At 33.3% G+C, this 324,924-nt stretch carries 269 protein-coding genes and 1 tRNA gene; 157 read left to right on the forward strand and 113 right to left on the reverse strand.

Translation table 11 applies throughout. The features are described from left to right. Positions 1 to 61: 61 nt before the first annotated feature. From DG435_RS13200 to DG435_RS13245, 8 genes are all read right to left on the reverse strand, one after another. Positions 62 to 439, reverse strand: coding sequence for a hypothetical protein (locus DG435_RS13200; RefSeq protein WP_106791664.1), 378 nt, complete (start codon positions 437 to 439; stop codon positions 62 to 64). 1,094 nt (positions 440 to 1,533) lie between these two features. Beyond that, complete coding sequence (locus tag DG435_RS13210) at positions 1,534 to 2,838, reverse strand: hypothetical protein (RefSeq protein WP_106791661.1); 1,305 nt, start codon at positions 2,836 to 2,838, stop codon at positions 1,534 to 1,536. A 629-nt stretch (positions 2,839 to 3,467) separates the two neighbouring features. Further along, entirely contained in the window at positions 3,468 to 3,998 is a 531-nt protein-coding gene (locus DG435_RS13220; RefSeq protein WP_106791659.1) for a hypothetical protein, read from the reverse strand. Between the two features lie 25 nt (positions 3,999 to 4,023). Further along, positions 4,024 to 4,758, reverse strand: a complete 735-nt coding sequence (locus DG435_RS13225) for a YqjF family protein (RefSeq protein ID WP_106791658.1) — start codon at positions 4,756 to 4,758, stop codon at positions 4,024 to 4,026. Then, on the reverse strand, positions 4,759 to 5,865 hold the full coding sequence (locus DG435_RS13230) for a glycoside hydrolase family 3 N-terminal domain-containing protein (protein ID WP_106791657.1): 1,107 nt from the start codon (positions 5,863 to 5,865) through the stop codon (positions 4,759 to 4,761). 33 nt (positions 5,866 to 5,898) lie between these two features. Next, on the reverse strand, positions 5,899 to 6,750 hold the full coding sequence (locus tag DG435_RS13235) for a sulfurtransferase (RefSeq protein WP_234387054.1): 852 nt from the start codon (positions 6,748 to 6,750) through the stop codon (positions 5,899 to 5,901). 20 nt (positions 6,751 to 6,770) lie between these two features. Next, a complete protein-coding gene (locus DG435_RS13240; protein ID WP_024769749.1) occupies positions 6,771 to 7,226 on the reverse strand; it encodes a nuclear transport factor 2 family protein in 456 nt (151 codons plus the stop codon). Positions 7,227 to 7,268: 42 nt separating this feature from the next. Then, on the reverse strand, positions 7,269 to 8,264 hold the full coding sequence (locus DG435_RS13245) for an NAD(P)H-dependent glycerol-3-phosphate dehydrogenase (protein WP_106791656.1): 996 nt from the start codon (positions 8,262 to 8,264) through the stop codon (positions 7,269 to 7,271). A 123-nt stretch (positions 8,265 to 8,387) separates the two neighbouring features. Between DG435_RS13245 and DG435_RS13250 the strand changes: the two genes are divergently transcribed. The 5 genes from DG435_RS13250 (at position 8,388) to DG435_RS13270 (ending at position 16,146) form a co-directional block, all read left to right on the forward strand. Beyond that, complete coding sequence (locus DG435_RS13250; RefSeq protein ID WP_106791655.1) at positions 8,388 to 9,311, forward strand: nicotinic acid mononucleotide adenyltransferase; 924 nt, start codon at positions 8,388 to 8,390, stop codon at positions 9,309 to 9,311. A 425-nt stretch (positions 9,312 to 9,736) separates the two neighbouring features. Continuing rightward, entirely contained in the window at positions 9,737 to 11,290 is a 1,554-nt protein-coding gene (locus tag DG435_RS13255; protein ID WP_106791654.1) for an aldehyde dehydrogenase family protein, read from the forward strand. A gap of 192 nt (positions 11,291 to 11,482) precedes the next feature. Next, on the forward strand, positions 11,483 to 11,851 hold the full coding sequence (locus tag DG435_RS13260) for a hypothetical protein (RefSeq protein ID WP_106791653.1): 369 nt from the start codon (positions 11,483 to 11,485) through the stop codon (positions 11,849 to 11,851). An 86-nt stretch (positions 11,852 to 11,937) separates the two neighbouring features. Continuing rightward, on the forward strand, positions 11,938 to 15,627 hold the full coding sequence (locus DG435_RS13265; protein ID WP_106791652.1) for a T9SS type A sorting domain-containing protein: 3,690 nt from the start codon (positions 11,938 to 11,940) through the stop codon (positions 15,625 to 15,627). Positions 15,628 to 15,690: 63 nt separating this feature from the next. Beyond that, complete coding sequence (locus DG435_RS13270; RefSeq protein ID WP_106791651.1) at positions 15,691 to 16,146, forward strand: hypothetical protein; 456 nt, start codon at positions 15,691 to 15,693, stop codon at positions 16,144 to 16,146. A gap of 123 nt (positions 16,147 to 16,269) precedes the next feature. Here the strand turns inward: DG435_RS13270 and DG435_RS13275 are convergent, their stop codons facing one another. From DG435_RS13275 to DG435_RS13320, 11 genes are all read right to left on the reverse strand, one after another. Next, complete coding sequence (locus DG435_RS13275; RefSeq protein WP_106791650.1) at positions 16,270 to 17,373, reverse strand: DNA helicase PriA; 1,104 nt, start codon at positions 17,371 to 17,373, stop codon at positions 16,270 to 16,272. 104 nt (positions 17,374 to 17,477) lie between these two features. Next, the gene (locus DG435_RS13280; RefSeq protein WP_024769740.1) at positions 17,478 to 18,614 is read right to left on the reverse strand and encodes an SPFH domain-containing protein; all 1,137 of its coding nucleotides are present in this window, start codon (positions 18,612 to 18,614) and stop codon (positions 17,478 to 17,480) included. Positions 18,615 to 18,809: 195 nt separating this feature from the next. Then, a complete protein-coding gene (locus DG435_RS13285) occupies positions 18,810 to 20,237 on the reverse strand; it encodes a hypothetical protein (RefSeq protein WP_159025486.1) in 1,428 nt (475 codons plus the stop codon). Between the two features lie 280 nt (positions 20,238 to 20,517). Then, positions 20,518 to 22,113 (reverse strand): alpha/beta hydrolase, encoded by a 1,596-nt coding sequence (locus DG435_RS13290; protein ID WP_159025485.1) that lies wholly within the window; start codon positions 22,111 to 22,113, stop codon positions 20,518 to 20,520. A gap of 91 nt (positions 22,114 to 22,204) precedes the next feature. Then, positions 22,205 to 22,387, reverse strand: a complete 183-nt coding sequence (locus tag DG435_RS25555; protein WP_159025484.1) for a hypothetical protein — start codon at positions 22,385 to 22,387, stop codon at positions 22,205 to 22,207. 269 nt (positions 22,388 to 22,656) lie between these two features. Continuing rightward, the gene (locus DG435_RS13295) at positions 22,657 to 23,406 is read right to left on the reverse strand and encodes a LytTR family DNA-binding domain-containing protein (RefSeq protein WP_106791647.1); all 750 of its coding nucleotides are present in this window, start codon (positions 23,404 to 23,406) and stop codon (positions 22,657 to 22,659) included. Between the two features lie 12 nt (positions 23,407 to 23,418). After that, complete coding sequence (locus tag DG435_RS13300; RefSeq protein WP_106791646.1) at positions 23,419 to 25,266, reverse strand: sensor histidine kinase; 1,848 nt, start codon at positions 25,264 to 25,266, stop codon at positions 23,419 to 23,421. A 388-nt stretch (positions 25,267 to 25,654) separates the two neighbouring features. After that, entirely contained in the window at positions 25,655 to 26,140 is a 486-nt protein-coding gene (locus DG435_RS13305; protein WP_159025483.1) for a hypothetical protein, read from the reverse strand. Positions 26,141 to 26,639: 499 nt separating this feature from the next. Beyond that, positions 26,640 to 27,368, reverse strand: coding sequence for a metallophosphoesterase (locus DG435_RS13310; RefSeq protein WP_106791644.1), 729 nt, complete (start codon positions 27,366 to 27,368; stop codon positions 26,640 to 26,642). Between the two features lie 31 nt (positions 27,369 to 27,399). Next, entirely contained in the window at positions 27,400 to 28,536 is a 1,137-nt protein-coding gene (locus tag DG435_RS13315) for an ATP-binding protein (RefSeq protein WP_106791643.1), read from the reverse strand. Between the two features lie 85 nt (positions 28,537 to 28,621). Beyond that, complete coding sequence (locus DG435_RS13320; RefSeq protein ID WP_106791642.1) at positions 28,622 to 29,374, reverse strand: SDR family NAD(P)-dependent oxidoreductase; 753 nt, start codon at positions 29,372 to 29,374, stop codon at positions 28,622 to 28,624. Positions 29,375 to 29,630: 256 nt separating this feature from the next. On the opposite strand from DG435_RS13320, the gene DG435_RS13325 reads away from it, so the two are divergent. The 11 genes from DG435_RS13325 to DG435_RS13375 all read left to right on the forward strand — a co-directional run bounded on the left by DG435_RS13325 (position 29,631) and on the right by DG435_RS13375 (position 41,954). Next, positions 29,631 to 30,632 (forward strand): MoxR family ATPase, encoded by a 1,002-nt coding sequence (locus DG435_RS13325; RefSeq protein ID WP_024769727.1) that lies wholly within the window; start codon positions 29,631 to 29,633, stop codon positions 30,630 to 30,632. Positions 30,633 to 30,719: 87 nt separating this feature from the next. Further along, complete coding sequence (locus DG435_RS13330) at positions 30,720 to 31,586, forward strand: DUF58 domain-containing protein (RefSeq protein ID WP_106791641.1); 867 nt, start codon at positions 30,720 to 30,722, stop codon at positions 31,584 to 31,586. Between the two features lie 13 nt (positions 31,587 to 31,599). Continuing rightward, the gene (locus DG435_RS13335) at positions 31,600 to 33,252 is read left to right on the forward strand and encodes a BatD family protein (protein ID WP_108840622.1); all 1,653 of its coding nucleotides are present in this window, start codon (positions 31,600 to 31,602) and stop codon (positions 33,250 to 33,252) included. A gap of 2 nt (positions 33,253 to 33,254) precedes the next feature. After that, positions 33,255 to 34,259 (forward strand): VWA domain-containing protein, encoded by a 1,005-nt coding sequence (locus DG435_RS13340; RefSeq protein ID WP_106791639.1) that lies wholly within the window; start codon positions 33,255 to 33,257, stop codon positions 34,257 to 34,259. Between the two features lie 58 nt (positions 34,260 to 34,317). Beyond that, a complete protein-coding gene (locus DG435_RS13345) occupies positions 34,318 to 35,352 on the forward strand; it encodes a VWA domain-containing protein (protein ID WP_106791638.1) in 1,035 nt (344 codons plus the stop codon). Between the two features lie 6 nt (positions 35,353 to 35,358). After that, positions 35,359 to 36,240: a tetratricopeptide repeat protein gene (locus DG435_RS13350; protein ID WP_106791637.1), complete on the forward strand. Its 882-nt coding sequence runs from the start codon at positions 35,359 to 35,361 to the stop codon at positions 36,238 to 36,240. 55 nt (positions 36,241 to 36,295) lie between these two features. Next, on the forward strand, positions 36,296 to 38,062 hold the full coding sequence (locus tag DG435_RS13355) for a BatD family protein (RefSeq protein WP_106791636.1): 1,767 nt from the start codon (positions 36,296 to 36,298) through the stop codon (positions 38,060 to 38,062). A gap of 4 nt (positions 38,063 to 38,066) precedes the next feature. Next, positions 38,067 to 38,816 (forward strand): tetratricopeptide repeat protein, encoded by a 750-nt coding sequence (locus DG435_RS13360; RefSeq protein WP_106791635.1) that lies wholly within the window; start codon positions 38,067 to 38,069, stop codon positions 38,814 to 38,816. 81 nt (positions 38,817 to 38,897) lie between these two features. Then, positions 38,898 to 39,224, forward strand: a complete 327-nt coding sequence (locus tag DG435_RS13365; protein ID WP_106791634.1) for a hypothetical protein — start codon at positions 38,898 to 38,900, stop codon at positions 39,222 to 39,224. 196 nt (positions 39,225 to 39,420) lie between these two features. Then, complete coding sequence (locus DG435_RS13370; protein WP_106791633.1) at positions 39,421 to 40,050, forward strand: carbonic anhydrase family protein; 630 nt, start codon at positions 39,421 to 39,423, stop codon at positions 40,048 to 40,050. Positions 40,051 to 40,085: 35 nt separating this feature from the next. Beyond that, a complete protein-coding gene (locus tag DG435_RS13375) occupies positions 40,086 to 41,954 on the forward strand; it encodes a SulP family inorganic anion transporter (RefSeq protein WP_106791632.1) in 1,869 nt (622 codons plus the stop codon). A gap of 71 nt (positions 41,955 to 42,025) precedes the next feature. Here DG435_RS13375 and DG435_RS13380 read toward each other — a convergent pair whose 3' ends face one another. Then, positions 42,026 to 42,553, reverse strand: a complete 528-nt coding sequence (locus DG435_RS13380; RefSeq protein WP_106791631.1) for a CvpA family protein — start codon at positions 42,551 to 42,553, stop codon at positions 42,026 to 42,028. Between the two features lie 109 nt (positions 42,554 to 42,662). On the opposite strand from DG435_RS13380, the gene DG435_RS13385 reads away from it, so the two are divergent. Further along, complete coding sequence (locus tag DG435_RS13385; RefSeq protein WP_106791630.1) at positions 42,663 to 42,905, forward strand: hypothetical protein; 243 nt, start codon at positions 42,663 to 42,665, stop codon at positions 42,903 to 42,905. 4 nt (positions 42,906 to 42,909) lie between these two features. Continuing rightward, the gene (locus DG435_RS13390; protein WP_106791629.1) at positions 42,910 to 43,185 is read left to right on the forward strand and encodes a hypothetical protein; all 276 of its coding nucleotides are present in this window, start codon (positions 42,910 to 42,912) and stop codon (positions 43,183 to 43,185) included. Here DG435_RS13390 and DG435_RS13395 read toward each other — a convergent pair. From DG435_RS13395 to DG435_RS13405, 3 genes are all read right to left on the reverse strand, one after another. Beyond that, positions 43,182 to 45,752 carry a TonB-dependent receptor domain-containing protein gene (locus DG435_RS13395; protein ID WP_106791628.1) on the reverse strand — a complete coding sequence of 857 codons (2,571 nt, stop codon included), beginning with the start codon at positions 45,750 to 45,752 and terminating at the stop codon, positions 43,182 to 43,184. The two genes, DG435_RS13390 and DG435_RS13395, sit on opposite strands and share 4 nt — an antisense overlap. A 72-nt stretch (positions 45,753 to 45,824) precedes the next feature. Beyond that, positions 45,825 to 46,727: a FecR family protein gene (locus DG435_RS13400; protein WP_106791627.1), complete on the reverse strand. Its 903-nt coding sequence runs from the start codon at positions 46,725 to 46,727 to the stop codon at positions 45,825 to 45,827. A 57-nt stretch (positions 46,728 to 46,784) separates the two neighbouring features. Then, positions 46,785 to 47,297 (reverse strand): RNA polymerase sigma factor, encoded by a 513-nt coding sequence (locus DG435_RS13405; RefSeq protein ID WP_106791626.1) that lies wholly within the window; start codon positions 47,295 to 47,297, stop codon positions 46,785 to 46,787. Between the two features lie 74 nt (positions 47,298 to 47,371). Between DG435_RS13405 and DG435_RS13410 the strand changes: the two genes are divergently transcribed. The 9 genes from DG435_RS13410 to DG435_RS13450 all read left to right on the forward strand — a co-directional run bounded on the left by DG435_RS13410 (position 47,372) and on the right by DG435_RS13450 (position 56,398). Beyond that, on the forward strand, positions 47,372 to 48,949 hold the full coding sequence (locus DG435_RS13410) for a 7TM domain-containing protein (protein ID WP_106791625.1): 1,578 nt from the start codon (positions 47,372 to 47,374) through the stop codon (positions 48,947 to 48,949). An 82-nt stretch (positions 48,950 to 49,031) separates the two neighbouring features. Next, positions 49,032 to 49,910: a sugar-transfer associated ATP-grasp domain-containing protein gene (locus tag DG435_RS13415; RefSeq protein ID WP_106791624.1), complete on the forward strand. Its 879-nt coding sequence runs from the start codon at positions 49,032 to 49,034 to the stop codon at positions 49,908 to 49,910. Between the two features lie 32 nt (positions 49,911 to 49,942). Next, positions 49,943 to 51,076: a hypothetical protein gene (locus tag DG435_RS13420; RefSeq protein WP_106791623.1), complete on the forward strand. Its 1,134-nt coding sequence runs from the start codon at positions 49,943 to 49,945 to the stop codon at positions 51,074 to 51,076. 194 nt (positions 51,077 to 51,270) lie between these two features. Further along, complete coding sequence (locus tag DG435_RS13425) at positions 51,271 to 51,627, forward strand: hypothetical protein (protein ID WP_106791670.1); 357 nt, start codon at positions 51,271 to 51,273, stop codon at positions 51,625 to 51,627. Positions 51,628 to 51,796: 169 nt separating this feature from the next. Further along, entirely contained in the window at positions 51,797 to 52,513 is a 717-nt protein-coding gene (locus tag DG435_RS13430) for an AraC family transcriptional regulator (RefSeq protein ID WP_159025481.1), read from the forward strand. Positions 52,514 to 52,586: 73 nt separating this feature from the next. Next, complete coding sequence (locus tag DG435_RS13435; RefSeq protein WP_106791621.1) at positions 52,587 to 53,894, forward strand: DUF885 domain-containing protein; 1,308 nt, start codon at positions 52,587 to 52,589, stop codon at positions 53,892 to 53,894. Positions 53,895 to 54,090: 196 nt separating this feature from the next. After that, positions 54,091 to 54,828, forward strand: coding sequence for a GNAT family N-acetyltransferase (locus DG435_RS13440; protein ID WP_234387052.1), 738 nt, complete (start codon positions 54,091 to 54,093; stop codon positions 54,826 to 54,828). Between the two features lie 144 nt (positions 54,829 to 54,972). Further along, on the forward strand, positions 54,973 to 55,992 hold the full coding sequence (gene pheS / locus DG435_RS13445) for a phenylalanine--tRNA ligase subunit alpha (RefSeq protein WP_106791619.1): 1,020 nt from the start codon (positions 54,973 to 54,975) through the stop codon (positions 55,990 to 55,992). 10 nt (positions 55,993 to 56,002) lie between these two features. Beyond that, on the forward strand, positions 56,003 to 56,398 hold the full coding sequence (locus tag DG435_RS13450; protein ID WP_106791618.1) for a hypothetical protein: 396 nt from the start codon (positions 56,003 to 56,005) through the stop codon (positions 56,396 to 56,398). Between the two features lie 124 nt (positions 56,399 to 56,522). Here the strand turns inward: DG435_RS13450 and DG435_RS13455 are convergent, their stop codons facing one another. Next, positions 56,523 to 57,248: a hypothetical protein gene (locus DG435_RS13455; protein ID WP_106791617.1), complete on the reverse strand. Its 726-nt coding sequence runs from the start codon at positions 57,246 to 57,248 to the stop codon at positions 56,523 to 56,525. A gap of 345 nt (positions 57,249 to 57,593) precedes the next feature. Here DG435_RS13455 and DG435_RS13460 point away from each other — a divergent pair, with 345 nt between their 5' ends. Next, entirely contained in the window at positions 57,594 to 58,094 is a 501-nt protein-coding gene (locus DG435_RS13460; protein WP_106791616.1) for a hypothetical protein, read from the forward strand. A 35-nt stretch (positions 58,095 to 58,129) separates the two neighbouring features. Here DG435_RS13460 and DG435_RS25560 read toward each other — a convergent pair whose 3' ends face one another. Next, entirely contained in the window at positions 58,130 to 58,273 is a 144-nt protein-coding gene (locus DG435_RS25560) for a hypothetical protein (RefSeq protein WP_159025480.1), read from the reverse strand. 306 nt (positions 58,274 to 58,579) lie between these two features. Between DG435_RS25560 and DG435_RS13465 the strand changes: the two genes are divergently transcribed. The 5 genes from DG435_RS13465 (at position 58,580) to DG435_RS13485 (ending at position 60,806) form a co-directional block, all read left to right on the forward strand. After that, positions 58,580 to 58,804 (forward strand): helix-turn-helix domain-containing protein, encoded by a 225-nt coding sequence (locus DG435_RS13465; protein WP_024769698.1) that lies wholly within the window; start codon positions 58,580 to 58,582, stop codon positions 58,802 to 58,804. A 240-nt stretch (positions 58,805 to 59,044) separates the two neighbouring features. Further along, a complete protein-coding gene (locus tag DG435_RS13470) occupies positions 59,045 to 59,596 on the forward strand; it encodes a TetR/AcrR family transcriptional regulator (RefSeq protein ID WP_106791615.1) in 552 nt (183 codons plus the stop codon). Further along, entirely contained in the window at positions 59,593 to 60,024 is a 432-nt protein-coding gene (locus DG435_RS13475) for a DUF6463 family protein (protein WP_106791614.1), read from the forward strand. Before DG435_RS13470 ends, DG435_RS13475 begins: the two co-directional genes overlap by 4 nt. Continuing rightward, positions 60,011 to 60,400, forward strand: a complete 390-nt coding sequence (locus tag DG435_RS13480) for a hypothetical protein (protein ID WP_106791613.1) — start codon at positions 60,011 to 60,013, stop codon at positions 60,398 to 60,400. Before DG435_RS13475 ends, DG435_RS13480 begins: the two co-directional genes overlap by 14 nt. Beyond that, on the forward strand, positions 60,393 to 60,806 hold the full coding sequence (locus DG435_RS13485) for a hypothetical protein (RefSeq protein ID WP_106791612.1): 414 nt from the start codon (positions 60,393 to 60,395) through the stop codon (positions 60,804 to 60,806). Before DG435_RS13480 ends, DG435_RS13485 begins: the two co-directional genes overlap by 8 nt. A 57-nt stretch (positions 60,807 to 60,863) precedes the next feature. On the opposite strand, the gene DG435_RS13490 is transcribed toward DG435_RS13485, so the two are convergent. The 4 genes from DG435_RS13490 to DG435_RS25565 form a co-directional block, all read right to left on the reverse strand. Continuing rightward, complete coding sequence (locus DG435_RS13490) at positions 60,864 to 61,199, reverse strand: hypothetical protein (RefSeq protein ID WP_106791611.1); 336 nt, start codon at positions 61,197 to 61,199, stop codon at positions 60,864 to 60,866. Positions 61,200 to 61,260: 61 nt separating this feature from the next. After that, positions 61,261 to 62,367 (reverse strand): DNA alkylation repair protein, encoded by a 1,107-nt coding sequence (locus tag DG435_RS13495; RefSeq protein WP_106791610.1) that lies wholly within the window; start codon positions 62,365 to 62,367, stop codon positions 61,261 to 61,263. Between the two features lie 116 nt (positions 62,368 to 62,483). Further along, on the reverse strand, positions 62,484 to 63,278 hold the full coding sequence (locus DG435_RS13500; protein ID WP_106791609.1) for an AraC family transcriptional regulator: 795 nt from the start codon (positions 63,276 to 63,278) through the stop codon (positions 62,484 to 62,486). 236 nt (positions 63,279 to 63,514) lie between these two features. Next, positions 63,515 to 63,667: a hypothetical protein gene (locus DG435_RS25565; RefSeq protein ID WP_159025479.1), complete on the reverse strand. Its 153-nt coding sequence runs from the start codon at positions 63,665 to 63,667 to the stop codon at positions 63,515 to 63,517. Between the two features lie 711 nt (positions 63,668 to 64,378). On the opposite strand from DG435_RS25565, the gene DG435_RS13505 reads away from it, so the two are divergent. Beyond that, positions 64,379 to 65,062 (forward strand): hypothetical protein, encoded by a 684-nt coding sequence (locus DG435_RS13505; RefSeq protein ID WP_106791608.1) that lies wholly within the window; start codon positions 64,379 to 64,381, stop codon positions 65,060 to 65,062. 180 nt (positions 65,063 to 65,242) lie between these two features. Here DG435_RS13505 and trpS read toward each other — a convergent pair whose 3' ends face one another. Continuing rightward, the gene (gene trpS / locus DG435_RS13510) at positions 65,243 to 66,211 is read right to left on the reverse strand and encodes a tryptophan--tRNA ligase (RefSeq protein WP_106791607.1); all 969 of its coding nucleotides are present in this window, start codon (positions 66,209 to 66,211) and stop codon (positions 65,243 to 65,245) included. 231 nt (positions 66,212 to 66,442) lie between these two features. Here trpS and DG435_RS13515 point away from each other — a divergent pair, with 231 nt between their 5' ends. Beyond that, positions 66,443 to 67,186, forward strand: coding sequence for a 1-acyl-sn-glycerol-3-phosphate acyltransferase (locus DG435_RS13515; RefSeq protein ID WP_106791606.1), 744 nt, complete (start codon positions 66,443 to 66,445; stop codon positions 67,184 to 67,186). Between the two features lie 264 nt (positions 67,187 to 67,450). On the opposite strand, the gene DG435_RS13520 is transcribed toward DG435_RS13515, so the two are convergent. The 5 genes from DG435_RS13520 to DG435_RS25570 all read right to left on the reverse strand — a co-directional run bounded on the left by DG435_RS13520 (position 67,451) and on the right by DG435_RS25570 (position 71,833). Continuing rightward, positions 67,451 to 69,070, reverse strand: coding sequence for an outer membrane beta-barrel protein (locus tag DG435_RS13520; protein WP_106791605.1), 1,620 nt, complete (start codon positions 69,068 to 69,070; stop codon positions 67,451 to 67,453). After that, on the reverse strand, positions 69,067 to 69,618 hold the full coding sequence (locus DG435_RS13525; protein ID WP_106791604.1) for an RNA polymerase sigma factor: 552 nt from the start codon (positions 69,616 to 69,618) through the stop codon (positions 69,067 to 69,069). The genes DG435_RS13520 and DG435_RS13525 overlap by 4 nt, the downstream gene beginning before the upstream one ends. Positions 69,619 to 69,669: 51 nt before the next feature. Beyond that, positions 69,670 to 70,086: a lipoprotein gene (locus DG435_RS13530; protein WP_159025478.1), complete on the reverse strand. Its 417-nt coding sequence runs from the start codon at positions 70,084 to 70,086 to the stop codon at positions 69,670 to 69,672. Positions 70,087 to 70,213: 127 nt separating this feature from the next. Then, positions 70,214 to 71,221, reverse strand: a complete 1,008-nt coding sequence (gene recA, locus DG435_RS13535; RefSeq protein WP_024769681.1) for a recombinase RecA — start codon at positions 71,219 to 71,221, stop codon at positions 70,214 to 70,216. A 447-nt stretch (positions 71,222 to 71,668) separates the two neighbouring features. Beyond that, the gene (locus tag DG435_RS25570) at positions 71,669 to 71,833 is read right to left on the reverse strand and encodes a hypothetical protein (protein ID WP_159025477.1); all 165 of its coding nucleotides are present in this window, start codon (positions 71,831 to 71,833) and stop codon (positions 71,669 to 71,671) included. A 279-nt stretch (positions 71,834 to 72,112) separates the two neighbouring features. On the opposite strand from DG435_RS25570, the gene DG435_RS13540 reads away from it, so the two are divergent. The 12 genes from DG435_RS13540 (at position 72,113) to DG435_RS13595 (ending at position 85,165) form a co-directional block, all read left to right on the forward strand. Next, on the forward strand, positions 72,113 to 73,144 hold the full coding sequence (locus tag DG435_RS13540; protein ID WP_106791602.1) for a rhodanese-related sulfurtransferase: 1,032 nt from the start codon (positions 72,113 to 72,115) through the stop codon (positions 73,142 to 73,144). 161 nt (positions 73,145 to 73,305) lie between these two features. Then, positions 73,306 to 74,574: a regulatory iron-sulfur-containing complex subunit RicT gene (locus DG435_RS13545; protein ID WP_106791601.1), complete on the forward strand. Its 1,269-nt coding sequence runs from the start codon at positions 73,306 to 73,308 to the stop codon at positions 74,572 to 74,574. Further along, positions 74,561 to 75,052 (forward strand): gliding motility lipoprotein GldH, encoded by a 492-nt coding sequence (locus tag DG435_RS13550; RefSeq protein WP_106791600.1) that lies wholly within the window; start codon positions 74,561 to 74,563, stop codon positions 75,050 to 75,052. Before DG435_RS13545 ends, DG435_RS13550 begins: the two co-directional genes overlap by 14 nt. A 144-nt stretch (positions 75,053 to 75,196) precedes the next feature. After that, positions 75,197 to 77,527 (forward strand): penicillin-binding protein 1A, encoded by a 2,331-nt coding sequence (locus DG435_RS13555; RefSeq protein ID WP_106791599.1) that lies wholly within the window; start codon positions 75,197 to 75,199, stop codon positions 77,525 to 77,527. A gap of 102 nt (positions 77,528 to 77,629) precedes the next feature. After that, positions 77,630 to 78,337: a CoA transferase subunit A gene (locus DG435_RS13560; RefSeq protein ID WP_106791598.1), complete on the forward strand. Its 708-nt coding sequence runs from the start codon at positions 77,630 to 77,632 to the stop codon at positions 78,335 to 78,337. A gap of 106 nt (positions 78,338 to 78,443) precedes the next feature. Beyond that, a complete protein-coding gene (locus DG435_RS13565; RefSeq protein WP_106791597.1) occupies positions 78,444 to 79,085 on the forward strand; it encodes a peroxiredoxin in 642 nt (213 codons plus the stop codon). Between the two features lie 5 nt (positions 79,086 to 79,090). Beyond that, positions 79,091 to 79,429, forward strand: a complete 339-nt coding sequence (locus DG435_RS13570) for a hypothetical protein (RefSeq protein ID WP_106791596.1) — start codon at positions 79,091 to 79,093, stop codon at positions 79,427 to 79,429. Between the two features lie 2 nt (positions 79,430 to 79,431). Beyond that, complete coding sequence (locus DG435_RS13575) at positions 79,432 to 80,088, forward strand: CoA transferase subunit B (protein ID WP_106791595.1); 657 nt, start codon at positions 79,432 to 79,434, stop codon at positions 80,086 to 80,088. A 713-nt stretch (positions 80,089 to 80,801) separates the two neighbouring features. Next, entirely contained in the window at positions 80,802 to 81,893 is a 1,092-nt protein-coding gene (locus tag DG435_RS13580) for an AraC family transcriptional regulator (protein WP_106791594.1), read from the forward strand. Positions 81,894 to 81,995: 102 nt separating this feature from the next. Continuing rightward, complete coding sequence (locus DG435_RS13585; protein ID WP_234387051.1) at positions 81,996 to 82,520, forward strand: hypothetical protein; 525 nt, start codon at positions 81,996 to 81,998, stop codon at positions 82,518 to 82,520. 117 nt (positions 82,521 to 82,637) lie between these two features. After that, entirely contained in the window at positions 82,638 to 84,050 is a 1,413-nt protein-coding gene (locus tag DG435_RS13590) for a S41 family peptidase (RefSeq protein WP_159098261.1), read from the forward strand. A 92-nt stretch (positions 84,051 to 84,142) separates the two neighbouring features. Continuing rightward, positions 84,143 to 85,165: a PorV/PorQ family protein gene (locus DG435_RS13595; protein ID WP_159025475.1), complete on the forward strand. Its 1,023-nt coding sequence runs from the start codon at positions 84,143 to 84,145 to the stop codon at positions 85,163 to 85,165. A 110-nt stretch (positions 85,166 to 85,275) separates the two neighbouring features. On the opposite strand, the gene DG435_RS13600 is transcribed toward DG435_RS13595, so the two are convergent. After that, positions 85,276 to 86,967 carry an ABC transporter ATP-binding protein gene (locus DG435_RS13600; RefSeq protein WP_106791591.1) on the reverse strand — a complete coding sequence of 564 codons (1,692 nt, stop codon included), beginning with the start codon at positions 86,965 to 86,967 and terminating at the stop codon, positions 85,276 to 85,278. A gap of 103 nt (positions 86,968 to 87,070) precedes the next feature. On the opposite strand from DG435_RS13600, the gene DG435_RS13605 reads away from it, so the two are divergent. The 3 genes from DG435_RS13605 to DG435_RS13615 are packed head-to-tail and all read left to right on the forward strand — an operon-like array spanning position 87,071 to position 89,584. Then, positions 87,071 to 88,528: a PAS domain-containing sensor histidine kinase gene (locus DG435_RS13605; protein WP_106791590.1), complete on the forward strand. Its 1,458-nt coding sequence runs from the start codon at positions 87,071 to 87,073 to the stop codon at positions 88,526 to 88,528. A 39-nt stretch (positions 88,529 to 88,567) separates the two neighbouring features. Then, a complete protein-coding gene (locus tag DG435_RS13610) occupies positions 88,568 to 88,774 on the forward strand; it encodes a DUF4177 domain-containing protein (protein ID WP_106791589.1) in 207 nt (68 codons plus the stop codon). A 27-nt stretch (positions 88,775 to 88,801) separates the two neighbouring features. Next, complete coding sequence (locus tag DG435_RS13615; protein WP_106791588.1) at positions 88,802 to 89,584, forward strand: enoyl-CoA hydratase/isomerase family protein; 783 nt, start codon at positions 88,802 to 88,804, stop codon at positions 89,582 to 89,584. A 78-nt stretch (positions 89,585 to 89,662) separates the two neighbouring features. Here the strand turns inward: DG435_RS13615 and nadD are convergent, their stop codons facing one another. From nadD to DG435_RS13630, 3 genes are read right to left on the reverse strand one after another with little or no spacing between them, the layout of a single operon-like run. Next, entirely contained in the window at positions 89,663 to 90,244 is a 582-nt protein-coding gene (gene nadD / locus DG435_RS13620) for a nicotinate (nicotinamide) nucleotide adenylyltransferase (protein ID WP_106791587.1), read from the reverse strand. A gap of 53 nt (positions 90,245 to 90,297) precedes the next feature. Beyond that, complete coding sequence (gmk, locus tag DG435_RS13625) at positions 90,298 to 90,870, reverse strand: guanylate kinase (protein ID WP_106791586.1); 573 nt, start codon at positions 90,868 to 90,870, stop codon at positions 90,298 to 90,300. After that, positions 90,871 to 91,728: a YicC/YloC family endoribonuclease gene (locus DG435_RS13630; protein WP_106791585.1), complete on the reverse strand. Its 858-nt coding sequence runs from the start codon at positions 91,726 to 91,728 to the stop codon at positions 90,871 to 90,873. A gap of 230 nt (positions 91,729 to 91,958) precedes the next feature. Between DG435_RS13630 and DG435_RS13635 the strand changes: the two genes are divergently transcribed. Next, positions 91,959 to 92,747 carry a M57 family metalloprotease gene (locus DG435_RS13635; protein ID WP_106791584.1) on the forward strand — a complete coding sequence of 263 codons (789 nt, stop codon included), beginning with the start codon at positions 91,959 to 91,961 and terminating at the stop codon, positions 92,745 to 92,747. 95 nt (positions 92,748 to 92,842) lie between these two features. On the opposite strand, the gene DG435_RS13640 is transcribed toward DG435_RS13635, so the two are convergent. The 4 genes from DG435_RS13640 to DG435_RS13655 form a co-directional block, all read right to left on the reverse strand. Continuing rightward, a complete protein-coding gene (locus DG435_RS13640) occupies positions 92,843 to 93,388 on the reverse strand; it encodes a GNAT family N-acetyltransferase (protein ID WP_159025474.1) in 546 nt (181 codons plus the stop codon). Between the two features lie 5 nt (positions 93,389 to 93,393). Then, a complete protein-coding gene (locus tag DG435_RS13645; protein WP_106791582.1) occupies positions 93,394 to 93,945 on the reverse strand; it encodes a CopD family protein in 552 nt (183 codons plus the stop codon). A 75-nt stretch (positions 93,946 to 94,020) separates the two neighbouring features. Then, positions 94,021 to 94,362 carry a GIY-YIG nuclease family protein gene (locus DG435_RS13650; RefSeq protein WP_106791581.1) on the reverse strand — a complete coding sequence of 114 codons (342 nt, stop codon included), beginning with the start codon at positions 94,360 to 94,362 and terminating at the stop codon, positions 94,021 to 94,023. Positions 94,363 to 94,404: 42 nt separating this feature from the next. Next, positions 94,405 to 97,518 carry a glycosyl hydrolase gene (locus tag DG435_RS13655; RefSeq protein WP_106791580.1) on the reverse strand — a complete coding sequence of 1,038 codons (3,114 nt, stop codon included), beginning with the start codon at positions 97,516 to 97,518 and terminating at the stop codon, positions 94,405 to 94,407. Positions 97,519 to 97,674: 156 nt separating this feature from the next. Here DG435_RS13655 and DG435_RS13660 point away from each other — a divergent pair, with 156 nt between their 5' ends. From DG435_RS13660 to DG435_RS13670, 3 genes are all read left to right on the forward strand, one after another. Continuing rightward, positions 97,675 to 98,688 carry an AraC family transcriptional regulator gene (locus DG435_RS13660; protein ID WP_106791579.1) on the forward strand — a complete coding sequence of 338 codons (1,014 nt, stop codon included), beginning with the start codon at positions 97,675 to 97,677 and terminating at the stop codon, positions 98,686 to 98,688. Positions 98,689 to 98,777: 89 nt separating this feature from the next. Continuing rightward, on the forward strand, positions 98,778 to 99,938 hold the full coding sequence (locus DG435_RS13665; RefSeq protein ID WP_106791578.1) for a PQQ-dependent sugar dehydrogenase: 1,161 nt from the start codon (positions 98,778 to 98,780) through the stop codon (positions 99,936 to 99,938). Between the two features lie 24 nt (positions 99,939 to 99,962). Then, positions 99,963 to 100,385, forward strand: coding sequence for a nuclear transport factor 2 family protein (locus DG435_RS13670; RefSeq protein ID WP_106791577.1), 423 nt, complete (start codon positions 99,963 to 99,965; stop codon positions 100,383 to 100,385). 6 nt (positions 100,386 to 100,391) lie between these two features. On the opposite strand, the gene DG435_RS13675 is transcribed toward DG435_RS13670, so the two are convergent. Together DG435_RS13675 and hemH are read right to left on the reverse strand one after the other, a co-directional pair. After that, complete coding sequence (locus DG435_RS13675; protein WP_106791576.1) at positions 100,392 to 101,780, reverse strand: MATE family efflux transporter; 1,389 nt, start codon at positions 101,778 to 101,780, stop codon at positions 100,392 to 100,394. Continuing rightward, complete coding sequence (gene hemH, locus DG435_RS13680; protein ID WP_106791575.1) at positions 101,780 to 102,814, reverse strand: ferrochelatase; 1,035 nt, start codon at positions 102,812 to 102,814, stop codon at positions 101,780 to 101,782. Before hemH ends, DG435_RS13675 begins: the two co-directional genes overlap by 1 nt. 203 nt (positions 102,815 to 103,017) lie before the next feature. Between hemH and DG435_RS13685 the strand changes: the two genes are divergently transcribed. Then, the gene (locus DG435_RS13685) at positions 103,018 to 103,197 is read left to right on the forward strand and encodes a hypothetical protein (RefSeq protein ID WP_106791574.1); all 180 of its coding nucleotides are present in this window, start codon (positions 103,018 to 103,020) and stop codon (positions 103,195 to 103,197) included. Between the two features lie 6 nt (positions 103,198 to 103,203). On the opposite strand, the gene DG435_RS13690 is transcribed toward DG435_RS13685, so the two are convergent. Next, positions 103,204 to 104,094, reverse strand: coding sequence for a helix-turn-helix transcriptional regulator (locus DG435_RS13690; protein WP_106791573.1), 891 nt, complete (start codon positions 104,092 to 104,094; stop codon positions 103,204 to 103,206). A gap of 203 nt (positions 104,095 to 104,297) precedes the next feature. Here DG435_RS13690 and hemA point away from each other — a divergent pair, with 203 nt between their 5' ends. The 10 genes from hemA to DG435_RS13740 all read left to right on the forward strand — a co-directional run bounded on the left by hemA (position 104,298) and on the right by DG435_RS13740 (position 112,680). Beyond that, positions 104,298 to 105,548, forward strand: coding sequence for a glutamyl-tRNA reductase (gene hemA, locus DG435_RS13695; protein ID WP_106791572.1), 1,251 nt, complete (start codon positions 104,298 to 104,300; stop codon positions 105,546 to 105,548). A gap of 2 nt (positions 105,549 to 105,550) precedes the next feature. Next, positions 105,551 to 106,462: a hydroxymethylbilane synthase gene (gene hemC, locus DG435_RS13700; protein ID WP_106791571.1), complete on the forward strand. Its 912-nt coding sequence runs from the start codon at positions 105,551 to 105,553 to the stop codon at positions 106,460 to 106,462. A 1-nt stretch (position 106,463) separates the two neighbouring features. Next, positions 106,464 to 107,123 carry a uroporphyrinogen-III synthase gene (locus DG435_RS13705; RefSeq protein WP_106791570.1) on the forward strand — a complete coding sequence of 220 codons (660 nt, stop codon included), beginning with the start codon at positions 106,464 to 106,466 and terminating at the stop codon, positions 107,121 to 107,123. Positions 107,124 to 107,208: 85 nt separating this feature from the next. Next, entirely contained in the window at positions 107,209 to 108,240 is a 1,032-nt protein-coding gene (gene hemE / locus DG435_RS13710) for a uroporphyrinogen decarboxylase (RefSeq protein WP_106791569.1), read from the forward strand. A 2-nt stretch (positions 108,241 to 108,242) separates the two neighbouring features. Beyond that, positions 108,243 to 108,734: a hypothetical protein gene (locus tag DG435_RS13715; protein ID WP_159025473.1), complete on the forward strand. Its 492-nt coding sequence runs from the start codon at positions 108,243 to 108,245 to the stop codon at positions 108,732 to 108,734. A gap of 142 nt (positions 108,735 to 108,876) precedes the next feature. Then, on the forward strand, positions 108,877 to 109,665 hold the full coding sequence (locus DG435_RS13720) for an EI24 domain-containing protein (RefSeq protein WP_106791567.1): 789 nt from the start codon (positions 108,877 to 108,879) through the stop codon (positions 109,663 to 109,665). A 60-nt stretch (positions 109,666 to 109,725) separates the two neighbouring features. Beyond that, positions 109,726 to 110,628 (forward strand): oxygen-dependent coproporphyrinogen oxidase, encoded by a 903-nt coding sequence (gene hemF / locus DG435_RS13725; protein WP_106791566.1) that lies wholly within the window; start codon positions 109,726 to 109,728, stop codon positions 110,626 to 110,628. Between the two features lie 15 nt (positions 110,629 to 110,643). Then, positions 110,644 to 111,417, forward strand: a complete 774-nt coding sequence (locus DG435_RS13730) for a hypothetical protein (RefSeq protein WP_234387050.1) — start codon at positions 110,644 to 110,646, stop codon at positions 111,415 to 111,417. A gap of 201 nt (positions 111,418 to 111,618) precedes the next feature. Next, the gene (locus DG435_RS13735; protein WP_106791565.1) at positions 111,619 to 112,230 is read left to right on the forward strand and encodes a hypothetical protein; all 612 of its coding nucleotides are present in this window, start codon (positions 111,619 to 111,621) and stop codon (positions 112,228 to 112,230) included. 45 nt (positions 112,231 to 112,275) lie between these two features. After that, positions 112,276 to 112,680, forward strand: a complete 405-nt coding sequence (locus DG435_RS13740) for a hypothetical protein (RefSeq protein WP_106791564.1) — start codon at positions 112,276 to 112,278, stop codon at positions 112,678 to 112,680. 11 nt (positions 112,681 to 112,691) lie between these two features. On the opposite strand, the gene DG435_RS13745 is transcribed toward DG435_RS13740, so the two are convergent. Then, a complete protein-coding gene (locus tag DG435_RS13745) occupies positions 112,692 to 114,044 on the reverse strand; it encodes a PAS domain-containing sensor histidine kinase (RefSeq protein ID WP_106791563.1) in 1,353 nt (450 codons plus the stop codon). Next, the gene (locus DG435_RS13750; protein WP_106791562.1) at positions 114,044 to 115,408 is read right to left on the reverse strand and encodes a sigma-54 dependent transcriptional regulator; all 1,365 of its coding nucleotides are present in this window, start codon (positions 115,406 to 115,408) and stop codon (positions 114,044 to 114,046) included. Before DG435_RS13750 ends, DG435_RS13745 begins: the two co-directional genes overlap by 1 nt. A gap of 274 nt (positions 115,409 to 115,682) precedes the next feature. Here DG435_RS13750 and DG435_RS13755 point away from each other — a divergent pair, with 274 nt between their 5' ends. The 17 genes from DG435_RS13755 (at position 115,683) to DG435_RS13835 (ending at position 149,980) form a co-directional block, all read left to right on the forward strand. Further along, on the forward strand, positions 115,683 to 116,987 hold the full coding sequence (locus DG435_RS13755; protein ID WP_234387049.1) for a TolC family protein: 1,305 nt from the start codon (positions 115,683 to 115,685) through the stop codon (positions 116,985 to 116,987). 1 nt (position 116,988) lies between these two features. Continuing rightward, entirely contained in the window at positions 116,989 to 118,239 is a 1,251-nt protein-coding gene (locus tag DG435_RS13760; protein ID WP_106791560.1) for an efflux RND transporter periplasmic adaptor subunit, read from the forward strand. Positions 118,240 to 118,271: 32 nt separating this feature from the next. Next, positions 118,272 to 118,967 carry an ABC transporter ATP-binding protein gene (locus tag DG435_RS13765; protein WP_024769638.1) on the forward strand — a complete coding sequence of 232 codons (696 nt, stop codon included), beginning with the start codon at positions 118,272 to 118,274 and terminating at the stop codon, positions 118,965 to 118,967. 33 nt (positions 118,968 to 119,000) lie between these two features. Next, positions 119,001 to 119,750, forward strand: coding sequence for a head GIN domain-containing protein (locus DG435_RS13770; protein ID WP_106791559.1), 750 nt, complete (start codon positions 119,001 to 119,003; stop codon positions 119,748 to 119,750). Between the two features lie 41 nt (positions 119,751 to 119,791). Then, positions 119,792 to 122,194, forward strand: coding sequence for an ABC transporter permease (locus DG435_RS13775; protein WP_106791558.1), 2,403 nt, complete (start codon positions 119,792 to 119,794; stop codon positions 122,192 to 122,194). A 25-nt stretch (positions 122,195 to 122,219) separates the two neighbouring features. Next, on the forward strand, positions 122,220 to 124,580 hold the full coding sequence (locus tag DG435_RS13780) for an ABC transporter permease (RefSeq protein ID WP_106791557.1): 2,361 nt from the start codon (positions 122,220 to 122,222) through the stop codon (positions 124,578 to 124,580). A 23-nt stretch (positions 124,581 to 124,603) separates the two neighbouring features. Beyond that, the gene (locus DG435_RS13785; RefSeq protein WP_106791556.1) at positions 124,604 to 127,039 is read left to right on the forward strand and encodes an ABC transporter permease; all 2,436 of its coding nucleotides are present in this window, start codon (positions 124,604 to 124,606) and stop codon (positions 127,037 to 127,039) included. 23 nt (positions 127,040 to 127,062) lie between these two features. Continuing rightward, complete coding sequence (locus DG435_RS13790) at positions 127,063 to 129,492, forward strand: ABC transporter permease (RefSeq protein ID WP_106791555.1); 2,430 nt, start codon at positions 127,063 to 127,065, stop codon at positions 129,490 to 129,492. A 21-nt stretch (positions 129,493 to 129,513) separates the two neighbouring features. Continuing rightward, entirely contained in the window at positions 129,514 to 131,892 is a 2,379-nt protein-coding gene (locus tag DG435_RS13795; protein WP_106791554.1) for an ABC transporter permease, read from the forward strand. A 48-nt stretch (positions 131,893 to 131,940) separates the two neighbouring features. Further along, on the forward strand, positions 131,941 to 134,370 hold the full coding sequence (locus DG435_RS13800) for an ABC transporter permease (protein ID WP_106791553.1): 2,430 nt from the start codon (positions 131,941 to 131,943) through the stop codon (positions 134,368 to 134,370). 71 nt (positions 134,371 to 134,441) lie between these two features. Next, entirely contained in the window at positions 134,442 to 136,862 is a 2,421-nt protein-coding gene (locus DG435_RS13805; protein WP_106791552.1) for an ABC transporter permease, read from the forward strand. A 35-nt stretch (positions 136,863 to 136,897) separates the two neighbouring features. After that, positions 136,898 to 139,324 carry an ABC transporter permease gene (locus DG435_RS13810; RefSeq protein WP_106791551.1) on the forward strand — a complete coding sequence of 809 codons (2,427 nt, stop codon included), beginning with the start codon at positions 136,898 to 136,900 and terminating at the stop codon, positions 139,322 to 139,324. 13 nt (positions 139,325 to 139,337) lie between these two features. After that, on the forward strand, positions 139,338 to 141,689 hold the full coding sequence (locus DG435_RS13815) for an ABC transporter permease (RefSeq protein WP_106791550.1): 2,352 nt from the start codon (positions 139,338 to 139,340) through the stop codon (positions 141,687 to 141,689). A 94-nt stretch (positions 141,690 to 141,783) separates the two neighbouring features. Further along, entirely contained in the window at positions 141,784 to 144,108 is a 2,325-nt protein-coding gene (locus tag DG435_RS13820; RefSeq protein ID WP_199852644.1) for an ABC transporter permease, read from the forward strand. Positions 144,109 to 144,138: 30 nt separating this feature from the next. Beyond that, positions 144,139 to 146,544 (forward strand): ABC transporter permease, encoded by a 2,406-nt coding sequence (locus DG435_RS13825; protein WP_106791548.1) that lies wholly within the window; start codon positions 144,139 to 144,141, stop codon positions 146,542 to 146,544. 10 nt (positions 146,545 to 146,554) lie between these two features. Further along, complete coding sequence (locus DG435_RS13830) at positions 146,555 to 149,062, forward strand: ABC transporter permease (RefSeq protein WP_106791547.1); 2,508 nt, start codon at positions 146,555 to 146,557, stop codon at positions 149,060 to 149,062. 255 nt (positions 149,063 to 149,317) lie between these two features. Next, positions 149,318 to 149,980, forward strand: a complete 663-nt coding sequence (locus DG435_RS13835) for an ABC transporter ATP-binding protein (protein WP_024769627.1) — start codon at positions 149,318 to 149,320, stop codon at positions 149,978 to 149,980. A gap of 339 nt (positions 149,981 to 150,319) precedes the next feature. Here DG435_RS13835 and DG435_RS13840 read toward each other — a convergent pair whose 3' ends face one another. The 3 genes from DG435_RS13840 to DG435_RS13850 all read right to left on the reverse strand — a co-directional run bounded on the left by DG435_RS13840 (position 150,320) and on the right by DG435_RS13850 (position 156,817). Continuing rightward, positions 150,320 to 151,849: a carboxypeptidase-like regulatory domain-containing protein gene (locus DG435_RS13840; protein WP_106791546.1), complete on the reverse strand. Its 1,530-nt coding sequence runs from the start codon at positions 151,847 to 151,849 to the stop codon at positions 150,320 to 150,322. Between the two features lie 484 nt (positions 151,850 to 152,333). Then, on the reverse strand, positions 152,334 to 155,936 hold the full coding sequence (locus DG435_RS13845) for a M1 family aminopeptidase (protein WP_106791545.1): 3,603 nt from the start codon (positions 155,934 to 155,936) through the stop codon (positions 152,334 to 152,336). Beyond that, on the reverse strand, positions 155,933 to 156,817 hold the full coding sequence (locus tag DG435_RS13850; protein WP_106791544.1) for an ABC transporter ATP-binding protein: 885 nt from the start codon (positions 156,815 to 156,817) through the stop codon (positions 155,933 to 155,935). The genes DG435_RS13845 and DG435_RS13850 overlap by 4 nt, the downstream gene beginning before the upstream one ends. A 301-nt stretch (positions 156,818 to 157,118) precedes the next feature. Between DG435_RS13850 and hemB the strand changes: the two genes are divergently transcribed. From hemB to DG435_RS13890, 8 genes are all read left to right on the forward strand, one after another. Then, positions 157,119 to 158,093 (forward strand): porphobilinogen synthase, encoded by a 975-nt coding sequence (gene hemB / locus DG435_RS13855; RefSeq protein ID WP_106791543.1) that lies wholly within the window; start codon positions 157,119 to 157,121, stop codon positions 158,091 to 158,093. Between the two features lie 83 nt (positions 158,094 to 158,176). Then, positions 158,177 to 158,563 carry a TerB family tellurite resistance protein gene (locus tag DG435_RS13860; RefSeq protein WP_024769622.1) on the forward strand — a complete coding sequence of 129 codons (387 nt, stop codon included), beginning with the start codon at positions 158,177 to 158,179 and terminating at the stop codon, positions 158,561 to 158,563. A 41-nt stretch (positions 158,564 to 158,604) separates the two neighbouring features. After that, the gene (locus DG435_RS13865) at positions 158,605 to 159,006 is read left to right on the forward strand and encodes a c-type cytochrome (protein WP_106791542.1); all 402 of its coding nucleotides are present in this window, start codon (positions 158,605 to 158,607) and stop codon (positions 159,004 to 159,006) included. Next, positions 159,003 to 159,521 carry a DinB family protein gene (locus DG435_RS13870; RefSeq protein ID WP_234387048.1) on the forward strand — a complete coding sequence of 173 codons (519 nt, stop codon included), beginning with the start codon at positions 159,003 to 159,005 and terminating at the stop codon, positions 159,519 to 159,521. The genes DG435_RS13865 and DG435_RS13870 overlap by 4 nt, the downstream gene beginning before the upstream one ends. Positions 159,522 to 159,684: 163 nt before the next feature. Further along, a complete protein-coding gene (locus DG435_RS13875; protein ID WP_106791541.1) occupies positions 159,685 to 160,758 on the forward strand; it encodes a CNNM domain-containing protein in 1,074 nt (357 codons plus the stop codon). Continuing rightward, positions 160,758 to 161,234 carry a methylated-DNA--[protein]-cysteine S-methyltransferase gene (locus DG435_RS13880; RefSeq protein ID WP_106791540.1) on the forward strand — a complete coding sequence of 159 codons (477 nt, stop codon included), beginning with the start codon at positions 160,758 to 160,760 and terminating at the stop codon, positions 161,232 to 161,234. Before DG435_RS13875 ends, DG435_RS13880 begins: the two co-directional genes overlap by 1 nt. 215 nt (positions 161,235 to 161,449) lie before the next feature. After that, on the forward strand, positions 161,450 to 162,616 hold the full coding sequence (locus DG435_RS13885; protein ID WP_106791539.1) for a serine hydrolase: 1,167 nt from the start codon (positions 161,450 to 161,452) through the stop codon (positions 162,614 to 162,616). Continuing rightward, a complete protein-coding gene (locus tag DG435_RS13890; protein ID WP_106791538.1) occupies positions 162,606 to 163,319 on the forward strand; it encodes a 3'-5' exonuclease in 714 nt (237 codons plus the stop codon). Before DG435_RS13885 ends, DG435_RS13890 begins: the two co-directional genes overlap by 11 nt. Before the next feature lie 441 nt (positions 163,320 to 163,760). Here DG435_RS13890 and DG435_RS13895 read toward each other — a convergent pair whose 3' ends face one another. From DG435_RS13895 to DG435_RS13920, 6 genes are all read right to left on the reverse strand, one after another. Then, a complete protein-coding gene (locus tag DG435_RS13895) occupies positions 163,761 to 166,967 on the reverse strand; it encodes a M14 family zinc carboxypeptidase (RefSeq protein ID WP_108840623.1) in 3,207 nt (1,068 codons plus the stop codon). A gap of 129 nt (positions 166,968 to 167,096) precedes the next feature. Beyond that, positions 167,097 to 167,327, reverse strand: a complete 231-nt coding sequence (locus tag DG435_RS13900) for a hypothetical protein (RefSeq protein WP_106795171.1) — start codon at positions 167,325 to 167,327, stop codon at positions 167,097 to 167,099. 945 nt (positions 167,328 to 168,272) lie between these two features. Beyond that, positions 168,273 to 171,575 (reverse strand): GEVED domain-containing protein, encoded by a 3,303-nt coding sequence (locus DG435_RS13905; RefSeq protein ID WP_199916872.1) that lies wholly within the window; start codon positions 171,573 to 171,575, stop codon positions 168,273 to 168,275. A 459-nt stretch (positions 171,576 to 172,034) separates the two neighbouring features. Beyond that, entirely contained in the window at positions 172,035 to 175,163 is a 3,129-nt protein-coding gene (locus DG435_RS13910) for a T9SS type A sorting domain-containing protein (protein ID WP_106791535.1), read from the reverse strand. A gap of 433 nt (positions 175,164 to 175,596) precedes the next feature. Further along, entirely contained in the window at positions 175,597 to 176,562 is a 966-nt protein-coding gene (locus DG435_RS13915) for a YheT family hydrolase (RefSeq protein WP_106791534.1), read from the reverse strand. Then, entirely contained in the window at positions 176,562 to 177,563 is a 1,002-nt protein-coding gene (locus DG435_RS13920; RefSeq protein ID WP_106791533.1) for a bestrophin family protein, read from the reverse strand. The genes DG435_RS13915 and DG435_RS13920 overlap by 1 nt, the downstream gene beginning before the upstream one ends. A gap of 191 nt (positions 177,564 to 177,754) precedes the next feature. Here DG435_RS13920 and DG435_RS13925 point away from each other — a divergent pair, with 191 nt between their 5' ends. Next, positions 177,755 to 178,237 (forward strand): thioesterase family protein, encoded by a 483-nt coding sequence (locus DG435_RS13925; protein WP_106791532.1) that lies wholly within the window; start codon positions 177,755 to 177,757, stop codon positions 178,235 to 178,237. Positions 178,238 to 178,355: 118 nt separating this feature from the next. Here the strand turns inward: DG435_RS13925 and DG435_RS13930 are convergent, their stop codons facing one another. The 3 genes from DG435_RS13930 to DG435_RS13940 form a co-directional block, all read right to left on the reverse strand. Next, positions 178,356 to 181,412: a S8 family serine peptidase gene (locus tag DG435_RS13930; protein ID WP_106791531.1), complete on the reverse strand. Its 3,057-nt coding sequence runs from the start codon at positions 181,410 to 181,412 to the stop codon at positions 178,356 to 178,358. A 149-nt stretch (positions 181,413 to 181,561) separates the two neighbouring features. Beyond that, positions 181,562 to 182,458, reverse strand: a complete 897-nt coding sequence (locus DG435_RS13935) for a DMT family transporter (protein WP_106791530.1) — start codon at positions 182,456 to 182,458, stop codon at positions 181,562 to 181,564. After that, complete coding sequence (locus tag DG435_RS13940) at positions 182,451 to 182,804, reverse strand: arsenate reductase family protein (protein WP_106791529.1); 354 nt, start codon at positions 182,802 to 182,804, stop codon at positions 182,451 to 182,453. Before DG435_RS13940 ends, DG435_RS13935 begins: the two co-directional genes overlap by 8 nt. Positions 182,805 to 183,006: 202 nt before the next feature. Here DG435_RS13940 and DG435_RS13945 point away from each other — a divergent pair, with 202 nt between their 5' ends. Next, positions 183,007 to 183,462, forward strand: a complete 456-nt coding sequence (locus tag DG435_RS13945) for a DinB family protein (protein WP_106791528.1) — start codon at positions 183,007 to 183,009, stop codon at positions 183,460 to 183,462. Between the two features lie 46 nt (positions 183,463 to 183,508). Here DG435_RS13945 and DG435_RS13950 read toward each other — a convergent pair whose 3' ends face one another. Then, positions 183,509 to 184,288, reverse strand: a complete 780-nt coding sequence (locus DG435_RS13950; protein ID WP_106791527.1) for a DUF3298 and DUF4163 domain-containing protein — start codon at positions 184,286 to 184,288, stop codon at positions 183,509 to 183,511. Between the two features lie 113 nt (positions 184,289 to 184,401). Here DG435_RS13950 and DG435_RS13955 point away from each other — a divergent pair, with 113 nt between their 5' ends. The 7 genes from DG435_RS13955 to DG435_RS13985 all read left to right on the forward strand — a co-directional run bounded on the left by DG435_RS13955 (position 184,402) and on the right by DG435_RS13985 (position 192,866). Continuing rightward, complete coding sequence (locus tag DG435_RS13955; protein WP_106791526.1) at positions 184,402 to 185,541, forward strand: cystathionine gamma-synthase; 1,140 nt, start codon at positions 184,402 to 184,404, stop codon at positions 185,539 to 185,541. A 103-nt stretch (positions 185,542 to 185,644) separates the two neighbouring features. Next, entirely contained in the window at positions 185,645 to 186,988 is a 1,344-nt protein-coding gene (gene gdhA, locus DG435_RS13960; protein ID WP_106791525.1) for an NADP-specific glutamate dehydrogenase, read from the forward strand. A 145-nt stretch (positions 186,989 to 187,133) separates the two neighbouring features. Further along, a complete protein-coding gene (locus tag DG435_RS13965; protein WP_106791524.1) occupies positions 187,134 to 188,321 on the forward strand; it encodes a DUF5018 domain-containing protein in 1,188 nt (395 codons plus the stop codon). A 187-nt stretch (positions 188,322 to 188,508) separates the two neighbouring features. Beyond that, positions 188,509 to 189,033, forward strand: coding sequence for a DUF4136 domain-containing protein (locus DG435_RS13970; RefSeq protein ID WP_106791523.1), 525 nt, complete (start codon positions 188,509 to 188,511; stop codon positions 189,031 to 189,033). Between the two features lie 30 nt (positions 189,034 to 189,063). Further along, positions 189,064 to 189,783, forward strand: coding sequence for a DNA repair protein RecO (gene recO / locus DG435_RS13975; RefSeq protein WP_106791522.1), 720 nt, complete (start codon positions 189,064 to 189,066; stop codon positions 189,781 to 189,783). A gap of 4 nt (positions 189,784 to 189,787) precedes the next feature. Continuing rightward, positions 189,788 to 192,193, forward strand: a complete 2,406-nt coding sequence (locus DG435_RS13980; RefSeq protein ID WP_106791521.1) for a TonB-dependent receptor — start codon at positions 189,788 to 189,790, stop codon at positions 192,191 to 192,193. A gap of 37 nt (positions 192,194 to 192,230) precedes the next feature. Continuing rightward, positions 192,231 to 192,866 carry an HAD family hydrolase gene (locus DG435_RS13985; RefSeq protein ID WP_255409718.1) on the forward strand — a complete coding sequence of 212 codons (636 nt, stop codon included), beginning with the start codon at positions 192,231 to 192,233 and terminating at the stop codon, positions 192,864 to 192,866. On the opposite strand, the gene DG435_RS13990 is transcribed toward DG435_RS13985, so the two are convergent. Beyond that, the gene (locus DG435_RS13990) at positions 192,863 to 193,357 is read right to left on the reverse strand and encodes a nuclear transport factor 2 family protein (RefSeq protein ID WP_106791519.1); all 495 of its coding nucleotides are present in this window, start codon (positions 193,355 to 193,357) and stop codon (positions 192,863 to 192,865) included. The two genes, DG435_RS13985 and DG435_RS13990, sit on opposite strands and share 4 nt — an antisense overlap. Before the next feature lie 5 nt (positions 193,358 to 193,362). Next, complete coding sequence (locus DG435_RS13995; RefSeq protein ID WP_106791518.1) at positions 193,363 to 193,908, reverse strand: hypothetical protein; 546 nt, start codon at positions 193,906 to 193,908, stop codon at positions 193,363 to 193,365. Positions 193,909 to 194,298: 390 nt separating this feature from the next. On the opposite strand from DG435_RS13995, the gene DG435_RS14000 reads away from it, so the two are divergent. Next, positions 194,299 to 197,721 (forward strand): fibronectin type III domain-containing protein, encoded by a 3,423-nt coding sequence (locus DG435_RS14000; RefSeq protein ID WP_159098263.1) that lies wholly within the window; start codon positions 194,299 to 194,301, stop codon positions 197,719 to 197,721. Between the two features lie 152 nt (positions 197,722 to 197,873). On the opposite strand, the gene DG435_RS14005 is transcribed toward DG435_RS14000, so the two are convergent. The 19 genes from DG435_RS14005 to DG435_RS14095 form a co-directional block, all read right to left on the reverse strand. After that, positions 197,874 to 198,749, reverse strand: a complete 876-nt coding sequence (locus tag DG435_RS14005; protein WP_106791517.1) for an ATP-binding cassette domain-containing protein — start codon at positions 198,747 to 198,749, stop codon at positions 197,874 to 197,876. Further along, positions 198,746 to 199,417: a molybdate ABC transporter permease subunit gene (gene modB / locus DG435_RS14010; protein WP_024770022.1), complete on the reverse strand. Its 672-nt coding sequence runs from the start codon at positions 199,415 to 199,417 to the stop codon at positions 198,746 to 198,748. Before modB ends, DG435_RS14005 begins: the two co-directional genes overlap by 4 nt. Further along, positions 199,417 to 199,815, reverse strand: a complete 399-nt coding sequence (locus DG435_RS14015; protein ID WP_108840626.1) for a molybdopterin-binding protein — start codon at positions 199,813 to 199,815, stop codon at positions 199,417 to 199,419. The genes modB and DG435_RS14015 overlap by 1 nt, the downstream gene beginning before the upstream one ends. Positions 199,816 to 199,818: 3 nt before the next feature. Then, the gene (gene modA, locus DG435_RS14020) at positions 199,819 to 200,568 is read right to left on the reverse strand and encodes a molybdate ABC transporter substrate-binding protein (protein WP_106792929.1); all 750 of its coding nucleotides are present in this window, start codon (positions 200,566 to 200,568) and stop codon (positions 199,819 to 199,821) included. A gap of 132 nt (positions 200,569 to 200,700) precedes the next feature. Next, complete coding sequence (locus tag DG435_RS14025) at positions 200,701 to 201,138, reverse strand: GNAT family N-acetyltransferase (RefSeq protein ID WP_106792928.1); 438 nt, start codon at positions 201,136 to 201,138, stop codon at positions 200,701 to 200,703. Positions 201,139 to 201,269: 131 nt separating this feature from the next. Beyond that, a complete protein-coding gene (locus tag DG435_RS14030) occupies positions 201,270 to 202,133 on the reverse strand; it encodes an MBL fold metallo-hydrolase (RefSeq protein WP_106792922.1) in 864 nt (287 codons plus the stop codon). A gap of 87 nt (positions 202,134 to 202,220) precedes the next feature. Then, entirely contained in the window at positions 202,221 to 202,805 is a 585-nt protein-coding gene (locus DG435_RS14035; protein WP_106792921.1) for a Crp/Fnr family transcriptional regulator, read from the reverse strand. Between the two features lie 37 nt (positions 202,806 to 202,842). Beyond that, positions 202,843 to 203,613 (reverse strand): hypothetical protein, encoded by a 771-nt coding sequence (locus tag DG435_RS14040; RefSeq protein WP_106792920.1) that lies wholly within the window; start codon positions 203,611 to 203,613, stop codon positions 202,843 to 202,845. A 17-nt stretch (positions 203,614 to 203,630) separates the two neighbouring features. Further along, positions 203,631 to 204,077, reverse strand: a complete 447-nt coding sequence (locus tag DG435_RS14045) for a GNAT family N-acetyltransferase (RefSeq protein WP_106792919.1) — start codon at positions 204,075 to 204,077, stop codon at positions 203,631 to 203,633. Positions 204,078 to 204,157: 80 nt separating this feature from the next. Next, positions 204,158 to 204,715, reverse strand: a complete 558-nt coding sequence (locus tag DG435_RS14050; protein WP_106792918.1) for a TetR/AcrR family transcriptional regulator — start codon at positions 204,713 to 204,715, stop codon at positions 204,158 to 204,160. A gap of 126 nt (positions 204,716 to 204,841) precedes the next feature. After that, positions 204,842 to 206,494: a serine hydrolase gene (locus DG435_RS14055; RefSeq protein ID WP_106792917.1), complete on the reverse strand. Its 1,653-nt coding sequence runs from the start codon at positions 206,492 to 206,494 to the stop codon at positions 204,842 to 204,844. 107 nt (positions 206,495 to 206,601) lie between these two features. Further along, positions 206,602 to 207,189, reverse strand: coding sequence for a helix-turn-helix domain-containing protein (locus DG435_RS14060; protein WP_074405604.1), 588 nt, complete (start codon positions 207,187 to 207,189; stop codon positions 206,602 to 206,604). An 82-nt stretch (positions 207,190 to 207,271) separates the two neighbouring features. After that, a complete protein-coding gene (locus DG435_RS14065) occupies positions 207,272 to 207,712 on the reverse strand; it encodes a GNAT family N-acetyltransferase (RefSeq protein WP_106792916.1) in 441 nt (146 codons plus the stop codon). 5 nt (positions 207,713 to 207,717) lie between these two features. After that, entirely contained in the window at positions 207,718 to 207,948 is a 231-nt protein-coding gene (locus DG435_RS14070) for a DUF1059 domain-containing protein (protein WP_234387108.1), read from the reverse strand. Positions 207,949 to 208,030: 82 nt separating this feature from the next. Further along, positions 208,031 to 208,489, reverse strand: a complete 459-nt coding sequence (locus DG435_RS14075; protein WP_106792914.1) for an SRPBCC domain-containing protein — start codon at positions 208,487 to 208,489, stop codon at positions 208,031 to 208,033. Further along, positions 208,482 to 208,853, reverse strand: a complete 372-nt coding sequence (locus DG435_RS14080; RefSeq protein WP_234387107.1) for a helix-turn-helix transcriptional regulator — start codon at positions 208,851 to 208,853, stop codon at positions 208,482 to 208,484. Before DG435_RS14080 ends, DG435_RS14075 begins: the two co-directional genes overlap by 8 nt. A gap of 86 nt (positions 208,854 to 208,939) precedes the next feature. Beyond that, positions 208,940 to 209,509, reverse strand: coding sequence for a trans-aconitate 2-methyltransferase (locus DG435_RS14085; RefSeq protein WP_106792913.1), 570 nt, complete (start codon positions 209,507 to 209,509; stop codon positions 208,940 to 208,942). 51 nt (positions 209,510 to 209,560) lie between these two features. Next, complete coding sequence (locus DG435_RS14090) at positions 209,561 to 210,385, reverse strand: class I SAM-dependent methyltransferase (RefSeq protein WP_106792912.1); 825 nt, start codon at positions 210,383 to 210,385, stop codon at positions 209,561 to 209,563. 134 nt (positions 210,386 to 210,519) lie between these two features. After that, positions 210,520 to 211,911 carry a hypothetical protein gene (locus tag DG435_RS14095; RefSeq protein ID WP_106792911.1) on the reverse strand — a complete coding sequence of 464 codons (1,392 nt, stop codon included), beginning with the start codon at positions 211,909 to 211,911 and terminating at the stop codon, positions 210,520 to 210,522. A 92-nt stretch (positions 211,912 to 212,003) separates the two neighbouring features. Between DG435_RS14095 and DG435_RS14100 the strand changes: the two genes are divergently transcribed. The 6 genes from DG435_RS14100 to DG435_RS14125 all read left to right on the forward strand — a co-directional run bounded on the left by DG435_RS14100 (position 212,004) and on the right by DG435_RS14125 (position 216,864). Then, positions 212,004 to 212,366, forward strand: coding sequence for a VOC family protein (locus DG435_RS14100; RefSeq protein ID WP_074405598.1), 363 nt, complete (start codon positions 212,004 to 212,006; stop codon positions 212,364 to 212,366). Positions 212,367 to 212,411: 45 nt separating this feature from the next. Then, positions 212,412 to 213,128 (forward strand): DUF2461 domain-containing protein, encoded by a 717-nt coding sequence (locus tag DG435_RS14105; RefSeq protein ID WP_159025603.1) that lies wholly within the window; start codon positions 212,412 to 212,414, stop codon positions 213,126 to 213,128. 2 nt (positions 213,129 to 213,130) lie between these two features. After that, positions 213,131 to 213,490 carry a TfoX/Sxy family protein gene (locus tag DG435_RS14110; protein WP_106792909.1) on the forward strand — a complete coding sequence of 120 codons (360 nt, stop codon included), beginning with the start codon at positions 213,131 to 213,133 and terminating at the stop codon, positions 213,488 to 213,490. A 120-nt stretch (positions 213,491 to 213,610) separates the two neighbouring features. After that, the gene (locus DG435_RS14115; protein WP_106792908.1) at positions 213,611 to 215,323 is read left to right on the forward strand and encodes a helix-turn-helix domain-containing protein; all 1,713 of its coding nucleotides are present in this window, start codon (positions 213,611 to 213,613) and stop codon (positions 215,321 to 215,323) included. A 520-nt stretch (positions 215,324 to 215,843) separates the two neighbouring features. Continuing rightward, a complete protein-coding gene (locus tag DG435_RS14120) occupies positions 215,844 to 216,035 on the forward strand; it encodes a hypothetical protein (protein WP_106792907.1) in 192 nt (63 codons plus the stop codon). 259 nt (positions 216,036 to 216,294) lie between these two features. Further along, positions 216,295 to 216,864, forward strand: coding sequence for a Crp/Fnr family transcriptional regulator (locus DG435_RS14125; RefSeq protein WP_106792906.1), 570 nt, complete (start codon positions 216,295 to 216,297; stop codon positions 216,862 to 216,864). A 129-nt stretch (positions 216,865 to 216,993) separates the two neighbouring features. Here DG435_RS14125 and DG435_RS14130 read toward each other — a convergent pair whose 3' ends face one another. The 4 genes from DG435_RS14130 to rseP form a co-directional block, all read right to left on the reverse strand. Next, positions 216,994 to 219,477, reverse strand: coding sequence for a T9SS type A sorting domain-containing protein (locus DG435_RS14130; RefSeq protein ID WP_159025602.1), 2,484 nt, complete (start codon positions 219,475 to 219,477; stop codon positions 216,994 to 216,996). Positions 219,478 to 219,997: 520 nt separating this feature from the next. Continuing rightward, positions 219,998 to 220,071, reverse strand: a tRNA-Asn gene (locus DG435_RS14135). 246 nt (positions 220,072 to 220,317) lie between these two features. Next, complete coding sequence (locus DG435_RS25575; protein WP_159025601.1) at positions 220,318 to 220,485, reverse strand: hypothetical protein; 168 nt, start codon at positions 220,483 to 220,485, stop codon at positions 220,318 to 220,320. A 219-nt stretch (positions 220,486 to 220,704) separates the two neighbouring features. Continuing rightward, complete coding sequence (gene rseP, locus DG435_RS14140) at positions 220,705 to 222,021, reverse strand: RIP metalloprotease RseP (RefSeq protein ID WP_106792904.1); 1,317 nt, start codon at positions 222,019 to 222,021, stop codon at positions 220,705 to 220,707. Positions 222,022 to 222,178: 157 nt separating this feature from the next. On the opposite strand from rseP, the gene DG435_RS14145 reads away from it, so the two are divergent. The 4 genes from DG435_RS14145 to DG435_RS26100 all read left to right on the forward strand — a co-directional run bounded on the left by DG435_RS14145 (position 222,179) and on the right by DG435_RS26100 (position 225,494). Continuing rightward, a complete protein-coding gene (locus DG435_RS14145; RefSeq protein WP_106792903.1) occupies positions 222,179 to 222,850 on the forward strand; it encodes an SCO family protein in 672 nt (223 codons plus the stop codon). A gap of 111 nt (positions 222,851 to 222,961) precedes the next feature. Continuing rightward, on the forward strand, positions 222,962 to 223,189 hold the full coding sequence (locus tag DG435_RS14150; protein ID WP_034246606.1) for a FeoA family protein: 228 nt from the start codon (positions 222,962 to 222,964) through the stop codon (positions 223,187 to 223,189). A gap of 15 nt (positions 223,190 to 223,204) precedes the next feature. Next, positions 223,205 to 225,301 (forward strand): ferrous iron transport protein B, encoded by a 2,097-nt coding sequence (gene feoB, locus DG435_RS14155; RefSeq protein WP_106792902.1) that lies wholly within the window; start codon positions 223,205 to 223,207, stop codon positions 225,299 to 225,301. 40 nt (positions 225,302 to 225,341) lie between these two features. After that, positions 225,342 to 225,494 carry a hypothetical protein gene (locus DG435_RS26100; protein WP_369872056.1) on the forward strand — a complete coding sequence of 51 codons (153 nt, stop codon included), beginning with the start codon at positions 225,342 to 225,344 and terminating at the stop codon, positions 225,492 to 225,494. On the opposite strand, the gene DG435_RS14160 is transcribed toward DG435_RS26100, so the two are convergent. After that, complete coding sequence (locus tag DG435_RS14160) at positions 225,491 to 226,417, reverse strand: DMT family transporter (RefSeq protein WP_106792901.1); 927 nt, start codon at positions 226,415 to 226,417, stop codon at positions 225,491 to 225,493. The two genes, DG435_RS26100 and DG435_RS14160, sit on opposite strands and share 4 nt — an antisense overlap. Positions 226,418 to 226,467: 50 nt before the next feature. Then, positions 226,468 to 226,884 carry a hypothetical protein gene (locus DG435_RS14165; protein ID WP_106792900.1) on the reverse strand — a complete coding sequence of 139 codons (417 nt, stop codon included), beginning with the start codon at positions 226,882 to 226,884 and terminating at the stop codon, positions 226,468 to 226,470. Positions 226,885 to 226,985: 101 nt separating this feature from the next. On the opposite strand from DG435_RS14165, the gene DG435_RS14170 reads away from it, so the two are divergent. Beyond that, on the forward strand, positions 226,986 to 228,134 hold the full coding sequence (locus tag DG435_RS14170) for a lycopene cyclase family protein (protein WP_106792899.1): 1,149 nt from the start codon (positions 226,986 to 226,988) through the stop codon (positions 228,132 to 228,134). A gap of 27 nt (positions 228,135 to 228,161) precedes the next feature. On the opposite strand, the gene DG435_RS14175 is transcribed toward DG435_RS14170, so the two are convergent. Beyond that, entirely contained in the window at positions 228,162 to 228,896 is a 735-nt protein-coding gene (locus DG435_RS14175) for a TerB family tellurite resistance protein (RefSeq protein WP_106792898.1), read from the reverse strand. A gap of 310 nt (positions 228,897 to 229,206) precedes the next feature. Between DG435_RS14175 and DG435_RS14180 the strand changes: the two genes are divergently transcribed. From DG435_RS14180 to DG435_RS14195, 4 genes are all read left to right on the forward strand, one after another. Next, complete coding sequence (locus DG435_RS14180; RefSeq protein WP_024769985.1) at positions 229,207 to 229,617, forward strand: BrxA/BrxB family bacilliredoxin; 411 nt, start codon at positions 229,207 to 229,209, stop codon at positions 229,615 to 229,617. 148 nt (positions 229,618 to 229,765) lie between these two features. After that, positions 229,766 to 230,506: a lysophospholipid acyltransferase family protein gene (locus DG435_RS14185; protein ID WP_369872059.1), complete on the forward strand. Its 741-nt coding sequence runs from the start codon at positions 229,766 to 229,768 to the stop codon at positions 230,504 to 230,506. An 11-nt stretch (positions 230,507 to 230,517) separates the two neighbouring features. After that, a complete protein-coding gene (locus tag DG435_RS14190) occupies positions 230,518 to 231,519 on the forward strand; it encodes an acyl-ACP desaturase (RefSeq protein WP_106792897.1) in 1,002 nt (333 codons plus the stop codon). Positions 231,520 to 231,531: 12 nt separating this feature from the next. Then, positions 231,532 to 232,185, forward strand: a complete 654-nt coding sequence (locus DG435_RS14195) for an HD domain-containing protein (protein ID WP_106792896.1) — start codon at positions 231,532 to 231,534, stop codon at positions 232,183 to 232,185. On the opposite strand, the gene DG435_RS14200 is transcribed toward DG435_RS14195, so the two are convergent. Next, positions 232,186 to 233,259 (reverse strand): PA0069 family radical SAM protein, encoded by a 1,074-nt coding sequence (locus DG435_RS14200; protein ID WP_106792895.1) that lies wholly within the window; start codon positions 233,257 to 233,259, stop codon positions 232,186 to 232,188. Between the two features lie 429 nt (positions 233,260 to 233,688). On the opposite strand from DG435_RS14200, the gene DG435_RS14205 reads away from it, so the two are divergent. The 19 genes from DG435_RS14205 to DG435_RS14295 all read left to right on the forward strand — a co-directional run bounded on the left by DG435_RS14205 (position 233,689) and on the right by DG435_RS14295 (position 264,745). After that, a complete protein-coding gene (locus DG435_RS14205; protein WP_106792894.1) occupies positions 233,689 to 234,282 on the forward strand; it encodes a DUF4255 domain-containing protein in 594 nt (197 codons plus the stop codon). A 108-nt stretch (positions 234,283 to 234,390) separates the two neighbouring features. Continuing rightward, positions 234,391 to 235,629, forward strand: a complete 1,239-nt coding sequence (locus tag DG435_RS14210; protein WP_106792893.1) for a hypothetical protein — start codon at positions 234,391 to 234,393, stop codon at positions 235,627 to 235,629. A 20-nt stretch (positions 235,630 to 235,649) separates the two neighbouring features. Beyond that, positions 235,650 to 237,707, forward strand: coding sequence for a phage tail sheath C-terminal domain-containing protein (locus DG435_RS25960; RefSeq protein WP_106792892.1), 2,058 nt, complete (start codon positions 235,650 to 235,652; stop codon positions 237,705 to 237,707). A gap of 53 nt (positions 237,708 to 237,760) precedes the next feature. Beyond that, positions 237,761 to 238,189, forward strand: a complete 429-nt coding sequence (locus tag DG435_RS14220; RefSeq protein WP_106792891.1) for a phage tail protein — start codon at positions 237,761 to 237,763, stop codon at positions 238,187 to 238,189. 22 nt (positions 238,190 to 238,211) lie between these two features. Further along, positions 238,212 to 238,679: a phage tail protein gene (locus DG435_RS14225; RefSeq protein ID WP_106792890.1), complete on the forward strand. Its 468-nt coding sequence runs from the start codon at positions 238,212 to 238,214 to the stop codon at positions 238,677 to 238,679. Position 238,680: 1 nt separating this feature from the next. Further along, on the forward strand, positions 238,681 to 238,866 hold the full coding sequence (locus DG435_RS14230; protein WP_106792889.1) for a DUF5908 family protein: 186 nt from the start codon (positions 238,681 to 238,683) through the stop codon (positions 238,864 to 238,866). Then, complete coding sequence (locus DG435_RS14235; RefSeq protein ID WP_106792888.1) at positions 238,866 to 239,549, forward strand: hypothetical protein; 684 nt, start codon at positions 238,866 to 238,868, stop codon at positions 239,547 to 239,549. Before DG435_RS14230 ends, DG435_RS14235 begins: the two co-directional genes overlap by 1 nt. After that, entirely contained in the window at positions 239,546 to 241,291 is a 1,746-nt protein-coding gene (gene vgrG, locus DG435_RS14240) for a type VI secretion system tip protein VgrG (RefSeq protein ID WP_106792887.1), read from the forward strand. Before DG435_RS14235 ends, vgrG begins: the two co-directional genes overlap by 4 nt. Before the next feature lie 6 nt (positions 241,292 to 241,297). Further along, positions 241,298 to 241,585, forward strand: a complete 288-nt coding sequence (locus DG435_RS14245; RefSeq protein WP_106792886.1) for a PAAR domain-containing protein — start codon at positions 241,298 to 241,300, stop codon at positions 241,583 to 241,585. 10 nt (positions 241,586 to 241,595) lie between these two features. Beyond that, on the forward strand, positions 241,596 to 242,039 hold the full coding sequence (locus DG435_RS14250) for a GPW/gp25 family protein (RefSeq protein ID WP_106792885.1): 444 nt from the start codon (positions 241,596 to 241,598) through the stop codon (positions 242,037 to 242,039). 1 nt (position 242,040) lies between these two features. Then, entirely contained in the window at positions 242,041 to 245,799 is a 3,759-nt protein-coding gene (locus DG435_RS14255) for a baseplate J/gp47 family protein (RefSeq protein ID WP_106792884.1), read from the forward strand. Next, positions 245,792 to 248,776, forward strand: a complete 2,985-nt coding sequence (locus tag DG435_RS14260; protein ID WP_106792883.1) for a hypothetical protein — start codon at positions 245,792 to 245,794, stop codon at positions 248,774 to 248,776. Before DG435_RS14255 ends, DG435_RS14260 begins: the two co-directional genes overlap by 8 nt. A gap of 12 nt (positions 248,777 to 248,788) precedes the next feature. Further along, positions 248,789 to 252,718 (forward strand): carboxypeptidase-like regulatory domain-containing protein, encoded by a 3,930-nt coding sequence (locus tag DG435_RS25965; RefSeq protein ID WP_234387106.1) that lies wholly within the window; start codon positions 248,789 to 248,791, stop codon positions 252,716 to 252,718. Next, positions 252,718 to 254,151, forward strand: a complete 1,434-nt coding sequence (locus DG435_RS14270; protein WP_106792882.1) for a contractile injection system tape measure protein — start codon at positions 252,718 to 252,720, stop codon at positions 254,149 to 254,151. Before DG435_RS25965 ends, DG435_RS14270 begins: the two co-directional genes overlap by 1 nt. 3 nt (positions 254,152 to 254,154) lie before the next feature. Beyond that, positions 254,155 to 259,563: a DUF4157 domain-containing protein gene (locus DG435_RS14275; RefSeq protein WP_106792881.1), complete on the forward strand. Its 5,409-nt coding sequence runs from the start codon at positions 254,155 to 254,157 to the stop codon at positions 259,561 to 259,563. Between the two features lie 75 nt (positions 259,564 to 259,638). Continuing rightward, on the forward strand, positions 259,639 to 260,814 hold the full coding sequence (locus DG435_RS14280) for a DUF4157 domain-containing protein (protein WP_106792880.1): 1,176 nt from the start codon (positions 259,639 to 259,641) through the stop codon (positions 260,812 to 260,814). 116 nt (positions 260,815 to 260,930) lie between these two features. Next, positions 260,931 to 262,292, forward strand: a complete 1,362-nt coding sequence (locus DG435_RS14285) for an ATP-binding protein (RefSeq protein ID WP_106792879.1) — start codon at positions 260,931 to 260,933, stop codon at positions 262,290 to 262,292. A gap of 393 nt (positions 262,293 to 262,685) precedes the next feature. Beyond that, on the forward strand, positions 262,686 to 263,669 hold the full coding sequence (locus DG435_RS14290; RefSeq protein WP_106792878.1) for a toll/interleukin-1 receptor domain-containing protein: 984 nt from the start codon (positions 262,686 to 262,688) through the stop codon (positions 263,667 to 263,669). Positions 263,670 to 263,671: 2 nt separating this feature from the next. Further along, positions 263,672 to 264,745, forward strand: a complete 1,074-nt coding sequence (locus tag DG435_RS14295) for an isoaspartyl peptidase/L-asparaginase family protein (RefSeq protein WP_106792877.1) — start codon at positions 263,672 to 263,674, stop codon at positions 264,743 to 264,745. 102 nt (positions 264,746 to 264,847) lie between these two features. Here the strand turns inward: DG435_RS14295 and DG435_RS14300 are convergent, their stop codons facing one another. Then, complete coding sequence (locus DG435_RS14300) at positions 264,848 to 265,033, reverse strand: hypothetical protein (RefSeq protein WP_108840627.1); 186 nt, start codon at positions 265,031 to 265,033, stop codon at positions 264,848 to 264,850. A gap of 393 nt (positions 265,034 to 265,426) precedes the next feature. On the opposite strand from DG435_RS14300, the gene DG435_RS14305 reads away from it, so the two are divergent. From DG435_RS14305 to DG435_RS14340, 8 genes are all read left to right on the forward strand, one after another. Then, on the forward strand, positions 265,427 to 266,359 hold the full coding sequence (locus tag DG435_RS14305) for a hypothetical protein (protein WP_106792876.1): 933 nt from the start codon (positions 265,427 to 265,429) through the stop codon (positions 266,357 to 266,359). 150 nt (positions 266,360 to 266,509) lie between these two features. Next, entirely contained in the window at positions 266,510 to 272,035 is a 5,526-nt protein-coding gene (locus DG435_RS14310; RefSeq protein WP_106792875.1) for an alpha-2-macroglobulin, read from the forward strand. 60 nt (positions 272,036 to 272,095) lie between these two features. After that, positions 272,096 to 272,608, forward strand: coding sequence for a hypothetical protein (locus DG435_RS14315; protein WP_106792874.1), 513 nt, complete (start codon positions 272,096 to 272,098; stop codon positions 272,606 to 272,608). 29 nt (positions 272,609 to 272,637) lie between these two features. Next, complete coding sequence (locus DG435_RS14320) at positions 272,638 to 272,931, forward strand: antibiotic biosynthesis monooxygenase (protein WP_106792873.1); 294 nt, start codon at positions 272,638 to 272,640, stop codon at positions 272,929 to 272,931. Positions 272,932 to 273,012: 81 nt separating this feature from the next. Then, positions 273,013 to 273,783, forward strand: coding sequence for a 5'-nucleotidase C-terminal domain-containing protein (locus DG435_RS14325; protein WP_106792872.1), 771 nt, complete (start codon positions 273,013 to 273,015; stop codon positions 273,781 to 273,783). Beyond that, a complete protein-coding gene (locus DG435_RS14330; protein WP_106792871.1) occupies positions 273,773 to 274,690 on the forward strand; it encodes a bifunctional UDP-sugar hydrolase/5'-nucleotidase in 918 nt (305 codons plus the stop codon). Before DG435_RS14325 ends, DG435_RS14330 begins: the two co-directional genes overlap by 11 nt. A 42-nt stretch (positions 274,691 to 274,732) precedes the next feature. Further along, on the forward strand, positions 274,733 to 277,084 hold the full coding sequence (gene pbpC, locus DG435_RS14335) for a penicillin-binding protein 1C (RefSeq protein WP_106792870.1): 2,352 nt from the start codon (positions 274,733 to 274,735) through the stop codon (positions 277,082 to 277,084). A 207-nt stretch (positions 277,085 to 277,291) separates the two neighbouring features. After that, positions 277,292 to 279,574 carry a GEVED domain-containing protein gene (locus DG435_RS14340; RefSeq protein WP_106792869.1) on the forward strand — a complete coding sequence of 761 codons (2,283 nt, stop codon included), beginning with the start codon at positions 277,292 to 277,294 and terminating at the stop codon, positions 279,572 to 279,574. Between the two features lie 92 nt (positions 279,575 to 279,666). Here the strand turns inward: DG435_RS14340 and DG435_RS14345 are convergent, their stop codons facing one another. Together DG435_RS14345 and DG435_RS14350 are read right to left on the reverse strand one after the other, a co-directional pair. Continuing rightward, the gene (locus DG435_RS14345; RefSeq protein ID WP_106792868.1) at positions 279,667 to 280,173 is read right to left on the reverse strand and encodes a YciI family protein; all 507 of its coding nucleotides are present in this window, start codon (positions 280,171 to 280,173) and stop codon (positions 279,667 to 279,669) included. 89 nt (positions 280,174 to 280,262) lie between these two features. Next, a complete protein-coding gene (locus DG435_RS14350; protein WP_106792867.1) occupies positions 280,263 to 281,984 on the reverse strand; it encodes a CHASE domain-containing protein in 1,722 nt (573 codons plus the stop codon). Between the two features lie 411 nt (positions 281,985 to 282,395). Here DG435_RS14350 and DG435_RS14355 point away from each other — a divergent pair, with 411 nt between their 5' ends. Together DG435_RS14355 and DG435_RS14360 are read left to right on the forward strand one after the other, a co-directional pair. After that, entirely contained in the window at positions 282,396 to 283,841 is a 1,446-nt protein-coding gene (locus tag DG435_RS14355) for a PAS domain S-box protein (protein WP_106792866.1), read from the forward strand. Beyond that, positions 283,838 to 284,239 (forward strand): response regulator, encoded by a 402-nt coding sequence (locus DG435_RS14360; protein ID WP_234387105.1) that lies wholly within the window; start codon positions 283,838 to 283,840, stop codon positions 284,237 to 284,239. Before DG435_RS14355 ends, DG435_RS14360 begins: the two co-directional genes overlap by 4 nt. A gap of 100 nt (positions 284,240 to 284,339) precedes the next feature. On the opposite strand, the gene DG435_RS14365 is transcribed toward DG435_RS14360, so the two are convergent. The 3 genes from DG435_RS14365 to DG435_RS14375 all read right to left on the reverse strand — a co-directional run bounded on the left by DG435_RS14365 (position 284,340) and on the right by DG435_RS14375 (position 287,046). Beyond that, a complete protein-coding gene (locus DG435_RS14365) occupies positions 284,340 to 285,245 on the reverse strand; it encodes a hypothetical protein (RefSeq protein ID WP_106792924.1) in 906 nt (301 codons plus the stop codon). 221 nt (positions 285,246 to 285,466) lie between these two features. Further along, on the reverse strand, positions 285,467 to 286,540 hold the full coding sequence (locus tag DG435_RS14370) for an SH3 domain-containing protein (RefSeq protein ID WP_106792865.1): 1,074 nt from the start codon (positions 286,538 to 286,540) through the stop codon (positions 285,467 to 285,469). Between the two features lie 38 nt (positions 286,541 to 286,578). Then, positions 286,579 to 287,046, reverse strand: a complete 468-nt coding sequence (locus DG435_RS14375; protein WP_106792864.1) for a CYTH domain-containing protein — start codon at positions 287,044 to 287,046, stop codon at positions 286,579 to 286,581. Positions 287,047 to 287,144: 98 nt separating this feature from the next. On the opposite strand from DG435_RS14375, the gene dinB reads away from it, so the two are divergent. Continuing rightward, on the forward strand, positions 287,145 to 288,251 hold the full coding sequence (dinB, locus tag DG435_RS14380) for a DNA polymerase IV (RefSeq protein ID WP_106792863.1): 1,107 nt from the start codon (positions 287,145 to 287,147) through the stop codon (positions 288,249 to 288,251). Positions 288,252 to 288,253: 2 nt separating this feature from the next. Here dinB and DG435_RS14385 read toward each other — a convergent pair whose 3' ends face one another. The 4 genes from DG435_RS14385 to DG435_RS14400 are packed head-to-tail and all read right to left on the reverse strand — an operon-like array spanning position 288,254 to position 291,396. Further along, positions 288,254 to 289,399: a methionine aminotransferase gene (locus tag DG435_RS14385; protein ID WP_106792862.1), complete on the reverse strand. Its 1,146-nt coding sequence runs from the start codon at positions 289,397 to 289,399 to the stop codon at positions 288,254 to 288,256. A gap of 25 nt (positions 289,400 to 289,424) precedes the next feature. Next, entirely contained in the window at positions 289,425 to 290,021 is a 597-nt protein-coding gene (locus DG435_RS14390) for a hypothetical protein (RefSeq protein ID WP_106792861.1), read from the reverse strand. Beyond that, positions 290,014 to 290,517, reverse strand: a complete 504-nt coding sequence (locus DG435_RS14395; protein ID WP_106792860.1) for an RNA polymerase sigma factor — start codon at positions 290,515 to 290,517, stop codon at positions 290,014 to 290,016. Before DG435_RS14395 ends, DG435_RS14390 begins: the two co-directional genes overlap by 8 nt. Further along, on the reverse strand, positions 290,518 to 291,396 hold the full coding sequence (locus DG435_RS14400; RefSeq protein WP_106792859.1) for an alpha/beta fold hydrolase: 879 nt from the start codon (positions 291,394 to 291,396) through the stop codon (positions 290,518 to 290,520). Positions 291,397 to 291,699: 303 nt separating this feature from the next. Here DG435_RS14400 and DG435_RS14405 point away from each other — a divergent pair, with 303 nt between their 5' ends. From DG435_RS14405 to DG435_RS14415, 3 genes are read left to right on the forward strand one after another with little or no spacing between them, the layout of a single operon-like run. Then, positions 291,700 to 292,359: a succinate dehydrogenase cytochrome b subunit gene (locus tag DG435_RS14405; RefSeq protein ID WP_106792858.1), complete on the forward strand. Its 660-nt coding sequence runs from the start codon at positions 291,700 to 291,702 to the stop codon at positions 292,357 to 292,359. A 13-nt stretch (positions 292,360 to 292,372) separates the two neighbouring features. Next, entirely contained in the window at positions 292,373 to 294,388 is a 2,016-nt protein-coding gene (locus DG435_RS14410; RefSeq protein WP_106792857.1) for a fumarate reductase/succinate dehydrogenase flavoprotein subunit, read from the forward strand. 6 nt (positions 294,389 to 294,394) lie between these two features. Continuing rightward, positions 294,395 to 295,141, forward strand: coding sequence for a succinate dehydrogenase/fumarate reductase iron-sulfur subunit (locus DG435_RS14415; protein ID WP_106792856.1), 747 nt, complete (start codon positions 294,395 to 294,397; stop codon positions 295,139 to 295,141). Positions 295,142 to 295,397: 256 nt separating this feature from the next. Here the strand turns inward: DG435_RS14415 and DG435_RS14420 are convergent, their stop codons facing one another. Next, positions 295,398 to 297,791 (reverse strand): M28 family peptidase, encoded by a 2,394-nt coding sequence (locus tag DG435_RS14420; RefSeq protein ID WP_106792855.1) that lies wholly within the window; start codon positions 297,789 to 297,791, stop codon positions 295,398 to 295,400. Positions 297,792 to 298,004: 213 nt separating this feature from the next. On the opposite strand from DG435_RS14420, the gene DG435_RS14425 reads away from it, so the two are divergent. After that, positions 298,005 to 298,475 carry a CBS domain-containing protein gene (locus DG435_RS14425; RefSeq protein WP_074405531.1) on the forward strand — a complete coding sequence of 157 codons (471 nt, stop codon included), beginning with the start codon at positions 298,005 to 298,007 and terminating at the stop codon, positions 298,473 to 298,475. A gap of 41 nt (positions 298,476 to 298,516) precedes the next feature. Here DG435_RS14425 and DG435_RS14430 read toward each other — a convergent pair whose 3' ends face one another. The 6 genes from DG435_RS14430 to DG435_RS14455 all read right to left on the reverse strand — a co-directional run bounded on the left by DG435_RS14430 (position 298,517) and on the right by DG435_RS14455 (position 305,747). After that, a complete protein-coding gene (locus DG435_RS14430) occupies positions 298,517 to 299,071 on the reverse strand; it encodes a pyridoxamine 5'-phosphate oxidase family protein (protein WP_106792854.1) in 555 nt (184 codons plus the stop codon). 59 nt (positions 299,072 to 299,130) lie between these two features. Further along, positions 299,131 to 299,478: a DUF2116 family Zn-ribbon domain-containing protein gene (locus tag DG435_RS14435; RefSeq protein WP_106792853.1), complete on the reverse strand. Its 348-nt coding sequence runs from the start codon at positions 299,476 to 299,478 to the stop codon at positions 299,131 to 299,133. A 64-nt stretch (positions 299,479 to 299,542) separates the two neighbouring features. Then, complete coding sequence (locus tag DG435_RS14440) at positions 299,543 to 300,445, reverse strand: histone deacetylase (protein ID WP_106792852.1); 903 nt, start codon at positions 300,443 to 300,445, stop codon at positions 299,543 to 299,545. 5 nt (positions 300,446 to 300,450) lie between these two features. Next, positions 300,451 to 302,517 (reverse strand): methionine--tRNA ligase, encoded by a 2,067-nt coding sequence (metG, locus tag DG435_RS14445; protein ID WP_106792851.1) that lies wholly within the window; start codon positions 302,515 to 302,517, stop codon positions 300,451 to 300,453. A 103-nt stretch (positions 302,518 to 302,620) separates the two neighbouring features. After that, on the reverse strand, positions 302,621 to 304,231 hold the full coding sequence (locus tag DG435_RS14450) for a DUF1501 domain-containing protein (RefSeq protein WP_106792923.1): 1,611 nt from the start codon (positions 304,229 to 304,231) through the stop codon (positions 302,621 to 302,623). A gap of 7 nt (positions 304,232 to 304,238) precedes the next feature. After that, positions 304,239 to 305,747, reverse strand: a complete 1,509-nt coding sequence (locus DG435_RS14455; RefSeq protein WP_106792850.1) for a DUF1800 family protein — start codon at positions 305,745 to 305,747, stop codon at positions 304,239 to 304,241. Between the two features lie 204 nt (positions 305,748 to 305,951). Here DG435_RS14455 and DG435_RS14460 point away from each other — a divergent pair, with 204 nt between their 5' ends. Both DG435_RS14460 and DG435_RS14465 read left to right on the forward strand, forming a co-directional pair. After that, positions 305,952 to 306,848 carry an LD-carboxypeptidase gene (locus tag DG435_RS14460; RefSeq protein WP_106792849.1) on the forward strand — a complete coding sequence of 299 codons (897 nt, stop codon included), beginning with the start codon at positions 305,952 to 305,954 and terminating at the stop codon, positions 306,846 to 306,848. 2 nt (positions 306,849 to 306,850) lie between these two features. Continuing rightward, positions 306,851 to 307,210: a YraN family protein gene (locus DG435_RS14465; protein ID WP_106792848.1), complete on the forward strand. Its 360-nt coding sequence runs from the start codon at positions 306,851 to 306,853 to the stop codon at positions 307,208 to 307,210. 131 nt (positions 307,211 to 307,341) lie between these two features. Here the strand turns inward: DG435_RS14465 and DG435_RS14470 are convergent, their stop codons facing one another. Continuing rightward, positions 307,342 to 309,060 carry a DUF3472 domain-containing protein gene (locus DG435_RS14470; RefSeq protein WP_106792847.1) on the reverse strand — a complete coding sequence of 573 codons (1,719 nt, stop codon included), beginning with the start codon at positions 309,058 to 309,060 and terminating at the stop codon, positions 307,342 to 307,344. Between the two features lie 399 nt (positions 309,061 to 309,459). On the opposite strand from DG435_RS14470, the gene DG435_RS14475 reads away from it, so the two are divergent. The 4 genes from DG435_RS14475 to DG435_RS25580 all read left to right on the forward strand — a co-directional run bounded on the left by DG435_RS14475 (position 309,460) and on the right by DG435_RS25580 (position 313,205). After that, on the forward strand, positions 309,460 to 310,584 hold the full coding sequence (locus DG435_RS14475) for an AraC family transcriptional regulator (protein ID WP_106792846.1): 1,125 nt from the start codon (positions 309,460 to 309,462) through the stop codon (positions 310,582 to 310,584). A 145-nt stretch (positions 310,585 to 310,729) separates the two neighbouring features. Beyond that, entirely contained in the window at positions 310,730 to 311,848 is a 1,119-nt protein-coding gene (locus tag DG435_RS14480) for an AraC family transcriptional regulator (RefSeq protein ID WP_106792845.1), read from the forward strand. Between the two features lie 79 nt (positions 311,849 to 311,927). After that, positions 311,928 to 312,860, forward strand: a complete 933-nt coding sequence (locus tag DG435_RS14485; RefSeq protein WP_106792844.1) for an SMP-30/gluconolactonase/LRE family protein — start codon at positions 311,928 to 311,930, stop codon at positions 312,858 to 312,860. Positions 312,861 to 313,034: 174 nt separating this feature from the next. Further along, the gene (locus DG435_RS25580; protein WP_159025600.1) at positions 313,035 to 313,205 is read left to right on the forward strand and encodes a hypothetical protein; all 171 of its coding nucleotides are present in this window, start codon (positions 313,035 to 313,037) and stop codon (positions 313,203 to 313,205) included. A gap of 185 nt (positions 313,206 to 313,390) precedes the next feature. Here the strand turns inward: DG435_RS25580 and DG435_RS14490 are convergent, their stop codons facing one another. The 3 genes from DG435_RS14490 to DG435_RS14500 all read right to left on the reverse strand — a co-directional run bounded on the left by DG435_RS14490 (position 313,391) and on the right by DG435_RS14500 (position 316,226). Next, the gene (locus tag DG435_RS14490; RefSeq protein WP_106792843.1) at positions 313,391 to 314,581 is read right to left on the reverse strand and encodes a serine hydrolase; all 1,191 of its coding nucleotides are present in this window, start codon (positions 314,579 to 314,581) and stop codon (positions 313,391 to 313,393) included. A 92-nt stretch (positions 314,582 to 314,673) separates the two neighbouring features. After that, complete coding sequence (locus tag DG435_RS14495) at positions 314,674 to 315,516, reverse strand: helix-turn-helix domain-containing protein (protein WP_159025599.1); 843 nt, start codon at positions 315,514 to 315,516, stop codon at positions 314,674 to 314,676. Between the two features lie 389 nt (positions 315,517 to 315,905). Beyond that, positions 315,906 to 316,226: a hypothetical protein gene (locus DG435_RS14500; protein ID WP_106792841.1), complete on the reverse strand. Its 321-nt coding sequence runs from the start codon at positions 316,224 to 316,226 to the stop codon at positions 315,906 to 315,908. 571 nt (positions 316,227 to 316,797) lie between these two features. Between DG435_RS14500 and DG435_RS14505 the strand changes: the two genes are divergently transcribed. Both DG435_RS14505 and DG435_RS14510 read left to right on the forward strand, forming a co-directional pair. Then, complete coding sequence (locus DG435_RS14505; RefSeq protein ID WP_106795100.1) at positions 316,798 to 317,763, forward strand: hypothetical protein; 966 nt, start codon at positions 316,798 to 316,800, stop codon at positions 317,761 to 317,763. 158 nt (positions 317,764 to 317,921) lie between these two features. Further along, positions 317,922 to 319,280 (forward strand): hypothetical protein, encoded by a 1,359-nt coding sequence (locus DG435_RS14510; RefSeq protein WP_106795099.1) that lies wholly within the window; start codon positions 317,922 to 317,924, stop codon positions 319,278 to 319,280. 78 nt (positions 319,281 to 319,358) lie between these two features. Here DG435_RS14510 and mfd read toward each other — a convergent pair whose 3' ends face one another. Beyond that, positions 319,359 to 322,673 (reverse strand): transcription-repair coupling factor, encoded by a 3,315-nt coding sequence (gene mfd, locus DG435_RS14515; RefSeq protein WP_369872078.1) that lies wholly within the window; start codon positions 322,671 to 322,673, stop codon positions 319,359 to 319,361. A gap of 302 nt (positions 322,674 to 322,975) precedes the next feature. Then, positions 322,976 to 324,118: an aminotransferase class V-fold PLP-dependent enzyme gene (locus tag DG435_RS14520; protein WP_106795097.1), complete on the reverse strand. Its 1,143-nt coding sequence runs from the start codon at positions 324,116 to 324,118 to the stop codon at positions 322,976 to 322,978. Positions 324,119 to 324,924: the final 806 nt, after the last annotated feature.

Raw genomic sequence — 324,924 nt, forward strand, 5'->3', positions numbered from 1 at the left:
CCAAGTAATCGGCAGAATCTGCCTAAACTAACCTTTGGATAAAGGGTTTTCATCTCTTGGATTACTTGGTATTGGACTTTTTTACAATCTTGATTTTAAATTCATGTTCGGCTACTTCAATCATCTTACGATAGGCTTCTGCCAGTAATCGAGCTTCTTGAAGTTCTTTCTTTAACTGTGATAAAGATGCTTCTTTGTTGTTTGATGATGGTTCTGATTGATCTGCCATTATAGGTAAAGGTACAATACTTGGTTTTGAATAATCATATCCTAATTCTTTTAACCAATAGGTAATTCGAGAATGTCCTATATGATATTTATCTTCAACCTCTCTTCTTGTTACAGTGCCAGTCAAAAATTCATTACAGACAAATCGTTTAAATTCTTCACTGTATCTAGATTGCCATTTTGATGATGAAGTTTTGCAATATCTTTCCATTTTTTTACACTTTTGTGTAAACCTATTTCAGGACAAGACAATGGGTCAAACTGGTGCTTTTGAAAAAAATTATATTTTTAGAATTGATTATCAGTATTTTATACAATAAACAAGCCTCAATAAAGAGGCTTGTTTATGTTGTTTAGACTACTTAAGATTGTTTAGAACCTAATAAATATGGGTTTTATATTGCTACGTGGGTCAAATTGGTGCTTGGTTATATTTGCAATTATGAATTGTAAAAACTGTAACCAATCCCGATCGCTCGGATATGATAGCGCAGAAATGTTTTCTGTGCTGCATATGAGTAAGAAATAAATTATACTAAAGCCGATGGCGCGGATTTGTAATCCGTGAAACATACCAAAATATGAAAACAGCCACTTATAATGTGGCTGTTTTTTGATATCGTAAATTATTAATAATCTTGTTGTAAATAAAATTGTTTTAAATCCAAGATTATGTTTTTAGTTCTGTAGGGAATTGATAAAATTTAGATCATCAATTGGAGGGAATTGATAAAATTTAGATTATGAGAAAAATACTAATTTTTATAATTACTAATTTCATTGGCCTTTTTATTGCGTATGTTTTAGCTCCTAGCTGTGGTCAATGTAGAGGTGACGATTATTGCCCTCCTTGTATTGGTAAGGAAGAAGGGATATTTCTCATTGCTTTACTCCTATTTGATATTTTCTATATCTATAAATATTTCATTAAACCAAGATTGGAGAGTAAGAGTAAATAAAAGAAATCTTTAAACTTCTTTTTGATTAGGAATGCAATACAAAAATCTGCAAAAACTCAATTTAGAAAGCTATACAATTGAAGAAAACAATCAGTTTTGATGCTGCTATTTATGCTGTCAAGAATCTTTCTGTAAAACAACAACAGGTGATTAAATTAATTCCCTGGAAGCAATGTCATACCTCCGGGGAATTTTTATTTAAAAAAGCTATTCTCGATACAATTTTTCTTCGTTTCACTATGAAAAATCACTCGAATTGACGCTTTTTTATAGTATTAGTTTTAAAATGCACAACGAGTTTTACAATAGTTATGGTTTCTATAAATGAGTTAGGCATATTGAGAAATTAAAATTCCTCACCGCCACCGCCGCCATTTGAGCAATCTACAAATTCAACTTCGGTGCCAAACCATTCTGTGATACCACAAGAGTTGGTTCTTTTTACCTCAAAAAGATACCAACCAGGAGTTGGGGTATAGTGTAAGGTTCCAGAATCTCCCGAGTAATTAGTCGATGGGCTATATACAATAGATAGATTAGGATATCTACGTAGCCTTATTTGATGTGTTGTACCCGATAATCTTGGAGTTATGCTATAGGTATTCCCTGTGTGACTAGAACAAAAATAACCGATCTCATTTATACCATTTTCGAATTCGATCATATCTACGACAGCTTCTCCTATCCAAATATTTCTACGTACCGTATGTGATGGTAAAGTAGCTTGAATAAATCCTGATCCATTATATGCACTATTTGCAGGTCTTACCGTAATACTGGTATTTGTAGAGGATACGATTTGAAGATTCGAAGAGGTTGTCCAGTTTATGGGAATAGTCGAAATACTCGCATTATAAGTCACCGTGGAAGTATTACATATTAGCGATGATCCGGCCATGGTGAGCGGAGGAAATAAGTGCCTTATTGCTAAAAAATCCCCAGCACTAAAGTTGTCAATTGAGCATGCTTGACCACCGTTCATTACAGATTGAGCATCTGAACTTGGTGTACCGGGAATCAGGCTTGCAGAAGTTTGATTGGTGTGCATGATGCCTAGATTATGACCCAGTTCATGTTGTACATTAGAAATTCTCATATTCTGTGTGATAGCCCCGCTACATGCATTAAAATCTGGATTTACCCAGATTCTTACCCCAGGCAAACCGTTGGTTGTAGGAAATGTTCCTCTTCCAAAAACATTGGAAGCTAAATTCATACTGGGATCTTGTGAGTCATACATAATCTGGATGTGCGCATTGGCTGCCGTAGCAGTTATATTGAGAAACAACCCTGAGCTAGCAGCGTTCCAACGGCCAATTGCGTCTATAGAAGCATTTCTCCAATTTAAGTTCATATTGGGATTTATAAACACATTGATATTGTTAATCGTCACAGAATTGGGATGTTCTCTTTGTTTAGTGTTGGATTTTTTAGGAGCATGGTATTTTTTGTTTTTATAAAAAACCATATCTCCATCTACCAAATAATAGGTTCCTTTGTCTTCGATTAGATCATCAGAAAACCCCCAACTCTTCAAGGTTTTGAGTACAGAATCGCTTTGTGATAAACTTTCGTTTTCTACCAGATAATCCTCTTCAGAGCATCCGACGAGGATAGTGAACAACAGACTTAAAATAAATAGTTTTTTCATTTTGTGTGAGTTTTAGTTTTTGCCTTACTTTGTTATGGAGTGTTCGGGTCACATTTTTCTCCTTGTGATTAATAGCTTTTGGTGATAGTGAAGTATTTTTGTTGTTGCGAAGTCTATTTTGTTCCTTAAACTTGGTTAAAGAAATTCAAGTTCTCTTTAGTAATATATGTTGTGTACCACCACTTGTTATAGCATCAATATATTTCCTCTTGTTTAATAGGGTATTTGAGCTTTTGGAGTACAGAGCTAATAAGACTTAAGAATCGTAAAATAGCTTTGATGTCGATTAGAATTCGTTATCGCGAAATTGAGAATTGTATACTTACGGTGTGAGTAACAATAAGGTTCTTTGTGTGAGTGTTTTCATAATTTTCTGTTGGTTAATATTGATAATTGTTAAGTTTCACAAGGTTGTTACTTTTACCTTGCTTACTTCGATACTTTAAATTTAGGGTTTTTTGTGTAAACCCTTCTGGTTTTACCTTAAAAATAATTGGATCTAATTTGTTCCAATTTATAACCGTATCAGAAGAGATTAAATCTATTTTAGATGAATACAATACTAAAGGGGCTACAAATTATACAACAGATAATTTAGAGGAACACTATTGTGATAGAATGCTATGTTTTTATCTTTTTTTTCTTAATATATCAGTCATTAGATATACACGTTTTAAAATTTTTGATGGCTCAAAAACTCTGTCAGATATACGATCTCCTTTGTTAAGTTCTCTAATGAGTTTAGAGTTATTAAAATAGTAGCGACCTTCGAATATGGTTTCTGGTGGCAAAGAGGTATCAAAATACATCCATTCACCAGATGAATCATAAACACTTTTAAACTTATTTTCTTGTTCATAAGCAAAAAACAGTTTGCCTTTCTTTAGGTAATATTCTATTACAATAGACCCATAAGAAACCCCAATCCATTCAACATATTTTACCAGTTTGCCATTTTCAAAATACCCGGTAAGCTGACCACCACCATCTGTTGTATACTCCATGAACTCCTCATTATATAAGTCAATCTTTTTGAGTTGATGATTTGAATTAATACGTCGAAATTCTGTCCTGATTTTTTGGATTAACTCCTCTGTATTCTGAAAAATTCCTATGAAAGGAATGGCAAGTATTCCTATAAACAGTAAAATGGTTCTCATAGTAATAGTGTATAAAAACTAGTATTTATGATAATCTAATTCTTTCTTTTTTGTTCTTCCCCCAGGCAATTACGTCTACTCCTTTTGAATATTGAATTTTATCAGGCTCATCCTTGATTAACTTATCAAATCTTGCGTAGTTTACCTTTAGGTTAGTAACCTCAATTTTTTGTATTGGCCACTCCAGGTGATGAATCTCAAATTCATTAATTGACTTCTCTGTATCTTGAAACAAAGCATACCTTTCTGTAAGCCATTTATCGAGAACGCTTTTATCTGTAATTTCTTCTCCAATAGAAAATGGGATGTCTAATTCATCTTTAAACTCTGAATTTATGGATAGATATCGATTTTCGCTTCGTTTTATTTTTGAATACCGATATGGCAATTCAGAAATTTTCTTAGCTATTTTACAGGATAAATTTGTTCCTCCTTCTATACTTAGAAAATAGACTCCTGTTTTTGTATTAGACTTGACATAAGTTCTGATATTAATTTCATCAAAAGTAGAGATTGGAGGAAATGCCGGTAGGTTTTTAGGCCGAATTTTTTCCATGGTAAAAGCGACCAAAGAAATCCAGGGTTTTCCTTCAAAAAGATCAATTTCAAGTTCTTTTGGAACAAATTTTTGTAATTCTGATAATTCGACTTGCCAATGAATAAATATTGCATTATTCCATTCCTGGTAGAATTTCCAATTTTTATCAGGGATTTTCCAGGGCCGGTGCTCAGTCGTATTTAATAGTTCCTTGATTGACATTTATTTAATGACCCCGGCACATACTTTTAATCGTAAGATTTTCTTTACCGATTGCATTACCTGTTTTTTATAGCCTGCATCGATTTTCATTTCGGCCAGGATAGCATTTATTGTTTTTATTTCGTTTTGTGGCATTAGGATCAGGTCACAACCAGCTTTAGAAGCCAGTAGGGGGGCATTGTCTAATATCGTAACCGCTTTCATGATATTAAGTGCATCAGATATAATAATACCTCTAAACCTCATTTTTTCTTTTAATAACCCAGTAACAATTTTTGGAGAACAACTAGAGGGTAGCCCATCGGTGTTATACTCTTCATTGTTTTTAATAGTGATGTGGGCAACCATGATAGAGAGCACACCATCTTCGATAATTTTTTTATAATTATCTACTTCCTGTAAAGGACCATCTATGTATACACTTTGTTTGTGGGTATCTCCTTTTACAAGACCATGACCGGGAAAATGTTTTGCTGTTGCTATGATCCCGCTTTCTTGAGAACATTTTATAAACTGATTCGCGAGGCGAACTACATCTTCTTTATTGTTTCCGTAACTTCTGGATTTAATAGCTTCATTGCTAGAACTTACATCGAGTACAGGAGCATAGTTATGGTGTACACCAATATCTCTAAGTTCCTGGTTGATAATATTGACTACAGAGTCTGATTGCGCCTCATTTTTGATATCAATAGTTTTACCTACTTTACGGGCTCCTTTAATTCTACTAGAGAATAAACTAGGCTCGGCATCCATACTAAACAAAAGCGGGACGGTCTTATTTTTTGTAGTAATGGCATTAAGTGCGTTGATATCTTCGGTATGTTTTTGCTTATGTCCTTTTAGATAAACGACACCTCCAATAGCATTTTGCATGGCTAATTTTTGAACTGTAGCTGCAGGCTTACCTATTTCTCCACCAGAAGTGATGATCATTTGAGCGACCTTTTGTCGATCACTTAATGTATTAAAAATAGAATCTACTGTATATTCTAATTCAGAAGTATAGGTATAAAAATCTTGTAAGCTAAATTTTGGTGCTTTTTGAGCGTAGCCATTAGCCGATAACAAGACAATGCAAAAAATCAATCGAAAAAAACAATTCATATAATATAATTAAGCAGATATTTTAATTTGTATTTAACATTGAATAGGAACTCCATCCAACTGCCCCCATTCACTCCATGATCCATCATATATAGATACATTATGATATCCTGCCAGCTCTGCGGCAAGCATAATAATACATGCAGTAATACCGGATCCACATGTAAAGATCAGTTTTTTGTCTTCAATATTAAAATACTGTAGAATTTTTTGCAATTCTGTCGTAGATCGCATTTTACCATCATCCAGTACTTTTGTATAATGCAAATTCATTGAATTTGGAATATGGCCTCCTTTAAGGCTTTCTCTGGGTTCGGGCTCTGATGCAGTAAACCTACCTGGGGAACGGGCATCCAGTATTAGAGAATTTTCAGAATTCATTTCTGAGAGTATCATTTTGGCATTGGTAACCAATTTGGGAGTATGATTGGCTTCAAAATTTCCACGGCTGTATTCTTGTCGACTGGTATCCTCAGTTTCGCAAGGTTGCTCAGCTTTTTGCCAGGCAGGGAAACCACCATCTAATATGGCAACGTTTTGGTGCCCCATGGTTTTAAACATCCATCGTACTCTTGGGCTAGAGTAGATCCCTAATGTATCATAGATTACTATGGTATGATGAGAACTAATGCCAAGTGCTTCGCAAGCTTCTGAGAAAGCTTCTGGAGAAGGAAGCATATTAGGAATATCGGTGGTTGCATCAGAAAAAACATTTTTAATATCAAAAAAACGAGCTCCTTTGATCTTTAGATTCGAGTTTTTTGGCTTGTCTTGAGAAGTTACTTTTTTAATTGTAGCATCCAGAATCACCAAATCAGGATGATCTAAATACTTAGAAAGCCAGTCTACTGATACAATGGGTTGTGTGATTTGTAATGTATTCATATTAGGTTAAGGTATCAAAATCAAGAGGCCATAAATTTATCGAGCATTTTATTGGTTTGCAGGATTAGTTTTTTCTTAAAAAAACCAGTTCCACCAAGCAAAGCGCCTTTCCATCCGATAGCTTGAGAAGCCCATCGATGTAGGTTAAAATCATCTGTGTGTTTTATGATTTTACCATCTTTAAATTCGAATTGAGCATCGATCTTATTGTGGACAGATCTTCCTGTTTTACTAAAAGAATACCATGCTTCCCAATGAGCTGATCCCTTTTGATCATTAGCTTCGACTTGTGAAAATTCGACCTTAAAATTTCTTGCGTTTTTACATAGCATACGCCACATACCTTTTGCACGATTACCTTTTAGTTTTCCAAAACCGGGATCTTCAAAAACCACATCATCATGATAACATGATATCATGGTTTCAGCATCGAGATTGCTTAATCCGGTATAAAACGTTTCGATAAGCTTCTTCATAAGATGTATAGTAAAAAATCAGAGGCATGAAGATAAGAATAATTAATCTAGCTTATCTGTTAGTTTCTTAAATACTTTTTTTGGATTTTTATTTTCATACAATACAGCATGTACTGCATCAATGATAGGTGTTCGAGCAGCTTTTGTAGCATCGAGTTCATATGCAGTCTTTGCGGCATAATATCCTTCGGCAATCATACTCATTTCCATCTGGGCACTTTTTACTGTGTATCCCTTACCGATCATATTACCAAACATTCGATTACGAGAGAAAATAGAATATCCGGTCACCAATAAATCACCCAAATAGGCAGAATCGTTAATGTTACGTTTCATTTTATGTACTTTTTTAATAAAACGTTTCATTTCACGAATTGCATTACTCATAAGAACACTCTGAAAATTATCACCATACCCAAGGCCATGCGCAATACCTGCAGCTACAGAATAGATATTCTTGAGCACTGCAGCATATTCGGTACCGATAATGTCATCACTGGTTTTGCATTTAATATAATCGCTACTTAAATGATTAGCCATTATTTTGGCTTTTTCTTCATCATTAGAAGCTATAGTAAGATAGGATAGTCGTTCTAGTGCAACCTCTTCTGCATGACATGGCCCGGTAATCACCCCAATATTATTAAAAGGGATATTATACTCATCATGAAAATGTTCTCCTACAATTAGCCCAGTTTCTGGAACAATACCTTTTATGGCCGAAAAAATAATCTTGCCTTTTAAAGATGTAGTAAGTTTATTGAGTTCACTATGTAGAAAAGCAGAAGGAATAGCAAAAATAAGATAGTCTGCATACGCAACAGCTTCATTGATATCATTGGTAAGTTTAAGTTGTTCAACTTTAAATTCGACCGAACTTAAATAATTAGGATTATGTTGTTGTTTTTTAAGATGCTCTAAAGCATAAGTACTTCGCATATACCATCCGACTTCATTTAGATTTTCGGTAAGCATTTTTACAATGGCAGTTGCCCAACTACCACCTCCCAGTACTGCAAATTTTAGATTTTTTTCCATAAATAATATTGTGGGTTCAAAAATAGGAAAAATACAATTCAAAATAAAGACTTGATAATCAGTTTATTATGATTTTGGCACGTGTTTTGGTTCTCAATTAATGAAATTGAAAACACACAGCATATGAAAACGCTAAAATTACTTTCGGTTATTTTTTTAAGTTCAATACTATTAACTTCTTGTGTAGCAGAGGTTGTTATCGAAGAAGATGTTTATGTAGAAGAACCAAGAATTACTTTAAACGAATTATTAAATACCTATGAGATCTGGTATGTAGATATCGAACGCACAAAGGGTAATGGTGAGATTCCGTTTTTACAAAAAGCGTTTACAGTTTCTTTCCGAAACGGAACGTTTTATGCCAATAATAATCTAGTAGGTATGGGAAGCAATGGAAATGGATATGGATTAGATGTTGGTTTCTATGATACTTTTAGAATGGATTTGGATATCAGCCATGATATCGACGGTGCATATAAATTAGTAATTACTCAATTATCAGATAATCAGATAGAAGTATACGATGAGGTAACAAATACTAGCTATTTCTTGATTGGATACCAACGTAATAATTTTGATTATGATCAGGTATTCTATGATAATATTCATTATTTCTTGCAAGAGTATGAAACTTGGGAAAAAGTCTTTACTAGTGAGTTTGGAGTATTGAATGAATTTGATAATGAAAACTATTTGAAATTCTCATATTTCGGATCTGGAGAAAATTTTAAAAGTTCTCAGGATGAAAATGGAATTCATATTGATGATATCTTTTATGATTATACGGGTCATTATGAGGTTAATGATATCGTTAACATTTTTGATAGGAAAACTTTAACACTTGATTACGATTATCTGGGCAATGAATTCTTTGAGTTGTCCGTTATAAATGATAGTAAAATAGAATTGTTTCACCCAACCTCTGAAACGGTGTACCAATTCGTAGGTAGAGGACATATACAATTTAAGAGTTCTGGGAAAGGAAAACCAACTCAGAATGAAAAGAAAAGAATAAAAAAAGCTGATTTTATGAAGCTTTCAAAATAAAAGTAAGGTAGCACTTAAACAATATTAACTTTTTGGTTGGTTATTTAGTTGGGAATCGCTCTACAAGGGAAATCTTGTTTGAGCGATTTCTTTTTTTAGTAATAAAAATTCCTGAATAAGAAAATGGTTGTTAATTTATATATAAACATTATTTGAATTAATCTTTTTGAATGAAGAAACCTTTAGTTTATATACAGAATTTTAAAGATTTCAGTACTTTTATAACTCTTAAAACATAACAGAAAAATGGATTGTATACTGAAAGGAGTGAGTCAATTTAGTTTGTTAAACTTCAGTTTGTAGTAAAATTGATTTTTTTGAAATTGATTTTTTGAAAAATCATTCAAAATTAACGCTAGATTGTGCCAAAATTTAATTTATCTCCAAAACACAGTATCTTTACCTTTTCAAAAAGTAACTTATACATGGCAACAGCAATATTAGATTTCGGAATTCAGGAAGCACTACAGCAACTAGGTGTTTCTGAACACAATAAAGGAACTTCAACTGGAGCAAATTGGCTCTCTTCAAAAGAAACGATTTCATCATATTCACCTGTAGATGGAGAATTGATAGGTAAAGTAGAAGTCACAACGCCAGAAGATTATGAGAAAGTAATACAAACTGCAACTGAGGCATTCAAAACCTGGAAAATAATGCCAGCTCCGCTACGTGGAGAAATTGTAAGACAGTTCGGAGAAGCATTACGAGAATTAAAAGAACCTCTGGGGAAATTGGTTTCTTATGAAATGGGAAAATCCTATCAAGAAGGTTTAGGTGAAGTACAGGAGATGATCGATATCTGTGATTTTGCCGTAGGATTATCTCGACAATTGCACGGTTTAACAATGCATTCTGAGCGTCCTGGTCATAGAATGTATGAGCAGTATCATCCACTAGGGATTGTGGGAATTATCTCTGCATTTAATTTTCCGGTAGCAGTATGGGCCTGGAACACTGCATTAGCATGGATTTCTGGAGACGTATGTGTATGGAAACCTAGTGAAAAAACACCACTTTGCGGAATAGCATGTCAAAATATTATTGCCAAAGTTTTAAAAGATAATAGTCTACCAGAAGGAATTTCTTGCTTGATTAATGGAGATTATAAGGTGGGAGAGATGATGACAACAGATAAAAGAGTTCCTTTAATTTCTGCTACAGGATCTACCAGAATGGGTAAAATTGTAGGAGCAACCGTGGGAGAGCGTTTAGGAAAATCACTTTTAGAACTAGGAGGAAACAATGCAATTATTGTTACACCTGATGCAGATATTAAAATGACTGTGATTGGAGCTGTGTTTGGTGCAGTAGGAACTGCAGGTCAACGTTGTACCTCGACACGCCGATTGATTATACATGAATCTATTTATGATAAAGTAAAAAATGCAGTAGTAGCCGCTTATGGACAGTTGAGAATCGGTAATCCTCTGGATGAAAATAATCATGTGGGACCATTAATAGATACTGATGCAGTGAAAGGTTACCAAAATGCATTACAGAAAGTAGTAGAAGAAGGAGGAAATATTGTGGTAGATGGAGCTGTGCTTTCTGGAGAAGGTTATGAAAGTGGATGTTATGTAAAACCTGCTATCGCAGAAGCTGATAATTCGTTTGAAATTGTACAACACGAAACATTTGCACCAGTATTATACCTATTAAAGTATAGTGGTGATGTAGAAAATGCTATCGAAACTCAAAATGGAGTAGCACAAGGATTATCCTCTGCTATTATGACAAATAATTTACGCGAAGCAGAACGTTTTCTATCACATGCAGGATCAGATTGTGGGATTGCTAATGTAAATATAGGAACCTCTGGTGCCGAGATTGGTGGTGCTTTTGGTGGTGAAAAAGAAACTGGTGGTGGTCGTGAATCAGGATCAGATGCTTGGAAAGTTTACATGCGACGTCAAACCAATACAATAAATTATACTACAGAATTACCATTGGCTCAAGGAATTAAATTCGATTTATAGCCAGATAATTTTGTGATAAATAATAAAAAATGCATCCCACATGGGATGCATTTTTTATTAAATGTTGTACTAATGTGTAACTTTTAAGGTTTATATATGTAATAAATACTGTATAGAGAATGTTAAAAAAACGCAACCATAGCTTTTTAAAAGCATCTTATGTACAAGTAATAACTTATAAAGTTAAAATAAATGAAAAAAGTTTTTTTACTTTTATTAATACTCTGTGTAGCTTGTAATGATGATGATAGGACAGAAGATCCTGTTTTATGTACCCTAGAGGCTAGACCAGGTTTAGAAGTAACAATTAAAGATACTATGGATGCCACGTTTTTGGTAGATGGTATTACAGTAGTAGCTATAGATAGTGAATATAAAGAAACCCTAGAGAATATATCGGGAACTAATATTTTTGTTGGAGCTCATGAACGAACTGGTAATTACGTAGTTATGGTGAGTAAAACAGGTTATACAACAATTATCAGTGATCCAATTATTGTAACAGAAGATATATGCCATGTAATTACCGAAAGTTTAGAGGTTTTATTAGAGAAAAAGTAAAAAAATCATAAAATTCCTGAAGATTTAAGAAAAAAATTCAAAAATTTAAGCTAGTTTTGAAAAAATCACTCACAAATCAGCTTAAAATGAAAACACTTTTATTTTATCTCAAACGTTCCGTTTGGGCGGTTTCTCTTATGGGAACCATTACTTCAGTAAATGCACAACAGCTTAAAACACAGGCAGATCAACAAGGAAAGCCTGGAGGTCATTCGCTTTACAAACAATCTAAAATTTACGATAGTAAATATGGATCTAAATCGGATGTGAAAAAAGTTGGTGATAAAGCATTAGAAAGAATGAAGTGGGAATTTGAAAGACTCAAAGACCCGAACACTAATGAAATTCCTTTCGGAATTAGAGACAAAGAGGTAAACTTCTCTAGTAAGATTTCAGAAGGAAATGATTCGAAACAATCAATTAGCAATGCTGCAAAATCTTCAAAAGCCGGTCGTTTTTCGTATTGGAAGAACAGAGGCCCCTACAATGTAGGAGGAAGAACAAGAGCCTTGGCTATTGATCGTACAAACGAGAATGTAATCCTGGCCGGAGGGGTTTCGGGAGGATTATGGCGCTCTACTAATGGTGGAGAGTCCTGGAGAAAGGTGACGTCTCGTAGACAATCACCAAGTATTACTTGTATTGTACAAGACCCTAGACCTGGTAAACATAATACATGGTATTATGGATCAGGAGAACGTTTTGGTAATTCTGCTGGAGCAGGAGGAGCCTTTTTTCAAGGAACCGGAGTTTATAAATCTACCAACGGTGGAAGAACCTGGAGACTTCTTGAAGCTACCAACGATAATGACGTAAGAACATTTTCTCCTTTTGATTTGATTAACTCTATTGTGATTAATCCAACTAATGGAGATATTTTCGTAGGTACTTTTAATGGTGTACACAAATCTAAAGATGGAGGAAAATCATTTGAAGAAGTATTAGCAGGCGATTTTGATAATACTGCAGAAGTTGCAGTTACAACTACAGGTCAGATTTATGCAACTATTGATTCTGGAGGAAATCCTAATAATGGTTATTTCACATCTACAAACGGAGATGTTGATACATGGACAGAAATATCACCAGAGCTTTTACCAGCAGATTATGGTAGAACCGTTATGGGGATAGACCCTTCTAATGAAAACATTGTATATTTCTTTACTCAGAATTTAAGTGCAGGTGGGCCAGCATTTTTATTTAAGTACGATGCTACTGCAGCTACACCAGAAGAAACCTGGACAGATCTAAGTGCTAATCTACCTATCGGAATTGGAGGATCAGTAGGAAACTTAAATCTTCAAGGCGGATATAATATGATCGTTAAGGTTAGTCCGGCAGATCCTAACCTAATGTTTGTAGGAGGAACTAATATATACAGATCTACAACTGGATTTACAACTTCAGCAGGACAAGAAAGCTGGATTGCAGGATATTCTCCTCTAAACAATATAAGTGTATATCCAGATCAACATCCTGATCAGCATGCACTACTTTTTTATCCATCTAACCCTAATAAAGTGTTATCTGGTAATGATGGAGGTGTATTTGTAACCGAAGATGTTACTACTTCTACATCTGCAGCAGAACCTGTAGATTGGATTTCTTTAAATAACGGATATGTAACTACACAGCCATATCATGTATCTTTTGATCCAGAACCAAATAGTGATGATCTACTAGCTGGTTTTCAGGATAACGGTACCTGGTTTACATCTTCTACGAGTTCTATTGAACCATGGATAGAAGATTTTGGAGGTGACGGAGCTTATAGTGCAATTGCAGATAACGGAAGAACAAGATATGTGTCTTCACAAAGAGGAAATGTATATAGATTTAATTTTGATGAAGCTGGAGAATTTCAATCATTCACCAGAGTAAGACCTGCAGGAGCTAATAACCTTGCTTTTATTACACCATTTATTCTGGATTCTAATAATGATAACATTATGTATTTACCTGCGGGTAATAGAATTTGGAGAAATAATAATCTGGATGAAATCCCTCTTTTCTCAAATGCATTCGCAACAGTAAATTGGGTAGATCTTCCAAATACAGACACTCCGGCAGGAACTTCAATATCTTCTTTAGATGTTTCTAAGTATCCAGTTGCAAATAGACTATATTATGGTACTAATGCAGGAGGTATTTATAGAATGGATAATGCTAATCTTGATGATCAGGAAGTAGTAGATATTTCTACAGGAAAAGGATTGCCAGAAGGTTTTGTAAACGATATCAATGTAGATCCATCTAATTCTGATAGAGTTATTGCTACATTCTCTAATTATAGAGTAATAAGTGTATTCTTAACGACCGATGGAGGAGATACCTGGACAAATATTAGTGGTAATTTAGAAGAAAATGCTGATGGATCAGGAAATGGACCATCTGTAAGAAGTACTGCATTCTTAGGAAGCAGCCAAGGATTCTTTGGTTCTAGATTACAAAAAGTATATGCAGCAACAAGTACTGGATTATACTATACAAATAGATTAAATGGAGAAAGAACTCGTTGGATCAAAGAACCTTTTGCTATTGGTAACGCTGTAACAGATGAGGTAAAAACTCGTAAAGATGGATTTATCGCTGTAGCTGCACATGGTAGTGGGGTGTATAGTGCAAAGTTCCCGGTATTTAATGAATTACCAGAATCTTCATTAAGTGTAGCTTACCTATTAGATGATCTTCTTGTAGCAGAAAATAGCGAGGATGTAGAAGTAGACGTAACAGACCTATTTGTTCACTCTAACGGAAATGCAATAAATATAGAATTTACGAATTCTAATCCAGAATTAGTAACAGCAACATTAGAAGGAAATACAGTCACTCTTTCTTTTGCACCTGATAGCTTAGGTAAGGCAACAATTGGTCTTATAGCTACTTCTGGAGATGAGCAAGTTGCAGAAGGATTCACAGTATCTGTAACCGAGCTTGCAATTTATGAGCAAATAGAAGGAGCTACATCATCATTAGCATCTCAATTCTTTGTAGATTTTGGGGGTCTGGCGCAATCTGCAGATGACTTCATTATTCCTGCAGGAAATACATGGACGTTAGAGAGAATTGTAGCTTTTGGAGGAGCTAATAATTCACCAGCATTAACCAATGCAACTGTTGTAATATATAGTGATAATGCAGGGGTTCCTGGTGATGAGGTTTATAATAGTGGAGAGATTACTCCAATCTCTAATCCAACAGATACAAACTTAAATCTAGTGCTTCCAGCAACGGTAACATTAGAAAGTGGTAACTATTGGTTATCGGTTTATGCTAACTTAGCTTTTGGTGCTGGGCAAGAACAATGGTTCTGGTCTTCACAAAATGGAGGAATTGGTCAGGAACCACATTTTAAAGATAACTTAGACTTATTTGGCACTGGAGCGACAGATTGGACGCCAGTTTCAGTTGCATTTGGTAGAGATCCTCTTGATCAGGTATTCCAGATTTATGGAATGGTAGATGATGGTGATGCAGGTGAGCCTAAACCTTCTGTAGATCCTTTGGCTGTAATAGAAGTGTCAAAAAACACGACAGCTTCACCAAATCCATCTAATGGGATGTTCTCATTTAATTTTAAAGATACAGCATTAAAATCTAATGGAAATACTTCTAGATCTATCGAGATCTTTGATTCTATGGGTAATAAGTTGTATTCAAATAGTAATGTTAGTGATAATACAATCTGGGATGCTTCAAATGCAAGATCTGGATTATATTTTGCAAGAATTACAGAAGATGGAAATCAAAGTACTCTAAAACTTATTAAGAAATAAGTTACAATAATGATAAACTTAAAAGGAGTTGAAAATTTCAACTCCTTTTTTTATTTTTATAGAATGGATAAAATACTGTATATATTAATAGTAGTTGGTTTATTTTCTTGCAAATCAAATAGTATTGCTCAGGAAAAAGAAGCCGAAAAAACTAAACCTAAAGTAGAAAAACCGAAGTTTAGTGATCTTCAGGATAATACGATTGATCCTAATACAGTGCATTTGATTGCTGTAATACAAGGTGTAACTAAGAATGTATCTATCTGTGAAAAGAACTTTAAAACGGCTACTACAGTAAAAGTAAAACAAATTATAAATTCTGGTTCTGGTATTACAAATATGATTTCTCCCGGACAAGAAATTACTTTTGGTTTTATGAACTCACCAACAAATGATTTTGACACCCTAAAACAACGAATACCTAAGGATAAGGAAGTTTCTTTTAAAATAAGAGAAAATCTATGTCCCGATATGAGTAAGACAGTGTATGAGGTTATTGGGTTTAAAACTAAGGATTAGAAGCTTGAGCTTTGCAGTAGCATTATTTTAGAAAACAATACTAAAAAAAGATACTGGTTTTCGACCAGTATCTTTTTTTATGAATTAAATTTTGTGACTGCCAATTACTTTTCACGGGCAAAATTATTTCTCAGCAAACCAGACAATTATTGCAATAATAATAAGTATGAACAATACAAAGAAGAATATTTTCCAGAAAGAGTAAGGTCTGCTTCCAGAAATAGCTCCTGTTTGGCCATTGATAAAGAAATTATACTTTTTACCACTAAAGCGATATGCACTAATATATACCGGAAGCAGAATATGTTTAAAGGTCTCTTCGCTTAAACTCATATCTATATTGTGTACTCTTTGAGTATCTCCTCCTATATCACGTTTGGCCCATGATGTTGCAATACGTTCAGCTTCTTTGGTAGATGATAGGTGACCATCTTTTAATGGAATCGTATATTTTTCGGTAACAAACCCTGCCAAAAAATTGGTGTTAAATGGTGAAAGAGCATCCAGATTCCAATTTGATATTTTTCTTGGCACTGGATTTTTATTTTGGTGTGATGCTTTAATTAAAGTATCATCGACAAAACCACTTACATTTCCGCTTGCGGGAGACCATCTTGTTCTACGTTCTTGTCGGGTTCTGGTAACAGATTTACCATTTACCGTTGTTGTATACGGAACACTAACATAATAATAATCTCCACGTTGTCCTGTATAATTCGCATACAGTTGAGCATCAAAGGTCCAGTAAGGTAAGTAGAGGCCTTTGGTATTTTGGGGATCTAATGCTGCTTTTTTGAGATTATTAGGGGCGAACCATAGCCCTTTTACCCATTTTGAAAATATCTGATGTGATTTTTTCTGATCAAATTGAAAAGGAAGAACTGCTCCGGGTAGTATCCAGTCTTCTTTATATGCATCTTCTATAATCAAAGGCATGGTGCAATACACGCAATGCAAAGATTTATAGTTTTCTTCGATATGTTGATTTGCGCCACAATTTTTGCAATGCAGCATCATGATTTCTTCAGAATGGGATTGAGAACCCATTTCTTCGAGATAGGGTTTAAGCTCTAATTCCTGAAACCCATTTTGATCATTTATAATCGTTTCATGATGCCCACAATACTCGCAAGTAATCTCAGTCGTTCCAGGTTTATATTTTAATTCTGCACCACAATTAGTACAGGATTTTTTACGTTCTGAAACTGCTTTTTTTTCTTCTTCCATTTAGGAACTAATAATACTGGATGTTATATAGAATAGTTCCTTCTCCCATAGGGGAGAAGGTTACGTCCTATCCCAAAATTAATTTTGAGATGAGTTTTTATTTTTTAATTCCCGGGTAATGGAGGAGGAGTGCTTCCGCCTAGAAATGATTTTAGCTCTTCTACATCTTTTAGCGCAACCCAGCTATCCATTCCTTGTTTCCATACCAAAGAATCTTTATTTATGGTTCTATTGGCAAATAGTGCTTTTAATTGTTCAAAGGATGCGGGTCCTGCCTGTTGTCCGTTTTGAGCATAAAAATACTGTACTTGCACTGGCATTGGTGGTGGAGCTACCGGAGCAGTTTGTTGAGGTTGTATTTGTTGTTGTCCTCCCATTGGGTTCATCATGCCCCCCATTTGTTGAGCCAGAACAAATCCCATTCCCATTCCCATTCCAGCTCCTGCTGTACCTCCTTCATTGGCTGCGGCAGCTTCAATAGCTTTTGCGGTCTTAAATTTGGTTAATTTGTCGAGATCAAGCTTATCAATTCTGCTATATTCAAAGATCTCTTTTTTCAACTCTTCTGGCATAGAAACATTCTCGATAAAGAATTTTTCCAGAGAAATACCTACAGAGTTAAATTCGGGTTGCATTACATCAAGACAAGTCTCAGATAATTCTGTAGTATTAGCGGCATATAGCTCGATAGGTAAATTAGCTTCGCCAACCGTATCAGTAAATCGCGTAGAGATTAAACTTTTAAGATGTTCATTGATCTCGAAATTAGTGAAATTAGCATCTGTTCCTACAATATCAATTATAAATTTACCGGCATCATTAATCTTAAATGCATAGGTTCCAAAAGCACGAATTTCTACTAGCCCAAAACGATCATCGTTTAAGGTAATTGGATTTTTGGTTCCCCATTTTTCATCAGTAAATAAATGTGTATTTACAAAATATACTTCAGCTTTAAAAGGACTATTAAATCCATATTTCCAACCTTTTAACGTCGTTAAAATAGGTAGATTTTGTGTATTTAAGGTGTATGTTCCGGGAGTGAACACATCTGCTAGTTGTCCTTCATTAATAAAAACTGCAGTTTGTCCTTCTCTTACGATAAGCTTCGCTTCATTTTTAATTTCATTTTGATATCGTTCAAACCGATGCACAATAGTATCATCGGTATAGTCTAACCATTCTATGATATCTATAAATTCGTGGCTAAGTTTTTTCTTTATTTCGTCAAAAATTCCCATTGATGAGTTGATTTTAAATTTGTGTTCTAAAGCTACAAAATTGAATGGTTGATGAAAAATTTTTTTCAGCCAATCTGAAGTAGGCAGTATATAAATAGGAATCTGAATTTTTAATTCTGAAAAACAATGTTTTTGCAGCACAATTGTTACAAAGACATTGTTTTAAGAATTAACTAGATAAAACAATAGGAAATATCACTTAAGAAAACTATCCATCAATATTGTAAAGCTGCTTCTAGAAGGAATGTTGGTAATTACATCAATAGTTGGGTTAAGTGTTGCTGTTCCTTCTACATCATCCAATTGAAAAACTTTTGCATCGTTTCCAATACCTACTTGAAGTTCTTCAACATCAGTGATATAGAAGTACGCAGTATTAACATGACCACTAATGGATATGTACTGCAACGTGATCGTTTTCTGCCCATCTGGACCAGGAGGTGCAGTGATGTAATATCTTGCAGCTTCATCATGAGTAGTTGGGTCGTCAATTACTGTTTCATAATTGTGGCCTATCATTACAAGAAGTGTCCCTTGTTCTGCATCTCCTGGTGAGGTAACGATTCTGGTATTAGAAGGAATTCCTAGTACTAAACGATCAACACCGGTATCAGACCATAGCGCATTTCCCCATGCTCCTCCTCCAAAAAAATTAGGACCAAGCCATGTATTAGGTTGCTGATTTACTTCATCTACATGCCAGACAAAAAGATCTCCGCCATTTCCACCAAAGACTCTAAAATCACGTGCATTTCCTCCTATAACAACAATATCTGTCCCGTCATAAGTATCCAGTGCATCTGTTCTACCGTCGTTTCCATTTCCCGCATCTATTGCTGCTCTTTCCCAGTTATTTACAAAAATTAAATCGTTTCCCGGACCTGTATGAATACTGGTGGTCATAATATCATATACCCCTGGATTTAGTACTTCTGCGCTTCCAATAATTACTAGATCATTATCATGCTGGTGGCCTGTTGCGCTAGAACCCGTTCTGACTGTTGCTGAATGGCTATGACGAAACCTCAACATATCTGGGCCATCTCCAAAATTTACAGGATCTCCATACATAGGATTACCTGCCGAACTAAAAGAACCTTGCAATCCTAAATCAATAATATCAGTACCTGGTGAGCCATAAAATAGTTCTAGATGTGAAGTCACATCAATCCCAGTAATTACATTGCGATTGAGTCTCCAGCCAAATTCTTGATCAGAAAAATCAACAAGTAGGTCAAAGTTTCCTACAGAATTTGAAAACCCTCGCCAATTTGCCAACAATGAGGTTATGTTCCAATCCCATTTTCCAGGAGGCAAAATAGGAGAAGCTTCCCCTTCCACAGTATGTCCATCAAAATAAATCTCGTCGTAAAGGCCATCAAGAGGGAAATCATCAGTGGTAGGCTCCCAGGAACCATCCCAAGAATATGCATTGTGTTCTAATGGCCAATTGGTACCGAAATCATCAATAATATCCGAATCGGGAATCTCATCTATTAAAAAAGATTCATCTGTACAACTCCCTGTGAATATAAGTATAAGGAAACAGAAATATTTAATACTATTTTGCTTTATGTAAACTTTCTTTAAGGTAGGTTTTGTGTTGGTAAATTTAGTTTTCAAATGATCTAATTTTACCCAATTTTGAATGTAGTGAACAAAGTTCTTTGATAAAAGAAGTTGTAAATCTTTATGATAGTGATACTCAATTCGTGAAAAAATGCCTGTAAAGTATTTCATTGTTTTAATCTTATTTTTAGTTTAAACACTCTCTAACTCTTGATCGAATTAGAGAGTGCGGGGATATTCAGTAACCCAGACAGGGAATTAGAAGATTGGAAAACATTTAAAACGGCATAGTGATATTGAATTCAAAAAATATACTACACAAACTACTTCTGGGTTACTTATAAAATTCTAAATTATCAATCATAATAGCTCCTGTTTCATGACCCGGAACATCAAATACGAGGAATACTTCTTTTATATTTGAAAGGTTAATAATGTTACCAAATGCACTTAATGGGATTAGTGTACTGGTCATGGCACTTTTTGTAAGTTTAGAAATGGGTGTTTGTAAGGGGAGTATGGTATTACCGCTGTGTTTTATTGGATAGGGTATTATACCAAAATCACTGATCTTCACTTTTTTTGAGTATTTGCCTTGTTTATCCTTGAGTCTAATGTAGAAATCCTGCTCTTTATCTATGGTGTTATAAATGTTCTTATAAATTTGGGATGCTCTGATGCTTAGAAATGAATATGATGACAAATTACGAGATGACGGGTATTTAAATTTCACAAACGAACTTCCTACATTTCTTTTGGTCCACGTTATTCTCATTGCCTTAGTATGATGAGGTGAGTAAGAATGAAGTTTCCAACTGTTCCCTACTTTCATTGTATTAATCCCACTAGAAGATTTAACGATATCTCCTCCAGTATAATTTTTGGTAGCCGAATTGTTTTCGAAGTTGGCAAGAACACTTTTTTTGGCATCTGTATGTTGTTGATAAAACTCAGATACGTCATTTTGGGGCATATTAGAAGGCCTTCTCTGGTATTTAAAAAACTGGTTGTATTGTTGATGATTTTGAAGATATAATTTCAGATGTGCCAATATATAGGCATTGATTACTTTATTTTGATTAACACCACTGTATTGATAGTTAAATGGGGGAAGAAGTTGACTCCTATCAGTATACATAGTATGACGGCCATCTTTAAAAAAGATCATATCCTTTGCAGGAAATAAGTTGCTAAAAGTTGATCCTTCTGCAGAGCATTCATCATAAAATTTAAAACCGCTTTGCTCTCTTCCGTCAAAACTTTTTGCCCCATATCTATCCTCATCATTTCCAGAGTATATGACCAGTAGCCCTTTTATAGTATTAATTAGGTTATGTTTAACACTCATATCATGTTGAAGTGCGGGAGCAAGCGATATTACAGATTTTACATTTTTACCTGTTGTGGTTTCCAGATCATCGGCAAATCTCACTACGGCTCCACCTCCCATACTATGACCTATGAGTGCTATAGAGTTAGTCAGGTTCGGATATTTGCTATATATCCAATTGACATGGTTTGACATTTCTGTATTTACACTCATATCATGTTTACCTGAGCTCCACCGTATACTTGCGCTTGCAATACCATGTTTTGCGAGATGTCTTTGTAAAACTTCATATTCGTCATATTTATATCCATTTCCGTGCATGATTAATGCCAAAGGATAATTAGAAGACCCCCCAAGTGGGCTATAATAACTACCTCTATGCTCTTGTTGGTTCTGTATAAAGGAATATCCTATAGCTTTATAGTTATAAGGGCCATCAGATATAATAGGAGGAAGTGGAGCTTCAAAAACTAACTCTTTATTTTCGACTAAGGTTTCATTTTCTAATATCATATCCTCTTCGTAGCTACACGAATAGAATAAGAAAATAGCGAATACTACTATAGCTTTTGCTAAACTTGATTTGATTAGGTGTTTCATATTGATTTTAAGATGGATTAGTTTTTTTAACCCCTAACCATGAGTTTATGACTAGGGGTTAATTGCTTATGGGACATAAAAGACTTATTTTTTAGTGTCTATAATTAGAGCAATAACAATCTCCATTATGAAGAGCTCCTGTGTCATGTCCATTACTTCTACAGTACTGACAACACGATCCGCAATAGTTAGAAAAGACTCCTCCTGCAATTCTATTTTGCTGTTTTTTGTCAATTTTTTTGACGTTTTCTAAATTTAAAATGTTGTTTAACATGATGTGAAATATTAAGATTTTTTAAATAACGATACTGATTTATATCAAAGGTTTAGGTGTTATACTTTAATTCTGTATATCAGCGTTTTGGTAAATTTAGAGTAGTTAATTAAGAGTGGTAAGAAGCAATTGACAAGAGGTGTGTTTCAATTGATGGATGTATGTTTTCAATAGACGGGCATGCCTTTTCAATTGATAAGACAACACATTAATCGAGATATGGATTCATTTAGGATATGTAAATGACAAGAATACGGTTTGCTGTATTATTACTGCAGATGACTCATAGAAACAAGAAACTTCTCTTTTTTGTTTTTTGAGATATTTATACTATCGTTATTGTTCATTATAATATAACCTCCATCAGATTTCACAAATTTTTTTACTTCTTTTAAATTGATCAAAAAACTATTATGTATTCTCATAAATTGTTGTTCGATCAATAAGTTTTCATATTCTTTAAGATGCTTACTTACTAATAGAGATATATTATCTTTAAGAATAAATGAAGTATAGGCACCATTAGCCTTGCAGTATATGATATCCTCTACATTAATAAATTCTACACTATCTGCTGTAGAGAGGCATATTTTATTAAACTTTGGCTGTTGTAGATTATCTATTAAGGTTTCTAATTGTTTTTTATAAATCTCTTGATCTTTCTTTTTCTTTGCTTTTTCTATGGCATTTTTGAGTTCTTCAATACTTAAAGGTTTAAGTAAATAATCTAAAGATGAAAATTTTATGGCTTGTATAGCATATTGCTCATAAGCAGTGGTAAAAATCACTTCAAAATTTATAGTATCGATTTGGGTTAATATATCAAAACCTATTCCTGATTGTAGTTCGATATCCAAAAAGACAACATCAGGATTATAGTTTTTAATTTTATCGACAGCTTCTGTTACAGAATTTGCAGTAGTCAAAACAGTTGTTTCCAGGCAAAACTCTTCAAGTAATTTTGTTAAGGTTTCTCTACTGTGTTTTTCATCATCTACAATTATTGCTGTTAAGCTCATAATTAGAAAATTTTATTCTGTTTGAATTTTGATAATCACCCTTGTTCCTATAGACGTACCATGGCTATCTATTTTGTCTATAATTTCTATATTTTTTTCTTCAGATTTGTGAAATCTTTGTAATCTTTTTTCAGTTAATTCTAAACCTCTGGATTTTGTGGTTTTTTTAAGAGACGAATTTATGTTTTTAGCGGCATTTCTTCCTATACCATTATCATCTATTTTACAAATAATTTGATTTTTTTCTTTTCTGAAACAAATATTTAGTTTTTTACTACCTTCTTTTTTATTCAATAAACCGTACAGGATTGCATTTTCGACTAATGGCTGAATGATCAACATAGGTACTTCTTCGGCATCTGCGTTTAGTGTATCATCTACATGAATAATGTACTTAAAAGTGGTGTCAAAACGTAAAGCTTCTAATTCTAGATATTGCCGTAGTAAGTTGATTTCATCAGATAATACGATATTCGTTTCTATAGAGTTTTCAAGAAGGTTTCGTATTAAATGACTAAACTTAGCCAAATATTTTAAAGCAGCTTCTTTTTTTTCGAGTACAATTAGATGTTGAATTGATCCTAAAGAATTAAAAATAAAATGAGGATTTATCTGAGCTCTTAGAGCTTTACAATTGTTAATAAATGATTCTTTTTCGAAGAGGAGCTTTTCTTTATGTTCCTGATGCATTTTATATGCCAAGCCTAACGCAAAAATTATAATTTCGAGAGTAGCTCCTGCCATCATGTAAATACTTGTCTTGAAAAAAAAGAAACCTAGAGTGCCTATCATAAATAAGAATGATCCTGCAACTATAAAATAGGCTAAACTATTTTTGGCGGTTAGTAATAAATAGATCATCCCGCCAATACCAAAAAGAGTCATTATAAAACGCTGAACATTCATAATATAAATAGCTCCTTCAAAATATTTAAAATACAAAAAGAGACTATCTAAAATTATAATGATAATAAGCGAATAAATGATGTATTTTATGATACGATTAAGTGTAGGATAGTCTTTTTTTGTGGCTAGATAAAACGAAACAAAATAAACATAACATAAATTAATTAATATTTGTACAATCTGAAAAAACCAATGAGTGATAATGTTATAGTCATCAAAAATGATATTGTTTGCTATAAGTAAAGTGCCATTTAGATAGATAAATAAGCAGAAAATGTATAAAGAGTAAAATAAGAATTCAATATTTCTTGAAGTTATAAAGAAAGCAAGAGTAAGAATGAACATAACCAGACATACCCCTGAAAAAATATATTTACGTATTGGAGTTATAATGTTTTTTTGAGAGTAATAATTTTGTACAGACTGGTTTATGGTTTGTGAAGCATAATGAAATTTCCAATTAGTAACACGATCCGAAAATCTTAAACGCCTTATTTTTAAATATATAAATCTCTTTTTGATAAGAGACTTATATTTAAAAGGTATTCTAGGAATATAGGATATAGAATTAATTTTTTCTGAACCATCAAATAGACCAAATTTCTTTTCTATAAGTGTATTGTTTTCAGCATAGAATAAAGATGCATATCCATAATTACAGGATTTTAAATACCAGAGACTATCTGTTTTTAATGTTTTTAATTCTTTGTCGAGGTCGATTTTTATCCAATAAATATCTTTAGAACTAGTTTTTTTAGTAAAATATTTGGATGATCGAAAAAGGGTATTAGATTTTATGATATCGTGTATCGATATGGTATCACTGGTAGTTTTGTATACTTCAAAAGGAATTTGAGTTGTATTTCTATCTTGGTTATTTTGTGCATTGAGGCTACAATAATATACATTTGATAAAATAAGAACATAAATTACATATAGTAAACTTTTTGGCATGTGTCCTTTTGCTATTTTTCGGTGAGAATGAGTTTATAATATAACGTTTATAGAAGACAAGACCCCAGTCCTTCATATGGATCTTGTCTAAAATATTTTCCGTTTTTAGATTAGCACTTATTCTGTAATGGTAAAATAGAATGTTACGCCTATGCTGGTTTGTTATTCTTTAAGTCATACGCTGATCTGTTTTTTGATCATAGAATATGTTTTTTAAGAAAAGAAGAAATTAAAAAATAAATCAATTGATTTTGAAATACTCTAATAAAACAACCCCTACCCATGAAGAAATTGGGTAAGAGTTGTTTGTCGTTTATTGTATAGTTAAAATTTTCTTTAAATACGCATGTTTGACTACTAGATATTGAAGTTAATCTGGATATTGAAGTTAATCTGTTAGATTATAAAATGACTGTACTTCTAGATAATTCTCAAAATTAATGCCGCTGGCATCATTGCCTTCTACCAGCACAAACCGAAGTCTAAGATTGGATTGAGTAAAAGTAGCACGTAATGTGGCTTTTCCAACCTCAATCTTGTCGATCTCCAGGATGATTTGCTGGCCTAGACTAAGCGGTAAAGTTTCCCAATAGGTATTACCTGTGACGGTAACATAGGCATAAACAATACCGGTGTCAAATATTTTCTGAGTTAATTCGGGAATGTCAAAAACATTATCTCCGTTAGATATCGTTTGGTTTTCGAATAAAACAGAGACTACATTAGCGTTTCCATCTTGTCCATTTGTTCCATCAGCTCCTGCAGGCCCCTGTGGTCCTATTTGGCCATCGACCCCATCTTCTGCAGAGCAAGAGCCTAAAACTAAGATTAGTACCAAAAGACCGTACTTAAATTTTTTCATTATTGTTTCCATACTTTTCATGTTATTAATTATTAATTGTGTGAATATTCAATTGTTTATTTGCGAAGTGTTTTAATAATAGATCCCACAATTACAACTACATGCTACAAAGATGCAACGAGCTTAAAAAGCTATCAAGAGGTTAAAACCTTAATTATTATAGGGTAAAACCATATATTTATAAGGGTTATTTCCCGAATTTGTATTGCCTTAAACTTATGTTTAAAAAATACTACCAATTCTGTAGTCTATTTCATTTTGAAAAATAGAACAAAAGATGAGTTGTAATTGGATCTAATATCTATCTAGCTGGGTTCTGCTTTGAGGATTGATTTTTCTATTAGATTGATCTTTTCCTTTATAATTATAAAAATTAAAGAAAAAGCTATTAGTAAGTATGCTAAAAATTTAATTGTTGTTTTCATGATATGTGATTTTTTATCATTTACAACCTTAGATCAATAACTTTAAATTTTTGTTACCCTTGGGTAGTAATTTTTATTATGAATTTTTAGTTTCTACCATTCTCATGCGGATATAATTGGTATACGGGATCACTTTGCCAAAACTCCTTGGTATTAATATCCATTATAGTAAGTGGTCCTTTAAATGCAGCTCCTGTATCCATATTCCATACACAAATAGCCTGTGTTGGGGTGGTCTGATTGATTCGTGTAACGGGAGTATGACCAATATAAACCTCATCAAAAAGCAATAATCGTTTAGGGTATTTTAGATCTGTTTTTTTTAGATTGGGATCCGTTGCCAATGCAGTTTCCCATAAAGTCCTGTCCCAATAAAATGATTCACTAAAATATTCTCGATGAGGTCCGCGAAGATTAGTGAATCCGGCATGAAGAAACAAACGATTATGAGTATCTATGTGATAATTATTGAGAGTTTCATAAAAATGGAGATGAGTATTAATTTCTTTTGGGGATAATTTTGCATAGGAATCCATAGTCGCTTGACCACCATGTTGTATCCATTCAGAATTGTGAGTATGTTGTGTGAGCCAGGTATAACAAAGATCATCATGATTTCCTTTAATAAAAATGCATTTATGTGATGTTTTGAGGGTAATCAGGAACGAAACTAATTGGGCACTATGACTCCAGCCATCTACATAATCTCCCAAAAATATAAGAGTGTCATCTCTAGTTACTTTTGCTCTTTCAAGTATTTGCTCTAATGCAGTTAGCGCACCGTGAATATCTCCAATTACTAAAATTCTTCCCATAGTTGATTAATCGTTGATCTTTTTTGCCCCATTAACTATATCTGACTTTTCTCAAAATTCGAATGCTTTCTTTACAGAGAGAATATATAGTATCATTATAGAGTTTTAAATATGGTTTTGCTTCTTCTAATTTTTCTTTTGCTTCTCTAAGATCATTAAAATAACATATCAAATACGTAGCAGGAAGATTTATAATATCTTTTTCTTCGTTTTTTGATAAAGGAATTTTGTTTTTTAATTTCTCGATTAATGCATTGTTACTATTATATAAATGATATAATGTTTTAAGATCAAATTTTGGTGGATCAAAAAGAAGTTTACTTTCGATATCATAACTGGCATTATCCTTAAAGGTGATCACAACTTCTTCTAAAGGATAATAACTAAAAGTATCCTTTAAGCCTAACTGCACATATTCTATAATCTTAAACTGGTCATCGGTTAAGGATATACTCACTTCATCTAATTCTGAGTAAAATAGCTTTACATGCTCATTGATTAATTCAATATCTACTCGGGAGTAATATATTTCTCCATTTTGCCGTTTTTCTTTGGCTGCCCAGCAAACCACAAAATATTCTTTAAAAACCTTATATGCAGGATTGTAATCTGTTCTAGAATTCATAAAATCAAACACTCCATCCAAAGTAAGTTCAATATTATTCTGGGCATGACTCTCGATAGCGTCTACAATTTCTGAATTGACATCTTTGATTTCGATATCAAAAACTTTAGGCATACTCATGCTACCATCCCTAAAAAAGACACTACCACCATAATATTTCCAAATATTTTTACGAAGAGAACAGAGTTGTCCCCCTTGAGGTCGGATTGTTACTAAACCAACTACTTTATCCGATGATAGATGAGGAAAAGGGATATTTTCATAAGACACGATAGGAGGGTTGTCTAAATATGCATTCACCAGATTTTGGATTTTACTATCGTCAAAAAAATCAACCCCTATAATTTGATTGTCTTCATCCTCAACTCCTATTACAATATAGGAATTGTTTTTGGGGTTAGAATTGGCTAAGGCACAAATATGCTTTAAGAATTTGGCTTTTCCCTCTTTCTCTCCAATATTAAGTTTACGCTTCTTATCATAAAAACTATTTTCGTCATTATGTGCCAGTAGGTTCTTAATAAGGAGGCGTTTGTTAATCATTCCGTTTACAAATAGCAATTGAAACTTTTCCCAATATAAACTTAGCCATTTTTATTGGGTCAACAATGCGATAAGAATAAAGAAATTATAAACTTTTATTAACTATTGTACTGCCAGCTTGTGCAGTTGGGAATACAATAAGATCTGCAATATTAACGTGATATGGTCGTGTAACCACAAAAGCTATAATATCAGCAATATCTTCTGGAGTTAATGGATCAAAACCTTTATACACAGTATCTGCTTTTTGATCATTGCCTTTAAACCTAACATTGCTAAACTCGGTTTCTACTAGTCCCGGATGAATAGCACCTACTCTAATACCGTATGAGTTAAGATCCATACGCATCCCCTTATTGATTGCATCTACAGCGTGTTTGCTTGCACAATAGATGTTTCCGTTTGGATAGACTTCTTTTCCTGCAATTGAGCCAATATTGATAATATGACCAGATTGTTGTGTAATCATTTTTGGTATAATTGCCTTAGAAACATACAGTAACCCTTTAACATTAATATCTATCATAGCATCCCAATCATCAAGATTTCCGGTTTGAATAGGGTCAAGTCCATGGGCATTTCCTGCATTATTGATAAGAATATCAATTGTACTAAATCCCGAAGGAAGATTATCAATAGCAGAAAAAACCTTGTCTTTATCTCTAACATCAAAACAAAGTGTGTGTACTTGCACTTTTTTACTTAGTTCATCTTGTAGTGTATCTAATCGATCTTGCCTTCTCCCGCAAAGAATAAGGTTTATATTATGTTTTGCTAATTCTATAGCGGTAGATTTTCCTATTCCACTAGTGGCCCCTGTGATTAATGCTGTCTTCATAAGTAAGTTTAGTATTTAAAAAAATGCAACACCTTTACATCAGATCCGTCTTTTGATAAGATCATCGTAAAAACGATGAAAATCTTTATGTCCAATTTTTTGTAAAAGTGGTTTAAATATACTGTAAAATTTGTGCCTAAAACAGATTTTGCAGTGCACATTTAACCAAGAATTAACAAGAGCATGAAAATTAATTCGACAATTTGCAATGTTGGATTATGAGTGTTAAATTCACGCCTTAAAAAAAATAAAATAGATGGAAGAGAATAATGCTATTGATATTGCTTCAATCAATCAGAAAATAGAGAAAGAATCTGCATTTGTAGATTTACTAACTCTAGAAATAAACAAAGTAATTGTAGGTCAAAAACATATGGTCGAACGATTACTCATCGGGTTATTGGGTCAAGGTCATATTTTGCTGGAAGGAGTTCCCGGTTTGGCAAAAACATTAGCCATTAATACGTTGTCTAAAGCTGTTCATGGTAGTTTTAGCCGTATTCAATTTACACCAGATTTATTACCAGCCGATGTAGTGGGAACTCTTATTTTTAATATGAAAGAGAATGATTTTTCGATTAAAAAAGGACCAATTTTCGCCAATTTTGTCTTAGCAGATGAGATTAACCGTGCTCCGGCAAAAGTGCAAAGTGCTTTACTTGAAGCTATGCAGGAAAAACAGGTAACCATTGGAGATGAGACTTTTATATTGGATAAGCCATTTTTGGTAATGGCAACGCAGAACCCGGTTGAGCAAGAAGGAACATATCCTTTGCCAGAAGCTCAGGTTGACCGTTTTATGCTTAAAACAGTAATTGATTATCCAAAATTAGACGAAGAACAACTAATTGTTCGTGCAAATCTCAAAGGATCCTTTGAGCAGGTAAATCCTGTTGTTTCAGTAGAACAGATTATTAATGCTCAGAAAGCAGTTAGAGAAGTATACATGGATGAAAAAATCGAAAAGTATATCCTTGATATCATTTTTGCAACACGTTATCCAGAAAAATATGGTTTAGAAGAACTTAAACCTTTAATCAATTTTGGAGCATCACCTCGTGGAAGTATCAATTTGGCTACTGCAGCAAAATGTTATGCCTTTATTAAGCGAAGAGGATATGTGATTCCAGAAGATGTTCGAGCAGTAATTCTTGATGTACTTCGCCATCGTATAGGGATTACCTATGAGGCCGAAGCAGAGAATGTAACTTCAGAGGACATCATCAATAAGATTGTAAATGAAATTGAAGTACCATAGTAGTTTATTGTTTGAAGTTGTTTGGTTTCAAGTTTAAAACCTTGAAACCTGAAAGATTCACAAAGTGAATAAACCTGAAGCAAAATTATGGATACTAAAGAGTTACTAAAAAAAGTTCGAAAAATTGAAATCAAGACACGTCGCTTAAGCGACCACATCTTTGGAGGAGAGTATCACTCTACTTTTAAAGGACGTGGTATGACGTTTAGCGAAGTGAGACAATATCAATTTGGTGATGATGTACGTAATATAGATTGGAATGTAACAGCTCGGTATAATGAGCCTTATATAAAAGTGTTTGAAGAAGAGCGAGAACTTACTATGATGCTGATGGTAGATGTTTCGGGATCACAACTTTTTGGTACTCAAGAACAATTTAAAAAAGGGATCATTACTGAAATTGCAGCAACTTTAGCATTTTCGGCAACCCAAAATAATGACAAGATCGGATTAATTTTATTTACCGATGAAATAGAGTTATATATTCCGCCTAAAAAAGGAAGATCCCATGTGCTAAGAATTATACGAGAATTGTTAGAGTTCGAACCTAAAAGTAAGAAAACTAATATTACAGAAGCATTGAAGTTTTTATCCAATGTAATGAAAAAGAAAGCTATAGTCTTTATACTTTCTGATTTTATTGCAGATGATTATCAACATACATTAAAAATTGTAGGAGGAAAACACGATGTTACCGGGATAAGAGTTTATGATAGAAGAGAAGAAGAAATTCCTAATTTGGGAATGGTGCAAATGGAAGATGAGGAAACAGGAGAACTTTTACTGGTGAATACTGGTTCTAAAAAAACACGAACCAATTACAGTGCATATTATCATGAAAGAGTAGATTACTTTAAAGATAGTTTTACTCGAAGTGGAGCAGGCTCTTTAAGCAGTAGAATCGATGAGAGCTATGTGAAGAAATTATTAGGCTATTTTAAAAGAAGAGGATAAGGAAGATTTAAGAATGACGAATTACAAATTACGATTTGAAAAAAGAACTATACAACCAGGAGCCCTTAGGTTTTTTACCTGGATGATATTCTTTGCCTTTAGTGGATTTGGTGCTTTTGCGCAGGTTTCGGCAACAATCGACTCCACTACAATAGAAATAGGCAATGAGATTCGATATAAAATGCAAGTCGAAGCAGATTCGACCCAAATTGTTGTTTTCCCAGAAGGACAAACGTTTACTCCCTTAGAAGTAATCGAATCACAAAAAATTGATACCTCTAGAAACGGAAAACGTTTTAACCTTACCAAAGAATATGCATTAACACAGTTTGATTCTGGTCATTATACGATACCAAGACAAAAAATAATGATCGGCGACAAGGTCTTTTTTACAGATTCTCTTAAAGTTGAGGTTAGAGATATTTTGGTAGATACTACCAAACAAAAGATGTATGAGATCAAACCTCTGGTTGATGTAGATGCTAAATTTGCTTTTAACTGGAAGAAATGGTTCTTATGGATTGGTATTTCACTACTCATATTAGGGCTGATTTCTTTTTTTATATTCAGAAGAAAAAAACGGAAAGCAAATAAAGAAGATGAGCTGCCTCCTTATGAAAGAGCAATACTAGCACTTCAGAAAATTGACGAATCTCATTTATTAGAAAAAGATTCGCATAAAGAATACTATTCGCAGTTAAGTGATACCGCTCGTAAATATATCGATGAAGAAGTGTATGATCATGCTATGGAAAGTACCACCGATGAGTTAATTACACGACTTGATGAAGAGATTAGATCAGGAAATCTTAATTTGGATAAGACCACTATTGAAGAACTTAAAAATGTATTGAAAACTGCAGATATGGCCAAGTTTGCCAAATCTAAACCCGATATCATAACAGCAAAATCAGATCGTAATGTTATCGAACAGGTGATTCATAAGACAAAAAGCGCGATTCCAGAACCAACAGAAGAAGAACTGCTGGCAGATGAAGAATATAGAAAAACAGTAGCCGAGAAAAAACGCAGGAAGAAAATTATTTTAGGAAGTCTTGGAGCTGTGGCGGTAGTTGCTATTACATTACTCATTTTTATTTTTGTTAAGGGTTACGATGTTGTAAAAGACACACTACTTGGGCATCCTACAAAAGAACTCGCAGAAACCGAATGGATTACAAGCGCATATGGTTCTCCTCCTGTTACAGTTGCTACTCCCAGAGTATTGATTCGTAATGCATATCAAATGACAGAAGAACAAAAGCAAACTCTTAAAGGGAACGAAACTTTTGTATATGGAAGCCTGGCAGGAAATTTTTATGTAGTTGTAACCACAATACAATATAAACAGCCTGCCGAAATAAAGTTAAATGAAGTGGTCGAAGGTGTTGTAGGAAAATTTGAGTCTATAGGAGCAAAGAATATTTCTGTAAAAGATGAAGAATATGAGACTTTGGGCGGAGCAAAAGGAGTTAAAGTGTTTGGGGATTTAGAAATAGTGAATCCTGTAACCAAAAAGAAACAAAAAAATAGCTACCTAATGTTGAATTTTGCTGAAAATGGCGGGTTTCAACAAATCACTTTAGTATATGATATAGAAGATCGTTATGCGAAAGATGTTGCCGAGCGTATTATTAATTCTGTAGAACTTAAAAATACCAAATAACGATGTTTGAAAATTTTACATTTGAGAATCCACAGTTTTTTTGGTTGTTTTTACTACTTCCATTAGCAATAGGGTGGTATATATGGAAACGAAATAAGCAACAAGCGGCTTTAAAAATATCTAGTGTTAAAGGATTTAAAATTTCTGGAAGCTGGCTCACCAAATTAAAACCGTTGTTGTTTATCATACGTCTAATAGCATTATCTTTAATTATTACTGCATTAGCAAGACCTAGAACGGTAGATGTATCTACCAAAACTAAGACTACCAAAGGTATCGATATTGTAATGTCGATAGATGTATCTGCCAGTATGTTGGCAAAAGACCTTAGGCCTAATAGATTAGAAGCATTAAAAGAAGTAGCTGCAGAATTTATTAAAGATCGGCCCAATGATCGTATTGGTTTGGTCGTATATGCAGGAGAGAGCTTTACCAAAACTCCAATTACAAGTGATAAATCAATTGTGTTGGGTAGTTTAAAAGATGTGAAATATGATAATGTTTTAGAGAATGGTACTGCCATAGGAATGGGATTGGCAACGTCTGTAAATCGACTTAAAGACAGTAAAGCTAAGAGTAAAGTGATTATTTTACTTACAGATGGTTCTAATAATGCTGGTTTTATAGATCCTAAGATTGCTTCAGAATTAGCGGTAGAATATGGTATTAAAACCTATACAATTGGTATTGGTACAAACGGAATGGCTTTGGCTCCCGTTGCTATATTACCAAATGGATCTTTTCAATATGGTAGAGTACAGGTAGAAATCGATGAAGATTTATTAAAAGAAATTGCTAAAGTTACCGGAGGTAAATATTTTAGAGCAACAAACAATAAAAAATTACAACAGATTTATCAAGAAATTGATAAATTAGAAAGAACAGATATCGAAGAATTTAAATTCTATAATTACGAAGAAAAATTTAGATCACTAGTGCTGCTGGCAGGATTATTAATTTTTGTAGAATTTTTGTTTAGATATACAATATTTAGAAGTTTTATTTAAAAAAATAGAAATCTCGCAGGTATAGAAAACTAATGAGATGTAATGAATAAGGTAGAAAATGTACGTATTAGAAGAGAAAATATATTTCTGGTTATTATTGGGTGTTCCAGTACTAATTCTGCTGTTTTTAGGAGTATTAGTTTGGCAAAAAACGGCTCAGAAGAAGTTTGCAGATGCAGCACTTCTTAAGAAATTGAGCCCCAATCGATCTATCTTTAAATCGGTATTGAAAATCATAGTAATTAGTTTAGCTCTGGCTTGCTTGGTGATAGCTCTGGTTAACCCTAAGGTAGGTACAAAACTTGAAACTGTAAAACGAGAAGGAGTAGATGTCGTTTTTGCAATAGACGTTTCTAAAAGTATGCTAGCAGAAGATATTGCACCTAATAGATTAGAAAAGTCAAAGCAATTAGTCACCCAAATTATCAATAATCTGGCGAGTGATCGCATTGGGATCATAGCATATGCGGGTAGTGCTTTTCCTCAATTACCAATTACTACAGACTATGCTTCGGGAAAGATGTTCCTGCAATCTATGAATACAGAAATGCTATCCTCTCAAGGAACTGCAATTTATGAAGCTATAGAATTGGCAAAAACATACTATAATGATGAAGAGCAAACCAATAGAGTTTTATTTATTGTAAGTGATGGAGAAGATCATGAAGGTAATGTAAAGGCCATTGCAGAAGAAGCTGCCAAAGAAGGAATTAAGATCTTTACTATCGGTGTAGGATTAGAAAAAGGAGCACCTATACCCATAAAACGAAACGGAATTATACAAAGTTATAAGAAAAATAGTCAGGGAGGTACTGTTATTACCAAATTAAACTCGACAACTTTACAGGAAATTGCTAATCAAGCAAATGGCACATACATTGATGGTAGAAATACAAGTGAAGTTGTAGAAGAAGTAACCACGGTACTGCAAAATATGGATAAGAAAGAATTCGAAGCCAAGCAGTTTGCAGATTTTAAAGATCAGTTCCAGTGGTTTCTGTTTGCTGGATTATTATTATTATTTTTAGATATTTTCTTATTAGAAAGAAAAACATCTTGGGTAAAAAAATTAAACCTGTTTAACGAACAATAGTGAGGTATGAAAAAGATTTTATGTATTATATTATGTTTTCAGATGGGGATTATATATGCTCAGGAAGAGAATCGTGATGAAGTTATTAATGAAGCAAATCAGTTTATAGCTACAGGTAATAAGGTTCTGGTTAAAGATGGTAATTTCCCTAAAGCAGAAGGAGAATACAGAAAAGCGATTGCAAAAAATCCTGTAAACCCTACAGCAAAATATAATTTAGCTAATGCGTATTATAATTCTGAAAAATATGATGAAGCTACACATCGTTATACAGAAGCAGCTAAGATAGCTTCGGCTAAATCAGAAAAACATAAGGCATTTCATAATCAAGGGAATACCTATATGGAGCAAAAAAAATATAAAGAAGCTGTTGAAGCTTATAAAAATGCACTTAGAAATAATCCTAAAGATGATGAAACCCGTTATAATCTGGCATTAGCCAAAAAAATGCTAGAGCAACAGCAGCAGCAGAACGATCAGAATAAGGATAAAGACAAAGACAAAGATCAGAAGGAGGATAATAAGGATAAGAAAGAAGGAGACGATAAAGAAGATAAAAAGGGAGATGACGGAGATAAGGAAAAAGAAAAGGGAGAAGATCAAAAGGATAAAGAAGGAGATAAAGGAGAGGATAAAAAGGATGAAGGAGATAAAGAAAAAGATGAGAAGGGCGAGCCTAAAGATGAGAAAAAGGATAAAGGAAAAGATCAAAAAGATCAGGAAGGCGAACCTAAAGACCAGAAGCAACAGCAGGTTCAAGGTAAATTATCACCAGAACAAGTTAAAAGTTTACTCGAAGCTATGAACAATCAGGAAAAGAAAGTTCAGGATAAGATTAACGCCAAAAAAGCTCAAGGGTCAAAAGTTAAAACAGATAAAGACTGGTAATTTGATAAAAGACTTGTTAGGTTTTAAAAATCTAACGATCTAAATAGCATAAAAAATGAAACTAAAACTAATTTTTCTAACCTTATTTCTGACCACAATGCAGCTTGCATTAGGGCAAGTGAGGTTTGAGGCTAAAGTAAGCAAGAAAAAGTTAGGTGTAAATGAAAGATTACGAGTAGATTTTGAAATGAATAAGGATGGAGACAATTTTACACCTCCTTCCTTTTCGGGATTTACTGTTGTAGGTGGACCTAATCAATCTATTAGTAATTCATGGGTTAATGGAAAACGATCATACGCCAAAACATTTAGTTATTTTCTTGAACCTACACGTAGAGGACAATTCACTATAAAACAAGCAACTATAGAGATTGATGGGCAGACGTATAAAACATTACCGATTAGAGTTGAGGTTACAGGTGCAGTAGATAAACCAAAGGATGGCAATGATACAGATTTTGTTGCCAGTGAAAACCTTCATCTTATAGCAGAAGTTTCTAAATCAGATCCCTATTTAAATGAGGCAATTACAGTTGTTTATAAACTATATGTTAGTCCGCGAATTAGTGTAAGCAACTGGAGAGAGCTAGACAGTCCAAAATACAGCGATTTTTGGAGTCAGGCAATCGATATGAAACAACTCAAAATTGAAAACGGACAATATAAAGGAGAACCATACCGTTATGTAGTGCTTCGTAAAACAGTACTGTATCCGCAAAAGACAGGTAAATTAAATATAGAGCCTCTCACTTTAACCGTTTCTGTAGATGTTCCCACAAAAAGAAGAGACATTTTTGGTGGTAGATTATACACAACGGTTAATAAGACTGTAGCCGCAGGTAATAGAATAATAGAGGCAAAACCTTTACCAATCCAAGGAAAACCAGATGATTTTTCGGGCGCAGTGGGAGATTTTGATTTTAAAGTAACCACTAATAAAGTAGAGCTAGATGCTACAGAATCTTTAGATGCTAAGGTTTTGGTTAGTGGTAATGGTAATTTAAAACTATTTGATTTACCAAAGCTTAATGTACCTAATGGTTTAGAACAATATGAACCGCAGCATAATGAGAGAGTACGAACAAATCTTACAGGTATGGGAGGTAACATATCTGATACCTACACCTTAGTACCACAGTATAAAGGTAAATATCCAATACCATCAATTTCGTTTTCTTATTTTGATTTAAAAACAGAAACATATAAAAGAATTACATCAGATGAGATTGTAGTTAATGTAAAAAATGGCCCTGATGGGGGAGATACAGTCGTTACATCAGAATCTGGAGGGACAAATAAAAAATTAGTAACTCAAGTGGGAAACCAGTTTAGATTTTTAAAACTAAATGCAGGTCTTCAACCTATTAAAAAAGAGTACTTTTTTAAATCTACTGTGTACTGGTTGTCATTAACGGCACCTTTATTAGCGATTCCTCTATTCCTTTTCTTTGGTAAAAAAAGACAAGAACGACTAAGCGATGTAAGTGGTAACCGAGTTCGGAAAGCAGATAAATTGGCCCGTAAATATCTTTCTGAGGCTAAAAAGAATCTAGGGAACCAAAAAGAGTTCTATATAGCTATGGAACGAGCATTACATAATTATTTAAAAGCAAAACTACATATCCAGACAAGTGATATGAGTAAAGAACGTATCAAGCGATTACTAAAAGAACGTGATGTTGAAGATGCGATATCTATAGAATTTATTGCATTATTAGAGAGTTGTGAGTTTGCAAGATATACTCCATCGTCTACTTCGGCAATGCAACAGGATTATGATAAAGCCTCTAGAGTAATTGCGTCAATAGATAAACAACTATAAATGTATGAAAAGAATAGTTGAAGCACTTATTTTTTTAAGTATAACATTAGGTTTTTCTCAGGATAAAGAAGCATTTCAGAGAGGAAATTCGCTATATAATCAAGAAAAATACCAGGAAGCTATAGATGCATATAAATCGATTTTGGATGCTGGTCAGGAATCAGCTTCGCTATACTATAATCTTGGTAATGCAAATTATAAATTAAGCAACATTGGTCCTAGTATTTTTTATTATGAAAAAGCATTGGCATTATCGCCTAATGATGAAGATATTAAGAACAATCTGGCTTTTGCACAGAAGGCTACAATAGATGCAATAGATGTGATCCCAGATGGTTTTATTTCGAGAACGTTTAAGAAGTTTACTAATATGTTGGATTTTGATAACTGGGCATGGTTTTCGGTGATCTGTATCATTGTATTTGTCCTTCTGTTTATTCTGTATTATACAACACATAGTTCTTTAAAAAAGAGAATATTCTTTGTGGGATCGTGGGCGATATTAATTTTTGGATTATTTGGGGTATTCTTTGCTTTTTCACAATATAATTATATTAAAAATAACCAGTTTGCAATCATTTTTGCTCAGGAAACAACTATAAAAAGTGAACCAAACCTTAGAAGTGAAGAAGTTTTTGAACTTCATGAAGGAACTAAAGTACTGGTGACAGAAACAGTAAATGATTGGAAAAAAATTAAACTTGCAGATGGTAAAATTGGTTGGATTCCTAAAACTGATCTAAAAGAGCTATAATGGTTACCAAAATTTGCCATACATTTAACAACATTTGAAAGCAATACTGTTATTTTTGTTTTCTAAATTTGCTTTATAGTAATGATTAAAATTCAAATAGCCAGATTATTGATAGTATTCGGATTTTTTCTGAATCTAATTGATTATGGTGTTGAGTTAATGCATTTGTATGAAGGAAATAAAAGCAAAATTGTATTTAATATTGAAGATACTGAAGAAAACTCTGATCCGTTAGAAAAAGAAAGTTCTGAAATCGAAGACTTTAAAGAGAATGATAAGATTTCTCAATACTATATGGATGAGATAACTTCTATATTACATTTAGATATTAACTACTATCCAGAATTTTATATTCAAAATTCTTCTGTATTTTTAGAATATACTACTCCACCACCTGAAATCGTATAAACAGTAAACGATTAAGATATCTTTAAACCATTCTGAATAGGTATTATATATAGTAGGTGAAATAAATAATAAACAAATTGGAAACATAGTTTTTCAAAACCTAAAAATACGTAGGTTATTGATTTGCTTTTTAATGGATAGCTTTAAACTCTATCTCTAATAGGAACTGTGATAATACATATTAAAAAAAACATATATGAAAACACAAACTAAAGAAACACAATCAAAAATGACACCTCAAACGTCATTAACATATCTAGAAGAGGGTAACCAGCGCTTTTTAAAAAGAGTAAGAGCAGATAGAAATTTATTAGATCAGGTTAAAGATACTAAAGGAGGTCAATATCCTTTTGCAGCAGTTCTTAGTTGTATAGATTCAAGAGTTCCTGTAGAGATTGTTTTTGATCAAGGGATAGGTGATCTTTTTAGTGCACGAGTAGCAGGTAACTTTGTAAATGAAGATATTTTAGGAAGTATAGAGTATGCTTGTAAAGTAGCAGGATCTAAACTAGTGGTAGTTTTGGGTCATACAAGTTGCGGAGCAGTAAAAGGAGCTTGTGATGATGTTAAATTGGGCAATATTACAAGTTTATTAAGCAAAATCAAACCTGCTGTAGAAGCTGTAAAAGAACCAAAAGATGCATCGCTTAGAAACTCTGGTAATATCGAATTTGTAAATAATGTTTCTAAGCAAAATGTGATGCTAACCATAGAGAATATGAGAAACGAGAGTGAGGTTTTGAAAGAATTAGAAACCAGTGGAGATATTCAGATCATAGGAGCTATGTACCATGTTGATTCTGGACAGGTTGAATTTTACGGATAAGATAGAATTAGTTTTTATCGATTAATAAAAAAAATATGAAGTTTAAAGATTTATTTAGTAATGTAAAAGGAGATGCTTTTGGTGGATTAACTGCAGGTATTGTGGCACTTCCTCTGGCATTAGCATTTGGAGTATCTTCAGGATTAGGCCCAAGTGCGGGATTATATGGAGCAATTTTTATTAGTTTTTTTGCAGCACTATTTGGAGGGACAAATACTCAGATTTCTGGCCCTACGGCACCAATGACAGCTGTAAGTATGCTGGTAATTGCAGGAATAATAGGTGCTAATGATGGAGATGTAGAAAAGGCTTTACCGGCTATTTTAACAGTATTCTTGCTTTCTGGTTTAATGCAGATTGGTTTGGGAGTCATAGGAATAGGAAAATATATCAGATATATTCCTTATCCCGTTGTATCCGGATTTATGACAGCAATTGGTGTGATGATTCTGATCACCCAATTTTTACCAGCGTTGGGGTATTATCCAAAAGAAGATACCGAATTTGTAAATACATTTAAACCTGAAGCAGAAGAAGTTATTTTGGATAAGATCCTGAAAGAAGAAGCAGGAGAAGGGATTTTGGTACTAGAGGATTTTAGGGAAACTATAAAAAGAGCAGAAACTATTTCTAATGAAGAAATAAATCTTGAAGCTGTTACTCTGGCAGGAAATGATGCTTCGGGTGTAATAGGAGCGATTAAAAGTTTACCAAATGCATTATCTAATATCAACTATTTAGAACTTATACTGTGTTTAATAACCATAATCATTATTTATGGTTTTAAAAGAATTACAACTGCCATCCCTAGTACATTAGTTGCCTTGGCTCTGGTTTCTGGAGTAGCCTATGGTTTTGGTTTAAACTATAGACCAATTGAAGAAATACCAAGCGGTTTTCCGGTTCCGAATTTATCCATGTTTTCAAGTTTTAGTTTAGGCACAATAACCCCTTATATTTTTACAGCACTATCTTTAGCATTTTTGGGAGCTATTGATTCGTTGTTAACATCGGTTGTGGCAGATAATATGACCAAGACCAAACATAAACCTAATAAAGAATTAGTTGGGCAAGGGATAGGTAATAGTATTGCAGCAATATTTGGAGGTATTCCTGGAGCAGGAGCTACGATCAGAACTGTAGTTAATATTAATGCTGGTGGTAAAACCAGATTATCAGGAATGATTGCCGGAATTATGTTATTAATTATCTTGTTAGCTCTAGGACCTGTGGCTTCTCAGATCCCTGCGGCTGTTTTAGCAGGAATTTTAATTACCGTAGGTATAGGAGTAATGGATTATAAAGGATTAAAAGCGATACCTCATATACCTAAGATAGAAGTTGCAATCATGATTATTGTTTTGGTCTTATCTGTATTCTGGAACCTAGTATTTGCTGTTGGTATAGGTTTAGTAATTGCATCTCTGATTTTTATGAAGAAGATGGGTGACGTTACCGCAAGTGAATCTAAAGTAGAATCATTAAATGGATTAGAACGTAATAATAATGGAGAAAAACTCTGGAAAGATGAAATTAATTTTCCAAAAGAGCTTAAAGAAGAGATATTTATCAAACATCTTAATGGCCCAGTATTTTTCGGGTTTACAAGCGAATTACAGCAGCTAGCCAACCAAATACCCGAATCTGCCACTCATGTTATTTTGAGAATGGATAGGGTACCTTATATGGACCAGTCGGGACTATATACATTAGAAGAGATTATTTTGGGTCTTGAACAAAAAGGCATTCATACACATATAGTAGGTATCCAAAAACAACCTTTGTATCTGGCAAAGAATATTGATATTATTCCGGATTTAATACCAGAAAGCTGTGTGTTTGAAGACTTTGATTCCTGTATCGCCTATTTAGGAGATATTGTAGAAGATACTACTACGAGTTAAGTAGTTTATATCATATTCAAATAAACCTCTGGATTTCTCAATGATTTTCAGAGGTTTTTTATTTATGGATATTAAATTTGAGTACCCTTTTTAGAATCTTCAGAGTCGTTAGTTTCTCCTTCTTTTAGAATGCTAGGTAATATCATTGGCGCTAATTTCCTAACAGGGGAGTATAATACAGAAGAGTTAAGTGTTTCTTCCTTAAGAATAGTAATATTTCTATTTAAGGCATCGACAAAAATAATAATGACACTGGCAATAAACGCCATTTTCAATACTCCAAAAGCACCACCTAAGATTTTATTTAGAATACCAAGTGCAGCGTAGTCTGCTATTTTGGTAAGAATTTTACCTGCCAAAGAAACAAGGATAACCACGACAATAAAAGTTACTGCAAAAGCTACCAATTTCATAGCTCCTTCTTCCCAATTTACATATTGTTCTAGATATCCTCCTGCAATATGAGAAAAATGAACTGCAATGTATATACCAACGATAAGAGCAACAAGAGAGGCTAGTGAGGAAAATAATCCCTTACTAAATCCTTTTATTAGCCCCCATAACAAAAGAATTCCTAAAATAATATCGATGTAATTCATTAATGAATAGTTATTGAATCTCAAATATAATTCTTTCTGTGTATAAGTGCACTTTGTCATTTTAATTTTTATTATATATATTTAGCATATTATATATATAATATATACAATGAGAAAAATAATAGATATTGATGAGAAAATAATCCCTAAACTTAAGTTAATAGCAGCAATAGAAGGTTCTAGCGTAAAAAAAACTATGGAAAAAGCTATTGTATGGTATATCAAACAAAAGCAAAAAGAACAGATGGCTGTAATGTCTTTAGAGCAAAAAGAGGATTTGGGATTATTACTTTTAATGCAACAAGCTAGTGCCCAATCTACAGTAAGTGAAGAAGAATTGTTTAAACCCTAGTAACATGGTATTAAAAACCTCTTCTCAATTTTCTATAGACTTTAAAAAAGTTAAGGATCTTTCGTTACAGGATAAGGTGAAACATGTCCTTAATTCATTAAAAACAGCCAAAAATGTAAATGATGTGCCTCATTTCAGAAAAATAAGTGGCAATAATAAGGCTTATAAAATGGGTATAGGGTTTTATTATTTGGTAGGAATCATAACATCAGAGCAGGAAATAACATTGATGCGATTATTACATCGGGATGAAGTGCTACAAGCCATTAAAAACACTTAAAAATATAATCTTAAAACCACATTAGGAGTAATTCCTAATGATTCTTGCTGCAACTTATCTAATTCTATTTCTCCAGTAGTAGCATTATCATCAACCCTATAACTTATAGATATAGGCACTTGTCTATTATATATGTTTTGTATTGAAGCACCTATTTGCCCTCTCCAGTTACCAGTTTTATTGAAATCAAATCGATAAATAGCAGAGATGTCTAATCTATGATATTCTGGTAAACGTTTTGCATTGGCAACACTGTATTCGATCTCATCATTTACAAGATCGGCATCGGTAAAAGGAGCTCCTGATCGCCATAACCAACCCAAAGAAAATTCCCAATCATTGATTTCATATGTATTAGAAATTCTAAAATTATGAGTAATATCGTTATTCCCGGGGAAAGAAGCTTCTTGTATTTCAGGAAAAGTATATTTAATATCGTTAAAAGTATATCCCATCCAGGTTCTAAAGTTTTTGAACTTCTTTTTTAATAATACATCTACTCCATAAATTATACTTTTACCAGTAGATAAATCATTATTGATTGTATTAAATCCATTGGTGACCGATGTTAAACCATCGATGTTTTTATAATAGCCGTCAATCTCAAAATTCCAACCTTTTTTAGAAAACAATAATCCTGTAGAATATTGAGTGCTTTTTAGTACAGGAACTTCTTCATTGGCATGTATCCATAGATTATTTTCTAGACGAAGTTGGGTGTCTTCAAACTCTATTAATTGACTTATCGGTTGATATCTAAGTTCTCCTGTTGCTTTTATTCTTAATAGATTAGTAATGGGGTACTCAATATTTACTCTGGGTTCAATATACAATTGATTGACTATCGAATAATGAGATGTTCTTATTCCAAAATTGAAGAAACTCTTGTTTTTTGGTAAAAATTTATAGTTTACATATAGGCTATTTGCATTATTTTTTACTCTGTCTGACTCATTTATTGGTGTTTCAAATTCAGCTTCTCTTGTGATTGCATAAAACACTTCACTATTAGAAAATTGGTATCCCAGCATAAACGAATTTTTGGCGTCAAGATCATAAGTGATATTCAGATCTAATCCAAGATCTTCTACGGTATTCTTTCTAATCGATTGTTTTTCTATTTGTAATTCTTGTCTTTCGGTGAATAAATAATCAGAATCATACTTAGAATAATATGCTTTTAAGCTATGATGAAAGTGATCTAGTTTAGTGCCTTCCCAGGAAAGACTAGCTCCTTTATTTTGAATTTTGAGATCATCGGTAATCAGATCTTCATCATCATTGATTTCGAAAGCAAGATCATTGTTGGTATAAATCGTACTCGCTAGAATTTTGTCATTTTCTGATGCATCAATAATTAGTTTAGCACTGGCATCATAGAAGAAAAAATTATTTTCGGCAATTGCTTCTTCGCGCTCTTCTTCGTCATCGTCATCTTCTTCTTCACCTGTAACAGGTGTTTGATTTGGGTTCTCAACTATTTTGGTGTTTTGAAATACTTTTTCAGAAAGAGCTTTATAGGTAGGAGTTTCAAAAATATCGGTATAAGATCGTCTTCCGGAAAGAACCAAACCTACAGTTTTTGCCACAGGAATTTTCGTAAAAACATCTGCATGAGTCCCATTGACTCCGACACCACCATCAAATTTTTCAGGCACTTTCTTATCACTAGAAATATCAATAACACCCGATACCCGGTCCCCATACTTTGGATCCGCACCTCCTTTAAAAATTTTGGCACTTTTAACTACATTAGGATTAAAAGCAGAAAACATTCCAAAGAAATGACCAGTATTATACATTTTTATATCATCCCAAAGTACGAGATTTTGGTCTGGTGATCCTCCGCGAATCTGTATTCCCGTTGCAGTTTCATCGGGGCTGTTTATCCCGGGAATTAGCTGAATGCTTTGTAAAATATCAGGTTCGCTTTGACCAGGAAGAATACCGAGTTCTTCATTAGAAATTCCAAATGAGCCGTCAATGTTTTTGTCAATTCCGGTGGTGATATATTCTACAATAAGCACTTCTGCCAAAGAGGTGCTTTCGATAAAAAGTGGGATTCTGGGACAATTTGAGGTTTTAAAAGAAGATGCCTCCATCACTTTGTCTTTATAACCAACATATTGTATTGTGATTAATGTGTTCTTATCGACACTACCTAATTGAAAAAAACCATCATCATTGGCAATAGTTCCTGTTTTAGTACTTTCAATACTTATTGATGCGTAGGAGAGAGGTTCGTTGGTAGTTTCATCAAAAAGATATCCGCAGACTTCAACTTTAGTACTGGGAGAACTAACAATCACCTGTCTATCTGATATTTTTTTAAAATTAAGATTAGTTAATGTTTTTAAAGTAGTCAAAATCTCGTCCAAGGGAGTATTGTTAATAGCCAATGTAATGATCTTGTTTTTTACGGTTTCATTACTGAATGAAAAAATGAGATCATATGATTCTGATAGTTCGTTAAGTACCCGTTGTAAAGGTGTTTTTTTATAACTTTTGGTGATTTGTGCCTGCAAAGAGCATGTGCAAAAAAGTAACAGTAGCAGAATTTTTTTCATTGTATATTTTGGTTTTAGAGGATTCTAAAACGTTAAGATTCTTAGATAATTAATGTGTTGATTTATTTGTAGCTAGGGAGTAGAAAGCAAAACAGTAGTTCCATTAACCACATATTCTATCCCCATAGGTACTAAAACGGATTCTAGAGCAATATTTAAGTTATTATAATTAAATCCACCAGTGAATAACTGATTTTGATCAATTTTATCACGTTTAAAAGTGATATCATATTGTCTCTCTAATTCGTCTAATACATTTATTAATGGAATGCTATTAAAAATGCTCTCTCCTTTTTTCCATAAAGGTTCCTGGTCTGTAATGGTCTGATCTATAAGTTTTTTGTCTTTTAACAAAACACCATTGCCTTTTTGTAATATCTTTTGTTGGTTATCTTGTATAGAGACTCGTACTTTTCCTTCATAACAACCTACTCTAAATTCATTAGATCTACTCTTTACATTAAACTGAGTTCCTAAGACCTCGATTTTCCCTAATTTGGTTGCTACCGTAAAATTAGTACCAGAAGTCACTTTAAAATATGCTTCTCCGTCTAAAGTGATTTTTCGATTTTGTGACCAGAAAAAACGTTGATGTGTTAAGGTAGATGCTGCATTAAGATCGACAGAACTTCCATCTGGTAAAACAACAGTCAATTGTTGTCCGGGATTAGTGGTATAACTTACCGTGTTAAAGAAAAGCCCAATAATTAGTAATATCGAAGCTGCTGCAGTTAAAGTATATACAATTGGTTTTAAATTGATCACTTTTGCTTTTTTAGGCCGATAAATCTTACCTAAAGTCTTAGCTAATGAGGGTTGTAGGTCAAAAGAAGGAGCCTTAAAATAGGCTAGTCCATCTACGATTTTTTTATAATCATCGTATTCTGGAAGCTTTTTTAGCTCTTCTAATTCTTCGGGGCTAAGGTCGTTATTCAACCACTTTGCCAGATATGTATTTTCCTTTTCGTCAAGCATAATTTCTACCTTGTATCAGGAGAATAACAGGTAAGATGTAAAATACCCTACCGTCTTTCATATATTTTTTACCAATTTTCTTAATTGCTTTAATGCATTATGCATTCTTTTTTCTACAGCTTTTACTGAAATGTCAAGCATTTCGGCAATTTCATTATATGTTTTTTTATCAATTCTATTCAGTAGAAAAACTTCTCTTTGGCCATCAGAAAGCTCGGCAATTGCATTCTGAAGCTTATCCATAAACTCCTTTTCTTCCATCACATAATCCGGAGATTCAATATTTTTGGTGCTACGAGGTATTTTTGAATACTCTAGTCTAACCTTCTTGTGAGCAACTTGATTTAAAAATAAGTTGTTAGCAACAGTACACAAAAACCCTTTTGTTCTCTCAAAGATTACTTTTTTACAGTTATCCCAAAGTTTTATAAATGCTTCCTGCATCACATCTTCTGCTTGTTCCTTATTCCCACATTTGTAGTAAATAAAATTTCTTATATCCTCAGCATGTGTCTCGAATAGCTTAGTGAATACGGGTTGTTCACAAACAGATTTTGAGGATTGGGTCATAAAAAAAGAGTTTTTTTCGATTTGAGGTAGGGTGAAATGGTTCCCGCCTGTTATTAATCCAAAAATAGCTGATTATGAATTCGAAAACAAATCTTAAAATTGCATTAACTTTAATTTCAATAATTGCCATAATCTCAATAGGGCTCAAAATAAAACCAATTCTTAATAATTATGATAATTTTAATCCTGAAAAAGTTTATAAAATAAACTATAAGTTCTTTTTTAAATCAGGAGATAAAAACACTTCATTAAAAACATACATACCCAGTAGCAACCCCAGGCAAAGAATTTCTAAAGAAAGCATCAAAAATGACACTACTTTGTCTTTTACTAAGAAAGAAGAAATTGGCGAAAATTTAAGAGCAATTTGGAACACCGAGGAGAAAAACACATATCATTCTGTGGATTATGAATTTGTTTTCGAAGGAAAAGGTAGAAATTTTAGAATTCCGAAAGTCTTTAATGTTGCATCAGGCAAGTATAGAAAATATCTTAAACCTACTCAGAATATTCAATCTGATAACGAAATTATCAATGAATTAGCGACTCAACTGGGACAAAACACCAAAAATGATAAAGAAGTAATCAAAAATATTTTTGATTACGTATATGCTATTCCTTCGGCACCAATCATTACACTCACAGATGCCGTAACCGCAATTGAACAGAATAGAGCTTCTTGCAATGGTAAAAGTAGATTATTCGTGGCTTTAAGTAGAAATTTAGGGTATCCCGCAAGAATAAGGGGAGGGATTATAGTAGAAAATACAGATAAAAGAACATCACATGCCTGGACAGAAGTATTGATTAATGAAACATGGGTTCCTTTTGATGCATTAAATAATCATTTTGGGTATTTGCCTGCTAATTACTTAGAGCTTTATCGAGGAGATAAATCTTTGATTACTCATACTACAGGTATTCAGTTTGATTATACATATAAGATGGATGAGGTAAATCATATTTCTTTCTTAAAAATGAATTCTGAAGAACTTCATGATCTACCTGGTTTCTCTCTTTGGCATCTTATCGATAAAAATGTAATACCATCAGGAGCTTTACATCTTTTATTATTATTACCTATTGGGGGATTTTTGGTTGCTTTTTTAAGAAATATTGTTGGATTAAAAACTTTTGGAGTATTCCTACCTGTATTGATTGCCTTTTCTTTGTTGCATACAGGTTTCGTTTCTGGAATTGCAATTTTCGTTGGACTTATCACGTTCATTGGATTAATATCTTATCCTTTTGATAACCTAGGGCTGTTATATACACCAAAATTGGTAATCTCACTCACCACAATGGTATCTGTGATCCTTTTGGCAACACATTTTGGAATTAGGAATAACATAGAATGGCTTACAAAACTAACATTTTTCCCTATTATTATTCTTACGATTTCTGCAGAACGTTTCTCTCGCTCTACTCTGGAAGATGGTTATATAAAGGCCATAGATAAATTGTTTCAAACATTAATAGCGACATCAATTTCTTATCTCATACTATCCTTGTCATGGTTGCCGTCTGTTCTGGTTTTATTCCCAGAAATATCTCTTTTAATCATAGCATCATCCACGTTGTTAGGAAGATACATTGGGATACGATGGATAGAGTTGTTTAGGTTCAAGCCGCTTTTGAAAGCAGAAAAATAAAAAATCACCCTTTTTAGGTAGGGTATATAAAGACTCACCTGTTTCTATAGCAAACAAAAAGATAATAGTAAAAGACACGAATATGTTCTCAATAATTTTCAATAAGAAATCAACAGCAGCATCTGGCGTAATTGGTTTAAATGAGAGAAATATAAGACTCATTTATCCTAATAATCCAAAGAAACATTACCCTCTGGCTGATGATAAAGTACTTACCAAAGAAATTTTACATCAATATAATATCCCTTGTGCAGAAACCTATGCTGTGATCGAATATAATAGTGATATTAAGGAAGCATGGAAATCTTGTCAACAATATAATTCTGTTGCAATTAAGCCAGCTAATGGTAGTGGAGGTGGTGGGATCAAAATTCTTAAAAAAGATAAGAATGATAATTGGATTAGCAATGGAGAAATAATTACCGATCGCCAGGTTTTTCAACATATGGCATCTATCATTATGGGATTCTTTTCATTAGGTTCTCACGATAGAGTACTTGTAGAAGAATGTATAGAACCACATCCTTTTTTTTGTGAGATATATCCCCAGGGAGTCCCAGATTTTAGAATTATAACGCTTAATAAAACACCCTTGATGGGGATGTTAAGGATGCCGACAGATAGGTCTGATGGCAAAGCCAATCTTCACCAAAATGGAGTAGGGATAGGTGTAGACATGAAAGAAGGAAGATTATTAGAAGTGTATGACGGTAAAGAATATAGCAATCATCACCCAGATAGTACATTTTTGGTTAATGGTACCCCCATACCATACTGGAAAGAAATTTTGGAAATATCTGTTGCAACAGCTAAGGCATTTCCATTAAACTATCTGGGGATTGATATTGTGATAGATAAAAATAAAGGCCCACAAATTATGGAAATTAATGTTCGACCAGGCCTTGGAATTCAACTAGTAAATAAAACGGGATTAAAAGAAGTAATAAAACGAGCTATATAAATAACTCATTAAACAAAAGAAGAAAAATTGTAATGGAAAAAAGAAATATAATACTTACTGCGGTCATATCATTTATATACTCTTTAAGTTTTTCACAAAGTAAAAACACTTTGGATATCGAAACACAGGGAGGATATGAATACAATTATTTTAAAAGCCCTAAAGAAGTAAGAGTGAATGATAGTATACTTACAAAAGAAGATTTGATATCAAGCAGTGTGTATCAAGACATCTCGATCGATTATAAATATCGCTATAAATGGAAAAAAAATAGAGTGAGATTATATTTAAATCCTTTTTCGAGAATATTCTATGAGAATTTTGATGACAGTTATTGGAGTTTAGGTTCGAGAGTAAAATATGATCACAAATTTACAGAAAAAGCTACTTTTTTAGCAGAAATTAGATTTAAACGAATGAATAGAGAAGGTTTGGGAGGAGATCAGGATGTCTTGATTAATCCACTAGGATATACAAACTATGGAGCCACTGCAGGAATAAAGTTTATACCTTTTAATGCTAATGAGATGACACTAGAAGGGTTTTATAATTTCAAAGACTTTGATGCTTTTGGAATAAGAGACTTACAATTTGACGAGTTTGGAGTTCAATTTTCGAGCGTTCAATCCTTTGAAGTAAATCGATTAGAACACAAAATAGGGGTAGATACATATTTCAAAAAAAGAAAGTATGACACCTTTAATGCCAGTGAAATAGATACAGATGGTGAAAGAGATTGGGATTATGCAAAAGGAAGTTTGTTTTATGAATTACCGTTTAGCGAAAAATTTAAAATAAAGCCCAATTTTGTATACTATGCAAGAATTGATAACTCTACCGGACGTTCTGGATTTAGTCAGTTTGGCCCGGGACTCAATATGGTATATAAAAGCGAAATAACCAAAGTGCGTACATCGCTCTCCTATATTACAAGAAAATATAAAGAAATCGAAGCTAGAAATACCGAGATGTTAATAGGAGAAAATCTTAAATATCAATATGTAAATTTTCAGGTAAATGCCTCACACGAAATCGGAAATGGATTTTCATTAACAGCAACGCTATATTCTAGAGTGAGGAGTACAAATTATACAGATATAGACGCCCGTTCTTTCAGAAATTATAGAAACCAATATGGAGGAATAGGTGTTCTATGGGAATTATAACAGATTCCCTTTTATTTATTGTTAGTTTTTTTCGGTTAAGCGTTACTTTTGTAGCGCTTAACTTTTTGATAAGATCCGGCTGGTGAAATTATGATTGACAGTATTCGAGCTATTAATCTAATCTATCCTGTTTAAAAATGAACTCTTATTAAATACCTAAAGTTACATTTGACAACTATAATTGAGTAATGACAATGGCAAGAGACGAAAAATTAAAAGAACGATGGGAGAACCTGGTAAAAAAACTGTCAGATCAGTTTGCAGATGGAGAAGATTTAGATCTTGATGGAATTATATATCTAATTGGAGTACAGGAATTAGGTCAACTACATCGTAAATTTAAAAAAGAAGAAAAATTAGACTTAATGCATATTGCCATATGTCGCCTCTTAGAGCCTTATGGATATTATGAATTTGATTACTATGACGATGATGGTTGGCCACACTATATGGTCAAAGAACAATTACCGGGTCTTAAAGCAGGTGAGCAATCTGTTTTGATGAAAGAAGCAATTGTAAGTTATTTTTTGGTAAGTCAGTATATAGTATAGGCAACCTTTTATGATTTTAATAGTATATTTAGTTACCTGATTTCAATATGTAAAAAGAATCGATAACCAAACCAGATACCAACATCGAGATTTTGGGAAAATAAATTTCTCCCAAAGTAGTATACCAGCAATTTACAATGGTAAAACTACTGGTATTGCTTTAAAATATGTGGTAGAAGGAAAGGAACATTATAAAACAAATAGAAATCAATTAGATGTATATAAGAGTCAGTTTATTATCCTGAGAGAAAATGTAGACTATGAAGTATATTCTAAGAATATAAATACCAAAGGTTTTTGTTTAGATATAAATCCAGGATTATTAGATATAGAGATATCAGATTTTTTGAAAAATGATTTATTATTTAATCAACCATTTTCGGGAACTTTATCTATAGCACTAGGCAAATCTTTATACGATTTTTCTAATACTATTTCAGGATATGATTTTGTGCAAGAGCCTATTAGAATTATTACTAATTTTAAAGATGATTTACTCAGTTTTCAAAAAGATTTAGCCATAATTGAGGATTCTTTACAGAAGATAACAACAAAGATTCACACACAAAAGCTTCTCGTCTCAAAACTTTTTAAAGCAAGAGAATATATTCATTTATACTATTCCCATAAAATCCCACTAAGTGCTCTTGCCAGTATATCTGGAATCTCTAAGTATCATTTTGCCAGAGTTTTTAAAATTTGTTTTAAAATGACTCCATTACAAATGCAGGAAAAGTTACGAATGGAAAAAGCCAAAGAACTATTGCATGATGACAGGATTTCTTTAACTTCGATAGCATATCAACTTGGGTACACAGATTTATCCTCGTTTTCTAAAAGGTTTAAAAAATATTATAAAATGCCTCCTTCGCAATATATAAAATAGCAAGATTGTACAAACTATCGTAGGATATCCATAGTATCATTGTATTAAAAACAGGTTTGAAAATCAAAGGAACATGGTAAATCGATATATAAAAATTATAGTACAGGTATTTGTGTTTGTTCTATTTAGTTGCCATAACAAAACGGAAAGCCAATCTATAGAATGGGAAACTATAACCAAACAATTTATAAAGGATTATAAAAAACTAGATCTTCCGGGACTAGAACTTTCTTTTGTAGAAAATCTCAAAAACATTAGAGATAAGAAATCTGTTCAAAAACAGGAAGAAGTATTTATCTCCTTAGAAAATAATTTGCAGAAGGTTAAGAAAAATCAATTGTCTGATCAGGATAGATTGGATTATGAAGTATTGCTTTATCAATGTCAGCTTAACCTAGAGAGAATTCATATCGAAAAAAAGTGGATAAATACGATTAGAGACAGTATCCCAACCACCAAAATATTTGATGTGTCAAATGGAAAAGATTGGTACGAGTATTTTCTAAAAAAGTGGGTAGATAAAGAAACGACACCAGATCAGATATATGCATTGGGGGTAGAAGAAATAGAAAAGGTAAGCTCAAAAATCAAAGAAATACAAATCAAATCCGGGATGGATAGCCTGGGTTTTGGTAGACATATTAAGGATTCAGCATTTTTTTATTCTAATGTTAAAATGGTTCAAAAGAGCTTTTTTCAGATCAGAGAAACCGTAGCAAACAAATTACCAGAAATATTTCCGTTTTTGGATAGAATTCCAGAAGTGAAAATCAAACAAGGGACCAATAAAAATTTATCTCAGGTTCCTGGGTTTTATATGAATGGCACCTTTTATTATAACTATTTCAATACATCTTTTAATAAGAGGCAAGTAGGTTGGTTATACATTCATGAAGGAATGCCAGGGCATCATTATCAGGCAATGGTCGAAACTTTATTACCCCGTTCTGATATTCAAAAGATGTTTAGATATAGAGGAGTCGCAGAAGGATGGGCTGCATATGTAGAAGAAATAGGAAAAGAAATAGGAGCATACCAAAATATATATGACGAATTAGGAAAATGGGAATGGGATATTATTCGCTCTGTACGAGTTGTATTGGATGTGGGCCTTAATTATTATGGCTGGAGTGACCAAAAAGCATTAAAATTTTGGCAGCAATATATCAAAGGACAAGATGATATTGCTTTTCGCGAAATAGCTAGGATGAAAAGGTGGCCAGTACAAGTTATCACGTATAAATATGGATCTAATAAGATACTTCAGTGGAAATTAGAACTCGAAAAAAATCAAAATTTTAACCTTAAAGAATTTCATAAAAACATTTTAAAAAATGGATTATTACCTTATTCAATTTTAGAAAAACAACTGGGGTTATAATTATTCCAAATTTATGAAATCATTATCGTATGATAATCGTTAAGATTATTATATTTAGATTGCTTATTTTGATAAGATAATCATGTCGAACAAATACAGATAGATTTATAATATGGTGGTTAGAAGTTTAGAAAAAGTCGCGTTTAAATCGATAATAGATTGCTTTCTAATTTCATTTAAAAACTACTTCGTAGAAATGCCTACGAATCTAGAGTATTATAGAGAAAGATGGGGTAATGCCAAAGTTCGCTTTGATTTATCCTATGGTATGTTTGACGATGAGAAACTTGTTGGATTCATTATTAATGGAATTGATAAACGAAACGGAGATATAATTGCTTTTAATACGGGGACAGGCGTAATTCCTAAGTATCGAGGAAAAAAAATAGTAAAATCTATCTACGAATATGCACTTAAAGATTTAAAACAAAATGGTATTACTAAATGTTCTTTAGAAGTCATAAAAGAGAATGTGATTGCCATTAAATCCTATGAAAGCATCGGTTTTAAGAAATGCAAAAATTATAAATGTTTTAAAGGCAAAATACATATTGAGAATAAGCGAAGTATTGAGTTAAATGAAATTGATTATACTATATTCGATACGATAAATTTACCCAATCAGGAATGCTATTCCTGGGACAATCACAAAAACTCAATTAAAGATGGAAATTACAGATATTTTGAAGTTTTGGAAGATCAAATTCCAGAATCCTACTTTGTTATAAATCCAGTAAATGGATATTTGGCTCAATTTGATCTCTTAAATCAAAATGAATCAGGTTGGTGTCATTTGTTTTTAGGAATCCAAAGTATTTGTAAAACCATAAAAATTAATAATGTAGACGAAAGACTTCTCGATAAATTAAACTACCTAAATTCGATTGATCTTAATAACATAGTTGATCAGTATGAAATGGAATTAAAAATATAAGAGCTTTTTTTCTTTTTAAAAAAATTAATGATCAATATGATATATCTGATTTTTATCAGATATAATATTTGAATCAAAATACTTCAATGTACTATTCCATTAACCTAAAATGCGTAAATTTGCCGTTCTATTAAGAAAATAGTGATGATTGATAAGATTAAAGAGTATATAGAAGAAGTTGATAGTTTTAAAGCCAAAACTAAAGAAGATGTCGAGGCATTTCGAATTAAGTTTTCGGGTAAAAAAGGATTGATTAATGAGTTCTTTACAGAGTTCAGAAATGTAGCTAGTGACCAGAAAAAAGAATTTGGACAAGCTATTAATGCTCTTAAAGTGGCGGCAGAAGGAAAGGTAAAATCCTTAAAAGATGAATTAGAATCTAAAAACGAAGAAAAGGGACTCTATGGTGATCTTACAAGACCCGCAGAGCCTATTGCTGTAGGATCCAGGCATCCTATTTCTTTGGTAAAAAATCAAATCATCGATATTTTCTCTCGCATAGGATTCAATGTAAGTGAAGGCCCTGAGATAGAAGATGACTGGCATAACTTTACAGCACTTAATTTACCAGAATATCACCCGGCACGAGATATGCAGGATACATTTTTTATTCAAACAGATCCTGATATTTTGTTACGTACTCATACCTCATCGGTTCAAGTACGATATATGGAAAATAATAAGCCGCCAATTCGTACAATTTCTCCAGGAAGAGTATATCGTAATGAAGCGATTTCTGCACGATCACATTGCTTTTTTCATCAGGTAGAAGGATTATATATTGATAAAGATGTGTCATTTGCAGATCTAAAACAGACACTTCAATACTTCACTACAGAGATGTTTGGTAAATCAAGAATTCGATTGCGTCCATCATATTTTCCGTTTACCGAACCTAGTGCAGAAGTAGATGTGTACTGGGGATTAGAGACAGAGACCGATTATAAAATGACCAAAGGAACTGGTTGGTTAGAAATTATGGGCTGTGGAATGGTGGATCCAAATGTGCTTAAAAATTGTAATATAGATCCTCAGGAATATAGTGGTTTTGCATTTGGGATGGGAATCGATCGTATAGCGCTCTTATTATATGGAGTGTCCGATATTCGAATGCTTAGCGAAAATGATGTACGTTTCTTAGAACAATTTAAGTCTTCACTATAGGGTAATAAGCATGAAGAAAGATATAGAAATACCTGTTGTAGAAGGTGTTTATATTGCAGTGATCAAAGAATGGGATGAGGAATTTCTTGCTCAGCATTGGAACTCCTATATTATTAATGATCGCGATACTGCTATAGAAATGGTTTTGGTGGTGACCAAAGGATATGAAGGCGATCGAAAAACCTCGTTACTGCGTCATGGTATAGGAACGATGGAAGCAAAATCCTCTGCCAAAATCGAAATGCTTCAGGAAGAATTACTTGGGATGAATAATGAATTTGTTGTCACCTTCTTTGCAGACAGTAAATTGTATGATAAAAAATACCTGTTTAGAAAACATACTATAAACGAAAATGCTTTTCAGGACCTACCGGTAATGGACCAACGTGGGATTTTGGTGAAGTAGCTATACTATTGTACTGATTAAAAACATCTTGCTATGAACTTCATAGCAAAATGTTTTTGTAATATTATACTTAAAAAATCTCTTTAATATATATTATCATAATCTAGAGTTTCTCTGTAAGTGATTAGTTTCTATCTCGTGGAGGTCTAGGTCCCCCTGGATTACTATTACCAATGAAATAACTTTGTGTATTTGTTTGGGTGATGCAACCATTTAAGGATACGCTAAGAGTCACTGTTGAACGCCCCCAAGGCATTCTAATAACAGTCTGGTTAGAATGGTGAGTTGTTCGACCATAATTTACAACTTTCCAGGAGTAGGTATATTCGGGAACATAACTTCCGGCATTCATGTATCTTATATCTGATTTATACATAGAGGTATTGCTTTCATTAGGACATGGAGCTGAAGATCCGTTAGGGACAAAATCATCAAACTCCATCAGATATCCAGTTAGACTGCCGTTGATAAACTGAATTGTACCTTTATTTTGGTTGATTCTTTTAACACGTGCTTTTCTTTTAGTGCTTTCTATAATTTTAAAACCTCCTGTGGCTATCCATGCTCCATCACAAGATGTTTCAGTGGTATTTATAATAGTATTTACATAAGGATATATTTTTCTTCCTGCTCTAAAATCAAACCATACAGGGCCTTCGTAGCTTTCAATACTCCAATAAACACAATTATTGGTTGTTGCTTTTGTAGAAGGTTCTTCAGCAGGGGAGATTTGTTTAAGGTCTAACGATTCTTCTGTGATAGCATCCAAACAGGTATCATCATTTTCGCAGTTATTAATAAAAATAGTCAGCATTAGTACAGCAATTGTTTTTAAAATTTTTTTTGGCATGATTTGATTTTTAAGAATTTAAGTTTTGATGTAAAGATTTGTGAGATAGATAATAGCATACCACTATTAAGGAGTGGGATTAATGATAAACTAAGATAGATGTAATACAAGGTGTATACTACCCGGTTTTCAGTGATAGTCCTTGATTTAGGAAGTTTTTTTGATACTGTCTCTTATAAATAACCATTTAATTCTAACTTTAATTGTAAGCTATGATTAATAAATGAGACTAAAAAGCATCGATAAAAAGCTATTATAATCGATAAAATACACATTTTAACGTTAATTATTTGTTAATAAGAAGTATTTTTCTGATTTTTGTAGCTGTAATTGGAAATACAACATATGAAGAGACTTTTACCGGCTTATGCTACGTTTTTGGTCTTGATACTTTTTGGAATGTCTTCTTGCGGAAAGAGTGATTCTAATGCTTCTAATATTATGATAGTTGGCATATGGCAATTGAAGCAAGAGTTCAGTAATGAAGAAGAGAATGCGCCATTAGAAGAATTCCCGCTTTCCTCTTGTGAAAAAATGACAACTCTAGAAGTGTTAAAGAATGGTAGGTTTATTGAGAAAAATTATTATGATGATTTTGGAACAGGAGGAGAATGTATAAAGGATACAGAAGATACCCATGGGAGTTGGAAAAAAGAATCAGATGGTATTTTTTATTTTATGTATGATAAAAGTGAAATTTTATTATTTAATAAATCTTATGTGACGGTCAAAAATGGAGACCTGATAATTACCATTGAATATGATGATCCCGATTTGGGATATGAAACTACCCTTAAATTCATTTATTCAAAAAAGCATCAAGAAGTTAGCCACTTACCAAAGTAAAAGAACCCGTATTTAATATACGGGCTCTTTGTAGGCTAAAGTTTCTGATGAGATTCGCGGGGAGCATTGTTTTTTTGTAATGTTTCTAGTGCCCATAAATAATGTTGCTGTGTTTCCTGGGTAATACCATACTTACTTTTGTGAAGCATAAGACGCTCATAAAGTTTTTTCTCTGTCATAAACATTGATTTTTGTTAAAAACTATATTGATATTAGTATCTTTTATTCATCCATAGAAATGTTGCACATGCTTACGTACTTGAAAGCTCTGATGATGTCGAATCAGTGCTACCAGGCTTAAGTGCTTCTAGTAAAGCAATAAAATTGCTTTGGTCTTTTTTACAAAACTGATGCTCCTCTTGATAGGCTAACATATATTGATATAACTCTTCTTGGGTCATGCATTATCATCTGATGTAACAAATGTAATAAAAAATTACCGATCGGTAATTGAAATTGTGTTTTATTAAGCTGAATTTTCCATTGTGGAAGAATATGACAAAAAAGAGCTACTTAATATATTAGCTAAACGTGTAAAAGAATTGAGGTCAAAAAAAGATGTGACCCAAGAAGACGCGCTTAATGATACCGGAATTCACTTCGGAAGAATTGAACAAGGTAAGCGAGATATTTCTTTTTCAACACTTTTTAAAATCTGTCAATATTTTGAAATATCTCCAAAAGATTTCTTTACCAAAGACTTTGACTAAGTTTTCTTACCTTAAATTTCCTTATTTTTTTTGAACACGAATACATATTCATGTATTAATATCACATATGATTTGAATGCAGTCGTTTGTATTCTTGCATGAAATTTGTTCTTTAGAAAGCCGAAGATCATTCTGATCCCCCTTATTTTATCTTCAACTAAATATAAAACCTTTATTAAACGATATCGTTTAATAAAGGTTTTATTGTATATTTGTTTTTTTAAACGAAACCGTCTAATAATGCCAAAAGTAATAGTACAAAGAAATGATTGGATAAAATTGGGATACAAACTCTTTTCTGAGCAAGGAATTTCTGGTATTGTCATCGAAAAGATTGCCAAAAAGTTAGAATGTAACAAATCAAGCTTTTATTGGCATTTTAAATCCAAGAAAAACTTCATCAATGAGCTTATAAATTTTTGGATTACTTCAGAAACAGATCAGATTATAGAGCAGACTGAAAAAACAAAATCTTCGGAAGAAAAAATCGAACAATTTTTGAAAATTACCTTTAAGAACGATCCTTATTTAGAATTCATATTTTTCTTAAAACGCTATGCTATAAAGAATAAGGAAGTTCAATATATCATAGACGAAATTGACAATAGAAGATTGGAATTCACAACTGAGTTGTTCCAGGAAATTGGGTATTCTAAGAAAGATGCGGTTATAAAAGCAAGTATTTTTTACAAATACTTAATAGGGTATCATGAAATGCTAAAAAACAAAAAGCAATCCAAAAATTATCTCGTAGAGGTAAAAAAGGAATTAAAACACTTTATAACTATATGAAAATAATAAACGGAAAAATATTAATATTCTTAGGGGTTATTCACTCACTACTAGGAATTTCATCATGGGCGTTTTGGAAACAGTTTTCAGGATTTGCAGACAAGTTTTTTTTCAAAATAAGTGAAGGGCTTTTTGAATTTCCTTTACTCGATGGACAAATGAATTATGAAAATTTTGCAGCATTTTGGTTTTTCTATTTCGGACTTCTACTTATCCCCATGGGACTTCTAGTAAACCATACAGAGAAAACGAATGGACAAATTCCCAAAAACTTCATGTGGGTATATTTGATAATCGTGCTCATTGGGGTGTATATGATCCCTTTTTCAGGCATGACTTTCTTAATGCTACCCCATGCGATTTATATGCTCTACAATAGTAATAAAATACATAACACATCAAATAAACAACGTAATGAAGAAAAATAAATACTGGATAATTGCAGGAACAATTAACATTTTTACTGCAATCCTGCACCTAATTGGAGGTCAATTAGATTTGATTAATCCTTTTATGGAAAGCGACACTGACCTGCAAATAAAAACTGAATTATTGGGGGTTTGGCATATGGCTACTAGTATTTTATTTGCCTCTTCAATACTCTATTTTAAATATGGATTTAACACAACAAAGAAAGCAAACATAGAGTTAGTTTCTTTCATAAGTTATTTATACATCGCTTTTTCATTCGCGTTTATCTTTTCAAGTGTATATAAGTCAATACTAGCACCTCAATGGGGTTTACTGTTACCTATAGGAGTATTAGGAATTATTGGAATTAAAAAATCAAAGACTAATGCTTAAAATAGGTGGATACATAAATATAGTAATTGGTATAGGTCATTTAATCGGACTTATTTGGCCCGAACAAATGTTTGAAAAAACTGGAGTACTAGAAGAAATGAAAGCACTTACTCAAATTCATTTTTCTCTTCCATACTTGCTAACGGTTTTTGTTGCACTAATCTTTTTAATTTTTGGGTTTTATGGACTCTCGGCAAGCGAAAAAATTAAAAAACTTCCTTTCTTAAAATTTGGTATCTATACAATTGCTTCTATATATCTTTTTCGTGGGATTGCAGAACAATTGTATAATATAAGCCAACAGACAACTACAATACCTGAAACTATTCAATCTGTTGTAGCTGTAATTATTGGTTTACTATTTCTAATTGGTGGTTTAAAAAAATGGAAATTTAAAATAGAATAAAAATGAGGAACAACATATCAGTCAATGAATAAAACCATAACCAAGGAGTAATCATGTTTATTTCTTTGAATCTTTAGGTTTTAATGATTTTGCGTAGGTAAAACTATCATTAAGATAGGAGGAAAGTAGCCCAAAATCTTGCATCAATTTTTCGGGAACTAATACATACTCTTTCATTACGGCGCCATAGGATTTGAAAACGGTAGTTTGATGTTCTTGCATGAATTGAGTTCCTTGTTCTTTAGAAAGTCGAAGACCTATTTCACCCGCTTTATTTAATTGTGAAAACATATGGCCATTAACAGATGTATAAGGCATTGTTTTTCCTTTTCTTTCGAAATTTGTATTGGTATCTATAAGCTTGTCATAAAATGCTAACCGTTCTGTCCACATATCGCTTCATTTTAAGAGTTGCAAAATGTTATCTATGTAAAAATACTAAAGAAAAACCTATTTAGGTGATAAGTTCAAAATTGTATTTTTCAAACTCATTCCCATTAATAATGATGGACAATTGATGTAATCCTGTATGAAATTTTCTTGTCGTAATTATTTTAAAAGACTGCTTTCTATTAATAATAGTTATTGATTTCTCTGGATATATTTTTTCACTTATTTTAAAAACTTTTTTAGACAAGCTTCCATTAGCTTTCTGATAATAAAGCCCGTACTCTAATCGTAACTTAGATGCAGAATTGCCGGTGTTATTAAGTTGAAAAGTAAATTCTAACCTATCTCCAATCTTAACTTTTGGTGTAAGAATCTGTAATTTATCAATTTTGATATCTTGAATATTACCAAAGCCAAATAATTTCATGATTTCTACATTTCCTTGTTTCAAAAGGGTTCTACATCCATGTTTGACTAACCAATCGGTTTCTTTTGATTTTTTGTACCATTCTTTTGCGAGGCCAATAACAATATCGGGATTGTCCTTTGCAATATCATTTAGATTATTGGCGACACTTCTTCGTACAGATTCTGAGGTATCATTTTTTAGATTCTCGAGAATAGGAAGGATAGATGTTGGATCGATTTTTAAGAATGGAAGCGCCATGGCCCAGGGTAAACGAGGTCTGCAACCTTCAGATGATAACCTTCTTACCATAGGGTGTTTATGCTGTGACCATTTCTTCATTTGTAGTATTCCTTTTTTAGGATACTTTATCAGAAAAGGACGAATTGCAAATTCACAACTGGTAAATTGAGTAATTTTTTCGATTACTAGTATAGAAGCATCATAATGACTCATCCCGTAATATTCTACAAAATCCGGAAGAAACATATACTCAAAACTATTTTCTTTAATACCGTCCTTTTGAAGTTGTCTAATAACTTTTAATAGAATATCTACGTTTTTGATATAATCGAGAGATAAATGGTGTTGCAATACGATGGTAATATGTCGCATTCGTTGCTTCAATTCTTTGTTTGGCCATTCGGAATCAAAAATTTGCTTAAAAAAAGATGAAGCATCAAAATCCGGAACAATTTTTTGAAGAGCCGCTGTAAATTTTTCAAAAAACTCATGAGTATAAACATGTTTCAATAATTCTGCCATTATAAATAGTGGATTAATTTGAAACAAAAATAAAATAGAGTAGTGACAACCGTATGTCAGCTGTCGATATACCTTTTAATAGATTTTTATTTTTTGGCAGTGGTTTTTACTTTAAGCTAAACTTTGGAATATTCTTTTGGTAGATAACCAGAAATAGATTTAAAAACCCGAGTAAAATGACTTTGGTCAGAAAAACCACATATGTATGCTATTTCGGTAAGTGAATATTGTTTAGATTTTAACAGATCAAGTGATCGATCTATTTTTAATTTACGAGAATATTCACCTAATGTGCATTGAAAGTAAGTTCTAAAATTCTTAGAAATTGTTGTAGGGTGTACATTAACCTTGTCGGCAATTTCTTTTAAAGAAATATTCTCGTCCCACCTGTCATTTAAAAGATCTCTAACAGATAACATCCATTTTGGAAATAATATTTCATCCTTAAAATTAAGAGAGTTTTCTATAAAAGCGACAAATAACATCTCTATTGCGTTATAAGATTGCAAATCATTAATTTTTGCTTCATTCATTAATTTTATAAAAGTGAAACGAGCATTATAATTTTTTGCCACAGCTAGCGCAAGTGATTCTTCTGTAAAGTCATATTTTTTTAAAAAAGTATCATCTATTTCCAAATTGATATGTTTAGAAGGAAAGGTAGTGTAGACATTTCTATGTAATTCATATGAATTATAGTAATTTATAGATCCACCAACTCTTTCTACTTCCCTACCTTTACGGTATTCTGTATTTGTCCCATAAAGAACAAGGCTGATAACCGGTTTTTCATGAGAATGCCAAACACCAGTTTCAATTGGGTTTTGATAATTACTGGTGCCGATCAAAAAATCATTAAAATCATATGTTTGATAAATCGGCGCCAAAGAATGACCTCTTTTCAGAATCATAATAGTGTAATTTTCTTTATTTGGATTGACTAATATATCGAATTACTTTGTAGCTAAAAAAACCAAAACACCCGTTTTTGTTTGATACATGTTTCAGCATAGTATAATATACAGAAATGTTTCTAGAAAATAATTATTTACTTTCAGATCCCAAGCAAGTCTAATAAAAAACCTGTTTCATATTATATACTAGTACTTTTTATAGCAAGACTAATTCTGTTACTACTTATGATTGTTTAAACCCCTTCTTTCTGGTTATTACCATTCACTGTAAGTTGCCTTTGCTTAAGTAGTTCTACAGCCCATTTGTAATGCTGTAACATTTCCTGGGTTACACCATATTTGCTTTTGTAACGCATTAACCGTTCGTATAATTTTTTCTCTGTCATGACTATTGATTTTTAATTTATATTTTCATGTTTTCTCTTCTTTTGGGTTACTATCAGGTTTTAAGGTTTTTAATATTGCAATAGAATTGCTTTGTTTGGGTCAACATTTTAAGATCAAATGATTAACTAAATAAAGATACCTGCTGTTTTTTGCTAACAGGAGATTAGTCATTTTTGAAGATGGCTAAAGATGATAAATTCAAATACTAGCTTATAGGATATACGAATAGATATATCTCATGTTTGTAGCACTAAAAATTGTTAAAAAACTAACCTATATGTATACTTTATTCTAGGTATAGGTATTGATCCCGCAATTAAGAAATTGTTTAAAAAGTGTACTTCCTAGAAACTAGTGATTTTCGATTCACATGATTTTTAAACATGTTCTTAAGAATTTTCCCTGATCTTAAATTACGACGAAAATTCTTACAGTTCTTACGGGTTCCCGTATGAGATGTATTAGTTTTTTTTTATATGAGTTATATGTTTTGACCATTATTCATTCAAAATAATGATTAAAACTAGTTTTAACCCCTTTAAAAAGAGGGGGTAAATCCCCCCTTATTTCGATGTTACATATTTTTTAGGATTCGTTACATCTATGATACTATTAAGATATAGTGCTTTATAACTTTACTGTATTCGATCAATTGATCTTAAAATGTTGGGGCAAACAAAATAATAACTCTTATTAAAACCGTATTGATCATGAAAAAAGTAGCATTAAATATTGTGGCTGTATTGCTTATCACCCTATGTGCCTGTGAGCAAGAAAACAATATAGAAGAACAAACCGCAGAAGATGTAAAAGAAATTGATGGTAACACTTCTAAAAAAGCCAGAGCCTCCCAAAGAGGACTTTGTATATATAGTTTAACGCTTGATAAACAAATTTGCGATGATAGAGATAGGACATGTAGATGTGATTCAAGTGGGTCTGTAATTGGGGTATGTGCACAGATACAGTGTTTACCAAATGTCTTTAACCCGATTACACCAGGACCTGTTTATTTAAATCTTTGTAAAATAATTAAATGTGACTGGGTGTACAATGACCCTTGGAGTATATATGATAACGTAGATCCGAGAGTGTTTAATTCTATTAAAGATGTATTGAAATTGACGATCAAATCAGATACAAAAGCAATACCATTTGCTATGAACAAAAATATTTTAGGGCTACAGTTTTATAAGCCTAATAACATGATGTATAGAGATTCTAAAACTCTGGAAGCAGAACCCAGTATGTTTCATCTTAAAAACACAGTGATTTTAGACAAAGTATATTTAAAAAAACTAGGACTTAAGGGCAATGTCATCAAACCAGGCAAATACCCTGTTATTTTTAATAAAAGAAACAAGACATATAATGTAATCCTAAAGGTAAAATGATGAACTTATTTTGACTTATTACAAAATCCCCATTATGCGATTGTCAAGTCAGGTTTATCGAAGTTAGTACTCCCAACGCTTCTTTGATAGATCTGGATTGGCATTTTTTTAACTAAAAGGCTTTATAACATTACTTCTTTTAAGCTTTGTAACAAATTATAAACTATAATCAACTTACATCTAATACCCAACGTTTTCTCTAACTCTTGCTAATACAGTATCGGCAATAGAAGTAGCTTTTTTGGCTCCTATGGCCAGAGCCTCGTCTACTTCATTAAGGTTATCCATATAATAAGCATAGCGTTCGCGTTCGGTAGCAAATTTTTCAATCAATAATTCATAAAAAGCTTGCTTTGCATGTCCATATCCGTAGTTTCCACCTTGATAATTCTTACGCATTTCCTCTTGTTGTTCTGTAGTAGCGATAAGCTTATATAAGGCAAATAAATTACAAGTATCTGGATCTTTTGGTTCTTCTAGTGGAGTACTATCAGTTTCAATAGACATAATCTGTTTACGTAGTTTCTTATCTGGCAAAAACAGGTTAATGATATTTCCTTTTGATTTACTCATCTTGCTACCATCAGTTCCCGGCACATACATGGTTTCTTTTTGCACCTGGGCTTCAGGTATTACAAACATTTCACCTACTTGATTGTGCATTCGAGAAGCTACATCACGAGTCATTTCAAGATGTTGTAATTGATCTTTTCCTACAGGAATAATTTCTGCATCATAAAGCAGAATATCAGCCGCCATTAGCATAGGATATGTAAATAATCCAGCATTTACATCCTCGAGACGATCTGCTTTATCCTTAAACGAATGTGCAAGTGTTAATCTCTGATATGGAAAAAAACAACTTAGGTACCAAGATAATTCTGTTACCTGTGGGATATCACTTTGTCGATAAAAAACAGTCTTTTCTATATCCAGTCCACAAGCTAACCAGGCAGCAGCAGTAGAGTAGGTGTTCTCTCGTAATGTATTGGCATCTTTGATTTGTGTAAGTGAATGCATATTGGCAATAAATAAAAACGATTCGTTTTCTGGCTCATTGGCCATTTGGATTGCCGGAATGATAGCGCCTAATAGGTTTCCTAAATGCGGAGTGCCTGTACTCTGTATTCCTGTTAGAATTCTGGACATAGTGATATATTGATCTGTGTTATAGTTTAAGCCTTAAGTTTTGGTTAGGTACCGTTTAGTTTAGTTTATAAAAATTAACTCTGTATTTAATTCTCTGTACACAGTTTGCAGATTATAATATCATAAGTTGCCTTCTGTTTACTTTATACTTTAGGTATATAACCATACTATTTTCGGCAAAGGTAATTTTTTTGTTCACATAGCTCAAACCAATTGTGTATTTTTGGAGAGATGCATATACTAAGAAACATACTTATCCTACTGTGGCGTATTTGGTTTTATATCGTTATGGGTATTCCTATACTTATTATGTTTCCTTTATTATTGGTGTTTTCGTCAAGAGAAGAATGGTATCCGCAGTTTTTTGTAGTTGCTAGGTTTTGGGCAAAAATCGTGTTGTATGGATCAGGTTTTCTACCAAAGATTACCAAAGAAGCAGAACCAGATCGTAAAAAAAGTTACATGTTTGTTGCTAATCATACCTCGATGACCGACATCATGCTAATGCTATATGCTATAAAAAATCCCTTTGTATTTGTAGGGAAAAAGGAGCTGGCTAAAATCCCGGTTTTTGGATTTTTCTATAAACGTACTTGTATATTGGTAGATCGTAATAGCCAGCGAAGCAGAAAAGAAGTATTTGATCGTGCACAAGCAAGATTACATGGTGGTACAAGTATTTGTATTTTTCCTGAAGGAGGTGTACCAGATGATGAATCTGTTATTTTGGATGAATTTAAAGACGGGGCTTTCAGACTGGCGATAGATCACCAAATCCCTATAGTACCATTAGCATTTCTTGATAATAAAAAACGATTTTCATATACTTTTTTTAGCGGAAGCCCAGGAATTATGAGGGGGCGCGTTCTTAAAGAAATCCCTACAGAAGGATTAACACATGAACATAAAAAAGAACTAAAAGAAGAAATAAGAGGGTTGATTTTAAAGACATTAGAATCTGGTCTTACCTTATAAAAAGCTAAAGCCGTTTCTCCCCAGAAACGGCTTTGTTCATCATTGCTTTAACCCGGCTTATGTATTAAAACTTCGTTATGAAGGTTTCAATTACCATAAAATATAACATTTTATTAGTTTCAGCATAGCATAGCTATGGTTATACTTAAAAATGTAGCGAAGCGCTATATTTTGCAGTAGTTGGAAATTGTAATAGATTTTTTAATACATAAGCCGGGTTTTATAGCAATAACTACCTAACCAACTAAAAAATCTTTATATTTCTTAAAATTTAATACTTACTCCAGTATATACCCCAAAATAGTAGGGTTTGAAATTATTGGCATTATCATTAAATGCATTAAACTGATATTTAAAAATAGGCTCAAGATTAATCTCAAATTGATCTGATATTTTATAATCAACACCCAATCCTATATTACCACTAAAACTCACATCATTAAGATTACTTGCTTCACCTATTGGAGTTTCAAAGTCACCGGCTTCTATAGAGATTTCATTATCCTGTAAGAATAATGTGCTTATACCTCCAATCATATTTACGCCAATTTTTTTATTGACCAAGGCATATTTCATTTCTAACGGAACTTCTAAATAGGCAATACTTTGATTAAGTAATCCTGCATTTTGTTTTTGTTCTATCGCATTTCTGTTAATATCTAAAGACTCAGACCCAACATCAGTATTTCTTACATTTCCGATGTCAGAAATCAAAATTGCTCCAGCGGTAGAATTATAGCTTACATTTTCTAGATTTTGACCTACCGCAGAAGGAGAAAAACCAACACCTTCTGTGTTATAACTAAGATCTACCTTGTTTACTCCAGAACGTACACTAAACCTCTTATTTATAACATAAGAAACATGCACTCCATAACTCATATTTACTTGTCCGTTTTTATTATTATCTGCAAATTGAGAATCGATAGAAGACCCGCTTCCGATAGAGCTATAATATACGGGAGCGACATTAGGAGCAACATTCCATTTTTTGGTTGATGATGACTCTTCAGCTATTTCTTCTTCCTCTTCTTGATTTATAACATCAAAAATGGATTTCTTACCATTATCATTTAGGCTTTCAACTTCTTCAACTTCTTCAACTTCTTCTTCTGGAGTTTTGTTTTTTATATCGCTATCACTATTCTTTTCTGCTAAACCTTGAGTATTCGTATTGTCTTTCTCCTTAGGTGCTGTAAAAAGAGGATGTTCTTTTTCTGGAGTAGATCTTTTATTTTGTTGATTAGCAATAGTGGTTTTCTCAATTGTGTTTTCTTGAATAACAATAGGATTTTCTTTTTCCTTAAAAGGAGTTTGTGCGGTTCTGGTATTATTTGTTCTGGTATGATCTACGACTCGATTTTTAGTTGCAGAATGCGAAGTAGGATCTAATTGATCACTATTTTTGGATTGTGAAGGTACTTGTTTCAAAGTTTTAGCAACCGCATTTTCTTTTGTTACAGAGGGCTCAAAATAATTATGTTGACCAGCATCATTGTCTTGATCTTGATTAGTGGTTTTTATTTTTTTGTCAACAGGATTGGTTTCTTTTTCTTCTGAAGTTACTATAACATTTTCTGTAGGAGGCTTAACCTGCTTATCAGGTATTGTTTTGGTCTGTTCAATTGTATTTTGAGTATCAGAATCAGTGATCGTATTATTTTGTTGTAGCCCATTATTTAAAGGCAAAGAGCTTATACCAAATATAAGTGCAATTAACGCTGCAACACCTGCAACTCTATACCAAAATGGAATCAGAAAAATTCTTTTTTTGTTTTTGTTTTGACGTGCCTTTATTTTTTCCCACACTATTTCATCGGGAATGACTTCAAAATCCTTGAATTTTTCCTGAAATAAACGATCTATATTTTTTTTATCATTCATCTTCGTTCTTCAATTGGTCGAACATATAGTTCTTGGTTGGTTTGTAATTTTTCTTTTAAAATATTTCTTGCTCTCGCAAGATTCGATTTAGAGGTTCCTATAGAGATCTCTAGCATCTCTGCAACCTCTTTATGAGAATAACCGTCTAACACATAAAGATTAAATACTAATCGATATCGATCAGGGAGTTGTTGTATAATTTCTAAGAGGTAATCTAGAGAAATCTCTTCTTCATCGACTTCAACTTCAACTTCTTCAATCTGTTCTTCATTAATGATATCAAAAACTTTTTGTTTTCGATATTTCTGTAATGCTGTATTAATAGTTACTCGTTTTATCCACCCTTCAAAAGAACCTTGGTTTTTATATTGACCGATTTTATCAAAAATGGTTATAAAAGCATCTTGCAAGGTATCTTCTGCACTCGAAGCATCGTTAGAATATTTTAAGCAAATCGAAAATAGCTTACTACTGTATAGTCTATACAATTGTTCCTGTGCCTGAGCATTTTTTTTCTTACATCTTTTTATGAGTTGGTCTAAACCCACTAACAACTATTTTTAGTTTACCCATTTTCTAATGTATAAAACGGGTTTAATTTATAATACGGGTACTTCTACGGTTAAAAATTGATTGTCTCCATTTTCGTCTCTTCCTTGCCAGAATCTAAAGATGTAAGAATCTTCATTTCCTACAAGAAAATCAAAAGAGACCTCGACTAGATCTGTCGTTTCTAAATCTTTACAATTACCTTGATTAACTACCAAATTGACAACAGATACAGTTCGTTCATTTCCTAGTCTGTCATAATCAAATCCTGCAAAAGAGTGACAATCTGTTGGCCTAAAATAAGACACAGTAATTGTATAGGTTTCTTCTCGATTAAACTGATCAGGTAGCGAAGCCTCCTGTACAGTAGCTAATTCATAAAAGAAACTTGTCCCATTGTCGTCATCAGAACATCCAGTTAAGATAACTACTAGTAAAAATGTTAAAACTATTTTTATCCTTCTCATTTTCTTGGGGTTTTGAGAGATCATATAACTCATCCATTAGGTAGATGCTCTAATGTAGATAAGGTTGCTTTTAAGGTATAAAAAAATCCCGAAGCTTCGGGATTTTAGTATTTTTATTAAGAAAGTTTTATTCTTTTGCAATTTTTATGGCTTCTTTGATTTTTTGTTCAAGTTCTTCCATAAGTTCTGGATTATCATTAAGTAAAGATTTCACTGCATCTCGTCCTTGTCCTAATTTGGTGTCTTGATAGCTAAACCAGGAACCACTTTTCTTGATAATCTCGTAATCTACACCAATATCAATAATTTCTCCATTTTTAGAAATACCTTCTCCATACATGATATCAAATTCTGCAGTTCTAAAAGGCGGTGCTACCTTGTTTTTTACTACTTTAACTCGTGTTTTGTTACCTTGTACTTCGCTATTACTGTTTTTGATTTGTGTAGAACGACGAATATCTAAACGTACCGAAGCATAAAATTTTAAAGCATTACCACCAGTAGTCGTTTCAGGATTTCCAAACATTACCCCGATTTTTTCACGAAGCTGGTTAATAAAAATAACAGTACAATTGGTTTTGCTAATTGAACTAGTTAATTTTCGAAGCGCCTGAGACATTAATCGCGCATGAAGCCCCATTTTAGAATCTCCCATTTCGCCTTCGATTTCACTTTTAGGAGTAAGTGCTGCCACAGAATCAATAACAATAATATCAATAGCCCCAGATCTGATCAGGTTATCAGTGATTTCTAAGGCCTGCTCACCGTGATCTGGTTGAGAAATAATCAAATTGTCTATATCTACACCTAGTTTTTCTGCATAAAAACGATCAAAAGCATGTTCTGCGTCAATAAATGCTGCAATACCACCGGCTTTTTGTGCCTGGGCGATAGCATGCAAAGTAAGTGTTGTTTTACCAGAAGATTCTGGGCCATAAATTTCAACAACTCTTCCTCTGGGATACCCACCAACACCTAATGCAAGGTCTAAACCAAGAGAGCCTGTAGAGATTACATCTACTTCTTGTACAGAACTGTCACTCATTTTCATTACAGTTCCTTTTCCGTAGGCTTTATCTAATTTATCAAGGGTAAGTTTTAATGCTTTTAATTTTGCGTCTTTCTCTGTACTCATTTGTTGTTCAAATATATCGGGATTTGACATTGATAATAAACTTTTTGCTAAAGTACTATTTCTTTTTGTAGTTGAGATATGGATTCTAAAATCGTTATTAACAACGAATGCCTGTATTTTATCTTAAGATTTAGAGTTTTTAAGTTGGTGCTAGATATCGATTAAATATTTTTTTATAAGTATAGCGCAACCCTTTTGTTTTTATAGCATCTACATAAAAAGCAAACATGAACAAAGGCAGAAGGAAGGAGAGAAATGAAATTTCTTAAAAAGGTCGTAAGACATAATCTTGATGGCTGCACAATTACTAAAATTAGTAATTGTATAGTAGAAGGTGGCTAGCTTCGTTATTATATTTTTTAATCGTTAAATTATTTAATAACGAATTAGCCCAAAAAATGCCTTGAAATAAGTTTCAAGGCATTTTTTATATTCAGAAATTAGAATTTATTGATTTGCATTATCTGAATTATCTGTGTCTCTAGGTTTGCATAATGGAATTGCAGAATAATCATCACAATTACCGCTTCCGGTAATATATCCACCATTAATGATCTGTTGTTGTCTTTTGTTAAGCACTTTTGCGCCCATTAGATTTTTTAAGCTTTTCATTATAATTTCTTTTAAAGAATTTATGTTCCTTGAACATTTAATGACACTCAAGGTTTGTGTCTATCTTTCGCGAAAAGATGAATTACTTCGGATAAAAGTATAGGTTGCGAGTTTCATTTTTCAGGACTGAGATTTTTTTAACAAAAAAATAGGATTAGAGATGATAACGAAATTTTTGACCATACTAAAACTCAAATAACATTCTTTGGATATTACTTTATGATTTGTATTTTTGCAAAAAATAAATAGTTTCTTTTTAACTTAAAACGTAAGTATAGCATGCAACTGTACAACAAATTAAGTGCAAAAGAGAGAGCAGCTCTTATAGATGAAGCCGGTACAGACCGACTTACGCTATCTTTCTATACATATGCACATATTGGTAATCCACAAATTTTTAGAAATCACCTTTTTATTCATTGGAACGAACTCGAGGTTTTGGGGCGTATTTATGTAGCCCAAGAAGGTATAAATGGGCAATTATCTGTTCCGGCACCAAATTTTGAAGCTTTTAAAAAACACCTGGATAGTATTTCTTTTCTTGAAAATGTACGTCTCAATATTGCACGAGAGCAAGACGCAAAATCTTTTTTAAAGCTAAAAGTAAAAATTCGTAAAAAAATTGTGGCAGATGGATTAAATGATGCCACATTTGATGTAACCAACAAAGGAGTTCATGTTGATGCTTCTGTATTTAATGAACTTATCGAAGATCCAGATACTGTACTGGTAGATATGCGTAATCATTATGAAAGTGAAATAGGTCATTTTAAAGGAGCTGTTACACCAGATGTAGATACTTTTAGAGACTCTTTGGATATTATCGAAGAAGATCTTAAAGATCATAAAGAGGATAAAAAACTAGTAATGTATTGTACCGGGGGTATACGCTGTGAGAAGGCTAGTGCATATTATAAGCATAAAGGATTTAAAAATGTATTTCAATTAGAAGGAGGTATTATAGAATATGCAAGACAAGTAGAAGCTCAAGGTTTAGAAAATAAATTCCTAGGCAAAAATTTTGTTTTTGATCATAGAAGAGCAGAACGTATTTCTGGTGATATAATAGCTAATTGTCATCAATGTGGTACACCGTGTGATACACATGTAAATTGTGAAAATGAAGCGTGCCATCTATTGTTTATACAATGTGAGAATTGCGCAACAGAACTAGAAAACTGTTGTTCGACAGAATGTATGGAAGTTAATAAGCTATCATTTGAAGAACAAAAAGCATTACGAAAAGGTAAAGGAAATAGTAATAAGATCTTTAAAAAAGGTCGTTCGGAAGCATTAAAATACAAGAAGTAAAGCCTGAAAAGGTAAAGATACTGTAGCAGATAGTTTTTTTTATCCCCATTTCATAGTATCTTTAACGATTGATATGTTAGAAATGATATATTTCTAACTTTAGTAAGAACCATATTTGTTGCGATTATAATCGCAGACAAATTTCAATATAGATAAAAAATATGGGGTGTAACAGTTGTTCCTCCGCAAAAGACGGGCAGCCGAAAGGTTGTAAGAATAATGGTACCTGTGGTACAGATGGTTGCAATAAATTAACGGTTTTCGATTGGCTATCCAACATGTCACTTCCTAGTGGATCACTGCCTTTTTCTTATGTTGAAATACGATTTAAGAATGGCAGAAAAAACTTCTTTAAAAATACAGAAAATCTTTCTTTAAGCATTGGAGATATTGTCGCAACAGAGTCTTCTCCTGGTCATGATGTAGGAATTGTTACTCTTACCGGAGAGCTAGTTCGTATCCAGATGAAAAAAAAGAAAGTAGAACTTGATAGTGAAGAAATAAAAAAAGTCTACCGAAAAGCATCTCAAAAAGATATCGATATATGGCAGAAAGCTCGTGACAGAGAAGAAACGATGAAGGTTCGTGCTCGTGAAATCGCAATTAGATTAGAGCTGCAAATGAAAATTTCTGATATCGAGTTTCAAGGAGATGGATCAAAAGCTACTTTTTATTATACAGCAGAAGAACGGGTAGATTTTAGACAGTTGATAAAGGAGTTTGCACACGAATTTAGTACACGTATTGAAATGCGACAGGTAGGTTTTAGGCAAGAAGCTGCACGATTAGGAGGTATTGGCTCCTGTGGTCGGGAGCTATGTTGCTCTACCTGGCTTACCGATTTTAGGTCGGTAAATACTAGCGCAGCTAGGTATCAGCAATTATCTTTAAATCCGCAAAAGTTAGCTGGTCAATGCGGAAAACTAAAATGTTGTCTAAATTATGAATTAGATGCATATATCGATGCACTTAATAGTTTTCCTAAGACAGATATAAAGCTTCAAACAGACAAAGGGACAGCTGTATGTCAAAAAATAGATATTTTTAAAGGATTGTTGTGGTATGCCTATGAAGGCGAATGGATGAATTGGCACAGAATATCTACCGAAGATGTTAATGAAATTATTACAGCAAACAAGAACAATGAAAAAGTAACAAGCTTAGAAGATTTTGCTTCAGAATTAATAGAAGATACTAAAACAGATTTTGAGAACGTTGTAGGACAAGATAGCTTAACGCGATTTGATCAGCCTAAACGTAGTAAAAGAAGAAATCGTAACAAAAGAAAAAATAAAAATAGAGGATCTTCAGAAAAGCAAACGGCAGTTTCAAAAAAATCAAAAGAAGGGAATTCTGATAACACAAATAAGTCAAATAATCGGGGTAACAAAAAACGTAGGTCTCGTAATAGGAATAATGATAAAGCTTAGGTTTTTTTTAGTAATATGCATTGTAATTGGTGTTATCTCCTGCGATGATAAACAGGTTTTCGATACATATCATACAGTAGATAATGCATGGGAAATAGATGAGGAAGTGAGTTTTACGCTTCCAGAACTCGATACAACACAATCCTATAATTTGTTTATAAATGTTCGTAACAATAATGAATACAAATACAGTAATTTGTTTTTAATTAGTGAAATGAAATTTCCAAATGGTAAAGTACTCACTGATACATTAGAATATCGCCTTGCTGCCCCTGACGGAAAATGGTTAGGAACAGGTTTTTCTGATCTTAAAGAAAATAAATTGTGGTATAAAGAAAATGTAAGTTTTAAAGAAAAAGGAAATTACACGATAACTATAGAACATGCCATGCGAAAGAATGGCGAAGTAAATGGGATATCTTCATTAGATGGAATTACGGATATTGGATTTAGGATAGAAAATACTCAAAACCCTTAATAAATTATAAAATAGAATCTATCTACTCATAGATAGATACAAAAATATATTGTTAAAACGTTTTTAGAGAAAGGCCAGAAGGAGATGTCGATAAAAAGCAAAAAATTCCTCTGACCTTTAAAAAAAGATTTAAATAGCTGAGATATGGCAAAGGCAAAACCCAAATCAACAAAAAAAAGAGCAAAGACTCCAGCGAGTAATACTATAAAATACATAAAAGCATTTTGGATACTATTTGGATCGGGAGTGTTTTTAATAGCCTTACTATTTCTCCTCGCTAGTTGGGGTGTTTATGGAGAAATGCCGAAATTCGAAGAGTTAGAAAACCCGCAAAATGACCTGGCAACCCAGATTATCTCTTCAGATGGGGTACAGATAGGAACTTTTTTTAAAGAAAATCGTACTCCTGTAAGCTATGAAGATCTACCACAACATTTGGTGGATGCTTTGGTGGCAACAGAAGATGCGAGATATTATGATCACTCTGGGATAGATGCCAGAGGAACATTAAGAGCATTTGTTTTTTTAGGAACCAAAGGAGGGGCAAGTACGATATCACAACAATTGGCAAAGCAATTGTTTACAGGGGGATCAAAGAATAAGATCGAACGGTATTTGCAAAAAATACAAGAATGGGTAATTGCAACCCGTTTAGAAAGACAATATACTAAGAAAGAGATCGTAACGATGTATCTTAATAAATATGACTTTCTTAACCAGGCAATCGGGATAAGTTCTGCATCGAGAATTTACTTCGGAAAAAATCCAAAAGATCTTAATGTAGAAGAAGCAGCTGTATTAGTAGGGATGTTAAAAAATTCATCATTATATAATCCACTTCGTAGACCAGAAATGGTAAAAACCAGAAGAGATGTGGTTCTTAATCAGATGGAGAAATACGAGTACATCACAGAAAAACAAAGAGATAGTTTAAAACAATTGCCACTTAAACTAGATTACTCTCCAGAAGGTCATAATGATGGGACTGCAACTTATTTTAGAGAATATGTTAGAAGCTGGATGTCAAAATGGGTAAAAGAGAATCCTAAAGGAGAAAATGCAGAAGGCGAACCCGAATATTTTGATATCTATAGAGATGGCTTACGAATTAATGTAACCATAGATTCTCGTATGCAAAAATATGCTGAAGAAGCAGTGCAAGAGCATATGGCTAACCTTCAGAAAGAATTTGATAAGCAAGAAAAAGATAATAAAACCTCTCCATTTAGAGATTTAAAAGAAGCTGAAGTAGAAAGAATACTTAATCGAAGTATTAGATCGTCTGCCAGATGGAAAAAGATGCTTAGCCAGGGTAAAAGTGAAAAAGAAATAAGAAAATCTTTTGATGAAAAGACAGAGATGAGCATATTTAGTTGGAAAGGAGATATTGATACAATAATGACTCCTAAAGATTCTATCTTATATTATAAAAAGTTTTTACGTTCGGGATTAATGTCTATGGAGCCACAAACTGGTCATGTTAGAGCCTGGGTAGGAGGAGTAAACTATAAGCATTTTCAGTATGATCATGTATATCAGGGAGCACGCCAGGTAGGATCTACATTTAAACCATTTGTATATGCTACAGCAATCGATCAACTTAAACTCTCACCTTGTGATACCATACCAAAATCTCAAATAACAATTTCTGCAGGTTCTCATGGTGTGATTGACAATGACTGGACACCAAAAAATAGTGATGCAGACTATACCGGATATATGAGTCTTAAAGAAGCATTAGCCAAATCTGTGAATACAATTTCTGCACGTTTAATGGATAGAATTGGGCCAGAGCCTATTGTTCGTCTTGCAAAGAAAATGGGAGTAGAGTCAGATATTCTTGAAGTGGCTTCTATAGCATTAGGATCGGTAGATTTAAAATTGTCAGAAATGGTAGGAGCCTATAGTACATTTGCTAATCAGGGGATATATACCAAACCGGTAACCATTACTAGTATTGAAGATAAAAATGGAACCGTTCTATATCAATTTGTTCCCGAAACACGGGATGTAATTAGTAAAGAAGCAGCTTATGTTACTATTAATTTAATGGAGGGAGTTACACAATCAGGTTCTGGAGTACGTTTACGTACAGGTCCTTCATCGAGATATGATATAAAAAATGTAGTTACTGGTCACCCATATAAGTTTACAAACCCTATAGCTGGTAAAACAGGTACAACACAAAATCAAAGTGATGGTTGGTTTATGGGTATTGTTCCTAACCTTTGTACAGGAGTTTGGGTTGGAGGAGATGATAGAGCTACACATTTTAGAACGACTACCTTTGGACAGGGAGCTACAATGGCATTACCCGTTTGGGGATTATTTATGAAAAAATGCTATGCTGATAAAACATTAAAAATTTCTACAAAAGCTTTTCCTAAGCCTGAAAATTTAACTATCGAAGTAGATTGTAATGCCTTTAAGAGAAATAGTACCCAGGATGAAAACATAGATGAGTTCAGCCTTTAAAAGTGCATTGTCTAAGGATTAAAATATTCTTAAAACTATCTAATTTCAAAAGATGAGGTACTGTTTTTTTTAGTACTTTTAGTCTGCTAAAATTAGAACACTATGATTCGTAAAACGGTACCCAATGTTACCGAAGCTTTAGTTGGTATCAAAAATGATATGACCTTCATGCTTGGAGGGTTTGGCCTATGTGGTATTCCCGAAAACACTATAACAGAGCTAGTAAAATCTAATGTCAAAGGTCTTACTTGTATATCCAATAACGCAGGAGTTGATGATTTTGGATTAGGGCTTCTACTTCAAAAAAAGCAAATCAAAAAAATGGTCTCTTCTTATGTAGGAGAAAATGATGAATTCGAACGTCAAATGCTTAGCGGTGAGTTGGATGTAGAACTTATCCCACAAGGAACATTGGCAGAAAGATGTCGTGCAGCCCAGGGAGGTTTTCCTGCAATTTATACTCCGGCAGGTTACGGTACCGAAGTAGCTGAAGGAAAAGAAACTCGAGAATTTAATGGCAAAATGTATGTGCTAGAACATGCGTTTAAAGCAGATTTTGCATTTGTAAAAGCCTGGAAAGGTGATGAAGCTGGGAATTTAATATTTAAGGGAACAGCAAGAAACTTCAACCCTTGTATGTGTGGTGCTGCAAAAATAACAGTAGCCGAGGTAGAAGAATTAGTTCCTGCAGGAACCTTAAATCCAGACCATATACATATTCCTGGGATATTTGTTCAACGAATTTTTCAAGGACAAGATTATGAAAAAAGAATCGAGCAACGTACAGTTCGTAAAAAAGAATCGGTTTAGACTTTTTAATTGAAGCAAAATAATAGACGTTTTGTATTCAATTGAAAAAAGTTTATATCACTTCAAATAATAATATTCGTTTTAAAAATTTAAACACACATAAATCATGGCTGCATTACGATTAGGAGATGAAGCACCAAACTTCATTGCACAAACTACAGAAGGAGAAATAGATTTTCATAATTGGCTGGGAGAAGACTGGGGTATTCTGTTTTCACATCCAGCAGATTATACTCCTGTTTGTACTACAGAATTAGGTACAGTATCAAAATACACTAATGAGTTTAATAAACGCAATGTAAAAGTTGCTGCACTAAGTGTAGATGGTTTAGAATCTCATCATGGGTGGATTAAGGATATTAATGAAACACAAAACACAACGGTTAATTTTCCTATCATCGCCGATGAGGATAGAAAAGTATCAGAATTATATGATATGATTCATCCTAATGCAGATAGCCAATTAACAGTACGTTCCGTTTTTGTGATCGCTCCAGACAAAAAGATCAAACTTACAATAACGTATCCAGCTTCTACGGGAAGAAATTTTGATGAGTTATTGCGCGTTATTGATTCGCTTCAGTTAACAGCATATCATAAAGTAGCCACACCGGCAAATTGGAACCCAGGAGAAGATTGCGTTATTGTACCTTCTGTGGCCAATGAAGAAATAGCCGAATTATTTCCAAAAGGGCATAAAGAGATAAAACCGTATTTAAGGATGACGCCTCAACCAAATTTAAATTAATAAGTATGAAATTAGAGTTTACATGCTCTCAATGTAAGATTCAAAATAAATTTAAACCAGTAACAGCAACCAGAGGTGAATTACAAATGAAAGTTGGTGATGAAGTACAGGTTATATGTAATTATTGTAGTAAAGAAGATAAAAAACATATTAATAGAATAGATGCTGTTGTTGATAATAGAAAAATACTTCTTGCTCTTATAATAAGTTCGGTAGTTGCTGTTGTTCTTTTAAGTTTTTATGGTCTTATGGCTCTGGCTGTGATCTCAATACCATTTTTGATATGGATTCAGGAAGGTAAGTCAACCAATCATTTTAATTCATATAAGATTAGAAGAAAATAATTATGTTAGATAAAAACGGAATTGCAAAGCGTATTGCTAAAGAACTACAGGACGGATATTTTGTTAATCTGGGAATTGGTATACCTACATTGGTTGCCAATTATATCCCTCAAGGTATAGAAGTAGAGTTTCAAAGCGAAAACGGTGTCTTAGGAATGGGACCTTTTCCTTATGAAGGAGAAGAAGATGCTGATATTATAAATGCAGGGAAACAAACTATTACTACAATGCCAGGTGCATCATTTTTTGACTCTGCAATGAGTTTTGGTATGATTCGGGGGCAGCACGTTGATTTAACAATTTTGGGAGCAATGGAGGTTTCTGAAGAAGGAGATATAGCAAACTGGAAAATCCCAGGTAAAATGGTAAAAGGAATGGGAGGAGCAATGGATCTTGTAGCTAGTGCAGAGAATATTATTGTGGCGATGATGCATACGAATAAGGCAGGAGCGTCTAAATTACTTAAAAAATGCTCGCTTCCGCTTACGGGAGTTGGTTGTGTGAAAAAGATAGTTACAAATCTGGCTTTTCTAGAAGTTACAGATAAAGGCTTTAAACTTTTAGAAAGAGCTCCTGGAGTATCTGTAGAAGAAATTAAGAATGCTACAGAAGGAAATCTTATAATTGAAGGTGATATTCCTGAAATGATATTGGATTAATTTAAATCTAATTCTATGAATATGGTAACGAATAATAATTAAACCTCTACGAATAATAAATTAGCAAAAGAGTCGTTTAGTAATGACAGGATCTGATTATCTTGTTTTTGAAAGAAAAATACTACACTTTCAACAGTATCTCTATACCCTTAAACCTTTACTTTAACCTTTAAAAATCAACAATATGCATTTAAATGTTAAAATTTTGCGTATTTCGTCGATTTTTTTGTGTATTTAAACGTTATTGTTGAAAATATTTTGCATATTAGTGTCCCGATAAAAAATAGTGTCCCCTATATATATTATTTTTTATAAGGATTAAAAAAATTATTAACCCACACAAGTTTCCCCTATTATGAAAAAACGTATAAATCGTCTACAGAAATCGATCAAACCTACAATAGAATTGATTTCAAACTGTGTTTATGTGGCGAAAAAAGTATTTTTGTTGATGTGATTTTTTGTTGTTAATTAATCGCAACCTCCCCAAGTCGCGATGAATGAAACCTGTTAGACTGTTTAAGCTTAACAGGTTTTTTTTATATGGAATATGCTTGGTTGTTGATGGATTAAATCAATATAGCTAAATACACAATGAGTTAATTTATATCAAAAAACTGGCAAATCAGCTTATATTTACCCAAAAATAAAGACGAAGTTTTTAGGTAAACTGACATTAACAATAAATCAAACATAATTAATTTTTTCAAAGATTGAATACTATACTATTAGGTTTTGCAATTCTTGCCAGTGGAAGTATAGGATATTTTATAAGTATCTCATTAGTCACTACTTCTTTTTATAAGAATCGTGCAAATAACTATCTCTCACTATCAATATTTTTGCTAGCAAGTTTGACTTTATTAGGGTGGTTTGATATAGAAGATACGGTTTTAGAATTTTTAAACAATCCTGTATTGGAGTACCTATTTGGAGTTACTCTATTTACCTATTTTCTAATTCAAATTCAACATAAGTACCTTAAAAAAAGTTGGTATAAATGGCTTTACCTTCCTTTCATTGGTTCTTTGATTATAGAAACTATTCTTTATTTAGATACTATTTTTAACTTCTATAATTCGGATTTTGTTGATCTGCAATTTCATATTATGGATAATGCATCATTTGTCTATAATGTGTTTTTAATCTTTTGGGGAAGGAAATTAGTAAAAGGTTCTCATACTATTTCAGAAGATAAAAAGCGTTGGTTATTAAGATTAAACCTTTTTGTGATATGCATTATTATATGCTGGCTTTTATCTACTATAGAGTTCTATGTATTCAATTCAGAATATGCTACAAGTTTTCTATGGATACTGCTTTCCTTTTTATTGTGGTGGATATTGTATTACGGAGTGTTTAGACTACAGCTAGTAGTTCAAAAAGACGAAATACACGAATATTTAGTTTCAAAAAGGACAAATAGCACTCAAACAAAAAAGAAAATAAACGAAACTACAGTTTCCAAAATTATTAGTCAATTATATGAAGTGATGGATGAAGAAGAGCTATATAAAAACCCTCTTTTAAGCAGATCAGATCTGGCAAATCGACTGGAAACTAGCGAAAGATATTTATCGCAAATCATAAATCAGGAGCTTAACAAAAGTGTGACTCAATTTGTAAATGAATATCGAATTGAGGCAGCTAAAAATCTATTACATAATCCAGTATTTAATAAATATTCTGTTGAGGCCATTGGTATGGAAGCTGGTTTTAAATCTAAAAGTGTTTTTTATAGTACTTTCAAAACCAGTGAGGGATTATCGCCTGGTGCTCACAGGAAACTTCAAAAACAGTCCTAATTTATGTAGTTATCCCGTATTAGGACTTCTACAATTCTAAAATTGCATTTTTATTTTTTTGATGCTCATACTTTTAACTAAGTAAATCAAAAAAACATAAAAATGACTAAAGTATTTTTTACGTCTCTTTTAGTAATGAGTTCTTATTTCGGGTTTTCTCAAAATGAAAAAAACATATCAGTAGAAAAATCAGTTTTTGGGATTCAAACTGGATTATTAGGTGTATGGGCTCACAATGAATTAAAATTATCAAATCAAGTTGCTTTACGAAGTGAAGTTGGTTTAGGAGGTCTTAATACATCAAATATTAGACCTGTTTTAGCATTAGAACCTCGTTGGTACTACAATCTAAAGAAACGTGCTGATAAGAATAAAAGAATAGATGGTAATAGTGGTAATTACATGTCACTCAGAGCCCGTTATCATTTTCATAGTACTGAAGAAGCTGAAAAATTTGACCTATATCATCTATTGACTGTTGCTACTTGGGGAATTAGAAGAAACATTGGCAAGCATTTTAATTATGAAGCTGGAGTTGGTGTAGGGCTTGGTTTTGAAAAAAACAATAGCAAAAATATTGATTTGATGGTGCCTTATGCCGCTTTCAGTATTGGATATCGTTTTTAATGACTTTCAGAACCTTTAATAATATAGAATGCTGCTTTCTTTCACTCAAGTGGTTTTTTGATGAAAGAATTAAGCTTTACATTTTTTACCTGTAAGAATAATTTCAAAAATAAAACTATGATGAATTCATATATGAACATAAAAACAGAAATAATAAAGCATTTTAAAAAGTGTTTTCTAATCTTGATTTTATTAATTTTTACTGCTTGTCAATCTGATGATAATACCCCTCCAGCAGCAGCAGATCCAATAAATGGATTTTGGTCAATAGCAGACAAAGGTTGGATTTTTGAATTTACTGACGATAAAGATGTATTCTATAATGTAAATGCTGCTGGGTGTTCAATTCAAAACGATGATTTTGTTCTTCAAGATTTCTTTGGATTTAACTTTGATGTTATTGGTAAAAATGAACTCATAGCCTCTTCAGAATTATCAGATTCTGAAATAAAATTTGTCCGATTGCCAGATCAAAATCCGAATTGCCTACCTGATCAGATTTCTACTACAGAAGATCCAAAGGTAAATTTTGATCACTTCTGGAATATTTTTAATGATTACTATGCTTTTTTTGAAACAAGAAATATTGATTGGTCTCAGTACGAGAACTTAAAAGATCAAGTTACGGCTGATAACTTCTATGATATCATAGAAGAGTTAGCTTATTTATTAGACGATGGACATGTAAGTATATCCGATGAAGAGAATGGTATTGAAATTGAATCAGGAGATCCAACATTATTGGAAAAACTGAATGCTAACTTAAGTGGAGATTTTATCATAGAGAATGTAGACGATTATTTTGATCTTGTCGATCAAAAAGCGACAACAATAGCAACAGAATATTTAGGAGGAGATTTTGAAATAGATGAAAGAGAGAATATCATATGGGGATTGATCAATGATGATATTGGGTACATTCTTATCGCAACAATGGAAGGATATGGGACAAATTTTAGTGATGAGTTGTCAACATTAAACGCTGTATTAGATAGTATGATGAACGATCTTTCTGCATCAGGGATTTCTAAACTGATTATCGACATCCGTTTTAACGATGGAGGATATGATACGGTGGCTTTAAATATGGTATCCCGTTTTATGGATCAAGAACGAGTTTCATATTTTAAAAAAGCGAGATTAGGTAACAGTTTTACAGAAAATAAATCCTTTTCTGTAGCTCCAAAAGGAAATTTTCAATTTACAGGAGATATTATTTTACTTACAAGTCCATATACTGTAAGCGCAGCAGAACTTTTTACGTTATGTATGAAAGATTTACCGTATGTAACCATTGTAGGAGAGAATACAAATGGTGCTTTTTCTACCATTCTTACACATGTATTGCCTAATGGAGCAGAAATAGGATTATCTAATGAAATATATAGTGATGCACAAGGAGTCGTGTATGAAGTTGTTGGAATTGGCCCTGAAAATCAAGAAAATCGAGTGCCATTTTTATCTTCTTTAGATTTTCAAGAAGAAAAAGATAGTGGAATAGAACGCGCTTTGGAGTTACTAAATAATTAGTAGTACCACTCCAAGTAAACAATGCTGTCTCAGAAGATGGACTTGTTTACTTGGAGTGGTAAACTACTATACTACGTAACGCAACTAAAATTATGAGGAAAAATGCTCTTATATTCATTTTAATATGTTATAGCAGTCTGTCAGCCCAGAAAAATAGTGTGACTACTGTTAGAGATGGTTTTATTGGTATTGCAACAGATGCCCGGGCTGCCGGTCAGGGCGACATTGGAGTAGCGACATCTGCCGATGCTTTTTCTCAATTTTGGAACCCTTCTAAATATATCTTTTCTGATAAAAAAATTGAAATAGGAATTACTCAAATCCCTGGAAAAAAAGAAGAATTTAACGAGTTTAGCCAACTAAATTTAAGTTTTTATAATAAACTAAATAACCGTAGTGCGTATAGTATAAGTTTTAGAGGTTATTCCTATAATATCAATGAGTTTCAATTTGTTCAAGTCAACCTTGAAGGAGCAATAGATGGTGCTTATACACTAAGATTAGGAGATACATTTGCTATGTCTGTAGGTGGTCGTTTCATTTTATTACAGGGTAAAGTTCCTCTTTTAGATGGTTTTAGTGATACATCTAGTTTATATGGTGTTGATGTTTCAGGATTCTATTATGGAAACGAAATAGCTTACAAAAAAATTAATGGTAGATGGAGGGCAGGCTTTGGTTTTTCCAATTTAAGAGGGAAATCCTTAAATGATAATAAGAGTGTTGAAATTTATGCTCCTTCTACTTTAAGGGTAGGAGCAGGCTTTGACTTTATTTTTGACCAAGACAAAATGCTTGGGATTACTACAGAGTATAAAACATTACTTGACTCATATGTTGAGAATGCCAATGGAGAAAAACTTGATTTTGGTTTAGAAGGGTCGGTTATAGCTTTGGGTTTAGAGTTTGCATATAAAGAAAAATTAATAGCAAGAAGTGGTTATTCGCATGGTATAAATCGACTAACAGATTCTTTTATCTCAATAGGTACTGGTTTCCATGGAAAATATGTTGATTTAGATATCGCTGGTTTATTGGGATTATCAGAAGAAGAGAATCCAATACGAGAAAAATTGCGTCTATCGTTGAGTCTTAATTTAGAAGAAATGTTATAGAGCAGAAGGAGTCGTTATTTTTTTAATTTGGTTATTTTGTATTCCACTTTCCAAAGTTTACCAACTTAATGTAATCCATTAGATTATTATGCTGTTGCCAGCGAATTTATCTACCTACTTTTAGGAATTGCCTGTATTAACTTCTTAGTATAGTCTTTTTGTGGGTTTTCATATATTGTATCCGCATCTCCATGCTCCTCTATTTTACCCTTATTCATAACCAGTAACTGATCAGACATGTATTTTACTACAGCCAGATCATGTGATATGAAGATGTAGGTAAAGCCAAAATTACTTTTTAGCTCATTTAGTAAGTTAAGCACCTGTGCTTGTACAGAGATATCTAACGCACTTACAGATTCATCGCAGATAATAAGTTTTGGTTGTAATGCTATAGTACGAGCTATACCTATTCGTTGTCGTTGCCCACCACTAAACTCATGTGGGTAACGATTAAAATGTTCCTCGGTTAGGCTTACTCGCTCTAGTAATTCTATTACCTTTTGCTTTCGTTCTTTGTCATTGTTGTATAAATTATGTGCCTGCATAGGTTCCATAATTGCTTTCCCAACAGTTAATCTTGGATTTAGTGATGCAAAAGGATCCTGAAATATCAACTGAATTTCTTTTCGAAGACTTCGTATTTCAGAAGATGATAATTGTGTGATATCTTGCCCTTTGTATATAACCTGACCGCTATTGGCTTTATCTAATTGTAAAATGGTATTTCCTAAAGTGGATTTACCACAACCAGATTCTCCTACGAGCCCCAAAGTCTCACCTTCGTATAGTTTAAAACTTACATCATCTACAGCTTTAAATTCTGCTTTTCCAAATAAACCAACCTTAGAAAAATAACTTTTTTCTACATTTATAACTTCTAGTAATGGTGGTTGACTATATAAATCCTGATGATGTTGTTCTCGTTGTTCTTTAGTAATGATTTCCTTTTTTTGATCTGTATCCTCCAAAAAATCCGCAATAGTTGGTAGTTTTTGATATCTAAGATTCATAGGAGGTCTCGCATTGATCAATGCTTTGGTGTATTCTTTTTGAGGAGTGTGAAAAATAGTATTGGTTGTTCCATATTCTATCATTTTTCCTTGATACATAACCAAAACATGATCTGCAACTTCTGAAACTAGCGAGAGATCATGAGAAATAAACAAAACACTCATTTTGTATTCTTTCTGCAGACTTTTTAGCAAACCGATAATTTCTTTTTGTACCGTTACATCAAGTGCTGTTGTAGGTTCATCTGCAATAAGAAGCTTTGGTTTACATGCTATGGCCATAGCAATCATGATGCGTTGTTTTTGGCCTCCACTTAATTGATGAGGATATGATTTGTATGCTCGATCAGGTTCTGGGAGTTTTACTTTTTCGAATAAAGAAAGTACTTCAGTTTTTATTTCAGTTTTAGAGAGTGATGTATGCTGAAATAAGATTTCTGCGACTTGTCTTCCACATTTCATAGAAGGATTTAAAGAACTCATAGGTTCCTGAAAAATCATGGCTATCTCATTACCACGAATCGCTCTATACTCTTTTTCATTACAATTTAATAAAGAGACACCATCATAGATAATATTTCCATTTGTGATTCTAGAGATTTTGTTAGGCAGTAATCCCAGAATGGCTAACGAAGCTACAGATTTTCCACTCCCTGATTCTCCTACAACTCCTAATATTTCATTTTTATGAATATCAAAAGAGATGTCATAAAGTACCTGATTTTCTTTTTCTTCTGATAAAAAAGAGACACAAAGATTTTGTACAGAAAGCAGTGTAGTAGTATTCATAACTTAAACGTTAGGTAAATTTAGGAAATTCAACGCGTTCACAGATTTCTTTTTACAACTATTTTGGTGTGATATTTGTTATCTTTATCCGTCAAAGTATATTATGAGGCTACTAAAACTTTCTCTTCGTACACGAATTTTTATCTCTATGACTATATTGGTATTGTTGGCCTCTATTTTGATTGCTGCCGTTACGATCTATCAATATAAGGAGGAAGCAGAAGAATATCATCAAGGTAGATTAGAACGAAAAGAAGAAAGAATTCAAATCACAATTAATAATGTATTAAAAAGGACAACTTACCCAATAAATGAAGAAAATATAGCGTTAATTTTTAGAGAGAAACAACGAATCTATCAAATCTCTGAAGAACATTCCATGCCTATTAATATTTATGGGCTTTCAGGAGAATTACTGGTTAAATCAGAAGGTCTATTTGCCAAAGATACCACCGACATCCAAATTAATCCTGTTATTTTAGACACACTGGCTTCTCTTTTTAATAAGAAGTATTTGGTGAAATCTGAAAAGAATGGAGAGCGATTTTTAACATCCTATACCTATATTACAGATGTTAGATCAAAACCTTTAGGGATTCTACATTTACCATATCTCGAAGATGATGATTTGATTACAAGAGAATTGTTACAATTTTTGCAACGTCTGGGGCAGGTGTATTTGTTAATGCTTTTGGTAGCAGTAGTCCTGGCTTATTTTTTATCAAAATACATCACCAGATCTTTAAAGACAATTTCTGAAACCATAGATCAAACTAGATTAGATAAGAGAAATAAACGAATAGATATTGGTGATGCAAGTGAAGAAATTTATTCATTGGTTAATGCTTATAATAGTATGATCGATGAGCTAGAAGAAAGCGCCGCAATGCTAGCAAAGAGCGAGCGAGAGGCAGCATGGAGAGAAATGGCGAAACAAGTAGCACACGAAATTAAAAATCCATTAACACCAATGCGATTAACAGTGCAGAGTTTTCAGCGAAAATTTGACCCCAGAGATCCTAATATTCAACAAAAAGTTCAGGAATATAGTGATACTTTAATTCAGCAGATCGATACCATGAGTTCTATTGCATCTGCGTTTTCGAATTTTGCACAGATGCCGGCACAAAAAAGCGAAACCCTAGATGTGGTAAAGATTATAGGGCTAGCATTGGATATCTTTAACGAAGATTACATCATTTTTCCTTCAGAAAAAGAAAAAATCATCGCTAAATTTGATAGAACACAACTTATCCGAGTAGTCACCAATTTGGTAAAAAACGGCATACAAGCAATTCCCGAAGATCGTATCCCCAAAATTATTGTGGATGTATTTTCAGAAAATGGAGAAGTCCTTATTACAGTATCTGATAATGGAATTGGGATAACCGAAGAAAATACAAAGAAGGTTTTCGAACCTAAATTCACAACCAAAACCAGTGGTATGGGACTTGGATTAGGAATGGTGAAAAATATTGTGGAAACCTATAACGGAAGTATTACCTTTACATCAAAAGAAGGAAAAGGCACTGTTTTTAAAGTTAGATTCCCAAAAGAATAGTAACCTTACTTCAATTATTATCCAATACTATATAGTACTATGAAAGAATATAAGCTGGAGTCTTTGATCTATTATTCGAAATTGACTTTAGACAAAGAACATATTTTAAAATCTTCTTCTAAAGATATACAGGTAAAGTTAGATGAATATGGAAAAGAAGGGTGGAGATTAGTATCTACCGATGTAGAAGATTTTGGAATGGGAATGTATTTTTATCTGTATTTTGAAAGAGATTTAAAACAATAAAGAAGACATAAACAAACAATATAATTTATAATGTATACCAACATTTTAACATCCCAAAACAACGGAGTTACAACGATAACTATCAACCGTCCATCAAAATTAAATGCACTTAATAAAGAAACTATTCAGGAATTGCATGCTGCTTTTAGAGTCGCAAATCTTGATACGGATACTAAAGTAATTATCATTACCGGAAGCGGTGAAAAAGCGTTTGTTGCAGGCGCAGATATTAGTGAATTTGCTGATTTTTCTGTATCAGAAGGAGGCAATCTGGCCACAAAAGGACAGGAGTTACTTTTTGATTTTGTTGCTAACCTTTCTACACCAGTAATTGCTGCTGTAAATGGATTTGCTCTGGGTGGTGGATTAGAATTAGCTATGGCAGCACATTTTAGAATTGCTAGCGATAATGCAAAAATGGGACTTCCAGAAGTTTCTTTAGGTGTAATACCTGGATATGGTGGCACACAGCGTTTACCACAGTTAGTTGGTAAAGGTAGAGCTATGGAAATGATTATGACTGCGGGAATGATTGATGCAAATCAGGCATTGCAATACGGATTGGTAAATCATGTAACTGCTCAGGATGAACTAATACCATTGGCAGAAAAGCTAGCAGGAAAAATTATGAGAAATTCTTCTGTAGCAATTGGTGCGGCTATCAAAGCTATAAATTCTGGTTATGAAGATGGTGTAAATGGATATAAAGCAGAGATTCAACAATTTGGAAACTGTTTTGGTACTGAAGATTTTAAAGAAGGAACTGCAGCATTTTTAGAGAAACGTAGAGCTGATTTTCCGGGAAAGTAAATTGAATTATAATAAAAGAAAATAAAGGCCTAATAGAGTTTATCATATTAGGCCTTTATTTATATATAATGTATTCCTCTACCTATAGAAATTCATTTCATCAATATATTCCCATACAACTTTAGGAAGTAAAGGTCTTACATTTTTATTAGCCGCAATCGCCTTGCGAATGAATGTAGAAGAAATCTCCATAATAGGAGCTTCGATTCGGTGCATTTTGGGATGATCTGTAAATTGAGTTTCTACAATTCCTTCAGCAATTCTCGGATATACATAGATGTTATGATTCTCGAGAATAACCTCATAGTTTTTCCATTTATGAAAGCTCTTTAGATTATCTTCTCCCATAATAAGATGAAATTGATCTTCAGGATATTTTTCTTGCAAGTGCGCAAGTGTATGTACGGTGTAATTGGGTTGTGGTAGTTTAAATTCTACATCACTAGGTTTTAACTTAGGATAAGATTGTGTTGCGCGATATACCATTTCATAGCGATGATGGTTATCTAGTAACGAACTTTTCTTTTTATGAGGATTATGAGGAGTTACTACCATCCAGAGTTCATCGAGATCAGAGAACTCTGCCATATGATTGGCAATTGCCAAATGACCGATATGAATAGGATTAAACGTCCCAAAATACAATCCGATTTTTTTCATAGAAAATAATCATTTTTTATTTCTGTAAAACAAGAATCCCAATGTCTGGGAACCTATTTAAAAAGAAACTTTTTAACCAACTGATATACTTCGTTTTTAGCTTTTTCGAGATCATCATTTGTTATGATGGCATCAAACTGCGGGGCAGTAGCCATTTCGGTAGAAGCTTTGGCAACCCTCATATTGATTTTATCCTCGGATTCGGTTTTACGTTTCTTCAAACGAATCTTTAGTTCTTCGATACTAGGCGGTTTTACAAAAATTGCCAATGTACGATCTGGATATATTCTTTTAATATCTAAACCACCTACAACATCGATATCAAAAATCACATGTTTACCGTTACCCCAAAGTCGTTGTACTTCAGTTTTTAATGTTCCATAAAAATTATCTCGATATACTTCTTCCCATTCGAGGAATTCTTCGGCTTTAATCTTGTCTTTAAACTCTCTTAAAGATAAAAAGTAATAATCTTTTCCATGAACTTCTCCTCCGCGAGGCTCCCGAGAGGCTGCAGAAATAGAAAACCCAAGATTTAATTCTTCTTGATTAAGTAAGTATTTAACTAAAGTAGTTTTTCCACTTCCAGAAGGTGCCGAAAGTACAATAAGTTTACCTTGGCTCATTTACAACACGTTTAGTAATTGTTCTTTAATTTTTTCGAGTTCATCTTTCATCTGAACTACTAGTTGTTGCATAGGGGCATAATTAGATTTACTACCAATAGTATTAATTTCACGACCTATTTCCTGAGTGATAAAACCAAGTTTCTTCCCGTTAGAATCCGAAGAGTTTAAAGTGGTAGTAAAATACTCTAAATGATTTGCTAATCGAACTTTTTCTTCAGTAATATCGAACTTCTCAAGATAATAAATCAATTCCTGTTCAAAACGATTTTGGTCTACTTCTTCCTTTAGATCAGACACTGCTTTATGTAGTCGTTCTCTAACCGCTTCCATACGTTCGGGATCCATTTGTATAACTTTATCCAGAAGCTCGCTTATATTTTTAACACGAATATTGAAGTCTTTTTCTAATGCCTTTCCTTCGTCGATTCTATAGTCTTCTATTGCTGTTAAAGCTTTGGTAAGTTCATCTTTTATAGCATTAAATTCTTGTTCATCAATTTGTTCACGTTCTGTTTTTAGAGCATCAGGCATACGAACTGCCATTTTTAGTAACTCTATCGTATCTCCTTCGTGCACATTCGATAACTGTCTGATATATTCTTTTACAATAGCTTCATTAACTTTGTTTGATGTTTCTTCACCAGTTGCTTCAACATATAATCCGAAATCAACTTTACCTCTTGCTAGTTTTTTTGCAATAGTATTTCGCATTTCAAGCTCCTTTTCACGGTATTGTGAAGGGATCCTTGCATTGAGATCTAGATTTTTACTATTAAGTGATTTAACCTCAATCGTTATTTTTTTTGTAGGTAGCTGAAGGATAGACTTCCCAAAGCCTGTCATAGATTTGATCATAGAATTATGCTAAAAGTTGCACGAAGATAATGAAAAGTCTTAACAACGACATCTTAACTTATAAAACCAAATTTTATAATCCCTGACCGTTGTCATTATTTTTTGATCAACTGAAAAGAAAATGTTTAAATATGTACAAATAAGCTAAATAAGTTAAATATGTAACAATTTATTTGTTTTATGATTAGTGTTTTAATAGTTTTAAGGTTCAACTTAAATATATACTCATTATGAAAACTTTTAAATTAGCTATGCTGATAGTTATTGCTATTGGTATAACCAGATGTTCCACTGATGTTGAAAATGATATTCAACAAGACAGTACAATTACGCAACAGGATATATCTCCCGAAATTTTATCAAAATTACAGAGAATGGGATTTGACACGGATAAAACATCTGTTACATCCACTAAGGGAGGATATATTGTAGATGGTGATATTTTTATCACCGAAGAAACCTTGAAAGAAAATAACTTTCAAAAACAAGCTTTTATTACCATTGTTGACTGTAACAGGGCAGGTAATATTCGTATTCAGAATGCTTTAGGTAATAATGCCGCAGGAAGAGGGTTTCAAAGAGGTATTGACTTATGGAATAATGTTAATAGAACAACTTTACGTTTGGTACCTGTAAATAACAATCCCGACATTTTGGTTCGTTTGGCAAATCCTGGTGAAATAGGAGGCTGGGGTCTTGGTGAATTTCCTGCTAATGGAGTAGAAGGAGGTTTGATTATATTAAACCTTAATGAACCTAGTATTGATGGAGATCCGGTAACTGCTAGAGAGTGGGGAAACATATTAACTCACGAAATTGGGCATAATATTGGGTTTCTTCATTCGGAACAAGGGTTTTTTGGAACACAAGTACCAGGAACACCTAATGTAGATCCTAATTCGATTATGACTTCTGGATCAAACCCGAATGTAGTATTTAATGCTAATAATGTTTCTAATTTTGATAGAAGGGCTGTAAGAAGAATGTATAGCAATAGAAATAACAGATTGTGTAACTAATCGAATACACTAATAAATTAAGAGACTGTCTGAAAAAAAATATTTGGGCAGTCTTTTATTTTTGTGCTACTACCAAACCTTGAGAAAAAGTAACCTCAAAGATTAATAATCATTGTGATTTTATCTATATATTTTTCCTCTTCAAGAAAAAAATTCTCAATATTTCCAGATTCCTTGAATCCTATTTTTTTATATAAACTAATACCAGGAAGATTCGTAGCGTAAACTTCTAACCATAGTACTTTTAATACTTTATTTTCTTTTGACCACTCTAGCACATTTTGAATCAAAAGAGTACCGATACCCTGGTTTTGCCATTTGGTATGAATCCCCATTCCTATCATAGCGGTATGTTGCATCTTTTTACGCCAACTACCAGTAAGGTCAATGTTTCCAATAATATCTCCTTCACATTCGGCAACCAATAATAAACTATTGGATTGTCGATGAAGGTTTTGAATAAGCTCACCTTCTTCTTTTATAGTATTAGAGTATTCATAATCAAATAAAGGAATGGTGTTGGTGTCTTTAAGATATTCCAGTTTTAGTGCTAATAATTGCTTAGCATCTGCTGGAGTTGCCTCTCTAATTAAAAGAGACTTCCCTAATTTGGTTTGATATGTTTTTGTAAGAAAACCCAATGATATTATGCATTAGGGTTTTTGTTTCTGATTCTTTTGTAAAGTTTAATGCCCATCATAAGTATGATTGCTAGTGATATGATCCCAATAACTCCATAAATCCAGTTTACTGCATCACGAACTATGACCAAGAAGATTACCGAAAAAAGAATAATTGTCGAACCCTCATTCCACATTCGCATTTGGCCAGAAGACCACTTTATGATATCACGTTGAAGTTGGTTATAGATGTGATGACATTTTAGATGATACATGATAAGTAAGACTATAAATCCTAGTTTAACATGCATCCATGATTGTTGTAACCAACCCGGCATCAAAACAAGTAACCAAATAGCAAATAAAGTGGCTAATATAGCAGAAGGCCAGGTAATAATGAACCAAAGGCGTTTGGCCATTAATTTAAGTTGCTGGCCTAATATATCTCGATCGGGTAGAGGCTTTTGAGAAGCTTCTATTTGATAGATAAATAACCGGGGAATATAAAATAATCCGGCAAACCATGTGATCACAAATATCAGGTGCAGGGATTTTATGTAATTATAATATTCTAGCATTGGTTGACTTTAAAACTATCCCTTAATCAGTTCGGGATGATAGAATTTGTATACTTAATCAAAAATAGAAAATAATTATGTACTGTCACCTCGAGCGGAGTCGAGAGGCGAATAATTCTTTGAATTACTTTTGTTTTTACATTCTGAAAGTAATTTTAAAAGATCAAAATTATCGTTTGCTAAGGCTATTTTTTTCTTTTTACTCCACTTTTTAATTTTCTTTTCGAATCTTTCTGCTTGTTCAAACTGGATAAACTCTTGATTGAATATTAATTTGACAGGTCTACGAGTCGAAGTATATGAGTTGTCATTATACCCATAGTTATGTTCATTAATCCTTCTTTCTAGATTATTTGTTAATCCAGTATAGAGAGATTTGTCTGAACATTCAACAATATAAACATAATAGCACTTCATAATTGAGTTGTCCCTCGACTCCGCTCGGGATGACAGAAAGGTTTATTTTTCTACAAAAAGATAATTAAGCTGCAAGGTATTGAACTCTGTATTAAAACGTTTAATTTCTTCAGTAATTAATTTATCAAAATTTGCTAATTGATCATTGATTTTTTTAGTAAGTTCATTTTTGACAGCAATATCTTGTTCTGTAGGGCCAAAATCTCCCATGCCTACCAGAGAGTTTAAATGCCCTAATTTATTAGTAAGTTTAATAGGGAAGTTTAATGGGTCCTGGTTACTTTTGTTTTTGGTCTGGTATAATGCCTTTTCGATTTCACCAAATTGTTTTTGTAAGTCTGAAGCTTTTTTAACTAGATCTTTAGTTGCTGAGTTGTCTTTGTACTGTGTTGAAAATGCTTTAAGCTGAGCATTAATTTTTCTGATTTTCTTTATGGATTTATGTGCTCTGTCGACTGTTTTATTAATACTGGTAATAAAATCAAATTGTGATTGCATTTGTTGTGGTGATGCTTCTGTTCTTGGATCAGCTACAATGGTAAAAGGTTGTTTGGATACCTCTTTTCCATTTACGGCAAGACTTACTTTATAATTACCGGGCACAGCTTTTGGGCCATTAAGATTTGCCCACCAAAGGATCATACCATCCAATTTTTCTGCTCCTTTTCCTCTCATATTCCAAGCAAACATTTGAGCTCCTTTTTTCTCTATTTTCAATTGATCCTTTTTCTCTTTTGCTTTTGAGCTAAATGATTTTAGGGTATCATTTTTAGTATTAAAATAGGTTAAGGAAACTGTATCTTTTGCTACATCATAATTTTTGAGATAGAAATAAGTCATGACTCCGGCAGGATGATTAGTTCCTTTTGTTTTAGAGTCTTTAACACTTCCTCCCCCCATACGATAAGAATTCTTGGGTTTAAATAAAATATGATTTTGAGTTTTCATTGCATTGTTTAATTGATGTAAGACTGTTAAGTCATCAATTATCCAGAGGCTTCTTCCTTGTGTAGCAACAATCAAATTGTTGTCCTTAATTGTTAAATCAGTTATAGGAACAATTGGTAAATTTAACTGTAAAGATTCCCAGGCAGCTCCATCATTAAAAGAGATATACATACCTGTTTCGGTACCAGCATATAATAATCCTTTTTGTTTAGGATCCTCACGAAGAACGCGAGTAAAATGCTCGTTTTTGATTCCATTCGTAATTTTTGTCCATGATTTACCATAATCAGTGGTTTTGTAGAGATACGGAGCAAAATCTCCAGACTTATACTTGGTTCCGGCAATATAACAAGTGCCCTCTGCAAAAACACTGGGTTCGATACTATTGATCATCATCCATTCTGGCATTCCTTTAGGAGTTGCATTATTCCAGGACTTTCCTCCATCCTGACTTACATGTACAAGTCCATCATCACTTCCTACCCATAGTAGCCCTTCTTTAACCGGGCTTTCTGCGGCGGCAAAAATGGTACAATAATATTCTACAGATGTATTATCCTGTGTGATAGGACCTCCAGAAGATTTTTGTTTATCAGGATCATTTCTGGTTAAATCAGGACTGATCACTTTCCAACTTTGCCCTTCATTTTCGGTGACATGAACATGATTAGAGAACGTGTATAATCTGTTTGGATTATGTTTGGAGAATAGTATTGGGAAATTCCATTGAAAACGATATTTCATATCCTCTGCTCCATGTCCCATAGGATTGTCTGGCCATACGCTAATAGAGCGTACGGTTTCTGTTTTATGATTTACTCTGGTAAGAAAGCCATCATAACTTCCTCCGTAAACAATATCATTATCTTTAGGATCTACAGCAATATGAGCTGATTCCCCTCCGGCAGTACTTTCCCAATCATCTTCAGAAATACTCCATCCTGTACTTCTATGATTGATGCGTATAGTAGAATTATCCTGTTGGGCAGCATAAATTCGATACGGGAAACTATTATCGGTAGTCACTCTATAAAATTGTGAAGTGGGCTGATTATGATATGTACTCCAGGTTTCACCACCATCATATGTAACTTGTGCACCTCCGTCATCGCCAATTACCATACGTTTCGGGTTTTCTGGAGCAATCCACAGATCATGGTGATCTCCATGTGGAGCACGATAACTGCTAAAGTTTTTACCTCCGTCTTTACTTTTATGATAGGACACATTAACGACATAAACAACATCTATATCTTGTGGATCAGCATAAATTCGACTATAATACCATGCCCGTTGACGCAAACTTCTACTGCTATTTAGTTGGCTCCAGGTATCACCTCCATCATCACTGCGATATACTCCACCTTTTTCTTTATTCTCTACTATAGCCCAAACTCGCTCACTATTTACGGGAGAAACGGTTACTCCCATTATTCCTAAAGTATCTTTGGCAAATCCTTTATTTTTTGAAATCTCATTCCATGTTTTTCCACTATCTGTACTTTTCCAAAGGGCAGAACCATTTCCTCCAGAACTAAGGCTATAAGGTGTTCTTCTTGCATTCCATGTCGAGGCATACAAAATTCGAGGATTATTAGGGTCTAAAGTTAGATCCACTGCTCCAGAATCTTCATTTGCAAACAACACTTTGCTCCAGGTTTTGCCTCCGTCGATACTTTTGTATACACCCCGATCTTGAGTAGATTTATATATATTCCCTAATGCTGCAGCGTATACAATATCAGGATTAGTTGGATGAATGGTTATTCTTGGGATATGCCTACTTTTAGAAAGACCAGCTTGCACCCATGTTTTACCTGCATCCACGCTTTTCCATACACCATAACCCGAAGATACATTGCCACGTAACGTTTTTTCTCCACCACCAACATAGATTACATTAGGGTCACTTTTGGATATTGCAATAGCACCTATTGATCCTCCAAAAAAACCATCAGAGATATTTTTCCAGGTACGTCCACCGTCTGTAGTTTTCCAAACTCCACCACCTGTAGCTCCAAAATAAAATAGATTAGGTTTTCCTGGTACTCCGGTTACTGCGGCACTTCGACCGCCACGAAACGGTCCAATAAGTCTATATTCCAGAGCGTCATAAAGTTCCTGATTATACGTTTGAGAGTTGGATGTGAAAATAGTTGAGAAAGCAAAAAAGAGTATAAGAATTACTCTGCCGAATTGTGAATGCATAGTTAGTTGAGATTTAATTTAAAAGCCTTGCGTTTTTAGAGAAATTACAGATAAAATAGATTTGATGGGATACTAAAGTCAGGAATTAAAAATTATTGCAAAAGATTTTCACGTAATTTTAACCTTAGCTATTGAGATCATTTCTAATTTTGAAGCATGGTTATAGAAGGTTTTATACTTGTCTTAAGTTGTTTGGGGGTTATCCAGGCTCTTTTCTTATGTTTTTATCTTTTTACTCTTAAAAAAGGAAATAGAAAAGCGAATGCATTTTTGGCTTTGGTATTGTTAGGATTAACAATACGAATAGGGAAATCTGTTTTTCATAATTATATAGAAGTCGATCCCAGGTTAAGAAACTTGGCTATTTCTAGTATATTGACTGTAGGTCCTTTTCTTTGGTTTTATGGTAAAGTTCTTTTTGAGAAACAACAAACGTTTTCAAACCGAAACTATATTCATTTAATACCTTTTGTATTATTTGTTTTATGTAGCCCTATTATTCCTAATAGGGGAGATTTATTTTCATCTATTGCGTATTCTTTGGTTCTCCTTCACTTTGGTATATATCTATCCATTTGTTGGAGAGATATTTTAAAAATCACAAATGATGCAAATCCACAACTTTTAAAATGGTATAGAAATATTGTGATTGGAATTAGCTTGATTTGGGTACTGTATCTAGGTATTTTTGTTAGGTTTATTCCATTTTATATTCTAGGAGCTATTTCTTTTTCATTTTTAATATATATGTTTTCTTATCTTCTTTTAAAAAGACATGTTTTTGCTTTAGAAAAATATAGTAATTCTAGAATTGATCGAGAAGCTTCCATAAAAATACTTAATCGTGTAAAAGAACTATTTGAAAATGAAAAAATTTATTTAGATAGTAGTATTTCGTTACAGATTATATCAGAAAAATTATCGATTTCCTCTAGAGAATTATCTCAAGTGATTAATGAGAATGAACAAAAGAATTTTTCTGAATTTGTAAATCATTTTCGAATAACAAAAGCCAAAAAATTACTTGTGGATTCTGAGTATGCTTTAGAAAAAATTGCAACTGTAGCTTATGATTGTGGTTTTGGTAATGTTACATCTTTTAACCTCGCTTTTAAAGCAGAAACTCAGCTTACACCTTCACAATATAGAACTCAATTTAGTGCTGCTTAATTGATTTTTCGTTTTAAAGATCATGTTTTTTAAAGGATTTTGATGTATTCTTTTGGATTTTGCACTCATAAAATTTCAAAATAATATCAATGAATAAATCAATATTCTTACTGCTTTTGATTGTGGCGGCTTGTGCCAAAATTGAAAAACCTTCAGAGGTTTCAAAAAAGAAAATGCAGCCAATAAAAGAGATTTTGATAGATAGTCTTAAACATCCTTGGAGTATAGCTTTCTTGTCAGAGGATGAAGTTCTGGTATCAGAGAAGGATGGAAATTTGGTTAAAGTAAATCTCATTTCAAAAGAAAAAGGAATTATAAAAGGCTTTCCTGCTGATCTAACGGATAGCATTCGAATGATTACAGAAGGAGATAATTCGGGTATTTTTGAAGTATTGTTGGATCCGGATTTTAGGAACAATAAACACGTATATCTTTCGTATGCTGCAAAAAGGAAGGGAGAAGGAAATGCCACAAAAGTAGTACGTGCTGTACTAAAAAATGATTCTTTAACTAGTATAAAAACATTGCTCGAAGCGGGGCCGTATACAAGAGAATACTTTCATTATGGAGGAGGGATGACTTTTGGTGTTGATGGTAAATTATACATCACTATGGGAGAACGATTGTTTAAGGAAATTGATGAGCCTGAAATACCTATTGCTCAGGACTTGAAAGATAAACGAGGAAAAATATATCGAATAAATCCTGATGGAAGTATACCTAACGATAATCCTGATTTTGGAACAACTGCTGTTCCGGGGGTTTATGCCATTGGGATTAGGGCTGCACAAGGGATAACAGTAGATAGTAAGACGGGGGATATATGGTTTAGTGAGCATGGCACTCGACAAGGAGATGAGGTCAATATGTTGAAACCCGGAGCTAATTATGGTTGGCCAATTATTACCACCGGAAGCTATCGAAGTAAAGAATATTATCCTCATAAAATTGAAGGAGCTGTATATACCGATCCTATTTGGTATTGGCAGCACACCGTTGCACCTACCGGACTCATTTTTTATACTGGTGATGAATTTCCCGAATGGAAAAATGATCTACTCGTTCCTGGATTGAGTAGAGGAAGTCTGTGGAGATTCAGAATCGAAAATAAAATCATAAAAAGTGCAGAAGAATTATTTGTTGATGATAGAATACGATCTAGAAAAATAGTACAAAGCCCAGAAGGGAAACTCTATCTGCTTACCGATGAACCTAATGGAAAAATCTTAAGAATAAAAAATAATCAATAACCTTAATATAAATAAACAGAACACATGAAAACCTATTTTTGGATAACTCTATTTTTAGTTAGTTGTAACATCACCATTGCACAATCGGAAGATGATCAGATACGATCTTCGATTAATAAATACCTAGAGGGAACCTCATATAACAAGCCCGAAACAATTAAAGAAGCTTTTTATGATGAAGCTAATTTGTTTCTTACTCATAAAGAGAAAAAACTATGGATTGTACCGATTAATGAATATGCTTCATGGTTTGAAAAAAGAGAACAAGGGAAATTTAATGGTAGGACAGGTAAAATATTATCTGTAGACAGAGAAAATGATATCGCTATGGCAAAAGCCGAAATTTTGATAGAAGATAAAGATATACGATATATTGATATTTTTCTTCTGAAAAAGATTGATGGAGAATGGAAAATTATTAGCAAAGCTGCTACTACCAAAAAGTAAAAACGGTTAGTTAGTTTGTGCAATAAGTTTTGTTCTTACTTCCCGGTTCAGAAAATACCCAGTAACAATGGTTGCTAATATGTCTGCAATCGGGAAAGAAATCCAAACCCCTAATTCACCATAAAACTTAGGAAGAATCAAAATCAAAGGAATAAAAAAGAAACCTTGCCTTGATAGCGTAAGTAATAAAGCAGGAATGGCTTTTCCTACAGCCTGGAAATAGGCTGCTCCTATAAGTTGAAGCGCAATAATAGGAGTAGCTGCAAATACCCATCGCATGGGTTCTGCAGTGTGAGATAATACATATTGATTTAGTGCTAACTCTTTGGGAGCTAGATTAGGGTTATTACTTAGAAATAAAGTTGTTATTTCTGCAGGAAAAATCATTAACCCTATAAAAACTAAGGTAGCTAAAATTGCAGCATATTTGATTGCGGTATTAATAGATTCTCTAACACGAGGATAGTGTTGTGCACCATAATTATACCCGGCAATAGGTAAGAATCCCTGGGTTACTCCAAAAACAGGAAATAAGGCAAACATTAGCATTCGACCAATAATAGCATACACAGCTACCAGGCCTTCTTGGCCAAGATCGAATAAAATATTATTCATTAACAAATAGGTAATGCTTACTACAGCTTGTCTGGCCAGAGTTACCCCGCCAAGTGAAGCAATTTCTGAAACAATCTCTTTTTGTAGTCCAAGATGACGAAAGCTGATTTTTAATTCGGAGTTTTTAGAACTGAAAAACCAAAAAATATATAAAAAACAAGCAAGATATGATCCTGTTGTCGCCCATGCAGCACCGTGCATTCCCATATCCATTACATTAATAAAAAGATAGTCCATTAGTAGATTACCAACTGTGGGAATGATCATAGCTGTCATAGCAAATTTAGGTTTTCCTTCTGCTCTGATCACAGTATTACCCATCATGGCAAAACCAAGGATAGGCACACCATATAAAATAATAGTATAGTAGATTTTTGCGGGTTCAAAAATATCTCCTTTCCCGCCAAATTTTGGAATAATATCATCGACAAAAACCAAGCCTAAAACAACCAAAGAAACCATAAAAATTAGAGAAAGGGTAATCTGGTTTCCAAAGGTCTTGAGTGCTTTTTCCTTATTGTTAGCACCTAATGCTCTAGAAATTATACTAGAACCTCCTACGCCAATAGACATTCCTAATGCAGCAATAAAAAAGGATACAGGAAGTACTACATTAATAGCCGCAATGGCAATTGAACCAATCCAGTTGCCTACAAAGATAGAATCAATTAGAATATTAAGAGACATCACTAATATCCCTATAGATGCTGGGACTGCTTGTTTTATTAGCAATTTCCCTATGGGTTCTATTCCCAAAGTTTCGGCTGTTATTTTTGCCATTATACCGTTTGGGTTTTAACAGTAACCCATTCATTCACCCAATTAGCAAGTAGATCTGCCCAATCATCACGATCATTAAGACAAGGAATGGTTGTGAATTCTTTACCGCCGACTTCATGAAAAATTTCTTCTCCTTCCATGGCTATTTCTTCTAAAGTTTCTAAGCAATCTGATACAAAAGCAGGAGTTACAATAGCCATTTTTTTAATCCCTTCTTTTCCCATGCGTTCTATAGTACGATCAGTATACGGTTGTAACCATGGATCGAAGCCTAAGCGAGATTGAAAAGAAGTAGAATAAGTTCCTTCTTTTAGATTTAGTTTTTTAGCTACTTGTTGTGTGGTCGAATAACATTGATGTCGATAGCAAAACTCGTGAGCCTTAGAAGGAGTATTACAGCATGATCTGTCAATTTTGCAATGTGATTTGGTAATATCACTTTTACGAATATGCCTTTCTGGTACTCCGTGATAAGAAAATAAAAGATGCTCGTAATCTAATTTTTCTAACTTTTCGGCTATACTTTTGGATAAGATTTCGATATACTCAGGTTTGTTGTAAAAAGCAGGAACATCAACAAGTTTCATGTTAGGAAAATGCTCTTTCTGTAATTTTTCAGCAAGAACCAAAATGGTTTCTGTAGTTGCCATAGCAAATTGAGGATAAAGCGGAATAATCATAACTTCATTTACACCTTTATCCTGTAATTTCTGTAATCCTTTTTTGATATTCATTGAGCCATAACGCATCGCTAAGCCGATAGGGATCGAGGTGCGATCTGCTACTTTTTTCTGTAATTTTTCTGATAGTACAATTAAAGGAGAACCTTCATCCCACCATATTTTTTTATAAGCTGCAGCCGATTTTTTTGGCCTGGTATTTAAGATGATCCCTTTTACCAATAGAATTCGTGCCCATAACGGAACATCGATTACTCTGGGATCCATCAAAAATTCACCAAGATATTTTTTTACATCCTTTGGATCAGTACTGTCTGGTGATCCAAGATTAACAAGGAGAATTCCTTTACTCATAAATTTTCTTTTTGCACACACAAAAATACAAACTATAAAGAGGAATGATACTAAAAGTGATAAGACTTTTTGATAGTAGTATTATAGAATTAATGCATAATCTAAATTAGAAATCAAACAGAACTTAAAATACGTTAAATTCTGGCAAACTGAAAGTTGAGTAGTTTTATTTTAGTATTTTTAGATGATTAAAAAAAGCAAAGATGAAACGTATAATTGTAGATGTCGAAAAAGACAAACTGCCCTTTATTCTGGAGTTGTTAGAACAGTTTGATTTTGTATCAGTTGTAGCAGATGCTTCTGATGAGGATCAAGGGATGTATGATTCGATAGTATCCTTACAAAAAGGAGTAGGGATTCCCAGAGGGGAATCATTCGATTAATGAGTTTTAGTTTAAGCTCATCACATATTTTTTTGGAGTAGTGCCAAATTTCTTTTTAAATGCAGCTATAAAATGGCTTGCAGTACTATATCCTACTTTTAGACCTACCTCATTTACATTATGACTTCCCGAGGCTAGTAATTGCCGAGCTACCTCCATTTTATAATCAAACAAAAACGTATATACTGGTTCGCCATAAATTTGCTTAAATCCGTCTTTAAGTTTTTTAAGAGGTAGTCCAATCTCATTTGATAACTCCTGAAGGGTAGGAGGTTCTGCCATGCGAGCGATAATAATTTCTTTAGCTTTTCGGATTTTTAATACATTTTCTTCATCTACCAGAAATGGACATTGCTCTACATCTGCATCTCCGGGTCTATTAAAATAGAGACTTAATAATTCATACGCCTTTCCTTTAAAGTATAATAGCTTAATTGACTTATGCAGGTTGTAGTTCATAATTTGGTTTAATACCACAGCCATTGAAGGAGAGATCTTGGCATCGGTATAATACTTTTTATCACGGTTTCCTTCCCCAAGAAAAGGAATATGATCTGCCTCTTTAGAAAATAAAGAATGAAACTTTTTTATAGAAATAAGGATGGTGATCAACCAGGAATCTTTTTCCATTTCGAGATTCATGGGGAGATCACGCTGTGGATTATAGAGGAGTAGTGAATTTTCTTCAGAAAGGTTTATAGCATAGCTTCCGTTGTTAAAGTTAAATTTAATACCTCCTTTAATACAGAAGTGAAACTGGATAAAACTACTGTCGATGTCTCTTACAACTCGTTGGTTTTCATTAGTTTCGTTTTGAAATTTTAGAATATGAAAACCATCTTCGATTTGAGTTTCTTCTAGAATCCCTGGAGCGTTATTTTTTAGTTCAATTTCCATAACTGTAAAATTTTATTTATTTAGAATGAGTCTAAACTGTCGATGCAAGAATCTCTGTCACCTACACAAAAATAAGGGTTTTTACTCATTTTCACACAAATAATATCTTAAACAACGTTTTTCGACACTTAAAGTTCTTCTGGCGTTATTTTTTTTGACATATCTAAAATACTTTTGTTATGGAATATTATAGAATTGACTGCATGGAGTCTCACTTAAGAGCAAAAGGAACGAATTTTTACACTATTGGACTTAGTTATAAAAAAGCTGATGCAGAGATCAGAGGTCATTTTAGTGTAAACGATGAGGCCAAAGAAGGAATACTAGAACAAGCAAAAAAAGAAGGTATTGAAGCTTTGCTTGTTACCTCTACCTGTAACCGAACCGAATTACACGGTTTTGCTCAACACCCGTTTCAATTAATCAAATTACTTTGCGAACATACTCATGGAACCGTAGAAGAGTTCGAAAAAGTAGCATATGTGCATAAAAATAGTAAAGCAGTATCACATTTATTTAAAGTTGGTACAGGTTTAGATAGCCAGATACTAGGTGATTTTGAAATCATAAGTCAGTTAAAAAAAAGTTTTAAAGCTTCTAAAAAAGTAGAAGTTACTAATCCTTTTCTTGAAAGACTTGTCAATGCCGTAATTCAGGCAAGCAAACGCATCAAGAATGAGACTGAGATTTCATCGGGAGCAACCTCGGTTTCTTTTGCCTCAGTTCAATATATTCTTAAGAATGTAGAAAACATTTCAGACAAGAAAATAGTACTTTTCGGGACTGGTAAAATAGGAAGAAATACCTGTGAAAATTTGGTAAAACATACCAAGAATGACCATATCACATTGATTAACCGAACAAAGGATAAAGCAGAAAAAATAGCAGGGAAATTTAATCTTATCGTAAAGGATTATGCTAATATTCAGTCAGAAATAACAAATGCAGATGTTCTTATTGTGGCTACGGGAGCACAGAATCCAACAATTTCTAAACAATTAATTCATTCACAGAAACCATTATTGATTTTAGATTTGTCTATTCCAAAAAATGTATCAGATGATGTGATTGAGTTACCAAATGTAACTTTGGTACATCTGGATCATTTGTCAAAAATGACAGATGACACATTGCAAAGAAGGAAACAATACATCCCACAAGCCGAAGTTATTATAGAAGAAGTAAAAACAGAATTTGATAGTTGGTTAGAAACCAGAAAATTTGCTCCTACTATTAAGGCACTTAAAAATAAATTATCTACATTAAAAGATGCAGAAATCAATCTACAACGAAAAAAGTATGCAGATTTTGATGAAGAACAAGCAGATATTATTAGCAGTCGAATCATTCAGAAAATCACAAATCATTTTGCCAATCATCTTAAAGATGATAATACTTCGGCAGATGAAAGCATAGAACTGATTCAGAAAGTATTTCAATTACAAAACAAATAGCTTTGGCAAGAACGATTCGTATAGGTACCAGAGATAGTGAATTAGCACTTTGGCAAGCTAATACCGTGCAAAAAAACTTAGAAGAATTAGGATATAAAACCCACTTGATTCCCGTTAAATCAACAGGTGATATTATATTGGATAAACCATTGTATGAATTAGGGATTACAGGAATTTTTACCAAAACACTGGATATAGCCATGTTACATGGTGATATTGATATTGCTGTGCATTCGATGAAGGACGTTCCTACGATTCTACCAAAAGGGATAGTAGAAGCTGCCATTTTAAAACGAGCTAATGTAAATGATATTCTGGCCCATAAGGGGTTGGATTTTTTAGAAAATAAAGGAACAATTGCTACCGGAAGCCTTCGAAGAAAAGCACAATGGTTACATAAATACCCAACACATACAGTAGTTGATCTGCGAGGAAATGTAAATACACGAATGCAAAAACTGACTGATAGTGATTGGAATGGTGCCATATTTGCCGCTGCAGGATTAGAACGTATTAATCTAAAACCCGATAATTATGTTGATCTGGATTGGATGATTCCCGCTCCAGCACAAGGAGCTATGTTGGTTGTTGCTAAAGAAGAGGATAAGTATTGTCAAGAGGCTTTATCAAATTTGAACGATAAACCATCTGAAATATGTGTACATATCGAACGAGAATTTCTACGAGAATTAGAAGGAGGTTGTACTGCACCAATAGGAGCGTTAGCAAAAATTAAGAACGATAGTATTCACTTTACTGGAGCTTTATTTAGCCTCGACGGAAATGATAAGATTGAAGTGAATAAAGAAATAAAAATAGGTGATGTTGAAAATCTGGGTGAGATATGCGCTCGGGAAATATTGAATAACGGAGGACATGAATTGATGAAAGAGATAAAAGCAGAAATAGGATAGATTGGATACTTCACCAACAATACTCTCAACCAAAAAACTTTCTGCAGCTCAAAAAGAGTTGTTGCTAAATACAGGCATTGGATTTGTCGAGTACGAAGCCATAACTATTAAGCTTTTAGAAATTAATATTGAGGATACAGTCCAGAATGCAATTTTCACAAGCAAGAATGCTGTGAAGGCAATTAAAAATTCTGGAATGGTTGTTTCAAACTGTTTTTGTGTCGGCGATAATACTAAAAAACTGTTACAAGAAAATGATCTAAATGTGGTAGAAACTGCTCAAAATGCATCAGATTTAGCCGAAATCATTATTAAAAAGTATAAAAACGACTCTTTTTTGTTTTTTTGTGGAAACTTGAGAAGAGATGAATTACCTGATCTTTTAGAACAAAATAATGTTGAGGTAAAAGAGCAAATAGTATATAAAACACATTTAAAATCAAATAAATTTAACCGAACGTTTGATGGAATATTATTTTTTAGTCCATCCGGAATCCAAAGTTATGTTTCAGAAAACAAAATAGAAGAAAGTGTTTCATTTTGTATAGGAAATACAACTGCTTCTGAAGCTAAAAAATATACAGACAATATTATTGTGGCCAATAAACCTACAGTCGAGAATGTAATTGTTCAAGCTGTAAAATATTTTAATAAAAAATAAATTATGATTTTGGATACAGACCAGAATCATTTTGAATACTAAATAATAAAGCGATTTTCGCTTTTGCGAAAATTCACAACAGCATATGACAGCACTAAAAAACGATCTATTTCTTAAAGCACTAAAAGGAGAAACTGTAGAACGCCCACCAGTTTGGATGATGCGTCAGGCAGGACGATATTTACCAGAGTTTCGCGCACTAAAAGCAAAATATGATTTTTTTACGCGCTGCAGAACACCAGAACTGGCAGCAGAGATAACCGTACAACCTATAGATATCATTGGCCCCGATGCCGCAATCTTGTTCAGTGATATTTTGGTGATCCCGCAAGCAATGAATATCGAAGTCGAAATGAAAGACGGGGTTGGACCCTGGCTTCCTAATCCAATTCGATCTTTAGCAGATGTAGAACAAGTAATTGTTCCTGATGTTTATGAAGAATTAGGATATGTAATGGATGCGATTAAACTAACAAAAGAACGATTAGATAACCGTGTTCCTTTAATTGGTTTTGCAGGTTCTCCATGGACGATTTTATGTTATGCTGTACAGGGACAAGGGTCTAAGAATTTTGATAAAGCCAAAGAATTGTGTTTTGCACAACCAGAAGCAGCACACCAATTGTTACAAAAAATTACCGATACTACTATTGCATATCTTAAAGCAAAGGTAGCGGCAGGAGTTAATGCAGTCCAGGTATTTGATAGCTGGGGAGGGATGCTATCACCAGTGGATTATCAGGAATTCTCATGGAAATATATCCAGCAGATTATAGATGCACTAAAAGAAGAAACCGAAGTAATTGTTTTTGGAAAAGGATGCTGGTTTGCATTACAGGAAATGGCGCAATCAGGAGCTGCTGCTCTTGGTGTAGACTGGACCTGTTCTGCACGTAATGCGCGTTATCTTACCGGAGGAAATATAACATTACAAGGTAATTTTGATCCTTCGAGATTATTATCTCCACCTGCAGAAATCAAAAAAATGGTTAAACAAATGATAGATGCTTTTGGTAAAGATCGTTATATCGCTAATTTGGGGCATGGGATTTTACCTAATATTCCTGTAGAGAATGCTCAAGCATTTGTAGATGCAGTAAAAGAATATCAAGCATAAGAATGAGTATTAGGAGTCTGTTAAGACGATTGAGTTTTAGGCAAATCCTTAGATTAACAGGGATAATGCTTCAGAATCCGTTACTTATCTATCCAACGTTAAAAGCTACAAGGAGAACCATGATTATTTGTGATTTGCACTATGGAAAAGCACATCATAAAAATGGAAAAGCTAATGCTTTTCGACATGCGTTATGGAATATATTGATTTGTCGGACTACTTTTAGAATAACCAAAAACAAAGAAAAATCTATAGCCTGGACAAAAAAAATTACCGATCTACACGAAAAATTAGCTCCAAACAAACCAATAGAAACTGCGATGGATTTGCATAATAATGAGATCGGTAGAAAATATTTTTTGGACCTGACCATCGGTTTCGAAGAAGAAATGATCTCTTTTTTAAAGGAAAATACCCAAAAAGCTAAGAAAGTAACAGATATCAAAGAAATACTGGATCATAAGGATAAATTGATTTATCTTTTGGAGATGTAGAAATAAGTAAAAGATAACCCTTCATTGGTTTTTAAAAACCGGTGAGATCTATACTAGATTTTGAAATATTTCAAAAATTGAAACAAAAATGATAAAATGACTACTTATATAAAGGAGTAAATCAATCAAAAAACAGTGACCAATGCTTAAAAATATCATTAACGGGATCAAGGCTTATTTCGGGACGTTCAAACTTATTTCAAAATTAGGATTATGGAAATTTTTTGCTGTACCTATTTTGATAAGTGTAATCACAGGATTATCTTTTATGGCATTAGTGTATTTCTTTTCAGATAATTTGGGTGCTTTAATTGCTCGGATTTGGGTTTGGGAGTGGGGAGCAGAAACATTTGCTACCATTAGTACATATATTGGTGGTTTATTGATCCTGGTGATAGGATTAATATTATATAAGCATATTGTAATGGCATTATCCGCTCCATTTATGAGTCCGGTTTCAGAAAAAGTAGAAACGCACTTTTTGGGAGAAACAGATCATGTGCATCGCAATACATCATTTAGCCAACAATTATCAAGAGGTATCCGTATTAATGTGCGAAATCTATTTAGAGAATTACTATTTATGATTCCGTTGATTATTTTAAGTTTCATTCCGGTTATAGGTATTGCAGCAACAATACTAATCTTTCTCATACAAGCATATTATGTAGGTTTTGGTAATATGGATTATACTATGGAACGCCATTTTAATTATAAAGAAAGTATTCGGTTTGTAAGAAAAAATAGAGGAACCGCTATTGGTAACGGAATTGTGTTTGTACTCATGTTATTTATACCAATTATAGGATTTATTATCACCTTACCTATATCTGTGGTTGCAGCTTCTACCGAGACTGTGAAAATTTTGAAAGAAAAAGGATTAATTGAACTAAAAAACACATCCGAAGAGGTTTCCAAAATCGAAGCGTAAATAGGGTGGCTAATTTCTATTAGGTTTATAAAATCTGGTAAGAATATTTACATAATTATAATGAAAGATAAGTTTTATCAATACATACAAGACTTGCAAGATACCATAACCTCTAAATTAGAGAAAATAGATGGTCAAGCTAAATTTCGAGAAGATCTATGGGAGCGCCCCGAAGGTGGTGGTGGAAGAACCCGAGTGATCGAAAACGGAAATGTATTCGAAAAAGGAGGTGTAAATATCTCTGGAGTTCATGGAGCACTTCCTAAAGCCATGCAGAGCTATTTTAATGTAGGTGATGTTGACTTTTTTGCCTGTGGTTTGTCATTAGTATTACATCCTAAAAACCCAATGGTGCCAACAGTACATGCTAATTGGCGTTATTTTGAAATGTATGATACAAACGGAACTATCGTAGATAGTTGGTTTGGTGGGGGACAGGATTTAACGCCTTATTATCTCTTTGATGAGGATGCAAAACACTTTCACCAGATATGTAAAAACTCTTGTGATGCCCATCACTCGAATTTTTATACTACCTACAAGAAGAAATGTGACGAATATTTCTACAATACACATCGTGGAGAAGGTCGTGGAGTAGGAGGTTTGTTTTTTGATTATTGTAAAGCAAATGATACGACGTCGATGCAAAACTGGTATGATTTTGTAACCGAAGTCGGGAATAGTTTTTTAGAAGCATATACTCCAATTGTAGAGAGAAGAAAAGATCTGCCATATACCGAAATGCAAAGAGAATGGCAGGAAATTCGACGTGGACGCTATGTAGAATTTAATTTGGTGCACGATAAAGGAACTCTATTTGGACTAAAAACGAATGGAAGAATAGAAAGTATTCTAATGAGTCTTCCCCCTCATGTGCAGTGGCGATATGATCACCATCCAGAAGCGGGTAGCGAAGAAGCGCGACTAGTAGAAGTACTAACAAATCCAAAAGATTGGGTATAACCACTTACAATATTTATGTTGAAAATAATTAGAAGGATAGGTCTTATCATTAACTGTAAGACATTTATCATTACTTTTCTAGCCCTGATATCCAGCTATGGATGTAGATATTTTGATTTTACGGCTAATTTCCCATTAACTTTAATTGCTACAGCTATTGTTTTTCCAATCGTTTTTTCTATTGGAGGCGCATATAAGCGTAGAGAAACTGCATTAGATGAATATGGTAGTATCAAAGCGCATGGCAGAGCATTGTATTTTGCAACAATACACTGGTTAGAAAATCCACCGGTAGCTCTTAAAGAAGATTTAAAAATTCATTTAGAGGGATTATTGAACGCCTGTAAGCATATGTTTACAAAACCTGTAGCCGAATTAGAAAATCATGAAAAGGAGGTATACAGAAATTTTACAGAACTATCTTCTTTTATAAAAGAAATGAGAAAACACGGATTACCCTCGGGAGAAGCTTCACGTTCGAATCAGTTTTTAAGTAAAATGATGATTTCTTTCGAAAAAATTAAACATATCTATCAATATCGTACTCCCAGAACACTAAGAACGTATAGTGATATTTTCATAGTCATTCTTCCAATATTATACGGGCCATACTTTGCTTATAAAGCACAAGAATACGCAATAGGATTAGAATTTGCAATGCCAATTTTGTATAGCGTTATTTTAGTAGCCTTGGATAATATTCAATCCCATTTAGAAAATCCCTTTGATCAACAAGGAGAAGATGATGTTAATTTTAACGTAGAAAAGTTTATTTCTAATTTAGAATAGAAAACGGGATAATTGGCCTGTTATTACAATACATAATGCCATATAATACTTACTTAAAAACCAAGAATAGAAATAAAAAATCAGTTAAAGTGTTTAAAAATTCGGCTGAATGACAATTATGTGGTTTTTTTTTATTAACTTGCAAGACAATCATTTAGGGCTTATCTATAATAATGTTATATTAATTAACACAAATGCCTTATGAAAAAAATTCTACTATTGCTAATCGTTATCCTTGTTGTAGGGTGCGAATTTTTACCCAAAGAATCTAAGTTTTCTAAATTCTCTAAGTTTTCTAAAAACACAATCGAATTTAGAAATAACACTATTGTGCTTACAAGTGGTTATTCTAAAACATCTCCTGAAGAATTTAAAAATAGACTGGATTCATTAGAAAATAAACCAAAATTTAAAAAGGTTGCTTTACATGAATTGAAAAAAATAGAAGATAAAAAAGTAGATTTCGAACTATTTGTTGATGAAAACAATGTAGAGAATTACGTATTTATCTATACTTGTGATTTTTATCAGTTTGATGAGCATAGAGCTGCTAGAGTTGTAGCCGCGCTTAATGATCAATTGCAAGATGAATCTAATGTTCAGGAAGTAAAATATAAAAGAATTCATGGTCGATTTTTCTTTACTCCAACTTCGAAAGTAGTTAAGCTTAAATATCTAAAAGCCTATAAAAAAGATAGAAAATTTCAGACAGAGTATATAGTTGCGTCAAAATCCGGAGGAATTGGATTGTTGATTAGTAATCTGGAAGATATTGATTTTGAAAGCTCTATAAAACGATTTGCATCAAAATAAGATTATAGATAGTAATATTTTTTATCTTTATTCTTTTCATAAATCATGCAAAGAGTAAAGATAATTTTTGTTGTTATTTTCATTGTGAGTTGTGCTCGTAGTGTAGAACCAACTGTAGAAAATATTAATAAAATATTTACGTCTAAAGATTTTACTTTTGAATTTAATAGCCATACTGGAGATAAAAAATCTCTTAGTTTTAGGAATGATTATCTAGTTTATAAAAGTGATAAACCTACATATCGCAGAGAGATAAATTATGATGAGGTGCTTTTGATCAACGACTTTATTCAAAAGATCGTTAATCGTCATTCTAAAATATTGGATCCAGAAACATCATCACATTATATTATAAAAAATACAGCGTATAAAGTAGTAATCATACCAGATCAGGAAGATTACTACTTTGATGCTTTGCTTAAAACATTAAAACTTGATAAGGTAAAATAAGGAATAAACTTTTATTCAAAAAGTAATGAGAATGAGGTCTCCTTATTAGGTATGGAATAAACGGTTAGACTTCCTCCATGCATATGCATGATTTGTTTAGAAAGACTTAAACCAATGCCAGTACCCTCTTTTTTGGTAGTATAAAAAGGTATAAATATTTGACTCATGATATCTGGATGAATTCCAGGACCATTATCTTTAACTGTTATATATTTTTTCCCTTCGGGTGTAATTCCCAGAATAAGCATAAGAGTTGCTCTTTCGGTCTCTTTTAAAGCCTGAATTGCATTTTTACACAGGTTTACCAATATCTGGGTAATTTGCTTTTCGTCTGCATAAATTTCGAGATCTTCTGTAGTATTAAGAATATCAAAAGAAATGATATTAAAATCAATTTCCTGGCTCATCAAAACTTTTACCTTTTCTAATAATTCATCTACTTTGATAATTTTCTTATCGGGTACAGGTACATTTAGAAAACTACGATACGATTGTACAAAACTCATTAAATCATTTCCCTGATTTTTGATTACTTCTAACCCTTTTGCAGTATTGTGAATCTTGTTTTCATCTATCTCTGTAACCGGTATGATTCCACTTTTATCTTTATAATAGCCCAAAATAGATTCTGATATTGAAGTAATAGGAGTGACAGAATTCATAATTTCATGAGTCAAAACCCTAATGAGTTTTATCCACGAATCTGTTTCTTTTTCATCTAATTCGTTATGGATATCTTGTATGGTTATTAACCTTAGAACCTCATTGTTTAATACTATTTCTGAAGATTTAATAGCTAGTTGTATAGTCTCTCGCTCATTGGTGAGTTGAAAAAGTTTTCGTTCGAATGGTTTGATATTATTAAATAAGCTATATAATTTTTTATCAACCTGTGCTAGTTGTTTTATATGATTTAGTGGAGTGTAATTTAGTAATTTTTCGACCTTAGGGTTATTAAAAAGAATATGCCCTTTATGATTAAAGGTTAAAATACCAATTTCTGCTTGTTTTAGTATTTCCTGATAATACTGTTCCTGTCTCTGGTTTTTTAAGTGTACTTCTCGAATTACATCATTAAGACTATTAAGACTTTGATTTAATTCATTAAACGATTTTGGACCTCCTTTTTCTGGAAATCGAAGTGTGAAATCTTCATTCTTAATTGAATTAAAAAAATAAGCAATCTTTCTATTATTATGGTTTAAATATTTGATTAAAAATATAGTTTGTAATAAAAATAATAATAGAACAAGAAATGAAAAAACATATAATTCTTTAAAAAATGCAAAGGCTAACATTAGTGCGGTTAAGGAAAGCATTACGACTCTTAGGATTAGTTGTGTATAGAGATTTCGACTTACCATTAGTTTTCTGATTTTTTTATTTTGTTATATAAAGTCTGTCTTGAAATGCCAAGTTGATTTGCTGCAGCACTATAGTTTCCATTATGTTTGTCAAGTGCTTTAGCAATCATAAGTCGTTCCATTTCATCAAGAGTTTCTGGGCCTTTATCCAAAGAAATTCCCGGATTGGTACTTAATAAAAAATCCGTTGGCTTCAATACATTTCCTTCGCATAAAATTACTGCTCTTTCTATAGTATGTTGTAGTTCCCTTACATTTCCTGGCCAGTGATACCCCATTAGTTTTTCTTCGGCAGTAGTATTTATTCGAAGAGACGGTTTACCATATTTTGACGCAAATTTTTTCAGGTAAAAATCTGCCAGTATCAAGATGTCATTATCTCGTTCTCGAAGTGGGGGTACTTCTATATGAATTGTATTAATTCTATATAGTAAATCTTCACGAAATATACCATCATCTACCATTTGACTAAGGTTACAATTAGTAGCACAAACCAGGCGTATGTTTACAGAAATAGATTTATTAGAACCAACCCTTACTACAGTTCTGTTTTGTATTGCAGATAATAGTTTTGCCTGAGTTTGTAGCGATAAGTTCCCGATTTCATCAAGAAACAAGGAGCCGTTATTTGCCGCTTCAAACTTTCCCGCTCGATCTTCTTTGGCATCTGTAAAAGCTCCTTTGGTATGACCAAAAAGCTCACTTTCAAACAATGTTTCTGATATTGAACCCATATCTACACCAATAAAAACTTCATTTTTACGAGGAGACATCCTATGTAATTCACGAGCTATTAGTTCTTTCCCTGTTCCATTTTCACCTGTGATCAAAACATTGACATCTGTTTTAGCTACTTTTCTAACTAAGTTCAAGACAGCGGTAAGTGCTTTAGAATTACCAATAATATAATTACTGTCCTGGTTGATTACTCGTTTCAGATGGTTTTCTTTCTGTTTTAGTTCTTGTACTTCTTTTCTGGATTTACGAAGTAAAAAAGCTGACTTTATTGTAGCCAGTAGCTTTTCATTATTCCAAGGCTTTAATATAAAATCGGAAGCTCCTTCTTTTAAGGCTTTTACAGCAAGATCAACAGCACCATAAGCTGTCATCATAATTACCGAAGTATGAGGAGCTTTTTTCTTTATCTCTCTTAGCCAAAATAAACCTTCATTTCCTGTATTTACACCAGCAGAAAAATTCATGTCTAATGCAACAATATCAAAATCACTTAAATTTTGTAATGAAGAGATTTGATTTGGATTAGAAATCGTCTTAATATGTTTGTATTCAAACTGCAATAAGATTTCTAGTGCACTTAAGACACTCTTATTATCATCGATGATTAAAATTTTTCCATCCTGCATCATTTGATATTTATGTTAACATAGTAAAACTACAAATTTGAAATAGGACTTATATAGGAGTGTAAAATTATTTGACACTATTTGTATAATAATTTTACATTTCTAAAATTCAGTTTTAATTTTTTTATATTTAAATATCTGATATAAAGGCGTTTATGTTTTTGGCATGAGATTAGGTTAAGGTTTGGTATCTAAATATTATTTAAGTGTTTAATAAATGATAAATTCTAAAAACAAAATCTTATATTTTCTCTTGATCTTGATATCAAATACGATGTATTCTCAAGAATCATGGTCATTAGATGATTGTGTAGCCTATGCTGTAGGCCATAATCTACAGCTCAAGGATTTTAAATACAATCAAGATGCTAACAAAGAAACATATCGGCAGTCGGTAAGAAATTTATTACCAAATATCAATGCATTTTCAGATTATAATATTAGATATGGAAGATCGGTAGATCCAAATAATAACAATATTGTAAACACTGATTTTTTCTCAAATAATTATAGGTTGAATGCAGAAATTGATTTGTTTAGAGGTTTTCAAAAATTAAATACGATAAAAGCTTCGAAGTTTTTGCATAAAGCAGCAAATGAAGAAGTACTGCATCAAAAATATCTATTAGCATTTAGAGTGATGTCTGCTTTTTATGATATTCAGTTTATGGAAGGGCTTTTAACTATTTCTAAAGAACAAGAAGAGGTATCTGATACTAATTATAAACTTGTAAAAAGACAAGTAGAACTTGGTCAAAAAGCAAAAGCTGATTTGTACGAAGCAGAATCTGCTTTATTAGCTGATCAATTATTGGTTACTCAAAATGAGAATAATGTAGCAGCAGCAAAGCTTAAACTTATACAAGAAATGAACTTAGAAGATGTCACTACTATTTCTATTCAATCTTCTCTTATAGAAGCTGATGAGAATGTAGACATTCTTCGAGCAAATAAAGATTCTATTTACAGTAATGCCACAACTTTTGTTCCTATCATAAAAGCACAGGAGTTAAAAGCAAAAGCAGCCAAAAAGCGATTAGCCATAGCCAGAGGGGGGCTATACCCCTCTCTGTCTTTTTTTGCAGGGTATCAAACGGGATATTATGAAACTAATGTCAATGACACCACAGGAGAAGTTATCTCTTTTAAAAACCAAATTAAGGATAATGTCTCAAAATATGTTGGAGTTTCACTTAGCATTCCTATCAGCAACGGATGGTCAAATCGTTCACGTGTAAAACAACAAAAGGTAGAAATGATGAGGGCAGACAATAATTTTGATATTCAAAAACAAGAAATGTTTAAACTCATTCAGCAACTTGTTCAAGAAGGAGATGCACTACGCACAGAATACCGACAGAGTTCACAAAAAATGAAAGCACAGATTTTAACTTTTGAGATAGCACAAAAGAAATATGAAAAAGGATTGATAAGTGCTATAGAACTCAACCAATCTAAAAACTTATTAGCGAACTCACAAAATGAAAACCTACAGGTGCAATTACGTTTAAAAGTAAATGAAAGTACATTGGATTTTTATAACGGATTACCTGTTTTTAATATAAATAGAGCACAATAAAATGGATATAAAGATTGAAAAGAAAAAAGGATTAAGACCTAAACATTATGGATACATTGCTATAGGTATAGTATTGTTTTTTGTAGGTTGGAAAATGGTATCCGGAAATTCGGCAGCTACATTTAGAACAGAAAAAGAAAAATTGTCGATAGCAGAAGTTTCTTTTGGGAAATTTGATGATTATATTACTATTAATGGTGCAGTAGCTCCAATAAGTACAATTTATATGGATGCTTATGAAGGAGGTAGAGTAACAGAAAAACTTATTGAAGAAGGAGCAATGGTAAAAAAAGGAGATATTATATTAAAGCTAGAAAACAGTGCTCTTTATGAACAGATTTTGGCTAGTGAAAGTAATTTAGCTTTGAAACAGAATGACCTTCGTTCGACAAAGTTGACTTTTGATTCTAGACAAGTAGAAGGCCAAAAAGACTTGGTGAGTTCAGAATATGAATTACAAAAATTGAAGCGAAATTATGAACAGAGTAAAGCTCTCTTTGAAGATGAATTGATTTCTCGGGAAGAATATCTAATTTCAAAAGAAAACTATGAGCTATCCAAAAAACGACATGAAATAATTAAACTACAAACAGAACAAGATAAATCCCTTCGCGCTACTTCTTTGTCGGGATTAGATACCGATCTGGAGCGTATGCAAAAAACACTTTCTATGGTGTATGAACGTCTGGATCATTTAAATGTAAGAGCTCCAGCCGATGGTCAATTAGGATTTCTGGATGCAGAAATAGGACAAAATATAAGACAAGGACAACGAATAGGGCAGATAAATGTTTTAACAGATTATAAAATAGAAGCAACAATAGACGAACATTATATCGATAGGGTAAAAAGAGATTTGATTGCAGTGTTGGATCGTAATGGTACAGAGTATCAACTTCGTCTTCGTAAAGTATATCCCGAAGTACGTAACGGGAAGTTTAAAGTAGATCTGGTTTTTGCAGATCAAAAACCCGAAACCATACGAACTGGGCAGAGCTATAATATAAAACTGCAGCTAGGAGCATCAAATGATGCACTTTTATTACCTCGGGGAAGTTTTTTCCAGAGTACAGGAGGGCAATGGATTTTTGTTGTAGATGCTTCGGGTGAAGTAGCATGGAAAAGAGCCATACGTATAGGAAAACAAAATTCGAGATATTATGAGTTACTAGAAGGATTAGAAGCAGGAGAAAAAGTAATTACTTCAAACTATGATAGTTTTGGAGACGCCGAAAAAATAATTTTAAAATAAATAGCATTTAGAAAATAAAAATCAATCAAAAAATGATACAGATAGAGAACATAAAAAAGAGTTTTAGAACCGAGGAAGTAGAAACTCTGGCATTAAATAATGTAAATCTAAAAGTTGAAGCAGGAGAATTTGTGGCCATAATGGGGCCATCGGGTTGTGGGAAATCTACTTTACTCAACATCATTGGTATGTTGGATAATCCTAATGAGGGATATTATCACTTTAATGGTCATGAAGTAGGCGGATTAAAAGAAAATCAACGTACCAAAATTAGAAAAGGGAATCTTGGGTTTGTATTTCAGAGCTTTAATTTGATTGATGAACTTACCGTTTTTGAAAACGTAGAGCTTCCTCTGATTTATCTTAATATAAAAAAGAGCGAACGGGAGCAAAAAGTAAGACAGGTGCTAGAGCGAATGAAAATTGCACATCGCGAAAAGCATTTCCCACAGCAATTATCAGGAGGGCAACAACAGCGAGTAGCTATTGCCAGAGCTGTAGTAACCAATGCTAAGTTAATTCTGGCAGATGAGCCAACAGGAAACCTGGATTCTAAAAATGGTATCGAAGTGATGAACCTACTTACCGAACTTAACCAGGAAGGAACTACCATTGTTATGGTAACACACTCAGACAGAGATTCTCATTATGCCCACAGGGTTATTAATCTGTTTGATGGACAAATTGTGACCGAAAGCCAAAATAAGCCTTTCAAGGTCAATGTGTAATACGCATCAAATAAACTTATTAAAATTAAAGTCATGATAAAATATTTGTACCACTTAGCAATCGCAATATTATTTTTTTGTATCAATCTATGCCAAGGTCAATCAGAAACTATTGCCGTAAAACACTTTGATAAAGTAATTATAAGTCCGCATATCCAGGTAACCTTTGTTCAGGGAGAGAAAGAAAACGTTATGATCGAAAATGCACGTTTGTCACAAGAGAAGATCAATATCGAAGTTGCAGGAAACACACTTCGTATGTATTTGGATGGAGCCAAAACAACAACCAAAACAGTGAAGACAAACGAAAATGGATGGGAGAGAAAGAAACCTATCTATAAAGGAACTATGGTAACTGCTGTTATAACATATACCCAAATCAGAGAACTTTCAATACGAGGAGAAGAAATAATTGAATGTAAAAGTCCAATAGAAAGAGATGATTTCAGATTAAAAATCTATGGAGAATCTAAAATGACGATGAATTCATTAAAAGTAAACTCATTACGTGTTTCTATTTATGGGGAAAGTTACCTGGAAATTAAAGAGGGTAGTGTAAGCGATCAAAAATATACAGTGTATGGTGAAGGAAAAGTGAACACTTTAGGGATGATTAACGAAAATACTAAGATCACAGCATATGGCGAAAGTAATTTTAGAGTAAGAGTTTCAGATCATTTAAAAGTCACTGCATATGGGGAGGCAACTGTGGCTTATAATGGAAACCCTTCGGTAAATAAAGGAATAATTTTAGGTGAAGCAACTATTCATAAAATAAATTAAACATCAGATCAATCAAAACCTGACATCAAAAAACGACAGTTATGTTAAAGAATTATTTAAAAATTGCTTGGAGAAACCTATTAAAAAACAAGGGATATTCTGCTATAAATATTGGAGGTCTCGCTATAGGAATGACTTGCTTTTTGCTTATAACGTTGTTTATAAGGAATGAACTTTCCTATGATAGTTATCATGAAAATGCTGATAATATATATAGAGTAGTTCACCATAGTGATAAAGATAATTTAGAAGATAAATGGATATGGGGGAATGCACCAGTAGGAGCAGCTTTAAAAAATGATTTTTCAGAAGTTGTTGAAAAAGTTCAATTTTCAGGAAGGTCTGATGTTTTATTAGGCTATAACGAACGTTCTTTCCAAGAAGCTAACTGTTTTTATGTAGATCCAACTGTATTTGATGTATTTAGTTGGCCTTTAGTTTCAGGGAACCCTAAGTCAGCTTTGAAGGCTCCATATTCTATAGTGTTAACTGAAAGTACAGCAAAAAAATATTTTGGCAATGAGGATCCAATGGGTAAAAGTATTAATGGCATTGGCGGTAGAGCTAGTGATGGTGTTTACACAGTTACGGGTATAATGAAAGATGTGCCTTCCAATTCACATTTTTCTTTTGATATACTTATGTCTATGAGCTCTTTTCATCAAACGAGACCTGATATTTTTGATGCTTGGGGGTATGTAGATTTTTATACCTATTTTTTAGTAGCTGATAATTTTGACCAAGCAGCGTTTCAAGCTAAGATGCCTAGTTTTTTGAAAAAAAACAGATCTTCTGAAGAAGCTGAATATTATTATAATCTTTCATTTGAACCTTTAAAAGATGCATATTTAGGTTCTGAAGCTGCTCGACAACCAGGGATAACAGGTAATTTATCTAATATTTACATTTTTGTGATTATTGGATTTTTCATACTTATAATTGCCTGTATTAATTTTATGAACCTTGCTACTGCCCGTTCGCTAGAAAGAGCAAAAGAAGTTGGAGTAAGAAAAGTAATAGGAGCAGATAAAAAAAGCCTGATTTATCAATTTTTAGGAGAGTCATTGCTTATGGTTTTGTTATCCGCAATAATAGGTTTAACATTAGTTATTATATGTCTTCCATGGATGAACACCATAACAGGAAAGCAATTTTTGGTCAGAGAGATTTTTAATGGTTTTACAGTTTCATTGTATTTTGGAACGGCATTGGTCACAGGAATATTAGCAGGAAGTTACCCCGCTTTTATATTGTCTAATTTTAAACCATCAAGTGTACTTAAAGGGGTTTTTAGAACTTCAAAAAAGGGAGTTAACCTAAGAAAAGGGCTTGTAGTATTTCAATTTAGTCTTTCTATCGCTTTAATAGCAAGTACCGTAATAGTATATTCTCAATTGGATTATATGCTAAATAAGAATCTGGGTTTTGATAGAGAGAAACAGTTGGTTATTGATTTCAATTGGGATGGTCAAGTACGTGATAACATAGAAACCATTAAAAGTGAATTTTTAAATCATCCAGATATTAGTTCAGTTTCAGCTTCAAGAACAGTCCCTGGAGGCCATTTTCCAGCCGCAGGAACTGATATAGAAACAAAAGAAGGGCCAATGAAAACTTTTAGTCCCTTTTTATATGAAGTTGATGTTGATTTTATACCTCATTATGATATTGAAGTAGTTGCTGGTAGAGCTTATTCTAGAGACTTTGCAACGGATACTATTTCTTCTATGATTATTAATGAAGCAGCAGCTAAAAGTTTTGGATATGCAGATCCATTAGAGATTATAGGAAAACGTTTTGAACAATGGGGTAAAGAAGGTACAATCATAGGTGTAGTAAAAGATTTTAATTATTTATCCTTACACCAAAAAGTAGACCCCTTAACATTGCGATTAGAACCTGGTAGCAGTAGATATTTTTCATTACAAATAAAATCTAAAAACCTTCAGGCAACTATTAAAGATATAGAGGATAAATGGTCTGCCTTAGTTCCTCATCGTCCGTTTTTATATAGTTTTTTAGATGACTCTTTTAATTCACAGTATGAAGCTGATTTTAAGTTTAAGAAACTATTTACCATATTTTCATTTCTAGCTATTCTAATAGCTTGTTTAGGCTTATTAGGCTTAGCAATTTATAGCGCCATGCAAAGAACTAAAGAAATAGGTGTTCGAAAAGTATTAGGTGCCGAAGTTACAAGTATAGTAACACTTTTATCTAAAGACTTTATCAAGTTAGTAGGTATTGCAATTCTTATTGCTACACCGTTTTCTTGGTATGCGATGAATAAATGGCTTAATGTTTATGCGTATAGAGTGGAAGTAAATTGGTGGGTTTTTGCCTTAGCAGGATTCTTGGCCTTAACAATAGCATTAATGACAGTTAGTTTTCATGCCATTAAAGCGGCTAGAACAAACCCAATCAAAAGCTTACGGACAGAATAATGAATGTATAGTTAAAACGAGGATCATGTTAAAAAACTATTTAAAAATTGCTTGGCGAAATTTACTCAGAAATAAGAGTTTCTCAATATTGAACATTGTTGGACTATCCATAGGTTTGGCCGTTACCGCACTCATTGTAATCTGGATTAATTTTGAAATTGGCATTGATCAATTTCATGATAATAAAGATCGTACTTATCAGGTGTATAATCAATATCCCGTAGATGGTGAAATATGGACTTGGGATTCTACACCTAAAATTATGGCATCTGCCATAGAAAAAGATTACCCCGAAGTAGAACATATTACAAGAGTAAATTGGGATTCTGAATTTTTATTTGCAAAAGGTGATAAAAGAATAAATGGTACAGGTAAAATTGTTGATCCTGATTTCTTAAAAATATTTAGTTTTCCACTATTAGAGGGTAGTTTAGAAACCGTTTTGGATGGTGTTAATTCTGTAATTATTACCGAATCTTTTGCCAAAAAAGTGTTTGGTAATGAGCAAGCAGTAGGTAAAACGGTTAAGGTAGATGATGCAGATAGTTTTATGGTTACAGGTATTTTAAAGGATTTACCTTCAAATACAGCCTTTGAATTTGATTTTTTAATGCCTTGGGCTTATTTAAAACAACGTGGCTCAGATGATAAATACTGGGGTAATAACTCTGTAGCTACTTATGTGATGCTTAAAAAAGGAGTGGATTATACTTTATTCTCAAAAAAGATAAAAAATTTGAGAAAAAAATATGATAAAGATTCTCCAGAAATGGTCACTTATTTATACCCATTTACACGTTCCTGGTTGTATTCAAATTTCGAAAATGGTCAAGAGATAGGGGGTAGAATAGATATAATTCGAATGTTTGGTATCATAGCAATTATTATTTTGATAATAGCATGTATCAACTTTATGAATCTGAGTACAGCACGCAGCGAAAAACGAGCAAAAGAAGTTGGGGTACGTAAAGTTGTTGGAGCAAGAAGATTAACACTTATAAGTCAGTTTTTGGGAGAATCTGTACTGATATCATTCATTGCAGCAGTATTAGCTTTCATATTGGTTTTGGTTGCATTACCCACTTTTAGCACATTAGTAGAAAAGCCATTATCATTAGATTTGACTAATATTTGGTTCTGGGGATCGACTTTAGGAGTAATATGTTTTACTGGCCTTTTGGCAGGTAGTTATCCTGCATTGTTTCTTTCTGGATTTAAGCCTTCTTCAGTATTAAAAGGGACTTTTATAAAGTCAAATACAGCTGTTACTCCAAGAAAAATTTTAGTAATTCTTCAATTTTCTGCTGCCATTATCCTAATAACCTCTAGTATTATCGTTTCACAACAGCTGAAAAAAGTTCAAGATAGGCAAATGGGGTATGCAAAAAACAATCTGATTTACTCAGTAATACAGGGTGATACAGAAAAAAATTATTCTCTTATAAAAGAAGAACTTCTTGCATCTGATGCTGTTACCTCTATCACAAGAACTAGTTCACCTGTGACAGAGGGTTGGAGTAATAGCTGGAATTTTGAATGGAAGGGAAAAAATAAAGAAAATAAGAGTCTTGTTCAAAGGTTCTCAGCAGATGAGAATATTCAGGAAACTTTTGGAATTGAACTTGTTACTGGGCGTGATTTTGATTTACATAAATACCCAACAGATTCTACCGCAGCACTCATTAATGAATCTGCAGTAGTACTCATGAATTTTGATGAACCTATTGGTCAGATTGTTAAGGATAATGGAATAGAATGGCACATTGTAGGGGTTGTAAAAGATTTTGTATTGCAATCTCCTTTTCAAAAGATAGAACCAATGGTCATAGAAGGAACTAAGGCTGGATTTAGTGTAATGCATATAAAACTGAATAAAACTAGTAGTACCTCAGAAAGTCTTGCTATGGTAGAAACGATTTTTAAGAAGTACAATCCAGAATATCCTTTTGAATACGAATTTGTAGACCAGCAATATGCTAAAAAGTTCCATAGCGAGAAAAGAACAGGTCAGCTTGTAAGTATGTTTACATTGCTCACTATTTTCATTTCTTGCTTAGGCTTATTTGGTCTTGCCAGTTATATGGCAGAAAACAGAATTAAAGAGATCGGAATTCGTAAAGTTTTAGGAGCATCAGTTAGAAGTATCACTACACTTCTTTCATTAGATTTCATAAAACTAGTTTTAGTTTCTATCGTTTTGGCTGTACCCATTTCCTGGTATTTCATGAATGATTGGTTAGAGGATTTTGACTACAGAGTAAACATCTCGTGGCAGACATTTGTTTTAGCCGGAATTTTAGCTCTTGCAATAGCATTTGTAACGGTGAGCTATCAAGCTATTAAAGCTGCAACAGCCAATCCGATAAAAAGCTTGCGAACAGAATAAATCATCATCAAAAAACGACAGTTATGTTAAAAAATCACTTAAAAATAGCTTGGAGAAGTCTAAAAAAGCAACCTTTTTTTACTTTCCTAAATACATTTGGTCTTGCTATTGGTATGGTAGGAGGGCTACTGATTTCATTGTACATCTACGATGAATTGAGTTTTGATAAGATGTTTGCAGATGCTGATCGTATCTATAGGATAAATGTAGATGTAAAATTTGGAGGAAATGCCGAAGAATATGCCGAAGTATCTGCTCCTATGGCCGAAGCCATGAAAAGAGATTACCCACAGGTAGAACTGGCCACACGATTTAGGAACTTAGGGAGTATGTTTGTAAGAAAAAGTGATACCGAGTTAAATGTAAAAGAAGTCGGAGCAGCTTATGTAGATACGACTTTTTTCGAGATGTTTGGCCTTGATCTGTTGGTAGGAAATCCCAAGACAGCTCTAAAAGAACCTAATACTTTGATCCTAACCAAAACAGCAGCAGAAAAACACTTTGGGATAAACGAAGCTTTAGGGCAAAATGTGATATTAGACAATAGGGATACATATACAGTAGTAGGTGTTATAGATGATATGCCAAAGAATTCTTTCATTAGAAACCACAATATTTTTATTGCAATGGCAGGAAATGAAGATGCTGCCTCTACCGAATGGGGAAGCCATAATTATCCAACTTTTATTAAACTAAGATCGGGAGCAGATATCAAAGATTTTGATACTTTTTTAGAATCTGCATTAAGAGACTATGTAATTCCTGGAGTACAAAAGTATGCACCTGGGATAACAGAAGAGCAATTTTTGGCTTCTGGGAACTATCTTAATTTTAGTACTATAGCCTTAACAGATATTCATCTATATTCTAGTAGATATCCAGAATTAAGTGCAAATAGCGATATTCAAAACGTTTATATTCTTTCTTTTATCGCATTATTTCTGATTATTCTGGCAAGTGTTAATTTCATGAACCTATCCACTGCGCATTCCCTTAAGAGGGCAAAAGAAGTAGGGGTTCGTAAAACATTAGGTTCTAATAAATCAGAGCTCATCAGACAGTTTTTGATAGAATCTGGTTTAATTTCTTTTATGTCATTAGTACTAGCCATTTTAGTGGCTTCAATTGCGGTTCCTTTTTTTAATGACCTTGCAGGGAAAGAAATTTCCATACCATTTACCAATCCTTTTTTCTGGTTAATTTTGCTGACTTCAGTAACATTATTAAGTCTTTTTTCGGGGAGTTACCCTGCATTTTTTATGTCAAAATTCAAGCCTATCCAGGCATTGAAAGGTATAACCGAAAATGGTATCGGAGGAGGAAAAATCAGAAATTCCTTGGTTGTTTTTCAGTTTGCCATTTCTGTGTTTTTGATTATAAGTACTCTAGTTGTTTTTCAACAATTAAAATTTATTCAAAACAAGGATTTGGGATTTACAAAAGATCAGGTTTTAATTATAAATGATGTGTATGCTACCGAAAACAAAATAACATCTTTTAAAGAAGAAGTACAGCAATTAGCTCAGGTAAAAAATACATCGGTAAGTGGCTTTTTACCAACACCTTCATTTCGAGGTAATAGTACATTTTATAGAGAAGGGTTAAAAAATGATCATGAAAAAGCAATCAATATGAGTGATTGGAATGTTGATTTTGATTATGTGTCAACTCTAAATTTAGAAATCATTGCAGGACGTGATTTTAATCGAAAATTTAGCACAGATTCAACAGCTATGATCTTAAACGAATCTGCTGTGGCTATTTTAGGAGTAACACCAGAAGAAGCACTTGGGATACGATTATCATCGGATTATGATGGAGGTGAAGTTATATTTAGAACTGTAGTGGGAGTTGTTAAGGATTTTCATTACGAATCTTTAAGAAGGGATATTGATGCGTTGAGTCTTTCGCTGAACAATAGTCTTGGATCAATGGCAGTAAAACTTAGCACTGGAGATTTCTCTAATACTATAGCGCAAATTGAAACTATCTGGAATAGAATATCTCCAGGTCAGCCTTTCGATTACTATTTCATGGACGAATCTTTCAATACCACCTATCAGGCAGAACAACGATTGGGGCGAATTTTTATCATATTTACCATTCTATCAATCCTAATTGCTTGCCTTGGGTTATTTGGCCTGGCTGCATTTAATGCAGAAAAACGAACTAAGGAGATAGGTGTTAGAAAGGTGATGGGGGCGAGTGTAAGTCAGATTACATATAAGCTTACCATTGACTTTCTTAAACTCGTTGGGATAGCAATATTGGTATCTCTACCATTAGGATGGTTTGCTATGAGTAAATGGTTAGAAGATTTTTCATACCGAATAGAAGTCAGTTGGTGGGTATTGATCCTTGCAGCTTTTATTGCCGTTGGGATTTCGATATTGACTGTGAGCTATCAAAGTATTAAAGCAGCAATTGCCAATCCGGTAAAAAGCTTACGAACAGAATAAATCATCATCAAAAAACGACAGTTATGCTAAAAAATCATTTAAAAATAGCTTGGAGAAATCTCACAAAAAATAAACTTCAGACATGTATAAACCTACTGGGTTTAACTGTGGGTACTGTTTGCTGTTTAAGTATAATAGTATATGTATTTGCTCAATTGGGTTATGATACACATCATGAAGATGCTGAATCTCTTTATAGAATAAGAACTGTAATTACTGGTAATGGTAACGGTGGTGCTGATTTTAATGCAGCTACAAGTTCTCCTCCCATAGCTTTTGCTTTAAAAGAAGATTTTCCCGAAGTAATAGGAGCTTGTCGTATTGTATATTTTGGTGAGGGTAATGATGCGTTATTGAGAGTTCGGGATAGTAAAGAAAGCTATTATGAGTCTCGTGGTTATTTGGCAGATCCTACTTTTTTTAACCTATTTAGCTATTCTTTTAAAGAGGGTAATGCTACAGGTGCACTAAAAGATCCTAATACTGTTGTCCTTTCTTCTACATTAGCCAAAAAATTATTCGGAGCTGGAGAAGCCTTACACAAAAATCTGGTTTTAGGCAGTGGTGAGGATGAATTAATTTTGACTATAACAGGAGTTTTTGAGGATAATTCTGCAAAATCTCACCTTAATCCAAATTATATTTTAAGCATGAATTCTCCTGGATTGGGAGAGTTTGTAAGAAATGAACAAAATTTTGCAACCCAGAATTTTGTACATAGTTATGTAAAACTTCTTCCTGGATCTAATGAGAAGCAACTGCAAGAAAAATTACCTGCATTTTTGCAAAATCGTGGTGCACAAAATTTGGCAGCAGTAGGTTTTGATAAGGCCTTACTATTGCAAAAGGTTAAAGATATTCACCTTTACTCTAAGGGGATCTCTAATCAGATTGATACCGTTTCGAATATTCAATATCTATATTTACTACTTATTCTTGCTCTATTTATCCAAGTAGTAGCATGTATTAACTTCATTAATCTTAGTACGGCACGGGCAAATAAACGTGCCAAAGAAATTGGAGTAAGAAAAGCAGTAGGTGCAAATAGAGGATCCCTAATACGTCAATTTTTGGGAGAATCAATATTACTATCTCTATTTGCTTTGGTGGTAAGTATTCCTATTACAGCTTTAGTATTACCTTTTGTGAATATACTTACCAAGGGAAATATACACTATACTGCTTTATTTGATTTGAAAATTTTAATGCCTTTACTGGCATTAAGTATACTTAGCGGATTATTCGCTGGAGCATATCCAGCTTTGATCTTATCGGCTATCAAACCGGTTAAGGTACTTAAAGGCACTATTAATGTATCAAGCGGGAGTGGAAACTTCCGTAAAGCATTAGTTGTCTTTCAGTTTATTGTATCTATTGCCTTAATAGCAGCAGTAATAATAGTGAATAAGCAAGTAGAATATTCACAAACCAAAGATATGGGGTTTGATAAAGAAAACCTTATTGCAATTCGTTTAGGAACCGATGAAGCGATAGGGAAATTTGATGCATTACGATCTCAAGTATCAACAGTATCTGGAGTTACCGATGTTGCAGGTAGTAATCACTACCCATCAGAATATATAATGGGAGATTTAGGACTACATCTCCCAGGAGAAAATCCTGCAAATCAAACATTGGTTAAATATAATGGTGTTAGTGATAATTATTTTAAAACCGTAGGAACACCTCTGCTTGTTGGTCGTGATTTACGTGCTAATGATAGTACCCAGGTTATCGTTAATAAAGCTACTATTGATGCTTTTAATATTGATATAGATAATGCATTAAGTTCTAAATTGATACAGACGTATGAAGGAGAAACCTCGGTATATGAGATTGTAGGAGTTGTAGCCGATTACCATTTTGCCTCTCTAAAAGAATCAATAACTCCTATCATGCTTTTCAATGATAATGAACCAGGATGGCTTATCGTTAAAACAGAAACTACAGATTTTAAAACCTTGCTAGCTAATCTTGATCGTAGCTGGACATCAATAAACCCTAGTACACCCTTTGTATACACTTTTGTTGATAAAGAAGTCGGAAAATTATTTGTTGAAGAAAAACGGCTAAGTCAAATATCTATTGTATTTACTTGCTTGGCTATTTTGATTAGTTGTTTAGGTTTATTTGGATTGATTTCTTTTATGGCAGAGCAGAAGAAAAAAGAAATAGGAATTCGAAAAGTATTAGGCGCCAGCGTAGGAACTGTAATCAATATGCTTACCAAAGATTTTGTAAAACTGGTACTCATAGCTTTACTCATAGCTACTCCTCTAGCGTATTACTATATGGAGGACTGGTTACAGGGTTTTGCATATAGAATTTCGATTAGTTGGTGGGTTTTTGCCTTAGCGGGCGCTATTACTATGGGTATTACAATATTAACTGTATGCGTACAGGCATTTAAAGCAGCAACCGCTAACCCGGTAAAAAGTTTGCGAACAGAATAAATAATCAAAAAAACGATAGTTATGTTTAAAAACTATATCAAAATCGCTTGGCGAAACCTAAAAAGAAACAAAGGATATTCGGCCGTAAATATCGGTGGGCTTACCATAGGTTTATCGGCTGTGATTTTCATGCTTTTTTATATCAATTATGAAAATAGTTATGATGTATTTCATACTGATTATGATAGAGTTTTTAGGGTAGAAAGAACATATGTTAGTGATATCCAAAGTGATATTTGGGATGATACGCCTTACTCGTTATCAGATGAGTTGCAAAACTCTATTCCAGAAATTACTAATGCCACAAGTATAAGAACTACCGCAAATTATCTAAGTGTTAATAATGCAATGTATCATGAGAAAAATGGACTATTTGCAGATAATGAGTTTTTAGAACTTTTTAGCTTAAAGTTCGTTGAAGGTGATCGACACAGCTCTCTAGAAAACCCAATGAGTATAGTGCTTTCAGAATCATTAGCCAAAAAACTTTCTCCTGATAATAATAGTATTGGAAAAACGGTACGGATTGATAAAAAATATGATTGTGTAGTTACTGGCATATTTGCTGATTATCCTGATAATTCTCATTTAAGGGTTGATTATCTACTTTCTTTTAGCTCGTATGAGACCATTACAAAAAATAAACTCGATGCTGGGTGGGGTGTAAATAATGCATCTGTTTATGTTAAGTTAGACAATAATGCAGAAATTGACAAGGTATCAGAAAAAGTAAAAGGATTTTTAACAGATCACCTTACGTTAGAAGATGGAATTCAAGAATTACTTAGTTTAAGACCCATTGGAGATATTTATATGAAAACTTCTAAAGTAAGAGGTGGTGGGGGAAATAGAAGTGAGATCACTATACTATATCTTTTTCTTGCAGTTGTAATTTTTACCGCTTTAATCACCTTGTTAAATTATATAAATTCATCTACTGCCCAAGTTATGAAGAGAGAATTAGAAATAGGAATCAAAAAGGTTATGGGTAGTACAAAAAGTGATTTAAGATATCAGTTTATTACCGAATCATTGGTTATGGTATCTATTTCTTTTATTATTGCTTTAGGTCTGGTACTATTGTTTCTACCACTCTTTAATAAGATTGTCGGAAAGAATTTATCTATTGTTTTTAGTCAGGATTGGCCATTTTTTATATATGCTGCGCTTGGTTCACTTTTTGCAGGTATTTTGGCTGGTCTATACCCTGTTTTCTTTCTTACGTCCTTAAAAATCTCTTCTTTTCTTCAAGGTAATTCATCTATTAAACGACGTACAGGTTTAAGAAAAACTCTAGTTGTTTTTCAATTGGTTTTAGTGATACCATTGGTATTTACTTCAATACTTATTATAGAACAGTTTAAATATATAGAGCAACGAGATATTGGGTTTGTAAAAGAAGATTTATTGGTATCGCAGGTAGAAGTTACAAGCATTGAAGACAGGGAGGTAATTAAAACGATAGGAGAGCAATTACTACAAAACTCTAATATTCTTAATTATTCTATATCAGATTCAGCTCCATTTGGTGGAGGGAGTCACCAAAGTATGGATTGGGAAGGGAATACAACTAATGGTAAGGCTGTGATTAGGTCACACCGGGTAGATTATGATTTTTTGAAAACCTACCAAATGAGACTAATAGAAGGAAGAGATTTTTCTGAAGATTATGCTACAGACATCCAAAGTGCATGTATTATAAATCAAACTGCTTTAGAATTGTTCGGATGGGATAATGCCTTGGGAAAGAAAATTGATAATGGCCGTTTAAAAGTGATCGGTGTAGTAAAAGATTTTAACGACTATACCGCATTCAAGAAAATCCCGCCTATGATCCTTTTTATGGACGAAGGTTCTGGTAGTTCATATGTAACCATAAAAGTAGCGCCGGATAAAAGGGCAGAAGCTCAAGTATTGGTCAATACACTTTTTAACAATAATTTTCCAGAAAACCCTATTGAATTCAGTTTTTTGGACCATGAACTTGATAGTAGTTTTTTGAACTCACTAAAAGGTACGATCAATATTTTTATTTTTTTCTCGGTGTTGGCTATACTATTGGCAGTACTTGGGTTATATAGTTTGGTATCTTTTTCGTTAAGAACACAGCAGAAAATGATAGCAATACGAAAAGTGCTGGGGGCAAATGTGGAAAGTATTTTTCTAATACTGCTTAAAGAGTATATGATATTATTCTGCATAGCAGCAACACTAGGGCTTATTACAGTTTATTTCATTGCGAATAAAGTGATACATGTTTTTGCATATCATGAAGGCGTCAAATTCATCTATCTAATTATGGCAGGTTTACTAGCCTTATTTGTGGTACTTTTTTCGGTGAGCAGCAAAATAATTTCTGCAGTATTGCAGAATCCAATAAAAAGCTTGCGAACAGAATAAATTATCGACGCGGACTATACTTGTTTTCATCATCAAAAAATGACAATTATGTTTAAGAATCATTTAAAAATTGCCAGGAGAAGTATCTTAAAAGATAAGATGTTTACTTTCATCAAAATAGGAGGTTTTGCTGTTGGGATTATGGCGTGTGTATTAATTGCACTTTTTATCAAAGACGAATTAAACTATGACAAGCATTATGTTCATGAAAAACAAATTTATAGGGTATATACAGAAGTAATACATAAGGGCGAACTTATTAAATGGACCCATTACCCAGCACCTTTTGCCAAAGCCTTAAAAGAAGATTTTCCTGAAATACAAAAGTCAGGTAGATTTCTTACCAGTGAGCTTTTTGGTACTGGAAACAAAGAGCTTCGAATAGAAGGGGAGTCAGAAAATATTTTTGAAAATGGATTTATTTTTGCAGATCAGGAGTTATTGGAAATCTTAGAAATATCTCTTGCACAAGGAAGTACTAAAAGCGCTTTATCTCAACCAGGAACTATAGTAATCTCTCAAGCCAAAGCTGATAAATATTTCCCTAACGGAGATGCTATTGGCAAAACACTGATTTTAGATAATAATACAGAGAAACCCTATAAGATAACTGGTGTAATGAAAGATTCACCAGAAAACACACATTTTGAGTATAACTTTCTAATGACGATGATGGGCAGGGATTTTTATCCTTATGAAAAACATAACTGGGGTGCACAGAACTATCATACCTATATTTTAGTAAATGATAATACCAACATACAAGAATTAGAACAAAAAATGTTCTCCATTGTTGAAGACTATATGATCCCTACTGCTAGAGAATCTAACAGGCTTGATAAAATCGATTTTTTAAAAAGCTATAAATTCAAACTACAGCCTGTAAGTGATATTCATTTAAAATCAACAGATATTAGTGATGGATTAAAACATGGTGATATTCGTTTTGTATGGTTGTTTGGTGCCATTGCAGTATTTATTCTGCTCTTGGCATGTGTTAACTTTATCAACCTATCTACAGCCAAATCGGCGAATCGCGCTAAAGAAGTAGGGTTACGAAAAACCGTAGGAGCTTTTAGGATTAATTTAATTACTCAATTTATAACCGAGTCAGTCCTGTTTAGTATCATCTCATTTGTTTTGGGAGTGTTACTGGCATGGGTATTACTTCCATATTTTAATACAATTGCTTCAAAAGCATTGGTCGTACCATGGGGGCAATGGTGGTTTTTACCCATACTATTACTTTCGGCATTATGTATTGGGATTCTAGCCGGATTATACCCTGCCTTTTACCTCTCTGCTTTTAAACCAGCGAGCGTATTGAAAGGAAGTTTGAGTACAGGTAGCAAAAGTGGTAAACTAAGAAGTGGCCTGGTTATTTTTCAATTTACTACATCTATAATCCTTATCATCGGAACACTAATCATATACCAACAGGTGAATTATATTTTGAACAAAAAACTAGGTTATGATAAAGAACAAGTTCTGATTGTTCAAGGCACGAAAAGTTTAGGGAATAAGACACAAAACTTTAAAGATCGACTATTAAAATTATCCGAAGTAAAACAAGTTTCTGTTAGTGATTATTTACCTATCAAAGGAACCAAACGAAACGGAAATACCTTTAAAGAAAAAGGTAAAGAAAATGATGGAATAGCCGTTCCTGCACAAATTTGGGAAATAGACCATGATTACATCAACACCTTGGATATACGTATAAAAAAAGGACGAGATTTTTCTAGAGAATTAGCTTCAGATTCTACCGATGCTATAGTCATTAATGAGGTTATGGCTAGGGATTTTGGTTTTGAAACTCCTTTGGGAAAACAAATAACTAATGGAAGACAATCCTGGACTATAATTGGGGTAGTAGAAGATTTTCATTTTGAAACTTTAAAAGATGATATTCAACCTTTGGCAATGGCTATAAGTAATAGCCCAGGGATGATTTCTGTACGTTTAGGCACAGACAATATAAATCAAGTATTAAAGTCAATTTCCTCAATTTGGGATGAAAGCGTTCCTAATCAATCTTTCAGGTATAGCTTTCTAAATCAGGATTTTTCTAAAATGCACGAAGATGTACAACGTATGGGTAAAATCTTTATCAGTTTTGCGTTGTTTGCAATCCTTGTAGCATGCTTAGGTTTATTTGCTCTTTCAGCTTTTATGGTAGAACAACGTAAAAAAGAGATTAGTATCCGACTGGTTTTAGGAGCTCCTTTTAAAAGTATATATAAACTATTGACATTAGATTTTTTAAAACTAATTATAATTTCAATAGCTATTGCCATTCCTATTGGTTGGTACATGATGAGCCGATGGCTAGAGGATTTTGCATATCGTATTAACATTGGTTGGGGAATATTTTTGGTAGCAGGAACCCTAGCAATAGCAGTAGCGATTCTAACTATAAGCTATCAATCTATCGGAGCAGCATTTATTAAACCGTTAAAAAGCTTACGAGCAGAATAACCATAAAATCTTGCAGAGTTGCTAAATCAAATGTGGCACAAACCTACGAGATCTAAATAGAAATATATATCATGCACACTTTATATTTTAAAATAGCAATTAGATATCTTTTAAAGAATAAACTCTATTCCTTTATTAATATTTTGGGATTAGCCATTGGTGTTGCTTCTTTTATTTTGATCATGGTTTATGTGAATTATGAACGTAGTTATGACACTTTTGAGGGATCAGAAAATGTATACCGGGTATATATGGATGCTCTGGAAGGTGATGTTTTCGAAGCTTCAGATGCGCAAACGGCCAATCTTATCGGCCCTACCTTAAAACAAGAATTTCCTGAAGTGATAGAGCAGGTACGTCTTTATCGTTTTGATAAGGTGACTTTTAAATATGATGGAAAAATCATTGAAGAATCCAAAGGTGCCATGGCAGATGAAACCTATTTTGAAGTATTTAATTATCCCCTTTTAAAAGGAGATAAACAAAATGTACTAAAAGAACCTAATACTATTGTACTCACAGAATCTTTTGCTAAAAAGATATTTGGAGCGCAAAACCCTATAAAAAAGACATTATTAGGCTTTCATGTAGGAGAAGAAGTGCTATTAACGGTAACGGGAGTTTTAAAAGATATTCCCGAAAATACTCATATGAAAACCAATTTCCTGATTTCTTTGGATACTTATGCAACTTGGTTTGCATCAGATGCAGAAAAAAAATTAAACTGGGGACATTGTAATTTTTATACGTATCTAAAAATAGATAAAAATGCAGATAAGGCTCTTCTGAAAGATAAAGTGATTGCTAGTGACTTTGAGGACGATGAAGATGAAAGGTACAATATAGAACCTCTGGAAGATGTCCACCTGTATTCTAATAAACCTTATGAAGCCGAAACTAATGGTAGTATCAGTAGGATAAAATTTCTAACAGCCATAGCTTTTATAATACTGTTATTATCATGGCTTAATTATATCAATTTATCCACCACCAAATCCCTGGAACGTGCCAAGGAAGTTGGTGTTCGTAAAGTTGCCGGGGCACAACGGATACAACTTATTTTGCAATCGTTAACAGAATCGACTGTTTTAAACGGTATCGCAATTGCCATAGCAATTATACTTGCACTAAGTATGCTTTCAATCTATAACAATGTTACAGGTAAAGAATTGGTTATACAGAATTCTACTATTATACAGCTATTGCCTATTATTAGTTTTATTGTAATTGGTATGATCTTGACAGGACTATATCCTGCTATTTTACTAAGTGCATATTCACCATCAAAAGCATTAAAAGGAAAGATACGTGCTTCTGCCAGTGGATTGAATATTAGAAAAGGATTGATTGTTATGCAATTTCTAGCCACTATTGTTTTGCTTATTGGTACGATAGTCATTACCAAACAAATAGATTTTATGCAAAAACAACCGATCGGTGCAGAATTGAATCAAACTATTTCTTTTCATGGTGAATTTTTAAGCAATATATCAGATTCCCTGGCTAGAAATAAATGTAAAATCCTTGAAACAGAGCTGCAAAAATTCCCTTTTGTAGAGAGTACAGCAAGAACTCAGACATATCCTGGCGACGGTTATCATAATTTATCAGGATTCATAGGGCTGAAATACCCCAACGGAACAGAGGATAGCAAAAAAGTATTTTACAAATATGCAGCAGACAGTAATTATCTTGATGTATTAGACATTCAATTTCTTGCCGGAAACAATTTTATAAACAATCCCAAAGGAAGTAGCAATACTGTTATAATTAATGAAGCTTGTATGCGAGAAATAGAAGTTTTTAACCCAAATGAAGCTATCAATAAAACCATTAACTTTTTTGGAAGGGATTGGGTGATTTCTGGGATTATTGAAGATTATCATCATTTCGGATTAAAAAAAGAGATACATCCTATGATTATTCTACATGGCAATAGCAGTGATAATTTATTAGTAAAATTTGATGAGACTGTTGCTTCTGTTTCAGGATACAACAAAGCGATTACCCAGATAGAAGAAAAATGGAAGCAAATACTGCCACAACGAACTTTTGGTTATACATTTTTGGATAAAAAGTTTGAAGCCCAATATAATGATGATAAAGAATTTAGTGCTGCCTTCAGGATATTTACTCTTCTGGCAATATGTATTGCCGCGTTAGGCTTATTTGGGTTAACATCTTATACCTGTGTACAGCGTAAAAAAGAAATAGGAATTAGAAAAGTAAACGGAGCAAGTATTTTCAAGATTCTGAAACTACTAAACATTGATTTTATAAAATGGGTGGGGATTGCGTTTATAATTGCTATTCCTATAGCTTGGTATACGATGAATTCCTGGTTAGAAAACTTTGCGATAAAGACAAGTCTTAGCTGGTGGATATTTGTACTTGCAGGAATAATGGCACTTGGTATTACATTACTTACAGTAAGTTGGCAAAGTTTTATGGCGGCCAATGGAAATCCTGTTGATGTACTAAGAGACGAATAGTAAATGATTCTGAATCAATCAAGAAATAAATCAATATGTTAAAAAACCATATAAAAGTAGCGTGGAGAACACTTTTGAAACACAAAAGCTTGTTTACAATTAATATTTTGGGTCTAGCTATAGGAATTGCTACCGCCCTTATTATATTCCTTTTTGTAGTAGACGAATTAAGTTATGATCGCTACCATAAAAAAGCAGATCAGATTGTTAGAGTTGTGCTAAAAGGCAAGATGAATGGTGAATTAATAAAAGAAGCCGTTACACCCGGTCCTGTTGCATATACATTACAAGAGGAATTTCCAGAAGTTTTACAGGCAACTCGTATTAAATCAAACGGAACCCCACAGATTACTCATAAAAACAACACATTTAGAGATCAAAAGTTTGCGTATGTAGATCCTAATTTTTTTCAGGTATTTACATTACCACTCATTAAAGGTGATCCTGCCACAGCACTACTAGAACCTAATACTATTGTTATTACTCAAAAATTAGCATCAAAGTATTTTGGAAATGAAAACCCTCTGGGAAAAACATTAGAGTTTAAAGAATGGGATCAACACTATAAGGTCACAGGAGTAATTAACGAGATCCCTGCAAATTCTCACTTTCATTTTGATGCTTTTGGATCTATGAAGGGATTTGCAGATGCAAAAGAACTTAAATGGATAGAATCTGGTTACCACAGTTATCTTCTTCTTGATAAACGTGTGGATTATAGAAATGTAGAAGAGAAATTACCAAAAATTGTTCATAAATACATGGGTCCGCAGATAAAAAAATCTATGGGGATGACTTTCGAAGAGTTTAATGGAAAAGGTAATGATATTGGACTATTTCTACAACCTTTGACCGATATTCATCTTCATTCTGATTTTGCAGATGCTACCAATCTCAAACCTGGAGGTGACATCAAAACAGTATATATTTTTGGTGCAATAGCGATATTTATATTAATAATAGCTTGTATAAACTTTATGAACCTTTCTACTGCTGCAGCATCAAAAAGAGCTAAAGAAGTAGGAGTAAAAAAAGTACTTGGATCACCAAAAAGTCAATTAATTAAACAGTTTTTGGTAGAATCTTTTATCGCAACGATGATTGCTATGGTATTGGCATTAATTCTGGTTATGATTTCATTACCATTATTTAATGATCTATCCGGAAAAACATTAGAAGTGACTTATATTCTTCACCCTAAGGTTTTGATGTACTTGTTGCTATTAGGAATAGGGATTAGTTTTCTGGCGGGAAGCTATCCCGCTTTTTTCCTCTCTTCATTTACCCCAATAACTGCTCTAAAAAACAAACTTACCAATACAGGTAATAGTAAAGGATTAAGAAGCGGGTTAGTCATTTTTCAGTTTACAATATCGGTAGGTCTTATCTTGGCTACCATAGTGGTAGATCAACAGATGTCTTTCATTCAAAATAAAGATATAGGCTATGAAAAAGACCAAATATTAGTATTAAGAGATTCCTGGATGTTAGGCGATAACGAAAAAGTTTTTAAAGAACAGTTATTTAAAGACCCCAGAGTATCCAATATTACAATGTCTGGTCATATCCCTGCAGGGCCTTCTTATAATTATATGTCAAGCATTTATCCAGGTCAGGATTCTGACGCGATTAGAAGAACTGTTGTGTACAATATTGATGAACACTATATCCCAACTATGGGAATGCAGTTAATTGCAGGAAGAAATTTTGATAAAGAAGAAGGGTCCGAAACTACCAATTTGATTATTAACGAAACTTCTGCCAGGATTTTGGGCTTTACAGGCAATGCGATTGGTGAGGCGGTAACAATGTCTATAGATAATGAAGGAGGCACAAGACAGTATTCGGTAATTGGGGTAGTAAAAGATTTTCATTTTAAATCATTACATCAAACTATAGATCCTCTTATCATGATTAATGAACCGAGTTCGGGGCTAATTGTCAGAGCAAAAACATCAGATATCGAAGGATTAATTACTGTCGCAGAAGATATGTGGAATGATTTTAAAGTAAATGAACCTTTTAATTACGGTTTACTCGATGAATTATACAATCAAACCTATCTAAAAGAACAAAAAATGGGAACCATTCTTAGAGTATTTGCTTTGCTCACCATTTTTGTGGCATGTCTGGGATTATTTGGCCTGGTAACCTTTACAGCAGAACAACGATTTAAAGAAATAGGAATTCGTAAAGTATTAGGATCTACCATACCTCAAATTATTACAATGCTCTCAGTTGATTTTATGAAACTGGTATGTATTTCTTTTTTAGTAGCATTTCCTCTTGGGTTTTATGTCATGAATACATGGCTTCAGGATTTTGCTTACCGTATACAAATACAGTGGTGGATATTTGTTCTGGCAGGTTGTATAACACTATTAATTGCATTTATGACTATAGGTTGGAAAAGTTTCAGAGCAGCATCAATGAACCCTATAAAAAGTTTAAGAACAGAATAAATAAAAAGCTATTATGTTAAGACATAACCTTATACTCTTTCTTAGAAATATCAAAAAATACAAAAGTACTTTTTTGATTAATACCATAGGACTATCTAGCGGATTGGCATGCGTATTATTGATCTATCTATGGGTAAATGATGAGCTTAAAGTTGATAAGTTTCATGATAAGGATAGCAGACTTTATCAGGTAATGGTAAACAATGAACAATTAAATGAGATCAATACCTGGAATGGAACTCCTGCCAATCTTCCAAAAGCGCTTAATGAAGAGGTCCCAGAAATTGAAATAGCAGTGGGAGGAACAGATCCTGATTGGTCAATGGGTTTTGATCTTTCTGTTGAAGATAAAAAACTAAAGGCTATAGGGAAATTCGCAGGAAATGAATACTTCAAACTATTTTCATATGATCTTATAGATGGGCAGATTGATAATGCACTCTCTGAGAACAATTCGATTGTAATTTCTGAAAGTTTAGCGCAAAAACTATTCAATACCACAGAGGATGTTATAGGAAAAACAATAGACTGGAAATCCTTAAATATAGAAAGCCCGGCAACTATTACTGCAATTTTTAGTGACCCTCCTACAAATTCAACAGACCAGTTTGATTTTATATTGCCATTTGGATTATACAAATATGTATATGGAGAAGGTTGGGAAAATCCTAATTCAGTAACCTATGTGTTATTAAAAGAAGGGACTGATTTAGAATCGGTAAATGCTAAACTGGCAGGGTTTATGAAAACCAAGGTCACAGACACCAAAACGAGTTTGTTTTTAGCAAAATACTCTGATAACTACTTATTCGGAAGGTATGAAAATGGTCGTCAATCAGGAGGTAGAATTGATTATGTGCGTCTGTTTTCAATAATTGCCCTTTTTATTTTGGCAATTGCATGTATTAATTTTATGAACCTTTCTACGGCAAAAGCATCAAGAAGAATTAAGGAAATTGGAATTAAAAAAGCTATAGGTGCAGCAAAAAACACACTCATAGTTCAATATTTGGGAGAATCTGTTTTGTTATCTTTTTTATCATTATTTGTAGCAATCTTAATTGTTATATTGTTTCTTCCTCAATTCAATCAACTTACCGGAAAACAAATACTACTTCGATATGATACTTCTCATGTCATGATCGCTCTGGGGATAGCATTTTTTACAGGAATTGTTTCAGGAAGTTACCCTTCTCTTTACCTTTCTAAGTTTAAACCAGCTACAATTTTGAAAGGTAAACTCAACCGATCGATAAGCGAATTTTGGATTAGAAAAGGACTAGTTGTTTTTCAATTTACGCTATCAGTTATTTTAATAGCTTCAGTTCTGGTTGTATATAAACAAATGCAGTTTGTTCACAACAAAAACTTAGGGTACGAAAAAGATAATATACTATTATTTGATAGAGAAGGTAAAACTGTAGAAGGGTTAGATACTTTTTTACTAGAAGTAAAGAACATACCAGGAATTATCAATGCATCTGCCATAACCAATGATATTTTAAATGCTCCCGGAGTAGATTTCAAATGGGCGGGGCAGACTTCAGAAAATAATTTTAGTCGATTTATTGTGCATTATGATTTTATTGAAACTCTGGGAGTCGAACTCAAAGAAGGAAGAAGTTTTTCTAGAGATTTTAGTGATAAAGAATCACAAATTGTACTAAATGAAACCGCTGTTGATATCATGGGGTTTAAAGAACCGATTGGTAAAAAAGCCAAAGTATGGGGTAAAGATGTGCAGATTGTAGGAGTAGTAAATGATTTTCATTATAAATCTCTATATGAAAAAGTAGGTCCGATGTTTTTTCACTTGGATTCTAGTTATCTCACCAATATTGTAGTGAAGATAAAAGCTGGAAAAGAGAAAGAAACTATAGCCAAGTTAGAACATTTTTATAGTCAGTTTAATCCTGGATATGTATTAGAATATAAATTTTTAGATCAAAGCTATCAGAAGTTATATGAATCTGAAAATAAAGTAGCAGTATTGTCAAGATATTTTGCAGGAATCGCCATTTTGATTTCATGCTTAGGGCTATTGGGATTAGCAGCATTTACTGCAGAAAAGAAACGAAAAGAGATCAGTGTTCGAAAAGTTTTAGGTCAAAGTAGTACACAAGTGATGTTACTCTTGTCTAAAGAATTTGCTAAACTCGTTTTGGTAGCTATCCTAATTGCATTACCTGTGGCGTATGTATTAACCAGTAATTGGCTGAGTAGTTTTGCATATAAGATTCCTTTACATTTTTGGTATTTCGCTAGTGCTGGTTTGATAGTCATGCTCATTGCAATGCTAACCGTTGGTATCCAAGCCATACAAGCGGCAAATAAAAACCCAATACATGCTTTAAGAGAAGAATAAGAAACATCAACTATTCAATCAAAGACAAACAATTATGTTTAAACACAATATAAAACTATTTCTCAGGACTATAAAGCGGTACAAGACCACTTTTATGATTAATGTTATAGGGTTATCTTCGGGGTTGGCTTGTGTATTTTTAATCACTCTTTGGGTATTAGATGAGGTTCAGGTAGATAAATTTCATGAAAATGATGAATACCTGTATCAGGTTTGGAATAAGTTTGAAAGTCGAGAAGGTCCTAGAGTCCTTAATTGGACTCCAAATATTTTGGCAGAAACAATGGCTGATAAGTTACCCGAAGTAAAATATGCAGCATCTCAAACAGTACCGGCACAATTTGCTAAAATACCACTTCGTGTAAATAACAAAATTATAAAGACTGGCGGTGTATTTGCAGGCAAAGACTATTTTAATGTGTTTTCTTACTCTTTGATAGAAGGAGATAAAGATCAGGTACTTGAGGGGACTAATTCGATAGTGATTTCGGAGTCTCTGGCAAATCGACTTTTTGGATCTTTAGAGGGCGTCGTAGGAAAAGTAATCGAATGGGATGCAATGGGCATGTTAGAAAAACATCAAGTAAGTGGTGTTTTTAAAGATATTCCTTCTAATTCAACAACTCAATTCGATTTTATATTACCCTTAGCTACATATAAAAAAGGAATTATACATAATGGCGGAAAAAATGATTGGGTCAATAATAACCCGATAACCTATATTTTGCTAAATGAAGGAACAAATGTAGAAGAATTTGCAGCTAAAATAGAAAACTTTTCTAAGCTACAGGACAAAGATGTTACGGCAGATCTTGTAATGACCAAATATTCATCTAATTATCTGTATGGTAATTTTGAAAATGGAAAACAAGTTTCTGGACGCATGAATTATGTATACCTATTTTCTTGTATTGCACTATTTATATTGATCATAGCATGCATCAATTTTATGAATCTTTCTACGGCGAATGCATCAAGGCGTTTAAAAGAAATAGGAGTTAAGAAAGCATTAGGATCCAAAAGAACTACACTTATCACACAGTATTTTGGAGAATCAGTGATGACGGCGCTTATTTCTTTATTGTTGGCACTTTTGGTAGTATTTCTTTTTATACCACAGTTTAATATAATTACAGGCAAAGCACTATCCTTAAGTTTTGACCCTTTGATTTTTGGTCTACTCTTATTGATTGCTTTTTTTACCGGGATATTAGCAGGAAGTTATCCTGCATTACACCTTTCACGCTTTAAACCAGTAACCATTTTAAGAGGTCAATTAAAAAATTCATGGGGAGAAGTATGGGTTAGAAAAGGGTTAGTGATATTTCAATTTTCATTATCAATTATTTTGATTATAGCGGTCTTATTAGTTTCTCAACAAGTGGCTTATGTACAATCCAAAAACTTGGGAATGGATAAAGACAATGTTGTTTATTTTAGGCAAGAGGGCCACCTAAGACAAAATGCAGAGGCTTTTTTAGAAGAATTAAAAGGAGTCCCAAACGTAGTCAATGCTGCCATGACTAGTCAAAATATCATAGGAACAAACATTAATACCACTGGAGGATTGGTTTGGACAGGTAATGAAGAAGAACGTCAATCTCGTTTTAAAGAACTTCGTATCGGTCATGATTTTATAGAGACGATGGATATGAAACTTAAAGAGGGAAGATCATTTTCTAGACAGTTTCCCGTAGATAGTGCTGCAATAATATTTAATGAAACTGCGATAGAGATGATGGATATCAAGGATCCAATTGGAAAAACGATACGCTACGGATCTACACAATATACGATTATAGGAATCTTAAAAGATTTTCATTTTCAATCTTTTCGAGAAGTTGTACGCCCTATGTTTTTTAGATTAAATAATAATAGATCCAATTTAGAATTTGTAGTTCGAATAGCCAGTGGGACAGAAAAAGAAACATTAACTAAACTTGTGAATATCTATGATAAGTTTAATCCTGGATATGTATTTGAATATAATTTTTTGGATGCAGATTTTCAGGCACAATATGCATCAGAACAACGGGTGGTTTCACTATCAAAATATTTTGCTGGTTTAGCCATTTTAATCTCCTGTTTAGGTTTGTTTGGTTTAGCGATGTATACGGCAGAGCGAAGACGAAAAGAGATTAGTATTAGAAAAGTATTAGGACAAAGCGTTTCTCAAGTGGCGATGATGCTATCTGGAGAATTTACAAAATTAGTTTTGATAGCAATAGGTATTGCAGTCCCTATAGCATATCTACTGGCTAGTAATTGGCTTTCAGGCTTTGCATATAGAATTCCTTTAAAAGTATGGTACTTTATAGGTGCAGGTTGTATAGCCTTATTTGTTGCCTTGCTTACAGTTGGATCACAAGCAATAGGTGCGGCAAACAAAAACCCTGTAGATGGGTTAAAAGAAGAATAAGGAGAATCACAATATTAAAAAGCAAAGGTTATGTTTCAAAATTATATCAAAATTGCGTGGAGAAATCTAAAAAGAAATAGATGGTTTTCTTTCATAAATATTGGTGGACTAGCTTTGGGAATGACAGTCGTTATTATAATTGGTTTATGGGTACTAGATGATTTTACTTTTAATCAGTATCATAAAAATTATGATCGGATAGGACAGATTTACCATAACACAACGAATTTTGAAACCAATGAAGTAAATACTGATCCTTCTGTACTATATACCTTTGGGAGTGTCTTAAAAGAAAAATACCCAGAATATTTTAAATATGTTTTAAGATCAGATTGGGTCAAAGATCATACCCTTTCTATTGATGGAAAAATTTCTACAAAAACAGGAACATTTATTGAAAATGGCGCAATAGAAATGTTTTCATTACAAATGATAAAGGGAACGAATGCTAGCTTGGATGAATTGAATGCCATTGTTTTATCAGAATCTGCTGCATTAGCCATTTTTGGTCAAGAAAACCCTATAGGAAAAAGTATAAAGATTAATAATGAGATGGATGCCGTTGTTAAAGGTGTCTTTGAAGATTTCCCAAAAAACACAAGATTTCGCCATGTACAATTTTTTGCAAATTGGAATTTGTTTGAAGCAAATGATAAATTATTTGAATGGGTAAAAGATGTATGGGATGGTTGGTATTTTAATATGTATGTAGAATTGAAGCCAGATGTTGATATTGAGGAAGTAAATAAAAGCTTACAGAATTTTTATATCCAATATGGACCAAATGATCTAGTAGATAATTATAAAGAATCTAACCTTTATCCATTTGTATACCCTATGAACAAATGGCATTTGTACTCAGAGTTTGAGCAAGGCATACCCGCAAAAGGGCGTATTACTTTTGTCTGGCTTTTTATTTATATCGCAATATTTGTCTTATTACTTGCCTGTATTAACTTTATAAGTCTTAGTACAGCTCGTTCAGATAAGAGAGCTAAAGAAGTAGGCGTACGAAAAACAATGGGATCCAAGAAAAATCAGCTTGTCTATCAATTTTTGATTGAGTCCCTTATAGTATCTTTTATTGCACTATTATTTGCATTAATATTGATATCGGTTTCGTTACCATGGTTCAATGAGCTTTCTCAAAAAGACATGAGTATACCTTGGGGTAATGTGCTGTTTTGGAGTATAGTATTGTTTTTTACAGTGCTTACAGGTCTTTTTTCTGGAATTTACCCAGCTTTTATTCTTTCTTCTTTTAACCCCATAAAAGTAATGAAGGGAACTTTTAGAATGGGTAAGTATGCAGAAACTCCAAGAAAAATCTTAGTAATATTCCAGTTCAGTATATCGATTATGCTTGCTGTAGGTACTTTTATTGTATTTGAACAGATTCAGTATACCAAAGACAGGCCTATTGGGTATGATGGCAATGATCTTATATACTTAAATATGAACAATCCTGATTATTTCGGAAAATATAATATACTTCGTGATGAGTTAAAAAATGCTGGAGTGGTTGAGGAAATCGCTCAATCTTTTTCTCCTCAGGTTGCTATATATAATAGAGGTGGAGGATTTAATTGGCCGGGTAAAGATCCAGAAATGGAAGACGAGTTTGGTCTTATGGCTATAACCCATGATTATGGAAAAACTGTAGGATGGGAGTTAATAGAAGGAAGAGATTTTTCTAGAGAAATGCCTACAGATTCGTCAGCCCTTATTGTTAATGAAGCAGCCGTAAAATACATGAAATTGAAGAAACCTGTAGGAACCTATATTACCTATGGGAAAAGTGAACCTCTAAAAATCATAGCGGTTGCCGAAAATATGGTTATGGAGTCACCTTATAAACCCATTAGTCCTGCTATTTATTACATTAGTTATAGCAATGTCAATTTTATGCATATAAAATTAAAATCTGATATTGATATAAATACTGCTATTACTGAGATTAAAAGAGTGTTTACAAAAATAGTCCCTTCTGCAAATTTTGATTACCGTTTTGTGGATCAAGATTATAAACTCAAATTTAAATCTGAACAACGCTTAGGAAACCTGGCGAGTGTTTTTACACTATTGGCTATTTTAATAAGTTGTCTTGGTTTATTTGGTTTAACTTCTTTTGCTGTAGAAAGACGTACTAAGCAAATAGGTATTCGCAGAGTATTAGGTGCTTCTAAATTTAATCTTTGGAAAACCTTATCTAGCGGATCTATAGTACTTGTTTTACTTTCTTGTTTGATAGGAATCCCTATTATCCATCATTTCATGGAACAATGGTTGCAAAATTATAACTATCGAATGGAAATTTCATGGTGGATTTATGGTGTTGCTATTATTGGAGCACTATTATTAACCTTATTAACAGTAAGTTTTCAAATTATTAAAGCAGCATCAATGAACCCTATAAAAAGTTTAAGAACTGAATAAATAAAAAGTAATGATCAAAAACTATATCAAAATAGCCTGGAGAAATGCTATTCGACAAAAACAATTTACTATTCTTAATATATTAGGATTAAGTATAGGAATAGGTACATGTTTTATCATTGGATTATATATTCATAGTGAAATGACCTATGATACTTTTCATGACAAAGCAGATCGTATTTATAGAGTTAACCAGCCAAATATTTGGGATGATTGGAATGAGATATCTTCGGCTACAGGCCCCAATGTGGCTATCGCATTAAGAGAAGATGCTCCAGAGTTTGAAGAAGTAACCAGACTTTTAAGGACGGGTACACAGATCGTACGATCCAAACATAATGAAGAAGCAAGTTTATATAGCGAAGAACAATACTTTGCTGCCGAAGAAAACTTTTTTAACGTATTTTCTTTTAAATTTTTACAAGGTGATTCTAATACAGCTCTTAGTGAACCTATGAGTATGGTAATGACAAAAAAAACAGCAGAACGTTATTTTGGTACAGAAAACCCAATAGGAAAAACAGTAGAAGTAAAAGATTATGATAACTCCTGGAAAACCTATACCGTAAAAGGAGTACTTGATGATGTTCCTTATAAATCACATATTCAATTTGATATGTTGGTTTCTTTAAAAAGCCATTCCGAAATGATGCAAAGGAATGGTTGGAAATGGATTTGGACAGCATTTTCGACTTATGGATTGGTGAAAGAAGGAACAGATATAGCAGCGTTTTCCGAAAAAATTCAGGCTATCCCACCAAAATGGGCGCCGCCTACAACAGAACGTATTTTTAATCAAACGTTTAAAGAATTTACTGCGGGACATGACTGGACATTATACCTGCAACCTCTTAGAGAAATATACCTGTCTGAAGCACCTTCTGTTCATTCCTTTGGACCAACCGGAAACCCAATGTTTGTTAGAATATTCGGAGCCATAGGTGTCCTGGTACTTATCTTATCCAGCATCAATTTCATGAATCTCTCCACAGCAAGATCATCAAAGAGAGCAAAAGAAATAGGCGTGAGAAAAGTTTTAGGATCTAAACGAAAAGCACTAATCAAACAATTTGTTTTAGAATCTACACTCTTCGTTTTGATAGGTACTGTTTTTGCCTTGATATTTGTACAACTTTCTTTGGGGGTATTTAGCACTATAGCAGATGTACAGCTCGAACTGATCCCGTATTTAGGGAACCCAATATTTCTGGCAATTGTATTATTATTTATATTAGGATTGGGCTTAATCTCAGGAAGCTATCCTGCGTTTTACCTTTCGATGTTTCAACCTATAGAAACCCTTAAAGGAAAAGTAAGCACAAAATTTAAAGGAAAAGGAATTAGAAATGGATTAGTTGTCTTTCAGTTTACTATTTCTATTGCTCTGGTGATTTGTACTTTATTCGTACAAAAGCAATTGGCATATACTTCCTCTTTGGATTTAGGATTCGAGAAAGATAATATTCTACAAATTCATAATATCGAGCAGATCGGTTTTGATACCGAAGCACTTAAAACAAGACTGATATCAAATCCAGCCTTCTCAAAAGTTGGGAAATCATTTGGACTTCCGCCAAATATATGGTCTGGAGACCGATACAAAACGTTGGGAGCGAATGACCAGGTAGCTCAACTTAGAAATGTAAGAACAGAAGAAGATTATCTCGATGTATTGGGAGTAGAATTTGTTGCCGGGAGAAATTTTGATTCGTCCCGACCTACTGATAAATACAAAGTAATATTAAATGAAAAAGCGGTTAAAACCTTGGGGTGGGGTAATCAAGAATCTTATAATGCAGATTCCCCTATTGGAAAAATACTGGCTTTAGCCTCTGGAAGCGAAGACCAATTTGAAGTCATGGGCGTAGTTAAAGATTTTAATATTAATAGTGTACAACAAGAAATAGCACCATTGGTCATTATCCATCATCAAAACGATAAGGTTTGGGATTATGGGGCTGGATTATCCTATTATTCGATGAGGCTTAACCCTGTAGTGGTTAAAAATCCTGATGATCTTCAAAAGTTGATCGAGAGTATTAAAGAAGATATAGCACAGATAGATCCTTCGGTGCCATTTGAATATAGTTTTATGGATCAGGATTTTGAAAACACTTTTGTATCAGAACAAAGAATGGGTATCATACTTAGTGTATTTACCATTATGGCATTACTTATAGCTTGTCTTGGGTTATTTGGCCTGGCCGCTTTTACTGCAGAGCAACGTATCAAAGAATTAAGTATTAGAAAGGTATTAGGTGCCAAGGTATCAGAGTTAGCTTTTTTATTCTCTTCAGAATTTACAAAACTGGTTCTTATTTCTATTATCCTTGCTTCGCCCATAGCTTATTTTTTGGTAAATGAGTGGCTCAAAGATTTTGCATATAGAACTCCAATAGATAGTTGGGTATTTATAGTGGCAGCGATAAGCGCATTTGTAATTACGTTGGCAACAGTAAGTTTTCAAACTATTAAGGCAGCATCATCTAATCCAGTTAAAAACTTAAGAGCAGAATAAAATTATTTCGGATCGCATAGGTTTTCAAAACCGGTGAAATCTATTTTAAAAATTGATATAGAAAATAAATCTGATTAAAATTGGGTATCTAAAAAGAGTAATTAAAACGTCATTACAGACAAAACAAAGTATTCTATCGTCTGATTCTTAAAAATATATAGATTACTTTGTATTTTGTGAAAACGAAAAACAAGATTTTTTGGATACCCTTTTTAAACCCAGATTAACATATAATAAAAACTGAAAAAATAAAATATGCTATTACAACTAAAAAATGTATCAAAATGGGTACACTCAGGAGGACAGAAAGTCTTTTTGTTAAAAGACATTAATTTTTGGGTAAATGAAGGTGATTTTATCTCTATCATGGGACCTTCTGGGTCAGGGAAATCTACTTTACTCAATATCATCGGAATGCTGGATGATTTTAATGAAGGAGAATATACGTTTCTGGAAGAAAAGGTACATTCATTAAAAGAAAAACATCGTGCTAATCTGTATAAAGAATATATAGGATTTGTGTTTCAGGCGTATCATTTGATCGATGAATTAACGGTAAAAGAAAATCTGGAGATGCCATTATTGTATAAAAAACATAGTTCATCAGAGCGTAAATCTTTGGTGGCCGATATGTTAGATCGTTTTAATATTGTGGGTAAAAAAGATCTTTTTCCTTCTCAGTTAAGTGGAGGACAGCAACAACTGGTTGGTGTTGCCAGAGCACTTATTGCTAGTCCAAAATTAATTCTGGCAGATGAACCTACTGGGAATCTTAATTCTAAACAGGGAGAGGAAATCATGGAAATTTTCACACAATTAAATAAAGAAGGAGTGACCATTATACAAGTAACGCATTCTGAAAAAAATATGGCATATGGCTCTCGGGTTATCAACTTATTGGATGGTAAAATGGAGTAAAAAACTTATTAAAAGCGTCAAATTGAGTGGTTTTTTATAGTAAAACGAAGAAAAGTTGTATCGGTCCTTCGACGAAGCTCAGGATGACAAGGCTTTTGATTAAAAATTCACTTGTCTTCGATAGCTCTGCTAAGCTTGGTCGAAGTACATTTTTCTACCGAAAATCACTCTGACTGACGTAAATTTTCTTACATGGAACTCACGTCAAATTATAGTAGAGTATCGAGTCGTCTATGGATTGCAGCGTAGGCTGAATTTAAATTTGTACTTGAGCCCTTCGAGAGGTTTAGAACAGGATTTGTTGAAGTGCTGGAATGACACATAGTATTATATGATTTATCATTCTGAACTTGATCCAGAATCTACTTCGGGAGTTACTGTAAATTGTCGTATTGCAGAATTTGGTTCTATGATATTGTATCCTTTCCAGAATTCTGGATTGTATTTAGATAAATATTGAGGTTTAATACTTTTGTTTTCGGTACTGGACTTATAATCAGCTTCAGATAGTTGTTTTGAGTCAAAAACGACGATTTCAAACTTACTTATGTTAGTCATAATAACATCCAGAGCTAACGATAACTCGTTTTGTTTACGTCGTCCTTTAACAAATTTATTTTTCTCAATTACTTTTAGAGGGCGATCAAAACCAAATAGATTGCCTCTACGCATTTCGAGGTATTTAAGATCATATTTATTGTTTTGTCCTTTAGAAAAAATCACTTTGTTGCGATACAGATTATCTCGAAACATAATCCCTAGAAGTTTAAAGCTTCTAAGGTTTTTTACGTTCTCATAATCTGCTCTAACAATAGCAAAATCTTCGGTATTAACATATAATGTACCTTTAAAATCTGCTCTCCATTTTGGAGAAAAATTAATAATATATACACTATTATCATCCATATAGGTATAATCGATAAGTTCGAAATTATACCTGCCTGATTTGTTCAAAAAATTAGACATCGCATCTTCGTTAAAGAAAAGACTCGACATCAAACTTTCCAATCCCGATTTTCGATGTTTTAAAAATTCACTCTTGTCGTCTTTTTTCTTTTGATTATCAATTTCATCCTTAACAATTGATGCTTCTTCTGTATTTTCCAGCAGAGAATCTACCTGTACCTTGGTGCCGAATAGACCGGATTTTATTTTCAGATAGGAATTGGGTTTAACATTTTTCTTAAATATAGTCTCCATGCGTTCGGCTACAGCCTCCATAGACACTTTATTATTTTTGTCATAGAGTTCTGCGGCTTTGATGATATGAAGTTTCTGCTTATCAAAATTACCATATAGATCACATAAAACTTCTGTATAAAACTCAGCTTTTCTGGGTAAAATAGAAATAACGCTATCGATCAATTTCTTGTTAAGCTCTTTGATCGTCGATTTTTTAAATTTGACATCGAATTTTTTTACAGCATTAAACTCAGATTCTCTAAAAAATAATCGTCTTTTTGATAGATCAAAATTATAATTTTGATCTACTCGTTCTTTAACGTTATCAATAATCTCATCTACGGTTAGGTTTTTATTTGAAATAAAAACACCTTTTAGCTCTATAGCTTTGGGTTGAATATAAATAATACTATCGGTTGCATTCTTTACCGATACACCTACTTTTTCATACCCCATAGAGGAAATATAGATAGAGTCAATTTTAGCAAAATCACCATTTAGATTTAGGCTAAATCTCCCTTCTTCATTAGTGATAACCCCATGGTTTTCAGATAATTGTATAGTTGCGTATGGAATAGGTTCATTAGTTTTTTTATCTACAACTTTTGAAGTAATGGTTTGAGCAGTTACCATAGTACCTATGGATAAGAATAAAAGTAAAGCTAATACTACCTGATTATGGTTCATAATTTGATATTTAGATCAGTAAAGTTCCTGTATGTATAAGACGCAATATAAATGTATAAAGTTGCCTGATACAATCATAAAAGGAAGACTGAAACAAGAACTAATTGTTACAAAGGAATTTACAAATTAAAAAAATCACAATCAAGATATTATTATCTTGATTGTGATTTTTTAAGTATTGAAATATATTCCTAGTGAGAGCATTAGTTGTATGACCCTAAAAGCTTGTATAGTAAGGATTAGGTTATTCAACCTATGATTTTGAATATGATATCTCTTAAAAAAATGTTAAGTGTAATTTGGATATATTACGGTAAAACCGTAGATTTATGATGTCAAAATTGCAAAGTCAACGAAGGACTTAGAGTAAACACAAAAATGATGCAGTATATACTGCATCATTTTTTTGATGTAGAAAATAAAAAAATCACGATAAAGACAGCGCTTCTCGATCGTGATTTTAAATGAGCAGATATACCAAAGATTACTCTTCTTCTATCGGCCTTAAGTTATCTCCAGAATTTCTGTCGATTAATTTGTTATAGGGATCAATACCTGCTTTTAACGGCTTTTTATCGGTAACAATAGTAAACGTATTTTCTCCGGGTTTCAACCATTTTCGTTCTAAATAATATGGAGTTTTAAGAGGAACTTCCTTTTTGTCAACACTATCTTCTCCAAATAATCCAATCTCAATATAATTAGTAGTGTCATCGGTACGTTCTTCTTTGCCAGTATCATCATAGTAGATTTTTTTTGAATCTACTGTAAAGGTAGTTTCATATCTACCGTTATCTAAAGCTTTGGTCTTAGCATTAGTAACACGATTTTCATAGAGTACAATTTTTGTAAATCCATCTTCTACAGCATATTTTAAGGAATCCGGAGCTATTTTATAAATGGCATCATATAGATTTTCTGAAGTAGGATAAACTCCTTTTTCATACTCTCTATACTCATTAAGAAAACCTTTAAGAGCTTCATTTACGTTGTCTTCACCAAGAAGATCCTGAAGCTCATACATCACCATAGATCCTTTTTCATACCAGATATGTGATCCTGTTTCTACATTTATTAGAGATCGTTCTGGCTTAAAACTAAAAGCTCTACTTTGTAAATATCGATCTAAGGAATATTTAAGGAAATTTTTAATTCCGTTTTCGCCATATTCATGCTTCATGGTCATAAGCGATGAATATTCTGCCAAGGTTTCAGAAATAATATTAGCACCAGATGTTTTACTAGGAGTAACAATGTGACCCCACCACTGGTGTGCTACCTCGTGAGTGGTAACTCTAAATGCGTAGTTAAAATCTTCTGCCTTATCAAAATTAGCGGCAAACCCAAAATCTTCAGAATAGGGGATGGTAGTTACAAAAGATTGTGCAAAATTCGAATGTGCAGGAAATTCTACAATCCTGATCACCGAATTGGGATACTCATAAAAATTAGTTGAGCAGTAGTCTAGAGCTACTTTAACACCTTTGATAAAATACTCTAGATTACGTTTGTGTTTTGGAGAGTGATAAATCTCAATATCCACTTTTTTTCCGCTTGGTGCAGTCCAACTGGATTTTTCTACATCATATCGTGCAGATACGACATTAAAAAACAGATCGGTCTTTGATTCTAAGGCATAATGATAATAGGCTCTGTTATTTTCTTCCCATTGTTTTACCAATTTACCTGGAGCCAAAGCAGTTTGATCTGCAGACGTACTTAGTATAGCTTCAAAGTTAATATAATTAGCATCTTCATTAAACAGATTTTTCTTTAGTGCCAGGCTGTCCGTTCGAGGAGGATATAAATAGTCTAGCTTTTTCAGGCCATGTTTTACACGTACTCCATTTTCGATTAAGCTTCGTTCGTAATGAAACCTTGGAAATATAGAATTATTAAGAAAGGATCCATTATATAATATTTCAGTCTCCATATGATTAGAAAAACCTTTGGTTTCTGCAAATACTTCTATAGTAAGATTAGCTTTCTCATCGGGTTGCATTGCTTTGGGTAGCTTATAAAAGTACATTCTGTATACAGAATCTGTAACCACTGGTGTAAGTGTAGTACCATTATAAATCACTTTTTGTAGATTGGTATGTGCACCGGGATATTGTACTTCGAGCAATAAGGTATCTATAGGAGTATCGTAGTTATTTATGATTTTATAATCTCCTTTGGCTTTTATATTACGATCTTCTGGAAAAATATCGATATAAGCTTTTAGATCAGTTACCTGTGGGTGAGCCTGACCCATATATTTTGCATATTTTTTTTCGGCGTCTGCATTTATCTTTTCCGAATGGTTCCCGTCGATCATCGTATTAAGGACGTTAAGGTTATAATAATTATAACCTGCAACAGATATAAATACTAATATCGTAACTACAAATACCCCTATGGTTTTGGGAGTGAATCTTTGTTTTGCCAGTGATAACCGCTCTTTGGCCGTAGCAAAGAATCCACGGGTCCAGAATACCTTTCCTATGATCATCAAAATTGTAGTACATAGAATCCAGTATATATTTAACCAAGAGATTCCTGTAAGATAATGACCAAAACCATTAAGATCACTTAGAAAAATTGGTGTAGTACCAGTAAACATATACATAGGATTGGTACTTTTAAAAGCAAGTGCTACGAAAAGCGGTAATCCAAAATAGATTAAGATGACTATAAAATGACCTAAAAACTTATTGTTCACCAGTACATGGACGAAGAAAGAGAGTAAGATGGTCATTAAAAAACCAGGGAATACAAGAGCAAAATTATAGATAAAATACATGCCCAGATCATACTGAAAATAACCATTAAAGGTTTGGAACAAAATACCAATGATGATATTTGCTATCGTAAGAGTTAATGCAATACCAATAAGTGATATTATTTTTGAAAAATACAAACTGGAATCACTAATAGGTAATGCATCATAAAAAACAAAGGTTTTATTTTTTCTTGTTCTATGAACAGCTTCTCCAGAGTAGATGACTAATATTATTATAGAAAAGAATGAAATAACCCCATTAATATACATGACTACATATCGGGTTAATGGTAAATTCGGCGTTCCGTAGGTTTCATTAAGGTTATAAATACTGAATACAGAAAAGATAACTCCTATGATCAACAGAATGATAAAAACAGGGCTTTTAAAAATAGATAGAAATTCAATTTTACTAAGAGAAAAAAGATTGTTCCACTCTGTTTTTTTGGTAAATTTTTGCGTTATAGAACTGATTAGTGAAGGTGTATATTCCCCTTTTTCTATTTTATTCCCTTTTTTACCAGAAAGTAAAAACTTCTTATAATCGAACCTGAAAAGGGTAATAAGAAAGAATAGTGAGCCTATAGCTAACCAGAACATCCTATTCAGTAAAAAGTCACCATATATAGGAAGTTGATAGGTGTTTAATTCATTAATCGACCAATACTTTTTGACAAAAGTAAAGGCTCTGTTTCCAAAAGGGTCAAGATAAGGTGTTAACCATTGGTTATCTAGACTTGTCACAAAATCACCTGAAATACTATATAACAAAAACAAGCAAATTCCACCCAGATAGATAATAGGCATTTTCTTAAAAAAGGCCATTAGACAGAAGAATAACGATCCTATTAAAAATGCATTGATTTGTAATAAAAATATAAAAGGTAAAAGATAAGATGATAGATTAAAGCTGGTATAAGTGCCATAATCAGGGCGGTCTAAAAATATACCAATACCAAATCCGATTATTGCTCCTAATACGATAAAGAGGTTGAGTAGGGTAACAATAGCATAACTACCCAAAAACCGACCTAAAACATATGATTTTTGAGTAATCGGAAATGTAAAATAGGTTTGCGCTGTCTTATGATCTTTATCTCTGAAGATAGGAACCCCCATGATCGCAGCATAAAAGAAAATACAGATAATGGATATAGATCCCATGATTTCTGCGATGGTACTAGGGCTGTTTACAAATTGAGCTGTAGAGGATCGTATTAAAGCACCCCAACAACCTGCGATTATAATTCCTAGAGCTACATAAATCCAAGTAGCAGGTCGTTTTAAACGGTACCTTAGTTCGAATAAGAATATTTCTATCATATTGCTGCCTCCTGTTCTTTTCTATTAATACAGTAGAAATAGAAATCTTCTAAATCATTATTTACCGCTTCAAACCCTTCTCCGGGATTAGTATCACTGTACACATTTATATAAAATTCTCCTCCTCTTAAGTAATTAGACAGTACCGTAAATTCGTTTTCAAAAGCTTCTAATTCAGATTTATCAATATGTTTTCTGTATACTTTTCCGTTTAGAGTGTCAGACAATGTCTGTGGATTACCTTGCACCAGAATTTTACCTTCATTAAACACAGCCATATTTTGGCATAGATTGGTCACATCATCTACAATATGAGTACTCAAAATAACAACAGCATTCTCACCCAACTCACTTAATAGGTTATGAAAACGATTACGTTCCAGGGGATCCAGTCCCGCTGTAGGCTCATCAACAATAATTAGTTTTGGATTCCCTAAAAGCGCTTGAGCTATACCAAAACGCTGCCTCATTCCTCCCGAAAAATCACCGAGATTGCGATTCCTAAACTTATATAGATTTACTTTGTTTAGTAAATCTGCAACATAACCTTTACGTTCCTGGCTATTGGTAATACCTTTTACCTTTGCAATATGATTAAGCATCATCTCAGCAGAAACCTTTGGGTATACTCCAAAATCCTGTGGTAGATATCCTAATATTTTTCTTAATTCTCCCGGTTGTTTAAAAACATCAATCCCATCAAAATCAATCGTTCCCGAATCGGCTAGTTGCAATGTAGCGATGGTTCTCATCAATGTAGATTTTCCTGCGCCATTGGGTCCTAATAGACCAAACATTCCTTTTTCCAAAGCAAGATTAACATCATTTAATGCTTGTGTCCCATTGGGATATATTTTATTAAGATTCTTTATGGTAAGCATACTTATATATTTGCTAGTTAAATTTTTAAACTCTTTCTGCGCCGCTCTATTAGTTGCAAATTTATCATTTTACTACCTAAGTGTTTTATGCCCTCTTTATTAAGAAGTTATGATTATTCTGCTTACAAATAAAAAACAAAAGTCAGGATGAATTCATTTTAATATTAGTAAGATTTGTTAAGGTTTTGTTACATGATTTGATATATTTTTAAGTAAAATTACCTTTAGGTACTTAATAATTAATGATCAGATGGTAATAGATATATGAGTATCTTTACAGGATTAAATTTTACAGTTAAGAATGCAACAAATTCGTAGAAACAGAAGACTAAGGACAAATGATGCCATTCGTTCTTTGGTAAGAGAAAACATAATTACTCCTCATGATTTTTTGGTTCCCCTTTTTATCGTGGAAGGAAAAGGTATAAAAGAAGAAATATCTTCTATGCCTGATTACTATAGATATAGTTTAGATTTACTGGGTAACGAAGTTAAAGAACTATGGTCTTTAGGATTAAAATCGGTATTACTTTTTGTAAAAGTACCTGATCACCTTAAAGACAATAAGGGTACAGAGGCATTAAATTCTGATGGATTAATGCAACGCGCAATTAAAGCCGTTAAAGAAGCTGTTCCCGAAATGTTAGTGATGACCGATGTAGCATTGGATCCTTATTCATCATATGGTCATGATGGTATTGTAGAAGATGGGCAGATTCTTAATGATGAAACCTGTAAAGTTTTGGCAGAAATGTCATTATCACATGCACAGGCAGGAGCTGATTTTGTTGCACCAAGTGATATGATGGATGGGCGAATCTTAAGTATGCGGGAACTACTCGAAAAAGAAAACTATAAGAATACTGGTATTATGAGTTACAGTGCCAAGTATGCTTCTGCTTTTTATGGTCCATTTAGAGATGCTCTGGATTCTGCTCCTGGATTTGGAGATAAAAAGACATACCAGATGGATTTCGCTAATCGAGATGAGGCAATCAAAGAAACACTCATGGATATCGAAGAAGGTGCAGATATTGTGATGGTAAAACCAGGATTGTGTTACCTTGATCTGGTAAGAGATATCAGAGATGTTGTAGATATACCTGTTGCTGTATACCAGGTAAGTGGTGAATATGCTATGTTAAAAGCCGCTGCAGAAAAAGGATGGTTAGATCATGATGCTGTCATGCTAGAACAAATAATGGCTTTTAAAAGAGCAGGAGCACAAATTATTGCAAGCTATTTTGCCAAAGATGTGGTGAAGCTTTTGGGTTAATTGTGTAAATATCTTTTAGGTAAAGTATATTTTTAGTATAACACTAATTTAATTAAACAGTCAAATTCAAAAAATCATAAGTTATGGTCAGCAGAGATAGAATATATCAGACGTTTGGAGAGTTACTTTATGTAATTGCAATGAGTGATGGAGTTATACAAAAGAAAGAAGTCGAAACGCTTGAAGATATTTTAAAAGGACATCCAAAAGGAAAAGATATTAAGTGGTCTTTTGATTACGAAAATGAGAATCAAAATGATGTCGAAACGTTATATAAAAAGATAATCGAAGTATTTTCTGATAATGGTCCTGATGAAGAGTATGAATTTATGATGTATGCATTAGCCAAAATTGCAGATGCCAGTGAAGGGATGGATCCAAAAGAAGAAAAAGTGATTACCAATTTCTCAAGAGATTTATTAGAACGTTTTAAAAAAGATATTGAGAAAATCAAAGAAAAATATAAGTAGTCTTTTCTAACCAGAGACTAGTAACACTATTGATTATTTATATGCAAAAAATAGCCTTATTCCTCATGGCAGCAGTTTTGTTATGTGCAAGCTGTCAATCCGAAAAAAAGGAAAATTCTAATATTAAAATAGGAACAAAAAAAGAGAAACCCTCTCCTTATGATCTGGGAAAGAAAATATTTAATGGTAAAGGAAAATGTTATACTTGCCATAAGATTGATAAAAAATCTATTGGCCCTGGAGTTATTGAAATTATGAAGGTTTATAAAGCTCAAAATAAAGATTTGATCTCATTTTTAAAACAAGAATCAGATCCTATTGTAGATCCTGAAACCTTTGCTGTAATGAAAACCAATTTTGCGATTATCAAAACATTTACAGAAGAGGAGCTCAAAGCCGTAGAAATATATATGACAGAAGTAAATACCAATAAAGCAGAATGATGTACAGAATCTTAGTATTTGTTTTTTTGATTTCTGGTACCATTATGGCACAGCAAGACACTCCAAAAAATGCTTTTCTCGAAAAGTGGAAAAACTCTAAAGATTATCTTTTAAAAATTGCAGAGCAAATGCCAGAAGATAAATTTGGATTTAAACCTACCGAACGGGAAATGAGTTTTAAAGAACAATTATTTCACATTCGTGGAAATATGCTCTGGTTAGGAACTACATATTTTTCTTCAGAAGAATTTGACAGAGAGAAATTAAAAGAAAACCTGCCAGAAACCAAGACTGAAATCATTGCTTTACTCACTAAAGCATTTGATAAAGTATATACTCGTATCCAGGAAACTGATGAAGATGATCTGAAATTTGAGGTTGATTTTTTTGCAGGACGAAAATCAAAACTTCAAATTCTTAACCTATTACAAGATCATGTTACTCATCATCGAGGGCAGCTCATTGTTTATCTTAATCTAAATGATATTGAACCACCACGTTATGTGGGGTGGTAATTATATGTTGTTTAGTACTTTATCTATGCTTGGTATAAACTCAGTCCAGAATCCATATCGTATATGTATTATCCTTAAACTGGATAATAAGTAACATTTATATAGTAGTTTAGTCTAAAAATACATTTCAAAATCCTTACTTTAGCAACATAGATAAGATAAGATGACCCTATTAATTATTTACGCCGTACTTTCTATTTTCTTTTCGTTTTTATGTTCGATACTAGAAGCGGTTTTGCTTAGTATAACCCCAACCTTTATCAATGTCAAGAAAAAGGAAGGGAAAGCATATGCCAGTAGTCTTGAAACATTAAAAAAAGATGTTGATAAACCACTAATTGCAATTCTTACAATCAATACCATTGCACATACCGTTGGAGCAATTCTGGTGGGAGTACAAGCAAAAAAAGCTTTTGGAGATGAGGGTAATGGTGTTTTTATTGTTTCGAGTATAATGACGTTATTAATTCTGGTAGCTTCTGAGATTATTCCAAAAACAATAGGAGCAACCTACTGGAAACAACTGGCAAATTTTACATCCAAAGTTCTTAAAATTTTGATATGGCCATTGAAATGGACAGGCATACTTTGGCTATTACAATTAACAACCAAACTTATTGGTGGTAAAGGACATCATGGATCTGTATTAAGCAGAGAAGATTTTACGGCTATGGCAGATATTGCCCACGAGGAGGGTGTTTTCGAAGAGTCAGAGTCTAAGGTTATCAAAAACTTGTTATCTTTTAAAGAGGTCTTCACTAAAGATGTGATGACTCCCAGAACAGTAATGAAAATTGCTTCGGAAGATACAACACTTGAAGAGTTTTTTAATGAAAACCAAAATCTTCGTTTTTCTAGAATACCTGTCTATAAAGAGAATGCAGACAATATAACTGGTCAGGTATTAAAGGATGATATTTTTAAAGAAATGGCAAATCAGAATGGTCATAAAAAAATTAGTGAAATAAAAAGACCCATCCTTTTTACAACAAGAAATTTACCAATACCGGATTTGTTTAATGAACTGATTCAGTCCAAAAATCATTTAGCTTTGGTGGTTGATGAATATGGTTCTGTAAATGGATTGGTAACCATGGAAGATGTTATAGAGACATTATTAGGTTTGGAGATAGTAGACGAGAGCGATACTGAAACTGATATGCAAATTCTAGCTCGAAAAAATTGGGAAAACCGCGCAAAACGACTTGGAATCTTAGACGATAAAAAAGAAGAGTAATGGATGAGGTATATATAGAAACCCCTTTAGGTATTGCAACTATATCAGGAGATGAGGATGGTATTGCAATTGTTTCTGTTACCAAAGAATCTACTAATACTCCTTCAAAAGATATTCCTTTATATTTACAAAAAGCAGTCTCTCAACTCGAAGAATATTTTGAAGGTCAACGTACCGATTTTGACCTTATTTTGAACCCAACTGGTACTGATTTTCAGAAGAAAGTTTGGGGCGAATTACTTAAAATTCCTTTTGGAAAAACAGTATCCTATCTTGATATTGCTAAGAGACTTGGAGATCCAAAATCTATACGAGCCGCAGCAAGTGCTAATGGTAAAAATCCATTATGGATCATTGTGCCTTGTCATCGAGTTATTGGTAGCGATGGATCACTTACAGGTTATGCAGGTGGACTATGGAGGAAAAAATGGTTGCTCGATCATGAAAACCCTGTAAAACAACAATCGCTATTTTAATTGCATAAAATTACTTAGTTATCGTTTTAAAAATTTCCAGTTTCAAAAAATGAAACTGAGATATCTTATTATTGTTTTCTGAATCGTTGCGATGATAATAAGTATAGGGTCGCCAAATTTTGACACCCTTTATTTATCTGTAATTAATTTTCATACATTAGCTAAACAAGTCACTTGTTTTTAATATTATCATATTAACTCAAACTTATATTGAAATGATAAAACGGATACTCAAATTTTTCTTAAAAAGTTTACTTATTGTTATTGTACTCTGCGTAGCACTGTTGTATATCTTTGATTATGATTATATACTCAAAGGGGTTAGAGTGGTTTATATGACAGGTCACACCACTGCGTATCTGGATGATTATTCATATTTTGATAATCGTACTGTAGAAAAAGGAAATGGTACCATTGCCTGGGCTACTCATCCAGGATATAATAAAGTGCAAAGTACAGATAAACTTAATGCTATTAATGAGGAGCTAGGTACTGTCGCTTTCATGATTATTAAGAATGATAGTATTTGGTATGAAAACTATGCCGAAGGATTTGGGATTGATTCTAAAACCAATTCTTTTTCTATGGCAAAAAGTATGGTGACAGGTATGTTAGGAAAAGCAATTATGGATGGTCATATTAAAAGTTTGGATCAGCCTGTTGGAGATTTTTTTCCTGAGTTTTCTCAAGGTCTTGCAGCAAAAACCACTGTAGGTGACCTTTCTTCAATGTCTTCTGGTCTTAACTGGACCGAGCATTATACCAGTCCGTTTTCTATTACAGCCAGAGCGTATTATGATCCCAATATCAGAGATATAATGTTAGGATTAGATATTGTTGAAGAACCAGGGCAAAGATTCGAATACTTAAGCGGCAATACTCAATTATTAGGTATGGTTATTGAAAAAGCTACCGGGAAAAAGCTCTCGACATATTTAAGTGAGAGTTTTTGGAAACCTTTGGGGATGGAGCATGAAGCCATTTGGCAATTAGATGGAGAGGAGAGCGGTATGGAAAAAGCATATTGTTGTATAGCAAGTAATGCTAGAGATTTTGCTCGTTTTGGAATGCTGTTTAAAAACAAAGGAATGTTCGCAGGTGAACAAATATTACCAGCAGAGTTTACAGAATTGGCAACAAAACCAAGATTTGAAGATGGACAAATGTATGGATATGGTTTTTGGCTATCAGATCACTTGGATAAGAAAATTTTTGCCATGCGAGGTATTTTAGGACAATATGTAATTTGTATTCCCGAGGATAATATTATGATTGTACGATTAGGGCATAATCGTGGTCAGTTTGTTCCAGGAGAATCATTTACAGAAGATTTCTTTGTTTTTATTGAAGAAGCTTACAAAATGCTTAAGAATGCTTCATAAACTCAATCTAGAACATATCTTGTTTCTGGATATAGAAACTGTTCCTGAACATGAGAATTTTGAAAATCTTAGTGAAGAAACCAAATACCTGTGGGCCGATAAAACCAAATATCAACGTAAAGAAGAGTTCTCTCCCGAAGAGTTCTATGAAAGGGCAGGGATATGGGCAGAATTTGGCAAAATTGTATGTATATCTGTTGGGTATTTTACATTTAAAGGAGAAACGAGATTCTTTAGGACCAAATCCTTTTATGGAGAAGAAAAACAATTACTAATCGATTTTAAAAACTTAATCGAAACCCATTTTGGGAGACCACATCATTTGCTTTGTGCCCATAACGGAAAAGAGTTTGATTTTCCTTATATCGCCCGTAGAATGATTATTCATAATATAGGATTACCGTATAAGTTGAATCTATTTGGCAAAAAACCCTGGGAAGTGGCTCATTTAGATACTTTGGATTTATGGAAATTCGGAGACTATAAACACTATACTTCTTTAAAATTACTTACCAATATTCTAGGCATCCCATCACCAAAAGATGATATTGATGGGAGTCAGGTACGACAAGTCTTTTATGAAGAACAGGATATTGATCGTATCATTATTTATTGCGAAAAAGATACAGTTGCTGTTGCTCAAATCCTACTTCGATTGCGACAAGAAGAATTATTAGATGAAGATGAGGTAGTATCTGTATGATTTCAACAAAAAATTAACCTTTTATAGTAATTTGTTTTTGATATGGAAAAGAAAGGAAACAAGTCCTTTCTTATTCCATAATACTACTAATTTTGACGAAACGTTTACAAAGTCGAGTCGAAAACAGGAGTAACAACTCATTATTTTAATCCGGGTTTGAATTTTTTATTCTTTCTGTAGCCTACAGAATTAGTTTTAAAACATAAAAAAGTAAATATCCTTTATGCTATTATTTCTCTCTAATTATGACGTGGTGAAAAGAGTGTTTACGAAGTAAGTATCTAAGATACAGATTCTATCAATATGTACAAATCTTTTTTGAGATAAAATTTTCTTATGATATTTTTTGGATTTATAATTGATCATACAGGAGATAATTCTAAATAGTAAACAAAAAACCACCTTGTACAAGGTGGTTTTGTGCAATATTTTTGATTTTATTTATTTTAAAATAAGTTTTTTAGTTATTGTTTTAGTATCTGATTTAACCGACACAAAATACATTCCAGATGGTAAATTGTTCAGTTCTATTCTATTTTTAGACATTTTACCATTTCTTACTATTTGGCCCGCTTTATTAATAATTCTGTATGTAGACCCATTAAAATTATTCATTCTGATTATAATGAAATCTTTTGCAGGAACTGGGTGAATAACAATGTCAGAGCTTTCTATATCTGTTTTCACATCTGTATTTAAGTTATGCATTGCAGCATTTCCTACACAAAAGTTTTTAGTATCTTCAGAAGTAAACGATGCGCCAGAAGCTAGTACAGCACCAGAAGTGCTATTGGTTAGTTCATAGGAACCGTTACCATGACTACAGCAAATTCCATCACCATAAGAATCTTTGAATACTAACGTATAACATCCGGCATCAAGAGTTTTGGTTATATTAAGAGTTGACCCATCAGGTTGAGATGGATATGTTCCTCCAGAATGTACTACCTGGTTGTTGCTATCTTTAATCTCCCAGCTGGTTTCTTCAGGATAGTTATCAAAAGTAATACGTAGTTTTACATCATAAGTAGAAGATGCTCCTGCAGTAGTTACATTTAAAGTACTACTTGCTGCAGATTCGTTTCCTGCTGCATCTTTAGCTTTCACAGTAAACTGGTATGCCGTGTTGGCGGTTAATCCAGTAATATTTCTTGTTGTTGCAGTTACCGATCCAAGATTAGTAGATCCTTGATATACATCATATCCAGTCACTCCTACATTATCAGTAGCAGCATTCCAAGATAGTGTAAGTGTAGTTTGAGCAACATTAGAAGCTGTTAATCCAGCAGGAGCAGAAGGAGCTTGAGTATCTGTACCAGATCCTCCTATGGCTACGGTGTAATCTTCTACTTCACCATAAGAGAAAGATTCACAAGGAGTTGGTATTCCATTGTACTTCATAGATACTCTCATTCTTGTACTTCCATCTTTTGCACTTGCAGGTACAGTAAAGCTACCACTTACCGGAGTTGTTTGTGAAGCCGCATTGGTCCATACTTGTTCTCCTGTATCGGCAAAATCTCCATCTTGATTATAATCGATCCATACAGAGTATCCTTCATTATATTTAGTTCCGGTCCAAGTAGGAGTAATGGTAATGGTATTGGCACTACCTTTAGATAGGTTAGTAGATTCAGCAGTAAAATCACTGTATCCACCACTTCCTCCTGTGGATGTTTTATCGATGGTTCCTAATTTTACATTACTGATATATTCGTCATTTACACTTTGACCATTAGAGTCACAGTAGTTAAGTTGTACATCTGTAGTTGTAAAGTTTACAGAAGCACTATAATTAGAATTAGTTCCATCGGTACACTTACTTCTTACCTGTACTTCATATGTAGTAGATGGGTTTAATCCAGAAATCACTTTAGAAGTTCCGTTTTCGGCAGAAGTTGTCCATGTTGTTGTTCCTGTTTGTCTGTATCTTAGATCATAAGTTGCACCTGCTACTGCAGTCCAACCAATAGTAGCTGTATCGGATCCCACGGCAGAAGAAGATACTCCTGTAGGTACAGTTGCACTACAAGTAGTAGAACCACCATTATAGGTTATGGTAACATTTGTGGTGTACTCCCAGCTACCATTATTTACAGTAAGTGTTATAGGGATTTGAGTTCCTGTTGGAGTGGTTGATTTTAACTGAAAATCAATAGCTCCATTATCAGTTCCTAAAAGTGTGATACTACCATATTGTTTTGGTTGCCCAAGAGAACTTATATGCGAAGAATTTGAGGACAAACTAACGGTCCAGTTAGCTTGATTAAGGCTAAAACGTTTAATAGAATATGCCACTGTTCCTGATGTATTCGTAATTGTTTGATTTGCATTATCTGGTGTTACTTTTGCATATTTGGCTGCCATCCTCATTATCTTGATGTTAAAAGGGTATACCTCATTACATAAAGGAATAATTCTACTGGAAGCTGGCCAGAATCCATCGTTTGAAGATCCTACTTCTGGAGTCATAGCAAAAACCTTGGGTTTAGAACTTTGTTCTCCATACATCCAATCATCAGAGCTTCCTCCTGCTGTGTATCCTACTGTTTGATTAGGAGTACCGTATGTATATGAATTTTCTTCTGTCATGTATGTACATATTTTTACAAATGTACTTTGATCAGGAGTAAATGTATTTGCCTTATATCCCCATGGATGAATCAAAAGGTTACTAAAAGAATGATAATTAAGTGCAGCTACAAAATTATGTTGATTCGTAAAATCTCTCATCGCCTGAGTTTCAGGTTCAGAAAATTTTGAAGGACCATGATACTGATCACTACTTGGATTTGAAGAAGACCCTCCTGGGGCAGCCCATTGATAGCCATAGTTACGATTTAAATCTATACCATATGATCCTCCATTGTTTCGTCTGTTTTTTCTCCAATATCCTCCTCCATTAGGGTTGGTTTGTTGATTGTGTATGTATCCATCAGGGTTAATAATAGGAACAAAATACAATTCAGTATTGTCTACTAATATTTTGATTTCAGGGTCAGAGTTATAATTCTCTAACAGATACCACATATAAAAAAGATTTTGTGAGAGTCCTACCGGTTCTCTGGCGTGATGTATAGAGGTATAAAGCATTTCATCTTCGTTTTCGTCGGTATCTGCATTATCACTTATTTTAACCATATAAATTGATCTGCCTTGAATTGTTGTACCGATAGATGATTTAGCAGTGATGAGTTGAGGGTACAGTTGCCTCATTTTATCCAGTGCAGCTATAGCTTCATCATGGGTGTGAAAGCCTGCCATACTGCCTAAGGAAAAATTGCTTGGAGAAGGCACTTGCTGAATATTATTTTGACTTATCTTACGAGCATTTTTTCTATCCGTCCTTTTATTTATCCTGGGAATTCTTTTAGAAAGATTACGAATTTTAATTTTATACCTAACGTTGTTTTTCTTTAGCAATTTAAGATCACTATGAGAGATTTCAGCAGTAACTTTTCCGTTTTCATAATGAAAGTGATCAACTTCGAGTCCTTTTGTTTGAAGAGCTTCTAATTGCTCTTTGTCTGTGTCAAAAATAACTCGATAATATTTTTCTTGTGCTTGTAGTATAAACATGTTGCATAGAAAAAAAATAGTGCATATCCAGAGGATATAGGATTTTAAAGAATTAGTGTTTGTTTTCATTGTTTGTGTGTTTAAGAGTTAGTTTTTGTTATTTTCTATATATTATACATGAAGAAAATAGAATGAATGAATGATGAAACATTCTTCATATTTATTTGTCAGAAGTGTAGAAAAAAGCGTAATTAATTCTTAGGAGTAGGTAGAAATATTTCTGATACTCGAATATGTGTTACCAACATTTATATTAAGATAGTTTTGAGAAATATCCTGATAATTTTTAATGGCTATACGAATGTTAGAACTAAGAATTAGTTGTTTTCTTGATGGTTTAATGTTTTTCTTTTTCTCCTGTAGTATTAGATGAGAAAAAGTTAAACTAAATGCCAGTTGAGGGAAAGCATTTTTGTTAGAATCTTTCATTATGACGAAGTTTGAGTTTTGTGCATGGTTAATATACTATAAATATAATTTTAATAAATCATATATACCCAAGAATTGTTATATATTTTATACCGTAAGTGTTTGTTTTTGAGAGCTTAAATGTGGTAAAGATGTGATTTCGTTACTTTTTTATGAGTTTTTGAAAAAGATAAATTTTTGTTATAAAAAGGTTTATCGCCAATCATTACAAAATAAGAACAAACATTAAAACTAATACATTAAAATTTTTTGTTATAAGTTGATTTGTGTGTTAAGTTTATAATTTAGAAAACTACTTAAAAAGGCTTTACGAATCAACCTGTATAAGTCCATAAACATGTTTTAAGATGGCTCAAAACATGTTTATGGATTTTTTTATAACTGATAATGAGATAGTTAATTTTTATTGATAGGAAAATAAATCTTACTTAGTATTGTGTATTAAAGACAGAAATAACTCTTGATAGGTGTTTTTTAATAAAAAAACCCTCTCCATAAAAGGAGAGGGCGTTCAGTAATTATACTTCTATTGTGTCCCCCAACACATTCGAATTATATCGGTACAAGACGGATCAATCCGACGATTTCCCTTAATATAATTACTAGTGAACAGATAAAAAAATCTCCGCTAAATTATACTTTAGAGTATAGCCTAACTATTAAAAATGATGTGTAAAAATGAGTGTGAAGTTATTTTGAGGGGCGAATATATAGATTAATCTTAATAAAACATGTTTTATTACATTAAATTGCTGTGTATGCATAGTATTATGATTCTTTTCTTCTATAATAAAACATATAATTAAGGACTCATTGCTTTAAAAGTCATTAGATATGGTAGGCGAGTATATGTGTTTTATTCAAACATATAGATTTGCTACTATTGTAAATAGAAAAACCCCGAAACAATTTGTTTCGGGGTTTTTAAATAATATTGAATTTATGTTATTGCTGGATAATAAATTTTTTGGTTAGTGTTTTATCATTTGATATAACCGAAAAGAAATACATTCCATCTGGCAAACCACCTAATTCTACTCTGTTTTCAGATACTTTACCATTTCTTACCATCTGACCAATATGATTAATGATTCTATAATTTGAATCCTTAGCATTGTTCATTTGAATCGTGATAAAGTCTTTTGCAGGAACAGGAGAGATCACAAATTTAGAATTTTTCAAATCAGTTATTGCGGTGTCATCGCTGTTGATATTATTTAATTGTGCATTTCCTACACAAAAGTTTTTAGTATCTTCAGAAGTAAACGATGCGCCAGAAGCTAGTACAGCACCAGAAGTGCTATTGGTTAGTTCATAGGAACCGTTACCATAACTACAGCAAATTCCATCACCATAAGAATCTTTGAATACTAACGTATAACATCCGGCATCAAGAGTTTTGGTTATATTAAGAGTTGACCCATCAGGTTGAGATGGATATGTTCCTCCAGAATGTACTACCTGGTTGTTGCTATCTTTAATCTCCCAGCTGGTTTCTTCAGGATAGTTATCAAAAGTAATACGTAGTTTTACATCATAAGTAGAAGATGCTCCTGCAGTAGTTACATTTAAAGTACTACTTGCTGCAGATTCGTTTCCTGCTGCATCTTTAGCTTTCACAGTAAACTGGTATGCCGTGTTGGCGGTTAATCCAGTAATATTTCTTGTTGTTGCAGTTACCGATCCAAGATTAGTAGATCCTTGATATACATCATATCCAGTCACTCCTACATTATCAGTAGCAGCATTCCAAGATAGTGTAAGTGTAGTTTGAGCAACATTAGAAGCTGTTAATCCAGCAGGAGCAGAAGGAGCTTGAGTATCTGTACCAGATCCTCCTATGGCTACGGTGTAATCTTCTACTTCACCATAAGAGAAAGATTCACAAGGAGTTGGTATTCCATTGTACTTCATAGATACTCTCATTCTTGTACTTCCATCTTTTGCACTTGCAGGTACAGTAAAGCTACCACTTACCGGAGTTGTTTGTGAAGCCGCATTGGTCCATACTTGTTCTCCTGTATCGGCAAAATCTCCATCTTGATTATAATCGATCCATACAGAGTATCCTTCATTATATTTAGTTCCGGTCCAAGTAGGAGTAATGGTAATGGTATTGGCACTACCTTTAGATAGGTTAGTAGATTCAGCAGTAAAATCACTGTATCCACCACTTCCTCCTGTGGATGTTTTATCGATGGTTCCTAATTTTACATTACTGATATATTCGTCATTTACACTTTGACCATTAGAGTCACAGTAGTTAAGTTGTACATCTGTAGTTGTAAAGTTTACAGAAGCACTATAATTAGAATTAGTTCCATCGGTACACTTACTTCTTACCTGTACTTCATATGTAGTAGATGGGTTTAATCCAGAAATCACTTTAGAAGTTCCGTTTTCGGCAGAAGTTGTCCATGTTGTTGTTCCTGTTTGTCTGTATCTTAGATCATAAGTTGCACCTGCTACTGCAGTCCAACCAATAGTAGCTGTATCGGATCCCACGGCAGAAGAAGATACTCCTGTAGGTACAGTTGCACTACATACTGTAGTTGTTCCTGTTAACCCAGTAACAATAAGAGAGAAATTTTGACTCCCTCCTGTTAATGTTCCTTTATGAGTAACTGTAATAGTATATGTTCCAGAAGCATTAGCGATATCCACTCTTTCAAAAGGATCTACAGTATTGTCTCCTGTACCATTTGTAGTAATACTGGTAAGTTTGTAAGGACTAGATGTGGTAGAACCTTTTGTAACCCTAATATCTAAGTCATTTACTAATACAGCTGTATTAGAATTTGTTGCAGTTACTGCAGTTCCTGCTCTGTCTGTCCAGGAAATAGAAGCCATTAAAGGACTTGTACCATCTGAGTCAACAGTTACAGTATACGTTTGACCACTCGTAAGTGTTAGTTCTTCTATTTTTGAAGCAGTTCCTTTGTTAGTAATAGCTTCTGCAGCAACTTTGGCATTTAATAATCCCCATCCGTACACCGCGTCAGGTCCAGAAGGACCAACATCATCAGCAGTATGAAGTGCTAACCCTTTTAAGGTTGCAGCTTTCATAAAGTTTCCATTATTACTATTGTAATGTTGTTGTAGTAGTAAAAGTGTACCCGTTACATTAGGTGATGCCATTGAAGTACCAGAGATACTGTTGTATGCTGTATCACTATTATCATAAGTAGAATATACACCAGTACCATTACCAGTAATGTCTGGCTTAATTCTATAATCATCAGTTGGGCCTTCACTACTTTGAGAATTGATAGTCATGCTATTAAGAGTTCCATCATTATTTACATTGGCATCTTGACCATTAGCAACTACAAGATTGTTTTTTGAAGTAGAGTGCCCTGTTAATTTATCATAAGAAGAATTTCCATCAAGTGGTTGAGCATTTGAATTGTTATCAAGTCCGTCATTTCCTGCGGCAACTACCATAAGATAGAATGGAGCGTTAAACATAATTTCATCCCATGTTCTGGATTCATCTATATAAGCTCCAAAATATTGATCAGGAACCGCACTGGCTCTAAAGCCATAAGAATGATTAGATAATAACATTCCATTTGCAGCTGCTGTTGTTGCTTCTGCAGCGTCATTATTCCAATCATGTGTTTTAGCTTTTGCCTGAGAAGCCATTCCTTTTGCATTAGCCTGTACTCCAGAGGCAACTATCGTTCCGGTAACATGCTGAGCATGAAAACTATTGCCATTAAGTGTTGTAACACCATCATTAATAGCAACCCTGTTATTTCCCCCTGCACCATCAAATTCTTGGTGAGTAGGTCTTGTCGCTCCACCATCCCAGACATAAGCAGTCATGTTTTGCCCGTCTAGATTTAGGCCTAAAGAACCTCCTGAGTTTAAATGATTTGCTCGCGTAGACTTTGCAGCATCTGCATTAAATGTAGTATAATAGAGAGGAGTACCATCTTTTGCTAATCTTTGTAGTTCAGAAAAGCTTCCGTTAGCATTTGTCATTTTGATTTGCCATCCATTTCTTTTGGCAGCCGCTATAGCTTCTTTCTTTTGTAATGCAGCTTTACTTGCTGATTCGGTCTGTAATTGATTTAGTTTTAACAGATTACTTTGTTGAGCGATCTTTGCCTTTTGCGAAGGATTCTGAGCGAAAAGTCCACCAGATAAAAATATCATTGAAGAAATAATAACGATATTTAATTTTGGTGACACTTGCCCATTAAAGCCCCTCAACGAAATAAGGCTTTTGTAGCTTTTTTTCATTGTTATTGAGTTTGAGTTAGTGTTATTGTTGTTTTTTTGAAGAATTCAAAGAAAACATTCGAATTTCTTAAATTATTCTTAATAAAAAAAAGTTTTTCGATGAAAAGAAAGAAAATTACTGTATAAAACATTATGATTATAATAATGCAACTATGTTGCAAGAAAAAACTTTCTTTTATTATCTGGTTAACTTATTGTGGTTACTTCACTTTGTTTTTATTTAGTAGTTGGTACAGCTTTTATTATTTCAAAATGAAATGCACAATGGGTTTATAAAACATGTTTTTTATAATAAATTAATATATGTGCATAGTATTGTGATGTTTTTCTTACAAAAGAAAAGTATATGATTACGTCCTTTTTATTTTGAATTCGTTGCCTTAAAAACTACTATTGCAGTAAATAGAAAAACCCCAAAACAAACTGTTTCGGGGTTTTTTAAAAATTACTGAATGTATATTATTGCTTAATGATAAGCTTTTTGGTTATGGTTTTAGTATCTGATTTAACCGATACAAAATACATCCCAGATGTTAAATTGTTCAGTTCTATTCTATTTTCAGACATTTTACCATTTCTTACTGTTTGACCTGTTTTATTAACGATTCTGTATGTAGAACCATTAAAATTATTCATTCTGATTATAATGAAATCTTTTGCAGGAACTGGGTGAATAACAATGTCAGAGCTTTCTACATCTGTTTTCATATCTCTATTAAAGTTATGTATTCGAGCATTTCCTACACAGAAGTTTTTAGTATCTTCAGAAGTAAACGATCCACCTGAAGCCAATACTGCGCCAGAAGCACTGTTGGTTAGTTCATAGGAACCATTACCATAACTACAGCAAATACCATCACCATACGAATCTTTAAATACTAAAGTATAACACCCTGCACCCAGAGTTTTGGTTATATTAAGGGTAGAACCATCAGGTTGAGATGGATATGTTCCTCCAGAATGTACTACCTGATTGTTAGCGTTTTTGATTTCCCAACTAGTTTCTTCAGGGTAGTTATCAAAAGTAATACGCAGTTTTACATCATAAGTAGAAGATGCTCCTGCAGTAGTTACATTTAAAGTGTTACTGGCTGCCGATTCGTTTCCTGCTGCATCTTTAGCTTTTATTTTAAAAGAATATGCTGTATTTGCTGTTAACCCTATAGCCTGATATGTAGTAGTAGTTATTGTACCAATAACAGTATTGCCTTGATATATATCATACCCGGTAACTCCAACATTATCCGTAGAAGCAACCCAAGAAAGATCAATTGTATTTTGTGTTACATTAGACGCTGTTAAATTTGAAGGAGTGGAAGGAGCTTGTGTGTCTACAGTTGATGATCCTGCAAGAGGGACTTTCCAAACACCTCTTCCATAAGTACCTGCCAATAATACTTGATCTGAATAATTAACTTCTAAGTCTCGTACAGAAACATTAGGTAAATTTTCAGAATAATTTTCCCAATTGTTATTTCCTTGCTTATAATATACTCCTAAATAAGTACCTACATAAATAGTTTCGGTACCTTTTTGGTGTCGGACTACATTTTTGGCTTCACTTGGCAAATTACCTGATATGTTAGAAAAATTTGACCCCTGATCAGTAGATTTAAAAACACCGTTAGAAGCTCCTGATGAAGAATAACCATTGGTAGATATATAAATGATATTAGTATTATCATTATGCACTTCTATAGAAGTAATATTTGTAGTAGAAGTATGGATTTTTGTCCAGTTTACTCCTTTGTCAGTACTTTTATATAAATTATTTTCACGAGAAGCATAAATATTGTTTGTATTAGATGGGTCTACTTCGATTTGATCTAACTTGCCACCAAAATTGAAGTTAGAAAGTCTCTGGAAATTATTATTATTAAGTTTATAAAATCTAGAATACCCTGCATAAACATTTCCATCTTTATCAGAAACCAGAGGAGTAACCCAATTTCCTGATTCAGGTCCATCGGCTACTCGAGTTTGTGTTGTTCCTCTATTGGTAGTTTTATAAAGAGATCCTCCTCCTTGTATAAACCCATAATATGTATTAGGGTTTGTTCCACTTACTGCACAATCCATTCCGTCTGCACCAAAATAATTGTTCCATGTATCTCCATTACGTGCATATCCTCCATTATCCTGAAGTCCTCCCACAAGGTTGTTAGAACTACTATTTTCTGCTACTGATATTCTGTAAAACTGACCTATCTGTAATCCTTTGGTTAAATCGGTAAAACTCCCACCATCATTTTCTGATAAGTATACTCCTCCATCACTACCACACATTAACTTTCCATCATAATAACGTAAAAAGTGAATATCTGCATGGGTGTATGAAGCTTGTTGAGGGTTTGACCAACTATTGATTGCTGAGAAGTTATTTCCTCCATCAGTAGATTTCCATATATTAAGACATCCTACAAAAATGGTATTGGCATCTGTATCTGAAACTGTTAGTGCTAAATCATACCAAGCTTGACCTGATTGTAATATATTAGTAGTTTCTTGAGTTTTTGTAAAGCTATTTCCACTATCAGTTGAGCGATATAAACCTTGAAAAGCATAATTGGCATTTCTGGTTTTGGCACTTAAAACATAGACATAGCTAGGATTGGCAGGGGTAACTTCGATGACAAATCTTCCTGAACTTGATGGTAGTCCACTTTGTATTTTTGTAAAGCTGGTTCCTCCATTTGTTGATTTATAAAAAGAATCTTTTGTAGTTGCATAAATTACATTAGAATCGCCTGGTTTGAGTTTAATATCCTTTACGTCTTCATTCAATGTTTTAGTCCATGCAATTCCTGCATTAGTAGTTTTATAAACTCCCTGACTAGTTGCTACCCATAATGTATTCGAGTTATTGGGATCGATATAAATATCATTACTCGAGGTTTGTGAATTTGAAAATTCTAGGCCTGTTTTGGCCCAGGTATTTCCTCCATCAGTAGATTTAAGAACCCCAATGCTATACGAATCATTGGCATCATCATCACCAGTAGAAATATAAACAATATTCGAATTATTAGGATCGATAGCTATACCAGAGACACCAATTTGAGGAAGGTCATCTGACAAAGAGGTCCAATTTGCACCTTTGTCTGTAGATTTCCATATTCCTCCTGCTGGAGCTCCAATATAAAATGTATTAGGGTTATTAGGATCTACAATAACAACATTTACTCGCCCTTGTCCTGGAGACCATGAACCTGTTACTTCATGATCAAATGGCCCCATAGGAACCCAGCTTACAGCTGCCTTTGTAGAAGAAGAGGCCATATTGTTCTTCTCTTCCCAGGCTTTCCATAAGTGCTCGGGAGTTGGTATGGTACCATCTGGTAATAAAGAATTCTTCCAATATTCCTGCCATCTCTTAAAAGGCTTATATCCACTACCTTTTTTCTTATGGTTTTTGTCTGTCCAATAGGTGTTAAATGCATTAGTGATGTTTTGAAATTTTACAGAGGTGTTGACCCCTGAAGAATTCTTGCTTTGATTTAAATCCTGCATCCAGGGGGCGCTTGAGTTATATTGGGAATGCCCAATATAGCAAATAAGTGCGGCTAAAATGATAAATGGTTTTTTCATTTTTTGTGTTTGAGTTTATGTTAAAAAAATTGGTTTATTAAACTTGATGAACTAGAAGTTCACAGATCCATAAGGGTAATTAATCAGTACTACTCTATAAATATTATTATAGAATAATAGAAAGTTTTTTATAAGGTTAATTAGTTTTTCGGGATTCTTTGTAGTAGAGAAAAACTAGTAGTATGTTAAGATTATAAATTTTCAAATCTTATTTGCTAATACTAAGAGGAGGTAGGTTTTTGATTTGGTTTCATTTTTTGTTGAGTTTGGGTTAGTTAAATTTCCTTCAAAAATCGAAGAATCATGATCAAAGCTCATCAAATCTTTTTGATAAAAAAAAGTTTTTCGATGAAGAGAAATAAAATTACTGCACAAAACATTAAGATTATTATAATGCAACTATGTTGCAAGAAAAATCTTTCTTTATTTAATGTTAATTGGGTTGCTCAAAAAAATTTAATGTTCGCAATTCATTATAATACACTCTATTAGGAAGGTAAAAACCTACATGACCTCCATAATCTGGGGTTTCAAGAAATAAATTGGGATTTTTCTTGGCTTCATCAAAAGGATAACAAAGATCTCCCAGGAAAGAATCATTTTTGGCATTAAGAATAAGGGAGGGAACTTCGATATGTTTCAGAAATTGCCTGGAGCTACATTTAGAATAATACTCCATCGCATTTTCATACCCATGGGCTTTACTGGTATATAAATTATCAATATCCATAAGAGATTTGCAAGCTCTAATATCTGATGTAGTTAAAGTGTCAGAAAATTGAATTTGCCGATCATACAATTTGGCTTTTAAATGGTTTATAAACCGTTGTTGATAGATGTAATTTTTTGGTTTATTTATTTCTGATAGTGAATCATATAGATCACAAGGAACTGAAATAGCCGCGGCAGTTTTTATCTCTGAGGCTAAAGAGCGACCTTCTCCCAGGTATTTTAACATAATATTACCTCCTAAACTAAATCCACATATTGATATATTTGTATAGGTATATGTTGTAAGTATATGTTTGATAATACGATCCAAATCTTCACTGGCTCCTGCATTATAAGATCTATAAAGACGGTTTACTTCTCCACTACAATTTCTAAGGTTTATTGCTGCAGAATCCCAGCCATTATGATTTAGGTGTCTCGCCAGTCCAAGCATATATTGACGTTGTCCATTACCTTCTAGTCCATGGATAATGACCGTTAGTTTTTTTGAGTTTGATACTGCACTGTAACTCCAGTCAAGATCAATAAAATCTCCATCATCAAGTTCTACACGTTCTCTTTTTTGTGATACTCCTTTTACTTTACGTAGTAGATTAGGATATATGGTAGACATATGACCATTTCGAAATAAAAAGGGAGGGGTATATTTAGATTCAATTAGCGGCATTAGTATAATATATTATCCTTTGGTTGTTCTTTTTCTGGAAGATTTTTTTCATCAAGCATGTCACGCAGATCAATTTCAATAGTTTTACATAATGCAGTCATTGGCACATCATTAATTCTTCCTTCAAAAGGATCTTCACTGTTACTTCCAATTTTTTCCATAGTAAAGAAAACCCAGCTTATTAAAATAGATAATGGTATCATTAAAAAGACAAACCATTGCTCTATACCATTTGTCATTTCACTTAGTTTGTTTTCAAAAACATTAAGTAGACCAAAAGGCAATAAAAGAATAAATATCCAGGTAAACAACGTGCTGAAATATGCATATTGTCTTGGGAAAGGAGTATTCTTAATACGTTCACATTTACCTTGAAGATTGTATAACTCTTCTAGGATATTATGAAAAAGCTGTTTATCAAATTCTGTAATTTTACCTTGGTCAAGAAGTTGTTTAATGTGAAGTCCTTGATTTTTAACTAGATGGGTGGCAGGGTTTTTTCGTTTTAGTAAATCCTGATATTCTTGATCAGACACAAAAATTTTTGAGGCATCACATGCGGGCTTTTGTTCACCATGTTTTTTAAAGAGTTTTTCTATAGCTCTATTCTCTTTCAAAGAAAAAGAATTTGGTTGCCTGAGTTGAATCCTTAAGGCATTGATCCAGGCAATATGTCTATAGATCAGAACTTGCTTGGTCTTTTGATCATCTTGTACCAAACATAATATCTGATTGGTCCAGGTTCTGGAATAATTTACGATACCACCCCATATCTTACGAGCCTCCCAAAACCGATCATAACTTTGGCTGTTTTTAAAACCAATATAAAATGCAACGGCAATACCAATTACGGTAAGAGGTTGAAAAGGGATATCAATAAATTTCCAATCTAAAAAATGATATAATGAAAAAATAACCGTAGTGTATATGGTGAAGAAAATAATATTTTTCCAGGCGTATCGAAGGATAATTCCCCAACTAATATTTCGTTTAATATACATTATGAGTTTTTTTTAAAACAAGAAGACCACATAGGTTTTCAAAGCCCGTTTCACTAAAATCCCGAAAATAGTACCTGGTCTTGGATATTCTTTGTTTTATGTGCATCATCAAATATACATATTTAATAACACTCTGCTATGCGTGCATAATAAGTTATTTTGTACTTTTGTTGATCAAAAAAATAGATATTATGTATTTAAAAGATTTTGAAATTAGATGGAATGATATTGATGCAAATCGTCATTTGGCGAATAAAGCTTATATAGAATTTGCAGCACATACCCGAATGTCTTTTTTAACAGAAAAGGGTTTTGATCAACGTCTTTTGAGTAAGTTTAATATTGGCCCTGTCGTATTTTATGAGCATATTTATTACTTTAAAGAAGTGTTTTATGGTAGACCGGTAAAAGTCTCTTTAGAAATTTCGGGATTAAGTGAAGATGGAAAGTTTTTTGAGTTCAGGCATAAATATTATGATTATAAAGGGCGAAATTTTGCACAATGCGAAATGATGGGTGCCTGGATGGATTTGAATACCCGAAAATTGATTGCTCTTCCGGATGAAATACATCAATTGTTAGACAGAGTAGAGCGGCCAGAAGATTTTAAGGTGCTTACCAAAGAGGATACAAGAAAATTTGCTAAAACCCCGGTAGACTTAGAACAAGCTTAAGAAATTACTTTTTTATATAACAACCCAACCCTGAAAATCATATCTAAACAAAAATCAATTTATTAAAAAAACCGCCTAAATAATTTTTAGACGGCTTTTTCTTTTAAGCTTTTTCTTTCTATTCTTTAATAAACTGCTTTGTTATTTGTTGTTTGTTAGTAGTGGTTAGTCTAAGAACATACATGCCAGGACTCAAATGATTTACATCAATATCTCTATTGTTCAATATTCCTTTATCTATTTCTTGACCTAGAATTGTATATATGCGATAAGAAGAATATTCATTATATGTACTTATCGAAAGCTTATTTTTGGCAGGGTTAGGATAAATTTTGGTTTCTATATGTTCTTTGTTAATAGTTACTTCTTCAGAAGTCCACCAGTATTCTGGAGCTCCTACACAGAAACTTTTAGTATCTCTAATTCCAAAGGATCCACCAGATGCCAGAATAGCTCCTCCAACATCATTTTGAAGCGTATATGAACCATTACCTTCTGAGCAACACATACCATTTCTACCTTCATCATATAAAATGATTGTATAGCAGCCAGCCGATAGCCATAAATCAATATTTGCAGTTGACCCTGCGACCCAGGATTCGTAAGGTCCTCCAGAGGCAACAATTTCATTGGTAGTATTTTTTTGAATTGCCCAACTTGTTTCTTCTGGATGATCGTCAAATGTGAGTGTTAATGTAGCGAAAGATGCGCCCAGTTTGGTATCTGTAGTTAATTTTATAGCATCTATTGCAATATCACTTAACCAATTGTTTCCAGTAATACCATTAAATCGTAATTTAATACTTTTTCCTATATAGTCAGATAAATCCACTGTTGCCAATTTCCAGCGCCCTCCTTGATTACCTGATTTGTTCCAAAGACTAGTCCAGGTAGTTCCGTCATCTAAGCTTATTTCGAAGTGAAGGGTTCCCATAGCTTGTGCTCCCCACATATGGTATTTAAAGCTAAACTGAGCTTCGGTTTTTTGTGATAAATCTATGCAAGGTGAATTAAGAATGGCTCTTTTTTGTGCATAATTAGGATCAGAAGCTTCCATGTATAGGTAATATTTACCTTGGCCAGGCCCTCTTGGTCCTGTGTTATTAGAAGGAGTTCCTCCTGTATTTATAGACCAATCAAAGTCATCATTTGCCTCTTGTGTCCATACCCCTAAAGTATTTTCAAAATTCTCTATATATGGATAAGAAGTTATACCATCAAAACAGCCTGTATATACCAGTGCAGTTGTAAAGATTTTTTGAGTACTAAAATCCGAAGTTGTACCATCACTACAAATACTTTTTATCTGTACCTTATATTTTGTGTTTGGTGATAAATCTGATAATATTGTTGAAATATCTGACGTGCTGGTTTGTATCCAGTTAGGATTTCCTACTGCTTTATATTGTATTTCATAAATCGCACCGCCAACGGTATTCCATGAAACTTTTGCTTGAGAATCTTTAATTTCAGAAAAAGTTATACCTGTAGGTGTTTCTGCAGTACATTCCAGATTATCAGGTGTAATTCCGGTAACGATAAGTGAAAAGTTTTGAGCACCATTAGTTAAATTTCCTTTATGAGTTACTGTTATAGTATATGTATCTAACGGGTTGTTGATTTTGATTTTCTCGAAAGGATCAACAGTATTATCACCTCTTCCACTTTTCTTAACCGATATAAGTTTGAATGGCCTAAATGTTTTTTCATCTTTAGTAATTCTAATATCCAAATCATTTACTAATGAAGGAGTAGGGTCATTTATAATTTTACTTGGTTTACCAGCTGGATCTGTCCATGAGATCGAAGCCATTAATGGAGTCGATCCATCTGCTTCTACGGTAATTGTATATGATTCTCCATCATTTAACGACAACTCATTCATTAAAGTTTTGTTACCATTATAAGTTATGGTTTCGGCAGCAGATTTTGCATTTAATAATCCCCACCCATGTATTGCATCTGGTCCTAGAGGTCTGATGTCATCTGCCGTATGTAATGCTAACCCTTTTAAGGTAGCGGCTTTCATAAATGTACCATTAACATTGTTATAGTGTTCTTGTAATAATAATAATGATCCAGCAACATTTGGAGAAGCCATAGAAGTACCTGTTAGGTGACTATAGGCAGAATTCTTACTTGATGATGTAGAATAGACACTGGTTCCGTTACCTGTAATATCCGGTTTTATACGTAAGTCATCTGTTGGCCCTTCACTGCTAGAAACATGGATAAGAGTAGAAACAAAATTTCCATAAGGATCTATCCTCGCATCATCGGCATTGGCGACCACAATATTGTTTTTGGCCGTAGAATGTCCTGTAAGTTTATCATATTTTTTTTTCCCTTGTAAAGGTTTGCTATTGGCAGTGTCATCCCTCCCGTTATTACCAGCGGCAACTACCATAAGATAATATGGTGCATTATACATGATTTGATCCCAATCTTTGGATTCTTCAATATATCCACCAAAAAAATAAGTAGGAAGTAAAACTTGCCCAAGGGGCCCTCTAACTCGATATCCGTAAGAGTGATTAGATACCAACATACCCTTAGAAGCTGCTTTTATAGCTTCTGCTTTATCTTTATTCCAGTCATATCCAATAGCTTTGGCTTGAGGCGCCATTCCTTTTGCATTTGGTTTAAGTCCAGAAGCCATGATTGTTCCTGTTACATGAGCAGAATGGTAATGAAGTCCTTTTGTATTGTCACCAATAGAAAATCGATTTTCACCTCCTGGTCCATCATATTCCTGATGTGTTTTTCTGGCTACTTTTGCATCCCATACATGTGCTGTCATATTTTGACCATTAAGATTTAAACCTAAAGATCCGCCAGTATTTAGATGATCGGCACGGGTTGATCTTGCAGCGCTAATATTATAAGTGGTGTAGTAAATAGGGTTACCATTAGGTGCGATTTTCTGTAATTCTATATATTTACCTTTTGGTAAGTTGAGTTCTGTTTCCCAGCCTTTTTCTTTAGCTTTTTGTTTGGCCAACTCTTTTTCTGAAATTGCTTTCTTTTCAAATTGCTTTTCTAATTCGATTAATTTTTGCTGTCGATACTGTTTTGTGATTTGTTTTTGTTGTGTCTTGGTTTGTCCAAAAGTGATTGTACCAGTAAATAATAGAAACAGGATAGATATCCCGAACTGAGATTTTAATCTTTTCATTTTTTTGGTTTTAAGATGGTTATTAGTCTTGTGTAATGCTTAATAAAAGACAAAAAAGAAGAATGTATAGACAGTCTTTTTAAGGTTATTTTAAATCGAATAAAAAAACAGAGAAAATTTGCTAAAACTCCGGTAGATTTAGAGCAAGCTTAAGAAATTACTTTTTTAGGAGGCTTAGTAACCAGGTATACTCCCAAAAAAACCAATACTGCAGATATTATTTTGACTGGATTTAGTGAATCTGCACCCATTAACATGGCAAAACTAATAGCCAGAAGAGGTTGTAGATATATAAATGCTGCGATTGTAGAAGCTCTTAAATGCCTTAGCGCAAATATGTTTAACAAATAGGTTAAAAATGTAGTTGCTATAACCACAAAAATCATTTTCCAGATTACCTCATATGGTAGCGAGAGCCATTCTACTTCACTAAATTCTGAAATGGTAATCGGAAAATTAATAATAACACCAAGTAAGAAAAACCACTTCATTAAAGTAATAGAATGATACTTGGTGGTTAAGGGTTTTACCAATATTAGATAAATAGCATATGAAGCTGCATTGATAACAAATAAAGCATTTCCTAATGGGATATTTGGAGCATCCTGACGGATTTCTGAACCAAAAAGAATAAGGCCAAGTGCTCCCGAAAAACCTAGCAAAATACCAATAGTTCTTAAAAAAGTAATTTTTTCTTTTATAAAAAAAGCAGATAAAATAAACACCAGAATTGGAGAGATGGTGATCATTACAGAGCTATTGATAGGTGTGGATAATTGCAATCCTTTAAAAAACATAAGCATGTTGATTACCATCCCAAAAATAGTACAAGCAATTACCCTTGGCCAGTCATTACGCTCTATTTTTTGTTTTGGTGCCCATATAGATGCAAGCCAGAATAATAATGCAGCACCAACTACTCGCAATAAAATAAAACCAAATGGTTTGATATAGATAGGCATCACACCTTTGGCCACAGTATGATTTATACCATATATCAAACTGGCACCAAATGCAGCGAGTAATGCAGCAGTTCTTTTATCCATTAATAGTAATAGTTGCCTCTTCTACCACTTTTTTACTGTTTCCGATAAAGATTTTGTCATTAACAATAATTACTGGTCGTTTTAAGAAAGTATAATGCTCTAAGATTAATTTTTTATAATCTTCCTCAGATAAATCCTGATTTTTAAGATCTCGCTCTTTGTATAACCGTGCTCTTTTACTAAATAAAGCCTCATAGCTTCCAGCTAAGTCATACATTTTTTCAATTTGATCTGTGGTAATAGTTTCGTTTTTAATGTCTTGCAAAATGAAATCCGAGGATGGATTTAATTCATTTAAAATACGCCTGCAAGTATCGCAAGTAGACAAATGGTATATTTTTTTCACAGTTGATTATTTTAAGTGTCAAAATCATCACAAAGGAAATTCATTTCACAATTAAAACTCATATTTTTGGCTAAAAATTATGAAATGAGCTACAATGATTATGTTGTTACTATACAATACGATTATTGGTAAATTTTATACCTGTGCTAAGCATAGTCGAAATATGACTTTTGAAAAACAATAAAATAAACAGATAAGTACCATGCAAGATTCAATAACAATTACTCGCGTAAATCGAAAAATATTAGAAAAAATGTTAGATAACTATTCTTTGGATCAATTAAATGAAGTGCCTGAAGGATTTAAAAATAACCTAATATGGAACATTGCGCACGTAGTGGTAACTCAACAACTATTGGTGTATAAATTGAGTGGATTACCAATGATGATTAATGATGAAATGGTAGACTTGTATCGAAAAGGAACAAAGACCGAAAGACCAGTTACTGCAGAAGAAGTATCAGAAATAAAGAAACTTTTATTTACAACATTAGATAAAACAGAAAAGGATTTAAGCGATGATATCTTTAAAAATTACAATGACTACAAGACTAGTACTGGATTTGTATTAAAATCTGTTGAGGATGCGATGAATTTTAATAATTATCACGAAGGGATTCATTTAGGATATATCTTGGCACTTAGAAAAGCGATTTAAGTAAGTTTGGATATAGAATTTATCTTTCCTAAGATAAATTGTTTTATCAAAAAATCTTAATTGCAAAAAACGAAGCAACCTCCTCCTTATTCAATTTTAATTCTATAGGTCCTTCTGCATAGGAGTTGATTTCATATTGATTGTAATAGAGAACAACTTCTTTATCTGTAAACCCTATAGTTGAAGGTAAACTGAAAGTATCATCTTCAAAAAAGAAACCGGTGCTATTAATCGATTCTTTTTCTGGGATTTCATGTTGTGTTCTAAAGATCTTTTCTACATAATCTTCAAATTCATTATAATTCTTAAATAATGACTTATTCGAAAATTGCTTTCCTGTTTTTGTGTCAATATTGATATAAGAAACTGTACCATTTCCATGAGCACCACCGGTAAATATATAAGAATCCATTACGACAGAGATTAAACCTGGACATTGAAAACTAAGTTCACAATCAATAGTAGCTTCATAAGGAACGATTTCTTCTGGGAATTCTTCACTAATATTTTGATACGAATTATTAAATTGAGAGATCGCTTCTTTAAGGTTTGGTTCTGATCCGTTTTCACCAATATTTAGAATAGAACAAGCTACATTTTCTATTTCTTTATTAATAATGGGAGCTATTGGATTATCATCAACAATTTTTAATACGTTGATTTCTAAAGAAGCGCAATCCACATTTTTGCAATCAAGAAGGGTATCTACTGTAAAATTTTGTTTTTCAAAAGTGAAAGATTCTGTATTGTCACAGCTATATAATCCCCAAAAAATTAGTAGCAAAAGAATGAATTTTGACTTGGTGTTAGTTTTTGTGTTAATCATCTACTAAAGGTATTAGACGAAATATGATTAGAACGAATTAAATCATACATTTGTCCCGTTTTTCAACATAAAACGACCAAGTTAATTTATTCTTGTTAAAAACTAATAAATAGATGAAATTTAACACTAAAACAATTCACGGAGGACAGAAACACGATCCGGCTTATGGTGCCGTCATGCCTCCGATATATCAGACATCTACATACGCTCAGACTACTCCGGGAGGACATAAAGGTTTTGAATATAGCAGAACACATAATCCTACAAGAAAAGCATTAGAAGATTCTTTTGCTAGTATCGAGAACGGAAAATTTGGACTTGCTTTTGGATCAGGGCTTGCTGCCATAGACGCAGTAATCAAATTATTGAAACCTGGTGATGAGGTTGTTTCTACTAATGATTTATATGGAGGAACCTATCGTTTGTTTACTAAAATCTTTGAAGATTTTGGAATCAAGTTTCACTTTATAGGGATGGAAAATGCAGATAAAGTAGAAGATTATGTAAATGAAAACACCAAATTAATATGGGTTGAAACACCAACCAATCCTATGATGAATATTATTGATATTAAAGCGATAGCTGCAATATCAAAAACACACAATATTTTATTAGCCGTAGATAACACTTTTGCTACTCCATACTTGCAAAGACCTTTGGATCTTGGTGCAGATATTGTAATGCATAGCGCTACCAAATATTTAGGAGGACATAGTGATGTAGTTATGGGGGCATTAATTGTAAAGGATTCAACATTAGCAGAACGACTTTACTTTATTCAGAATGCAAGTGGTGCTGTTTGTGGACCGCAAGATAGTTTTTTGGTGTTAAGAGGGATTAAGACATTACATATACGTATGCAACGACACTGTGAAAATGGAGAAGCCATTGCAAAGTATTTGAAGAATCACCCTAAAATAGAAAAAGTATACTGGCCAGGTTTTGAAGATCATCCTAATCATGAAATTGCCAAAGCACAGATGGATGGTTTTGGAGGTATGATTTCTTTTGTAACAAAAGGAAGTGATTATGATAGTGCAATTAAGATCGTAGAGAATCTAAAATTCTTCACTTTAGCAGAATCTCTTGGCGGTGTAGAAAGCCTTGCAGGACACCCAGCAAGTATGACACATGCTTCAATACCAAAAGAAGAACGTGAGAAAACAGGAGTAGTCGATTCTTTGATTAGATTAAGTGTAGGAATAGAGGATATTAACGATTTAATTGCAGATCTTGAACAAGCTATTGGATAACCTAATTATTAAATTAAAAAAATAAACTTGTTTTTTTAGGAATATCATATATTTGGCGTGATATTTCAACCTATAGATAAGAATCTATTAATTCAATTAACATATGCAAGCAAAGATAGATGCATTCATGGAAGAGGTAAAGGCTCGTAACACGCATGAGCCTGAATTTTTACAAGCGGTACAAGAAGTTGCCGAAACTGTAATTCCTTATATAGCTACAAAAGAAATTTATAACGGGAAGAATATCCTGTTAAGAATGGTTGAACCAGAGAGAGCGATTATGTTTCGTGTACCATGGGTAGATGATAAAGGAGTGATTCATGTGAATAGAGGATATCGTATTCAAATGAATTCTGCAATAGGACCATATAAAGGAGGGTTACGTTTTCATCCTTCTGTAAACATAAGTATTTTGAAATTCTTGGCTTTTGAACAGGTTTTCAAAAATAGTCTAACTACTCTTCCTATGGGAGGTGGTAAAGGAGGATCTGATTTTGATCCTAAAGGAAAATCTGACGATGAAATTATGCGTTTTTGCCATAGTTTTATGAGTGAGCTTTTTAGACATATTGGCCCTGATACAGATGTTCCTGCAGGAGATATAGGAGTAGGAGGTCGTGAAATAGGATTCTTATTTGGGATGTATCGTAAAATGCGTAATGAATTTACTGGTGTTCTTACCGGAAAAGGACTTACCTGGGGAGGATCTCTAATTCGCCCTGAAGCTACTGGATATGGAACTGTTTATTTTGCAAAAAATATGCTTGAAACCCAAGGAGGTTCTTTTGAAGGAAAAATAGTAACAGTTTCTGGTTCAGGAAATGTAGCACAATACGCTGCAGAAAAAGCAACACAACTAGGAGCAAAAGTAGTAACACTATCGGATTCCTCTGGATATATTTATGACAAAGATGGAGTTGATGCAGAAAAACTTGCTTTTGTAATGGAACTTAAGAATATAAAAAGAGGACGTATCAGCGAGTATGCAGATAAGTATCCTTCTGCAGAGTTTCATAAAGGACAAACCCCATGGGGAGTGAAATGTGATATAGCGTTACCATGTGCTACTCAAAATGAATTAAATGGAGATGATGCACAAACGTTAATTGCTAATGGATGTGTTTGTGTTAGTGAAGGAGCTAATATGCCAAGTACACCAGAAGCAATTTCAGCTTTCCATAAAGCCAAAATTTTCTTTGCACCAGGAAAAGCTTCTAACGCAGGAGGTGTAGCCACATCTGGATTAGAAATGACACAAAACTCTTTACGTTATAATTGGACTCGTGAAGAAGTAGATAACAAACTAAAACAAATTATGGAAGATATTCATTCTGCTTGCCTCGAATATGGTAGTGATGGTAATGGATATGTAGATTATGTAAAAGGAGCTAATATTGCCGGTTTTGTAAAAGTAGCTGATGCTATGCTAGCGCAAGGGGTAATCTAAGTATTTAACGATTCCTTAAAATAAAATTAAAGCCGTTTGGATATTTCCAAACGGCTTTTTTAGTAAAAAAAAGTATCTTTGCCGCTTTTTTTATGAAAAGTCCTACCCTGTTATATAATAATCAATTTAAACTATTAATTTACAGATGACAAAAAAACTGATTACATTAGGAAGAGTATGTCTGCTTTCAATTTTAATGATTAATGCTTCTTGTGATAAAGACGAAGAAGTGGTTTTAAATGATGATAATTTTATTACATCGGTTAAGCTAACAAGCGGAGATTTTACGAAAGATTTTGAAATTAAGGATAACGAAGTAAATGGTGTAGTTCCTTACACGATTGATGATTTGGATATTGCATTTGCAATTACTATTTCTGATAAAGCAACTGTTACACCAGATCCAAGTACTATTAGCTCTATTAAAGATCCTATTAATTTTATTGTCACAGCAGAGAATGGAGAGAAAAAGAATTACGTAGTAAATATAAAAAGGGAATTGAGTCCTGAAAATGAGATAGTTTCTTTTCAAATAAAAACAGATCTTTTTGAAACAAATGCTGATATTGACAATGAAACAGGAAAAATTAATCAAAGAGTATTACCAAATACGGTGTTAACTTCTATTGAAACTACTGGTGTAATTTCAGATAGAGCTACAATAAACCCTGACCCAAAAACTATTTCTGATTATACAAATCCAATTACATTTACAGTCACAGCAGAAAATGGAGAAAGTAAAGAGTATCTAGTTACTCTAGAATTGATGAATAAAGAGTATACTGCGCAATGTGATATATCGAATGCAAGTAAATGGTTTGGAGGTGATGATAGAGTAATACCTGATTATCCTGAAATAGGCCCTAGAAATGTAGGTACTGGTCAAGTTATACTTTTAGCAAAAGATACATATCCAACAAAATTTGGTTTTTTATTAAGAAGACCTTTTGTGAGTCGTCGAACTAATACAAATTATTTGGGGGATTTAGAATTTAAATTAAATATTAGAGATATAAATGGAGTTATAATTACTTCTAAGAATGTTGTGATAAACGGTCCGTTTATTGGAGGATGGATAGATTTTGATTTGACATCGCTAAACCTACTTTTAAAAAAGAATATACAATATAATTTCACATATTATTTGATTAATGGAGAGGCTCTTGGTGTTTCAAGTGGCTCTGATGCTAATCTGAATGTAGATTCTGGAATTTGTGGAGCAACAGGCTTTAGTGGTGAATCCAAGAAAAAAAATAATACATCTTTAGAAGATTGGAATGTATGGTGGTCGCATGAATGGCATTTTAATTTTAGGTTGGAAGGAAAACAATAAGAAACTACTTTTTATACAAAGCCGCTTAGAGGTTTATCTAAACGGCTTTGTTGTTGATTTAGGAGAACTAAATAATTTAACACTCTTAAATATTAGATCTTTGTACCGAACTTAGGCATATATAATTTTGTTATGTATTTTTATAATTCCCAATAAAAACTCAAGGCGAGTCCTTAAATTGGTTCTCATGAAGCATATAACTCTTTTCTTTTTAGTACTATTAATCTCATGCGGGAGTACACATACGGCTTATGATTATGATGAGCAACAGGATTTCTCAATGTACAAGACTTATGCTTTTTATCCAGAAATGAGTTCTGGACTTAATGATTTGGATCAGAAACGATTATTGATGGTAACAGAAGCCGTTATGCAAAGCAAAGGGTTTGCCAAATCAGAAACTCCTGATATTTATATGAATTTTAAGACGATTATTAATAAAACACCTTCACGTAATAGTATTGGAGTAGGAGTTGGTGGCGGTAGTGGTGGTATTGGTATTGGTGTTGGAGGGTCTATTCCTATTGGTGGACCAGAAACCTTTCTGGAACTTACTATTGATTTTGTTGATGTGAAAAAAGATGAATTGGTATGGCAGGCGATTGCCGAGAAACGATTTCATCCTAATGCCTCGCCAGATACACGTACCAATTTCTTTCAAAAAATTATTGAAAAATCCCTAATCAAATATCCACCAAAGAAGAAAAAATAGGATTGCTTTTTTATTTATTTTCGGTTTACAATGATGATCAACTCACCAGCAATAGTAATACATTCCTTACGATATAGTGAGGCAGACTTGATTGTTTCATTGTTTACAAAAACAAGTGGACTACGCTCTTATTTACTAAAAGGAGTTTTAAAATCTAAACGAGGAAAAATCAGGGCATCATTATTTCAACCACTCACCTTATTAGAAATACAAGCTTTTCATAGAGATAAAGGCTCTTTAGAGAGAATTAAAGAAGCCAAAATAAAAACAATTTATAAGTCGTTACATACAGACTTCGTAAAAGGCACATTGGTATTTTTTATTTCTGAAGTACTTAAGAATTCTATCCATGAAGAAGAAACCAATACAGATCTATTCGAATATCTTGAAACCGCTTTAATGTGGCTGGATGTACATGATACTATTGGTAATTTTCATATTACATTTTTAACCAAACTTACCCAATACCTTGGCTTTTATCCAGATATTCCTCATGCAGAATCAGACTATTTTAATATGCAGGAAGGTGTTTTTCAATCTACTAGTAGTAATGTATATTGTGTAAGTGGAGATCAGGTAAAATTATTTAAACAATTTTTAGGCACAACATTTGAGGCAAGTATGGATATTAAACTATCAAAGAATACACGAAGTGATATTCTAGCTATGCTATTAGTATATTTTGAACTACATTTGCACGGTTTTAAGAAGCCGAAATCACTTTCTGTTTTAAACGAAATTTTTAATTAAGATAATGCGGGTATTTATATTTCTTTTGTTGACTATGTTTTTTGTATTGCCCGGCAATGCTCAAAAAATTACAATATTTAGTACAGCAAATAATCAACCTATCCCTAATGTAGCTATTTACAATAAAATCAAATCTAAGAGTACTATTACTGATTTTAATGGAGTGGCCAATATTTCTGCGTTTTCTGATACCGAAATCTTGTATTTTACACATGTCTCGCATTTAGGTATAAGTATGGTTAAATCTAAAATCCCAAAATCACTTTCTATATATTTAAAACCAGATGAAAACCAGCTTTCAGAAGTTGTTATTTCGGTATCAAAATGGGGGCAGGAACAAAAAGAAATTACACAAAAAATAGTAAGTATTTCGTCTAATGACATTGCATTATCTATGCCACAAACATCTGCTGATCTTTTACAAAGTAGTGGTCAGGTTTTTATTCAAAAAAGCCAACTGGGAGGAGGTAGTCCTATCATTAGAGGTTTTTCTACGAATCGATTATTGCTCACCGTGGATGGAGTACGAATGAATACTGCAATTTTTAGAGGGGGAAATGTGCAAAATGTAATATCGGTCGATCCTTTTACTGTAGATAGAACAGAGGTGATATTAGGACCAGGATCTGTTGTTTATGGAAGTGATGCAGTAGGTGGGGTAATGAATTTTTATACAACACAACCTAAGTTTGCTTTAAACAGTAAGAAAAAACTAAGTGGTAATGCACTTATTAGATATGCCAGTGCCAGTAATGAAAAAACTGGCCATGTTGATTTTAATATTGGATTAGAGAAGTGGGCATTTTTGACAAGTGTAAGCTATACAGATTTTGACGATTTAAAAATGGGAAGTCATGGCTCTGATGATTATTTGAGAAATGAATATGTAGAAACCATAAACGGAGAAGATGTTGTTGTGCAAAATTATGATCCTGAAAAACAAGTGTTTACAGGGTATGATCAGGTTAATTTGCTACAGAAAATTCGTTTTATGCCTAGCGAAAAATGGGATTTTAATGCGAGTTTTATTTATACAGAAACTTCAGATTTTCCTCGTTACGATCGCTTGATTAGAAGAAGAGATGGAAATTTAAGATCCGCCGAGTGGTTTTATGGACCACAGCTTTGGTTTATGGGTAACCTACAAGTATCGCATAAATCAAAAAGTAAGCTATATGATAAAATGAAAATCACTACGGCATATCAATATTTTGAAGAAAGTAGAAACGATCGTAATTTTGGTAGTGATATTTTAGAAAGAACCCAGGAACAAGTAGATGCTTACTCATTAAATTGGGATTTTGAAAGAAAATTTAACGATAAGACCACTGTATATTATGGGTTGGAATATGTGCTAAATCAAGTATATTCTGATGGGTCAGAACGCAATATTAATACGAATAGTATTGAAGACGCACCCTCAAGATATCCAAATGGATCTACCTGGCAGTCTATAGCAGCATATCTTAGTATAAAGCATAAGTTAAGCGAAAAACTAAGATTTCAAGGTGGATTACGATATAATAGAATCATCTTGTATTCAGAATTTGATGACAAGTTTTTTGATTTCCCATTTACAGAAGCAAATATTGATACCGAGGCGTTAACGGGAACAGCAGGACTAAGTTGGTTTCCTAATAATATGATACAATGGAAATTGAATTTATCCACAGCTTTTAGAGCACCTAATATTGATGATGTTGGTAAGATTTTTGACTCAGAACCAGGGTCTGTTGTTGTCCCTAATCCGGATATAAAATCTGAATATGCATATAATGGTGAAATAGGAGTAAAATTAAATTTTGATAAAAATTTATCTATAGATCTGTCGACATATTATACATATCTTGAAGATGCATTAATACGAAGAGACTATAATTTAAATGGGCAAACAGAAATCGATTTTGGAGGAGAACTAAGTAACGTACAAGCTATTCAGAATGCAGCAAATGCCAGAGTATATGGTTTTGAAGCTGGATTAGAATACAAGTTTCTTGAAAATTTTAAACTAACATCCAAGTATACTTTTGTTGGGGGAGAAGAGGAATCTGATGATGGTACTACAGCTTCTTCAAGACACGTTTCACCTCAGTTTGGAACTACCCAGGTGAGCTATATTTTACCCAAATTTACAATTGATGCTTTTGCAATGTATAATGGAGAGTTTAGTTATGAAGATCTGGCACCTTCTCAGCAAAACAATGACTTCTTATATGCCAAAGATCAAGATGGGAACCCGTATTCTCCTTCTTGGTATACATTTAATCTTAGAACACAATACCAAGTAACCAAAAATATAAAAGGTATATTATCTATAGAAAATATTACCGATCAACGATACCGTCCTTATTCTTCTGGTATTGCTGGTGCAGGAAGAAATTTTATTCTATCGGTGAAATATACGCTTTAACTTAAAAGATAGGGACCATCTGAAAAATACATTATTCATATTTGATATCGATGGAACACTCACAGATAGTGTGCCTATGTATTTGATTTCGGTTACAAACTCATTATTAGCACTAGGGATTTCGGATATTGATACCGATTATGATAGGTATAAACACCATACCGATAGTTATGCATTGAGATATAACTACGAACGCAATTTTAAGAAAACCTTTCCAAAAGAACTATTAGATGATTTTGAAATCGATTTGGTTTATCAAATGGGAATGTTTGATCCCGTAAAAGAAATTGATGGTGCCAAATCATTAATTCGGTTTTTTAAAGATAGTAATGTTCCTTTTTGTTTTGCTACAGGTGCATTGCCTAAACCTGCTATGATCAAATTAGATCAATGTGATATCTGGTATGATGAAAAACTATTAGCAACTTCAAAAACACACGAATCGAGAGAAGGTTTTGTTTTGGATGCTATAGAAAGATCAAAGATATATTATGATAAAGAAAATTTTGATCGTATTGTATCAATAGGAGATGGTGTTTGGGACTTGAAAACAGCCCAAAATTTATCTCTTGATTTTGTGGGTATCGGAGATAAGAACAGAATAAAACTCCTGGAAAACGGAGCAAAACATTGCTTCTCTACGCTGTCAGCATTTAAAGAATCACTGATTTAATTTTTAGGAGCTCTTAGTTTTTGCATTAAGGTAGTATCAAACTCTTTTTTAAGCTTGGTGATTTCAGCTACATTTTCGTTAGGGATGGCAATAGATAACACATAGTGCTTTATTTTCCAGCCATTAGCAGTTTTTTGAAGGATACCACTGCCTCGACAAATCCCCATTTGAGTATCTAATAACTCATCAAACCAGGCAATATCACTTTCGTTTTTTACAAAAATATTTCTTTCAAGAGTAGAGAAACTCCAGGCTTTTCCTTTATCAAAATATGGTTTTGAAAAGGCTTTAAACTCAGAGTTATTCCAATTTTCTGTAGGATCAGTTCCTATAAAAATTGCATCTTCGGTCATAAGACCAAAATAAACTTCAAAATTGGCATTGGCTGCAGCCTTGTGCCATTGTTCAAGAGTCGTATTAATTTCAGTATTTTGTTGTGCAAAACAAAAACTACAGACAAAAAGTAATAAAGATAAGATTGGCTTTTGCATACGTTTTATTTTATAGGTGGTTTCTCTTGATCTTCGAGTTCTCTTAAAAGTTCTTTTTCAATATTTTCTGGGATCGCTAATGACAATTCATTTAATTGTATGATCAGACTATTATAAGCTTTAATCAATCTTGTATTAGCTTCCATAACCATATCAGAATCTTTATTTTTCTTTTCAGATAGTAGTTTTAGTAAACCTGTTTCAGTAGATAGAACACTAATTCGGGAGTTAATAGTGTTTATATTTAGGTCTTCAGAAAGGTTTTCCTTAAACGTGCTCACTAGTAAATCTATACTATCAACATGTTTGTTTACGTAGAAAGAATTTCCATTGCGTAATACGGTTATAAAACTTCTCAGATTCTGAAAATCTTCAAAAATTTCAAGACTTCTTTCTGCCTCTGGAGAAAGTTTTAGAAGATTTAATTTAATTTTTTCTTTAGAAAGACTATCCAGCTTAGCAACAGGGTCTTTTCCTTGTATATTGGTGGTTTTTTCACCTTGACACCCAAAACAAACTAATATAATCCCTAAAAAAAGAAATATTCGCATCCTATATTTTTATAGTAAGGACTCAAAAATAAGATATTTATGTCAAAATGATAGTATTCTCGCAATCAAAAAGATTTGATACATTTTCTATAATAATTTACCAAAATTATATTCAAAAGAATAAAGCGAGTTAAATGTCTATTTGATACATAATTTCTAAGCTTCACATAAAATGATATGTTGTTTTTATGAACCCAAAATATACATTTTCCTGAATCTGGAAATTTTCCTTTGATTAATCACTTATTGTCTATCATGTAACGAATTCTAATTGGATACGGATGAATTCTAAATAAGACTAAATTTTAGAAGGCACACAAGTTACTTTTGTGATGATTTTTTTTATTTAAACTAACACAAACACAAATCACTTACCTAAACCTCATGATCATGAAAAATTTAAACTTTAATGAGAGGATGTTTTCTGGCATATTTAAAAAGATGTGTATGACAACCTTTCTATTGATTCTTTCTTTTTCTTCTTATGCGCAAGATAAGAAAGAAGTTGTTGTGGGAACCGTAAAGAGCTTCTCAGAATCAGTATTTTCGAATAAGTCAAGAAATAGCAATTTTACTATTAAGCTATCAGATAAAGAATCATATAACCTTAAGATTAATGTTAAAAAGAGTATTGTAGATGGATACTTTGTAACTGGTAATGTATTAGTTAACAAGGCTAAATCAGATGCTACAACAGAGCCTGTTTTTAGTTTTACTAAAAATGATGAAAAAATATCTGGGGAGATTATATTTTATGATCAGAAAAAAGCATTTAAGATTTCAACTAATAACAAAGGACAAGTATTAGCAAGCGATCAGGATATTCATAGTATACTATGCGTAGATTTTGAAGAAGAAAAAGCTGCGGCTAATAATGATTCTGGTGTAATTACCCCACAAAAAGCACAAATACAATTAGAGAGTCTTCCCGGGGCATCTCATGTTATCTATCTTGATTTTGATGGAGAAGTAGTGTCTGGTACTCGTTGGGTAGGAGGTAGAACAATTAATGCAAAACCTGCTGGTTTTAGTGATGAAAAAATTCTTGCGGTATGGAGAATTATGGTAGATGATTTTAACCCTTTTAATATAAATGTGACTACCAGAAGAGATGTGTTTGATGCTACTCCAAAAAATCAAAGAATGATGGCAATATTTACGCCAACAAACGATGCAGCTCCTGGATCAGGAGGAGTAGCGTATCTCAATTCTTTTAGTTGGAATTCTGACGATCCATGTTGGGTATATAACTTAGGAACAAGAACAGCAGGAGAAACAGGATCTCATGAGGTAGGGCACACTCTTGGGTTACGACACGATGGAACAAAATCTGGAACTACATATTATTCAGGACATGGGCAATGGAGTCCAATCATGGGTTGGAGTGCTAATAAAACATTAGGGCACTGGAGTAAAGGAGAATATAATGATGCTAATAACACTGAGAATGATTTAGCAATTATTTCAAATTCTAGAAACGGTTTCGGGTATAAAAACGATGATCATGGAAATACTATAAATAGTGCTACAGAATTAATATCTGATAGTAATGGAAATGTATCTAAAGAAGATAATGAAGGAATCATTGAAAAAACATCGGATAAAGACCTATTCTCTTTTCAAACTTCTGGAGGAGAGGTAAATTTTTCTTTTGATCCAAATCCATACCATCCAAATTTAAATATTAAAGCAAGATTATTAAATAGCAATAGTGAAGAGGTTACATCCTCTGATCCACAAGGTTTAAAAGCATCTATAAGTACTACTTTACAAAGTGGGAAATATTATATTGAAATAGATGGAGTAGGAGAAGGAAACCTGTCTACAGGTTATTCTGATTACTCTTCTTTAGGATTGTTTTCGATTTCTGGGAAGTACCCTAAAGGAAATAGTACAGATACCGAAGCTCCGAGTGTTCCAACAAACTTATCCGCTTCAAATGTTGAACAAACATCACTGTCTTTATCATGGGGAGCTTCTACAGATAATGTTGGAGTAACGGGATATGATGTATATCAGGGAGATGTGAAGATTACCAGTGTTAGTGGTACTTCTTATAATGTTACCGGATTGACTGCAAATACTACGTATGAGTTTAGAGTAAAAGCCAAAGATGCTGCAGGAAATACTTCTGGATTTAGTAGTACTGTATCGGTTACAACAAAAGAAGCTACAGATACCGAAGCTCCGAGTGTTCCAACAAGCTTATCCGCTTCAAATGTTGAGCAGACATCACTATCTTTATCATGGGGAGCTTCTACAGATAATGTTGGGGTAATAGGGTATGATGTATATCAGGGAAATGTGAAGATTACCAGTGTTAATGGTACTTCTTATAATGTTACTGGATTGACCGCAAATACTACGTATGAATTTAGAGTAAAGGCTAAAGATGCTGCAGGAAATATTTCTGGGTTTAGTAGTACTGTATCGGTTACAACAAAAGAAGCTACAGATACTGAAGCTCCGAGTGTTCCAACAAGCTTATCCGCTTCAAATGTTGAACAGACATCATTGTCTTTATCATGGGGAGCTTCTACAGATAATGTTGGAGTAACAGGATATGATGTATACCAGGGAGATGTGAAGATTACCAGTGTTAGTGGTACTTCTTATAATGTTACTGGATTGACCGCAAATACTACGTATGAGTTTAGAGTAAAGGCTAAAGATGCTGCAGGAAATACTTCTGGATTTAGTAGTACTGTATCGGTTACAACAAAAGAAGCTACAGATACCGAAGCTCCGAGTGTTCCAACAAGCTTATCCGCTTCAAATGTTGAGCAGACATCATTGTCTTTATCATGGGGAGCTTCTACAGATAATGTTGGAGTAACAGGGTATGATGTATATCAGGGAAATGTGAAGATTACCAGTGTTAATGGTACTTCTTATAATGTTACCGGATTGACTGCAAATACTACGTATGAGTTTAGAGTAAAAGCTAAAGATGCTGCAGGAAATACTTCTGGATTTAGTAATACAGTTTCGGTTACTACAAAAGAAGCTACAGATACCGAAGCTCCGAGTGTTCCAACAAACTTATCTGCTTCAAATGTTGAACAGACATCACTGTCTTTATCATGGGGAGCTTCTACAGATAATGTTGGAGTAACTGGATACGATGTATATCAAGGAAATGTAAAGATTACCAGTGTTAATGGTACTTCTTATAATGTTACCGGATTGACCGCAAATACTACGTATGAGTTTAGAGTAAAGGCTAAAGATGCTGCAGGAAATACTTCTGGATTTAGCAACACAGTGTCGGTTACTACAAAAGAAGGAAGTACAACAGATATCTGTGAAGGAGTACAGGTGTGGGTATCAGGAGTAAATTATGCTGTTGGAGATCGAGTAATTTACAGGAGTTATGTTTACGAAAGAACTGACAACGGATGGATTAGGCTAGGGAGATGTGATGCTAATCTTTGTGAAGGAGTAGATACTTGGGTGTCAGGAGTACGTTATAATATAGGAGATCAAGTGGTATATAGAGGTAATCTATGGGAACGTGGTGCAAGAAGATGGAGACTTGTTTCATCTTGTAGTGAACAAGCGAACAAATTTGATTCAGCTGCTCCACCACAAAAGATGAGTGTGTATCCTAATCCGATAAGTGGAAGTGTACTAAACATTGTTTTTAATCCTTCTCAAGAAGCAACCTATAGCATTTATAATTTATTAGGAGAAACAGTATCTAGTGGCTATTTTAAATCTTCTGTACAAGTAGATCACTTGCCAACTGGAACATATATTTTGAAAGTTACTTCTGATAAAACACAACATGTTACTCGATTTGTAAAAGAATAGAGAAAGATGAAAAACTGAAAAAAATAGACTTTTATATTTAAATTAGTTTACAGAATTTATAAACAGCTATAGTGACCATTTAACTATAGCTGTTTTCTTTTGAATTCATTTTCAACTTTTATAATATAGTATTTTAGATACTAAGATTGTGATTAATTTATTTTCTGTAAGAGAGGGTTAAATGCTTTTGAAGCTACAATTACTTTGTCTCCCACAGCTATTGTTTTAATATCGTTTTCTTCAGCAACTATTTTTACAAAATTTGAACCTACCAAAATAGTAACAATATAAATTATATCTTCTTTTTTAATTTGAATTATTTCTCCCGAAAACTGAAATTTCCCACTTACTTGTTTCGTAGTAAATACTTCAATAGGTTTTCCTTGTTTAATTATTTTTCCATTTTCAATACTAAATACAGTATCAGACATTTTTATAACTTCGCCTATCTCATGGCTTATAAGTAGAGTAGTTAAATTAAATTGCTTATGTACTTTAAGAATATAATCTTGTAGCTTTGTACGCATTTTTATATCTAATGCAGAAAGAGGTTCATCCAGCATTAAAATTTCAGGCTTTCTTACCAATGCTCTTGCTAAGGCCACTCTCTGTTTTTGTCCCCCGGAAAGATTTTTAGGTTTCCGATCTTGTAGATCACCTAGTTCGATAATATCTATGAGCTCATTAACAACTTCCTTGTTTTGACCTTTCTCTACTGCAAAAAGAAGATTTTCTTTTACAGTCATATTAGGAAATAAAGCATAATCCTGAAACACAAATCCAATTTTTCGTTGTTGGGGTTTTAGACAAATTCCCTTTTTGGTATCAAGCCATGTTTTTTGATTCACTGTAATTAGTCCTTCATCTGTTTGTAGTAATCCAGCAACCATTCTAAGTATAGAAGTTTTACCCGCTCCAGAATCCCCATACAGTGTAACTAATTGACCTTGCTCGATATTAATGTTAATATCAAGTTGCATTGCTCCATTTGCCGCCGTTAATTTTTTTTGCAAAGCTATATGTATCATTTCCAGAATCTTTTTAGATATCCACCATTAACCAGATATACCAGCAATAAGATGCTAAATGTAATTGCAAATAAAATGAGGGAATACCAATTTGCTACATCATAATTAAGAGCTTCTACTTCATCATAAATAGCAATAGAAGCCACTTTTGTTTTTCCTGGCATATTACCACCGATCATTAATACTACACCAAATTCGCCAATGGTATGAGCAAAAGCCAATACAACTCCTGTGAGTAATGATGGTTTTATATTAGGAAGTAATACTTTGAAAAGAGTGGTGATTTTAGATTTTCCTAACACGTAAGATGCTTCTGTTATTGATGAAGGCAAATTTGAAAATCCAGCTTGAATAGGATGTACCATGAACGGTAAACTATAAATAACCGATGCAAGAACAAGCCCCTGGAACGAAAAAATAAGTTGTATGCCCAGATACTCGTTTAACCAACTTCCAAAAGCATTTGCAGGACTAAAAGCTACTAACATATAAAATCCTAAGACGGTTGGAGGTAAAACCAAAGGCATACTTACCAGAGTTTCTAAGAATGGTTTTACTCTTGATTTTGTATGAGCAAGCCAATAGGATAAAGGGACAGAAATAACCAATAACAAAAGCGTGGTAACTAATGCCAGTTTAAACGTTAATACTAAAGGTTGCCAATCCATCATTCTGATAACATTATTTCGGTGGTTTTAATCATGGCTGTGATTTTTTCGCCAATTTCTAATTGCAATTGATCAGCAGCATCAGAAGTAATGATCGCTGTTAGATGCCCAATGGTAGAATCAATAGTTAACGTACTTAATAATTGTCCTTTTTTTATATTAATAATTTCTCCGATTGCTTTGTTTTGTATACTTATAGAATGTTCTATCCCTTTTCCAACAATTACTTCTGTTTCTTTGAAAATCATTTTAATATGATTTCCTTGTTTTAAATAAGGAGCTGTATCAGGTGTTTCTATTATAATAGTATTAAAAAAAACAGCTCCAACATCAACAGTAACCAATGATAAACTGCCATTAGTTTTTATAGACGTTATTTCTCCCTGTAGAACATTCATAGATTAATTTTCTTTTGCTGAATAACCAAAATTTTCGAGAATTCTTCTTGCATCTGCAGAAGATAAAAAGTCATAGAACTTTTCTGCATTTTCTTGATTATTCCGGTTAAGAATAACAACTCCTTGAGCGATTGCAGAGTAATCTGTATCTTTTAGATCAATCCAATTGCCTTTATTGCTCATTTCTGGAGATAAAACTACGGATTTTGAAGTAAAACCAATTTCTGCTGATCTTGAAATAATAAACTGATTGGTTTGTAAAACACTTTCTCCGTATACCAATTTATCTTTTATGTCTTCATAAAGGTTATGTTGTTTTAAAATTTCTATTGTAGCTAGGCCATAGGGAGCCATTTTAGGGTTTGCAATTGCAATATGATGTATCTTCGAACTTTTGAGGGTTTCTAGAGATGGATCAATAGTATCAATCATTGACCACATAACCAATTTTCCGTAGCCGTATATTTTAGGTGCTTTGATCGCAAAACCTGTATCAAATAATTCTTTTGGATATTTTATATCGGCAGAAACAAATACATCAAACGGAGCACCCTCTTTAATTTGCGCGGTTAATTTTCCCGATGAGCTTATAATAAGATCACAGGAAATACCTGTTTGGTCTGTAAAAGTTTTGGATAACTCTTTCATTGCAAATTGCATATTTGCAGCTACAGCAATAGTTAATTTTCTCTCTGATTTTTGCTGGCATGCTGTTATCAAATATATAAGAAGTATGAATATTGCTTTTTTCATTTTTTGTAACTGTTCTCCTGTATTACTTTTCTGTAAAGATAACAACTCAAAGAGCAACCACATGTAGAGGTCGAGTACTATCTATGTTACTTTTTTATCTAAAGTAGTTTTTATAGTATTAACCGTTGCTGTTTATTTTGTATACACATTAGGATCAAATTTCTCCATATAAATTTCTGGTTTTGGAAGTTTTGTAAATCCATACTTTTCATATAGCCATTCGGCAGTACTTGTTAACAAAATCCAACGTCTTAAATTTTGTAAATTAGGATGCCCCATGATGGTTTCCATTAGCCATTTACTTAACCCTAATTTTCTATACTCTTTGAGGATAAAAATATCTCCTAAATAAGCAATTGTTGAATAATCCGAAATCACTCTTGCATACCCAATCTGTTTCTCCCCAGAATAAAGCCCAAAATTAAGAGAATTCTCTATTGATACTTTTACTACATCATATGAAATACCATCACTCCATCCTGATTCATTTGTTAGAAAATTATATATCAATAAAACATCCAACTTGTTCTTATCTGTTGAGATGCTATAATTTTCCTTAAATACTTCCATATTTTTAGTTTTGACCTGCCATATGATCGAATCCATTGCTTTTGAGGATGCAAAGTACCGAAATTAAACGAAAAAGCGATTTAAGAGTGAACTTAAACCGCTATTATTTGTGTATTATTATCAAAAGAAATTTACCATTTCATTTCACCTTTTACCACTTTAGCACCCAATTGAAGTGCTATATCCAAACCTGCATTTGGATACAATTTTTGCATGGCAGCAATAAGTTCTTCAGAGTTTTTTGATTTTACTTCTTCTTTCTGATAAGCAATTAGGTAATTTTTAGAATAGGTAATAGCATTACGATTTAAGTTGTTGTTATCTAAGGCATGTGCAGAGACAACAACTTCTGGGTTAAGGCGTTCCATTTCTTCTAAAACAGATAACCAGGCAACGCGTTTTTCTGTAGTACTCGCATCTGCTATCCATAGATGTAGATTGTTATATACATTTACACCTCCTACAATTGCTTTTAGAGATGGAATCCAGACAAATGTTCTTTCTGGAGTAGAGCCATTAAGACCTTTTATTTCTATAGATTGACCTTCGAGATCTATCGTATTCCCTTTTAATATTTCTGGAAAAATAACTTTTTTCGTTCCATTGTTCCCTAGTTTTGGACCCCAAATCTGTAACTTTTTTTCATACGTTTTTTTGATGTGGGATAGCGTATACTCGTTGGCATAAATGGTTACATCTGGGAAAGAGTTTTTAAATACTTCTAACCCAAAATAATAATCAGGATCTCCATGACTTATATAAATGGTTGTGAGGTTTTTACCACTTTTTAGGATTTCTGCAACTACATTATGTGCATCAGAAAGTGTGAATTGCGAATCAATAAGAACCGCATCTTTTTCTCCATAAATTAAAACAGAAGCGATGTGAAAACTGTTTTCGTCTGCCCGATACACTTTGTATTCTAGGTTTTGTGCTGTACTACTCATTGTTATTGAAATTAATAGTATTGTTATTAAAAAATTGATTTTGTTCATTTTAATGTTCTTTTAAATGATGGTACAAAGTTGCATACATCAGTTTTCAAAAACATTGAACTAGTTCAATAACTGTGAGTATCTTGATTATTTTTTTGAAGCGATCTTTTTTCGAATTTTACTTACAAACTCATGTGAGATTCCTAAGTAAGCTGCAATCTGTAAATTGGTAAGTTTTTGTGCTATTTTTGGATAGGTTTTAATAAAATGCAGATAACGTTCATCTGCTGTATAGCAATGATTTCGTATCAACCTTCTTTGTAAAGAAACCAAAGTTTTTTGTGACATAATACGAAATAGCTTTTCAACTTTAGGCATTTGCTGATACAGTAGTTCTTTGTCTTTTTTATTGATCAATAAAACTTCACTGTCTTCAAGGGCTTGAATTGATAATAGAGCAGGGGCTTGATTTGTAAAACTATCTATGTCGGTCACCCACCAATCTTCGACAGCAAAATATAAAACATTTTCATTTCCATCATTATCTATCGTGTACACACGAAAACAACCTTTGGTTACAAAACCTTCAAATCGACATACATCACCCTGTCTAAGTAAAAAATCTTTTTTAGAAATAGTCTTTGGATAAAAGAAATGACTATAGGTCTCAAATTCTGAGTCAGAAAATTGAATGTGTTTATCTATATTTTCCTTAAGAAGAGTATATGGCATTTTCTATTTCTGGTTTACAGGTAATATCTTAAACAAATTATTTTTTAAACCCTGTGGTAAACAGATTTCTGGCTCCTTTTATACCACATTTTTGATACGCATGATACGTTTGAGCCGCTCTTTCTTCAATTTGTTTCCCAGTTTCATTTTTAATCCAACCATCGATTGCTGACTTCAATGTATATGCTTCAGGAGCCATTAAATGTGTAGTCCATAAAATAGGATTTGCTTTTGCGCGTTTTATTTCTTTTGAAAAATACTTCTGACTATAACATGCCAAAACTATAACCTCTCTTTTTTTAATAACCTCTTTCTTGTATGAAATATCTACGTTAAATTCCATTAAGCCATCATGACCGATATATGCGAGTAAATCAGAATCACCACCAAATTTTAATGTTTCTGAGTTTACTTCGATCGAAATAGGATTTTGAGAATTAGAGGCCAATAGAAAATCTTCAATGCAGGTTTGGATTTTTGCACCATCATAGGCATCAGCTAATAGATAGATTTTTTTGGTACTATGTTTAAATAAAACTCTATCTAGTAATACCGGATCATCTATTTCAAAATCTTTTACCAACTTCCAGTCTTTTGCTTTAAACTTAAAGAAAGATTTTACCCCATAACCAGCACCCCAATATAAATTATGCTTTGGGTCTTTTCCGTTCCCTAATTTTGCCGGAACAGGAACAATTCCTTGATTCTCATTATCACATAAAGCCACATATACATGAATGGTTTTTGCCTGGCTAAATACTTTAGAGCATAGAAACAAGATCAATATCAAGAAGAATACTTTTTTCATGATTGTTAACACTTTTTTTATTTACTGAATTTACAAACAAATTTTTTGTGAGTATTTATGAAATCTTGATTTTCGTAAAAGCTATGGGCATTTTCTCTTTTAATATTGGAAGTAACTTCAAGTTGAATTATTTCCTTTTCTTTGGCTATACTTTTGAGGTGATCTATTAGTTTTTGTCCGATTCCTAAACCACGACAACTTTCTGTTACAAACATTTCCTGAATTTCACCAATCAACCCATTATGATGAAGTAAATTTTGAACGTGACAACTTAAAAATCCAGCAATTTCATTTTCAACTTCAGCAATAAGATATATGTTATTTTGGTTATTTAGATTTTCTAGAAAAATTTTTTCTTGCTTTTCTTTTTTGAAGGTTTGATTTTCTAATATTTCAATAAAACGATGAATAGATAAAAAATCAGAACCTTTGGCTCTTCTTATTTCTACTTCTTTGTTACGCATATTTGAGGTATTGGATAACAATCATTAAATATTGAGTTTTATCTTATGTGTCTTTCTACTCTAAGTGGTATAATTTTATACTAAACATACATAGTTTTTATAGATGTCAAAGTTTTTTGAAAAAGGGAGAGATCTGATGTGGCTTTGGATACAATTAAGCTCCCTTGTATTAAAATTAAGGTTTGTTCTGCTTTATTTTTTGCGTCACTTTCTGATAAACCAAATGCAATTCCTAAAGTACTAAAACCTGTAATCCATTGAATCATAATTTGATTTAATTGCTTTCCAAATAATTCGAGATTCGAATCCATTATTAATGCTCTTAAAATACATGTCTTTTCGCCTCCACCATAAAGATGATCTATGTTTATGATTGCTTTTTCAAGCCTTTTGTCGGGTTGTATAGTAGTATCAGATAGAAGAGAAAGAATGTTATCAGCGGCCCATTTTTCTACATAATCCAGAACAACAGAAGTAATTTCCTTTTTCCCTTTTGGGAAACGATGATATAAACTTGCTTTCTGTAGGCCCGATGAACCAGCCAGATCATTAAGACTCGAACCGTCATAGCCTTTTGAACGAATAACAGACATTAAGCCTTCTAATAAATCCTGATCATTTACTTTTTGTGGTCTCATAGGGCAAATGTACAAATAAATAATATTTTACCAAACGTTCGGTAACACTTCATGGATTACAATATAAAACCGTATAATTTTACTTTATGACCTTCTACGACATATTTATGGCTTTCAATGATTGATTCATTTTTTAGTTTCTGATTTATTTTTTGCATGTTGTAAATTTTCTTTAAATAGTTTTACGCTATGATGATTTGTTTTTTCTCCTAATTCAATTGCTTTTGAATAACAAGTAATTGCTTCTTTATAACTTTCACACACTAAAAAACCTTCGCCTAAGCTATCCCATACATTTGGTGAATTAGGATATCGTTTTGTGTTTTCTTTAAAAAATTTAATTGCTAATTCACAATTATCATCAAGGAATTTATAGCCTAATCTATTTATAGAATTCTCGGTAGGGTTATAATTTTTTAAAAAAGACTGTTTTAAACTATCTGCAATTCTCTGGTTCCCATTTTGATAATAGAGATACATAATATGTCCAACAGAAGTTTCTGATGGTAACACTTTATAGCCACATAACTCTGATAGTTTTTCAAAATAGCTATTCAATGCTTTAATACCCCCATGTTTTTTAAATTCGTTTAAAGAACTTCTGTCTGGATACCCTTTCACTTTATAAATATCTTCAAGGCCATGTGCTGATAAGTATAATTGATGTATTATTTCTCTGTCTTTAATTGGATTTATATTCGAGAGAAATATAATTGTTGTGTCATCATCATACATATTTATTGATGAGCGATGGCCATGAAGGGCGCCACCATGAGTATACATTTTTATCTTGGTGTTTCTTTCGATCAGATCGTCCCAATTGCGAATCCAACCATAACAATAACCATGCTTATTTGGGGTTAACATTTTTTTGGTATAAGTGGCTGATAATAATTTGTTTGTTTTAATGGCTTCACTCCAAATAAATAGATCATCAACTGTAGAGTGTATCCCTCCGGTAGCATATATATTAGACTGATCTCTAAACGGTACATTATTAAAATTTCCTCCATATTTCATAAAAATCATACGAAAGGTTTCATCTTCAATAAAAGAATAGCCTTTTGCAGTTTCATTTTTTATAAATTCATTAGTTTCATATCCGGTGTTTTTTAGCCCTAATGGTTTTGTTATTTTTGTTTCAAGTAATTCTGAAAAGGGTTTTTTTGAAACTTCTTCCAAAATAGCTCCTAAGAGCATATACCCTAAGCTACTATAATAAAATGTTGTCCCTGGTGTATAGGCTAGTTTTACTTTCCCTACTAGTATTGCCAATTCTCTGGGAGTATAAGCAGTAGATATAAAAGCGTCTTGAGTTATTCCAGTTTTTAAAATACCTTCATAATGTGGTAATCCAGAAGTATGTGATAACAATTGATGAATTGTTATCTTATTTCCTAATTCTTTTGGGAAATAAGGTAAATGTGTTGATACAGAATCTTCTAATTTTAAAACACCTTCTTCAACTAGTTGCATTATTAACATTGCTGTAAACTGTTTGGTTACAGATCCGATTGGAAATTTGGTATCTACAATGTTTGGTATATTTTGTTCTCGGTCTTTTAGTCCATAAGCTTTTTTAAAAGTTATTTTTCCTTTTTTCGCAACCAGAATAACTCCATTAAAAGGACTACTGATTTTTTTTCTTCCATTTTCAGAATACTCTTGCATTAGTGTATCTAGTGATTTTGGAGAATCACTACATGAATTAAAAAAGAGGGCTATAACTACTATGAATAATAGTATTCGAATTGTTTTTTGTGATGATAGATGAATCATATTTGTTTCATTTTGACTATTTGAAACAAATGTATGTGAGTGCTAAGAGATGTATTATGTCAGAACTATGACATTCTTATGTCATTCATTGAAATTTTTGTGCTTAACTACAAGAAATTAGGTATAAATGACATGGTAAGAATATTTTTATTATTTAACTGAATGGTATTTTTAGAGATGATAAAAATGTTAATTGCTAAACAGAATAAGTAAACGATTAGAGCGATGTAGAGTCCGTCTCCGGCATTTCCTGTGATAAGATTATTAAGGAAAACAACCAGAAAGAAGGAAAATATGGTAGCTACTGTCCAAATGATTTGAAAACTAATTATTTTACCTCCTAAGTGTTTTAAATCTTTTAATGTTCCGTTTAGTTTCCAAATCATAAGCGGAATAATGATATTACCTAAAGGGATAATTAATGTCGCTAGAATAGATAAATTCATTTTTTTAAGAATAGATATTTCATTTGCTAAATTCTGTATGTTGGGTTTTTTAACGGTCAAATTAGAAATATCTATATCTAGTTTTTTTGCTAGCGTTTGTAGCGTAAAAAGACGTGGTGTAACCGTACCTTTTTCAATTCGCTGTATGGTTCTAAGAGAAATATTTGACATTTCGGCTAATGCTTCTTGAGATAAACCTTTGGCCAAACGAGCTTCTTTAACTTTTTCTTTTACCGTTATTGTATCCATGGTGTTGTTTTAAGTCTCCTTATGTTCTTATGTCAAAAACATAGGTTTTGAAGTGACTTTTTTTAATTCTAAGCAGTTTAATTTAAGGTTTATCTGGTGTTCGTTCAAATATTTTTTGTTCTTTTTTCTCGATATAATTCTGATTTAAATAAAACTGATGAGCAGATTCTCTTTTCACATTACATCTTACCCTAACGGTTTTATAATCATTAGCGTGACTTTCTAGATACTCGATCAAAGTACTGGCAACTCCATTCCTTCTATACTCTTTTCTAACGATAAGTCCTCCGATTTCCAAAAAAGGAGAAGATGTTAATCTAATCGAAATAAACCCATGTATATATCCAATAACTATTGTATTTAAAACAGCTACAAATGCAAAATGATCTTTATTAGAATTTATTAAAGTGATCTGTTTTGTAATTAAAGATTCATCAATTTGATAGCCAAGTTGTACAGAAAGTTCAGCTATTGAAAATGCATCAGATTTATGTAGTTCTCTTATTTTAATCTCTTCAAACATGTTACTTATTCGTTTTCTGGTAACGTATCGAATTCTTTTCTAACATTTTCAAACCATTCTTTCATAGCTTCAGGAGATTTCATGAGTTCTTGTATTTTATTCATCGCTATAAGATGTGGTTTATCACCCTTCTGAAACATTTCTGTACCGTGATTTTTACTCATTTCGGCTATTTCTTCAAACGTATTGGCATGAAATTCTTTGTTACATGCTCCTCCTAACTGTTTGCAAGTCATTGTTTTCATGATTAAATACTAGTTCTATTTGATTTCGCTTTTTGTTTGGTTCATGTGTGTTTAATATTTCACATAAAAATTGTTACTTTTCTTCAAGAAACTCCCCAAGTCTATCAAAAACAGAACCCCAACCATTCATAATACCCATTTTTGTTTGTTGTTCACAATATTCTTCTGTTGGATGTATGACATTAAAAGTAAAATTAGTTTTGTCTCCGTTTTTTTCAAATAGAGCTTGTATTTCTACACCTTCTGTCATGGGTTTGAAATTTGCAGAAGAGCATATTTTTTCGAACTCAACAATTTCTAAATACACACCATCAGAAATGAATTCGTTCCCATCTGGCATTTGCATGGTATATTTCCACTTGCCACCAACTCTAAAATCATGCTCAATTACTTTTGTGTTCATTCCTTTTGGCCCCCACCATTGAGCGATATGTTCGGGATGAGTCCAGGCTTCCCAAACTAGTTTTATAGGAGCATTAAAGGTTCTTTTTAGAGTTACAGTTCGATTGTTTGCTTCACTTCGATTACTCATTTTCTTTATTTTTTGTTTGTAATTTGGTTAAATAATTTTCGAAAGAATCCAGTCTGTCTTCCCACAGATTCCGATATTGTTCTATCCATAAGAAAGCGGGGATAAGGTTTCTGGGTTGGATTTGGCATAACCGTTCTCTCCCTTGTTTATTAATAGTTATTATTCCACACTCTTTCAAGATTTTTAAGTGTTTTGAAATTGCAGGGCGACTAACGTCAAATTTTTGGGCTACCGTATTTACAGTTAATGTTTCGTCTGCCAGTAATTCTATAATTTCTCTTCTAACCGGGTCGGCTATTGCTTGAAAGACATCTCTTCTCATGTTTTTAGGTAACTGATTGGTTACAAATATAAATGTAATCATTTGGTTACGCAATTTTTTTATAAGAAATTGTAGTTAACAAATAGAATTAGTTATGAGAGAGTAGTAGTTAAAGCAGAGAGCGAGTATTATTTTTTCTTTGCGATTAACAAAAGAGAATCATTATCCTCAAACTCATTATAATCACTGATAGATAGAATGTCAAAATACTTTAGATAGGCTTTTCTAAGTGTTGATCCGTTATGATAATTTACAAAAAGACCTTTAAAAACTTCAGAACCTTCTCCTTTCCAAAAAGAATGGCATATTATTCCATTGGAATTTAAAATTTCATATTGCCTTTTAACAGTGTCGATCAATTCATTATCATTTAAGTGATGTAATACCTTATTTGAATAAATCCCATCAAATTTTTTATCTGTTTTTAAAGTAATAGCGTCCAACTCAAGGAATTTTCCATTGGGATTTTTGGAGATCAGATGATTCAGAAATTCGGTTGAGTTATCAGAACCAGTAATATCATATGATTTGTTTAGGATTTTCCAATCTGTACCAGGGCCCGAACCAATTTCGAGTACCGTTGAATTGGAAGGCAAAACTTGTTTAAGTTTTTCAATTAAGATTTTTCCATTAACATCTTTTGCTAACCTGATATATTCTTCGACTGATTCTTTTGTTTTATAATACTTTCCTGTCATGATTAATTGTGAGTTCTAATGTACTACAGGTGTTATTGGTACGTACTATATTTATTTTTTATAGACTCCACTCTGAAGGATGATTTTTTCTTCTTTAAGCCCTCTTAATAAATTAGTGATTTTATCTTTTGTAGATGCTCCCATTAAGACATTCAGTCCTAATTTTGGTGGCCCAAATTGCGTTATCTTTTTTAATAGATTCTCAAAGAATATAATTCCGTTAGCAGTTTGGTCAGAAGATCGTTCTTTTTGTAATCCCAATGTATCAAGAATAGATTCCATTTTAGAAATTTGTTCAAGAAAACTTATTTTTGATTCATTTGCCCAGGGCATTGGGTAGTCTACTTCGTTACCTCCTTTTTTAAAAATATCATAATAAATAAAGGTTCCTTTGTTAGTTAATACTCTATCTATTTCAGAGTAAAATTTTAATTTGTCGTTAATGTTCATTTGTACGTGTTGTGTCCAAACTACATCAAACGATTTGTTTTCAAAAGGTAAATTAGTTGCATCTCCCTGAATAAATTCTGTACTATTATTTAGACCAACAAGCTTAGATAGATTAGTTGCGGTTTTTACAAATTCTTCGGATAAATCAAGACCAATTGTTTTGCAGTTAAATTCATCAGCCAACATCCTGCACGGTCCCCCAATACCACATCCAACATCTAATAGTTTAGCGTTATTTACACTAACTGTTTTTGCTAATTCGCTAGAGACTTCTGCTCCTCTCACATGAAACTCATCGACACTGGCTATATCTTTTCGGGTAACATTTTCTATATCGACTCCCATTTCTTTGAGGCGATTTAAAATATCATCATATAAATCAGGTCGATAATAATGGTTTTCAATTTGTGAAGTTAAAGCCCCCATATTTCTTGTTTCAAATTAGTGCAAGTGGTTTATCCACTGTTTTGCTGTGTGAGAACTAAGATAGTAAAAAGGAGTGATGTAGTAGAAAACTATGACATTGCATGCACATCACTTTTTGATTCTTTCTCAAGAAGTTAGCAATTTCTATACACCCATTCTTTAAAATCAACATATCCTAATATATGACCAGGAATTGGATGTTCCTCGAGCTGTTCTTTAAGCACCATAAAAGCTTTTCTTTTCTCTATAACATCATATTCGACAGTTTTTGATAAAAACTTTAATACGATTTTTTCATAGAAAACTATGTTTTTTTGTTTTTTAAGATATTTTTTCATAGAATTTATCAAATATCGTAATGTAAACCCATTGCCAAGCTCATAATGAACCAATAGGTTTAGCCAATAGGTGTAAGTGATTAAATCTTTTCGATCTTTTTTGGTTTGATGATTAAGGATGTCATTAATCCATTGTAATGCTTTTTTGTGATCCTTTTTTAAGAAATAAATATTTGCAAATTGAAAACGAAAAGATAGCCAATAATTATTAGGGACAAGAGTTTTATGTAGCTCAATAAAATTTTGGATTTCATCAATAATCTCGTGAGTGGTATGTAGCTCTTTTAGATTTCTGTGAATTTCAAGTTCAATGTTATAGAGTCTTAATTTTTCTTTAATCAAAGCCGCAGAAATAGTGCCAATGGTATGTGCTTTTTGTTTTAAAAGTAAAATTCTTACAAACGCCTCTTTGTATTGTTTTTTGAATACAAGAAAACCAAGAAGGTTGTTGTTAATAGAAAAATACATTGCAAAGTATTCTCTTAACAGCTCAGGGTTTTGTTCCCACTCTTTGATGAGATCTTCTAGAGTTTGTTTTGCTTTGTCTGTATGTTTGGTAAGGAGTTGTTTTCTGTATTTATGTAGTGTTTTGAGCGTTTTGTTTTGTAACGAAACACTTTTTTTATGTGATAATGAGAATTGAGTGGGATCTATATTGGCCAATAAAAGACTGATATATTCATTGGTAGATTCGAGTGTTTCTTTTTGTTTTTGAATAATAGTTTTAAATGTCTCAAAATCCTGAGGATATAATGCCTGGTGTACTTTTCTTTTCCAATCTTGTATGTGAAAAAGTAAAACATCCTGCTGAAAGTTTTTTGCTTTTTTTTCGGCTCGATTTAATTCGCTTAAACAGATGGTATACTGGCCTTTGTGAAATAGAATTTCTACATTACGAATAATGTCCATAAGCTCAGCGTTTTTTGAAATTCGAGAGTGATAATTTCTTAACGATTGAAGAATACGTTGTTTTAGATAGTTTTTTATTGTCGTTAATTGTGTTACAAATGCTTTGTCTTTAAAAAGAGCTTTAATTTGAGCTTCATCATATTCTTTTTGAGCTTCTATTGCATCAAAAAGATTTAAGTATTCTGAAGATTCATTTCCTTGCGTGCTTAATTTAAAATATCGCTTTTCACTTTTAGACAACGATTGGATAAGGTAAAATAATTCTTCGTTTTTTTTCATTTTAGAAACCTATGTTTTTGTAAAAGTATAATTTTTTTGATACATATGATCACTTACCTTTGAGATATTAGAAACCAATAAATTATAACATCATGTCAAATGCGATTAGCTGGTTTGAGATACCAAGCACTAATTTTGAAAGAGCAATACAATTTTATAATGCACTTTTAGAAGCCGAACTGCAACCTATGGAGATGGATTTTAAAATGGCTTTTTTTCCATATAAAGATGGAGGCGTGGGAGGTTGTATTACTCATGGTAATGGCAATAAACCCTCACAAGAAGGTACGTTTGCTTATCTTAATGGTGGTGATGATCTATCTATTCCTTTGGCTAGGGTAGAAAAAGCAGGAGGCAAGATTTTAATGCCAAAAACTTCACTGGGAGAAAATGGATATATGGCCATTTTTTTGGATACCGAAGGGAATAGAGTGGCTTTTCATTCTATGAAGTAGTATTTTGTATGTTTTGTCACATTGAACAAAGTCAAAAGGTTCAATGTGGCAAGAGATACTTATTTGTTCTTTTTACTAATTTTAATTACCGTATTGATGCGCTATTTTACAGAAGATTTTGTAGCTTTTTTTAAAGAGCTGGCAAAGAATAATCATAAAGACTGGTTTCATGAAAACAAAAAAAGATATGAAACCAGTGTTAAAAAACCGTTCGAGGCATTTGTGGGTGAAATGATAAGGGAAATACAACAACTGGAACCGAATTTGCAAATTGAACCTAAGGATTGTGTACTTAGAATCAATAGAGATATTCGTTTTTCTAAAGATAAGTCTCCATATAACTTACATTACACAGCTTTTATTTCGAGTAAAGGGCGTAAAGACAAAAGTATCCCTGGTATATTTTTACGTTTTTCGCCAGAAATGGTAGGTGTCATGGGTGGGTGTTTTAGCCCGTCAAAAGAACAATTACATAATATAAGAGCAACAATTAATAAATCACCTAAGACATTTAGGAATTTATTAGAGGATAAGGATTTTGTGCAGAAATTTGGAGAAATTAGAGGCGAAACAATGAAACGAATCCCCAAAGAATGGCAGGAGGCATGTGAAAAAGAACCTTTAATTGCTAATAAGCAGTTCTATTTTGTTGGAGAAGAAACCCCTGGCCTGATTAGTAGTGCTACTTTGATCGAAGAAATGATGATGTATTGGCAAACGATGCGCCCTATTAATGAATATTTATCAAAAGCAATTCAGTAACTATGGCATACAATGAATTTATAGCAGATCGTATTCGACAGATTTTTAGAGAACAAAAGGCAGATTTCTATGAAAAGAAAATGATGGGAGGGTTATGTTTCATGGTCGATAATAAAATGTGTTGTGGAATCCATTTTAGTAAGAAAAAGGAAATGGATCTGCTAATGGCGCGAATAGGGATAGATGCAACCGAAGAAGGTATGAAAAAAGAAGGATGCCAGCCGATGGATTTTACAGGTAGACCCATGAAAGGTTTTGTTTTTGTTACCCCCGATGGTTTTGATCTGGATAAAGATCTGGAGTATTGGGTGCAATTGTGTTTAGATTTTAACCCTTTTGCAAAAAGCAGCAAGAAGAAATAAAATCAACCTGGATTACTTTAAATTAATTGTGTTCTAGCTATTTTTACCAGGGTATAATATCTTAAAATCGGCTTAAAAAAGTAATTATTACATTTGGATAGTTGTATCATATCCAGAATAATGATTTTTTTTAAAAGACTTTTATCAATACCCTTATTTTTTTCTATAGGATTATCTATTTTCTTGACAACGGCAATGTTTGCTCAGAAAAATAATGTACCAGTATTTGATAGCCTTGTTGGTAGGTCTTCCAAAGAATTAGGGGGATTTATAAAGAAATCTACACCAGAAGATGCTAAAATTTACGAAATAGCACTTTCTAATCTCAAAAATCAGGATAGCGCCAAGACCAATGAATATTATTATATAGCACTTTCTTTTTACAAAACGGGAAACTACGAAAGAAGTGCATATTACTTTAGTCATGCAGCAAAGGCAGCAAAACAAGCAAACTACGAGCTGTTTTTATGTGCTATTTACTTAAAACTGGGGAATTCATATCTCAAGGATTGGAAAAATCAAAAAGCGCTAGACTCCTATTACAAGGCTCTGGAAATTGCACAAAAGAATAAAAATATTAAATATGAGATTGTTGCAAATTCTGGAATTACGATGATTCGTAGAAGAACGAAGCAATTAGATAAGGCTTTAGAAGTCTGTAAACATTCCTTAAAACTTGCAGAGAACTCTTCTTTTAAAAATGGTAAAAACCATGTTAATCTTATCACTATTATTAGCGAAATATACATGGATCAAAAGAAATATGATTCTGTACTTTATTACGCAGAAATAGGAATTAAACTTAGTGAACCTATAAGTTATCATATTGGAACTATTGATTTATACACTAAAAAAGGAGCAGTGTTTTTTTATAGAAACGATTTACCTAAGGCATTTGAGTATTTACATCTGGTAGAAGATATTGCGCGTACTCATAAGATTAAGCAAAAAAAACCTATACTGAATCTTCATTATTTTCTTGCCCGTTGTTATTATAAACAAGAAGCATACAGAAAGGCAATTGGATCTTTGGATCGTATATTAAACTTGTTAGAAAAAAAAGATTCAAGAAATGATAGAGTTTTGGAAACGTATCGACTATTGGCTGACTGTAATGAGGCTATAGGAAATGAGAGAAAATCTAAATACTGGCTTAATAAATATACGGTACTTCAGGCTCAATTTCAGGACGAAAAGGATAAAACTGTTAATAAAATATACAATAAGGATACTCAAGAGCTAGGAGAGACTATAAAGGAGCTCGAGAATAGACAACAAAAAGAAGTAAGGTATGGTATAATAGTAGTATTGATATTATTAATATCGTTGATAGTAGTTGGAGTATTGTTTTACAGGAAACAAAAAATGAATAAAACTATTTTTAACGATTTGATAAATAAAATATCCAATCTGGAGTCTGAACGCAGAACAGAAACAATGGAGTCAAAAGATGGTGCTAAGGAGATTGTAATCGATGATGAGAAAATCAATAATGTACTAAAAAGGTTAAATAGATTGGAGGATCAAGAATATTTTTTGAAATCTGATTGTAGCCTAAGTACAATGGCCAAAAAAGTAAAAACAAATACCACATACCTTTCAAAAATTATCAAAATACATAAAGAAAAAAGCTTTAATGACTATATCAATGATTTAAGAATAGAATACGCATTAAAAAGGTTGAAAAATGACAAGAAGTTTAGATCTTTTTCGATTAAATCAATTGCTTCCGAAATAGGGTATAAAAGCGATAATTCTTTTACAAAACATTTTAAATCCAAAACAGGTTTAAACCCTTCCTATTATATTAAAAAAATTGAAAACTTAGAATAATTTTTATTGATAAGTATCTTCTGAATCGTACCGCAATTTATTTAAAATGCGGCTAACAAATTATGATCCATGTTTTATTGAAAGTATATTATTTTATAAATATTAAACTATTATAATCATGAAAGAATATCAAAACAAGAGAATCAGCCTTAAAAAAATTACTATTTCCAGAATTAATCTCGGTACTATGAGAATGGTAAAAGGTGGAGAGTGTTATGTTACAGATGGTGATACAGGAACCCATGAGACTCATTGCGTTTGTGAAAGTGGGCGTGGGGTATTTTAGATTTATCCTTTTTAACTATTCCAAATTTTTTAGATTTTATAGGTTGTTATAAGTGTTTTCTTCCTCCTCATTTTGTCTAATATACGGGAGTTATATTTTTCTCTCTCTTTGTTAGAATATACCTTAGAGTAAAAGTCAAAGTGTTATTAAGAATAAGATTTTGATAAAGGGGGAAGCCGAAAACCTTTTAATAGAGTAGGTAAGTTTTATAATTCAATTTAAATCTAATAAGTTATGTTATCAAAAATTCTAAATTTAAAAGATGTTCAGCAATTGGACAAAAAACAACAAGAAACTATTAATGGAGGGATACAGCATCCTGTTGGATGTAGAACAAGAAGAGATTGCTTCGAAGCCATAGGGGAATTCGATTGGTATTGCTCTATTTCTCCGTATGGAGGTTATGGGACTTGCATGCCATACTAAAGATTATTTTATAGTAAATATGAATCTTTGAAATTGATAAGACTGTCTGAAAAGACAGTCTTTTTTTGTTGAATATTTTTTAGAATGTTTGCAAATCTGTTAAGACCTCTTTTGGGGATTGTGTAGGTGAAATAGTAGTTCTATAAAGAAGAAAATAGGTGAGATAATATTAACTTTGTGAATGAAAATAGAACTTTCTTCTTTTCTTGTTAACGCACCAAAAATAACATCTTTTGAAGAATGTATAAAGTAGAAAACTATGATTACTAATCTGGCTGAGTATACCAGGAATTATATTGATATTTCTGATGAAGAAATGGAGCTATTTTATCATTATCTTAAAATGAAGAAATTCAAAAAGAAAGAGTATGTGTTAGAAGAAGGGAAAATCTGTAGGGCGAGATATTTTATTTTAAAAGGATGTGTACGATCATATTATATTGATGAAAAAGGAGTAGAGCGAATTGTGGATTTTGGGATTGATAACTGGTGGTTTACGAATTATAAAAGCTTAGTTAATCAAAGTCCATCAGAAAATTTTATTCAAACTATTGAAGATTCAGTAGTATTAGAACTACATCAAGATTCTTTTGAAGAACTATCAGCTAAACTTCCTAAAATTGATAGGTTTTTTAGAATAATTACTGAAAAAACCCATATTGCTCATATAAATAAAGTAAAATACACTCGTAATCTTTCTGGAGAGCATCTTTATAAGCAATTTGTGTTAAGTAACCCTAAGTTTTCACAGCGGGTTCCTCAATATATGATTGCTTCTTATTTAGGGCTTTCACCAGAATTTGTAAGTAAAGTAAAAGCAAAAGACTAGTAAGAAGAATTCGATAGCATAGTCATATATGATTTATTAAAGTAATAAACTTCACGATATCTCTCTAAGATAAGACCTCCTGCTAACAGGAGATCTTATGCTAAAATTTAGATTTTATATCAACTTTCTCTATCGACGTACAATTTTTTTTATGGTTCTTCCTTTGCCAGTTTCAACCTCCATGAAATATACTCCAGGTTGAAGAGATGATATATCAAAGCTAGAATCTGATGTTTCGAACACTTTTCTACCATAATAATTAAATATGGTAATTTTTTGAACTGCAATTGTAACAGTTACAATTCCATCGGTTGGGTTCGGATAAGATTTAAAAGAAGATATTGTGTCTTCTGGTTCTGATGCAATAGTATCTACTACAATACAAGAAGATCTGCTTGTACAACCGTTTTGAGTAATATCAACAGCATACGAACCGTTTTTGGATGCGGTGAATGATTGGTTTGTTTCTCCGCTAATTGGTTGGTCTGTATTACAATCAATCCATTGGTATATCGCTCCTGTAAGAGTAGCGGTGTAGGTTAGAGAATTATTTGTTATTGTTACATCGGGTAATGCATTTATGGTTATGTCTATTGTATTAGAGTTAGTGCATGTACCAGATGTAGTATACGTTATTGTGTAGGACCCTGCTATACTTGCAGCAATATCTAAGGCTCCTGTCCCGGGATCAATACTCAATCCTGCTGTGCTAGAGAACACCCCTCCTGCTAATCCTGTAATGGTTGGTGTTGGGTTGGTGTCACCTTTACAGTAATTGTCGGTATCAAATTTAAAACTTGGATTGTCTAATTCGGTAATGTCTACAAGAGCATTGCTGGAATTGGGGCAGATTCCACTAGTGGTATAGGTTATAGTATAAGGCCCTATAGTACTTGCGGCAATATCAATAATTCCTGTTCCGGGATCAATACTCAGCCCTGCTGTGCTGGAGAATACCCCTCCTGCTAATCCTGTAATTGTTGGTGTTGGGTTGGTATCACCTTTGCAATAGTTGTCTGTATTATAATTAAAACTCGGATTGTCTAATTCAGTAATATCCACAAGAACATCACTAGAATCAGGACAAGCTCCAGTAGTGGTGTAGGTTATGGTATAGGATCCTGTTGTACTTGCAGCAATATCAATGACTCCTGTCCCGGGATCAATACTCAATCCTGATGTACTGGAGAACACCCCGCCTGCTAATCCTGTAATTGTTGGTATTGGATTGGTGTCACCTTTACAATAGTTGTCTGTATTATAATTAAAACTAGGATCATCGATAGCATTAACCATAATAGTAATCGTTGTACAAGAGGCAGTTGTTTCATCAATACAGGATATACCATCATCTTCTCCTCGTATATAATAGGTGGTACTTGGAGCGGTAGGAGTAACTTCAAAGGTAGAAGTGTTTGTGGTTGTTGTGCCCACCAATGTGCCGCCACAAGAATCAGTATATATCGACCATGTAGATGCAATATTAAGATTACCAGTAATCGTTATGGTAGAAGTTTCTCCTTCACAGGTAACTGGTGTTGCTGTAATGGTTGATATTGTTGGTGTGATGCAAACAGGAACTTGTCTAAACCATGCAAATCTGGCTACGTGAAAGCTTCCTAAAATAGCATCTTTAAGACCATCTCCATCTACATCGCCAAAATCTATAGTAGAAAAACTCCCTATTTCTCCATTGGTTAATTCACCATTAAATAGTTGTTGAGGAGAAGAAGCAAAATCAGGAGTAGTTGCGGTACCAACATTTTCTATCCATCTAACAAAACCGGTATCAATCATAAAATACATGTCATAATCACCATCTTTGTCAAAATCTTCAAATACTGGTATGGGTACATCCATGTTAGTATATGCACTTTCATCATCCCAGGGACTATCTGCTTCAGATTGTAATTCAAAATTAGGATTCTCTTTGGTGCCTATATTTTTATAGTATGTCATTTTATCACTACCTAAAGCGACTAAATCAAGGTCTGTGTCATTGTCAAGATCTACAAAGCCTAAGCCAGGGAATTCTGCAATATTCTGGTCCAAAAGCCCAGGGATACATGCAGGGACATATTCGAATACTGGTGTTTCTGGTGTTCCTACATTTCTATAAAAACGAACATCATCAAGAGTAGAACCTTCATAATTATATTGAGATCCAATAAATAAATCCAAATCACCATCATCATCAATATCTACCAGTTGTGGTCTATTTTGGTTTCTAAAAGTACTCGTGCTACTATAAGTATTTATCTTTATAGTATCCAAAGTAGGTATGGATGCTGCTACCCAATTAGGTGCTATGACTGTTCCTGTATTCTGAAAATAATGAACGGTTCCTCCTTGACTTCCAGAAATAAAATCCAGATCATCATCATTATCCAAATCTCCCAATACTGCCGAACGAAGACGACCAAAGGCCGGTGGAGTTAGTGGTGTAGCGGCAACATCTAGTCCTGCAGGTTCTGGCCCGGGTCCAGTAGATGTGCCATCTGGATTGGCAAGAAGCCTTCCTCCTCTAAATTCCCAGCTTATATAATCTGCTTGAGCAGAGATGAGCTGATTCCCCAAATGAAAAAGTAAACAAATAAGTAATAGTTTTTTCATAACTATAGATTTAAAACAGTTGATCTCTAACGTATAATACAAAGTGTTATGGTATATACTTTTTGTATATATCATAGTCAATTAATAATTTTAAATGGCAGCACATCTGAGCAAACCAATTATGGAGATAATAGGGGCAATTTAATTTAGAGACATTTTATGTTCTCTCGGTCTGTGGTTTTAAGAAGTATTGTATTACCATTACTAAGAGGGGGGAAGTAAGTAATTTATTGTGTGTAATACAATTGGGTGCAAAATTAGTGATTTAGTTCTTCTTTAACAAGATAATATTATGTTAATACTTTGTTTTATGTTTGTTGTAATTGTAAGAATTGGCTGTTTATGTCGCTTTTAAAGTGATCCAACCTATGTTTATGAATACGTTTTAGTCAAAAACCCATACCTTCATTCGTTTGATTATTAATGATCCTAGATCTAGCGCCTCCTATAATGTATAACTTATCTATGGTTATATAAACGCAAAAAAGCCTCAACTTGAATAAGTTAAGGCTTTGTTTTGCTCCCCCTCTTGGACTCGAACCAAGGACCCTCTGATTAACAGTCAGATGCTCTAACCAACTGAGCTAAGGAGGAATTTATTTTTGCAAATATAGAATGTTTTTCTCTTTTTGCGAGTGCAAATATATACTATTTTTTATATCTCAAAAAGATTTTTTTGATTTTTTAAGGTTATTTATTGAGCATTTGCCAAATATTATTTCGTTTATTAATGCTTATTACATGAAAAACCTCAACTATATGTTTGTAGTTGAGGTTTTTAACGTGCTTTTGGTTAAATAAGAAGTTTATTTCCTACTTCTTATTCCAAATAATAATTGTTTAGAATAAAATAGGCTCTCCTCCTGGAAATGGTTTAGGGAATTGAGGAAAGAATGGAGGAATACATCCACCACCTGTTCCATCATCATATACACTTGTAGAATGTGGTTCAGTACCACCATTAATACTTTTAGCTTCTAAACTTGTTAATTCGATTACGTTTTTCATTTTTTAATTGATTTAATGATACATTATTTTATGTTATCCTTTTACCGATAACTGATGTAAAACTAACGCACGTTGGTCTCAAATTATGAGATTGTATGAAGTAAATGAAAAAAGCTGTTTTAAAAGAGGTATAAAAAAAATCAAGTCAATATAACCTTAGTTGTATTGACTTGATTTATCTCTTAAAGAGAAATGACTTAAAATCTATTAATTGATTCGTTATTTATCAAAAATAGCCCTGTAAATATCATTACCGTTGGCAAATAGTAATAGAGCGATAAGAAGAATGAAACCTGCAAGTTGTGCATATTCCATAAATTTATCATTCGGTTTTCTGCCAGCAATAATTTCATATAATAAAAACATTACATGCCCACCATCTAATGCCGGGATAGGAAGTATATTCATAAAGGCCAAAATAATAGAAATAAAAGCAGTGGTTCCCCAAAAGGCTCTCCAGTTCCAGACATCTGGAAAAAGATTTCCGATAGCTCCAAATCCACCTACCTGACTTGCTCCTTTTTTGGTAAATACATATTTAAATTGTGCGATATAATCGTGTAAAGTCCAATATCCAAAATCGAAACCTTTAGTGATACTTTCACCAAAGGAGTATTTTTTTTCTTGTATTTTGTAACTGTTTTTAACTACAACACCAATTAATCCATCTTCATTAGGAGTTATTGAAGTAGAATTAATTTCATTGTTTCTTGTATAATTTATAGCAATAGGAGTGCCTTTATTTTCAAGAATTGTTTTTCTAAACTCGTGCCAATATTGTATAGGTTTCCCGTTTACTTCAGTTATTTCATCTCCTTTTTTAAGACCAGCTTTCTCAGCTATTTCGAGATAAGTGCTATCTATAATAGGCTTATTTATTGGAGAAAAAGGCCGTAAAACTCCAGATTCGAACATAGTCGTTCCTATGTTTTCAGGAATTTGGATCGTTTCTTTACTTCCGCTTTGATGTAAAACACTAATATTTTTGACATCACGCATAAATAAATAGTGATTGATCTGGGTTACATCTTCTAGCGTCTTACCATTCACATCAAGAATCCTATCTCCGTCTTCAAATCCTAACTTTTTAAACGAATCTTCTACAGCAAAACCATTTGGGAGATCATCAAAACCGATATAATTGGTTCCCCAGGTAAATATAATCGCCATATAGATTAAGAATCCAAGGATAATATTTACAGTAACACCACCTAGCATAATAATCAGTCGTTGCCAGGCAGGCTTAGATCGAAATTCCCATGGTTGTGGTGGGCCAGCCATCTGCTCTTTATCCATACTCTCATCGATCATACCGGCGATTTTTACATACCCTCCTAAAGGTAGCCAACCAATACCATAAACTGTTTCACCTATTTTTTTCTTAAATAGCGAGAATTTTATATCAAAAAACAAATAGAATTTCTCTACTCTTGTTTTAAATAATTTAGCAGGAATAAAATGTCCTAATTCGTGTAATACGATCAGAATGGATAAACTTAATAGTAGCTGTATTGCTTTTATAAAAAATGGACTCATACGTCGTTGTTCAAAATTAAATCACGCAAAAGTAACCTTTTAGAAGAGTATATGAAAAAAAACTACCATACAGTTCGATAGATTTAGGATTTTTTTAATGAAAACAACCTTTTTATAAGTGATAATCCTTGTAATTTTGCAGGCACAATAGATCGCTATGCTTCAGTTTTTTTCTAAATATAAATTTTTTGCAATTGTACTTTTTGTATTATCTGCTATTATTATTTCTATAATATATTCAATTCTTAAACCCAATAGAGTTTTGCCAGTGTATGAACCCGATATGGTAAATACAGAATTGGTAGATAGTACGGTACAGTATATTCGTAAATATCATAAAATTCCGGATTTTAAATTAACCAATCAAAATGGAGAAGAAGTAACCCAGCAAAATTATAAGGATAAGATTTATGTCGCAGATTTTTTCTTTACTACTTGCCAAACAATTTGTCCTATCATGACTGGACATATGAAAGAGGTACAAGAGCGATTAAAAGATGATCGTGATGTGCTTTTGCTATCACATTCTGTGACTCCAAAAATAGACAGTGTTGCCAGGTTAAAAAAATATGCTATCGAAAAAGGGGTAGATGATACTAAATGGAATTTGGTCACTGGAGATAAAAAGCAGATCTATGATTTGGCACGTAAATCCTATTTGGCAGCCAAATCTGATGGAGATGGCGGCCCATATGATATGGTACATACAGAGAACTTTATTCTAGTTGATAAAAAGAAACGTATTCGAGGATTTTACGATGGCACAAATCCAGAAGATATTGATCGATTGATAGAAGATATTGCTGTTTTAAAAAATGAAGGTAAATAGCTGAGGATTTCTCGGAGATATGGTTTCTATTACCTTATTTTAAAACTTTGGCTTTTTCAATACGATTTTTTATACTATTTTTGCTTAGTTTAAAATTAATCTAAATAAACTTTGAAGACTACAATTGCTACACTTAAGAGAGGTCAGCGTGCTTTGATTAAGGAGATTACTTCAGATATTATTCCTCTAAAATTACTAGAAATGGGATGTTTGCCGGGAAATGAAGTCGAATTACTTCAGACAGCTCCTTTTCAATGTCCAATGTATCTTAATATAAATGGTAGCCATCTTGCCATCCGTAAAGAAATTGCAGCCCAAATTGAAGTTCAAATTATCTAAATAGCAATTCTTTTTATGGCTAAGCAAATTAAAGTTTCACTCATTGGAAACCCAAATACCGGAAAAACATCTGTTTTTAATTTGCTTACGGGCCTTAATCAACAGGTTGGTAATTATCCTGGTATTACTGTCGAGAAAAAAGAAGGAGTATGTAAGTTATCTCGTGGAGTCAAGGCGCATATAATGGATTTGCCAGGGACCTACAGTCTTAATGCTTCTTCGTTAGATGAAAATGTAGTTATCGAATTACTGCTTAATAAAAAAGGTAAAGATTACCCTGATGTAGCAGTCGTAGTAAGTGATGTAGAAAATCTTAAGCGAAATTTACTTCTTTTTACACAAATTAAAGATCTGGATATTCCTACTATTTTGGTAATCAATATGGCAGATCGAATGCGTAGAAAAGGAATTTCCTTAGATATTCCATTATTAGAAAAAGAGCTAAAAACTAAGATAGCTTTGATTAGTGCTCGTAAAGGAGAAGGAATTGATGAACTTAAAAAATTAATAGAATCGTATACATCATTATCAAAAACGCCATGTTTTGATGCATTATCTTTTGCACCGGATTATTTTGGCAGATTACAAAAAGCATTTCCTGATCAATCTTTATATAAACTTTGGCTGGTAATAACTCAAGATGTTAATTTTAGGAAATTTGATAAGCAAGACATGTCTATTTCCTCTGATTTTAAAATTAAATCGGAGAGTGAACTAAAAAGGTTACAACAAAAAGAGACTATTAAGCGATATCAATTTATTAATAATGTGCTTAAGAAAGGCCTTACCGTAGATGAAAAAGCAGCTACAGGAATGCGAGCAAAGCTGGATAGAGTACTTACTCATAAATTTTGGGGGTATTTTATTTTTTTAGCAATACTCTTATTGATATTTCAGGCTATTTATGATTGGTCATCTTACCCAATGGATTTAATTGATGAAGCTTTTGCCTGGTTGAGTGAAGTGACAAAAACATCACTACCATCCGGACCTTTTGTCGACTTGATTACAGAAGGTATTATTCCTGGGTTAGGAGGGATTGTTATTTTTATTCCTCAAATCGCATTTTTATTTCTCTTCATTTCCATATTAGAAGAAAGCGGTTATATGAGTCGTGTGGTCTTTCTTATGGATAGAGTGATGCGCAGGTTTGGATTAAGTGGTAAAAGTGTTGTTCCTTTAGTTTCGGGTACAGCTTGTGCTATTCCTGCAGTAATGGCTACAAGAAATATCGAAAACTGGAAAGAAAGATTAATTACGATTTTAGTTGTTCCTTTTACAACATGTGCAGCAAGGTTACCTGTATATCTTATTATTATTTCATTGGTTATTCCTGATGAAAAAATAGGTTGGATATTTGGTTATCAAAGTCTTACATTGATGTTTTTGTATTTTCTAGGCTTTGGTACAGCAGTCGGATCAGCATGGTTACTTAATAGGATACTAAAAATCAAAAGCAAATCTTATTTTGTAATCGAAATGCCGGGATATAAAGTTCCGCTATTCAAAAATGTAGCAATAAATGTAATCGAAAAAACAAAGGCCTTTGTTTTTGGGGCGGGAAAAATCATTTTGGCAATCTCTATCATCTTATGGGTTTTAGCAAGTTTTGGGCCTAATGAAAATTTTAATAATGCCGAAGAAACTATAACAGAACTCTACCCTAGTCTTTCACAAGAAGAATTAGATAATAAAATAGCATCTCATAAACTTGAATATTCTTTTATTGGATATGCGGGTAAAGCAATAGAACCTGTGGTAGCACCTTTGGGCTATGATTGGAAAATAGGAATTGGAATTATTAGTTCTTTTGCTGCCAGAGAAGTTTTTGTAGGGACATTAGCTACGATATATAGTGTGGGTAGTGATGAAGAAGAAACGATAAAAAATAGAATGGCCGCAGAGGTTAATCAGGTAACAGGAGGCCCTTTGTTTAATTTAGCTAGTGGGATCTCATTATTATTGTTTTATGCCTTTGCTATGCAATGTATGAGTACCTTAGCTATAGTAAAACGAGAAACAAATAGTTGGAAATGGCCAATGGCTCAACTTATTTTTATGAGTATTTTTGCATATGGTGTAGCCTTAATTGTATATCAAATTTTAAAATAAAAACGTTAAGTTTTAGTATCTTTATACGACTATACAGACTATGAGTATTCTTATTCAAAATATAATAGTGCTTTTGATTTTTGTGGGAGCCATCGGATTTTTGATTAAAAAATTCTTTTGGAAACCTTCGTTATCTTCTGCAAAGAAAAAATCTTCAAAATCTTGTGATAGTACAGGTTGTGGATGTCATTAGGAATTTGATTTCTTAAACCACCTTAACGGGCCGCTACTAATAAGATATACTCCGCAGAAAATCAAAATACAGCATAATAATTTTGTTATCGTGATATCACCTTTATATTGGCTGTTTACAACAAAATATGCAATAACACCCACAAGAATCATAGCCACGGCGGGTTGCACATAAATATAACTACTCGAAACGGTAGGTTTTACAAATTGTAAAGCAAACATATTAAGTAAGTATGCCAAAAAGGTTGGCCCTACCACTACATAAAATAAAGAAATCCAATTTGAAGTAACAAAAGCGCTAAAATCTGTATGAATCAATTTTTCTATACAAAATGGAAACATAAATATAAACCCAAATAAAAATGTCCAAACAATAACAGTAACGGGTTTATATTTAGACATTAGTGGTTTTACAATCACTAAATAGAAAGCAAACGCTAAAGCATTAATGCAAACAAAAATATTTCCTAGCAAAGAACCTGTTCCTACTCCAGAATTTCCTATATAGATTAATAATACAGCACCAATACCTCCTATAGATATTCCAAGAATACGCTGCAATGTTAGGGGTTCTTTAAGCAAGAAATAACTAATGATTACTGTAAAAATAGGCATTGCGGTAATAATAATTGCAGCATCAACAGGAGAAGTGAGACTTAACCCATTCATTGAAAAGAACTGATTGGTAGCTACTCCCAAAAAACCACATAATGCTAAGCGAGGGATGTCTTTTCTATTTACTTGTTCTTTAACAAAGAATTTAAGGATTAAAAACAATAAACCCGCACCACTGATTCGAAGAAACACCAATGCAGAAGCTTCAATTTTTCCAGGCATCAATCCTTTTGCAACAAGATAATTTGCTCCATATACAATATTAACACTCAATAGAGCTAAATGAGCTTTTATCTTGTTAGAAATCATTTGGCAAAGAAAAGGAAAGTTAATGAAACTCTATTTTAAAAAAGAGTCTTTTATTTGATCAGTAACTGTAGGTAATATTCTGAAGGAATAATAGGAGTTTTTGCAGAGGGGTAAGGACTTATATTATAACTATAAACTGTTTTTTGACCTATTTTTAATACTTCTTTTATATGATTTGGATCAATACCATTTACCCCAAAAAGAAGTTCCTTCTCTTCTATTAGAGCCTCATCTTTATAAATGCCAATAACAATTTTTACTTGTCCTGCCCAAATACATGTAACATCAGATGGACATCGAGAATCCTCTATAACTCGAAGAAATTCTATACTTGCGGTATTAAAATTTACCGTATTTCCAACCTTAAGTTTAGTAATAATTTTTGGAGGATTCACTTTTGTCGAGTCTTGAGCAAGCAGAGAAACAAAAGGTATGATAAAAAGAATTAGGAATATAATCTTTTTCATGATTAAGAATGATTGATGTTAGGGATACATAAAAAAAATCGAAATATTTTATGACATAGGCATATTGCTGAATTTTCATTTTATATTTGACTATCAAATATATGCAAAAGTACGATTACATAATTTCTGGTTTAGGAGCTTCGGGTTTGATGCTGGCTTACCATATGGTTTTGGACTCTTTTTTTGATGAAAAACAAATCTTACTAATTGATAAAGGAATAAAAAATCAGAATGATCGTACCTGGTGTTTTTGGGAAAAAGGTATAGGCGCTTGGGATGAAATCGTAAGTAAAAAATGGGATACTATTTATTTTGGAAGTCCTAATTTTTCAAAACAAATAAAGATCTCACCTTATCAGTATAAACTTGTGAGAAGTAAAGATTTTTATGATTTTATTTTAAGAATTTTAAACAAAAAACCTAATGTCACGATCATACAAGAGGAAATCATTTCTTTAACCGATGAAGGAAGTATTGTTAAAGTTGAAACCGATACCCGAATACATCTTGCAGATAAAGTTTTTAATAGCACAGTACTATCCGAAGATTACAAAAATCAAAATCAGTACCCTGTTTTAAATCAGCATTTTGTGGGATGGTTTGTGAAAACGAAAGCCCCTCTATTTGACGTCAAAACAGCTACTTTTATGGATTTTACAGTGGCTCAGAAAAACAATACACGATTTATGTATGTGCTGCCTATTTCTGAAACCGAAGCATTGTTTGAATACACATTATTTTCTAAAGATCTTTTGGAAGAGCAAGAATATGAAGATGAAATAGCAAGATACTTAAGAGAAAAAGGAATCGATGAGTATGAGATTATCGAAAAAGAAAAAGGATGTATCCCAATGACCTGTTATGAATTTAGAAAATATAATTCTAAAAACATATTATATATCGGTACAGCTGGAGGGTGGACAAAACCCAGTACAGGATATACATTTAGTATGTCTTTTAAAAAAATAAACACCCTTACCTCTTACCTTAAAAATAATACAGATCTTTCAAAATTTAGCAAAAGAACGAAGTTCTGGTACTACGATTTACTATTTCTGGATGTTTTGTATACAGAAAATAGAATAGGCTCGAATTTGTTTTCCAGGTTATTTCAAAAAAACAAGAGTTCAAAGATTCTGAAATTTTTAGACGAAGAAACTACACTATTAGAAGATGTTAAAATCACTACAAGTCTGCCAGCAAGAAGTTTTTTAAAAGCGCTGTATAGACGAATTTTTAATTTGAACTAATATTCTTAATTGGTTATAAATAGTTAGCTACACAATCCCTCGTTCTTTTTTGATCTGATCATATGCCTTTTGTACCTCTCTAAATTTGGCTTCGGCACCTTTAATATGAATTTCATCCATATGCTGAACTTTATCAGGATGATATTTTTTTGCCATGGTCCTAAATGCTTTTTTTACTTCGGCATCTGTAGCTGCTTTGTCAATTTCCAGAATTTTATATGCATGATCTCCAGTTTTGAAAAACATTGCTTTAATACTTTCAAAATCTTTAAAATTTATTCGTAAAAACCCTGCTATTTTCTCAATTTCTTCAGCTTCAGAAATACTTACTGTTCCGTCAGCATTTGCAATTCCGAATAAGAAGTGTAGAATTTGTAATCTGGATGGATATCGGGTATGTTGATTGATATACATACAAACACGTTGTGCAGAAACATGTCTGTTTTTGATAATTTCATTAAATGTTTTAAAAGTAGCATTGGCCCTTTCTTTGCCATAAGCACTTACAAAATAACGCCTTACGTAATCAAGCTCTGTTTGATTTACTCTTCCATCTGCTTTAATAACAATAGAAGATAATGACAGTAAATTGAGTTCAAAATCCGCTGGAGTTACTTTTGGATCTTGAGAAAATACCGTTTTAAATCCACCACTAGTTTTGATTTTTGTTGCATCGAGAAGACTACCTAATATAAAACCTAGAATTGCACCCGGTAATCTGAAAAATATATAGCCTAATATGGCAGCAAACCATTTAATCATTCAAAACAATTTTTTTTGGGTTGTAAAGATAAACTAATTATTAAAAGATAATTTTTTGTTCTTTATTATATTAGTAAGATGTATTCCTAATTTGTTACGAAATAGATTATAATATTAGGTTTATTGGTTAATTCTATATGGATTAGAGAGTACTCCTGACTTTTGATGATATGTAAAAATGGAACACATAAAATTTGAGTTTGATTGTCAACCATGCATGAATTCTCGGACTACTTGTCAGTTGAGCTTATATGGTACATAATTTGTAACTTTGCATAAAATTGAAATACGAAAAATAAAAAATAAAAATATGTATCCAGCAGATTTAGTAAAACCAATGCGCGAAGATCTTACCAATATTGGTTTTGAAGAATTACATACAGAAGAGGCAGTAGACACGGCAATAGCAAAAGAAGGAACTACATTGGTAGTTGTAAATTCGGTATGCGGTTGTGCTGCAGCAAATGCTCGTCCGGGAGCAAGAGCCTCACTAGAGAACGATAAAAAACCTGATAATTTGGTAACCGTTTTTGCAGGAGTAGATAGAGAAGCGACAGATAAGGCACGTAGCTACATGATTCCGTTTCCTCCATCATCACCTTCTATGGCATTGTTTAGAAACGGAGAATTAGTTCATATGCTAGAGCGTCATCATATCGAAGGACGTCCGGCAGAAATGATAGCAGAAAACCTTAAAGATGCTTATAACGAACACTGCTAAAAAAGTAAAGCGTATACGTTAAAAAGAATTTTAAACCGTTTGCCATTGCAGGCGGTTTTTATTTTGATAAATCCAATGATTTACGCTCATAATATGAGACCTTTTAATACCTTTACACAAGTTAAATTTTATTAATTATACAGATAAAATGGAGGCAATAAAAAAGATATTAAGTTATCCGCTTTCTATAGCTTTCTATTTGTTTTTTGGTTTAACCCTGGTGATTTTTCATGCATTACAGTGGCTAGGTATAAAATTAGGAGGAACCAGAGGACATAGAGGAGTTGTAAATATTATGAATCTATGCTTATTACGATGTTTACACATTTTGGGTGTATCATTTAGTTTTAAAAATCAATATAAGTTACCTCAGGATCAACCTTTAATAGTGGTGTCTAATCATCAAAGTATGTTTGATATACCATTAATATCTTGGTATTTACGAAAACATAAGCCGAAATTTATTTCTAAGATTGAGCTAGGTAAAGGAATACCAAGTATATCTTTTAATTTACGGCATGGAGGCAATGTTTTAATTGATAGGAAAAATCCAAAACAATCAATTCCTGCATTATCAAAATTTGGAAAATTTGTTGCTGAGAATAATTTTTCAGCGGTTATCTTTCCCGAAGGGACACGTAGTAAAAACGGAGAGCCCAAAACATTTGCTCCAACAGGGCTAAAGATCTTATTTAAAAATGCACCAAAAGCCTTGATAGTACCAGTAACTATAAATAATAGTTGGAAACTGGTTAGATTTGGTAATTTTCCTATGGGAGTAGGAATACATATGACATTAGAAGTACAAGAACCTATAACAATCGATAAAGAACCCGAAATATTGCTAGATAAAATAGAAGAAAGGGTTACTTTAGCAATCAGAACATAATACCAACCATAATGGCTTTAGATAATATTAGATTAGAGGTAATGCAACTACTAGAAAAGAAGGTAGATGGTTTTATTGATAAATTTTTGATTCCGGTAGATAAAATATGGCAACCAACTGATTTTTTACCAGATTCACAAAATGAAGATACTTTTTTTGAAGAAGTAAAAGAATTGAGAGAATTAGCTAAAGAACTTCCTTATGATTTTTGGGTAGTTTTGGTTGGAGACACTATTACTGAAGAAGCTTTGCCTACTTATGAGTCTTGGTTAATGGATGTAGAAGGAGTCAATCAGCATGAAAATGGAAAAGATAATGGTTGGGCCAAATGGGTGCGTTATTGGACAGGTGAAGAGAATAGACATGGAGATGTATTGAATAAATATCTCTATTTGTCGGGTCGAGTGAATATGATTGAAGTAGAAAGAACTACACAACACTTAATTAACGATGGTTTTGATATAGGTACAGATAGAGATCCTTATAAAAACTTTGTATATACTAGTTTTCAAGAATTAGCAACCTATATTTCTCATAACAGAGTTGCGAAATTAGCTAAAGAATACTCTAATAAGTCATTGTCTAAGATGTGCAAAATTATTGCAGGAGATGAGATGCGTCATCATAATGCATATAGTGAGTTTGTAAGAAGTATTTTTGAGGTAGATCCAAGCCAGATGATGATTGCATTTAGTGATATGATGAAGAAAAAGATTGTTATGCCAGCACATTTGCTTAGAGAATCTGGCCAATCAATAGGAACTGCTTTCGAAGATTTTTCATGGTCTGCACAGCGTATAGGGGTATATACCTCACAAGATTATATTGATATTATGCAACGTCTTATCGAACGATGGGAAATTGATAAAATAATAGATCTTACAGATGAAGCAGAAAGAGCACGTGACTTTTTAATGAAATTGCCTGCAAGAATGCAACGTATTAGTGAGCGATTGGTTATCCCAGAAGAAATTTTTGAATTTAAGTGGGTACAACCAGCAATAGTAAAATAAATAGTATTGGGTATGGCTGAAGATCAGATTATATCTAAAACTATTGATTTTGTAAAGGATACACTTCGTGGAGCCGAAGGAGGACATGATTGGTTTCATATTGAAAGGGTATTTAAGAGCGCTCAATCAATTTCTAAAGAAGAAGATGTTGATTTTTTTATAGTCTCACTTGGTGCGTTACTTCATGATATTGCGGACTCAAAATTTTATGATGGTGATGAAACTATTGGGCCTAAAATAGCTGCAGATTTTTTACGAAACCTTCAGGTAAAACAAGCAGTTATCGATCATGTGATTCAGATCATCGAAAATATTTCTTTCAAAGGAGGGAATATAGATCAGAAATTCAGATCTCCCGAATTAGATGTCATACAAGATGCAGACCGATTAGATGCTATTGGAGCTATAGGGATCGCAAGATGCTTTAACTATGGAGGGTTTAAAAATAGAGCATTGTATGACCCAGAGATTGTTCCAAATCTAAAGATGAACAAAGAAGAATATAAATCTTCAGCATCACCTACAATTAATCATTTCTACGAAAAATTATTGCTACTTAAAGATAGAATGAATACTAAAACCGGAAAAAAATTGGCAATAGAAAGACATCAATTTATGGAACAGTTTCTAGAACAGTTCTATAAAGAGTGGGAAGGAAAGTCTTGATCAGAACAATCGCAACTGCTCATCTTTATAGAATTGATGTAGATCACAGTTTAAATGTATCTTTTGCTCTTGAGGAAAGTATTTTTGTCTTGCTATAGTAAATAACTGATGAATTTGATGAGCCATGTTCCCTGATCCTCTCATTCTTCTTCCAAAAGCACTATCGTTTAGGTTGCCTTCATGGCACTGCATGATCTGATGTAGTATTTTATCTTTACGATCGGGTAATGTATTTTCTAACCATTTGGTGAATATTTTTCCAATGGCCCCATTTAATCTTACGATTGTATATCCAACGCTTTTTGCACCACGAGTAGAAATTTCTTTGGCTAACGGTAATATTTCGTGACTATTAATTGAAGGAATTATTGGTGCCATCATCACATTCGTAGGGATTCCTGAAGCATTCAGCTTTTCTAGAGTTTCTAATCGTTTTTTTATGCTTGCAGTTCTTGGCTCGAGGATTCTTCGTGTATCTTCTCTTAATGTAGTGATAGAGAGGTATACCGCTACCAGATTATGCCTGGATAATTCAGAGAGAAGGTCCAAATCTCTGAGGATTAAAGCATTCTTGGTAATGATACCAACAGGATGTCTGTATTTTAGAAAAATTTCAAGAAGTTTACGGGTAATTTCAAGTTTTTTTTCAATAGGTTGGTAGCAATCAGTATTTCCAGAAAGTGAAATAGGATATGCTTTCCATTTTTTGTTTCGCAACTTCTTCTCTAATAACTCAGGAGCATTTTTTTTGACCAAAATTTTAGTTTCAAAATCTAATCCAGCACCATAGCCCCAATATTCATGAGAATTTCTGGCATAACAATATACACAACCGTGCTCACAACCCTGATACGGATTGAGAGAATATAACATACCAACATCAGGACTGGTTACTCTGTTTACAATCGTTTTTGGAAACGTTTCTATATAAGTAGTTTGATGTTTATCGATTGACTCTCCCTGGTCAAGGCAATAATTAAGAAAATCATCTCTTGTTTCATGATGTAGTTCAAAAAATCTATTATGAATATTTTCTTGAGCCCCTCTGCCTTTTATATGCTTTTGTGTTTTCATTACAATTGATGATTTGAGGTATAAAGGTAAAATTTATTTATGGAATTATTCCATATAAAAAAGGAATAATTCCATAATGCTAAATGTTTGGATAATAATAATTGTTGGAATGATATATTCAGGTATTTGCTCCTGCCGTTTAGGGGGATTTACCCCTTGTTGTTGATGGTGTTAAATAGTAATTTCAATCTGTGATATATAATAGTATTTTATGAGACCCAAAAAAGGAGTTGTAGAATACGTAATGACCGCAAGAAATAGTAAAATAACTATAAGCTTTTAAAACCATAATCTTAGTTTAATTATTTATTAAAAAATAACAGCACAGATTACAGAATATCAATAATTTGTGGAGATTGAACTTCATTTTATTGAATATTTTTTAAAAAATAGCACCCCATTTAATTTTCACATTTTATCTTATTTATTATGATCGGTAAAGCTATGTCTTTTATTGAAGACAGGACTAATCAATATTTTCAAGGAATTCTTGGTCCATCCACAGAAAAATATGCCGCACTTGGTAATATCGCTAAGATTGTCGAAGGAGGAGATACTACTGATGAAGAAGGAGGTTCTGGGATAGTCATTACACTGGTAAATATTGAAGAAGATAGGATATCAAAAAATCCTGATGGCATATATAGACAGGGAGATAAAGTAATTAGAAGTAATCCCGAAATATTGGTTAATCTATATGTGTTGTTTTCTGCTAATTTGACATATACAACTGCTTTAAGTAGGATTTCAAGTGTTATACAATGTTTTCAAAGTAATAACTTTTTTACCGTACCCAAATTTCCCTCTCTTGATGAAGATATCATGAAATTACATATAGAATTGTATACCATGAATTTCGAACAAATCAACCACCTCTGGAGTACCCTTGGTGGAAAGTATTTACCCTCTGTGTTGTATAAAATGAAATTGATTCCGATTTCAGATAAAGATAACAAAATAGAAGGCAGTCTAATTACTGAAATACAGATGAAAAAAAGTGCAATTGCAGGAGCTCTAAAGTAATCTGAATACATATAGAATTTGCCCCAAAATTCGATTATCATTTTTGAAGTATACGGCAGTAATACTAGCCGACCGAGATCTAAGGAATATTCAAAATTAAGTAAACAAATGAAGTACACTCCTTTATTTACTATAGAAATAGAACATGATTATTTTTCTGTGACCAAACCTCTGTTGTTACGCATTGTACCAACTGTTTCAACACAAAAAATACTTCGGGGAGCTGGCTTGATTTCAAAATTTATTCAAAACAAATTATACGTTTTGGTCAAGCATACTGATAGTAGTGAACCTTATCTTAAAATTTCGAATGATTTCACCCTTCAATTTTTCCTAGAAGTTATTGGTTATGATTTCACAAAAATCACAAATTATGAATTAAAAGATCCCTACAATACCAAACTATACTTTAGCAATGCAAATTCTATTATTGACGGAAATGATAAATCTATAGAAGATATTTTATATCTAAATGAAAAATTACCTGTATTTGATGCAACACAAGAATATCTATATAATGATATTATTAGAGATGGTGCTAATACGGCTTATGAATGCCTTACTAAGGTAAACGCTAATACAGGTGATCTTAACAATACAGACCAATTCAGAGCGCTCGAAAAAGTAAGTTATGTAACCTCTGTAACAGGATTACTATTTACAGGACCAGAAAAAGTAATAGCATTAAATACTCCGTCTGCAAATGTTGAAATCAAGTACTTTCAATATAATCCGGTATCGAAGCAATTTGATATCGAGATAAAGAACACCAACATTGGATCTGTCGAGAACCCTACCAACACCAATGTAGAAAGTGTTTTATTAAATTTTTATACTCAGGAAAACATCCCGTTTTCAGAAGGTATGTATAAAGTAACAATTAATACACAAGAAGAATACCTGTATTTCAGATTAGAAAACGACTGGAAACCATACTTAGGGCTAATTAATATTCATAATGAAACTTTGGCAAGCACAGAAAAATACCGATTCCTAAAAGAAGACGGAACATTCTATATGATCGCTCCGGCTAATACAGAAATAGAAACACGCAACTACAAGATTCGATTTGCACCAGCACAGTATTTATTAAAGTATGTGTGTAAAAGTGATAAGGTAACTAAGATAACAGATGATGATGGTACTATCGAATTTGATAATCTGGGAGCAAATATATTCCGAAGCAAGTTGCCTGTGAGAATGAATGAAAAAGCAATTGATACAATCTCTGTTACTTACGATAACTCGGAGATACTGAAGAAAATGGAAACCCCGGGACATGAGGATTTATCTATCCTGGATGATGAAAATAAATATATAGTAAGCGAAACATTTTTGAATTTATAAAATAATTAAAATCACACATTATGGCTACAGTTTTTAAAACACCAGGTGTCTATGTTGAGGAAATACCAAAACTACCACCTTCAGTTGCCCAAGTAGAAACGGCAATTCCTGCCTTTGTGGGTTATACTCAGAAAGCAGAAAAACAAGGAGGCTCTCTCCTTGGGATACCAACCCGTATTTCTTCATTATTAGAATTTAGAGAGTTATTTGGTGGTGATAACCCATTAGATAAAATAGACGTTGTGGTTGATGAGAATAACAATTTTGCTGTTAGTAGTATAAGTATCGGAAATGATGTTCGATATTTAATGTATGATAGCCTAAGATTGTTTTTTGATAATGGAGGAGGAGAGTGCTACATAGTATCTGTTGGTATATATGGCACAAAACCAATTTATGGAGATGAAAATGCAATTCCTGCAACCGGGCTAAGAGGAGGAGTAAAAGCATTAGAGAAGTATGACGAACCCACCATAATTTTATTCCCAGATGCCACTAATGTACTTAAAGATGGTAATGATGATGCAAGCTTCTATAGTCTGCAACAAATGGCCCTGGAGCAATGTGCAAAATTACAGGATAGAGTTGGTTTATTTGATTTAAAAGAAAATATTACAGGAGATCTTGATAACGCAATAGATAACTTTAGAAATAATATCGGAATCAATAATCTAAAGTATGGTACGGCCTATACACCTTGGGTTGTTGCTACTTATCCCAGAGAAATTGATCTAAGCACTTTTAAAGATAATATTGATGATTCAAACGGAGATGTCTCTTTAAAAGCGCTTTCTTCAGATAGTGAGCATCTACAATTGATAGATAATTATAATGCCGCTAATGAAGAAGTAACATTAGTTTCAGATTATTTAGATACGGTTAAATCAGCGTTACCGAATGGAACTCTAAATGGAGGTACTGAAGAAGCGAACTTAAAAGAAAAATATCTATCATTTAAGAAAGCAGTTGATGAAGCAGCTACATGGCAAACTGCCAAATCTACACTAAAATCCCTGTTTACTTTTTGCAGAAATACACTTATAGGTTTTCAAACCATGTATGACGGAATAGACAAAAGTAAAAGTCAAATAGCAAATGACCTTAATTCTTATGCAAAATCCGAAAGTATGTTAAGAGGAGCAGCTAAAGGTATTATAGAGATTGATAAAAATGCCGATGTTATAGCACTTAACGATAACACGGATGAAGGCACAGTAGATGGTTTGTATGCAACATTAAGTACTGATTGGCTTCCCGGTGGAGCCGCTGGTGTTACTGCCACAACAAAGGATTATGGCGATTATAGTACAACTACAGAAAGGCCAGAAATGGCTAGAAAAGTAGCTAATGACGTATTGGGTGAGTTTGAAAAACTAATTGCCTATGCAGATGCAATCACTAGTGCAGCAAATGGGTATAAAAAAGCAGCGCAAGATGCCTTATATGAAAAACACCCTGTTATAAGTAATATTGTTAATCATATTAAGAAAAATATCAATACGTTACCACCAAGTAGTGCCATTGCAGGTATATATGCCAAAGTAGATAATGCCAGGGGTGTATGGAAAGCCCCTGCCAATGTGAGTGTAAATTCAGTGAGTGGACCTTCTGTTATGATTAGCCATGAAGAACAAGCTAATATTAATGTAGATGCCGTAGCCGGAAAATCTATTAATGCAATCAGAAGCTTTACTGGTAAAGGAAGCCTGGTATGGGGAGCAAGAACTTTAGCAGGTAATGATAACGAATGGCGATATATTAGTGTAAGACGCTTCTTTAATATGGTAGAGGAAAGCTGCAAAAAGTCTACAGAACCTTTTGTATTTGAACCTAATGATTCTAACACCTGGGTTAAAGTACAAACTATGATAGAGAATTTTTTAACTAATCTATGGCGACAAGGCGCTTTACAAGGAGCTAAGCCAGAACATGCATTTTATGTAGCAGTTGGTTTGGGTAAAACCATGTCTGCTCAGGATATTCTAGAAGGAAGAATGATCGTAGAGATAGGAATGGCAGTGGTACGACCTGCAGAGTTTATTATACTTCAATTCTCTCATAAACTAGCTGAGTCCTAAACCCATTTGGCATCATAAAATATAAACGAATTCATAATTAAAAAATAATAATCATGGCATATCCATTACCAAAATTTCATTTCAGCGTCGATTGGGGTGGAAGTAAATTTGGCTTCAGTGAAGTCACAGGTTTAGATGTTCAAATTGAACCAATAGAATATAGAGATGGTAGCAGTCCGGAGTTTCATAAGATTAAAATGCCTGGGATGCAAAAGTTTAGTAACATCACTTTTAAGCGAGGCACTTTTAATGAGAATTTTGATTTCTCAGACTGGATCGATACCATAAGCCTTAATCAAGTAGAACGTAGAGATATTACTATTAAGTTATTAGATGAAGGGCATGAACCAGTTATGACATGGAATGTAAAAAATGCATTTCCGATAAAATGGCAACCTAGTGATCTTAAATCAGATGGTAATGAAGTCGCTATAGAAACTCTTGAAGTAGCACACGAGGGGATGAAGATTCAAAAACCATAATCTAATCGTTTAAATGTAAATCGTGGCTAAAGAAAGTGTTCATACCGCTGGAGGCTATTACCCTCCTGTTGGTTTTCATTTCAGGGTAGAGTTTATCAATGTTGGAAATGACAATGATGTCCGTTTTCAGAGTGTTGGTGGACTCAATATGGAGTTAGAGGTTGAAAATATTAAAGAAGGAGGTCAAAACCTGTTTGAACATAAACTCCCGGGAAGAAGTAAATTTTCTGATCTCACCCTAAAAAGAGGACTATTACTTGATTCTGATATTATAAAATGGATCAAAAATGCACTTTATAATAAGGAATTCGAACCTGTAGACATGAACATAAGTCTCTTAAATAGTGATCATACTGCGTTGCTAACATGGAAAGTTTTCAGGGCATGGCCACGAAAATGGAGTATTAGTGATTTAAATGCTACAGAAAACTCAATCACGGTAGAAACACTTGAGATCGTGTATAATTATTTTGAAATCGAAAAAGGATGATATGTCTCTAGAAATAGGAAATCTAACCGTAAAAATATCGGTAAACCAAGGAAAGTCTGAAGGAGGAGAAGGTAGTAGTGCTTCTTTGACTGATACAGATGTGGGTAAAAAATCAAACCCTGAAAAAATGGCAAAGGATATTGTCGAACAGATCATAAAAATTATTGAAGATAAAAACGAAAGATAATGGCTCTAAAAAAGTTACGAATTTTAGCTTTCAAAAATGCAGAATATTCTGGTACTCCGAGTGAGGAAGAAACTTTTACTGCCATGATTAATCCAGAGTCTTATACCCTGGATTATAAAGTAGAGTACCAAGATGGGCAAGGACAAGGAACTAGTAGTGCACAACAAAAGTTTTCTGTATCAAAACCAGGAGAATGGACAGGTGAATTCTTGATTGACAGCTCAGGAATTATCGATGGAAAACCGAGAGAAACGATAGAAGAAGATATTAAAAAGCTTCGTGACCTATTATTAAAGTATGAAGGAGAAATTCATGAGCCTAAGCATTTTCAGATCATATGGGGAAGCTTAACATTTAAAGGTAGATGTACAGGATTAAATATCAACTTCAAGCTTTTTAACTCACAAGGTAAACCGATACGAGCAATTTGTAAAGTTTCTTTTATCGGTAGTGTCGATGATGAGTTAAGAACCGCAGAAGAGAAAAAGAAATCACCCGATATGACCCACTATCGAATGCTCAAAGCAGGAGATACCTTACCCATGATGTGCTATGAAATCTATGGAAATTCGAGTCATTATGTGCAAATAGCCAGAGTGAACAAACTTTCGAGTTTTAGAGATCTTGTTCCTGGTACTGAAATTTTTTTCCCACCACTTAAGAAAAATACACCTGTAGCATGAGTGAAGTTAATGCCATACCTAGTACTAAACCAAAATCGGTATCCACCTTTACTATACTTCTGGATGGAAACAAAATGTCTGAGCAATTCAAAGTAATGAGTATTGTAATTCAAGAAGAGATAAACAGTATTTCTAAGGCCACTATTTTATTACAGGATGGTTCTGCTGCAGAGCAAGGATTTAAATCTAGTGATAGCGAAGAACTGGTTCCTGGGAAACAGATTGAAATCCAGGCAGGATATCAAAATGATGAGGAAACTGTTTTTAAAGGAATCACCATAAAACATAGTATAAAAGTTAGAAAAAGTGTTTCGGTTTTGGTTATCGAATGCAGACACGAAGCTATTAAGATGACAACCAAATTGAAGAATAATTATTTCCATGAGTTAAATGATTCTGACATTGCAGATCAACTTTGCAGAGATCATGGGCTTAGTTTAGATAGTGATTCTTCAGAAATTACCCATAAAGAGATTGTACAGTTCAATTGCACCGACTGGGACTTTATGGTTTGTCGAGCAGAAGAGAATGGGTTTTGGGTTACCACCGAAGAAGGAACAAAAATAATATTTAAAGCTCCGAATTTTGATCAGGAACCAATTCTAACATTAGCATATGGGGGAACCATTAAAGAACTGGATGCCGAAATTGACGCACGATATCAATATGAAGCACTAAAATCTATTAGTTGGAACCCGGCAGATCAAGAAGCTATAAATAGTGAAGCACAGGACCCATCTGTTCCGGCGGCGGGAAATATATCAGCGACTGATTTGGCTGGAGTTGTTGATAACAATGAACTAGAAATAAGACATATGGCTTTATCTGAAGCAGAGCTTCAGAATTGGGCAAATAGCAGACTAAAAAAACAACGTCTCTCTAAAATAAGAGGTAAACTTAAAATAGACGGAATTCATACTCCCAAGCTAAGGCAAATTTGTGAATTACAAGATGTTGGTGAACGTTTTGAAGGAAAAGTAATGATTTCTGGCGTGAGACATCATATTGAAAAAGGAAACTGGGAAACTTTTATCCAGTTTGGAGAATCTCCTAAACGATTTGCAGAGAAATTTAAACTAGAACAACCCTTGGCTTCGTCACTCTTACCAGCTGCAGAAGGCTTACAAGTTGGAGTGGTTACAAATCTGGAAGATCCAGATGGAGAAGAAAGAATTCAAGTAAGATTACCAATGGTACATGATAGTGATGATGGAGCATGGATGAGGTTATGTGCATTAGATGCTGGAGAAAATAGAGGATGGGTTTTTCGACCCGAAATAGGAGATGAGGTAATAGCGGGTTTTCTAAATTCTGACCCCAGATATGGTGTTATTCTAGGAAAAGTGCATAGTAGTAAACACACTGCACCTTACGAAGCAGCAAATGATAATCATGAAAAAGGATATCTCTCCAGAGAAGAACTAAAACTTTTATTCGACGATGATAAAAAGGTAATTACAATTGAAACACCAGGAGGTCATAAAGCCATTCTGAATGATGATGACACAAGCATTACACTTGAGGATAGTAATGGGAATAAAATTGTAATGAATAGTGATGGGATTGAGATAAAAAGTATAAAAGATATAAAACTAAAAGCATCAGCAGATATTAAGATGGATGGAGGAGCAAACGTTGAAATCGGTGGTGGAGCAAATGCAAAGTTAGAAGGAGGAGCCGGAGCAGAACTTTCATCAGGAGGTTCTACCGCAGTAAAAGGAAGTACGGTAATGATAAATTAAAAAGATATGGGAGCACCAGCAGCACGGGTAACAGATTTTCATGTTTGCCCAATGGTAACCGGAATAGTACCACATGTTGGCGGTCCAATTTCTATGGGTAGTGGTACTGTAATGATAGGCGGAATGCCAGCTGCACGTGTAGGGGATATGTGTACATGTGTAGGTCCTCCAGATACAATAATGGCAGGATCAGGAACAGTAATGATAGAAGGTAAACCAGCGGCTAGAATGGGTGACTCAACTGCACATGGAGGCACTATTATTTTAGGAGCACCAACAGTTTTGATCGGATAAAAATAAAATTATGAATAAGGCAAAAAGTTTTATTGGTGTGGGTTGGAGTTTCCCTCCTACATTTAATCGAGAAAAAGGGCAGTTAGAAACCACCGAATTATACGATGATATCCAAAAGAGTCTAGAAATATTATTGACAACCAGACCTGGAGAAAGAGTGATGCAACCAAAATATGGTTGTCATATGGAAACTCTATTGTTCGAATCATTAGATGCGGGTACTAAAACTATAATCAAGGAACGAATTAGAGTAGCCATATTATATTTTGAGCCTAGAATTGATGCAAAAAAAATCACACTCGATGACTCTAGACAAAACGAAGGAATACTATTGATTTCAATAGAATATATCGTTAGCTCAACAAATAGCAGATTCAATTTTGTATTCCCATTCTATAGTGAAGAAGCAACCGAAATGAATATTTTAACTATAAACCATCCATTAGCTGTATAAAATGAGTGATTGTTCTGAAAATAAAAACCCACTAATCCGAAATGGCACTAGTCAAGGACAACGAGTATTGTCCAAACTCAGTCCAACATCTGTAGAGATTATAGATAAATCTACAGAAGATTGGATGGTATGGGCAGGGAAATTTTCGGATAATATAAGATACACGGCATTAAATAATGCTGTCGTTGGAACAATGAAACCTTTCTTTACTTCCAATATTAGTGCACAGTTGGCATTGGCTGCCAGCTATCCTCCAGAAATGTTGTCGCAATATATCAGAGAGATATTGTTATATATAGAAACAGAAGATACTGGACTAAAAAAAGCATACACTTCTCTTTTTGATATCATTTTTTCCTATTTCGTTATTGTAGATAAGCTGTTTCGATTAACACAAGAGGATAAAGAATATAGTAGTATACTTATTAATCATATACAGGCAAAATTGTTGCCATTAGAAGAAAGAACCTTTGGGTATTACAAGGCGTCTTTGGCCGGTACTCCAGCTCAAAAATTAATTGTAAATAGCACTTCAATTGATTTGAATATCTTTCATGAACCAATTTCGGGGCATGAAGAAGCTATTAATTCTGGGTTGTCTAGCCTTGCTGGGAAAAGGTATTTGGATTCATCAGATTTTAGTACCTATTACGGTGCTATTTCTTCTGATCCTTCAATTTTTGGAAGTTTATCGGGTTTTGCTAAAAAAATAAAATATGTAAGTCAACATAATTTCTTCACCAGTATTTTGGATGAGATTAGTGCTTCGGTAACATTTATTAGTAAACTTTCTCAGAAGTACCTTAATAGATATTTAAGAGACTGGCCTAACCACCAACCAAATTATGCACTCTATCTTACTTGGTTAGAATTGCTAAATGCCACTAAGGGACATTTGAATGAACTTACAGGACGACATCTTGATTTTTATTACAAAAATGTGTTACAACTTAAACCTCTGGCACAATCTCCGGATAAGGCATTTTTGACTCTAGAGTTAAATAAAATAACACCTTCTTATGCGCTAAAAGATGATATTTTATTTATGGGCTCAAAAGATGAGGCTGGGACTATTATTACTTACGAGAGTATTAAAGAGACGGTTCTTAATAAAGCAAAAATAAAATACTTATCGGCCTTGTATTTTGGTGATGTCGAAGATAACATTGGCGGTCAAATAAATGATGGAAGATTATTTTCAGCACCTGTTATCAATAGTGCAGATGGATTGGGAGAAAAATTAGAAGATGATATAATAGCCTGGCATCCTTTCCATATTAAAAAATATGAAAATGCAGAACTAACGGCTATTACTATGCCCAAAGCCGAAATTGGGTTTGCAATTGCTTCACACTTTTTAAGGCTAAAAGAAGGTTTGAGAGTTATTACTATGGAGATCTTTTTGGATAAAAATATTTCAACAACTAATTTTAACTACAAGGCATATATTACAACCGAAAAAGAATGGTTGGAGATTGATTCTCCTGAGCTAAAAAAAGATACACTTGATGGTAAAACTGGATTCAATTTTAAGTTCACAATACCCGCAGATAATGATCCAATTATGGCATACAATAAAGATGTGCATTTTGGAAGTCTTACTGCTACAGAACCAGTGTTAAAAATTGTATTAGAACACCAGGATGATCAACCTTTTATTTACGATAAATTAGTTAGCACCGCGGTTAGTAAAATTAAATTGACCGTTAATGTCGGTCAGATTGAAGGTTCATATAATGAAGATGGAATTAAAAATTTAGAATTACACAATGATAGTAGTCCTTTAAATCCCTCTAAACCTTTTCACCCCTGGGGACCAGAACCCACAATAGGTAATTCTTTTATCATAGGTAGTGAAGAGATATTTTATAAAAAAGAGGCTAAAATTCAACTTAATTTTAAGTGGAAGGATTTTATCTTGAACGAAGATGGAAGTGTTAACAAAGGCGCCTTGGACTATGAAGCTAGTAGCACAGCTAAATTTACTCCATTTCATAGTAGTAATGGCCCAGAATATGTTCCACAGGTGGATATTCTGAAGTTAAGCAAGAATAAGTGGATATCTTTACAAGGTCATAAAAATGAAGATGTCTTTAAGAACAATGATGAGGTACAATATACTGTTAATGATGAGGTGAGTGTAAACATTGACTTATCATCAAATCATGAAGAATTATTTCTAAATAAAAACCAACCATGGACAAGTTATGGTGCAAATTCTAATAAAGGTTTTTTAAAAATCAAACTCAACAATGATTTTGGGCACAGGGACTATTATTTGGCACTGCAAAGTTTTTTTAAGGAAAATATACCTGGTGCCACTGCACCTGCATATCCGTATAACCCAACATTAGAATCGTTCTCTGTTAGCTATAAGGCAAGTTGTACATCGCAGTTAACCAACAAAGATAAATTTGATGACAGACCATTAGAATTTTTTCAGATCGGTCCTTTTGGTGATAATGAACAACATCATGCATTGCAAAATCGGCCAATAAAGTTAGTAAGTAAATTAATCAGAAAAACTGATGAGGTATATAAATCTCAAGGTAGTTTATTAATTGGCTTAGAGAATCTACAGCCAGGAGATACCCAGGCAATTTTGTTTCAAGTACAAGAAGGTAGTGAAGATCCATTATTAGAAAAGCCAGAAGAGCATCTTATCTGGGAATACTTAATTGCGAATAATGTTTGGAAAGAATTTGATGATGATGGTGTTGGAGACAATACCAGTGGTTTGATCGAGTCGGGGATTATAAATTTTAGTATCCCTAAGAATGCAAGTTTGGAACATACATCTTTTGAAAGCGGTTTAATATGGATCAAATGTTCTGTAAAAGAAGCTCCTGATGCGGTTTGTAAAATAGTTGGAATCTATTCGAACTCGATTGAAGTCCAGAGAATTATTCCAGAAGAAACAGAATATAGCTCTATGATATCTCCTTCTGGAGAAATCAAGAAACTACTTGTTCCTGAAGCTAAGATTAAAAAAATCGAACAACCATTCACAAGTTTTGACGGAACTCCCATAGAGAATGATGAAGCTTTTTATTTGAGAGCTTCAGAAAGATTACGCCATAAAAATCGGGCAATTACTATCTGGGATTATGAACGTCTGGTACTACAGGCATTTCCTGAAATATATAAAGTAAAATGCCTTAATCATACAAAGATTGGAGGGTCATTAAGCGAAGGTAATTTGGTCTATAATGAAGTAGCACCAGGGAATGTTTCAATAATTACGATTCCCAATTTAGCTAATAGAAATGATATTGATCCACTAAAACCGTATACCAAAAAAAGCACATTAAAAAAGATTGAAGAATTTCTTAATGAGCGAACCTCTTGCCAGGTTAGCATTCATACAGCACAACCTGACTTTGAAGAAGTCAAAGTGAAATGTACAATAACACTTAGAAATGAATTTCCGGATATTAATTACTATAAAGAAGTGATCCAAAAAGATATTACCAATTTCTTAAGCCCTTGGGTATTTGCTTCTGATACAGATTTAAATTTTGGTGGCCGTATTCATCAATCTGTGTTAATCGACTTTATTGAAGAACTACCATATGTTGATTTTCTGACAGATTTTGAATTATTTCATATAAAATCATCTGGAAAACCTGCTAAAGTAGATGAAGCTATTGCTTCTACCGCAAGATCAATACTAGTTTCTGTTCCTGCATTACAACATGAATTGGATGTAAATCTTAAAACTATTAATACAACCGAAGTGATAGATTGTAACGATGAATGAGCATATTACCATATTAAAAAACCCAGGTTTTAGGGAAAGCGAAGATTATATAGCTCTTCGAAAAAAAGGTATTGAACTAATTGAAAAATTAGGAAGCACATATTGGACAGATTATAATATACATGATCCGGGAATCACTTTACTGGAGCTTCTTTGCTTCGCTCAAACAGAAGTTGGCTTTAAACTTGGTTTTTCAATTGAAGATTTGTTGGCCTATCAAACGAATCAAGAAGTAAAATGGGATGATCAATGTTTCTATACAGCTCGTGAAATATTAACGATTAATCCTTTTACTAATAATGACTGGCGCAAAGTTCTAATTGATCAAGCCGGAATAGCAAATGCTTGGATGAATTGCACTCCTTGCCCTTGTCATCCTGATTTTTATGCAGATTGTAAAGAAAATGAGTTAACCTATGATGAAACAGAACACCCGATAGTGATAAAAGGCTTTTGGGATGCTTTATTAGAATTGGAAGTGGATTCTCAATATGGCGATCTGAACGGAGGAAAAATCTTTCATCAGTTTGGTTTTGATACTAATAAATATAGAGCTACTGCCGAAATTAGATTTAGCCCTTGGCACAAAGCACAATCAGATTTGGGGTTAATGAATATAGTTCAAGCAAATGAAATAATTGCCATAGAGTTAACTAATTATCATTTGGATGTATCAGATGAAAAATTCTATAGAGCCTTAAGAGATCCTTTGAGAATCGATGTGGATTACAAAGTCACTACATCTGATGGAGTTGAACATATTAATCTCTTAGAATTACCGGTAAAAATTTGGTTCAAAACAGATGATGGAAGAGCGGCAATTAAAAAAGCAGATATAAAAACAGTTTTTGAAGACGTCAATCAAACAGGACCTTTTAGTCAATATTTATTTCAGCTTAAGAAAGCCAATGAAGCTGTCAAAAAAGCAAAAAAAACTTTAAATATACATAGAAATCTGGCCGAAGATTACTGCAAAATATCAACAATCCCAATCGTAGATGTTGGGTTATGCGCAGATATAGAAATGTCGGCAGATGCAGATATTGAGGTAGTATTGGGAGAGGCTTATTATCTAATAACAGAATATCTAAATCCTGTAGTAAAATTTTATACGTTAAGTGAATTACTATCAGATGGAAAATATACAGAAGAGATATTTCAAGGGCCTAAATTGGATCATGGTTTTATACTTGATGAGGAACTAGATAATTCGAATCTACGAACTACATTGTACACATCAGACATCATTAACATTTTGATGGATGTTAAAGGAATAGAGGCCGTAAAAAATATAGCACTTACACGATATGATGAAGCCGGAAAATTAGTAGAATCTCAACCTTGGAAACTAAAAATAGAACAAGGATACCAACCTCGATTATATATTCACGCTTCAAAAGTCTTAGTCTTTAAAGATGATTTACCATTTCTTCCGTTTCAGGACGAATTGCACGATACATTGCAAATGTGGAGAGGTATACGACAACAAAATAAAGTTATCCAAACTGATAATGATTTAAAGGTACCCGAAGGAGAATATTTGAATCATAATGAACATTACCCTCTTCAATATTCATTACCCGAAACCTATGGAGTGGGACCACATGGTTTAAAAGAACCTTCAACCGTACAAAGAAAAGCTCAAACCAAACAATTAAAAGCATATCTGTTGTTATTTGAGCATTTGTTTTCGGTGTATCTCAAACAGCTAGAAAGATTCAAGGATATATTATCCATTAATCCAACGATTTCAAAAAGTTATTTTGCCGTTTTATTTAATGATCATGAAATGAAAGGAGTATCCGAACTATATGTAAATATAGATGATACAGGTTTTCATGATTTGTTAGAAAACAGAAGTCAGTTTCTGGATAGAAGAAATGGATTTTTAGACCATTTACTCGCAAGATTTTCTGAATCATTTAGTGAATATGCTTTGATGCTTTATCAGACATATGGGTCACAAGAAAAAGCAGAAGAAGAACTTGTTTTCGATAAAATTAACTTCTTAGAAAAATTTCCGGTTATTTCTTCTAATCGCGCAAAGGCCATTAATTATAAGGATGAAGCAAAAGTTTGTGATATAGAAAATTCTTCTGGATTAAGTGAAAGAATAAAAGTTGTACTGGGTTTAAATGGTGCACATTCATTTATTAGATACCAGGTCAAGAAAAACACTAATGGTAAATGGGATGGTACTTGGTATTTAGATAATTATGAAGATGAAAATATATTGATAGGGGTAGAATTGACTGACGTAGATCAAGAATATGATTTACGAAATCAATTAAAGAAAGCTGTTAATCTGGCAATAGAACAATTAACATTAAAAACACATCTTAAGGTCATTGCTGAAGGTCCCGAATTTGCAATACAATTAGAAGATAATAATGGAGATTTGATAGCATCTGGACCTATAACCTTTCCGTTAGAACCTGACGCGGATACACAAAAAGATGTTATAGAGGCATTCATTGATCAAATAATCCTTAGTGAAAAAGTATACGTTGTAGAACATATTCTATTACGTCCACGCAATCTTCCGTCCCTTACCATTCCAGAAGGCGATCCGTTTCTTTCAATTTGTATTCCAAAAGACTGCAAGGTATGTGGGGAAGAAGATCCTTATTCCTTCAGAATAACAGTGGTTTTAAATGGAGAGCAAGGGGTGTCAAATAGCGGAATTGCCTTTAGGAAGTTCGCAGAAAAAACAATTCGTATGGAAACGCCGGCACATCTAGGTGTCAAGATCTGCTGGGTTTCAGAAGAACAATTACAAGAATTTGAAGAAACCTATTGTGATTGGTTGTTGGAGTTAGCAAAACCTGAACCAGATAAAATCATTTTGCACGATAGACTAAAAAAAGTACTGGAAATATTTAAAAACTTAAAAAGTGTTTACCCTCAAGCCACCCTGCATGATTGTGAAGATGGGGATGATGAAAACAGGGTTAGGTTAAATAGCACTATCATTTAAAAAATTATTATTATGGGGCAATCTATTCAACATGATCGGTATCCAAAATTTGTAGCAGATCAAGTGCTTACAGAGAAAAGCCTTAATCAGATGTTTGGCTATTTAGAGGAGCAACAACGACTTACCAGAACAACCTTAATCGGTATTGGAGTAATGTGTGGTATGGAGGTTAGTGTAAATGCCAGTAGGACAGCTTTGACAATATCACAAGGTGTTGGAGTGACTTCAAAAGGGTATTTGGTGCCTTTTCCTGAAACAACATATACATTCTACAATGACGAATTTTCTGCCGAGCAGGAGTTTATGTACCCTCCTTTTATAAACGCTATAACTAAGAAACAAAAGTTTCCATTGTACCTGTTGCATAACAATGGAGCTGCAGAAATAAAAAAGCCTATTACGGCTAGTTTTCTTGAAGACAAAGTGGTGGTTGTTTTTGTTGAACTGCTTAAGGTAGATAACAAAAATTGTGATCCAGATTCTTGTGATGATAAAGGTTGTACAGTAGAAGTAACACATAGACCACTATTGGTTGATCGTGAGAATTTGAACGAACTTATATTTAGTGGCGCAAATAAAAAACCATTTTTGCATGAATCTTCATGTATAGAGTGGCCCGAGGTAAAAATACCCAGATATAATGTGCCTAGTACACTATTACTTAGCTCGCAAGAGGTGTTGAAAAATTTTCTTAAGATATTAGATAGAGATTTTATTTTTGATCTCGAAAAAGTTTTAACTGCTGCTTATGGTTCTTTAGGCTATTATATAAAAGATGAATTTCCAAATAACCCTTTTTTAGGACTAAGGAATAACTTTAAATTCTTGTTTGATGGAAGTATAACTGCTCAACAATTACTTCACATACAGTATTATTATGATTTCTTCTCAGATCTTATTTATGCTTATGAAGAGTTGCGAAAAATGTGTAATGAATGTTTAACCCTTTGCTGCCCTAACCAAGATTTATTTCCTAGACATTTGATATTAGGAAATGCAATTTCTTCTGAAGACGAATTTAGACATCACTGGATTCAATCTCCTGCTTTTTCTTGTAATTGCTGTTCAGAAGGAAAAATAAAATTCTTATTAAAAAAGATAGCGCTATTAATTAAGAAACTAGAAATTCCATTCTCATCATTTACAGAAGATCGAAGAATTGTAAAAGTCACACCAAGCAGTTATGGAGATATCGCTCTTTCTGATAAAGCAATACCTTATTATTATGATATTGTAAATGGACCTGATGAATTATATAATCACTGGAATTTCAAAAAAACAAGACTCAAAAAAGGAGATACTAATTTATCCTATGATGCAAATAAATATGGAGCAAATAAGTATATCAAAGATCCTTTAAACTATGATATCGAACCTCATAATTTCTTTAGAGTCGAAGGGCATTTAGGGATGAACTGGAAAAGTGCCTTGGCTCAGGTTAATAAAGTGAAAAATGAGAAACGTCTACCCATTGATGTAGTGGCCTTAAATGGAGATGTATTTGAACTTTTTAGAAGTTTATTATCTAACAAAAATAGCTTGTCCGAAATTATTTCAGGTAATAAGGATATAATTGATGAGCTGATATGCTATTTTGCTGATATCGAATCACAATATGATGCACATGCTGCCGAGTTGAGGTGTACAATACTTAAAGTAATGGTATATTTCTATAACTTACCTGTTGTGGCCGGTTCTCCTGTAACTGAGACCAATAATTTTCCTGAATCGGATATGGTCAGAAAAAAATTCCCAAATTATAAAACAAAAACAAATACATATGGAGAAGCATTTGATAAATTCTATGCTCCTTTAAAAAATGCAGATTATATTACTCCATTGGCATTTAGCACTACAGTAGGATTTGCTGGTATTCCTGTAGCAGCAAATAATCAGATATTTTTACTCAATCCGGTTTATGTCATGTACTATTTGGAAAAAATTCATGAAGCACTAGCAGATGGTTTGGTAGATCTCAAAATAAATGTACTTACTCAAAGATTAGAAGATGCATCTAATGTTGCGGCTTACATGTTATTACTCGTTGATAATCTCTCTGGTAGTGATAATAATATAGAATTACCTTCTTTATGGGAAGAAAGTCTGGCAGCTGTGACATGGATTTGTAAAGCGGATGTGTTTAACGTACTTTATAGAAATTTTCTTTTCAACTACGCACTTTTTATAACCAATCAAACATTTGCAATGTATGCTTTTAGAAATAGTGGAGTACAACATAAAGCAGGAGTGACTACCGGAGGGACTTTTATATTGGTATATAATGATAAACGAGAAATAAGAACATCAACAATTACGGGTACTATAACCGATGTTACAGGAGCTTCTTTACCAGGAGCAAATATAATTGTAAAAGGCACAACACAAGGCACAACCTCCGATTTTGATGGCAACTATTCAATTACGGTATCAGATCCTGATACAGCAGTTTTGGTCGTTTCTTATGTTGGTTATCAAACAAAAGAAGAACAAGTTAAAGGTAGGAGTAATGTTAATATAACGCTGACAGGAAGTTCAACAATTGTTGCTATTGGTAATTTTGCAACTGCCGAAGATACATCAAGAGCCGCAACAGATGCTACATCAAGAGATTTTAGAGAATTTGTAAGAGCTAAAGCACATAAGAGAGCAGCAAATACGAGTAATCCTATTTCGGAAGTAAGAAATAGTAAATCTGTAAAAGGCCTTGAATTTAACAGAGTTTTTAAGGAGTTTGAAAGCTTTCAAAAGAGTGATAGACTAACAAGCGATGAGTTAAAATCGCTAGTGAATCAATTTCCTGATGGTACAGTGATTGCCGATTTCTTTGTGCCAAATATGTGCAAAGCATCCTGTATGCCCATGAATTTTATGGTTATTGGAGGAGAAACAGAACCTGATCCAACAGAAATTAGGTTAGAGATGAAGTATGACGAATATTGTGAAAATGATGATGTTTTCTATGACATAACAACAGAGCCAGAAGGAGGAGTCTTAAAAGTTGATGGTACAGTAATTAACGAGAATCGATTTAGACCCATTGATTATAAACCTGGAAATAATAGTATAAAAGAAATTACTATTACATATGAAATCAATGGAGATTCTAAAAGTATAACAGTTAAAGTATACCATGTTCCCGAACTTCGTACCGGAATCAAAACTATTGATAGAGAGAAACGAATTGTAGAATTTGAGAATGACACGCTATTTGCAGAAAAATATGCTTGGGATTTTGGAAACGGTAAAACCTCTGAAGAAAAGGACCCAGGACCCATTGAGTACGGAAATTTATTAACTGCGACGGCAAAATTAACAGCTTATAATGGTCCTTGCCAAGAGTCTCAATCTATACCTATTGATTTTGCTACAGATGTTGTTTTAACAGAAACCAGACTATGTACTCCGATAGATGAAATAGCAGCAAAATTTAAAATTCTTGATAAAAATAGTACCGATGAATTTAAAAGTGGAGAGCAATACATAGCCTTGAAAACAATATTCATTGATAAGTTTTCAAGTATTCAGACCCTACCTCAAAAAGAGCAATTCAAACTGTTAACAGGGCAAATACCGGTCTCTACTATTTTAGAAATCATTAAATCTCTGAATTCGATCATAACCTCTGATTCGAAACAAAGAAGACCTGCACTTTTACTGTATGAGATTTTATTAAAACTAACCTTGTTCTATGCATGCTGTCAAAAGGGAGATGTAAATAAGGCAAAAGTAAAAACAGAAAAAGTACTAGGTATGATGATCAGGCAGATCAATTCCTGGAGAAACTCTGTCAAATTTACAAATCCAGAAAAGAAGATCTTAGATAGTATGAAAAAAATAACCACTGGAGAACTTACTAAGGCTTCTTCAGAGACACCAAATAAGGTGATTTATATTCAATTACTAAAAAAATTAGATGATGTATTAACACAATTAATATCCTAGTGGCAGAGAATCATATACATAGAATACATAATGCATTCATTGAATTTGATTTCAAAACTCTTGCGAGTGATGAGTTAAAAGGGAATGATTTTGTGGATTGGGCAAAAAAGAATATCCTTGAAATTATTGATAATCATGCCGATAACTTAGTAGATATTCATACTGTTATTCACGTTCCTGAAATAAATATAGAATTGAATCTTAATGTAGAAGATCACTTTTTTAAGGATAGTGAGGAGTTGCGTTCTTTGATTAGTGATCAAATTCTTAGTGCTCTAAAAAAATCAATACACCAAAATCAATCTTCAAAAGTTTCTATAGAACAATACAATGCAAATATTGTATTAGAATATATTATAAGTGGTAGGGTAAACCAATATTATTCTGATGAGAAATGGAATGATCTGGTTGTTACTTTTTTTGAAGAGGTTATTGCGAATAAGGAATTGTATCTGCGATGGCAAAAAGTGATACAAAGTAAGAACGTATTTGTCAGGTTTTTTGAGCTCAGAGAAATTAGCAAGCTAAAAGAATTTATAGGGAAATGGTTAGGAGAAAAAAATGCATTAAAATGGCTTACTGCTGTAATGCAATTGCAGATTGTTAATCCAGATTCTTTATGGCCAATCAATCAGGTTGATTTTTATTTTAAAGTCTTTAGGCTATTGCCTAAAAGTGATATGTCCTTAACAATAACACTACAAAAGATTATTAAACAACAAATCAATCAATCAAAAGCAGTTATAGCTAAGTTTAAAGTTCCAAAAGAAATAGAAGAAGAATTGTCCGCAATTTTTGATTATAACGATGTTAAAATAGAATTAGATTTCCTTGCGATTGAAGAATATATTTTTAGTAAAGATCCTTCAAATAAAAAAAGCACAGATAAAGAAAAAAACACTAATGAAGAAATTGTTATAGACGCTAAAGGTGATATTGCCTATGTAGGTCAGGCAGGACTTGTTTTGTTAGTTCCATTTCTTTCAATGTTTCTAAAAAATCTAGGGTATATTGATACAAAAGGAGGAGTATTAAAACAACGCGAAATACCAATTTTGTTTCACTACGTAGCAACTGGAGAAACTACGGCGCCAGAATGGAAACTAACCTTACCAAAAATCTTATCTGGATTAAAACCTGGAGAACATTGTGATACCAAAATAAAACCAAATAAAAAACTAGATTCCCATATAAATGAGCTACTAAGCTCTGTCATTGAGCATTGGGAAGCATTAAAAAATACAACCTCGGATGGCTTAAGAGAAACCTTTTTAATCCGAGAAGGAGAATTAAAATTCAAAAATGGATTTTACTATTTATATATAAAAGAGCAAACAGTAGATATTTTGTTATCCTATGTTTCATGGAATTATACCACGATAAAGTTGGATTGGATGCAAAATATTCTATTTGTAGAATGGAATAAAAGTTAGAATTTGTTTTCTACAACAGCAGATAAAACGGCAAAACCTTCTGTAAGCGTACAACGCAAAACAGAACAAACTTTTTTTGGATCTCAAAAAGAGCAGAGGACAACTACGCCAGAATCTACCTTTTTTCAGCCTGCTATTCAAACCAAATTACGAGTAAATAAACCCAATGATGTTTATGAAAAAGAAGCAGATCTCGTAGCAGAACGAGTAGTAAATATGCCAGATCAACAAATGGGTCTACAAAATACTGCACCTCCTGAAGTTCAACGTCAGGAAGAAGAAAAAGAAGAAGAGGAAACCATCCAGACAGCGGCTATTTCTGTACAAAGAATGGCAGACGAAGAACAGGAAGAATCCCCTTCTATACAAACCAAGCAATACACTTTTATACAAAGAGAAGATAATACAGATATGCAAGCATCATCTGATGATGAGGAAGAATCCTTGCAGAGATATTCGAATGAGCGATCAACTTCTATGTATCATTCAGATGTTATACAAAGAAGTGGTCGCGGTCCGCCCGCAACGGGTGTGCGATTTCAGAACCAGTTGCACAATTCAACTTCAGGTGGCCGGCCAATGTCTAAGCCAGTCAGTAGTTTTATGGAATCCCGCTTCGGGGCAGATTTTAGTGCAGTAAAAATACATACTGACACGAGCGCTCAGCAGATGAGTAAGCAAGTAAATGCACATGCTTTTACTTACGGAAATCATGTCTATTTTAATAGCGGGAAATATGATCCGGATTCAAGTTCCGGTAAGACTTTACTTGCGCATGAGTTAACACATACCATTCAGCAGGGGGCATCTCCCGTTGCCCAATCCAAAGTACAGCGAAAACATGCATTCACTGCTGTACAGAAAAAGTCTATTCTTCAAAGACAAGTAGCACCACAATTAACAAAAGCTGTAGAACTCGCAGAGGGCGAAAAAGGAAAAGTTATTGCCAATAAGGAAGGTGCTGACGGATACCGTTATGGTTGGGAAAGACTAATGGAATACTTTGAAACCACCTTTGGGAAAGACAAAATAGTTTCACAACCTACTGGAGAAAAGAATATAGTTCCTAAACAGAGTATTAAAAAGAAATCAGAATTTCGTGGAGCTATTAAGATGGCAGATGGGATTACTAATGGAGTTGGTATGCGAGATGTCATGCCAAGTTGGTGTGGTATTTTTGCCTTCTGGGCACTTAACAAATCAGGAATACCTATGCCCAAATGGCAATTAGGTAAATCATTTATACCACCAGAAGCCGCTTACTCCCCTGGACATACTCCTAAACCCGGTGATATAGCATATAAGAAAGAACGTTCTCATTATGGTTTAGTAGTTGGTATGGAAGGCGCCAATAGGGTGAAAAGCGTCAATGGTAATACTGCAGGGGATGATAATTTAGGTGGTGAAATACAAGTGCAAACTCATGATTTAAGTAACTGGCACGCTTTCTTTAATCCATTGGTTGCAAAAACAGGTAATCTTAGAGATCCGGAACATGGTGATAAGGATACTAAACCTAAAACCTTGGAAGAACTGCTTAAACTTAAGTATGGTGTAAACCGAAAAGCTGAGAACGAAAACGAAGAGGAAGAAATCCAGGCTAAACCAGAAGGGGACCAGAAGGAAGAAGAAATCCAAACCAAAAAGGATACAGCGAAGAAAGAAGAGGAAGAAGATGAAATCCAGACCAAACCTGAAAACGACCAGAAAGAAGAGAAAGATGAAGAAATGCTTCAGGCAAAATCTGAAGAGTCAGAAAAAGAAGAAGGAGATGAAACGATACAGAGAACTGAAATTGGTAGCCCAGGAGGCTTTGCTTCAAACGGAGTAGAGTATGAATCTGATGATGCCCCTGCAGATATACAAACTAAAACAGAATCTTCTCTAGCCAGTCAGGTAAAGACCAAATCTAATGGTCCAATGATACAAGGTGGATGGCTCGGTGATGCATGGAATGCAGTATCGGGACTAGCCTCGGATATGGCAGACCTTATAGAAGAAGGAATCGATAAAGCCAAAGACTTCTTGATCGATAAGGTGCTGGATTTCGTTGGGGAAATCCCAGGATATACTCTATTGACCTATATTATGGGTAAAGACCCGATTAAAGGCACCAAAGTAAATAAAACGCCACTTACATTATTAGATGCAGTATTGGATATTATTCCAATAGGAGGGGATACCGTGAAATGGGTATTGGATTATTTCAAAGCTACAAATCCGGTAGCAAATTGGTTATTCGATTCTGTAAAACGTTTTTCTGGCCTTATAGAAAGTGTAAAATCGAAGTTCGCTAATTTCTGGAATAGGTTAAGTATCAAAGATGTCGGTAATCCAGAACGGGTTATGAATGATGTAGCAAGCTTATTTCAATCTATTGTTACACAGGTTGTTTCATTTGTGGATGATGTAGGAAAGGATTTCCTGAGTACGGTCAAAGATATTGCTGTTACCAATCTGGTAACCGTGGTTAAGAAATATTTCCCAAATGCTTATGATCTGTTGACAGTATTACTTGGTGAAGACCCAATCACCAAGAAACAAGTTGATCGAAATGGTACTAATATTCTGAATGCAGGGTTAAAAGTGTTAGGAGATCGAGGAGCACAAATCAAACGTCAAATGCTAGAAAATGGCATCTTCGAAAAATGCGCAGGCTGGATCGATAGAAGTATTAATCTAATGCTCTCTTTGGTTTCTGATGTTAAAAATATTTTTAGTACCGCTTGGGAGCTCATTTCGTTTAAATCACTTTTTACTCCAATAGAAACATTTAATAAAATAGCAGAAGCATTTACAACACCGATAGAACGAATTGGATCTTTTATCACGGATGCAATGATAGAATTATTAGCACTATTAAGGGAGGTATTAGTAGCAAAATTAAGTGATTTTGCTAAGAAACAGAGAGGCTACTTCCTGGTAACCGTATTGATTGGTAAAGATCCGTTTACAAGTGCTAAGGTAAGAAGAAATACAGAGAATATCATTCGTGGATTCTTTAGCCTTATGGATGGCGGAGAAGCACAGTTCCAGCAAATGAAGGAAAGCGGGAAAATTGATCAAATGACGCAAAAGGTTAGCAAAGCAGTCAAGCGTCTTGGATTCACGGTCGAATATGTTCTCGGACTCTTCACAAGTTTATGGGAGTCGATGAGTTGGAAAGACTTCCTTAATCCACCAGGCGTTTTCGTGAAAATTTTTAACACCTTCAAATCACCAGTAATACGACTTGTGAAGTTTATCATCACTATTGTAAAAATTGCCATTGAAATAATGCTTATTGCGATGAACTTCCCGTTTGATACGGTTAACAATATTATACAACGTTCTCTCGAGGCCTTTGGTAACATAAAACGCGATCCTATTGGATTCTTGAAAAATATACTTAAAGGTATCAAGCAAGGTTTTGTACAGTTCTTTGATAATATCCTCAAACATTTAATGAGTGGATTAGCTACCTGGTTATTTGGCTCCCTGGGTGGTCTAGGTATTAAAATGCCTCCTGATTTCAGTTTCAAAAGTATACTTAATCTTGTGCTTGAGATTTTGGGTATAAGTGTAGATAAAATTATGGAGCGCGTATGGATCAAATTAACCGAGCAAATAGGTGCAGAGAAAGTAGCCAAAATCAAAGGTGCTATAGACAAATTAACGGGTATATGGGCTTTTGTAAAAGATGTCATCAAAAGAGGACCAATTGCTATTTGGGAATATGTGCAGGAGAAATTAAGTGAGTTATGGAATATGGTGTTGGATGCTGCCAAAAATTGGATCATGACTAAGGTCATAGAATCGGTAATTACCAAGTTACTGAGCATGTTAGATCCAACGGGAATCATGGCAGTGATTAATAGTGTAATAGCTATTTATAAAGCGATCCAATCCTTTATTGAGCATCTTAAGGCAATGCTTGAGATCTTAAATTCATTTGTCAATGGTGTGGCAGAAATTGCAGCCGGTAATATTAAAGTAGCAGCTGATTATCTAGAAGGAGCCATGGCAAAAGGAGTTCCGGTATTGATCGGCTTCCTGGCAAATCAAGTCGGACTAGGCGATATTGGTAAAAAATTGGCAGAGATCATTGGTAAGATAAGAGAAAAAATAACAGAAGGCATCGATTGGTTAGTCGCAAAAGCGTTAAAAATAGGAATGCCAATTATTAATGGAGTACTTAAAGCTATCGAGTTTGGAGAAGGTATTGTTGAGAAAGGTAAGGAGAAGGTTAAAGGAGCAATCGCAAAACTCGTTTCTTGGTGGAAAGTGAAGAAAGGTTTTAAAGATGGAGAAGGAAAACAACATAATATTTATTTTGAAGGAACTGAGGCAAATGCTAAACTTATGGTTGCTAGCCAGCCCACAACGGTAATTGAATTTTTAAATACGGTTGAAGTAAAAGCAGGAAGTGATCAGGAAAAAGCAAAAACAGAGGCCAAGAATATTTCTGAGAAAATTAACAAAAGAAGAACGGATAAGGTTGAAGGGGCAACAAAACAAGAAACTGAAAAGAATAAAGAGAAAAAGGCAAAAGATATAAAAAGCTTCTTTGAAAAGTTAAGCAAACAGATGGAAATTCTATTTGATACAACAGGAGAATTACCTAAATCTGAAATTAGTTATAGTGAAGAAACCCGAGGTGGTGTAAAAATGGGTGGTACAACAACAGCAAAAGTTTTGAGTAAAAAAGGCGAGGGTGGCTCGGTTCCAGGTGAGACAAACTCTGTATGGGAAGATTTAAGGAAAAGAAAAAATGGAGGAAGTTTATACTATGTTAGAGGACATCTATTAAATGACAATTTACACGGACCAGGGAAATGGAAAAATATGACCCCTCTTTCAGTTAAAGGAAACAAAAACCACTTAAATACTACTGAAACACTTCTTAAAGAGGTCGTAGAATCAAAACAAGTTATAAAATATGTAATTACTGCTAATTATGGACTTTCAGTAGATATTCCAAATGCCGAACAAATGAATGCTGCAAACATAGATCCATCTTTACATGAGGATATGGTGACACTAAGAAAAGCCGAGAAACAGGTAGCCAAAGGACTAACAGTTAGTGCAGACCTGTTAGAGAAAGACGGTATAACTGTGAAAAAGAATATTCAAAGTGGGTTATCCATTGAGAATACCGTGGATCTTGAATTATCTAATTATGAACTAGGGGATGCCCCACCAAAAGAAAAGGTGAAATTGAAATCTGATACTGCAGAAAAAATTGCCACAAATACTCCAATTTCATTAGATAACGCAACTATTATAAAAGAAATAGTAAGTAAGATTGGTAGTTTAACTCGGTATGATCAAATCAGTAGTGAAATTGAAGAAACCTATAATGGTGCAACCAAAGATGGTTTAATATCTGCAGTTGCAACATTAAGTAATGCTTCGAATGTGACATTAAATTAAGTAAGTAGGACAAATATGATCCTTAGTTGGAATATTATTAAATTATAAACAGTGAATTATTAAAGAGATACAACCATGAAAAATAAATCATTTAGGAAAAGAAGGATGAAAAAACAACAACCTTCTAAGAAGAAGCAACAAAACGATAATTTCTTTGAATCACAAGTACAACGCAAATGTGAAAAATGTGAAGACAAAGAAAAAAAAGAAGTACAAAAGAAATCTGATGGACAATCAACCACGGTTTCTAAGAGTTTCTTTGGCCATTATATGAATAATATCAATGGTAAAGGAAATTCGTTATCAAAAAACAATCGAACGTTTTTCGAAAGCAGAATGCATGATAATTTTGGAGATGTAAAATTGCATAACGATAAAGAATCGGCCAGTGCAGCCAAAGAGATTGGAGCCAAAGCTTTTGCTTGGCAAAATCATATTGTACTGAATGGGGAATATTATAAAGAAGGAAGCCTAGAAGGTAAACAATTGCTGGCACACGAATTAAAACATATCCAGCAACAAAAGAATGGAAAACATAAAATCCAGATGATGCCAGAAGAAGATACCACAGAACCGGCAGCGAAAGAAGAGGAAGAAGTTGCAGAACCAACTATAGAAGAAGGGGTAAAACAAAACTCAGCAGCAGATTCGGAAACAATGGAAAAAGAGGCCGAGCAAGAGGAGGAAATGGTGTTGGTGCCAGAAAGTATTCCGGATTTTCAAACTTTTGGCAAAGTTTTTACAAAAACAGCTTATGCAAACTCTGTAACTTTTGAAGGAAAAACAGATGCGACTTTTGATGGAGGCACAGGTACAACAAGAAACCTGCGTAGAACAACTTCAGAAGATTGTGTAAATTGCGCAGATGGGGATTGCTGGCACTATACGGGGCAATTACAAGTAGACTATAGTGTGTCTACTAACATTACTTTACCAGATGTTCCTGAGGGGTTAACAGAGTGTCAACATGAAAGAGTGAGAAATGCAATTGATAATGTTTTAGAACCTCATGAGCAAGATCATGTAACTGCTTTTAGTCAGTATAATGGTAGTGTAACATTACCTATTGATTACACTGGGTGTAGTGCAGGTATCCAGGAGTATGTAGAGAATTTACATCGTATGAATGCTGCTTCAAGAGAAACAACGGTACAGGCAGCTAGCGATGCTTTGGACCCATTTCACGTTGCTGTAGATTTGGATTGTGAAGATGAATCAACTCCTGCTCCTGCACCAGATGCAGAACAATAAGGGGTAAAACACTCTTTTTTAACTATCAAATATGCAGTATCTTGAACAAAATATGTGTCAACAATGGCATGCTCTACATTGTCAAAAAGTAGTAATACACTTATACATATTAGGATATGCAAAGAATAAAAGGTAATCTTAAGATAGTTCCCTCGTATGAAGATGATTTTGATAAGTGTCTCGATTCATTAGGAAAAATATTAATAGACCGAATTACTACAACAGATAAAAATTCAGAAATTGATCTAACAAAGTATAACGATCTTTCATTTATACCTGCTTTGGATAAGGTCTTACAAGTAAACGATGCTTTTTCATTTGAGGAGAAACTGGTACTCTTGTTGAGTATTTCTCCCTATGTTAGACCTGGTTTTTTGGAAGATGTTATGGCTCAAGCACTCCCACAAGGTGGTGAATTCATAGCTTTTGGAGGAGTAAAAGGACAACATCATCGAGGTATTTTACCTACCGGAGAAACTGCACTTTTTTTATTGGCAGGTATGGACATCTCCAAAAGGTTACACTTTCAGAAAATATTTGGTAGCGATGCATTATTTGCCAAATACGGATTATTACAGGTAGATTCGGTGTCAAATAAGGAACCTAATATGAGTGGGCGCCTCACACCAGATGCAGATTGGCTGGAGTTAATTTTGCTAGGTCAAGAAGCCGCGCCGGTTCATAGTATAGAATTTCCGGCACGTAAAATTTCTACCTCTATGTTATGGGAGGATTTGGTATTGCATCCTCAAACCAGAGATCAAATTAATGATATTCAAGTTTGGATGAATCATCATGATAAGGTACTCAAAGACCCAACATTTGGAAGGAAAATCAAACCAGGATACCGAGTCCTCTTTTACGGTAAACCAGGAACTGGAAAAACTCTAACCGCATCTTTACTGGGAAATAAGTTTGATATTCCGGTATATAGAATTGACTTATCATTGGTAATATCAAAATATATCGGTGAAACCGAAAAACATATCGAATTAGTATTTTCAAGAGCAGAGCGTAAACGTTGGATTTTATTTTTTGATGAAGCAGATGCGCTATTTCATAAAAGAGTTGGGGTTAATACTTCTAATGATAGAGCAGCAAATCAAGAAGTTTCTTATTTATTACAGCGTATAGAAGACTTTGAAGGACTTTTAATTCTAGCGTCGAATTTCAAAAATAATATAGATGACGCCTTTTTAAGACGGTTTCATAACATTATTCATTTCCCTATGCCAGGAACAGCAGAAAGATACAAGTTGTGGGTGCAGAGTATTCCAAATGATATGAAATGTAATAGTGATATGGACTGGAAAGAAATTGCAGACAAATACGAAATTACAGGTGCAGATATTATTAATGTAATGTATTATGCTACTTTAAAAGCATATTCAAGGAAAGAAAATGTAATATTTAAGAATGATATTTACGAAGGAATTAAGAAAGAGCTTAAAAAGCAAGATAAGACGTTCTCATATTAAAAGCAGTTATTAAATATACTACATTCACTTCAAGTCCAACAGAATTCATACCTGGCCAAATGTATAAAAATATTACCTCCACCAGCTTGTTACGAGTAAAGTCGAAAATCCCAAGATGATAGTTCGATAAGATCTTTCTTAATTCCCTCGTAATCGAGTTATTTCATATCTCTAGCTGACATAAATAACCAGAATAGCTACAGCTTTTTATCCTTTATTATCAGTGACTTCATAGTTTTAAATACGCCTCTTTTTACGGTTTAAAAGTAAAACTTTTGTTGGAATATTTCCTATCAAAATTGGAAATATTCCAAATAAACAAAGTAATTTTGTAATAGCGGTTTTTTAGTAAGAATTAGTCAGTTTTAGGTTAAAAAGAAAAAGAAGTCAGTGATGAAAAACAAGAATTATGAATATGATGTTGCGCTTTCTTTTGCTGGAGAGAATAGAGCATATGTAGAAGAGGTTGCGAATAGCCTTAGGGTAAGAGGGATCAAGGTATTTTATGACCTGTTTGAAGAAACAAACTTATGGGGTAAAAACTTATATGAGTATTTATCCGAGATTTATCAAAACAGGGCAAGATATACGGTATTATTTATATCTGGGTTTTACAATCAAAAATTATGGACAAACCATGAGAGAGCCTCTATGCAGGCAAGAGCATTTCAGGAAAGTAGAGAATATATTTTGCCAGCTAGATTTGACGATACAGAGATTCCCGGGTTATTGAAAACAGTAGGGTATATCAACTTAAAAGATAGAAGTCCAGACGAATTTGCTGGGCTGATCGAAAAAAAATTAAAAAAAGATCAAACTTTTTTGAAAGGCAAATGGTCAAAGATCTCTACCCTGATTAATCCAAAACCTTTCATTTTTACTATTAAAATAGTAAATGAAAAAGAAGAATCGATTAAAAATGCCAAAGTAGTATTGGTGGCTAATAATTCTACATATCTTGAAGGGTTTTCTGATGAAAAAGGTCTTGCACATTTTATTATTCGAACACGTAAATTATATACGGTGCTTATTGCACATCCAGAATATCCTGCAGTACTGTTTAAAGATATTAACCCAAAGGAAGACATAGAAGTAACTGTTGAAAAATCAAAAGGATCGGGATCTATAATCCTTAATAAATCTGGCGAAACACCAGGAATTATGGGTCGGATAAAACCTGTGTTAAAATCAAACAACAAGATATCATTATATGCTGATAACATAGCCATCGAAGGAGGACAGCATCAACCCTATGATATTGAGTTAAATAAATCAATAACTTTGGAAGATAATGGTGGAAATAGTATACATTTAACCTTCAGATTCTTTCAAGGGAGAATCGCTTTAATCGATTATTGTAAACACAAATTATCTTAATTATGAAAAGAGTAATCATCTTTTTTAGTTTTATTTTGTTTTTGGCATGTAAAGAACAGCCAAAGGAAACAGCAGAAACACCTATTGTTGAAACTGCTAAGGAGGAAATTAAAAAGCCAGAAGATAGGTTTGGAATTGTAATTCATGGTGGAGCAGGAACTATCTTGAAAAAGAACATGACTCCAGAAAAAGAAGCGGCTTACAAAGCTAAACTTGAAGAAGCAATAAAAGTAGGACATACCATTCTTAAAAATGGAGGAACAAGCCTTGAAGCGGTTGAAAAAACAATAAACGTTCTTGAGAATTCTCCATTATTTAATGCAGGTAAAGGAGCAGTATTTACTAATGAAGGGACTAACGAACTGGATGCTTCTATCATGGATGGTAGTAACCTAAATGCTGGAGCAGTAGCAGGAGTTAAAACAATTAAAAACCCAATCAATCTAGCCAGAGAAGTAATGCTTAATTCTCCTCACGTGCTATTATCAGGTAGTGGAGCCGAATTGTTTGCTAAAGAAAGAAATCTGGAGATTGTTGATCCTGCATATTTCTTTACAGAAGACAGAATGAAATCGCTGGAGAGGGTAAAAGAAAAATTGAAAAACAAAGAAGCTAATAAAACAACCGCTTTTTATGATCCGTTTATAAAAGATTCTAAATTCGGAACGGTGGGTTGTGCAGCACTAGATAAAAATGGAAATTTGGCCGCAGGAACCTCTACAGGTGGGATGACCAATAAAAAATGGAATCGTATAGGAGATTCACCAATTATTGGTGCAGGAACATATGCCAATAACGCTACCTGCGCAGTATCAAGTACAGGATGGGGGGAATATTTTATACGAGCGATGGTAGCACATGATATTTCGGCATTAATGGAATATAAAGGGCTCTCTCTTCAGGAAGCTTCAAAAGAGGTGATACAGAAAAAACTAACTGATCTTGGAGGTACAGGAGGGATTGTAGCAATTGATAATAAAGGAAATGTAACGATGGAATTTAATACCGCAGGAATGTATCGTGCCACAATGAATGCCACTGGAGAACTTGCTATAGGAATTTATAAAGAGGAATAGTAGAATATAATTGTTGATATTCAGTCTATAAAATGCATACAAAAAATATAAAAAGGAGAACGATACCGTTCTCCTTTTTTATTAAAACGATACTATCAAATTTTATAGCAATGGAGCTGGACATTCTGGAGTCCCATCACAACAATTATAATGATCAGACCAACAGCATCGTTTAACAGGATGCCATTCATACCTTCTGCAACCTCCGTCAGGTTCTCTTCCTCCATTAACTTGTTTTTGTTGAGCTTTACTTAAAGCTTCACCTAAATTTGAAATTTTTTTTAACATAATTAGAGTTTTAAGATTATATTCCTACGACTATTTATAGACATTCATAGTATTTGTCTATTTTGTTTAGTGTAATTTTTATAGCTGTGATATAAATATATTAAATGGTTAATATTACTAAAGTTATAGTTTTTGAAAAGAGCAACTTTCTCTTTAACACAAAATTAATAGGTGAAGAAAAGATCATAACTACAGATTTTCAATAGTAATGACTTCAACTTATTCAAAAGAAAATAGCAAAGAAAGTTTTTAAAACATTAAATATTTTTAATGTATAATTTTTTAGTATTTACTGAAAACAAGGGGTGCCAAATTCACTATTTTCAGGGGGAAACGAGGTCAAAAATCTAATTACTTTTATCAAATGATTACACTACTATAAATGATAGACTAATGAAAAAAATATTGGTTTTTGTAATAATTTGTATGATGAACATAGGTATGGCCCAAAATAAGGAAGATATAATCGGTTTGTATGCATTAGGCTCTCATTCTCCAGAAGGAGGAAGTCATCTATTCGTTTTAGAAAATGGCAAATTTGTAATTACATATTTTGGAGGTGCGCAGATAGGAGAGTGGCGTTTAGATAGAGATCATACCTTTTTGTTTACCCCAAATACCAAAAAAAACGAATTCGAACTTTATGGGAGATATAATAAAAAGATTAAAGATAGTTTAAAAATCTCTTTTATGGGGTTTGAAGAATCACGAAGTTTCGTGAGTTTGAAAAAATCAAAAGATGACCACTATGTAATGAAACAGGTATTTAATGATGAAGCTAACTGTTTTGGCTATCCATACGTAGAAACTTTTAAAAAGAATACCGATATGATTTCTTTTATGACCATAAATGAAGGAATGAATACTGCAATAATTGATTTTAATATAAAAGGGCTTAATGATTTTATTGCTTATTTTTTTACTAGAGAAAATGAGGCATACCCTTTTTATGCCATGTTAAAAGGAAATAAATTATATATAGATGAAAACGAATATTCAGAAAAACGTCCTTTGCCGACAGAAGGAGAAGACATAGAATTTATTAGAGCAATAGCCAATAAGAATACTTCTGAAACTGTACTCCTTTATAACCCCTCATATAACCACTTTAAAGAGGATATCAATGCAAACCATGTTTTTGATAAAGAAAAACAAGCATATATTGATCTAGAATTTTATAAAGAAGGAAATGAAAATAGAATAGATGATGAAGCATTTTTTGATATGTCGATCATCTATAAGTATGAATTATGTTCTGGGAACTATACCAAATCAGATAATTTCAAAATCGAAGATAAACCTATTTTCCAGGTTAATTGTAAATAAATGAATGTAGAAATGTTGGATGAGGATCAAAAAAATAGACTAAAAAACGGATTAAATAATAGAATTGAAATTTACAATATTAAGCAGGTTAAGATAGTGTAGAATACAGTTAAATAATTACTACCTTTAATCCGCTAAACATCGACTAATATGAAATTATCGCGAATTCTCTATCTGTTACTTTTTGTAACACTTGTATTTTCTTGTAAGAAAAAAGATGATCAATCTATAGCTGAGGCAAATGCTTCAGAATTAAACAAATATCAAGAATATATTTCAGATGTATCTTCAGGGGTAATTTCAGTTTTGGATAATGTATATGTGGTGTTGCAAACACCAGTAGAAGGTTGGGATGATAATCAAGAACTGCCAAAAGATATACTCACTGTATCACCAAAGGTAAAAGGTAAAATAATTGCTGTAAACAACCGAACTATTTCTTTTCAGCCAGAAGAAGGTTTTGATGAAGATACCGCTTATACTTTTACATTAGATCTCGAGGAATTAGTTAAAGATCTTAAGGATGATCTTGATGAAGAATTTGTTTTTACTGTAAAGACATTAAAACAACAATTTTCTATAATTACTGATAACCTTCAGTCGTATAGTAAAGATTGGCAATATATAGATGGAACAATAACATCAAGTGATCAAATGAAATTTGATGTAGCAAAACAACTTATTACTGCATCACAAAAAGGAAAGGAAATAGCTGTAAAATTTAGCGAATCAATCGATAAAAGTCGCCAGTTTAGTTTTAGAATTGATAGTATTCAACGTTTTGAAGATGATTCTGAAGTTAACGTTAAATGGTCTGGTAAATCTTTTGATATCGATACCGAAGGCGAGGATGTATTTGCCATACCCGGGAAGAATAATTTTTCTATAATTAGTGTTTCGGTTGCTAATGTAGATAATCAATATGTAGAAATTAATTTTTCTGACCCACTAAAGAAAAATCAAAATTTTAATGGTTTAGTAACCATTTCTGGAGCGAAAAATTTAAAGTATACCGTAAATGGAAATGTGCTCAAAGTATATCCCAAACAAGAACTTAAAGGAACATTAGAGGTGACTGCTTTTGAAGGGATTAAAAGCACAGATAATTATAAATTAAAGAACACATATACCGAAAATGTATCTTTCCAACAACCCAATCCAGAGATTCGTTTACTACAAAGCGGAGTGATTCTACCTACTTCAGATAATCTGAAATTTAATTTTGAAGCGATCAACCTTCGCGCGGTTGAGGTACAAGTAGTTAAAATCTTCGAAAATAACGTCCTTCAGTTTTTACAAAACAACAACCTTAATGGTTCTAGTGATTTGAGAAGTGTAGCAAGACCAATTGCCAAAAAACTAATTAATCTTCAAGAAAATCCATCTTTAAATCTTAGTAAATGGAATGCTTTTGCAATTGATTTAAAAAAGTTGATTACACCAGAACCTGGGGCAATCTATAGAGTAGAACTAAATTATCGAAAAGCCTATTCGCTGTATAAATGTGACGGAGCAGCTGCAGATGATACTCCGATTAATGAATTGACAGATAATTATGACGAAGAAGAGGAATCTAGTTTTTGGGATAGCTCTCAATACTATTATGATGATTATTACGACTACAATTGGGAAGAAAGAGAGAACCCATGTAGCACTTCTTACTTTAGAGATAAAAAAATAAGTGCAAATGTATTAGCCTCTAACCTGGGAGTAGTAGTTAAGAAAGGACTTAATAATGCATATATGGTTACGGTTAATGATATTATTACCACTAGCCCTGTATCAAATGTAAAAGTAACTTTTTATAATTATCAGCAACAAGAAATGGGAGTGGCGACTACCGATGCAGAGGGAATAACTGGTTTTGATGCAGATCGCCCTGCATATTTTGCCATTGCCCAATCGGGAAAACAACAAACCTATGTAAAATTGAATGATGGAAACGCACTATCTGTAAGTAAATTTGATGTTTCTGGAGTAAGATTGCAAAAAGGAATCAAAGGATATATTTACGGAGAACGTGGTGTTTGGCGTCCTGGAGACACCTTATTTTTATCTTTTATGCTTAATGATAATGCAAATAAATTACCAAAAGGACACCCGGTAAAATTTGAATTACGTGACCCATACGGTAAAGTGACCTACCAGAAAACAAAGACTAATGGTATCAAAAATTTCTACAAGTTTGTTGTAAATACTTCTGATGAAGCACCTACCGGTAACTGGCAAGCCAAAGTTAATGTTGGAGGAGCTAGTTTTAGCAAAACACTTAAAATTGAAACCATAAAACCCAACCGCCTTAAAATCAAAACTACCTTTGATGATGAAGTTCTGGGGGCTAATAAGAACATACAAGGTAATCTCGAAGTGTTATGGTTACACGGAGCGATTGCCAAAAACCTGAAAACGGATATCAATGTTCGATTCAATCCAGGTAAAACCAGTTTTAAAACCTTCCCGGGATATGTTTTTGATGACCCAACCCGCAAGTTTGGAACCGAAGAACAGGAAGTATTTCAGGGGCGAATTTCTGGCGAAGGAAAAGCAAGTTTTAGCCTTAAACCAAAACTTGAAAATAAAGCTGCAGGAATGTTAAAAGCCTCTTTTATTACCAAAGTATATGAAAACGGAGGAGATTTTAGTACAGATGTCATTAGTAAAGATTTTTCACCATATAGTACATATGTAGGAGTAAATGTTCCTAAAGGTGATAAAGCACGAGGAATGTTGTTAACGGACACAAAACATAATTTTGAAGTTGTTTCTGTAGATGATAAAGGAAATCCTAAATCAGTCAAAAATCTTGAGGTTTCTATATATAAAGTCGATTGGAGATGGTGGTGGGATACATCAGAAGATAACCTGTCTTCTTATAATAGAGGATCATATCATAACGAAGTATTTAAGACCAAAGTAACAACTAACAATAGTGGAAAAGCAAATTTCAATTTTGAATTAAAATACCCAGAGTGGGGAAGATATCTGGTAAGAGTGGTAGACCCAAATGGAGGGCATGCTACCGGAAAAATAATGTATATCGATTGGCCAGGCTGGGCTGGGAAATCACGTAAAAATGACCCTTCTGCAGCAACAATGTTATTGTTTTCAACAGATAAAAACACCTATAATGTTGGGGAGAAAGCTATTGTAACCTTTCCGTCTAGTGAAGGAGGAAGAGCATTAGTAACTGTAGAAAATGGCACCGAGGTACTATCTTCGCAATGGGTAACCCCTCAAAAAGGAGAAACGAAGTTCGAATTGCCGATCGATGAATTATACACTCCCAATGTGTATATTAATATCACATTACTACAACCACATGCCGATACAGCAAACGATTTACCAATACGTTTATATGGCATCGTTCCAATTTCTGTTGAAGATCCGAATACCAAGGTTCAACCTAAACTAACAATGCCAGATGTATTGCGACCAGAAGAAACGATTACACTGAAAGTTGGAGAAAATAATGGTAAACCCATGACATATTCTATTGCTATTGTAGATGAGGGTTTATTGGATCTAACACGGTTTAAAACACCAAACCCCTGGAATAGCTTTTACGCTCGCGAAGCACTTGGAGTAAAAACCTGGGATGTATATGATGATGTAATTGGAGCCTACGGCGGAAGTATCAATCAGGTATTTAGTATTGGAGGTGATGCAGAAGCTGGAGGCAGTAAATCAAAAAAAGCGAACCGATTTAAACCTATGGTTGTCTTTGAAGGGCCATTTGAACTTAAAAAAGGCGAGACGCGTGCTCATAAAATTAAAATTCCAAAATATGTTGGATCTGTACGTACCATGATAGTGGCTTCAGATGCAGAAAACGCGGCCTATGGTAGTGCAGATAAGACAACACCAGTACGTAAACCTTTAATGGTACTGACTTCAATTCCTCGTAAAATTACTCCAGGAGAAAAAGTAACAATACCAGTCACCGTTTTTGCGATGGAGAATAAAGTAAAAAACGTAACCGTTACCTTAAAACCTAACAAAGGATTTACAGTAATCGGCGAGACGCAACAAAAACTATCGTTTCCTCAACCTGATGAGAAAATGGTCTATTTTGATATCGAAGTGCTAGAAGGAGCTTCTATTACAGATATTGAAGTAGTGGCTAGTGGCGGTGGAGAAAAAGCATCATATAAAGTTCCTATTAATATAGTGAACCCAAATCCAATAACGACAGAAGTCAACTCTATTGTTCTAGAACCCAATAGTGAGCAGGAAGTAGACTTTGCAGCATTTGGAATTGATGGAAGTAACAGTGCAACGATTGAGTTTTCATCATTACCACCAATGAATTTTGAAAGTAGATTAAGCTACCTGATTCGTTATCCACACGGTTGTGTTGAACAAACGACTTCGGCAGCATTCCCACAATTGTATCTTGGTGATGTCTTCAATTTATCATCGGATAAAAAGCAAAGAATACAGAAAAATATAGAAGCTGCTATGTATAGACTTAAACGTTTTATACAACCAAATGGTGGGATGTCATATTGGCCTGGATATAGTAACCCTAATGATTGGGGAACTACCTATGCTGGTCATTTCTTGCTCGAAGCAAATAAACAAGGGTATGTATTGCCAATAGGTTTTAAAAGTAACTGGATTAATTATCAGCAGCAGCAAGCCAAACGATGGAGAAGTGGTAACAATGACCTGGCACAAGCTTATCGATTATATACATTAGCACTTGCCGGAAGCCCTGATCTGTCATCAATGAACAGGTTAAGGGAGACATCAGGATTGTCTAATGATGCCAAATTGAGATTAGCGGCAGCTTATGGGCTAATTGCTCAGACAAATGCTGCAAACCAATTGCTTAATTCGGCAAATATTGATTTTCAACCTAGAAACAATAATCATTACACCTATGGATCTACAAGTCGAAATCGGGCAATGGCACTAGAAACACTTGTAGCTTTGGATCAAAAAGTGAAGGCACAGAAAGTGGCAGTGGATTTGGCTAAAGAATTATCTTCCAAAAATTGGATGAGTACGCAAACTACATCTTATGCATTAATGGCAATGGCAAAATATGCAACCTATGTTGGAGGAAAAGGTGTAAATGTAAACTATATTCTTAACGGAAAATCAACAAATGCTAATACAAACAAGACATTGGCAACTTCTGGTGATATATCTATTTTAAAAAGTAATAAACTGGTGCTTAAAAACAATAAGGATAACACCATTTTTGTACAAATTGCAACAAGTGGAATTCTACCTGTTGGTAAGGAAAAAGTAATTCAAAGCAAGTTTAAGGCAATTGTAGATTATAAGACCAGGGATGGTAATATAATTAATCCAATTCTATTAACCCAAGGAACAGATTTTGTGGCAGAAGTAACGATTACTAATACTACAGGTTCTAAAGTAAAAGATATTGCATTGACCGAAATTTTCCCATCAGGATGGGAAGTAGTCAATACTCGATTTACAGATTTTGGATCGTTTAAAGCTAATGCTGTAACACATACTGATATTCGTGATGATAGAGTGAATTTCTATTTTGACCTAAAACCAAATGAAAGTAAAACAATGACCATTTTATTAAATGCATCCTACTTAGGTAAATACTATCTGCCAGGTATCCAATGCGAAGCCATGTATGATAATGATTATTTAGTAAGAAGTAAAGGGAAATGGGTAGAAGTGGTGAAGTAGATTAATTGATTTGGTTACAGAACAGCCTCTTTAATCCTAATTAAAAATAATACAAATATTATGAAAAAACACCTGCTTAAATACATAGCTCTCTTTGCCATAGGATTGTATTCTTCTCAAGTCATTGCATGTGATTGTGATTGCAAGGGAGATTGCTCATTTTCCTCAGTTTCGACAGGAGGGTTTGTTGCTATGGTAAAAGTAATTGAGTATTCTGAATTTTTAGAATATGAAGATGATGGAAAATTGAAGAAAATGCCTTTAGCAATGAAAGTAGAAGTTATTAAAAAATATAAAGGTGAAGATACTCGTAAAGTCATTCAAATTTGGGGAGATAACGGAATGCTATGTCGGCCATATACAGATCATTTTAAGATAGGGAACCATTATTTGATTGCCCCAAACAAAATTTGGAAGGACTCTGAAAATGGAAAAATGGATGATTATGATTTCTTTTCATGTGAGACTGGTTTTTTGGATGTTAATCTTAAAAAAAAGATGGTATATGGAACATATTCCAAAAACATAAATAAAATTTCATTAGATAAAATAGAAACCATTTTAAGTAAATAAAAATTGTTACCGCAATAGTTGATAAAATAATGATTTTAGAGCAAGCAATTTTATATATAAAACCTGGAGAATCAGAAGCTTTTGAGCAAGCTTTTAACGAAGCGCAAAAAATCATTTCTGCTATGAAAGGATATATTAGGCATGATGTATTGAAATGCATAGAAGAAAATGACAAATATGTATTGTTGGTAGAATGGGAAACGATAGAAGATCATGAAACAGGTTTTAGAAAATCTGAAGAATATCAGGAATGGAAAAAATTATTACATCATTTTTATGATCCTTTTCCTCTGGTGCAACATTATGCATCAATATTATCTTGATGTAGCAAAGCGGTTATTTTAACTTAACCATAAAGCAGCATACTGTTTTTTTTATTACCATTGTTGAAAAGTCGAAAATATATGAATACTAAGTTTTATAAACTCTTAACAGGCCTTTTTTGCTTGATAAGTATTTATTCCTGTAAGCAACAATCGGTTTCTGTAAATAAGATCTCAGCAATTCAGCAAAAAATTGATTCTACAATAATTGCAGATAAAGCTATAGATTCATTTATTACACCTTTCCGAGATCATTTAAATAAAACTTTGGATGCTACACTGTGTATTGCTTCAGTAGATTTAACTAAACACGATGGAGAATTAGAAAGCAAATTGGGTAACCTTACAGCAGATATTTCTTTACATCAGGTAGAACCGATTTTTAAAAAAAGATATAATAAAGAAATTGATTTTGTATTATTAAATCATGGGGGTATGAGGGCACCAATACTAAAAGGACCGGTAACTGCTAGAACAGCCTTTGAAGTAATGCCTTTTGAAAATGAATTGGTAGTAGTAGAATTATCTTATGAAAAAGTACAGGAGTTAGTTTCTTATTTGGTCGAAAAACAACGGGCACACCCTGTTTCTAATTTACGACTCAGTATTGTAAAGCAATCAAAAGAAGTGCAAAAATTAATTATTAATGGTAAATCATTACAAAACGGTAAAACCTATTTAGTGCTTACTACAGATTATTTACAACAAGGGGGAGATAGTATGAATTTCTTTAAAGATCCTATACAATTATATAAAACAGATTATAAATTCAGAAATGCACTAATCGATTATTTTAAATCAATAGATACATTAAAAGTACAACTAGATAAAAGAATGAGATATGCAGAATAGAAGAATATTTATACAGAAAATAGTCTCGGCAACAGCTTTTGCTAGTTTAGGAGGAGTGAGTTTAGTATCTTGTGTTAGACCAGTATCAAAAAAGATAACAGTACTACATACCAATGATGTGCATAGTCAGATTGATCCACTACCAAACAATCATTATAAATACCCAGGATTAGGAGGGTTTGCCAGAAGAGCATCGATCATAGAAAAAGTACGAAAAGAAAATCCAAACACCATTTTATTAGATGCAGGGGATATTTTTCAGGGCACTCCATATTTTAATTATTACGGGGGTGAAATTGAATTTAAACTGATGTCAAAACTAAACTATGATCTTGCAACGATAGGGAATCATGATTTTGATAATGGAATAGATGGATTACTAAGCCAATTACCTAATGCCACTTTTGATTTTGTATCGGCCAATTATGATTTTAAAAATACGGTGCTTGATGGCATAGTAAAACCATATAAAATATTAGTTAGAGATGGGATTAAAATTGGAGTCTTTGGTTTAGGAATAGAACTGGAAGGTTTAGTGAATAAAAATTTATATAAAGAAACCCAATATCTCGACCCTATTGAAATTGCTCAAGATATCACGAGGGTATTAAAAGAAGATCAGCATTGCGATCTTGTAATTTGCCTTTCTCATATTGGATATGATTATAAAAATGCTCAAGATAAAGTTTCTGACCTTCATCTGGCCAAAAAGACAAAAGATATCGACTTGATTATAGGCGGTCATACACATACATTATTACCGAAACCAGTTATTATAGACAATTTAGTGGGAGAAAAAGTGCTCGTCAATCAATGTGGTAAAAGTGGAGTGTATATGGGGCAAATTGATTTTTATTTTGATACCAATGGGAGTAAAACAGTAGAAGGAAGGTCAATAGAGGTTTAAAATATTTTTTTGAATAATTTATAGATTTATCCATAGTACACATTGTTTAAAAACGTAAGAAACTACATAAAAACTCATCCAAAACGCTTCATAATCCTTGGAGTAGTATTGGTTATATATTACTTTTTATTACCAAGACCACTATTTAATGATCCAACTGCTACAGTAATTGAGACCAGAAGCGGAGAATTATTAGGTGCTAAAATTGCAACCGATGGACAATGGCGTTTCCCTGAAACCGATAGTGTGCCCGAAAAATTCAAACGGTGTATCATCGCATTTGAAGATCAGCAATTTTATAGACATTTCGGATTCAACCCAGTAGCGATGGGGAAAGCAATTAGCGAAAATATTAATGCAGGTAAAGTGGTTAGAGGAGGAAGTACTATCACTCAGCAGGTTATTCGTTTGGCACGAAAAGGTAAAAAACGCACCTATTTTGAAAAATTAAAAGAATTAGTATTGGCCACACGACTGGAGTTTGGAACTTCTAAAGAAAGGGTTTTGAAACTATACGCCTCTCATGCTCCCTTTGGTGGTAACGTAGTGGGAATCGATATGGCGGCCTGGCGTTATTTTGGTTTACCAGCTCATCAATTATCCTGGGCAGAGACCGCAACACTTGCGGTATTACCTAATGCGCCTTCCTTAATCTATCCTGGAAAAAATCAAATTAGATTATTAAAGAAAAGAAATCGATTGCTTCATACCCTTTTAGAAGAAGAGACAATCGATTCATTAACATACGAACTATCAATAAGTGAAACATTACCCCCAAAACCTTATTTTTTGCCACAAATAGCTCCGCATTTGTTAGAGAAATTAGCTAAAGAACATGATGGTAAAAGAGTACAAACTACAATTGATCCAATACTACAAAAACAAGTTAATCGAGTAGTTAGAAAACATCATGAGGTATTAAAACAAAATGAAGTGCATAATATGGCAGTTTTGGTTTTAGATGTTGATACCAGAGAAGTGTTAAGTTATATAGGAAATTCACCAACCGATAGAGCACATCAAAAAGATGTAGATATTATCCAGGCAGGGCGTAGCACAGGAAGTACATTAAAGCCATTGTTATATGCCGCAATGATGGATAAAGGCGAATTGTTACCAGAACAATTAGTTTCTGATATCCCTACAGTAATTTCGGGATATAACCCCAAGAATTTTGATGAAGGTTATAGCGGTGCTGCTCCGGCAAATCGAGCTTTGGCACGTTCTTTAAATATACCAGCAGTTCGGTTATTGCAACAGTATGGATTGCAAAGATTTAGAGATGAGATGAATGCGTTTCGTATCAGAGATTTGAGATATGGAGCGGACCATTATGGATTGTCATTGATTGTTGGAGGAGCAGAAGGAAATCTTTGGGATCTTAGCAAAACATATGCTGGCTTTGCGGGCACGTTAAATCACTATCAAAGCACATCTAGTGAATATTTTACTCAAGAATTTACAGAACCAATTGTTTTGGCCGATAGAGAAGTAGACTTTGGTAAAAGCACACAACAAAAACCAGTGTATGGTGCCGGAAGTATTTGGTTAACTTTTGAGGCTATGAAAAAAGTAAACCGACCAGAAGGTGATGAGGCCTGGGAATTCTATGATTCTTCGAGAGAGATTGCTTGGAAAACAGGAACTAGTTTTGGTAACAGAGACGCCTGGGCAATCGGTGCCAGCCAAAAATATGTAGTAGGAATTTGGATTGGCAATGCCGATGGAGAAGGAAGACCAGAACTCACAGGATTAAATTCGGCTGCACCCGTTTTATTTGATGTGTTTAATCTATTGCCAAAATCTAAATGGTTCCCTGCTCCGTATGATGATCTGATTACTGTAACAGTCTGTACTAAAAGTGGTTTTCTGGCGGGTAGCAACTGCCCAACCAAACAAATGGATGTTCCTGTTTCAGGAACCAGGACCAAACCTTGCCCATATCATCAATTAGTGCACCTGGATACCGCAAAGCAATACAGAGTAAATTCTTCTTGTGAACCTGTTACCAATATCATTCATGAATCTTGGTTTGTACTACCTCCGTTACAAGAGTATTTTTTTAAAACAGGTAATGCAGATTATCGTTCTTTACCGCCTTATCGACCGGACTGTATAAAAGAATCTCAGGAACGAATGGATTTCATCTTTCCAAAGGCCAATAGTAGTGTGTATTTACCTAAAGGATTTGATGGTAAAACCAATGAGGTAATTCTTAAAATTGCGCATACAAATCCAGAAACTCGAGTATTTTGGTATGTTGACAATGAATTTATCGGAACAACAAAGCAGTTTCATGAAATGGCTGTGGCTCCAAAACCGGGAGTACATGTTATTACTGTTTTAGACGAAAAAGGAAATGAATTAAAGCGAAAAATGGAAATCAAAGAATGATTTTGATTTAAGCCCATAATTACTCTGCTTTTTTCCCGTAAGTAGTTAAAATACACTTGTTAATAAAAATGTAAAATATTGCAATTTTGTGTTAAATTAATAAATTTGTTAAATTTTGAACAGCGATCTTAGTATCTTAGAATCAACATTTTACAGACTAGCTAGCGTTAATAATTAACGTATAACTCAACTTAACTCTTAAAACCAATGAAAAATGCAATTTTATTGCTTGTCATAGCATTATGTTCAAGCATTACCGCCTATTCCCAAATAGGCCAAGGAGGAGAACCCTTGTTCTCGAATGAACGTGTTTCAAAATCAAGCCAAATTCCTGGTGTTACATTACCTAAGCTAGATATAGCAAAATTACTAAAGGAAGATGCATTAGAATCAAGTAAAGACGTACCAATGCGTTTTGCGTATGCTCATAAAACGAATCTTAATCCAAAAAATTCGGGAAAATGGTATACCAATTCAAAAGGTGATCGTTATTGGTTGATTGAGATTGAATCCAAAGGAGCACTGTCACTTAATCTCACCTTTTCGAATTTTAAAATTCCAGAGGGAGGTAAATTATTTGTCTATAACAAAGATAAATCCGATGTTCGTGGAGCATTTACTTCTGCTAATAATAAAAACTCAAAACGATTGGGTTTAGCTCCTGTAAAAGGAGACAAAATTATAGTAGAATATTTTCAACCAGCTCTGGTAAAACAACAACCAGATTTAAATATTTCTGCAGTTGCCCATGATTATAAAGGAATAATGAGCATGGCAAAAGGCTTTGGTAGTTCTGGATCTTGTAATAATAATGTAGCTTGTGCCGAGGGAGATCCCTGGAGAGATCAGATTAGATCTGTTGCGCTGGTGATACTAGGAAACGGAACCAGATGGTGCTCTGGGTCTTTAGTTAATAACACTGCTAATAACGGGACACCATATTTTTTAACTGCAAACCACTGTACTTCTGGTCAGACAGTAACCAACTGGGTTTTTGTATTTAATTATGATTCCCCTGGATGTAGCAATTCAGACGGGTCAACAAGTCAATCTATATCTGGTTCGCAGACAATGGATAGCGGTTCAAGTTCTGATTATGCATTATTAAAACTTTCTTCTACACCACCTTCAAGTTATAATGTTTATTATTCGGGATGGGATGCAACAGGAAGTACTCCTACTCAAACTACAGGTATTCATCATCCGGCAGGAGATGTTAAAAAAATATCATTTGATAATGATGCACCTACAATCTCTGGTTATGGAGGTGCTAGTGGTACAACTCACTGGAGAGTTCTTGATTGGGATGATGGAACTACTGAAGGAGGATCTTCGGGTTCAGGATTATTTGATCAAAACAAAAGAATAGTTGGTCAGTTACACGGTGGTGGTGCTGCTTGTGGAAATAATAGTTCAGATTGGTATGGTCGTTTGTCTGTAACCTATCCAAATATTTGTCAGTGGCTGGCTCCTGGATGTACTACCAAAATAGTGAATGGATATAACCCTGGCAGTGGTGGAGACACACAGGCGCCTTCTGCTCCTGCTGGATTAAGTGCTTCTAATGTTGCAGCAACCTCTGTGTCACTTTCCTGGACTGCTGCTACCGATAACGTAGGTGTAACTGGGTATGATGTGTATCAAGGTAATTCAATAGCCACATCGGTAACCGGTACTTCAGCAAACATTACCGGATTAACGGCTAATACAGCATATCAATTTAGAGTAAAGGCCAAAGATGCAGCTGGAAACATTTCTGGATTTAGTAATACAGTTAATGTAACCACTACAGGTGGTGGTGGAGTTACCTATTGTTCTGCAAATGGAAATAATGCTTCTGAAGAATATATCAGTAGGGTTCAAATAGGATCTATTGATAAAACTTCTACCGCTGGAAGCGGAGGATATAGTGATTTTACATCAGAATCGACAAATCTATCTAAAGGAAGTTCAACTACGATTACGGTAACACCTACCTGGACAGGCACAACATATAGTGAAGCATATAGAGTCTGGATAGATTATAATCAAGATGGTGATTTTACAGATGCCGGAGAACAAGTCTGGACACAATCTGCAACTCAAAACGCAACCGTAAGCGGAAGCTTTACAGTGCCGTCATCTGCTACCAATGGAACTACTAGAATGCGAGTTATTATGAGATATAATACATCTCCTTCTTCTTGTGGATCATTTAATTATGGCGAAGTCGAAGATTATACTGTTGTGATTGGTGGATCACTAACTGCTAAACAAAATAATAATGTAACACTTTATCCTAATCCGGCTAGAGATATACTTAATATATCTTTCAATACAGAATCAAAAGAAATCTCGTATTCTGTAATAGATATTTTAGGAAAGACAATTATCTCAATATCAGGTGAAAATAAATCCACTATAGATGTTGGGCATTTGAAACAAGGAATTTATTTTCTGAAATTCACAGATGGAAATAATCAATATACTAAACGTTTTGTAAAGCGATAAAGTCAAACTAAAGCTAGCTAGTACGTAAAATACTGAAAAAAGAGTGGGATTCCTGAATGTAATCAGGAGCTCCACTCTTTTTAAATTTATACTTATCTCAAAGGAAATCCTTTTGCTGCCCACCAAGGATGTATTTCGATCATTAAACGCCCGGATTTTACCATAGGATCCATATTAGCCAGACTATCTGCCATTTTTTGTGTTGGTGTATTGTAAATTGTGATTCCACGAATATCACCATCATCCCCAAAAGGCCCCGAAATATCAGCATACCCTTCTTTATACATTTTACCAAGATGACCAAGATGTAATTTTTGTAAACTATCTGCTTCTTCCTTACTTTGAGAACGATTGGGGCCTTTTTTTAAGAAAGCAATAAAATATTGTTGCATAATCACGGTATCACCAGTTTCTTCATCTATGTAGTCAAAGATCTTAAACCCGTTTTCTTTTAATTTTTCCTTGATTGATTTTACTGAAGGTTTTATTTCTTCGGTAACTCCTTTTGTATCCTTCGATTGCAGCGTGCTTTCTTCTTTAGGTTGTTGCTTACAAGAGAAAAGGGATAGTAAAGCGAAAAATATGAGTAGTTTTTTCATTTCAATGAATTATTTAGTCATTTCTGAGGTTAAAATAAAGAATTTTACTTGAATTTGGTAGTGTTACCAATTTAGTAACTAAAATAGAATTAGATGGTAATTTTAAATGTGGTGCCTTTACCAAGAGCACTATCTACCTGAACCTTAGCATTATTCATGTCTAAAAAATCTTTGGTAATCATTAAACCTATACCTGTACTACTTTCTCCTCCGGTACCTTCTTTTTTATGTGTGGTATTGTATTCAAAAAGTCTTTTTAATTCATGAGGGTTCATACCGATTCCTGTGTCTTCAATTTCAATGAGATGTTTGGTTTTGGTTTGAAGTAGTCGTATTTGAATTTCTCCTCCTTTTTGAGTGTATTTTATAGCATTAGAAATGATATTTCTTAAACTAGCTAAAATCATGTTCTTATCTGCATGAATATAAGTGTCATTGGTAAAGTAATGTGTAGAAAATTTTAGATTTTTCAGATTTATAATAGGCTGAAAATATTCAGTGATATTTTCAAATAATTCGGTAATACTAAATAAAGATTTTTCTGGTTTTAACGCTAATAAATCATTTTTAGACCAACTAATAAGGTTTTCTAAAGTAAAATGAATAGAGTTGGTGTTTTGCTCAATAGATTTTATAATTTCCTTCAATTGAGTTTTGTCATAATTCTCAAAATCTTCCAGTACTAGTTTTAGAAGAACGTCCATGGTTCCTATTCCTCCTCTTACATCATGAGATATTAAGGACAGGAATTTTGACTTCATGATATTAAGTTGCGTTAGCTGAGTGTTTCTTTTAGAGAACAAATAAAAAAGCAATACAAGTAAAGAGGTGAATACTATTCCTGCTATTAGAATGATTAAAGGATAAGCTGTTCTTTCATTTTTTATATACGTACTTGTAGGATCAGCGACCAACACCCATTTTTTCCCCCATAAAACTGGTAAATCAAATTGATGGTTGAAATTGATTTGGGTATTGACCTGTGCAGATTGATAGGTGAATAAGGTGTCTTTAGAGGTTTCATTTTTTTGGTTGAGCAACATCACCTGGATTTCTTTAGGTATATTGGCGTTATTAGCAGCTTCAAAGATTTTCGAAAATTTAAAAACCCCAAGTACAAACCCTTTAAGATTTTCTGGATTATAGTTTTTTTCAGACTTATTTTCATTAAAAATAGGTAGAAAAGCTAAGCATCCTTCTGGGTTTGTTTTTTCTTGTACTAGTTTTATATTTCCACTGATAAGAGGTTTGCCCATTAGCCGTGAGGATTTTAGAGTGTTATATCGCTCTTTTTCTGAAGCCAAATCATATCCGAAAGCATTTTTGTTTTTTGTGAGAGGATCAACATAGTAAACAGGAAAATATTCTTTTCTGATTTTTGCATTTATCAATTGATTAAAACTGTCTTTTTCTGTAAACCTAAAATCAGAAAATTCTTGTTGATGATTTTTTTCATAAAGAGATCTCATTTCATGTTTTACCCAGGGAATCCATTCTAAAGCCAAAAAGCTACTATTTCTTTTACGTATAGACTGGGATTCTGTGATAAATGTTTGATAACTAGGGTTTTTGTTTGATTTAAATAATGTAGATAGGGTATGTAAAGATTCTAGGTTTAACTCAAATTCTCTGTGAAGAGATGCTGCAAATTGATCAACTTCATTCTTGAATTTTATTTCAATTTTTTTTTGCTCAAGTATATAATAAGATCTTGCTAGAAGTATGGAGAGTGATAACCCTATAGCCCAAATAACAGGAATACAATATTTAGAATCAATAAGAGACTTTAAATAATATTGTTTTCTTTTCATAATTTTTTAGAAGCTCAATAAACCTTTTATATTAATGGGATTGTAGCAGTAAAAAGAAAGAACTCTTCAGGTGTTTTAAAAAGGGATATAAGCTTCTGAATTCTTAATAGGGGGTAATTTTCTTAATAGGGATAATTTAAAGATAGTAATTATTATGTGGATTATGATTAATAGAAGGTGTAAATTTTATTTTTTTTATTATTGACTTACAGTTGTTTATGTTGAGTTATTATAGTAACTTTAATACAAACATTATATCCCGATTACCCTCTAATGTTTTACCTTACCCTGAGACTGGTTTTTTAATATCTAAATATTAAAAAAGAAATAACTACAATGATAGTTTTATTAGGCTACCTCATTAGTAAACTCCAATGTCAAAATTTCATATAATACTGTAATGATAATACGATGAAAACAAGTTCTGTATATATAAAAAAAAATGTACTAAATAATGATCTTATCACAATAGTAAATGATAATGGATATTTTGTTGAGTCAAACCCTCAATGGTCTGTTTTACTAGGGTATGGCAAAAAGGAATTGTTAAGTATTCCTTATTTAACTTTGGTGCATTATGAAGATAGGAGTAAAGCCAAACAGGCAATCGAGCGTCGACTGCAAACTTCTAATTCTGAGCCATTCAAGATTAGGCTTATTAGTAAAATGGGTGATATTATATGGTTTGAATGGATTATAACCAAAATAGGATATGAAGAAGGGTTTTTGCTAATTGCAAAAGATATAACTCAAAAAAAATTAGAAAAATCTTCTGTAGAAGCAGATTTAATTGCTTTAAAGCTTAAAAATAGACAATTAGAAGATCTATTTAACCTAAGTCAGGATTTAATAACCATTTCAAATCCTGAAGGGTATTTTACCAAATTAAACCCACAATGGAGTAAAACTTTAGGGTATACCGAAACAGAGTTAATGGATAGTCCTTATTTAACATTTGTTCATCCAGATGATCGACAAAATACTGTTGCAGAAGCCGCAAAACAATTTGATGGCACTACTATATTTAATTTTAGGAATAGATACCTTACTAAAACAGGAGAAATTGTTTGGTTAGATTGGAATGCCACCGCATTGGATCATACTGGAGAAGTATTTGGAATTGCCAGAGATATTACAAAAGCAATCAGACAAGAACAAAAAATAGAAGCGACATTACAAGAATTGATAGCAAAAAATAAGCAATTAGAGGACTATGCCTATATTACTTCTCATAACTTAAGATCTCCAGTTGCTAATATCTTTATGCTTACCAAATTTTTAGAGGACAGTACTCTTACAAAAGAACAAATGAACTATACCGACATGATCAAAAATTCTGCAGAAGTACTTAATAAAACAATGAAAGATTTGATAAATGTGGTGCAGATTAATGAATCTACTGATATGACTATTCAAAATATCTCTCTTCAAGAAACATGTATTGAGGTAAAAAGGCAATTAAGTGCAAAAATCATGGAGACTCAGGCAAAAATCATTACTAATTTTGAAATTGAAGAAATTTCTTATTCGATTGCTTATCTAAGAAGTATATTTCTTAATCTTATTTCAAACTCTCTAAAATATTGCTCTTCTAAAAGAAAGCCTGTCATTTATATTTCTTCAGAAAAAATAAATAATAGAGTTCAACTAATATTTAGAGATAATGGTTTGGGGATTGATTTAAATAAATATGGAGACAAAGTGTTTGGGTTTAGAAAAACGTTTCATAAAAATGCTAATGCCAAAGGGTTGGGGCTTTTTATAATCAAATCTCAAATTGAAGCCTTAAAAGGAACAATAGCCATTGATAGCGAGCTTGATAAAGGAACTAAATTCACTATAAATATTGTGTTATGATTAAGGAGAACCATATTTTATGTCTTATAGATGATGATAATATTCATCAGTTTATTATAAAAAAGATTGTACATAAGCTTAGTCCTAATCAAAAACTACTTGTGTTTTCTAATGGAGAAGAGGGGATTAATTTCATAAGATCAACAATAGGAAAAATAGAGAAGTTACCAGATTTAATTTTACTGGATATAAATATGCCCGTTATGGATGGATGGGGATTTTTAGATGAGTTTATTACAATCACTCCAGATATAAAGAAAGAGATTATTATCTATATCTTATCATCATCAGAAAACCCTACAGATAAAGAAAGAGCTAAAAAATTTGAATTAGTTTCTGGATATCTAATTAAACCCATTAATGAAGAACAATTAGAGTCATTATTAGAAAACGTCTGATATAGTGCACTAGGTTTTCTATTACTATCAAATACAATATATGTTTGATGGAGTTATCAAACATATATTGTATTTGATGGGAGTTATTCTATACCAAATACTATCGAGAAGTATATACTAATCCAAATGAAAAAACGGATTCTTTATTATAATTTCTACCATCTAGAGTAGTGCCGTATCCGGCAGAAACACCTAAAGCATTTTTATAAACAGGAACATAAAAATCAAAAGAAAGATTCGTGAAATCTACTTCAGTTTCAGGTAAAATAGCTGGCCCTCCTGCGTTGCCAAATTCTGGGGTGCCAATATCATATCCCGACATAGAGTTTTGTATGTTGAGTTTTGCATGTACATAAAGAAACTCATTATAGTACCCTATTTTGGCACTATACAACATGGCATTAGGAATATCAAAATTATTGCTGTTACGTATACTATACCCAAATTGTAGTTCGCTAAATATTTTAAACGGTGTACTATACTGAAATATAGCTGAGCCATTAACAGTGGTAGCTTCATTGCCAAGAGAAAGTACACCCCCTCCTTTATAATTTCCTACAGGAAATGTAACTCCAGAAGCACCTCCCAAGGTTATATGAGAAGAGTTGTCGAATTTTTTCTCCAAAACTTTAGCTTTTAGAAAAATTCCTAAATCCTGAATACCATCTATCTGAGCTACATTTTGAACGGGATCAAGTGCTCCATCTTCACTTTCGACACTAATGTATGGTAAGGTAAGAGTTGTAGATAACCAATTTGTGATGGCATATTGGCTATAAAAAGAGATAATAGATGAAGAAATTTCTCCTAAACCAGCAGGATTTCCTTCAGATAAAGTAGATCCCCTATAGAACTGATCATAACTTTTGTATCCATAACTAGGAGCTAATGTAAAAGAATTCTTTTTAGGATAAAATCCATTTACAGGAATCTGCCCTATGGCATTTAAAAATGGTAAAATACATAATGTGATCCCTATTAGGGATCTTTTAGATTTGTGTAACATAACTGTAATTTTGGTTAATAAATAAGTAGACTTAGCCGTGCTCATCCAGTTCACCTTACCAATACTATATGTTACTCTTTTGTTAAGATTTATTAAGGCAATGTTAATTGAAGTCAAAGACCTATTGGCCTTACTTTTTTACCATAAATAGTTTGGTTTTTTACTTGATTGAGAAAACGTATTAAGATTTTACCTATTTGTTTTACCAAAATAGTAATCAATTATAATACTTTTATTTTCACATATTGATGGTAATACTCTTTGAATCCTTCATTTTCTCCAAGCCGTAACGACATTACCTTCATACAAAACTCGTCTTTGTTAATCCAAAAAACACTATTGTCTTCGTAAGAATGCAACCATTTTTGAAAAGAAACTGATAATCTCTTTACATAGTTATCTTCTTCTATATCATATAAATAAAAATTTGTAGGTTCTATCTCAAATACACCCATAAAAGCATTAATAATTTTTTTCTTATCTGGTGAGATGATTGGTTTTTCAGGAAAAGAGTGCTTTTTACCAGTGTTTTTATCAATTAGAATATAAGAATCTCCTGAACCATATTCGCCTGAGCCATATTCACTTTGACAAACTACGTATGCATTTAGACTGTCGATTGTTCCTATATATTTATAATGCTTTGCATCCATATCAGGAACCTCATCTGTAAGTGTAATTAATCCTTTGCTAGTTGGTAGGGTAATCGTTCCATTGTTTTTTTTTATCTCTAACGTATCTTCTCTAATTGTGAAGCTGTTTTTTTGATTTTTCTTTAACTCCTCATAAGTTTTTTTGGAGATTAGTTCTAAAGTGAGATAATTATCCAGATCAAAATCACTCTCCCCATCATAAGAATCGATGAACTTTAAATCGGAGTTGGATAATCGATAAAGCATAGGGTTTTTTGTGGTTAAGAATCCATCAAAAACATAACCTTTTATTGTAGTTATTTCTTTTGAATATATCAACACCCATTTACCATCAATAGTTTTTGTGTCTTCCTTAACCTGAAAAGCGTGATCCGTTTCTTCGATAATTTCAACAGGAGTCCCATAATCCAAAGTACTTATCTTTTCGGCATTAATATCAGGTTGTCTTCGTACACTAAGTCCGCTAGTCGCAGTTACATAATAAAATACGGTATTTTTAACTTTTTCTGAGGTTGATTCTGTATTGTTTTGGTGATCGATTTTATCCTGAACCTGTTGATTTTTTGTACTTCTGGTATCCTTACAATTTAGGAAAGGAATAACAACAAGTAGAAGCATTATGAGATTTAAAAATTTCCTCATTTCATTAGTTTTTAAATTATTTTGAAATAGAAAATAGTTCACCAGGTTGTGTATGGTTTTTTACTTAATTGAGAATTATAATATTTTTGATTCCCCGTAACTTCTTCTCCTAACCAATCTGGTTTTAGGAATGTTTCATTTTCGTCTTCTAATTCAATTTCGGCTATAATGAGGTCTTTGTTTTCTCCAAAGAATTCATCGACTTCGTAGGTGTGGTTTCCTAGAGAGATTTCATATCGTATTTTTTCGATGATTCCTTTTTCACATAAAAGCATCAATTGTTCTGCTTCTGATACATCAATTTCTTTTTCCCATTCAAATCGAGAAGTCCCCGAAATGTTGCCAATTCCTTTTACAGTAATAAAGGCGTATTCTCCTCTGATTCGAATACGAACTGTTCGTTCTGGGTCAGTATTTAGAAACCCCTGTATAATACGAGTGCTTTTTTGTGCTTCATTTTTAAAAGTTTCAGAGGTTACCAGGAATTTGCGTTCTATTTCAATCATGATTCATTATTCGGTTATTTCCGACGATGTAGAAATTTTTTATAATTAGAGATAAAGATATTATAATTTGAATCATCAATATCTATTATTTTTGTAAAGTGGAAGAGTCGGGTACATATAGAAAAATCATACATGTAGACATGGATGCATTCTATGCTTCGGTAGAGCAATTGGATAATCCCGAACTTAGAGGGAAGCCATTGGCCGTTGGAGGAGGAGGAAAACGAGGTGTGGTTAGTGCAGCTAGTTATGAGGCCCGTGTATTTGGTGTACGATCTGCAATGCCTGGTTTTAAAGCTAGGAAACTTTGCCCTGATCTAATTTTTGTTAGACCTCGATTTGATCGGTATCAAGAAATTTCTTCTAAAATCAGAAAAATATTCTTTGAGTATACAGATCTGGTAGAACCTTTATCCCTGGATGAGGCCTATCTAGACGTTACCGAGAATAAAAAAGGAAACCCCAGTGCAACACTAATTGCCCAGGAAATCAGAAAACAGATTTTTGATGAGGTTGGATTAACTGCTTCTGCAGGAATATCAATCAATAAGTTTATTGCCAAAGTAGCAAGTGACTATAATAAGCCTAATGGACAAAAAACAGTAAACCCCGAAGAGGTAATCGAGTTTTTGGAAGGTCTGGATGTTAAAAAATTCTATGGAGTTGGTAAAGTCACTCAGGCTAAAATGTATCAAATAGGGATTTATACCGGAAAAGACTTAAAATTAAAATCAGAAGAATTTCTTACTCAGCATTTTGGCAAATCAGGAGGGCATTACTATCGCATTGTAAGAGGAATTCATTTAAGCGAGGTAAAACCCAACCGTGAGCGCAAATCCCTGGCGGCAGAAAGAACCTTTAGCGAAAATATAGCTTCAGAAATTTATATGCTAGAGCGATTAGAAAGTATCGCAGAAGAACTTCAAAAACGCCTTAAGCGAAGCAAGGTTTCGGGTAAAACTGTGACTCTAAAAATCAGATATAGTGATTTTACGCTACAAACCCGAAGTAAAACATTACCTTATTATGTAAACGATACCGATATCTTATTAGAAACTGCAAAAGAATTATTGTATCAAGATAAGATGAAGAACTCTGTACGATTATTAGGGATTTCACTCTCTAATCTTAATACTGGTAAAGAGAAGAAAAAAGAAAAGGAAAAAGAAGAAATAGAGATTATTCAGTTACGATTTGATTTTTAATTTCAAATCTCACACAAAATCTCTGCGGCTCGTTTTAAAGTTTCTTCGGTTTTAGCAAAGCAGAAACGTAGCACGTTATCATCTTTCTGATTCAAGTTAAAAACGGATACCGGGATAGATGCAATCTTATATTCTTTGGTTAACCTTTCAGCGAAAGCTACATCACTTTCATTAGTAATAGCAGAATAATCCAATACCTGAAAATATGTCCCGGATGCTGGAGTAAACTTAAAACGAGAATCGGTAATCATAGATAGGAAAAAATCTCGTTTTTTTTGATAGAAATCAGGAAGGGAAAGATAATTTCCGGGAACTTTTAAATATTCGGCCAAAGCGTATTGCATAGGATGACTGCTAGAAAAGACATTAAACTGATGTACTTTTCTAAATTCTGTCATTAATTCTTTTGGAGCCAGGCAATACCCCATTTTCCAACCGGTAGTATGAAATGTCTTCCCGAAAGAAGCAGTAATAAAAGCACGCTCTGCTAATCCAGGAAATAATGCAGCGCTTTGATGTGCCTGGCCATCAAAAATAATATGTTCATATACTTCATCACTCAACAAAATAATATCCGTATTCTTTACTAATTTTTCTAATTGAAGCATATCTTCTTTAGACAAAACGCTTCCACTGGGATTATGAGGAGTATTGATAATGATCATTTTGGTTTTAGAAGTGATTTTAGCAGCTACTTCTTGCCAGTCTACGCTAAAATGAGGCGCAGACAACTGTACCGGAACGATCGTTCCTCCGAATAATTCGATAGATGGTTCATACGAATCATAGGCAGGTTTAAATATAATTACCTCATCACCAGGGTTTATAAAAGCCGAAATAATAGTAAAAATAGCCTGTGTAGCACCAGAGGTTATGGTAATATCGGTTTCAGGATGATAATTACTGCCGTATAGCGAGTTGGTTTTTTTAGTAATAACTTCTCTTAAAGAGAGCAATCCAGGCATTGGTGCATATTGGTTATATCCATTTTGCATGGCTTGAGTTACCAAATCAATTAGTTTTGGACTTGCCTCAAAATTTGGAAAGCCCTGAGATAGATTTAATGCTTCATATTGATGAGCCATTTTGCTCATTATTGTAAAAATTGTAGTGCCGACTTGTGGTAGTTTGGATTTGATATTTTGCATGCTTAAAAATAGTACAATTTTTGATTTAAAGCATTTCTTTTATCTGTCTTAAATCCTGTAAAACAGGATCAATTTCTTTTTTGTTTTTCTTTACCTTTTTCATCATACTTATAAACCCTACAATTAGTACCCAGCAGAAGGTAAGTGTATAGGCCCAAAAGGAAAACCAAAAACTAGCTCCTTTTAGAACTACCCGAAAATATACGAAAAGAATAGAAGCCAGTAAAATAAGATAAACCGGCATATACATACTTGTGATCCATTTGTAATAGGATAGTTTTTTAATCATTATTCTGGCAAAAGATGTTACATTTTTGTTGAGCTCAGGAGTTTTCCAGAAAAGTACCCTGTACCAAAGTATTACAAGAGTTATCAGAAGTAAAATACCCATACTTAATAAACTACCATAAAAAAGCGGGGTTCCACTATCATAGGCAGACCATAACCATCCTAAAACGATAAAAGTCGGAGCAAATAAAATGCTGGTCAATAAATTACTAAAAAGGATTTTTTTGTTCAGTTTTTTCAACTTTTCTAATAAAGAATCTGGATTTTGACTCATCTCTGTGTTTGATATATTAACCGATTTCCAATCATTTTTTAATTCTTCAAAATCACTCATTATTGTATATTTTTAAAAGTTTCTTTTTGATTCTGTTTATTCGTACACCTACATTACTGATTTCTATTCCTAATATATCTGCAATCTCTTTATAGCTTAATTCTTCAAGTACTAAACTAATAATGATACGTTCTTCTTTTTTTAGTAGTTGTATACATTGCATTAGCTTGCTTATTTTGTGTTCTTGTTCTGTTGTATTAGTATCAATCGTTTCTGCTATGCTTTCGGGAACTCCCCTACGAATTATTTGCTGATGTTTTTTGTTTTTTTTGTTGAAGGTAATTGTAGTGTTTAGCGTTACCCTATATAACCATGTGGTAAGTTGAGCATTACCTTTAAAATTCTTTAAACCATTCCAAATATTAATTAACACATCTTGATATAGGTCGTCTACTAAATCTCTTTCATATAAATACGCATGACAAATACGATAGACTTTATCTTTATGGTGTGTGACAATCTCTTTAAACAGTAATTCTCTGTTAGTGTTTTCCATTTACTTATTGATAAAACTTTTAACAGATTCATTAAAGGCCGTAGGATTATCCAACATGATAAAGTGCTCTGCTTTTTCAATTAATTCTACAGTGCAATTAGAACAATTTTGGTATTGTTGTTTGTAAATAGAAAGTTTTGATTTCTTGGTTAAACTAGGCATTTGTGCAATAGGCTCATTCCAATTTGTCAGTATCAAAGTAGGGATTTTAATAGAAGCTATAGGTGCTCTCAAATCATTACTCATCAATTCAAACATAGTAACCCCCAGAGTTCTTCTATCTGATTTTATAGCATCTTTAAGTACCCCATTAAGCTTGCTTTTATCTCGTATCATACTATTAAGAGTAGCTTTTAAATTTTGTTGCAAAGCCTCATCTGTCAAATGAATATAGGTATCTTTCATTGATGAATATGATGATTTTATAATTTCTTCTGTAATATTGGGGTTATTGGCACCTGCCAAGAAAGGTAATGCATCGACTATAATAAGTTTTGAAACGATAGTTTCATCTTCTATTGCTAATAATAAAGAAATAAAACCACCAATACTATGACCAATTAAAATACTATTTTCAGATTTGTGTTTGTTGATATATTGAATTAAATCTTTTTGAATTATAGGAAGAATAGAATCTTCGGTGATGGGTTTTGTACCAGAATATCCTGCCAGAGTAAAAGCATGGATTTTGTACTGATTTTTGTATTCGTTTATAGTCTCGTTCCAGACATTTGAGCTACATGATAATCCAGGGATTAAAAACAAAGTTTCTCCACTACCTTGAATCGAAACATCAAATGAATCATAATGCTCAATTTTTTGAGCCTGAAATGTATTGATCATCAAAAGTAATGCGAAAGAAAATAATGTAGTTTTCATGATGTAAATTTTTTATGATTTACCCTTTTAGTACCAGTGTAATAATTTTATTACACTTTTTATTAGCATATTTTTATACTAGATACGATTTGTTAAGATCTTTAACCACTACTGTCATTTTTGTTAAATAGCTAGAAAATAAAAGTTTAATAGAAAGTATTAATCGATTTGGAGATAGATAATCAATTAAGTCGCTTTCTTTTTTATATTCATTATAAATAGCGAAATAAACCCATGCTAAAGCTTGGCTAAAAAAGCATTGAACCCTATTTTTGCTTCACAACTAATTAAACATTTTAAATAATGGGTGGATTGATAAAATCTTCAATAGCTAGAAAAGTAGCCATGGCACTTTCGGGACTTTTCTTAGTTTTCTTCTTATTACAACACTTTACCATCAATTTTACTTCAATTTTCAGCGTAGATACATTTAATGAGTTATCTCATTTTATGGGTACAAATCCGCTAGTTCAATTTGCATTGCAGCCTGTACTTATTTTTGGAGTGGTTTTTCATTTTGTGATGGGTTTTGTATTAGAAATCAAAAACAAGAATGCCAGAGCGGTTAAGTATGCGAAATATAGTGGAGGAGCTAATTCTTCATGGATGTCTAGAAATATGATTTATTCTGGATTAGTGATTCTTGCATTTTTAGGGTTGCATTTCTATGACTTTTGGGTTCCAGAAATAGTACATAAATATGTAGAATTTGCACCAGAAGATCCAACACGATATTATACAGAATTACTACATAAATTTGAGAGCCCTATTCGTACTGGGTTATATGCACTTTCATTTGTGTTTTTAGCATTGCATTTGTGGCATGGGTTTGCATCTTCGTTTCAATCTGTAGGATTTAATAATAAATATTCTATAGCAGCAACCAAGTTTGCTAAAGCTTTTGCAATAGTAATTCCTGTAGGGTTTATTGTTATCGCCTTAGTGCTTCATTTTACTCATTAAAAACACCACTAGTATGTCAATTTTAGATTCTAAAATACCTGAAGGTCCACTGGCAGATAAGTGGACAAATTATAAAAATAAAATTAACCTGGTTAATCCAGCGAATAAACGAAACATAGATGTTATCGTTGTTGGTACAGGATTAGCAGGAGGAAGTGCGGCTGCTACATTGGCCGAGCTTGGATATAATGTGAAAACATTCTGTTATTCTGATTCTCCTCGTCGTGCACATTCGATTGCAGCGCAAGGAGGAATTAATGCAGCAAAAAACTATCAGGGTGATGGTGATTCTGATTACCGACTGTTTTATGATACTGTAAAAGGAGGAGATTATCGTTCTCGTGAAGCTAATGTATATCGATTGGCAGAAGTTTCAGGAAATATTATAGATCAGTGCGTAGCACAAGGAGTTCCTTTTGCACGTGAATATGGCGGATTGTTAGATAACCGTTCTTTTGGAGGGGTATTGGTATCTCGTACATTTTATGCCAAAGGACAAACAGGGCAACAATTGCTTCTTGGAGCATATTCTGCAATGAATCGCCAGATTAACAGGGGGAAAATACAAACTTTTAACCGTCACGAAATGTTAGATTTGGTGAAGGTTGATGGTAAAGCTCGTGGAATTATTGCTCGCGATCTGGTTACAGGAGAAATAGAACGTCATTCTGCTCACGCTGTGGTATTAGCAAGTGGTGGATACGGAAATGTATTTTATTTAAGTACCAATGCAATGGGGAGTAACGTAATGGCAGCATGGAGAGCACACCGTAGAGGAGCTTTCTTTGCAAATCCTTGTTATACCCAGATTCACCCAACTTGTATACCAGTATCTGGAGATCATCAGTCTAAATTAACATTAATGTCTGAATCGTTGCGTAACGATGGTCGTATATGGGTGCCAAAAAGAATGGAGGATGTAGAAGCTATACGTGAAGGTAAATTGAAACCAACGCAGTTGTCTGAAGAAGAAAGAGATTACTATCTGGAGCGTCGTTATCCAGCTTTTGGTAACCTGGTACCACGTGATGTAGCTTCGAGAGCAGCAAAAGAACGTTGTGATGCCGGTTTTGGAGTGAATAAAACAGGAGAAGCTGTATATCTGGATTTTGCATCAGCAATCCAACGATACGGAAAAGAAAAAGCAATGACTTCGGGTATGCATAACCCTTCTAAGGAAGAAATTACGAAGATGGGAGAGGAAGTTATCGAAAGTAAATATGGGAATCTATTTCAGATGTATGAAAAGATTGTAGATGAGAATCCTTATAAATCTCCGATGATGATCTATCCTGCTGTGCATTATACCATGGGAGGTCTTTGGGTAGATTATAACTTACAAACTACTATACCAGGATGTTATGCCGCAGGAGAAGCAAATTTCTCTGATCACGGTGCAAACCGTCTTGGAGCATCAGCATTGATGCAAGGGCTAGCAGACGGATATTTTGTGTTACCATATACGATTGGAGATTATTTATCTAGTGATATTAGAACAGGGAAAATCCCAACAGATACACCAGAGTTTGATCAAGCCGAAAAAGAAGTTAAAGATCGTATCGAGAAATTAATGGGTGGATCAGGAGAACATTCTGTAGATTATTACCATAAGAAGTTAGGTAAAATCATGTGGAATAAATGTGGAATGTCTCGTAATGAGAAAGAACTAAAAGAAGCTATCGAAGAAATCGCAGTACTACGGGAAGATTTCTGGAAAAATGTAAAAGTTCCGGGAACGGTTAATAGTATGAATCCAGAATTAGAAAAGGCAGGAAGAGTAGCTGATTTCTTAGAATTGGGAGAGTTATTTGCCAAAGATGCATTAAATCGCAATGAATCTTGTGGAGGACATTTTAGAGAAGAATCTGTAGAACAGTCTGGAGAACAAAAAGGAGAAGCACTTAGAGACGATAAAAACTTTAAGTATGTAGCAGCGTGGGAGTACAAAGGAGAGCCTAAAGATGCCGAACTGCATAAAGAAGATCTGGTCTTCGAAAACATTGAATTAAAAACACGTTCTTATAAATAAAAAGCTATGAATCTTACATTAAAAATATGGCGTCAAAGTGATGCTGATTCCAAAGGAAAGTTAGTAGACTATAAAATTTCTGGAATAGAAGGAGACATGTCTTTTTTAGAAATGTTAGACGTGTTAAATGAAGACTTGATCAATAAAGGGGAGGAGCCTGTAGTTTTTGATCATGATTGTAGAGAAGGGATCTGCGGAGCCTGTTCGTTACAAATCAATGGAGAACCTCATGGGCCGGATCGTTTAGTGACTACCTGTCAATTGCATATGCGTAAGTTTAACAATGGAGATACTATTTATATAGAGCCGTTTAGAGCAAAAGCATTTCCTGTAGTAAAGGATTTAATGGTAGACCGCTCTTCTTTTGAGCGTATACAGCATGCAGGAGGGTATATTTCTGTTAATACTTCAGGAAATACACAAGATGCAAATGCTATTCCTATTCGTAAAGAAGATGCAGACGAGGCTATGGATGCAGCAACTTGTATCGGTTGTGGTGCTTGTGTAGCTGCATGTAAAAATGCTTCGGCTATGTTATTTACTTCGGCTAAAGTTTCGCAATTTGCATTGCTACCACAAGGTCAGGTAGAAGCTACAGAACGTGTACTGGCAATGGTAAACCAAATGGATGAAGAAGGATTTGGTAACTGTACCAATACTGGTGCTTGTGAAATCGAATGTCCTAAAGGGATATCATTAGAAAATATAGCACGAATGAATCGTGAATATTTAAAGGCAAGTATGAAAGGATAATCACTTTGCTTTAAGTTATAAAATAGAAACCGAGGTATATGGTACTTCGGTTTTTTTATGAAATAATTTTTTCAGGATATTGATAATATGCTATTTGATATTAGTTGTTGGGTTCGATTAGCCATTTTTGGGCGGTTAAAGATGGATTTAAGCCAGTTTCTTAATATATTGAAGGATTACTCTTAATTCCACAAAAAACAATTATAGAGATCGCAAGAATCATTTCCTGAATACCAAACTTATTTAATACATGAATTTATTCATTGATTACTTGGGATTGGATAGATGTATTGTCTAATGTGAGTGTGGTATCAATTTTTTTCTCCTGATACTCTTCTATTGCAAACCCTTTTTTAATAACAACAGCATCATTTATTACAAATGGTTTAGGCATCATATTTTTATTTCTCGACGGGATTGAGAAATGCTCATTAGTAAGTAAATCATATGAGGATTCATATAAAACAAATTTCGGTAATGAGTCCTTATGAAACTGCATTTGTAATTCTAGTGGTTGATTTTTACTTACATGATAAGTAAGCAGGTTTTGACCCCATCTTTTTGTAAATGCATTATAGGTTTTGCCATCAGAGTAGTCAAAATCTACTGCTGTTTCACCATTAACTCGTAAAGCGTCAAAATTAAACAAGGTTTCGGTATATAAATCAACTCTTTGGATATCTCGCTGAGGTGCAATACACAACTCCAGATGTCTCAGGTTTCCGATTATAGTATCTTTACTGATGTCTAATTTTGGTTGACCAATACTCTTGATAGGTGCCTGATTGGCATAAGCAAAAGACCTTCTGTATTTACTTTGTAGTGTGTTTGCATTATAAGTTTCGGCAATGTTTTCTTCTGGATTGATATAATTTTGTGTCCAGGAATCAAGAATATTATCATAAGAAGCCCAAACGGCCTTATTTTGATCGGTATCCAAGATATAGACAAGACTATTAGGTTTTTGTCGTTTTTCGGTAAAGTCTGATTTTATATGAGCAGCAATAAAGAAAACTAAACTTAGAAGAAGACATAAATTGCCAAATAGTTTTTTTCTTTTGTAGAATCCAAATACTGGGATTAATGCGCCAAACAACAGTACTGACAATACAGAAGAGACAAAAAGAATCTTTAAGCCTAAAGCCACGGGAAAAGATACAATAAAAGGAGATACGATAAAGATAGCTGGTAGTGCCAAAACAACCATTAATATTGGATTAGGTCTTTTTTGCCGAATAAGAACAACTAATGATATCAATCCAAATAATGCAATGATTATAAAATAACTTGCACCTTTAAGGTATACGGCCGCCAGGGTACAAATAATTAACCAAATAAACAATGGACCTATGAGTAAACTAGCTTGATTTTTACTTTTACTAAACCGGGCATATATCTTAAAGCAAATGGCTATAGATAATAAAACAAAGACAGCAATATACTGATAGCCATTATAAGTAAATCCATGTTGAATTTCATTATAATGAGGATAGATAACCTTAATCAACTGCCACCCTCCAACAGTTAAACCTCCTGCAAGTATAAGGCATAAAAGGAAAGCACCTAATCCTACTAAAACTTCTCTGAAATCTATTCGATATGCAAATTTTCCATAAAAAATTAATCCTATAAATAAGATAATTGCAATTATCAATAAGATGTATATCCAACTAAAAGGATATTTAACAAGATTAAAAATTGGAGCATTAAAATAAATATAATCCCGATCAGATTTAAGGGTATTCAGATCGACTTCAGAAAAGTAGGAGAGTAGAGGCATGAGATAACTCCCTTGATGCTGTAATGTGTTTAGATCTAGATTTTGCCATGTGTCATTGGCTGTATGATAATCAAAATGATCATCGATAAAAGCAAAGTTGAACCCTTCGATATTCCCTTGTTCTCTTAAAACTGTAAGATCGGTATCATTAGGTAGCATTTTGTAAATGCTATAAGCAAGAGAATTAGTAACAGGATATTTTACACCAGCTTTAGAGAATTCACTAATCATTTTTCCATTCTTACCATTAGTTTCTATAAGCATATAAGAATTACCGCCACTTCCTCTGGCTTCAAAATTAAGAGCAAGTCCAACATCTTTGGCTGAGGGATGCTTTTTCATAAAAAGATTCGCCCCATTAAGTCCAAGCTCCTCTCCATCAGTTATACAAATGATAATATCATTTTTTGGAACTTTATTGGTAGCCAAATATGCTCTGATTCCTTCAAGTATAGTTGCAACACCACTACCAGCATCACTAGCACCATATGAAGAATGTGGAGAACTGTCATAATGAGACATGAGGACTAACGACTTTGTAGAATTGCTTCCTTTAATCTTTGCAATAATATTTTTAGGTTTGCCTATTGTTCCTCCGTCAGAAATAGAAATACCTTCTTGAATTTCGGGCTGCAGTCCCAGTTTTTTTAATTCATTCAGGATATATGTTTTCGTTTCTTCATGTGCAGAACTACCCAGATAATGGCATTCTTTAGAGATGTTTTTTACATGTTCTAAAGCACGAAGTGTAGAAAATTCCTGTTTAGAGGTCTTGAGATCTGTTATTTTTTGTGGTTTACTGCTGTAAAATGTGTAAGCTAATGAAATAAAAATGAGGAGTAACGTAAGTAAAGAGGGAAACTTTCGCATGTGTGAGTATTGATTTAGGCTAAAGGTAAGAAATAAGCTACAATTATTAAAAATATACCTTCCGAAATGATAATTGATGATTTCATTCAATAGTTAAAAAATGTTACTGATAAAGGTATAAAAATTAGATTTTAATTACATTAAAATTAAAGTCTAACTTGAATAAGTTGTTGTAAATCACTATATTTAAGATTCACTAAATCATTAGATATTATGGGAATAATCAGTTTTCAAGGAGCTCGCTCTAAGACGAAGAAGCAGGATGAGACACTTATAAAAGTCTCGGATTATATGACAAGAGATTTGATTACATTTAGTCCTGATCAACCAGTTATGGAAGTTATCGAGGCATTAGTAAAGCATAAAATATCAGGAGGACCTGTGGTTGACGATAATAATCAATTATTAGGTGTTATTTCTGAAGGTGATTGTATCAAACAATTAAATGAAAGTCGTTATTATAATATGCCTATTGAGGATGCTAGAGTAGAAAAGTTTATGGCTAAAAATGTAGAAACAATAGATGGTAATCTCAATATTTTTGATGCAGCAAATAAGTTTTTACAGACCAAAAGAAGACGCTTTCCTATTCTGGAAGATGGTAAACTAGTTGGGCAAATTAGTCAAAAAGATGTAATGAAAGCAGCATTGAAAATGAATAGCCAAAATTGGAGAAATCGCTAATCAATATTATCAGAAGCTAAGAATAACGGATTTAATAATTCTTATTTTTTATCAGAACCCGTTATTCTTGTTTCGAAACCATCAATACTAAAAGCATTCTTTTCTTTTTGATAATTTTCTAATCGCTCTTCTCCTTGTTTTTCAGACCAGGATTTTAATTGTGTTCTTTCTTCTTTAAAATCCATAAACGGAACAGCATATCCGCAAGAGGTTTGTACCATATCTACATACATTTCAATAATTTGTCGAGAACCAATGATCTTAGGAAATAGATGAATATAGTTATGATATGTTTCATCTTGTTTATGAAATATACTGGCAGTTCCGTATAATCTCAAGATTAAGGGTTTTGCTTCAAAAGCACAGAATAGAATAGTCATTCTATTATTTTTTATTACATGAGCGGCAGTTTCATTTCCACTTCCTGTAAGATTAAGCCAAACAATTTTGTTTGGTCCAATAACCCGAAATGTATCCATTCCCTTGGGGGAAATATTAACTCGTCCTTCATTGGCTGCGGTTCCTACAAAGAAAACTTTTTGTTTTGCTATAAATTCTTTTAATTCTGAGCTTATCTCGGTTAGTATTTTTGCCATTTTCTTAAGGTTATAATCTATTTATCCTGGGTAAGTGATTCCCAGAAAATAGGATTATTTTAATTTCTTTTTACAATCGCATAAAAATCATTCTCTAGCGGGAGGTATCCCTGATCATATATAAAATAATAGGTATTTCCGGTTTTAGTAACATAAATACTGGTAAAATGCTGAAAATCAAAGCCCATAGTCATTAGCTTTGTTTTGGTGGTTTTAGTCTTATCTTTTGGGTTTAATTCTTCAAGAATTCGATAGTTTTTGCGTAACAAGTTATTGATATTGCGTATCAGGTTTTTGCTATCCTTGTTAAGCTGATTGTTATATGCATTACGACAATAATCACTGCAGAATTTTTTATCTGCTCTACCAATGATTTTGTCACCACATACCGGACATTCTTTTTGCATTTAAAAAAGTATTTGATGTTGAAGATACAATAAATATCCGTTTACAAATGATTAATATAAGGTATTAAAAGAAAATATCTTGTGCTAATCTGTAGGTGTTGGCGTGTGCTTCTATAATGGTTTTGATATCTGGAGAATAGCCACCTCCCATAGAGCACATTACTGGGATGTCAAGATCCTTGCATGTCTGAAGTACAAATCTGTCACGTTCTGCACAACCAGACAGAGTACACCCTAATTTTCCTAATTTATCGGTAGATAAGATGTCTACACCACTCAAATAATACATAAAATCAGGTTTCTGGTCATTGATGAGTTGAGGAAGAGTTTCTTTTAGGATTCTTAAGTATTCGTGATCTTCGGTTTGATTGGGGAGTTCAATATCCAGATCTGATTTTTCTTTTTTAAATGGATAATTGTTTGCTCCATGCATCGAGAACGTGAATACAGTATCATCATTTTCGAATATTTCTGCGGTTCCGTTACCTTGGTGTACATCAAGATCTACGATCAAAACTTTTTTCACCAAATTATGTTGTAAAAGATATCGTGCTCCAATGGCTTGATCATTTAGTAGGCAAAATGCTTCACCACGATCTGTATATGCATGATGAGTACCGCCAGCAATATTCATAGCGATACCATATTGTATGGCATATTCTGAAGCTTTAATCGTACCATCGGTGATAATCATTTCACGATCAATGAGCTCTTTTGATAACGGAAAACCAATTTTTCGAGCTGTTTTGGGATCTAATGATAATTCGATAAGACTTGTATAATAGTCTTTTGTGTGGACTGTTAGAATAGGTGCTGCATCTGCGATATTAGGGGTAAAGAAATTCTCTTCTTTACAGGTTCCTTCATAAAGTAATTGTTTAGGTAATAGCTCGTATTTAACCATCGGGAATCGATGCTTTTCTGGTAAAGGATGAGTATAAATTGGGTGATATGCTATTTTAAGCATATAACTTAACTAACAATTGCCCCAGAATTCACACCATCCTCATCAGGATTTAGAAATACCAGTTTCCCTTCTGGAGTCTCTGTCATTAAGATCATTCCTTCACTTTCTACACCTCTCAATGCTCTTGGAGCAAGGTTAACCAGAACCGTTACCTTTTTACCTACAATTTCCTCTGGAGAAAAGTGTTCTGCTATACCTGAAACGATCGTTCTGATATTAATTCCTGTATCTACTTTAAGTACTAAAAGCTTTTTGGCTTTAGGCATTTTCTCAGCTTCGATGATAGTCCCAACACGGATATCCAATTTGGTGAAATCATCAAAAGTTGCTGTGTCTTTTTGTGGTTCTACCACTTTATTTTCAGCTTCGTTAGCTTTTTTAGTTGCTTCCAATTTATCTAATTGTTTTTGGATTTCAACATCTTCGATTTTAGAGAATAACAATTCTCCTTTTTCGATTTGATGTCCTGCCGGAAGAAGTACTTCTTTTGTTGCAACTTCATTCCATGTAGATTCTTGATCAAGTCTCGAAAAGCCAAGGATTGATTTTAATTTTCTTGAAGTGAATGGTAGAAATGGCTCTGATAGTGTAGCTAATGCAGATGCAATTTGCAATGCAACATACATAATAGTTTTGGTACGCTCTTCGTCTGTTTTAATCAATTTCCAAGGTTCTTCGTCTGCCAGATATTTGTTCCCTAATCGAGCGACATTTAGTAATTCCTGGCTGGCTTCTCTAAATCGATATCGTTCTATAGAACTCGAGATAACCGCAGGATAGGCTTTAAGTTCTGCTAAGGTTTGCTCATCAACTTCAGAAAAAGCGCCCGGTAATGGTATTACACCATTATAATATTTATTAGTCAATACAACTACTCGATTGATAAAGTTTCCGAATATGGCTACCAATTCATTGTTATTTCGAGCCTGAAAATCTTTCCAGGTAAAGTCATTGTCTTTAGTTTCGGGAGCGTTGGCAGTTAATGCGTATCGTAATACGTCCTGTTGATCAGGAAATTCTTCAAGATATTCATGTAACCAGACTGCCCAGTTTTTTGATGTAGAGAGTTTATTACCTTCAAGATTTAAAAACTCATTAGCAGGCACGTTTTCGGGGAGTATATAACTTCCTTCCGCTTTGAGCATACTAGGGAAAATAATACAGTGAAAAACTATATTATCTTTTCCTATAAAATGAACTAATTTGGTGTTCTTATCTTTCCAGTAGGGTTCCCAGTCTTTTCCTTCTTGTGCTGCCCATTCTTTGGTAGAAGAGATATATCCTATAGGAGCATCAAACCATACATACAGTACTTTTCCTTCTGCACCAGCTACCGGAACAGGAATTCCCCAATCCAAATCACGTGTTACTGCACGAGGGCGTAATCCATCATCTACCCAGGATTTGATTTGGCCATATACATTGGTTTTCCAATCTTTTTTATGCCCGTCGAGAACCCATTCTCTTAAAAAACTCTCATATTGATCTAGTGGTAAAAACCAGTGTTTGGTTTGTTTTAGGATAGGCTCTGCACCAGAAATTGTTGATTTTGGATTGATAAGATCTGTTGCATTAAGAGAACTACCACAATTTTCGCATTGATCACCATATGCTTCTTCGTGACCGCACTTAGGGCAAGTACCTACTACAAATCGATCTGCCAGAAATTGATCAGCTTCTGGATCGTATAACTGTTCTGATGTTTCTTCAATAAACTTACCGTCATCGTATAATTTTTTGAAAAATTCTGAAGCGGTTTCATGATGAATAGGAGCAGAAGTTCTTGAGTAATTATCAAATGAAATTCCAAAATCATTAAAAGACTTTTTAATGATTGTATGGTACTTATCTATAATTACTTGTGGTGAAACTCCTTCTTTTTTAGCTCGCATAGGGATAGCAGCGCCATGCTCATCACTACCACAAATAAAAGCAACATCATTGCCAGTCATTCTAAGGAAACGAGAGTAAATATCTGCTGGGATATAAACCCCTGCAAGGTGACCTATGTGAATAGGGCCATTGGTATATGGTAAAGCTGCTGTAATTGTATATCTTCCCGTCGTGCTCATAATGCTAAAAAATAAGGCACAAAGGTAATAAAAACACTTGCAAAATATAACCCTTGCATCATCCAATTATTTTGAATGAATGCAAGGGTTACATTAATCTATTTTATGAAATCAAAATTGATTTGCTATAATTACCATTATTGGTCTGAATCTGATATACATAAGGGCCAGTACTTAGCCTTGTATTTGCAGATAGTTTTACATCAATAACATGTTCTCCTTCTGTTAACACCTCATTTCTTAAGGTAGCTACTTTTTGTCCTATCACATTATAAAGTGCTATATCTACATGAGTGGTTTCTGGATTTGCAATATTTATATAGGTTTGACTGTCACTATAGGTAACAATATGGGTGATTCCTTCTCCATCGATAGGGATATTAGGATTAATACCAGAACAATTGAACCCTAAGTCTAAGGATTCAAAGGAGCCATCCAGAAGGACTCTTCCTACTGTGTTTTCATCAATACATAACCAATCTTTCATTACAGTAGCATAAACCTGCCTGAAATCTGTAGTGTTAAATACATTACCCCCGCGGGTTAAGTTTGATAAATCAGGATGTTCCCCAGCAAAACCGTTTCCGTTAAGGGCAGAACCAAAAAACATGGTTGGTGCTGCAGTACCATGATCTGTTCCCAGAGATCCATTTTCTCTAAATCGTCTGCCAAATTCAGACATAGTCATAGTAAGTACTTTATCATCCCATCCTGCTGCGGTAAGATCTTTATAGAAGTTACTTATGGCTTCAGAAAATGAATTAAGAAGCTCCTGGTGTCTTTGTATTTGATTGTTATGAGTGTCGAACCCACCTAAAGTCACTAAATATACTTTGGTTCCTAGGTTTCCTTTGATTAACCTGGAAATAATACTTAATTGTCTACCCAGGCTATCATCGAGATACCCACCAAAATCAGTAGATCGTTCGTATGCTGCACTAATTACATCGGCATAAGTAAATGTAGTGTTTGTAACTTCTCTAAGATGTCTTACTCTGTCATCATAAGTACATTCTCCAAGACCATCTGTACTATACGACGTCCCGTTCTCTGCAATCTGTAGTAATCTTCTAGGATCAGAAACGGCAAAAGAGAAATCATTCTCTGGCCCTTTAAAAATTAGGTTCCCTATACTTCCTATCTGTATAGAAGGAGGGCTGGCTGGTGGGTTAAAAATATAATCGGGGTAAATTTCCTGAAAATATCTTCCCATAAAACCAGTTCTATCTTCTTCTTCTAAGTTGGTATTGGCATAGATATCAGAACCTCTAAAGTGAGATAAAGATGAATCTTCGTAACCTACACCATGAACGACTCTCATTTGACCATCACCCCAAACACTTTCTAATTTGTTCATTGGTTTTGGCATAGCATAATCATCATCAAGCGTAATGAATTCACTTGGAGGGATTTTTATAAGAGGTCTGGCATTGGCATAAATATCATAATCATAAACAGGTATAATGGTATTAAATCCATCATTACCTCCTTGAAGTCTAACAAGAATTAGAATATTGTCATTTGGTGCCTGGCTAAGGGCTATTGATAAAGGGGAAGGTCGTGAAACCGAAAGGGGTGTGTTCCCCAACATCATTGATCCTCCACCAACAAGGCCTAATGCCTGAAGGAAAGATCTTCTGTTCCATTTTATATGGTCTTCTGTATTACAAGACCCATCTTTTTTTATATTCTGGGAGTGATTAGTTTCGCACATAAGATTTTTATTTAAGTTGGAATTCAGGGATTTCTGCAATGTAATCTAGTAGAGCAGCAAATTGCTGAGGTACTTGAGGAAAACCTAAAGTCCACGTACCATCTTCATAATAATTGTCTGGGATACCATCAATCTTAAAAGCTCCTAAAGCTTCTGCAAAAGTAATGGCATCACCAATCCCTCTTGGAAAGAAATAATTTAGAATAGTTCTTACCACAAGATCTACATCTGCAGTAGATACTAGTAGATTTCCATCGCTTTGTTCGCCGATTGGCATTCCTACTAAAAAATCTCTAAATTGTTCCTGATTTTGGCTCCATGTTCGACTTACAATATATCGAATACTTTCCCAGCGACCGATCAATAAATCGGGGCTAATCCAGTCGTCATCACCTTGCCAACCTTCAACATCTATTGGGTTTAATACGTCTTGTCCCAATGTGCGTACTGTATTTCGGTAAAAATCGATATGATCTACATCTGCAGGTAGCGCAAATCCTAATTCATTAAAAAAACTTATGTTTAAATCACAAGGGCTTTTGATAATTGCCCCTATAGCTTCTATATTAAAAAAATGTTCACTTTTAAATAATTGGCGAAGTACTGCTGCTATTTGATAACCGCTTGTAATAAAAGTTTGCACCATTTGAGCAACAATAGCATCATTACAAGTAGGGCTTACAAAATAGGTGTACAGTTTTGCGCAAATAAAAGTTGCAACTTGATTACTTCTTTGTTGAAATAAAATATTAACAACATCGTCATAGGTCCAGTTTCCGGTTTGACCGAAAATAGTTTTGGAGTCATTGCTAAACTGTGCTGGGTCAAAAAGAACATCTCCCCAGGGGATATCATTTGTATTGACATACCCGGTTAGCGCTTTTGCTGTTTCCTGAATATCATCTTCTGTATATGCATTGTCTACACCAAGAGTAAAAAGCTCATATAGCTCTCGGGCATAATTTTCATTAGGTCTATCCCTTATATTTTCATCGCCGTTAAGATATACCAACATGGCATTCGATATACCTATATCGTATACAAAATCCCTAAAATTCCCCAATGCGTGCATTTGAAGAAGGTTATAATATTGAGATTGATATGCGGGGCTGCGATAGGTGTCATCTTCGGTGACAAAATGATTGCTCCAAAACAATGTAAGACGCTCTCTTACCTTATTTTGGATCAAATCATTTATCATTTGATTTTTTCCTTGGGTTCGATAGAACCCTATATCGTTATTTGGGTTAGCTGTCTCGGCAGCTTCAAATTGATCTCTATTCCATAAACCCCATGCTGGAGGGGGAGTGGCATTTAGAGCAATAGCATCATCAATAAGCTGATCAACCAATGCAGAAGGATTGTTTTGAGCCAAAGCAGCAAGAACCTCTGCTTTTGATGCTCCAAAAGCAATTCTACGATACAAATGATTTATTTTGCTTACGTTCCAGGGGTTTCCTGGAGAAGGCACATATTCTGCTAGGGAAGCAAGATTACATGAAGTATCCGACATCATAGGCAATAGGGTTTAAAAGTAGAGTAACGGGGACAAAATTCCTTACAATATAATAGATTATAACGAAAGTATTTGTTAATTAGTATTGTAAAATAGAAAAATTAAGAAAAATCATAGGAAATAGTTACAGCTACCTGTAAAATAAATGCTTTTTACAAAGAGAATTCTATTAGACTACAATTTTTTTAAAAACTTATAACTAAAATGCGAAGGCCCGATTTTGTTAAAACAGGAGATAAAATAGCTATTGTTTCTACTGCAAGAAAAATTAACCTAAAAGAAATAAAAGAAGCTATTGCAATATTAGAAACATGGGGGTTAGTACCTGTATTAGGTTCGACAATAGGGAAAGAAAATAATCAGTTTGCGGGATCAGATCAGGAACGAGCATCTGATTTTCAAAAGATGTTAGATGATAAGGAGATTAAGGGAATATGGTGTGCAAGAGGAGGGTATGGAACTGTAAGAATCATCGATAAAATTGATTTTTCAAATATGTTGAAATACCCAAAATGGATTATAGGATATTCTGATGTTACTGTGCTACACTCTCATCTACATAAACTAGGTATATGCTCGTTACATGCGCCTATGCCAATAGATATCCATAAAGGAACAGAAGCGTCGATAGCCTCGTTAAAAGATACTGTTTTTGGTAAAAAAGTTAAGTATAACATTCTTTCTTCTAAAAAAAATATTGTAGGAAGCTGTAGAGGTAGGTTAGTAGGAGGTAACTTATCTATTTTATATTCTCTATGTGGTTCTGCATCTTCTTTGGACACTTCGGGTAAAATTTTATGTATAGAGGATCTTGATGAGTATCTTTATCATATCGATCGTATGTTGCAAAACCTTAAACGTAATGGGTATTTCGACAATTTATCTGGATTGATTGTTGGAGGAATGACCAAAATGCATGATAATAATGTTTCCTTTGGTAAAAAAGCTAAAAGGATTATTCTCGACATTGCGCAGGAGTATGATTTTCCGGTAGTGTTTAATTTCCCAATGGGGCATGTTGAGGATAATAGAGCTTTGATTATGGGTGCAGAAGCTTTTTTACAAGTCGATAAGGATCAAGTAACATTAGAATATATATAAGTATGGCAGAACATAATGTTCTTGGTAAAAAAGGAGAAAAAATGGCGGTTGATTTTCTTATCGAAAAAGGATATACTATTCTAGAAAGAAATTATAGGTATCTGAAACATGAAGTTGATATTATTGCCAGAAAAGAGAATACTGTGGTTGCAGTAGAAGTAAAGACGCGAAGCACACCCGAATTTGGTAATCCTCAGGATTTTGTAAAACCTAAACAAATACAATCTCTGGTTAAGGTCATTGATCATTATGTTACTGACCAAGATTTGGATGTAGAAGTACGTTTTGATATCATCGCTATTATAAAAAATAAATTGGGCACCAGGATAGAGCATCTGGAGGATGCATTTTATCATTTTTGAGAATGTTGTGTCTTTATAAAATTTGTAATCCTTGAATATGAAATAAAGAGGAAAAACTCAGTAATTAAAAAAAATAAGGGGCTTATAAAATGGCCCCTTAAATTATTTTATAATTTTGGATTGGGGTTTGTCTATTTAACAACAAACTTTTTTATTAAACTTCTTCCTGACTTAATAATATATATGCCTTTTGCTAAATCGGAAATATTAATTTCAGAAGCACTTTGTGTAGAGATTTCTTTATGAATAATTCTTGTTCCCTGAATGGTATACACATCTATATCTGTTTTTCCTTCTATGGCATCATTTATTCGAATATTTAAAATACCTAACTCATGATTTGTATACAGAGATAAATTTGTCTGAATATCGTTTTTATTTTTTACTGTTGAAATAGAAGTAAATTTAAGCCTTTGGTTATTACCACCATGATACTCATAAATGCCAACATTTGCGTTATTGTTTACTCCAAAGGCATCTATGGACTTCTGACTTCTAGAATCTATAACTTTATAAATATTTGGGCCAAGCGAATTTATTTTCCACTTTTGATTTGGCCCTCCGTGATATGTGTATAGTCCTATATTGTCACCATTGTTTTGTCCAAAAACATCCAAAGATTTTTCGCTATTTACATTTATAATTTTGTATGTATTATTACCTAAATTGGTTACTTTCCATTTTTGTAAATCGCTACCATTATAGTTATTGATTTGAACATTAGAACCATTAGAATCTCCTTGAGCAGTCAAAGCTTCTCCATTGTGCTCAAAAGTGATTTTGTAAGTACCACTTGTAAGAGTACTATTATCGACAGTTATAGAGTGTTTACTTATTCTTCCTAGGATGTCTTCTAGTATAATTTCTACAACACTTCCTGAAGAAGCCGATATCGATGAAGATCTAGTTTCTGGGGCAATTACGGATTTTACGATGTTACCATCTACTTTGATTGTATACTTAAATTGAGGAGTTGAAGATACAGGTACATTCCATGAAATATTTGTGGAAGATGCGGATTGTATTGAAAATGAAATAGTAGGATTTGAAGGTGTAGAATTTGTGTCGGTATTAAAGGTAATAGGAGGATTACTAGAAAAACTTGGAGATGTATTTCCTCCACTTTGCATAAAATAGATTCCATCATCGACTCCTGCATCTACGGCGTTGGTGTAATTGGATGATCTAGGTTCTACATTTCGATTATAAGTACCTTGGTTCATAGGCACCCAGGTTCCATCTGTTTTTCTTTTAAAACCATCTTTCATTTCAAATCGTCTTTTATGCATTCCGGTACTAAGCCAGTCTTCCAAAAAGGCATTTGTAGTGCCATTAAATGTCACATCGCTAACTGGATAATTCATTGTGACCATATGATACCATTTGTTTTGAGAATCTCTACGAATCCAAAAACCAAAATATGTGTGAGAACCTACATTCCAACGACGAGTTACTACGGTATTCCATTCATTAAGATTCCATCCAATAGTAGGATTCATAGATTTTAATCCCGTTCCTTCACCTCCAAAATTTTCAACAATTGTACCGGGGCCAACATAGTCGGCAGTAATAGTCTGTCCATTACTAGGATCCCAAATCGAATAAATAAAGACATGTCCTTTATCTGGGGAATCCTGAAAACCACAGTATGCCCCTCCTTCACTACCGGCATTCCATTGCATTGTACAATAATAAGTAGCGTTGGTAGTGATGGTAGACCTTACGGTCTTCATAAGGATATCACCTGAGCCATTATCGTTGGCTCTAAAATGAGAAGACGGAGCAGAGTTTTGCGCAGAAGAAAAATTAATTATCGAAATTAAAACTAAAAAGAATATTGTGTTTTTCATAATATAAAGATTGTTAAGTGTTAGTTGGTTTTATGAAGACATTTTTTATGTTCTGATGTTGTTCAAATATCCTTATAATGATTTAGTAACATGTGGATATTTTGGTCATATACCTCTAGATTTTCGGAATTTTGTGATTAGAATCTTAATACTATGATTTGAAAAAAGACATATACTAGCTTAAGTAGATTGTATTAAGCGCTTGTCTTGATTGAATATATCATTGTGGAGTAGAAGGAGATAGGTTTCTATGAGTTAGAATAGAGTACAGCAAAGATCTTTACTAAATTAGTGTCCTAAATATATTTATAAAATGATTTTTTGAGGTGTGAATATGTACATTCGGTCGAAAAACATTTGATAATACGATAGTTTTGTGTGAAACTAAATTACTTCTGTATGCAGTCTTTTGAGTTAATCGACCTAATTGTATTTTTAGGTATTAGTCAGGGAATATTTTTGGCGATAGTGATTCAGGTGATACAGAATAAGAATAGATTTGCTAATAGAACATTATCTCTGATTTTAATTATAGCTTCGATAATGTTAACGGGTCGATTTTTCTATACTATAGAGACCGATAACGAAACCTTCTTTAGACTGGCGCTTTTCGTAGATATACTAGTGTTTATATTTGGTCCTTTATTATATCTTTATTATCGAAGATTAATATTTAATGAAAAATCAAAATACATATTACACTATACATATTTTATTCCTGCGGCAGGAATGTTAGTATATCATTTTTGGACGTATCAATTTTCTTATAATGAATTTGTTTTACTAGTTCAGAATGGTAGTCTTACACTATCTTTTTTAATTATAGAGGCAGTTGGAATTCTCTTCAACTTATATCTTGGATATCGATGTTTTCGGTTATTAGGGGTGTATCAAAAAGAAGAAAAAAACAATTTATCATATTCTCAAAATCTAGCAAGATATCTTAATACGATTCTAATTACAGGGGGCTTGTTTTTATTGTTATGGATAATAAGCTTTATATTGGGTTATGGCTTTAACATATATTCCTCGTTTTTAAGCTACAACTCTATATGGATAGTGGTTTGTGTTTTTGTGTATATCATAGGTTTTTATAGTTTAAAACAACCTGATATTTTTAGAATGCCTTTATCTATAAAAAAGCATTTTAAAAACAAAGAACGACTTGATGATGAAATGATTAAAAAGTTAGAGACTAGACTAGAAAAACTCATGGTAAATGAGAAAATTTATTTGAATCATAAGCTTACTCTGGTTGATCTGGCAAAAGGATTAAATACATCAACTAATAATGTCTCCTGGTTACTCAATAACATTCATAAATGTACTTTTTATGATTATATCAATACATATAGAGTGAAAGCATTTGTAGAAAAAATTGAGAATGATGAACATCATCATCATACACTCCTCGCATTATCAATGGACTCTGGATTTAACTCTAAGTCAACTTTCAATAAAGCATTTAAAACAGTTATAAAGGATACACCAAGTAATTATATCAAGAAACTAAATACCATGTAGTGTTATCTTGATATACTAATGATGAATACCTTTTAAAAGGAAATTATCATAGTATACTTTCCTTTTTTAAAGTACGATATGATCCATTCGGTCGAAAAGTATAAGATAATGTGATAGTTTTGTAGCAAACAGTAATTATTTGTTAATGCAATCTTTCGAATTTATTGATCTTATACTTTTTTTTGGAATTAGCCAAGGTGTTTTTTTAGCGGTTACTCTTCAGATTATTAAGAATAAGAACAAAGCAGCAAACAGAATACTTTCTGTAATGTTAATGCTTTCTGTTTTTATGCTTTTGGGGAGAATGATTTTTTTTAAATTTTTGACTGTAAGATTGTTTCAATGGTCTATCCTTATTGATTCGGTAATTTTCTTATTTGGGCCGCTATGTTATATGTATAGTAGACGATTGATATTTTCTAAAAATGATGCATTTAGACTCTCATGGTTTCATTATATACCTGTTGGTTTTCATCTTTTATTTTCGTTTTACATTTTTTCTTTTCAAGTAGATGATTTTTCAGATAAGTTATTGTCAGGATTTTTTAGAATACCTTTTTTGATTATTGAAGGAGCAGGGATTGTTTCTAATCTATACTATTGGGTTCTTAACGTGAAAATTTTGAAAACATATATTCGTAAAGAGAAAAATCATGTTTCTTATACTCAAAGTTTGGTGTCGTTTTTCAAATTTTTTCAAATTTCAATCTTTATTGTTATTACGGTTTGGTTGATCAGTTTTACCTCGATGAATTTTTTTAATTATTCTATAAAGTTTATTAATTATAACTCGGTTTGGAGTACAATTTCGGTATTCATATTTGTGATCGGATATTATAGTCTTAAAGAACCAGAATTGTTTAGGATACCGTTTCAAAAAGAAAAAACAAAATCACAGCAACGCATACCTCAAGATCAAATTATTTCTATAGGAAAAGAACTAAACAGACTCATCGAAAAAGAAAAGATTTTTCTAAAATCTGATTTAACACTTCGCGACCTCTCTCTAAGATTACATACATCTACTCATAATATTTCATGGTATCTCAATCATGTATCAAAAAGTAGTTTTTATGATTATATCAATCATTTTAGGATACAGGAGTTTTTATCAAAGATTGATAATAATGAACATCTTCATCATACCATACTCGCCATTGCTATGGAAGTTGGTTTTAATTCGAAATCTACTTTTAATAAGGCCTTTAAATTAGAGGTTAAGGATACGCCAAGAAATTACATTAAAGGATTAAAGGCCGCTTAAAATAAGTGTGAATTGATCCAAACCGTCGATTTTTATGAAGTGCCTAAATACTTTAGAGCAAACTTAAAAATCATTCAACATGAAAACATGTATTAAACACGTTAGTATAAAAGCATTAATGCTTTTTGTTTTATCCTCAATATCAATCACACTAATTTCTTGTTATGGAGATGGGATTGATCCAGACCTCGAGGTAGAAACTGTAGTTTCTCCTTTTTTTGGTAATGATGCTGTTAGTGTAGATAAATACGGCAATATTTATGTCTCAGAGTTTGGTCAGTTTGCAGGAGCAAATGGCAATGGAACGAGAGTTTTTAAAATATCCAAAAATGGTGATGTTACAGAATTTGCATCGAACTTAACAGGTCCATTAGGGAATGCAATTGACCTACAAGGTAATCTGTATGTTGTTAACAGCAGTGGTGGTGGATCAGGAGATATTCTTAAAATTACATCAGAGGGAACACAAACAGTATTGGCGGCCATTAGTGGTTTCCCATCTGGGCTAACTTTGGATCATGACAATAATCTATATGTGTCAAATTTTGGAACCCCGACGGTTCATAAAATCACTACAGAAGGAGAAGTAACCGTGTATGCATCAGACCCTAAATTAGCAGGTGGTGTAGGGATTGATTTTGATCGTAAAGGAAATTTAATTGTTGGCAATTTTGGTACGGCAGATATTTTATCTATAGACCCAGAAGGAAATGTATCTCTTATTACGACTATTACCGATGCCGTGGTTAATGGTTTTGGAATTGGGTATATAACTGTTATTAGAAATACGATTTTTGCTACTGGTATTGGAGTTAATAAAATATTTAAAATTTCTATGGATGGTACAGTAGAGGAGTTTGCGGGTACCGGAGATGCTGCTCAAACCGATGGATTGCTTAAAGAAGCATCGTTTAATGGTCCTAACGGGATTACTTCTGACCCATTGGGTACGGCAATTTACATATCAGAATTTGGAGGAACAGGAGGAGTGAGGAAAATTAAATTTTATTAAAATTATTACAAAATAGATGTCAATAGGTTTGATTGTATACAAAAGGTCGATTTATGATATAAATGCAACATAAATTTGGGGTAGATTATAAAATAACCACTTAGAACTATATAATATGTGGTTAATATCAAGTCGATCAATATCATTAATTATTCATCTTAAAACTATATCATTATGTTACAATCAATTTTAAATCAAGAAGGTGTACAGGCACTAAACAAACATCAGCAAAAATCAGTTAACGGAAAAGGAGGAAGAAATTCTCCTTGTCATTCTGGTAACGATTGTGATTTTGGTTTGGTATGTGCAGGTTGCTATTGCAGACCAATTGGTGGTGCAATTTGATAAAAAAAAGCAGTGAGATTAATTCAATTTTAAGTAATGTTGGGTATTTAAAATTAGTAAAGGCGAGAATCAATTGATTCTCGCCTTTTTCACTTTATTCTACATTGTAATTAGGTGCTTACGCCATTTCTTTTATGATGCTTAAGATGAGTAATAAAGCTGATAAGATTAGACTTTTCATAATGTTATGGTTTATGGATAAAAAGATGTATTAAATCATATACGTATTTAAAAAGATTTGAAGGAGATTCGGTTTTGTTTATTAATAAAGAGATTGATGCATTGTATTCTGGGAATAGTACAAAGATTGATGTTGCTCCTGTTGCCATACCAGCATGATGAAATATCTGAACTGGATAGTTGTCTTTAAAAACAGATTCTGACGCATGACTCCGCCAACCAATGGCATAACTTTGCTCATTTATTTGTCCATTTGTTAAGGCTACTGGTTGTGTAAGGGATTGTACAGTTTCTTTGTTTAGAAGTTTATAATTTAGAAATGCATTTCCTAAGGTAACAAGATCTGTTGGGCTTGCTATAAAACCACCGCCAGCCCATTTATTGCTATTGTTTACTTTGTAAACTTCTTTGTATTCATTGTTTTCAACTTCATAGAATTTTGATAGATTTTCTATTTTGGAAGAAATTTTTTCAACATCAATACCTATACTTAAGGGCTTAAATATATAGGTTTTCATAAAATCAGGAAAATCCATTTTTGCAGCTCCTTCAATCATTGCACTAAGCATGGTATAGTTATAAGTACTATAGCTAAAATCTGTACCAGGAGAGAATAATAAATCATCATTATTGAATACAGCGACACTTTTTTTGATATTAGGGTATTCATCATTGTTGTAATATTCCCAAATAGGGAAACAAAAACAGGTTCCGTAGTTACGTATTCCTGATGTATGAGAAGCAAGTTGTTTTAATGTTATTTCAGAAAGACTTTTACTTGCATATGGGACAAATTGCTTGACTTTAGAATCAAAACTGAGTTTCCTGTTTTGGAGAAGAACTCCTAGCCCAATTGAAGTCACCGCTTTTGAAGTGCTTCCTATTCTAAATTTTGTTTCTGGACTTGCTTTTATTTTCTTCTTGAGGTTTGCATAACCAATGGCATTAGCCCAAACTATTTTTCCGTTTTTACCAACAGCAACAGAAATTGCAGGTGTTTTTATATGAGTGAATATATCTTCTAGAAGACTGTCCGCTTTTTTTGAGATTGAATCTTGATGTTGTACTACTGGTTGTAATTTGGTGATTTTAGGAAAAGAAGACCATCCAGAAGTATGAACAAAAATTGGCTCTAATAGATAAAATAATAATGGGATAACGATTACCAAAATAGATATGATACAGATTTTTTTCATATTGGTATTTATTTAAAATTTGATATAAGAATTTCTGTCATTGAATAACAATTCAATGATTTTATAAAATGTTTAGAACATATTTTTAATGGTTAACCAAGAGCAATTTCCTTTTGCTTTGCTTTTAGGATTTGAGAAACTTTATATAGTAGGATGATTTCCAGAATTATTGTAGGGGTAAGTAAAACCAATCCAATAAGAGATAAAATGATGGTCGCCATAAAACCATAAGTAATGATTTCAAAAATGCCCGTTACAGTGGCAAGTGTTCCTAAGCCATTTTTCAGACGTAATACCGATATTCCAAATAGTATTCCAACAACGCCATAGGTTACTGCTTCGGCTCCAAGAACGAACTGATAATCAAAATCAACAATGTATAGTGATAGAATATCATAGATATAAAATAATACTCCAATAAAAATAAAAATGAATGCAGTAATCCGTAATAGGTAATTTTTAAAAATTTTCCCGGTGAGGATGAATCCTCTTGTAAATAGAATAACCGAAGCCAGCATGCCTATTTTTAATATGATATAGGCAATGTTATTTGTAACCATTAGATCTTCAGTGTATCTGTAATAGTCTACAGTGATTTCTGCAAATCCAAGAATAAAATATACAATCCCACTGATCCACGCGATAGAAAGTTGTTTGATTAGAAAACCAACTTCTTTACTATCATCTATATCGAGAAGAAATAATTTTTTAAACTCTTTAGCTACTCGAGATTCTTCTGTTTGTATTCTTTCGAGGTCATAATCCAGTGCTGATAAAATAGTTTTTATAGTATAACTTCTTGGAGTTACTTCTCCTGCTTCAATACGCTGGATCGTACGAACACTAATATTACATTGTTCTACCAGCTCTTCTTGGGTAAATCCTTTAGATTTTCTGAGTTCAGAAATTTTTTGACCTAATTCTGGCTGTTTCATGATTTGATTAATTTTCATTTTGTTCAGCAATATTAGTTCTCAGAAATAGGTTCTCAAATTTTTTAGCTTGTATTTCACCCGACATTCACCCGACAATCCAGGTATAGTAATACTTCTCAAGGATTTGTAAAAGAATCTCTAGAATCCGAAATATAGGAATTATTCTATTGAATGTGTTATGATTTTTTTTAGAAATTACTTTTTATAGATAACATACTTGTGTTTTTAGGCACTTTTGAGGTTGGAGATAGTGGCTAGGTATTGATAGTAATTCCTGTATGTTTTGGGAAAGTGAATTTAGATGTATTGATTATTGGTGATGTAAGGCATTGGCGGTTATGCAAATTATGGATTGATTTTGAATACAGATTAAGAACATTTAAGAAGTACTATGCTGTTCTAATTTTTAGTGCCCTTAGATAACTTTTAACTTCAATGTACATTGCTTCTTTACTGTATACATCATCAATATTATTATAGCAATGATATCCAAAAGAATAATTCATAGAAAATTCTTCTATATCGATTAATTCTGGATTGTTTTTATAGTTTTCTATTTCTTCTGTAAACCTCTTCTTTAGGTTTGAATAATTTATTGCATATAGTTTATTAGCATTAAAACCATCTATCAATTGACTAACTCGATTATTTATCTTTTGTAGTTGTTTCCAGGAATCTTTTAAAAAACTAAATTCTTCTCTTGTGTTCATAACCAATGTTGGATTATTATTATAACGATGATAAAATTAAAAAATATATACCTCGTTTAAAGGTATTTGTCGGTAAAACACATTAAAACTATCGTTAAAGTGTTATTTTTTATCGACGGATGGTTTTTGTGATATGACTTCTGAGAATTACTTCCTCGGCTTTAATATACTGTATGATACGAACACTAATATTAGATTGTTCTACCGGTTCTTCATGGGTAAGTCCTTTGATTTTATGACCTAGGTTTTAACTGTTATATGATTTGATCCATTTCCTTTATCCCCAGCTCCCTAAGATTCATGTCATATAAAAGTATTGAGCGAATTTGGATAGTAGAATTTTTTAATAATAGCAAATACAAGGAGTTTGGTAGTTTATTAATATAATGATTACAGAAGTCCTATTTTTCAATAAAAACTTAATATAAGTTTTTTAAAAATAGGTTTTCTTTATTTTTACACTTTAAAGTGGTTTATGTTTTTTTGGTTCTAGCAAAAAAACATAAACCACTCCTTTTAACAATTGTGTTTTCGGGACTTTAATTTTTTAAAATTAAAATAGTATCATAAAATGAACTACAAATCAAAAACCTTAATTATTGTCATAATTCTTTTTACCTCAGCACTTGGGGTTTCTCAGGTAAGAGTTGGGAATTTTTCACATATTAAAAATAAATTTAAGAAATTAAACAATAAGGAGTTAAAAAGGTTTACGAATACCCAAACAACATTTGTTTTTCCTAATATTTTCCCTAAATCATCTTATGAAAATATCCTTAATCAGGTTTGGGATATAACCCCTTATAAAGTAGTCTACGAAGATGATTTTACAGGGGATGACTTAGAAATTGACAATGCTTTGGCCAGATTTGAAATTATGGAGCTTGAAGTAACTACGCAATCAGGGATGATGAAATCGTATAGTTTTACCTGTATAGATTTTGGTGTTATTGACAAAATTAAAAAGAAAAAGAAAAACAATGTTTGGAGCATATCAAGAGTAGGTGCAATTTATTTTACACCAGATATCAAAATAAGGCAGCAAATAGCAGCACCATTTAGCGCAGGAGAAGTTGTTGGTGATTTTATCAATTTTAGATTAGGGTATTTAAAAAATTATCTACAATTAGTAAATAAAAATTTAAAAAATGAAAGGCCTGTTGATATTTATGATGACTATGTCCTCCCTGAGTTAAAAGATCTTAAAAATCATACTTTGTATATAGATTCTAATCTATTATACGGGTATGATGGCTTTTTTGGATTAGAAAAAAAGAACCCAGAGATAGAAAAGTTAATGCAAGATTATCCTTTTAAATATGAAGTAGTTAAATACGATACACTAGAAGAAAAAATCTTTAACGAAAAGAAAGATTTCTATTACTTAATGTATAATCAGATAAATTATAATAAAATAATAAACATTGTAAATGGAAAAACAGGAAATGCAATTTATCAAGAACACACTAAAATGTCCTTTAATATAAAACCTAAAGATTTTAAAAAAATTAGTTCTAAAATAAGTAAACTGAACTAATCCCGTAAATAAAAGGGAATGTGAAGAGTAATAGTTTAATTTCTAGAAAAAAGTATAATATTAACACAGAAATTGTAGGTTTCCATAAAAACAGAGTAACATTTATCTATGCTAAGACATTTATGTTACAAAGGTGTTTTACCATAGAAAACAATATCATGAAAAAATTATTATTTTTAGCTTTACTGGTCATTGCCATTAGTTGTTCAAAAGATGATGAACCAGTAATTAATTCAGATACAAATAACGAAACCGATCCTGTAAATGATAGTATTACTTACTTTACCTTAAAAGTAAATGAATTTTATATTGGTGAAATAGTGAATTCGGGTTTCGTTATTCTTAATGATAACGAGGGAAATATTTTGGCTCATACCCAAATAGAAAATAATAAAGAATACGTTTTTAAAGCAAAAAAAGGGGAGGAAAAAGAATCTTTTACAGTTTCTAGATTTATGTACAGAAACAGAAAATCTTCACAGGTTAATTTTTTGAGTTCGTTTTTTAATATTAAGAAAGGAGCAATATGGAATTTTGAAGGTTCTGATACTAGTGGTGGTGTTATTACCAACCCAAATGACTTGAAAAGTTTTTCTTTGAAAATTCAAAATATTGATGGGTATAATAAAGTTTCGATATCGTCAAATAATGGAGGTGGTAGTTATTCTGGTTCTGGAACAAATAATTCGATGGATTATAATGTCTCATTTCGTAATAACTATAATAAGTTTTTAATTACGGTTCATTTTGAGTTAGAAAAATCAAAATATATTCTTATTGATAATGTGCAAGACCAACAGGAGGTTATTGTTGATGGTAGTGAATTAAAAGAATTCGATTCATATATTCCTATTAATTTACCAAATGATGGTAATGCGTATTTTAAAGATTTAAGAGCTAATCTTACACCAGAAGAAAAATTTGAAACGACTTTATTCACCAAAATTGAAAGCGAGGCAGTAGCTAATTTTGGTGTCTTTGATAATTTTTATGATTTTAATATAAGTATTTATACATCGAATACTGCAGAAAACTATAGTTATAATTATACAAGAGAGTCTCCTACACTTGAAGCTGTAACTATTCCACCGTATAGTACAGATTTCAAACTAATCAGTAGTTCTAAAAATGCTTTTGAGTTTACAGCGAGCCAAAAATATAGTACTAAACGATCAACATGGTCATATCAAATTAGCGATTTTGTAGAGAAAAAATTTCGTTATGATACCTGGAGTTTTCGAAGTAATGAGCTTGAATATCAAACAATACCAAAACTACCTCAGGAGTTTTTAGAACTCTACCCCCATTTTAAGGCAGAAAATTTAAAATATGAAGAGACTAATTTTTCAAAAGGTTATATTCATGGAGGTTTTTTTACAGATGAAAATTCTTCTGAAAATAGCAATATGAAGGTTATAGAATCATTAACGTTTAAAAATCCTGATTACAACAAGTCTTTTAAAAAGAATGAAGATTTTGAAAAAATAATTAAGGAGCTTCAAAACTATAATTATTAGTTTTGTCAAACCTTTTGATACTCTTAAATAACATGAGTTCGGCAGAAAATTACATCGAACTCATGTTATTTATTGTCATTACGCCTCAATATCAATCTTAGGTTGTAACGGTCGCAATACTTGCAGTGCTTTATCTACAGTGGCAACATTTTCAAAAGTTAATAATAAGCGTAACCCGTTTCTGGTGTTCTTTTCTTTCATTTTACAAATTCCAGGATTCTGTTGTACAAATTGCAATACATATGTAAATGCCGGACTTTGATAAAAACCAGATTGTTGATCACTAATAAAATAGCCAATCAACTTATCTTGTTTCATGATAATTTTTTCTAACCCAATAGATGTGGCTATCCATTTTATTCTAACCGAATTTAATAAGTCTACTGCCTGATCTGGTAATTCACCAAAACGATCTACTAATCGTTTTTCGTACTCCTGCAAGTCTGATTCTTCTTTGATCCCATTAAGTTCGGTGTATAAACTAAGTCGTTCGGTAATATTATTGATATAATCATCAGGAAATAACAATTCGAAGTCGGTATCGATCTGTGTGTCTTTTAAATATACTTTGTCTGTTGCTTCTTCCTTATATAATTCTGCAAACTCGTTTTCTTTGAGTTCTTCGATGGCTTCATTCAGGATTTTTTGGTACGTTTCGAAACCAATTTCATTAATAAATCCACTCTGCTCTCCTCCTAACAAGTCTCCTGCTCCACGAATTTCGAGATCTTTCATCGCAATATTAAAACCACTTCCTAGTTCTGAGAATTGCTCTAGTGCTGTGATACGTTTACGGGCATCTTCGGTCATGGCAGAATAGGGAGGAGTAATAAAATAACAAAATGCTTTTTTATTACTTCGACCTACACGCCCTCGCATCTGATGTAGATCTGAAAGTCCAAAATTATTGGCATTATTGATAAAAATGGTATTTGCATTCGGGACATCTAACCCGCTTTCTACAATAGTGGTGGAGATCAAAACATCAAACTCTCCGTTCATAAAAGAAAGCATAAGACTTTCTAGTTTTTTTCCTTCCATCTGCCCATGGCCAACACCTACTTTGGCATCGGGAACTAAGCGTTGTACCATCCCCGCAACTTCCTTAATGTTTTCGATTCGATTATGAATAAAAAACACCTGGCCACCACGTTGGATTTCGTAACTTACAGCATCTCGTATTGTTTCTTCGCTAAATCGTATTACGTTGGTCTCAATGGGATAACGATTGGGAGGCGGAGTAGTAATGGTAGATAAATCCCGTGCTGCCATAAGGCTAAATTGTAATGTTCTTGGGATTGGTGTAGCAGTTAGGGTTAGTGTATCTACATTTTCTTTTATGGTCTTGAGTTTATCTTTTACCGATACCCCAAATTTTTGCTCTTCGTCAATAACTAATAACCCTAGATCTTTAAATTTTACATTTTTGTTAACCAGCTGGTGAGTCCCAATAATGATATCTACTTTACCTACGGCCAGATCTTCGAGGGTCTCTCTTTTTTGTTTTGCCGAGCGGAAACGATTTATATATTCTACAGTTACCGGGAAATCTTTAAGGCGTTCTCTAAACGTTTTTGCATGCTGAAAGGCAAGAATTGTAGTTGGGACTAGAATAGCAACTTGTTTCCCGTTATCAACAGCTTTAAATGCTGCCCGAATAGCGACTTCGGTTTTACCAAAACCAACATCTCCACAAATAAGCCGATCCATTGGGCGTTCACTTTCCATATCGGTTTTTACTGCTTCTGTAGCCGTACTTTGATCGGGGGTATCTTCATATATAAAAGAAGCCTCTAACTCATGTTGTAAATAACTATCTGGATTGTACTGAAACCCTTTTTGCAGTTTCCGCTTAGCATATAACTGAATCAAATTAAAGGCAATATGTTTTACCCGAGCTTTGGTCTTTTGCTTAAGCGTTTTCCAGGCTTTAGAACCTAATTTATATAGCTGTGGAGGTTTACCATCTTTACCATTAAATTTTGAAATCTTATGCAGAGAATGAATACTTAAGTATAGTACATCTCTTTCTCCATAGATTAGCTTGATAGCTTCTTGTTTTTTACCTTCTACATCTATCTTTTGTAATCCACCAAATTTGCCAATTCCATGATCAATATGAGTTACATAATCACCTACATCCAGATTGGTAAGTTCTTTTAGAGTGATCGCCTGTTTCTTGGCATATCCATTTTTAAGATTAAACTTATGGTAACGTTCGAATATCTGGTGATCTGTATAGCAGGCAATTTTACGGTCGTGATCAATAAACCCTTGAAAAGCAGAAAAAACAATGGTTTCATATTGTTTTACATCAAGATCTGCATCGTCAAAAATATCATGAAAACGCTTTGCCTGTTGTTCACTAACACAGAAGATATAATTCTTATAGCCTGTTTCATTATTTTCATTCAGATTTTTGATCAGTAAATCGAATTGTTTATTGAAAGAGGGTTGTGGTTTGGTGTCAAATTTTATGGCATAATCTGCTTTGGTAATAGGGCGGTTACCGATTTCGATTAATGTAAAATCTAATAATTGCTTTTTGATACTCTCTGAAGTAGCAAAAAGCTCTGTTGGGGTACCATGTTTGATATCCTTTGAAAGCGTTTTGAAGGCCTCTTCGGCTTTTTCGAAATTTTTATCAATTCTGGCAGAAAGAAGGTCGATGTCTTTTGTGACAATTACTGTTTTTGAGGCAATATATTTTAAGAAACTTTCTCTGGTTTCTTGTAATGCTTTGTTCTCAACATTTGGGATGATAGAGATTTTTTTAATTTGATCTGTAGATAGTTGAGTTTCTACATCAAAACTTCTAATACTATCAACTTCATCGCCAAAAAATTCGATTCTATAGGGTTCGTCATTACTGAAAGAAAACACATCTACAATACCTCCACGAACCGAAAATTCTCCAGGCTCGGTAACAAAATCTACTCTTTGAAACTGATATTCGAATAATACTTCATTTACAAAATCGAGTGAAAGCGTATCATTAACATTAATTTTTAAAGTATTTTTTTCCAGTTCTTTTCTGGTTACAACCTTTTCAAACAATGCATCGGGATACGTGATGATTAATGCTGGTTTTTTTCTAGAATTGATACGATTAAGTACTTCAGCTCTTAGAAGCACATTTGCATTATCGGTTTCTTCAATTTGGTAAGGTCTACGATAACTCCCAGGGTAAAAAAGTACATTTTTATCCCCCAGTAATTGTTCGAGATCATTAAGATAATAAGCAGCCTCTTCTTTGTCATTAAAAATGCAGAGAAATGGTTTTTCGGCTTGGGTAAAGCTGTTTTGAATAATAAATGATAATGACGATCCAATACTTCCTTGCAGATGTATTTTTGTTTCGGGCTGGGCAATAGCTTCTCCCAGTTTCTGCATTTGCCGAGACTGTGCAACAATTTGCGAGATTAAATTTACACTCACTTAATGATGTTTTGTAGCAAATATAAGAGCTATTCGATTTCTGGCAAAAGGATTTTAAATTTCTATGTTAAATTGTAATGCGTGAGGGATAGTAGCGGCATCCTTTTGTTTGCTATGTTTTGCAATTCAAGCTGTTGTATTCTAATGCATAATTCGGGTTTAAAACTGTTCGGGGATTTTTTATAAACAAAAGATATAGCAGATAGCCCGACCCGAAGGGCACGCCAAAAAATGTATTTAATCTATTTTAACTTACATTAACTAAATTGTGCTAATAATCGATCAAAATCTGTTTCAGAATTGTATACATTCGAAGAAACCCGTATGGCATTACCGCGAAAAGAAATAAAGATATTTTCTTCTTTTAGTTTGGTTTTTAATCTTTCTAAATCTATATGATCTGGTAAATAAATACCGAAAAGATGATGTGCTCTATAATGATCTTCTTCGATAAAACAACCTAAGTTTCTAAGATGTTGTATCGCAGTTGTAGAGATTGTTTTACAATATTCCTGGATGGCTTCTGGTGACCACTCGATCAATTGTTCTATAGCACGGATCAACATTGGGGTTAATACAAAATTACTAGATTCTCCAACCGAATATCTGGCTGCCTTTTCTTTGTAGCGATCTTCGTATTGGGTCAATCCAGTAAAATCCTCGCTGTTATAACGGTTCATCCAGTTATGTTCTATAGGTGTTCCTTCATTAAAAGCATCACTATAATATGCTACTCCGGTAGAATAGGGACCAAGTAACCATTTATACCCTGCACAAATCAAAGCATCGGGTTTGATTTCTGAAACAGAAAAAGGAAGGGCTCCCACACTTTGCGTTCCATCAATAATTAAAAAAGCGTTTGCATCTTCAGTCTTTGCGCGTATCGCCTTTAGGTCAAATAATGTACCATCTGCCCAATGCACATGCGGCATCGCTACAACAGCAGTTTTTTTGGTAATGGCATCAAGGATATTCTGATTCCATAGTGCGCCTCGATCTTTAAAGCTTTTTGGGGGTTTGATTACCGTTATAGAAGCACCATGTTTATTTGCTACCTCTTGCCAGACATATACATTACTGGGAAATTGTTCATCAACTACTATAATTTCATCTCCAGAATTGATGGGGATGTTATTAGCGGCATTAGCAATACCATAGGATACCGAGGGTATAATAGCAATGTTTTTATGATTAGGTGCATCGACCAAAGTAGCAAAACGTTGTTTTAGGATCTCTCTTTGGGTAAAAAAATCTTGAGGTGTGATTTCGTTAGGCCTGGCTTTTTGGATAACAGTGGCAAGACCAACTTCGGTTACAGATTTTAATTGAGGAGCCATATAGGCTCCATTTAGATAAGTGATATCATCTGATAGATCAAAGAGGTGCTTTTGATGTTGCATATGTGTCTGTTATTGAATATAAAAAAGCAATGAATATTGCTTTCTGTAAAGGTAGATATTAGGAATATGTGATGATATTGATCAAAGTTAAAACTATCCTAATTATATAAAATTTTAGTTTCAGTAATCAGAAAATAGTATAAGAATATAAAATTGAGTTTGTTCGGGGGGTCAATAAAATAAGGATATAGAAGCCTTTTTTTTAACAAGAAGAAAAAATATCAAAAAAAAAGCAACTTTTTTTTGCCAGTCCCGAAAAACGAAACTGGCATGTTTTATTATTGCACTATAAAATGATTGCAATGATAACAAATCCAATTTTAAATCCTGATCAGGGTAGGACTAAGTCGGGATGAAATTTTGGACTATGTAGGGTAGGGTTACCCCTTTTATTATTTAGCTATTAGCTGATTTTTTGCAATTCTTAAAATTCTCCTGTGCCTTGGCATGGGAGGGTTTTATTATTGTAATGTACAAAGAAAATAGATTTTTGATAAGAAATAGTAACAATTTTATAAAAACAATGAATATGAAAAACTTTTTATTTAGTGCCATTTTGGTGCTTATATCAACCCCCGCTAGCGCTCGTCTGTGACGGGTGCTGATAAAGATTGGTAAGGTATGAGTGATCAACAACAGTAAGAAATACAGTAAAAACAGTCCCCCTGCTAGCGCTCGTCTGTGACGGGTGCCGATAAAGATGTCTCGTCCTAAAAAAAGTTTACATATTTATACTTAATCCTAAAATAGATTTACATCTATATTTTAATCCTATTATTGTAAACCAATAATAGGATTTTTTGCGG

It is taken from the genome of Aquimarina sp. Aq78 (assembly GCF_900299525.1).
Lineage (GTDB): Bacteria > Bacteroidota > Bacteroidia > Flavobacteriales > Flavobacteriaceae > Aquimarina.

What these genes read in the sequence shown, in the direction of transcription:
- DG435_RS13200 (WP_106791664.1), bottom strand. Translation starts at nt 439, where the DNA reads ATGGAAAGATATTGCAAAACTTCATCATCAAAATGGCAATCTAGATAC.
- DG435_RS13210 (WP_106791661.1), bottom strand. Translation starts at nt 2,838, where the DNA reads ATGAAAAAACTATTTATTTTAAGTCTGTTGTTCACTATCCTCGTCGGA.
- DG435_RS13220 (WP_106791659.1), bottom strand. Translation starts at nt 3,998, where the DNA reads ATGAGAACCATTTTACTGTTTATAGGAATACTTGCCATTCCTTTCATA.
- DG435_RS13225 (WP_106791658.1), bottom strand. Translation starts at nt 4,758, where the DNA reads ATGTCAATCAAGGAACTATTAAATACGACTGAGCACCGGCCCTGGAAA.
- DG435_RS13230 (WP_106791657.1), bottom strand. Translation starts at nt 5,865, where the DNA reads ATGAATTGTTTTTTTCGATTGATTTTTTGCATTGTCTTGTTATCGGCT.
- DG435_RS13235 (WP_234387054.1), bottom strand. Translation starts at nt 6,750, where the DNA reads ATGAATACATTACAAATCACACAACCCATTGTATCAGTAGACTGGCTT.
- DG435_RS13240 (WP_024769749.1), bottom strand. Translation starts at nt 7,226, where the DNA reads ATGAAGAAGCTTATCGAAACGTTTTATACCGGATTAAGCAATCTCGAT.
- DG435_RS13245 (WP_106791656.1), bottom strand. Translation starts at nt 8,264, where the DNA reads ATGGAAAAAAATCTAAAATTTGCAGTACTGGGAGGTGGTAGTTGGGCA.
- DG435_RS13250 (WP_106791655.1), top strand. Translation starts at nt 8,388, where the DNA reads ATGAAAACGCTAAAATTACTTTCGGTTATTTTTTTAAGTTCAATACTA.
- DG435_RS13255 (WP_106791654.1), top strand. Translation starts at nt 9,737, where the DNA reads ATGGCAACAGCAATATTAGATTTCGGAATTCAGGAAGCACTACAGCAA.
- DG435_RS13260 (WP_106791653.1), top strand. Translation starts at nt 11,483, where the DNA reads ATGAAAAAAGTTTTTTTACTTTTATTAATACTCTGTGTAGCTTGTAAT.
- DG435_RS13265 (WP_106791652.1), top strand. Translation starts at nt 11,938, where the DNA reads ATGAAAACACTTTTATTTTATCTCAAACGTTCCGTTTGGGCGGTTTCT.
- DG435_RS13270 (WP_106791651.1), top strand. Translation starts at nt 15,691, where the DNA reads ATGGATAAAATACTGTATATATTAATAGTAGTTGGTTTATTTTCTTGC.
- DG435_RS13275 (WP_106791650.1), bottom strand. Translation starts at nt 17,373, where the DNA reads ATGGAAGAAGAAAAAAAAGCAGTTTCAGAACGTAAAAAATCCTGTACT.
- DG435_RS13280 (WP_024769740.1), bottom strand. Translation starts at nt 18,614, where the DNA reads ATGGGAATTTTTGACGAAATAAAGAAAAAACTTAGCCACGAATTTATA.
- DG435_RS13290 (WP_159025485.1), bottom strand. Translation starts at nt 22,113, where the DNA reads ATGAAACACCTAATCAAATCAAGTTTAGCAAAAGCTATAGTAGTATTC.
- DG435_RS25555 (WP_159025484.1), bottom strand. Translation starts at nt 22,387, where the DNA reads ATGTTAAACAACATTTTAAATTTAGAAAACGTCAAAAAAATTGACAAA.
- DG435_RS13295 (WP_106791647.1), bottom strand. Translation starts at nt 23,406, where the DNA reads ATGAGCTTAACAGCAATAATTGTAGATGATGAAAAACACAGTAGAGAA.
- DG435_RS13300 (WP_106791646.1), bottom strand. Translation starts at nt 25,266, where the DNA reads ATGCCAAAAAGTTTACTATATGTAATTTATGTTCTTATTTTATCAAAT.
- DG435_RS13305 (WP_159025483.1), bottom strand. Translation starts at nt 26,140, where the DNA reads ATGGAAACAATAATGAAAAAATTTAAGTACGGTCTTTTGGTACTAATC.
- DG435_RS13310 (WP_106791644.1), bottom strand. Translation starts at nt 27,368, where the DNA reads ATGGGAAGAATTTTAGTAATTGGAGATATTCACGGTGCGCTAACTGCA.
- DG435_RS13315 (WP_106791643.1), bottom strand. Translation starts at nt 28,536, where the DNA reads ATGATTAACAAACGCCTCCTTATTAAGAACCTACTGGCACATAATGAC.
- DG435_RS13320 (WP_106791642.1), bottom strand. Translation starts at nt 29,374, where the DNA reads ATGAAGACAGCATTAATCACAGGGGCCACTAGTGGAATAGGAAAATCT.
- DG435_RS13325 (WP_024769727.1), top strand. Translation starts at nt 29,631, where the DNA reads ATGGAAGAGAATAATGCTATTGATATTGCTTCAATCAATCAGAAAATA.
- DG435_RS13330 (WP_106791641.1), top strand. Translation starts at nt 30,720, where the DNA reads ATGGATACTAAAGAGTTACTAAAAAAAGTTCGAAAAATTGAAATCAAG.
- DG435_RS13335 (WP_108840622.1), top strand. Translation starts at nt 31,600, where the DNA reads ATGACGAATTACAAATTACGATTTGAAAAAAGAACTATACAACCAGGA.
- DG435_RS13340 (WP_106791639.1), top strand. Translation starts at nt 33,255, where the DNA reads ATGTTTGAAAATTTTACATTTGAGAATCCACAGTTTTTTTGGTTGTTT.
- DG435_RS13345 (WP_106791638.1), top strand. Translation starts at nt 34,318, where the DNA reads ATGTACGTATTAGAAGAGAAAATATATTTCTGGTTATTATTGGGTGTT.
- DG435_RS13350 (WP_106791637.1), top strand. Translation starts at nt 35,359, where the DNA reads ATGAAAAAGATTTTATGTATTATATTATGTTTTCAGATGGGGATTATA.
- DG435_RS13355 (WP_106791636.1), top strand. Translation starts at nt 36,296, where the DNA reads ATGAAACTAAAACTAATTTTTCTAACCTTATTTCTGACCACAATGCAG.
- DG435_RS13360 (WP_106791635.1), top strand. Translation starts at nt 38,067, where the DNA reads ATGAAAAGAATAGTTGAAGCACTTATTTTTTTAAGTATAACATTAGGT.
- DG435_RS13365 (WP_106791634.1), top strand. Translation starts at nt 38,898, where the DNA reads ATGATTAAAATTCAAATAGCCAGATTATTGATAGTATTCGGATTTTTT.
- DG435_RS13370 (WP_106791633.1), top strand. Translation starts at nt 39,421, where the DNA reads ATGAAAACACAAACTAAAGAAACACAATCAAAAATGACACCTCAAACG.
- DG435_RS13375 (WP_106791632.1), top strand. Translation starts at nt 40,086, where the DNA reads ATGAAGTTTAAAGATTTATTTAGTAATGTAAAAGGAGATGCTTTTGGT.
- DG435_RS13380 (WP_106791631.1), bottom strand. Translation starts at nt 42,553, where the DNA reads ATGAATTACATCGATATTATTTTAGGAATTCTTTTGTTATGGGGGCTA.
- DG435_RS13385 (WP_106791630.1), top strand. Translation starts at nt 42,663, where the DNA reads ATGAGAAAAATAATAGATATTGATGAGAAAATAATCCCTAAACTTAAG.
- DG435_RS13390 (WP_106791629.1), top strand. Translation starts at nt 42,910, where the DNA reads ATGGTATTAAAAACCTCTTCTCAATTTTCTATAGACTTTAAAAAAGTT.
- DG435_RS13395 (WP_106791628.1), bottom strand. Translation starts at nt 45,752, where the DNA reads ATGAAAAAAATTCTGCTACTGTTACTTTTTTGCACATGCTCTTTGCAG.
- DG435_RS13400 (WP_106791627.1), bottom strand. Translation starts at nt 46,727, where the DNA reads ATGCTTGACGAAAAGGAAAATACATATCTGGCAAAGTGGTTGAATAAC.
- DG435_RS13405 (WP_106791626.1), bottom strand. Translation starts at nt 47,297, where the DNA reads ATGACCCAATCCTCAAAATCTGTTTGTGAACAACCCGTATTCACTAAG.
- DG435_RS13410 (WP_106791625.1), top strand. Translation starts at nt 47,372, where the DNA reads ATGAATTCGAAAACAAATCTTAAAATTGCATTAACTTTAATTTCAATA.
- DG435_RS13415 (WP_106791624.1), top strand. Translation starts at nt 49,032, where the DNA reads ATGTTCTCAATAATTTTCAATAAGAAATCAACAGCAGCATCTGGCGTA.
- DG435_RS13420 (WP_106791623.1), top strand. Translation starts at nt 49,943, where the DNA reads ATGGAAAAAAGAAATATAATACTTACTGCGGTCATATCATTTATATAC.
- DG435_RS13425 (WP_106791670.1), top strand. Translation starts at nt 51,271, where the DNA reads ATGGCAAGAGACGAAAAATTAAAAGAACGATGGGAGAACCTGGTAAAA.
- DG435_RS13435 (WP_106791621.1), top strand. Translation starts at nt 52,587, where the DNA reads ATGGTAAATCGATATATAAAAATTATAGTACAGGTATTTGTGTTTGTT.
- DG435_RS13440 (WP_234387052.1), top strand. Translation starts at nt 54,091, where the DNA reads ATGCCTACGAATCTAGAGTATTATAGAGAAAGATGGGGTAATGCCAAA.
- pheS (WP_106791619.1), top strand. Translation starts at nt 54,973, where the DNA reads ATGATTGATAAGATTAAAGAGTATATAGAAGAAGTTGATAGTTTTAAA.
- DG435_RS13450 (WP_106791618.1), top strand. Translation starts at nt 56,003, where the DNA reads ATGAAGAAAGATATAGAAATACCTGTTGTAGAAGGTGTTTATATTGCA.
- DG435_RS13455 (WP_106791617.1), bottom strand. Translation starts at nt 57,248, where the DNA reads ATGCCAAAAAAAATTTTAAAAACAATTGCTGTACTAATGCTGACTATT.
- DG435_RS13460 (WP_106791616.1), top strand. Translation starts at nt 57,594, where the DNA reads ATGAAGAGACTTTTACCGGCTTATGCTACGTTTTTGGTCTTGATACTT.
- DG435_RS25560 (WP_159025480.1), bottom strand. Translation starts at nt 58,273, where the DNA reads ATGACAGAGAAAAAACTTTATGAGCGTCTTATGCTTCACAAAAGTAAG.
- DG435_RS13470 (WP_106791615.1), top strand. Translation starts at nt 59,045, where the DNA reads ATGCCAAAAGTAATAGTACAAAGAAATGATTGGATAAAATTGGGATAC.
- DG435_RS13475 (WP_106791614.1), top strand. Translation starts at nt 59,593, where the DNA reads ATGAAAATAATAAACGGAAAAATATTAATATTCTTAGGGGTTATTCAC.
- DG435_RS13480 (WP_106791613.1), top strand. Translation starts at nt 60,011, where the DNA reads ATGAAGAAAAATAAATACTGGATAATTGCAGGAACAATTAACATTTTT.
- DG435_RS13485 (WP_106791612.1), top strand. Translation starts at nt 60,393, where the DNA reads ATGCTTAAAATAGGTGGATACATAAATATAGTAATTGGTATAGGTCAT.
- DG435_RS13490 (WP_106791611.1), bottom strand. Translation starts at nt 61,199, where the DNA reads ATGTGGACAGAACGGTTAGCATTTTATGACAAGCTTATAGATACCAAT.
- DG435_RS13495 (WP_106791610.1), bottom strand. Translation starts at nt 62,367, where the DNA reads ATGGCAGAATTATTGAAACATGTTTATACTCATGAGTTTTTTGAAAAA.
- DG435_RS13500 (WP_106791609.1), bottom strand. Translation starts at nt 63,278, where the DNA reads ATGATTCTGAAAAGAGGTCATTCTTTGGCGCCGATTTATCAAACATAT.
- DG435_RS25565 (WP_159025479.1), bottom strand. Translation starts at nt 63,667, where the DNA reads ATGACAGAGAAAAAATTATACGAACGGTTAATGCGTTACAAAAGCAAA.
- DG435_RS13505 (WP_106791608.1), top strand. Translation starts at nt 64,379, where the DNA reads ATGAAAAAAGTAGCATTAAATATTGTGGCTGTATTGCTTATCACCCTA.
- trpS (WP_106791607.1), bottom strand. Translation starts at nt 66,211, where the DNA reads ATGTCCAGAATTCTAACAGGAATACAGAGTACAGGCACTCCGCATTTA.
- DG435_RS13515 (WP_106791606.1), top strand. Translation starts at nt 66,443, where the DNA reads ATGCATATACTAAGAAACATACTTATCCTACTGTGGCGTATTTGGTTT.
- DG435_RS13520 (WP_106791605.1), bottom strand. Translation starts at nt 69,070, where the DNA reads ATGAATGATAAAAAAAATATAGATCGTTTATTTCAGGAAAAATTCAAG.
- DG435_RS13530 (WP_159025478.1), bottom strand. Translation starts at nt 70,086, where the DNA reads ATGAGAAGGATAAAAATAGTTTTAACATTTTTACTAGTAGTTATCTTA.
- recA (WP_024769681.1), bottom strand. Translation starts at nt 71,221, where the DNA reads ATGAGTACAGAGAAAGACGCAAAATTAAAAGCATTAAAACTTACCCTT.
- DG435_RS25570 (WP_159025477.1), bottom strand. Translation starts at nt 71,833, where the DNA reads ATGAAAAGCTTAAAAAATCTAATGGGCGCAAAAGTGCTTAACAAAAGA.
- DG435_RS13540 (WP_106791602.1), top strand. Translation starts at nt 72,113, where the DNA reads ATGCAACTGTACAACAAATTAAGTGCAAAAGAGAGAGCAGCTCTTATA.
- DG435_RS13545 (WP_106791601.1), top strand. Translation starts at nt 73,306, where the DNA reads ATGGGGTGTAACAGTTGTTCCTCCGCAAAAGACGGGCAGCCGAAAGGT.
- DG435_RS13550 (WP_106791600.1), top strand. Translation starts at nt 74,561, where the DNA reads ATGATAAAGCTTAGGTTTTTTTTAGTAATATGCATTGTAATTGGTGTT.
- DG435_RS13555 (WP_106791599.1), top strand. Translation starts at nt 75,197, where the DNA reads ATGGCAAAGGCAAAACCCAAATCAACAAAAAAAAGAGCAAAGACTCCA.
- DG435_RS13560 (WP_106791598.1), top strand. Translation starts at nt 77,630, where the DNA reads ATGATTCGTAAAACGGTACCCAATGTTACCGAAGCTTTAGTTGGTATC.
- DG435_RS13565 (WP_106791597.1), top strand. Translation starts at nt 78,444, where the DNA reads ATGGCTGCATTACGATTAGGAGATGAAGCACCAAACTTCATTGCACAA.
- DG435_RS13570 (WP_106791596.1), top strand. Translation starts at nt 79,091, where the DNA reads ATGAAATTAGAGTTTACATGCTCTCAATGTAAGATTCAAAATAAATTT.
- DG435_RS13575 (WP_106791595.1), top strand. Translation starts at nt 79,432, where the DNA reads ATGTTAGATAAAAACGGAATTGCAAAGCGTATTGCTAAAGAACTACAG.
- DG435_RS13585 (WP_234387051.1), top strand. Translation starts at nt 81,996, where the DNA reads ATGACTAAAGTATTTTTTACGTCTCTTTTAGTAATGAGTTCTTATTTC.
- DG435_RS13590 (WP_159098261.1), top strand. Translation starts at nt 82,638, where the DNA reads ATGATGAATTCATATATGAACATAAAAACAGAAATAATAAAGCATTTT.
- DG435_RS13595 (WP_159025475.1), top strand. Translation starts at nt 84,143, where the DNA reads ATGAGGAAAAATGCTCTTATATTCATTTTAATATGTTATAGCAGTCTG.
- DG435_RS13600 (WP_106791591.1), bottom strand. Translation starts at nt 86,967, where the DNA reads ATGAATACTACTACACTGCTTTCTGTACAAAATCTTTGTGTCTCTTTT.
- DG435_RS13605 (WP_106791590.1), top strand. Translation starts at nt 87,071, where the DNA reads ATGAGGCTACTAAAACTTTCTCTTCGTACACGAATTTTTATCTCTATG.
- DG435_RS13610 (WP_106791589.1), top strand. Translation starts at nt 88,568, where the DNA reads ATGAAAGAATATAAGCTGGAGTCTTTGATCTATTATTCGAAATTGACT.
- nadD (WP_106791587.1), bottom strand. Translation starts at nt 90,244, where the DNA reads ATGAAAAAAATCGGATTGTATTTTGGGACGTTTAATCCTATTCATATC.
- gmk (WP_106791586.1), bottom strand. Translation starts at nt 90,870, where the DNA reads ATGAGCCAAGGTAAACTTATTGTACTTTCGGCACCTTCTGGAAGTGGA.
- DG435_RS13630 (WP_106791585.1), bottom strand. Translation starts at nt 91,728, where the DNA reads ATGATCAAATCTATGACAGGCTTTGGGAAGTCTATCCTTCAGCTACCT.
- DG435_RS13635 (WP_106791584.1), top strand. Translation starts at nt 91,959, where the DNA reads ATGAAAACTTTTAAATTAGCTATGCTGATAGTTATTGCTATTGGTATA.
- DG435_RS13645 (WP_106791582.1), bottom strand. Translation starts at nt 93,945, where the DNA reads ATGCTAGAATATTATAATTACATAAAATCCCTGCACCTGATATTTGTG.
- DG435_RS13650 (WP_106791581.1), bottom strand. Translation starts at nt 94,362, where the DNA reads ATGAAGTGCTATTATGTTTATATTGTTGAATGTTCAGACAAATCTCTC.
- DG435_RS13655 (WP_106791580.1), bottom strand. Translation starts at nt 97,518, where the DNA reads ATGCATTCACAATTCGGCAGAGTAATTCTTATACTCTTTTTTGCTTTC.
- DG435_RS13660 (WP_106791579.1), top strand. Translation starts at nt 97,675, where the DNA reads ATGGTTATAGAAGGTTTTATACTTGTCTTAAGTTGTTTGGGGGTTATC.
- DG435_RS13665 (WP_106791578.1), top strand. Translation starts at nt 98,778, where the DNA reads ATGAATAAATCAATATTCTTACTGCTTTTGATTGTGGCGGCTTGTGCC.
- DG435_RS13670 (WP_106791577.1), top strand. Translation starts at nt 99,963, where the DNA reads ATGAAAACCTATTTTTGGATAACTCTATTTTTAGTTAGTTGTAACATC.
- DG435_RS13675 (WP_106791576.1), bottom strand. Translation starts at nt 101,780, where the DNA reads ATGGCAAAAATAACAGCCGAAACTTTGGGAATAGAACCCATAGGGAAA.
- hemH (WP_106791575.1), bottom strand. Translation starts at nt 102,814, where the DNA reads ATGAGTAAAGGAATTCTCCTTGTTAATCTTGGATCACCAGACAGTACT.
- DG435_RS13685 (WP_106791574.1), top strand. Translation starts at nt 103,018, where the DNA reads ATGAAACGTATAATTGTAGATGTCGAAAAAGACAAACTGCCCTTTATT.
- DG435_RS13690 (WP_106791573.1), bottom strand. Translation starts at nt 104,094, where the DNA reads ATGGAAATTGAACTAAAAAATAACGCTCCAGGGATTCTAGAAGAAACT.
- hemA (WP_106791572.1), top strand. Translation starts at nt 104,298, where the DNA reads ATGGAGTCTCACTTAAGAGCAAAAGGAACGAATTTTTACACTATTGGA.
- hemE (WP_106791569.1), top strand. Translation starts at nt 107,209, where the DNA reads ATGACAGCACTAAAAAACGATCTATTTCTTAAAGCACTAAAAGGAGAA.
- DG435_RS13715 (WP_159025473.1), top strand. Translation starts at nt 108,243, where the DNA reads ATGAGTATTAGGAGTCTGTTAAGACGATTGAGTTTTAGGCAAATCCTT.
- DG435_RS13720 (WP_106791567.1), top strand. Translation starts at nt 108,877, where the DNA reads ATGCTTAAAAATATCATTAACGGGATCAAGGCTTATTTCGGGACGTTC.
- hemF (WP_106791566.1), top strand. Translation starts at nt 109,726, where the DNA reads ATGAAAGATAAGTTTTATCAATACATACAAGACTTGCAAGATACCATA.
- DG435_RS13730 (WP_234387050.1), top strand. Translation starts at nt 110,644, where the DNA reads ATGTTGAAAATAATTAGAAGGATAGGTCTTATCATTAACTGTAAGACA.
- DG435_RS13735 (WP_106791565.1), top strand. Translation starts at nt 111,619, where the DNA reads ATGAAAAAAATTCTACTATTGCTAATCGTTATCCTTGTTGTAGGGTGC.
- DG435_RS13740 (WP_106791564.1), top strand. Translation starts at nt 112,276, where the DNA reads ATGCAAAGAGTAAAGATAATTTTTGTTGTTATTTTCATTGTGAGTTGT.
- DG435_RS13745 (WP_106791563.1), bottom strand. Translation starts at nt 114,044, where the DNA reads ATGGTAAGTCGAAATCTCTATACACAACTAATCCTAAGAGTCGTAATG.
- DG435_RS13750 (WP_106791562.1), bottom strand. Translation starts at nt 115,408, where the DNA reads ATGCAGGATGGAAAAATTTTAATCATCGATGATAATAAGAGTGTCTTA.
- DG435_RS13755 (WP_234387049.1), top strand. Translation starts at nt 115,683, where the DNA reads ATGTATTCTCAAGAATCATGGTCATTAGATGATTGTGTAGCCTATGCT.
- DG435_RS13760 (WP_106791560.1), top strand. Translation starts at nt 116,989, where the DNA reads ATGGATATAAAGATTGAAAAGAAAAAAGGATTAAGACCTAAACATTAT.
- DG435_RS13765 (WP_024769638.1), top strand. Translation starts at nt 118,272, where the DNA reads ATGATACAGATAGAGAACATAAAAAAGAGTTTTAGAACCGAGGAAGTA.
- DG435_RS13770 (WP_106791559.1), top strand. Translation starts at nt 119,001, where the DNA reads ATGATAAAATATTTGTACCACTTAGCAATCGCAATATTATTTTTTTGT.
- DG435_RS13775 (WP_106791558.1), top strand. Translation starts at nt 119,792, where the DNA reads ATGTTAAAGAATTATTTAAAAATTGCTTGGAGAAACCTATTAAAAAAC.
- DG435_RS13780 (WP_106791557.1), top strand. Translation starts at nt 122,220, where the DNA reads ATGTTAAAAAACTATTTAAAAATTGCTTGGCGAAATTTACTCAGAAAT.
- DG435_RS13785 (WP_106791556.1), top strand. Translation starts at nt 124,604, where the DNA reads ATGTTAAAAAATCACTTAAAAATAGCTTGGAGAAGTCTAAAAAAGCAA.
- DG435_RS13790 (WP_106791555.1), top strand. Translation starts at nt 127,063, where the DNA reads ATGCTAAAAAATCATTTAAAAATAGCTTGGAGAAATCTCACAAAAAAT.
- DG435_RS13795 (WP_106791554.1), top strand. Translation starts at nt 129,514, where the DNA reads ATGTTTAAAAACTATATCAAAATCGCTTGGCGAAACCTAAAAAGAAAC.
- DG435_RS13800 (WP_106791553.1), top strand. Translation starts at nt 131,941, where the DNA reads ATGTTTAAGAATCATTTAAAAATTGCCAGGAGAAGTATCTTAAAAGAT.
- DG435_RS13805 (WP_106791552.1), top strand. Translation starts at nt 134,442, where the DNA reads ATGCACACTTTATATTTTAAAATAGCAATTAGATATCTTTTAAAGAAT.
- DG435_RS13810 (WP_106791551.1), top strand. Translation starts at nt 136,898, where the DNA reads ATGTTAAAAAACCATATAAAAGTAGCGTGGAGAACACTTTTGAAACAC.
- DG435_RS13815 (WP_106791550.1), top strand. Translation starts at nt 139,338, where the DNA reads ATGTTAAGACATAACCTTATACTCTTTCTTAGAAATATCAAAAAATAC.
- DG435_RS13820 (WP_199852644.1), top strand. Translation starts at nt 141,784, where the DNA reads ATGATTAATGTTATAGGGTTATCTTCGGGGTTGGCTTGTGTATTTTTA.
- DG435_RS13825 (WP_106791548.1), top strand. Translation starts at nt 144,139, where the DNA reads ATGTTTCAAAATTATATCAAAATTGCGTGGAGAAATCTAAAAAGAAAT.
- DG435_RS13830 (WP_106791547.1), top strand. Translation starts at nt 146,555, where the DNA reads ATGATCAAAAACTATATCAAAATAGCCTGGAGAAATGCTATTCGACAA.
- DG435_RS13835 (WP_024769627.1), top strand. Translation starts at nt 149,318, where the DNA reads ATGCTATTACAACTAAAAAATGTATCAAAATGGGTACACTCAGGAGGA.
- DG435_RS13840 (WP_106791546.1), bottom strand. Translation starts at nt 151,849, where the DNA reads ATGAACCATAATCAGGTAGTATTAGCTTTACTTTTATTCTTATCCATA.
- DG435_RS13845 (WP_106791545.1), bottom strand. Translation starts at nt 155,936, where the DNA reads ATGATAGAAATATTCTTATTCGAACTAAGGTACCGTTTAAAACGACCT.
- DG435_RS13850 (WP_106791544.1), bottom strand. Translation starts at nt 156,817, where the DNA reads ATGCTTACCATAAAGAATCTTAATAAAATATATCCCAATGGGACACAA.
- hemB (WP_106791543.1), top strand. Translation starts at nt 157,119, where the DNA reads ATGCAACAAATTCGTAGAAACAGAAGACTAAGGACAAATGATGCCATT.
- DG435_RS13860 (WP_024769622.1), top strand. Translation starts at nt 158,177, where the DNA reads ATGGTCAGCAGAGATAGAATATATCAGACGTTTGGAGAGTTACTTTAT.
- DG435_RS13865 (WP_106791542.1), top strand. Translation starts at nt 158,605, where the DNA reads ATGCAAAAAATAGCCTTATTCCTCATGGCAGCAGTTTTGTTATGTGCA.
- DG435_RS13870 (WP_234387048.1), top strand. Translation starts at nt 159,003, where the DNA reads ATGATGTACAGAATCTTAGTATTTGTTTTTTTGATTTCTGGTACCATT.
- DG435_RS13875 (WP_106791541.1), top strand. Translation starts at nt 159,685, where the DNA reads ATGACCCTATTAATTATTTACGCCGTACTTTCTATTTTCTTTTCGTTT.
- DG435_RS13880 (WP_106791540.1), top strand. Translation starts at nt 160,758, where the DNA reads ATGGATGAGGTATATATAGAAACCCCTTTAGGTATTGCAACTATATCA.
- DG435_RS13885 (WP_106791539.1), top strand. Translation starts at nt 161,450, where the DNA reads ATGATAAAACGGATACTCAAATTTTTCTTAAAAAGTTTACTTATTGTT.
- DG435_RS13890 (WP_106791538.1), top strand. Translation starts at nt 162,606, where the DNA reads ATGCTTCATAAACTCAATCTAGAACATATCTTGTTTCTGGATATAGAA.
- DG435_RS13895 (WP_108840623.1), bottom strand. Translation starts at nt 166,967, where the DNA reads ATGAAAACAAACACTAATTCTTTAAAATCCTATATCCTCTGGATATGC.
- DG435_RS13900 (WP_106795171.1), bottom strand. Translation starts at nt 167,327, where the DNA reads ATGAAAGATTCTAACAAAAATGCTTTCCCTCAACTGGCATTTAGTTTA.
- DG435_RS13905 (WP_199916872.1), bottom strand. Translation starts at nt 171,575, where the DNA reads ATGAAAAAAAGCTACAAAAGCCTTATTTCGTTGAGGGGCTTTAATGGG.
- DG435_RS13910 (WP_106791535.1), bottom strand. Translation starts at nt 175,163, where the DNA reads ATGAAAAAACCATTTATCATTTTAGCCGCACTTATTTGCTATATTGGG.
- DG435_RS13915 (WP_106791534.1), bottom strand. Translation starts at nt 176,562, where the DNA reads ATGCCGCTAATTGAATCTAAATATACCCCTCCCTTTTTATTTCGAAAT.
- DG435_RS13920 (WP_106791533.1), bottom strand. Translation starts at nt 177,563, where the DNA reads ATGTATATTAAACGAAATATTAGTTGGGGAATTATCCTTCGATACGCC.
- DG435_RS13925 (WP_106791532.1), top strand. Translation starts at nt 177,755, where the DNA reads ATGTATTTAAAAGATTTTGAAATTAGATGGAATGATATTGATGCAAAT.
- DG435_RS13930 (WP_106791531.1), bottom strand. Translation starts at nt 181,412, where the DNA reads ATGAAAAGATTAAAATCTCAGTTCGGGATATCTATCCTGTTTCTATTA.
- DG435_RS13935 (WP_106791530.1), bottom strand. Translation starts at nt 182,458, where the DNA reads ATGGATAAAAGAACTGCTGCATTACTCGCTGCATTTGGTGCCAGTTTG.
- DG435_RS13945 (WP_106791528.1), top strand. Translation starts at nt 183,007, where the DNA reads ATGCAAGATTCAATAACAATTACTCGCGTAAATCGAAAAATATTAGAA.
- DG435_RS13950 (WP_106791527.1), bottom strand. Translation starts at nt 184,288, where the DNA reads ATGATTAACACAAAAACTAACACCAAGTCAAAATTCATTCTTTTGCTA.
- DG435_RS13955 (WP_106791526.1), top strand. Translation starts at nt 184,402, where the DNA reads ATGAAATTTAACACTAAAACAATTCACGGAGGACAGAAACACGATCCG.
- gdhA (WP_106791525.1), top strand. Translation starts at nt 185,645, where the DNA reads ATGCAAGCAAAGATAGATGCATTCATGGAAGAGGTAAAGGCTCGTAAC.
- DG435_RS13965 (WP_106791524.1), top strand. Translation starts at nt 187,134, where the DNA reads ATGACAAAAAAACTGATTACATTAGGAAGAGTATGTCTGCTTTCAATT.
- DG435_RS13970 (WP_106791523.1), top strand. Translation starts at nt 188,509, where the DNA reads ATGAAGCATATAACTCTTTTCTTTTTAGTACTATTAATCTCATGCGGG.
- recO (WP_106791522.1), top strand. Translation starts at nt 189,064, where the DNA reads ATGATGATCAACTCACCAGCAATAGTAATACATTCCTTACGATATAGT.
- DG435_RS13980 (WP_106791521.1), top strand. Translation starts at nt 189,788, where the DNA reads ATGCGGGTATTTATATTTCTTTTGTTGACTATGTTTTTTGTATTGCCC.
- DG435_RS13990 (WP_106791519.1), bottom strand. Translation starts at nt 193,357, where the DNA reads ATGCAAAAGCCAATCTTATCTTTATTACTTTTTGTCTGTAGTTTTTGT.
- DG435_RS13995 (WP_106791518.1), bottom strand. Translation starts at nt 193,908, where the DNA reads ATGCGAATATTTCTTTTTTTAGGGATTATATTAGTTTGTTTTGGGTGT.
- DG435_RS14000 (WP_159098263.1), top strand. Translation starts at nt 194,299, where the DNA reads ATGAAAAATTTAAACTTTAATGAGAGGATGTTTTCTGGCATATTTAAA.
- DG435_RS14005 (WP_106791517.1), bottom strand. Translation starts at nt 198,749, where the DNA reads ATGATACATATAGCTTTGCAAAAAAAATTAACGGCGGCAAATGGAGCA.
- modB (WP_024770022.1), bottom strand. Translation starts at nt 199,417, where the DNA reads ATGGATTGGCAACCTTTAGTATTAACGTTTAAACTGGCATTAGTTACC.
- DG435_RS14015 (WP_108840626.1), bottom strand. Translation starts at nt 199,815, where the DNA reads ATGAATGTTCTACAGGGAGAAATAACGTCTATAAAAACTAATGGCAGT.
- modA (WP_106792929.1), bottom strand. Translation starts at nt 200,568, where the DNA reads ATGAAAAAAGCAATATTCATACTTCTTATATATTTGATAACAGCATGC.
- DG435_RS14025 (WP_106792928.1), bottom strand. Translation starts at nt 201,138, where the DNA reads ATGGAAGTATTTAAGGAAAATTATAGCATCTCAACAGATAAGAACAAG.
- DG435_RS14030 (WP_106792922.1), bottom strand. Translation starts at nt 202,133, where the DNA reads ATGAACAAAATCAATTTTTTAATAACAATACTATTAATTTCAATAACA.
- DG435_RS14035 (WP_106792921.1), bottom strand. Translation starts at nt 202,805, where the DNA reads ATGCCATATACTCTTCTTAAGGAAAATATAGATAAACACATTCAATTT.
- DG435_RS14040 (WP_106792920.1), bottom strand. Translation starts at nt 203,613, where the DNA reads ATGAAAAAAGTATTCTTCTTGATATTGATCTTGTTTCTATGCTCTAAA.
- DG435_RS14045 (WP_106792919.1), bottom strand. Translation starts at nt 204,077, where the DNA reads ATGCGTAACAAAGAAGTAGAAATAAGAAGAGCCAAAGGTTCTGATTTT.
- DG435_RS14050 (WP_106792918.1), bottom strand. Translation starts at nt 204,715, where the DNA reads ATGAGACCACAAAAAGTAAATGATCAGGATTTATTAGAAGGCTTAATG.
- DG435_RS14055 (WP_106792917.1), bottom strand. Translation starts at nt 206,494, where the DNA reads ATGATTCATCTATCATCACAAAAAACAATTCGAATACTATTATTCATA.
- DG435_RS14060 (WP_074405604.1), bottom strand. Translation starts at nt 207,189, where the DNA reads ATGGATACAATAACGGTAAAAGAAAAAGTTAAAGAAGCTCGTTTGGCC.
- DG435_RS14065 (WP_106792916.1), bottom strand. Translation starts at nt 207,712, where the DNA reads ATGTTTGAAGAGATTAAAATAAGAGAACTACATAAATCTGATGCATTT.
- DG435_RS14070 (WP_234387108.1), bottom strand. Translation starts at nt 207,948, where the DNA reads ATGACTTGCAAACAGTTAGGAGGAGCATGTAACAAAGAATTTCATGCC.
- DG435_RS14075 (WP_106792914.1), bottom strand. Translation starts at nt 208,489, where the DNA reads ATGAGTAATCGAAGTGAAGCAAACAATCGAACTGTAACTCTAAAAAGA.
- DG435_RS14080 (WP_234387107.1), bottom strand. Translation starts at nt 208,853, where the DNA reads ATGATTACATTTATATTTGTAACCAATCAGTTACCTAAAAACATGAGA.
- DG435_RS14085 (WP_106792913.1), bottom strand. Translation starts at nt 209,509, where the DNA reads ATGACAGGAAAGTATTATAAAACAAAAGAATCAGTCGAAGAATATATC.
- DG435_RS14090 (WP_106792912.1), bottom strand. Translation starts at nt 210,385, where the DNA reads ATGGGGGCTTTAACTTCACAAATTGAAAACCATTATTATCGACCTGAT.
- DG435_RS14095 (WP_106792911.1), bottom strand. Translation starts at nt 211,911, where the DNA reads ATGAAAAAAAACGAAGAATTATTTTACCTTATCCAATCGTTGTCTAAA.
- DG435_RS14100 (WP_074405598.1), top strand. Translation starts at nt 212,004, where the DNA reads ATGTCAAATGCGATTAGCTGGTTTGAGATACCAAGCACTAATTTTGAA.
- DG435_RS14110 (WP_106792909.1), top strand. Translation starts at nt 213,131, where the DNA reads ATGGCATACAATGAATTTATAGCAGATCGTATTCGACAGATTTTTAGA.
- DG435_RS14115 (WP_106792908.1), top strand. Translation starts at nt 213,611, where the DNA reads ATGATTTTTTTTAAAAGACTTTTATCAATACCCTTATTTTTTTCTATA.
- DG435_RS14120 (WP_106792907.1), top strand. Translation starts at nt 215,844, where the DNA reads ATGTTATCAAAAATTCTAAATTTAAAAGATGTTCAGCAATTGGACAAA.
- DG435_RS14125 (WP_106792906.1), top strand. Translation starts at nt 216,295, where the DNA reads ATGATTACTAATCTGGCTGAGTATACCAGGAATTATATTGATATTTCT.
- DG435_RS14130 (WP_159025602.1), bottom strand. Translation starts at nt 219,477, where the DNA reads ATGAAAAAACTATTACTTATTTGTTTACTTTTTCATTTGGGGAATCAG.
- DG435_RS25575 (WP_159025601.1), bottom strand. Translation starts at nt 220,485, where the DNA reads ATGAAAAACGTAATCGAATTAACAAGTTTAGAAGCTAAAAGTATTAAT.
- rseP (WP_106792904.1), bottom strand. Translation starts at nt 222,021, where the DNA reads ATGAGTCCATTTTTTATAAAAGCAATACAGCTACTATTAAGTTTATCC.
- DG435_RS14145 (WP_106792903.1), top strand. Translation starts at nt 222,179, where the DNA reads ATGCTTCAGTTTTTTTCTAAATATAAATTTTTTGCAATTGTACTTTTT.
- feoB (WP_106792902.1), top strand. Translation starts at nt 223,205, where the DNA reads ATGGCTAAGCAAATTAAAGTTTCACTCATTGGAAACCCAAATACCGGA.
- DG435_RS26100 (WP_369872056.1), top strand. Translation starts at nt 225,342, where the DNA reads ATGAGTATTCTTATTCAAAATATAATAGTGCTTTTGATTTTTGTGGGA.
- DG435_RS14160 (WP_106792901.1), bottom strand. Translation starts at nt 226,417, where the DNA reads ATGATTTCTAACAAGATAAAAGCTCATTTAGCTCTATTGAGTGTTAAT.
- DG435_RS14165 (WP_106792900.1), bottom strand. Translation starts at nt 226,884, where the DNA reads ATGAAAAAGATTATATTCCTAATTCTTTTTATCATACCTTTTGTTTCT.
- DG435_RS14170 (WP_106792899.1), top strand. Translation starts at nt 226,986, where the DNA reads ATGCAAAAGTACGATTACATAATTTCTGGTTTAGGAGCTTCGGGTTTG.
- DG435_RS14175 (WP_106792898.1), bottom strand. Translation starts at nt 228,896, where the DNA reads ATGATTAAATGGTTTGCTGCCATATTAGGCTATATATTTTTCAGATTA.
- DG435_RS14180 (WP_024769985.1), top strand. Translation starts at nt 229,207, where the DNA reads ATGTATCCAGCAGATTTAGTAAAACCAATGCGCGAAGATCTTACCAAT.
- DG435_RS14185 (WP_369872059.1), top strand. Translation starts at nt 229,766, where the DNA reads ATGGAGGCAATAAAAAAGATATTAAGTTATCCGCTTTCTATAGCTTTC.
- DG435_RS14190 (WP_106792897.1), top strand. Translation starts at nt 230,518, where the DNA reads ATGGCTTTAGATAATATTAGATTAGAGGTAATGCAACTACTAGAAAAG.
- DG435_RS14195 (WP_106792896.1), top strand. Translation starts at nt 231,532, where the DNA reads ATGGCTGAAGATCAGATTATATCTAAAACTATTGATTTTGTAAAGGAT.
- DG435_RS14200 (WP_106792895.1), bottom strand. Translation starts at nt 233,259, where the DNA reads ATGAAAACACAAAAGCATATAAAAGGCAGAGGGGCTCAAGAAAATATT.
- DG435_RS14205 (WP_106792894.1), top strand. Translation starts at nt 233,689, where the DNA reads ATGATCGGTAAAGCTATGTCTTTTATTGAAGACAGGACTAATCAATAT.
- DG435_RS14210 (WP_106792893.1), top strand. Translation starts at nt 234,391, where the DNA reads ATGAAGTACACTCCTTTATTTACTATAGAAATAGAACATGATTATTTT.
- DG435_RS25960 (WP_106792892.1), top strand. Translation starts at nt 235,650, where the DNA reads ATGGCTACAGTTTTTAAAACACCAGGTGTCTATGTTGAGGAAATACCA.
- DG435_RS14220 (WP_106792891.1), top strand. Translation starts at nt 237,761, where the DNA reads ATGGCATATCCATTACCAAAATTTCATTTCAGCGTCGATTGGGGTGGA.
- DG435_RS14230 (WP_106792889.1), top strand. Translation starts at nt 238,681, where the DNA reads ATGTCTCTAGAAATAGGAAATCTAACCGTAAAAATATCGGTAAACCAA.
- DG435_RS14235 (WP_106792888.1), top strand. Translation starts at nt 238,866, where the DNA reads ATGGCTCTAAAAAAGTTACGAATTTTAGCTTTCAAAAATGCAGAATAT.
- vgrG (WP_106792887.1), top strand. Translation starts at nt 239,546, where the DNA reads ATGAGTGAAGTTAATGCCATACCTAGTACTAAACCAAAATCGGTATCC.
- DG435_RS14245 (WP_106792886.1), top strand. Translation starts at nt 241,298, where the DNA reads ATGGGAGCACCAGCAGCACGGGTAACAGATTTTCATGTTTGCCCAATG.
- DG435_RS14250 (WP_106792885.1), top strand. Translation starts at nt 241,596, where the DNA reads ATGAATAAGGCAAAAAGTTTTATTGGTGTGGGTTGGAGTTTCCCTCCT.
- DG435_RS14255 (WP_106792884.1), top strand. Translation starts at nt 242,041, where the DNA reads ATGAGTGATTGTTCTGAAAATAAAAACCCACTAATCCGAAATGGCACT.
- DG435_RS14260 (WP_106792883.1), top strand. Translation starts at nt 245,792, where the DNA reads ATGAATGAGCATATTACCATATTAAAAAACCCAGGTTTTAGGGAAAGC.
- DG435_RS25965 (WP_234387106.1), top strand. Translation starts at nt 248,789, where the DNA reads ATGGGGCAATCTATTCAACATGATCGGTATCCAAAATTTGTAGCAGAT.
- DG435_RS14280 (WP_106792880.1), top strand. Translation starts at nt 259,639, where the DNA reads ATGAAAAATAAATCATTTAGGAAAAGAAGGATGAAAAAACAACAACCT.
- DG435_RS14285 (WP_106792879.1), top strand. Translation starts at nt 260,931, where the DNA reads ATGCAAAGAATAAAAGGTAATCTTAAGATAGTTCCCTCGTATGAAGAT.
- DG435_RS14290 (WP_106792878.1), top strand. Translation starts at nt 262,686, where the DNA reads ATGAAAAACAAGAATTATGAATATGATGTTGCGCTTTCTTTTGCTGGA.
- DG435_RS14295 (WP_106792877.1), top strand. Translation starts at nt 263,672, where the DNA reads ATGAAAAGAGTAATCATCTTTTTTAGTTTTATTTTGTTTTTGGCATGT.
- DG435_RS14300 (WP_108840627.1), bottom strand. Translation starts at nt 265,033, where the DNA reads ATGTTAAAAAAAATTTCAAATTTAGGTGAAGCTTTAAGTAAAGCTCAA.
- DG435_RS14305 (WP_106792876.1), top strand. Translation starts at nt 265,427, where the DNA reads ATGAAAAAAATATTGGTTTTTGTAATAATTTGTATGATGAACATAGGT.
- DG435_RS14310 (WP_106792875.1), top strand. Translation starts at nt 266,510, where the DNA reads ATGAAATTATCGCGAATTCTCTATCTGTTACTTTTTGTAACACTTGTA.
- DG435_RS14315 (WP_106792874.1), top strand. Translation starts at nt 272,096, where the DNA reads ATGAAAAAACACCTGCTTAAATACATAGCTCTCTTTGCCATAGGATTG.
- DG435_RS14320 (WP_106792873.1), top strand. Translation starts at nt 272,638, where the DNA reads ATGATTTTAGAGCAAGCAATTTTATATATAAAACCTGGAGAATCAGAA.
- DG435_RS14325 (WP_106792872.1), top strand. Translation starts at nt 273,013, where the DNA reads ATGAATACTAAGTTTTATAAACTCTTAACAGGCCTTTTTTGCTTGATA.
- DG435_RS14330 (WP_106792871.1), top strand. Translation starts at nt 273,773, where the DNA reads ATGCAGAATAGAAGAATATTTATACAGAAAATAGTCTCGGCAACAGCT.
- DG435_RS14340 (WP_106792869.1), top strand. Translation starts at nt 277,292, where the DNA reads ATGAAAAATGCAATTTTATTGCTTGTCATAGCATTATGTTCAAGCATT.
- DG435_RS14345 (WP_106792868.1), bottom strand. Translation starts at nt 280,173, where the DNA reads ATGAAAAAACTACTCATATTTTTCGCTTTACTATCCCTTTTCTCTTGT.
- DG435_RS14350 (WP_106792867.1), bottom strand. Translation starts at nt 281,984, where the DNA reads ATGAAAAGAAAACAATATTATTTAAAGTCTCTTATTGATTCTAAATAT.
- DG435_RS14355 (WP_106792866.1), top strand. Translation starts at nt 282,396, where the DNA reads ATGAAAACAAGTTCTGTATATATAAAAAAAAATGTACTAAATAATGAT.
- DG435_RS14360 (WP_234387105.1), top strand. Translation starts at nt 283,838, where the DNA reads ATGATTAAGGAGAACCATATTTTATGTCTTATAGATGATGATAATATT.
- DG435_RS14365 (WP_106792924.1), bottom strand. Translation starts at nt 285,245, where the DNA reads ATGTTACACAAATCTAAAAGATCCCTAATAGGGATCACATTATGTATT.
- DG435_RS14370 (WP_106792865.1), bottom strand. Translation starts at nt 286,540, where the DNA reads ATGAGGAAATTTTTAAATCTCATAATGCTTCTACTTGTTGTTATTCCT.
- DG435_RS14375 (WP_106792864.1), bottom strand. Translation starts at nt 287,046, where the DNA reads ATGATTGAAATAGAACGCAAATTCCTGGTAACCTCTGAAACTTTTAAA.
- DG435_RS14385 (WP_106792862.1), bottom strand. Translation starts at nt 289,399, where the DNA reads ATGCAAAATATCAAATCCAAACTACCACAAGTCGGCACTACAATTTTT.
- DG435_RS14390 (WP_106792861.1), bottom strand. Translation starts at nt 290,021, where the DNA reads ATGAGTGATTTTGAAGAATTAAAAAATGATTGGAAATCGGTTAATATA.
- DG435_RS14395 (WP_106792860.1), bottom strand. Translation starts at nt 290,517, where the DNA reads ATGGAAAACACTAACAGAGAATTACTGTTTAAAGAGATTGTCACACAC.
- DG435_RS14400 (WP_106792859.1), bottom strand. Translation starts at nt 291,396, where the DNA reads ATGAAAACTACATTATTTTCTTTCGCATTACTTTTGATGATCAATACA.
- DG435_RS14405 (WP_106792858.1), top strand. Translation starts at nt 291,700, where the DNA reads ATGGGTGGATTGATAAAATCTTCAATAGCTAGAAAAGTAGCCATGGCA.
- DG435_RS14410 (WP_106792857.1), top strand. Translation starts at nt 292,373, where the DNA reads ATGTCAATTTTAGATTCTAAAATACCTGAAGGTCCACTGGCAGATAAG.
- DG435_RS14415 (WP_106792856.1), top strand. Translation starts at nt 294,395, where the DNA reads ATGAATCTTACATTAAAAATATGGCGTCAAAGTGATGCTGATTCCAAA.
- DG435_RS14420 (WP_106792855.1), bottom strand. Translation starts at nt 297,791, where the DNA reads ATGCGAAAGTTTCCCTCTTTACTTACGTTACTCCTCATTTTTATTTCA.
- DG435_RS14425 (WP_074405531.1), top strand. Translation starts at nt 298,005, where the DNA reads ATGGGAATAATCAGTTTTCAAGGAGCTCGCTCTAAGACGAAGAAGCAG.
- DG435_RS14430 (WP_106792854.1), bottom strand. Translation starts at nt 299,071, where the DNA reads ATGGCAAAAATACTAACCGAGATAAGCTCAGAATTAAAAGAATTTATA.
- DG435_RS14435 (WP_106792853.1), bottom strand. Translation starts at nt 299,478, where the DNA reads ATGCAAAAAGAATGTCCGGTATGTGGTGACAAAATCATTGGTAGAGCA.
- DG435_RS14440 (WP_106792852.1), bottom strand. Translation starts at nt 300,445, where the DNA reads ATGCTTAAAATAGCATATCACCCAATTTATACTCATCCTTTACCAGAA.
- metG (WP_106792851.1), bottom strand. Translation starts at nt 302,517, where the DNA reads ATGAGCACGACGGGAAGATATACAATTACAGCAGCTTTACCATATACC.
- DG435_RS14450 (WP_106792923.1), bottom strand. Translation starts at nt 304,231, where the DNA reads ATGTGCGAAACTAATCACTCCCAGAATATAAAAAAAGATGGGTCTTGT.
- DG435_RS14455 (WP_106792850.1), bottom strand. Translation starts at nt 305,747, where the DNA reads ATGATGTCGGATACTTCATGTAATCTTGCTTCCCTAGCAGAATATGTG.
- DG435_RS14460 (WP_106792849.1), top strand. Translation starts at nt 305,952, where the DNA reads ATGCGAAGGCCCGATTTTGTTAAAACAGGAGATAAAATAGCTATTGTT.
- DG435_RS14465 (WP_106792848.1), top strand. Translation starts at nt 306,851, where the DNA reads ATGGCAGAACATAATGTTCTTGGTAAAAAAGGAGAAAAAATGGCGGTT.
- DG435_RS14470 (WP_106792847.1), bottom strand. Translation starts at nt 309,060, where the DNA reads ATGAAAAACACAATATTCTTTTTAGTTTTAATTTCGATAATTAATTTT.
- DG435_RS14475 (WP_106792846.1), top strand. Translation starts at nt 309,460, where the DNA reads ATGCAGTCTTTTGAGTTAATCGACCTAATTGTATTTTTAGGTATTAGT.
- DG435_RS14480 (WP_106792845.1), top strand. Translation starts at nt 310,730, where the DNA reads ATGCAATCTTTCGAATTTATTGATCTTATACTTTTTTTTGGAATTAGC.
- DG435_RS14485 (WP_106792844.1), top strand. Translation starts at nt 311,928, where the DNA reads ATGAAAACATGTATTAAACACGTTAGTATAAAAGCATTAATGCTTTTT.
- DG435_RS25580 (WP_159025600.1), top strand. Translation starts at nt 313,035, where the DNA reads ATGTTACAATCAATTTTAAATCAAGAAGGTGTACAGGCACTAAACAAA.
- DG435_RS14490 (WP_106792843.1), bottom strand. Translation starts at nt 314,581, where the DNA reads ATGAAAAAAATCTGTATCATATCTATTTTGGTAATCGTTATCCCATTA.
- DG435_RS14495 (WP_159025599.1), bottom strand. Translation starts at nt 315,516, where the DNA reads ATGAAACAGCCAGAATTAGGTCAAAAAATTTCTGAACTCAGAAAATCT.
- DG435_RS14500 (WP_106792841.1), bottom strand. Translation starts at nt 316,226, where the DNA reads ATGAACACAAGAGAAGAATTTAGTTTTTTAAAAGATTCCTGGAAACAA.
- DG435_RS14505 (WP_106795100.1), top strand. Translation starts at nt 316,798, where the DNA reads ATGAACTACAAATCAAAAACCTTAATTATTGTCATAATTCTTTTTACC.
- DG435_RS14510 (WP_106795099.1), top strand. Translation starts at nt 317,922, where the DNA reads ATGAAAAAATTATTATTTTTAGCTTTACTGGTCATTGCCATTAGTTGT.
- mfd (WP_369872078.1), bottom strand. Translation starts at nt 322,673, where the DNA reads ATGCAGAAACTGGGAGAAGCTATTGCCCAGCCCGAAACAAAAATACAT.
- DG435_RS14520 (WP_106795097.1), bottom strand. Translation starts at nt 324,118, where the DNA reads ATGCAACATCAAAAGCACCTCTTTGATCTATCAGATGATATCACTTAT.